The 446,020-nt window shown below is 70.4% G+C and carries 420 protein-coding genes, 6 tRNA genes, 1 other RNA gene, 4 pseudogenes and 1 riboswitch (2 of these 432 cut by a window edge); of the genes and pseudogenes, 207 read left to right on the top strand and 224 right to left on the bottom strand.

Features of this window, described 5'->3' with window-relative positions; all coding sequences use genetic code 11:
• The 3 genes from RTA_RS10590 to xth all read right to left on the bottom strand — a co-directional run.
• Nucleotides 1-513 carry the 5' portion of a YsnF/AvaK domain-containing protein gene (locus tag RTA_RS10590; RefSeq protein ID WP_013901394.1) on the bottom strand. It extends 486 nt beyond the left edge of the window, so the window shows 513 of its 999 coding nt (coding positions 1-513); the start codon lies at nt 511-513; its stop codon lies off the left edge, out of view.
• 88 nt (nt 514-601) lie between these two features.
• A complete protein-coding gene (locus RTA_RS10595; RefSeq protein ID WP_013901395.1) occupies nt 602-1,072 on the bottom strand; it encodes a DUF2382 domain-containing protein in 471 nt (156 codons plus the stop codon).
• A gap of 129 nt (nt 1,073-1,201) precedes the next feature.
• Entirely contained in the window at nt 1,202-2,017 is an 816-nt protein-coding gene (gene xth, locus RTA_RS10600; protein WP_013901396.1) for an exodeoxyribonuclease III, read from the bottom strand.
• A 120-nt stretch (nt 2,018-2,137) separates the two neighbouring features.
• Between xth and RTA_RS10605 the strand changes: the two genes are divergently transcribed.
• Complete coding sequence (locus RTA_RS10605) at nt 2,138-2,374, top strand: hypothetical protein (RefSeq protein ID WP_013901397.1); 237 nt, start codon at nt 2,138-2,140, stop codon at nt 2,372-2,374.
• A 32-nt stretch (nt 2,375-2,406) separates the two neighbouring features.
• On the opposite strand, the gene RTA_RS10610 is transcribed toward RTA_RS10605, so the two are convergent.
• Nucleotides 2,407-2,619, bottom strand: a complete 213-nt coding sequence (locus tag RTA_RS10610; protein ID WP_013901398.1) for a hypothetical protein — start codon at nt 2,617-2,619, stop codon at nt 2,407-2,409.
• A 139-nt stretch (nt 2,620-2,758) separates the two neighbouring features.
• Here RTA_RS10610 and RTA_RS10615 point away from each other — a divergent pair, with 139 nt between their 5' ends.
• The 7 genes from RTA_RS10615 to RTA_RS10640 all read left to right on the top strand — a co-directional run bounded on the left by RTA_RS10615 (nt 2,759) and on the right by RTA_RS10640 (nt 10,069).
• Complete coding sequence (locus tag RTA_RS10615; protein ID WP_143762952.1) at nt 2,759-3,214, top strand: hypothetical protein; 456 nt, start codon at nt 2,759-2,761, stop codon at nt 3,212-3,214.
• A 64-nt stretch (nt 3,215-3,278) separates the two neighbouring features.
• A complete protein-coding gene (locus RTA_RS21110) occupies nt 3,279-3,449 on the top strand; it encodes a hypothetical protein (RefSeq protein WP_013901400.1) in 171 nt (56 codons plus the stop codon).
• A 104-nt stretch (nt 3,450-3,553) separates the two neighbouring features.
• On the top strand, nt 3,554-3,799 hold the full coding sequence (locus tag RTA_RS10620) for a DUF6139 family protein (RefSeq protein WP_013901401.1): 246 nt from the start codon (nt 3,554-3,556) through the stop codon (nt 3,797-3,799).
• Between the two features lie 82 nt (nt 3,800-3,881).
• Nucleotides 3,882-6,083, top strand: coding sequence for an ATP-binding protein (locus RTA_RS19760; protein ID WP_013901402.1), 2,202 nt, complete (start codon nt 3,882-3,884; stop codon nt 6,081-6,083).
• A complete protein-coding gene (locus tag RTA_RS10630; RefSeq protein ID WP_013901403.1) occupies nt 6,080-8,389 on the top strand; it encodes an ATP-dependent DNA helicase in 2,310 nt (769 codons plus the stop codon). Before RTA_RS19760 ends, RTA_RS10630 begins: the two co-directional genes overlap by 4 nt.
• A 70-nt stretch (nt 8,390-8,459) precedes the next feature.
• A complete protein-coding gene (locus RTA_RS10635) occupies nt 8,460-8,831 on the top strand; it encodes a YciI family protein (RefSeq protein WP_013901404.1) in 372 nt (123 codons plus the stop codon).
• On the top strand, nt 8,831-10,069 hold the full coding sequence (locus RTA_RS10640; RefSeq protein WP_013901405.1) for an RNA polymerase sigma factor: 1,239 nt from the start codon (nt 8,831-8,833) through the stop codon (nt 10,067-10,069). Before RTA_RS10635 ends, RTA_RS10640 begins: the two co-directional genes overlap by 1 nt.
• Here the strand turns inward: RTA_RS10640 and nhaR are convergent.
• Complete coding sequence (gene nhaR / locus RTA_RS10645; protein WP_041676332.1) at nt 10,062-10,970, bottom strand: transcriptional activator NhaR; 909 nt, start codon at nt 10,968-10,970, stop codon at nt 10,062-10,064. The genes RTA_RS10640 and nhaR overlap by 8 nt on opposite strands.
• A gap of 108 nt (nt 10,971-11,078) precedes the next feature.
• Between nhaR and RTA_RS10650 the strand changes: the two genes are divergently transcribed.
• The 5 genes from RTA_RS10650 to RTA_RS10665 all read left to right on the top strand — a co-directional run bounded on the left by RTA_RS10650 (nt 11,079) and on the right by RTA_RS10665 (nt 15,699).
• On the top strand, nt 11,079-11,426 hold the full coding sequence (locus RTA_RS10650; protein WP_013901407.1) for a hypothetical protein: 348 nt from the start codon (nt 11,079-11,081) through the stop codon (nt 11,424-11,426).
• Nucleotides 11,423-11,578: a hypothetical protein gene (locus RTA_RS20975; RefSeq protein WP_158307830.1), complete on the top strand. Its 156-nt coding sequence runs from the start codon at nt 11,423-11,425 to the stop codon at nt 11,576-11,578. The genes RTA_RS10650 and RTA_RS20975 overlap by 4 nt, the downstream gene beginning before the upstream one ends.
• Nucleotides 11,579-11,602: 24 nt before the next feature.
• On the top strand, nt 11,603-12,607 hold the full coding sequence (locus RTA_RS10655; protein ID WP_013901409.1) for a TerC family protein: 1,005 nt from the start codon (nt 11,603-11,605) through the stop codon (nt 12,605-12,607).
• A gap of 1 nt (nt 12,608) precedes the next feature.
• On the top strand, nt 12,609-13,547 hold the full coding sequence (locus RTA_RS10660) for a sodium-dependent bicarbonate transport family permease (protein WP_013901410.1): 939 nt from the start codon (nt 12,609-12,611) through the stop codon (nt 13,545-13,547).
• Between the two features lie 91 nt (nt 13,548-13,638).
• Nucleotides 13,639-15,699 (top strand): hybrid sensor histidine kinase/response regulator, encoded by a 2,061-nt coding sequence (locus RTA_RS10665; RefSeq protein WP_013901411.1) that lies wholly within the window; start codon nt 13,639-13,641, stop codon nt 15,697-15,699.
• A 22-nt stretch (nt 15,700-15,721) separates the two neighbouring features.
• On the opposite strand, the gene RTA_RS10670 is transcribed toward RTA_RS10665, so the two are convergent.
• Nucleotides 15,722-17,152, bottom strand: coding sequence for an iron-containing redox enzyme family protein (locus RTA_RS10670; protein ID WP_013901412.1), 1,431 nt, complete (start codon nt 17,150-17,152; stop codon nt 15,722-15,724).
• Between the two features lie 232 nt (nt 17,153-17,384).
• Here RTA_RS10670 and RTA_RS10675 point away from each other — a divergent pair, with 232 nt between their 5' ends.
• The 3 genes from RTA_RS10675 to RTA_RS10685 are packed head-to-tail and all read left to right on the top strand — an operon-like array spanning nt 17,385 to nt 19,790.
• Nucleotides 17,385-18,194: a ferritin-like domain-containing protein gene (locus RTA_RS10675; RefSeq protein ID WP_013901413.1), complete on the top strand. Its 810-nt coding sequence runs from the start codon at nt 17,385-17,387 to the stop codon at nt 18,192-18,194.
• A gap of 27 nt (nt 18,195-18,221) precedes the next feature.
• Nucleotides 18,222-19,403: a hypothetical protein gene (locus tag RTA_RS10680; protein WP_013901414.1), complete on the top strand. Its 1,182-nt coding sequence runs from the start codon at nt 18,222-18,224 to the stop codon at nt 19,401-19,403.
• 36 nt (nt 19,404-19,439) lie between these two features.
• Entirely contained in the window at nt 19,440-19,790 is a 351-nt protein-coding gene (locus RTA_RS10685; RefSeq protein ID WP_041675345.1) for an STAS/SEC14 domain-containing protein, read from the top strand.
• Here RTA_RS10685 and RTA_RS10690 read toward each other — a convergent pair.
• Nucleotides 19,771-20,916, bottom strand: coding sequence for a PAS domain-containing sensor histidine kinase (locus RTA_RS10690; RefSeq protein ID WP_013901415.1), 1,146 nt, complete (start codon nt 20,914-20,916; stop codon nt 19,771-19,773). The two genes, RTA_RS10685 and RTA_RS10690, sit on opposite strands and share 20 nt — an antisense overlap.
• A gap of 116 nt (nt 20,917-21,032) precedes the next feature.
• On the opposite strand from RTA_RS10690, the gene RTA_RS20980 reads away from it, so the two are divergent.
• Complete coding sequence (locus RTA_RS20980) at nt 21,033-21,620, top strand: hypothetical protein (protein WP_013901416.1); 588 nt, start codon at nt 21,033-21,035, stop codon at nt 21,618-21,620.
• Nucleotides 21,621-21,768: 148 nt separating this feature from the next.
• On the opposite strand, the gene RTA_RS10700 is transcribed toward RTA_RS20980, so the two are convergent.
• A complete protein-coding gene (locus RTA_RS10700) occupies nt 21,769-21,999 on the bottom strand; it encodes a KGG domain-containing protein (RefSeq protein ID WP_013901417.1) in 231 nt (76 codons plus the stop codon).
• A 151-nt stretch (nt 22,000-22,150) separates the two neighbouring features.
• Between RTA_RS10700 and RTA_RS10705 the strand changes: the two genes are divergently transcribed.
• On the top strand, nt 22,151-22,507 hold the full coding sequence (locus tag RTA_RS10705; protein ID WP_013901418.1) for a SpoIIAA family protein: 357 nt from the start codon (nt 22,151-22,153) through the stop codon (nt 22,505-22,507).
• On the opposite strand, the gene ligA (RTA_RS10710) is transcribed toward RTA_RS10705, so the two are convergent.
• The 3 genes from ligA (RTA_RS10710) to smc are packed head-to-tail and all read right to left on the bottom strand — an operon-like array spanning nt 22,504 to nt 29,212.
• The gene (gene ligA, locus RTA_RS10710) at nt 22,504-24,603 is read right to left on the bottom strand and encodes an NAD-dependent DNA ligase LigA (RefSeq protein WP_013901419.1); all 2,100 of its coding nucleotides are present in this window, start codon (nt 24,601-24,603) and stop codon (nt 22,504-22,506) included. The two genes, RTA_RS10705 and ligA (RTA_RS10710), sit on opposite strands and share 4 nt — an antisense overlap.
• A 25-nt stretch (nt 24,604-24,628) precedes the next feature.
• Complete coding sequence (locus RTA_RS10715) at nt 24,629-25,675, bottom strand: cell division protein ZipA C-terminal FtsZ-binding domain-containing protein (protein WP_013901420.1); 1,047 nt, start codon at nt 25,673-25,675, stop codon at nt 24,629-24,631.
• Between the two features lie 21 nt (nt 25,676-25,696).
• On the bottom strand, nt 25,697-29,212 hold the full coding sequence (smc, locus tag RTA_RS10720; protein WP_041675347.1) for a chromosome segregation protein SMC: 3,516 nt from the start codon (nt 29,210-29,212) through the stop codon (nt 25,697-25,699).
• 433 nt (nt 29,213-29,645) lie between these two features.
• Between smc and RTA_RS10725 the strand changes: the two genes are divergently transcribed.
• Nucleotides 29,646-30,410, top strand: coding sequence for an MHYT domain-containing protein (locus RTA_RS10725; RefSeq protein ID WP_226986068.1), 765 nt, complete (start codon nt 29,646-29,648; stop codon nt 30,408-30,410).
• A gap of 10 nt (nt 30,411-30,420) precedes the next feature.
• Here RTA_RS10725 and budC read toward each other — a convergent pair whose 3' ends face one another.
• Nucleotides 30,421-31,188 (bottom strand): meso-2,3-butanediol dehydrogenase, encoded by a 768-nt coding sequence (gene budC, locus RTA_RS10730; protein ID WP_013901423.1) that lies wholly within the window; start codon nt 31,186-31,188, stop codon nt 30,421-30,423.
• A 95-nt stretch (nt 31,189-31,283) separates the two neighbouring features.
• Here budC and dapC point away from each other — a divergent pair, with 95 nt between their 5' ends.
• From dapC to RTA_RS10760, 6 genes are read left to right on the top strand one after another with little or no spacing between them, the layout of a single operon-like run.
• On the top strand, nt 31,284-32,480 hold the full coding sequence (gene dapC, locus RTA_RS10735) for a succinyldiaminopimelate transaminase (protein WP_013901424.1): 1,197 nt from the start codon (nt 31,284-31,286) through the stop codon (nt 32,478-32,480).
• 4 nt (nt 32,481-32,484) lie between these two features.
• Nucleotides 32,485-33,309: a 2,3,4,5-tetrahydropyridine-2,6-dicarboxylate N-succinyltransferase gene (gene dapD, locus RTA_RS10740; protein ID WP_013901425.1), complete on the top strand. Its 825-nt coding sequence runs from the start codon at nt 32,485-32,487 to the stop codon at nt 33,307-33,309.
• 38 nt (nt 33,310-33,347) lie between these two features.
• Nucleotides 33,348-34,502 carry a PilT/PilU family type 4a pilus ATPase gene (locus tag RTA_RS10745; RefSeq protein ID WP_013901426.1) on the top strand — a complete coding sequence of 385 codons (1,155 nt, stop codon included), beginning with the start codon at nt 33,348-33,350 and terminating at the stop codon, nt 34,500-34,502.
• Entirely contained in the window at nt 34,499-35,668 is a 1,170-nt protein-coding gene (gene dapE, locus RTA_RS10750) for a succinyl-diaminopimelate desuccinylase (RefSeq protein ID WP_013901427.1), read from the top strand. The genes RTA_RS10745 and dapE overlap by 4 nt, the downstream gene beginning before the upstream one ends.
• A gap of 2 nt (nt 35,669-35,670) precedes the next feature.
• Nucleotides 35,671-36,534, top strand: coding sequence for a 50S ribosomal protein L3 N(5)-glutamine methyltransferase (gene prmB / locus RTA_RS10755; protein ID WP_041675349.1), 864 nt, complete (start codon nt 35,671-35,673; stop codon nt 36,532-36,534).
• Nucleotides 36,531-38,459, top strand: a complete 1,929-nt coding sequence (locus RTA_RS10760; protein WP_013901429.1) for an ABC-F family ATP-binding cassette domain-containing protein — start codon at nt 36,531-36,533, stop codon at nt 38,457-38,459. Before prmB ends, RTA_RS10760 begins: the two co-directional genes overlap by 4 nt.
• Nucleotides 38,460-38,520: 61 nt before the next feature.
• On the opposite strand, the gene RTA_RS10765 is transcribed toward RTA_RS10760, so the two are convergent.
• From RTA_RS10765 to RTA_RS10795, 7 genes are all read right to left on the bottom strand, one after another.
• Nucleotides 38,521-38,596, bottom strand: a tRNA-Lys gene (locus RTA_RS10765).
• 37 nt (nt 38,597-38,633) lie between these two features.
• Nucleotides 38,634-39,428: a tRNA threonylcarbamoyladenosine dehydratase gene (locus tag RTA_RS10770; protein WP_013901430.1), complete on the bottom strand. Its 795-nt coding sequence runs from the start codon at nt 39,426-39,428 to the stop codon at nt 38,634-38,636.
• A 16-nt stretch (nt 39,429-39,444) separates the two neighbouring features.
• Nucleotides 39,445-40,227 (bottom strand): tol-pal system protein YbgF, encoded by a 783-nt coding sequence (ybgF, locus tag RTA_RS10775; RefSeq protein WP_013901431.1) that lies wholly within the window; start codon nt 40,225-40,227, stop codon nt 39,445-39,447.
• Nucleotides 40,227-40,766 carry a peptidoglycan-associated lipoprotein Pal gene (gene pal / locus RTA_RS10780; protein ID WP_013901432.1) on the bottom strand — a complete coding sequence of 180 codons (540 nt, stop codon included), beginning with the start codon at nt 40,764-40,766 and terminating at the stop codon, nt 40,227-40,229. The genes ybgF and pal overlap by 1 nt, the downstream gene beginning before the upstream one ends.
• Before the next feature lie 27 nt (nt 40,767-40,793).
• Complete coding sequence (gene tolB, locus RTA_RS10785) at nt 40,794-42,080, bottom strand: Tol-Pal system beta propeller repeat protein TolB (protein WP_013901433.1); 1,287 nt, start codon at nt 42,078-42,080, stop codon at nt 40,794-40,796.
• Nucleotides 42,077-42,943, bottom strand: a complete 867-nt coding sequence (locus RTA_RS10790) for a glycosyltransferase family 2 protein (RefSeq protein ID WP_013901434.1) — start codon at nt 42,941-42,943, stop codon at nt 42,077-42,079. The genes tolB and RTA_RS10790 overlap by 4 nt, the downstream gene beginning before the upstream one ends.
• Complete coding sequence (locus RTA_RS10795; RefSeq protein ID WP_013901435.1) at nt 42,940-43,707, bottom strand: glycosyltransferase family 2 protein; 768 nt, start codon at nt 43,705-43,707, stop codon at nt 42,940-42,942. The genes RTA_RS10790 and RTA_RS10795 overlap by 4 nt, the downstream gene beginning before the upstream one ends.
• 80 nt (nt 43,708-43,787) lie before the next feature.
• On the opposite strand from RTA_RS10795, the gene galE reads away from it, so the two are divergent.
• From galE to RTA_RS10810, 3 genes are read left to right on the top strand one after another with little or no spacing between them, the layout of a single operon-like run.
• Nucleotides 43,788-44,789, top strand: coding sequence for a UDP-glucose 4-epimerase GalE (gene galE, locus RTA_RS10800; protein WP_041675351.1), 1,002 nt, complete (start codon nt 43,788-43,790; stop codon nt 44,787-44,789).
• Nucleotides 44,786-46,513, top strand: coding sequence for a lipid A export permease/ATP-binding protein MsbA (gene msbA, locus RTA_RS10805; protein ID WP_013901437.1), 1,728 nt, complete (start codon nt 44,786-44,788; stop codon nt 46,511-46,513). The genes galE and msbA overlap by 4 nt, the downstream gene beginning before the upstream one ends.
• Nucleotides 46,510-47,778 (top strand): O-antigen ligase family protein, encoded by a 1,269-nt coding sequence (locus RTA_RS10810; protein WP_013901438.1) that lies wholly within the window; start codon nt 46,510-46,512, stop codon nt 47,776-47,778. Before msbA ends, RTA_RS10810 begins: the two co-directional genes overlap by 4 nt.
• 6 nt (nt 47,779-47,784) lie before the next feature.
• Here the strand turns inward: RTA_RS10810 and rng are convergent, their stop codons facing one another.
• Nucleotides 47,785-49,266 carry a ribonuclease G gene (gene rng, locus RTA_RS10815; RefSeq protein ID WP_013901439.1) on the bottom strand — a complete coding sequence of 494 codons (1,482 nt, stop codon included), beginning with the start codon at nt 49,264-49,266 and terminating at the stop codon, nt 47,785-47,787.
• Between the two features lie 145 nt (nt 49,267-49,411).
• Here rng and RTA_RS19770 point away from each other — a divergent pair, with 145 nt between their 5' ends.
• A complete protein-coding gene (locus RTA_RS19770) occupies nt 49,412-50,833 on the top strand; it encodes a PAS domain-containing protein (RefSeq protein ID WP_013901440.1) in 1,422 nt (473 codons plus the stop codon).
• Here the strand turns inward: RTA_RS19770 and RTA_RS10825 are convergent.
• The 7 genes from RTA_RS10825 to RTA_RS10855 form a co-directional block, all read right to left on the bottom strand.
• Complete coding sequence (locus RTA_RS10825) at nt 50,823-51,425, bottom strand: Maf family protein (protein ID WP_143763064.1); 603 nt, start codon at nt 51,423-51,425, stop codon at nt 50,823-50,825. The genes RTA_RS19770 and RTA_RS10825 overlap by 11 nt on opposite strands.
• A 91-nt stretch (nt 51,426-51,516) precedes the next feature.
• Complete coding sequence (gene rlmH / locus RTA_RS10830; RefSeq protein WP_041675355.1) at nt 51,517-51,984, bottom strand: 23S rRNA (pseudouridine(1915)-N(3))-methyltransferase RlmH; 468 nt, start codon at nt 51,982-51,984, stop codon at nt 51,517-51,519.
• Nucleotides 51,981-52,664 (bottom strand): ribosome silencing factor, encoded by a 684-nt coding sequence (gene rsfS, locus RTA_RS10835; protein WP_013901443.1) that lies wholly within the window; start codon nt 52,662-52,664, stop codon nt 51,981-51,983. The genes rlmH and rsfS overlap by 4 nt, the downstream gene beginning before the upstream one ends.
• Nucleotides 52,664-53,275 (bottom strand): nicotinate-nucleotide adenylyltransferase, encoded by a 612-nt coding sequence (gene nadD, locus RTA_RS10840; RefSeq protein ID WP_013901444.1) that lies wholly within the window; start codon nt 53,273-53,275, stop codon nt 52,664-52,666. Before nadD ends, rsfS begins: the two co-directional genes overlap by 1 nt.
• 58 nt (nt 53,276-53,333) lie before the next feature.
• Nucleotides 53,334-54,254 (bottom strand): oxygen-dependent coproporphyrinogen oxidase, encoded by a 921-nt coding sequence (gene hemF, locus RTA_RS10845; RefSeq protein WP_013901445.1) that lies wholly within the window; start codon nt 54,252-54,254, stop codon nt 53,334-53,336.
• Nucleotides 54,251-55,531, bottom strand: coding sequence for a phosphoribosylamine--glycine ligase (gene purD / locus RTA_RS10850; RefSeq protein WP_013901446.1), 1,281 nt, complete (start codon nt 55,529-55,531; stop codon nt 54,251-54,253). The genes hemF and purD overlap by 4 nt, the downstream gene beginning before the upstream one ends.
• Entirely contained in the window at nt 55,528-56,253 is a 726-nt protein-coding gene (locus tag RTA_RS10855; RefSeq protein WP_013901447.1) for a YebC/PmpR family DNA-binding transcriptional regulator, read from the bottom strand. Before RTA_RS10855 ends, purD begins: the two co-directional genes overlap by 4 nt.
• A 73-nt stretch (nt 56,254-56,326) precedes the next feature.
• Here RTA_RS10855 and RTA_RS10860 point away from each other — a divergent pair, with 73 nt between their 5' ends.
• From RTA_RS10860 to RTA_RS10915, 12 genes are all read left to right on the top strand, one after another.
• Entirely contained in the window at nt 56,327-57,829 is a 1,503-nt protein-coding gene (locus tag RTA_RS10860) for a helicase HerA-like domain-containing protein (protein ID WP_013901448.1), read from the top strand.
• A complete protein-coding gene (locus tag RTA_RS10865) occupies nt 57,826-58,791 on the top strand; it encodes a threo-3-hydroxy-L-aspartate ammonia-lyase (RefSeq protein ID WP_013901449.1) in 966 nt (321 codons plus the stop codon). Before RTA_RS10860 ends, RTA_RS10865 begins: the two co-directional genes overlap by 4 nt.
• A 41-nt stretch (nt 58,792-58,832) precedes the next feature.
• Complete coding sequence (locus RTA_RS10870; RefSeq protein ID WP_013901450.1) at nt 58,833-60,104, top strand: GTP cyclohydrolase II; 1,272 nt, start codon at nt 58,833-58,835, stop codon at nt 60,102-60,104.
• Nucleotides 60,097-61,362 (top strand): URC4/urg3 family protein, encoded by a 1,266-nt coding sequence (locus RTA_RS10875; protein ID WP_013901451.1) that lies wholly within the window; start codon nt 60,097-60,099, stop codon nt 61,360-61,362. The genes RTA_RS10870 and RTA_RS10875 overlap by 8 nt, the downstream gene beginning before the upstream one ends.
• 29 nt (nt 61,363-61,391) lie before the next feature.
• Entirely contained in the window at nt 61,392-62,021 is a 630-nt protein-coding gene (upp, locus tag RTA_RS10880) for a uracil phosphoribosyltransferase (RefSeq protein WP_013901452.1), read from the top strand.
• A 76-nt stretch (nt 62,022-62,097) separates the two neighbouring features.
• Entirely contained in the window at nt 62,098-63,255 is a 1,158-nt protein-coding gene (locus RTA_RS10885; protein ID WP_143762956.1) for a tetratricopeptide repeat protein, read from the top strand.
• Nucleotides 63,252-64,382, top strand: a complete 1,131-nt coding sequence (locus tag RTA_RS10890; RefSeq protein WP_013901454.1) for a HupE/UreJ family protein — start codon at nt 63,252-63,254, stop codon at nt 64,380-64,382. The genes RTA_RS10885 and RTA_RS10890 overlap by 4 nt, the downstream gene beginning before the upstream one ends.
• Nucleotides 64,379-65,209, top strand: a complete 831-nt coding sequence (locus RTA_RS10895; protein WP_013901455.1) for a MipA/OmpV family protein — start codon at nt 64,379-64,381, stop codon at nt 65,207-65,209. The genes RTA_RS10890 and RTA_RS10895 overlap by 4 nt, the downstream gene beginning before the upstream one ends.
• Before the next feature lie 96 nt (nt 65,210-65,305).
• Nucleotides 65,306-66,310, top strand: coding sequence for a BMP family protein (locus RTA_RS10900; protein WP_013901456.1), 1,005 nt, complete (start codon nt 65,306-65,308; stop codon nt 66,308-66,310).
• Nucleotides 66,307-67,827 carry an ABC transporter ATP-binding protein gene (locus RTA_RS10905; protein WP_013901457.1) on the top strand — a complete coding sequence of 507 codons (1,521 nt, stop codon included), beginning with the start codon at nt 66,307-66,309 and terminating at the stop codon, nt 67,825-67,827. The genes RTA_RS10900 and RTA_RS10905 overlap by 4 nt, the downstream gene beginning before the upstream one ends.
• Nucleotides 67,824-68,885, top strand: a complete 1,062-nt coding sequence (locus RTA_RS10910) for an ABC transporter permease (protein ID WP_013901458.1) — start codon at nt 67,824-67,826, stop codon at nt 68,883-68,885. The genes RTA_RS10905 and RTA_RS10910 overlap by 4 nt, the downstream gene beginning before the upstream one ends.
• On the top strand, nt 68,882-69,805 hold the full coding sequence (locus tag RTA_RS10915) for an ABC transporter permease (RefSeq protein ID WP_013901459.1): 924 nt from the start codon (nt 68,882-68,884) through the stop codon (nt 69,803-69,805). Before RTA_RS10910 ends, RTA_RS10915 begins: the two co-directional genes overlap by 4 nt.
• A 50-nt stretch (nt 69,806-69,855) precedes the next feature.
• On the opposite strand, the gene RTA_RS10920 is transcribed toward RTA_RS10915, so the two are convergent.
• On the bottom strand, nt 69,856-70,230 hold the full coding sequence (locus RTA_RS10920; RefSeq protein WP_013901460.1) for a nuclear transport factor 2 family protein: 375 nt from the start codon (nt 70,228-70,230) through the stop codon (nt 69,856-69,858).
• Nucleotides 70,231-70,613: 383 nt separating this feature from the next.
• Between RTA_RS10920 and RTA_RS20225 the strand changes: the two genes are divergently transcribed.
• The gene (locus RTA_RS20225) at nt 70,614-70,907 is read left to right on the top strand and encodes a helix-turn-helix domain-containing protein (protein ID WP_013901461.1); all 294 of its coding nucleotides are present in this window, start codon (nt 70,614-70,616) and stop codon (nt 70,905-70,907) included.
• Here RTA_RS20225 and RTA_RS10930 read toward each other — a convergent pair.
• A complete protein-coding gene (locus RTA_RS10930) occupies nt 70,898-71,308 on the bottom strand; it encodes a VOC family protein (RefSeq protein WP_013901462.1) in 411 nt (136 codons plus the stop codon). The two genes, RTA_RS20225 and RTA_RS10930, sit on opposite strands and share 10 nt — an antisense overlap.
• 149 nt (nt 71,309-71,457) lie before the next feature.
• Here RTA_RS10930 and RTA_RS10935 point away from each other — a divergent pair, with 149 nt between their 5' ends.
• The gene (locus RTA_RS10935) at nt 71,458-72,729 is read left to right on the top strand and encodes an amidohydrolase family protein (RefSeq protein WP_041675357.1); all 1,272 of its coding nucleotides are present in this window, start codon (nt 71,458-71,460) and stop codon (nt 72,727-72,729) included.
• 8 nt (nt 72,730-72,737) lie between these two features.
• Here the strand turns inward: RTA_RS10935 and RTA_RS10940 are convergent, their stop codons facing one another.
• From RTA_RS10940 to RTA_RS10965, 6 genes are all read right to left on the bottom strand, one after another.
• Nucleotides 72,738-75,884: a type I restriction endonuclease subunit R gene (locus RTA_RS10940; protein WP_013901464.1), complete on the bottom strand. Its 3,147-nt coding sequence runs from the start codon at nt 75,882-75,884 to the stop codon at nt 72,738-72,740.
• A 20-nt stretch (nt 75,885-75,904) separates the two neighbouring features.
• Entirely contained in the window at nt 75,905-76,234 is a 330-nt protein-coding gene (locus RTA_RS10945) for a CcdB family protein (protein ID WP_013901465.1), read from the bottom strand.
• 8 nt (nt 76,235-76,242) lie between these two features.
• Nucleotides 76,243-76,488: a type II toxin-antitoxin system CcdA family antitoxin gene (locus RTA_RS10950; RefSeq protein WP_013901466.1), complete on the bottom strand. Its 246-nt coding sequence runs from the start codon at nt 76,486-76,488 to the stop codon at nt 76,243-76,245.
• Nucleotides 76,489-76,555: 67 nt separating this feature from the next.
• A complete protein-coding gene (locus tag RTA_RS10955; RefSeq protein ID WP_226986069.1) occupies nt 76,556-77,566 on the bottom strand; it encodes a GIY-YIG nuclease family protein in 1,011 nt (336 codons plus the stop codon).
• Nucleotides 77,563-78,840 carry a restriction endonuclease subunit S gene (locus tag RTA_RS10960; protein WP_041675359.1) on the bottom strand — a complete coding sequence of 426 codons (1,278 nt, stop codon included), beginning with the start codon at nt 78,838-78,840 and terminating at the stop codon, nt 77,563-77,565. Before RTA_RS10960 ends, RTA_RS10955 begins: the two co-directional genes overlap by 4 nt.
• Entirely contained in the window at nt 78,837-80,582 is a 1,746-nt protein-coding gene (locus RTA_RS10965) for a type I restriction-modification system subunit M (RefSeq protein WP_041675361.1), read from the bottom strand. The genes RTA_RS10960 and RTA_RS10965 overlap by 4 nt, the downstream gene beginning before the upstream one ends.
• A 170-nt stretch (nt 80,583-80,752) precedes the next feature.
• Here RTA_RS10965 and RTA_RS10970 point away from each other — a divergent pair, with 170 nt between their 5' ends.
• The 3 genes from RTA_RS10970 to RTA_RS19775 all read left to right on the top strand — a co-directional run bounded on the left by RTA_RS10970 (nt 80,753) and on the right by RTA_RS19775 (nt 85,809).
• A complete protein-coding gene (locus RTA_RS10970) occupies nt 80,753-81,838 on the top strand; it encodes an L-dopachrome tautomerase-related protein (RefSeq protein WP_013901470.1) in 1,086 nt (361 codons plus the stop codon).
• A gap of 87 nt (nt 81,839-81,925) precedes the next feature.
• Complete coding sequence (locus tag RTA_RS10975; RefSeq protein ID WP_013901471.1) at nt 81,926-83,452, top strand: PAS domain-containing hybrid sensor histidine kinase/response regulator; 1,527 nt, start codon at nt 81,926-81,928, stop codon at nt 83,450-83,452.
• On the top strand, nt 83,449-85,809 hold the full coding sequence (locus tag RTA_RS19775) for a hybrid sensor histidine kinase/response regulator (RefSeq protein WP_049871271.1): 2,361 nt from the start codon (nt 83,449-83,451) through the stop codon (nt 85,807-85,809). The genes RTA_RS10975 and RTA_RS19775 overlap by 4 nt, the downstream gene beginning before the upstream one ends.
• Before the next feature lie 43 nt (nt 85,810-85,852).
• Here RTA_RS19775 and RTA_RS10985 read toward each other — a convergent pair whose 3' ends face one another.
• Nucleotides 85,853-87,769 (bottom strand): PAS domain-containing hybrid sensor histidine kinase/response regulator, encoded by a 1,917-nt coding sequence (locus RTA_RS10985; RefSeq protein ID WP_013901473.1) that lies wholly within the window; start codon nt 87,767-87,769, stop codon nt 85,853-85,855.
• A gap of 155 nt (nt 87,770-87,924) precedes the next feature.
• On the opposite strand from RTA_RS10985, the gene RTA_RS10990 reads away from it, so the two are divergent.
• Nucleotides 87,925-88,371: an SRPBCC family protein gene (locus RTA_RS10990; protein WP_013901474.1), complete on the top strand. Its 447-nt coding sequence runs from the start codon at nt 87,925-87,927 to the stop codon at nt 88,369-88,371.
• Nucleotides 88,372-88,655: 284 nt separating this feature from the next.
• Here RTA_RS10990 and aac(3) read toward each other — a convergent pair whose 3' ends face one another.
• The 5 genes from aac(3) to RTA_RS11015 all read right to left on the bottom strand — a co-directional run bounded on the left by aac(3) (nt 88,656) and on the right by RTA_RS11015 (nt 92,599).
• The gene (gene aac(3), locus RTA_RS10995) at nt 88,656-89,450 is read right to left on the bottom strand and encodes an aminoglycoside 3-N-acetyltransferase (protein WP_041675363.1); all 795 of its coding nucleotides are present in this window, start codon (nt 89,448-89,450) and stop codon (nt 88,656-88,658) included.
• Nucleotides 89,451-89,613: 163 nt separating this feature from the next.
• Nucleotides 89,614-90,087 (bottom strand): SRPBCC family protein, encoded by a 474-nt coding sequence (locus RTA_RS11000; RefSeq protein ID WP_013901476.1) that lies wholly within the window; start codon nt 90,085-90,087, stop codon nt 89,614-89,616.
• On the bottom strand, nt 90,084-90,434 hold the full coding sequence (locus tag RTA_RS11005) for an ArsR/SmtB family transcription factor (protein ID WP_013901477.1): 351 nt from the start codon (nt 90,432-90,434) through the stop codon (nt 90,084-90,086). The genes RTA_RS11000 and RTA_RS11005 overlap by 4 nt, the downstream gene beginning before the upstream one ends.
• Nucleotide 90,435: 1 nt before the next feature.
• Entirely contained in the window at nt 90,436-91,122 is a 687-nt protein-coding gene (locus RTA_RS11010) for a glutathione S-transferase family protein (RefSeq protein WP_013901478.1), read from the bottom strand.
• 115 nt (nt 91,123-91,237) lie between these two features.
• Nucleotides 91,238-92,599 carry an alpha/beta hydrolase family protein gene (locus RTA_RS11015; RefSeq protein WP_013901479.1) on the bottom strand — a complete coding sequence of 454 codons (1,362 nt, stop codon included), beginning with the start codon at nt 92,597-92,599 and terminating at the stop codon, nt 91,238-91,240.
• A gap of 220 nt (nt 92,600-92,819) precedes the next feature.
• On the opposite strand from RTA_RS11015, the gene RTA_RS11020 reads away from it, so the two are divergent.
• Nucleotides 92,820-93,362 carry a pyridoxamine 5'-phosphate oxidase family protein gene (locus tag RTA_RS11020; protein ID WP_013901480.1) on the top strand — a complete coding sequence of 181 codons (543 nt, stop codon included), beginning with the start codon at nt 92,820-92,822 and terminating at the stop codon, nt 93,360-93,362.
• Nucleotides 93,363-93,383: 21 nt separating this feature from the next.
• On the opposite strand, the gene RTA_RS11025 is transcribed toward RTA_RS11020, so the two are convergent.
• On the bottom strand, nt 93,384-94,082 hold the full coding sequence (locus RTA_RS11025) for a GntR family transcriptional regulator (protein ID WP_013901481.1): 699 nt from the start codon (nt 94,080-94,082) through the stop codon (nt 93,384-93,386).
• Between the two features lie 135 nt (nt 94,083-94,217).
• Here RTA_RS11025 and RTA_RS11030 point away from each other — a divergent pair, with 135 nt between their 5' ends.
• Genes RTA_RS11030 through RTA_RS11045 form a run of 4 tightly spaced genes read left to right on the top strand, consistent with a single transcriptional unit; the run spans nt 94,218 to nt 97,977 of the window.
• Nucleotides 94,218-95,252, top strand: coding sequence for a hydroxyacid dehydrogenase (locus RTA_RS11030; RefSeq protein ID WP_041675365.1), 1,035 nt, complete (start codon nt 94,218-94,220; stop codon nt 95,250-95,252).
• 41 nt (nt 95,253-95,293) lie between these two features.
• On the top strand, nt 95,294-96,280 hold the full coding sequence (locus RTA_RS11035) for a tripartite tricarboxylate transporter substrate binding protein (protein WP_013901483.1): 987 nt from the start codon (nt 95,294-95,296) through the stop codon (nt 96,278-96,280).
• Between the two features lie 3 nt (nt 96,281-96,283).
• Nucleotides 96,284-97,216, top strand: coding sequence for a dihydrodipicolinate synthase family protein (locus RTA_RS11040; RefSeq protein ID WP_013901484.1), 933 nt, complete (start codon nt 96,284-96,286; stop codon nt 97,214-97,216).
• A gap of 14 nt (nt 97,217-97,230) precedes the next feature.
• On the top strand, nt 97,231-97,977 hold the full coding sequence (locus RTA_RS11045; RefSeq protein ID WP_013901485.1) for a ribonuclease activity regulator RraA: 747 nt from the start codon (nt 97,231-97,233) through the stop codon (nt 97,975-97,977).
• Nucleotides 97,978-98,003: 26 nt separating this feature from the next.
• Here RTA_RS11045 and map read toward each other — a convergent pair whose 3' ends face one another.
• The 3 genes from map to RTA_RS11060 all read right to left on the bottom strand — a co-directional run bounded on the left by map (nt 98,004) and on the right by RTA_RS11060 (nt 99,770).
• A complete protein-coding gene (gene map, locus RTA_RS11050) occupies nt 98,004-98,750 on the bottom strand; it encodes a type I methionyl aminopeptidase (protein WP_013901486.1) in 747 nt (248 codons plus the stop codon).
• A gap of 7 nt (nt 98,751-98,757) precedes the next feature.
• Nucleotides 98,758-99,237: a VOC family protein gene (locus RTA_RS11055; RefSeq protein ID WP_013901487.1), complete on the bottom strand. Its 480-nt coding sequence runs from the start codon at nt 99,235-99,237 to the stop codon at nt 98,758-98,760.
• 155 nt (nt 99,238-99,392) lie between these two features.
• Nucleotides 99,393-99,770 (bottom strand): PH domain-containing protein, encoded by a 378-nt coding sequence (locus RTA_RS11060; protein ID WP_013901488.1) that lies wholly within the window; start codon nt 99,768-99,770, stop codon nt 99,393-99,395.
• A gap of 189 nt (nt 99,771-99,959) precedes the next feature.
• Between RTA_RS11060 and RTA_RS11065 the strand changes: the two genes are divergently transcribed.
• Nucleotides 99,960-100,529 carry a hemerythrin domain-containing protein gene (locus RTA_RS11065; RefSeq protein ID WP_013901489.1) on the top strand — a complete coding sequence of 190 codons (570 nt, stop codon included), beginning with the start codon at nt 99,960-99,962 and terminating at the stop codon, nt 100,527-100,529.
• An 82-nt stretch (nt 100,530-100,611) separates the two neighbouring features.
• Here the strand turns inward: RTA_RS11065 and RTA_RS11070 are convergent, their stop codons facing one another.
• From RTA_RS11070 to RTA_RS11095, 6 genes are all read right to left on the bottom strand, one after another.
• Complete coding sequence (locus RTA_RS11070) at nt 100,612-100,794, bottom strand: hypothetical protein (RefSeq protein WP_013901490.1); 183 nt, start codon at nt 100,792-100,794, stop codon at nt 100,612-100,614.
• Between the two features lie 346 nt (nt 100,795-101,140).
• Complete coding sequence (locus tag RTA_RS11075) at nt 101,141-102,253, bottom strand: TauD/TfdA family dioxygenase (RefSeq protein ID WP_013901491.1); 1,113 nt, start codon at nt 102,251-102,253, stop codon at nt 101,141-101,143.
• A gap of 12 nt (nt 102,254-102,265) precedes the next feature.
• Nucleotides 102,266-103,243 (bottom strand): tripartite tricarboxylate transporter substrate binding protein, encoded by a 978-nt coding sequence (locus RTA_RS11080; protein ID WP_013901492.1) that lies wholly within the window; start codon nt 103,241-103,243, stop codon nt 102,266-102,268.
• Between the two features lie 41 nt (nt 103,244-103,284).
• Nucleotides 103,285-103,911: a 3-isopropylmalate dehydratase small subunit gene (leuD, locus tag RTA_RS11085; RefSeq protein ID WP_013901493.1), complete on the bottom strand. Its 627-nt coding sequence runs from the start codon at nt 103,909-103,911 to the stop codon at nt 103,285-103,287.
• Nucleotides 103,908-105,305, bottom strand: a complete 1,398-nt coding sequence (leuC, locus tag RTA_RS11090) for a 3-isopropylmalate dehydratase large subunit (protein WP_013901494.1) — start codon at nt 105,303-105,305, stop codon at nt 103,908-103,910. Before leuC ends, leuD begins: the two co-directional genes overlap by 4 nt.
• A gap of 1 nt (nt 105,306) precedes the next feature.
• Nucleotides 105,307-106,173: an isocitrate lyase/PEP mutase family protein gene (locus RTA_RS11095; protein WP_013901495.1), complete on the bottom strand. Its 867-nt coding sequence runs from the start codon at nt 106,171-106,173 to the stop codon at nt 105,307-105,309.
• A gap of 126 nt (nt 106,174-106,299) precedes the next feature.
• Here RTA_RS11095 and RTA_RS11100 point away from each other — a divergent pair, with 126 nt between their 5' ends.
• Nucleotides 106,300-107,142: a GntR family transcriptional regulator gene (locus tag RTA_RS11100; protein WP_013901496.1), complete on the top strand. Its 843-nt coding sequence runs from the start codon at nt 106,300-106,302 to the stop codon at nt 107,140-107,142.
• Between the two features lie 99 nt (nt 107,143-107,241).
• Here RTA_RS11100 and RTA_RS11105 read toward each other — a convergent pair whose 3' ends face one another.
• The 3 genes from RTA_RS11105 to RTA_RS11115 are packed head-to-tail and all read right to left on the bottom strand — an operon-like array spanning nt 107,242 to nt 110,441.
• Nucleotides 107,242-108,243 (bottom strand): Bug family tripartite tricarboxylate transporter substrate binding protein, encoded by a 1,002-nt coding sequence (locus RTA_RS11105; protein WP_013901497.1) that lies wholly within the window; start codon nt 108,241-108,243, stop codon nt 107,242-107,244.
• A 45-nt stretch (nt 108,244-108,288) separates the two neighbouring features.
• A complete protein-coding gene (locus RTA_RS11110; RefSeq protein ID WP_013901498.1) occupies nt 108,289-109,485 on the bottom strand; it encodes a CaiB/BaiF CoA transferase family protein in 1,197 nt (398 codons plus the stop codon).
• The gene (locus RTA_RS11115; RefSeq protein WP_041675370.1) at nt 109,482-110,441 is read right to left on the bottom strand and encodes a hydroxymethylglutaryl-CoA lyase; all 960 of its coding nucleotides are present in this window, start codon (nt 110,439-110,441) and stop codon (nt 109,482-109,484) included. The genes RTA_RS11110 and RTA_RS11115 overlap by 4 nt, the downstream gene beginning before the upstream one ends.
• Nucleotides 110,442-110,531: 90 nt before the next feature.
• Here RTA_RS11115 and RTA_RS11120 point away from each other — a divergent pair, with 90 nt between their 5' ends.
• Entirely contained in the window at nt 110,532-111,440 is a 909-nt protein-coding gene (locus RTA_RS11120) for a LysR family transcriptional regulator (RefSeq protein WP_041675372.1), read from the top strand.
• Nucleotides 111,441-111,452: 12 nt separating this feature from the next.
• On the opposite strand, the gene RTA_RS19780 is transcribed toward RTA_RS11120, so the two are convergent.
• On the bottom strand, nt 111,453-113,405 hold the full coding sequence (locus tag RTA_RS19780; protein WP_013901501.1) for a hybrid sensor histidine kinase/response regulator: 1,953 nt from the start codon (nt 113,403-113,405) through the stop codon (nt 111,453-111,455).
• 173 nt (nt 113,406-113,578) lie between these two features.
• Between RTA_RS19780 and RTA_RS11130 the strand changes: the two genes are divergently transcribed.
• The 6 genes from RTA_RS11130 (at nt 113,579) to RTA_RS11155 (ending at nt 119,645) form a co-directional block, all read left to right on the top strand.
• A complete protein-coding gene (locus RTA_RS11130) occupies nt 113,579-113,845 on the top strand; it encodes a YkvA family protein (RefSeq protein ID WP_041675374.1) in 267 nt (88 codons plus the stop codon).
• A gap of 67 nt (nt 113,846-113,912) precedes the next feature.
• Nucleotides 113,913-114,587 carry a maleylacetoacetate isomerase gene (gene maiA, locus RTA_RS11135; RefSeq protein ID WP_013901503.1) on the top strand — a complete coding sequence of 225 codons (675 nt, stop codon included), beginning with the start codon at nt 113,913-113,915 and terminating at the stop codon, nt 114,585-114,587.
• Between the two features lie 84 nt (nt 114,588-114,671).
• On the top strand, nt 114,672-115,871 hold the full coding sequence (locus RTA_RS11140; protein WP_193384799.1) for a serine hydrolase: 1,200 nt from the start codon (nt 114,672-114,674) through the stop codon (nt 115,869-115,871).
• On the top strand, nt 115,786-116,847 hold the full coding sequence (locus RTA_RS11145) for a serine hydrolase (RefSeq protein WP_013901505.1): 1,062 nt from the start codon (nt 115,786-115,788) through the stop codon (nt 116,845-116,847). Before RTA_RS11140 ends, RTA_RS11145 begins: the two co-directional genes overlap by 86 nt.
• Before the next feature lie 7 nt (nt 116,848-116,854).
• Nucleotides 116,855-118,135 (top strand): Nramp family divalent metal transporter, encoded by a 1,281-nt coding sequence (locus RTA_RS11150; protein ID WP_013901506.1) that lies wholly within the window; start codon nt 116,855-116,857, stop codon nt 118,133-118,135.
• A gap of 157 nt (nt 118,136-118,292) precedes the next feature.
• Nucleotides 118,293-119,645: a hypothetical protein gene (locus RTA_RS11155; protein WP_013901507.1), complete on the top strand. Its 1,353-nt coding sequence runs from the start codon at nt 118,293-118,295 to the stop codon at nt 119,643-119,645.
• Between the two features lie 33 nt (nt 119,646-119,678).
• On the opposite strand, the gene RTA_RS19785 is transcribed toward RTA_RS11155, so the two are convergent.
• Nucleotides 119,679-120,425 carry a glycine zipper 2TM domain-containing protein gene (locus RTA_RS19785; RefSeq protein ID WP_013901508.1) on the bottom strand — a complete coding sequence of 249 codons (747 nt, stop codon included), beginning with the start codon at nt 120,423-120,425 and terminating at the stop codon, nt 119,679-119,681.
• Between the two features lie 131 nt (nt 120,426-120,556).
• On the opposite strand from RTA_RS19785, the gene RTA_RS11165 reads away from it, so the two are divergent.
• Complete coding sequence (locus RTA_RS11165; RefSeq protein WP_041675384.1) at nt 120,557-121,033, top strand: EVE domain-containing protein; 477 nt, start codon at nt 120,557-120,559, stop codon at nt 121,031-121,033.
• A gap of 56 nt (nt 121,034-121,089) precedes the next feature.
• Here the strand turns inward: RTA_RS11165 and clpA are convergent, their stop codons facing one another.
• Both clpA and clpS read right to left on the bottom strand, forming a co-directional pair.
• On the bottom strand, nt 121,090-123,411 hold the full coding sequence (gene clpA / locus RTA_RS11170; protein WP_013901510.1) for an ATP-dependent Clp protease ATP-binding subunit ClpA: 2,322 nt from the start codon (nt 123,409-123,411) through the stop codon (nt 121,090-121,092).
• Nucleotides 123,412-123,481: 70 nt separating this feature from the next.
• Entirely contained in the window at nt 123,482-123,850 is a 369-nt protein-coding gene (gene clpS, locus RTA_RS11175; protein ID WP_041675386.1) for an ATP-dependent Clp protease adapter ClpS, read from the bottom strand.
• 232 nt (nt 123,851-124,082) lie between these two features.
• Here clpS and RTA_RS21405 point away from each other — a divergent pair, with 232 nt between their 5' ends.
• A complete protein-coding gene (locus tag RTA_RS21405) occupies nt 124,083-124,394 on the top strand; it encodes a cold-shock protein (RefSeq protein ID WP_013901512.1) in 312 nt (103 codons plus the stop codon).
• A gap of 65 nt (nt 124,395-124,459) precedes the next feature.
• Here RTA_RS21405 and icd read toward each other — a convergent pair whose 3' ends face one another.
• On the bottom strand, nt 124,460-125,713 hold the full coding sequence (gene icd / locus RTA_RS11185; RefSeq protein ID WP_013901513.1) for an NADP-dependent isocitrate dehydrogenase: 1,254 nt from the start codon (nt 125,711-125,713) through the stop codon (nt 124,460-124,462).
• 194 nt (nt 125,714-125,907) lie between these two features.
• On the opposite strand from icd, the gene RTA_RS11190 reads away from it, so the two are divergent.
• The gene (locus RTA_RS11190) at nt 125,908-126,147 is read left to right on the top strand and encodes a hypothetical protein (protein ID WP_013901514.1); all 240 of its coding nucleotides are present in this window, start codon (nt 125,908-125,910) and stop codon (nt 126,145-126,147) included.
• Between the two features lie 66 nt (nt 126,148-126,213).
• On the top strand, nt 126,214-126,666 hold the full coding sequence (locus RTA_RS11195) for a DUF192 domain-containing protein (protein WP_041676351.1): 453 nt from the start codon (nt 126,214-126,216) through the stop codon (nt 126,664-126,666).
• A gap of 15 nt (nt 126,667-126,681) precedes the next feature.
• On the opposite strand, the gene RTA_RS11200 is transcribed toward RTA_RS11195, so the two are convergent.
• The gene (locus tag RTA_RS11200; protein ID WP_013901516.1) at nt 126,682-127,263 is read right to left on the bottom strand and encodes a superoxide dismutase; all 582 of its coding nucleotides are present in this window, start codon (nt 127,261-127,263) and stop codon (nt 126,682-126,684) included.
• Nucleotides 127,264-127,310: 47 nt separating this feature from the next.
• Nucleotides 127,311-128,603 (bottom strand): exodeoxyribonuclease VII large subunit, encoded by a 1,293-nt coding sequence (gene xseA, locus RTA_RS11205; RefSeq protein ID WP_041676352.1) that lies wholly within the window; start codon nt 128,601-128,603, stop codon nt 127,311-127,313.
• Between the two features lie 328 nt (nt 128,604-128,931).
• Here xseA and RTA_RS11210 point away from each other — a divergent pair, with 328 nt between their 5' ends.
• The 6 genes from RTA_RS11210 (at nt 128,932) to adk (ending at nt 132,778) form a co-directional block, all read left to right on the top strand.
• On the top strand, nt 128,932-129,558 hold the full coding sequence (locus RTA_RS11210; RefSeq protein ID WP_013901518.1) for a MotA/TolQ/ExbB proton channel family protein: 627 nt from the start codon (nt 128,932-128,934) through the stop codon (nt 129,556-129,558).
• A gap of 89 nt (nt 129,559-129,647) precedes the next feature.
• Nucleotides 129,648-130,076, top strand: a complete 429-nt coding sequence (locus RTA_RS11215; protein ID WP_013901519.1) for an ExbD/TolR family protein — start codon at nt 129,648-129,650, stop codon at nt 130,074-130,076.
• The gene (gene lpxK, locus RTA_RS11220; protein ID WP_013901520.1) at nt 130,077-131,075 is read left to right on the top strand and encodes a tetraacyldisaccharide 4'-kinase; all 999 of its coding nucleotides are present in this window, start codon (nt 130,077-130,079) and stop codon (nt 131,073-131,075) included.
• On the top strand, nt 131,056-131,262 hold the full coding sequence (locus tag RTA_RS11225; protein ID WP_013901521.1) for a Trm112 family protein: 207 nt from the start codon (nt 131,056-131,058) through the stop codon (nt 131,260-131,262). Before lpxK ends, RTA_RS11225 begins: the two co-directional genes overlap by 20 nt.
• An 8-nt stretch (nt 131,263-131,270) precedes the next feature.
• Nucleotides 131,271-132,035, top strand: coding sequence for a 3-deoxy-manno-octulosonate cytidylyltransferase (gene kdsB / locus RTA_RS11230; RefSeq protein WP_013901522.1), 765 nt, complete (start codon nt 131,271-131,273; stop codon nt 132,033-132,035).
• 86 nt (nt 132,036-132,121) lie between these two features.
• On the top strand, nt 132,122-132,778 hold the full coding sequence (gene adk, locus RTA_RS11235) for an adenylate kinase (protein WP_013901523.1): 657 nt from the start codon (nt 132,122-132,124) through the stop codon (nt 132,776-132,778).
• A gap of 102 nt (nt 132,779-132,880) precedes the next feature.
• On the opposite strand, the gene RTA_RS11240 is transcribed toward adk, so the two are convergent.
• The 3 genes from RTA_RS11240 to RTA_RS11250 are packed head-to-tail and all read right to left on the bottom strand — an operon-like array spanning nt 132,881 to nt 134,731.
• Nucleotides 132,881-133,345 carry a DUF6152 family protein gene (locus RTA_RS11240; protein ID WP_013901524.1) on the bottom strand — a complete coding sequence of 155 codons (465 nt, stop codon included), beginning with the start codon at nt 133,343-133,345 and terminating at the stop codon, nt 132,881-132,883.
• A gap of 22 nt (nt 133,346-133,367) precedes the next feature.
• Nucleotides 133,368-133,787, bottom strand: coding sequence for a hypothetical protein (locus RTA_RS11245; protein WP_013901525.1), 420 nt, complete (start codon nt 133,785-133,787; stop codon nt 133,368-133,370).
• Nucleotides 133,787-134,731 (bottom strand): asparaginase, encoded by a 945-nt coding sequence (locus RTA_RS11250; protein ID WP_013901526.1) that lies wholly within the window; start codon nt 134,729-134,731, stop codon nt 133,787-133,789. The genes RTA_RS11245 and RTA_RS11250 overlap by 1 nt, the downstream gene beginning before the upstream one ends.
• Before the next feature lie 87 nt (nt 134,732-134,818).
• Here RTA_RS11250 and lexA point away from each other — a divergent pair, with 87 nt between their 5' ends.
• Together lexA and RTA_RS11260 are read left to right on the top strand one after the other, a co-directional pair.
• Nucleotides 134,819-135,493, top strand: a complete 675-nt coding sequence (lexA, locus tag RTA_RS11255) for a transcriptional repressor LexA (protein ID WP_013901527.1) — start codon at nt 134,819-134,821, stop codon at nt 135,491-135,493.
• Between the two features lie 115 nt (nt 135,494-135,608).
• Complete coding sequence (locus RTA_RS11260; protein WP_013901528.1) at nt 135,609-135,911, top strand: hypothetical protein; 303 nt, start codon at nt 135,609-135,611, stop codon at nt 135,909-135,911.
• Between the two features lie 3 nt (nt 135,912-135,914).
• Here the strand turns inward: RTA_RS11260 and RTA_RS11265 are convergent, their stop codons facing one another.
• Nucleotides 135,915-136,427 (bottom strand): DUF1993 domain-containing protein, encoded by a 513-nt coding sequence (locus RTA_RS11265; RefSeq protein ID WP_013901529.1) that lies wholly within the window; start codon nt 136,425-136,427, stop codon nt 135,915-135,917.
• A 93-nt stretch (nt 136,428-136,520) separates the two neighbouring features.
• On the opposite strand from RTA_RS11265, the gene RTA_RS11270 reads away from it, so the two are divergent.
• On the top strand, nt 136,521-137,528 hold the full coding sequence (locus tag RTA_RS11270) for a D-2-hydroxyacid dehydrogenase family protein (RefSeq protein ID WP_013901530.1): 1,008 nt from the start codon (nt 136,521-136,523) through the stop codon (nt 137,526-137,528).
• A 167-nt stretch (nt 137,529-137,695) separates the two neighbouring features.
• Here RTA_RS11270 and RTA_RS20985 read toward each other — a convergent pair whose 3' ends face one another.
• Entirely contained in the window at nt 137,696-139,030 is a 1,335-nt protein-coding gene (locus tag RTA_RS20985) for a hypothetical protein (RefSeq protein ID WP_158307833.1), read from the bottom strand.
• A 70-nt stretch (nt 139,031-139,100) separates the two neighbouring features.
• On the opposite strand from RTA_RS20985, the gene RTA_RS11280 reads away from it, so the two are divergent.
• From RTA_RS11280 to RTA_RS11300, 5 genes are all read left to right on the top strand, one after another.
• The gene (locus RTA_RS11280) at nt 139,101-140,621 is read left to right on the top strand and encodes a 3-hydroxyacyl-CoA dehydrogenase (protein ID WP_041675390.1); all 1,521 of its coding nucleotides are present in this window, start codon (nt 139,101-139,103) and stop codon (nt 140,619-140,621) included.
• The gene (locus RTA_RS11285) at nt 140,618-141,397 is read left to right on the top strand and encodes an oxepin-CoA hydrolase, alternative type (protein ID WP_013901533.1); all 780 of its coding nucleotides are present in this window, start codon (nt 140,618-140,620) and stop codon (nt 141,395-141,397) included. Before RTA_RS11280 ends, RTA_RS11285 begins: the two co-directional genes overlap by 4 nt.
• A gap of 88 nt (nt 141,398-141,485) precedes the next feature.
• Nucleotides 141,486-142,214: a Crp/Fnr family transcriptional regulator gene (locus tag RTA_RS11290; protein WP_013901534.1), complete on the top strand. Its 729-nt coding sequence runs from the start codon at nt 141,486-141,488 to the stop codon at nt 142,212-142,214.
• Nucleotides 142,211-143,311, top strand: coding sequence for a phosphotransferase family protein (locus RTA_RS11295; RefSeq protein ID WP_013901535.1), 1,101 nt, complete (start codon nt 142,211-142,213; stop codon nt 143,309-143,311). The genes RTA_RS11290 and RTA_RS11295 overlap by 4 nt, the downstream gene beginning before the upstream one ends.
• A 25-nt stretch (nt 143,312-143,336) precedes the next feature.
• Nucleotides 143,337-144,611: an acyl-CoA dehydrogenase family protein gene (locus RTA_RS11300; RefSeq protein ID WP_013901536.1), complete on the top strand. Its 1,275-nt coding sequence runs from the start codon at nt 143,337-143,339 to the stop codon at nt 144,609-144,611.
• A gap of 1 nt (nt 144,612) precedes the next feature.
• On the opposite strand, the gene RTA_RS11305 is transcribed toward RTA_RS11300, so the two are convergent.
• Nucleotides 144,613-145,326, bottom strand: a complete 714-nt coding sequence (locus RTA_RS11305; protein WP_041675392.1) for a hypothetical protein — start codon at nt 145,324-145,326, stop codon at nt 144,613-144,615.
• A 60-nt stretch (nt 145,327-145,386) separates the two neighbouring features.
• Between RTA_RS11305 and RTA_RS11310 the strand changes: the two genes are divergently transcribed.
• Both RTA_RS11310 and RTA_RS11315 read left to right on the top strand, forming a co-directional pair.
• Complete coding sequence (locus RTA_RS11310) at nt 145,387-146,079, top strand: glutathione binding-like protein (RefSeq protein ID WP_041675394.1); 693 nt, start codon at nt 145,387-145,389, stop codon at nt 146,077-146,079.
• Nucleotides 146,079-148,019: an acyltransferase family protein gene (locus RTA_RS11315; RefSeq protein WP_013901539.1), complete on the top strand. Its 1,941-nt coding sequence runs from the start codon at nt 146,079-146,081 to the stop codon at nt 148,017-148,019. The genes RTA_RS11310 and RTA_RS11315 overlap by 1 nt, the downstream gene beginning before the upstream one ends.
• Nucleotides 148,020-148,066: 47 nt before the next feature.
• Here RTA_RS11315 and RTA_RS11320 read toward each other — a convergent pair whose 3' ends face one another.
• Nucleotides 148,067-148,270: a hypothetical protein gene (locus RTA_RS11320; protein WP_013901540.1), complete on the bottom strand. Its 204-nt coding sequence runs from the start codon at nt 148,268-148,270 to the stop codon at nt 148,067-148,069.
• 181 nt (nt 148,271-148,451) lie between these two features.
• Between RTA_RS11320 and RTA_RS11325 the strand changes: the two genes are divergently transcribed.
• Together RTA_RS11325 and RTA_RS11330 are read left to right on the top strand one after the other, a co-directional pair.
• Nucleotides 148,452-149,834: an acyclic terpene utilization AtuA family protein gene (locus RTA_RS11325; RefSeq protein WP_013901541.1), complete on the top strand. Its 1,383-nt coding sequence runs from the start codon at nt 148,452-148,454 to the stop codon at nt 149,832-149,834.
• Nucleotides 149,831-150,160 (top strand): AtuA-related protein, encoded by a 330-nt coding sequence (locus tag RTA_RS11330; RefSeq protein ID WP_013901542.1) that lies wholly within the window; start codon nt 149,831-149,833, stop codon nt 150,158-150,160. The genes RTA_RS11325 and RTA_RS11330 overlap by 4 nt, the downstream gene beginning before the upstream one ends.
• Before the next feature lie 30 nt (nt 150,161-150,190).
• Here the strand turns inward: RTA_RS11330 and RTA_RS21225 are convergent, their stop codons facing one another.
• The 7 genes and pseudogenes from RTA_RS21225 to RTA_RS11355 form a co-directional block, all read right to left on the bottom strand.
• A complete protein-coding gene (locus RTA_RS21225; RefSeq protein WP_226986164.1) occupies nt 150,191-150,460 on the bottom strand; it encodes a copper-binding protein in 270 nt (89 codons plus the stop codon).
• Nucleotides 150,434-150,937, bottom strand: a pseudogene (locus RTA_RS20230) (cupredoxin domain-containing protein); the annotation flags it as partial. The pseudogene RTA_RS20230 and the gene RTA_RS21225, both read right to left, overlap by 27 nt.
• A gap of 10 nt (nt 150,938-150,947) precedes the next feature.
• The gene (locus RTA_RS11340; RefSeq protein WP_013901544.1) at nt 150,948-152,369 is read right to left on the bottom strand and encodes a multicopper oxidase family protein; all 1,422 of its coding nucleotides are present in this window, start codon (nt 152,367-152,369) and stop codon (nt 150,948-150,950) included.
• 16 nt (nt 152,370-152,385) lie between these two features.
• The gene (locus RTA_RS11345; RefSeq protein WP_013901545.1) at nt 152,386-153,819 is read right to left on the bottom strand and encodes a TolC family protein; all 1,434 of its coding nucleotides are present in this window, start codon (nt 153,817-153,819) and stop codon (nt 152,386-152,388) included.
• Nucleotides 153,816-154,175: a hypothetical protein gene (locus RTA_RS20720; protein WP_143762961.1), complete on the bottom strand. Its 360-nt coding sequence runs from the start codon at nt 154,173-154,175 to the stop codon at nt 153,816-153,818. The genes RTA_RS11345 and RTA_RS20720 overlap by 4 nt, the downstream gene beginning before the upstream one ends.
• A 113-nt stretch (nt 154,176-154,288) precedes the next feature.
• Nucleotides 154,289-154,699, bottom strand: coding sequence for a hypothetical protein (locus RTA_RS11350; protein ID WP_041675397.1), 411 nt, complete (start codon nt 154,697-154,699; stop codon nt 154,289-154,291).
• An 82-nt stretch (nt 154,700-154,781) separates the two neighbouring features.
• Entirely contained in the window at nt 154,782-155,297 is a 516-nt protein-coding gene (locus RTA_RS11355) for a DUF4396 domain-containing protein (RefSeq protein WP_013901546.1), read from the bottom strand.
• 244 nt (nt 155,298-155,541) lie between these two features.
• Between RTA_RS11355 and RTA_RS11360 the strand changes: the two genes are divergently transcribed.
• From RTA_RS11360 to RTA_RS19795, 8 genes are all read left to right on the top strand, one after another.
• Nucleotides 155,542-155,760, top strand: coding sequence for a hypothetical protein (locus tag RTA_RS11360; protein ID WP_041675399.1), 219 nt, complete (start codon nt 155,542-155,544; stop codon nt 155,758-155,760).
• Nucleotides 155,761-155,870: 110 nt separating this feature from the next.
• Complete coding sequence (locus RTA_RS11365; RefSeq protein ID WP_013901548.1) at nt 155,871-156,719, top strand: STAS domain-containing protein; 849 nt, start codon at nt 155,871-155,873, stop codon at nt 156,717-156,719.
• 5 nt (nt 156,720-156,724) lie between these two features.
• Nucleotides 156,725-157,102, top strand: coding sequence for an STAS domain-containing protein (locus RTA_RS11370; protein WP_013901549.1), 378 nt, complete (start codon nt 156,725-156,727; stop codon nt 157,100-157,102).
• The gene (locus RTA_RS11375; RefSeq protein ID WP_013901550.1) at nt 157,092-157,499 is read left to right on the top strand and encodes an anti-sigma regulatory factor; all 408 of its coding nucleotides are present in this window, start codon (nt 157,092-157,094) and stop codon (nt 157,497-157,499) included. The genes RTA_RS11370 and RTA_RS11375 overlap by 11 nt, the downstream gene beginning before the upstream one ends.
• Nucleotides 157,490-158,503 carry an ATP-binding SpoIIE family protein phosphatase gene (locus RTA_RS11380; protein ID WP_013901551.1) on the top strand — a complete coding sequence of 338 codons (1,014 nt, stop codon included), beginning with the start codon at nt 157,490-157,492 and terminating at the stop codon, nt 158,501-158,503. The genes RTA_RS11375 and RTA_RS11380 overlap by 10 nt, the downstream gene beginning before the upstream one ends.
• A gap of 2 nt (nt 158,504-158,505) precedes the next feature.
• Entirely contained in the window at nt 158,506-159,387 is an 882-nt protein-coding gene (locus tag RTA_RS11385) for a sensor histidine kinase (RefSeq protein WP_013901552.1), read from the top strand.
• Entirely contained in the window at nt 159,380-161,362 is a 1,983-nt protein-coding gene (locus RTA_RS11390) for a hybrid sensor histidine kinase/response regulator (RefSeq protein ID WP_013901553.1), read from the top strand. Before RTA_RS11385 ends, RTA_RS11390 begins: the two co-directional genes overlap by 8 nt.
• A gap of 95 nt (nt 161,363-161,457) precedes the next feature.
• Nucleotides 161,458-162,213 (top strand): hypothetical protein, encoded by a 756-nt coding sequence (locus RTA_RS19795; protein ID WP_013901554.1) that lies wholly within the window; start codon nt 161,458-161,460, stop codon nt 162,211-162,213.
• Between the two features lie 65 nt (nt 162,214-162,278).
• On the opposite strand, the gene RTA_RS11400 is transcribed toward RTA_RS19795, so the two are convergent.
• From RTA_RS11400 to RTA_RS11410, 5 genes are all read right to left on the bottom strand, one after another.
• Nucleotides 162,279-162,355 (bottom strand) — tRNA-Arg (locus RTA_RS11400).
• A gap of 83 nt (nt 162,356-162,438) precedes the next feature.
• Nucleotides 162,439-162,636 carry a hypothetical protein gene (locus RTA_RS11405; RefSeq protein WP_013901555.1) on the bottom strand — a complete coding sequence of 66 codons (198 nt, stop codon included), beginning with the start codon at nt 162,634-162,636 and terminating at the stop codon, nt 162,439-162,441.
• Between the two features lie 1,567 nt (nt 162,637-164,203).
• Entirely contained in the window at nt 164,204-164,815 is a 612-nt protein-coding gene (locus RTA_RS20235) for a toxin-antitoxin system HicB family antitoxin (protein WP_013901556.1), read from the bottom strand.
• Nucleotides 164,812-165,099: a hypothetical protein gene (locus tag RTA_RS20725; RefSeq protein ID WP_143762962.1), complete on the bottom strand. Its 288-nt coding sequence runs from the start codon at nt 165,097-165,099 to the stop codon at nt 164,812-164,814. Before RTA_RS20725 ends, RTA_RS20235 begins: the two co-directional genes overlap by 4 nt.
• Before the next feature lie 158 nt (nt 165,100-165,257).
• Nucleotides 165,258-165,334: transfer RNA gene (locus RTA_RS11410), tRNA-Pro, on the bottom strand.
• Nucleotides 165,335-165,375: 41 nt separating this feature from the next.
• Here RTA_RS11410 and RTA_RS11415 point away from each other — a divergent pair.
• The gene (locus RTA_RS11415) at nt 165,376-165,765 is read left to right on the top strand and encodes a DUF488 domain-containing protein (protein WP_013901557.1); all 390 of its coding nucleotides are present in this window, start codon (nt 165,376-165,378) and stop codon (nt 165,763-165,765) included.
• A gap of 17 nt (nt 165,766-165,782) precedes the next feature.
• On the opposite strand, the gene RTA_RS20990 is transcribed toward RTA_RS11415, so the two are convergent.
• The 4 genes from RTA_RS20990 to RTA_RS11435 form a co-directional block, all read right to left on the bottom strand.
• On the bottom strand, nt 165,783-166,328 hold the full coding sequence (locus RTA_RS20990; protein ID WP_041675401.1) for a hypothetical protein: 546 nt from the start codon (nt 166,326-166,328) through the stop codon (nt 165,783-165,785).
• Nucleotides 166,329-166,501: 173 nt separating this feature from the next.
• Nucleotides 166,502-167,926, bottom strand: a complete 1,425-nt coding sequence (boxB, locus tag RTA_RS11425; RefSeq protein ID WP_013901559.1) for a benzoyl-CoA 2,3-epoxidase subunit BoxB — start codon at nt 167,924-167,926, stop codon at nt 166,502-166,504.
• A 27-nt stretch (nt 167,927-167,953) separates the two neighbouring features.
• Nucleotides 167,954-169,645 (bottom strand): 2,3-epoxybenzoyl-CoA dihydrolase, encoded by a 1,692-nt coding sequence (boxC, locus tag RTA_RS11430; RefSeq protein WP_013901560.1) that lies wholly within the window; start codon nt 169,643-169,645, stop codon nt 167,954-167,956.
• 21 nt (nt 169,646-169,666) lie between these two features.
• Nucleotides 169,667-170,539 (bottom strand): helix-turn-helix transcriptional regulator, encoded by an 873-nt coding sequence (locus RTA_RS11435; protein ID WP_041676356.1) that lies wholly within the window; start codon nt 170,537-170,539, stop codon nt 169,667-169,669.
• Between the two features lie 116 nt (nt 170,540-170,655).
• On the opposite strand from RTA_RS11435, the gene RTA_RS11440 reads away from it, so the two are divergent.
• The 8 genes from RTA_RS11440 to RTA_RS11475 all read left to right on the top strand — a co-directional run bounded on the left by RTA_RS11440 (nt 170,656) and on the right by RTA_RS11475 (nt 177,793).
• A complete protein-coding gene (locus RTA_RS11440) occupies nt 170,656-171,129 on the top strand; it encodes a flavodoxin domain-containing protein (RefSeq protein ID WP_013901562.1) in 474 nt (157 codons plus the stop codon).
• A gap of 72 nt (nt 171,130-171,201) precedes the next feature.
• On the top strand, nt 171,202-172,776 hold the full coding sequence (locus RTA_RS11445) for a benzoate-CoA ligase family protein (protein ID WP_013901563.1): 1,575 nt from the start codon (nt 171,202-171,204) through the stop codon (nt 172,774-172,776).
• Nucleotides 172,777-172,850: 74 nt separating this feature from the next.
• On the top strand, nt 172,851-174,038 hold the full coding sequence (locus tag RTA_RS11450) for an ABC transporter substrate-binding protein (RefSeq protein ID WP_013901564.1): 1,188 nt from the start codon (nt 172,851-172,853) through the stop codon (nt 174,036-174,038).
• Nucleotides 174,039-174,116: 78 nt separating this feature from the next.
• Nucleotides 174,117-174,980, top strand: a complete 864-nt coding sequence (locus RTA_RS11455) for a branched-chain amino acid ABC transporter permease (RefSeq protein ID WP_013901565.1) — start codon at nt 174,117-174,119, stop codon at nt 174,978-174,980.
• On the top strand, nt 174,977-175,975 hold the full coding sequence (locus RTA_RS11460) for a branched-chain amino acid ABC transporter permease (RefSeq protein ID WP_013901566.1): 999 nt from the start codon (nt 174,977-174,979) through the stop codon (nt 175,973-175,975). The genes RTA_RS11455 and RTA_RS11460 overlap by 4 nt, the downstream gene beginning before the upstream one ends.
• Nucleotides 175,968-176,717 (top strand): ABC transporter ATP-binding protein, encoded by a 750-nt coding sequence (locus RTA_RS11465; RefSeq protein ID WP_013901567.1) that lies wholly within the window; start codon nt 175,968-175,970, stop codon nt 176,715-176,717. Before RTA_RS11460 ends, RTA_RS11465 begins: the two co-directional genes overlap by 8 nt.
• Before the next feature lie 2 nt (nt 176,718-176,719).
• Nucleotides 176,720-177,439: an ABC transporter ATP-binding protein gene (locus RTA_RS11470; protein ID WP_013901568.1), complete on the top strand. Its 720-nt coding sequence runs from the start codon at nt 176,720-176,722 to the stop codon at nt 177,437-177,439.
• A 78-nt stretch (nt 177,440-177,517) separates the two neighbouring features.
• The gene (locus RTA_RS11475; protein WP_013901569.1) at nt 177,518-177,793 is read left to right on the top strand and encodes a KTSC domain-containing protein; all 276 of its coding nucleotides are present in this window, start codon (nt 177,518-177,520) and stop codon (nt 177,791-177,793) included.
• 6 nt (nt 177,794-177,799) lie between these two features.
• On the opposite strand, the gene RTA_RS11480 is transcribed toward RTA_RS11475, so the two are convergent.
• From RTA_RS11480 to phnG, 8 genes are all read right to left on the bottom strand, one after another.
• On the bottom strand, nt 177,800-178,357 hold the full coding sequence (locus RTA_RS11480) for an NADPH-dependent FMN reductase (protein WP_013901570.1): 558 nt from the start codon (nt 178,355-178,357) through the stop codon (nt 177,800-177,802).
• Nucleotides 178,358-178,445: 88 nt separating this feature from the next.
• Nucleotides 178,446-179,585, bottom strand: a complete 1,140-nt coding sequence (locus tag RTA_RS11485; RefSeq protein WP_013901571.1) for an alpha-D-ribose 1-methylphosphonate 5-triphosphate diphosphatase — start codon at nt 179,583-179,585, stop codon at nt 178,446-178,448.
• A gap of 25 nt (nt 179,586-179,610) precedes the next feature.
• Nucleotides 179,611-180,300 carry a phosphonate C-P lyase system protein PhnL gene (phnL, locus tag RTA_RS11490; RefSeq protein ID WP_013901572.1) on the bottom strand — a complete coding sequence of 230 codons (690 nt, stop codon included), beginning with the start codon at nt 180,298-180,300 and terminating at the stop codon, nt 179,611-179,613.
• Entirely contained in the window at nt 180,300-181,103 is an 804-nt protein-coding gene (phnK, locus tag RTA_RS11495; protein ID WP_013901573.1) for a phosphonate C-P lyase system protein PhnK, read from the bottom strand. Before phnK ends, phnL begins: the two co-directional genes overlap by 1 nt.
• Entirely contained in the window at nt 181,100-181,996 is an 897-nt protein-coding gene (locus RTA_RS11500; RefSeq protein ID WP_013901574.1) for an alpha-D-ribose 1-methylphosphonate 5-phosphate C-P-lyase PhnJ, read from the bottom strand. The genes phnK and RTA_RS11500 overlap by 4 nt, the downstream gene beginning before the upstream one ends.
• A gap of 2 nt (nt 181,997-181,998) precedes the next feature.
• Nucleotides 181,999-183,105, bottom strand: coding sequence for a carbon-phosphorus lyase complex subunit (locus tag RTA_RS11505; RefSeq protein WP_013901575.1), 1,107 nt, complete (start codon nt 183,103-183,105; stop codon nt 181,999-182,001).
• 1 nt (nt 183,106) lies between these two features.
• Nucleotides 183,107-183,709 (bottom strand): phosphonate C-P lyase system protein PhnH, encoded by a 603-nt coding sequence (gene phnH / locus RTA_RS11510; protein WP_013901576.1) that lies wholly within the window; start codon nt 183,707-183,709, stop codon nt 183,107-183,109.
• Entirely contained in the window at nt 183,706-184,170 is a 465-nt protein-coding gene (gene phnG / locus RTA_RS11515; RefSeq protein ID WP_438865681.1) for a phosphonate C-P lyase system protein PhnG, read from the bottom strand. The genes phnH and phnG overlap by 4 nt, the downstream gene beginning before the upstream one ends.
• 73 nt (nt 184,171-184,243) lie before the next feature.
• Between phnG and phnF the strand changes: the two genes are divergently transcribed.
• The 4 genes from phnF to RTA_RS11535 are packed head-to-tail and all read left to right on the top strand — an operon-like array spanning nt 184,244 to nt 186,673.
• Nucleotides 184,244-185,002: a phosphonate metabolism transcriptional regulator PhnF gene (gene phnF, locus RTA_RS11520; protein WP_041675412.1), complete on the top strand. Its 759-nt coding sequence runs from the start codon at nt 184,244-184,246 to the stop codon at nt 185,000-185,002.
• Nucleotides 184,999-185,691: a DUF1045 domain-containing protein gene (locus RTA_RS11525; protein WP_013901579.1), complete on the top strand. Its 693-nt coding sequence runs from the start codon at nt 184,999-185,001 to the stop codon at nt 185,689-185,691. The genes phnF and RTA_RS11525 overlap by 4 nt, the downstream gene beginning before the upstream one ends.
• The gene (locus RTA_RS11530; protein ID WP_013901580.1) at nt 185,688-186,248 is read left to right on the top strand and encodes a ribose 1,5-bisphosphate phosphokinase PhnN; all 561 of its coding nucleotides are present in this window, start codon (nt 185,688-185,690) and stop codon (nt 186,246-186,248) included. The genes RTA_RS11525 and RTA_RS11530 overlap by 4 nt, the downstream gene beginning before the upstream one ends.
• A complete protein-coding gene (locus RTA_RS11535) occupies nt 186,245-186,673 on the top strand; it encodes a GNAT family N-acetyltransferase (protein ID WP_013901581.1) in 429 nt (142 codons plus the stop codon). The genes RTA_RS11530 and RTA_RS11535 overlap by 4 nt, the downstream gene beginning before the upstream one ends.
• Here the strand turns inward: RTA_RS11535 and RTA_RS11540 are convergent.
• The 4 genes from RTA_RS11540 to phnC are packed head-to-tail and all read right to left on the bottom strand — an operon-like array spanning nt 186,660 to nt 189,917.
• Nucleotides 186,660-187,229 carry a phosphonate degradation HD-domain oxygenase gene (locus RTA_RS11540; RefSeq protein WP_013901582.1) on the bottom strand — a complete coding sequence of 190 codons (570 nt, stop codon included), beginning with the start codon at nt 187,227-187,229 and terminating at the stop codon, nt 186,660-186,662. The two genes, RTA_RS11535 and RTA_RS11540, sit on opposite strands and share 14 nt — an antisense overlap.
• A 9-nt stretch (nt 187,230-187,238) precedes the next feature.
• A complete protein-coding gene (gene phnE, locus RTA_RS11545) occupies nt 187,239-188,045 on the bottom strand; it encodes a phosphonate ABC transporter, permease protein PhnE (RefSeq protein WP_013901583.1) in 807 nt (268 codons plus the stop codon).
• Between the two features lie 13 nt (nt 188,046-188,058).
• Complete coding sequence (gene phnD / locus RTA_RS11550; RefSeq protein ID WP_013901584.1) at nt 188,059-189,021, bottom strand: phosphonate ABC transporter substrate-binding protein; 963 nt, start codon at nt 189,019-189,021, stop codon at nt 188,059-188,061.
• A gap of 35 nt (nt 189,022-189,056) precedes the next feature.
• A complete protein-coding gene (phnC, locus tag RTA_RS11555) occupies nt 189,057-189,917 on the bottom strand; it encodes a phosphonate ABC transporter ATP-binding protein (RefSeq protein ID WP_013901585.1) in 861 nt (286 codons plus the stop codon).
• A gap of 181 nt (nt 189,918-190,098) precedes the next feature.
• Between phnC and RTA_RS11560 the strand changes: the two genes are divergently transcribed.
• On the top strand, nt 190,099-191,166 hold the full coding sequence (locus RTA_RS11560; protein WP_041675416.1) for an MBL fold metallo-hydrolase: 1,068 nt from the start codon (nt 190,099-190,101) through the stop codon (nt 191,164-191,166).
• Between the two features lie 315 nt (nt 191,167-191,481).
• On the opposite strand, the gene RTA_RS11565 is transcribed toward RTA_RS11560, so the two are convergent.
• A complete protein-coding gene (locus tag RTA_RS11565) occupies nt 191,482-192,495 on the bottom strand; it encodes a sulfate ABC transporter substrate-binding protein (protein ID WP_013901587.1) in 1,014 nt (337 codons plus the stop codon).
• 130 nt (nt 192,496-192,625) lie between these two features.
• Between RTA_RS11565 and RTA_RS11570 the strand changes: the two genes are divergently transcribed.
• The 9 genes from RTA_RS11570 (at nt 192,626) to RTA_RS11610 (ending at nt 201,443) form a co-directional block, all read left to right on the top strand.
• The gene (locus tag RTA_RS11570) at nt 192,626-192,898 is read left to right on the top strand and encodes an oxidative damage protection protein (RefSeq protein ID WP_013901588.1); all 273 of its coding nucleotides are present in this window, start codon (nt 192,626-192,628) and stop codon (nt 192,896-192,898) included.
• Between the two features lie 7 nt (nt 192,899-192,905).
• The gene (gene mnmC / locus RTA_RS11575; protein WP_041675418.1) at nt 192,906-194,750 is read left to right on the top strand and encodes a bifunctional tRNA (5-methylaminomethyl-2-thiouridine)(34)-methyltransferase MnmC2/FAD-dependent 5-carboxymethylaminomethyl-2-thiouridine(34) oxidoreductase MnmC1; all 1,845 of its coding nucleotides are present in this window, start codon (nt 192,906-192,908) and stop codon (nt 194,748-194,750) included.
• Between the two features lie 106 nt (nt 194,751-194,856).
• The gene (locus RTA_RS11580; RefSeq protein ID WP_013901590.1) at nt 194,857-196,683 is read left to right on the top strand and encodes a nitrite/sulfite reductase; all 1,827 of its coding nucleotides are present in this window, start codon (nt 194,857-194,859) and stop codon (nt 196,681-196,683) included.
• The gene (locus RTA_RS11585) at nt 196,683-197,060 is read left to right on the top strand and encodes a DUF934 domain-containing protein (RefSeq protein ID WP_041676358.1); all 378 of its coding nucleotides are present in this window, start codon (nt 196,683-196,685) and stop codon (nt 197,058-197,060) included. Before RTA_RS11580 ends, RTA_RS11585 begins: the two co-directional genes overlap by 1 nt.
• 4 nt (nt 197,061-197,064) lie before the next feature.
• Nucleotides 197,065-197,805 (top strand): phosphoadenylyl-sulfate reductase, encoded by a 741-nt coding sequence (locus RTA_RS11590; RefSeq protein WP_013901592.1) that lies wholly within the window; start codon nt 197,065-197,067, stop codon nt 197,803-197,805.
• Nucleotides 197,802-198,734 (top strand): sulfate adenylyltransferase subunit CysD, encoded by a 933-nt coding sequence (gene cysD, locus RTA_RS11595; RefSeq protein ID WP_013901593.1) that lies wholly within the window; start codon nt 197,802-197,804, stop codon nt 198,732-198,734. Before RTA_RS11590 ends, cysD begins: the two co-directional genes overlap by 4 nt.
• Before the next feature lie 4 nt (nt 198,735-198,738).
• Complete coding sequence (locus RTA_RS11600) at nt 198,739-199,986, top strand: sulfate adenylyltransferase subunit 1 (protein WP_013901594.1); 1,248 nt, start codon at nt 198,739-198,741, stop codon at nt 199,984-199,986.
• Between the two features lie 66 nt (nt 199,987-200,052).
• The gene (gene fdxA / locus RTA_RS11605) at nt 200,053-200,382 is read left to right on the top strand and encodes a ferredoxin FdxA (RefSeq protein ID WP_013901595.1); all 330 of its coding nucleotides are present in this window, start codon (nt 200,053-200,055) and stop codon (nt 200,380-200,382) included.
• Nucleotides 200,340-201,443 carry an NAD(P)/FAD-dependent oxidoreductase gene (locus tag RTA_RS11610; protein WP_041675421.1) on the top strand — a complete coding sequence of 368 codons (1,104 nt, stop codon included), beginning with the start codon at nt 200,340-200,342 and terminating at the stop codon, nt 201,441-201,443. Before fdxA ends, RTA_RS11610 begins: the two co-directional genes overlap by 43 nt.
• Here RTA_RS11610 and RTA_RS11615 read toward each other — a convergent pair.
• The 11 genes from RTA_RS11615 to thiD are packed head-to-tail and all read right to left on the bottom strand — an operon-like array spanning nt 201,440 to nt 211,196.
• The gene (locus tag RTA_RS11615) at nt 201,440-202,219 is read right to left on the bottom strand and encodes a thiazole synthase (RefSeq protein ID WP_013901597.1); all 780 of its coding nucleotides are present in this window, start codon (nt 202,217-202,219) and stop codon (nt 201,440-201,442) included. The genes RTA_RS11610 and RTA_RS11615 overlap by 4 nt on opposite strands.
• Before the next feature lie 5 nt (nt 202,220-202,224).
• The gene (gene thiS, locus RTA_RS11620; protein WP_013901598.1) at nt 202,225-202,428 is read right to left on the bottom strand and encodes a sulfur carrier protein ThiS; all 204 of its coding nucleotides are present in this window, start codon (nt 202,426-202,428) and stop codon (nt 202,225-202,227) included.
• Nucleotides 202,425-203,456, bottom strand: a complete 1,032-nt coding sequence (locus tag RTA_RS11625) for an FAD-dependent oxidoreductase (RefSeq protein ID WP_013901599.1) — start codon at nt 203,454-203,456, stop codon at nt 202,425-202,427. Before RTA_RS11625 ends, thiS begins: the two co-directional genes overlap by 4 nt.
• The gene (locus RTA_RS19800) at nt 203,453-204,496 is read right to left on the bottom strand and encodes a thiamine phosphate synthase (RefSeq protein WP_013901600.1); all 1,044 of its coding nucleotides are present in this window, start codon (nt 204,494-204,496) and stop codon (nt 203,453-203,455) included. Before RTA_RS19800 ends, RTA_RS11625 begins: the two co-directional genes overlap by 4 nt.
• Complete coding sequence (locus tag RTA_RS11635; RefSeq protein WP_013901601.1) at nt 204,493-205,275, bottom strand: SDR family oxidoreductase; 783 nt, start codon at nt 205,273-205,275, stop codon at nt 204,493-204,495. The genes RTA_RS19800 and RTA_RS11635 overlap by 4 nt, the downstream gene beginning before the upstream one ends.
• Nucleotides 205,276-205,277: 2 nt before the next feature.
• A complete protein-coding gene (locus RTA_RS11640; RefSeq protein WP_013901602.1) occupies nt 205,278-206,267 on the bottom strand; it encodes an ABC transporter substrate-binding protein in 990 nt (329 codons plus the stop codon).
• 22 nt (nt 206,268-206,289) lie between these two features.
• On the bottom strand, nt 206,290-207,048 hold the full coding sequence (locus RTA_RS11645; RefSeq protein WP_013901603.1) for an ABC transporter permease: 759 nt from the start codon (nt 207,046-207,048) through the stop codon (nt 206,290-206,292).
• Nucleotides 207,045-207,776 carry an ABC transporter ATP-binding protein gene (locus tag RTA_RS11650; RefSeq protein WP_013901604.1) on the bottom strand — a complete coding sequence of 244 codons (732 nt, stop codon included), beginning with the start codon at nt 207,774-207,776 and terminating at the stop codon, nt 207,045-207,047. Before RTA_RS11650 ends, RTA_RS11645 begins: the two co-directional genes overlap by 4 nt.
• Nucleotides 207,773-209,242 carry an acyl-CoA reductase gene (locus RTA_RS11655; RefSeq protein ID WP_013901605.1) on the bottom strand — a complete coding sequence of 490 codons (1,470 nt, stop codon included), beginning with the start codon at nt 209,240-209,242 and terminating at the stop codon, nt 207,773-207,775. The genes RTA_RS11650 and RTA_RS11655 overlap by 4 nt, the downstream gene beginning before the upstream one ends.
• On the bottom strand, nt 209,239-210,339 hold the full coding sequence (locus RTA_RS11660; protein WP_013901606.1) for a LuxE/PaaK family acyltransferase: 1,101 nt from the start codon (nt 210,337-210,339) through the stop codon (nt 209,239-209,241). Before RTA_RS11660 ends, RTA_RS11655 begins: the two co-directional genes overlap by 4 nt.
• Nucleotides 210,336-211,196 carry a bifunctional hydroxymethylpyrimidine kinase/phosphomethylpyrimidine kinase gene (gene thiD, locus RTA_RS11665; RefSeq protein WP_013901607.1) on the bottom strand — a complete coding sequence of 287 codons (861 nt, stop codon included), beginning with the start codon at nt 211,194-211,196 and terminating at the stop codon, nt 210,336-210,338. The genes RTA_RS11660 and thiD overlap by 4 nt, the downstream gene beginning before the upstream one ends.
• Before the next feature lie 57 nt (nt 211,197-211,253).
• Nucleotides 211,254-211,349, bottom strand: a riboswitch (TPP riboswitch).
• A 104-nt stretch (nt 211,350-211,453) separates the two neighbouring features.
• Here thiD and RTA_RS11670 point away from each other — a divergent pair.
• Together RTA_RS11670 and RTA_RS11675 are read left to right on the top strand one after the other, a co-directional pair.
• Nucleotides 211,454-211,529: transfer RNA gene (locus RTA_RS11670), tRNA-Asn, on the top strand.
• Between the two features lie 326 nt (nt 211,530-211,855).
• On the top strand, nt 211,856-212,242 hold the full coding sequence (locus RTA_RS11675) for a hypothetical protein (protein WP_013901608.1): 387 nt from the start codon (nt 211,856-211,858) through the stop codon (nt 212,240-212,242).
• 15 nt (nt 212,243-212,257) lie between these two features.
• On the opposite strand, the gene RTA_RS11680 is transcribed toward RTA_RS11675, so the two are convergent.
• The 8 genes from RTA_RS11680 to RTA_RS21360 all read right to left on the bottom strand — a co-directional run bounded on the left by RTA_RS11680 (nt 212,258) and on the right by RTA_RS21360 (nt 242,792).
• Nucleotides 212,258-212,458, bottom strand: a complete 201-nt coding sequence (locus RTA_RS11680; protein WP_013901609.1) for a hypothetical protein — start codon at nt 212,456-212,458, stop codon at nt 212,258-212,260.
• A gap of 110 nt (nt 212,459-212,568) precedes the next feature.
• Nucleotides 212,569-214,713, bottom strand: coding sequence for a site-2 protease family protein (locus RTA_RS11685; protein ID WP_041676362.1), 2,145 nt, complete (start codon nt 214,711-214,713; stop codon nt 212,569-212,571).
• Between the two features lie 8 nt (nt 214,714-214,721).
• Nucleotides 214,722-216,068, bottom strand: a complete 1,347-nt coding sequence (locus RTA_RS11690; protein ID WP_013901611.1) for an efflux RND transporter periplasmic adaptor subunit — start codon at nt 216,066-216,068, stop codon at nt 214,722-214,724.
• A 12-nt stretch (nt 216,069-216,080) separates the two neighbouring features.
• Nucleotides 216,081-216,920, bottom strand: a complete 840-nt coding sequence (locus RTA_RS11695; protein WP_013901612.1) for an efflux RND transporter periplasmic adaptor subunit — start codon at nt 216,918-216,920, stop codon at nt 216,081-216,083.
• Entirely contained in the window at nt 216,917-218,803 is a 1,887-nt protein-coding gene (locus tag RTA_RS11700; RefSeq protein ID WP_158307834.1) for a TolC family protein, read from the bottom strand. The genes RTA_RS11695 and RTA_RS11700 overlap by 4 nt, the downstream gene beginning before the upstream one ends.
• A gap of 65 nt (nt 218,804-218,868) precedes the next feature.
• Entirely contained in the window at nt 218,869-241,254 is a 22,386-nt protein-coding gene (locus RTA_RS20735) for an Ig-like domain-containing protein (RefSeq protein ID WP_013901614.1), read from the bottom strand.
• Nucleotides 241,255-241,563: 309 nt separating this feature from the next.
• Entirely contained in the window at nt 241,564-242,478 is a 915-nt protein-coding gene (locus RTA_RS11710; protein ID WP_158307835.1) for an ABC transporter substrate-binding protein, read from the bottom strand.
• A complete protein-coding gene (locus RTA_RS21360) occupies nt 242,457-242,792 on the bottom strand; it encodes an ABC transporter substrate-binding protein (protein ID WP_013901616.1) in 336 nt (111 codons plus the stop codon). Before RTA_RS21360 ends, RTA_RS11710 begins: the two co-directional genes overlap by 22 nt.
• A 138-nt stretch (nt 242,793-242,930) precedes the next feature.
• Between RTA_RS21360 and aat the strand changes: the two genes are divergently transcribed.
• From aat to RTA_RS11725, 3 genes are read left to right on the top strand one after another with little or no spacing between them, the layout of a single operon-like run.
• The gene (gene aat / locus RTA_RS11715) at nt 242,931-243,677 is read left to right on the top strand and encodes a leucyl/phenylalanyl-tRNA--protein transferase (protein ID WP_041676365.1); all 747 of its coding nucleotides are present in this window, start codon (nt 242,931-242,933) and stop codon (nt 243,675-243,677) included.
• On the top strand, nt 243,674-244,420 hold the full coding sequence (locus RTA_RS11720; protein ID WP_013901618.1) for an arginyltransferase: 747 nt from the start codon (nt 243,674-243,676) through the stop codon (nt 244,418-244,420). Before aat ends, RTA_RS11720 begins: the two co-directional genes overlap by 4 nt.
• A 40-nt stretch (nt 244,421-244,460) precedes the next feature.
• A complete protein-coding gene (locus RTA_RS11725) occupies nt 244,461-245,249 on the top strand; it encodes an IclR family transcriptional regulator (protein ID WP_041675424.1) in 789 nt (262 codons plus the stop codon).
• Nucleotides 245,250-245,303: 54 nt separating this feature from the next.
• Here the strand turns inward: RTA_RS11725 and RTA_RS11730 are convergent, their stop codons facing one another.
• The 7 genes from RTA_RS11730 to RTA_RS11760 form a co-directional block, all read right to left on the bottom strand.
• Nucleotides 245,304-246,374, bottom strand: coding sequence for a serine hydrolase (locus RTA_RS11730; RefSeq protein ID WP_081466268.1), 1,071 nt, complete (start codon nt 246,372-246,374; stop codon nt 245,304-245,306).
• Nucleotides 246,375-246,481: 107 nt separating this feature from the next.
• On the bottom strand, nt 246,482-248,020 hold the full coding sequence (locus RTA_RS11735) for a 2-isopropylmalate synthase (protein ID WP_013901621.1): 1,539 nt from the start codon (nt 248,018-248,020) through the stop codon (nt 246,482-246,484).
• Complete coding sequence (leuA, locus tag RTA_RS11740; RefSeq protein WP_013901622.1) at nt 248,005-249,702, bottom strand: 2-isopropylmalate synthase; 1,698 nt, start codon at nt 249,700-249,702, stop codon at nt 248,005-248,007. The genes RTA_RS11735 and leuA overlap by 16 nt, the downstream gene beginning before the upstream one ends.
• Nucleotides 249,703-249,880: 178 nt before the next feature.
• Nucleotides 249,881-250,696: a CDP-diacylglycerol--serine O-phosphatidyltransferase gene (gene pssA / locus RTA_RS11745; protein WP_041675429.1), complete on the bottom strand. Its 816-nt coding sequence runs from the start codon at nt 250,694-250,696 to the stop codon at nt 249,881-249,883.
• A gap of 77 nt (nt 250,697-250,773) precedes the next feature.
• On the bottom strand, nt 250,774-251,790 hold the full coding sequence (gene ilvC, locus RTA_RS11750; RefSeq protein ID WP_013901624.1) for a ketol-acid reductoisomerase: 1,017 nt from the start codon (nt 251,788-251,790) through the stop codon (nt 250,774-250,776).
• A gap of 43 nt (nt 251,791-251,833) precedes the next feature.
• Nucleotides 251,834-252,325: an acetolactate synthase small subunit gene (gene ilvN / locus RTA_RS11755; protein WP_013901625.1), complete on the bottom strand. Its 492-nt coding sequence runs from the start codon at nt 252,323-252,325 to the stop codon at nt 251,834-251,836.
• A gap of 113 nt (nt 252,326-252,438) precedes the next feature.
• On the bottom strand, nt 252,439-254,217 hold the full coding sequence (locus RTA_RS11760) for an acetolactate synthase 3 catalytic subunit (protein ID WP_013901626.1): 1,779 nt from the start codon (nt 254,215-254,217) through the stop codon (nt 252,439-252,441).
• A 279-nt stretch (nt 254,218-254,496) separates the two neighbouring features.
• Here RTA_RS11760 and RTA_RS11765 point away from each other — a divergent pair, with 279 nt between their 5' ends.
• From RTA_RS11765 to RTA_RS11785, 5 genes are all read left to right on the top strand, one after another.
• On the top strand, nt 254,497-255,063 hold the full coding sequence (locus RTA_RS11765; protein ID WP_013901627.1) for an RNA polymerase sigma factor: 567 nt from the start codon (nt 254,497-254,499) through the stop codon (nt 255,061-255,063).
• Entirely contained in the window at nt 255,060-255,485 is a 426-nt protein-coding gene (locus tag RTA_RS11770) for a DUF3619 family protein (protein WP_013901628.1), read from the top strand. Before RTA_RS11765 ends, RTA_RS11770 begins: the two co-directional genes overlap by 4 nt.
• Before the next feature lie 8 nt (nt 255,486-255,493).
• Nucleotides 255,494-256,090: a DUF3106 domain-containing protein gene (locus RTA_RS11775; RefSeq protein WP_013901629.1), complete on the top strand. Its 597-nt coding sequence runs from the start codon at nt 255,494-255,496 to the stop codon at nt 256,088-256,090.
• 70 nt (nt 256,091-256,160) lie between these two features.
• Nucleotides 256,161-256,637, top strand: a complete 477-nt coding sequence (locus tag RTA_RS11780) for an RDD family protein (protein WP_264362939.1) — start codon at nt 256,161-256,163, stop codon at nt 256,635-256,637.
• A 28-nt stretch (nt 256,638-256,665) separates the two neighbouring features.
• The gene (locus RTA_RS11785) at nt 256,666-257,310 is read left to right on the top strand and encodes an LOG family protein (protein WP_013901631.1); all 645 of its coding nucleotides are present in this window, start codon (nt 256,666-256,668) and stop codon (nt 257,308-257,310) included.
• A 15-nt stretch (nt 257,311-257,325) separates the two neighbouring features.
• Here the strand turns inward: RTA_RS11785 and RTA_RS11790 are convergent, their stop codons facing one another.
• Nucleotides 257,326-257,664, bottom strand: a complete 339-nt coding sequence (locus tag RTA_RS11790) for a P-II family nitrogen regulator (protein WP_041676366.1) — start codon at nt 257,662-257,664, stop codon at nt 257,326-257,328.
• 39 nt (nt 257,665-257,703) lie between these two features.
• Nucleotides 257,704-259,368, bottom strand: a complete 1,665-nt coding sequence (locus RTA_RS11795) for an NAD+ synthase (protein WP_041675431.1) — start codon at nt 259,366-259,368, stop codon at nt 257,704-257,706.
• On the opposite strand from RTA_RS11795, the gene RTA_RS11800 reads away from it, so the two are divergent.
• Complete coding sequence (locus tag RTA_RS11800; RefSeq protein WP_013901634.1) at nt 259,355-260,602, top strand: GNAT family N-acetyltransferase; 1,248 nt, start codon at nt 259,355-259,357, stop codon at nt 260,600-260,602. The two genes, RTA_RS11795 and RTA_RS11800, sit on opposite strands and share 14 nt — an antisense overlap.
• 7 nt (nt 260,603-260,609) lie before the next feature.
• On the opposite strand, the gene ppa is transcribed toward RTA_RS11800, so the two are convergent.
• Nucleotides 260,610-261,146 carry an inorganic diphosphatase gene (gene ppa / locus RTA_RS11805; protein ID WP_013901635.1) on the bottom strand — a complete coding sequence of 179 codons (537 nt, stop codon included), beginning with the start codon at nt 261,144-261,146 and terminating at the stop codon, nt 260,610-260,612.
• 240 nt (nt 261,147-261,386) lie between these two features.
• Between ppa and RTA_RS11810 the strand changes: the two genes are divergently transcribed.
• Nucleotides 261,387-263,525 (top strand): sodium-translocating pyrophosphatase, encoded by a 2,139-nt coding sequence (locus RTA_RS11810; RefSeq protein WP_013901636.1) that lies wholly within the window; start codon nt 261,387-261,389, stop codon nt 263,523-263,525.
• 55 nt (nt 263,526-263,580) lie between these two features.
• On the opposite strand, the gene RTA_RS11815 is transcribed toward RTA_RS11810, so the two are convergent.
• Nucleotides 263,581-264,165 (bottom strand): TetR/AcrR family transcriptional regulator, encoded by a 585-nt coding sequence (locus RTA_RS11815; RefSeq protein WP_041675434.1) that lies wholly within the window; start codon nt 264,163-264,165, stop codon nt 263,581-263,583.
• 107 nt (nt 264,166-264,272) lie between these two features.
• Between RTA_RS11815 and RTA_RS11820 the strand changes: the two genes are divergently transcribed.
• Nucleotides 264,273-265,091: a metal-dependent hydrolase gene (locus RTA_RS11820; RefSeq protein WP_041675436.1), complete on the top strand. Its 819-nt coding sequence runs from the start codon at nt 264,273-264,275 to the stop codon at nt 265,089-265,091.
• A gap of 35 nt (nt 265,092-265,126) precedes the next feature.
• Nucleotides 265,127-266,560 carry an aldehyde dehydrogenase family protein gene (locus tag RTA_RS11825; protein WP_013901639.1) on the top strand — a complete coding sequence of 478 codons (1,434 nt, stop codon included), beginning with the start codon at nt 265,127-265,129 and terminating at the stop codon, nt 266,558-266,560.
• A gap of 30 nt (nt 266,561-266,590) precedes the next feature.
• Here RTA_RS11825 and RTA_RS11830 read toward each other — a convergent pair whose 3' ends face one another.
• The gene (locus RTA_RS11830; RefSeq protein ID WP_013901640.1) at nt 266,591-267,187 is read right to left on the bottom strand and encodes a DUF2937 family protein; all 597 of its coding nucleotides are present in this window, start codon (nt 267,185-267,187) and stop codon (nt 266,591-266,593) included.
• A 145-nt stretch (nt 267,188-267,332) separates the two neighbouring features.
• On the opposite strand from RTA_RS11830, the gene RTA_RS11835 reads away from it, so the two are divergent.
• From RTA_RS11835 to moeA, 4 genes are all read left to right on the top strand, one after another.
• Nucleotides 267,333-268,094, top strand: a complete 762-nt coding sequence (locus tag RTA_RS11835) for an SDR family oxidoreductase (RefSeq protein WP_013901641.1) — start codon at nt 267,333-267,335, stop codon at nt 268,092-268,094.
• Nucleotides 268,095-268,111: 17 nt separating this feature from the next.
• Nucleotides 268,112-269,227, top strand: a complete 1,116-nt coding sequence (gene moaA, locus RTA_RS11840) for a GTP 3',8-cyclase MoaA (protein ID WP_013901642.1) — start codon at nt 268,112-268,114, stop codon at nt 269,225-269,227.
• A 145-nt stretch (nt 269,228-269,372) separates the two neighbouring features.
• On the top strand, nt 269,373-269,927 hold the full coding sequence (gene mobA, locus RTA_RS11845) for a molybdenum cofactor guanylyltransferase MobA (RefSeq protein WP_049871380.1): 555 nt from the start codon (nt 269,373-269,375) through the stop codon (nt 269,925-269,927).
• Nucleotides 269,924-271,204 carry a molybdopterin molybdotransferase MoeA gene (gene moeA / locus RTA_RS11850; RefSeq protein WP_013901644.1) on the top strand — a complete coding sequence of 427 codons (1,281 nt, stop codon included), beginning with the start codon at nt 269,924-269,926 and terminating at the stop codon, nt 271,202-271,204. The genes mobA and moeA overlap by 4 nt, the downstream gene beginning before the upstream one ends.
• Here moeA and RTA_RS11855 read toward each other — a convergent pair.
• Entirely contained in the window at nt 271,201-271,605 is a 405-nt protein-coding gene (locus tag RTA_RS11855; RefSeq protein ID WP_013901645.1) for a hypothetical protein, read from the bottom strand. The two genes, moeA and RTA_RS11855, sit on opposite strands and share 4 nt — an antisense overlap.
• 88 nt (nt 271,606-271,693) lie before the next feature.
• The gene (locus tag RTA_RS11860; protein WP_013901646.1) at nt 271,694-271,966 is read right to left on the bottom strand and encodes a hypothetical protein; all 273 of its coding nucleotides are present in this window, start codon (nt 271,964-271,966) and stop codon (nt 271,694-271,696) included.
• A gap of 200 nt (nt 271,967-272,166) precedes the next feature.
• Between RTA_RS11860 and RTA_RS11865 the strand changes: the two genes are divergently transcribed.
• Nucleotides 272,167-273,585 carry a sensor histidine kinase gene (locus RTA_RS11865; RefSeq protein WP_013901647.1) on the top strand — a complete coding sequence of 473 codons (1,419 nt, stop codon included), beginning with the start codon at nt 272,167-272,169 and terminating at the stop codon, nt 273,583-273,585.
• 9 nt (nt 273,586-273,594) lie between these two features.
• Here the strand turns inward: RTA_RS11865 and RTA_RS11870 are convergent, their stop codons facing one another.
• From RTA_RS11870 to RTA_RS11890, 5 genes are all read right to left on the bottom strand, one after another.
• Nucleotides 273,595-274,089 (bottom strand): acyl-CoA thioesterase, encoded by a 495-nt coding sequence (locus tag RTA_RS11870; protein WP_013901648.1) that lies wholly within the window; start codon nt 274,087-274,089, stop codon nt 273,595-273,597.
• A 122-nt stretch (nt 274,090-274,211) separates the two neighbouring features.
• Nucleotides 274,212-277,376, bottom strand: a complete 3,165-nt coding sequence (locus RTA_RS11875) for an efflux RND transporter permease subunit (protein ID WP_013901649.1) — start codon at nt 277,374-277,376, stop codon at nt 274,212-274,214.
• Nucleotides 277,377-277,400: 24 nt separating this feature from the next.
• The gene (locus tag RTA_RS11880; RefSeq protein WP_013901650.1) at nt 277,401-278,639 is read right to left on the bottom strand and encodes an efflux RND transporter periplasmic adaptor subunit; all 1,239 of its coding nucleotides are present in this window, start codon (nt 278,637-278,639) and stop codon (nt 277,401-277,403) included.
• Between the two features lie 149 nt (nt 278,640-278,788).
• Complete coding sequence (gene rnhA / locus RTA_RS11885) at nt 278,789-279,235, bottom strand: ribonuclease HI (protein ID WP_013901651.1); 447 nt, start codon at nt 279,233-279,235, stop codon at nt 278,789-278,791.
• Between the two features lie 7 nt (nt 279,236-279,242).
• Complete coding sequence (locus RTA_RS11890; RefSeq protein ID WP_013901652.1) at nt 279,243-280,019, bottom strand: class I SAM-dependent methyltransferase; 777 nt, start codon at nt 280,017-280,019, stop codon at nt 279,243-279,245.
• On the opposite strand from RTA_RS11890, the gene gloB reads away from it, so the two are divergent.
• The 3 genes and pseudogenes from gloB to RTA_RS11905 form a co-directional block, all read left to right on the top strand.
• Nucleotides 280,018-280,863, top strand: coding sequence for a hydroxyacylglutathione hydrolase (gloB, locus tag RTA_RS11895; protein ID WP_013901653.1), 846 nt, complete (start codon nt 280,018-280,020; stop codon nt 280,861-280,863). The two genes, RTA_RS11890 and gloB, sit on opposite strands and share 2 nt — an antisense overlap.
• A complete protein-coding gene (locus RTA_RS11900) occupies nt 280,860-282,365 on the top strand; it encodes a transglycosylase SLT domain-containing protein (RefSeq protein ID WP_013901654.1) in 1,506 nt (501 codons plus the stop codon). Before gloB ends, RTA_RS11900 begins: the two co-directional genes overlap by 4 nt.
• 139 nt (nt 282,366-282,504) lie before the next feature.
• A pseudogene (locus RTA_RS11905) lies at nt 282,505-283,164 on the top strand (S1C family serine protease); the annotation flags it as partial.
• A 105-nt stretch (nt 283,165-283,269) separates the two neighbouring features.
• On the opposite strand, the gene RTA_RS11910 reads toward RTA_RS11905, so the two are convergent.
• The 5 genes from RTA_RS11910 to dnaX all read right to left on the bottom strand — a co-directional run bounded on the left by RTA_RS11910 (nt 283,270) and on the right by dnaX (nt 287,643).
• Nucleotides 283,270-284,328 carry an ABC transporter substrate-binding protein gene (locus RTA_RS11910; RefSeq protein WP_013901656.1) on the bottom strand — a complete coding sequence of 353 codons (1,059 nt, stop codon included), beginning with the start codon at nt 284,326-284,328 and terminating at the stop codon, nt 283,270-283,272.
• 103 nt (nt 284,329-284,431) lie between these two features.
• A complete protein-coding gene (locus tag RTA_RS11915) occupies nt 284,432-284,845 on the bottom strand; it encodes an MAPEG family protein (protein WP_013901657.1) in 414 nt (137 codons plus the stop codon).
• A gap of 27 nt (nt 284,846-284,872) precedes the next feature.
• Nucleotides 284,873-285,457, bottom strand: a complete 585-nt coding sequence (recR, locus tag RTA_RS11920; RefSeq protein ID WP_041675443.1) for a recombination mediator RecR — start codon at nt 285,455-285,457, stop codon at nt 284,873-284,875.
• On the bottom strand, nt 285,457-285,789 hold the full coding sequence (locus RTA_RS11925; RefSeq protein ID WP_013901659.1) for a YbaB/EbfC family nucleoid-associated protein: 333 nt from the start codon (nt 285,787-285,789) through the stop codon (nt 285,457-285,459). Before RTA_RS11925 ends, recR begins: the two co-directional genes overlap by 1 nt.
• Nucleotides 285,790-285,819: 30 nt before the next feature.
• Entirely contained in the window at nt 285,820-287,643 is a 1,824-nt protein-coding gene (gene dnaX / locus RTA_RS11930; protein ID WP_041675446.1) for a DNA polymerase III subunit gamma/tau, read from the bottom strand.
• Between the two features lie 117 nt (nt 287,644-287,760).
• Between dnaX and ffs the strand changes: the two genes are divergently transcribed.
• The 7 genes from ffs to RTA_RS19815 all read left to right on the top strand — a co-directional run bounded on the left by ffs (nt 287,761) and on the right by RTA_RS19815 (nt 296,630).
• Nucleotides 287,761-287,857, top strand: an RNA gene (gene ffs / locus RTA_RS20345) — signal recognition particle sRNA small type.
• Between the two features lie 461 nt (nt 287,858-288,318).
• Nucleotides 288,319-288,864, top strand: a complete 546-nt coding sequence (locus tag RTA_RS19810; RefSeq protein ID WP_143762966.1) for a hypothetical protein — start codon at nt 288,319-288,321, stop codon at nt 288,862-288,864.
• A gap of 82 nt (nt 288,865-288,946) precedes the next feature.
• Nucleotides 288,947-289,342: a response regulator transcription factor gene (locus RTA_RS11940; protein ID WP_013901662.1), complete on the top strand. Its 396-nt coding sequence runs from the start codon at nt 288,947-288,949 to the stop codon at nt 289,340-289,342.
• Entirely contained in the window at nt 289,339-290,103 is a 765-nt protein-coding gene (locus RTA_RS11945; protein WP_013901663.1) for a YaiO family outer membrane beta-barrel protein, read from the top strand. The genes RTA_RS11940 and RTA_RS11945 overlap by 4 nt, the downstream gene beginning before the upstream one ends.
• Nucleotides 290,081-291,136, top strand: coding sequence for a HEAT repeat domain-containing protein (locus RTA_RS11950; protein WP_013901664.1), 1,056 nt, complete (start codon nt 290,081-290,083; stop codon nt 291,134-291,136). Before RTA_RS11945 ends, RTA_RS11950 begins: the two co-directional genes overlap by 23 nt.
• Complete coding sequence (locus RTA_RS11955; protein ID WP_013901665.1) at nt 291,133-292,551, top strand: glycosyltransferase family 2 protein; 1,419 nt, start codon at nt 291,133-291,135, stop codon at nt 292,549-292,551. Before RTA_RS11950 ends, RTA_RS11955 begins: the two co-directional genes overlap by 4 nt.
• Entirely contained in the window at nt 292,548-296,630 is a 4,083-nt protein-coding gene (locus RTA_RS19815) for a CHASE domain-containing protein (RefSeq protein ID WP_013901666.1), read from the top strand. Before RTA_RS11955 ends, RTA_RS19815 begins: the two co-directional genes overlap by 4 nt.
• 3 nt (nt 296,631-296,633) lie before the next feature.
• Here the strand turns inward: RTA_RS19815 and RTA_RS11965 are convergent, their stop codons facing one another.
• Nucleotides 296,634-298,895, bottom strand: a complete 2,262-nt coding sequence (locus tag RTA_RS11965; protein ID WP_041675449.1) for a sensor histidine kinase — start codon at nt 298,893-298,895, stop codon at nt 296,634-296,636.
• A gap of 83 nt (nt 298,896-298,978) precedes the next feature.
• Here RTA_RS11965 and RTA_RS19820 point away from each other — a divergent pair, with 83 nt between their 5' ends.
• Entirely contained in the window at nt 298,979-300,091 is a 1,113-nt protein-coding gene (locus RTA_RS19820; protein ID WP_013901668.1) for a response regulator transcription factor, read from the top strand.
• 7 nt (nt 300,092-300,098) lie between these two features.
• Here the strand turns inward: RTA_RS19820 and RTA_RS11975 are convergent, their stop codons facing one another.
• Genes RTA_RS11975 through RTA_RS11985 form a run of 3 tightly spaced genes read right to left on the bottom strand, consistent with a single transcriptional unit; the run spans nt 300,099 to nt 307,053 of the window.
• Nucleotides 300,099-301,319, bottom strand: coding sequence for a TIGR03862 family flavoprotein (locus RTA_RS11975; protein ID WP_013901669.1), 1,221 nt, complete (start codon nt 301,317-301,319; stop codon nt 300,099-300,101).
• Nucleotides 301,316-304,573, bottom strand: coding sequence for a UvrD-helicase domain-containing protein (locus RTA_RS11980; protein WP_013901670.1), 3,258 nt, complete (start codon nt 304,571-304,573; stop codon nt 301,316-301,318). Before RTA_RS11980 ends, RTA_RS11975 begins: the two co-directional genes overlap by 4 nt.
• Nucleotides 304,570-307,053, bottom strand: coding sequence for a PD-(D/E)XK nuclease family protein (locus tag RTA_RS11985; protein WP_318532665.1), 2,484 nt, complete (start codon nt 307,051-307,053; stop codon nt 304,570-304,572). Before RTA_RS11985 ends, RTA_RS11980 begins: the two co-directional genes overlap by 4 nt.
• Before the next feature lie 150 nt (nt 307,054-307,203).
• On the opposite strand from RTA_RS11985, the gene trxA reads away from it, so the two are divergent.
• On the top strand, nt 307,204-307,539 hold the full coding sequence (gene trxA / locus RTA_RS11990) for a thioredoxin TrxA (RefSeq protein ID WP_013901672.1): 336 nt from the start codon (nt 307,204-307,206) through the stop codon (nt 307,537-307,539).
• Between the two features lie 177 nt (nt 307,540-307,716).
• The gene (gene rho / locus RTA_RS11995) at nt 307,717-308,982 is read left to right on the top strand and encodes a transcription termination factor Rho (RefSeq protein ID WP_041675451.1); all 1,266 of its coding nucleotides are present in this window, start codon (nt 307,717-307,719) and stop codon (nt 308,980-308,982) included.
• 96 nt (nt 308,983-309,078) lie between these two features.
• Here rho and RTA_RS12000 read toward each other — a convergent pair whose 3' ends face one another.
• Nucleotides 309,079-309,714: a Dps family protein gene (locus tag RTA_RS12000; RefSeq protein ID WP_013901674.1), complete on the bottom strand. Its 636-nt coding sequence runs from the start codon at nt 309,712-309,714 to the stop codon at nt 309,079-309,081.
• 249 nt (nt 309,715-309,963) lie between these two features.
• Between RTA_RS12000 and RTA_RS12005 the strand changes: the two genes are divergently transcribed.
• The 3 genes from RTA_RS12005 (at nt 309,964) to RTA_RS12015 (ending at nt 313,361) form a co-directional block, all read left to right on the top strand.
• A complete protein-coding gene (locus RTA_RS12005) occupies nt 309,964-310,221 on the top strand; it encodes a type B 50S ribosomal protein L31 (protein WP_013901675.1) in 258 nt (85 codons plus the stop codon).
• A gap of 84 nt (nt 310,222-310,305) precedes the next feature.
• On the top strand, nt 310,306-311,982 hold the full coding sequence (locus RTA_RS12010) for a membrane protein (protein WP_013901676.1): 1,677 nt from the start codon (nt 310,306-310,308) through the stop codon (nt 311,980-311,982).
• 2 nt (nt 311,983-311,984) lie between these two features.
• Nucleotides 311,985-313,361, top strand: a complete 1,377-nt coding sequence (locus RTA_RS12015) for an MATE family efflux transporter (protein ID WP_013901677.1) — start codon at nt 311,985-311,987, stop codon at nt 313,359-313,361.
• Here the strand turns inward: RTA_RS12015 and phoR are convergent.
• The 7 genes from phoR to pstS are packed head-to-tail and all read right to left on the bottom strand — an operon-like array spanning nt 313,315 to nt 319,924.
• A complete protein-coding gene (phoR, locus tag RTA_RS12020) occupies nt 313,315-314,667 on the bottom strand; it encodes a phosphate regulon sensor histidine kinase PhoR (protein WP_013901678.1) in 1,353 nt (450 codons plus the stop codon). The genes RTA_RS12015 and phoR overlap by 47 nt on opposite strands.
• A gap of 23 nt (nt 314,668-314,690) precedes the next feature.
• Nucleotides 314,691-315,401 carry a phosphate regulon transcriptional regulator PhoB gene (gene phoB / locus RTA_RS12025; RefSeq protein WP_013901679.1) on the bottom strand — a complete coding sequence of 237 codons (711 nt, stop codon included), beginning with the start codon at nt 315,399-315,401 and terminating at the stop codon, nt 314,691-314,693.
• A 16-nt stretch (nt 315,402-315,417) separates the two neighbouring features.
• A complete protein-coding gene (gene phoU, locus RTA_RS12030) occupies nt 315,418-316,119 on the bottom strand; it encodes a phosphate signaling complex protein PhoU (protein WP_013901680.1) in 702 nt (233 codons plus the stop codon).
• A gap of 12 nt (nt 316,120-316,131) precedes the next feature.
• Nucleotides 316,132-316,911, bottom strand: a complete 780-nt coding sequence (gene pstB, locus RTA_RS12035) for a phosphate ABC transporter ATP-binding protein PstB (RefSeq protein WP_013901681.1) — start codon at nt 316,909-316,911, stop codon at nt 316,132-316,134.
• An 8-nt stretch (nt 316,912-316,919) separates the two neighbouring features.
• Nucleotides 316,920-317,819: a phosphate ABC transporter permease PstA gene (gene pstA, locus RTA_RS12040; protein WP_013901682.1), complete on the bottom strand. Its 900-nt coding sequence runs from the start codon at nt 317,817-317,819 to the stop codon at nt 316,920-316,922.
• Nucleotides 317,816-318,856, bottom strand: coding sequence for a phosphate ABC transporter permease subunit PstC (gene pstC, locus RTA_RS12045; RefSeq protein ID WP_438865671.1), 1,041 nt, complete (start codon nt 318,854-318,856; stop codon nt 317,816-317,818). The genes pstA and pstC overlap by 4 nt, the downstream gene beginning before the upstream one ends.
• A gap of 30 nt (nt 318,857-318,886) precedes the next feature.
• Nucleotides 318,887-319,924: a phosphate ABC transporter substrate-binding protein PstS gene (gene pstS / locus RTA_RS12050; RefSeq protein WP_013901684.1), complete on the bottom strand. Its 1,038-nt coding sequence runs from the start codon at nt 319,922-319,924 to the stop codon at nt 318,887-318,889.
• 179 nt (nt 319,925-320,103) lie between these two features.
• On the opposite strand from pstS, the gene RTA_RS12055 reads away from it, so the two are divergent.
• The 3 genes from RTA_RS12055 to ppx all read left to right on the top strand — a co-directional run bounded on the left by RTA_RS12055 (nt 320,104) and on the right by ppx (nt 322,285).
• A complete protein-coding gene (locus RTA_RS12055) occupies nt 320,104-320,586 on the top strand; it encodes a fasciclin domain-containing protein (RefSeq protein WP_013901685.1) in 483 nt (160 codons plus the stop codon).
• Nucleotides 320,583-320,735 carry a hypothetical protein gene (locus RTA_RS20995; protein ID WP_158307836.1) on the top strand — a complete coding sequence of 51 codons (153 nt, stop codon included), beginning with the start codon at nt 320,583-320,585 and terminating at the stop codon, nt 320,733-320,735. The genes RTA_RS12055 and RTA_RS20995 overlap by 4 nt, the downstream gene beginning before the upstream one ends.
• Nucleotides 320,736-320,800: 65 nt before the next feature.
• Nucleotides 320,801-322,285 (top strand): exopolyphosphatase, encoded by a 1,485-nt coding sequence (ppx, locus tag RTA_RS12060; protein WP_013901686.1) that lies wholly within the window; start codon nt 320,801-320,803, stop codon nt 322,283-322,285.
• 39 nt (nt 322,286-322,324) lie between these two features.
• On the opposite strand, the gene RTA_RS12065 is transcribed toward ppx, so the two are convergent.
• The 3 genes from RTA_RS12065 to RTA_RS12075 are packed head-to-tail and all read right to left on the bottom strand — an operon-like array spanning nt 322,325 to nt 323,861.
• Nucleotides 322,325-323,014 carry an aquaporin gene (locus RTA_RS12065; RefSeq protein ID WP_013901687.1) on the bottom strand — a complete coding sequence of 230 codons (690 nt, stop codon included), beginning with the start codon at nt 323,012-323,014 and terminating at the stop codon, nt 322,325-322,327.
• Nucleotides 323,014-323,523: an arsenate reductase ArsC gene (locus RTA_RS12070; RefSeq protein ID WP_013901688.1), complete on the bottom strand. Its 510-nt coding sequence runs from the start codon at nt 323,521-323,523 to the stop codon at nt 323,014-323,016. Before RTA_RS12070 ends, RTA_RS12065 begins: the two co-directional genes overlap by 1 nt.
• Nucleotides 323,520-323,861, bottom strand: coding sequence for an ArsR/SmtB family transcription factor (locus RTA_RS12075; RefSeq protein ID WP_041676378.1), 342 nt, complete (start codon nt 323,859-323,861; stop codon nt 323,520-323,522). Before RTA_RS12075 ends, RTA_RS12070 begins: the two co-directional genes overlap by 4 nt.
• A gap of 55 nt (nt 323,862-323,916) precedes the next feature.
• Here RTA_RS12075 and RTA_RS12080 point away from each other — a divergent pair, with 55 nt between their 5' ends.
• Together RTA_RS12080 and RTA_RS12085 are read left to right on the top strand one after the other, a co-directional pair.
• Nucleotides 323,917-325,080 (top strand): MFS transporter, encoded by a 1,164-nt coding sequence (locus RTA_RS12080; RefSeq protein WP_013901690.1) that lies wholly within the window; start codon nt 323,917-323,919, stop codon nt 325,078-325,080.
• A gap of 64 nt (nt 325,081-325,144) precedes the next feature.
• A complete protein-coding gene (locus RTA_RS12085; RefSeq protein ID WP_013901691.1) occupies nt 325,145-325,504 on the top strand; it encodes a hypothetical protein in 360 nt (119 codons plus the stop codon).
• A gap of 22 nt (nt 325,505-325,526) precedes the next feature.
• Here the strand turns inward: RTA_RS12085 and RTA_RS12090 are convergent, their stop codons facing one another.
• The 6 genes from RTA_RS12090 to aceA form a co-directional block, all read right to left on the bottom strand.
• Complete coding sequence (locus RTA_RS12090; protein ID WP_013901692.1) at nt 325,527-325,988, bottom strand: SixA phosphatase family protein; 462 nt, start codon at nt 325,986-325,988, stop codon at nt 325,527-325,529.
• Between the two features lie 11 nt (nt 325,989-325,999).
• On the bottom strand, nt 326,000-328,078 hold the full coding sequence (gene ppk1 / locus RTA_RS12095) for a polyphosphate kinase 1 (protein ID WP_041675456.1): 2,079 nt from the start codon (nt 328,076-328,078) through the stop codon (nt 326,000-326,002).
• A gap of 103 nt (nt 328,079-328,181) precedes the next feature.
• A complete protein-coding gene (locus tag RTA_RS12100) occupies nt 328,182-329,006 on the bottom strand; it encodes a GNAT family N-acetyltransferase (RefSeq protein WP_013901694.1) in 825 nt (274 codons plus the stop codon).
• Between the two features lie 75 nt (nt 329,007-329,081).
• Nucleotides 329,082-329,849, bottom strand: a complete 768-nt coding sequence (locus RTA_RS12105) for an alpha/beta fold hydrolase (protein WP_013901695.1) — start codon at nt 329,847-329,849, stop codon at nt 329,082-329,084.
• Nucleotides 329,846-330,880, bottom strand: a complete 1,035-nt coding sequence (locus tag RTA_RS12110; protein ID WP_013901696.1) for a M14 family zinc carboxypeptidase — start codon at nt 330,878-330,880, stop codon at nt 329,846-329,848. Before RTA_RS12110 ends, RTA_RS12105 begins: the two co-directional genes overlap by 4 nt.
• A gap of 159 nt (nt 330,881-331,039) precedes the next feature.
• A complete protein-coding gene (aceA, locus tag RTA_RS12115; RefSeq protein ID WP_013901697.1) occupies nt 331,040-332,365 on the bottom strand; it encodes an isocitrate lyase in 1,326 nt (441 codons plus the stop codon).
• A 287-nt stretch (nt 332,366-332,652) separates the two neighbouring features.
• Here aceA and RTA_RS12120 point away from each other — a divergent pair, with 287 nt between their 5' ends.
• Nucleotides 332,653-333,579 (top strand): DMT family transporter, encoded by a 927-nt coding sequence (locus tag RTA_RS12120; RefSeq protein WP_041675458.1) that lies wholly within the window; start codon nt 332,653-332,655, stop codon nt 333,577-333,579.
• An 18-nt stretch (nt 333,580-333,597) separates the two neighbouring features.
• On the opposite strand, the gene RTA_RS12125 is transcribed toward RTA_RS12120, so the two are convergent.
• Nucleotides 333,598-334,092, bottom strand: coding sequence for an Lrp/AsnC family transcriptional regulator (locus RTA_RS12125; protein WP_013901699.1), 495 nt, complete (start codon nt 334,090-334,092; stop codon nt 333,598-333,600).
• Nucleotides 334,093-334,182: 90 nt separating this feature from the next.
• Here RTA_RS12125 and yedA point away from each other — a divergent pair.
• Together yedA and RTA_RS12135 are read left to right on the top strand one after the other, a co-directional pair.
• Nucleotides 334,183-335,083, top strand: a pseudogene (yedA, locus tag RTA_RS12130) (drug/metabolite exporter YedA).
• A 146-nt stretch (nt 335,084-335,229) separates the two neighbouring features.
• Nucleotides 335,230-335,670, top strand: a complete 441-nt coding sequence (locus RTA_RS12135; RefSeq protein WP_013901701.1) for an SWIB/MDM2 domain-containing protein — start codon at nt 335,230-335,232, stop codon at nt 335,668-335,670.
• A gap of 69 nt (nt 335,671-335,739) precedes the next feature.
• Here RTA_RS12135 and RTA_RS12140 read toward each other — a convergent pair whose 3' ends face one another.
• Nucleotides 335,740-337,440: a thiamine pyrophosphate-binding protein gene (locus RTA_RS12140; protein ID WP_041675460.1), complete on the bottom strand. Its 1,701-nt coding sequence runs from the start codon at nt 337,438-337,440 to the stop codon at nt 335,740-335,742.
• A gap of 39 nt (nt 337,441-337,479) precedes the next feature.
• Between RTA_RS12140 and RTA_RS12145 the strand changes: the two genes are divergently transcribed.
• From RTA_RS12145 to RTA_RS12165, 5 genes are all read left to right on the top strand, one after another.
• A complete protein-coding gene (locus RTA_RS12145; protein WP_041675462.1) occupies nt 337,480-338,130 on the top strand; it encodes a TetR/AcrR family transcriptional regulator in 651 nt (216 codons plus the stop codon).
• Between the two features lie 74 nt (nt 338,131-338,204).
• Nucleotides 338,205-339,206 (top strand): Bug family tripartite tricarboxylate transporter substrate binding protein, encoded by a 1,002-nt coding sequence (locus RTA_RS12150; RefSeq protein WP_013901704.1) that lies wholly within the window; start codon nt 338,205-338,207, stop codon nt 339,204-339,206.
• A gap of 24 nt (nt 339,207-339,230) precedes the next feature.
• Nucleotides 339,231-340,394 carry a Gfo/Idh/MocA family protein gene (locus tag RTA_RS12155; RefSeq protein WP_013901705.1) on the top strand — a complete coding sequence of 388 codons (1,164 nt, stop codon included), beginning with the start codon at nt 339,231-339,233 and terminating at the stop codon, nt 340,392-340,394.
• 10 nt (nt 340,395-340,404) lie between these two features.
• Complete coding sequence (locus tag RTA_RS12160) at nt 340,405-341,592, top strand: dihydrodipicolinate synthase family protein (protein ID WP_013901706.1); 1,188 nt, start codon at nt 340,405-340,407, stop codon at nt 341,590-341,592.
• Nucleotides 341,593-341,597: 5 nt separating this feature from the next.
• Entirely contained in the window at nt 341,598-342,497 is a 900-nt protein-coding gene (locus RTA_RS12165) for a sugar phosphate isomerase/epimerase family protein (RefSeq protein ID WP_013901707.1), read from the top strand.
• 53 nt (nt 342,498-342,550) lie between these two features.
• Here the strand turns inward: RTA_RS12165 and RTA_RS12170 are convergent, their stop codons facing one another.
• Nucleotides 342,551-343,108 carry a bactofilin family protein gene (locus RTA_RS12170; protein WP_013901708.1) on the bottom strand — a complete coding sequence of 186 codons (558 nt, stop codon included), beginning with the start codon at nt 343,106-343,108 and terminating at the stop codon, nt 342,551-342,553.
• Nucleotides 343,109-343,335: 227 nt separating this feature from the next.
• Between RTA_RS12170 and RTA_RS12175 the strand changes: the two genes are divergently transcribed.
• Genes RTA_RS12175 through RTA_RS12185 form a run of 3 tightly spaced genes read left to right on the top strand, consistent with a single transcriptional unit; the run spans nt 343,336 to nt 345,579 of the window.
• Entirely contained in the window at nt 343,336-344,025 is a 690-nt protein-coding gene (locus RTA_RS12175; RefSeq protein ID WP_041675464.1) for a hypothetical protein, read from the top strand.
• A 36-nt stretch (nt 344,026-344,061) separates the two neighbouring features.
• A complete protein-coding gene (locus RTA_RS12180) occupies nt 344,062-344,973 on the top strand; it encodes an aldo/keto reductase (RefSeq protein WP_013901710.1) in 912 nt (303 codons plus the stop codon).
• Between the two features lie 15 nt (nt 344,974-344,988).
• Entirely contained in the window at nt 344,989-345,579 is a 591-nt protein-coding gene (locus tag RTA_RS12185; protein ID WP_013901711.1) for a DUF6064 family protein, read from the top strand.
• 13 nt (nt 345,580-345,592) lie between these two features.
• Here the strand turns inward: RTA_RS12185 and RTA_RS12190 are convergent, their stop codons facing one another.
• The 3 genes from RTA_RS12190 to RTA_RS12200 all read right to left on the bottom strand — a co-directional run bounded on the left by RTA_RS12190 (nt 345,593) and on the right by RTA_RS12200 (nt 349,458).
• Nucleotides 345,593-346,270, bottom strand: coding sequence for a general secretion pathway protein GspB (locus tag RTA_RS12190; protein ID WP_013901712.1), 678 nt, complete (start codon nt 346,268-346,270; stop codon nt 345,593-345,595).
• A gap of 12 nt (nt 346,271-346,282) precedes the next feature.
• Nucleotides 346,283-347,944 (bottom strand): AAA family ATPase, encoded by a 1,662-nt coding sequence (locus RTA_RS12195; protein ID WP_013901713.1) that lies wholly within the window; start codon nt 347,942-347,944, stop codon nt 346,283-346,285.
• 269 nt (nt 347,945-348,213) lie between these two features.
• The gene (locus tag RTA_RS12200) at nt 348,214-349,458 is read right to left on the bottom strand and encodes an MFS transporter (protein WP_041675466.1); all 1,245 of its coding nucleotides are present in this window, start codon (nt 349,456-349,458) and stop codon (nt 348,214-348,216) included.
• Here RTA_RS12200 and RTA_RS20750 point away from each other — a divergent pair.
• Together RTA_RS20750 and RTA_RS12210 are read left to right on the top strand one after the other, a co-directional pair.
• Nucleotides 349,445-349,813: a hypothetical protein gene (locus RTA_RS20750; protein WP_143762968.1), complete on the top strand. Its 369-nt coding sequence runs from the start codon at nt 349,445-349,447 to the stop codon at nt 349,811-349,813. The genes RTA_RS12200 and RTA_RS20750 overlap by 14 nt on opposite strands.
• A gap of 45 nt (nt 349,814-349,858) precedes the next feature.
• Nucleotides 349,859-350,320: an NUDIX hydrolase gene (locus RTA_RS12210; protein ID WP_013901715.1), complete on the top strand. Its 462-nt coding sequence runs from the start codon at nt 349,859-349,861 to the stop codon at nt 350,318-350,320.
• Here RTA_RS12210 and RTA_RS12215 read toward each other — a convergent pair.
• Entirely contained in the window at nt 350,317-350,619 is a 303-nt protein-coding gene (locus RTA_RS12215; RefSeq protein WP_013901716.1) for a hypothetical protein, read from the bottom strand. The genes RTA_RS12210 and RTA_RS12215 overlap by 4 nt on opposite strands.
• A 205-nt stretch (nt 350,620-350,824) precedes the next feature.
• On the opposite strand from RTA_RS12215, the gene RTA_RS12220 reads away from it, so the two are divergent.
• Nucleotides 350,825-351,601 carry an SDR family oxidoreductase gene (locus RTA_RS12220; RefSeq protein ID WP_013901717.1) on the top strand — a complete coding sequence of 259 codons (777 nt, stop codon included), beginning with the start codon at nt 350,825-350,827 and terminating at the stop codon, nt 351,599-351,601.
• A gap of 21 nt (nt 351,602-351,622) precedes the next feature.
• Here the strand turns inward: RTA_RS12220 and acuI are convergent, their stop codons facing one another.
• From acuI to clpB, 3 genes are all read right to left on the bottom strand, one after another.
• Nucleotides 351,623-352,603, bottom strand: coding sequence for an acrylyl-CoA reductase (NADPH) (acuI, locus tag RTA_RS12225; protein WP_013901718.1), 981 nt, complete (start codon nt 352,601-352,603; stop codon nt 351,623-351,625).
• Nucleotides 352,604-352,667: 64 nt separating this feature from the next.
• On the bottom strand, nt 352,668-352,988 hold the full coding sequence (locus RTA_RS12230; RefSeq protein WP_013901719.1) for a hypothetical protein: 321 nt from the start codon (nt 352,986-352,988) through the stop codon (nt 352,668-352,670).
• A 31-nt stretch (nt 352,989-353,019) separates the two neighbouring features.
• On the bottom strand, nt 353,020-355,644 hold the full coding sequence (gene clpB / locus RTA_RS12235) for an ATP-dependent chaperone ClpB (RefSeq protein WP_013901720.1): 2,625 nt from the start codon (nt 355,642-355,644) through the stop codon (nt 353,020-353,022).
• A 72-nt stretch (nt 355,645-355,716) separates the two neighbouring features.
• Between clpB and RTA_RS12240 the strand changes: the two genes are divergently transcribed.
• Together RTA_RS12240 and RTA_RS12245 are read left to right on the top strand one after the other, a co-directional pair.
• Nucleotides 355,717-356,277, top strand: a complete 561-nt coding sequence (locus RTA_RS12240; protein WP_041675472.1) for a hypothetical protein — start codon at nt 355,717-355,719, stop codon at nt 356,275-356,277.
• A 13-nt stretch (nt 356,278-356,290) separates the two neighbouring features.
• A pseudogene (locus RTA_RS12245) lies at nt 356,291-356,647 on the top strand (hypothetical protein); the annotation flags it as partial.
• Between the two features lie 19 nt (nt 356,648-356,666).
• On the opposite strand, the gene RTA_RS12250 reads toward RTA_RS12245, so the two are convergent.
• A complete protein-coding gene (locus RTA_RS12250) occupies nt 356,667-357,923 on the bottom strand; it encodes a flavin-dependent oxidoreductase (RefSeq protein WP_013901723.1) in 1,257 nt (418 codons plus the stop codon).
• Between the two features lie 88 nt (nt 357,924-358,011).
• Nucleotides 358,012-358,992: a tripartite tricarboxylate transporter substrate binding protein gene (locus RTA_RS12255; RefSeq protein WP_013901724.1), complete on the bottom strand. Its 981-nt coding sequence runs from the start codon at nt 358,990-358,992 to the stop codon at nt 358,012-358,014.
• 95 nt (nt 358,993-359,087) lie between these two features.
• Here RTA_RS12255 and RTA_RS12260 point away from each other — a divergent pair, with 95 nt between their 5' ends.
• Both RTA_RS12260 and RTA_RS12265 read left to right on the top strand, forming a co-directional pair.
• Nucleotides 359,088-359,585 (top strand): MarR family winged helix-turn-helix transcriptional regulator, encoded by a 498-nt coding sequence (locus RTA_RS12260; protein WP_226986070.1) that lies wholly within the window; start codon nt 359,088-359,090, stop codon nt 359,583-359,585.
• A 70-nt stretch (nt 359,586-359,655) separates the two neighbouring features.
• Complete coding sequence (locus RTA_RS12265; protein WP_049871277.1) at nt 359,656-360,648, top strand: Bug family tripartite tricarboxylate transporter substrate binding protein; 993 nt, start codon at nt 359,656-359,658, stop codon at nt 360,646-360,648.
• A gap of 11 nt (nt 360,649-360,659) precedes the next feature.
• Here the strand turns inward: RTA_RS12265 and moaE are convergent, their stop codons facing one another.
• The 9 genes from moaE to RTA_RS12310 form a co-directional block, all read right to left on the bottom strand.
• Nucleotides 360,660-361,139, bottom strand: coding sequence for a molybdopterin synthase catalytic subunit MoaE (gene moaE, locus RTA_RS12270; RefSeq protein ID WP_013901727.1), 480 nt, complete (start codon nt 361,137-361,139; stop codon nt 360,660-360,662).
• A gap of 5 nt (nt 361,140-361,144) precedes the next feature.
• Nucleotides 361,145-361,396 carry a MoaD/ThiS family protein gene (locus tag RTA_RS12275; protein WP_013901728.1) on the bottom strand — a complete coding sequence of 84 codons (252 nt, stop codon included), beginning with the start codon at nt 361,394-361,396 and terminating at the stop codon, nt 361,145-361,147.
• Nucleotides 361,393-362,631: a molybdopterin molybdotransferase MoeA gene (locus RTA_RS12280; RefSeq protein ID WP_013901729.1), complete on the bottom strand. Its 1,239-nt coding sequence runs from the start codon at nt 362,629-362,631 to the stop codon at nt 361,393-361,395. Before RTA_RS12280 ends, RTA_RS12275 begins: the two co-directional genes overlap by 4 nt.
• Nucleotides 362,628-363,161: a molybdopterin-guanine dinucleotide biosynthesis protein B gene (gene mobB / locus RTA_RS12285; protein WP_013901730.1), complete on the bottom strand. Its 534-nt coding sequence runs from the start codon at nt 363,159-363,161 to the stop codon at nt 362,628-362,630. Before mobB ends, RTA_RS12280 begins: the two co-directional genes overlap by 4 nt.
• Entirely contained in the window at nt 363,158-364,579 is a 1,422-nt protein-coding gene (gene thrC / locus RTA_RS12290) for a threonine synthase (protein ID WP_013901731.1), read from the bottom strand. The genes mobB and thrC overlap by 4 nt, the downstream gene beginning before the upstream one ends.
• Before the next feature lie 11 nt (nt 364,580-364,590).
• On the bottom strand, nt 364,591-365,016 hold the full coding sequence (locus RTA_RS12295; protein ID WP_013901732.1) for a type II toxin-antitoxin system VapC family toxin: 426 nt from the start codon (nt 365,014-365,016) through the stop codon (nt 364,591-364,593).
• Nucleotides 365,016-365,270 carry a type II toxin-antitoxin system Phd/YefM family antitoxin gene (locus RTA_RS12300; protein WP_013901733.1) on the bottom strand — a complete coding sequence of 85 codons (255 nt, stop codon included), beginning with the start codon at nt 365,268-365,270 and terminating at the stop codon, nt 365,016-365,018. The genes RTA_RS12295 and RTA_RS12300 overlap by 1 nt, the downstream gene beginning before the upstream one ends.
• A gap of 71 nt (nt 365,271-365,341) precedes the next feature.
• Nucleotides 365,342-366,676 carry a homoserine dehydrogenase gene (locus RTA_RS12305; protein WP_013901734.1) on the bottom strand — a complete coding sequence of 445 codons (1,335 nt, stop codon included), beginning with the start codon at nt 366,674-366,676 and terminating at the stop codon, nt 365,342-365,344.
• On the bottom strand, nt 366,673-367,899 hold the full coding sequence (locus tag RTA_RS12310; protein WP_013901735.1) for a pyridoxal phosphate-dependent aminotransferase: 1,227 nt from the start codon (nt 367,897-367,899) through the stop codon (nt 366,673-366,675). The genes RTA_RS12305 and RTA_RS12310 overlap by 4 nt, the downstream gene beginning before the upstream one ends.
• A 63-nt stretch (nt 367,900-367,962) precedes the next feature.
• Here RTA_RS12310 and RTA_RS12315 point away from each other — a divergent pair, with 63 nt between their 5' ends.
• The 3 genes from RTA_RS12315 to RTA_RS12325 all read left to right on the top strand — a co-directional run bounded on the left by RTA_RS12315 (nt 367,963) and on the right by RTA_RS12325 (nt 370,796).
• Nucleotides 367,963-368,340, top strand: coding sequence for an Mth938-like domain-containing protein (locus RTA_RS12315; RefSeq protein WP_041675474.1), 378 nt, complete (start codon nt 367,963-367,965; stop codon nt 368,338-368,340).
• Nucleotides 368,341-368,451: 111 nt separating this feature from the next.
• The gene (locus tag RTA_RS12320) at nt 368,452-368,928 is read left to right on the top strand and encodes a peroxiredoxin (protein WP_013901737.1); all 477 of its coding nucleotides are present in this window, start codon (nt 368,452-368,454) and stop codon (nt 368,926-368,928) included.
• A 176-nt stretch (nt 368,929-369,104) separates the two neighbouring features.
• Nucleotides 369,105-370,796, top strand: coding sequence for a PhoH family protein (locus RTA_RS12325; protein WP_013901738.1), 1,692 nt, complete (start codon nt 369,105-369,107; stop codon nt 370,794-370,796).
• Nucleotides 370,797-370,801: 5 nt separating this feature from the next.
• Here the strand turns inward: RTA_RS12325 and dnaB are convergent, their stop codons facing one another.
• From dnaB to ppsA, 9 genes are all read right to left on the bottom strand, one after another.
• Nucleotides 370,802-372,205: a replicative DNA helicase gene (dnaB, locus tag RTA_RS12330; protein ID WP_013901739.1), complete on the bottom strand. Its 1,404-nt coding sequence runs from the start codon at nt 372,203-372,205 to the stop codon at nt 370,802-370,804.
• A gap of 191 nt (nt 372,206-372,396) precedes the next feature.
• On the bottom strand, nt 372,397-372,849 hold the full coding sequence (gene rplI, locus RTA_RS12335) for a 50S ribosomal protein L9 (RefSeq protein WP_013901740.1): 453 nt from the start codon (nt 372,847-372,849) through the stop codon (nt 372,397-372,399).
• A gap of 11 nt (nt 372,850-372,860) precedes the next feature.
• Nucleotides 372,861-373,142: a 30S ribosomal protein S18 gene (gene rpsR, locus RTA_RS12340; RefSeq protein WP_013901741.1), complete on the bottom strand. Its 282-nt coding sequence runs from the start codon at nt 373,140-373,142 to the stop codon at nt 372,861-372,863.
• 18 nt (nt 373,143-373,160) lie between these two features.
• Nucleotides 373,161-373,448 (bottom strand): primosomal replication protein N, encoded by a 288-nt coding sequence (gene priB, locus RTA_RS12345; protein ID WP_013901742.1) that lies wholly within the window; start codon nt 373,446-373,448, stop codon nt 373,161-373,163.
• Between the two features lie 16 nt (nt 373,449-373,464).
• The gene (gene rpsF / locus RTA_RS12350) at nt 373,465-373,830 is read right to left on the bottom strand and encodes a 30S ribosomal protein S6 (protein WP_013901743.1); all 366 of its coding nucleotides are present in this window, start codon (nt 373,828-373,830) and stop codon (nt 373,465-373,467) included.
• Between the two features lie 195 nt (nt 373,831-374,025).
• A complete protein-coding gene (locus RTA_RS12355; RefSeq protein ID WP_013901744.1) occupies nt 374,026-375,723 on the bottom strand; it encodes an MFS transporter in 1,698 nt (565 codons plus the stop codon).
• A 79-nt stretch (nt 375,724-375,802) separates the two neighbouring features.
• Nucleotides 375,803-377,872, bottom strand: coding sequence for a VC_2705 family sodium/solute symporter (locus RTA_RS12360; RefSeq protein WP_013901745.1), 2,070 nt, complete (start codon nt 377,870-377,872; stop codon nt 375,803-375,805).
• The gene (locus RTA_RS12365; RefSeq protein ID WP_013901746.1) at nt 377,865-378,134 is read right to left on the bottom strand and encodes a DUF4212 domain-containing protein; all 270 of its coding nucleotides are present in this window, start codon (nt 378,132-378,134) and stop codon (nt 377,865-377,867) included. The genes RTA_RS12360 and RTA_RS12365 overlap by 8 nt, the downstream gene beginning before the upstream one ends.
• Before the next feature lie 63 nt (nt 378,135-378,197).
• Nucleotides 378,198-380,591, bottom strand: a complete 2,394-nt coding sequence (gene ppsA / locus RTA_RS12370) for a phosphoenolpyruvate synthase (RefSeq protein WP_013901747.1) — start codon at nt 380,589-380,591, stop codon at nt 378,198-378,200.
• A gap of 200 nt (nt 380,592-380,791) precedes the next feature.
• Between ppsA and ppsR the strand changes: the two genes are divergently transcribed.
• From ppsR to hemP, 18 genes are all read left to right on the top strand, one after another.
• Nucleotides 380,792-381,613: a posphoenolpyruvate synthetase regulatory kinase/phosphorylase PpsR gene (gene ppsR / locus RTA_RS12375; RefSeq protein WP_013901748.1), complete on the top strand. Its 822-nt coding sequence runs from the start codon at nt 380,792-380,794 to the stop codon at nt 381,611-381,613.
• A 148-nt stretch (nt 381,614-381,761) separates the two neighbouring features.
• The gene (ahpC, locus tag RTA_RS12380) at nt 381,762-382,325 is read left to right on the top strand and encodes an alkyl hydroperoxide reductase subunit C (RefSeq protein ID WP_013901749.1); all 564 of its coding nucleotides are present in this window, start codon (nt 381,762-381,764) and stop codon (nt 382,323-382,325) included.
• Nucleotides 382,326-382,447: 122 nt separating this feature from the next.
• Nucleotides 382,448-384,007, top strand: coding sequence for an alkyl hydroperoxide reductase subunit F (gene ahpF, locus RTA_RS12385; RefSeq protein ID WP_013901750.1), 1,560 nt, complete (start codon nt 382,448-382,450; stop codon nt 384,005-384,007).
• 69 nt (nt 384,008-384,076) lie between these two features.
• Complete coding sequence (gene bfr, locus RTA_RS12390) at nt 384,077-384,553, top strand: bacterioferritin (RefSeq protein ID WP_013901751.1); 477 nt, start codon at nt 384,077-384,079, stop codon at nt 384,551-384,553.
• Between the two features lie 284 nt (nt 384,554-384,837).
• Nucleotides 384,838-386,949, top strand: coding sequence for a TonB-dependent receptor (locus RTA_RS12395; RefSeq protein WP_013901752.1), 2,112 nt, complete (start codon nt 384,838-384,840; stop codon nt 386,947-386,949).
• Between the two features lie 5 nt (nt 386,950-386,954).
• The gene (locus RTA_RS12400) at nt 386,955-387,644 is read left to right on the top strand and encodes a Fe2+-dependent dioxygenase (RefSeq protein WP_041675480.1); all 690 of its coding nucleotides are present in this window, start codon (nt 386,955-386,957) and stop codon (nt 387,642-387,644) included.
• On the top strand, nt 387,641-388,771 hold the full coding sequence (locus RTA_RS12405) for an alpha-hydroxy acid oxidase (RefSeq protein WP_013901754.1): 1,131 nt from the start codon (nt 387,641-387,643) through the stop codon (nt 388,769-388,771). The genes RTA_RS12400 and RTA_RS12405 overlap by 4 nt, the downstream gene beginning before the upstream one ends.
• Nucleotides 388,768-390,885 carry a TonB-dependent siderophore receptor gene (locus tag RTA_RS12410; protein ID WP_013901755.1) on the top strand — a complete coding sequence of 706 codons (2,118 nt, stop codon included), beginning with the start codon at nt 388,768-388,770 and terminating at the stop codon, nt 390,883-390,885. Before RTA_RS12405 ends, RTA_RS12410 begins: the two co-directional genes overlap by 4 nt.
• Nucleotides 390,885-391,958 (top strand): PepSY-associated TM helix domain-containing protein, encoded by a 1,074-nt coding sequence (locus RTA_RS12415; RefSeq protein ID WP_041675483.1) that lies wholly within the window; start codon nt 390,885-390,887, stop codon nt 391,956-391,958. The genes RTA_RS12410 and RTA_RS12415 overlap by 1 nt, the downstream gene beginning before the upstream one ends.
• An 83-nt stretch (nt 391,959-392,041) precedes the next feature.
• Entirely contained in the window at nt 392,042-393,229 is a 1,188-nt protein-coding gene (locus tag RTA_RS12420) for an imelysin family protein (protein ID WP_041675485.1), read from the top strand.
• Nucleotides 393,226-394,677: a di-heme oxidoreductase family protein gene (locus RTA_RS12425; RefSeq protein WP_013901758.1), complete on the top strand. Its 1,452-nt coding sequence runs from the start codon at nt 393,226-393,228 to the stop codon at nt 394,675-394,677. The genes RTA_RS12420 and RTA_RS12425 overlap by 4 nt, the downstream gene beginning before the upstream one ends.
• Entirely contained in the window at nt 394,674-395,729 is a 1,056-nt protein-coding gene (locus RTA_RS12430; protein WP_013901759.1) for an imelysin family protein, read from the top strand. Before RTA_RS12425 ends, RTA_RS12430 begins: the two co-directional genes overlap by 4 nt.
• Before the next feature lie 10 nt (nt 395,730-395,739).
• Nucleotides 395,740-396,831, top strand: coding sequence for a DUF1513 domain-containing protein (locus RTA_RS12435; protein WP_013901760.1), 1,092 nt, complete (start codon nt 395,740-395,742; stop codon nt 396,829-396,831).
• A 95-nt stretch (nt 396,832-396,926) separates the two neighbouring features.
• Complete coding sequence (locus RTA_RS12440) at nt 396,927-397,175, top strand: (2Fe-2S)-binding protein (RefSeq protein WP_041675487.1); 249 nt, start codon at nt 396,927-396,929, stop codon at nt 397,173-397,175.
• Nucleotides 397,176-397,278: 103 nt separating this feature from the next.
• The gene (locus RTA_RS12445; RefSeq protein ID WP_041676385.1) at nt 397,279-397,977 is read left to right on the top strand and encodes an energy transducer TonB; all 699 of its coding nucleotides are present in this window, start codon (nt 397,279-397,281) and stop codon (nt 397,975-397,977) included.
• An 8-nt stretch (nt 397,978-397,985) separates the two neighbouring features.
• A complete protein-coding gene (locus RTA_RS12450) occupies nt 397,986-398,699 on the top strand; it encodes a MotA/TolQ/ExbB proton channel family protein (RefSeq protein ID WP_013901762.1) in 714 nt (237 codons plus the stop codon).
• Between the two features lie 2 nt (nt 398,700-398,701).
• Nucleotides 398,702-399,115 (top strand): ExbD/TolR family protein, encoded by a 414-nt coding sequence (locus tag RTA_RS12455; RefSeq protein ID WP_013901763.1) that lies wholly within the window; start codon nt 398,702-398,704, stop codon nt 399,113-399,115.
• A gap of 2 nt (nt 399,116-399,117) precedes the next feature.
• On the top strand, nt 399,118-399,312 hold the full coding sequence (gene hemP / locus RTA_RS12460) for a hemin uptake protein HemP (protein ID WP_013901764.1): 195 nt from the start codon (nt 399,118-399,120) through the stop codon (nt 399,310-399,312).
• Nucleotides 399,313-399,322: 10 nt separating this feature from the next.
• Here the strand turns inward: hemP and RTA_RS12465 are convergent, their stop codons facing one another.
• A complete protein-coding gene (locus tag RTA_RS12465; RefSeq protein WP_013901765.1) occupies nt 399,323-399,730 on the bottom strand; it encodes a GlcG/HbpS family heme-binding protein in 408 nt (135 codons plus the stop codon).
• Between the two features lie 89 nt (nt 399,731-399,819).
• Here RTA_RS12465 and RTA_RS12470 point away from each other — a divergent pair, with 89 nt between their 5' ends.
• On the top strand, nt 399,820-400,527 hold the full coding sequence (locus tag RTA_RS12470) for a Bax inhibitor-1/YccA family protein (RefSeq protein ID WP_013901766.1): 708 nt from the start codon (nt 399,820-399,822) through the stop codon (nt 400,525-400,527).
• A gap of 59 nt (nt 400,528-400,586) precedes the next feature.
• Here RTA_RS12470 and rlmD read toward each other — a convergent pair whose 3' ends face one another.
• Nucleotides 400,587-402,020, bottom strand: coding sequence for a 23S rRNA (uracil(1939)-C(5))-methyltransferase RlmD (gene rlmD, locus RTA_RS12475; protein WP_013901767.1), 1,434 nt, complete (start codon nt 402,018-402,020; stop codon nt 400,587-400,589).
• A 44-nt stretch (nt 402,021-402,064) separates the two neighbouring features.
• Between rlmD and RTA_RS12480 the strand changes: the two genes are divergently transcribed.
• On the top strand, nt 402,065-402,493 hold the full coding sequence (locus tag RTA_RS12480) for a VOC family protein (RefSeq protein WP_013901768.1): 429 nt from the start codon (nt 402,065-402,067) through the stop codon (nt 402,491-402,493).
• Nucleotides 402,494-402,502: 9 nt separating this feature from the next.
• Here the strand turns inward: RTA_RS12480 and RTA_RS12485 are convergent, their stop codons facing one another.
• The 5 genes from RTA_RS12485 to surE form a co-directional block, all read right to left on the bottom strand.
• Nucleotides 402,503-403,288, bottom strand: coding sequence for a 3'-5' exonuclease (locus RTA_RS12485; RefSeq protein ID WP_013901769.1), 786 nt, complete (start codon nt 403,286-403,288; stop codon nt 402,503-402,505).
• A gap of 19 nt (nt 403,289-403,307) precedes the next feature.
• The gene (gene rpoS, locus RTA_RS12490; RefSeq protein WP_013901770.1) at nt 403,308-404,225 is read right to left on the bottom strand and encodes an RNA polymerase sigma factor RpoS; all 918 of its coding nucleotides are present in this window, start codon (nt 404,223-404,225) and stop codon (nt 403,308-403,310) included.
• 71 nt (nt 404,226-404,296) lie between these two features.
• Complete coding sequence (locus tag RTA_RS12495) at nt 404,297-405,244, bottom strand: peptidoglycan DD-metalloendopeptidase family protein (protein ID WP_013901771.1); 948 nt, start codon at nt 405,242-405,244, stop codon at nt 404,297-404,299.
• A gap of 14 nt (nt 405,245-405,258) precedes the next feature.
• Entirely contained in the window at nt 405,259-406,023 is a 765-nt protein-coding gene (locus RTA_RS12500) for a protein-L-isoaspartate(D-aspartate) O-methyltransferase (RefSeq protein WP_041675492.1), read from the bottom strand.
• A complete protein-coding gene (gene surE / locus RTA_RS12505) occupies nt 406,023-406,787 on the bottom strand; it encodes a 5'/3'-nucleotidase SurE (RefSeq protein WP_041675494.1) in 765 nt (254 codons plus the stop codon). The genes RTA_RS12500 and surE overlap by 1 nt, the downstream gene beginning before the upstream one ends.
• Before the next feature lie 106 nt (nt 406,788-406,893).
• Between surE and RTA_RS12510 the strand changes: the two genes are divergently transcribed.
• Complete coding sequence (locus RTA_RS12510; protein ID WP_013901774.1) at nt 406,894-407,880, top strand: NADPH:quinone oxidoreductase family protein; 987 nt, start codon at nt 406,894-406,896, stop codon at nt 407,878-407,880.
• A gap of 58 nt (nt 407,881-407,938) precedes the next feature.
• A tRNA-His gene (locus RTA_RS12515) sits at nt 407,939-408,014 on the top strand.
• 57 nt (nt 408,015-408,071) lie between these two features.
• Here RTA_RS12515 and RTA_RS12520 read toward each other — a convergent pair.
• From RTA_RS12520 to uvrC, 8 genes are all read right to left on the bottom strand, one after another.
• On the bottom strand, nt 408,072-410,000 hold the full coding sequence (locus tag RTA_RS12520; RefSeq protein ID WP_041675495.1) for a SurA N-terminal domain-containing protein: 1,929 nt from the start codon (nt 409,998-410,000) through the stop codon (nt 408,072-408,074).
• Between the two features lie 68 nt (nt 410,001-410,068).
• A tRNA-Val gene (locus RTA_RS12525) sits at nt 410,069-410,144 on the bottom strand.
• A 17-nt stretch (nt 410,145-410,161) separates the two neighbouring features.
• Nucleotides 410,162-410,503, bottom strand: a complete 342-nt coding sequence (locus RTA_RS12530; RefSeq protein ID WP_226986165.1) for an HU family DNA-binding protein — start codon at nt 410,501-410,503, stop codon at nt 410,162-410,164.
• A gap of 217 nt (nt 410,504-410,720) precedes the next feature.
• Nucleotides 410,721-411,806, bottom strand: a complete 1,086-nt coding sequence (locus RTA_RS12535; protein ID WP_013901777.1) for a tartrate dehydrogenase — start codon at nt 411,804-411,806, stop codon at nt 410,721-410,723.
• Nucleotides 411,806-412,687 (bottom strand): alpha/beta fold hydrolase, encoded by an 882-nt coding sequence (locus RTA_RS12540; RefSeq protein WP_041675498.1) that lies wholly within the window; start codon nt 412,685-412,687, stop codon nt 411,806-411,808. The genes RTA_RS12535 and RTA_RS12540 overlap by 1 nt, the downstream gene beginning before the upstream one ends.
• Before the next feature lie 21 nt (nt 412,688-412,708).
• Entirely contained in the window at nt 412,709-413,602 is an 894-nt protein-coding gene (locus tag RTA_RS12545; RefSeq protein WP_013901779.1) for a DMT family transporter, read from the bottom strand.
• A 4-nt stretch (nt 413,603-413,606) separates the two neighbouring features.
• A complete protein-coding gene (gene pgsA / locus RTA_RS12550) occupies nt 413,607-414,173 on the bottom strand; it encodes a CDP-diacylglycerol--glycerol-3-phosphate 3-phosphatidyltransferase (protein ID WP_013901780.1) in 567 nt (188 codons plus the stop codon).
• A gap of 41 nt (nt 414,174-414,214) precedes the next feature.
• The gene (uvrC, locus tag RTA_RS12555) at nt 414,215-416,254 is read right to left on the bottom strand and encodes an excinuclease ABC subunit UvrC (protein ID WP_013901781.1); all 2,040 of its coding nucleotides are present in this window, start codon (nt 416,252-416,254) and stop codon (nt 414,215-414,217) included.
• Between uvrC and earP the strand changes: the two genes are divergently transcribed.
• The 3 genes from earP to RTA_RS19825 all read left to right on the top strand — a co-directional run bounded on the left by earP (nt 416,240) and on the right by RTA_RS19825 (nt 418,898).
• Nucleotides 416,240-417,346 carry an elongation factor P maturation arginine rhamnosyltransferase EarP gene (gene earP / locus RTA_RS12560; protein ID WP_226986072.1) on the top strand — a complete coding sequence of 369 codons (1,107 nt, stop codon included), beginning with the start codon at nt 416,240-416,242 and terminating at the stop codon, nt 417,344-417,346. The two genes, uvrC and earP, sit on opposite strands and share 15 nt — an antisense overlap.
• A gap of 109 nt (nt 417,347-417,455) precedes the next feature.
• The gene (gene efp, locus RTA_RS12565) at nt 417,456-418,010 is read left to right on the top strand and encodes an elongation factor P (RefSeq protein ID WP_041675501.1); all 555 of its coding nucleotides are present in this window, start codon (nt 417,456-417,458) and stop codon (nt 418,008-418,010) included.
• A gap of 81 nt (nt 418,011-418,091) precedes the next feature.
• The gene (locus RTA_RS19825) at nt 418,092-418,898 is read left to right on the top strand and encodes a heme-dependent oxidative N-demethylase subunit alpha family protein (protein ID WP_013901784.1); all 807 of its coding nucleotides are present in this window, start codon (nt 418,092-418,094) and stop codon (nt 418,896-418,898) included.
• Between the two features lie 60 nt (nt 418,899-418,958).
• Here the strand turns inward: RTA_RS19825 and RTA_RS12575 are convergent, their stop codons facing one another.
• Entirely contained in the window at nt 418,959-419,624 is a 666-nt protein-coding gene (locus tag RTA_RS12575) for a hypothetical protein (RefSeq protein ID WP_013901785.1), read from the bottom strand.
• An 87-nt stretch (nt 419,625-419,711) separates the two neighbouring features.
• On the opposite strand from RTA_RS12575, the gene RTA_RS12580 reads away from it, so the two are divergent.
• Complete coding sequence (locus tag RTA_RS12580; protein ID WP_013901786.1) at nt 419,712-420,575, top strand: LOG family protein; 864 nt, start codon at nt 419,712-419,714, stop codon at nt 420,573-420,575.
• Here RTA_RS12580 and RTA_RS12585 read toward each other — a convergent pair.
• The 7 genes from RTA_RS12585 to RTA_RS12615 all read right to left on the bottom strand — a co-directional run bounded on the left by RTA_RS12585 (nt 420,563) and on the right by RTA_RS12615 (nt 428,241).
• Nucleotides 420,563-421,660: an MFS transporter gene (locus RTA_RS12585; protein ID WP_049871382.1), complete on the bottom strand. Its 1,098-nt coding sequence runs from the start codon at nt 421,658-421,660 to the stop codon at nt 420,563-420,565. The two genes, RTA_RS12580 and RTA_RS12585, sit on opposite strands and share 13 nt — an antisense overlap.
• A gap of 67 nt (nt 421,661-421,727) precedes the next feature.
• Entirely contained in the window at nt 421,728-423,071 is a 1,344-nt protein-coding gene (locus RTA_RS12590; RefSeq protein WP_013901789.1) for a DNA recombination protein RmuC, read from the bottom strand.
• Between the two features lie 4 nt (nt 423,072-423,075).
• Nucleotides 423,076-424,062 carry a 2-hydroxyacid dehydrogenase gene (locus RTA_RS12595; RefSeq protein WP_013901790.1) on the bottom strand — a complete coding sequence of 329 codons (987 nt, stop codon included), beginning with the start codon at nt 424,060-424,062 and terminating at the stop codon, nt 423,076-423,078.
• 5 nt (nt 424,063-424,067) lie between these two features.
• The gene (locus RTA_RS12600; protein WP_013901791.1) at nt 424,068-425,477 is read right to left on the bottom strand and encodes a sodium:proton antiporter; all 1,410 of its coding nucleotides are present in this window, start codon (nt 425,475-425,477) and stop codon (nt 424,068-424,070) included.
• Nucleotides 425,478-426,155: 678 nt separating this feature from the next.
• On the bottom strand, nt 426,156-426,875 hold the full coding sequence (locus RTA_RS12605) for a nitroreductase (protein ID WP_013901792.1): 720 nt from the start codon (nt 426,873-426,875) through the stop codon (nt 426,156-426,158).
• Nucleotides 426,872-427,315: an acyl-CoA thioesterase gene (locus tag RTA_RS12610; protein WP_041675503.1), complete on the bottom strand. Its 444-nt coding sequence runs from the start codon at nt 427,313-427,315 to the stop codon at nt 426,872-426,874. Before RTA_RS12610 ends, RTA_RS12605 begins: the two co-directional genes overlap by 4 nt.
• Nucleotides 427,312-428,241 (bottom strand): histone deacetylase family protein, encoded by a 930-nt coding sequence (locus RTA_RS12615; RefSeq protein WP_013901794.1) that lies wholly within the window; start codon nt 428,239-428,241, stop codon nt 427,312-427,314. Before RTA_RS12615 ends, RTA_RS12610 begins: the two co-directional genes overlap by 4 nt.
• Nucleotides 428,242-428,440: 199 nt before the next feature.
• On the opposite strand from RTA_RS12615, the gene RTA_RS12620 reads away from it, so the two are divergent.
• The 4 genes from RTA_RS12620 (at nt 428,441) to ggt (ending at nt 433,075) form a co-directional block, all read left to right on the top strand.
• Nucleotides 428,441-428,992 (top strand): phasin family protein, encoded by a 552-nt coding sequence (locus RTA_RS12620; protein ID WP_013901795.1) that lies wholly within the window; start codon nt 428,441-428,443, stop codon nt 428,990-428,992.
• A gap of 332 nt (nt 428,993-429,324) precedes the next feature.
• Entirely contained in the window at nt 429,325-430,368 is a 1,044-nt protein-coding gene (locus RTA_RS12625) for a Fe(3+) ABC transporter substrate-binding protein (RefSeq protein WP_041675505.1), read from the top strand.
• Between the two features lie 90 nt (nt 430,369-430,458).
• Nucleotides 430,459-431,217: a 3-hydroxyacyl-CoA dehydrogenase gene (locus RTA_RS12630; RefSeq protein WP_013901797.1), complete on the top strand. Its 759-nt coding sequence runs from the start codon at nt 430,459-430,461 to the stop codon at nt 431,215-431,217.
• Nucleotides 431,218-431,269: 52 nt separating this feature from the next.
• On the top strand, nt 431,270-433,075 hold the full coding sequence (gene ggt / locus RTA_RS12635) for a gamma-glutamyltransferase (protein WP_013901798.1): 1,806 nt from the start codon (nt 431,270-431,272) through the stop codon (nt 433,073-433,075).
• Between the two features lie 5 nt (nt 433,076-433,080).
• Here the strand turns inward: ggt and RTA_RS12640 are convergent, their stop codons facing one another.
• Entirely contained in the window at nt 433,081-433,980 is a 900-nt protein-coding gene (locus RTA_RS12640) for a YihY/virulence factor BrkB family protein (RefSeq protein ID WP_041675507.1), read from the bottom strand.
• Between the two features lie 46 nt (nt 433,981-434,026).
• On the opposite strand from RTA_RS12640, the gene dnaG reads away from it, so the two are divergent.
• Together dnaG and rpoD are read left to right on the top strand one after the other, a co-directional pair.
• Nucleotides 434,027-435,814: a DNA primase gene (gene dnaG, locus RTA_RS12645; protein ID WP_013901800.1), complete on the top strand. Its 1,788-nt coding sequence runs from the start codon at nt 434,027-434,029 to the stop codon at nt 435,812-435,814.
• Between the two features lie 273 nt (nt 435,815-436,087).
• Entirely contained in the window at nt 436,088-438,466 is a 2,379-nt protein-coding gene (gene rpoD / locus RTA_RS12650) for an RNA polymerase sigma factor RpoD (RefSeq protein WP_013901801.1), read from the top strand.
• A gap of 67 nt (nt 438,467-438,533) precedes the next feature.
• Here rpoD and RTA_RS12655 read toward each other — a convergent pair whose 3' ends face one another.
• The 9 genes in view from RTA_RS12655 to RTA_RS12695 are tightly spaced (at most 43 nt apart) and all read right to left on the bottom strand, a layout consistent with a single transcriptional unit that may run on beyond the window.
• Complete coding sequence (locus tag RTA_RS12655; protein WP_013901802.1) at nt 438,534-439,856, bottom strand: M20/M25/M40 family metallo-hydrolase; 1,323 nt, start codon at nt 439,854-439,856, stop codon at nt 438,534-438,536.
• Nucleotides 439,857-439,899: 43 nt separating this feature from the next.
• A complete protein-coding gene (locus RTA_RS12660) occupies nt 439,900-440,388 on the bottom strand; it encodes a hypothetical protein (RefSeq protein WP_143762969.1) in 489 nt (162 codons plus the stop codon).
• Nucleotides 440,389-440,428: 40 nt separating this feature from the next.
• The gene (locus RTA_RS12665; RefSeq protein WP_013901804.1) at nt 440,429-441,439 is read right to left on the bottom strand and encodes an aldo/keto reductase; all 1,011 of its coding nucleotides are present in this window, start codon (nt 441,437-441,439) and stop codon (nt 440,429-440,431) included.
• 19 nt (nt 441,440-441,458) lie between these two features.
• Entirely contained in the window at nt 441,459-442,406 is a 948-nt protein-coding gene (locus RTA_RS12670) for a Gfo/Idh/MocA family oxidoreductase (protein ID WP_013901805.1), read from the bottom strand.
• Nucleotides 442,403-443,260, bottom strand: a complete 858-nt coding sequence (locus tag RTA_RS12675) for a class III extradiol dioxygenase subunit beta (protein ID WP_013901806.1) — start codon at nt 443,258-443,260, stop codon at nt 442,403-442,405. The genes RTA_RS12670 and RTA_RS12675 overlap by 4 nt, the downstream gene beginning before the upstream one ends.
• 4 nt (nt 443,261-443,264) lie before the next feature.
• Nucleotides 443,265-443,639, bottom strand: a complete 375-nt coding sequence (gene ligA / locus RTA_RS12680; protein ID WP_013901807.1) for a protocatechuate 4,5-dioxygenase subunit alpha — start codon at nt 443,637-443,639, stop codon at nt 443,265-443,267.
• Between the two features lie 2 nt (nt 443,640-443,641).
• Nucleotides 443,642-444,565, bottom strand: coding sequence for an amidohydrolase family protein (locus RTA_RS12685; protein WP_013901808.1), 924 nt, complete (start codon nt 444,563-444,565; stop codon nt 443,642-443,644).
• Nucleotides 444,566-444,578: 13 nt separating this feature from the next.
• Nucleotides 444,579-445,262: a 4-carboxy-4-hydroxy-2-oxoadipate aldolase/oxaloacetate decarboxylase gene (ligK, locus tag RTA_RS12690; protein ID WP_013901809.1), complete on the bottom strand. Its 684-nt coding sequence runs from the start codon at nt 445,260-445,262 to the stop codon at nt 444,579-444,581.
• A 2-nt stretch (nt 445,263-445,264) separates the two neighbouring features.
• Nucleotides 445,265-446,020, bottom strand: the 3' portion of a protein-coding gene (locus RTA_RS12695; RefSeq protein WP_013901810.1) for an amidohydrolase family protein. 273 nt of this gene lie beyond the right edge of the window; 756 of the gene's 1,029 nt are visible here — the last part of the coding sequence; the start codon falls outside the window, past its right edge; it ends in the stop codon at nt 445,265-445,267.

A 446,020-nucleotide genomic window follows, 5' to 3' on the forward strand; every position in this document is an offset into this window, starting at 1 on the left:
GGCGTCGGTGCCGCGCGCCATCGCGCCGGTGGCGCCGGCGGCGATGCCGACGTTGGCGGCGCTGCCGGTCAGGCTGTGCGTGCCCACCGGCGCGCCGGCCGCCGCCTGCGTGCCGGGAGCCATGCCGTCCCACCCGGCGGCGCGCCATTGCTGCGCCCGCTCGTCGATGTCGATGGCGCCGCACTCGCGCATCAGGTCGGCCGCCCGGTCGGCCTGCTCGTCGGTCTGCGCGTCCACCACCAGCACCATGCTGCCGCGGTTCACCGCCTCGGAGTACACGCCGTGGTCGGCATGGCTTTCGAACAGGTTGGCGAAGAAGCTGCCGATGGACGCCATCACGCCCTGGTGCTGCTGCGGCTGGCCGCTGCCGGCCGTGCCGGTGGAGGCGGAAGCCGTGGCGCCCTGCTCCGGCTCGAGGTGGACCTGGTCGCGCGGGACGCCGGCCTGGGTCACTCGTTCCATGGCGCGCTGGGCGGAAGAGATATCGTCGAAGACGCCGATGACGGTTTGCATGTTGAGACTCCAGATGGGGGAAGGAAAAAAAGGAAGATGGAAACGGGCGTGGAACGTGTCGCCTGGCCGCCGGCCCTGGCGGCCAGGCTCAGGACTGCGGGGGCGGCCCTGGGCCCGAAGGCGGCTCGGCAACCGGCTCTTCGGCGCGCCACTGGCCGGTGGCGGGATCGCGCCGCTCGACCACGACCTGTTCGCGCCGCAGCCGCACCGGCGCCAGGCCGGCCGGCCGCTCCTCGCGGCGGCGGGTGATTCGCAGCTCCTCCACCAGCACCAGCTGCTTGTGCAGCACCAGCCGCTCCTCGACGACGGGCACGACCAGCACCTCGCCCTCATGGCGCGGCGCCATCGGGCCGTCGATCACGCGCCCGACCGGCACGCGCTCGGTTTCGACCACCTCGCGCACCAGGATCTCGTCGAGCTCGACTTCGGCCTCCTCGACCTGTTTGCGCACGCGCACCGCTTCGCCCGTCTCGACCTCGCGGCGCCCGACCTGCAGCACCTCCTCGACAACGGGGATGGTGGCGGTGGTGGTGCGCTGGACTGCGTCGTGCTTGGCCATGGCGGCCCATTCTTCTCCTCACGTCACGCCTGGCTGTCGGGGCCCGTCCCCCGACCCTGCGGGCGGGCGCGGCGACGCCCCGTAGGTCACGGCTGACGGCACGCTTCGTGCGTCAGGCGAGCGGCGCCATCAGCGCTTGCGCGTGCGTGCAGCGGGCCGTGCGCCTGGTCGGCCCAGGTCCAGCCGCACCCAGGCCGGCGCATGGTCGCTGGCATGCGGCTGGCCGCGCACCCATGCGTCCACGCCCGCGTCCTGCAGGCAGGGGGCCAGCGCGCGATTGAGCAGCAGGTGGTCGATGCGCAGCCCGGCGTTGCGCTCCCAGTGCTGGCGGAAGTAGTCCCAGAAGGTATAGGGGGCCGCCTGCGGGTGCCGCTCGCGGATGGCGTCGGTCCAGCCCTGCGCCAGCAGGCGCTGGTAGCGTTCGCGGCTCCCGGGCTGCAGCAGCGCGTCCTTCTGCCAGGAGCGCGGGTTGTAGATGTCGGCGTCGGTGGGCACCACGTTGAAGTCGCCGCACAGCACGACCGGGTGGCCCGAGTCCGCCAGGCCCTTGGCATGCGCGAGCAGCCGGTCGAACCAGGCCAGCTTGTAGTCGAACTTGGGTCCAGGCTGCGGATTGCCGTTGGGCAGGTACAGGCAGCCCACCACCACCCCGTCCACCGCCGCCTCCAGGTAGCGGCTCTGGTCGTCGGCTGCGTCGCCCGGCAGCTCCCGGCGGATTTCCACCGGCTCGGCGCCACGCGCCAGGATGGCCACCCCGTTCCACGAGCGCTGGCCCTTCCAGAGCGCGTGGTAGCCCGCTTCGCGCAGTGCCGCCGCCGGGAACGCCGCGTCCAGCGCCTTGAGCTCCTGCAGGCAGGCCACGTCGGGCTGCTCGCGCGCCAGCCACTCGAGCAGGCCGGGCAGGCGGCTCTTGATCCCGTTGACGTTGAAGGTGGCGATCTTCATCCGGCCATCATGGCCGAGGTGGACCGCACCACTGCGTAGGAGCCCGCCGCTGGCGGCACCGTCCTACCGGCGCGCGATCGGGCCCGTCCTAGAGTGGCGGATCGACAAGGAGCACACCGCATGAACCCTCAGGATCCGAAGCCGGGCGGGAGGCCGGTAGCCCAGGCCGACGTGCTGGGTGAGGACGCCGTCGCCACCGGCGCGATGGAAGGCCTGTCCGGTGACGCGGGCGCCCGGACACCGCCCGACCGCGGCCAGGCTGCCCGCGGCGACGAGGAAGGCGAAGCACGGCCGGGCAAGGACGAGAACCAGGCCGGCTTTCTCAAATCCGACAGCGACGGGCCTGGGCGCGGCTAAGGTTTTCGCCAGGTGCTTCCGTGCGGAAAAGCTCAGAGCCCGAGGTTCTTGCGGCTGAACGCCTCCGCACCGCCGCTGCCGCCGCCGTCCGGAAAGTCGTGCGGATCCAGCCGGCGGCGGCGCGGTTGGGGCGCCTCGATCACCGTGCTGGCGCTGCTCTCCCCATGGTCGGGCTTGGCGGCTGGCGAGGCGGTCGGCGGCGCGTCCTGCTTGGCGCTGGTGGGGCTGGTGTCCTGGCGCGACACGGGTTCTCCTTGCAAGTGGTCGGCGCAGGATAGGCAGCCAGCCTGCCCGCGGCTGTCGGACGGCGCCGCGCAAGGAGCCCGGCAGCGAACTTGGGGCTTGGATCGCCTTCCAATGCGCATGGGCCACCATCTTGCTGCCGTGCTCGGGCTCGCAACCCTGCTTTGCGCCACGGCCGCAGCGGCCGCCGATCCGCTCAAGTCACCGGCCTGCGGCCAAGCCATCGCCGCGCTCGAGTCGGTGCGTGCCGGGACACCGGACACGGCGGACCGGCGCGAACGGGTCCACGCCGCGCGCAGCCAGGCCGCGCGCATCTGCCTCGGGCAGGTCGATCCGCCGGCGCGCACCGCGCGCCCGGCCGTGGCGCCGCTGCAGGTGCCGCCGCCTCTTATCGATCCGCCGCCGTTGCCGCCGGTGGCCGTGACGCCGCCCGTCTCCCCGCCCGCGCCGGCCTGGCGGCCGCCGCCCGTGGTCACCAGCTGCGACGCCGGCGGCTGCTGGGACAGCGATGGCACGCGACTGGACCGCGCCGGCCCGCTGCTGACGGGGCCGCGCGGGCCTTGCATCCAGCAGGGGGCGGTGCTCTCCTGCCCTTGAACGGAGGCGCCGGCTTTTGTGGCCCAATGGCGCCTTCGCTTTTTATTCAAAACAAGGACCAGCCATGGGCAACAAGATCGTGACCGAAGCCGACCGCAAGCGCAGCGCCACGCCGCCGACCACCGCCAATTTCACCGCGCCCCGCAGCGGCGGCGGCCAGAAAATCAGCCTCGAGCGCGGCAGCGCCACGCGCAGCAAGAAGAACCCGGGCAAGCGCCCGCACAAGGGCGGCTGAGGCCTGCATCTCCCGCGAGGCCGCCACGGCCTCGTCCTACACCGCCGGGCGGCCAGCCGGGCGATAACAAGGCATCGCGCGCCACGCGCTTGAGGATGCCTTTCATGCAGCTCGACATCTACCGCCGCCCCGAACCCGAACACAAACTGTCCTACCTGGCCGTGCCCTCGGACCAGGCCATCCCCGAAGAGGCGACGAACACCGACTGGGTTCTGCACGCCCGAGCCGTGGAACTGGACGAGAACGCACCCTCGTTCGCCGAGTACGGCATCGACCGCGCGGCGCAGCAGATGGCCGAGAAGGGCTACGCCATCACCAGCCTGGCGCACCAGATCGAAGCCGGGGACTGAGCCCGCGGGGCAGGAGCGTCCGGCAGAACGGATGTGTTAGAAACCAAGGGCGCCGCCGACCGGGGGGCGCCCCGGGTTTCGCATGCGCCTACGCCTTCGCCTTCTGCTGCTCGTCCTCGCCGTCCTGATCCCGGCCTTCGCCATGTCGGCCATCGGCATGGCCCATGTCTGGCACGAGCAGCAGAAGTTCAACCACGAGTCGCTACGCGAGGCCGCGCGGGCCCTGGCGCTCGCGCTGGACCGCGAGCTGCGCGAGCGCGAACGCATCCTGCTGGCGCTGGCCAGTTCGCCCCCGCTGGCGGCGGGCGACCTGCGTTCCTTCCATGCCCACATCCAGTCGGTGGGGCAGGCCCTGCAGGCGTCCATCATCCTGTCGGACACCTCGGGCCGGCAGCTTCTCAACAGCCGGCTGCCTTTCGGCACCGAGCTGCCGCGCATGACCTCGCAGGAGCGCGCGTTCCGCGCGCAGTACGGCAACGAAACCACCCTGGTCAGCAACCTGTACCTGCCCCCGGCGGGGCTGGGGCCGTACAGCTTCGCGGTGCAGGTCCCTGTGCGCAACGCGGCCGGCCGGGTCGAGCACTTCCTCATGCTCGGCTCGCCGGCGCGCCAGCTGCAGGGCCTGCTGGAGGCGCAGCGCCTGCCGCCGGGCTGGCTGGCCACCATCACCGACCGCGAGGGCTACCTGGTGGCCCGCAACACCGAGGAGACCCGCTACGTCGGCCAGCGCCTCAGGGCGGACCTGCTGGCGCGCCTGCCCGAAGGCGCCGGCTTCCACCAGGGCGTCACGCTGTCCAACCTGGACGGCTCGGGCTTCTTCAGCCGCGCCGCGGAGTCCGGCTGGTACTTCATCGTGACCGTGCCGACCGACCAGCTCCAGGGCGCGGCCGTCCGCACCACGGCGCTGATGGCGGCGATCTCGGTGCTGTTGCTGGCCGTGGCCGTGGCCGCGGCCTTCGCCGTGGGACGGGCCATCGCGCGGCCGATGGAATCGCTGCGGCTGGCCGCCGGCCGCCTGGGCCGCAACGAGCCGGTGCAGCCGCAGGCCAGCGGCATCGTCGAGATGGACGCGGTCCATGCGGCCATGGTCGACGCCAGCCGCCGCCTGCGCGATGTCAATGCCGACCTGGAGCGCAAGGTCGCCGAGGCGATGGCCGGCTACGAGCAGTCGCAGCGGGCGCTGATGCAGGCGCAGAAGCTGGAGGCGCTGGGCCGGCTGACGGGCGGCATCGCCCACGACTTCAACAACGTGCTGCAGACCCTGACCACCGGCCTGCAGGCGGCCAGCCATCAGGCACCCGAGAAGGTGCGCGCCCTGCTGGCGATCTGCCAGCGCGCGGTCACCCGCGGGGCCGAGCTGGCGCGCCAGCTCGCCGTTTTCGGCCGGGTCCAGGAGGTGCGCATCGAAACGGTGGACCTGGCGTGCCGGCTGCAGGAGGCACGGCCCCTGCTCTCGGGCGCCCTGCCCAGCAACGTCGAACTGGCCTACGACCTGGGCCCCACGCTGTGGCCGGTGATGCTGGACCCGGCGCAGCTCGAGCTGGCCCTGCTGAACCTGGTGATCAACGCGCGCGATGCCATGCCCGGCGGCGGGCAGGTGGTGCTGCGGGCGGTCAACGAGCCGCTGGCGCAGCCGCCGGCCGGGCTGCCCGCGGGCCACTATGTCGCGCTGTCCGTCGCCGACGACGGCGAGGGCATGACCGAGGAGGTGATGGCGCGCGCCTTCGATCCCTTCTTCACCACCAAGAGCATAGGCAAGGGGACGGGCATGGGCCTGTCGCAGGCCTATGGCTTCGCGCGCCAGAGCGGCGGCACCCTGGTGCTGCGCAGCCAGCCCGGCCGCGGCACCACGGCGACGCTGTACCTGCCGCGGGCGCGGACGCAGCCGGCGGCGGCGCCCGCGGCCGAGGCGCAACCGGTCACCCAGGGCCGCGGCCGCGTGCTGCTGGTGGAGGATGACCCGCTGGTACGCGACACCGTGCGCCCGGCGCTGGAGGCCGCCGGGTTCGAGTTGCGCTCGGCCGGTACAGCCGACGAGGCGCTGCGGCTGCTGGCCCAGGACCCGCAGTTCGACCTGGTGTTCTCCGACGTGGTGATGCCCGGCGCGATGACCGGCATCGACCTGGCGCAGCAGGTCCAGCAGCGCTGGCCGCGGATGCGGGTGGTGCTGGCCACCGGCTACTCGGACCGGCGCATCGACGTGCCGGGCGTGCGGGCGCTGGCCAAGCCGTACGACCTGCAGCAGGCGGTCCATGCCCTGAACGAGGCCCTGGCGTCGCGATGAAGTACGGCATCGCCGTGCGCACGCTGTGCGAGTTCACGGCCCGGCAAGGCGACCTGGACCTGCGGTTCACGCCCTCGCCCACGGCGCAGCAGGGCATCGCCGGCCACCAGCAGGTCGCGGCGCGGCGCCGCGCCGGCTACCAGAGCGAGATCGCGCTGCAGGCCGACTTCGGCCCGCTCACCGTGCGCGGCCGCGCGGATGGCTGGGACCCGGCGCTGCAGCAGCTGGAGGAGATCAAGACGCACCGGGGCGACCTGGCGCGCCAGCCCGCCAACCACCGCCACCTGCACTGGGCGCAGCTCAAGGTCTACGGCTGGCTGCTGTGCCAGGCGCGCGGCCTGGCCGAGGTGCGGCTGGCCCTGGTGTACTACGACATCGCCAGCGGTCGGGAGACGGTGCTGGCCGAGGTGCACGGTGCGGACAGCCTGCGCGTCTTCTTCGAGGAGCAGTGCGGCCGCTTCCTGGCCTGGGCCGAGCAGGAGCTGGCGCACCGGCAGGCGCGGGACGCCGCGCTCGCCGCCCTCGCCTTCCCGCATGCCGATTTCCGGCCCGGCCAGCGCATGCTGGCCGAGGCGGTCTGGCGCGCCGCCGCGTCGGGCCGCTGCCTGCTGGCCCAGGCGCCCACCGGCATCGGCAAGACCGTGGGCACGCTGTTCCCGCTGCTCAAGGCCTGCCCCGGCCAGCGGCTGGACCAGGTGTTCTACCTGGCCGCCAAGACGCCCGGGCGCACCCTGGCGTTGGAGGCGCTGCGGCTTCTCGCCGGTGGCACGGGCGACGGGCAGCCGCTGCCGCTGCGCGTGCTGGAGCTGGCGGCGCGCGAGAAGGCCTGCGAGCACCCGGACAAGGCGTGCCACGGCGAGTCCTGCCCGCTGGCGCGCGGCTTCTACGACCGGCTGCCCGCGGCGCGCGCCGAGGCGATCGGGTTGCCGGCGCAGGACCGCGCCGCGCTGCGCGAGGTCGCCCTGCGGCACCAGGTCTGTCCCTACTGGCTGGGCCAGGAACTGGCCCGCTGGGCCGACGTGGTGGTGGGCGACTACAACTACTTCTTCGACGCCACGGCCCTGCTGCATGCGCTCACCGCCGCCCAGGAGCGCCGGGTGGCGCTCCTGGTGGACGAAGCGCACAACCTGCTGGAGCGGGCCCGCGGCATGTACAGCGCCGAGCTGGACGAGGCGCAGCTGCTGGCGCTGCGCCGCCAGGCGCCGGTCGCCCTGAAGCGGCCGCTGGAGCGGCTGGCCCGCGCCTGGCGCGGGCTGCAGCGCGACCAGGCCGACACCTATGCGGCGCACGACGAGCTGCCCGGTCCCTTCATGGAGGCGCTGCAGCAGGCCGCGGCTGCCGTCGCCGACCATCTGGCCGAGGCGCCGGCCCAGCCGCCGGGCGAGCTGCAGCAGTTCTGCTTCGACGCGCTGGCCTTCGGCCGCCTGGCCGAGACCTTCGGCACGCACTCGCTGTTCGACGTGACGCTGCGCCAGGAGCGCGGCCGCACCCGGGCGCGCGTCTGCATCCGCAACCTGATCCCGGCCCCGCACCTGGCACCGCGCTTCGCCGCCGCCCACACCGCCACCCTGTTCTCGGCGACGCTGGGCAGCGCCGCGTTCTGCCGCGACACCCTGGGCCTGCCCGCCGACACCGCCTGGGTGGAGGTCAACTCCCCGTTCGTCGCCGACCAGCTGGCGGTGCACGTGGTGCGCGAGGTCTCCACCCGCTATGCCGACCGCGGCCGCTCGGTGGCGCCCATCGTGCGGCTGATGGCGCGCCAGTGGCGCGAGCGGCCCGGCAACTACCTGGCCTTCTTCAGCAGCTACGACTACCTGCGCCAGGTAGCAGGCCCGTTCGCCGACGCCCATCCCGAGATCCCCGTGTGGCAGCAGTCGCCCGGCATGCGCGAGTCCGAGCGCGAGGCCTTCCTGGCCCGCTTCGTGGCCGGCGGCAGCGGCATCGCCTTCGCCGTGCTGGGCGGCCCGTTCGCCGAGGGCATCGACCTGCCGGGCGAGCGGCTGGTCGGCGCCTTCATCGCCACGCTGGGCCTGCCCCAGGTCAACCCGGTCAACGAGCGCCTCAAGCAGAGGCTGCAGCAGGCCTTCGGCGCCGGCTATGACTACGCCTACCTGTACCCGGGCCTGCAGAAGGTGGTGCAGGCGGCCGGGCGCGTGATCCGCGGCCCCGAGGACCGCGGCGTGGTCTACCTGATCGACGACCGGTTCCAGCGGCCCCAGGTGCGCGGCCTGCTGCCGAGGTGGTGGCAGGTCGACACCGGACGGGCGCCGCCGTCCGCGAAAAAAGAGGGGGCCGATGTCGATTAACAGCCGACTCACGCATCGGTGCTGCAGGAGCGCGATGGTCGTGCTCCGTTCGACTGACTGGAGAAATGCGATGGAATACATGCTGATGTACTGGGAAACCGCAGAGGACGAGGCCTGCCGCAACGACCCGGCGCGGGCCGGCCCCTACTGGGCCGCATGGACGGCCTACATCGGCGCGCTGCAGGCCTCGGGTTGCATGACGTCGGGCAACGGCCTGCAGCCGCCGGCCACGGCCACCACGGTGCGCATCCGCGGCGGCCAGCGCCAGGTGCAGGACGGCCCGTTCGCCGACACGCGCGAGCACCTGGGCGGCTACGTCATCCTGGACGTCGAGTCGCTCGACCAGGCGCTTGAATGGGCAGCCCGCGCGCCCTGCGCCGCCACTGGTGGCACCGAGGTGCGGCCGGTGGAGCCGCCCCCGCCCGGCATCACGCCGCGCTGATGAGGCCGGCCGGCTGGAGCGAGGCCGAGGCGGCCGCGCGCGGCTCCTATGGCCGGCTGGTGGCCTGGCTGGCCTGGCGCTGGCGCGACCTGGCGGGGGCGCAGGACGCGATGGGCCAGGCCCTGCTCGCCGCCCTGGAGCGCTGGCCGCGCGATGGCGTGCCCGCCAACCCCGATGCATGGCTGCTGACGGCGGCCCGGCGCGAGCTGCTGCAGCGCTCGCGCCACCGCCGCGTGCAGGAAGCGCCCGAGGCACGGGCCGTCCTGGCCGGGGAACCGCAGGTGCCGCAAGCGCCCGCCGTGCCGGACGTGCGCCTGAAGCTGATGTTCGTCTGCGCCCACCCGGCGCTTGCGCCGGCCATCCACGCGCCACTGATGCTGCAGGCCGTGCTGGGGCTGCAGGCACAGACCATCGCCCAGGCTTTCCTGGTCTCGCCCGCGGCCATGGCGCAGCGCCTGGTACGGGCCAAGACCAAGATCCGCGAGGCCGGCCTGCGCTTCGAGGAGCCCGAGGCGCGCGAGCTGCCGCAGCGGCTGGCCGCGGTGCTGGAAGGCATCTATGCCGCCTACACCATCCGCACTGACGCCCTGGCGCTGCACGGCGCGCAGGCCGACCTGCTGCCAGAGCTGGGCACCGAGGCGCTGTTCCTGGCACGCCTGGCCGCGCAGCTGCAGCCGCGCAGCGCCGAGGCCTGGGGCCTGCTGGCGCTGCTGCTGTACTGCGAATGCCGCCGTGGTGCGCGCTTCGACGCGCAGGACCGCTTCGTGCCCCTGGCGCGGCAGGACACCGCCTTGTGGGACCGCGGCTTGCTGCTGGAGGCCGAGCGCTGCCTGCGCCAAGCCGCGGCGCTGGGCCAGCCGGGCTGCTTCCAGCTGGAGGCGGCGATCCAGTCGGCGCACTGCCAGCGTGCGTTCGACGGCGGCACGCCCTGGGGCGCCATCGCCGGCCTGTATGGCGCGCTGGTCGCCCAGGCACCGACCATCGGCGCACGCATCGGCCACGCGGTGGCCCTCGCCGAGGCGGGCGATGCCGCGGGCGGGCTGGCGCTGCTGGAGGCGCTCGTTGCGCCCGGCCTGGCCAGCCACCAGCCCTACTGGGTGGCCCTGGCCCACCTGCGCCGCGCCTGCGGCCACGCCGGGCCGGCCCGCGAGGCCTTGCAACGCGCCATCGGCCTGACGCCCGACCCGCGGGTGCGGGCGTATCTGCTACGCGAGATCGATGCCCTGGCCGTCAAGTGAACAGCTGGCGCCGCGCCGCGTTGGTGATGGCGGCGACGGCCGGGTGGGTGATGCGCCGCTCGATCGAGATCGCGTAGAACTCCACGGCCAGGTCGTCGGCCCGGCCAACGACCGAAACGCCGTACTGCCGGCGGATTTCCGCCTCCAGCACCGTGGGCGCGACGAACACGCCGCCGCCTTCGCGCCCGAACGCCTTGACCAGGGCACTGTCGTCGAATTCGCCCGCCACGGGCGGTTGCAGCCCCTGCTCACGCAGCCAGGCTTCCAGCCGTGGCCGCACCGCCGAGTCCGGCCCCGGCAGCAGCAACGGCAGCCGCTCCAGCACCTGCGGGAAACGCAGCCCGCCACGGTGCGCCTTGAGCAATGCGGGTCCAGCAAAAAAGCTGGTGCCCGACTTGCCCAGCACGTGGCTGAATGCCTTGACGCTCACCTGGGCGGGTAGCGGCACGTCCGAGATCACCAGGTCCAGGCGGTGCACGGCCAGCTCGCCCAGCAGGCTGGACAGCTTGCCTTCGCTGCACAGCATCCGCATGGCCGGCCGCAGCCGCATCGCCGGCTCCAGAACGTGATAGGCGATCGACTTCGGCACGGAGTCGGCCACGCCGACGCTAAAGCGCGCCACCGGGCCCGCGCCGCGCCCGCCGCCCTCGCCGCGCAGCGCCTGCTCCAGCTCGGCGCCGGCCGCGAAGATCTCGTCGGCGTACCGCAGGGCCAGCCGGCCGGCGGCCGTGAGTTCCACGCCGCGCCCCACCTTGCGCAGCAGCTGCTGGCCCAGGCGCTCCTCCAGCAGCTTGATCTGGGCGCTCAGGGTCTGCGGCGTGACGTGCAACCGCTCGCCGGCCTTGACCACCCCGCCGGCCTGGGCCACCGCCCAGAAGTAGTGCAGGTGCTTGTAGTTGATCATCAGTTTCTTCCGAAGTGTTGGCTGCTTAATTCGAATTTATCCCAGGAAGGCCATCCATTAGATTCGCTCCGTTCCGCATCTTCTTGTTGCCGAAAGGAGTAAGCCATGAACGTCGAAATCCGCGCCACCGAACTCAAGCTCACGGTGCGCCAGCGCGCCGACGCCGCCGCCCGCGTGCGCGCAGCGTTCGCCCGGCTCGCGCACCGCGTGTCGCGCGTCGTGGTCGACCTGCGCGGCGCGGGCGCCCACAAGTCGCGGCGCTGCGCGGTCGAGGTGCACATCCCCGGCGAGGCGCCGGTGCTGGTCGAGGACCGGCATGTCAACGTGGCCGCGCTGGTGCGCCGCGCGCTGGCGCGCGCCTGGCGCGCGGCCATCGCCCGCGTTGCGGCGCTGGCCGCGCGCCGCCCCATCCACCACCTGCCGGCGCCGGTGCGGCAAGCGCCATGGAAATGAGCGCCACGCTGCTGGCCATCCTGGCGGCGACCTGCGCCGCCGCGGCCCTGCTGTCCTGGCGCCGCGGCGACGCGGCGCGCGACGTCGGCCTGATGTCCGCGGTGGGCGCGGCGGCCGGCGGCCTGGGGGCCGCCCTCGCCATCGCCGCCTGAACAGACCGACTGGACACCATGGCCATGCCCGACCTCCTCCTCCAACCCTTCCTCGGCCACGCCGTCTGGCTGTGGCTGACCTTCCTTGTCCTGGTCGTCGCGCTGCTGGCCTTCGACCTGGGCGTGCTGCACAGGGACGACCACGAGATCGAGGTGGCCGAGAGCCTGTGGCTGTCGGCCGGCTACATCGCCGTGGCGCTGGCCTTCGGCGGCTGGCTGTGGTGGCAGCTGGGCCCGCAAAGCGGCCTGGAGTACTTCACCGGCTACCTGATCGAGAAGTCGCTGTCGATGGACAATGTGTTCGTCATCGCGATGATCTTCTCCTTCTTCGCCATCCCCCGCCAGTACCAGCACCGCGTGCTGTTCTGGGGCATCCTGGGCGTGATCGTGCTGCGCGCCGTCATGATCGCGCTCGGCGCGGCCCTGGTCTCGCAGTTCTCCTGGGTGCTGTACGTCTTCGGCGCCTTCCTGGTGCTCACCGGCATCAAGATGCTGTGGGTGGCCGACCACCAGCCGGACCTGGCGGACAACGCACTGCTCAAGTTCCTGCGCAGGCGCCTGCGCGTCACGCCCGAGCTGCGCGGCAACGCCTTCTTCGTGCGCGAGCCCGACCCTGTGACCGGACGGGCCGTGCTGTGGGCCACCCCCCTGTTTCTGGCGCTGGCCCTGGTCGAGTTTGTCGACCTCATCTTCGCCGTGGACTCGGTGCCGGCGATCTTCGCGATCACCACCGACCCTTTCATCGTCTACACCAGCAACATCTTCGCCATCCTGGGGCTGCGGGCGCTGTACTTCGCGCTGGCCGCGATGATCCACCGCTTCATCTACCTCAAGTACGCCCTGGCCCTGGTGCTGGTGTTCATCGGAGGCAAGATCTTCCTGGTGAACATCGTCGGCAAGCTGCCGCCGGTCTTCAGCCTGGGCGTGACGGCCGGCCTGATCGCCGGGGGTGTGATCGTCTCGCTCTGGAAGACCCGGGGCAGCGGGTCCGGCACGCGGCCGCCCGAGCAGGCTCGGCGGCCGGGCTGACATGGGCGACCCCGTCGTCCTGTTCTTCCTGCTGGGGTTGGCCGCCCGCCTGCTGCGCAGCGAGTTGCGCCTGCCGGAGGGGCTGTACGACATCCTGGCCTTCTACCTGCTGCTGGCCATCGGGCTCAAGGGCGGGGTGGAGCTGAGCCGGCAGCCGTTGGCGGACATCGGCACCCAGGTGGCGGCCTGCGTGGGCCTGGGCCTGGCCATCCCGTTCGCGCTGGTGCCGGTGCTGCGCGCGCTGGGCTTCAGCCGGGCCGACAGTGCCTCGCTGGCGGGTCACTACGGCTCGGTCAGCGTCGTCACCTTCGCCTTGGCGGCGGCCTACCTGCAGCGGCAGGCCGTTCCCGTGGAGGCGCACGCGGCGCTGTGGGTGGCGTTGATGGAGGCGCCGGGCCTGGTCGCGGCCATCCTGCTTGCACGGTGGCCGGGCGCCGGCAACCAGACCACGCCCTGGCGGCAGCTGGGCCACGATGTCTTCCTGGGCCGCTCGGTGCTGCTGCTGGTGGGCGGCATCGCCATCGGCGTTGGGCTGGGCGAGGCCGGCATGGCGCCCCTGCAGGCCGTGTTCGTCGAGCCGTTCAAGGGCGTGCTCGCGCTGTTCCTGCTGGAGCTGGGGCTGGTGGTGGGCAGCCGGCTGCCGGCGGTGCGGACCTTCGGCTGGCGCCTGCTGGGCTTTGCGGTCATCGCACCCCTGGCGCTCGCGGTGGCGGGCGCCCTGGTGGGCGTTGCCGTGGGCCTGTCCACCGGCGGCGTCGCGCTGATGGCGACCCTGGCCGCCAGCGCCAGCTACATCGCGGCGCCCACGGCCATGCGCATCGCCGTGCCGGAAGCCGACCCGGCGCTGTCGATCACGGCGGCGCTCGCGGTCACCTTCCCGTTCAATCTGCTGCTGGGCATCCCCTTGTATCTGCAGCTGGCGCGCGCCCTCTCCCCCTGACCGGCAGGCCTTCGGCGCCCGGCCCGCGCCAGCTGCTCTCGAACGGTCACCGCCGCCCTGCTGCCCGACAGGCAGCTACACTCGCTGGCCCATGCTGGTTCCTGCCCCCGCCCCGCCCACGGTGAAGGTGCTGATCGTCGACGACCAGCCGGCCAACCTGCTCGCGCTCGAGGTGGTGCTGCAGGAGATCGGGGCCACCCTGGTGCGGGCGGGCTCCGGCGAGGAAGCGCTGGCCCGCACGCTGCAGGACGACTTCGCCGCCATCCTGCTGGACATCCGCATGCCGGGCATGGACGGCTTCGAGGCCGCGCGCCTGATCCGCTCGCGCCCGCGCTCGCGCACCACGCCCATCCTGTTCGTCACCGCCTCGGACAGCGCCGAGCTGTACCTGGAGGATGCCTACGCGCTGGGCGCGGTGGACTTCCTGACCAAGCCGCTGCACCCGGCCGCGCTCAAGGGCAAGGTGTCGTTCTTCATCGAGCTGCAGCGCAGCCGCGACGAGCTGCGGGCGGCCGAGCGCCAGGCGGTCAACGAGCGGGCCTTCCTGTCGGCCGTGCTGGAGGCGGTGCAGGATGGCATCGTCGCCTGCGATCCCCACGGCGCCCTGACGCTGTTCAACCGCGCCACCCGCGAGCTGCACGGCCTGCCCGCTGCGCCGCTGCCGGCGACGCGCTGGCCCGAGTACTACGACCTGTACCGCCCGGATGGGCACACGCCGCTGTGGGCGCAGGAGATCCCGCTGGTTCGCGCCCTGGCCGGCGAGCGGGTGCGCAACGTGGAGATGGTGGTGGCGCCCAGGAACGGGCCGCGCCGCACCCTGGTGGCCAGCGGCCAGACGCTGTACGACCCCAGCACCGGCGCCAAGCTGGGCGCGGTGGTGTCCATGCACGACGTCACGGCCGAGCGCGAGGCCGACGCGGCGCGCGCCGCCGCCCTGCGCGAGCAGGCGCGGCGCGAGCAGGCCGAGGCCACTGCCGAGCTGCTGCGCGTCAGCGAAGAACGGCTGCGCCGGCTGGCCGAGCAGCTGGCCGAGTCCGACCGGCGCAAGACCGAGTTCCTGGCGACCCTGGCGCACGAGCTGCGCAACCCGCTGGCGCCGCTGCGCAACGGGCTGCACCTGATGCAGCGCGCGCAGGAGCCCGAGGTGCTGGAGCGCACGCGCGACATGATGGAGCGGCAGCTGAGCCACATGGTCCGCCTCATCGACGACCTGCTGGACATCGCCCGCGTCACCAGCGGCAAGGTGGAGCTCAAGAAGGAGCGCATCGACCTGCGGCAGGTCGTGGACAGCGCCGTGGAGATCAGCCTGCCGACCCTGGAAGCGGCCGGCCACCGGCTGGAGGTGCGGCTGCCGCCCGAGCCGCTGCCTTTGGACGTGGACCCCACGCGCATCGCCCAGGTGCTGGGCAACCTGCTGAACAACGCCGCCAAGTACACGCCCGACGACGGGCAGGTCGTGCTGCAGGCCCGCCGTCAGGAGGGGCAGGTGGTGATCTCCGTGACCGACAGCGGCGTGGGCATCCCCGCCGAGGCCCTGCCCCGGGTGTTCGAGATGTTCACCCAGGTGGGCCGCAACGGCGACCGCTCGCAGGGCGGGCTGGGCATCGGCCTGGCCCTGGTGCGCGCGCTGGTCGAGCTGCACGGCGGCACGGTGACGGCGTCCAGCGCGGGGCCGGGCCGGGGCAGCACCTTCACCGTGCAGCTGCCGCTGGCGGCCGACCTGCCCGCGGCCGAGGCGGCGCCCGCGCCGGGCGCGGACGGCGCGGCTGCCGGCGAATCGCTGCAGGTGCTGGTGGTGGACGACAACCAGGACGCGGCCGAGAGCCTGGCGATGATCCTGGAGATGAGCGGCCACCGGGCCCGCGTGGCCCATGACGGCGACCAGGCCCTGGCCCTGGCCCGCGAGTTCCGGCCGCAGGTGGTGTTCCTGGACATCGGCATGCCCGGCAAGAACGGCTACGAGGTGGCCCGCGAGATGCGCCAGCAGGCCCGGAAGCTGGGGCGCCAGCCGGTGCTGGTGGCCCTGACCGGCTGGGGCGGGCAGGACGACCTGGCGCGCTCCCGGGCGGCCGGCTTCGACCATCACCTGACCAAGCCCGCCGACATCGCCGCCGTCGAGAACCTGCTGGCCGGCCTGGAACCGGCCGTCTGAGCCGGCGGGCCCGGCGCCGGTCTCAGGCCCGGCTGCGCTCCCAGAACAGGCGGGTGGCCTTCAGGCCGGCCGGCGTCCAGTGCTGCACCGGCGACATGGCCTGCACCAGCAGCTGCATCTGGGCATCAGCATCGAGCACGCGCAGCTGGTCCTCCAGCGCGTCCAGGTCGGGATCGAGCAGCGGCGTCTGAACGTCCGGCGTGGGCAGCGCACGGCCGCGCAGGGTCGCCAGGCGCTGCGCCGCGCGAAAGCTGGCGCGCTGCGGCACGCCCAGGTCGGCATACGGCTGGCCGTCGGCGCTGGCGGCGCCGCGGATCCAGTCGTGGATCACCTGCAGTTCGTAGCTGCTGAACACGCCGAACATCTCGGCCTTCTCGCCCTGCAGCAGGCCCCAGAAGCGGCTTTCGTCCACCGGCCGGCCCAGGTGGATCCAGCCGGCCTGCTGAAGCGCCTCCAGGAACCCGGGCACCCGGGACGGTTCGGCCAGCCAGTCGTTCACGCTGCGGCCGGCCACCTTGCAGTAGTCCGAGTGCGCGCCGTGGCCGGCCACGCTCTTGCGCGACAGGATGCGCACCACCTCGCGGGCGATGTCGAACTCGCGGATCACCTGGGTGGTGCCCAGGCCGGCGTCGGCCAGCTTGCTGCCGTTGCGCACGCGCTCCCAGAAGCCGCTGCTGTCGCCCAGCTTGGGCAGGGTGTCCAGCACCGCCTGGCAGGCGCGCTTGGCGTGGCCGGTGTCGGTGTTGTCCACGGTGACGTGGAGCGTGAAGTAGTAGGGGTCCAGGCCCAGCTCGTTGAGCTCGTAGGCCGTGATCAGCAGGTGCAGCGGCAGCTGCTCGTAGCCCAGGTTGAAGCCGATCACCTCGGGCAGCAGCGCCTCGCCGTGCCAGCCCAGGGCCAGCTGGATCAGCCCCTGCTCGTAGAAGGCATCGTCCAGGTCGTCCACCGGGTCCAGCCCGCTGGAGGCCAGCAGCTTGCGATACAGCAGCACGTGGTTCTTGTCGGGGGCGCCCTCCCCCAGTTCCTCCACGTAGGTGCGCACCAGGTCCGAGAAGCGGCTGTTGCGCCAGTGCGCCACCAGTCCGTAGAGCCAGGAGCCGTCGACCAGCTTGGTGGGCGCGACCACCCGCAGGAAGTACAGCGCGTGGGCCCGGTTGCCGAAGAAGCGGCGCGGACCGCCCGCCTTGCGCCCTTCCAGGTACTCGGCGTACTGGGCGGCCACGCGCTGGGCGTTGCCGTCCATCCAGGCGCCCAGCTCCTCCGGGGCGGCGGGGAGATCGGTCGGCGAATCGGCCACCTCGTCCAGCTTGCGCCGCACGAACGCGAGCGCCTCGGCCCGGGCCGCGTCGTCGGGCTGGTGGCCCGACAGGCGCCAGTACAGGCTTGCCATGGGGCCGGTGGACGCGATCTGGGTGGGGATGGGCCGGGCCCACTCGTGTGCGGCGATGTGCATGGGAACATGCTCCGCCCGAGCCCTGCGTACAGGTATAGGTTGGGCGCGGCAACGTCCGTGGGAGCGGGCCTACGACTGGGCAGTAGCGACTCAGGCCGGGTTTCCTGCGCGCCAGTGACTGCGCGGCAACGTGGCTCAGCGCAAGCGCGGACCGCCCGGCATTGATGAATGCGTCCTACAGGCCGGGGCAGGCGCCACTCGCAAAGATGGCCTGATCGTCCCAAGGAATCCCATGGAAGCCACCCTCCCCGGAAAGAACCGCACCGGCACGGCCACTTCGCCGGTCAACACGCAGGCCATGACCGAAGCCGCCGCCGAGTTGTCGCCGGCCGTGCCGGTGGACACGGCGGGCCTGGAGGCCGAGCGCATCCTCTACATCAACGGTTCGGAGTCGGTGGGCTCGATACCGCCGCCCACCGACCTCAAGGGCGTGTTCAAGAACGGCATCGCCAAGATCAAGGGCGGCCAGCCCAGCATCCTGATGGACAAGGTGGGCGAGCGCATCGCCTTCGAGCGCGGCAGCGTGCGGCTGTACGAAGCGCTGATCGCCAAGTACGAGGCGACCGCAGGGCCCGCCGGCGGCGTGCTGCCCATGGCGCAGGATGTGATCGAGAACGAGATGCAGGCGCTGGCCGTGCTGGCGCCGGTGGAAGGCGAGCAGCCGCTGGACACCCTGCGGCGCATCCGCACCGAGGAACTGGTGCACTTCAAGCTGGTGTGCGACGGCATGGTGCGGCTGGGCGGCGATCCGACGGCGCAGACGCCGTGCGCCGACGTGATCGGCACCGCCTCGCTCGGCCTGATCCAGGTGGTCACCGACCCGCGCACCACGCTGGCCCAGAGCCTGACCGCCATCCTGACCGCCGAACTCACCGACAACGCCGGCTGGGAGCTGCTGATCCAGCTGGCCGAGCAGTCCGGCGAATCGGAGCTGGCCGGCGAATTCCTGGGTGCGCTGGCACAGGAACAGGAACACCTGGCCACCATCAAGGGCTGGGTCGCCGCGCTGGTGTCGCAGGGCGCCGGCACGAATGCCGTCTGATTGCGAAGAACAACAAGGAGAACCTCCATGGCCATCCACCTGCTCAAGGACAAGGGCATGCCGCTGGAGCGCCAGCGCCTGACCTGGAAAGACATGGTCGACAAGCCGATCAGCAAGCTCGACGACGACGCCTTCACCCGCCTGCGCGTCATCCTCATGAACGGGCTGGAGCTCGACTCGCTGCGTACCAAGCAGGTGGCCTTGCGGCAGAACCTCGAAGCGCGGGTGCCGATCGCGCAGCTGATGCGGGTGGAGCAGCACCAGGCCACCACCATCAACTGGCTGATCGGCCCGGATCATTCGCCGCTGGAGACCACCATCGGCTACGAACAGGCCGCCATCGAGATCACCGCCGCCGTGGCGCAGCTCGAGCCCGATCCCTACCTGGCCCAGGGCTACCGCTTCGGCCTGCTGGAGGACTTCGACCACCTGTACCGGTATTCGGCCCTGCTGGACCGGCTGGAGGGCAAGGACGCCAACAACATCACCCAGGGCTACACTGACATCGTGCCCGGCCGCGCCACGCTGTTCCACCACCGCGCGCCGGAGCATGAGCTGCTGGAGCCCTACGGTCCCAACGCCGCTCTGGCCACCAAGCTGAACGCGCTGACGCTGACCGGCGCCGAGTACCAGACGCACGACTACTACATGAACATCGGCCCGCTGTTCGCCGATCCGCTGGCGCGCCAGCTGTATGCCGAGATCGCGTCGGTGGAGAGCCAGCACATCACGCACTACGGCTCCATGCTCAATCCGCACGAGAGCCTGCTGGAGAAGCTGCTGCTGACCGAGGTATGCGAGGTCTGGAACTACGCCGGCTGCGCCGAGCAGGAGACCAATCCGCGGCTGCGGGCCCTGTGGGAGCAGTTCCTGGACTACGAGCTGGGCCACCTGCAGGTGGCGATCCGGCTGTTCCAGGACGTGGAGCGGCGCGACGTGGCCGAGGTGCTGGGCGACGGCCGCCTGCCGCCCTTCATCCCGTTCCGCAGCCAGCGCGAGTTCGTGCGCCAGGTGGTGGAAACCGAGACCCAGCTGCGCAAGCGCGGCACGGAGTTCGTCGACGAGGCCCAGGAAGGCAAGTCGTCGCTGGAGTACCGCAAGGCGGTCAACGCCGGCGGCTCGCCGTCCGAGACCGTGTCGGCCACCTGGTCCTGGTCGCCCGGCACCGAGCTGACGCGCGAGGAAGTGCCGCAGCAGCAGTCCGCCTGAGCGCCGCGCGGCGCCGGGCGCAGTGGATGGACGCCTATGAGCGATAGGGTGTGGGTTGACCTGGCAGGCGACCTGATCCTGGCCAGGATCAGGGGCGAGCCGGACGCCGAGATGCTTCGCGAGTGCCAGGAGAAGGTGCTGCTATTGGCCGCTGAGGCAGGCCGGTCCCGCGTCTTGTACGACACCTTGGAGATGACGCCACCTCCGGTGGAGGTGACGTTCGTCCAACGACAGCTTGACGCGCAAGCGGGAGCCGCCGCCTTGCGTCGTGCGATCGTGGTTCCGAACAGCCGCCTGGCGTACCTGGCGCGATTGGCATTCGGAGAGGGCGACTACCGCGTCTTCTATGGCGACATGGTTGCAGCCATCAAATGGCTGAGTGAATGACGTCAGGCCCCGGCCGGCCACCCTCCTGCGCGGGCGGGGCCAGCGCCAGCCGCACCGTGAACTCGGCGCCCTTGCCCAGCCCCGCGCTGCGCGCCTGCACCGAGCCGCCGTGCAGCTCCACCAGCTGGCGCACCAGCGCCAGCCCGACGCCCAGCCCTCCCGGCGCCAATTCGCTGGCCCGCGACTCGCGGGTGAACAGGTCGAAGATGCGCGGCAGCACCTCCGGAGCGATGCCGATGCCGGTGTCCTCCACCCGCAGCACGGCCTCGTGGGCCTCCTGCGTGAGCTTGACCCAGACGACACCGCCGGACGGGGTGTACTTGACCGCGTTGCCCAGCAGGTTGAGCACGACCTGGCCGAAGCGGGCGGGGTCGGCCTCGACCACCACCGGGACCTGCGGTACCAGGACCTGCAGCTCCAGCCGCTTGTGCGCGGTGGCTTCGGCCAGGCCGGCCACCTCGGTCTCCAGCAGCTTGCGCAGGTCCAGCTGCTGCAGTTCCAGCTTCAGCTGGCCCTGTTCCAGGCGGGTGATGTCCATCAGGTCGTCGGCCAGCCGCCGCAGCAGCTCGACCTGGGTGCCGATGGTACGGGCCGCCGCCTTCATGCGGTCATCGGTCGCCAGGCGCTCGATGATGAACTTGGTGTTGCCCAGGGGCGCGAGCGGGTTGCGCAGCTCGTGTCCCAGCGTGCGCAGGAACTCGTGGGTACGCTCCCGCCCAGCCTGCAGTTCGGCCACCTCGGCTTCCAGCCGCTCGGTGCGGATGCGCATATCGGTGCGGTCCCGCAGGACCTTGATGAAGCCCAACAGATGTTTGTCCTCGTCGTGCAGCGCCGTGACGGTGCCGCTGGTCCAGATGCGTGAGCCGTCACCGCGCAGATGCCAGCGCTCGTCTTCCGAGCGGCTGTCCACGCGTGCGATGTCCAGTTCCAGCCGGTCCAGGTGCCTGGCCCGGTCCTCGGGGGTGAACAGCAGGGAGATGGAACGGCCGACAGCCTGGGCCGCCGGATACCCCAGCACCTGCTCGGCCGCGCCCAGCCAATGGGTCACCACGCCCTCGGGATCCAGCAGGATCACGGCGTAGTCCCTGGCCGTGCGCAGCCAGATGCCGATCAGGTCGTGGTTCACCCCGGCCTGCCGGAGAGGGTTAGCGGGAGCTGCCGCCGCTCCCGCCGGAACCACCGCTGCTGCTGCCGGAACTGCCGCTCGCGCCGCCGCTGCCGCCGGACGAGCCCGAGCCGCCCATGCCGGACCCCATGCTGCCACCCGACGAGCCCGACGAACCCGAACCGGAACCCATGCTGGAGCCGCTGCCAGAGCTGCCGCCCATGGTGCCCGTGGAGCCGGAAGACCCGGAGGAGCCGCTGCCCATCGTGCCGGTCGAGCCGGAACTGCTGCCCATGGAGCCCGAGGAGCCGCTGCCGCTCGAGCCGCTGCCCATCGAGCCCGAGGAGCCGCTGCCCGTCGAGCCGCCCGAGCCGGAACTGCCGCCCATGGTGCTGGAGGAACCGCTGCCGCTGGAGCCCGAGCCGGTGCTGCCGCTCGAGCCACTGGCGCCCGAGCCGCTGCTGCCGCCTGCGCCCATGGTGGACGTGCTGCCGGAGGTGTCGGATGAATTCGCGCTGCTGCCGGCACGGCGCTGGTTGCCGCCGACCGATGAGCCGCTGCCGCCGGTGCCCTGCGTGGCGCTCGAGCCGCTGGAGCCGGACGTGCCGCTGCCGCCGGAGCTGCTCTGGGCGGTGGCCACCCCCACGCCGGCCGCCAGGCACAGGCCCAGCAGGGTGGAGGGACGAATGAGTGATTTGCTCAAAGACATGGAAAGACTTTCATGAGGGTTGCAGGAATGACAGCGCGTCCATGCGCTGTTCCCACGACAGGGCAAGCGGGATGCCCGTCAACGCAGCGGCCGTGCTGGCCGGCCGCGTACCCTCGTGCTCAGGCGGCGGATGCCCGGTCTCCCGGCGGGCACCGCCGGACAGCTCAGGCGCTGGGACCGCCCTCGGACTTGGCGGCCAGCGCGGCGACGCGCAGCTGGTGGCGCTTCTTGCCGGCGGCACGGGCTTCCTCGCTGGTGAAGCGGTGCGCGCGGCCATGCTCGTGGGCCGCCTTGCCGCCCATGCTGGCGATCTCGCGCTTCTTCTCCGGGCTGAGCACGGCGAAGCCGCGCTTGGCGCGAACGGGAATGGCGGGGGTGGTATTGCTGTTGTCCATAGCTTCTCCTTCAGTGGTGGACATGGATGAGGCAGACGGATTCTGAAGAGTCCAAGCCCAACCGGGGGGACTCGGCCGTGAAAATGGATGTTGTCCTACAGAAAGCCGCGCCGCGCGGCTGGCCACCGGCAATGCGAAATAATCCGGCGCCATGGCTGGAACCTTCAAGCTTTACCGTTGCCCCGAGTTCGCCGTGATCGAGCTGGCCGGCCCCGCCACCGCCGAAGACTTCGCCCAGGCCATCGCCACGGTGGCCGCCTTCACGCGGCACGGCGGCGACCGCCGCGCCCTGGCCAACCTGCTGGCCGTGGAGGGCCAGCTGGCCTTCACCCAGCACTTCCAGATGGGCCATCAGGTCGCGCGGCAGCTGGGGCACCTGGAGCGCATGGCTTCGGTGGTGCCCGAGGACAAGATCACGCGCACCAGCGAGAAGGTGGCCCAATCGCTGGGCATGACGCTGCGCGTTTTCACGCGGCTCGACCAGGCGCAGGCCTGGCTGCGCGGCTAGACCCCGGCTCGGCCGGGCGGCGCCTGCAGCAAGGCGCGCAGGCCGTCCTCGTCCAGCACCGGCACGCCCAGCTCGCGCGCCTTGTCCAGCTTGCTGCCCGCCTCCGCCCCGGCCACCACGTAGCTGGTCTTCTTGCTGACCGAGCCCGCCACCTTGGCGCCCGCGGCCTCCAGCAGTTCCTTGGCCTCCTCGCGGCCGAGCGTGGGCAGGGTACCGGTCAGCACCACGGTCTTGCCGGCCAGCGGCAGCACCGCCGCCGCGGCCGGCTCAGTCTCCTCCCAGTGCACGCCGCAACCATCAGGAGGTGGTTTTTGCAGCTGCTCCACCACCTCGCGGTTGTGCGGCTGCTGGAAGAAGGTGTGGATGCTCTCGGCCACGACCGGGCCGACGTCAGGCACCTGCAGCAGCTGGTCCACGCCGGCGTCCATGATGGCGTGCAGCCGGCCGAAGTGGCGGGCCAGGTCGCGTGCGGTGGACTCGCCCACGTGCCGGATGCCCAGGGCGAACAGGAAGCGCGGCAGTGTGGTCGATTTGGAGCGCTCCAGCCCGGCCAGCAGGTTCTGGGCGGATTTCTCGCCCATGCGTTCCAGGGCCGTCAGGCTCGCCAGGCCCATGCGGTACAGGTCGGGCAAGGTCTTGATGACGCCGCCGTCGACCAGCTGGTCCACCAGCTTCTCGCCCAGGCCTTCGATGTCCATCGCGCGCCGCTGGGCGAAATGCAGCAGCGCCTGCTTGCGCTGGGCGCCGCAGAACAGCCCGCCGGTGCAGCGGTGGTCGACCTCCCCTTCCTCGCGCACCGCCTCGCTGCCGCACACCGGGCAGCGGCTGGGCATCGCGAAGGGCGGCGAGGCATGGGTGCGCTTGTCGACCACCACCGCCACCACCTCCGGGATCACGTCGCCGGCGCGGCGCACGATGACGGTGTCTCCCATGCGCACGTCCTTGCGCCGGGCCTCGTCCTCGTTGTGCAGGGTGGCGTTGGTGACCGTCACGCCCCCCACGAACACGGGCGCCAGGCGCGCCACCGGCGTGAGCTTGCCGGTGCGCCCGACGTAGACGTCGATGGACTCCACCGTGGTCAGCTGCTCCTGCGCCGGAAACTTGTGGGCCACCGCCCAGCGCGGCTCGCGCGTGACGAAGCCGAGCCGGCGCTGCAGCGCCAGGCTGTTGACCTTGTAGACCACGCCGTCGATGTCGAACGGCAGCTGGTCGCGGATGCGCCCCACCTCCTGGTGGTAGGCGATCAATTCGTCCGCGCCCTGGGCCACCCGGGTGCGGGAGGACAGCGGCAAGCCCCAGGCCTTGAGCGCCTGCAGGACCTGGTGGTGGGTTTCGAAGGCCGGGCCGCCCTGCTCGGGCGGCGTGATCTCGCCCCAGCCGTAGGCGTAGAAGGACAGCGGCCGCTGACGCGTGATCGCCGGGTCCAGCTGGCGCACCGCACCGGCCGCGGCGTTGCGCGGGTTGACGAAGGTCTTCTCGTTCTTCGCGCCGCGCGCGATCTTCTCGCGCTGCTGCTCGTTGAGTTCCTCGAAATCGTCGCGGCGCATGTAGACCTCGCCGCGCACCTCCAGCACCGCCGGCGCGTCGCGGCCCTGGAGCTGCAGCGGGACCTGGCCGATGGTGCGGATGTTCTGCGTCACGTCCTCGCCCACCTGGCCGTCGCCGCGGGTGGCGGCCTGCACCAGCCGGCCGTGCTCGTAGCGCAGGTTGACGGCCAGCCCGTCGAACTTGAGCTCGGCCACGTACTCCACCGGCGGGTCGGCCTCGGCCAGCCCCAGCTCGCGCCGCACCCGGGCGTCGAAGTTGCGCGCCCCGGTGGCCTCGATGTCGGTCTCGGTGCGGATGGACAGCATGGGCACCTTGTGCCGCACCTTGGCAAAACCCTCCAGCGGCTTGCCGCCCACGCGCCGGGTCGGCGAATCCGGCGTGAGCAGCTCGGGGTGCTCCTCCTCCAGCGCCTGCAGCTCGCGCAGCAACCTGTCGTACTCGGCGTCCGGGATCTCCGGGTCGTCCAGCACGTAGTACCGGTGGGCATGGTGGTGCAGCAGCTCGCGCAGCGCGTCGATGCGCTCGCGCACCGTGGGGCTCGTGGTCATGCGGCGATTGTGCCGCCGCGCCGGCCTAGCTGAACAGCCGCCGCGCCTGCGGCGAACCCGCCGACAGGTCGCGCGCGTCCAGCGTGTCGTAGAGCTTTTCCAGATCGGCGGCGATCACCTCCATCGCTTCAGGCCGGATCACCTGGCCATGGTCGTCCGTGATGGCGCCGTCCATGGCGGCGGCCAGCGTCACGGCGACGTCGCACATGCGAACGAACGGCTGCTCGGCGCGCGGCACCTGCGGCACGTCGACGCTGAGCGACAGCTCGCGGATGGCGGCCTGGGTCGGATCCTCGGCCAGCGCTGCCTGCGTGTCGAAGGATAGGCTCAGCACCGGCGGCGTGCCGGGCTGGGAGGCCGGCAGCACCAGGCGGCCGGGGATCGCGCCGGCCACGAAGCCCAGCCGCGACGCGCTCTGGTGCACGTAGCCGGGGCTCCAGGCGGCGTTGCGGGCGCGCAGCGTCAGTCCCAGCTGCGCGTCGTGCCCGCCCGCGAAGTGGTCGAGCTCGCGCGCGCGCGCCACCTCCTCGCGCATCTCCGGGATGTCGGGCATGCCGCCCACGGCGTCGGCGAAGGCCTGCACCTTCATCACGAACTCCGAGTACTCGATCTCGTTGAGCGCGCCGGTGCGGTTGGCCAGCTGCACGCCGGCCTGGAACGCCACGTAACGCTGGCCCGCATGCGGCATCTCCCAGTGCTGGCTGGCCTCGTTCAGGCCCTCGATGGCGAAAGGCTTGCTGCCCACGCGGCGCGTGGGCGGCAGCGCGGCCAGCGCGGCCTCGCCCGACACCATCGCCTCCAGCGCGATCGGCGCGATCACGTCGATCAGCGCGTCCAGGCCGGGCCGGCGCTCGGGCGGCGGCACGGGCAACGGCAGCGGCACCGACTCCGGCGGCTCGTCCTCGAACACCGGCTCGGCCCGCTCGTGCGGCTCCATCGGCTGGGTAGGCGCGATGGTGGAATGCTCGGGCTGGCGCGGCGTGTTGCGCCGCGTGGTCCAGGCGTTCCAGGCCACCAGCAGCGCCAGCAGCAGCCCGCCCAGGATGACGATGCCGAGGGTGAAACCGCTCATGCCTCCACCCGGCCGCGTCCGTCAGGCCGCCTCGACCATGGACACGGCCGATTCCATGTCCACCGCCACGATGCGCGAGACGCCCTGCTCCTGCATGGTCACGCCGATCAGCTGCTCGGCCATCTCCATGGCGATCTTGTTATGGCTGATGAACAGGAACTGCGTGCCCTTGGACATGGCGGAAACCAGCTTGGCATAGCGCTCGGTGTTGGCGTCGTCCAGCGGCGCGTCCACCTCGTCCAGGAGGCAGAACGGCGCGGGGTTGAGCTGGAAGATGGCGAACACCAGGGCGATGGCCGTGAGCGCCTTCTCGCCGCCGGACAGCAGGTGGATGGTCTGGTTCTTCTTGCCGGGCGGCTGGGCCATCACCTGCACGCCGGCGTCCAGGATCTCCTCGCCGGTCATCACCAGCTTGGCGTTGCCGCCGCCGAACAGCTCCGGGAACATCCGGCCGAAGTGCTCGTTCACGGTGTTGAAGGTGCCGGCCAGCAGCTCGCGCGTCTCGCCGTCGATCTTCTTGATCGCGTCCTCCAGCGTGGTGATGGCCTCGTTCAGGTCGGCCGACTGGGCGTCCAGGAACTGCTTGCGCTCGCGCGCCGAGGTCAGCTCCTCCAGCGCCGCCAGGTTCACCGCGCCCAGCGCCGCGATCTCGCGGTGCAGGCGGTCGATCTCGCCCTGCAGGCCCGACAGGCGCACACTGCCGTCCGCAATGGACCTGGCCACCGCTTCCAGGTCGGCCTGCGCGTCGGCCAGCAGTTGGGTGTACTGCTCCAGGCCCAGGCGCGCCGCCTGCTCCTTGAGCTGCAGGTCGGTGATGCGCTGGCGCAGCGGTTCCAGCTCGCGCTCCAGCTGCAGCCGGCGCTCGTCGCTGGCGCGCAGCTTGGCGGTGAGGTCGTCGTACTCGCTGCGCTTGGCACCCAGAGCGGCCTCGCGCTCCGACTTGAGCTGCAGGGCGTTCTGCAGGCCGGCCTGCGCCGCGGCATCGGTCAGGCGCGACAGCTCGTCGTGCGCACGCTGCTCCTCCGCCGCGACAGACGCGGCCTGCTGCGTGGCGGTCTCGATGGTGCGCTGCAGCTCGCCGCGGCGCGCCTCCAGCGAGCGCTGGGCGAACTGCGCCTCTTGCGCCCGGCGTTCCAGGCTGCGCTGCTGCTCGCGCGACTCGGTCAGCCGGCGCTCGGCCTCGAGCACGCGCTCGTCCAGCTGGGCATGCCGCTCCTGGCTGTCGGCCAGCTGCATGTCCAGTTCCTCGAAGCGGGCCTCGGCCGTGACGCGGCGCTCCTGCAGTTCCTCCAGCATCGCGTCGACCTCGGCCAGGTCGCCGGCGATCTGCTCGCTGCGGGCCCGGGTCTGCTCGGCCAGTTGCGTCAGGCGCAGGGTCTCGACCTGCAGCTCGTGGGCACGGCTCTGCGTTTCAGACGCCTCGCGCCGCACGCCCACCAGGCGCTGGGACGCGTCGGTGTACGCGGCCTCCACCCGCACCAGGGCCGAGCGCGCCTCCTCGGTGATCAGCGCCTGGGCCCGCAGCTGCTTCTCCAGGTTCTCGATCTCCTGCTGGCGCGCCAGCAGGCCGGCCCGCTCGGAATCCTGGGCATAGAAGCTCACGCTGTGCGGCGTGACGCAATGGCCGGTCCGGACGTAGATGACCTCGCCCGGCTTGAGCCTGTCGCGGGCGGCCAGCGCGTCCTCGAAACTGGCCGCGGTGTAGCAGCCGTGCAGCCAATCGGCCAGCAGCGCCTTCTGGCCGGCGTCGTTCAGGCGCAGCAGGTCGGCCAGGCGCGGCAGCGCGGCAGCCGCTTCGGGGACGGCGGCCTGCGGCGGGCTGTAGAACGCCAGCTTGGCCGGCGGCGCATCGGCCGCGAAGGTACGCACCATTTCCAGGCGCGACACCTCCAGCGAGGACAGCCGCTCGCGCAGCGCGGCCTCCAGCGCGTTCTCCCAGCCGGGCTCGACGTGGATGCGGCTCCACAGCGCCTGCAGGCCGTCCAGGCCGTGCCGGGCCAGCCAGGGCTTGAGCTTGTCGTCGGTCCGGACCTTCTCCTGCAGCGCCTTGAGCGCCTCCATGCGGGCCGACAGGTCGGCCTGCTTGGCCGTGTGCTGGTTCAGCGCCTGCTGGCGGCCGCGGCGTTCCTCGTCCAGCTGCGGCACCTGCTCCTGCAGCTCGTGCAGGCGGGCGTCGGCGGCCTCGGCCGCTTCCTGCGCGGCGGCCAGCTGCTGCTGCAGGCTGGCCAGGCGGGCTTCGTCGGGCGCGGCCAGCGCGTTGCGGTCCGCCGCCAGCCGCTCGCGCCGCTGATTGAGCTGGCGCGACTGCTCCTCGATGTTGCGCTGGTCGGCCGCCAGCACCTGGATCTGCTGCTGCACCTGGGCGACGCTGGCGCGCTGCTCGGCCGAGCGTGCCTGGGCCTGGCGCAGCGCCTCTTCCAGCTCGGGCAGGCGCTGCGCCTGCTCCTCGACCTGAGCGGCCAGCAGCACCGCCTGTTCCTCGGCCTCCACGCCCTGCCCGGCCAGGGCCTCGAGCTCGACCGAAGCTTCGTCGCGCCGCGCCGCCCACTGGGCCGTCTGCTCCTTCAGCTGGACCAGGCGCTGCTCGGCGCGCTGGCGGCCTTCGACCACGAAGCGGATCTCGGCCTCCAGCCGGCCGACCTCGGCGCTGGCCTCGTACAGCTGGCCCTGGGCCTGGTTGACCTGGTCGCCGGCGGCGTAGTGCGCCTGGCGCACGGTCTCCAGCTCGCTTTCCACGCGGCGCAGGTCGGCGACGCGCGACTCCAGGTCGTTCACGGCTTTTTCCGCGTCGGCCTTGAGCTTGCCCTGGTCGGCCTCGCTCTCGGAGCGCTTCAGGAACCACAGCTGCTGCTGCTTCAGCGTGGCGTCGGCCTGCAGGCCGTTGTACCTGCGCGCGACCTCGGCCTGCTTTTCCAGCTTGTCGAGGTTGGCATTGAGCTCGCGCAGGATGTCCTCCACCCGCGTGAGGTTCTCGCGCGTGTCGGACAGGCGGTTCTCGGTTTCGCGCCGGCGCTCCTTGTACTTGGACACGCCGGCAGCCTCCTCCAGGAACAGGCGCAGTTCCTCGGGCTTGGATTCGATGATGCGGCTGATCGTGCCCTGGCCGATGATGGCGTAGGCACGCGGCCCCAGGCCGGTGCCCAGGAACACGTCCTGCACGTCGCGCCGGCGCACCGGCTGGTTGTTGATGTAGTAGCTGCTGGTGCCGTCGCGGGTGAGCACGCGCTTGACGGCGATCTCGGTGAACTGGCTCCACTGGCCGCCGGCGCGGTGGTCGGCGTTGTCGAAGACCAGCTCCACGGAGGAGCGCGAGGCCGGCTTGCGGGTGGTCGTGCCGTTGAAGATCACGTCCTGCATGGACTCGCCGCGCAGCTCGCTGGCCTTGGACTCGCCCAGCACCCAGCGCACGGCGTCCATGATGTTGGACTTGCCGCAGCCATTGGGGCCGACCACGCCCACCAGCTGGCCGGGCAGCATGAAGTTGGTGGGTTCGGCGAACGACTTGAACCCGGAGAGCTTGATGGAGGTGAGACGCACGGGAGGACGGAAGCGGTTGTCGTTCGCGGGAACAGGCGCCGGGCTTGCGGACCCGCGGTGGCGCGGATGATACCGTGGCCCCCATGGCGTACCTGCCGCGGCGCGGGCACTTCGACCCGCCGGGCCTGCGCGGGCGCGCGAGCTGGCGCACGCGGCCTCGGCGTTCGCCGCCACCGAGTTCGATGGCATCGGCCCTGCCTTCATCACGCTGCACCACGCGCCGGACGATGCGTTGGAGCTTGTTCGTATAGCGCAGCAGGCGTGAAAAAGTACTCCTGTCTCTCACATATTCTCAAGTTGAGACACTTTTCAGACGAAGCGGTCTAGCCGTATCCATAACAGTTGCTTACATTTGCGGCTGGGCTTCTCTCGCCCTTCTCTCTCGTTTTTCTCTCTCTCTCATCTCTCTCTGGAGTCCGTCATGTCCACCGTAATGAGCACTAGCTACAACGCCTCCTTCGTGGCGTTGTCCTATGCAATCGCCGCCATCGGCGCCTTCGTGGCCTTGACGGCCGCCACCCGCATTGCCGGCCCCGGCGGCCGGCTCAACATGATCAACGTGCTGTCGGCCGGCCTGGCGCTGGGCGGCATCGGCGTGTGGTCCATGCACTTCATCGGCATGCTGGCCCTGGACGTGCGGATGGGCATCGGCTACTCGCTGCCCGAAACCCTGGTGTCGCTGGTCGCCGCCGTGCTGGCGACGGCAGCCGCGATGGCCTGGGTGGGCGTCAAGCCCAGCATGGGCCGCCTGATCGGCGCCGGCGTGCTGCTCGGGCTGGCGGTGTGCGTCATGCACTACCTGGGCATGTACGGCATGCGCTTCGCGGGCTTCTTCCAGTGGTCGTCCGAGCTGGTGGGCCTGTCCATCGTGATCGCCATCGTCGCCGCCACCGCCGCCCTGTGGCTGGGCCTGGTGGTGCGCAACATCGCCGCCCGTGTCGCGGCCTCGCTGATCATGGCAGCCGCCGTGTGCGCCATGCACTACACCGGCATGGCCGCCGCCGACTTCGTCTGCACCTCGCCCAACCCGATGGCCACGCCCCAGGGCTTCGGCATCATCTCCTCGCTGCAGCTGCCGGTGCTGGTCTCCGTGTTGGCGCTGGGCATGGCCTTCGTGATCTCCGTGGACCAGGCCTTCCAGCACTTCGCGCTGGGCGAGCAGCGCCGGATGGCCGCCATGCGCCGCGCCGCCCGCTGAGCGGCGGCGGTCAGTCCATCCGCGGCTGGCCGGAGGCGGCGGTGACGCCGCCGTCCACCGGCAGCGCGACACCGGTGACCATGGAAGCGTCCGGGCTGGCCAGGAAGGCCACCACGGACGCGACCTCCTCCGGCCGGGCCGGCCGGCCCAGGGGCATGCGCTTGCGGAACTCGGCCATCAGCTTGCGGTCGCCCTGCATGTCCTCGGTCATGGGCGTGAGGGTGAAGCTGGGGCACACGCAGTTGACGCGCACCCCCTCGGCGCCGTGGTCCAGCGCCAGGGCCCGGGTGAAGTTGACGATGGCGCCCTTGGAAGCGTTGTAGAAGCTCAGGCCCCAGTCGCCGCCCAGGCCGGAGACCGAGGCCATGTTGACGATGCAGCCGCGGCTGGCCACGAGGTGCGGCATGGCGGCACGGCAGCCGTGGAACACGCCGCCGGCATTGATCGCCATCACCTCCTCCCAATCGGCCAGAGAGGCCTCGGTGACCTTGCCTTCGGGCGCCACGCCGGCGTTGTTGACCATGACGTGCAGCCCGCCGAAGGCCTTGACGGCCGCCTGCACCAGGGCCTCCACCTGCCGGTACCTCGAGACGTCCGTGGGCTTGACCAGGGTGCGCTCGGGCGGGAGGTCGCGCGCCACCCGCTCCAGCTTGGCGCGGGTGCGGCCGGCCAGCACCACGGCCGCGCCCTCCTGGGAGAACCGCCGGGCGATCGCCTCGCCGATGCCGGAGCCGGCGCCCGTGACGACCACGACCTGGTTCTCGAACCGCTGCTGCATGGATGCTCCCTAGACCGGCTCATTCTGGGCCGTCAGCGCCGTGCGCAGGGAACACTGCGTCCGCTTGTTACGGACGGCCGCCGATAATCGGCCGCATGAATCCCCTGTTGTCGCGCCTGCAGCCCTACCCGTTCGAGCGGCTGCGGCAACTCTTCGCCGGCGTCACGCCCGACCCCCGACACCGCGCGATCAGCCTGGGCATCGGCGAGCCCAAGCACCCCACCCCCGCGTTCATCAAGCAGGCGCTGGTCCAGGCCCTGGACACGCCCGGCAGCGACCTGGCGGGCTACCCGCCCACCGCGGGCTCGCCCGCGCTGCGCGAGGCCTGCGCCCGCTGGCTGCAGCGGCGCTACGGCATGGCGGTCGATGCCGCGACCCTGGTGCTGCCGGTCAACGGCTCGCGCGAGGCGCTGTTCTCGTTCGCCCAGACCGTGATCGACCCGACGCGCCCGGCGGTGGTGGTCTGCCCCAATCCGTTCTACCAGATCTACGAGGGCGCGGCGCTGCTGGCGGGCGCGCAGCCCCACTACGCGCCCAGCGACCCGCAGCGCAACTTCGCGGTCGACTGGGACAGCGTGCCGGCGGCCGTGTGGGCGCGGACCCAGCTGCTGTTCGTCTGCTCGCCGGGCAACCCCACCGGCGCGGTGATGCCGCTGGCCGAATGGAAGAAGCTGTTCGAGCTGTCGGACCGCCACGGCTTCGCCATCGCCTCGGACGAGTGCTACAGCGAGATCTACTTCCAGGGCGAGCCGCCGCTGGGCGGGCTGGAGGCCGCCCGCCAGCTCGGGCGCGGCTTCGACCGGCTGGTCGCCTTCACCAGCCTGTCCAAGCGCAGCAACGTGCCCGGCATGCGCTCGGGCTTCGTCGCCGGCGACGCGGCCATCCTCAAGCAGTTCCTGCTCTATCGCACCTACCACGGCGCCGCGATGAGCCCGGCCGTGCAGGCCGCCAGCATCGCGGCCTGGAACGACGAGGCCCATGTGGAGGCCAACCGCGACATGTACCGGCAGAAGTTCGCGCAGGTGCAGCCGCTGCTGTCGCAGGTGCTTGACGTGCGCCTGCCCGATGCGGGCTTCTACCTGTGGGCCGGCGTGCAAGGAAGCGACACCGCCTTCGCCCGCGAGCTGCTCGCTCAATACAATGTGACCGTGTTGCCGGGCAGCTATCTCGCGCGCGAATCCGAGGGCCGCAACCCGGGCACCGGCCGCGTCCGCATGGCCCTGGTGGCCGACACCGCCGAATGCCTGGAAGCCGCCCGCCGCATCGTCCAGTTCGTCCAATCCAAGAAGTGATCCAATGACCCAGCAGCTGCAGCAGATCATCGACAACGCGTGGGACAACCGCGCCAGCCTGTCGCCCAAGGCGGCACCGAAGGAAGTGGCCGACGCGGTCGAGCATGTGGTCGCCGAGCTGAACAACGGGCACCTGCGCGTGGCCACGCGCCAGGGCGTGGGCCAGTGGACGGTGCACCAGTGGATCAAGAAGGCGGTGCTGCTGTCCTTCCGCCTGAAAGACAATGCCCTGATGAAGGCCGGCGAGCTGGCCTTCTTCGACAAGGTGCCCACCAAGTTCGCCCACCTCACGCCCGAGGAGCTGGCCGCCACCGGCGTGCGCGTGGTGCCGCCGGCCGTGGCGCGCCGCGGCAGCTTCATCGCCAAGGGCGCCATCCTGATGCCCAGCTACGTCAACATCGGTGCCTACGTGGACGAGGGCAGCATGGTGGACACCTGGGCCACCGTGGGCAGCTGCGCCCAGGTCGGCAGGAACGTGCACCTGTCCGGCGGCGTGGGGCTGGGCGGCGTGCTGGAGCCGCTGCAGGCCAACCCGACCATCATCGAGGACAACTGCTTCATCGGCGCGCGCTCGGAGATCGTCGAGGGCGTGATCGTCGAGGAGAACTCGGTCGTCTCCATGGGCGTGTACATCGGCCAGAGCACGCCCATCTACGACCGCGCCACCGGCGAGACCAGCTACGGCCGCGTGCCCGCCGGCTCGGTGGTGATCTCCGGCAGCCTGCCCAAGGACGGCGGCAAGTACAGCCTGTACGCCGCCATCATCGTCAAGCGGGTCGACGCGCAGACGCGGGCCAAGACCAGCCTGAACGACCTGCTGCGCCCTTAAAGTAAAGAACACCAGCCGCACGCCCTGAGGAGGGACCCATGAGCACGATGGAGCGCATCCTGCGCCTGATGGCCGAGAAGAAGGCTTCCGACGTCTACCTGTCGGCGCAGGCACCGGCCATGATCAAGATCAACGGCCAGTGCGTGCCGATCAACAACCAGCTGCTGCCGGCCGACGCGCCCAAGGCCCTGCTGGCCGAGGTGCTGCCGGCCGACCGCATCATGGAGCTGGAGCAGAGCGGCGAGCTGAACATGGCGCATGCGATCGAGGGCGCGGGCAACTTCCGCTTCTCGGCCATGCGCCAGCGCGGCACCTACGCGGCCGTCGTCCGCTACATCGCCACCGAGATCCCGGCGCTGGAGACGCTGTCCGTGCCCATGATCCTGGGCGAGCTGATCATGGAAAAGCGCGGCCTGCTGCTGATGGTGGGCGCCACCGGCGCCGGCAAGAGCACCACGCTGGCCTCGATGATGGACTACCGCAACGAGCGCGCCGCGGGCCACATCCTCACCATCGAGGATCCGGTCGAGTTCATGTTCAAGAACAAGAAGTCGGTGGTCAACCAGCGCGAGGTGGGCAGCGACACCGACTCGCTGCAGGTGGCGCTGAAGAACGCGCTGCGCCAGGCGCCCGACGTGATCCTGCTGGGCGAGATCCGCGACCGCGAGACCATGTCGGCCGCCATCGCCTACGCCCAGTCGGGCCACCTGTGCCTGGCCACCATGCACGCCAACAACAGCTACCAGGCGCTCAACCGCATCCTGTCGTTCTATCCGGTGGAGGTGCGCCCCACCCTGCTGGGCGACCTGGGGGCGGCGCTCAAGGCCATCGTCTCGCAGCGCCTGCTTCGCACCGTGCACGGCAGCCGCGCCCCGGCGGTGGAGGTGATGCTCAACACGAAGCTGGTGAGCGAGCTGATCGAGAAGGGCGACTTCTCCGGCGTGAAGGAGGCGATGGAGAAATCCATGGCCGAGGGCTCGCAGACCTTCGAGCAGGACATCGCGCGCATGATCCTGGACGGCACGGTGGACCGCAAGGAAGGCCTGGCCTACGCCGACTCGCCCACCAACCTGCAGTGGCGCCTGCAGAACGACTTCACTGGCAAGAACACCCAGGCCGCGCAGGAAGCCGTGCAGGAGGAACTGGACGACCAGCCCTCCTTCACCGAGATCACGCTGGACGTGAAGCATTGACGAACAAAACCCTCCACCTCACCGAGCAGCTGATCTCCCGCCGCTCCGTCACGCCGGAGGATGGCGGCTGCCAGCAGCTCCTGCGCGAGCGGCTGCAGCCGCTGGGCTTCGATTGCGAGACCCTGGTCAGCGGCCCTGAGAACTTCCGCGTCACCAACATGTGGGCCAAGCGGACCGCGGGCCGCGCCGGCAGGACCGTGGTGTTCGCCGGCCATACCGACGTCGTGCCCACCGGCCCGCTGGAGCAGTGGACCAGCGATCCTTTCGTGCCCACGCACCGGGACGGCCGGCTGTACGGCCGCGGCGCCGCCGACATGAAGACCTCGATCGCCGCCTTCACCGTGGCGACGGAGGAGTTCCTCGCGGCCACGCCCGAGCCGGCCATCTCCATCGCCCTGCTGATCACCAGCGACGAGGAAGGTCCCAGCACCGATGGCACCGTGGTGGTGGTCGAGCAGCTGCGCTCGCGCGGCGAGAAGCTGGACTGGTGCATCGTGGGCGAGCCCACCTCGGTGGAGCGGCTGGGCGACATGATCAAGAACGGCCGGCGCGGCAGCCTGACCGGCAAGCTCACCGTCAAAGGCATCCAGGGCCACATCGCCTACCCACAGCTGGCCAGAAACCCCATCCACCTGGCGCTGCCGGCGCTGGCCGAGCTGGCGGCCACCGAGTGGGACCGCGGCAACGACTTCTTCCCGCCCACCAGCTTCCAGGTCAGCAACATCCATGGCGGCACCGGCGCCGGCAACGTGATCCCCGGCGCGGCGGTGGTCGACTTCAACTTCCGCTTTTCCACCGAATCGACGGCCGAGGGGCTGCAGCGCCGGGTGCAGGCGGTCCTGGAGCGCCATGGCCTGAAGCCCGGCGAGGGCTATGACCTGGTGTGGACCGTGGGCGGCCAGCCCTTCCTCACGCCGCCGGGCGAGCTGGTGGGCGCCATCCAGCGGGCCATCCGTGCCGAAACCGGCGTGGCGACCGAGCTGTCCACCACCGGCGGCACCAGCGACGGCCGTTTCATCTCGCGCATCTGCCCGCAGGTGATCGAGTTCGGCCCGCTCAACGCCAGCATCCACAAGATCGACGAGCACGTGGCGGTGGCCGACATCGAGCCGCTGAAGAACATCTACCGGCGCACGCTCGAGCAGCTGAACGCGTTGCCGCAGTAGCCATGACCGTGCTGGAGCTGATCGAGGCCGGGGCGCGGCGCCTGGCGGATGCGGGCGTCGCCTTCGGCCACGGCACGGCCAATGCCTTCGACGAGGCCGCCTGGCTGGTGCTGTGGAAGCTCGGCCTGCCCCTCGGCGAGCTGGATGCGGTGGCCCAACGGGCGGTCAACCCGGCCGAGCGGGCGCAGGTGGCCACGCTGCTGGAGCAGCGCATCGCCAGCCGCAAGCCGGCCGCCTACCTCACCCACGAAGCCTGGCTGCAGGGCGTGCCCTTCTACGTGGACGAGCGCGCCATCGTGCCGCGCTCCTTCATCGCCGAGCTGCTGGCCGACGGCACCGTCGATCCCTGGCTGGGCGAGCACACGAGGCAGGTGCTGGACCTGTGCACCGGCAACGGCAGCCTGGCGGTGCTGGCGGCGATGGCCTGGCCCGACGTGAAGGTGGATGCGGCCGACCTCTTGCCCGAGGCGCTGGAAGTCGCGCGCATCAACGTCGACCGGCACGGCCTGCAGGGCCGGATCCGCTTGCTGCAGTCCGACGGCCTGGCCGCGGTGCACGGCCCCTACGACCTGGTCCTGTGCAACCCGCCCTACGTCAACGCCGCCGGCATGGCGGCGCTGCCCGCCGAGTACCGGGCCGAGCCTGCGCTGGCCCTGGCCGGCGGTCCCGACGGCATGGACTTCATCCGCCGCCTGCTGCGCGAGGCGCCCGGGCGCATGGCCGAAGGCGCCGTGCTGGTGCTGGAGATCGGCAACGAGCGCGCGAACTTCGAAGCGGCCTTCCCGTCCCTGGAAGCGGTCTGGCTGGAGACCAGCGCCGGCGAGGACCAGGTGCTGCTGCTGACGCGGGAGGCGCTGCCCGCATGATCACCCTGCGCGAGGTCACGCTGCGCCGCGGCGCCAAGGTGCTGCTGGACAAGGTCTCGGCCACTCTCAACCCCGGCGAGAAGGTCGGCCTGGTCGGGCGCAACGGCGCCGGCAAGTCCACCCTGTTCGCCCTGTTCAACGGCAGCCTGCACGAGGACGCGGGCGAATTCTCGCGGCCCGCCCACTGGCAGCTGGCCCAGGTGGCGCAGCACATGCCCGAGACCGGCGAGCCGGCCACCGACTTCGTGCTGGCCGGCGACACCCGCCTGATGGCGCTGCGCGCCGCGCTGGCGCAGGCCGAGGCCGAGGGGGACGCGAACCCGGAGGACCCCGAGATCGGCATGCGCATCGGCCAGGCCCATGCCGACCTGGCCGACGCCGGCGAGCACGACGCGGTCCCGCGCGCCCAGACCCTGATCCTGGGCCTGGGCTTCAAGACCCACGAGCTGGACCAGCCGGTGAACAGCTTCTCGGGCGGCTGGCGCATGCGGCTGCAGCTGGCGCGCGCGCTGATGGCGCCGTCGGACCTGCTGCTGCTGGACGAGCCCACCAACCACCTGGACCTGGACGCCTTGGTCTGGCTGGAGGCCTGGCTGCAGAAGTACGCGGGCACGCTGATCGTGATCAGCCACGACCGCGAGTTCCTGGACGCGGTGACCGACGTCACTCTGCACATCGAGCAGCAGAAGCTGGTGCGCTACGGCGGCAACTACAGCGCCTTCGAGACGCTGCGCGCCCAGCAGCTGGAGCTGCAGCAGTCCGCCTTCTCCAAGCAGCAGGACAAGATCGCCCACCTGCAGAAGTTCATCGACCGATTCAAGGCCAAGGCCAGCAAGGCCAAGCAGGCGCAGAGCCGGGTCAAGGCGCTGGAGCGCATGGAGAAGATCGCGCCGGTGCTGGCCGAGGCGGACTTCAGCTTCGAGTTCAAGGAGCCGGCCAACCTGCCCAACCCCATGCTGGCCATCAGCGACGCGGCCTTCGGCTATGGCGACAAGACCATCCTGCGCGGCGTCAACCGCTCGGTGCTGGCCGGCCAGCGCATCGGCATCCTGGGCGCCAACGGCCAGGGCAAGTCCACCCTGGTCAAGACCATCGCGCGCGAGATCGCGCCGCTGGCCGGCACGCTGACCGGGGGCAAGGGCCTGAACATCGGCTACTTCGCCCAGCAGGAGCTGGACGTGCTGCGGCCGCAGGACAACGCGCTGGAGCACATGGTGCGCCTGGCGCGCGACGTGGGCCCGCCGGCGCGCGAGCAGGAGCTGCGCAACTTCCTGGGCAGCTTCAATTTCTCCGGCGAGATGGCGGCCCAGACCGTGGGCACCATGAGCGGCGGCGAGAAGGCGCGGCTGGTGCTGGCGCTGATCGTCTGGCAGCGGCCCAACCTGCTGCTGCTGGACGAGCCCACCAACCACCTGGACCTGGCCACGCGCGAGGCGCTCTCGGTCGCGCTCAACGAGTTCGAGGGCACGGTGCTGCTGGTCAGCCACGACCGGGCCTTGCTGCGGGCGGTGTGCGACGAGTTCTGGCTGGTGGGCCGCGGCGAGGTGAAGCCCTTCGACGGCGACCTGGACGACTACCAGCGCTACCTGCTGGAGGAAGCCAAGCGGCTGCGCGAACTGGCGCGCGCGCAGGCGGCAACGACCACGACGGCCGCCGCCCCGCCGCCCTCCCCGGCGGCAAGCCCGGCCCAGCGGGCGGCCCGCGCCCGGCCGCTCAAGCGCGAGCTGGAGCAGGTGGAAAAGGACATGGCCCGCGTCGACGCTGCCAGAGACGCAGCGCAGGCGCGCCTGGCCCAGGGCCTGCCGCCGGCCGAGATCGCCGAAGCCGGCCGCCGCCTCAAGGCCCTGGGCGAGGAGATGGCGGCGCTGGAGGAGCGCTGGCTCGCGCTGTCGGGCGAGATCGAGGCGCTGGAAGCGGCCGCCTGAGGCCGGGCCCCCAGGAAAAAGGCCCGTCCACCGGAGGCGGACAGGCCTTTCAACGCGATCCTGGTAGGACGTACAAGATTCGAACTTGTGACCAACGGATTAAAAGTCCGCTGCTCTACCAACTGAGCTAACGTCCCACGGCGGTGATGATTTCCACCGCAGCAAAGCCCGCGATTATAGCGTCTGTCGGGCTTGTGTTTTCGCAGCCAGCCGATCGAGCACGAAACCGGCGGCGCACAGGCCGAAGGTGGCGGTCACGCTGACCACCGAACCGTAGCCGTGGCAGTTGAGGGAACCGTCGCCTTCGATGGCGCAGGAGGGGTCCGGCGGCGCCACGGCCTCGCGGCTGAAGACGCAGGCGATGCCGATGGCCTGGCCCTCGCGCGGCGCGCCATGGAACTTGCGCAGCCGGTAGCGCAGCTGCGCCAGCAGCGGGTCGTGCGTGGTGCGCGACAGGTCGTCGATGTCCACGCGGTGCGCCAGGCGCTTGCCGCCCGCTGCCCCCACGCTCACGAACGGCAGGCGCGCGCGCAGGGCCCAGGCGGCCATCGCCGCCTTGGCCTTCACGTCGTCGCAGCAGTCGATGACCGCCTGCACGCCGGGTGCCAGCAGCCCCGGCCAGTTGCCGGGCTCGGCGAACTCCTCGATGCCGTGCACCGTGCAGCCGGGATGGATCTGCGCGATGCGCTCGCGCATGGCCTGCACCTTGGCCTGGCCCAGCGTGGACTCCAGCGCATGGACCTGGCGGTTGATGTTGGACTCGGCCACATGGTCCAGGTCGACCAGCGTGAGCTCGGCGACGCCGCTGCGCGCCAGCGCCTCGGCGGTCCAGGAGCCCACGCCGCCTATGCCCACCACGGCCACGTGCGCGCGGCGGATGGCCGCCGCGCCGGCGACGCCGTACAACCGCTCCAGCCCGCCGAAGCGGCGCTGCAGGTCGGCCGCCAGGTCGAGCGCGGGCGCGTGCATGGGCGCCGCCGCGAACTCAGCGCAGCCGGGCCAGCCGCTCGCGCGCCGCGGCCGCCGCCTCGGACTGCGGGTAGGCCTTGACCAGCTCGTCCAGCGTGCGACGCGCCCCGGCGCTGTCCTTCAGCTCGATCTGGCAGTTGGCGATGGACAGCACCGCCTCGGGCGCGCGCGCATGGTCGGGCGCCTGCGCCAGCAGGCTGCGGAAGTTGCCGATGGCGCCGCGGTAGTCGCGGTTGGCGTACTGCGCATTGCCCAGCCAGAACAGCGCCGACGGCCGGTAGCCGCTTTGCGGGTAGCGCTGCAGGAACTGCGTGAAGGCCACCTGCGCGGCGGGAAACTCGCCCCGGCGGAACACAGCCAGGGCCGCGTCGAACTCGCGCTGCTCGGTCGCATCGGCGCTGAACTCGCGGCCGTCCAGCGTGACCTTGGCCGGCTCGACCTTGCGCAGCCGGTCTTCCACGCCCTGCACCATGTCTTTCTGCAGGCGCTGCAGCTCGGCGACGTCGCGCGCGATCTGCTCGTCCTGGCCGCGCTGGCGCGCCAGCTCGCCGCGCAGCGCCTCGATCTGCGTCTGCAGGTCCAGCAGGCTGCGGCGCAGCTGGCCGTTTTCCTCGGTCGCGCGGCGCAGGTCCTCGATCTGCCGCTCCATCTGCACGCGCTGGCTGTCCAGGCGCTGGCGCAGCTCGATGATGGCGCGCCGTGCCTCGTCGTCCCCACCGAACAGCTGGGCCCGCGCGGGCGCCGCGGCCAGCGAGGCCGCCACCGCCACCGCGGCCAGCAGGAAGCGTGCGGCCGCCATCAGCGGTACGCGATCTCGGCGCGCCGATTCTTGGAGAAGGCGGACTCGTCGCTGCCGCTCTCGGCCGGCTTCTCCTTGCCGAAGCTCACGGCCTCGATCTGGCTGTCCGGCACGCCCAGCAGGGTGAGCGCCCGGCGCACCGCCTCGGAACGGCGCTGGCCCAGCGCCAGGTTGTACTCGCGGCCGCCCCGCTCGTCGGTGTGGCCCTCGACGGCGACACGCCGGCCGTTGTTGGCGCGCAGGTAGCGCGCGTGCGCCTCGATCAGCGACTGGAACTCGGGCTTGATGACGTAGCTGTCGTAGTCGAAGTAGACGACGCGGCCGGCGTCCCGCGGCCCGGGCTGCAGGTTGACGGCGGGATCGGCCGTCACCGGCGCGACGCCGGTCTGGGCGCCGCCGCTGCCGGCCCCGCCGCCGCCAGGCGCCGTGCCGGCGGCATTGCGGTCCTCCACCGGGGTGTCATTGAGCTTGACGCTGGAGCCGCAACCGGCCAACGCCGCCACCAGGCCCACGGCCACGAAAACACGCTTCACGTTCATCTTTGCTATACCTCCTAGGAAAATGTTTTATCGCTGGAAAGGACCCCAGTCCGGCTCGCGGATGTCGCCCCCCTGCCCGGCCAGCCGTGCCTTGATCTTGCCGTCCAGCGTGGTGGTCATGAGCGCCTCGCGCCCGCCCTGCCGGGTCGCGTAGACGATCAGGCGGCCGTTGGGCGCGAAACTCGGACTCTCGTCGGCCGTGGTGTCGGTCACCGACACGGGCGCGCCGCCGGCCAGCTCCATGACCTGCAGCTTGAAGGCCCCTCCAATGCGCGAAATGTAGGCCAGCCATCTGCCGTCCGGGCTGAGTGCCGGGGAAATGTTGTAACTCCCGGTAAAGGTCACCCGTTCAGGGTTGCCGCCTGTGGCGGGCATGCGATAGACCTGCGGCGCGCCGCCGCGGTCGCTGACGAAGTAGATGCTGCGCCCGTCCGGCGTGAACAGCGGCTCGGTGTCGATGCCCGCCGACTGCGTCAGGCGGCGCGGCTCGCCGCCGCCGGCGTCGATGGTGTACAGCTGCGAGCCGCCCTCGCGGCTGAGGGTCACGGCCAGCGTGCGGCCGTCGGGCGACCAGGCGGGCGCGCTGTTGGAGCCGCGGAAGTTGGCCAGCAGGCGGCGCCGGCCGCTGGCCACCTCGTGCACGTAGACCACCGGCTTGCGCGACTCGAAGGACACGTAGGCCAGCTGGGCGCCGTTGCTCGACCAGGCCGGCGAGATGATGGGCTCGGGGCTGGCCAGCGCCGACTGCGCGTTCTCGCCGTCCGCGTCGGCCACCCACAGGTTGTAGCGGTTGCCCGCCTTGGTCACGTAGGCGATGCGGGTGGAGAACACGCCCCGCTCGCCGGTGAGCTTCTCGTAGATGAAGTCGGCCACGCGATGGGCGGCCAGCCGCAGGTCGCCCGCGTTGACCGCGTAGCTCTGGCCGCCCAGGTCTTGGCCGCGCACCACGTCCCACAGGCGGAAGCGCACGTCCCAGCGGCCGTCGCTCAGGCGGCCGACCCGGCCGGCCACCAGCGCGTCGGCGCCGCGCTGGCGCCAGGGCGCCACGTCGGGCCGGCTGGCCTCGTCCAGCAGCCCGGCGCCCGCGGCATCGACGCCGCGGAAGCGGCCGCTGCGCTCCAGATCGGCCTGGACGATGGCCGCGATCTTCTGCGGCGCCTCCGCGTCGCCGCGGAACGGCGCGACGGCGATGGGCAGCTGCGTCAGGCCCACACCCGTCACCTCCACCCGGAACTGTGCGAATGCCGCGGGCAGCGCGCCCGCACCGAGCAGGCCGACCACGTGGCGGCGGCGGAATTGACCCAGCGAATTCATGCTCCAGTTTCTCCTTGACGATGGTTCAGTTCGGTCACGGCCACCCCGGGTTGGTTCCCGGCCTCGGCCAGGCCGATGGCCGCGCGGCGCAGGCCGCTGCTTTGGCGCTCCAGCACCCGCGCCCGGTTGGCGGCTTCGCCCGCCCGGCTGTTCTCGCGGTGCCACAGGTGGAACACCTCGGTGGACAGGAAGCCATTCTTGCGCGCCAGCCCCTGGTTGTGCAGCCGCAGCACCAGGTCGGCATCCTCGTGACCCCAGCCGCTGAAGCTCTCGTCGAAGCCGTTGACCGCCTCCAGGTCACCGCGCCACAGGCCGAAGTTGCAGCTGCGGATGCCGCGCCAGCGGAACCGCGGCTCGCGCCGGCCCGGTGCCCCGGTCCAGCGCACCAGGTGGGCCAGCTTGTTGACGTCGCCGGCCAGGCGCAGCCGCAGCCACTGCGCCGGCGGCAGCCGCCCCGGGTCGATTTCGCCGGCGAGCACGCGGCGGCTCAACCGCTCGCTCAGCAGCACGCGGCTGCCGTTGACGAAGGCGCCTGGCTCGGCCAGCCGGCGGTGCTGCGCCACGAAGCGCGGGTTGGGCACGCAGTCGCCGTCCATGAACACCAGGTAGTCCGCCGGCGCGTGCAGGGCACCCAGGTTGCGCGCGCGCGCCGCGGTGAAGCCGACGTCCGGATGCCACACGTGCCGCACCGGGCAGGGGAAGCGCGGCAGCCCCGCGCGCAGCGCGTGCACGTGCTCGGGCCGCGACCCGTCGTCGGCGACCACCACCTGGTCGTCGGGCGCGCACTGGGGCGCCAGGCCGCGCAGCACCGCCAGCAGCGCGTCCGAGCGGTTGTAGGTGAGGACGACGAAGGCCGTCCTCATGGGCCGGTGGTCCGGGCGGCAGCGCGCTGCAGCAGCCACAGCTTGAGGTAGCGGTAGTAGGTGCCCTCGGCATTGGAGATGGCCAGCGCCAGGCCGAGCCGGCCGTCCAGGAAGCCGCGCCGCAGCAGATAGGTCCGCACGAAGGCCCACAGGCCGTGGCCCAGCGCCTTGGCGAACGAGCCCTTGACGCCGCGCCGCTGCAGCGCGCGCGCGGCGGCGGTGGAGTACCGGTCCACCTTGGCCAGCACCGACTCGAAGTCGCGCATGCTCTCGTGCAGCAGCTCCCCGCCCAGCCGGCCCACGCTGCCGTCCACCAGCAGGCGCTCGTGCACCAGGTCGTCCGAGAAGCGCGCCTGGCCCCTGCGCCACAGCCGCACGATGCGGTCGGGGTACCAGCCGGAATGGGCCATGTACTGACCGCAGTAGCTGGAGCGGCGGTTGACGCTGTAGGCCGCATGCGCGGCCGACCGCATCGCCTGGCGGATCTGCGCGGCCAGGTCGGGCGTGATGCGCTCGTCGGCATCGAGCGAGAACACCCAGTCGCCCTGGGCCAGGTCCAGCGCGCGGTTCTTCTGCGGCCCGAAGCCCGGCCAGTCGGGCGTGACCACCACGCGCGCGCCCAGCGAGCGGGCGAGCTCGACCGTGTCGTCGGTGCTGCCGGAGTCGAGCACCACAACCTCGTCCGCGAACTGCGCGGAACGCACGCACTCGGTGATGTGGATGGCTTCGTTCTTGGCGACGATGATGATGGACAGGCGATTCATAGCTCGTGCAAGCCGTCGAGCGGAGCATGCCACGGCATAATCCGCGACTCGACAAACGCCTGATTATCACACCCCGACTCATGAACAAAGCGCCCGCGGTCGTCGTTGCCGGAGGCACCGGCTACATCGGCTCCCACATGGTGCGCATGCTGCGCGAAAGCGGTTGGCGCCCCATCATCATCGACAACCTCGCCACCGGCCATGCCGAGGCGGCTGCCAGCGCCGAGCTCAAGGTCGGCGAAATCGGCGACAAGGCCTTCGTCGCGGCCGTGCTCAAGGAGTTCGAGCCGCAGTGCGTGATGCACTTCGCCGCCTCCAGCCTGGTAGGCGAGTCGGTGCAAAAGCCCGGCAAGTACTGGCGCAACAACCTGGTGCAGACGCTGAACCTGCTGGACACCATGCTGGAGCACGGCGTCACGCAGTTCATCTTCTCGTCCACCGCCGCCGTGTACGGCAACCCGGTCGAGGTGCCCATCCCCGAGGACCACCCCACGCGACCGATCAACCCCTACGGCCACAGCAAGCTGGCCGTGGAGTACGCGCTGGAGGATTACTCCGCCGCGCACGGCCTGCGCTCGATCACGCTGCGCTACTTCAACGCCGCGGGCGCGCACCCGGACGGCAGCCTGGGCGAGCGGCACGAGCCCGAGACGCACCTGATCCCGCTGATCCTGCAGGTGGCCTCGGGGCGGCGCCCGCACATCGCGCGCTACGGTTCCCAGCACGCCACCCCGGACGGCTCCTGCATCCGCGACTACATCCACGTGCAGGACCTGTGCGCGGCCCACCTGCTGGCGCTGCGCAGGCTCGAGGCCGGCGCGGCCACCACCACCTACAACCTGGGCAACGGGCTGGGCCATTCGGTCAACGAGGTGATCGAGGCGGCGCGGCGCGTCACCGGCCATCCCATCCCCATGCGCGACGACCCGCCGCGCGCCGGCGACCCGCCGGTGCTGGTGGCCGACGCCGCGCGCGCCCGCGCCGAGCTGGGCTGGTCGCCGCAGTACGGCGACATCGAGACCATCATCGCCCACGCCTGGCAGTGGGAGCGCCGGCTCCACCAGGCCGCCCGCCACCCGTGACCCGGATCGACCTCGCCGCGGTGCGGTGGCTGCTGCCGTACTTCGGCGGTTCGCGCCGCCTCTGGATCGTCGCGGCGCTGGCGACCCTGGTGTCCTCGGCCACCGAGCCGCTGGTGCCGGCCCTGCTCAAGCCCCTGCTGGACCGGGGCTTCAAGCCCGGCGGCCTGGAGCTGTGGATGGTGCCCGCCGCCCTGCTGCTGCTGTTCGCGGTGCGCGGCACGGCCGGCTACCTGGCCGACCTGGCGGTGGCGCGCATCACCCAGGACGGGCTGCTCGCGCTGCGCGAGGCCCTGTTCGGCCGGCTGCTCGACGCGCGGCTGTCGCTGTTCGGCACCGAGAACGCGACCTCGCTGTCCAACACCGTGGTGTTCGAGGTGCAGAACGGCGTCACCCTGCTGGTCAACTCCGTCATGGGGCTGCTCAAGGACAGCCTGGCGCTGCTGGCGCTGCTGGTGTACCTGCTGCTGCTGAACTGGCAGCTCACGCTCGTCGTCTTCGCCATCGTGCCGGGCGTGGGCTGGATCATGCGCACGCTGTCGCGCCGGCTCTACCGCATCGCGCGCAGCACCCAGACCGCCACCAACGACCTGGCCTACGTGGTCGAGGAGAACGTGCTGGCCGCGCGCGTGGTGCGGCTGCACGGGGCCCAGGCGGCGCAGGCCGCGCGCTTCGCCGGCCTGAGCGCGGCGCTGCGCCGGCTGGCGCTCAAGTCGGTGGCGGCCTCGGCCGCCATCACGCCGCTGACGCACATGCTGGCGGCGGCGGCGCTGTCGGTGGTGATCTGCATCGCGCTGTGGCAGACCCGCGACGGCATCACCGTGGGCACCTTCGCTTCCTTCATCACGGCCATGCTGATGCTGATCGCGCCGAGCAAGCGCCTGTCCGAGGCGGCCAACCCGATCTCGCGCGGCCTGGCGGCGGTGCAGCGGGCCATCGACCTGGTCGAGAAGACGCCGGCCGAATCCGGCGGCAGCCACGCACCGGGCCGGGCCCAGGGGCGCATCAGCCTGCGCTCGGTCAGCGTGCGCTACCGCGATGAGGGAGCGCCGGCGCTGGACCATCTAAGCCTGGACATCGAGCCCGGCCAGGTCGTCGCGCTGGTCGGCCCGTCGGGCTCCGGCAAGACCACCCTGGCCAACCTGCTGCCGCGCTTCGTCGTGCCCGACGGCGGCCAGGTGCAGCTGGACGGCGTCGACCTGGCGCAATGGCGCCTGGATGCCCTGCGGGCCCAGTTCGCCCTGGTCAGCCAGGACGTGGTGATGTTCAACGACACCCTGGCGGCCAACATCGCGCTGGAGGATCCGCCCGACCGCGAGCGGGTGGAGCGCTGCGTCGACGCGGCCAACCTGCGGGCCCTGGTCGCTTCGCTGCCGCAGGGCCTGGAGACCGTGACCGGCCACAACGCGGCCGAGCTGTCCGGCGGCCAGCGCCAGCGCCTGGCCATCGCGCGCGCGCTGTACAAGGACGCGCCTATCCTGATCCTGGACGAGGCCACCTCGGCGCTGGACGCGGCCTCCGAGCGCCTGGTGCAGGAGGCGCTGCAGCGCCTGATGGCCGGCCGCACCACGCTGATCATCGCCCACCGCCTGTCCACCATCGAGCATGCCGACCGCGTTGTCGTGCTCGAGCAGGGCCGGCTGGCCGAAAGCGGCAGCCATGCCGAGCTGATGGCGCAGGGCGGCCTGTACGCCCGGCTGCGGGCGCTGCAGCAGGGCGCGGCATGACGGTCTTGAAGGCGCTGCGCGAGCCGGCGCTGCCGCCGGCCCCGCGGCTGGCCGCGCCGCTGGACCGGCTGCTGGCCGGCACCCTGGCCGTGTTCGGCTTCGTGCTGCCCTTCTCGCCGCCGGCGGTGGCGCTGGCCATGCTGGCCCTGCTGCTGCTGCTGCTGCCCGCAGCGCCGGCCTTGTGGCGCAGCGCCCCCTGGCGCGACCCGGTGATCGCGGTCGGCCTGGCGCTGCTGGCCTACATCGCGCTGCACACCTGGGTCGTCTCCGGCTTCACCGCGAGCTCGGGCCGCCTGGTGAACCACTACCACGAACTCCTGATGGCGGCGGTGCTGCTGGGCCTGTTCCGGCTCGTGTCGCGGCCGCAGTGGTTCTTCTTCGGGCTGGCCCTGGGGGCGGTCGGCTATGCCGCCGTGCACTGGCTGGGCCTGGCCTGGCAGCCCCTGGCCGAGGACCTGAGCTCGCGCCGCATCTCCGCCGGCTTCGGCCTGGCGCTGTGCGCCTTCCTCCTGCTCGACCAGTCGCGCCGCTACACCGGCCGCGTCCGCGCGCTGCTGCGGGCCGGCGCGCTGTTCCTGGCGGCCACGGTGCTGTTCGCCATCGACGGCCGCACCGGGCACGTGGTGCTGCTGGTGCTGGTGGCGTGCGCGGCCTGGTGGCACAGCCCGCCGCGCCTGCGCTGGGCGGCCCTGGTGGCGCTGCCCACCGCCGCCGCGCTGCTGGCGCTGAGCTCCACGGCGGTCCAGTCGCGCCTGGGGGAGACGCTGGCGGTCGCGCGGGGCGCCCCCAACGGCGAACTCACCTCCACCGGCATCCGGATGGAACTGCTGCATGCCGCCCTGGAAGTCGCCCGCGGCCACTACGCGACGGGCGCAGGCTTCGCGCGCTACGGCGATTTCCATTCCGCCTCGGCCCGCGCGCGGGACGCCGCTCTGGGCCGGCCGGCCGCCCCCTATCCCTGGGCGCAGGTGAACAACCCGCACAACGAGTTCCTGATGCAGCTGGTGGGCGGCGGTGTGCTCGCCCTCGCCCTGTTCCTGGCCTGGCTGGGGCTGACCGCGCTGCGGCGCACCGCCGGCCGACCCGATCGCCTGCTGATCGCCATGAGCCTGGCCTTCGCCACCGGCTGCCTGTTCAACTCGCTGCTGCGGGACTTCGCCGAGGGCCATCTGTACGTGGCGCTGCTCGCGTGGGCACTGGCCCGGTCCGGACGCCAGGAAGCCGCTGCGCCCGCCGTGGCCGGCGGCGGCAAGCGCGCGGCCTGAGCGGCTTCAGAGCAGCACGATGTCGTACTGCTCCTGGCCCATGGCGCTCTCGCTCTGCAGCGAGATCGGCTTGCCGATGAAGTCCGACAGGCCGGCCAGGTGCTGGCTCTCCTCGTCCAGGAACAGCTCGACCACCCTGGGCGAGGCCACCACCCGGTACTCGCGCGGGTTGAACTGGCGCGCCTCGCGCAGGATCTCGCGCAGGATGTCGTAGCACACGCTGCGCGCGGTCTTCACCTGCCCTGACCCCTGGCACGACGGGCACGGCTCGCACAGCATGTGGGCCAGCGACTCGCGCGTGCGCTTGCGCGTCATCTCGACCAGGCCCAGCTGCGAGAAGCCGCCGGCCATGGTCTTGACCCGGTCGCGCGCCAGCTGCTTGCGGAACTCCGCCAGCACCGCCTCGCGGTGGTCCTCGCGCTGCATGTCGATGAAGTCGACGATGATGATGCCGCCCAGGTTGCGCAGCCGCAGCTGCCGGGCGATGGCGTGCGCCGCCTCCAGGTTGGTCTTGAAGATGGTGTCGTCGAAGTTGCGCGCGCCGACGAAGCCGCCGGTGTTCACGTCCACCGTGGTCAGCGCCTCGGTCTGGTCGACGATCAGGTAGCCGCCGGACTTGAGCTCCACGCGCCGGCCCAGGGCCTTGGCGATCTCCTCGTCGATGGAGAACAGGTCGAAGATGGGCCGCTCGCCCTTGTACAGCTGCAGCCGCTCGACCGCCTGCGGCATGAACTCGCGGCCGAAAGACTGCAGCAGGCCGAACTGCTCGCGCGAATCGATGCGGATGGTCTGGGTCTCGTCGGTCACCAGGTCGCGCAGCACGCGCTCCAGCAGGCTCAGGTCCTGGTGCAGCAGCGAGGGCGGCGGCAGGGTGACCGCGGCCTGCCGGATGCGCGCCCAGGTCTTGCGCAGGTAGGCGATGTCCTCGGCGAGTTCGCCGTCCGAAGCCTCCTCTCCGTTCGTGCGCAGGATGAAGCCGCCCCCGCCGCCGCTGGACGCCTCCCCCACCAGCGCCTGCAGCCGGGCGCGCAGCGCCTCGCGCTGCTGCGACGGAATCTTCTGCGACACGCCCACGTGGTCGTCCTGCGGCAGGAACACCAGCAGGCGCCCGGCGATGCTGATCTGGGTGGACAGGCGAGCGCCCTTGGTGCCTATCGGGTCCTTGATCACCTGGACCATCAGCGCCTGGCCCTCGAACACCTGTTTCTCGATGGGCACCAGCGGCTGGCCCTGGCGCACCGGCTCGCCGGGTGCGCCGCCGTTGGCATGCAGGTCCGCCACGTGCAGGAAGGCCGCGCGCTCCAGGCCGATGTCGATGAAGGCCGACTGCATGCCCGGCAGCACGCGGGCCACCTTGCCCAGGTACACATTGCCCACCCGGCCGCGCTCGAGCGTGCGCTCCACGTGCAGCTCCTGGACCGCGCCGTTCTCGACGACGGCCACCCGCGTCTCCTGCGGCGACCAGTTGATCAGGATGTCCTGCTGCATGCGGCCACAGGATACCTCAGCCCCTGCGCCGTGAAGGCGCTGCTAGACTGACTTCTCGCATGCGAAATGCCTCCCCGTGCCCACTGGCACCCCCCACATGAGCACCCCGACACAGCCTCCGGCCTTTCTCCAGGGAGGCGGCGCCATGGGCGAGCGGATCCGGGCCTTCGACTGGGCCTCGCATCCGCTGGGCCCGCCGCAGCAGTGGCCGGACGCGCTGCGCATGGCGCTCACGCTGTGCCTCAATTCCAGCTTCCCCACGGCGATCTACTGGGGGCCGGAGATGCACGTCCTCTACAACGACGCCTGGTCCGTGATTCCGGCGGAGAAGCATCCCTGGATCCTGGGTAAGCCGGCGCGGGAGGGCTGGGCCGACATCTGGCACATCGTCGAGCCGCAGTTCCGGCAGGTGTTCGACGCCGGCCAGGGTCTGGCGCTGTACGAGCAGATGCTGCCCATGGTCCGCGGCGGCGCGCCGCGCGAGACCTGGTGGAACTACAGCATCACGCCGATCCGCCACGCCGACCACGCCGTGGGCGGCATCTTCAACCAGGGCCACGAGATCACCGAGGTGGTGGTCGCGCGCCGCCAGCGCGAGGCGGAGCTCGCCCGCTGGCGCGAGATGTTCCGGCAGGCACCCGTGCCGGTGGCGCTGCTGCGCGGGCCGGGTCACGTGTACGAGTTCACCAATGACGCCTACCTGCGGCTGATCGGGCGCCGGAACGTGACTGGCCAAAAGGTCCGGGACGCCCTGCCGGAGATGGTGGAGCAGGGTTTCATCGCCCTGCTTGACCGGGTCTACCGCAGTGGCGAGACTTACCTGGGCGCCGGTGCTTCCGTGAAGCTGCAGCGCCTGGAAGGCGGGCCCATCGAGGACCGCACCGTCGACTTCATGTACCAGCCCATGCGGGATGCGCGCGGCGAGGTCGAGGGCATCCTGGTGCTGGTCACGGACGTCACCGAGCGGGCGCGCGCGGAGGCGGCGCTGCGGCTGTCGAACTGGCAGCTCGGGGAGGAGCGCGCGCGGCTGGCCTCGCTGAACGAGGCCGAGCAGCGGACGCAGCAGGCGCTTCGCCGGTTCAACGACACGCTGGAGGCCGAGGTGAGGCGCCGCACCTTCGACCAGACCCGCGCGCTGCAGTCCCAGGGCGCGGTCGCCGACCGGCTGCGTGCCGCCTTCGCCACCGACCTCATCTTCCAGGGCTTCATGGACCCGGACGGCACGCTGCGCGACAGCAACCCCGCGTCGCTGGCGGCGATCCGCTGCAGCCTGCACGAGGTGGTGGATCGCCCGTTCTGGGAGACGCCCTGGTTCAGCGCCACGCCCGGGATGCCACAGCGCGTGCGCGAAGCGGTGGAAACGGCCCGCCAGGGGCGCACGGTGCGCGCCACCTTGACCGTTGACCTGCCGGACGGCAGGCGCAGCTTCCGCTTCTCCGTGCGGCCGGTGTTCAATGGCCGGCAGGAGCTCGTGGGCCTGGTGGCGGAGGCGCTGGAGGTCGCGGCGGCGCCGGAGAAGCCGGCCGACGCAGAGGTGGTGATGCGCAGCCGGGAGCCTACGGCCTGATCCCGACCGCTTCCAGTAGGGTCGCCGTCTCGTGCAGCGGCAGCCCCATGATCCCCGTGTAGGACCCGCTGATGCGCATGATGTGCGCCGCCGCCCGCCCCTGCACGGCGTAGGCGCCGGCCTTGCCCATGGGCTCGCCGCTGTCGACGTAGGCGCGGATCCGCGCCGGGCTCAGGGCCGCGAAGCTGACGCGCGAGTCGCTCAGCGCCTCCACCCGCTTGCGGCCGGACTGGACCGCCACCGCGGTCAGCACGCGGTGGGTCCGGCCTGCCAGCTCGCGCAGCATGCGCGCCGCCTCCTTCGCATCCGCCGGCTTGCCGTAGATCGCCCGGCCCAGGGCCACGGTGGTGTCCGAGCACAGCACCGGCGCGGGCGGGAGCTGGCGGCGCCGCAGCCGCGCCAGGGCGGCGTCCAGCTTCAGGCCGGTGACACGACGAACGTAGGCCGCCGGCGCTTCGCCGGGCTTGACCTCCTCCAGCGCCTCGCTGTCCTCGTCCTCGTCCGGCAGCAGCAGTTCGTGGCGCACGCCCAGCTGCTCCAGCAGCTGGCGCCGGCGCGGGCTCTGCGAAGCCAGGTAGATGAAGGTCGAAATCATGGCCGAGTCGCCGCCGGGCCGCCCCAAGGCGACTCAGCCCCCTCGGGGGGCAGCGCAGTACACGAAGTGACAAGCGTGGGGGCTGACATCACTCGCGGTGGTAGGGATGGCCGGCGTTGATCGACCACGCGCGGTACAGCTGCTCGACCAGCAGCACCCGCACCATGGCATGGGGCAAGGTAAGGTCCGACAGGCGGATGCGCTCGTGGGCCGCCTCGCGGAACGCCGGCTGCAGGCCGTCCGGGCCGCCGATCACCAGGGCCACGTCCTCCCCGCCCAGCTGCCAGGCCCTGAGCTGGGCGGCCAGCGCCACCGTGGTCAGGGAGGTGCCGCGCTCGTCCAGGGCCACGACGCGGGCGCCGCGCGGGATGGCGGCCGCTATGCGCTCGCGTTCGGCGGCCAGCAGGGTGTCCAGCGACTTGGAGCCGCGCGGCTCGGTCTTCACGGCCTTGAGCTCCAGCCGCAGCTCGGGCGGGAAGCGCTTGGCGTAGTCGTCCCAGGCCGCCTGTGCCCAGTCGGGCACGCGCTGGCCCACGGCCACCACGAGCAGCTTCATCCCTTGCGGGCGGGCGCCTTCTTGGCCGCGCCCTTGGCGGCGGTCTTGGCCGGGGCCTTCTTGGCCGGCGCCTTCCGGGCGGGCGGGGCGGCCGGCGCCGCTGCCTTCCTTGCGGAGGCCTTGGCGGCCGGCGACCTGGCCGGCGCGCGCTTCTTCGCCGGGGCCTTGGCCGCCTTCTCCGCCGCGTCGGCGGCCCGGATGGCCTTCTTGGCGGCGCTGCTGCGCCGCAGCGAGGGCTCGTTGGCCGCCTTGCGGGCCGGCGTCTTGCCCGTGGCCTTCGCCGGCGCGGCACGTTCCGCTGGCGGCTTGGGCGCGCCGAACTTCAGGCGGATCGGCTTGTCGCCCCAGATCTCTTCCAGATGGTAGTAGGTGCGGATGGCCGGCTGCATGATGTGGGCGACGGCCGGGCCGCAGTCCACGATGATCCACTCGCCGTTCTCCTCGCCTTCCACGCGCGGCTTGGGAAAGCCCGCATCGCGCACCGCGTCGCGCACGCTGGCGGCCAGGGCCTTGGTCTGCCGGTTGGAGGTGCCCGAGGCCACGATGACCCGCTCGAACAGCGGCGACAGATGCTCGGTGTTGAAGACCTGGATGTCCTGCGCCTTGACGTCCTCCAGCCCATCGACGATGGCGCGCTGCAGGCGTTGGGTGTCTTTCTTGACGGCGGTGTCTTGGGTCATCAGGTCTTGCGGTAAAGATGGTGTCGGTCAATATAACGTGCGACGCCGGGGGGAACCAGCTCGGCAATGTCCTGTCCGGCGGCGACGCGCGCGCGGATGCCGGTCGCGCTCACCGGCATGGGCGGCAGCTCCACCGGACGCCAGCGCACGCCGGGCAGCTTCTGCGGATCGAACGGTGCGGCGGCCGGCTCCGGCCGGGCACGGGCCGCGATGCAGATGGTGGCCAGCCGGATGATCTGGTCGCTGTCGCGCCAGCCGTGCAGGGCCTCGGCCTGGTCGGCGCCTATCACCAGCATGAGCTCGGCGCCGGGGAACTCGGCGCGCAGCTCGCGCAGCGTCTCCACGGTGTAGGTCGGCCCGCTGCGCGCCAGCTCGCGGCCGTCGACCACCGCGCGCGGCACGTCGGCGAAGGCCTCCTGCGCCATCGCCAGCCGGTGCTCGCCCGCGCTGAGTGCGCGCGCCTTGTGCCAGGCCTGCCCGGTGGGGAAGATGCGCAACTGGTCCAGCTGCAGCTGCCCCACGGCCGCGGCGGCCAGCCCGACGTGCGCCCGGTGCGGCGGGTCGAAGGCGCCGCCGAACATGCCCACGCGGCCGATGGCCGGGCGGTTCATCAGGAAACCTCCGCCCTACGGGCTGCGGTGCCATGAGCCTTCGGAGCGGCCGTGCGGCTCATGCCCACTCCCGCGGCACCAGGAACTCGCGGTACAGCGCCTCCTCGGCGGATCCGGCCTCGGGCTGGTTCTGGTAGGCCCAGCTCGCCAGCGGCGGCATGGACAGCAGGATGGACTCGGTGCGCCCGCCCGACTGCAGGCCGAAGTGCGTGCCGCGGTCCCACACCAGGTTGAACTCGACATAGCGCCCGCGCCGGTATAGCTGGAACGCGCGCTCGCGCTCGCCGTGGGGCAGTTCCTTGCGCCGCTGCAGGATGGGCAGGTAGGCGCCCAGGAAGGCGTCGCCCACCGCGCGCAGCATGCCAAAGCCGCCCTCGAAGCCCAGCTCGGAGAAGTCGTCGAAGAACACGCCGCCGATGCCGCGCTGCTCGCCGCGGTGCTTCAGGCGGAAGTACTCGTCGCACCAGTGCTTGAAGCGCGGGTACTTGTCCTGGCCGAACGGCGCCAGCGCGTCCCTGCAGGCGCGGTGGAAGTGGCGCGCGTCCTCCTCGAAGCCGTAACAGGGCGTCAGGTCCATGCCGCCGCCGAACCAGAACACCGGCGCACCATCGGCCGGGGTGGCGGCCAGCATGCGCACGTTCATGTGCACCGTGGGCGCGTACGGGTTGCGCGGGTGGAACACCAGCGACACGCCCATGGCCTCGAACGGCGCGCCGGACAGCTCGGGCCGGTGCTGCGTCGCCGAGGGCGGCAGCCGCGGGCCGGTCACGTGCGAGAAGCCGCAGCCGGCGCGCTCGAACACCGGCCCGCCTTCCAGGATCCGGGTGATGCCGCTGCCCTGCAGCGGCTCGCCGGCCGGCTTGGTCCAGGCATCGGACAGGAAGGGCGTGCCGTCGACCGCGGTGCAGGCGTCGGTGATGCGCGACTGCAGGCCCAGCAGGTAGTCCCGGACCGAGGCGACCGCGGGAGTGCCGCTCATCCGCGCGTGGCGCGATGGCCGATGTCGCGGCGCCACTGGGCGCCGGCGAAGCCGATGCCGCGCACCACCTCGTAGGCGCGCTGCTGCGCCGCCTTCACCGTCTCGGCCAGGGTGGTCACGCACAGCACGCGCCCGCCCGTGGTGACGACGGCGTCGCCCTGTTTCGCGGTGCCGGCATGGAACACCATGGCGTCGGGCGTGGGGCGCGGCAGGCCGCTGACCACGTCGCCCTTGCGCGGGCTCAGCGGGTAGCCGCCCGCGGCCATCACCACGCCCAGCGCGGTGCGGCGGTCCCATTGCAGCTCGATGCCGCCCAGGCCCGGGCCGGTGGCGGCCATCAGCACGTCGAACAGGTCGGACTTGAGCCGCATCATGATGGGCTGGGTTTCCGGATCGCCCATGCGGCAGTTGAATTCCAGCGTCTTGATGCGGCCCTGCCTGTCGATCATCAGGCCGGCATAGAGGAAACCGGTGTAGGGCACGCCGTCCTTGTCCATGCCGCGCACCGTGGGCAGGATCACCTCGCGCATGGCGCGGGCGTGCACCGCGGGCGTGACCACCGGCGCCGGCGAGTACGCGCCCATGCCGCCGGTGTTGGGCCCCTGGTCGCCGTCCAACAGGCGCTTGTGGTCCTGGCTGGTGGCCAGCGGCACCACGTTGCGGCCGTCGCACAGCACGATGAAGCTGGCCTCCTCGCCCTGCAGGAACTCCTCGATCACCACCCGCGCGCCGCCGTCGTTGTGGCTCACGCCCAGCTTGCCGTCCAGCAGCATGAAGTCGATCGCCTCGTGGGCCTCGGCCGCGGTCATGGCCACCACCACGCCCTTGCCCGCCGCCAGGCCGTCGGCCTTGACGACGATGGGCGCGCCCTGCCGGTCCACGTAGGCATGGGCCTGGGCCGGGTCGGAGAAGGCCTGGTAGGCCGCGGTCGGGATGCCGTGGCGCTGCATGAAGGCCTTGGAGAAGGCCTTGGAGCTCTCCAGCTGGGCGGCGGCCTTGCTCGGCCCGAACACGCGCAGCCCCGCCGCCTGGAACTCGTCCACCAGGCCGGCGGCCAGCGGCGCCTCGGGGCCGACCACGGTCAGCGCGATCTTCTGGTCGATCGCCCAGTGCCGCAGCGCGGCGTGGTCGGTGATGGGCACGTTCTCCAGCCGCGGGTCCATGGCGGTGCCGCCGTTGCCCGGCGCCACGTAGACCGCCTGCACCTTGGGCGACTGGGCCAGCTTCCAGGCCAGCGCGTGCTCGCGACCGCCGCCGCCGACGACCAGGACTTTCATGAAGGCAACGCGGCGTTGTGGAACACGTCCTGCACGTCGTCCAGGTCCTCCAGCATGTCCAGCAGCTTCTGCATGCGCGCCGCGTCGTCGCCGGACAGCTCGATGGTGTTTTCCGGCCGCATGGTGACCTCGGCCACCTCGGGCTGGAGGCCGGCGGCCTCCAGGGCGTTCTTCACCGCCTCGAACCCGGAGGGCACGGTGAGGACCTCGATCGCGCCGTCCTCGTCGGCCACCACGTCGTCGGCGCCGGCTTCCAGCGCCACCTCCATCACCCTGTCCTCGCTCTGGCCGGGCGCCAGCACCAGCTGGCCCACGTGCCTGAATTGGAAGGCCACCGAGCCCTCGGTGCCCAGGTTGCCGCCGTACTTGCTGAACACGTGGCGCACCTCGGCCACGGTGCGCACCTTGTTGTCGGTCATGGTGTCCACGATGATGGCCGCCCCGCCGATGCCGTAGCCCTCGTAGCGGATCTCCTCGTAGTTGACGCCTTCGAGGTTGCCGGTGGCCTTGTCGATGTTGCGCTTGATGGTGTCGGCCGGCATGTTGGCGGCCTTGGCCTTGTCCACGGCCAGCCGCAGGCGCGGGTTGGCGTTGAGGTCGCCGCCGCCCTGGCGCGCCGCCACCATGATCTCGCGGATGACCCGGGTCCAGATCTTGCCTCGCTTCTCATCCTGGCGCCCCTTGCGGTGCTGGATGTTCGCCCATTTGCTGTGTCCGGCCACGTGATTGCTTCCTTGCCTGCTCTGGTGTGCGTTACGCTCATGCGCTGTTGATCCTTATTCTACGTTTCGCACCATGGCCGAACCGCTGCTGATCGCCAAGAACCGGGAGGCCGAGTGCTTCCTGCTGCCCCCGCTCGCCAACCGCCACGGGCTGATCACCGGGGCCACCGGCACCGGCAAGACCGTGAGCCTGCAGACACTGGCGCAGCACTTCAGCCGCATCGGCGTGCCGGTGTTCATGGCCGACGTCAAGGGCGACCTCACCGGCATCAGCCAGCCCGGCGCGCCCTCGCCCAAGCTGGCGCAGGCCATCGCCGAGCGGGGCCTGCCCACCCCCGAGCCGGCCGGCTGCCCCACCACGCTGTGGGACGTGTTCGGCGAGCAGGGCCACCCGGTGCGGGCCACCGTGTCCGACATGGGCCCGCTGCTGCTGAGCCGGATGCTCGGCCTGAACGAGACCCAGGCCGGCGTGCTGCAGATCGTCTTCAAGATCGCCGACGCCCAGGGCCTGCTGCTGCTGGACCTGAAGGATCTGCGGGCCATGCTGGCCTTCGTCGGCGAGAACGCGCGCGAGTTCACCACCGAATACGGCAACATCAGCGCCGCCAGCGTGGGCGCGATCCAGCGCGGGCTGCTGCAGATCGAGGCCCAGGGCGGCGACCGCTTCTTCGGCGAGCCCATGCTCGACATCGCCGACTTCATGCAGGTGGTGGACGGCCAGGGGGTGGTCAACATCCTGGCCGCCGACAGGCTGCTGAACTCGCCGCGCCTGTACGCCACCTTCCTGCTGTGGATGCTGTCCGAGCTGTTCGAGACCCTGCCCGAGGTCGGCGACCTGGACCAGCCCAAGCTGGTGTTCTTCTTCGACGAGGCCCACCTGCTGTTCAACGAGGCGCCCAAGGTGCTGGTCGAGCGCATCGAGCTGGTGGTGCGCCTGGTGCGCTCCAAGGGCGTGGGCGTGTATTTCGTAACGCAGAACCCGCTGGACATCCCGGACAGCGTGCTGGCCCAGCTGGGCAACCGGGTGCAGCACGCGCTGCGCGCCTTCACCCCGCGCGACCAGAAGGCGGTGAAGGCCACGGCGCAGACCATGCGTCCGAAGAAGGGCCTGGACATCGAGGCTGCCATCACCGAGCTGGCGGTGGGCGAGGCGCTGGTCAGCTTCCTGGACGCCAAGGGCCGCCCCAGCGAGACCGAGCGCGCCTACGTGCTGCCGCCGGGCAGCCAGATCGGCCCGATCACGGCCGCGCAGCGCCAGGCCCTGCTGGACGGCTCCCTGGTGGCCGGCGTGTACGAGAAGGCGGTGGACCGCGAGTCGGCCTACGAGAAGCTGAAGAGCCGCGCCGCGCAGGCCCAGGCGGCGGCCGGCTCGCCGGCGGGCGCGCCGGGCGGCGGCGGCCTGCTGGGCGGCCTGGGCGACCTGGTCATGGGCTCCACCGGGCCGCGCGGCGGCCGGCGCGAGGGCCTGGCCGAGATGATGGCCAAGTCGGCCGTGCGCACCATCGGCAGCAGCGTCGGCCGCGAGATCATGCGCGGCGTGCTGGGCGGCCTGCTGGGCGGGAGCCGGCGGCGATGAGCGCGCTGCCCACCTTCGAGGACGTGCAGGCCGCGGCCGCCCGGCTGGCCGGCCAGGCCCACCGCACGCCAGTGCTGCGCTCGGGCACGGCCGACGCCCTGGGCGGCGGCGCCCGGTTCTTCTTCAAGTGCGAGAACTTCCAGCGCATGGGCGCGTTCAAGTTCCGCGGCGGCTACAACGCCCTGGCCCGGTTCACGCCGCAACAGAGGCAGCGCGGCGCCCTCGCCTTCTCCTCGGGCAACCATGCGCAGGCCGTGGCGCTGGCGGCGCGCCTGCTGGGCATGCCGGCCACCATCCTGATGCCGCAGGACGCGCCGGCGGCCAAGCTGGCCGCCACCCGCGGCTACGGCGCCGAGGTGATCACCTTCGACCGCTTCAAGGAGGACCGGGAAGCCCTGGCCCGGCGCCTGGCCGAGGAGCGCGGCATGACCCTGGTGCCGCCCTACGACCATGCCGACGTGATCGCCGGCCAGGGCACGGCGGCGCTGGAGCTGTTCCAGGAGGTGGGCGAGCTGGACCACCTGTTCGTCTGCCTCGGGGGCGGCGGCCTGCTCGGCGGCTGCGCGCTGGCCGCCCGGGCGATGTCCCCGCGCTGCAAGGTCTACGGCGTGGAGCCGGAGGCGGGCAACGACGGCCAGCGGTCGTTCCGCAGCGGCGAGCTGGTGCACATCGAGGTGCCGCGCACCATCGCCGACGGCGCCCAGACCCAGCACCTGGGCCAGCTGACCTTCCCGCTGATCCGCCACAACGTTGACGACATCTTCACGGCCAGCGACGCGCAGCTGGTGGACGCCATGCGTTTCTACGCCTCCCGCATGAAGATGCTGGTCGAGCCCACGGGCTGCCTGTCGCTGGCGGGCGCCCTGGCCTGCGGCCTGGACCTCCAAGACGCCCGCGTCGGCGTGCTGATCAGCGGCGGCAACGTCGACCTGGCGCGTTTCGCGCAGCTGGCGGGGTCCTAGGCCTGCGCCTTGCTGTACATTGTTTTTCTGGAGGGTCCGCCATGTCCGTTGAAGTTCCCGCGCCGCGCCACATCCGCCTGACCTCGCACAGCGGCGGCACCGGCGCCCTGCCTGTCCGCTGGGGCGCGGCCACGCCCGCCGAGCGCGGCCCCGTGGTCGGCACCACCGGCCAGCGCAGCCACCGCAACGTCATCGGCACCCACAGCGGCTCGTACAGCGTGTACCGGGCCCTGGCCGTGGCCGCCGGCGCGCTGTCGCGCCAGCACCGCGCCGACCTCACCAACACCTCGCCCACCGACCCCATCGGGCCCTACCCGCAGTGGAGCGACCCCGGCAAGATCGTCAGCCTGGACCCCTGGGGCGCCGACGTGGCCCAGGTCTTCGCCGGCGAGATCGCGGCCGGCTACGACGTGCGCCCGACCATCGCCGTGACCAAGGCGCACGTCATCCTGCCCGAGGTGATCGAGGCGCTGCAGAAAGGCCGGCTCAAGGCCGACGGCAAGTTCCTCACCGCCGGCGGCGCCGCCCTGGTGACCAAGGCCGCCATCGAGCCGGTGTGGTGGCTGCCCGGCGTGGCCAAGCGCTTCGGCTGCAGCGAGACCGACCTGCGCCGCGTGCTGTTCGAGGAGACCGGCGGCATGTACCCCGAGCTGGTGACGCGCAGCGATCTGGAGGTCTTCCTGCCGCCCATCGGCGGGCAGACCATCTACATCTTCGGCAACCCGCACGACCTGGCCGACCCCGCGGTCGAGCTCACGGCCCGGGTGCACGACGAGTGCAACGGCTCGGACGTGTTCGGCTCGGACATCTGCACCTGCCGGCCCTACCTCACGCACGCCATCGAGGAATGCATCCGCGGCGCGCAGCCCCCGTCGGCCGGCGGGCGCGGCGGCGTGGGCCTGATCGCCTACTCGCGCAAGGAAGGCCGGGCGCTGGGCGAGGTCACCAAGTTCCTGGTCTACAACGCGCGCAAGCGCCAGGTCGGCGGCGACACGGCCGACCAGTACTTCGCCCGCACCGAGTGCGTGGCCGGCGTGCAGGACATGCGCTTCCAGGAGCTGATGCCCGACGTGCTGCACTGGCTGGGCGTGCGCAAGATCCACCGCCTGGTGTCCATGAGCAATATGAAGTTCGACGCCATCACCGGCTCGGGCATCGAAGTCGGCGAGCGCGTCAACATCCCCGACGAGCTGATCCCCGCCGACGCCCGGGTGGAGATGGACGCCAAGATGGCCGCCGGCTATTTCACGCCCGGCGAGGTGCCCACCGCCGAAAAGCTCAAGCAGACCAAGGGACGCGGCCTGAATGAGTGATCCCACCGTTTTCATCGACGAGCGCGCCCAGGGCGAAAGCGCCGCGGCCGAGCTGCGCACCACCCTGGCCGTGCGCGAGCGCTGCGGCCAGCTGCTGGCGCGGGCGCGCAGCGGCGGCTCGGCCTGGTTCGAGGTCGACGACGGCGTCCTGGACGCCGCGGCGCGCGAGGTGGTGGCCGTCACGCGCCGGCGCTACCCCAAGCTGCACATCCCGCTGCACAGCCGCTGGCGCCACTTCGAGGCCGGCGGCGTGGACCGCAAGGGCCAGCTCGACAAGCTGCTGCACGGCCTGCCCGCCGCGAGCCGCGCCCATGCGCTGATCGACCTGACGGTCGTCAGCGTGCTGCTGGACGCAGGCGCGGGCCCGGACTGGAAGTACGTGGAGCCCGCGACCGGCCAGACCTTCACCCGCTCCGAGGGCCTGGCGGTCGCCAGCTTCCATGCCTTCACCGCCGGCATGTTCTCCAGCCGCCAGGACCGTCCGCTGCAGGCCGACTCGCAGGGGCTGCGCGGCCTGGTGACGCAGCGCCTGGCCGAGGCGTTCCAGGTCAGCGAGTCCAACCCGCTGGTCGGCCTGCAGGGCCGCGCCATCCTGCTGCGCCGGCTGGGCGAGATCCTGTCCGAGGAACCCGAGGTGTTCGGCGAGGAAGGCCGCCCGGGCGAGATCTTCGATTTCCTGGTCAGCGGCCCGGAAGTGCCGCACACGGCCGACGTGGATGCGCACGACATCCTGTCGCAGCTGCTGATCTCGCTGTCGGGCATCTGGCCGGCCGACAACCAGGCCGGCGGCGTGCCCCTGGGCGACTGCTGGCGCCACCCGGCCGTCAGGGCCGAGGGTCCCTCCGACGGCTGGGTGCCGTTCCACAAGCTGTCGCAGTGGCTCACCTACTCGCTGCTGGAGCCCTTCCAGTGGTGCGGCGTGCACGTGCGCGGCCTGGACGGCCTGACGGCGCTGCCCGAGTACCGCAACGGCGGCCTGCTGATCGACACCGGCGTGCTGCGCCTGCGCGACGCCCAGGCGGTGCAGCACACCTGGAAGCCCGGCGACGAGATCATCGTCGAGTGGCGCGCGCTCACCGTGTCGCTGATGGACGAGCTGGCCGGCCGGGTGCGCCAGCAGCTGCACCTGGACGCCGCCCGCCTGCCCCTGGGCTGCGTGCTGGAGGGCGGCACCTGGGCGGCCGGGCGCGAGCTGGCGCAGCGCCTGCGCGGCGGGCTGCCGCCGCTCAAGGTGGCCAGCGATGGCACCGTTTTCTGATGACACCACAACAAGAAGGAAGCCCGACCTTGAGCAACGTCCACCTGATCGACCATCCGCTGGTGCAGCACAAGCTGACCCTGATGCGCAAGAAGGAGGCCTCCACCAACAGCTTCCGCCGGCTGCTCAACGAGCTGGCCATGCTGATGGCGTACGAGGTCACGCGCGACATGGCCATGCAGGAGGTCGAGGTCGAGACGCCGCTGGAGAAGATGACCGCCAAGGTGATCGACGGCAAGAAGCTGGTGTTCGTCTCCATCCTGCGCGCCGGCACCGGCATCCTGGACGGCATGCTCAGCGTGGTGCCGGGCGCGCGCGTGGGCCACATCGGCCTGTACCGCGACCCCAAGACGCTGACGGCGGTGGAGTACTACTTCAAGATGCCGCAGGAGATGCACGAGCGCGACGTGGTGGTGGTCGACCCCATGCTGGCCACCGGCAACAGCGCCATCGCCGCGGTGGAGCGGCTCAAGGAGCTGCGGCCCAAGTCCATCAAGTTCGTCTGCCTGCTCACCTGCCCCGAGGGCGTGAAGGCGCTGCAGACCGCGCACCCCGACGTGCCGATCTACACCGCCGCCATCGACCGCCAGCTCAACGAGCACGGCTACATCCTGCCCGGCCTGGGCGACGCGGGCGACCGCATGTTCGGCACCAAATAAAACGATGACGTCGCGATCTTCACTCCCTTCCCCTCTGGGGGAGGGTTGGGGTGGGAGCTTGGCCCTCGCCCTGCTGTTGAGCTTTACCTCCCCCCTGGCCCAGGCCGCCCCGTTCACCCCCGCCAACGACGCGGAAGTGGTCGAGCGCCTGCCCGCCCGCGCCGCCGACGACCCCACCCTGCGCCGCGTCGAGTCCCTGCGCAAGCAGCTGGCCGCGCAGCCCCAGGATGCCGCGCTGCGCATCGAGATCGCGCGCCGCTATTTCGACCTGGCCATGGCCCAGGGCGACCCGCGCTACGTGGGCTACGCCAGCGGCGCCATCGCGCCGCTGGCTTCCGCCGACCCGCGCGACGCGGCCTACTGGCTGGTGCGCGGCCAGCTCGAACAGTACAACCACGATTTCGAGGCCGCCCTGGCCAGCCTGGCTCGCGCCGCCGAGCTGGCCCCGGCCCTGGCCGACGCCTACGCCTGGCGCGCCGCCATCTTCATGGTGCAGGCCCGGGCGCGCGAGGCGCTGGCCGAATGCGAGCGCCTCGCGCCCCTGGCCGAGCCGCTGTGGGCGGTCGGCTGCCGCGCCTACGCGCGCGCCGGCCTGGGGGAGCTGCAGCCGGCCTTCGATGAACTGTCGCGCGCTGCCGGGGCCTCGCCCCAGGCCACGCCCGCCGTGCGGCTGTGGGCGGACACGCGGCTGGCCGAGATGGCGCTGCGCCTGCAGCGGCCCGAGGACGCCGAGCGCTTCTTCCGGCGCGCCCTGGGACTGGACATCACCGACCAGTTCCTGCTCGCGGCCTACGCCGACTTCCTGCTGGCGCGGCAGCGCGCGCCCGAGGCGCTCAAGCTGCTGGCAGGCTGGGAACGCTCCGACATCCTGCTGCTGCGCCTGGCCCTGGCCGGGCGCGCGGCCAACGACCCGCGCGCCAACGAGTGGACGGGCGAACTGCGCGAGCGCTTCCAGGCGGCCGCCCGGCGCGGCGACACGCTGCACGAGTGGGAGGCCGCGCGCTTCGAGCTGGAGGTGGAGAACCGGCCCGAGCGCGCCCTGCAGCTGGCCGCCGAGAACTACAAGAAGCAGAAGGAGCCGCGCGACGCCGAGATGCTGATGCGCACCGCCCTGGCTGCCAACCGGCCGGCCGCGGCCGAACCGGCCCTGGCCTGGCTGCGAAGCAGCGGCTACCAGGATCCGGCGCTGGCCGCCCTGTCCCAGCAGCTGGCCGCGAAGGGAGGCCAGCGATGAAACGGCTGCTGCTCACCCTGGCCGTCTGGCTGCTGGCGCACGGCGCGGCGCTGGCCCACAAGCCCAGCGACAGCTACCTCAGCGTGCAGGCCGGCGAGGACCGCAGCACGCTCACCATCCGCTGGGACATCGCCCTGCGCGACCTGGACTACGTGCTGCAGCTGGACCGCGACGGCAACGGCGAGCTGACCTGGGGCGAGGTGCGCTCGCGCGAGGCCGATATCCAGCGCCTGGCGTCGGGCCGCCTGTCCTTCGTCGCCAACGGCCAGCCCTGCCCCTGGAGCGACGCGGCGCCGCTGCAGCTGGACCGGCACAGCGACGGCACCTACGCGGTGCTGGGCTTCGCCGCGCAGTGCGGCCCGCTGGCCCAGGGCCTGACCCTGCGGTACTCGCTGCTGTTCGACGTGGATCCCACGCACCGGGGGCTGGTGCAGTGGCGCGCGCCCGGCGAGGAGCAGCCGCAGCCGCTGGTGTTCGCCGTGGACTCGGCGGAGCAGCCGCTCAGCCTGGAGGCGCCCAGCGCCTGGGAGACGCTGCGCCAGTACGTGTGGGAAGGCGTGTGGCACATCTGGATCGGCTTCGACCACATCCTGTTCCTGCTGGCGCTGCTGCTGCCCGCCGTGCTGCGCCGCCAGGACGGCCGCTGGCAGCCGGTGGACAGCCTGCGCGCCGCGCTGGTCGACGTGGTCAAGGTGGTCACCGCATTCACCCTGGCGCACTCCATCACGCTGAGCCTGGCGGCACTGGGCCTGGTCAGCCTGCCGTCACGCCTGGTGGAGTCGGTGATCGCCGCCTCGGTGGTGGTGGCCGCCCTGGCCAACCTGCGCGGTGGCCGCGCATCGCGCCGGCGCTGGCTGATGGCCTTCATCTTCGGCCTGATCCACGGCTTCGGCTTCGCCTCGGTGCTGGCCGACCTGGGCCTGCCGCAGAACGCCCTGGTGCTGGCCCTGGTGGGTTTCAACGTCGGGGTCGAGCTGGGCCAGCTGGCCATCGTCGCCGTGTTCCTGCCGCTGGCCTTCGCGCTGCGCCGCACCGGGTTCTACCGCGTGGGCGTGCTGCAGGTGGGCTCGCTGCTGATCGCGCTGGTGGCGCTGTGGTGGTTCGTGGAACGGGCGTTCGACCTGTGACCCGTTCCGCGATCACTGCCGCCTGTGCCTTGGCCATGGGGGGACTGGCCTGCTTCGCGGTCCACGCGCAGCCCCGCGAGCCCCAGCCGCTGTGGGAGATCGGCGTCGGCGCCCTGGGCGTGTCGCAGCAGGCCTACCCGGGCGCCGGCACCCGGGTCAACCGCGGGCTGGCCCTTCCCTACCTGGTGTACCGCGGCGAGTTCGTCCGGGCCGACCGTGACGGCTTGGGCGTGCGCGCCGTCAACACGCCCAACTTCGAACTCGACGTCGGCTTTGCCGGCACCTTCGGCTCCGACGCCGACGAGGTCGACGCGCGCCGGGGCATGCCCGACCTGGGCACCCTGGTCGAGCTCGGACCGCGGCTGAAATGGCACCTGGGCGAAGGGCCGGCCCGGGGCCGCCTGCGCGCCGAATTCGCCTTGCGCGGCGTCTTCGACCTGAGCGACGGCCTGAGCCGCAAGGGCACCTCCTTCGAGCCCCGGCTGGTCTATGAGAACCGCTGGGGTGGCTGGCGCTACGGCACGAGCGCCTCCGCCATCTTCGGCAGCCGCCGGCTGGCCGACACGCTGTACGGCGTGGCGCCCGTCTATGCGACAGCGGCACGCCCGGCCTACATGGCGGAGAGCGGCCTCATCGCCCTACGGCTGGGCGCCACGGCGGTCCGCGAGCTGTCGCCGAACTGGCGCTTCTTCGGCTTCGCCCGTGTGGACTCGGTGGCCGCAGCCGCCAACCGGGCCAGCCCCTTGGTCGAAAAGACCTATGGCGCCAGTGTCGGCGCCGGCCTGGTCTACACCTGGGCCCGCTCCGAGACGATGGTGGGCCGCTGAGCGGACGGACCGGCTTGGCATAGGGCTTGCGAGCTGGACATCCCAGCCCCGAGCCGCTCCAATGGCCGGGCGAGCCATCCCACCCCCGGAGCCTTCATGACGACCCTGTCCCGCCTTTCCCGCCGCCCCCTTCTCGCCCTTGCCGCTGCCGCGCTGCTGGCCTCGCCCGGCCTGGCGCTCGCCCAGGCCAGGCTGAAGGTGGCGGCCATCTACACCGTGCCCTTCGAGCAGCAGTGGGTCAGCCGCATCCACAAGGCGCTGCAGGCCGCACAGGCGCGCGGCGAGATCGAGTACAAGGCCAGCGAGAACGTGGCCAACGCCGACTACGAGCGCGTGATGCGCGAGTACGCCACCGGCGGCAACCAACTGATCGTGGGCGAGTCCTTCGCCGTGGAAGCCGCCGCGCGCAAGGTGGCGCGGGACTTCCCCAAGGTGGCGTTCCTCATGGGTTCTTCGGGCAAGCCGCAGGCGCCCAACTTCAGCGTCTTCGACAACTACATCCAGGAACCCGCCTACCTGACCGGAATGATCGCCGCCGGCATGAGCAAGACCGGCAAGATCGGCATGGTGGGCGGCTTCCCCATCCCCGAGGTCAACCGCCTGATGCACGCCTTCATGGCCGGCGCCCGGGAGATCAACCCCAAGGTCGAATTCACCGTGACCTTCATCAACAGCTGGTTCGACCCGCCCAAGGCCAAGGAAGCCGCCTTCGCCATGATCGACAAGGGCGCCGACGTGCTGTACGCCGAGCGCTTCGGCGTGTCGGACGCGGCCAAGGAGCGCGGCAAGCTGGCCATCGGCAACGTGATCAACACCCAGGACAAGTACCCCGACACCGTGGTCGCGTCCGCCATCTGGCACATGGAGCCGACCATCGAGCTGGCGCTGCGCAACGTCAAGGAAGGCAAGTTCAAGGCCGAGGACTACGGCCCTTACTCCATGATGAAGCACAAGGGCTCCGAGCTGGCGCCGCTGGGCACCTTCGAGAAGAAGGTGCCGGCCGAGGTGATGGCCAAGGTGCAGGCCAGGCAGAAGGACATCCTGACCGGCAAGTTCACGGTCAAGGTCGACGACAGCCAGCCCAAGTCCACCGCCAGGTGACCCGGCCACCGGTCCTGCGGCTGCAAGGCATCACCAAGCGCTTCGGCCCCCTGGTCGCCAACGACGGCATCTCGCTGGAACTGGCCGTCGGCGAGGTGCTGGGCCTGCTGGGCGAGAACGGCGCGGGCAAGTCCACCCTGGTCTCCATCCTGTTCGGCCACTACACGGCCGACCAGGGAACCATCGAGGCCTTCGGCCGGCCGCTGCCGCCCGGCCAGCCACGCGCGGCCCTGGCCGCGGGCATCGGCATGGTGCACCAGCACTTCACCCTGGCCGACAACCTCAGCGTGCTGGACAACGTTCTCATGGGCACCGAGCCGCTGTGGCGCCCGTTCAGCCGGCGCGCCGCCGGGCAGGCCAGGCTGCAGGAGGTGGCGCTGCGCTTCGGCCTGGCGGTGCAGCCCGATGCGCGCGTGGGCAGCCTGTCGGTGGGCGAGCGCCAACGGGTGGAGATCGTCAAGGCGCTGTACCGCGGCGCCCGCGTCCTGATCCTGGACGAGCCCACCGCGGTGCTGACGCCGCAGGAAAGCGAAGCCCTGTTCGCCACCCTGGGCCGGATGGTGGCCCAGGGCCTGTCCATCGTGTTCATCAGCCACAAGCTGGGCGAAGTGCTGCGCGTGTCGCACCGCGTGGCCGTGCTGCGCGCCGGCAAGCTGGTGGCGCAGGCCTCGGCTGCCCAGGTCACCCAGGCCCAGCTGGCCAACTGGATGGTGGGCCAGGCCGTGGCCCTGCCCGGGCGCACGCCCGCGCCGTCGGTGGGCGCCGTGGCCTGCCGCCTGGAGGGCGTGGGCGTGGGCGGCGACGGGCGCGAGCGGCTGGTCGATGCCACGCTGGCCCTGCGCGCCGGCGAGATCACCGCCGTCGCGGGCGTGTCCGGCAACGGCCAGCTGGCCCTGGCCGAGCTGCTGTGCGGCATGCGCCGTGCCGGTGCCGGCCGCGTGTGGCTGGGCGAGCAGGCGCTGCGCGCGCGGCCGGCCTGGCTGGTGCGCCAGGGCGTGGCGCGCATCCCCGAGGACCGGCACGGCACGGGCGTGGTCGGCGACCTGCCGGTGTGGGAGAACGCGGTGTCCGAGCGTCTGCGCGGCCGCGCTTTCGCGCGCGGGCCGCTGGTGCGCCGGGGCGCGGCGCGCACGCAGGCGCAGCGCATCGTGCAGGCCTACGACGTGCGCGGCGCCGGCATCGACGCCCCGGCAAGCGCGCTGTCGGGCGGCAACATGCAAAAGCTGATCCTCGGCCGGGCGCTGCTTACGCCGGACGGCGGCACGCCGCGGCTGATCGTGGCCCACCAGCCCACCTGGGGCCTGGACATCGGCGCCGTGGCCTACGTGCAGCGCCAGCTGATCGCCGCGCGCGATGCGGGCGCGGCGGTGCTGCTGCTGAGCGACGACCTGGACGAGGTGCTGGCGCTGGGGGACCGCATCGCGGTGATCCATGCCGGGCGGCTGACGGAGGCGCGGCCGGCGCAGGAATGGACGCGGGAGGCCATCGGCCTGGCGATGGCGGGCGGCGCGCCATGAGGCTGGAAAAGCGCAACGCCGCTTCCCCCCTGGCCCTGGTGCTGGCGCCCTTCGGCGCCATCGGCTTCACCCTGGTCGTCAGCTCGCTGCTGGTCCTGTGGGCCGGCGCGCCGGTGGGCCCCACCTGGGGCCATCTGCTGCGCGGCGGCTTCGGCTCCGTCTTCGCCTGGACCGAGACGCTGACCCGCGCCACGCCCCTGGTCCTGACCGGCCTGGCGGCCACCGTGGCCTTCAAGGCGCGGCTGTTCAACATCGGCGCCGAAGGCCAGCTGTACGCCGGCGCGCTGGCCGCCGTCGCCGTGGGCGGCCTGCATGGCGGCGAAGGTTTGGGCCTGCCGGCGGTGCTGCTGTTCCCCCTGATGGTGCTGGCCGCCGCGGCCGCCGGCGCCCTCTTGCTGCTGGGCCCGGCCCTGATGAAGGCGCGTCTCGGCGTGGACGAGGTCGTCACCACCCTGCTGCTCAACTTCATCGTCCTGCTGGGCGTCTCGGCCCTGCTGGACGGCCCCATGAAGGACCCCACGGCCATGGGCTGGCCGCAGAGCGTCGCGCTCCAGCCCGAGCTGGAGCTGGGCCGACTGGTGGAAGGCGCCCGCGTCCACACCGGCCTGCTGGCGGCCGCCGCGCTGGGGGTGGCGCTGTGGGCGCTGCTGAAGTTCACGACCTTCGGCTTCGACATCCGCGCCCTGGGCGCCAACGCGCGCGCCGCCGCCTTTGCCGGCGTGCCGGTCACGCGCACGGTGATGGGCGTCGCCCTGCTCTCCGGCGCGCTGGCCGGGCTGGCCGGCGCGGTGGAGGTGGCCGGCCGCACCGGCTACGTCACGCTGGACATGTCGCCGGGCTACGGGTACAGCGGCATCGTCATCGCCATGCTGGCCGGACTGCACCCCCTGGGCGTGCTGGCGGCGGCCGTGTTCGTGGCCGGCGTGCTGGTGGGCGCGGACAGCATGAGCCGCGCCATCGGCGTGCCCAACTACATCGCCGACGTGATCGTGGCCGCCTCGCTGCTGTCGGTGCTGGTGGCGGCGCTGCTGGCGCAGTACCGGATCCGCTGGCGATGACCGACCTGTACGACATCCTGGCCAACCCCGCCTTCTGGGTGGCCGTGCTGCGCATCGCCACGCCGCTGATCCTGGGCACGCTGGGCGTGCTGCTGTGCGAGCGCGCCGGCGTGCTGAACCTGGGCATCGAGGGCATCATGGTGGCCGGCGCCTTCACCGGCTGGCTGGCGGTGTACGCCGGCGCGCCGCTGTGGGCGGGCGTGGCGGTCGCCGCGGGCTGCGGCCTGCTGTTCGGCCTGCTGCACGCCTGGCTGACCGTGGGGCTGGCGCTGTCGCAGCACGTGGCGGGGCTGGGCATCACGCTGCTGGCCACCTCGCTGAGCTACTACGGCTACCGCGTGAGCTTTCCCAAGGTGAACACGCCGCCGACCATCCAGCCCTTCCAGCCCATGGAGCAACTGGACATCCCGGTGCTGCAGGCGCAGACGCCGCTCACGCTGCTGGCCCTGCTGCTGGTGCCGCTGGTCGCCTGGGTGCTGTACCGCACGCCGGTGGGCCTGGCCCTGCGCATGGTGGGCGAGAACCCGCAGGCCGCCGAGAGCCAGGGCGCGTCGGTCCTGGCGCTGCGCACCGGCGCCATCGCGGCCGGCTCGGCGCTGATGGGCGTGGCCGGCGCCTTCCTCACGCTCAGCGCGTTCAACTCGTTCTACTTCAACATGGTCAACGGCCGCGGCTGGATCTGCGTGGCCCTGGTCGTGTTCGCCAGCTGGAGGCCCGGCAAGGCGCTGCTGGGCGCCCTGCTGTTCGCGTTCTTCGACGCGCTGCAGCTGCGCCTGCAGCAGGCCGGCGACGCGCTGCTGCCCTACCAGGTGTACCTGATGCTGCCCTACCTGCTGTCCATCCTGGCGCTGGTGCTGGTGGCGCGGCGCGCGGCCTACCCGAAGGCGCTGATGAAGCCTTATCGCAAGGGGGAGCGCTAGCGTGGGCCTGCGCCGCGGCTCGCCCTCAGCGATTGCACCGTTGCCGCCCGTCAGCGCGCCGGCGGTTCGACGCCGAAGAAGCCGACCACGCGGGCGATGCGGCCGTCCACGTCCAGGTCCATGAAGTCCACGCCGGCGACCACCGCCTCGCCCTCGGGGCTGAGCAGCCGCCAGCCGTAGCGCAGGAACTGGTGGTGCGCGTCCAGGGCGGTGCTGCGACCGAAGCGGTGGCCGGGGAACTGCGCCAGCAGCGTGGCCCCTTGGTCGCTGATGCCGGCATGGCCGGTGGATTCGAACGGCGGGTCCACCAGGCGGCCGTGCTCGCTCCAGACCTGGCGCACCAGGGCCATGCGCCGGGCCGCGTCGGGCTCGCAGTAGGCGGCCAGGTAGGTGTCGACCATCTTTTCCAGGGCGGGGATGTTCATCGTGGGCTCCTCGAAGTGAAAGGGTGGGATCAGTGATGCCCATTCTTCGAGCCGCCCTGTTCGTCGTCGATGACCTTGCAGGTCATGCCTTATCCTGAGGCGATGCCCGATCTCACCGTCCCGACATCGCCGATGCCGCACGTGGTGCTCGAGCGCTGGCAGCATGACACCGCACACGCCGACGCCATCAGGGTGCTGCCCGACGGCTGCTGCGACCTGATCGTGCGCATGGACGTCCACGGCATGGCCGAGTGGCAGGTGTCCGCCCTCGCCCACGGCCCCCTGGACGTGCGCAGCAGGGCGGGCGACCGCTGGTGGGGCTACCGCTTGCAACCGGGTGCGAGCCTGGACGCGGCGGCGCTGCGAACCGCAGCCCAGGCACTATGGCGCGGGCTGCGGGTGCCGGCAGGGTGGGCGTCTCCGAGCGCAGCCTGGAGCGCACCACCGCACGCGCTACCGGCCAGCCGCCGCGCTACTGGCGTTCGCTATCGCGTGTGCGGCGGGCGGCAATGGCCTTGCGTTCGCCCGCGTCGCTGGCCGAGATCGCTGCCGACCATGGCTATGCCGACCAGGCTCACTTCAGCCGTGAGTGTCTGCGTTGGCTGGGCCAGTCCCCGGCACGGCTGCGTGCCTCGCCCAGGCTGCTGGCGGTGGTCGCACAGTCCGGCTACGGCTGACCGGGATCTTGAGGCGCTGGGGGTGCCACCGGCGTGCACAGCTCCACCAGCACACCGTTCAAGTCAGCCACGTAGGCGAGCGTCTGGCCCCAAGGCATGGGGGTGGGCGGCTTCACCAACCGCGCGCCCGCCCCCACCGCCCGCTGCACCGCAGCGGGAACGTCGGCGCAGGTGAAAGCCACCTCGAACACCGGCGCTGCGGCGTCCGCGGGCTGCGGGTTCTTGCCTAGCTCTCGCATCAGCCGCCGGGAGGAAAACGCCAGCGCAGTGGCACCTGTCTCCAGCTCGGCGTAGTCGCCCGACTCGTGCAAGAAGCGCCGTGCGAGGCCGAAAGCGGCCTCGTAGAAAGCCAAGGTGCGGGCCACGTCCTCGACATAAACAATGGTGTAAGCGAATCGCATGCACAGCCTCCAGTTTTACGGATCATTGCCAAACCCACAGACTAGGGCCGCCTGCTGGCGCCGTCTTGAAGGAATCCGCCAACCCGGCTGCGGCCGAGGCCGTGGCATGCTCTTTCAACCCTGACCCACCGCATACCGACACCCAACCCATGCTCGACCTCCTCATCACCCAGGCCACCCTGCCCGACGGCCGCACCGGCATGTCGGTCGCCGTGCAAGGCGGCAAGATCGTCGACGTCGCGCCCGGCCTGCAGGCGCCGGCGCACGAGACGGTGGATGCCCAGGGCTGCCTGCTCAGCCCGCCGTTCTGCGACCCGCACTTCCACATGGACGCGACGCTGAGCTACGGCCTGCCGCGCGTGAACGAGAGCGGCACCCTGCTGGAGGGCATCGCACTCTGGGGCGAGCTCAAGCCGCAGCTCAAGGCCGAGGACATGATCCGGCGCGCCCTGGCCTACTGCGACTGGGCCGTGGCGCGCGGCCTGCTGGCCATCCGCAGCCACGTGGACACCAGCGATCCCAGCCTGCTGCCGGTGCAGGCGATGCTGGAAGTCAAGAAGCAAGTGGCCGGCTACATCGACCTGCAGCTGGTGGCCTTCCCGCAGGACGGCGTGCTGAGGACGCCGGGCGGCGTGGACAGCCTCAAGCGCGCGCTCGACCTCGGCGTGGACGTGGTGGGCGGCATCCCGCACTTCGAACGCACCATGGCGCAGGGCGCCGAGAGCGTGAAGCTGCTGTGCGAGATGGCCGCCCAGCAAGGCAAGCTGGTGGACATGCACTGCGACGAGACCGACGACCCACTGTCGCGCCACATCGAGACGCTGGCCTTCGAAACCCAGCGCCTGGGCCTGCAGGGCCGGGTGAACGGCAGCCATTGCACCTCCATGCACAGCATGGACAACTATTACGTGAGCAAGCTGCTGCCGCTGATCGCCGAAAGCGGCGTGAGCGTGGTGGCCAACCCGCTGATCAACATCACCCTGCAGGGCCGGCACGACAGCTACCCCAAGCGCCGCGGCATGACCCGCGTGCCCGAGCTGATGGCCGCGGGCGTGAACGTCGCCTTCGGCCACGACTGCGTGATGGACCCCTGGTACGGCATGGGCTCGGGCGACATGCTGGAGGTGGCCCACATGGGGCTGCACGTGGCGCAGATGACCAGCCGCAAGGGCATCCAGGCCTGCTACGACGCGGTGACCGTGAACGCGGCCAAGGTGATGCACCTGGACGGCTACGGCATCGCGCCGGGCAAGGACGCCAGCTTCGTGCTGCTGCAGGCGCGGGACGTGGTGGAGGCGATCAGGTTACGGGCCAACCGGTTGAAGGTCTGGAAGAAGGGCCAGGTGCTCGCGCAGATGGCGGAGGTCCGGGCCCAGACTCACATGCCCAACCGGCCGGCGACGGTGGACTTCCTGCGCTGACGTCCTCGTCACTCACCGGGCGACCGGCGCTCACGCAAGGCCTCATACAGCCGCCCCGGCCCCATCAAAATGTCCAGCAGCCCCCGCCGGACCCGCTCGGACGCCAGTGCCTGCGCGGTCATGGATTCATTGGCCGAGCTCGCACCCATGATGGCCTCGATCAGTTGGCTGCCCAGGTCCGGCGAGTTGTGGAACTGGCCCTTGGTGTTGTTCATGGCCTGCCGCACCAGCAGGTCGGACTCCAGCAGCTTGCCCTTGATCACGTGATTGACGTACACCAGCTTGTCGTCATCCGTCACCTCACCGTCGAACAGCTCGTTTACCAGCTCCACGATCTCCGACAGCAACGCCTTCTGCTTGTCCTGCACATCCCCGCCGCCGGCCTCCCCCAGCGGCTGCAACTTGTAGTCGGCGCCAGGTTCGCTCACTGACAGCGCCAGTCGCCGCCCGCCCAGGTCTTTCAGCCGGTGGTGCGTGAGCACCACTTTCGACAGGTCGATGCCCTCGCGTTCACGCCCGAACTCCAGCAGCGGCAGCAGCCGCTTGAAGAAGATCGCCCGCTTCTCGATGGCGGTGTTGCCGTAGTCAAACATCTGCGACAGGAAGGCATAGACCCGGCCGAAGGTGCCCAGGTCGCGCTTGAACAGGATCAGCGCATTCACCGTGTCCTTGGCCTGCTGCGCGGCCTGGCTGTCCACGCCGGCGGTGGCCGATTCAGCCGCGGCCAGCACCTCGGCCGCCGCCTTGTACCACCGCAGCAGCCGGTCGGCTACCGGTTCGATGGCTGCCACCAGCGCGGCCTGCGTGCCCTTGGGGTCCAGCTCGGCCCGCGCGACGCGGTCCACCTCGAACTCGTCGTAGTGACCGGTTGCATCCAGCTTGGCGCGCAGGTCGAACACCAGGTTCGGGTCGGTCACGCCGGCCAGCTCGGCCGTGGCGTAGTAGGTCTTGAACGCCGCCAGCACCTCGTCGGGCTCGTTCACGAAGTCCAGCACGTAGGTCTCGTCCTTGACGCCATGCAGGCCGCTGTAGGCCCGGTTCAGGCGCGAGAGGGTCTGCACCGCCTGGATGCCGGCCAGCCGCTTGTCCACGTACATGCCGCACAGCAGGGGCTGGTCAAAGCCGGTCTGGAACTTGTTGGCAACCAGCAGCAACTGGTATTCGTCGGTGGCGAAGGCCTCGCGGATGCCGCGGCCCTTCAGGTTGGGGTTGAGCGCACTGGCGGCTTCGCTCACGACATCGGGCAGCAGGTCAGGCACGCTCACCTCGCCCGAGAAAGCCACCAGGGTGCGCAGCGGGTAGCCGTTGTCCTGAATGTACTTGGTCACCGCGAGCTGCCAGCGCACCGCCTCGGCCCGGCTGCCCAGCACCACCATCGCCTTGGCGTGGCCGTCCAGCAGCGGCTGCACGTTCTGGCGGAAGTGCTCCACCACCACGGCCACCTTCTGGCTGATGTTGTGCGGATGCAGGCGCACCCAGCGCATCAGGCCCTTCATCGCCGTGCTGCGCTCGACCTCCTTCTCGTCCCACTCCCTGCCTTCGTTCGCCAGCTTGAAAGCCAGCTTGTAAGGTGTGTAGTTGCGCAGCACGTCGAGGATGAAACCCTCTTCGATGGCCTGCCGCATCGAATACACATGGAACGGCGCGGGCAGGTTGTCCGGCCCGGCGGGGTGCTCGGGCGAAGGCCGGCGGCCGAACAGCTCCAGCGTCTTGGCCTTGGGCGTGGCTGTGAAGGCGATGTAGGTGATGCCGGCGGCATTCGCCCGGGCGGCCATCTGGGCGGCCAGCACGACGTCCTCGGCGCTCACGCCGCCCCCGTCGGCCAGGTCCCTTTGCTCGTCGACGCCCAGCACCTCCTTGAGCTTGGACGCCGCTTCACCGGTTTGCGAGCTGTGCGCCTCGTCCGCGATGACGGCAAAGCGCTTGCCTTCCTGCGACGCCAGCTCGCTCATCTTCTTGTGGATGGCCGGAAAGGTCTGGATCGTGCACACCACGATCTTCTTGCCGCCCGACAGCGCCTCGGCCAGCTCGCCGCTCTTGCTGCCGCCCTCGCCCTTGATCGTGGCCACCACGCCGGCAGTGCGCTCGAAGCCGAAGATCGCCTCCTGCAGCTGCGCGTCCAGCACATTGCGGTCGCTCACCACCAGCACGGTGTCGAACAGCTTCCTGTGCTGCGGATCGTGCAGGTCGGCCAGGAAGTGCGCGGCCCAGGCGATGGAATTGGTCTTGCCCGAGCCGGCCGAATGCTGGATCAGGTACTTGCCGCCCGGGCCTTCGGCCCGCACGGCGGCCAGCAGCCGGCGCGTGGCGTCGAGCTGGTGGTAGCGGGGAAACAGCACCGCCTTGACCTGCTTCCTGCCATCGCGCTGCGCCACCAGGTAGCGGCCCAGGATTTCCAGCCAGCTGTCACGCTGCCAGACCTGCTCCCACAGGTAGGCCGTGCGGTGGCCGTGCGGGTTCACCGGGTTGCCGGCGGCGCCTTCGTTGCCGATGTTGAACGGCAGGAACTGCGTGGCCAGCCCTTGCAGGCGGGTGGTCATGAAGACGCTGCTGTTGCTCAGCGCGAAATGCACCAGCGCTCCGCGCGGGAAATCCAGCAGCGGCTCGGCCGACGGCTTGCCCTTGGGCCGTGGCTGCCGATCGTTGCGGTACTGGTCCACGGCATCGTTCACGTCCTGCGTGAAGTTGCACTTGATCTCCACCGTGGCCACCGGCAAGCCGTTGAGGAACAGCACCAGGTCGATGATGTCGCCGTGGCCGGTGGGCACCTGCCGCACCACGCGCAGCCGGTTGGCGGCATAGCGCGCCTGCAGGTCAGCGTTCATCGCCAGCGCGGGCTTGAACTGCGCCAGCTGCAGCGGCTGGCGCAAGCCCAGCATCTCGATGCCGAAGCGCAGCACCTCCAGCGTGCCGCGCTCGTCCAGCTGCTTGCGCAGGCGATCCAGCAGCATGGCTTCGGCCGCCGCGCCGTGGTTCTTCGCCAGGGTTTCCCAGGCTTGCGGCTGCGTGCCCTGCACCCAGGCGAGCAGGTCGGGCGCGTAGAGGGCGCGGGACACGTCGTAGTGCCGGGCGTCGCCTGGCGCATGAAGCCAGCCGCTCGCGGCCAGGTGGGCGCAGATGTCCTCCTCGAACCGGATTTCCGTGTGCAGGCTCATGGCGCCGCCTCCTTGTTGGTCTAGCCCCACGAGCGGGTCAGCAGTTCATCCAGGGCATCGGTGATCTGCTGCCCCTGCTCTGCCAGCGAACCTACCTGCTCGCCCAGCTGGTCAATAGCCACGGACACCATGTCCAGCGGATGGAGAACGACGTCAATCCCCTTGACGCGGAACACGGGGTTCAGGCGCGAGCCTACCGTGGGACCGGAGCGCGGGAGGGCACTGCGCCGAAGCAGCGGCACCACCACCCGCCTTCGGTAGGCATCGAACAAGGATGACTGCACCACCACCACGAACGGGATCGCATCCTTCAGCGGTCCCTTGTTGCGATGGACGTCGAACTGCGGCACGACCGTGCCTACAGCGTGGAGTGCTCGTCGGCGAACGAACCGACTTTTTCATAAATCTCGTTCCAGCCCGCCGCGCAGGCGGCTGCCCATTGCTGGTGGCTGCCGCGCGCCTGCTGCTGCTGCGACACATAGTCCGCCAGCAGTTCATCGACCGTGGCCGACAGGTTGGTGCTGTACTGCCGCGCCTGCTCGATCAGGTGTTCGCTCAGGCTCAGGTTGACGGCGCGCTTGCGCGAAAGGACCGGCTCAGTCATGTTGACTCCCGTGCGCATGCCATGCGCATGAGTCGCCAGCATACACGCTCGAGCGGGCGACGTCACCTCACGGCTCACCGGACCTGTCCGCCGCTCGGTCTGCCAGCAACGAGTCGACGCTTCCACCCTTGCCCGCTCCGCGGAACGCGGTCACCCGGCCGGCGGCATCGTTCCGCGCCTCGGCAGCCCCGGAACTGGTCAGCGGGACCTGCCGCTTCACCGCGTCCAGCGTGCGGCCGTCGCGCGTCTTCCACTCCAGCCACCCGTTGTTGGTGCGGCCCAGCAGTGCCAGCGCCGCCATGCTGGGAGAGCGGAACAGGTGATCGCGCCGGAACACCACGGTGTCCCCGTGCGCCTCCATCACGCCGGACTCGAGCAGGCGCTCCCTCAGACGGCCACCGGCGGTTCCGACGATCGAGGGAACGCTCTCGCGCCGCCCCACCGACCCGGTCAACACAACGAACCCCTCCTCGGTGTACAGGCCGCGACCCTGGGTGCCGTTGGCCGTGCAGACGAACTCTTCGTCCTCCGTGCCGCCCATGGGAGACGGCTTGGCCACCGGTTCGAACAGCGGAAAGCCCAGGGTGGCGAGCAAGGTGCGGCCGGTGTCGAAGATCTCCAGGCAGTCGGCTTCCAACGGCGCCGGCGTGTGCGGGCGCGAGCCGGCGTTTCCGTTTTCGTCGCGGTAACGCCCCGCCTGCCGAGCGTGCTGCACGCAGAACCATTCCAGGAACAGCGCGTGGGTGTTGGTCAGGCTGTTGGTGCGCGACACCAGCACCAGCGCCCGCTCCCAGAACTCCTTGTCCCGGTGGTGCGCTGCGAGCCGTGCGCGCAGGTCGCCGGTCTGCCCGATGTAAACGCGCGGCTCGGCGCCATCGTCCGCACCACCGAACAGGAAGTACAGCGCCACCTGCTGGCTCTCGGGCATGCGGGCGAATTCGGGCAGCAGCTTGCGCGGCACCTCGATCACCTGGACGATGCGCGTGGTGATCTCGCCTACGCGGATGCCGCGCGGGTCGCCGTGAGGCAGGAAGATCTGGATGGTTTGCGGGCGCGGGGTAGGTGCATTTAGCATCATGCGGGCTCCAGTTCTGCAGGGACGGCTTGACGCACGTCGATCTGACCGGTGACCGCGGCGGAGATGAGGGCGGCGCGACGTTCTTGCAGTAAATATATGGCGGCGATCGCATTGTTGCTTAAGACGTCAAGCCGACAATTCTGATCTTCGATGAACTTCAAGATCAGCGCCTGCTCGTTCACGGGGGGTAGCACGACTGGAAGTTCCATGAGGTTAGTTGATGAGATAGAGGCCAGGTTCGTGCTTTGTTTTGATCGAGTCATGAAATAGAACTGCGCGTAGTCGGATCCGGTGACCGCACTTAGCCATTCCGATGACACCTCTTTCGGCCGTACCGCAAAAACGTGGTTCTGATGAACGCAATTCTCAATCTCGCCGCGCCAGATATGGCCGCGTCCAAGCTTGTCAAAGTCGCCGCCCTCGTTCATGAGAACGTCGCCCTCGCGAAGAAGATACCTCTGGAGATCGGCTCGCGGCAACTCAATCGTCGCCACATCGTCAAGGGCAAGACGACCGGCCTGGACATTTGCAACGCGAAGATAAGGCACCAACACTGTGTCTTTTCCCACGTTGTCCTTGCCTTTGGCTATGCCGGTCTGAACGCTCGCGACAAATTTGAGTCGATTGATTTTCCAATGGACTGGCACCTCGCCCAACCAAAGCAGTCCTGAGTCCTTCATTGACGCGGTTGGATCCAGCCCCTTGGTCACGGCATGGGAGATGACGGCCTGGCGCTTTTCCTTAAGCAGCGCGATCAGCTTCTCCTGCTCGTCCACCAGCACGTCGATCTTGGCGGTTTCGCGGTCGAGAAAGGAGGCAATGCCTTCCTGCTCTGGGAAAGGAGGAACAGGGGTGATGTGCGCGTTGAGCAGAGCCTTTGTCATGCTTGGCAGCGCTGTGCTCGTCGAGTAGTAGTCAAATGGAATCTTCAGGGCGGAGTAGTACGCAAACCGTCCATTGACCCCAGGCGCAATCTTGGTCCAGTACATAGTGTCGACAGTCCAGAACTTCCCTGTGACATACAGGGGGCGATCTATGGTTCCTTTCCTTCCGAGCAGCACTGACTCACCGTCGTAGAGGTAATCGGACGCCCAAGCGAAAGGGCCTCCGGAGCCGATTACTGGAAACCCTTCTTCTCGCTCAACGTGTTTGTGATCTGCGCCATTCTGAATATCAAGGAGTCGTTTGAGCGGTCCTACCTCCCAATGCGCCGGCACCTCCCCCAGCCACGCCACTCCGCTGTCCTTGTACTTCGGGTACCGCGGAAACGTCATGCCGACAGCCCCTTGATCATCTCCAGGATGCGGTCGGTCGTCTGCTTCAGTTCGGCGTCGATCTCGGCCAGCGGACGCGGGGGCTTGAAGACATAGAAGTGGCGGTTGAACGGGATCTCGTAGCCCACCTTGGTCTTGTCTTCATCGATCCAGGCGTCCGGCGCGTGCGGCAGCACCTCGCGCTGGAAATAGGCTTCCACGTCCTCCGTCAGCGGTACGTTCTCGGTGTCGCGCAGCGCGGCATCGGGCTGCGGCTTGCCTTTGAGCTTGCCGCGCTCGCCCAGCACCCGCCGTCCCTGCTCGTCCTTCAACGGGCGTTCCACGGTGATGGTGCGGTAGCCGAAATCCTCGTTCTTGAAAATACGGCTGATCGGTTTGCCGGACTCGTCGCGCGCTTCCTCGAAGTTGCCGAACAGGCGCGTGATGCGGTCGATGTGCGCATCGCTCAGCTCGCGGCGCTTGCTGCCCAGGCTCTTGCGCATCTTCTGCCACATGCCGCTGGCATCGATCAGTTGCACCTTGCCCCGGCGCTGGGCCGGCTTGCGGTTGCCCACGATCCACACATAGGTGCTGATGCCTGTGTTGTAGAACATGTCGGTGGGCAGGCCAACGATGGCTTCGAGCAGGTCGTTCTCCAGCACGTAGCGGCGGATCTCGCTCTCGCCGCTGCCGGCGCCGCCGGTGAACAAGGGCGAGCCGTTGAGCACGATGCCGAAGCGGCTGCCCCCTTCGGCTGCCGGGCGCATCTTGCTCAACAGATGCAGCAGGAACAGCATGGACCCGTCCGACACGCGCGGCAGGCCGGGGCCGAAGCGGCCGTTGTAGCCCTGTTGCTCGTGTTCCTTGCGCACCTCCTTCTCCACCTTCTTCCACTCCACGCCGAACGGCGGGTTGGACAGCATGTAGTCGAAGCGCTTGTGCGCATGGCCATCGTCGCTGAGCGTGTTGCCGAAGACGATGTTGCTCACGTCTTGGCCCTTGATCAGCATGTCGGCCTTGCAGATGGCGTAGGACTCTGGATTCAGCTCCTGCCCATGCACTGTCAGGCGCGCGGTGGGGCTGTGCTCGGCCAGGTATTCGCCCGCCACGCTGAGCATGCCGCCGGTGCCGGCCGTAGGGTCGTACAAGGTGCGGACGGCATGGGGCTGGCTGAGCGCCGCATCGTCCTCAATGAAGATCAGGTTGACCATGAGGCGGATCACCTCACGGGGGGTGAAATGCTCGCCGGCGGTCTCGTTGCTCAACTCGGCGAACTTGCGAATGAGTTCCTCGAACACATGCCCCATCTGCGTATTGCTCACCTTGTCGGGGTGCAGGTCGACGTTGGCGAACTTTTCGGCCACGTGGTACAGCAGCCTGGCCTTGGCCAAGCGGTCGATCTGGGCCTGGAACTCGAAGCGCTCGAACACGTCGCGCACCGCCGGCGAGAAGCCCTGGATGTAACGGTACAGGTTCTGAGCGATGTGGTCGGCGTCGCCCAGCAGTGTCTTCATGTCCAGGTCGCTGTCGTTGTAGAAGCTCTGGCCGGACTTGCGCAGCAGGAACTGCTCCGGCGGCAGTTTCTTGGCCGCCAGCGCCTTTTTCTCGGCCAGCACGGCGGCCTTGGTGGACGCCAGCACGCAGTCGAGGCGGCGTAGCACGGTGAAAGGCAGGATGACCTTGCCGTAGTCGGATTGCCTGTAATCGCCGCGCAGCAGGTCGGCGACCGACCAGAGGAAGGCGGAGAGGGTTTGTTGGTTCATATGGGAGGCAGGGAAGCGCGCCGAGTTTAGCCACCGTTCAGCCAGGACGCCGGTGCAGGTTTCGGGCACCAGGCACCGCTGGCCCGGACGCTCCGACCAAGGTGGCAGGCAGCGTCCGACATCGCGCGACTGCGCCCGGGCCTAAGGTACTGGGTTTGCAGGAGCCAGCCATGAGCAAGGAACAGAACGAACGCAGCCTCAGCCAGCCCGACGAGGCAGCGCAGGCTCCGGCCCGGGCCCGCCTGGTCGAAGTCGCCCGCTTCGAGCACCAGGTGACGGGCGTCACGGCGGCGCGCGACGGCCGCATCTTCGTCAACTTCCCGCGCTGGACCGAGGACGCACCCGTCTCCGTGGCCGAGCTGCTGCCGGGCGGGGGCCTGCGGGCCTACCCCGACGAGCGCTGGAACGCCTGGCGCAACAGCCTCAAGGACCAGATGAGCCCGGCCGAGCACTGGGTCTGCGTGCAAAGCGTGGTGGCCGACCACGAGGGCCACCTCTGGGTGCTGGACCCCGCCGCCCCGGCACAGGAGCGGGTGGTTTCCGGCGGCCCCAAGCTGGTGAAGATCGACACCACTTCCGACCGCGCGGTGCAGACCATCGCCTTCGACGAGTCCGTCGCGCCGCAGGGCAGCTACCTCAACGACGTGCGCTTCAGCCTCGATCGCCGGCACGCCTTCATCACCGACTCCGGCGCCCAGGGTGCCCTGGTGGTGGTGGACCTGCGCGCCGGCACCGCCCGCCGCGTGCTGGACGGCCACCCCAGCACGCAGACCGAGAAGGACGTGCAGATCAAGGCCGACGGCCAGGTGCTGCGCCGGCCGGACGGCCGCGGGGTGGAGTTCTCGGCCGACGGCATCGCCCTCTCGCCGGACGGCGAATGGCTGTACTGGCAGGCGATCAAGGGCCGCACCCTGTACCGGGTGCCGACCCGCGTGCTGGTGGACGGCGCCCAGGCGCCCGACGCAGTGGCCGCCCAGGTGCAGCGGGTGGGCGAGAACGGGCCGGCCGACGGCCTGCTGATCGACCCGCAGGGCCGCATGTACATCAGCGCCGTCGAGGAGCACGCCATCAAGGTCCGCGAAGGCGACCAGGTGCGCGTGCTGGTGCGGGACCCGCAGCTGGTCTGGCCCGACACCTTTGCCATGGGGCCGCAGGGCGAGGTGTACGTGACGGACTCGCACATCCCCGACATGCAGTGGTTCAAGCCGGGGCAGCCCATCGCGGTGCCTACGGCGCTGTACCGCATCGAGGGCTGATGAGGCAGGACCGCGCCAGCCCTTAAGATGGAGAGCCCGCAGTTACTGTTGAGTTGACCGTGGGCACCACGTCGTCCGCGGCCCTCGATGGATCCCAGCACCTCCACCAGCCTCGATGCCCAGCGCAAGCTGGATGCGCTCTTGAACAACGCCAGCGTCGCCATCTTCATGATGGACGCGCAGTACGAGTGCGTCTACATGAACCCGGCGGCCGAGAAGCTCTCGGGCTACACCCTGCCCGAGATGCAGGGCCGGACCTTGCACGACATGCTGCACCACACCCGGCCCGACGGCTCGCACTTCCCGCTGGAAGAGTGCCCGATCGGCCTGACGCTGGAGCACCAGCACCGCGCCCGCGGCGAGGAGGTGTTCGTCCACAAGGACGGCTCGTTCTACCCGGTGGCCTTCAGCGCCGCCCCGATGCACGGGGCCGACGGCGAGGTGATTGGCACCATCCTGGAGGCGCGCGACATCCGCCAGGAGAAGGCCGTGCTCAGCGCGCTGGAGGAATCCTCGCGGGCCAAGGACGAGTTCCTGGCCGTGCTGGGGCACGAGCTTCGCAACCCGCTGTCGCCGATCACGACCTCGCTGCACCTCATGAAGATGCGGGGCCAGCGCTCGCGCGAGCTGGAGGTGATCGAGCGCCAGGTGCATCACCTGTCGCGGCTGGTGGACGACCTGCTGGACGTCTCGCGCGCCACCCGCGGCCTGATCGAGCTGCGCAAGAAGCGCGTGGACATCGCCGCCGTGATCGCCCGCAGCGTCGAGGTGGCCCGGCCGATGCTGGAAGCGCGCGAACAGACCCTGGACGTGCAGCTGCCGGCCGGACCCGCCTGGGTGGATGCTGATGCGGCCCGGCTGTCGCAGGTGCTGACCAACCTGCTGGTGAACGCGTCCAAGTTCAGCGCCTCGCACACGCGGGTGACGGTGCGATGCCGCATCCAGGCCGGCCGGGTGGCGGTGAGCGTGAAGGACCAGGGCGAAGGCATCCCGCCGGACATGCTGGACAAGGTCTTCGACCCCTTCGTGCAAAGCCACCAGGACAAGGACCGCGCGCGCGGCGGGCTGGGCCTGGGCCTGGCCATCGCGCGCAATATCGTGGTGCTGCATGGCGGCAGCATCCGCGCCGAGAGCGGGGGGCCGGGCAATGGCTCCGAGTTCACCGTGGACCTGGCGCAGGCCGACCCGCGGGGCGGCACGGAATCCCGCGCCGCCGAACCGGCACCCGGCCGCAGCGGCCCGGCACGCCGCGTGCTGCTGGTGGACGACAACGTCGACGCGGCCGAAACGCTGAAGGCCTTGCTGGAAGCGCACGGCCACACCGTGGCCGCGGCGCACGACGCCGCCCAAGCCCTGCGCATCGCGCCCGGTTTTGCGGCGGACATCGCCTTGCTCGACGTGGGCCTGCCCGTGATGGACGGCTACGAGCTGGCGCGGCGGCTGAAGGAAACCGTTGGCGCCGGGGCGCCGCAGTTCGTCGCGCTGACGGGTTACGGGCTGCCGGGTGACCACGAGCGGTCGCGGCAGGCGGGGTTTTCGGCGCACCTGGTCAAGCCGGTCGACCTGGACAAGCTGCTGCACTTGCTGGACCGCGGGCCTGCTCCGGCCCCATGAGCCCGCCCTTTCTCCTGGCCCCCGGCAGCCAGGTCGCGGCCCTGATGCGCGCCCTCGAGTGGCACCCCACGCTGGGCCAGCCGCAGGGCTGGCCCAAGGAACTGCAGGCGCTGGTCAGCCTGATGCTGAACACGCGCGCGCCCATGTTCATCGCCTGGGGGCCGCAGCTGAGGATGCTCTACAACGACGCCTACCTGGACATCCTGGGCGACAGGCACCCCGCCGCGCTGGGCGCCCCCCTGTCGCAGACCTGGGCGGCCGTCTGGCCCCAGGTCAGGTCCCGCATCGAGGCAACGCTCGCCGGCCAGCCGCAGCACTTCGAGGACGAGGCCTTCACCCTGCAGCGCCGGGGCATCGCCGAGCTCGCGTGGATCAGCTTCTCCTACTCACCGGTCTACGTGGGCGACAAGGTGGCCGGGCTGTTCTGCTCCATCGTGGAGACCACCCAGCGCGTGCTGGCCGAGAAAAAAGCGGCCGAGGACAAGGAGCGGCTGCAGCAGCTGTTCCTGCAGATGCCGGGCATGGTGGGCGTGGTCAGCGGGCCCGACCACGTGTTCGAGATCGCCAACGAGTCCATGCGCGAGCTCTATGGCCACCGTCCGCTGATCGGCCGGCCCGTGCGCGAGGCCCTGCCGGAAATGGTGGAACAGGGTTTCGTCCAGCTGCTGGACCGGGTCTACACCACCGGCGTGCCCTTCGAGGGCAAGGCCGTGCCGGCCCTGCTGCCCTCCCCCACGCACGACGGGCTGGAGCAGCGCTTCTTCGACTTCGTGTACCAGCCGATCCGCGACGCCGAAGGGCGCGTCACCGGCATCTTCAGCCAGGGCATCGACGTCACCGAAGGCGCGCTGGCCGCGCAGAAGCTGCGCGAGAGCGAGGAGTGGCTGCGCGTGATGGCCGACACGGTGCCGCAGATCATCTGGATCATCGACCGCCAGGGCCGCGCCGAGTTCTTCAACCGGCAATGGACGGAGTACACCGGCCGGGCGCCCCTGCCGGCGACCGCGGCGGAGATGGCGGCGAACTTCGTGCACCCGGACGATGCGGACCGGACACTGCGCCGCTTCGAGGCCGCGCAGCGCGAGGGCGTGCCCTTCGTGGTGGAACACCGCATGCGCCGCGCCGACGGCGCCTACGACTGGTTCCTGGTGCGGGCCGAGCCGCTGCGCCACCCGGAGAGCGGCGAGATCCTGCGCTGGTTCGGCTGCTCCACCGACATCGGCGTGCTCAAGGCAGCCGCGGAGGCGCTGCAAAAGGCCGACCAGCGCAAGGACGAGTTCCTGGCAACGCTGGCGCACGAGCTGCGCAACCCCCTGGCGCCGGTGGTCAACGCCGTCACCATCCTGCGCTCGCCCCGCGCGACCGACGAGATGCGCACGCGCATGCTGGAGCTGATGGAGCGGCAGACGCGCCACCTGGTGCGGCTGGTGGACGACCTGCTGGAGGTCTCGCGCATCACCCGCGGCAAGATCGAGCTGCGGCTGGAGCGCACCGACCTGCGCGCGATCGCGCAGGCCTGCGTGGACGCGGCGGGCGAGGCCATCCGCGAAGCCCAGCACCAGGTGAGCCTGCGGGTGCCGGCCGAGCCGGTGTGGGTGCAGGCCGACCCGGCGCGCATGAAGCAGGTGATCGACAACCTGCTGAACAACGCCATCAAGTACACGCCGCACGGCGGCACCATCGAGGTGGAGGTGGCGCACGCGCAGGGCCGGGCCTGCATCCGCGTGCAGGACAACGGCGCCGGCATCCCGCCCGACATGCTGGACGGCGTGTTCGAACTCTTCGCGCAGGTGGACCACACCATCGGCCGCGCCCGGGGCGGCCTGGGCATCGGGCTGGCGCTGGTGCGGCAGCTGGTCGCCCTGCACCAGGGCGAGGTGACCGCGGCCAGCGGCGGCATCGATGCCGGCTCCACCTTCACGGTGCGGCTGCCGCTGGCGCCGGCCGAAGCGCCCGCGCCGGGCACGGCCGCGGGCACCCCGCTGGTGCCCACCACCCGGCCCAGGCGCGTGCTGATCATCGACGACAACAAGGATGCGGCCGACACGCTGGCCTCGGTGGTCGCCCTGGGCGGCCACACCACCGAGACCGCCTACGACGGCCCCAGCGGCCTGGCCGCCGCCGAGCGCATGAAGCCCGACTGCGTGCTGCTGGACGTGGGCATGCCGCAGATGGACGGCCACGAGGTCGCCCGCGCCCTGCGCGCCATGCCCGCCCTGCGCGGCTGCCTGATCGTGGCCGTGACCGGCTGGGGGCAGTCGCAGGACCGGCAGCTGACCCAGGCGTCGGGCTTCGACGCGCATCTGGTCAAGCCGGCGTCGGTGGAGGCGGTGATGGAGCTGCTGGAGGGGTTGTAGGCAGGTTCGGCGGATTGCCGCACGGGCCGGCGTGCCCGACGCTTCAACCATGCAGCAGCCGCGCCAGTTCACTAAGATCGGCCGGCTTTACGAGATAGTGGTCGAATCCAGCGTCATTGCCGCGATGCCTGTCACTCGCACTTCCATAACCGGTGAGGGCCACGAAGGTCGCAGCGCTGCCGTTGGACTGAGCACGCAAGCGCCGAGCAAGCGTGTAGCCGTCCATTCCGGGTAACCCGATATCCAGCACGAAAGCGTTGAACAGAGAGTCTTGGACCGCCTCGAGCGCTTGCGCAGGGTCGTGCATCACGCATGCCTCGTGGCCCAAGCTCTCCAGAAGCATGCCCAAGGTCACGGCAGCATCCTTGTTGTCGTCGACGATCATCACGCGCAGTGCTTGTGGAGCATGCGGCACGTCGATGCGTTGGTGCACCTCGGATGCCGCCAAAGTTCCGCCCTTCAGGAGCGGAAGCGTGACCGTGAATGCGCTTCCCAGTCCACGCCCTTGACTCTCGGCTGTCACGCGGCCGCCATGGAGCTCCACCAGGCTTTTCACGAGGGCCAGCCCCAAACCGAGCCCGCCCTGCGCACGGTCGGGTGTGCGCTCGCCCTGCGTGAACAGGTCGAACACATGGGGCAGCAGCTGCGCCTCGATGCCGATGCCGGTGTCGGCAACGCGCACCTCTACATGCTCACCAACAGCCATCGAAACCCACAGAGAGCCGTTCGGCGGCGTGTATTTCCCGGCGTTGTTCAGCAAGTTCGACACCACCTGCACGAGCCGGGTGCGATCTCCAAGCACGTACACGTCACCGGAAACCATGCGCGTCGTCAGCTGGTGCCCGCGGGCGTCGATCAAGGGCCGCACCTGCTCGATCGCGTTGCCCAGGACTCCCTTGACCTCCACGGGCCTGCGCTCCAGCTCGACGAGCCCGCGCGTGACTCGCGACACATCCAGCAAGTCGTCGACCAGCTCCGTCATGTGCCGCACCTGGCGCTCGATGATGACCGCGGAACGCTCCACCTTTGCCGGGTCGCCGGGCGCTGCCTTCAGCAGTTGCGCCGCGGTGCTGATCGGCGCCAGGGGGTTGCGCAATTCATGCGCGAGCATGGCCAGAAAGTCGTCCTTGCGGCGGTTGGCGGCGAGTAGCTCGTCCCGCACCTGCTTCTGCTCGTGGATGTCGGTGCAAGTTCCCATCCACCGAACGATTTCGCCCTGCTCGTTGCGCACGGGCAGTGCCCGTCCCAGCACCCACCGGTACTCGCCCGACCGGTGTCTCAGTCGGTACTCGATCTCGTACCGCTCCCCCGTGTTCAGGCTATGTCGCCACACTTCCCAGGCGTGGGACTGGTCTTCCGGATGGAACATGCCGTTCCAAGCTTCCCCATCGGTGGAACCCGGCGGAACGCCGGTGAACTCGTACCATTGCTGGTTGTAGTAATCGTGGTAGCCATCCGGCAGCGTCGACCACACCATCTGCGGCATGGCGTCGGCGATCGTCCTGAACTGCGCCTCGCTCGCACGCAGCTGCCGCTCTGCCAGCAGGCGCTCTGTCACGTCCTCGTGGATCAGCATGACTTCGAGGACTGCGCCATCGGGCGCCTTGATTGGCCGCGCCGTGGCTTCCACCCAGCGTGCAAGCCCGGGTTTGCCGAGTTCGGCGGGGTCATAGTGAACGGCCGGAAGCCGCACGGCCTCGCCCGCGAAGGCCCGCCGCAGGTGCGGCGTCACACCTTTGGCTTCGAGCTGCGCGTCGGCGAGCATGTTGTATTCCGTCAGCACAAACTCGAGGAGCGGGTCACCCTCGTGCGTTCCCCAGAGGTCTTTCCATGCCTGGTTCACCTTCAGGGTTCGGCCATCCACCGAAAGCAGCTGCACGCTGAACGGCGCCTGCTCGAAGAGGGTCTGGAATCGCTGCTCGGTCTGGACCGCGGCTGCCGACGAAATGGGGGTTCTCACTCCCGCATTCTGCCTACTGCCGAGCGCACGATCACCGACCTCGACGCGGGTGGCTTCCCGCCTGCGGGGTCCTCGCCTGCCTGCCGGTCGATTTCCGCAGCCTCGTTCGTCGTGTAGGCAGAGGGCCTTCCTCTGCACTTCAGGAGAACACAAGCATGGCTACCAACACCGTCCGCCTGCATCGCGTGCTGCGCACTCCGCCGGACAGACTCTACCGTGCCTTCACCGAGCCCGGCGCTTTCGAGCGATGGCTGCCGCCCTTCGGTTTCATCGGCAAAGTCCATCGCATGGAGCCGGTGGTCGGGGGCGCGTGGCGCATGTCCTTCACGAACTTCGGCACGGGCCACAGCCACTCATTCGGCGGAAAGTACCTGGAACTGGTTCCCGGACAGCGCGTTGCGTACGATGCGACGTTCGACGACCCCAACCTGCCCGGCACCATGAAGACCACCGTGACGCTGACGCCGGTGTCCTGCGGCACCGAACTTTCCGTCGTGCAGGAAGGGATCCCTGAGGTGATCCCTGCCGAGATGTGCTACCTCGGCTGGCAGGAGTCGCTCGTCGCCCTGGCTCAACTTGTCGAGCCGGACATCGCAGGCTGAGACTCGGCCCAAAGATGGCGCTGCAAGTTGCAGCATTCAGGCGCAGGCTTCTACCGAACGCTGTCGAACAGCGCCTTGGACCGTGCCAGGCAGAACGGCGGCTGCAGCACGGGTGCCCATGCCGCGGCTGGCGAAATCGGCCACCGCGACGGCCTGGTGGGTTGCCAGCGCGTCGCCCTGCAGCCCACCACGATCGACATGTTCGCGCGCGAGGAGTTTGCGCCCGCGTACGCGCGCCGTGGCGGAAGCGGACCGGCGGAAGCGTCAGGTAGTCAGCCTTCCCACTAAGCTGCGCGGCGCTCCAGCCAGCTGACGGCGAAGGCACATACCTCAGCAGCGCTGACGAGCACTGAAGGTGCTTCTCCGACCAGCCCCTGGGTGCCGTGCCCACTTGCGAGGTACTCCCGCACCACCTGAGCGAAGTAGTCGTCCGCAAGGCCGGGGATGATTGGATCGGTCGTGTCGAATTCCTCGATGAATCGCCAGGTGGTGTACCCGGCCGTTTCCAGGGGAACTTCGAAGCGCTTGCGGCGCTTGTTCGGAACGCGAGCCAAGTGCTCGGCATGGTGCAGAAGCGTCATGGTGTCCAGCGGCGCACCCAGCATCAGCACCTTGCCGCCCATCTCGACAAGCTTGGCCAGCGGCGAACGCTCACCGTAACCGAAGTCCATCGGGTGGTCGTCGGTCAGCCATTGCGCTTGTGCGCCGATCGCGGCGACCGATGCCCCGGGATTGCGACTGCGGCGTGCACCGGGCGTAGTGCGGATGAACTCAGCCAAGATGCCGTTGTCGCGGATCGCGCGTGAGGTGCTGGGATTGAACCCCGGGATCTGATCTCGCCACCTTGGCGGTACTCGTCCTTCGTCGTCGAGCAGCTCCTCGTACGCGCCATCCCAATCTGTGTACGCGACGATAGTTCCGGTGGCTCCTACCGCATCGATCAGACCGGCGATCAAGGCATCCGGACCATGTAGCAGTCTTCCGACCCGGCTTACCGCAGCATGAACCATTACCACGTCGCCATCTGCCACTCCCAGCCGTTCCAAGTCGCCGTGCAATGAGGCGCGTGTGTGGAACAAGGCCGTGGGTTCAGTTGGCTGCGCTGGTGTTGTCAGCATCTCGTCCTTACTCTTTGCTCGAGAGGCGGAAGTCTAGTCGCACTCGATGGGGCAACACCGCCGTGGCGATTGCCCACCAACATTCGGCCTCGCAGCCGGTCCGGTCCCGCGCGCAAGTGACGGCTCATTGCACGACACCTCGATACGCTTCGACATGCAGGCGGAGACGGTCCAGTCCTTCGCCCGTGCCGTGGATGCGCTGCTCGAGATCGTGGTGACCGTCCAGGTAGGCGATCTGCTCCGTGTAGATCATCCTTGTGCCGGTCGACGTCGGGGTGAATTCCACCGTCACCAACGACACGGAGAGCCGCTGGCCATTGACTGTGATGTCGTAACCAAAGACGATGCGGCGGTCGACACGGATGTCGAAGAACACCTTTTCCACTACCTGGTCGCCATGCTCGGGATGCGCCACACGGTGGGTTTCCCGGCCGAGCGGACGGAAGTCGAGGCTGAACTCCACCGTGTTCTCCGCGTGGCAGTCGGACCATTGCCGCTTGCTTTCAAGGTCCGACCAGGCGGTGAACACGGCCGCCGGCGGCGCGGCAAACGAGCGTTCGATCACGAAGCTGGTGTGCGCGGCGGATGCCTGCGTCATCTTGGGGGCTCCTTCATCTTGCCGCCCGAAAGGTAGCGGTCCAGGCGGTCGAACTTCGCATCCAACCTCTTCCTGCGCATGGCCACCCACTGCTCGATCGCAGCGTAAGCGGACGGGGTCATTCGGTAGGTCCTCACGCGGCCGGCTTTCTCGGATTGCACCAAGCCCCCATCCTCCAGCACGGTCAGGTGCTTCACCACGGAAGGCATCGCTATGCCCAATGGCTCCGTGAGCTCGGTCACCGAAGCAGGCCCGTTGCTCAGGTGCTCCAGAATCGTCCTGCGGGTGGTGTCGGAGAGGGCGAAGAACTGCCGATCCAGTTGTCCAGGGTCCGGGGTCCCGCGCATCTCAGCCTCCCGCCGCCGGCAGGAATCGGGCCGGGAGGGCCTCGCGGAAGGGGTAGAACTGGAAGTAGGGTCGCGCCTCTTCCAGCACTCGTGCCACCGACGGCCGCTGCAGCAAGCGCTCGTAGTAGCCGCCGAGCCGGTGGCAGGTCGCGGGCAGGGGAACGATCGTCGCGGCGTAGAACAGCGCAGGTGCTGCGGTGCAATCCGCCAGGCTGAACCGTTCGCCGGCCATCCAGGGTCGATCGTCCAGTCTGCGTTCGAGCAATCCGTAGACCATCGCTAGCGTCTCGCGCGCCTTGGCCACGGCGATCGGGTCCCGCTCGTGATTCGCGCGCAGCCGGTCGGCCACGACGACCTGCATGGGGGTCATTGCGTACAGGTCCAGCACGCGGTCCATGAGGCGCACCTCGAGGTTGGCGTCCGGCTCGCGCGGCAGCAGCGAGCGATCCGGTTCTGCGTAGTGCCGGGAGAGGTACTCGACGATGATGCTCGTCTCCGGGACCACACGGGTGCCGTCGACGAGCAGCGGGATCTTGCCTGTGGGCCACAGGGCCAGAAACATCTCACGCTCACCGGTATCGGCGAGGTCCAGGAACCGGGGCTCGAACGCGATGCCCATCTCGTCCAGCGCGATAAGCACTTTCCAACAGGAAGAAGACAGCGGGTGGTAGTAGAGGTTCAGTGCCATGGCCGCGCGCCTGGATAGTTTCCGATTTGGCTAAGTGTAGCCGACACTTTCCGACTTGTCTAACTATCGGCACACCGCGTTTTGCCGATGAGTGCGGCGGCCGGGCCGCAGGCTGCTACCGAACGCTGTCGAACAACGCTTTGGACCGTGCCAGGCAGAACGGCGGCTGCAGCACGGCGTGGTAGTTGCCGTAGTAGGTGCTGTACGCGCTGCTCTCCGGGTCGGTGGGGGCCTGCCCGTCGAGGGTGAACGCGCTGCGGATGTTCGGGTCAACGTCGACCGCGGTCACGGTGCCCACCCCGCGGCTGGCGAAATCGGCCGCCGCGACCGCCTGGTGGGTCGCCAGCGGCACGGTCGGGTCGCCCGAGCCGCCGCACAACAGGGTGCGCGCGCGCGGGGACCAGCCCAGCACGTCGTTGCGGCGGGCCGCCTGCAGCACCGGGTTGGCATCGTTGGTCAGCAGGTCCGACAGGAAAGCCGGCTGCAGCAAGGCTTCCCGCGCCTGCGCCGGGGTGCCGCCCGGCAGCGCGCCCGTGCTCACCAGGGTGCTGGTCGTGAGCGTCGCGCTGGGCAGCAGGTTGTCGATGTTGTCGCTGTACGGGGGCCTGAACACCTGCGAAGCGTTGGCGTAGAGGTTGCCGTAGACCTTCTGCCACGACGTGACGAGGAACGCCATGAAGACCGGGTAACTCGCCACGGCGACGGGCTCCCGCAGCGCGCCCGACAGGTTGTAGGGGCCCGCCATGTGCGAGCCCGCCACGAGCTCGAACTCCTGCGCGTTCTCGCGTTCCATGGTGCGCTGCGCCGCTGCCGAGGCGTGCCCGCCCTGCGAGTAGCCGGACACCATGACGCGACCCGATAGCCTGAGCGATTCGTCCGGCGCGGCCGCACGCGCCGCGCGGATCGCGTCGATCACGGCGCTGGCTTCGGAGTCGGCGTGCAGGTAGGGATGGTACGGGTAGGTGGAGCCGGCGTAGCCCAGGTAGTCCGTGGCCACCACCGCATAGCCCTGAGCGGCATAGAAAGTGGCCAGCAGCAGCGTTTCGGGGTCGTCCGCCGCGGCCAGCGTGTCCAGCTTCTGGACGTTCGTGCCCCGCGCGTAGGCGACCAAGGGATGCGCCTCGCCTGCGCAGTCGCCGGCGGGCACGAGCAAGACACCCGTTGCGTTGGTGGGCTCGCTGCTCACGCCCACGGTGTTGTAGTCCAGCGCAACGATGCGCACGTCGCATCGGGCTCGGTCGGCCAGCCCACGCAGGCCCGTGGCCGCTGCCGCGGTGTCGATGACATCGCTGTCCAGTTCACCGACGGTCCGCGGCGCGGTGCGCAGCGTGCCGCGTCCTGCGACCGCACCTGCATCTGCACCCGCTTCTGCTCCGGCGGTGCCGGTGTCACCCGCGCTTCCTCCCCCGCCGCAGGCGGTCAGGAGCACGGCAAGGATGTTCGCAAGCGCGAGCAGTCGGCAGGGATTTCGGAGCATGCGTTCTCCTGGAAAGGCTGGTCGAGAGAGATCGGGATCGAGAACTCAAGGCCAGCTTATTCCATCGGACGCGTGCGTGGGGGCGCCGTCATCCCCTGCCTACAAGCGCATGCGGCATGTGCCGGTGCCGTCCCACCCGCATTCCCGTGAGGATAGTTCGTCAACGCGACCGTCATCCGACGCAGCCGCCCTTTCCCCCTGCCTCATCAAGGAGCCATCCGTGGATTCGATCAACCGCAACCAGCCCGAAGACAACCATCGCGACGTAAATGGCCAGGAAGCCGTCGAGCGGCTGCGCGGCGTGGTCAAGAAGACGCAGACCTGCTTCTTCTGCACCGCGCACGGCCACGGCCCGTCCGAGGGCACGCGGCCGATGAACGTGCGGCAGGTGGACGACGCCGGCCACCTGTGGTTCCTCAGCGCCGACGACAGCCACAAGAACCTGGAGCTGTCCGAGGACCCGACCGTGCAGCTGTTCTTCCAGGGCTCGGAGCATTCGGACTTCCTGCACCTGACCGGGCGCGCCCGCATCAGCCGCGACCGCGCCAAGCTCGACGAGCTCTGGGAGCCCATCCTCAAGACCTGGTTCACCGAGGGCAAGGACGACCCGCGCATCACCATCATCGAGGTCATCCCCACCAGCGGCTACTACTGGGACCACAAGCACGGCAACATGGTCGCCGGCGTCAAGATGCTGGTGGGCGCCGCCACCGGCAAGACGCTGGACGACTCGATCGAGGGCCGCGTCAGCGTCGCGGCCTGACGGCCGGGGTCCGCCGCCGGCTCATGCCGCCGTGCGGCGCCGGGCCGTCGTGGCGCCCGGCCACTGCGTCCCGCTGAACTCGCTGCGCCGCAGCCCGAACCGGTGCGCCGCGACCTTCAGGTGCAGCTGCATCACCTGCCGCGCGAGCTGGGGATCGCCGATCCGCACCGCCGCGGCGAGATCGCGGTGGTGGTGCAGGCTCTGGACCAGGTCCTGCCGCGTGCTGATGAAGTACGAGCGGATCACGATGGGCATGTCGATCAGGCCGGCCAGCATGGCGCGCAGGCGCGGCGATCCGCTCGCCTCCAGGATGGCCCGATGGAACTGGGCATTGATCTCCTGCAGCTGTCCGGCCATCGAGTCACCCCCCTTCGCGAGGGCCCGCTCCATCCGTGCGTTCAGCTCGTCTAGGCGGTCGGCCAGTGCAGCTCCGCCGCGGCGCGTCGCCAGCTCCGCCGCGTGGCCTTCCAGCAGGCCGCGCAGCTCGTAGGTTTCCTGGATGTCGAATTCGGTCCACTCCGACACGCGCACCCCGCGGCCGGCATCGGCGGTCGCCAGGCCGTCCTGCACCAGGCGCTTGAGCGCGGCGCGGATCGGCGTGCGGCTGATGGCCAGCTCGCGGGCGATGTGTTCCTCCTTCAGCTGGGCGCCCGGCGCATAGGCGCCGGCGATCACCCGCTGCTTCAGAAGCTCGTAAGCCTTTTCGGCCGCGACGGCCATTTGTTTCCCTTTGTACTTACCGGAGCAGCCCTCACAGGTGAAACGCCATGGACATCCGGACGCCGGGCGCTTAGGGTGGCTCGATTGTTTTTTTATTGTACATTGGCGCCAACGGCCCTCCCCCACCACCAGAACATGACAACCAGCCCCAGGCGAGTGGTCCGCTCGGACCTCTGGATCGATGCGGCCTTCGACCAGCGGCTGGCCCGCGAGCCGGGCGTGTCCGTCGGTATCTTCCCCGTGCGCGGCCATCCTGCCGCAGCCTGGGACGTGCTCAGCGGCGCACACGTCTACCACGTGTCGGCTGCCAAGGACGAACTGCCCCCGGAGTGGTTCGCGCGTGCCGGCCTGGTCGCGCGCTGCCCCGACCTGCTGTGCGTGTCGTCCAGCGGCGCCGGGTATGACACGGTGGACGTTGCCGCCTGCACGGCGGCGGGGGTCATCGTCGTCAACCAGGCCGGGGCCAACGCGCCCTCCGTCGCGGAACACACCCTCGGGCTGATGCTCGGCGTTTCCCGCAGGATGCTGGAGAGCGACCGCCGCCTGCGGCGCGAGCGGGGCTTCTCGCGCGAGGACGTGATGGGCCACGAGATCCGCCGCAAGACGCTGGGCCTGGTCGGCATCGGGCACGTCGGCACCAGGGTAGCGTCGCTGGCCCGGGCGTTCGGCATGGAGGTGATCGCGACCGATCCCCTGCTGTCCGCGGAAGAGATCACGCGCCGTGGCGCGCGCGCGGTCTCCCTGCCCGAGCTGCTCGCGCAGTCCGACTTCGTGTCGCTGCACTGCCCGCGTGACGCCAGCACGCTCAAGCTGATCGACGCGGCGGCCCTGGCGCGCATGAAGAAGGGCGCCATCCTCATCAGCACGGCCCGCGGCGGCATCCACGACGAAGCGGCCCTGGTGGAAGCGCTGCGGTCCGGCCACATCGCGGGCGCCGGCCTGGACGTCTGGGACCGGGAGCCTCCGCCGCTGGACCACCCGCTGCTGGCGATGGACAACGTCTTCGCCACCTTCCACACCGCCGGCGTGACCCACGAAGCACGCCGCGCCGTCGCCGGCATGGCGGCGGAACAGATCGCCGGCCTGCTGGCCGGCGGGCGGCCGCCTCGCCTCATCAATCCCGAGGCCTGGCCGGCCTACGAGAAGCGGCGCGCGCGGATCCTGCGCTGAACCGCTTGCGTCCACCACGACCACCCAAGGAGACAACCGACATGCAACGCTTCACCTCGCTGCTGCACCGCCTGATGCCGGCCCTGCTGCTGTCCGCCGTGGCGGCGGCCCCCGCCGTGGCGCTCGCGGCCTACCCCGAGCAGCCGATCAGGATGATCGTGGCCTACGCCCCCGGAGGCGGCACGGACATCCTCGCCCGCACGGCTGCCCAGTTCGTCGCCAAGCACCTGGGCGGCAATGCCAGCGTGGTCGTGGTCAACCGCCCCGGCGCGGGCGGCGCCATCGGCTTCGCCGAGCTCGCCAAGGCGCCGGCGGACGGCTACACCATCGGCTTCATCAACACGCCGAACGTACTGACCATCCCGATGGAGCGCAAGTCCAGCTTCCACTGGCAGGACTTCGACCTGCTGGGCAACCTGGTGGACGATCCCGGCAATTTCTCGGTGCACGCGGACAGCCCCTACAAGAGCCTGAAGGAACTCGTGGACCATGCCAAGGCCAACCCGGGCGCCGTGAGCTACGGCACCACGGGCATCGGCTCCGACGACCACATCTCGGCGCTGATGCTCGAGCGTGCCGCCGGCATCAAGATGACGCACGTGCCGTTCAAGGGCGCCGCGGAGGTCCACAACGGGCTCGTCGGCAAGCAGATCACGGTGGCCTCGATGAACATCGGCGAGGCACTGCAGTACGCCAAGGGCGGCAGCGCCCTGCGCCAGCTGGGGCAGATGAGCACGGCCCGCACCGCGCTGGCGCCCCAGGTACCCACCTTCAAGGAGCAGGGTTACGACATCGTCATGGCGTCCCTGCGCGGCGTCGCCGCGCCGAAGGGCCTGCCGTCCGCGGTGCGCGAGCAGCTCGTGACCGCCGTGCAGAAGGCTGCCGCCGACCCGGAGTTCCAGGCCAAGGCCGCCGGCTTCTTCGCGCCGCTGCGCTACCTGCCGCCGCCGGCCTATGCCGCGGAGCTGAAGGAAGCCGAGGCGGGGTTCAGGCAGCTGTGGCAGGCCATGCCCTGGGGGGAGAAGTAAGCCATGCACCGATTCGACACGTCCGCCCAAGGCGTCTACCTCATCACCGTCACCCCGTTCACCGATGCCGGCGCGCTCGACCTCGCGAGCACCGACCGCATGGTGGACTTCTGCATCGAGCGCGGCGTCACCGGCCTCACCATCCTCGGCATCATGGGCGAGGCGACCAAGCTGACCGCCGAGGAGGCCAAGGCCTTCACCCGGCAGGTGATCCAGCGCACCGCCGGCCGCGTGCCCATCGTGGTCGGCGTGTCCTCGCCCGGCTTTGCCGCCATGGGCGAGCTCACCCGGGCCGTGATGGACCTGGGCGCCTCCGGCGTCATGGTGGCGCCGCCGTCCACCGTGCGCACCGACGACCAGATCGCCGGCTACTTCGACATGGTCAATGAGACGCTGGGCCCGGTGCCCTGGTGCCTGCAGGACCATCCGGTGGCCACCGGCGTGCAGATGTCGCCGGCGGTGATCCTGCGCATCCTCAAGAACTCGCCGCACTGCGTGATGCTCAAGCACGAGGACTGGCCCGGGCTGGCCAAGCTCGGGGCGATCCGCGCCGCCGGCGACAAGGGGGAGGTCCGGCGCGTGTCCATCCTCACCGGCAACGGCGGCGGCCTGTTCCTTCCCGAGGAACTGTCGCGCGGCGCCGATGGCGCCATGACCGGCTTCGCCTGGCCCGAGATGATGGTCGACGTGGTCGCCGCGCACGCCCGCGGCGATGTCGAGCGCGCCCATGACCTCTTCGACGCCTACCTGCCGCTGGCGCGCTACGAGCAGCAGGCCGGCGTCGGCCTGGCGGTGCGCAAGCACCTGCTGCACCGGCGCGGTGCGATATCCTCGCCCTTCATCCGCAAGCCGGGGCCCAAGCTCTCGGCCCAGGACCTCGCCGACATCGAGCGCCTCGTCCGCCGCCAGGACAGGCGCCTGCGTGAACTCGGATAACCGGAGCCCCACCCATGCCCATGCCCCCACCCTCCGTTCCCGCGACCCTGGACCTCGACCCCAAGGTCGTCCAGACCCTGTCGCAGGTCACCACGGCCACCCTCACCACCGTGCTGCTCAAGAAGGGCCTGCGCAACGTCTGGCTGCGCGGCGCCCGCCCCATCCGCACCGGCATGCCTAGGCTGGTCGGCCGCGCGTTCACGCTGCGCTTCGTGCCGGCCCGCGAGGACCTCGCCACCCCGGAATCCTGGGGTTCGCCGATCTCCACCCGCGCGGCGATCGAGGACATGCCCGCCGGCTGCATCGCCGTGGTCGACGCGATGGGCGTGCAGGACGCCGGCATCTTCGGCGACATCCTGTGCGCCCGCATGGCCAAGCGGGGCGTCGCGGCGCTGGTCAGCGACGGCGTGGTGCGTGACCTGCACGGCGTGCTGGGCACGAACCTGCCCGTGTGGTGCAGCGGCGCGGCCGCGCCGGCGTCCGTGACCAGCCTGACCTTCGTCGCGTGGCAGCAGCCGGTGGCCTGCGGCGGCGTGGCCGTGTTTCCGGGCGACGTGGTGGTGTGCGACGACGACGGCGCCGTGCTGATCCCGGCCGCGCTGCTCGACCACGTGCTGGAGCATGCCCCCGAGCAGGAGCGGCTCGAGGGCTGGATCATGGACGAGGTGAACAAGGGCGCCGCGCTGCCGGGCCTGTACCCGCCCAACGCGGAGAACCTGGCGCGGTACAAGGCGGCCGTGGCTGGGCAGGCGAAAGCGTAGCCCTCGCGTTCAGCTTTCGCGCGCAGTCAGTGCTGCGTGACGACGATGGGAGCACCCCTGGTGATGATCATCGTGTGCTCGTACTGCGCGGACAGGTTGCCGCTTGCGCCTGCGAGCGTCCACCCATCGGAAGTCTCGGTGACGATACGGCTCCTGGTCGACAGGAACGGCTCGATGGTGATGACCATTCCTTCCTTCAAGGTGCGCTTGTCCGACGGGTCGAAGTAGCCGGCGATGTGTTCCGGCTCCTCGTGCAGCGCACGGCCGACTCCGTGGCTTCCAAGGTTCTCGATGACCTTGAAGCCATAGGCCTTCGCAGTTCGCTCGATGGCGGCGCCGATGCCATTGATCGGTTGGCCCGCCCTGGCGCTCCTCATCGCTTCGGCGAGCGCCGTGCGCGCCGCGTGGCACAGGCGGGTCTTCTGCGGGGTGGTCGGAGGTACCACGGCAGTTCCACCGGTATCGGCGAAGTACCCGCCCAGTTCCGCCGACACGTCGACATTCAGAACGTCCCCGGCCCGGATGACCCGGTCCCCGGGAACTCCGTGTGCCGCCTGTTCATTGATGCTGATGCACGTCGACCCCGGGAAGTTGTAGGTCAGCCTCGGCGCGGACCGGGCACCGTGTTCTTGCAACAGCCGCTCGCCGAGCAGGTCGAGGTCGCGCGTGGTCATGCCGGGTTCTGCGGCATCGAGCATTCGCTGCAGCACCAGCGAGACTATCCTGCCAATCCGTTTCAGTGCGACGACGTCGTCCTGCGTTTCGATGGTCATGTGGGTCCTAGCCCCGCCGTGCCGCTTCGATGGCAGCGATGTCGATCTTTCGCATCTGCATCATCGCTTCGAAGGCGCGCTTGGCCGCCGCGCGGTCAGGATCGGTCACCGCGTCCGTGAGGGCCCGCGGCGTTATCTGCCAGGACAAGCCCCACTTGTCCTTGCACCAGCCGCATGCGCTTTCCTGGCCGCCGTTGCCGACGATCGCGTTCCACAAGCGATCCGTTTCGGCCTGGTCGTCGGTCGCCACCTGGAACGAGAAGGCCTCGCTGTGCCTGAACGCCGGGCCGCCATTCAGGCCAAGGCAAGGGATGCCGATGACCGTGAACTCGACCATCAGGACATCGCCTTGCTTGCCCGAGGGAAAGTCGCCCGGCGCGCGATGGATGGCCCCCACGGCGCTGTCCGAAAAAGTCCTCGCGTAGAACTGCGCGGCCTCCAGAGCGGTGCCGTCGTACCAGAGACAAATCGTGTTCTTGCCAACCATTTCCGCTCTCCAACAATGACAGATAGGCGCCGTCAAGTATCTGAAACTGCCGACTTCGAGTGGCAGCTTCCTGTTCAGCCCGGTGCACGCGACAGTCAGTCTGCCACGTATGACGAGCGGTCGCTTCTGGCCGGAAGCAGCCTTTTCAGCTCCGGCTACCGCAGCACGTAGCTCGCCAAGACGGACTGCACCTCATAGATGCTGAGCCGCTTGTTGAACTGCTTCTGGATCGGGTTTGCTGCCCCTGAGATCCAGATCTTCAGTTCGGCATCGAGGTCGAAGGTGCCCGCCGTCTCGATGCTGAAGTGCGTGATGCTCTTGTACGGGATCGAGTGGTACTCCACCTTGCTGCCCGTCAGCCCCTGCTTGTCGACCAGGACGAAGCGCTTGTCGGTGAAGACGAAGTAGTCCCGGATCAACTGGTAGGCGTGTTGCACCGACTCGCCCGGCGCCAGGATCTGCGCAAACTCCCGCTGGATCTTGGCAGGATCCACCTTGGACGCGTTGCCCATCATCCCGTCGAAAAGCCCCATCTTCACCTCCTTGGTTGTCGGGTTGCGCATACCTTACCAGCGCAGCGCTCGAAGCGGAATGGAGGAGCCGGGCAGCTCGTCGTAAGACTCCATCCAATTTTCCCAACTGCAGCGTTCGCACCGCAACGAGCAGGTCTGGAAGGACACAGAATTTCCATCCACCTCTTGCCGGCATCCATGGAGAAGAACATGCCTACCCTCGACCTGTCCCGTCGCGTACTGGTTGCAAGTGCCGCCGCTGCGGCCCTCCTGCCCTTGCGCCAAGCCGTCGCCCAGACCGCCGCCGCCAAGGGCGACTGGCTGTCCATGATCAAGGCGCACCACGCGCTGATCGCCAAGAGCTTCGACGAGCTCATGGCCAGCGAAAAGCGCACCTACCTGCAGCGCGACCGGCTGATCCGCGCCATCGGCTACCAGCTGACGGCCCACTCGGTGGCCGAGGAGAACGTGATCTACCCGGCCCTGGCGATGGCCGGCATGACGAGCGAGTCCGACAAGCTGTACCTGGACCAGGCCCACGCCAAGGTGATGAACGCGCAGATGGAGATGGCCACGCGCGCCAACCGCGAAGGCAAGGACTGGATGGCCCCTGCCAAGTCACTCCAGGCCGCGGTGCTCAAGCACGCCAAGGAGGACGAGGAAGGCAACATCTATCCCAAGCTCCAGCAGAAGCTCGATGCGGCCATGAACAAGATGCTCACGGCCGACTACCAGCGCGAGTTCGCCTCGGTCAAGCCGGTGCGGGCGGCGGCGGGTTAAGGGCGGGGGGCGCGCCGGCGACTCAGTTGTAGTCGCCCTGCCCGCCGCTGGCCAAGTGCTGCCGCGTTCGGTGCGGCGGCGGTCAGCGCGCCTTCTTGGCGCTGTCCGCTACCGCCGTCTGCTCCGGGCCGCCCTTGCGGCGCGGCACACCGGGGTTACTGACCTTGTCGCCGCCTTTGGCGCGCTTGCCCATGTCGCTGGCCGGGTGGATCTGGTCCGTCGGCAGCGGCTTGCTGGCGCGGCGGGGTTGCTTGTCCTTGTTCACGGGGCCTCCTGGTGAGTGAGGGGGTGCCGCTTGTCGCTGGCCGAGGCGCGGCTGTGATTGCCGGAGTCGCTGCCGCTGCGGCTGCCGGTCTTGGATTTGCCTTTGCTCATGGGGTGCTCCTTTCGAGGTCAGGTGCGCCCCATTCTGGGCGGTCCTCCAGAGCAGGCCATCGGACCTGCGACGCCCATCGCGTAGGAAGCGCCTGATGCACAGCGTGCGTGCTTCAACCACACGCCGCGTTTCGTCATTCATGCACCGCCAGGGTGGACACGGCCCAGTCGAGTCAGGCCGACTGGCCTGTAACAGGGAGGCAGTCCCGTCCGCACGCGAGCCGGACGGACTGCGCTCAGGGTCGAACGTCCGGATCGAATCGCATCCCGAGTTCCCCGGCCTGGCGGGCGTCGAACGCGATGCAGCTGTCGTCGTACTGGAACCCATGCACGCCGCCGCGCACCGTACCGGCCGAGGTGCTGCCGAAGAAGCCCGCCCACGGATCCGGAAGTGCCGGTGCATCGGGCATGGCGAGCCACAGGCGAAACAGCATGCGCTTCTTGGCGGGGTGTTCGTCGTCCTGGAACTGCGTGCGCGAGTGCAAGGCCGTGTAGTTGCTCAGTATCTGCAGGTCACCAGGCTCGAGGCGCATCAGGTACATCACCTGCGGCCTGCGCAAGATCGCGTCGAGGAGGTCGATCGCTTCCTGCTGGCGCGCGTTCAAGGGCGGTGCATCCGGCAGCTTGGTCGCATTGACGACGCGATTGCGGTTCCAGAAGCAGAACAGGCCGCCGTCGTGTTCTGCGTAGACGGGATTCACATGCACCGGCGGCTTGCCCTCGCCCTGTTCGCCCTGGCGGCTGAAGCGGAACGGCTCCTGCAGGACAGCCGCCAGGTCAGGCCGCTCCTCGCGCAGGATGCGAAAGGCAGTGACGGCGCTGCTGCACATGCTGTCGCCGCCGACAGGCGCCTGGTTGTAGCAGCTGAGCAGGACGACGTCGGAGCCGTCGACGTGGAAGTCCAGTTCCGCGTTGGACGAGTAGCCGCGGCCCCCGGCGCTGCGGTAGACGGTGCCGACGTCCATCACCTTGTTCATGTAGCGGCTCTGCTTGTCCTGCGGCCGCGCCACGCCGAAGTGCAGGCCGATGCCCCACGTCAGCAGTTCGAACTCCTCGGGGCTGAGGCCCTCGCGCGGCAAGCCCTTGATCAAAGCCACGCCAAGGCCGTGCTGCGCTTCGTCGAAAGCGCGCCGGATGCGTGCAAGAGCGGCCTCGCTGAAGGGGAAATCGCTGCGGCGATAAGCCAGCAACGACTGGCCTGGAACCATCGCCGCTTTCACCACCCGCGCCATGCCGGCCCGTTCGGCGTGGTCAAACTGTGTGATCCAGCGTGTGTCGCCTTCCAGGTCCGCGGCGAGCCAGGCGGCCGCGTCGCGGCCGGCTGGGGGTGTTTTCCAGAGCGCGCTCATGGGTTGGCCCTTTCATTCCAGCGGAAAACGCTTGGCCAGGGCATCCATGCGCTCGACTTCCTTCTGCACGATGGTCGCGAACTCGGCCGAGGTGGTGCCAAGCGCTTCAGCGCCCAGGGTGCCGAAGGTCTTGCTCGTCGCCTCGCCTTTCACGGCCTTGGCCACCGCCGAGGCGATGCCGTCCGCGACGTTCTTCGGCGTGCCTTTGGGTGCGAACAGGCCGTACCAGGTGATCGTGTCCATGCTGGGGAATCCGGCTTCGACCGCGGACGGAACGTTGGGCGTCACGGAGGCCCGCTTGGAGCCGAGCGTCGCCTGGATCTTCAGCGCGCCGCTCTTGTAGTGCGGCAGGGCGGCCGTCACGCCCATGATCGCCATGTTCACGTTGCCCGCCAGCAGATCCGTGATGAGCTGACCGCCACCCTTGTAATTGACGACCACCATATTGTCCAAGCCTGCCTCGACCGCCAGTTGGCGCGCCTGCAATCGCGCGACGCTTTCCGTCGTGCCGAAGGAGCACGGCTGCGGCGACGCCTTGCAATGGCGCACGACCTCGGCCAGTGTCTTGCCTGGCAGCGAGGGGGTGGTGACGAACACGCCGGGCAACTGGGAAAACACCGAGACCGGCACCAGATCCGGCACCGGGTCGAAACCCTTGGACGCCGGAATGTGCTTCATCACCGCGATGGAGTTGATCTGCACCAGCAGCGTGTGGCCATCCGGCTTCGCAGCCATGACCTTCTTGGTGCCAATCAGGCCGTCGGCGCCGGGCACGTTCTCGATGACCACGGACTGGCCCCAGACCTTGGCGAGTTCCTGCGCGACGGCTCGGGCCTGCGCATCGGTGCCGCCGCCGGGACTGTAGGGCACGACGATCGTCACCGTGCGGTCGGGTTTCCAGTCGGAGGTCTGTGCGATGGCCACCAGCGGGGCCAGCGCCAAGGCGGGGATGAGCAGCGCCAGGGCGCGTCGATCAAGGAAAGCGGACACGGGTTGTCTCCTGTGTGTGGTTCGAAGGAAAGGTACGGCTCTCAAGGCCGTTCAAGGGCGGCTGCCGGCCATGCCCACGGGCGGCGGATCCGGTCCTCGCGTTGCCACGTGCGGATGGCGTCGTCGTGCTGCAGCGTGAGCCCGATGTCGTCGAGCCCCTTGAGCAGGCCCTCGCGCCGCAGCGCGTCGACGGTGAACGGGACGGTGCTGTTGTCCGGCGTGCGCAGCACGCACTGCTGCAGGTCGACGGTGACAGGCGCGCCGCCGGCACAGGCGGCCGCCAGCCGTTCCACCGTGGGTGCCGGCAGCCTGATGGGAAGCAGGCCGTTCTGGAAGCAGTTGCTGAAGAAGATGTCGCCGAAGCTCGGCGCGATGACGCAGCGGACATCCAGCCCCATCAGCGCCCAGACGGCGCCCTCTCGCGACGACCCGCAGCCGAAGTTGCTGCCTGCGAGCAGGATGGGCGCGCCGCGGAACGGGGGCTGGTTCAGCACGAAACCCGGGTCCTCGGATCCGTCGGCGCGAAGGCGCAGCGCCTCCAGGGCGTAGGGACCGAGCTCGTTGCGGCCCAAGCTGGTGAGGCGCTCGATCCGGATGATCACGTCGGTGTCGACGTTGTCGCGCATCAGCGGCGCTGCCGGCCCCACGACGGTCGTGAAAGGGGTCATCGGAGTGCCCTCGGGTCGATGATGCAGCCGGCGATGGCTGCGGCCGCAGCGACGGCAGGGCTGGCCAGGTGCGTGCGCGCTCCCGGACCCTGCCGGCCAACGAAATTCCGGTTGGACGTGGAGACGGAACGCTGGCCGGGCGGCACCTGCTCGCCATTGGCCGCGACACACATGCTGCAACCGGGCTCGCGCCACTCGAAACCGGCCTCGGTGAAGAGCCGGTGCAGGCCCTCGGCCTCCGCCGCCCGCTTGACGATCTCGGAACCGGGCACGACCCAGGCCTTGACGCCCGAAGCCACTTTGCGTCCACGGGCAATCTGGGCGGCGGCGCGCAGGTCGGAAAGCCGGGAGTTGGCGCACGAGCCGATGAACACCCAGTCCACCGGCGTGCCGGCGATGGGCGCGTTGGGCTGCAGGCCCATGTAGGCCAGTGCGGCCGCTCCCTCCTGCGCGCGCGGGCCCAGCGTGGCGGGGTCGGGAACAGCAGCGTCGATGGCGATGGCGTGCTCCGGGCTCGTGCCCCACGTCACCGTGGGGGCGACCTGCGACGCATCGATGGTCTCCTCGCTGTCGAACACGGCGTCGGGGTCCGTCGTCAACTTGCGCCAGTACGCAGCGGCAGCTTCGAAAGCGGCACCTTCGGGAGCCCAGGGCCTGCCCGCCACCCAGGCGATGGTGCGCTCGTCGGGCGCAACCAGCCCGAATCGCGCGCCAAGCTCCACGGCCAGGTTGCACAGCGTGAGGCGCGCTTCCACTTCCAACGCCTCGATGGCGGGGCCGGCGAACTCGACGGCGTGGCCCACGCCCGCGGCGGCGCCGAGCCGGCCGATGATGTGGAGCGCCAGATCCTTGGCCGTGACACCGCTGGCCAGCGTGCCTTCGCAGCGGATGCGCATGCGGCGCGGCTTCTGCTGGCGCAGGGTCTGCGTCGCGAGCACGTGGACGCTCTCCGAGGAACCGATGCCGAACGCCAGCGCACCGATGCCGCCGTTGGTGCAGGTATGGCTGTCAGTGCAGACGACCGAGAGGCCCGGCAGGACGATCCCCAGCTCGGGCGCCATCACGTGCACGATGCCCTGCCCGGGCGCGCCCAGGTCGAAGAACTGCACGCCGGCCGACTTCGCCCCGTCCCGCAGGGCGGCATGCAGGCGCCCGCCGAGCGGGAACGTGGTGGCGACGCGGCCCGGCTGGCTCGAGACCGCATGATCCGGCGTCGCGAAGGTCAGCCCCGGGTCGTGCAGCTCCAGGCCGCGCGCGGCAATCTCCGCGAATCCGGGGCCGCCACCCAGGTCGTGCATCAAGTGGCGGTCGATGTGCAGCAGCGCCCACCCATCGCCGAGGTCGCGCACCACGTGCGCGTCCCACAGCTTGTCGAACAGGGTCCGTCCGGCCATGTCAGACGCCTGGCGCGCCGGCGTTGAACCGGGTGCGCAGCTCGTTCCACTCGTCCGCCCCGAAGCGGCGGAACAGCTCGCCGACCGTGGAGCCCGCCTGGGGCGGCATGCCGGTCTCGCGCAGCTGCTTCAAGGCAGCGTCGCCCGCCTGCAGCGCCGCCACCAGCATGAGGCCCGGGACGATCGCGAGCTTGTAGCCCATCTCCTCGGCGTGCCGCATCTCCAGGCTCGGGGTTTTCCCGCCGGGCACCACGTTCAGCAGGCAGGGACCCTTCACACGCTTGGGCACCGCCGCCATCTCCTCGGCGGACTGCACCGCCTCGACGAATGCCATATCCGCGCCGGCGTCGAGGGCGGCGTTCGCGCGCCAGATAGCCTCTTCGAAGTCGCGGGTCGCGCGCGAGTCGGTGCGGGCGATGATGAAGAAATCGGCCGTGCGACGCGCCTCGACCGCGGCGCGGATCTTGGAGACGAAGTCCTCGCGCGGAATGACGACCTTGCCGTCGAGGTGCCCACAGCGCTTGGGCGACACCTGGTCCTCGATGTGCACCCCGGCGATGCCGCGCGCCTCGTACTCGCGCACGGTGCGGGTGACGTTCAGCTCGTTGCCGTATCCGGTGTCGGCGTCGGCGATCAACGGGATCGCGACCGAGCGCGCCATCACCGCCGCGTTCTCGACCATCTCGCTCATGGTGAGCAGGCCGAAGTCGGGATAGCCACGGGCGGCCGAGGTGCCGGCCCCCGTCATGTAGACGGCGCCGAAGCCTGCCTGCTCGATCATGCGGGCGCCGATGGCATCGTAGGCACCCGGGGCGACGAGCATCCCGCTGGTGGCGAGTTGCTGGCGCAAGGAGGGGGAGCAGGTCATGGGTTTGTGCTCTGTTGTTTGGTGGTTATATTATTAGTATAACTACGACCCGCGTCAAGTGAGCAAACCCCTTGCAACACAACGCCCTGCTAAGCTCGACCGAGATCCGCCGTGCGGCCTGCAACCATGAATCCACCGCAATCCATCGACTCCGCCCCCGCGCTGCGCGCCGCGGGCACCGCCTTGCACCGCCAGCTGTTCATGGTGCTGCGCGACGAGATCGCGCGGGGCGTCTATGCGGCCACGGGCGCCCTGCCGAAAGAAGAGGCACTGGGTGAACGCTTCCAGGTGTCGCGCATCACCGTGCGCCGGGCGCTCGCAGACCTCGCCGCCCTTGGGCTGGTGGAGCGGCGCCACGGGCTGGGCACGTTCGTGAAGGCAGCCCCGGACATGGCGCGCGAGACGCCGAGCCTAGGCTTCATCGATTCGCTGCGGCAGGTCGCGTCCGACACGCAGGTCCAGGTGCTGCAGGTGGAACGTGTCCCGCCGCCGCCGATGGTGTCGGCCTTGCTGCAGATCGCGGCGGGCGAGGCGGCCCTGCACGCATTCCGGTTGCGCAGCGTCGATGGCGTGCCGGTCATGATCACCGAAGCCTGGGTCCCGGCGTTCGTCGGCAGGCGCGTGACCACGGCCCGCCTGCGCAAGCTCCCGCTTTACCAGGTGCTGCAGGAAGAAGGCGTGAAATTCGGGCGCGTCGTGCAGGAGCTCACGGCACAGGTCGCCTCGCCCGACGTCGCCCGGTCCCTGCAAGTGGAGGTCGGCTCCCCGCTGCTAAAGCTTGTCCGTCTGATGCACGACGTCGAAGCGCGTCCCGTGCAGCACCTGACGGCGCTGCTGCCGCCGGAGCGCAGCCGGGTGCTGATGGACATCCCCGGCGACAAGGTCAACACGCTGGACGCCGGGCAGGTGGTACACGACGTGGGCTTGCCCCGGCGGGGTGGCGCAGACAGGTCGCAGAAGCGGCGGTGAACTGCTCGGCAGTGTCGACAGGACAGGGGTGTTGGTGACAAGGAATCGCTCCTGGCCGGAAGCACACCCTCAGCTCTGGCTGTCGCGGCAGTGAGCCGTCTACTGCGGCTCCAGCCCCACTTTCTTCACCAGCGCCGCATACCGCGCCAGCTCCTTGCGGAAGGTGGCCTGCGCCTGCTCGGGCGTGCCGATGGCGATGGTGTTGCCCTGCTTGGCCATGGCTTCCTTCACCGCCGGGTCGGCGAAGGCGGCCACCACGGCCTCGTGCGTCTTCTTCACCTGGGCCGGGCCCAGCCCCTTGGGGCCGATCACGGCGAACCAGCCGTCCACGGCGTAATTGGCCAAGCCCTGCTCCGCGAAGGTGGGGATCTCGGGCGCGGCGGGCGTGCGCTGAGGCGACATGACGCCGATGGCGCGCAGCGCGCCGGACTTGATGTGCTGCTGCACGCTGGGCAGCGACAGGGTGGCGAAGTCGATCTGCCCGCCCAGCAGGTCGTTCACCATGGGGCCCACGCCCTTGTAGGGGATGTGCCTGGCCGTGGCGGCAGCGCTCGCCTCGTCCAGGTAGATCTCCGTGGCCAGGTGCAGGATGGTGCCGTTGCCGCCCGAGCCGTAGTTGAAGCTGCCGGGCTTGCTCCTGAGCAGCGCCGCGAACTCGCGGTGGCCGGCGGCCGGCACCTTGGCCGCGTTGGCCACCAGCACCAGCGGCGTGGCACCCACGATGGCGATGGGCGTGAAGTCGCCCGGCATGTCGAAGGGTAGCGACTTCAGCACGCTGGGGAAGATCACCACGTTGTTCGACACCATGGACAGCGTGCTGCCGTCCGGCTGCGAGCGCGCCAGCGCCTGCAGGCCCAGCACGCCGCCGGCGCCGGCCTGGTTCTCCACCACCACCGAGGTGCCCAGCGCCTTGGCCAGGCCGGGCTGCGCCGCGCGAGTGATGGCGTCGATGCCGCTGCCGGTGGCGTTGGGCAGGATGAACTTGACGGTGCCGCCCTGGGCGCGCAGGGCCAGGGGCAGCAGGCCCGCGGCCGCGGCGACGGCGACCGCGCCGGCGCGCAGCACGCTGCGGCGCTGGGGGTGAAAGTGGGTGGGGGTCATGCTTGTCTCCTTCGGTTTGGGTGTGTCGTGGGTGGATGCGCCGCGTCAGGCCACCACGTGGCGCGCCCGCAGGGCGGCGATGTCGCCTTCGGCGTAGCCCAGCTGCTGCAGCAGCTCGAACGTGTGCTCGCCCATCATCGGTGGGTGCAGGCGCACGCCCAGGCGCTCGCCGGCCATCGTGATCGGGAACAGCGCGGCCTTGGCCGTCTCGCCGGCCCTGCGGCCGTCGGTCAGGCGCACGTCGGCCAGGCCGCCGGTGGCCTGCAGGTGCGGGTCGTCGAACAGTTCCTCGGGCTTGCGGATGGGCGCGAACGGCAGGCCCTGCCGCTCGAAGATGGCGGCCAGCTCAGTGGCGCTGCGCCGGGCCAGCCGCTCGCGCAGCACGGGCAGCAGGCGCGGGCGCAGGCGCACGCGGTCGTTGTTGGTCGCATACGCCGCATCGGCCAGCAGGTCGCCATAGCCCAGCGCGCTGCAGAACACCTTCCACTGCGTGTCGCTCACCGCGGCCAGGAAGATCTGCTCGCCATCCTTGACGGTGAACACGTCGTACACGGCCCAGGCCGAGATGCGGTTGGGCATGGGCTCGGCCGCCTGGCCGGTGATGGCGTACTGCAGCATGTGCTGGCCCACCAGGAACACGTTGTTCTCGTACAGCGCCGACTGCACCTCCATGCCGCGGCCGGTGATGCCGCGCTGCACCAGCGCGCCCAGCGCACCGATGGCGCCGAACATGCCGCCCATGATGTCGTTGACGCTGGTGCCGGCGCGCAGCGGGTCGCCGGGCCTGCCGGTCATGTAGGCCAGGCCGCCCATCATCTGCACCACCTCGTCCAGCGCCGTGCGGTGGTCGTACGGCCCGGGCAGGAAGCCCTTGAGGCTGACGCAGATCAGGCGCGGGTTGGCGGGCGACAGGCTGGCGTAGTCCAGGCCGTACTTGGCCATGGTGCCGGGCTTGAAGTTCTCGGCCACCACGTCCGCCCGGGCGCACAGCTGGCGCGCCACCTCGGCCCCCTCGGGGCTGCGCAGGTCCAGGGCGATGCTCTTCTTGTTGCGGTTGAACATGGGGAAGAAGCCTGCGCCCGCGCCCAGCAGGTGGCGCGTGCGGTCGCCCTCGATGGGTTCGACCTTCACCACCTCGGCGCCCATGTCGGCCAGCACCATGCCGCAGGTGGGGCCCATCACCATGTGGGTGAACTCGACCACCTTCAGGCCTTGCAGCGGCTGCGGCACCTGCCCGCTCATGCCGCCACCTCCTCGCGGCGCAGGGTCTTGGGCAGACCGGCGCGCCACAGCGATCCGTGCAGCGGCTCGCCTTCCAGCCAGTGGGCCAGCCGGCCGCGCAGCGCCAGCAGCGCGTCGAAGTCCAGTCCGGTGGCGATGCCCATGCTGGCCAGCAGGTAGGCCAGGTCCTCGGTGGCCACGTTGCCGCTGGCGCCGGGCGCGTGCGGGCAGCCGCCGATGCCGCCCAGGCAGGCGTCCAGCCGCACGATGCCCAGCTGCAGCGCGGCATAGCAGTTGGCCAGGCCCAGGCCGCGCGTGTCGTGGAAGTGCGCGGTATCGAAGCGCTCGCCGGCCACGCGCAGCACCTGCTCGAACAGGCGCGTCACCATCGCCGGGTCGGCGTAGCCCACGGTGTCGGCGATGCTGATGCGCTCGGCGCCGGCGTCCAGCACGGCCTGCACCAGGCGCACCACTTCCGAGGCCGGCACCTCGCCCTGCAGGGTGCAGCCCAGCGCGGTGCTGATGCCCACCTCCAGCACGGTGTGCGAGCCGGCGGCGTCGCGCGCGGCGCGGATGCGGGCGATCTCGGCCACCACGTCGTCGGGCGTCTTGCGCAGGTTGGCCAGGCTGTGCGCGTGGCTGGCCGACAGCGGCACCAGCATGGCGTGCGCCTCTTCGGCGATGGCGCGCTCGGCACCCTTGAGGTTGGGCACGAGGACGGAGGCGACCAGGCCGGGCAGCGTTCTGGCATGGGCCAGCACTTCGGCGGTGTCGGCCAGCTGCGGCATCAGCCGAGCCGGAACGAAGGAGCCGACTTCCAGCTCGCGCAGGCCGGCGGCGTGGGCGTCGCGGATCCACGCCAGCTTGGCGGCGGTGGGCACGGTGCGCGGGATGATCTGCAGCCCGTCGCGCAGGCCGACCTCGCGGATCGTCACGGCGCGCGGCAGGGCCTGCAGCAAGGCGGAGGGAGGGTTCATGGCGCAAGTCTAGAATTTCCGAACCGCCACGACTGCGCCATTTTGGAAGCCTTCGCTTCCAGGCAGGAACACCACAGCACCCACCCGCCCGTGAGCGACCTGGACCTCACCACCTTGCGCCTGTTCGTCTCGGTCTGCGAGCTGGGCAACATCGCGCGCGCCGGCGAGCGCTCCCACATCGTCGGCTCGGCCATTAGCAAGCGGCTGGCGCAGCTGGAGCACCAGCTGGGCACGCCGCTGCTGGTGCGCAAGCGCCATGGGGTGGTGCCCACTCCGGCCGGGCAGACGCTGCTGGAGCACGCGCGGGCCATGCTGGAGAGCGCCGCCCGCATCGAGACCGACATGCAGAGCTACGCGGCCGGCGCGCGCGGCCAGGTGCGCATCCTGGCTTCGGTGTCGGCCATGACGGAATCACTGGCCGACGACGTGGCCGGCTTCCTGCAGATGCCGGCGCACCGCAGCATCCAGGTGGACATGGAGGAGCACGTCAGCCCCGAGATCGTGCGCGGCGTGCGCGAGGGCCTGGCCTCGCTGGGCGTGTGCTGGGACGCGGCCGACCTGGGCGCGCTGCAGTCCCGGCCCTACCGCAGCGACCACCTGTGCATCGTGGTGCCCGGCCGGCACCCGCTGGCCGGGCGCAAGTCGGTGCGCTTCGAGCAGACGCTGGACTTCGAGCACGTGAGCCTGCCGGTCAACAGCGCGGTGCAGGTGATGCTGCAGCGGCGCGCGGCGGCGCATGGCCGCTCGCTGCGCCGGCGGGTCATCGTCAGTAACTTCGAGGCCGCCCTGCGCGTGGTGCACGCGGGCCTGGCCATCAGCGTGGTGCCGCGCGAGGTGGCCCAGCTCCAGGCCGCCGCCTACGGCCTGCGCCTGGTCCCGCTGGCCGAGCCCTGGGCCGAGCGGCGCTTCATCGTCTGCTTTCGCGACGCGCAGCTGCTGTCCTCCGCCGCGCAGCTGCTGCTGGAGCACCTCGCGTCCAAGCACGCCGCTGCCGGGTGACGGCCGGCCGGACTACGGCGCCGGCCTGATCCGGCTCAGCAGCAACGTCAGCTGGGCGGGGTCCACAGGCTTGACCAGGTGCTGGCTGAAGCCCGCGGCCAGCGCCTCGGTGCGGTCGTGCTCGCCGCCGTACCCCGTCACCGCGACCAGCACGGCACCGGCGGTTTCCGCGTGCGACTTCAGCTGCCGGGCCAGCTCGTTGCCGTCCATGTCCGGCAGGCCCAGGTCCAGCAGGCACACGTCCGGCGGGTCGACGCGCGCCCGCTCCAGCGCCTGCCGCGCATCGTGTTCCACCTGGACCTGGTGGCCATCCGCTTCCAGGAACATCGCCAGCATGTGGGCGGCGTCGGCGTTGTCGTCGACCACCATGACACGCAGCCGCTGCTGGATGCTCTGCGGTGCAGCCTCGGGCAGCTGCGGCGCGGGTGCCGCGACCTGCGCGCTCACCAGCGGCAGGCCGACGCTGAAGCAGCTGCCCTTGCCTGCGCCTTCGCTGCTGCAGTGGACGCTGCCGCCATGCAGCTCCACCAGGCTCTTGACCAGCGCCAGCCCGAGGCCCAGCCCGCCGGACGAACGGTCTGGGGTGCGCTCGGCCTGGGCGAACAGCTCGAAGGCGCGCGCGGCCAGCTCCGGCTCCATGCCGATGCCGTTGTCGATCACCTCCAGCACCACTTCTTGGGCGCCCCGCACCTGCGTGCGCAGCTGGATGCGGCCGCCCTCGGGCGTGTACTTGGCCGCGTTGTTCAGCAGGTTGGCCATCACCTGCACCAGCCGCTTGTGGTCGCCATAGACCACGGCCGTCTCGGGCGACAGCTGCAGCGCCAGCTCGTGCCGCCGGGTGCGCAGCAGCGGGTCGACCTGCTCCACCGCGTCCATCACGATGTGGCGCACGTCCAGGGGTTCCTTGTCCAGGGTGGCGACGCCCCGGGTCACGCGGGACACGTCGAGCAAGTCGTCCACCAGGTGCGTCATGTGGTCGACCTGCCGGGCGATGATCTCGCTGGTCTTTCGCACCCGCGGCTCGGCCACGTCGATGCGCTTGAGCAGCTCGGCCGCCGACCGGATGGGTGCCAGCGGGTTGCGCAGCTCATGGGCCAGCATGGCCAGGAACTCGTCCTTGCGCTTGTCGGCTTCCTTCAGCTTGCCGAAGGCGCGCCTGAGCTCCTCCTCGGCCGTCTTCAGGTCGTGGATGTCGACATTCACCCCGCTCAGCGCATAGGGCTGCTGCGGGCTGGCGCGCGACCAGTCCGCCCGGACGTGGAACCAGCGGCAGCTGCCGTCCTTCTTGCACAGGCGCACGTCCATCACCAGCGGTTCGTCGGCGCCGCTGGCGCGGGCCGTTTCAAACCTCCGGGCGACCAGTTCCCGGTCCTGCGGATCCACGAAGGCCATCCATTCGGGCAGGCTCATCGTCGTAGGGCCGTGGGCGTGGCCCAGCAGGCCCAGGAAATCGGCGGACACGTCGATCCGGTCCGACGCCGGGTGCCAGGTCCACATGCCTGCGTTGGCGGCATGCAGGATGCGGCGGATCTCCTCGCGCTCGTTGACGCAGCTCTCCAGCAGCTTGTGGTCGGTCAGGTCCATCGTGACCTTGGAGAACCCGACCAGCTGCCCGGTGCGGTCGCGCAGCGCCGTGAGCGCGATGCGTGCCCAGAACAGGCGGCCGTCCTTGCGCCTGCGCCAGCTTTCCTCGCGGTAGAAGCCGTGCTTGCGGGCTTCGCCCAGGTTGTGCTCGGGCCAGCCGCGGGCCCTGTCTTCTTCGGTGTACAAAAGACCTAGGTGGCTGCCGATCGCATCCTGGGGTGTGTACCCCTTCATGTCCTCGGCCGCGCGGTTCCAGGTGGTGATGATGCCTTCGGTGTTCATGAAGAACACCGCGACTTCCTTGATCTCCTCCGTCATCAGGCGGTGGAGTTCAGCCAGCTCATGCTCGGGCAAGGAGGTGGCCAGGTATTGGTTCGGCAAGTGCTCCTCCGAGTGGGGCCGGTCTCTACTGATGACTTATCCTAGAAAGGCACCGCTGGCGATCGTGTAGGAACAATCCAGGATGTAACGTCCGGCGCTGCCCCTTGCAGCGCGGGCCGGGGCCGCCATCTACGGCTGCGCAAGCCCGTCGGGCCGTCATGAAAGTTTTTGCCATGTGGAAACGTCTGACCCTGTTGTGGACCGTGCTGCGCGGCGACGCGCGCCAGCTGTGGCGCGCGCTGCGCCATCCGGCGTCGCCGGGCTGGCTGAAGCTGGGCACGGCGCTGATCGCGATGTACCTGCTCTCGCCGGTGGACCTGGTGCCCGACGTGCTGCCCTTCATCGGCGTGGTGGACGACCTGGTCCTGGTGCCGCTGGCGATCCGCTGGCTGCTCAGGCGGCTGCCGCCGGACATCGCGCAGGCCACGGCCAGGCGCTGAGCCACGGGCGCCGGGCTGCGCCGCGGGCCGCTATCCTTGTGCGACCTTGCCGTCGCAGGAGGATCCCATGACCGAGCAGCCCCGCTTTGAGCTCTACAGCTATTGGCGCACCTCTGCCACCTACCGCGTGCGCGTGGCCCTCGCGCTCAAGGGCGTGGCGCGCCGCGAGCGGAACGTCGATGTGGACGCCGGCGAGCAGCGCAGCGAGGCCTTTCTTAAGCTCAATCCGCTGGGCGGGCTGCCGGTGCTGGTGGACCTGCAGGCGCCGGGCGCGGCGCCGCTGACCCAGTCGCTGGCCATCCTGGAGTTCCTGGAAGAGAGCTACCCGACGCCTGCCTTGCTGCCGGCAGGCCTGCACGCGCGGGCCCGGGTGCGTTCCATCGCGGGGATGTGCACCGTCGACACCCACCCGCTGATCACGCCGCGCGTGCGCAAGTACCTCGCGGGCGAAGGCCGGTTCGACGACGCGGCCTGGCGCGCCTGGCAGACGCACTGGTTCGGCACCGGCCTGCGCGCCGTCGAGCAGCGCCTGGCCGGCGACGCGGCGACGGGCACCTACTGCCACGGCGAGACCGTCAGCCTGGCCGACATCTGCCTGGCCAGCATCATCGCGGTGATGCGCGTGTTCAAGATCGAGGTCGCGGGCATTCCCACGGTGGACCGCATCATGGCCGCCTGCGAGCAGCTGGAAGCCTTCCGGCAGGCCGAACCGCGGCGCCAGGCCGGCGCGCCGCCGGCCTGAGCCGCCGCCAATCTCCCTCCTAGTCCTACACGCTGCCGGGCCATGGCCGGCCAAGATGACGGGGTTCCCCTGTTGCCGTGGCCCATGCCCGCCCTGCCCCGCCTGCCCTTCCTTCGCCCGCGCCGCAGGCCGCCTTCGCGGCTGGCGGCCGCCTTGTGGCTGTGGTGCGTGACGGGCCTGGGCGGCGTTGCCGCGGCGGCGCCCGGCGCGCACTGGGCCACGCGCCTGCCGGCCGAACTGGCGGCGGTCGATGCGCGCCACCGGGGCCAGATCGGCGTGCACGTGCGCGACCTGCAGACCGGGGTGCGGGTCAACCACCACGCCGACCAGGACTGGTACATCGCCTCCATGGTCAAGGTGCCGGTGGCCATCGCGGTGCTGCGCGGGGTGGAGGCCGGGCTGTTCACGCTGGACACGCCGCTGCGCCTGCGCGCGGCCGACTACGTGGACGGCGCCGGCGCGACCAACGGCCATCCCGTCGCGACGCCGCTGCCCATCCGCTTCCTGATGGAGCAGATGATCATCCACAGCGACAACACGGCCAGCGACATGCTGATCGAGCTGGTGGGCCTGCCGCAGGTGAATGCCCTGGTGCGCTCGCTGGTGCCGCAGGGCTTCGGCCGCATCACCACGCTGGCCGAGGTGCGCCGGCAGGTCTATGGCCAGCTCACGCCACAGGCATGGCAGCTCACCGGGGCCGACATGCTGCGGCTGCACCAGCAGCGCGATGAGCGCGACCGGCTGCAGCTGCTGTCGCAGATCACCGAGGTGCCGGTGCTGGCGTTCAAGCGCAAGTCGCTCGACGCGGCCTATGCCGCCTATTACGCGGGCGGCCTCAACTCCGCGCGGCTCGATGCCTACGGGCAGCTGCTGGCGCTGCTGGCGCAGGGCGGCGCCCTCGGCCCCGACGCCACCGCCTACCTGCTGGGCCTGATGGAGCGTGTCGCCACCGGGCCGAACCGGATCAGGGCCGGCCTGCCGGCTGATGCTCGCTTCGCCCACAAGACCGGCACGCAGCGCCAGCGGGTGTGCGACGCCGGGCTGGTGCGCATGCCGCACCCCGGCGCGGGCGCCGGCGCGGTGGTGGTGGCCTGCGTGCGCGGCGAAGCGTCGCTGGCGCGCTCCGAGGCCGCGCTGCGCGACGTGGGCGAGGCGCTCTGCCGCTCCGGCCTCTTCAACAACGATCCGGGAGACAACCATGCTTCGTCCTGTCCTGCGCCGCGTCTGGAGCGCCTGCCTGCTGCCGCTGGTGCTGCTGAGCGCGCCCTGGGCGCGCGCGAGTGACTGGCAGGCCGAGCTGCGCCAGCGCATCGAGCGCATCGACCGCGATACCCCCGGACAGCTGGGCGTGTACGTCAGGCGCCTGGACACCGGCGAGACCTTCGGCCATGGCGCCGACAAGCCCTGGTACCTGGGCTCGGCGGTGAAGGTGCCGGTCGCCATCGCCGTGCTGCGGCAGGTGGATGCCGGCAAGCTCGCGATGGACAGCCGGGTCACGCTGAAGGAAACCGACAAGATCGACGGCCCGGGCGAGCTGGTCTGGACCGCGCCGGAGGCCAGCTACACCATCGATTCGCTGCTCACCCGCATGCTGGGCGTGAGCGACAACACGGCGGCCAACATGCTGATCCGCACCGTGGGCGAGGATGCGTTGAACCAGGTGGCGGCCGACCTGCTGGGCCCGGGCTTCAAGCGCATCACCACGCTGACCCAGGTGCGGCGCGACGTCTACGCGCAGCTGCATCCCGACACCCGCAAGCTGAGCAATCAGCAGCTGGTGCGGATCGCCGGCGCGGACATGGGCCCGGAGCGCGTGGAGGCAGTGCGCCGCGCGCTGGACATGCCGGCTTCCGCCCTGCAGGCCAAGACCATGGCCCAGGCCTATGACCGCTTCTACGAGAACAACCTCAACCATGCGACGCTGGAAGGCTACGGCCGCATGCTGGAGCGGCTGGTGCGCGGCCAGCTGCTCAGCCCGCGCAGCACCGAGCGCCTGTTCGGCTACATGAAGTTCGGCCGCCGCGGCGACTACCGGCTGGAAGGCGGCATCCCCAGGAGCGAGCCCATCATCCACAAGACCGGCACGCAGTACCGCCGGGCCTGCCACATGGCGGTGGTCAACCCGCAGGCTGGCGGCGCCAAGGCCATCGTCGTGGCCACCTGCGCCGCCGACATGGACGACGTGCGCGAGGCCGGCGGCATCTTCCGCCAGGTCGGCGAGGCCGTGAGCAGGACCATGCTGGCCGGAGCGATGCGTTAGGAGCGCTATGCAAACCGATCCTTTCCTGCGCAAGGACGACGACGGCGGCGTGCCGGCCCGCTGGAAGCTGGTCGGCCCGGGCCTGGTGGTGGCGGCGACCGGCGTGGGCGCGGCCGATATGGTGGCCACGCTGCTGGCGGGCTCGCGCTACGGCTACGGGCTGCTATGGGCCGTGGTGCTGGGCGTCATCCTGAAGATCATCCTGGTCGAGGGCGCGGGCCGCTACACGCTGGCCACCGGCAAGACCATCTTCGAGGGCTGGCGCTCGCTGGGCCGCTGGACGAGCTGGTACTTCGGGCCCTACATCATGGTCTGGGGCTTCGTGTACGGCGCCACCGCCATGTCCTCGTCGGCCCTGCCGCTGGCCGCGCTGTTCCCGGGCGTGGACCTGAAGGTCTGGTCGGTGCTGATGGGCCTGGCCGGCTTCGTCATGGTCTGGTTCGGCCATTACGCGCTGTTCGAGAAGATCACGGCGATGCTGGTGGGCATGATGTTCGTGACCGTGGTGGGCCTGGCGGTGATCGCCGCGCCCAACGTCCCGGACATGCTCGCCGGCCTGGTGCCGCGCCTGCCGGCCGGCGGCGTGCTGTACACGCTGGCGCTGGCCGGCGGCGTGGGCGGCACCATCACCCTGGCCGCCTACGGCTACTGGCTGCGCGAGAAAGGCTGGTACACGCCCAAGTGGATGCGGGTCATGCGCATCGACAACGCCATGGCCTACGTGATCACCGGCATCTTCGTCGTCGCCATGCTGATCGTGGGCGCCGAGGTGGTGCGCAGCGCGGGCGTGGCGCTCAGCGCCGGCGACGAGGGCCTGCTCGACCTGACCGCCGTGCTGACCGAGCGCTATGGCCGGGTGGTGGGCACCGGCTTCCTGGTCGGCTTCTGGGCGGCGGCCTTCTCCTCCATCCTGGGGGTGTGGAACGGCGTGTCGCTGATGTTCGCGGACTTCTGGGGCCATGTGCGCGGCCTGCCCGCGGGGCACCCGGACACGCGCGTGGGCGGCAAGTACTTCAGGTTCTACGTGCTGTGGCTGACCTTCCCGCCCATGGTGCTGTTCCTGCTGGAGCGGCCGATCGCACTGATCCTGGCGTATGGCGTGCTCGGCTCGCTGTTCATGCCCTTCCTGGCGATTACGCTGCTGGGCCTGCTCAATGGCCGGCGCGCGCCCAAGGGCTGGGCCAACACGCCGCTGACCAACGTGCTGCTCGGCATCACCGCGGTGCTGTTCATCGTATTGGGCATCCAGCAGTTGCTGAAGGAACTGGGCCCGCTGATCGGAGCCTGAGGGTTCAAGTTGCAATCAGACACGAAACAACAGTTCCGATACAAATGTCGCGTCAGCCGCGGCCTACATATGGTCGCGCTTTCAACCCATCGTGGCTGAACCGTGGGTTCTCAACAATGCCTTCAGGCGTCTGTGACACGCCCGGAGTACAGAAGGCATGCGTAGTATCGACAAGCAGCAATTGAGAAGCGCCCGGCCCCGCGCCCTGGCGATGTCGGCCCTGGCGACGATGTGCCTGGCCGCGTGCGGCGGCGGAGGGGGCGGCGGCGCGGACGCTGCCTCGGCACAGGGTGCGATGTCCTCGCCTTCCGGCACCACGGCCTCGGCCGCCGCGCCGGTCCAGGCGGTGGGCCCGATCACGACCGGCCCGCAGGCGCAGCGTATCAACGGCACCACAGCCGGCAACCAGGTGGGCTCGGCCATCGCCCGGCTGGCCAGCGGCGGCCATGTGGTCGCCTGGAACTCGCAGGCCGTGGACGGGACCACTGCGGTGTGCGCCCAGCGCTACGCCGCCGACGGTCAGGCCGCGGGAGCGCAGGCCTGCATCCCCACCCGCGGGGCCACCACCAACATCAAGCCCGCCGTCGCGGCGCTGGCCGACGGCGGCCATGTCATCGCCTGGGTGGTGCGCGACGACGGCGGCAGCCAGACCGGCGTGCGGACCCAGCGTTACGACGCCAATGGCACGCCGGCGGGCGCCGAGCAGAAGGTCAACCTTCGCAGCGGCGACGAGCTGTACCCGGTGGCTGCCGCGGGGCTGGCGGGTGGCGGCTACGTGATCGCCTGGAAGTCCACGACCTCCGACATCCTGGTGCGGCGCTTCGACGCGGCGGGCATGCCCCAGGGCGAGGAGCAGCGGGCCAATGCCTTCCTCAGCCGCACGGGCGGCAGCCGGTACTCGCCTGCCGTGGCCAGCCTGGCCGATGGCGGCTGGGTGGTGGGCTGGAGCTCGCAGTTCCAGGACGGCGCCTCGGGGTCGGCCATCTACGTCCAGCGCTTCGGCGCCGATGGCGCGCCTGCGGGCAGCGAGACCCGCGTGTCGGACCCGGCCCAGAACGGCGTGAACCCCGCGCTGGCGCCCCTGGCGGGCGGCGGTTACCTGCTCACCTGGCAGTCCGGTGAACGCGTGCTGGCCCAGCGCTTCGCCACCGACGGCGCCGCGCAGGATGCGGCCACGCCGGTGGATGCGAGCGAGGTGGCGGCCGACTGCTACCAGCGCCATGCGCCGACCAGCTGCCGCATCACGCAACGCACGCCGGCACTGGCCGTGCTCGAGGACGGCAGTTACGTGATCACCTGGAATGCCGGGCCGGGCAACTACCTGTACGCGCGGCGCTTCTCGGCCCAGGGCGGCGCGCTGGGCGCGGTGACGCAGCTGGCCGATGGCCAGGGGCCGGCCGTGGCGGCCACGGGTGCGGGCGGCTTCATGGTCTCCTGGCACGCCTGGGACCTCGATGGCGACATGGGCGGCATCTACGGCCGGCGCTTCGACGCCAGCGCCGCCCGGTGAAGGTGCGGTGACGGCGTTATCGCCTGACCGCGCTCAGGAATGCTTGAGCCATACGCCGTCGTCGCGGCGGCAGGCCGTGCCGCTGGCGCGCTTCCAGCCCAGCGCCGTCTGCTGCTCGAAGGTGTACGGACGGCAGAAGCGCCCCTGGTTCTGCGTGACCTGGCCGGGCACCACCGCGTAGGGGCCGGCGTCGGTGGCCCACTGCACGCGCCGGCCGGGCGGCGCGAACTCCAGCACCTGGCCAACGCAGGCCTGGTTGTTGGCGTCCATGCGCCGGCCGATCTCGCCGCCCACCAGCACGCCCGCCACGGCGCCACCCACGGTGGCCAGCACGCGGCCGTCGCCGCTGCCGATCTGGTTGCCCAGCACGCCGCCGACGATGCCGCCCAGCACATGGCCCACGGTCTGACTCTGGCAGCGGGACACCCCGGAGGCCGGCACGTCGGGCGCCCGCTGCGGCGCATACACCGGCGCGCCCTGCTGCACCACGATCCAGGGCGGGTAGACCACGGCGGGCGCCGCATGCACGGCGACCGGACGCGCGCCCTTGCACTTGCGCTCCTCCTTGAAGTCGCCGTTCTTCTCCCACTTGCGTTCGATCTTGCAGTTGCCCTCCCAGAACTCTTCCTTGTGTTCCTTGTGTTCCTTGTGCTTGTGGTGCCCGTGCTTGTGGCCCCGACCGCGGCGGTCGTCATCGTCATCGTCGTCGGCCAGGGTCGGGGCGGAGACGAGCACCGCCAGGGCGGACAGCAGCAGCGGGAGGAATCGGCGTGGGCGCATGGCTTTACTGCAGAGTTGAGAAACTGAGCTTTTAACGCAAACCCGGGGGCCCGGACGCGCGGGAACAGGGCTGCAGCCCTTTGTTACCGCCCGGCGATGCGCCCAGCCAACAGCCTCCATAATCGCGGCCCATGGCCGAGGCGCGTGCCCAGTACTGGCTGATGAAGTCCGAGCCCGATGAGGTCTCGGTGGACGACGCGCTCGCGGCCCTGCAATCGACGGTGCCCTGGACCGGCGTGCGCAACTACCAGGCCCGCAACTTCATGCGCGACGCCATGCGCATCGGCGACGGCGTCCTGTTCTACCACTCCAGCTGCGCCGAGCCGGGCATCGTGGGCCTCGCGCGGGTGGCCTCCGCGCCCTACCCCGACCCCACGCAGTTCGACCCGGCCTCGCCCTACTTCGATCCGGCTTCCAAGCAGGAATCGCCGCGCTGGATGCTGGTGGACGTGCAGGTGACCAGGAAGACGCGCAACCTCACCCTGCCCGAGATGCGGTCCATCCCGCAGCTGGCCGGCATGCTGGTGCTCAAGAAGGGCAACCGGCTGTCGATCACGCCGGTGGAACCCGGGCACTGGCGGCTGATCGTGGAGCTGCTGGGCGCCTGAACACGCGGGCAAAAGAAAAGCCGCCCGAAGGCGGCTTTTCATGCGCGGCGGCGCACTTACTGGCCGTCGGTGGAGATTTCCTCCGGCTCCGGCCGCGGCTTGCCCTCTTTCTTGGGCAGCGGCTGGATGTCCAGCAACACCTCGTCCTTCTCGTCCAGGTCCACCGTCAGGCGGCCCCCGTCGGTCAGGCGGCCGAACAGCAGCTCGTCGGCCAGCGCCCGGCGGATGGTGTCCTGGATCAGGCGCTGCATCGGGCGGGCACCCATCAGCGGATCGAAGCCCTTCTTGGCCAGGTGCTTGCGCAGCTTGTCGGTGAAGGTGACTTCCACCTTCTTCTCGGCCAGCTGCTGCTCCAGCACCAGCAGGAACTTGTCGACCACGCGCAGGATGACCTGCTCGTCCAGCGCCTTGAAGCTCACGATGGCATCCAGGCGGTTGCGGAACTCGGGCGTGAACAGGCGCTTGATGTCGGCCATCTCGTCGCCCGCCTCGCGCGGGTTGGTGAAGCCGATGGTCGCCTTGTTCATGGTCTCGGCCCCCGCGTTGGTCGTCATGACGATGATGACGTTGCGGAAGTCGGCCTTGCGCCCGTTGTTGTCTGTCAGCGTGCCGTGGTCCATCACCTGCAGCAGCACGTTGAAGATGTCAGGGTGCGCCTTCTCGATCTCGTCGAGCAGCAGCACCGAGTGCGGCTTCTTGGTGATGGCCTCGGTCAGCAGGCCGCCCTGGTCGAAGCCCACGTAGCCGGGAGGCGCGCCGATCAGGCGGCTCACGGCATGACGCTCCATGTACTCCGACATGTCGAAGCGGATCAGGTCGATGCCCATGATGTAGGCCAGCTGCTTGGCGGCCTCGGTCTTGCCGACGCCGGTGGGGCCGCTGAACAGGAACGCGCCGATCGGCTTGTCGCCCTTGCCCAGGCCCGAGCGGGCCATCTTCACGGACGCCGCCAGCACCTCGAGCGCCTTGTCCTGGCCGAACACCACGCTCTTGAGGTCGCGCTCGATGTTCTGCAGCTTGCCGCGGTCGTCGTTGGACACGTTGGCCGGCGGGATGCGGGCGATCTTGGCCACGATCTCCTCGACCTCGGCCTTGGAGATGGTCTTCTTGCGCTTGCTCACCGGCAGGATGCGCTGGGCCGCGCCGGCCTCGTCGATCACGTCGATGGCCTTGTCCGGCAGGTGCCGGTCGTTGATGTACTTGGCACTGAGCTCGGCCGCCGCCTGCAGGGCGTTGGCCGCGTACTTGACGCTGTGGTGCTCCTCGAAGCGCGACTTCAGGCCCTTGAGGATCTCCACCGTCTGCTCGACGCTGGGCTCGACCACGTCCACCTTCTGGAAGCGCCGCGACAGCGCCGCGTCTTTCTCGAAGATGCCGCGGTACTCGGTGAACGTGGTCGCGCCGATGCACTTGAGCTGGCCGCTGGACAGCGCCGGCTTGAGCAGGTTGGACGCGTCCAGCGTGCCGCCCGAGGCCGCGCCGGCCCCGATCAGGGTGTGGATCTCGTCGATGAACAGCACCGCGTTGGGCTTGTCCTTGAGCGACTTGAGCACGCCCTTGAGGCGCTGCTCGAAGTCGCCGCGGTACTTGGTGCCCGCCAGCAGCGCGCCCATGTCCAGCGAGTACACGTTGGACTCGGCCAGGATCTCGGGCACGTCCTTCTGGACGATGCGCCAGGCCAGGCCCTCGGCGATGGCGGTCTTGCCCACCCCGGCCTCACCCACCAGCAGGGGGTTGTTCTTGCGGCGGCGGCACAGGATCTGGATCACGCGCTCGACCTCGTACTCGCGGCCGATCAGCGGATCGATCTTGCCGTCCTTGGCCTGCTGGTTCAGGTTGACGGTGAACTGCTCGAGCGGGGAAGCCTTCTCGTTCTTCTCGCCGCCCTCCTCGCCCTCGCCGGACGAGGATTCGCCGCTCTTGGCGGGCTCGGGCGGGTCGCTCTTCTTGATGCCGTGGGCAATGAAGTTGACCACGTCCAGCCGCGTGACGCCCTGCTGGTGCAGGTAGTACACGGCATGCGAGTCCTTTTCGCCGAAGATGGCTACCAGCACGTTGGCGCCGGTGACTTCCTTCTTGCCGTTGCCGGTGCTCTGCACATGCATGATGGCGCGCTGGATCACGCGCTGGAAGCCCAGGGTGGGCTGGGTGTCCACGTCATCGGTGCCGGCGACCTGGGGGGTGTTGTCCTTGATGAAGTTGGACAGCGACTTGCGCAGGTCGTCGATGTTGGCCGAGCATGCCCGGAGCACTTCCGCCGCGCTGGGGTTGTCCAGCAGGGCGAGCAGCAGGTGTTCCACGGTGATGAACTCGTGGCGCTGCTGGCGCGCCTCCACGAATGCCATATGGAGGCTGACTTCCAATTCCTGGGCAATCATGAGATTTCCTTTGCCTTGCTTGATTGCTGACTCTGACTCACTCTAATCCCGTTGATGGTTCGACCGCGATTTACTCGGCCGGTTCACTTACGCACTGAAGGGGATGCCCTGCCTGGCGAGCAGCCTCCTGCACCTGCTCGACCTTGGTGGCCGCCACGTCCCTCGAGTAGACGCCGCAGATGCCTTTGCCGTCCAGGTGGATCTTCAACATGATCTGCGTGGCCGTCTCCCGGTCCTTGTTGAAGAACTCCTGGATGACCACGACCACGAATTCCATGGGCGTGTAGTCGTCGTTGAGCATGACGACCTGGTACATCTGCGGGGGCTTGGTCTTCTGGGTCCGACGCTCGAGCACCACCGACCCGCCATCGTCGTCCGCCGGCCGCGTCTTGGGCGCAACCGGGGCAGGGGTGGGGGTTTTGCTGGCCATGAAATTCATTCTATCGAGCGTGCCGGCGGGCGTCCCGTGCGTGTGAGATGGCGACACATCACCCACATTCAAGCCGCCATCGGCACCCTGCAGCCCATTCTGGCATCACTGCGCAGCCGGCCAACCATTCGCGGCGCCAAAGTCACGGCCAGACGGGGGTACGTGAAAATGTTGACAGCTCATCCCTGTATCCGGGACACTGTTACAACTAGTAGAGGAAGAGAGAGAGAGGGGTCAAGCAATGGCGACGGGTACGGTCAAGTGGTTCAATGATGCCAAGGGCTTCGGGTTCATCGAGCCCGACGGCGGCGGAGCAGATGTTTTCGCGCATTTCTCCGCCATCACCATGGAGGGATTCAAGACACTCAAGCAGGGCTCGCGCGTGACCTTCGAGGTCACCGAAGGCCCCAAGGGCCAGCTGGCGCAGAACATCCAGACCGAAGGCGGCGGCGCGGCGGCTGCCCAACCGGCAGCAGCCCTTGCCCGCGCGCCCCGCCAGCCCAAGGTGCGGGCCCCCCAGTTCCACGCCGCCGGCCAGCCCGACCTGCACTGAGTCGCACGCCCAGGAAGAAAGCCGCCCTCGGGCGGCTTTCTTCTCTCAGCAGGCGCTGGCCCGGCTCACATGTTCTCGATCATCACCTGGCCGAAGCCCGAGCAGCTGACCTGCGTGGCGCCGTCCATCAGGCGGGCGAAGTCGTAGGTGACCTTCTTGCTGAGGATGGACTTCTCCATCGAGCTGATGATCAGGTCGGCCGCCTGGGTCCAGCCCATGTGGCGCAGCATCATCTCGGCCGAGAGGATCTCGGAGCCCGGGTTGACGTAGTCCTTGCCCGCGTACTTGGGCGCGGTGCCGTGGGTGGCCTCGAACATGGCCACCGAGTCGCTCATGTTGGCGCCGGGGGCGATGCCGATGCCGCCCACCTGGGCCGCCAGCGCGTCGGACACGTAGTCGCCATTGAGGTTGAGCGTGGCGATCACGCTGTACTCGGCCGGGCGCAGCAGGATCTGCTGCAGGAAGGCGTCGGCGATCGAGTCCTTGACCACGATGTCCTTGCCGGTCTTGGGATTCTTGAACTTGCACCACGGGCCGCCGTCGATCAGCTGGGCGCCGAACTCCTTCTGGGCCAGGGCATAGCCCCAGTCGCGGAAGCCCCCCTCGGTGAACTTCATGATGTTGCCCTTGTGCACCAGGGTCACGTTGGGCTTGTCGTTGTCGATGGCGTACTGGATGGCCTTGCGCACCAGGCGTTCGGTGCCCTCGCGCGAGACCGGCTTGACGCCGATGCCCGAGGTCTTGGGGAAGCGGATCTTCTTGACGCCGAATTCGTCCTGCAGGATCTTGATGAGCTTCTTGGCCTTCTCGCTCTCGGCCTCGAACTCGATGCCGGCGTAGATGTCCTCGGAGTTCTCGCGGAAGATGACCATGTTGGTCTTCTCCGGCTCCTTCAGCGGCGAGGGCACGCCCTTGAAGTACTGGATGGGCCGCAGGCAGACGTACAGGTCCAGCTCCTGGCGCAGCGCGACGTTGAGCGAGCGGATGCCGCCGCCCACCGGCGTGGTCAGCGGGCCCTTGATGGACACCACGTAGTCGCGCACGGCGTGCAACGTCTCCTCCGGCAGCCAGACGTCGGGGCCGTACACGCGGGTGGACTTCTCGCCGGCGTAGACCTCCATCCAGTGGATCTTCTTCTTGCCGCCGTAGGCCTTGGCCACCGCGGCGTCCACCACCTTCAGCATCACCGGCGTGATGTCCATGCCGGTGCCGTCGCCTTCGATGTACGGGATGACGGGCTCGTCCGGCACATTGAGCGACATGTCGGCATTGACGGTGATTTTCTGGCCCTGGCTGGGCACCTTGATGTGCTGGTACATGGGAAAAAGCGTCTCCGGAGGGGTGGGTAACGTGGCGCGCGCGGCGCGGGAAAACCCTGGAATTCTAGCGGTGATCGCACCCAGGCTCCCGGCGCGGCCGGCGGCTGTCAACCGGCGCGGCGGCTGCGGCGTTTCCAGGGTACTTCCCGGCCCCGGGGGGTATTCATCAGTCATCATCTAAAAGGACTCCTGACATGAACAAGCTGCTCGCCGCCCTGGTTGCCAGCCTCTTCGCCACCGGCTCTTTCGCCGCCGCCCACGCCGGCGCCCCGATGGCTGGCGCTTCGGCCCCCAAGGCCGAGGCGAAGGCCGAGAAGAAGGAAGCCAAGGCCACCGCCAAGGCCGAGAAGAAGACCGCCGCCGCCAAGGCCGATGCCAAGGCCGCCAAGAAGACCGCCGCGGCCGAGAAGAAAGAAGAAGCCGCCAAGAAGTAATCCGGCTGGCTCCATGGCAATGCCCGCTTCGGCGGGCATTTCCTTTTATTGGCCACAATGCTGCAGATGAAGACCCTGCTGCTCGCCCTCACCACCGCGACACTGGCGTTTGCCCCGGCCTGGGCGCAAACGCAGGAACCCCAGCTGAACTTGCCGCGCGCCAAGCTGTCGGCCGGCATGCACCAGATCGACGCCCAGGTCGCCGGCACGCCCGGCCAGCGCGCCACCGGCCTCATGTGGCGCCGGGAGATGCCCCAGCACGAAGGCATGCTGTTCGTCTTCGACCAGCCTTCCGTCCAGTGCTTCTGGATGATGAACACCCTGATCCCGCTGAGCGCGGCCTTCCTGGCCGACGACGGCAGCATCGTCAACGTGGCCGACATGCAGGCGCGCAGCCCCGAGTCCCATTGCTCGGCCAAGCCGGTGCGCTACGTGCTCGAGATGAACCAGGGCTGGTTCGCCAAGAAGGGCCTCAAGCCCGGCGACAAGCTCAGCGGCGGCCCCTTCGCGCGGCGATAGCCGCGCCGCGGGCCGTCAGCCGAAGTTCTTGGCCGCGAAGTCCCAGTTCGCCAGCTTGTCGAGGAAGGTCTCGACGAACTTGGGGCGCAGGTTGCGGTAGTCGATGTAGTAGGCGTGCTCCCAGACGTCGACCGTCAGCAGCGGCTTGTCCTGGGTGGTCAGCGGCGTGCCGGCGGCGCCCATGTTGACGATGTCCACGCTGCCGTCGGGCTTCTTGACCAGCCAGGTCCAGCCCGAACCGAAGTTGCCCACGGCCGACTTGACGAAGGCCTCGCGGAAGGCGGCGTAGCTGCCCCACTTCTTGTTGATGGCCTCGGCCAGGGCGCCCCTGGGCTCGCCGCCGCCAGCCGGCTTCATGCAATTCCAGAAGAAGGTGTGGTTCCAGATCTGCGCGGCGTTGTTGTAGATGCCGCCCGAGGACTTCTTGATGATGTCCTCCAGGGGCAGGTTCTCGAACTCGGTGCCCTTCTGCAGGTTGTTGAGGTTCACCACGTAGGCGTTGTGGTGCTTGCCATGGTGGTATTCCAGCGTTTCCCGCGAGTAGTGCGGCGCGAGGGAATCGATCGGGAAAGGAAGCGGCGGCAGGGTGTGTTCCATGGGGTTCCTCGTGGTTGTTGCTCTGGGGAGGCGGTCGATTCTAGGCACTAAATCAGGCGGGGCGGCGCGACGGTCAGATCGACCTCACCGTCGGCCAGGCGGGCGCGCAGCGCCTCGCCGGTGCGCACCTGTGCCGCGCTGCTGACCACTTCGCCGCCCATCCGCGTCAGCAGCGCATAGCCACGGCGCAGCACCAGCCGCGGGTCCATCAGCTCCAGCCGAAGCTGGGCGCGGCCAAGCTCCTGGCCGGCCTGCGCCAGCCGGTCCTGCACGGCGCGCTGGAGCGCGTCCTGCCCTTCTTCGGCAGCGCCCGCGGCCTCGCGCAACCGGCGCTCCAGCGCATGCCGCAGACGCAGCGCCTGGCGCTCCAGCCGCTGGTGCTGGCTCGCGGCGCGGGCCGACGGCCGGCCCAGGCGGCCGGCGGCCGCATCCAGGCGCTGGCTGGCCACATCGAAGCGCCGCGTGACGACGTCGCGCAGGCGCTGCTGCAGGCGCGCCAGGTCGCCCAGCCAGGCGTCACGCGGCTGGGCCGCCAGCTCGGCGGCGGCGGTGGGCGTGGGCGCACGCAGGTCGGCGCAGAAATCGGCGATGGTGAAATCGGTCTCGTGGCCCACGCCGCTGACCAGCGGCACCGGGCTGGCCACGACGGTACGCGCCAGCTGCTCGTCGTTGAAGGCCCACAGGTCCTCCAGCGAGCCGCCGCCGCGCACCAGCAGGATCACGTCGAGCTCGCCGGTTGCGGCGCGGGCGTACAGCGCCCGCAGCGCGGCCACCAGCTCGGCCGGCGCCTGCGCGCCCTGCACCGCCGCCGGCGCGAGCACCACCGGCACATGGGCGGCGCGCCGCCGCAGGGCGGTCACCACGTCGTGCAGCGCCGCCGCGCCCAGCGAAGTCACCAGCCCGATGCCGCGCGGCAGGGCCGGCAGTGGCCGCTTGCGGCCCGCATCGAACAGGCCCTCGGCTTCCAGCCTCGCCTTGAGCCGCAGGAACTGCTCGAACAAGGCGCCCTGCCCGGCCCGCGACAGGCTCTCGACGATCAGCTGCAGGTCGCCGCGCGGCTCGTAGACGTCCAGGCGGCCCCGCACCTCGACCACGTCGCCGTCCCGCGGCAGGAACTCCAGCAGCGAGGCGGCACGGCGGAACATGGCGCAGCGCAGCTGGCCGCTGGCGTCCTTGAGCGTGAAGTAGCAATGCCCGCTGGGGGCGCGCGAGAAGCCCGAAACCTCGCCGCGGACCGCGACCGGGTTGAACCTGGCGTCCAGAGACTCAGCAATGGCGCGGCAAAGTGCGCCAACCTGCCAGGTGCGCGGCGCCAATGCTGGGCTCTGGACCTCAGGCATCAGCAACTATGCGGCTTGGCGCCGTATCGGCTGCGGCAACAGTCCACAGCTGACCAAGACATCCCTCTTTCCCATTACAAGCCCGTTCAAATGCAGTTGTCACCGCGTAACTCATTGATTCAGAACGCGTTTTTTCTGCTCAAATTGTCATCGATTTGTCACGGCGCAGCAGGGATGCGGCTTTCCGGGGCTCCAGGGGGCGGTTCTGCACAAAGTTATCCACACAAAATGTGGGTCAGTTCCTACAGTCGAGCGTTCTCGTCCTACAGCGACAAGGGCTACACGCATAATCGCCCCCCAGCAGTACGCAAGCCCCCGGAGAACCCCCTTGTTTTCGATCATACAAGCCGCAGGCTGGCCGATCTGGCCGCTGATCGCCTGCTCCATCCTGGCCCTGGCGCTGGTCATCGAGCGCTTCGTCAGCCTGAAGACCGCCAAGGTCGCCCCACCCCGGTTATTGGACGAGGCGCTGGCCGTCTCGCGCAGCGCGGTGCCCACGCCCGACGTGGTCCGGCAGCTGGAGCAGAACTCCGCACTGGGCGAGGTCCTGGCCAGCGGGTTCCGGGCGCTGAACTCGGACCCGCGCTGCAGCGAGGAGAACCTGCGCGCCTCCATGGAAGGCGCGGGCCGCGCCGTTGCCCACCGTCTGGAGCGCTACCTCAGCGCACTGGCCACGATCGCCTCGGCCGCCCCCCTGCTGGGCCTGCTGGGCACCGTGATCGGGATGATCGAGATCTTCGGCTCGCAGGCGCCCGGCGCATCCACCGGAGGCAACCCGGCGCAGCTGGCGCACGGCATCTCGATCGCGCTGTACAACACCGCCTTCGGCCTGATGGTGGCCATCCCGGCGCTGATCTTCTGGCGCTACTTCCGCGCCCGCGTCGACGGCTACCTGCTGTCGCTGGAACTGGCGTCCGAGCGCTTCGTGCGCCACCTGAACACGTTGCGGCGCTAGACCATGAGCCCCCACGCTTGTCACTTCGTGTACTGCGCTGCCCCCCGAGGGGGCTGGCCCTCCTTGGGGCGGCCCTGCGGAGGTCCGGCATGAACTTCCGTCCGCGCGCCAAGGAAGAGCCGGAGATCAACCTGATCCCGTTCATCGACGTGCTGCTGGTGGTGCTGATCTTCCTGATGCTGTCCACCACCTACAGCAAGTTCACCGAGCTGCAGCTGCGGCTGCCGGTGGCCGACGCCGACGCCCAGCGCGACTACCCCCGCGAGGTGATCGTGGGCATCGCCGGCGACGGCCGCTACACCGTCAACCGCAGCCCGGTCTCCGGCCGCAGCGTCGAGGCGATGTCGGCGGCCCTGACCACGGCAGCGGTCGCGGGCAGGGACAGCGTCGTCATCATCAGCGCCGATGCGGCCTCGCCCCACCAGGCGGTCATCACCGTGCTCGAGGCCGCCCGGCGCTCGGGCCTGAACCAGGTCACCTTCGCCGCGCAGTCCTCCGCCACCGGCGGAAAGCCGTAGGTGGCCGCGGCGGCGCTGCAGCGCGCCTGGCGCGGCCGCGGCCCGCTGGCGTGCCTGCTGTGGCCGCTGTCGCTGCTGTTCGGCATGCTGGCCGCCCTGCGCCGCGCGGCCTACCGCCGGGGCTGGCGGCGCACCGAAGATGCCGGCATCCCCGTCATCGTGATCGGCAACGTGCTGACCGGCGGCGCCGGCAAGACACCGGTGGTCATGGCGGTGGTCGAGCACCTGCGCGCCGCCGGGCTGCGGCCGGGCGTGATCTCCCGCGGCTATGGGCGGCACTCACGCGGCACGCGCGAGGTCCATGCCGACTCGCCGCCCGGAGAGGTCGGTGACGAGCCGCTGCTGATCGCGCGCCGCTGCGGCGTGCCGGTGTTCGTCGCCGAACGGCGCATGGCCGCGGCACGCGCCCTGCGCGCCGCCCATCCCGCCACCCAGGTGCTGGTGTGCGACGACGGCCTGCAGCACCTGGGCCTGGCGCGCGACGTGGAGGTCTGCGTGTTCGACGAACGCGGCACCGGCAACGGCTGGCTGCTGCCGGCCGGTCCGCTGCGCGAGCGCTGGCCGCGGCCGGTGGACCTGGTGCTGCGGCCCGCCGGGGTGCCCATCGAGGGCTTCGGCCTGCAGCGCCGGCTGGCCGACGAGGCCGTGCGCGCCGACGGCACGCGCCGTCCCCTGGAGGCCCTGCGCGAGACGCCCTGCATCGCACTGGCGGGCATCGCCAAGCCCGAGGCTTTCTTCGCCATGCTGCGCGAGCGCGGCCTGGCACCGGTGCGGACCGTCGCCCTGCCCGACCACGACGATTTCGCCGGCTGGCAGCCCGGCGCGCACGCCGGCCACAGCCTGCTCTGCACCGAGAAAGACGCGGTGAAGCTGTGGCGGCACCGGCCCGATGCCTGGGCCGTGCCGCTGGCGCTGGCCATCGAGCCGGCGTTCTGGTCGCGGCTCGATTCGCTGCTGGCGCCAAAGCTATCATCCCCGCATGGATCCCAAACTGCTTGAGTTGCTGGTCTGCCCGGTCACCAAGGGCTTCCTCGACTACGACCGCAACCGGCAGGAGCTGCTGTCGCGCGCCGCGCGGCTGGCCTACCCGATCCGCGACGGCATCCCCATCCTGCTGGAAGAACAGGCCCGCCCCTTGAGCGACGAGGAGCTGGAGCGGCTGCCCAAGCGCACGCCCCTGGTGTAGTGCCGGCGATGAGCTACACCGTCCTGATCCCCGCGCGGCTGGCTTCCACCCGCCTGCCCGACAAGCCGCTGGCCGACATCGCCGGCCGGCCCATGGTGGTGCGGGTGGCCGAGCGCGCGCAGCGCAGCGGCGCGAGCCGCGTGGTGGTGGCGGCGGACAGCCCAGCCATCGCGCAGGCCTGCCGGGCGCACGGTATCGAAGCCGTGATGACCCGTCCCGACCATCCGTCCGGCAGCGACCGGCTGGCCGAGGCCTGCCAGCAGCTGGGACTGGCCGAGGACAGCACGGTGGTCAACGTGCAGGGCGACGAGCCGCTGATCGACCCGGCCCTGATCGATGCGGTGGCGGCCCTGCTGGCGCAGCGCCCCGAGGCCGCCATGAGCACGGCGGCGCATGCCATCGACGCGGTCGCCGATTTCGGCAACCCGAACGTGGTGAAGGTGGTGACCGATGCGCGCGGCCTGGCGCTGTACTTCAGCCGGGCACCCATCGCCTGGTGGCGCGACGGCTTCGCCGCGGGCATCGAGCAGCTGCCGCAGCCGCGCCCGCTGCGGCACATCGGCATCTACGGCTACCGCGCCGGCTTCCTGCAGGCTTTCCCGCGCTTGCCGCAGGCACCGATCGAGCAGCTGGAGGCGCTGGAGCAGCTGCGTGCGCTGTGGCACGGCCACCGCATCGCGGTGCACCTGTCGGCGCACGCCCCGGGGCCGGGCGTCGACACGCCCGAGGACCTGCAGCGCGTGCGCGCCCTGTTCGCCGCCGGCGCGGCGTAAGCATCTCCCGCAGGGTCACATGCTATCCTCGGCGCGAGAGGCTGCGGGGGCCGCGCGAAGCCCGAACGTATAGATCCGAGGACACCATGAGACTGATTCTGTTGGGCGCACCCGGGGCGGGCAAGGGCACGCAGGCCGCGTTCATCTGCCAGAAGTACGGCATCCCGCAGATCTCCACCGGCGACATGCTGCGCGCCGCGGTGAAGGCCGGCACGCCGCTCGGACTGGCAGCCAAGAAGGTCATGGACTCGGGCGCCCTGGTGGGCGACGACATCATCATCGGCCTGGTCAAGGAGCGCCTGGCCCAGCCCGATTGCGCCAAGGGCTTCCTGTTCGACGGCTTCCCGCGCACCCTCCCGCAGGCCGACGCCATGAAGGACGCCGGCGTCAAGCTGGACTACGTGCTGGAGATCGACGTGCCCTTCGAGGCCATCGTCGAGCGCATGAGCGGCCGCCGCTCGCACCCGGGTTCGGGCCGCACCTACCACGTCAAGTTCAACCCGCCCAAGGTCGCGGGCCTGGATGACGTCACCGGCGAGCCGCTGATCCAGCGCGAAGACGACAAGGAAGAGACGGTGCTCAAGCGGCTGCAGGTCTACGCCTCGCAGACCCGCCCGCTGGTCGACTACTACGCCAACTGGGCCAAGGCCGACCCGCTGAACGCGCCCAGGTACCGCGCCATCAGCGGCGTGGGCACCGTGGAAGAGATCACCGCCCGCGCCCTGGCGGCGCTGTCCAGCTGAATCCATAGGGTTCTTCCAGCGGCCACCGCGGAACCGGCTTTGCCGGGCCGCTGGTGGCGCCCTTGAGGGGAGGCGGCCGCAGGCCGCTTCGGGGTGGGCCCATCACGCTGGGCTGGAGCGCAGGCCGTAGGTCTTGCCGTCCACGAACAGGTACTCGGCGCGCAGCACCGGATCGCCCTTCTCTTCCTTGAAGGTAAAGCCCAGCACGCCCACGGTCGCGCCCGGCTTGATCTCGGCCACCTTCCAGGCCTCCATGCGTGTCAGGGGCGCCAGCTCCACCTCCCAGCGCGCGTCCTTGCGCGTGGGCACCACCGCCCGCGACAGCAGGGCCTTGCCATCCACCGGCGCGCTCTGCGGCGGCAGCGGCCGCGAGGCCAGGTCGGCCGGCACGCGCAGGTTGGACGCGATGTCCAGCTCCAGCTCGGCATGCGGGTTCTGCCAGCGCACCCGCGACACCTTGCCTTCCAGCCACACCGGGCGGTCCTGGTCGAAACTGCTCCAGCCATGGTGGGCCAGGGCCAGGCCGGGCACGGCGACGCCGGCAAGCACGAGGGTGCGACGTTTCATCGGGGTTCTCTCCTGTGGTGGTTCATTGGTACGCGATCCAGCGCCCGCAGCCGATGACGGCCAGCCACAGCGCGGTGGACAGCAGCATGGACAGCCGCGCCGCCGCGTCCAGCCGCCGCAGCGAGCCGCGCGCATGGAACCAGGCGGCATTCAACCCCGCGGCGAATAACAGCGCCATCTTGAGGGTGAAGGCGCGGTTGGCCAGCAGCTCGGCCGGTTGGGTGGCGAACATCAGCAGCCCGGTGGCCGCGGCCAGGCAGAAGCCGGTGAGCGCCAGGCCCAGGCTCAACCGCGCCAGCTCGGCCGCCGGCAACGCGGCACCGCGGCCGAAGACCCGCAGCTCCAGCAGCACCAGGTTGCCGAACAGCAGCGCGATCCCGGCGATGTGCAACACCTCCAGCGCCGGGTAGGCCCAGGGATGGGACTGCAGGCCGGCCAGCATCAGGCGCGCTCGGCCAGCAGCCGCAGCAGCAGTTCGATGCGCGCCTTGACAGGCGACAGGCCCTCCGCGTGCGGCAGCACGTCACCGCCATGCGGCAGCACGCGCCCGAACACGCAGCGCGTGGCCCGCAGCACGCGCACCCCGCGTTCCTGGGCCTGCAACAGGGCCGCCTCCAGGCCGCGGCTGAGCGTGCCGTTGCCGGTACCGGCGGCGACGATGCCGTCCACGCCGTGAGCCAGCAGGGCGCGTACGATGCCGCCGTCCGCACCCGCATGGTTGAACACGATCTCCACGCGCGGCCAGGCCTGTGCCGCGGCGATGAGGTTCATGGCCGCCGGCCCCTCCTTCGCGCCGGCCGCGGGCCAGTCGCGCAGCAGCCGCAGGCGGCCTTCCTCCACCAGGCCCGCCGGCCCGGCCTCGCCCGAGGTGAAGGCATCCAGCCGGTAGCTGTGCTGCTTGCTGACGTCCGGCGCGGCGTGGACCACGCCCGCGCACACGGCCACCACGCCGGTCGCGCCCGGCGCCCGCGCGACGGTCACGGCGTCCAGCAGGTTCTGCGGCCCGTCGGCCATCAGGGCGGTGGCCGGGCGCATGGCGCAGGTCAGCACCACCGGCTTGGCCGGCGCCAGCACCCGGTGCAGCAGGAAGGCCGTTTCCTCCAGCGTGTCGGTGCCGTGGGTGATGACCAGGCCCTGCACGTCGGGCTGGTCCAGCCAGTGCCTGCAGCGCAGCACCAGCTGCTGCCAGGTCGTGAAGTCCATGTCCTTGCTGTCCAGCTGGGCGACCTGCTCGCAGGCGAGCGGCACGCCGGCCAGGGCCGGCACGGCGGCCACCAGCGCCTCCACCCCCAGCTGCGCGGCGGTGTAGCCCAGGTGGTCGCCAGGCGCCGCGGCGGTGCCCGCAATGGTGCCGCCGGTGCCCAGCACCACGATTTTCTGCGGCATCACTTGCACGCCTTTCCAAACTGGTTAAAAATACAGCTACTGGATATCAAAACAGTCCCACCCGCGCCACCACCCTTTGGAGGCCCCATGATCGACACGCCCAAGCTCACCGCCCGCCAGCAACAGATTCTGGACCTGATCCAGAGCGCCATCGCCCGCACCGGCGCCCCGCCGACCCGGGCCGAGATCGCCGCCGAGCTGGGCTTCAAGTCGGCCAACGCCGCCGAGGAACACCTGCAGGCCCTGGCCCGCAAGGGCGTGATCGAGCTGGTCAGCGGCACCTCCCGCGGCATCCGCCTCCAGGGCGAGACGCTGCGCTCCATCCACGAGTCGCGCATCAAGCAGTTCTCGCTGCCGCTGCAAAGCCTGGCGCAGCTGGCGCTGCCCCTGGTCGGCCGGGTCGCGGCCGGCTCGCCGATTCTGGCGCAGGAACACGTGGACCAGACCTACTACGTCGAGAGCAGCCTGTTCCAGCGCCGGCCCGACTACCTGCTCAAGGTGCGCGGCATGTCCATGCGCGACGCCGGCATCATGGACGGCGACCTGCTGGCCGTGCAGGCCACCAAGGATGCCAAGAACGGCCAGATCATCGTGGCCCGCCTGGGCGACGAGGTCACGGTCAAGCGCTTCCGCCGCAACAAGCACCTGATCGAGCTGCACCCCGAGAACCCGGACTACCCCACCATCGTGGTCGAGCCCGGCGAGCCGTTCGAGATCGAGGGCCTGGCCGTCGGCCTGATCCGCAACACCATGCTGATGTAGCGCCTTCGCGGGCCGCGCAGGTGGCGGGCGTATGGCGTGGTGCCATCACCCTGCGCGGTTTCTCGCTTCACGCAATCCTGCCTGTGTTGACACCTCTGTCGTCTGGAGAAATCACATGGCAATCGCACTGCTTCACTTCACCGCCCTGCTGGCGCCTTTGCACCAGCTGGCCGGCTGGTTCTTCGGGGACGGCCCGGCCGTGGCCCGGCACCGCCCCGCTTCCCTGCGTCCCCATGGGGTGGCGCCGGTGCGGTCGGTCCACGGCATGCGCGCCCAGCGCGCGTGCCGTCCGCTGCGCGTGGTTCGCGTGGTGGAGGCGCATCGGCCCGTCGGCGCCGGCCGGATGGTCATCTCGGGCCGCATGGCCGATGTCTGCGCCGAACTCGATCGCCTGGCCGAGCTGGAAGCCAGGCACTGAAGCTCAGGCCTTGCCCATGAGGTAGTCGCCCTTGCCCAGCTCCACGCCGTTGTGCCGCAGGATGGCATAGGCGGTGGTCACGTGGAAGAAGAAGTTGGGCAGCACCCAGTGCTTGAGGTAGGCCTCGGCCTTCATGGTGCGGGTGGCCTCGCGGCCCACCGGGAAGGTGATCTCCTTGTCCTCGGTGCCATCGAGCTTGCCGGCCGGCACGGTGGCCAGCCAGTCCAGCGTCTTCTGGATGCGCGCCTTCAGCTCGGGGAAGGTGCTCTCGTTGTCCTCGAAGCGCGGCGCCTCCATGCCGGAGATGCGGGCCACGCCGTTCTTGGCGGCGTCGCAGGCGATCAGCACCTGGCGCGTGAAGGGCAGCATGTCGGGCGCGAGCCGGAAGGTGGTCAGGGCCGCCGCGTCGAACTTGCGCACTTCGGCGTGCGCCTGCCCCTTGTCCAGGAGGTGGGCCAGGTTGGCCAGCATGGTCTTGAAGATCGGCAGGCTGGCCGACGACATGGAGATGCTCATTGCGTTTCGCCTCGGGTAGAACTGAAGCGGCGAATGCTAATGCCTGCGCGCGAGCCGTGCAGGAGGCCTCGCGGCGCGAGGCACAATCGCCCCATGAACATCGTGATCCTCGACGACTACCAGGATGCGGTGCGCAAGCTGCGCTGCGCCGCCAAGCTCGAGGCCTATCCCGCGAAGGTTTACACCAATACCGTCAAGGGCATCGGCCAGCTGTCGGTGCGGCTGCGCGATGCGGACGCCATCGTCCTGATCCGCGAGCGCACCCACATCAATCGCCAGCTGGTGGAGAAGCTGCCCCGGCTCAGGCTGATCTCGCAGACCGGCCGCGCCGGGCCGCACATCGACATCGATGCCTGCACCGAGCGCGGCATCGTGGTCACCGAGGGAGCCGGCTCCCCGGTGGCGCCGGCCGAGCTGACCTGGGCACTGATCATGGCCGCCATGCGCCGGCTGCCGCAGTACATCCAGACCCTCAAGCACGGCGGCTGGCAGCAGTCGGGCATGAAATCCGGCTCCATGCCGGCCAACTTCGGCGTCGGCATGGCGCTGCGCGGCAAGACGCTGGGCGTCTGGGGCTACGGCAAGATCGGCCAGCTGGTGGCGGGCTATGGCCGGGCCTTCGGCATGCGCGTGCTGGTGTGGGGCCGCGAGGGTTCGCGCTCGCGGGCCCAGGCCGACGGCCACACGGTCGCCGAAAGCCGCGAGCAGCTGTTCGCCGAGAGCGACGTGCTCAGCCTGCACCTGCGCCTGAACCCGGAAACCGCCGGCATCGTGCGGCTGGACGATTTCAGCCGCATGAAGCCCACCTCGCTGTTCGTCAACACCTCGCGCGCCGAGCTGGTCGAGCAGGACGCGCTGCTGGCCGGTCTCAGCCGCGGCCGCCCCGGCATGGCGGCGGTGGACGTGTTCGAGAGCGAGCCCATCCTGCAGGGCCATGCGCTGCTGCGCCTGGAAAACTGCATCTGCACGCCGCACATCGGCTACGTGGAGCAGGACAGCTACGAGCTGTACTTCGGCACGGCATTCGACAACATCGTCAATTTCATCAAGGGCACGCCCACCAACGTGGTCAACCCGGCCGCGCTGCAGTACCGCCGCTAAGGCCTGTCCTCGGATGTTTTGCGGGCGCGCTCCCTGCGGGTTGGGCCCACAAAGGCCGGGCGCCGCGTTGCGCGGTCTTGCCGGGCAGCCAGCCCGGCTGCGCCCACGCGCCTTGCGCGCGGCCTTTGTGGGTCCAACGCGTCCCCCAAAACATCCGAGGACAGGCCCTAGGGCCTGCCGGCCTCGGCGGCCTGGGCAGCCATCTCTTCCAGGTTGATGTCCAGGCCGATGTCGGTGAAGCCGATCGGCGCCAGCTGCGCGCCGGCCTGCGCCTTCCAGGCCATGCTGGCCGACAGCGGCTGGACATGCGTCCGCATGAAAACCGACAAGGGCCCAGCCGCATCCCCGGCATCCGCATCGGCCTGCGGCTCCACCAGCTCGCTGGCGATGCCGTGCAGCAGCAGCAGCTCGCGGTAGGCCTGCAGGCCGAAGGCCTCGGCGCCTTCGCCGGGTTGGCGGAAGACCGAGTCCTCGATCACGTCCAGCACCCTGCGCGAGGGCCACAGCGCCTGGATGCGCGACAGCGCCTGCGGGTAGGCCTCCAGGCCGTGCGCCTCGTCGCGGTAGGCGTCGAACGAGGGCACCTGGGCATTGAAGGCGCGCTGGAACTCGCCGCGTACCTCCTCGTAGTCGCCACGGCGCTGCAGCTTGTGGAAGATGTCCAGCAGGTCCAGCCAGGCCATGGGGCTGGCCGTGGGGCAGGCAACGATGTGGCGTCGCAGCACCTCGACCGCCTGCTCGTATTCGCCCAGCGAGACGAAGAAGTCGGCCTGCTGCTGGATGTCGCTGAGTCCCTCCGCATCGATGCCATGCAGGCCGGCGCGGCGTTCGAAGGAATTCAGGTCCACGTCCACCGGTGACAGGGGAACGGGCGCCGTGTTCGGAACCCGAGCCGCCGTCGTCAGCGCCTCGAAACCGAACCCGGTGTCCGGACCGGTCAGCGTCTGGCTGCGCCACCAGTCCGGCATCTCGACCTGCCGGCGTCGGCGCCGCCACAAGAAGACCGCCGCAGCCGCGCCCGCCAGCAAGGCCGCCAGCAGGCTGTACACCAGGCCGCTGGCGTAGCGCTCGCGCTGCACCCGCTCCAGCTGGCCGCGCAGGTCCGTCAGGCGGGCATCGTTCCTCAGCATGGTCTCGCGCACGCCCTGGATGTCCTTGTCCAGCGCCTGCACGCGCTGCGCGGTGCGCAGCAGGTCCTCGGGCTGGGCGTTGATCGCCTGCCAGCGGGCCACCGCTGCCGCGCGCTGCTCCGCACTGGCCTCGGCGCCGGCAACCAGGGTGGTCGTCAGCTTGAGCGCGGGACCCCGCTCGCCGCCCCGGTCCGGCGACTCCAGCCGCAGGCGCGCCGCCGGCCGTCGCACCGGCGACGAAGCAGGCGGCTGGGCCGGGGAAACCGATGGGGCGCCGCCCTGCGCGCGTTCGAGCGTCGACGCGGACCCGGTCTGGGCCGCGAGCAGGACCAAGGCGCCAAGGGCGAGGCGCCGCGCGCGTGCGGGCTTCATGAAGCGGCCGATTCTTGCACAGCCAGCCTCATCCGCCATTGGCGAAACCCCGGTGCCAGATAATCCGCCGATGCAAACCGCATTCACCACCGTCGGTGTGGTCGGCGCCGGCGCCATGGGCAAAGGCATCGCCCAGATCGCCGCCCAGGCCGGCTGCACCGTCCAGCTGTACGACACCCAGCCCGAGGCCGTGGCCCGCGCCCGGCAGGACATCATCACCCAGTGGGGCAAGCTGCAGGACAAGGGCCGCATGGAGGCCGCCGCCGTCCAGGCCGCCCAGGCACGGCTGCAGGCCGCCCCCAGCCTGCAGGCGCTGGCCGGCTGCGAGCTGGTGATCGAAGCGGTCGTGGAGCGGCTGGACGTGAAGAAGAGCCTGTTCGCCGAGCTCGAGCGCATCGTCGGCCCCGACACCGTGCTGGCGACCAACACGTCATCGCTGTCGGTGACGGCCATCGCGGCCGGGCTGCAGCGCCCCGCGCGCTTCGCCGGCTACCACTTCTTCAACCCGGTGCCGCTGATGAAGGTGGTGGAGGTCATCGCCGGCCTGAAGACCGGGCCGGCGGTGTGCGGGCGCCTGGCCCGCCTGGCCCGCGAGATGGGCCACACGCCGGTGCAGGCGCAGGACACGCCGGGTTTCATCGTCAACCACGCAGGACGTGCCTATGGCACGGAGGCGTTGCGCATCGTCGGCGAGGGCGTCGCCGATTTCGCCACCATCGACCGCATCCTGCGCGACCAGGTCGGCTTCAAGCTGGGGCCCTTCGAGCTGATGGACCTCACCGCGCTGGACGTGTCGCACCCGGTGATGGAGTCGATCTACCGCCAGTACTACGACGAGCCGCGCTACCGGCCCAGCGTGATCACCGCGCAACGCCTGGCCGGCGGCGTGGTGGGCCGCAAGGCGGGCGAAGGCTTCTACCGCTACGCCGACGGCAAGGCGCAGGTGCCGGCCGAGCCGCCAGCGCCACAGGTGGCCGAGCTGCCGCCGGTGTGGGTATCGACCCGCGCCGCCCGGCGCCAGGAGCTGTACCAGCTGCTCAAGGACCTGGGCGCGAAGATCGAGACCGGCCAGTCCCCCTCCTCGGCGGCCCTGACCCTGGTCGCGCCCCTGGGCTTCGACGTCACCACGGTCGCGGTGGTGGAGCGCCTGGATCCGGCGCGCACGCTGGGCATCGACCTGCTGGTCGAGGACGCGGCCACCCAGCGGCGCGTGCTGGCCACCAACCCGGCCACCCGGGCCGACATGCGCGACGCGGCGCATGCGCTGTTCGCGCGCGACGGCAAGGCCGTGAGCGTGATCCGCGACTCGGCCGGCTTCGTCACGCAGCGCGTGGTGGCGGCCATCGTCAACATCGCGTCCGACATCTGCCAGCAGCGCATCTGCAGCCCGGCCGACCTGGAGACCGCCGTGACGCTGGGGCTGGGCTACCCGCTCGGGCCGCTGGCCATGGGCAACCGCTGGGGGCCGGCCAACGTCCTGGAGGTGCTGTTCAACATGCAGACCGTCTACGGCGACCCGCGCTACCGCCCCAGCCCCTGGCTGCGCCGCCGCGGCGCGATCGGACTGTCCCTGCTGCAGGAGGAGGCATGACCGCCGTCCTCAAGAGCACCAGCCACGGCGCCACCATGGTGCTGACCCTCAGCAACCCCGAGCACCGCAACGCGCTCGGGCCGGAGATCTACGCGGCCGGCGTGGAGGCGCTGATCGCCGCCGACAACCACCCCGACGTGCGCAGCGTGGTGATCACCGGCGAAGGCGGCATGTTCTGCGCGGGCGGACAGCTGCAGCGCCTGCTGGCCAACCGGCGCCAGCCGCCCGAGGTGCAGGCCCAGAGCATCAGCGGCCTGCACGGCTGGATCGAGGAGATCCGCACCTTCCCCAAGCCGGTGATCGCCGCCGTCGAAGGCGCGGCCGCCGGCGCCGGCTTCTCGCTGGCGCTGGCCTGCGACTTCATCGTGGCGGCGCAGGACGCGGTCTTCGTGATGGCCTACAGCAATGTCGCGCTGTCGCCCGACGGCGGGGCCAGCTGGCACCTCAGCCGCGCGCTGCCCCGCCAGCTGGTCAGCGAGCTGCTGATGGGCGGCGAGCGCATCGCCGCCCCGAGGCTGCAGGCGCTGGGCGTGGTCAATCGCCTGACGCCGCCCGGCGCCGCCCTGGACGAGGCACTGGCCCTGGCCGAGCGGCTCAACGCCCGGGCGCCCAACGCGCTGGCCAGCATCAAGGAGCTGATGAACGAGGCCTCCGGTGCACAGCTGAGCCAGCAGCTCGCGCGCGAGCGCGACCATTTCGTGCGCAACCTGCACCATGCCAACGGCGGCATCGGCATCGAGGCCTTCCTGGCCAAGCAGACGCCCCGCTACGAATAGCGCGGCCGGCTCGGGTGACAACCCTGAGGGACCGCCGCGGTCCCGCACGCGACAATGCGCGCACGGCCAGTCGCCGGCAAGACAGACCATGGACGACCCCATTCTTACCATCGAGGAACGCGAGGCGATCAACTCCGGTCGCTGGTTCTCCTCCCTGTCCCCTTCCCTGCGGCACGACATCCTGCGATGCGCCTACGTCCGACGCTACAAGGACGGCGAACTGATCGCCGCCCGCGGCGACCCGCCCGAGGAGTGGATCGCCTGCGCCCGCGGCGCGGTGCGGGTGAGCTCGACCTCGATCTCGGGCAAGCAGATCACCCTGACCTACGTGGAGCCGGGCATCTGGTTCGGCGACGTCGCCATCTTCGACGGCGACCGGCGCACGCACGACGCCTATGCGCATGGCGACACCACCATTTTGTGCGTGGCCAAGGCCGACTTCCGCAAGATCCTGGCCTCGCACATCGAGCTGTACGAGGCCATGCTGCGGCTGCATGCGCGCCGCATCCGCCAGCTGTTCGGCCTGGTGGAGGACCTCAACACCCTGCCCCTGCGCGCGCGCCTGGCCAAGCAGCTCACCCACCTGGTGCGCAGCTACGGCGTGCCCTGTCTGACCGACGGCGGCGGGATGCGCATCGGCCTGCAGCTGGCCCAGGAGGAGCTGGCCCAGCTGCTGGGCGCCTCGCGCCAGCGCGTCAACCAGGAGCTCAAGGCCATGGAGCGCGAGAACGTCATCCGCATCGAGCCGGGCGGCCTGGTGGTGCGCAACCGCGACGCGCTGATGCGCATCATCGAAGCCGACCACGAGAAAGCATGAACAGCAGCACCCCCGGCAACTTCGACCATTTCATCGGCACGCGCCCGGTTTCCGAGAAGCACGCCTTCGACACGGCCGCCCTGTCGGCCTGGCTCGGGAAGAACCTCCAGGGCTTCGCCGGGCCCCTGGGCGTGGAGATGTTCAAGGGCGGCCAATCCAACCCCACCTACAAGCTGGTCACGCCCGGGCGCAGCTACGTGATGCGCGCCAAGCCGGGACCGGTGGCCAAGCTGCTGCCCTCGGCCCATGCCATCGAGCGCGAGTTCGCCGTCATGCGCGGCCTGGCCGGCACCGGCGTGCCGGTGCCGGCCATGTACGCGCTGTGCGAGGACGAGTCGGTGATCGGCCGCGCCTTCTACGTCATGGAGTTCATGCAGGGCCGCGTTCTGTGGGACCAGTCGCTGCCGGGCATGTCGCGCGAGCAGCGCGGCGCCATCTACGACGAGATGAACCGCGTCATCTCGGCGCTGCACACGGTGGACTTCGCCTCGCGCGGACTGGCCGGCTACGGCAAGCCCGGCAACTACTTCGAGCGCCAGATCGGCCGCTGGAGCAAGCAGTACACGGCCTCGATCACCGAGCCCATCGACGAGATGGACCGGCTGATCGAATGGCTGCCGGCGCACATCCCGGCGGGCGCGCGCGATGCGGGCAAGACCTCCATCGTGCACGGCGATTTCCGGCTGGACAACCTGATGTTCCACCCCACCGAGCCGCGCGTGATCGCCGTGCTCGACTGGGAACTGTCCACGCTGGGCCACCCGCTGGCGGACTTCAGCTACCACTGCATGGCCTGGCACATCCCGCCCGGCTCGTTCCGCGGCATCGGCGGCCTGGACCATGCGGCCCTGGGCATCCCGGTGGAGGACGAGTACATCCGCCGCTACTGCGACCGCACCGGCCTGGCCAGCGTGGCCGACCTCAAGGCCGACTGGAACTTCTACATGGCCTACAACCTGTTCCGCCTGGCCGCCATCCTGCAGGGCATCGCCCGGCGCGCGCGCGACGGCACCGCCTCCAGCGCGCAGGCCGCCAACGCGGGCGCCGGCGCGCGCGGCCTGGCCGAGATGGCCTGGCAATTCGCCCGCCGGGCCTGACCCTTCCCTTTCCCCCGAGGAACCCATGGACTTCGACTACTCCCCCAAGACCCGCGAACTGCAGGCCAAGCTGCTGAAGTTCATGGACGACCATGTCTACCCGAGCGAGAACGCCTACGACGAGGAACTGGCGGCCAACACGGCGGCGGGCAGGCGCTGGACGCCCCTGAAGGTGATCGAGCAGCTCAAGACCCGCGCTCGCGCCGCCGGCCTGTGGAACCTGTTCCTGCCGGTGGACAGCGCCGCCGCCTCCGGCTATCAGGGCGCGGGCCTGACCAACCAGGAATACGCGCCGCTGGCCGAGATCATGGGGCGCGTGCCCTGGGCCAGCGAGGTCTTCAACTGCTCGGCGCCCGACACCGGCAACATGGAGACCATCGCGCGCTACGGCTCCGAGGAGAACAAGGCGCGCTGGCTCAAGCCGCTGCTGGAAGGCCAGATCCGCTCGGCCTTCGCCATGACCGAGCCCGAGGTCGCCTCCTCCGACGCGACCAACATCTCCACCCGCATCGAGCGCCAGGGCGACGAGTACGTGATCAATGGCCACAAGTGGTGGATCTCCGGCGCTGGCGACCCGCGCTGCGCCGTCTTCATCACCATGGGCAAGACCGACCCCGAGGCGCCGCGCCACTCCCAGCAGAGCATGGTGCTGGTGCCGGCCGACGCCAAGGGCATCCGCATCGTGCGTCCGCTGAACGTGATGGGCTACGACGACGCGCCGCATGGCCACATGGAGATGTTCTTCGACAACGTGCGGGTGCCGGCCTCCAACATCCTGCTGGGCGAGGGCCGCGGCTTCGAGATCGCCCAGGGCCGGCTGGGCCCGGGCCGCATCCACCACTGCATGCGGCTGATCGGCCTGGCCGAGCGCGCCCTGGAGCTGATGTGCCGCCGCGCCTCCTCGCGCGTGGCCTTCGGCAAGACCGTGGCACAGCAGACCGTGACCCAGGAGCGCATCGCCGAGGCGCGCTGCAAGATCGACATGGCGCGCCTGCTCACGCTCAAGGCCGCCTGGCTGATGGACATGGCCGGCAACAAGGTGGCCCGGACCGAGATCGCCATGATCAAGGTGGTGGCACCCTCCATGGCCTGCCAGGTGATCGACTGGGCGATGCAGGTCCACGGCGGCGGCGGCATGTGCGACGACTTCCCGCTCGCCTCGGCCTATGCGCACGCCCGCACGCTGCGCTTTGCCGACGGCCCGGACGAGGTGCACCGCAACGCCATCGCCAAGTGGGAGCTGGGCAAGTACGGCAGCTACGGCCGCGATGCCCAGGCTGCGGTGACCCGCGGCAGCTGAGCTAGCGCGGCCGGCCGGCCGGCAGGCCGCCGATGGCGGCCTCGCAGGCGCCGGTGAAGACCGCCGTCGCGTGCTGGAACGTGGACATGCTGGCCGAGTCGTACTGCATGCGCAGGTAGGCCTTGCCGCGCAGCAGCAGGAGCATGAAGGGCACCTCGGGGCCGGGCGCCGGCTGGGGCCAGGCCATCAGCTGCTGCGCCAGCGGCGGATCGATCCACGCCAGCGCGTTCTCGCGGCGGTCGGCCAGCACGGCGTAACGTGCCCAGAATTCGCGCGGCAGGCTGTCCCAGCCCACCTCCTGGTACAGCGACAGCCAGCGGATCTCTTCCGGCAGGCCCATGGCCGCGATGGTCTGCAGGCCGTCGGTGTAGGTGGCGTAGGCTTTTTTCTCCAGTGCGTCCTTGAGCGGGCGGTTCATCAGCAGGACCGCGGCGTCCTCGTCGATGCCCAGCTCGGCGCGGGCCCGCAGCTCCTGGCCGTGGATGTAGTCCCGGCTGGGCCGGCCCAGCTCCAGGCGCCAGGGTTTGCCGCCGACATAGCCCTTGAGGGCAAAGCCCGAACCCGAGCCGGGGCCCGAGCCCTGGGTGAACGCCATGCCCTGGGTGCTCGCCCACTGCGAGACTGGTTCGAGCGACGGCGATGCATGGTCCGCTCCCGGCCCGCGCCGCAGGCCGGGAGCGGAACCGGACAACACCTTCCTGATGCGGTCGAACATGGGTGCGGGCTTTGGCCTAAAGTGCCGATTATTGGCTCAAACTCATCTGGAGACACTCCCGTGATCGAAGTTTTTTCCTGGCCCACGCCTAATGGCCACAAGGTCCACATCATGCTGGAGGAGTGCGGACTGCCGTACCGCGCCGTGCCGGTGAACATCGGCGCCGGCGAGCAGTTCCAGCCCGAGTTCCTGCGCATCAGCCCCAACAACAAGATCCCCGCCCTGGTGGACCCGCAGGGGCCGGACGGCCAGCCGATCTCGCTGTTCGAGTCCGGCGCCATCCTGGTGTACCTGGCCGGCAAGACCGGCCGCTTCCTGCCCGCGGGCGACCGGCAGAAGTACGAGGTGCTGCAATGGCTGATGTTCCAGATGGGCGGGGTCGGGCCCATGCTGGGGCAGGCGCACCACTTCCGCATCTACGCGCCCGAGAAGATCGAGTACGTCATCAACCGCTACAGCAACGAGGCCAAGCGGCTGTACGGCGTGATCGACAAGCGCCTGTCGCAAAGCCGCTGGCTGGGCGGCGACGAGTACTCCATCGCCGACATCGCCACCTTCCCCTGGCTGCGCAGCTGGCAGAACCAGGGCGTGACGCTGTCGGACTACCCGCACCTGGAACGATGGTTCAACACCATCGCCGAGCGGCCCGCCGTGCAGCGCGGTGTGAAGGTCCTGGCCGAGCTGCGCCAGCCGCTCACCGACGACAAGACGCGCGACATCCTGTTCGGCAAGGCGCAGTACGAGCGGCGCTGATGAGCGCCCCCGCCTACCGCCCCGACATCGACGGCCTGCGCGCCGTCGCCGTGCTGGCGGTGGTCGTCCACCACTTCGCCTACGACCTGCTGCCCGGCGGGTACGTCGGGGTGGACGTGTTCTTCGTGATCTCCGGCTACCTGATCACCCGCATCATCGCGGGCGAGATGGCGGCGGGCCGGTTCTCCTTCCTGCGCTTCTACGAGCGGCGCGCGCGGCGCATCTTCCCGGCGCTGTTCGCCATGCTGGGCGCCACCCTGCTGGCAGGGTACCTCGTGCTGCTGCCCAGCGACTACGCGGCCACGCTGAAGGCGGCGCTGGCCACGCTGCTGTTCGCCTCCAATTTCGTGTTCTGGCGCCAGGAGCAGGGCTATTTCGAGGCCACCGAAGTAGCCCTCAACCCGCTGCTGCACACTTGGTCGCTGGGCGTGGAGGAGCAGTTCTATCTGCTGTTCCCGATAGCGCTGCTGCTGTGCTGGCGTGCCGGCCGCCGTGGGCTGTTCCACCTGCTGCTGGTTGGCGCCCTGGTCTCGCTGGCCCTGGCGACCAGCTGGGTTCGCGCCAACAGCTCCGCCGTGTTCTACCTGGCACCCTTCCGGGCCTGGGAACTGCTGGCCGGCGCCCTGCTGGCCCTGGGGCACCTGCCGCCGGTGCGCTCGGCGGCGGGGCGCGAGCTGATGGTGGGCGCGGGCGTGGCGGCCATCACGGCCTCCTGCGTGCTCTATGACGGGCTCACGGTCTTCCCCGGCCTGGCCGCGCTGCTGCCGGTGGGGGGTGCGGTGCTGGTGATCCAAGGCGGGGCCGGCGGCGCCACGCGCATGGCCCGCCTGCTGCAGTGCCGGCCCATGGTGGCCCTGGGCCTGGTCTCGTACTCGCTGTACCTCTGGCACTGGCCGATGCTGGTCTTCGCCCAGTACCTCAACGGCTTGGCGCCCCTGCCGACGTGGACCTTGCCCGCCCTGCTGGCCGCCAGCCTGCTGCTGGCCGCAGGCTCGTACCGCTTCATCGAGCAGCCCTGGCGCCGGCCCACGCTGCGGCCGCGCCGGCTGGCCATCGCGTCGGCCGGTTTTGCCGCCATTGCCGCCGCGATCGCCGTGGCCGGACTGGCGCAGGATGGCTACGCAGGCCGGTTCGAGCCGGCCGTGGCACTGCTGGACGGGGCGCGGCAGCCCGACATCCCGTACATGGAATGCGCGCAGCGCGAACCGCAGGATGCCTGCCGGCTGGGCGATGCGAACGCCCAGCCCGACATGGCGTTTTGGGGCGACAGCCACATGATCGCCTGGGCGCCGGCCCTGCACGCCAGTCTACGGGAACAAGGCAAGGCCGCGGTCCTGTTCGTTACCACCGGCTGCGCGCCGCTGATCGAGGTCGACAGCCTGCTGACCCCTTCGTGCCTGCGCAGCGCCAATGCCGTGCAGCAGCACCTGCAGGCTCACCCGCAACTGCGATCCGTGGTCCTGGCCGGCTTCTGGAGCACGTACTTCCGGGACGAAGGACCCTTGCGCTCCGTAGGGCCCGGCCTCCAGTTGGAGGGCCTGGAGGCGGCGCGGCAGGCGCTGATGCATACGCTGGACTGGCTGCACGCCCACCAGCGCAGCACGGTGCTCATCGGTCCCGTCCCAGTGCACGACCGCAGCGTGCCCGCCGCGCTCGCCCTGGAGCGGGTGACCGGGCGTGACCTGCTGGACTCGTCGCTGGCGCAGCAGCGCCAAGCCCATGCCGCCTTCCTGCAGATCGCGCAGCAGATGCCGCAGGGCCCGCAGTACCGCTGGGTGGACCCGCTGGGCTGGCTGTGCAACGGCGGGTGCACCGTGGTGCGCGACGGCGTGCCCCTGTACCGCGATGCACACCACCTGAGCCTGGCTGGCGCCATGGCGCTGAAGCCGCGGTTGGACAAAGCCCTGAAGCTGCCTGCGGGCAGTCCGATGGCCCGATAATGCCGGCGGCGTCCTGACAGCCGCACCAGCACACCCGGGCGGGGAACTCACTGCATGCGGCCGCGCAGCTCCAGCACCAGCCGCGCCACCGTGGAACGGCGGGCTTGCGCTTCGCAAACGGCCGCGCGGATGTCCTCGGAGGATCCTCCCCGCACCCGGAGGTTGTTGGCCCGGCGCAGGGCCTCCGCCTCTTCGGCCCGCGCCAGTTCGAGCGCCTCCCTGAGCGTCAGTGCAATGTCGATGTCGTCCATGCCAGGACAATGGTCCGGCTTGCGTACCCTTGACTGTTAATGGCTTGTACCCGACGGTCAGAATTCGCAAGAGTTCGGCTCGCGCTTGCACGGGCGGCTATCCTGCCGGGGTTTGCTAGGCCCTGGCGATGATCCACCCTCTCCTGCCCTCTTTTCAGCCCGACCGCAGGGCGCTGCGGCCATGAACACACGCAGCGATGCACCGGCCGGGGTGCTGCGCATCGGTTGCGGCGCGGGATTCTCCGGCGACCGCTGGGACGCCGCCCTTCCCGTGGTCCGCACGCTGGCCGATGCAGGCGGGCCGGCCGCGCTGATGTACGAGACCCTGGCGGAGCGCACCCTGGCACTGGCGCAGCTGCGCCGGCGCGAGAACCCGGCCCTGGGCTGGGAGCCGACCCTGGACCGCTTTCTCATCCCCGTGCTGGCGCCATGCGTCGAGGCGGGCATCCCCATCGTCGGCAACTTCGGCGCCGCCAATCCGGCGGGCGCCGCGGCCCGCGTGCAAGCCCTGGCCGCGCAGCTGGGGCTGCCCAGGCTGCGCATCGCGGTCGTCCAGGGCGACGACCTGCTGGCCGCCCTGCCCGCCCAGCAGCTCGCGGCCGTCCTGCCCGCCTCGCTGCGCGGCAAGGAACTGGTCAGCGCGAATGCCTACCTCGGCGCTTTCGAGATCGCGCAGGCCTTGCGCGCCGGCGCGCAGGTGGTGGTGACGGGCCGGGTCGCGGACCCGGCCCTGGCCCTGGGGCCTATGCTCGCCCATTTCGGCTGGGGCCTGGAGGACTGGGACTTGCTGGGCGCGGGCACCATGGCCGGCCACCTCCTGGAATGCGGCGCGCAGGTCACGGGCGGCTACTTCGCCGACCCCGGCATCAAGGACGTGCCGGACCTGGCGAACGTCGGCTTCCCCATCGTGGAGATGCACGCCGACGGCCGGTTCGTCGTCGGCAAGGCGGCGCGCACCGGCGGCTGCGTCACCCGCCGCACGGTGATCGAACAGCTGCTCTACGAGATCCACGATCCGGCCGCCTACCTGACGCCTGACGTGGTGGCGGACATCACCCGGTGCAGCGTGACGGAACTGCAATCCGACCGGGTGGAGGTACGCGGCGTGCGCGGCCATGCGCGTCCCGCGACGCTGAAGGCCACGGTGTGCCGCGAAGGCGGATGGCTGGCCGAAGGCGAGATCTCCTATGCCGGGCCCCAGGCCGCGGCCCGGGCGCGGCTGGCCGGTGACATCGTCACGCAGCGGCTGCAGATGCTGGGCCTGGGTGCGCTGCAGGTGCGTCAGGACCTGATCGGCGTGGCCAGCGTATTCGCCGACGACGCGGGGCGCTGGTGGAAGGACCAGCCGCAGCCGCCGTCCGCCCCCGACGTGCGGCTGCGCATCGCCGCCGCGGCCGACCGGCGCAGCGACGCCGAACAGGTGGTGCGCGAGGTGACGGCGCTGTACACCTGCGGCCCCGCCGGCGGCGGCGGCGTACGCACCACGATCACGCCGCGGCTGGCCAGCGACTCCTGTTTCGTGCCGCGCGAATGGGTCCAACCGAGCTGGAGCTTCCATCCATGAACCCCGCCATCCCGGCCGTGCAGCTGCATACGCTGGCGCATGCGCGCACCGGAGACAAGGGCAACCGCTCCTGCATCAGCCTGATCGCGCTGGAGCCGCGGCACTGGCCGCGGCTGGTCGCCCAGGTGACGGAGGAGCGGGTGGCCGCGCTGTTCGCGACGCGGCGCCCGAGCGCGGTGCGGCGCTACCTGCTGCCCAACCTGCACGCCATGAACTTCGTGCTGGACGACGTGCTGGACGGCGGCGTCAACGACTCGCTCAACCTGGACACCCACGGCAAGTGCCTGTCCAGCCTGCTGCTCACCCTCCCCATCCGGATCGACTGAGCAGGGCTTCCGTCCGGCACGGGCCCGGCCTCACTTCACGGCGTCGATCTCGATGACGGTGAACCTGCCGCCCTGTTCGGCGGCGCGGAAGCGCACCTTGTCCCCCGCCTGGACCTTGTCGAGCATGGCCGGATCCCTCACGCCGAACACCATGGTCATCGGGGGCATGTCCAGGTTCTTGATCTCGCCGTGCTTGAGCGTGATCTTGCCGGCGGACTTGTCGACCCTGCGCACCTCGCCTTCCGCAAGATCGGCGGCCGCGCCGGGCGTGAGCTGGGCGACCTTGATCTTTCCGACCATGCCGGCCTGGTAGTGGCCCGCGATGAGGCAGGCGAAGTCGAAGTCCCCGGCGCGGTTGAACGTCCACACCAGGCTCTGCTGCTTGCCGGCGGCGACGTGCGCCATGTAGGGCTCGTCGTGCTCCATGCCGGGGAACCTGGCCATCAGGGCGGCGTGCTCGTCCAGCGTCGTCTTGTCGCCGATGACCATCTCGTGCAGGACCTTGCCCTTGTTGCGGACCAGGAACTTCACGGTCTCGCCCTGCCTGATCTCGATGCTCGCCGGCGTGAAGCGCATGTCGTCGGTCATCGCGATCTCGATGGTGCGCTTGGCGTCCCTGGCGTCCCCGGCGACGCCCCAGGGTTTCTGCTCCTTCTTGACGGCGGCAGCGGGCGTCGCCTTCCCGTGGCTCTCGTGCGCGAAAGCCGCCGGGGCTGCGAACAATACCGCGGCTGCCAGGATGGAACCCGCCACGCGGGTCGCTTTGCAATGCTTCATGCTTTCTCTTTCAGTGGCCGCTGTGGCCGTTGCTGCCGACAGGTTTGCGGGCGCGCACCTCGACGTCCCGGAACGGGACCTCGCTTGCCGCCCGCTGCCTGGATGCTTGCGCGCGAGCCGGCTCGGGGAGCTGGCCCGTGAACTCATAGGCCACGGTGCCGGCCGGGTGCTTGAACCAGCCCGGGTCCTGATAGTCGCCGGGCTTCTGGCCGCGGCGCACCTTCACGGTGGTGAACATGCCGCCCATCTCCAGCCCGCCGAAGGGGCCCTGCCCCGTCATCATGGGCGCCGTGTTGTCGGGCAGCAGCATCTCCATCTCGCCCATGTCCGCCATGCCGCGCTCGCCCATGACCATGTAGTCGGGCACTAGCTTGCCGATCTTCCTGGCTACGTCGCGGTGGTCCACGCCGATCATGGTCGGCACATCGTGGCCCATGGCGTTCATGGTGTGGTGGCTCTTGTGGCAGTGGAAGGCCCAGTCGCCTTCCTCGTCCGCCAGGAACTCCAGCTGCCGCATCTGCCCCACGGCCACGTCGGTGGTGACCTCCATCCAGCGCGTGCTCCTGGGCGTGGGCCCGCCGTCGGTGCCGGTGACCATGAACTCGTGGCCGTGCAGGTGCAGCGGGTGGTTGGTCATGGTCAGGTTGCCCGCGCGGATGCGCACCTTGTCGCCCAGCCTCACGTTCATCGAGTCGATGCCGGGGAAGATCCGGCTGTTGAACGCCCAGAGGTTGAAGTCCAGCATGGTCATGATCTTGGGCGTGTAGGCGCCCGGCTCGATGTCGTAGGCCGAGAGCAGGAAGACGAAGTCGCGATCCACCTCCTCGATCAGCGGATGCCTGGCCCTGGGGTGCGTGACCCAGAACCCCATCATCCCCATCGCCATCTGGGTCATCTCGTCGGCGTGCGGGTGGTACATGAAGGTGCCGGGCCGGCGCGCCACGAACTCGTACACGAAGGTCTTGCCCACGGGGATTGCCTTCTGCGTCAGCCCCGAGACGCCGTCCATGCCGTTGGGCAGCCGCTGGCCATGCCAGTGGATGCTGGTGTGCTCGGGCAGCTTGTTGGTCACGAAGATCCGCACCCGGTCGCCCTCGACCACTTCGATGGTGGGCCCGGGCGACTGGCCGTTGTAGCCCCACAGGTGGGCCTTGAAGCCCGGCGCCATCTCGCGCGCCACGGGCTCGGCGACCAGGTGGAACTCCTTGACGCCGTTGTTCATGCGCCAGGGCAGCGTCCAGCCGTTGAGCGTGACGACCGGGTTGTAGGGGCGCCCCGAGTTCGGCGCCAAAGGCCCGGCCGTGTCGGGCGTGGTCTGGATGACCGGCTCGGGCAACGCGGCCATGGCCACCTTGCTCACGCTCGCGGCGGTCACCGCGCCCGCGATGGCGCCGGCGCCCGTCAGGAAGCTTCGTCGGTTGGGTTGAGTCATCAGTTCCTCGTGTCGGTCAGTGGGCGGCTGCATTGCTGCCGGCAGCCGCGCCTGCCGCTGGCGCGGACGCAGCGCCACCAGCCATGGGTCTGCCGATCAGGGTGGATGAAAGGGCGGCGTCGGCCAGCCAGAAGTCGCGTTGCGCCTCGATGGAGGCGATCACGCCGTTGACCTGGTCGCGCGCATCGGCCAGGAGCTCGAACACCCCGATGAGCATCCCGTTGTAGCGAAGCAGGTTCTCCTCGGAGATCGTCTTGCGCAGCGGCACCATCTCCTCGCGCTGGTGCCTGGCCTGGTCGTAGGCGGTGCGGTAAGCCGAGTAGCTCTCGCGCGCCTGCGAGCTCGCCGCGCGCGCCAACGCCTCGTAGCGGTTGGCGGCCGCCAGCGACCTGGCGTCGAGCGCGGCCCGGCGGGTGGCGCCCCAATCGAACAGGGGCAGCCGGATCTCCAGCTCGAACCCGCGGACGCTCGCCCTCTCGCCGTTGCCTTCGAAGAGGGTGTCGCGGCGCACGCCGGCCTCCACGTCGACCAGGCTCGACACCAGGTCGACGCCGCGGCCCCGGCCGGCCGCTTCAAGCTCGAGCCGCGCGATGCGTGCGTCCAGCCGCTGCGAGGCGAGCGCCTTGGAGACTTCATCGGGAGCCTTCGGCGCCTTGGGCAGGTCCGGCAGGCGCTCGGGCAGCTTCAAGCCCGCCGCCTGTTCGTCCGTGAGTCCCAGCTGGCGCACCAGCTCCTCGCGCGCCGAGACCGCCGCTTGCCTGGCCGAGGCCAGACGCGAAGTCGCGTCGCCGTAGAACAGGTGCTGCCGGGCCGCCTGCAGCTTGGTGAAGTTTCCGACACCCTGCAGACGCCGGGCCAGCTCCGCGCTGGCGTCCGCCGCCTCCTGGACCTGGACGGCGTAAACCTCGATCTCGCTTGCGGCGACCGCCTTCACCCAGGCCTGGCGGGCATTGGACACCTGCTCGACGATGCTCGAAGCCATCCGAACGCGCGCGTGCTCGCCGTCGAGCTGAGAGGCGGCTCGCCGCTGCGGCAACGTGATCAGGTCGAAGAGCCCGATGGACAGCAGCCGCCCGATTTCGAGGTCGGCGCCTTCGCGCAGCCGTTCGAAGGAGAAGACAACGCCGCCGGGCAAACCGCGCTGTCGCGCCTGCGCGAGCTCGCCCCAGCTCTGCGCGAGCGCGGACTGGAAAGCCGGGCTGTTGGCAAGCGCGAGCTGAGCGGCCCCGTCCATGGTCAATGGCTTGGAGAGGATAGCCGCGGCAAGCTTGGCGGAAGCCTCGCGCCCGGCATCATCCCGCGCGAGCGTGGCGCTTGCGCCCCCGGCAACGGGGCGGGCCATGGAGTTGGCCTCCCGCAAGGCCGCGTCCATGTTCGGGGCGGCGCAGCCAGCGAGCACCAGGGTTGCGGTCAGCGCCACGGCGAGTTTCCGTGATCGTCTTGCCTTCATTTGGGATGTCCCTGATGCGGATCGGTGGCCTTCGGTGACACCGCTGGCGCCTGCCCTTGCCTTGCAGGCTGGGCGGCTGGGCCTTGCGCCTGGCCGGCACCGTCCGGCGCGCTGCCGGCGATCTCGCGGGCGTACGCGCGCCAGCCGCCGATGTCCCGGACGGTGTCGTTACTCTTGCGCCAATCCTGGACATCTCCGGCAGCAAACGGGCGGTAACCCTCGAAAGCGGAGGCGTAGGTCGCGCTGGCACTGGTTCCAGCCGAGGGCTGGGTGGCGCCGGGGATCTGGGCGGCCAGTGGAAGGCTCGCCGCGAGCGCGGCTGCGCCGAAAAGAATCGTTCTGGTCGAGATTGACATGGGTCCTCGTGCGAGTCGTTGCGTGGGCCTGGCGGCGCTTGCGCGGCCTGCTCAGGAGCCGGAACGGGAATGCGGCGGCGCGCCCCAGCTATGGCCGGGGCGGAGGGCCGCGCTCAGGCGCGAGGAGGCTTATCGGGGGTGGACGCGTCGCGCGTGAGCACGCGGGATGCGTCTTGGGACGGCTCTGAGCGGGGAGAGTCACCGCTCAGGCCCGAAGTCGGCGCATCGGAGAGCGCGACGAGGTTGCAGCACGAAGCGCAGATCGGGCAAGAGTGCCCGTCATCCACGGTCCCGTCGGCGGCTTGCGACACTTCGGGGAGGTGCTGCTGAGTCAGGTTGGCGCCTGCATGGTCATGATGGCCGTGGCCCTCGTGCCCGTGCGACGCATGGTCATGGCTGGCATGAAGCTGCACGGAAGTCGAATGGGCCGCCTGCCCGCAGAAAAGCATGGACGCGGCGGCGAACCCTTGCAAGGGCAGCACGGTCATGACGAGCCAAGCGATGACGAGACGGAGAATCGACATTACGTCCCCATGCTAGCGCAAGCTGCGGGCAGCGCAATGGCGCGGCCACCATTCCCCACAAAACCGTGCATGCCGTGAATTCCTAATGGGAGGCATGCGCCAGCGCGTGCCCCTTGCCGCGCTGGATCAGGAACCTGTTGAGCGGGAAGGCGGCGGTACCGGCGACGAGCAGCGAAACCGCCAGCGCTCCCCAGAAAAGCGGCGCGGCGAGCCCCGCGTCCATCGCGCCGGGGATCACCAGCATCATCCCGTTGTCCACCAGCTCCATCAAGGCGATGGAGGCCGTGTCGGCGGCAAAGGCCACGCGGACCGCCGCGCGCAGCGTCATTCCGGAGCGCAGCAGCGGGAAGAAGGTGAACGCGTAGCCGAAGACGAAGGCCAGCGCCACGGCCAACGCGATGGTTGCCCCGTTCGAGAGCCCGACCGCGGTGCCGATGACCATGCCCAGCACCTCGCCGACCGCACAGCCCGACAGGCAGTGCACGGTGGCCCGGAAGGCGATGGCGTTCAGGCTCGGCTGGCCGCTTGCGGGCCGCCGGTGCCCGTCGTGTCCAGCGGGGTGGCTGGTGTGGTGATGTCGATGCGGTGCGTCGTCCATGGCAGTCTCCTGGTTGGAAGGCTCCATCGTGAAGCTTGCCACCGTGGCAAGGTCAAGCCCCCCGCTTGATCAGTTCCACCGTCGAGATCAGCTCGGCATGCGAGCGCCGGCGCCGTGGGCAGCCGGACGGCTGCGGCCTTGTGCGTGTTGAACCTGTGTTCCTGCAGTCCGCCGCTTGCACTATTCTTTATTTCAACTATTCTTGAATTGTTGAATTCAATAAAGCCGCTCCCTGCGGCACCGAATGACCACCCTGAAGGAGAAAGCCATGAAGCGATTCCATGTCCAGGTCGAGCCGAGCGAGAAGCCTGCGGCCTTGAAGGCGCTTGCTGGCGTCGCGGTCGGCGCATTGGCGGTGACCGTCCTGCTGGCGGCCCGGCTCCTGCCCTTGCTGGCCTTGCACGCGGACAATGGCGGCGCGCTCGAGGATGCAGGCGCCGCCGCGACGCAGCCTTGCTGCTGAGGCCCTGTCGGAGGTGGGCTCACGTCGTTGTGGGCACTGTCCTACACGCGGCCGATGAGTAGCCCCCTAGACTCCGCCGCTTCATTTTCTCGGTCCCCAGCTCCCCGAACATGAACCAGCCAAGCGAAGTCGTTCTCGCCGTCCTGCGCCAACACGAAAACCAGATCCGCACGGAGTGGCTGCAGGCCAGCAGCAGCGTCCGGATGACCGACGCGCAGCGGCGGGCGATGGAGGGGGAAGCCGCTGAAATCCTGCACGGCGTCCGCGATGCGCTGGAAGCCGGGGCCGATCCCGAGCAGTTCGAGGCGGCGCCCTGGTCCAAGCTGCGTCAATCCCTGGAGTCGCTGTCGCGCTCCCGCGCCGCCCAAGGCCACAGCGCGGCCGACACCAGCGTGTTCGTGCTCGCCTTCAAGCGCCCCATGTTCACGGCGCTCCAGCGGGCCACGAGCGACCCGCAGGCCATGCTGCAGGCCCTGTGGAACCTCTCCGTGCTGGTCGACAGGATGGCCCAGTGGACGGTGTCCACCTACCAGCAGACCCGGGAGGAGATCATCCAGCGCCAGCAGCAGGACCTGCTGGAACTCTCCACGCCCGTGATCAAGCTCTGGGAGGGCGTGCTGGCCGTGCCCATGATCGGCACCCTGGACTCCGGCCGCACGCAGATGGTGATGGAGACGCTGCTGCAGCGCATCGTGGAAACCGGCGCGACGCTGGCCATCATCGACATCACCGGCGTGCCCACCGTCGACACGCTGGTGGCGCAGCACCTGCTCAAGACCGTGAGCGCGATCCGGCTGATGGGCGCCGAGTGCGTCATCAGCGGGATCCGTCCCCAGATCGCGCAGACCATCGTGCACCTGGGGATCGACCTCCAGGGGATCGCCTCCAAGGCCAGCCTGGCCGATGCCCTGTCGCTGGCGCTGCGGCAGCGCGGCTACACCATCACCAAGGCGGCGTAGCGCCCATGTACCGCATCCCCATCCTGCAGATGGGCCAGACGCTTCTGGTCACCATCCAGGTCGACATGCAGGACCAGATGGCCCTGGCGCTGCAGGATGACCTCGCCAACAAGATCGCGTCCAGCGATGCCAAGGGTGTGCTGATCGACATCAGCGCGCTGGAGGTGGTCGACTCCTTCGTCGGGCGGATGCTGGCCAGCATCTCGGGCATCTCGCGCGTGCTGGACGCCACCACGGTGGTGGTCGGCATGCAGCCCGCCGTCGCCATCACGCTGGTCGAGCTTGGGCTCTCGCTCGAAGGTGTGCGCACCGCACTGAACGTCGAGCGCGGTATGGAACTGCTGGCCCAGGCGCGCCGCGCGGAGAACGCCGTTGCCCGCTGAGGACACCCGCGGCGAATTGCCGGTGCGCGCCGAGGAAGACGTCGTGGTGACCCGGCAGAAGGTGCGCGCGCTCACCCAGCAGCTGAAGTTCTCGCTGGTCGACCAGACCAAGATGATCACGGCCGCCAGCGAGCTGTCGCGCAACACCCTGGTGCATGGACGGGGCGGCCGCATGCGCTGGGAGGTGCTGGAGGAAGGCATGAAGCGCGGCCTGCGCCTGCACTTCGAGGACGAAGGCCCCGGCATCGCCGACCTGAGGCTGGCCTTGACCGACGGCTGGACTTCCGGCGCGGGCATGGGCCTGGGCCTGCCCGGCAGCAAGCGACTCGTGCATGAATTCGACGTCCGTTCCGCCCCCGGCCAGGGCACCTGCGTGAGCATCACACGGTGGAAGTGATCACCGGCAGGCGGCACCTCGATGTCCCGGTGGGCGATCCCAGCCGGGTGGGCGAGGCGCGGCGCCATGCGGCGCAGCTCGCCAGGGAGTGCGGCCTCGACGAGGTGGAAGCCGGCCGCCTTGCGATCATCGTCAACGAACTGGGCACCAACCTGCTGCGGCACGCCACGGACGGGCGGCTGCTGCTCGGCGCCCGCCCGGACCGCCGCGAGGTCGAGGTGCTTGCCATCGACCGCGGGCCCGGCATAGGGAACCTCGACAGGTGCATGGGAGACGGCTATTCGACTGCAGGAACACCCGGCACCGGCCTGGGCGCGGTCCGCCGGCAGGCGGACGTATTCGACATCCATTCGCAGGTTCCGTCGGGCACCATCGTCCTTGCCCGCGTGCATGCGGCAGGCCTCGAGCCGGGGTCGGACCAGCGCCTGTGTGCCGCCGCCGTGTCGGTCCCGGCCCCGGGAGAGCGCGTGTGCGGCGACGCCTGGGCCTTCGCGCTCGACGGCGACCGGGCGGCCGTGCTCGTCACCGACGGCCTGGGCCATGGCGTCGCCGCCGCCGAGGCGGCGCAGCATTCGGTGGAGGAGTTCATGGAGGAACCGCTGGCGCCGCCCCGGCGCATGCTGGAGCGCGCACATGCCCGTCTGCGCTCCACCCGGGGTGCGGCCCTGATGGCGCTGCATGCCGACAACGGGTCCGGCACGGTCCGCAGTTGCGGCGCGGGGAATGTCGTCGCGCGCCTGGTGTCCGGCACCACGGACCGGACGCTGCTCACCCAGCATGGCACGGTGGGCCTGACCATCCGCACACCCGAGGAGACCAGCGTCGCCTGGCCGCCCCACGCCCTGCTGGTGGTGTGCAGCGACGGCATCGAAACGCGCTGGAAGCCGGAGCTGCTGCGTCCGGTGCTGGGGCGCGACCCGGCCATCGCCGCCGCGCTGCTGCTGCGCGACCACTGCCGCGGGCGGGATGACGCCACCGTGGCCGTCCTGCGCCGCAAGGATTGAGCATGAGCGAGCCGATCACCGCATCCGAGCTGGCCGCGGCGCTGGAGGCGAGCCGCCGGGAGGCCCAGGCCCTGCGGGACGAACTCGAGGAAACCAACCGCGGCGTGCTGGCGCTTTACGCGGAACTGGACGCCCAGGCGGAGCAGCTGCGCCACGCCACCGAGCTCAAGAGCCGGTTCCTGGCCTACATGAGCCACGAGTTCCGCACCCCGATCAACGCCATCCGCAGCATCGCGCGCCTGCTGATCGACCGGGTCGACGGGCCGCTCACGCAGGAACAGGACAAGCAGGTCGGCTTCATCCAGCAGACGGCGGCCGAGTTCGCCGAGATGGTGGACGACCTGCTCGACCTGGCCAAGGTGGAAGCCGGGCGGGTGGAGATCTCGGCCGACTGGTTCGAGATGGTGGACCTGTTCTCCGCGCTGCGCGGCATGTTCAAGCCGGTGCTGACGAACCCGGAGCTGACCCTGGTCTTCGAGGAGCCGCAGGACATCCCCCGGCTGTACACCGACGACCGCAAGGTGTCGCAGATCCTGCGCAACTTCATCTCCAACGCGCTCAAGTTCACCCCGCACGGCGAGGTCCGCGTCGGCGCCAGCTGCCAGGCAGAGCGCGTCACGTTCTCGGTCGCCGACACCGGCATCGGCATCCCGCCCGAGTTCCACCAGACCATCTTCGAGGACTTCTCGCAGGTGGAGTCGCCGGTGCAGAAGCGGCTGCGCGGCACGGGCCTGGGCCTGGCGCTGTCGAAACGCCTGGCGGGACTGCTGCGGGGCGAGGTCGCGGTGCGCAGCGAGCCCGGCAAGGGCTCGGTGTTCTCGCTGACCATCCCCCTGCACCTCGACAGGGTTCCCGCCGCGGACGGGGAGGCCGCCCGTGGATAGAGCCGCCTCCATCCAGGCGACCATCGACCGCTCGCGCCACACGGTGCTGGTGGTGGACGACAACCCCGCGACCCGCTACTCCACCGGGCGCGTGGTCCGGGCCGCCGGCTTCCGGATGGCCGAGGCCGGCACCGGGGAAGAAGCGCTGGCCCTGTGCGCCCAGGGCACGGTTTCGGCGGTGGTGCTGGACGTGCACCTGCCCGACACCAACGGCTTCGAGGTCTGCCGCGTGCTGCGGTCGCAGCCGCCCACCCGCCTGCTTCCCGTCGTGCACCTGTCGGCGGCCTTCGTGCGCAACGAGCACCACGTGACCGGCCTGGACGCCGGGGCGGATGCCTACCTGGTGCACCCGGTCGAACCCGCCGTGCTGGTGGCCACGCTGCAGGCGCTGATACGGGCGCGGATGGCGGAAGACGACCTGCGCCGCAGCGAAGGCCGGCTTCGCGCCATCTACGACCAGGCGCAGAGCGGCATCGCCGTCATCGACGAGCAAGGGCGCTTCCTCGACGCCAATCCGGCGATGCTGGGCATGCTCGGCCGCCGGCAGGACGAGGTGCTGCATCGCGGCGTCCTGGACCTGGTGCCCCCCGGCCACCGTGATCGCGTGGGCCCGGTGCTGGCCGCGGGCGGCGCAGCCTGGCGCGGCGACTTCCCGCTGCTGCACGCCAGCGGCCGGCCGGTCCATCTGCAGTGGAGCCTCTCGCAGCCGGCGGGCGGCGGCGCGCGCATCGCCACCGCCATCGATGTGTCCGAGAAGCACGAGCTCGAGGAGCGCCGCCGCGACCTGCTGGAACGCGAGCAGGCGGCCCGTGCCGAGGCCGAGCGCCTCAGCCGGACCAAGGACGATTTCATCGCCGTGCTGTCGCACGAGCTGCGCACGCCGCTGAACGCCATCATCGGATGGGTGCACATCCTCAAGCGGCGCAACGCCACGCCCGAGACCGGCAAGGGCCTGGACGCGATCGAGCGCAACGTGAAGACCCAGGCGCGGATCATCAGCGACATCCTGGACGTGTCGCGGATCAATTCGGGCAAGCTGCAGCTGGAGGCCCAGTGGATCGACCCGGCGGATCTGGTCCGCAGCTCGCTGGCTTCGCTGGCCACGGTGCTGGAGGAGCGGCAGGTCAGGGTCGACACCGATTTCCAGCGGGCGGACGAGCCGGCGCTCCTGGACCCGGCCCGCTACCAGCAGATCTTCTGGAACCTGATGACCAATGCCATCAAGTTCTCGCCCGTCGGCGGCCGGGTGGAGGTGAGCCTTGCGCGCGAAGGGGACCGGCTGCGCCTGGACGTGCGTGATTTCGGCGTCGGCATCAAGCCCGAGTTCATCCCCCATCTGTTCGACCGTTTCACGCAGAGCGACTCGCCGGGCAATCGCCGCCATGGCGGGCTGGGACTGGGGCTGTCCATCGTCAAGCACCTGGTCGATCTGCACGGCGGCACGGTCGAAGCCGTGAGCGACGGGCCCGGCCTTGGCACGCTGATGCGCGTCGTGTTGCCCACCTCCCAGGCGGCGGCAGAGCTTGCCTTGCTGACGGCGCCGGAGCAGGACGAACAGGCGACGCAGGACGCGCTCTCGCTCAGGGGCGTGGACGTGCTGGTGGTGGAGGACGACCGCGAGGCTGGCGAGATGATGAGCATCGTGCTCGCCGACCGCGGTGCCGAGGTTCGGCTGGCCGCCGATTACAGCAGTGCCGTCGCCCAGTTGGACCGTCACCGCCCGGACATGCTGATCAGCGACATCGGCTTGCCGGGCCGCGACGGCTACGAGCTCGCGCGCCATGTGCGGCAGCAGGAGGCCCACTCGGCCGGCGACCCCTATCTTCCATTGATCGCCCTGACCGCCTTCGCGCGTCCGCAAGACCAGAGAAAGGCGCTGGAGGCAGGCTTCGATCTCCACCTGGCCAAGCCGCTGAAGCCGCTGGCGCTGCTGACGGCCATCCAGGAATTGCTGGCGCGCCGCCACCACGCTTGACGGTGCCCTCTAGGTTCTGCATGCGATCGCTCATATAGTTGAGCCACAGCAGTGCCGCATCCGCGTGGATCGCGGCTGTTCAGGGAGGAAACTTGATGAAGCACTTGCATACCCGCCTGCTCGGCGCGGCGGTCCTGTCCACCCTCGTGGGCGCGTTGGCGGCTTGTGGTGGGGGAGGCGACGATACGCCGCCGCCGGCCGCGAACGTGGCGGGTCTCTGGACCGGCATCACCAGCAACGGCCGGGCCGTGATAGCCCTGACCTTCCAGAGTGGCAGCACCTGGGCGTTGTATTCAGTGCTGGGCAACCCCGGCGTCATCGGCGGCGCCGTCCAGGCCAATGGCTCGGTCTCAGGCAGGACCATCAACGGCGGCCCCGACGCACGGGATTTCAGCCTCGAAGCCGGCGTCGTCTCCCCGGTGACGCTGACGGCAACGGTCAATCCCCGGCAGAGCATCTCCGGCTCCGTCTCGGGGAGCAGTACCGGGACCTTCTCCGGCTCCTACAACACCGCATTCGATCAAACCCCCAGCCTGGCCACCGTCACGGGGGTCTATGCAGGCTCAGGCACCGTCGGCGGCGGCTCCGAACCGGCTTCGGTGGCGCTGGCTGCCGATGGCACTCTAAGCGGCAGCTCCAGCTCCGGTTGTACCTATGCCGGCACGGTCACACCGCGCACGGACGGCAACGCATACAACGTGAGCGTCATCTTCGGCGGTGGTGTCTGCGCCCTCGGCTCCGCCACGGTGAACGGCGTGGCCATCTACGACAGCGGGGCCCGGCGCCTTTACGCCGCAGCCCTCAACGGCAACAGGACCGACGGATTCCTCTTCCTGGGCACGAAGCCCTGACAGTACCGCGCCCGCGCGGATCGCGGGCGCATCAAGGCCGCGCATGCACGGGCTCTGGAAGAGGCTGGCCTGCCCGGAGGGAATCGAACCCCCGACCCACAGCTTAGAAGGCTGTTGCTCTATCCAACTGAGCTACGGGCAGATGCGCGACCGGCGGCGCGGGGCGATTCTCGCATTTCACGCGGCCGCGGCACCGGGCGCGGTCCGCGGCACGGCGCGGCGGCGCTACACGGCCACGCTGCTTTGAGGCGCCCGCAGCGCGGGTCGCTGCTCCTGGGGTTCGGCGCTCTCGGCCATCAGGCACCAGTTGCACCGCTCGCCCTCGCCCACGCTGATCAGCACATGCTCGGCACGGCAGTAGTGCCGCCACATGCGATTGCGCTGCGCGTTGGACCGGCGCTCGTCCGGTAGGGCCTCGTTCACGTTTTCTCCCGATCGATGGTGTCGCTGGGGCGATTGTTCGGCAGGTCAGCAGCCTCAGCTGTAGGACGAGAACCATGGTCGGAGCGATAGGATCCCACCTACGATCTTCTAGTCCAATTTGCAGGGCAAACATTGCGGATCAAGGACTTAGGCAGGACTCTTCTTACGGCGCGCTGGTTTCGGAAGGGGACTTTTTCCCGAATATCCACGCCGCTGCACGAGCGAGGCACGCCCGAGTTGTGCACAGCGCCTGTGGGCAGCTCTGACGCGGCCGTGAGGCCCCCTCTTGTGAGGCGCCTCTTCTACCAAGCTCAGCTCACCGTGCAGCTTCGCATCGGGACGCAACGCACGCAACCTCCGGTGGTGATGGCTGACCTGCTGGGCACATAACGCCTTCTATCTGTCCCAGGCGCTCGCGTGCTGTATTCGCCAAGCTGCGCTGACCCCCTGCCGCAGCGCTGGCAGCGGCCGCGGCCGCTGCCGCTGATGGTGCAATCAGGGAGTAGGGCTGATAGAAAACTTCCAGGCAATAGCGCGTGCCGGAGAACACGAGCACGCCACACTGATCGCGCTCGCATGGTATGTCCACGCCTAAGCCGCGGGCTTCGGCCTCCTTGGCGTTTGCTTCCGCAACGGCATCCTCATAGCTGTCGGACGAGCTTCCGCAGGCGCACAGGATTGACAGTGCAAGCGGGGTCAGAACCTTCAACATGGACGACCTCCCAGGCACAGCGTACCTCAGCCTTCATGGCGGTGGCTACTAGTGAGGGCGCCTCAGATGCTCAGCGGATAGGCAACCGTACCGATCCGTGCCGCGAGCTAAGACGTTACCCTGACGGAGTCAACCTTGAGGCTGTGCGCCAGCTTGCGAACGTGTGCACGCCTGGGCTGGTGAAGAATTCGACCGGCTCATAGCCCGCATCAGAGGTGCACGGATATGTGGTGCACCAACACGCGCTTAATAGTGAACTGTTGGTTAGCTGGTTGGCGGCTACGTGAGACATCGAAAGGCGCAGACGACGGAGGCAACGCGATAGCGAGCCTAATCTGCGACTGCATCTACTGCGGTAGAACACCCTTGCGAATCTCATACCGCAAGCTAATGGTAGCTCCTGCGAATGTAACCCTCGCTTGCTTGACGCCAAACGACTTGATCAACAGTGGCTCAGCTGTCGAGATCAGATTGGCGGAGCCACCAGGTTGTATCGTCACCGTCAAGGTCTTTTCCGGACCGCCTTCAGCCAACTGTATGGTCACGGGGCCTGTCCCCTCAACCCCTCCAATCGTGATCATGAAAGCCAATCGACCGATGCCATACGGAACTTCGTCAGTTGGAGGCGGGGCATCAGCAGGGACCTGCAAAATTACAATAAGGTCTGGGTACAGACCGATTGCCATCACTTTGCCAGTGCTCTCAGTACGGATGTCGTCAGCAAGGTAGAGGCGGGCATGCGGCTCACTAACGACCTCGAACGCCGCCCCGGCTTCTCCCCCCCCCGGTTTCGAAGTATTTGACGACTTCTTCGGAGTGCTCTTTGAAGCTCGCGTCACCATTCAACAATCCCTCTCAGCGCACAAGCGTGCGCTCGCCGGCACGAACGTTTGTGTAATTCATAGCTTCAGCAGCACCAAGTGTCATCATCAGCGGCTTTGATCTCGCTGGAAGTGAATCAATGATTTCGGTCGACTCCACTCTTTGGGTTGACGGCGTCAGAGCAACGTACGTTCGGTTGTCGTTGTAGATGCTGAGTCGAGCGTCTGACAGTCTGCTCTCCAATGCACGGCGTATCTCATCCCGAGCATCTGCTGTAGAGAGATACCGCGCCAATGCTGTGGCGATCAACTGATTGAGACTTGTACCTTCCAAGTCGGCCCGTTCCGCAGCCTGCATGTGGAGGCGTCGTGAGATACGCAGGGCGATCTTCCCACTACATTCATCATAGTTTGCGGGGTCGGGCAGCTTTTGACCCGCGGCGAGGTGCGCCTGAATCCATGACGTGGCTGCGCCTTCTAAGCTGCTAAGCGCCTCATCACCAGTCTTTCCGGAACCGATACAGCCGGGCAACTCGTGCACCGTTGCCACGTACCCGCCGTCAGGATCCACAGTGAGTCTCCTGACATAAGTGCTTGGTAGCCCTCGCTGAGCACTTTTCGAACCAATGTTTCTCGTCATCTTCATTCCTGCTGCTGTAGATGCAAACGCCACTCATCAAGATCGTTGAGGAGCTGGTTCGCGACGCTGCGAACAACACCGATGGAAAGGTCGCCCGGATGCCCGGGAATCGTTAGCGGGGGCAGAGGTGGAGGATCGTGGCGCTCGAAGGTCGGCTCTTTGCCGCGATTGACCATCTTTCTCTCCACCTGCTTTGCAAGACTGCGCATGTAAGTGCTCGAACGACTACTCGGCGACTTCAGAACCGCTCGGAGCTCCGCCTCGAGCTTGTTGATCTTACGCAAATTCATGATATCGCGGGTGATATCACCATCTTACTTCAACGGTCAACCAACCCTGCGTCGGACCGGCGATCGTTAGAGTTAGAAACACTCAGCGCAGTTAGAGAAGTGCTCAACTCTTGAGCAGGCCCGAAAAGACAAACCCCTTGATGAATCAAGGGGTTAGCTGGTCGGAGCGATAGGATTCGAACCTACGACCCTCTGGTCCCAAACCAGATGCGCTACCAGACTGCGCTACGCTCCGACTGGCCGCCATTCTAGCGGCCGCCTTCGGCAGGAGGCCCCATGACCATCCGCATCGTCCGCCTGGGCAGCCCGCGCGCCGCGGGCGAAGGCCTGCGCATCGGCACCGTGCGCCGGCCGCCGCGCGGCGTGCCCAAAAGCGAGTTCGCCACAGGCGACTGGTACGACGTGTGGTACCCCAACCTCGCGCCCAGCCAGGAGACGGTGCACATGGCGCTGGCCGCCCAGACCGACAAGGAATGGGCGGCCTTCACCCGCAAGTACAAGGCCGAGATGGCGCGGCCGGAGCCCAGCCGCACGCTGGACCTGCTGGCGGCGCTGTCGCGCACCGCCGACTTCTCGGTGGGCTGCTACTGCGCGGACGAGGCGCGCTGCCACCGCTCGCTGCTGCGCGAACTGCTCGCGCAGCGCGGGGCGGACATCGCGCCCTGATCCCGCGCTGGTCAGCCTCAGTGCTTCTTGGCCTGTCCCGGCGGCATGCAGCCGTTGTCCTTCTTAGCCAGTCCCGGCGGGCAGTCGGCCCGGTTCTGCGTGGCGGACGAGGAGGAGGACGACGAACCGCTGGGCGAGGTCGCGGTGCTGCCGCTGCGGGTGCCGCTGCCGCCCAGCACGTTGACGTTGGTGGTCGTGCTGTTGGTCGCGTTCGCGCCCGCGCCCGAGGTCGAACCGCTGTCGGCGCCGGCGGCCGAGCGGGTGCCGGCGGTGCCGCTCACCGGCGCGCCCGTGCCGGCGGGACCGGACAAGGTGGTGCCGCTGCCCGTGGCCCCGCTGGTGGTGGCGCTGCCGGGGGTGGAACCGGCCGTCGCGCCGGGCTGCACGATGGCGCCGCCACTGGCGCCCAGGGTGCCGCCCGTGGTAGCGCCGCCCCCGGTCACCGGTTCCTGGACGGACACGCTGCCGCCCGCGCCAGCGTTGGCGCCCGCTCCGGTGCCCGTCGCCGAAGTGCCCGCCGCGGTCTGCGCCACGGCGCCGCCGGCCAGGGCGGAAGCCAGCATTAAGCCGAAGAGTTTGCTGTTCATCATCACGATCTCCTTGTCAGAACCCCGGCGCAAGGGCTGCGCCGGGTGTGGAGTCATCGTGAACCGTCCTGCAGGCGGCTGGCATCGGACATGGGAAACTTTCCCAGCAGGCCAATGCCGCGCAGGCCGTAGGACACGGCCGCTCTGCTTCAGAGCTTGACGTACTGGTACTCGACCGGCTGGGCGTTGATGCCGCGGTCCGGCGGCGCGATCCAGGCGGCCATCTTGCCCGGCTCGGTCACGCGCTGCATCAGGCTCTTGACGAAGGCCGTGTCGGCGTCCGTGGGCAGCCACTGGTCCTTCCTGGCGTCCCATTCCGCCTGGCTGATGGGCTGGCCTTCCGGGGTGGTGGCAATGCCGGCCCAGACGCCGACTTGGCGGCGGAAGCGCGTCGACGGCAGCTTGAGCTCGAAATTCACGCCGGCGCGCTTGAGGCCCATGTTCCAGCGGGTGATGCCCACGTTGCAGTCCTTCACGTACTCCAGCCGCGTCACCTCGTTCATGCCGTTGCGCACGCCGATGGTCTCGTTCTTCACCCCGCCCTTGCCGTCGGGCACCTGGATGCTCATCTCGGTGTCGGCTTCCACATGGTCGGCGAACTTGGCCTCGTCGGGCCGGCCCTTGATGCCGTTGCTGAAGTAGTTGGCGGCGTTGGAGGAGGACTCCGAGCCGAACAGGTCCAGCGAGCTGGAGAACCAGAAGTTCAGGAATCTCTGGATGGTGGGCAGGTCGATCACGCCGGCCTTGCGCAGGGTGGCCGCGTCGTCCGTGTCCAGCTCCTTCATCACCTCCAGCGTGCGCTTGATCACGCGGCCGACGCCGGTCTCGCCCACGAACATGTGGTGCGCCTCCTCCGTCAGCATGAAGCGCGTGGTGCGCGCCAGCGGGTCGAACGCGCTCTCGGCGAAGCTCTTGAGCTGGAACTTGCCGTCGCGGTCGGTGAAGTAGGTGAACATGAAGAAGGACAGCCAGTTGTCCATGGGCTCGTTGAAGGTGCCCAGGATGCGCGGCTTGTTGGGGTCGCCCGAGTGGCGCTCCAGCAGTTCCTCGGCCTCCTCGCGGCCGTCGCGGCCGAAGTGGGCGTGCAGCAGGTAGACCATGGCCCAGAGGTGGCGGCCCTCCTCCACGTTGACCTGGAACAGGTTGCGCAGGTCGTACAGCGACGGCGCAGTATGGCCCAGCAGGCGCTGCTGCTCCACCGACGCCGGCTCGGTGTCGCCCTGGGTCACGATCAGGCGGCGGAAGGTGGAGCGGAACTCGCCGGGCACGTCCTGCCAGACGTCCTGGCCCATGAAGTCGCCGAAGCCGATCTTGCGGCCCTCCTCCTTGTCGGCCAGGAAGATGCCCCAGCGGTAGTCGGGCATGGGCGTGTAGCCGTAGCTGGCCCAGCCGGACGCGTCCACGCCCACGGCGGTGCGCAGGTAGACCTCCTTGGCCTTGAAGTCGCTGGGACCCATCTCGTCCCACCAGTTCAGGAAGGCGGGCTGCCAGTGCTCCAGCGCGCGCTGCAGCTGGCGGTTCTCGGCCAGGTGCACGTTGTTGGGGATCAGGGCTTGCAGGTCGATGGTGCTCATGGTGTGTCCTTCAATCCAGTGTCTGTCTCAGATGCGCTTCCAGTCGAACCTGGCCTTCTTGCCGGTGCCGAACAGCTTCAGCGCGCCCTCCTCGCCCACCGCGTTCGGACGGATGAAGATCCAGTTCTGCCAGGCCGACAGGCGGCCGAAGATGCGCGTCTCCATGGTCTCCCTGCCGGGGAAGCGCAGCGAGGCCTCCAGGCCGGTCATGGCGTCGGGCGAGAGCGAGGCGCGCTCCTCCAGCATGATGCGGATCTCGTCGTCCCAGTCGATGTCGTCCGGCGTCAGCGTCACCAGGCCCAGGCCCAGCGCCTGGTCGGCGCGCAGCGGGCTGTCCTGCAGGCCTTGCAGCTGGGCGATGGTGCCGGCGTCCTCGTTGAAGCGCGTCTGCAGGCGCGTCAGGCCGTTGACCACCGGGTAGCGGCCGAAGTTGGCCGCCGACAGCTGCAGCGCCGGGGCGGCATCGGGAGAGTCCGGCAGGTCCAGCATGTAGATGCGGTCGCAGGCCAGCGCCAGCTCGTAGAAGGTGCCGGCGAAGCACGAGCCCTGGTCGGCCAGCGCGATCAGCGAGCGGCTGGTCACGTCCAGGCGGGCCAGCGTGCGGCGCAGCGCACCGATGGTCTCGCGCACCAGCCAGTGGTCCTGGTGCTGCTCCAGCACCGCGTCGGCCTGCAGCACCCGCTGCGCGTCGCCGCGGGTCTTGATCACCCAGGTGCCGACCTCCAGCTCGTTGGTGCGCAGGTTGAGGATCGCGTCGTCCAGCTCGCGCGCCAGCTTCAGCGGCCACCAGTCGGCACCGGCGGCCTCGATGGCCTGCGGGGTGGACTCGATAGGGGCGGCCGGCGCGTTGACGGTCAGCGTGGCGATGCGCGCGGCGCGGTCGACCTGGGCATCGACCACGCTGTAGTGGTAACCCTGCTCGTCGATCTTGCCACCCAGCGGCGTGAGCTCGATGCCTTTGTCGGCGCCGCCCCGCGTGGACTGCGCGCGCAGCGCCTCGACCTCGGCGGCCACCAGCGCGCCGAACTGCTGCGGCTTGGCATGCTGGTCGATCAGCTTCCAGTCCTTGGCGCGGTCGGCGCGCACGCCCTCGCTGGTGGTGCAGAAGATGTCGGCCAGGTCGCGGCGCACCTTGCGCTTGTCGGTCACGCGGGTCAGGCCGCCGGTGCCGGGCAGCACGCCCAGCAGCGGCACCTCCGGCAGGCTGACGGTGGAGGAGCGGTCGTCCACCATCACGATGCGGTCGCAGGCCAGGGCCAGCTCGTAGCCGCCGCCGGCGCAGGCGCCGGTCACGGCCGCCAGCGACTTCAGCCCGTCGTGGCGCGAGGAATCCTCCAGCCCGTTGCGCGTCTCGTTGGTGAACTTGCAGAAGTTCACCTTCCAGGCATGCGAGGACAGGCCCAGCATGTAGATGTTGGCGCCCGAGCACCAGATCTTCTCCCTGGCCGACTCGAACACCACCACCTTGACCCGCGGATGCTCGAAGCGGATGCGGTTGACGGCGTCGTGCAGCTCGATGTCCACGCCCAGGTCGTAGGAGTTGAGCTTGAGCTTGTAGCCGGGCTTGATGCCGCCGTCCTCGTTGATGTCCAGCTTCAGGCGCGCCACGTCGCCTTCCACCGCCAGCTGCCAGTGCTGGTACTTGGCCGGGTGCGTGGCGAAGCTGACCAGTTCGCGGTCGCCCTGCTTGAACAGCAGGGGTTCGGTCATGGCGTTCATGGCACTTGTCTCCTTGGGTCTCTAACGCGGGGCTGGAACGGCGCGCTCCAGGTCTTTGAAGGATTGCTTGACGCTGCGCGCGGCGGTGTCCACCACGGCGTCGGCGCGGGCATACAGGGGTTCGCGGCTGGCCAGGATGCGGCGCAGGTCGTCCAGGGCTTCGCTGGTCGCGCCCCGGGTCGAATCAAAGGGCCGCATGTCGCCCTGGGCGACCACGCGGCTCATGTGCTCCTCGGGGCTGGCCTTGAGCCAGACGCACCAGAAGCGGCTTTGCAGCAGGTCGAAGGTCTCGCGCTCGCTGACGATGCTGCCGCCGGTGGTCATGACCACGCCTTCGGCGTTGTCCTCGGCGATGCGCAGCAGCGCCCGGCGCTCCAGGCGCCGCAGGCCGGCCTGGCCATGCAGCAGCAGGATCTCGTTCATGCTGGTGCCGGCCTCGCGCTCGATCTCGCGGTCCAGTTCGACGAAGGGCACGCCCCGCCCGGCCGCCAGCTGCGCGCCCAGCGTGGACTTGCCGGCGCCGCGCAGGCCGATCAGCGCGACGCGCTTTTCCCGGCCCTGCTCGTCGGCCAGGCCGAAGCTGGCGGCCAGCAGCGCATAGGCCTGGTCCAGCTGGCCTTCGTCCAGCCGGCCCAGCAGCGACTGCACGCGGGCCAGCGCCGGCCGGGGCGCGTCCTGCAGCAGCTCGAGGATGGTGATGTTCAGCGCCCGGGCCGCCGCTTCCAGCGAGTTGATGGACACGTTGCCCTTGCCGCCTTCCACGTCGGCCAGGAAGCGCTCGGACAGGCCGGAATCAGCGGCCAGCTGCTTGCGCGTCATGCCGCGGCGTGCCCGCCAGGCCCGCACGCGCGTGCCCAGCTCGGCCAGCGTGGCCTTGGCTTCGGGGTCGGTCATGAGCTGCATGGGAAAGGATGAGGCGGGAGAAGGCTTGCACGGGCGTCGAATTGCAGTATACTTCCTCTCACTCTGATGTCAAGCAGTTTATTGCATCTTTCTTTCTGGAGACTTTGATGAAGCTCAAGATCCTCGTCGGCACCATGACCAGCACCGCCGACTACGTGGCGCAGGCGATCCAGATGGACTGCGCCGACCTGGTGGGCGACATCGAGGTGCAGCTGATGGACGGACTGGACATCAGTGTCTTCGACGAAGATGCACTTTATCTCATCTGCACCTCCACCTACGGCTCGGGCGACGTGCCGGACAACGCCCGCCAGCTGTACGAATCCATGGACGCGCAGCCCAAGTTCCTGGGCCATGTGCGCTACGGCGTGATCGCCCTGGGCGACCGCACCTACCTGCAGACCTTCTGCTTCGGCGGCAAGAAGTTCGACGAGCGGCTCACGAACCTGGGCGCCCAGCGCGTCGGCGAGGTCTGGTGCCATGACGCCAGCGCCGGCACCCTGCCCGAAGAGGAAGGCACGGCCTGGTGCCGCGAGTGGCTGGCGCAGGCGCTCAAGCCCGCCACCGCCGCCGCCGCTTAAGGCGCCATCGGCTGCAGCCCGCTCCGGTCGGGGGCCGGCTGCCACAAAAACCAAAGCATCCGGAGACAAGCCTTGAACCTGAGCCAGGCCGACCACAGCAGCAGCCCGCCGCGGGTGGAGATCCCGCGCGACTACAACGCCGCCCATGACCTGCTGGCGCGCAACGCCGGACGCGCCGGCAAGGCCGCCTTCATCGACGCCGCCAGCGGCGCCACGCTGACCTACGGCGAACTCACGGAACGCGCCCACCGTTTCGCCAACGGCCTGCGCAGCCGGGGCATCGTGCCCGAGACCCGCGTGCTGGTGGCGATGCTGGACACGCCAGAGTGGCCGGTCGTCTTCCTGGGCGCCATCCTGGCCGGCGTGGTGCCGGTGGCGGTGAACACGCTGCTGACCCCCAGGGACTTCGAGTTCATGCTGCGCGACTCGCGCTCGCAGGCGCTGTTCGTCTCCAAGCCGCTGCTGCCGGCGTTCGAGCCCCTGCTGGGCAAGCTGCCATCGCTGCGCCACGTGGTGGTGGCCGGCGCCGAGGGCGAGGACAGCGTGGCCGGCTGGGTCGCGGCCGGCGAGGCCACGCCGAGGGTGGCGGCCACCTGCGCCGACGAAGCCTGCTTCTGGCTGTACTCCAGCGGCTCCACCGGCGCGCCCAAGGGCACGGTGCACCTGCACTCGCACCTGATCCAGACCGCCGAGCTGTACGGCCGCGCCGTGCTGGGCATCCGCGAGGACGACGTGGTGTACTCCGCGGCCAAGCTGTTCTTCGCCTACGGCCTGGGCAACGCCCTCACCTTCCCCCTGAGCGTCGGCGCCACCACGGTGCTGCTGCCGGCCCGGCCCACGCCGGCCGACGTATTCGGCGTCCTCGGGAAATTCCGGCCCAGCATCTTCTACGGCGTGCCCACGCTCTATGCCGGGCTGCTGGCCGACGCACAGCGGCCCCGGCGGTCCGAGCTCAACCTGCGCATCTGCACCAGCGCCGGCGAGGCCCTGCCCGCCGACATCGGCAGGCGCTGGACCGAGGCCTACGGCTGCGAGATCCTGGACGGCATCGGCTCCACCGAGATGCTGCACATCTTCCTGTCCAACCGCCCCGGCGCGGTGCGCTACGGCACCACCGGCCAGGCGGTGCCAGGCTACGAGCTGCGCATCGTGGGCGACGACGGCCGCGAGTGCGGCGCGGGCGAGATCGGCGAGTTGCAGATCCGCGGCCCCAGCGCGGCGCTGATGTACTGGAACAACCGGGCCAAGACCAAGGCCACCTTCTGCGGCGACTGGACCAAGAGCGGCGACAAGTACACCCGCGACGCCGACGGCTACTACACCTACGGCGGCCGCAGCGACGACATGCTCAAGGTGGGCGGCATCTACGTCTCGCCCTTCGAGGTGGAAGCCTCGCTGATGACGCATGCGGCGGTGCTGGAGGCGGCGGTGATCGGCGTGGCCGACGAGGACGGACTGGTCAAGCCCAAGGCCTACGTGGTGCTCAAGCCCGGTGGGCAGGCCAGCGCGGCGGACCTGCAGGCGCACGTGAAAAACCAGCTGGCGCCCTACAAGTACCCGCGCTGGATCGAGTTCGTGCCCGAGCTGCCCAAGACCGCCACCGGCAAGATCCAGCGCTTCAAGCTGCGCGCCGCGGCGCGCCATTGAGGGTTATTCATGTGGCGAGACCTGCCGCCACGGGTTACAAACACGCAGGCTGAACCAACAGGAGACTTGCCCCCATGACCACCCGCCGCCTCGTCCTCACCCGCAGCGCCGCCATCGTCGGCGCCGCCTCCACCGGCCTGCTGCTGCCCGGGATCGTGCGTGCCCAGTCCAACCGGGTGCGCGTGGGCTTCATGCTGCCCTACACCGGCACCTTCGCCCAGCTGGGCCTGGCCATCGAGAACGGCGTGCGCATGGCCATCGACGAGAAGGGCGGCAAGCTGGGCGGCCGCGAGATCGAGTGGTTCAAGGTGGACGACGAGTCCGAGCCGTCCAAGGGCGTGGAGAACGCCACCCGCCTGGTCCAGCGCGACAAGGTCGACGTGCTGATCGGCACCGTGCACTCGGGCGTGCAGATGGGCATCCAGCGGGTGGCGCGCGAGTCCGGCGTGCTCAGCCTCATCCCCAACGCCGGCGTGCACGCCGCCACCCGTGCCCTGTGCGCGCCCAACGTGTTCCGCACCTCGTTCACCAACAGCCAGCCCACGCTGGCCCTGGGCAAGCCCATGATGGACGCGGGCCACAAGCGCGCGGTCTGGATCACCTGGAAGTACGCCGCGGGCGACGAGGCCTTCGAGGGCTTCAAGGACAGCTATACCAAGGCCGGCGGCACCATCGTCAAGGAACTGGGCCTGCCCTTCCCCAACGTGGAGTTCCAGGCGCTGCTGACCGAGATCGCCTCGCTCAAGCCCGATGCCGTGGCCTGCTTCTTCGCCGGCGGCGGCGCGGCCAAGTTCATCCGCGACTACGCCGCGGCCGGCCTGAAGGACAAGATCCCGCTGTGGGGCTCGGGCTTCCTGACCGAGGGCGTGCTGGACGCCGCCGGCCCGGCCGCCGACGGCATCATGACCACCATGCACTACGCCGACTCGCTGGACACGCCGCGCAACCGCCAGTTCCGCGCGGCCTACGCCAGCAGCTTCAAGATGCAGCCCGACGTGTACGCCGTGCAGGGCTACGACACGGGCCTGCTGCTGTCGCAGGGCGTGGCCGCGGTCAAGGGCGACATAGCCAACAAGCAGGCCTTCCACAAGGCGCTGGAGTCGCAGACCATCGACAGCCCGCGCGGCAAGTGGACCATGAGCAAGGCCCACAACCCGATCCAGGACATCTACCTGCGCCGGGTCGAGAACAAGGACAACAAGGTGATCGGCATCGCCGCCAAGGCGCTGGCCGATTCCGGCGCCGGCTGCCGCATGGGCTGAGCGCCCACACCCGCCGCGATGGGAGGTGCCCGCACCTCCCATTTTTTTGGCACATCCCGTGCTGACGCCTCCTCCACGATGGACCTCGCCAACTTCCTCATCCAGCTGCTCAACAGCGTGCAGTACGGCCTGCTGCTGTTCATGCTCGCGGCCGGCCTGACGCTGATCTTCGGCATCATGGGCGTGGTCAACCTCGCCCACGGCAGCTTCTACATGCTGGGCGCCTACCTCGCCTGGTTCCTCTCCAGCCGCTCCGGCAGCCTGACGCTGGCCATCGCCGGCGGCGCGGTGCTGGCGGTGCTGTTCGGCCTGCTGCTGGAGCGGCTGCTGTTCCGCCACTTCTACCAGCGCGACCACCTGGACCAGGTGCTGCTGACCTTCGGCCTGATCTACATCTTCGAGGAGATGCGCTCCATGCTGTGGGGCGACGACGTGCACGGCGTGAGCATCCCGGCGGCGCTGTCGGCGTCCATCCCGCTCACCGACAACCTGTCTTACCCGGTGTACCGGCTGTTCATGTCCGGCGTGTGCATCGCGCTCGCGATCGGCCTGTACCTGCTGATCTCCAGGACGCGCCTGGGCATGAAGATCCGCGCCGGCGCCTTCAACCGCGACATGACCGAGGCGCTGGGCGTCAACATCAAGCGCATCCACGCCATCGTCTTCGCCATCGGCGTGGCGCTGGCCACCGTGGCGGGCATGATCGCCTCGCCCATCTCCAGCGTGTACCCCAACATGGGCTCGCAGGTGCTGATCATGTGCTTCGTGGTGGTGGTGATCGGCGGCATCGGCTCGGTGCGCGGCGCGCTGATCGCGGCCCTGCTGGTGGGCGCGGTGGACACCTTCGGCAAGGTGCTGCTGCCCGCGGTCTCGGGCATGCTGGTCTACATGCTGATGGCGGCCGTGCTGCTGTGGAAGCCGGAAGGCCTGTTCAAACAATGAGCGCCGCGAAATCCCATCTCGAAATCCTGCCGCGCGGCCTGCAGGTCGCGCTGTTGCTGGGCCTGCTGGCCCTGGCGGCCTTCCCCTTCTTTGGCACGGACTTCTACGCGTCCATGGTGGCGCGCATGATGATCCTGGCCATCTTCGCCATGAGCCTGGACCTGCTGCAGGGCGTGACCGGCCTGGTGTCGCTGGGCCATGCCGCCTTCTTCGGGCTGGCCGGCTACGCGCTGGCCTTCCTCACGCCGGCCGGCGAGCCGGCCAGCCTGTGGTGGACGCTGCCGGCCGCCGTGGCGGCCGCGGGCCTGGCGGCGCTGGTGATCGGCTTCTTCGTGGTGCGCACCCACGGCATCTACTTCATCATGGTGACCATGGCCTTCGCCCAGATGGTCTTCTACCTGTTCTTCGACAACAAGGCGCTGGGCGGCTCGGACGGCATCTACATCAACTTCAAGCCTCATGCCGCGCTGTTCGACCTGGAGAACCGGCTGGTCTTCTACTACTTCACCCTGGCGGTGCTGGTGGCGGTGTACCTGTTCCTGCGCCGCCTGCTGTGGAGCCCGTTCGGCCGGGTGCTGGCCGGCATCCGCGTCAACGAGCACCGCATGCGTGCCATGGGCTACGGCACCTTCGGCTACAAGCTGGCCGCCTTCACCCTGGCGGGCGCGCTGGCCGGCCTGGCCGGCTACCTGTGGGGCGCGCAGACCGGCTTCATCAACCCCGAGCTGATGGGTTTCCACATGAGCGCGCACGCCATCATGATGGTGATCCTGGGGGGCATGGGCAATTTCGCCGGCGCCATCGTCGGTGCCTTCGCCTTCGAGTACCTGCTGCACCTGTTCAAGGACCTGCCCGACATCGGCGCGTTCCGCGCCGGCAAGCACTGGCAGCTGTGGATGGGCCTGTTCATCGTGGGCGTGGTGCTGTTCGCGCCGCGCGGCCTGCTGGGCCTGGCGGCGGGGCTGCTGCGGCGCAAGGAGGCGGACCATGAGTGAGGTGCTGCTGTCGGCCAGGAACCTCACCAAGCGCTTCGGCGGCCTGGCGGCCGTGAACGAGGTGTCGGTCGACCTCTGGCGCGGCCGCATCCACGCCGTGATCGGCCCCAACGGCGCCGGCAAGTCCACGCTGGCCAATTTGCTGTCCGGCGACCTGGCGCCCACCTCCGGCACCATCACGCTGGGCGAGGCCAACGTCACCGGCTGGAAGCCCGAGAGCGTGTCCAAGGCCGGCCTGGGACGCAGCTACCAGAAGACCAACATCTTCCTGCCCTTCACCGTCTGGGAGAACGTGCGCCTGGCCGCGCAGTCGCGGGCGCCGCATCCGGCGCGCTGGCTGCGCCGCGCCACCTCCTTCGCCGCCACCAACGAGCGGGCGCAGCGGGCGCTGGCGCTGGCCGGCCTGGAGCACCGCAAGGACGCGGTCGCCGGCACCGTCAGCCACGGCGAGCAGCGCCAGCTGGAGATCGCCATGACGCTGGCCACCGAGCCGCGCGTGCTGCTGCTGGACGAGCCGCTGGCCGGCATGGGCACGGTGGAAGCCGAGCGCATGGTCGAGCTGCTGCAGCGGCTGAAGGCCGAGCACGCCGTGATGCTGGTGGAGCACGACATGGACGCGGTGTTCGCCCTGGCCGACCGGCTCACCGTCATGGTCAACGGCCAGGTCATCGCCAGCGGCACGCCGGCGCAGATCCGCGCCGACGCCAACGTGCAGGCGGCGTACCTCGGGGAGGAACACTGACCGTGTCATCCGCCGAACTCCTCATCGACGCCCGCGGCCTGAACACCTACTACGGCCAGAGCCACATCCTGCGCGGCATCGACTTCCAGGTCGGCCGCGGCGAGACCATCGGCCTGATGGGCCGCAACGGCATGGGCAAGAGCACCCTGCTCAAGAGCCTGATGGGCCTGGTCAGGCCGCGCAGCGGCACGGTGCGCATCGCGGGCCGGGACATGGCCGGCTGCGCGCCCTACGAAGTCGCGCAGCGCGGCATCGCCTACGTGCCCGAGGGCCGCGGCATCTTCGGCAACCTCAGCGTGGTCGAGAACCTCAGGATGGCGGCGCGCCCCGGCACGCGCGGGCAACGGGACTGGACCTACGAGCGCGTGCTCGACACCTTCCCGCGGCTGAAGGAGCGCCTGGGCCACGGCGGCCAGCAGCTGTCGGGCGGCGAGCAGCAGATGCTGACCATCGGCCGCGCCCTCATGACCAACCCGGACGTGCTGATCCTGGACGAGGCCACCGAGGGCCTGGCGCCGCTGATCGCGCGCGAGATCTGGCGCATCTGCGGCCTCATCCGCGAGACCGGCATCTCCAGCGTGATCGTGGACAAGAACTGGAAGCAGGTGACCCAGGTGACCGATCGCAACCTCATCCTAGTCAAGGGCGAGGTCGTTTTCTCCGGCACCTCGGCGCAGCTGCGGGCCCAGCCCCAGCTGCTGGAGCAGCACCTGGGCGTGTAGCCGGGGTCAGGCGCGCCTGACAGCGATCGCCGGCGAGGGCCCACGCGCCTTGGCCGGCCCGCATGCGGCAATGCGGCCATGGCTGAAGGCTTCCCCTTTCCCGAACACGGCAGGCGCTACTACGCCCGGACCGAGGGCCTGTCCCAGGGCGTTCGCAGCCTGGCCTACGAACGCGACCGCCAAACCCTGGACATCGAGTTCGCCTCGCGCGAGTCCTACCGCTACCACGGGGTCGAGCCGGAGGAGTTCGTGGCGCTCATGACCTCCGGCTCGCTGGGCATCTACGTCAACCAGCACATCAAGCCGCGGCACCGCTGCGACAAGCTCGGGCGTGCGCCGCGCGCCGACGCCTGAGCGGCGCTAGACGCCTTCGTGCAGCCGCACGAAGGCGCAGAACTCGGCCATCCACCCCTGCAGGAACTGGCGCGTGTCATCCGGGCCGATGCCGCCGTCCGGCGCGAAGAAGCCGGGCTTGTGCTGCAGGTAGCCCTCGGGCTGGCCCAGCGTGGGCACGTCCAAATAGGCCAGGACGGTGCGCAGGTGCTGCTGGGCCACCGCCGTGCCGATGGCGCCCACGCTGATGCCGATGACGCCGCCCGGCTTGCCGGCCCACGCGCTCTGCCCGTAGGGCCGCGAGCCGTGGTCCAGCGCATTCTTGAGCACGCCGGGGATGGAGCGGTTGTACTCGGGCGTGACGAACAGCAGGCCCTGGGCGTGGGCGATCTCGTCCTTCAGCCGCCGGACCGGCTCGCTCGGGTGGGCATCGTCGTCCTGGTTGTACATCGGCAGGTCGTCGATGCGCGACGGCTCGAAGCTGAAACCCGGCGCGCCCATGCCTGCCAGCGCGAGCGCCAGCTGGTGGTTGTACGACTCACGGCGCAGGCTGCCGACGAAAACGGCGATGCGGAAGCTGTCCATGGAGACCCCCCTTGGTGGCCGCCCCATTATTCGCGCCGGCACCGCAGCCGTGCGCTCAGCAAGCAACTGAATTCGGTTGGGGCTGCGCTCAGAAGGCCCGCTCACCGCGGCACCAGGCGCCGCGCACCACCGGCATGCCGCCGACCTCGCGCACGCGGATGAAGTCGGCGCGGCGGCCGGGGGCGATCTCTCCACGGTCCGGCAGACCCAGTGCCTGGGCAGGGTTGAGGCTGACGGTGGCCACCGCGCGCGGCGGCGTCCAGCCCAGCTGGTCGCGCAGCAGGAAGGCCGACTGCAGCAGGCTGGACGGCACGTAGTCGGAGGACAGGATGTCCAGCAGGTCGCGCGCGGCCAGCTCGGCGGCCGCCACGTTGCCCGAGTGCGAACCCCCCTTGACCAGGTTAGGTCCGCCCATGACGATGGCCATGCCGGCCGCCCGTGCCGCCTCGGCCGCGCGCACCGTGGTCGGGAACTCCGACATCGCCACCTTCTCCTCGCGCGCCAGCGCCACGTGCTCGATCTCCGTGTCGTCGTGGCTGGCCAGCGGGATGCCGCGCGCGTGGCAGCCGGCCACCACCTGCGCCCGGTGCCGGGCGGCGAACCGCGCCTGCTGCTCGGTGCGCTCGCGCACCATCCGCTCGTACTCCTCGTCGCGCAGGCTGCCGTTGCGCTCGCTGTAGCGGCGGTACTTGGCCAGGTCGCGCCACTGGCGCTGGCCGGGCGTGTGGTCCATCACGCTGACCAGCTCGACCAGCGGGTCGTCGGCGTAACGCTCGAAGTTCTCCACGATGTCCGGCGCCGACACCTCGCAGCGCAGGTGCAGCAGGTGCTCCACCCGCATCAGGCCCGCCTCGCGGCAGGCATGCAGCGCATCGATCGAGGTCTGGTAGGTCTGGCTGCGCGTGCCGCCCTGGTCCATGTCGCCGATCACGATGGAGTCCAGCACCGTGGTGATGCCGGCGGCCGCGCACTGCGCATCGTGCGTCACCGTGGCCGAGGTCGCGTTCCAGATCACGCCGGGCCGCGGCACCAGGTGCTTCTCCAGGTTGTCGGTGTGCATCTCCACCAGGCCGGGCAGCAGCCAGTCGCCCTCCCAGTCCTCGGCGGCGGGCGACGAGCTTCCGCCCCAGTCGATGGCGCGGAAGCTGCCGCCCTCGACCACCGCGCAACCGAGGAAGGTGTCGCTGGCGGTGACGATGCGCGCGTTGCGGATGATGCGCTGGTTCATGAATGCTCCTGAAGTTGGGGGGCCATTACCTGAAGGCTTCGACGTCCAGGCAGCGCGTGGCCACCGCCTCGCGCACCTCCTCGTCGTGGAAGATGCCGACCACCGCCGCGCCACGCGCGCAGGCCTCGCGGATCAGCTGCACCACCACCCGGCGGTTGGCGGCGTCCAGCGAGGCCGTGGGCTCGTCCAACAGCAGGATGGGATGGCCGGCGATCAGGCCGTGGGCGATGTTGACGCGCTGCTGCTCGCCGCCCGAGAAGGTGGCCGGCGGCAGCTGCCACAGCCGTTCGCCCAGGTTCAGCCGGGCCAACCACTCGCCGGCGCGGGCGCGGGCCTCGCCGGGCCCCACGCCCCGCTGGCGCAGCGGCTGCGCCACCACGTCCAGCGCCGGCACGCGCGGGATGACGCGCAGGAACTGCGACACGTAGCCCAGCGTGTCGCGGCGCGCCTCGATCACTTCGCGCGGCGCGGCCTGCGTGAGCCGCAGCCGCCGGCCGCGGTGCAGCAGGTCGATCTCGCCCTGGGTCGCGCCGTAGTTGCCATACAGGCAGCGCAGCAGCGAACTCTTGCCGCTGCCGGAGCGCCCCGTGAGGGCCAGGCATTCGCCGGCGGCGACCTGCAGGCTCACGCCGGTGAATACCGGCAGCTGCACGCCGCCGCGGCCGTGCAGGGTGAAGGTCTTGGACAGGCCCTGGGCCTCGAGCAGTGCGTTCATCAGGTCAGGATGGAAGAGACCAACAGTTGGGTGTAGGGATGCTGGGGGTCGTCCAGCACGCGGTCGGTCAGTCCCTGCTCGACCACCTGGCCGTCCTTCATCACCAGCAGGCGGTGCGCCAGCAGCCGTGCCACGGCCAGGTCGTGCGTGACGATCACGGCGGCCAGCCGCAGTTCGTCGACCAACTCGCGCAGCAGGTCCAGCAGGCGCGCCTGCACCGAGACGTCCAGCCCGGTGGTGGGCTCGTCCATGAACACCAGCCGCGGCCGCGTGACCAGGTTGCGGGCGATCTGCAGCCGCTGCTGCATGCCGCCCGAGTAGGTGCCCGGCAGGTCGTCGATGCGGCCGGCGTCCAGCTCCACGCGCTCCATCCAGTGCAGCGCCTCGCCGCGCAGCCGGCCATAGTGGCGCGCGCCCAGCGCCATCAGCCGCTCGCCGATGTTGGCGCCGCCGGAGACGTTCATGCGCAGGCCCTCGCGCGCCTGCTGCTCCACGAAGCCCCAGTCGGTGCGCGCCAGCCAGCGCAGGCGCGCCTCGGAAAGCCGCGCCAGGTCCACCAGGCCGCCGCCCCCGCCCGCTTCCCCGGTGCGCACGTCATAGGACACCGCGCCCTCGTCGCAGGCCAGCCGGGCAGCCAGCAGCTTGAGCAGCGTGCTCTTGCCCGAACCCGATTCGCCCACCACCGCCAGCACCTCGCCGCCGTGCAGGTCGAACGAGACGCCGCGGCAGGCCCAGCGGGGCCGCCCGGCCTGGACGAACTGCTTGCCGGCGCCGTCGGCGCGCAGAAGCACCTGGTCGCTCATGGCTGCTCCTGGCGGTCTTCCCGCCTCTCCCGCGGGAGGACGGCTTCCTGCGCGCCTGCATGCCCGGCCGCCCGGCGCCCGCCGCAGAAGTCGCTGTCGGAGCAGACGAACAGGCGGCGCCCGGCGTCGTCCACGATCATCTCGTCCAGGAAGCTCTCGCGCGAGCCGCACAGCGCGCAGGCATGCTCCCAGCGCTGCACCTCGAAGGGATGGTCCTCGAAGTCCAGGCTGCGCACCTCGGTGTAGGGCGGGATGGCGTAGATCCGCTTCTCGCGGCCAGCGCCGAACAGCTGCAGCGCCGGGCTCATGTGCATCTTGGGGTTGTCGAACTTGGGGATGGGCGACGGCGAGGCGAGATAGCGGCCGCCCACCACCACCGGGTAGTCGTAGGTGCGCGAGATGGCGCCGAGCTGGGCGATGTCCTCGTACAGCTTGACGTTCATCAGCCCGTACTCGGCCAGCGCGTGCATCCTGACCGCCTCGGTGCGGCGCGGCTCCAGGCGGAACAGCGGCTCGGGCATGGGCACCTGGTAGACCAGCACCTGCCGCTCGGTCAGCGGCGCCTCGGGGATGCGGTGCCGCGTCTGGATCACCGTGGCCTGCATCGTGCGCTCCGTCGTGGCCACGCCGGTGGTGCGCTCGAAGAAGCGGCGGATGTTCACCGCGTTGGTGGTGTCGTCGGCCCCCTGGTCGATCACCTTGAGCACGTCCTGCCGCCCGATCAGGCTGGCCGTGACCTGGATGCCGCCGGTGCCCCAGCCGTAGGCGAAGGGCATCTCGCGCGAGCCGAAGGGCACCTGGCAGCCCGGCACCGCCACCGCCTTGAGCATGGCCCGGCGGATCATCTTCTTGGTGCGCTCGTCCAGGAAGGCGAAGTTGTAGTGCGAGTCCATGGTCAGGCCACCTTTTTGTCGTCGGCACGCTGGCGCGCATGCTCGGCGCGCAGCCTGCGCACCAGCTCCAGCTCGGACTGGAAGTCCACGTAGTGCGGCAGCTTCAGGTGCTGCACGAAGCCCGAGGCCTCCAGCACGTCGGCGTGCGAAAGCACGAACTCCTCGTCCTGCGCCGGCGCCACCACCGGCTCGCCCAGCTCGCCCGCGCGCAGCGCCCGGTCCACCAGCGCCATGGCCATGGCCTTGCGCTCGCTGCCGCCGAAGGCCAGGCCGTAGCCCTGCGTGAACTGCGGCGCCACGTCGCGGCTGCCGGCGAACTGGTTGACCATCTGGCATTCGGTGACCTCGACGTCGCCGATGTCCAGCGCGAAACCCAGCTCGTCGGCCACCAGCTCCACCGCCACCTCGCCGCGCCGGATCTCGCCGGCGAAGGGATGGCCGTTGGCGTAGCCGCGCTGCGTCGAGTAGCCCATGGCCAGCAGCCAGCCCTCGTCGCCGCGCGCCAGCGCCTGCAGGCGCAGCGGCCGGTCGGCAGGGAAAATCAGCGGCTCGCGCGTCAGGTCGCCCGGTTCGGCGTCCGCCCGCGGCTGCGGCGTCTCGATCAGGCCTTCGCGCGCCATCAGCGCCTGCACCCGGGGCATGGCCTGGGGCAGGGGCTCGGCGGCGGGGGTCAGGGCGGGCGCGGCGCCGTCCGGCGCGCCGTCGGCCAGCAGCGCGAAGTCCAGCAGGCGCTGCGTGTAGTCGTAGGTCGGCCCCAGCACCTGCCCGCCCGGCACGTCTTTGAAGGTGGCCGAGATGCGGCGCGCCAGGTGCATGCGCGCGGTGTCCAGCGGCTGGGCGTAGCCGAAGCGCGGCAGCGTGGTGCGGTAGGCGCGCAGCAGGAAGATCGCCTCCACCAGGTCGCCGGCCGCCTGCTTGATGGCCAGGGCCGCCAGCCCGGGGTCGTACAGCGAGCCCTCGGCCATGACCCGGTCCACGGCCAGGGGCAGCTGCTCGCGCACCTGCGCCACCTGCAGCTCGGCCACCGCCGCGTCGCCGCGGCGCTGCTGCGCCAGCAGGCGCCAGGAGTTCTCGATGGCGGCGGCGCCGCCCTTGACCGCAACGTACATCTCAGACTCCTTCCAGGCGGCTGATGCGGGTGGTGCGCGGCAGGCCCATGACCTGGTCGCCGCAGGTGAAGAACACATCCACGCCCTGGGGAAAGGCGGCATGGTTGGCCTGCCACTGGGCCCAGAAGCGCTCGGGCAGGCCGGCCGGGGCGATGGCCTGGCGTTCGCGGATGCCCGGCCCGTGCGCCTGCAGCACCGGCCCGCCGGCCAGCGAAGGCAGTTCGACGATCAGGGTGCAGGACCCCTCCGGCGACGCCAGGCTGCCGGCCGTGAAGCCGTCCAGCGCGGCCAGGCGCTGCGCATCCCGCACCACGGCGAAGGCGGCCTCCCGCGGCGAGGCGGCGACGCGCGCGCCGGTGTGGAAGCGCAGCCACTGCTGCAGCGCGGCATCGGGCTGCTGCCACCACACGGGCGTGTCCTCGTCGGCCAGGGCCAGCAGCAGGTGGGACAGCGCGGGCCCCAGCGCCAGGCCGGCGATGGGTGCGCCCACCGCGTGCACGCGACCGGGGCGCGACAGCGCCTCCAGCGCGGCGCGGAAGGCCCGCTGGGCGTCGCGCACGGGATCGGCGAGGCCAGGGAGGGGCGCGGCGGCTTCCACGCTCATGCCGCCTCCCCGCGCACCATGGTGAAGAACTCCACGCGCGAGGCCGCCGCCTCGCGGCTGCGCGCCTCGCGGGCCTGCGCCTGGGCGCGGGCGAGCGGCTCCACCACCTCGTCCATCAGCGCCGGTGCCAGCGCTTCGTCCTGCAGCAAGGCGTCGAACAGCGCGATCAGCTCGGCCTTGCGCCGGTCGCGGCCCAGGGTGTAACCCACGCCCAGGCGCGTGCCCATGCGCACCGCGCAGCGCGTCACCGTGGCCTCGCCCAGGTTGAAGGCGTCGCCGGTGCCCCCGACCCGGCCGCGCAGCATCACCATGCCGGTCTCGGCGCCGCGCAGCCACTCGTGCGCGGGCCAGGGCGCGCAGCGGGCGGCGGCCTGGTCGAGCTGGTCGCGGCCGGCCCGCGCCAGCACCGCCAGCCAGCGCCGGCGGCGTGTTTCAGGGCGTTCACAAGCTGTCATACGGATGTCTAGATGGGTTCGTAGAGTCGCGGGCATGCCCGCCGCGACCGCCACTTCAACCCCGCAACATGACCGACTGATGACAGACCACCTCCACTTCGCACCGCCCGCGCGCCGCAGTGGCGTGTCGGTATGGCGCCAGATCGCCGACACCCTGGCCGAGGACATCCGCAACCGCCGCTACAGCGACACCGGCCGCCTGCCCAGCGAAACCGAGCTGTCGGCCCGCTTCGGCGTCAACCGCCACACGCTGCGCCAGGCGGTCAACGCCCTCCAGTCGGAGGGTCTGCTGCGCGTGGAGCAGGGACGCGGCATGTTCGTGCAGCAGGCGCTGGTGAGCTATCCGCTGTCGCGCCGCACGCGCTTCTCCGAGAACCTGCAGCGGCAGGGCCTGCTGCCGGCCAAGCAGTGGCTGACCGCGCGCAGCCAGCCGGCCGGCGAGCGGGTGGCGCGCGAGCTGCGGCTCGCGCCCAAGGAGCCCGTGCTCATGGTCGAGAACCTCAGCGAGGCCAACGGCCAGCCCCTCAGCCTGATGACGGCCTACTACCCCGCGGCGCGCTTCGGCGCCATGCTGGAGATGCTGGGCGAGGGCACCAGCACCACCGAGGTCCTGCGCCGCCTGGGGGTGGAGGACTACCTGCGCGCCGAGAGCCGCATCACCACCCAGATGCCCAGCGAAGAGACGGCGCGGCTGCTGCGCCAGCCCGTCACCCGGCCGCTGCTGTGCGTGGAAAGCCTGGACGTGGACCTGCAGGGGGTGCCGATCAAGTTCGGGGAGACCGTGTTCTGCGGCGACCGGGTGCAGCTGTGCGTGTGCATGGACCAGACGGCCCCATGAACCGGTACGCCGTCTACTTCGCCCCGGCCGTGGGCTCGCCCTGGTGGGACTTCGGCGCCGGCTGGCTGGGGCGCGACGAGCTGCGCGACGCGCCGCTGGCCCAGCCTGCCGTGCCCGGCTTCGACGCCGGCCAACTCGCGCAACTGACCGGGGAACCGCGACGCTACGGTTTCCATGCGACGCTCAAGGCGCCGTTCCGGCTGCGCGAGGGCGCCACCGAGACGCAGCTGCGCGACCGCCTGCGCCTGCTGGCCGGTCGCCTGCGCCGCCTGCCGCTGGGCGGGCTGGTGCCGCGGCACATGGAAGGCTTTGTCGCGCTGGTGCCGGCCCGTGCCCCACCGGGGCTGGATGCGCTGGCCGCGCAGTGCGTCACGGACCTGGACGGCCTGCGCGCCCCGCTGACCGAAGCCGAGATCGCGCGCCGCCAGCCCCGGCGGCTGGACGCGCGCGGCCGCGAGCTGCTGGCCGCGCACGGCTACCCGCACGTGCTGGAACGCTTCCGCTTCCACATGACGCTCAGCGGTCTGGTCGATGCGGCCACGGCCGCCCGGCTGATGGTGCACCTGCCGCCGGCGCTGGACCGCCTGGACACCGGGCACCCGCTGCTGCTGGACCGCCTGTGCCTGTTCGGCGAGCCACGGCCCGGCGCGGCCTTCGTGCGGTTGCACGAGGAGGAGCTGGCGCCATGAAGCAAGGACGGGCCCCCTCCGGCTGCTGGGTCATGGCCTGCGGCCCCTCGGGCGCCGGCAAGGACAGCCTGCTGGCCTGGGCCGAGGCCGCGCTGGCGCGCGAGCCGCGCATCGTGTTCGCGCGCCGGCTGGTCACGCGCGCCACGCACCCCGGTTCGGACCACGACGAGGTCTCGCCCGCGGCCATGCGGGCGCTGGGCGAGTCCGGCGGCCTGGCCTGGCACTGGGAGGCGCACGGCCACCAGTACGGGGTGCGCGCGGCCTACGCCGACCTGGTGGCGCAGGGCCGCATCGTCGTGGTCAACGGCTCGCGCGAGCACGTGGCCGGCCTGGCCGGCCGCGCCGACGTGCGCAGCGTGCTCATCACCGCGCCGGCCGAGGCGCTGCGGCAGCGGCTGCTGGCGCGAGGCCGCGAGCCGGCCCAGGCGGTGGCCGGCCGCCTGCACCGCAATGCGGCGCTGCCCGCCCTGGCGGCCGACCTGGTCCTGGTCAACGACGGACCGCTGGAACGTGCCGCCGGCGCGCTGCGCGACTGGCTGCGGGAGCTGGCCGCATGACGCCCGCGGTCCGCCCGGCTGGGCCCGGCGACGCGCCGGCCGTCATCGCCCTGCTCGCCCAGCTCGGCTATCCCGGCGGCGAGGCCTTCGTGCCGCGCCGGCTCGCCGAGCTGGCGGCCCACCCGGACGCGCTGCTGCTGCTGGCCGAGGCCGGCGGCGAGGTGCTGGGCCTGATCTCGCTGCACTTCATCCCGCAGCTGGCGCTGCCCGGCGACTTCTGCCGCATCAGCTACCTGTGCGTGCACGAGCGGGCGCGCAGCCTGGGGCTGGGCGCGGTGCTGGAGGCGCATGCGGTGGAGCAGGCGCGCCGCCGCGGCTGCGACCGCATCGAGCTGCACAGCCACCAGCGCCGGGTGGATGCGCACCGCTTCTATGCGCGGCAGGGCTACCGGGAGTCGCCCAAGTACCTGCTCAAGACGCTGTAGCCGAAAAGCCCAGCCGCGCCCGCGCCCGCTCCAGCACTGGCTGCCAGTGATGCCAGCCGGGCGTCTCGCGCGTCGGGCTCTTGGCCTGGTCGTCCCAGCGCCGCAGCTGCACTGCGTCGCGGGCGAAAGGCTGTCCGATGAAGTGCGCGGCCTCCGGTCCGGTGAAGGCGCCGCCCTGCAGCTGCAGGCTGCGCCGGGAGGCCGGCGACAAGGCATCCCCATAGCCCGGCTCGACGGCGCACAGGTAGCGCTTGGCCGCCACGTGCAGGCGGATCGGCTCCAGCACCGCGTCCGGGAAGTAGCCGCGCAGGAACGGCAGGGCCCGCCACTCGTGCAGGTCGTCCTTGCCCGCGGCCGATCCGGGCAGGTGGTCGGCCAGCAGGTGGCCCAGGTCGTGCAGCAGCGCCGCGGCGACCAGCGCGTCGCCCGCGCCGGCCTGCTGCGCCAGCAGCGCGCACTGCAGGGCGTGCTGCTCCTGGTTGATGGCTTCCCTGCCGTAGCGGGCCGCGCCCGCGGTGCGGTAGAGGTACACGATCTGCTCGATGTTCAAGGCCATGGCCGTTCCCTAGATCAATGCCTTGCGGATGCGCGCCGAGACCAGGTCGATCGCGGTCACGGTGAGAACGATGATGATCATCACGGCGCAGGTCTGGGCGTACTGGAAGCCGCGGATGATCTCCCACAGCACCACGCCGATGCCGCCCGCGCCCACCATGCCGACCACCGAGGCCGAGCGCACGTTGGACTCGAAGCGGTAGAGCGAGTAGGAGATCCACAGCGGCAGCACCTGCGGGATGACGCCGTAGAGGATCTCCTCCAGCACGTTGGCGCCGGTGGCGCGGATGCCCTCGACCGGCTGCGGGTCGATGGCCTCCACCACCTCGGAGAACAGCTTGGCCAGGATGCCGGTGGTGTGCACGAACAGCGCCAGCACCCCGGCGAACGGCCCCAGCCCCACGGCCACGATGAACAGCATGGCGAACACCATCTCGTTGATGGCGCGCGCCGCGTCCATCAGGCGCCGCACCGGCTGGTGGATCCAGGCCGGCGCGATGTTGGCCGAGGACAGCAGACCCAGCGGCACCGCGCAGACCACCGCCAGGAAGGTGCCCCACAGCGCGATCTGCACCGTCACCAGCATCTCCTGCAGGTACATGCGCCACTCGCGGAAATCGGGCGGGAAGAAGCTGGAGGCGTACTCGGCCATGTTGGCCGAGTCGCGCAGCAGGTCCAGCGGCCTCATGTCGGCGCCCTTCCAGCTGGCCGCCAGCAGCGCCAGCAGGACACCCCAGCCCAGCAGGGCCGCCAGGTTGGCGCGCGGCGGCGCGGGCACGGCCGGCTGCACGACGGAAAGGTGGGCCTGGGCGGTCACGGTCCTGCGCGCCTCAGAGCTGCTTGCCCAGGTCGGCCAGCTTCTTGTCGATCTCGGCCAGCCTGGCCTGCTTCTCGGCCGCGGGCAGGCCGGCGTCGGCCTCCAGCTTGTTGCGGTCCCTGAACAGTTCGAGCTGCCGGATGGGGACCAGCTGCGCGTTGGTCGAGGGCTTGAAGCCGGACAGCTTGGAGATCTTCATCAGCGTGTCCTTCTCCTGCGCGCCTCCCTGGCCATAGCCGTAGAAGAAATCCTTGAGCTTGCGCTTGTCCGGCTCGGGCAGGTCCTTGCGCATCACCAGCGGGTCCAGCGGGATCAGCGGCGAAGTCCAGACGACGCGCAGCTGGCCGTGCTTGTCGGCCATGTTCGCCTTGAGCTTGTCCATGGCCTCGCTGTTGCAGGTGGCCACGTCCACCTGCCTGTTGGCCACCGCCAGGGCGTTGGTCTCGTGGTTGGCGCTGCGCACCAGCTTGAAGGCCGTCTTGGGGTCCACCTTGTTCTGGGCGAACACGTAGTAGCCCGGCACCAGGAAGCCCGAGGTGGAATTGGGATCACCGTTGCCGAAGCTCAGGCTCTTGGCGTTCCTGAGCACATCGTCCAGGCTCTTGAGCGGGCTGTCCCTGTGCACCAGCAGGTGCGAGTAGTAGCCCTGGGTGCCGTCGGCGTTGACCATCTGCGCAAAGACTTCGCCGCCGGCGCGGTCCACCGCCTCCATGGCCGACTTGTTGCCCATCCAGGCCAGGTGCACCTTGCCGAAGCGCATGCCCTCGATGATGCCGGCGTAGTCGGGCGCGAAGAACGCGTTGACCTTGTAGCCGGTCTTGCGCGCCATGTCGTCCAGCAGCGGCTGCCACTGCGACTTGAGGTTCTGGCTGGACTCGGTGGAGATGATGCCGAAGGCGATCTCCTTGGGCTCCTGGGCAACGGCCGTGGAGGCCAGCGCAGCGGCCAGCAGGCCGGTGGCGATGTGCTTGAACATGGTTTGGCTCCTTGTGACGGTGTAAGGGAAAGAGGTCAGGCCGCCCGGGGCAGCGGATCGGCCCAGGACGGGGTGGCGGCCGGCTCGCGCCGCTCCTGCAGCGAGCTGATGGAGTCGCCCAGCGACAGGATTTCGTCGGCCTCGGCGCCGTACAGCTCGCGCAGCAGCGCGGGCGTGAGCGCGGCGGACGGCCCGTCGTAGACGACGCGGCCCTGGTGCAGCGCCACGGTGCGCGGGCAGTACTTCATGGCCACGTTCACCTGGTGCAGCGAGACGACGACGGTGCAGCCGTCCTCCTGGTTCAGGCGCCTGAGGATGTCCATCACGCGGCGCGAGGATTCCGGGTCCAGCGAGGCGATGGGCTCGTCGGCCAGGATGACGCGCGCGCCCTGCACCATGGCGCGGGCGATGGCGGCGCGCTGCTGCTGGCCGCCCGACAGGGTGGAGGCACGCTGGTGGCAGCAGTCGGCGATGCCCACCCGGCGCAGCGCCTCGGTGGCGCGCTGCCGCTCCTCGCGACTGAAGCGGCGCAGCAGGCTGCGCCACGCGGGCATGCGGTGCAGCGCGCCGGCCAGCACGTTCACCAGCACCGGCAGCCGGTCCACCAGGTTGAACTGCTGGAACACGAAACCGACGCCGGCGCGCACGCGCCGGATGTCGCGGGTGATGCGGCCGTCCTCCTGCACCACGCGGCCGCCCAGCTCGACGCGGCCCGTGCCGCCGTCGGCCGCCATCAGGCCGGCCAGATGCCTCAGCAGGGTGGACTTGCCCGAACCCGAGGCACCGATGAGCGCCACCATCTCGCCGGGGTGGATGTCGAGGTCTATGCCTTGCAGCGCCTTGCGGCCGTTGGCGAAAGTCTTGTCGAGTGCACGCACCCGGATCGCAGCATCCATGGGAGCTCCTTTCGAGTTCCGGCGGATGCTGGGCACTCAATGTGACGTTTTGATGGCAGCCCCAGCCTCTTCCATCCGCGTTCACAATGCCGCCACCATCGACCTGCTGAGGAATCTCTTGAGCGCAGCTGCCAACGCACCACCACCCGCCCCGGCCCGGGACGCGCGCCTCGCGGCCGCCATGCTCCTGGCCGCCGTGCTCGGCAGCGGCTGCGCCAGTGCAGCCGGCGCTTGCGACGCGCCATTCGCCGCCTCGCCGCAGTTCGACGCCGACAGCTGCCGCTTCCGCAACCCGCCCAACCCGCATGCGCGCCCCCACAGCAGCGGCTGGCAGATCTGGACGCGCATCCTGCTGGAGAAGAAGCAGGGCACGGTGCCGGTCGACCCCATCCCGGTGCGGCGGCTCGACCGCGCCGCGCTGGACGCGCTGGATGCGGGCGCCAGCCACATCGTCCGGCTCGGGCACTCGTCGCACCTGCTGAAGCTGCGCGGGCGGTGGTGGCTGATCGACCCGGTGTTCGGCGAGCGCGCCTCGCCGTTCTCGTTCGCCGGCCCGCTGCGCTTCCATCCGCCGCCGCTGGCGCTGGCCGACGTGCCGCCCATCGACGGCCTGGTGCTCTCTCACGACCACTACGACCACCTGGACGTGGTGACCATCGAGGCGCTGAAGGAGCGCGTGCAGCGCTACTACGTGCCGCTGGGCGTGGGCGAGCGGCTGCGCCGCTGGGGCATCCCGGCCGAGCGCATCCAGGAGATGGACTGGTGGCAGCAGGCGCGCGCCGGCGAGGTGACGCTGACGGCCGCGCCGGCGCACCACTTCTCCGGCCGCACGCTGTGGGACCGCGACAGCACGCTGTGGGCCTCGTGGGCCCTCGACAGCGGCGGCGAGCGCATCTTCTACAGCGGCGACACCGGCTACCACCCCGCGTTCGGCGAGATCGGCCGGCGGCTCGGCCCCTTTGCCATCGCGCTGATGGAGAACGGCGCCTACAACCCGCGCGACTGGCCCTCGTCGCACATGGTGCCCGAGGAGACGGTGCGGGCCTTCAAGGACCTGGGCGCGCGAACGCTGTACCTGGTGCACAACAGCACCTTCGACCTGGCCTTCCATCCCTGGCGCGAGCCGCTGGACCGGGTAGCGGACATCGCCGAACGCGAGGGCCTGGCCCTGGCCACGCCGGAGATCGGGGAGGTGCTGACTCTGGGCAGGCCGCGGACCAACCATCGGTGGTGGAAGGATCTGCGTTAGATAGTGTTCTCTTCTTGCGCTTCGCGGGTGGGCGGCACGGGGCGCCCTCCTCCGCTCATGTCCCCCGGGGCGGCTGCGCCGCCCCTCCTCCTTTACTTCGCTGCGGCGGGCACCCCGCACCGCCCACCCGCTACGGCTGACGGCGCGCGACCGCGGAACGCCCGCTCGCACCGCAGGATTCGGTGGCTGGGGTGCCCTGCGTAGCGAAGTAAAGGAGGAGGTCAGGGCATCGCCCTGACCGGGGGACATGAGCGGAGCAGGGCGCCCCGGCCGCCGAATCTCGCCAACCAAGCCAGAGCGCGAATACCAACGAGACTACTTGCGCGTGTAGATCTGGTCGAACACGCCGCCGTCGGCGAAGTGCTCCCTGGCCACCTTGTCCCAGCCGCCGAAGGCCTGGGCGATGGTGAACAGCGGCAGCTTGGGGAACCGGGACGAGTACCTGGCCTGGGCCTGGGTCGACACCGGACGGTAGAAGTGCTTGCCGATGAGGTCCTGCGCCTCCTCGGTGTACAGGTACTTGAGGTAGGCCTCGGCCACGGCCCGCGTGCCCTTGCGGTCCACGTTGCGGTCCACCACCGCCACCGGGGGCTCGGCCAGGATGGAGGCCGAGGGATAGACCACGTCCACCCTGGAGCCGAATTCCTTTTCCAGCAGGTAGGCCTCGTTCTCCCAGGAGACGAACACGTCGCCCTGGTTGCGCTGGGCGAAGGTGACCGAGGAGCCGCGCGCCCCGGTGTCCAGCACCGGCACGTTGCCGTACAGCCGGGCGACGAAGTCCCGGGCCTGGGCCTCGCCGCCGTACTTGCGCCGGGCCCATTCCCAGGCCGCCAGGTAGTTCCAGCGCGCGCCGCCCGAGGTCTTGGGGTTGGGCGTGATCACGCCGATGCCGGGCTTGACCAGGTCGTCCCAGTCGCGGATTGCCTTGGGGTTGCCCTGACGCACCACCAGCACGATGGTGGATGTGTAGGGCGAGGCATTGTTCGGCAGGCGCTTCTGCCAGTCCCTGGCCAGCCAGTTGCCGTTGGCGTGCAGGGCGTCGATGTCGCCGGCCAGGCCCAGCGTCACCACGTCGGCCTCCAGCCCGTCGATCACCGAGCGCGCCTGCTTGCCCGAGCCGCCGTGCGACTGCTTGATGGCCACGTCCTGGCCGGTGCCGGCCTTCCAGTGCCGCGCGAAGGCGCGGTTGATGTCCACGTAGAGCTCGCGCGTGGGATCGTAGGAGACGTTGAGCAGGGCCACGGCCGGCTGGGCCCCGGCCTTCAGGGACAAGGCGCTGCCCAGGGCGGCGGCCAGGGGAATCTTGATAAAGTCGCGACGCAGGCTCATGGGGGATCCGCACTCGGTGCTGTTGGGGTCGATGCGGCGGATTCTGGAAGCCACTCTCCGCAACTGGAACGATCGAGTTGTCAGTTGTTTATCCGCATAAGCTAATCAGACACCTACCACAGGAGCCGCCGTGGCCCGTACCGTCCAATGCATCAAGCTCGGCCGCGAAGCCGAGGGCCTGGATTTCCCGCCCTACCCTGGCGAGCTGGGCAAGCGCATCTACAACAGCGTGAGCAAGGAAGCCTGGGCCGCCTGGCTCAAGCAGCAGACCATGCTGGTCAACGAGAACCGCCTGAACCTGGCGGACCAGCGCGCCCGCGAGTACCTCAAGCGCCAGATGGAAAACCATTTCTTCGGCAGCGGCGCCGACACCGCGGCGGGCTACGTGCCGCCCAGCGCCTAGCGCACGCATGGCCGAGCCGGTCGAGTGGGTGGACGGCACGCCGCGCAGCAGCCGCTGGGCCGACGTCTACCGCAGCGCCTCCGGCGGCCTGGAGCAGGCACTGCAGGTGTTCCTGGGCGGCTGCGGCCTGCCGGCCGCCTGGGCCGGCCAGCGCCAGTGGCGCATCCTGGAGACCGGCTTCGGCCTGGGCCTGAATTTCCTGGCGGCCTGGCAGGCCTGGCGCGACGACGCGCGGCGGCCGGGCCTGCTGCACTTCGCCTCCATCGAGGGCTTCCCGGTCGCGGCCGCCGACCTGCTGCGCAGCGCCCGGGCCCACCGGGACCTGCAGCCGCTGGCCGATGAACTGGCGGCCCAGTGGTGGGGCTTAGTGCCCGGCGTGCACCGGCTGGTGTTCGAGGGCGGCCGCGTCACGCTCACCCTGTGCGTGGGCGACGTCGGCCAGATGCTGCGCGAGCTGGCCTTCGCCGCCGATTCGGTGTTCCTGGACGGCTTCAGCCCGGCGCGCAACCCCGCTATGTGGGCCCCGCCCACCCTGCAGGCGGTGGCACGGCTGTGCCGGCCCGGCACCCGCCTGGCGACCTGGACGGCGGCCGGCCAGGTGCGGCAGGACCTGGCGGCCTGCGGCTTCGAGGTGACGCGCGCCGAAGGCCTGCCGCCCAAGCGGCACCGGTTGGAAGCCCGCTACCGCCCGGGCGATGGCGATGGATCCGGCCCGGACATTCCCGGCCCCGGCAGCTGCATCGTCGTGGGCGGCGGCCTGGCCGGCGCGGCGGCCGCGGCCTCGCTGGCCCGCCGCGGCTGGCAGGTGCAGGTGCTGGATGCGGCGCCGGAGCCGGCGGCCGGCGCCTCGTCCCTGCCCGCCGGGCTGATGGCGCCCCATGTGTCGGCCGACGACAACCTGCTGTCGCGCCTGTCGCGCTGCGGCGTGCGCATCAGCCTGCAGCAGGCGCGGGCCCTGCTGCGCGAAGGCCAGGACTGGGCACCCAGCGGCGCGCTGGAGCGGCGCGCCAAGCCCTGGGCCGCGCACGCCTCGGTCCAGGACTTCGCCCACGACTGGAGCCACGCGGCCGAGCCGGCGCGCAAGCGCGAGGGCCTGCTGGCCGAGAGCGTGCCGGCGGTCTGGCATGCGCGCGCCGCCTGGATCCAGCCGGCGGCCCTGGTGCGGGCCTGGCTGGCCCAGCCCGGCATCCGCTGGCGCGGCGGCCACCGGGTGGCCGGCCTGCACCGGACGGCGCAGGGCTGGCAGGCGCAGGACGCGCAGGGCGGCGTGCTCGCCGAAGGCGCCGTGGCCGTGCTGGCGGCTGCCCTGGGCAGTGCGGCTCTGGCGAGTGGCCGGCTGTGGCTGCAGCCGGTGCGCGGCCAGGTGTCCTGGGCGCCGCAGGCGCCCGGCCTGCCGCTGCCGCCCTTTGCGCTCAACGGCAACGGCCATTTCCTGCCAGCCGTGCCCACGCCCGAAGGTCCCGCCTGGATGACCGGCTCGACCTATGGCCGGGGCGACACCGACCTGCAGCCGCGCCCGGCCGACCACGGGCTCAATCTCGACCGGCTGCAGGCGCTGTCGCCGGCGCTGGGCCTGGCCCTGGCGCCGGCCTTTGCCGCCGGCCGCGTGCGCGCCTGGACCGGCGTGCGCTGCGCCAGCCACGACCGGCGCCCGCTGGTGGGCGAGCTGGCGCCCGGCCTGTGGGTCAGCACCGCCATGGGCTCGCGCGGGCTGACCTTCGCCGCCCTGAGCGGCGAGCTGCTGGCCGCGCGCCTGCATGCCGAGCCGCTGCCGCTGGCCCAGGGCCTGGCAGCCGGGCTGGACGTGGCCCGGCAGCAGGCGCCCGCGCCCTTATCCGGCATCAGCTCATGACCGGCCGCAGGGCCGCGCCAGCCTTGGCGTATATGCTTATCCGAATAAAGCGCGAATAAAAAAATCGTTTGTTTCCATAAAGACCCTCCTTAGAGTCCCACCCCTCATGTACCACTACACCGAGTTCGACAAGCACTTCGTGCGCGCCCGTGCGGCCCAGTACCGCGACCAGCTGGAGCGCTGGCAGGCTGGCAGGCTCACGGACGACGAGTTCCGGCCGCTGCGCCTGCAGAACGGCTGGTACATCCAGCGCTATGCGCCCATGCTGCGCATCGCCGTGCCCTATGGCGACATCTCCAGCACCCAGCTGCGCACGCTGGCGAAGATCGCCCGCGAGTACGACCAGCCCGATGCCGAGCTGCTGCGCCAGGCGCAGGACAAGCAGCTGGCCCTGGGCGAGGTGCCGGTGCCCGGCGGCACGCCGGTGGCGACGCGGCTCAAGCACGGCTACGGCCACTTCACCACCCGCACCAACGTCCAGTTCAACTGGATCCCGATCGACAAGTCCGCCGAGGTGATGGAGCTGCTGGCCGGCGTGGACATGCACGGCATCCAGACCAGCGGCAACACCATCCGCAACATCACCACCGACGAGCTGGCCGGCATCGCGGTCGACGAGGTGGCCGACCCGCGGCCCTTTGCCGAGATCCTGCGCCAGTGGAGCACCCTGCACCCGGAATTCGCCTTCCTGCCGCGCAAGTTCAAGGTGGCACTCAACGGCACGAAGGAAGACCGGGCCGCGCTGGGCTGGTACGACATCGGCCTGCAGCTGGTGAGGAACGAGGCCGGCGAGCTGGGCTTCAAGGTGCTGGTGGGCGGCGGAATGGGCCGCACGCCCATCATCGGCACCGTGGTGCGCGCCTTCCTGCCGTGGCAGCACCTGCTGAACTATGTGGAGGCCTGCATCCGGGTCTACAACGAGTACGGCCGCCGCGACAACCTGTGGAAGGCACGCATCAAGATCCTGGTGAAGGCCGAGGGCCAGCGCTACATCGACAAGGTTGAGGAGGAATTCCGCGCCATCGTCGAGCGCGACGGCGCGCCGCACACCCTGACCCAGGCCGAGTACGACCGGGTGGCCGCGTCCATCGTGGCGCCGGCCCTGAAGGCGGTGGCGCGCAAGGGCGCCGACGCGCAGGTGCACCAGATCGTGCGTGCCGACGCCGAGGCCGACCCGCTGTACCGCCGCTGGCTGGAGCGCAACGTGCGAGCGCACAAGAACCCGCAGCTGCGTGCGGTGACGCTGTCGTTCAAGCGCCTGGGCTACGCGCCCGGCGACGCCACCGCCGAGCAGATGGAGTTCGCCGCCGACCTGGCCGAGCGCTTCTCGGCCGGCGAGGCGCGCCTGACCCACGAGCAGAACCTGCTGCTGCCCTGGGTGCACCAGGACGACCTGCCGCAGCTGTGGGCGGCCGCCCGCAAGGCCGGCCTGGCCAAGCCCAACATCGGCCTGCTGACCGACATGATCGCCTGCCCGGGCGGGGACTTCTGCTCGCTGGCCAACGCGCGCTCGCTGCCGATCGCCGAGGCCATCACCCAGCGCTACCAGGACCTGGACGAGGAGTTCGACCTGGGCGACATCCGCCTGAACATCTCGGGCTGCATCAACTCCTGCGGCCACCACCACGCCGGCCACATCGGCATCCTGGGCGTCGACAAGGACGGCAAGGAGTGGTACCAGGTCACCCTGGGCGGCAGCGACGGCACCGACCTCTCCGGCCCTGCGACGCCGGGCAAGGTGGTGGGCCCGTCCTTCTCCGCCGCCGAGGTGCCGGTGGTGATCGAAGCCGTGCTCGACACCTACCGCCGCGAGCGCCAGGCCGGCGGCGACGGCAGGTCCGAAACCTTCACCGCCACGCTCAAGCGCGTGGGCATCGAGCCGTTCAAGGCCGCCGCCAACGGCGCCCGCTTCGTGGAACGGGAGACCGCATGATCAAGATCATCGCCGCCGGCGCCGCCGCGCCGCAAGACGACAAGCTGAACGTCCTGGTGCTGGCCAACGACGCCGACCCGCTGGCCGCGCCGCTGGACGGCGTGGACTGCGTCGAGCTGAACTTCCCTAAGTTCACCGACGGCCGCGCCTTCACCCAGGCCCGCCTGCTGCGCCAGCGGCGCGGCTTCACCGGCGACATCCGCGCCACCGGCGACGTGCTGATCGACCAGCTGGTGCAGATGTGGCGCACCGGCTTCTCCAGCGCAGTGCTCAAGGAAGGCAAGGACCCGGCCGACGCCGAACGCCAGTTCGCCCGCTACGCCGCCTTCTACCAAGGCGACGCCGTGGTGCCGCAGCCGCGGTTCGCGCGGGGCTGACCGCATGGGCGCCATCGACCTGCACGCGCGGGCGTCCAAGGATTTCGACGCCAGGCTGGCCGAGACCCAGGCGCTGCTGGTCCAGGCGGCGGCCGGATACCGACCGCTGACCCAGGCCTCCAGCCTGGGCGCGGAGGACGTGGTGATCACCCACCTGATCCACCGGCTGGCACTGGACATCCCGGTGTTCGTATTGGACACCGGTCTGCTGCATGCCGAGACGCTGGCGCTGCTGGAACGCACGAAGGCGATTTCCCGCGCGCCGGTCACCGTCTACCAGCCGGTGCAGGAGTCCGTGGTGCAGTTCGTCGGCCGCGAAGGCCAGGAAGCCATGTACCGCAGCATCGAGCTGCGCAAGGCCTGCTGCCAGATCCGCAAGGTCGAGCCGCTGGAGCGCGCCCTGGCCGGCCAGAAGGCCTGGATCACCGGCCTGCGCCGCGAGCAGTCGGCCGCGCGCGCCGAGGTGCCGCTGGTCGACGCCGGCGAGGCCCGCGTCAAGTTCAACCCCCTGGCCAACTGGACCTGGGGCGACGTCTGGCACTACATCGCCGCCCACGGCGTGGACTACCACCCGCTGCACGACCGGTTCTACCCCAGCATAGGCTGCGCGCCCTGCACCCGGGCCATCAGCCTGGGCGAAGACTTCCGCGCCGGCCGCTGGTGGTGGGAAGCGGACCAGGAAGGGGGAGCCGCCAAGGAATGCGGCCTGCACGTGAAGAAGAAGGACGAGGTCACCACGGCATGAACGCAAGAGCCGAACCGCAGCTGCTGGGCCAGCTGAGCAACCGCCACCTGGACGCGCTGGAGGAGGAGGCCATCTTCGTGCTGCGCGAAGTGGCGGCCGCCTTCGAGCGGCCCACCCTGCTGTTCTCCGGCGGCAAGGACTCGCTGGTGCTGCTGCGGTGCGCGGAAAAGGCCTTCGGCGCCGGCCGTATCCCCTACCCGCTGCTGATGATCGACACCGGCCACAACTTCCCCGAGGTCACGCAGTTCCGCGACCAGCGCGCCAGGGAGCTGGGCGCCGAGCTGATCGTGCGCAGCGTGGAAGACTCGATGAAGCGCGGCACGGTGCGCCTGGCGCACCCGGGCGAGTCGCGCAACGTGCACCAGTCGGTGACGCTGCTGGAGGCGATCGAGGAGTTCCGCTTCGACGCACTGATCGGCGGCGCCCGGCGCGACGAGGAGAAGGCGCGCGCCAAGGAGCGCATCTTCTCGCACCGCGACGGCTTCGGCCAGTGGCAGCCCAAGGCTCAGCGGCCCGAGCTGTGGACGCTGTTCAACACGCGCCTGGCGCCCGGCGAGCATTTCCGCGTGTTCCCCATCTCCAACTGGACCGAGCTGGACGTGTGGCAGTACATCGAGCGCGAAGCGATCGAGCTGCCCTCGATCTACTACGCGCACCAGCGCCCGGTGGTCGAGCGCCGCGGCCTGCTGGTGCCGGTGACCGAGCTCACCCCGCCGCGCGAGGGCGAAGAGGTGATCACGCGCACGGTGCGCTTTCGCACCGTGGGCGACATCACCTGCACCTGCCCCGTGGAAAGCCCCGCGGCCAACGCCGCCCAGGTGGTGCTCGAAACCCTGTCGGTCGAGGTGAGCGAACGCGGCGCCACGCGCATGGACGACAAGACCTCCGAGGCCTCGATGGAAAAGCGCAAGAAAGACGGCTACTTCTGACCCCATGGACGCACTGAAATTCATCACCTGCGGCAGCGTGGACGACGGCAAGAGCACGCTGATCGGCCGCCTGCTGGTGGACAGCAAGGCCGTGCTGGCCGACCAGCTGGCCGGCGTGCAGCGCTCGGGCGAGACGGACCTGGCCCTCCTGACCGACGGCCTGTCGGCCGAGCGCGAGCAGGGCATCACCATCGACGTGGCCTGGCGCTACTTCGCCACGCCCGCGCGCAAGTTCATCATCGGCGACTCGCCCGGCCACGAGCAGTACACCCGCAACATGGTCACGGCCGCCTCCGGCGCCGACGCGGCCGTGGTGCTGGTCGATGCCACCAAGCTGAAATGGCAGGACGCCGGCCCGGAGCTGCTGCCCCAGACGCGGCGCCACACCCTGCTGGTCAACCTGCTGCGCGTGCCCTCCATCGTGTTCGCGGTCAACAAGCTCGACGCCGTGGCCGACCCGCGGCTGGCCTTCGGCCACATCCGCGCCGCGCTGGAGCGCTTTGCCACCGCCGCCGGCGTGGCGGTGCGGGCCACCGTGCCGATCGCGGCGCTCAAGGGCCAGAACGTGGTCGAGGCCGCGCCGGGCTGGTGCGGCTACGAAGGCCCCTCCCTGCTGCAGCTGCTGGAGCAGCTGGACGTGACGGCTGCCGAGGCCGGCGCGGCCTTCGCCTTCCCGGTGCAGTGGGTGGAGAAGTTCTCCTCCTCGTCCGACACCTCGCAGGGCCGGCGCGTATTCTGGGGCCGTGTGGCCGCCGGCACCGTGCAGCCGGGCCAGGCCGTGACCGTGCTGCCGAGCGGACAGCTGGCCACCGTGGCGCAGGTGCTGGACCACGTCCGGCAGCCGCGGCCCGGCGTTGCCGGCCACAGCGCCGGCATCGTGCTGGACCGTGAGGTCGACGTGTCGCGCGGCGACTGGCTGCTGGCCCCCGGCGCCTTCGAGCCGCGGCGCGAGCTGTCGGCCACGGTGGCCTGGCTGGACGAGGAACCGCTGGTCGCCGGCCGGGTGTACTGGGCCCTGCATGGCCACCGCTGGGTCAAGGCCAAGGTCAGGCGCATCGTCCACCGGCTGGACGTCAACACCCTGGCCGAGGCCGAGGCGGACCAGCTCGAGCCCAACGCCATCGGCCATGTCGAGCTGGCACTGCAGGAGCCGGTGGCTGCCCTGCCCTACGCGCGCTCGCGCACGCTGGGCGCGCTGGTGCTGGTGGACACGGCCAGCCACAAGACCTCGGGGGCGGTGCTGGTGCGCTGAACCCGGTCGCGCCCCGGGGGCACGGCCGATAGAATCGAGGGTTTCCCCCTGCTACAAGATCACAACATGACCCACGTCGTCACCGAACAGTGCATCCGTTGCAAGTACACCGATTGTGTGGACGTCTGCCCCGTGGACTGCTTCCGCGAAGGGCCCAACATGCTGGTGATCGACCCCGACGAGTGCATCGACTGCGCCGTGTGCATCCCCGAGTGCCCGGTGAACGCCATCTACGCCGAGGAGGACGTGCCCTCCGACCAGATCGCCTTCATCAAGCTCAATGCCGAGCTGGCCCAGGCACAGGGCTGGAAGAGCATCACCAAGCGCAAGCCGGCGCTGCCGGACGCCGAGGAATGGAAGGACAAGCCGGGCAAGATCGCCGAGCTGGCCCGCTGATGGCCCCTGCTCCCATCGAGACCGATGCCGTCATCGTGGGCGCGGGCCCGGTCGGCCTGTTCCAGGTCTTCGAGCTGGGCCTGCTGGAAATCAAGGCCCATGTGATCGACTCGCTGGCCTACCCCGGCGGCCAGCCCGTCGAGCTCTATCCCGACAAGCCGATCTACGACATCCCGGCCATTCCGGTGTGCACCGGCCGGCAGCTCACCGACGCGCTGCTCAAGCAGATCAAGCCCTTCGGCGCCACCTTCCACCTGGGCCAGACCGTGACCACGGTGCGCCGGCAGGACGACGGCCGTTTCTTCGTCGAGACCGGCAAGGGCACACAGTTCCTGGCCAAGACGATCTTCATCGCTGCCGGCGTGGGCGCCTTCGAGCCGCGCACGCTCAAGGTGGACGGCCTGGACAGGTTCGACGGCACGCAGCTGTTCTACCGGGTCGGGAACCCGGCCGACTTCGCCGGCAGGCACCTGGTGATCGTGGGCGGCGGCGACTCGGCGCTGGACTGGGCGCTGAACTTCGCCGCGGAAGGCTCGAACCGGGCCGCGAGCGTGACCCTCATCCACCGCCGCGACGTCCTCCAGGCGGCGCCGGCCTCGGTGGCCAGGATGCGGGAGCTGTGCGACGCCCGCGAGATGCGGTTCATCGTGGGCCAGGTCACCGGCTACGAGGAGAAGGACGGCCGCCTGACCGGCGCCAAGGTCACCGGCCCGGACGGCGTGACGCGCGTGGTGCCGCTGGACATGCTGCTGGTGTTCTTCGGCCTGTCGCCCAAGCTGGGCCTCATCGCCGACTGGAGCCTGGAGATCGAGCGCAAGCAGCTGGTGGTGGACACGGAAAAGTTCTCCACCAGCATCCCCGGCATCTTCGCCGTGGGGGACATCAACACCTATCCCGGCAAGAAGAAACTGATCCTGTCGGGCTTCCACGAGTGCGCCCTGGCCGCCTTCGGCGCCGCGCCCATCATCTTCCCCGAGAAGGGCAAGATCCCGCTGCAGTACACCACCACCTCGACCAGGCTGCACAAGGTGCTGGGGGTGGAGTCGCCGGTGTTCGATTAGAGAACGAACGGCCGGCCGGTGACCGGCGTGGTGGCCACCGCCATCTCCTGCTTGGCCATGATGCCGGCCTCCCAGGCCAGGCGGCCGCTTTCGATGCCCAGCTTGAACGCGCGTGCCATGGTCACCGGGTCGTGCGCCAGCGCCACGGCGGAATTGACCAGCACCGCGTCGAAGCCCAGCTCCATGGCCTGCACCGCGTCGCGCGGCGAGCCGATGCCCGCGTCCACCACCAGCGGCACGTCGGGCAGGCGCGCGCGCAGGGTGCGCAGCGCCGTGGGATTGAGCAGCCCCTGGCCCGAGCCGATGGGCGCGCCCCAGGGCATGAGGATGCGGCAGCCGGCATCCAGCAGCCGCTGGCAGGTGACCAGGTCGTCGGTGCAGTAGGGGAACACCTCGAAGCCGTCCCGGGTCAGCTCCCGGGCCGCCTCCACCAGTTCCCAGGGGTCGGGCTGCAGCGTGTACTCGTCGCCCACCACCTCCAGCTTGATCCAGTGGGTGCCGAACACCTCGCGCGCCATCTGCGCCAGAGTGACCGCCTCGCGCGCCGTGGTGCAGCCGGCGGTGTTGGGCAGCAGGCGTGCACCGGTCTCGCGGATGAAGCCGTAGAAGGCGTCGCCGCCCGTGCTGCCGGCCGAGAGCTGGCGCCGCAGGCCGACGGTGATGACCTGGGTGCCGGAGGCCTGCACCGCCTCGCGCAGCACCTGCGGAGAGGGATAGCTGGCGGTGCCCAGGAAGAAGCGGCTTTGCAGCTCGACGCCGCCGATGTGGAAGCCCATGGTGTTCATCCTCCGGTGATGGGTTCGAAGGTCATGACGGCGTCGCCGTCGCGCAGCACGACCTCGGGCCGGCGCGCGCGCGGCACGAAGTCGCCGTTGACGGCAGTGGCCAGCGCGGCCGGCGCCTCGGGCAGCGAGGCGATCAGGCTCGCCAGCGTCGCGCCGTCCTCCAGCGGGACGCGTTCGTGGTTCAGGGTGATGGCGATCAAGCGAAGGACTCCATGGCGGTCTCCACCAGGCCCGGCGCGATCAGCCAGCCGTGGCGGAACAGGCCGTTGATGCGCACCAGGCCGGGCGCCAGCTCCAGGCCGGGCTGGTTGTCGGGCAAGGCAGGACGAAGGTTACTCTCGGTGTGCACGATGCGGGCCTCGGCCAGCGCGGGCACGATGCTGTGGGCGGCGGCCAGCAGCTCGACGGTGGAGCGCAGCGACACCGGTGAGCGGTCCTCGCTCTCGATCTCGCTGGCGCCCACCACCACCAGGTCGGGCGCGCGCGGCACCAGGTAGACGCGGTGCCGCGCGTGCAGCAGCCGCACCGGCCGGCCCAGCCCCACGCCCGGGGCCTGCAGCCAGAAGATCTCGCCGCGCACGCCGCGCACCGGCAGCTGCGGCCGCGCGCCCAGGCCGCGCACGTCGATGGCGCAGTCGAAGGAGCGCCACTGCCCGGCGATGCGCAGCCGGCCCGGCTCCACCGCCTCGACCGGGGTGTCCCAGTGCCAATGAGCGTCCGCAGCGCCTGCCGCCAGCGCCTCCATGGCCTGCACGGCGTGGATCTGGCCCTCCTGGGGCAGCAGCCAGGCCTGCACGCCCGGGCGCAGCGCCGGCTCCAGGCCGGCCAGCTGCGCCGCACTGAGCGGCTGCGGCGCCTGGCCCGCCGGCGCCTTGCGCGCCAGCAGGTCCAGCAGGCGACGCGCGGCGCCCGTGTCTTCCCGGTGCGCCACCAGCAGGCTGCCCTGCTGGCGGAATTCCACCGGCAGCGGCAGCTCGCCGATGATCTGCGGCCACAGCTGCAAGGAGCGCAGGCCCCACCGCAGCACGCGCTCGTCGGCGGTCTCCAGCTCGGCCAGCGGGCTGAGCATGCCGGCCGCGGTCCAGCCGGCGGCGCCGCGTGCCTGCGCCGAGCGCGCCGGGTCGTGGACGTGGACCTCGTGGCCTTCGCGCAGCAGGCGCACGGCCAGCAGGCGGCCCAGCAGCCCCGCGCCGGCGATGCCGATGCGAAGACGCGCGGACTTGGTCATGCGGCGGGCTCCAGGGTCGGGTGCGGCCAGGCCGGCGCCAGGCCATCACGCTCCTGGCGGCCGAGCTCGAAGGCCTCCTTCAGCGCCGGCACGGTTTGGCGGGGGTCGGGCCACAGCCCGCGCAGCACGCACACGCCGTCGGCGCCGCTGCGCGCAGCCGAGCGCACCTGCCTGGGCGTAAGGATGCCGCCGATGGCCACCACTGGCCGGCCGGCGGCCCGGCACCACCAGGCCAGGTTGTCCAGGCCCTGCGGGCGCCAGGGCATGTCCTTGGTGACGGTGGGCCAGACCGGTCCGCAGGCCACGTAGCGCGGCGCCAGGCCGATGGCGCAGCACAGCTCCCACACGGCATGCGAGCTCACGCCCAGCTGCAGGCCGGTGGCGCGCAAGGCGGCGCGGCCCTCGTCACTCAGCGCGGCCAGGTCCTCCTGGCCGAGGTGCACCGCCTGCGCCCCCAGCTCGGCGGCCAGGCGCCAGTGGTCATTGACGAACAGCGTCGCGCCCGCGGCCCGCGTGGCGGCGATGCCCTCGCGCAGCTGCGCGCGCAGGCCGGCCTGCCAGGCCGCGTCGGCATCGCCGGGCTGCTTGATGCGCAGCTGCACGGTAGCTATGCCCGCCGCCAGGACCTGGCGCAAGGCAGGCACGCTGTCCACGATGGCGTAGAGCCCGAGCGGCGCAGGGACCGCGGCGGGCGGCGCGACAGCCGCAGGTGGCCATGCATCCCAGGACAACAGCGGCAACCGCAGCGGATCGCTGCCCGCCAGGGCCAGCAGCACCGCGTCGGCCGCGACGAAGCCCTGCCCCCGGGCGCCGTCCCACGCGGCCGCGAGTTCGCCGGCCGCAAGGTTGGAGCGGCCCCGCACCCAGCCGGTGGCATGCACGCTGTCCAGCCAGTGCAGGTCCTGCCCGGGACCGCCGTACATCAGCACGGCCGCTGCGCCACGCTCCCGCAGGCCGCGCGACGTTGCCGGCCACGTGTCCTGGTTGGCCTGGCCCGCCAGCTCGACCCGGCATTCCTGCCTTCGCATCGTGTTGCTCATCGCATCACCCTCCCGCCGTCGACCAGCAGCACCTGGCCGGTGATGAAAGCGCCCCAGCTCGAGGCCAGGAACAGCACCGGCCCGGCCACGTCCTCGGGCCGGGCCAGGCGCCGCAGCGGCGTGGCCGCCATGAGGGCCTCGCGGAACGAGGCGCGCGTCGCCGAGCTGCCCTGCGTGGGATGCACCAGGCCGGGCGCGACGCAGTTGACGCGCACGCCCAGCGGGCCGACCTCGGCCGCCAGGTGCCGGCTGAAGCCCACCAGCGCCGCCTTGGCCGTGCCGTAGTCGTGGTAGGGCACCACCGGGTCCTCCACCAGGTCGCTCACCAGGTTGACGATGGCGCCCTGGGCCCGCGCCTGCAGGTGCGGCAGCGCCGCGCGGCACAGGTGGAAGGCCGCGCCCACCGAGCCCTCGTACTGCCGCAGGTAGTCGGGCCAGGCCAGGCGCTCGAAGGGCACGCGCCGCTCCGGGTCGAAGCTGTAGGGCGCGAACGCGTTGTTGACCAGCACGTCCAGGCGGCCGCATTCCTGCACCACCTGCGCCACCAGCGCCTCCGCCTGGGGTGGCGAGGTGACGTCGGCCTGCAGGGCCAGGGCGTCGCCGCCCTCCTCCCGGCAAGCCCGCACCACGGCCTGCGCGGCCTCGTGGCTGCGCAGGTAGTTCACCGCCACCGTGGCGCCCTGCCGCGCGAAGGCGCGCGCGATGGCAGCCCCGATGCCACGCGAGGCGCCGGTGACCAGCACCACCTGGCCCGCGAAATCCATGCCGTGCGTGCCCATGGTCAATGCCCCGGCAGCAGGTCGCCGGCGACGACCTGGGAAATATCGATGGGCCGCTGCACCAGCCCGAGCTGGCGGTACACGTCGGCGGCCCGCTGCAGGGTGGCCACGTCCAGCGCGCCCAGGCCTTCCCGTCGGGTGCGGTCCGACACCGTCGCGGCGTTGCGCAGCTGGATGATCTCCAGCGCCAGCGCCGGGTCGCTGGCGTCGATGGCGCGCAGCGCGGCCAGCCGGGCGGCCTCGGCCGGCTGCGCGATCATCCAGGCCGCGCTGTCGCGGTAGGCCCGCAGGAAGCGGCGCAGCAGGTCCTTGCGGCGCTGGTAGGTCTCCTCGCGCACCACATACAGGTCGCTGGACACGTTGAGGAAGCGGCCCACCTCCATCACGTCCACCTCGCCGATGCCGCGCCGGCGGCCGATCGCCAAGCCGGTGTCGGTGGCCGCGGTCGCATCCACCTGGCCCTGCAGCAGCGGCGCGAAGTTGAGCAGGCCGGTGACCACCACGGTCACGTCGGCCTCGCTCAGGCCCACCTGGTGCAGCAGCACCTGCAGGTTCTGGCGCGTGCCGCTGGCCAGGCTGTAGACGCCGATGCGCTTGCCCTTGAGGTCGGCGGGCTGGCGGATGCCGCTGCGCCGCAGCGAGACCACGTTGAACACGTTCTGCGGGTAGATGTCGTAGATGGCGCGCAGCTTCTCGCCCTTGTCCAGCGCGGCGAAGAACGAGCCGGGGTCGGTGAAGGCCACGTCGGCCTGGCCGCCGAGGAGGTTGCGCACCGCATCGCCGCCGCCGGCGCCCGGCACGTACTCCAGCGTGATGCCCTGGGCGCGGTAGAAGCCCTTGTCCGCATCCACCAGCAGCGGAACGACTTCGGTGATGGGCTTGCTCCAGCCGGCCACCACCAGCCTGTCGAGGCGAGCCGGCGCCTGCGCGCGCACCGGCGAGGACAGGCCCGCCATGGCGGCGGCAAGCAGGAGGTGGCGGCGCAAGGTCATGGGAGGATCCTTCTTCTCTGGCTCAAAACGATGCGTAGGCGCGCAGCAGGCGGCGCTCCAGCCACAGGGTGAGCTGGTAGGCCAGCAGCCCCAGCAGCGCGACCAGCACCAGCACGGCGAACATCAGCGGCGTGTCCATGCTGCCCTGGGCCGCGATGATCAGCGCGCCCAGGCCCTGGCTGGCGCCGATGAACTCGCCGACCACCGCGCCCACCAGGGCCAGCACGACCGCGATGCGCAGGCCCGCCAGGATGGCCGGCAGACCGCTGGGGAGCTTGAGCCGCCACAGGGTCTGGACCCGGCTGGCGCCCAGCATGCGGAACAGCTCCAGCCGCTCGGGACGCACCTGCGACAGGCCGGTCAGCGTGTTCTCCATCAGCGGGAAGAAGCAGATCAGCGCGGTGATGACCACCGTGGGGACCAGGCCGAAGCCGAACCAGACGATGAACAGCGGCATCAGCGCGAGCTTGGGGACCACCTGGCTGACCACCAGGTAGGGCATGAGCAGCCGGCGCAGCGGCGCCACCTCGGCCAGCAGCGCGCCCGCGGCGAAGCCGAAGGCGCCGCCCAGGGCCAGCCCCAGCAGCAGCTCGGCGCCGGTGGCGCGGATGTGCGGCCAGAAGAAGCCGCTGGCCAGGCCCTTCCACAGCGATGCGGCGACCGCACCCGGCGCTGGCAGCACCAGGGCCGACAGCCCGAGGCCGACGGCGCAGGCCTGCCAGAGAGCCAACAGTGACAGCAGCAGCGCCAGGCTGCCGGCCGCGGCGCGCCAGGACGTCATGCGCTCACCTCCAGGCCGAGCGCCTCGCGCACCTGGGCGCAGCCGGCACCGAACGCGGGCGTGTCGCGGGTGCGGGCCGCCGGCGGCACCGTGAACGAATGCGACAGGCGCCCGCCCGCCATCACCGACACCCGGTCGCCCAGGAACACCGCCTCGGCGATGTCGTGCGTCACGAACAGCACCGTCGTGCCGTGCTCGCGCGCCAGGCCCAGCAGGTCGCGCTGCAGCTCCTCGCGCGTGATCGCGTCCAGGGCGGCGAAGGGCTCGTCCAGCAGCAGCAGCGGCGGTTGCGGCAGCAGGGCCCGCGCCAGCGCCACCCGGCTCTGCTGGCCACCCGAGAGCTGGCCCGGGCGGTGCATGGCGCGGTCCGCGAGCCCGAGCCGGGCCAGCAGCGCATCGGCGCGCGCCATGTCCTGGGCCGTGGGACGGCGCTTCAGGGACACCGGCAGCAGCACGTTGTCGCGTGCGCTCAACCAGTCCAGCAACGTCGGCGCCTGGAACACGAAGCCGGTGCGTTCGTGGGCCGCGGTCGCCGGCCCGCCCCACAGCACCTGGCCGCGCGTGGGCGCGAGCAGCCCGGCGGCCAGCTTCAGCAGCGTGGTCTTGCCGCAGCCGCTGCGGCCCACCAGGCAATGGATGTCTCCCGCCGCCAGCGCCAGCTCCACACCCTCCAGCACCGGCCGGCCGGGATGGGCGAACGACACGCCGGCCAGGCGCAGGAAAGTCATTCCCCGCCCTCCTGGGCATACGGCGCCAGCCGGTCGGCGGCCTGCTCGGCGGCCTGCTCGATCTCGACCACGTGCACCAGGTCCGCCAGGTTGAAGCGGCCATCGTGGTGCCAGCCGGCCTCGGGCCGCGTCATGGCCCCCAGGGGCGCGATGCGCGTGACGCCCACGCCGCCCAGCAGCTCCGCCAGGCGGTACAGGCGCTCGGGCGTGGTGGCCAGGCCCACGGTCTGCAGGAAAGGCGATTGCGGCTCCAGCAGCGGCGCCACGTCCTCCAGGGCGTCCACGGCGCACACCAGCACGCAGCGGTGGCCGGCCGTGGGGGCGACGGGCCGCATCTCGTCGCTGAAAGCCACCGACCACTGCGAAGCATCGTCCCCCAGCAGCTCGCCGGCGGGACCCAGCAGCTGCCACTCGGCGGACTGGCGCCAGGCGGCGACGGACGCCGACTCCTCCAGCGTCAGCCGGCGGCGCGGATGGCGCCGCTGCAGCTGGGACAGCTCGCCCGACAGGTAACGCGCGAAGGCGCGCGGCTTGATGGCGCCGCCCCGCTCCACGTACAGCCGGTGCGGCGAGTAGCAGCCCTGCTGCTCGTGGCGCACCAGGTCCCGCGCGGCGCGGCGCGCGGCGGCCGGCCCGCGCTGGCTGTCCAGTGCCTCGCGCCCGACCAGGGCCAAGCCCAGCTTGTGGCCATAGCCCAGGAAGCGCGTGCTGGCCGGCAGCTGGTTGCGCAGCTGCACCAGGGTGTCGTTGCCGCCGTAGGCGAGCACCGTGTCGGCCTCCTGGGCCAGCACCGTGCCCGCCCCGCCGTCGCCCCCCTTCCACCACACGATGGCCAGGCAGTCGGCCAGGGCGGGCGCCACCTCGGCCAGCAGTTGCGCGAACAGGCTGGCGAACACCGGTTCGGCGCTGGGCAGCTTGCCGATGTTGCCCGCCTTGACCAGCAGGCCGCAGGCCAGGCTCCACAGCGGCAGGCCGGGCACGTTGCCGGCCCAATGGTGCGCCAGCAGCGAAGGGCCGAAGGCCCGGATCGCGCCGCCCTTGACCGCCGGCTGGAAGCCGTCCAGCACCTTGGGGTTGGCGAAGTCCTGCGCCACGAAGCGATGCAGCTGCGGCGCGCGGAAGGTCTGCAGGTAGCTGGACAATCCCAGCCGCAGCAGCTCGGGGTCGTCGCCGGTGACCACCGGCAGCAGATCGTCCAGCTGCCGGCGCACGGGGTCGGCGGCATCGAGCAGGCGGGCGACGACGCGATCCAGCACCTCCACGATCTGCGTCACGGGCAGCGGGCGCAGGCGCTCGCGCGCCGCCTGGCGCACCTGCCGGGCCAGCGCGCGCATCTGCGCCTCGGTGAGCAGCGGCACCTCGACCTCGAGCCGGCGGCCGTGCGCCTCGAACGGCAGCAGCTGCCACTGCACCGCATCGGCCGCTCCTGGCGGCAGGTAGCCGGCCCGCAGGCGCGCGCCGTTCATGGCCGGGCCGCCTCCAGGAAGGCCTGCACCGCCAGCGAGCAGCCCTTGGCCTCGGCCCCCTCGGCCCGGCCGAGGAGCAGGAAGCCGCCCGGCACGGCGACGCCCACGTCCTCGGTCAGGATCGTGGTGGCCGAGTTGAAATTGGCCAGGTCGCAGTGGGCCAGCACGCCGCGCTCGCCCGGCGCGACCTCGCGGCCGGTGAGCGGGTCCAGCACCCGGGTGCGGATCCAGTGCGGCCCCGACTTGACCGAAGGGACCGCCGCATTGCCATCGTCGTACAGCTGCGAGCTGAGCTCGGTCATGCCGTACATGTTGATGCAGCGCGCCCGCGGCACGCCGAACGCCTGCGCCAGGCCGTCGTAGAACTCGTCCAGCGGCACCTCGCGCGCCTGCTGCTTGTAGCCGCCGGTGTCCAGGATGCGGCTGCCGGCCGGCAGCGTGAACGCGATACCGCGCTCGCGCAGCGCGTCCAGCAGGTGCACGAAGCTGAAGCTGGCGCCCATGAGCGCGATGGCTTCGCCGGCGGCGACGGCGTCCCCCAGCGCCCGGCACACGCCTTCGACGTCCAGCCCGCCCGCGGCGCTCACGTAGGCGCGGCTACCGGGCGCGCCGAAGCTGCGGCTGGCCAGCGACAGGTAGCGCGCCAGCGAGGAATTGGGCAGTTCGCCTTCGTCGGGGAACAGCGTCGCCATGCGCATGCGCGGCGCCCCCTGCATGAAGCGGCGCGCGAAGTTGCGGCGCATGGACAGGTCCCACACGGCGATGACGGGATGGTGGTTGCGGCCCCGCACCTCGCCGCGCGTGGTCCCGCTGGTCATGAAGACGCGCTCGCACTCGTCGGGCGGCACGCAGCTGAGCGTGGAGTCCTTGAAGGCGCTGATCGGTACCGGCGGGATGTCGCGCCAGCCCGCCAGCCGGCGCGGCGTGAGGCCGCGGCGCTGGCAGAAGCGCCGGTACGGCTCGTCGTGGGTGTACTGCAGCGTGAACAGCTGCGCCGCCACCTCGTCGAACTCGGCGTCGGTGCAGCCGTCCTGGGCCAGGAAGGCCAGCAGCCGCTCGATGGCTTGCTGCAGCTCGGGGAGTGCGGAACCCGTCATGGCAATGGGAGCAGCCGCATGGGCTGCGGCGCATAGGAATGGTTCAGCGGCCCGCTGCCCGCGCCGGTGCGCACCGCAGCGCCGGCCCGCAGCGCCCCGCGGACGTAGTCGCGGGCCTGCTGCACGGCGTCGGGCAGCGCGTGGCCGAGTGCGAGCTGGGCCGCGATGGCGCTGGACAGGGTGCAGCCGGTGCCGTGGGTATTGGCCGTGGCGATGCGCGCGCCACGCAGCCACAGCGGCTGCATGGCCTGGTCCAGCAGCAGGTCGCTGACGCTGTCGCCGGCCAGGTGGCCGCCCTTGAGCAGCACGGCCTGCGCGCCCATGGCGATCATCCGGCGGGCGGCGGCTTCCATCTCGTCCTCGTCGCGCACGGGGTGCCCGGCCAGCAGCGCCGCCTCGTCCAGGTTGGGCGTGACCAGCACGGCGCGGGGGAACAGTTCGCGCACCAGCGAGGCCACCGCCGCCGGGTCGATCAGCCTGGCGCCGCTGGTGGCCACCATGACCGGATCGAGCACCACCGGCCGCAGGCGGTGGCGGTCGACCGCGGCGGCCACCGCCCCGATCGTCGCCGCGGAATGCAGCATGCCGATCTTGACCGCGTCCACGCCGATGTCCTCGACCACGGCGTCGATCTGGTCGGCCAGCACGTCCAGCGGCACCGCATGGATGGAGCGCACGCCCACCGTGTTCTGCGCGGTCAGCGCGGTGATCGCCGTCATGCCGAAGCAGCCCAGGGCGGCGATGGCCTTGAGGTCGGCCTGGATCCCGGCGCCACCGCCGGAATCGGAGCCGGCGATGGCCAGCACGCGCGGGTAGCGCGAGGCGGCAGCAACAGGAGCGGTAGCGGTGGGAGCCATGGACGTCCTTCGGGCATGTGCGTGCTCCGAAGGAACGGTCCGCCGCGGCCCTGGGCGGGCTGCGGCAGGTGCTCTCCTTACGCCGGTTTGAACCGGTTCAAGTTCACGGGTCTGGATCTCAGCACGCTGGCGCGTACACCCCGGAGCACGGGCATTGTGGCACACCGGTCCGTCGGCCCGGTCTGGAGGACCGCAATGGAACTTTGGTCATGGACGGGCTGGGGGCCCGGAAGATGGGGCTATAATCGTGGGCTCATTCCCCGATAGCTCAGTCGGTAGAGCGCCGGACTGTTAATCCGTAGGTCCCTGGTTCGAGCCCAGGTCGGGGAGCCAGACAAGGGTCAAAGGAGCTGCGTGCAAACGCAGCTCCTTTTTCTTTGTGCGAACCCAAGCGCTGCCTGTTTTTTGAGCAATCCGCAGCGCGTCAGTATCCACGGGCTCTTGCGCCGAGGCCATGGGCCTTTCGCACAGATTTGTCCACAGTTCCTGTGAGAAACGTCTGGCAAGTCGCTCGCCGGGCGTCCTACAGCCCAGCTAGAGGCCATGGCTGCGGCGTGCGCATGCGCGCCGGCCACAAGCGACGACCTCCCCAGGGCCTAAGGTACAGAATCTCCAAGTCATGCCGGCATTCCGCCGGCGCTACCCGCGCGAGGTGAGCTGTGCCCGACGACAAATCCGTACTCGTGATCGGCCTGGAACCCACGCTGATCGATTTCTCCGCCCCCGAGTTCGCGGGTACCGGCATGGATGCCGCCAAGGTACGGGCCGGGCTCCAATCCTCTGCCGACGCCTTGACCCGCCTGGGCTACGGCGTGCAAATGTGCCTGACCGATTTCGGCGAGACCGCAGAGCGGGTGGTTCGGGACCAACTCCGGCGCAGGCCATTCGGCTGCGTCGTGATCGGAGCGGGGATCCGGACGATGCCCAGCACGTTCCTGCTCTTCGAGAAACTGGTGAACGTGGTGCATGAAAACGCGCCCCAGGCCAGGATGTGCTTCAACACCCAACCGGGCGATACCGCCGAGGCGGTGCAGCGTTGGCTCTGAGCGCGCCTCGCGCCCTCAGGCCTTGAACACGACTTCCACCGCGGCGGCGTCCAGCTGCCCGCGCAGCCAGGCTTCTCCGCCGAGCAGCTGGAACTTGGCATGCTGGGCGGGTTCCAGCTTCACGGTGACCGGGACCAGGGCGGGCTTCCGGGCCGCCTTGGGCTTCTTCGCCGGCGCTGGTGCCGGCGGCTTGGCGCGGCCACCCATTCCGAACATCGTTTGACTCCTGAAGACGGGACAGCTTCTGCAGCGCAATGTCGCACCGCATGCCGGCGCCGCCTGTAGGACGCGCGTGGCTCCTCGGGTCGGCGCGGGCGGTCGGCCGCTCAGAAGCCGCTCTCGCGCACCAGCACCACGGCCAGCCGCTCGAGCAGCCCCGGCAGCCAGGCATGCGCCTGGCCGGTGATCACCACCTCGGACAGCGCCATGCGCAGGCTGGCCGGGCGGCCGTCCAGGGCGATGCGCACCCGGTACAGCGCGTCCCGCGGCGCGTGCTCGGCCGCGCTGGCACTGCCGGCTGCAGCGGCGCTGCCTTCGCGCGGCACCACCACGATGGAGCCTCCCTTGTTGGCGTCCAGCATGGCATGCGGCAGCATGGTCGTGCGCGTGGCATCGACCTCGACCACGCGCCCGACCAGCGCCTCGCGCGAGCGGGTCTGCAGGTACACCCGGGCCGCATCGCCCACCCGCACCCGGGCCATGTCCTCCTCAGCGACGAAGGCCTCCACGGTCCAGCGCGAGGGGTCCACCAGGATGGCCAGCGGCTGCCGCGGCTGCACCCACACGCCGCCCGCCAGCTGCGGGTCCAGGTCGGTCAGCACGCCGGCGAACGGCGCCACCAGCTGCAGCCGCTGCTGCTCGCCCTGGAACAAGCTGGCCTCGGCCAGGTAGCGGTCCTGCTGGTGTTGCAGCTGCTGGCGCCGCTCCTCGCCGTCGGCGAAGCCGCTCAGGCCGATCAGTTCGCGGGCGCGGGCATCGGCCAGGCTCAGGGCCCGCTGCGCCGACAGCGCCAGCTCGGGCGACTGCAGCGCGAACAGCGGCTGGCCCTGGGTCACCGCGCCTTCCTGGGGCACCACGGCCAGGCGCGCGGCCAGCGGCGAGTGGATCACCTGCTGGCGCTCGGCGTGCACCCAGCCGCTGGCCCGAACGCCGGTCTGCCAGGGCAGCAGCACCACCAGCAACAGCGCCGCCAGCAGCGCCCCCGCCCAACGCTTGCGCGAGCGCCGGATCTCGCCCTTGCGCTCGCGCCAGACGCACAGCTCGGCCCACACCGGCCGGCCGATGAACCAGACCAGCTCCACCGCCATCAGGAAGAGCCCCAGCAGCTTGAAGGCGAAGTGGTAGACCAGCAGAGCGATGCCCAGGAACACGGTCAGGCGGTAGGCCCAGGTCACCAGCGCGAACGCGATCAGCATCGCGTTGCCGCGGCCGGGCAGGCGCTCGGGCCAGGGCTCGTCGAAACCCAGCAGCGTGCGGCGCATCCAGGTCCGGGCCAGGGCGCCGCTGCGCTCGTGCAGGTTGGGCAGGTCCAGCAGGTCGCTGAGGATGAAGTAGCCGTCGAAGCGCATGAACGGGCTGGCGTTGACCAGCAGCGTCAGCACCCAGCTGGTGGTGGCGAGAAAGAACAGGGCGTTGCGCACGGCGCCGTCGGGCGCCAAGCTCCAGGCCAGCGTCGCCAGGCCGGCCAGCGCCAGCTCGGTCACCATGCCGGCGCTGGCGATGGCCAGCCGCTGGCGCGAGCGGTGCAGCTTCCAGCTCTCGCCGGTGTCGGTGTAGAGCATGGGGAACAGCACCAGCAGGGCCACGCCCATGTGGGCGACGCGCACGCCGTAGCGCGTGGCGGTCAGCGCATGCCCCATCTCGTGCAGCGCCTTGGCGAACACCAGTGCCACCGTGTAGCCCAGCATGCCCGACCAGGTGAGCTGCTCCACCACCGTGCCGGCGAAGGTCTCCCACTGCCGGCCGGCCAGCACCAGGCCGGTGAGCGTCAGGGCGGCCAGCGCCCAGGCCGTGGTCCGGCTGAAGACCCAGTCCACATACGGCAGCAGGCCGGCCAGCCAGACCTGGGGCCGCACCAGCGGGATGCGGAAGAACAGGTAGTGGTGCAGCAGCCATTGCAGCGGCGAGGTTTGCATCCGGGCCGCGCGATCGCGCAGCCGGTCCACGGCCTGCGCCGTGTCGGCGCGCACCAGGCTGTTCTGCTCCAGGAAGCCGGCCAGCTCGTGGACGTCGTCCTCGTCGATGCTGAGCGTGGTTTCCTCGTTGACCGAGTCCGCGATGTCCCGCGCGGAGCCCAGCGACCAGCGCAGCAGCACTTCGAAGTCCAGCCAGCCGATGCGGAAGAAGCGGTTGGTGAGCGGGTCCTGCACGGTCCAGGCCGGCGAGCCGTCGCGGTTGGCGGCGGCGGGCAGCAGGCGCAGTTCCTCCCGCAGGGTGGGCAGCCGCGGCGATCCCGCGGTGGCGATGGCCATCGCCGTGCTCACAGGCCGGTCCATTCGCGCAGGGCCGCGATCGGCCGGCGCAGCAGGAAGTAGCCCAGCACGGCCCAGTCGCCCGCGATGCGGGCGGTGCCGCGCAGGCCGATGCGGGCCGCCGGCTCGCCTTCGCCGAAGCGGCCGCGCAACCGGTAGGAGGAGATGCCGTCGGGGCCAGGCACGGCCTGGTAGCTGGTCTGCAGCAGTGTGGCCGCCAACGGGTCCAGCGGCTTGACGTGCAGGAACAGCCGGATCGGCGCGCCGGGCTCCAGGTTGAGCGCGTCGGTGACCGGCAGCCACACCAGCACCCCCGCATCGCGCGGGTCGGCCAGCTGCATCACGCGCTCGCCGGTCTGCACCGGCCGGCCCAGCCAGTCGTTCGGGTCGCCGTAGATGGCCACGCCGTCGCGCTCGGCGCGCACCACCACGCGCTCCAGCGATTGCTCGACCAGGGCGAGCTCGGCTTCCTTCTCCCGGACGCGGCCCATGGCGGCCGCCAGCTCGCCCTTGCTCTTGAGATCGTCGAAAGCGCGCTGCTGCGCGGTCAGCAGGTCCGCGCGCGCCACCGACAGTGCGCCGCGAGCCACCTCGCGCCGGCTGCCCAGGGCGCCGTCGTCCAGCGAGAACAGCCGGTCGCCGGCCTTCACCGGCGCATTGGGCGCGACATGGAAGGCGCTGATCACGCCGTCCTGCGGCGACGCGACGGCCATGGCGCTGAGCGCCACCACCTCGGCCGGCGCCAGCGCCGACAGGCGCACCGGGATCAGCAGCGCCGCCAGCACGGCCAGCGCCACCCAGCCCGCGGCGCGGCGGCTCACCAGCCGGCGCAGCCCGGCCCGCACGCGCAGGGGCTTTTGCGCAAGCGCATGCAGGCAGTAGCCGTAGGTCCGGTGCAGCCGGTCCAGCGCGGCCACCTCCCCGTCCTGCCAGGGCGTCTCGCGCGCGTACAGGACCACGCCCTCCTCGCCGCCCGGTCCCAGCAAGACGGCCAGCAGCAGGTGCTCGGGCAGCCACTCTTCCCAGCCTTCCACCAGGCCGGCCGGCGCGTCGGGAAAGTCCAGCCGCACGCAGCCGCCGCCGGCGGGCCGCACGGCCGGCACGAAGCTGGCCAGCCAGACGGCGAAGGGCGAATCCTCCGCCACGCTGGCCAGGCCGGAGGCCGTGGTGAGCTTCAGCCGCCCGCCGGCGCCGCTGGTGAACAGGGCCGCCTGCCGGAAGGCCACCAGCCGCAGGGTCTCGTTGACCATCGTGAACCCCAGGGCCTGGGGCGTGGCGGCCTCCAGCGCCCGCTGCTCCAGGTGCAGCAAGGCGGCCAGCACCGCGGGCGCGGCCTGCTCCAGCGCGTCATCCATGGGCACGGCTCCTCAGCGCAGCGAGCCCAGGTCGGCGACGCCGCTCATGCCGGGCAGCAACTCCGCATGCTCCTTGCTCACGGCCGCCTCCAGCTCGATGGTCTGGCTCACCGGGTCGACCCGGCTGTTCACCGCCATCACCCGGGCTTCGTAGCTGCGGCCGGTCTCGTCGATGGCGACGTTGAACGCGCTGCCCACGCGCAGCCGCACGAGCATGCGCGAGGGCGCGTTCAGCCGCAGCCGCAGCGGGCCGCTCTTGACCAGGTCCACCATGGGCTGGCCCGGGGTGACGCTCATGTGCGGGCGCACGTGCACCTTGGCGACGCGGCCGGCCCAGGGCGCCTTGATCGTGCATTGCGCCACCTGGGCCTTCTGCAGCTCGACCTGGCCGCGCGCCTTGGCCGCCGCGCTGGCCGCCAACGCCACCTCCACCTCGCTGGCCTGCTCCAGGCCCTGCATGCGGATCTTGCCCTCGTGCGCCTCCACCGCGCCGGCCAGCTCGGCCCTGGCCATGGTCAGCCGCGCCCTGGCCTCCTGGCAATCGAAGCCGACCAGGATCTGGCCGGCGCTGAAGGTCGCGCCCAGCGACAACTGCAGCTGCTCGATGCGGGCCGTCACCGGGCTGGACAGCGTGGTTTCGCGGTCGGCCACCAGGAGCACGCGCACGATGTCGGCCCCGGCGGCGGTCATGGAGGCCGTCGAGGCGGCGGAGGGCATGGCGCTGAAGCCCACCTCGTCCTGGCGGGCCGGCACAGCGGCTGGCCGCACCTCCGCCTGCGCGGCCGCGGCGGCAGCCAGCAGGACCAGTCCCGCCCACCAGCGACGGGCGTCGATCCTGATTCTGTCGCTCATGGCTGCGCCTCGCGCGCCGCCGCGGCCAGCCAGGTCCGCAGCTCGGGCAGCTTGGAGGTCAGGGCGGCGGCCAGCGTGGCCTCGTAGACCGAGCCGCGCGCCTGGGGCGGCAAGGTGCTGGCGTACTGCGCCTCCCCCTTGACCTCGCCGCGGCCATTGGCCATGGCGATGACCCAGCGCGCCCGCTCCAGGCCATCGCGGAATTCGCGCTGCAGGGTGAACGTCAGCGGCACGCCGCGGGCGGCGTCCACCTCCATCTCGTTGCGCCTGAACACCTCGCCGATCTGCGCCCGCATGCGCGCCTGCAGCACGGGGTCGTCCACGCCGACCAGCCGCACCGAGACGGCCGGCGGATGGCCGAACAGGTTGGACGTCATCTTGAGCGTGTCCTGCTCGGTGGCCCTCAGGTGGGCGCGCACGCGCTCGGCCAGCCGGGGGATGTCGTCCTGGTGGAAGTTGTCGGGCAGCGGATCGAAACCCAGCGAGTTGTACAGCCGGCCGAAGGCGATCTGGGCGCCGGCGTAGGCGTTGGCCCGCTGGTAGCTGCCCAGCACGGACCGCGCCTGGGTGCGGATGACTTCCAGTTCGCTGTCCAGGCGCGCGGCGACGGACGCCCGCGCATAGTCGGCCAAGCGCTTGTCGACCTGGGCGGCGGTGTCGGCCAGCTTGAAATCCTCCACCGCCAAGCGGTAGCGCTCCACGCTGATGCGCAGCTGGGTCATCACCGCCATGGACAAGGCCATGCGCCGGGCCTCGTCGGTGCGCACCTGCTGGTCCTGCGCCGAGCGCAGGGACGGCAGGGCCAGCAGCTGCAGCAGGTTCCAGGAGATGCGGGCACTGCCCTGCGTCCAGGCGCTGTTGAACAGCAGGTCGTTGGAGCTGTACTGCCGCCCCGCTTCCAGGCTGATGCCCGGCAGCATGCCCAGCAGCTGCCGCCGCGCCTCGTCGGCGGTGATGCGCTTCTTGAAGTCCTCCTCGCGCAGCTCGGGGCGCTGCAGCAGGGCCAGCTCCTCCAGCTGGCGCACGTTGCCGGGAACGGCCGGCAGGCGTGCCTCGGCCGTGTCGGCGACGGTGAAGGGCACGCCGGGCTCGACGTTCATCAGCGCGGCCAGCTCGCGGTTGGCGAACTCCAGGTCCTGGCGGCGCTGGTTCAGCAGGGAGATCGCGTCCAGCAGCGCGCGCTGGTAGTTCAGGGCCTGGGCGGGCGAGATGACGCGCTGGGTCTCGGCCTCGCGCGAGCGGGCCAGCGCCAGGTGGGCGCGCTCCAGCACCTCCTGCGTCTGCGCCGCCAGCCGCTGCGCGCCCAGGGCGCGCCAGTACGCGGCGCGCACGTCCTGCACCATGTTCTGCACCACCTTGCGGCGGCGTTCCTCGGCGACCAGGTACTGGTCGGCCTGCTGGCGCGCGCGGTAGTACGACACGCCGAAGTCCAGCACGTTCCAGGAGAACTCGGCGCTGGCCGTGGCGTAGTTGCGCTCCTCCGAGGTGGACGGGCGCAGCGACTGGACGCGGTCGACGATGCCGATGCTGGTGCCGCCCGAGTCATTGCTGCGGTCGCGGTAGCCGGCCGAGGCCAGCAGCTTGGGCAGCATGTCGTAGCCGGCGTAGTCGTTCAAGCCCAGCGCCAGAGCCGACTCCATCTTCTTGAGCCGGTAGTCCAGGTTGTACTTGAGGGTGCGGGCGATGGCTTCTTCCAGCGTCACCGGGCCGGCGATGGGCGCCTGGCCCACGTGCATGCCCTGGGTGTCGGCCTTGACGCGCTGGCGCACCTCGTCCTGGGTGGCCTGCCGGGGCGTGACGGAGCAACCCGCGACGATGGCGGCCACCGCCAGCAAGGACAGCTTGGCCGCAAGGGAGGGGATTCGGATGGGGGACTGATGCATGGCGAAGGAAGAAGTCACCGACTCGTGGGAAGGATGGAGGACGGGAAAAAGGCGCATGGACACCCTCACTGGCGTTGGGCGGGGACGGGCGGCGCATCGGCCGCGGCGGCGCGCGGCAGCCGCGCGCGGAAGTCCTGGGCATTGCGGCTCAGCTGGGATGCGAAGCCCTCGGCGGCACGGCGCACCGGCAGCGGCTGGCGTTCCGGTGCGACGGCCTGCGCGGCAACGGCAGCGGTATCGACGCCGCGCTCCGGCTGCGCGACGCGCACGGCTTCCCTGTCCTGCGCAGCCGCCGACCGCGGTTCGGACGCGCCCCTGGCCGGCGCGGCGGGTTTGGCGGCGGGGGTTCCCAGCGCGAACGGATCGAACAGCGTGGTCGCGCCCACCGCGGCCGAGTTGAGCGAGTCCGCGCGCAGGCCGCGCGCCAGCGATTCGAGGCGGGAGGCCCGCACGACCTCCTGCACGAACACGCTGTGCTCGGGCGTGAGCGACTGGTGGCGCACCGCACGCTGCACGAACAGGCTGGACGACGCTTCTGCCAGCTCGCGTGCCGCCAGGCCCCTGGAGCCGAACTGCAGGCCCTGCGCGAACCCGAGGTCGGTGCCCAGCCCCTGCAGCAGCTCGGCCTGGGTCGCGCTGTCGGCCTGCACGGCGCGCAGCCCGGCGCTCAGCTCCATTTCGCTGCGCGACTCGCCCACGCTGAACAGCACGTGCAGCGCGGGAACGGCCACCCTGTCGAAGCCCGGGCGCTGGTGCAGGACTGCCGGCGGGCTGTCGTCGCCGGGTTCGGGCAGGTCGTCGGCCACCACCAGCGTCAGCGTGCCGGTGCTGCTGCCGCCCTGGCCGTCGCTGACCACGTAGCGGATCGTCACCACCCCGCTGGCGTTGAGCGCGGGCGTGAAGCTCAGGGTGCCGTCGGGACTGACGGTGACGCTGCCCAGCGCGGGATCGTCCAGGACGGCGCTGGTCACGCTCAGCGCGTCGCCGTCCGCATCGCTGTCGTTGGCCAGCACCGCGATGCCGCCCAGCGGCTGGTTGACGCCGGTGGTCGCCACCTCGCCCGCCACCCGCGGCGCGTCGTTGACGGCGCTCACCTGGAAGCTGACGGTGGCGGTGGCGCTGCCGCCCCGGCCGTCGGTCACGGTGTAGCGGAAGCCGGCCGGCCCGTTGTAGTCGGGAGCCGGCGTGAACACCACGGCGCCGCCGACCAGGCGCACGCTGCCGCCCATCGCGTCCTGCACGCTGACGATGCTCAGCGCATCGCCGTCGCCGTCGCTGTCGTTGGCCAGCAGGTCGCTGCTGGAGACCGTGAGCGAACCGTCTTCGGGGATGGCGCCCAGCACCTCGCCCTGGACCTGCGGCACGAAATTGGCGCTGGCCACGGAAACGGTCACGCTCGCGGTCTCGCTGGCGCTGCCCGTGCCCACCGTGTAGCTGAAGCTGGTGCTGCCGCTGTAGTTGGCGGCGGGCGCGAAGACCAGCTGGCCGCCGGCCGTGAGGCTGACACTGCCGTTGGCCACCGCGACCGGCGCGCCGCCGGCCGTGATGGCCTGCCCGTTCACGGCCGTGATTGCGCGTCCGCCGTCCTCGAAGCTGTCGTTGGCCAGGACATCGATGACGACCGGCGTGTCCTCCACGGCGCCCACGCTGTCGGCCCGGATGTCGGCGACGGCGGCGATGTTCAGCGCCACCGCGTCGGTGTCCACCAGCCCGGTCGAGTCCGTGGTGCTCAGGGTCAGCGTGGCGGCGCCGGCGCGGTCGACCACGGGGCTGTAGACCAGGCCAGCCAGCGCCGCGTTGATCTGGGCCGCGCTGCCGCTCAGGGTGAGCAGCGCCGTCCCGTTGCCGCTGACGGCCGCGCCGCCGCCCAGGGGGACGTTGACGCTGCCACTGTCGACGCTGACGGTGGTGGTGAGGTTGCCGCCGTCCGCATCGGCGACACGCAGCCCCGCGATGGCCCGCGGCGCGTCTTCCGTCACGCCCTGCGCGCCGGGCACGGCCTGGACCGGCGCGTCGTCGACGGCCGTCACCGCCAGGCTGACGGTGGCCGTGGTGCTGCCGCCCTGCCCGTCGCTGACCGTGTAGGTGAAGCTGGCCGGGCCGTGGTAGTCGGCAGTGGGTGTGAACACCACGTTGCCACCGACCAGGGCGACCGTTCCGCCGACAGCGTTCTGCACGCTGGTCAGGGTCAGCGCCTGGCCGTCCGCATCGCTGTCGTTGGCCAGCAGCGTGGCCGCCGGGATGGTGACGGCCTGGTCTTCCTGCGTGGGCGCCAGCAGGTCGGCGCCCGCCACGGGGGTGTCGTTGACGGCGCTGACGTTGAAGCTGATGCGCGCGGGCGCGCCGGCGAAGGCGCCGGCCGTGTCCTGCACGCTGAAGTCGAAGCCGGCGTACGGGGCGCCATTGCCGTCGGCGCCCGGCACGAACACCAGCCGGCCGGCGGCGATGTCCGCCGCGCTGACCACCTGGCCTGCGGTGACGGCGACGCCGTCCAGCAGCAGCTGGCCGGCGGCCGGTGCCGTGTCGATGCGCACGTTGGCCAGGCCCTGGCCCAGGTCCGGGTCGCTGAAGCCGAAGTCGGCGATCGCCAGTGCGCGCGTGCCGTCCTCCGGCAGGTTCAGCGTCGTGCCGGTGCCACTCGGGGCGGTATTGGCGCCGACGTTCACCGTCAGGGTGCCGGTGGCGCTGGTCGTGCCGTCGTTCACCGTGTAGCCGATGATCGCCGTTCCGCTGAAGTTGAGGGCGGGCGTGAAGTTCAGGCTGCCGTCGGCGTTGCGGGTGACCGTGCCCTGCGCCGGATCGACGGTCGCGGCCGTCACGCTCAGCGTGTCGCCGTCCGCATCACCGTCGTTGGCCAGCACGTCGATGTTGTTCAGGGGCGTGTTGACCGGCGTGGAAGCCAGGTCGGCCCCGGTTTGCGGCACGTCGTTGACGGAGCTGACCTGCAGGCGCACGGTCGCGGTGGCGCTGCCGCCCTGCCCGTCGCTCACCGTGTAGGTGAAGCTGGCCGGCCCCTGGTAATGGGCCGCGGGGGTGAACACCACGTTGCCGCCCGACAGCACCACCGTGCCGCCCACCGCATCCTGCACGCTGGTGAGGGTCAGCACGTCGCCGTCGGCATCCCTGTCGTTGGCGACCAGCAGGCTGGCAGCGATGGTGGCCGGCGTGTCCTCGTCGGTCGAACCCACCGTGTCGTCGGCCGCCACCGGCGCATCCTGCACCCGGGTGACCTCGAAGGTCATGGTGCTGCGCGTCGCGGCAAAGGCGCCGGCCGAGTCCTGCACCGTGAACTCGAAGCTGTCGTACGGCATGCCGTTGCCGTCGGCGGCCGGCACGAAGACCAGCCGGCCGGCGGCGATGTCCGCGGCGCTGACGACCTGTCCGGCGACCACCGGCAGGCCGTCCAGCAGCAGCAGCTCGCCCTGCCGGGGCACCACGTCGAAGCGCACGGCGCCCAGGGTCTGGCCCAGGTCCGGGTCGATGAAGGGGAAGTCGCGCACAGCCAGCGTCAGCACGCCGTCTTCGGGCAGGCTGAGCGTGTTGGCGCCGCCGGTGGGCGCAGCGTTGGCGCCCACGTTCACCGTCAGCGTGCCGCCGGTGCTGCCGCCTTGCCCATCGTCCGCGACGTACTGGATCACCACCGGCCCGCTGACGTCGAGCGCCGGCGTGAAGCGCAGCGTGCCGTCGGCGTTGATGCTGACGCTGCCCTGCGCAGGGTCCTGCAGCGTCGCCTCGGTCACGCGCAGCGTGTCGCCGTCGATGTCCGTGTCGTCCGCCAGAACGTCGACGTCGATGGGCGTGTTGATGGGGGTGGACGCCACGTTGTCGCCGGCCACGGGCGCGTCGTTCACCGGGCTGACCTGCAGGCGCACGGTCGCGGTGGCGCTGCCGCCCTGGCCGTCGATCAGGGTGTAGGTGAAGCTCGCGTCGCCGTGGTAGTTGGCCGCGGGCGTGAACACCACGTTGCCATCCACCAGCGCCACCGTGCCGCCCACCGCGCCCTGCACGCTGGCCAGGGTCAGCGTGTCGCCGTCGGCATCGTCATCGTTGGCCAGCAGTGCGGCGCCGGCGATCGTCGCCGCCTGGTCTTCCTGGATCGCCGGCAGCGTGTCGTCCGCGGCCACCGGGCCATCCTGCACCGCGGCCACGGCGAAGCTGATCCGGGCGGGCGCGCTGGAATAGGCGCCGGCCGTGTCCTGCACGCTGAAGTCGAAGCCGGCGTAGGGCGCGCCGTTGCCCTCGGCCGCCGGCACGAACACCAGCCGCCCGTCCGCGATGTCCGCCGCGCTGACCACCTGGCCGCCGGTGATGGCGATGCCGTCCAGCAGCAGCTGGCCGGCCGCCGGTATGGTGTCGATGCGCACGTTGGCCAGGCTCTGGCCCGAGTCCGGGTCGCTGAAGCCGAAGTCGGCCACCGCCAATGCGCGCGTGCCGTCCTCGGGCAGGCTCAGCGTCGCGCCGGCGCCGGTGGGCGCGGTGTTGGCACCGACGCTCACGGTGAGCGTGCCGTTGGTGCTGCCACCCTGGCCGTCGCTCACCGTGTAACGGATCACCACCGGCCCACTGACGTTGTTGGCCGGCGTGAAATTCAGGCTGCCGTCCGCGTTGACGCTGACGGTGCCCTGGGTCACGGGATCCAGCGGCGTGACCGTGACGGTCAGCGTGTCCTCGTCCACATCGCTGTCGTTGGCCAGGACGTCGATGTTGAGCAACGGCGTGTTCACCGGGGTCGAGGCCAGGTCATTGGCCACCCGCGGCGCGTCGTTGACCGCATTGACCTGCAGGTTCACCGTCGCCGTGGCGCTGCCGCCTTTGCCGTCGATCACCGTGTAGCTGAAGCTGGCCGGGCCGTTGAAGTCGGCCGCCGGCGTGAACACCACGTTTCCGTTCACCAGGTTCACCGTGCCGCCCACCGCGTCCTGCACGCTGGCGATGCTCAGCGTGTCGCCATCCGCATCGCGGTCGTTGGCCAGCAGCACAGACGCCGCGATCGTGACGGCTTGGTCCTCGCGGGTCGAGCCCACCGTGTCGTCAACCGCCAGCGGCGCATCCTGCACCGCGGTGACGTTCAGGCTCATGGTGCTGCGCCCGGTGGCGAAGGCGCCACCCGAATCCTGCACCGTGAACTGGAAGCTGGCGTAGGGGGCACCGTTGCCGTCGGGCGCGGGCACGAAGACCAGGCGGCCGGCGGCGATGTCGGCGGCGTTGACCACCTGGCCGGCCACCACCGGCAAGCCGTCCAGCAGCAGCAGCTGGCCGGCCTCGGGGGCGACGTCGATGCGCACCGCGGCCAGCGCCTGGGTGGGGTCGGGATCGGTGAAACCGAAATCGGCCACCGTCAGGGTACGAGCCGAGTCCTCGGGCAGGCTCAGCGTGTTGCTGGTGCCGCTGGGCGCGATGTTGTCGCCGACGTACACCGTGAGCCGGCCGGTGGCGCTGCCGCCCTGCCCGTCGCTGACCGTGTAGTCGATCAGCACCGGCCCGCTGACGTTGCTGGCCGGCGTGAAGCGCAAGCTGCCGTCCGCGTTGATGCTGACGCTGGCCCGGGTCGGATCCACGACCGTCGCCGTGGTCACGCGCAGCATGTCGCCATCGATGTCAATGTCGTTGGCCAGCACGTCGATGGTGAGCGGCTGGTTCTGCGGCGTCGACGCCACGTCGTCTTCGACCTCGGGCAGGTCGTTCACCGGGCTGACCTGCAGGCGCACGGTCGCGGTGGCGCTGCCGCCCTGGCCGTCGATCACGGTGTAGGTGAAGCTCGCGTCGCCGTGGTAGTTGGCCGCGGGCGTGAACACCACGTTGCCGTCCACCAGCGCCACCGTGCCGCCCACCGCGCCCTGCACGCTGGCCAGGGTCAGCGTGTCGCCATCCACGTCGCTGTCGTTGACCAGCAGGCTGTCCGCCGACACCGTGGCGGCCTGATCCTCGGGAGTGGCTGCCAGGATGTCGTCGGTCGCCACGGGTGCGTCCTCCGCCGCCGCGACGACGAAGCTGATGCGTGCGGGCGCACTGGCGTAGGCGCCAGCCGTGTCCTGCACACTGAACTCGAAACTGGCATAGGGCGCGCCGTTGCCCTCGGCCGCCGGCACGAACACCAGCCGCCCGTCCGCGATGTCCGCCGCGCTGACCACCTTGCCCGCCATCACGGCCGTGCCGTTGAGCAGCAGCTGGCCGGCCGCCGGTACGGTGTCGATGCGCACGTTGGCCAGGCTCTGGCCCCTGTCCGGGTCGCTGAAGCCGAAGTCGGCCACGGCCAGGGCGCGCGTACCGTCCTCGGGCAGGCTCAGCGCGGCATTGGCGCCGGTGGGCGCGTTGTTGGCGCCCACGCTTACCGTCAGCGTGCCGTCGGTGCTGGCCGTGCCGTCGCTGACCGTGTAGCGGATGGTCGCCATGCCGCTGAAGTTGGCAGCCGGCGTGAAGTTCAGGCTGCCGTCGGCGTTGATGCTCACCGTGCCTTGCACGGGGTCCACCAAGGCGGCGGTGACGATCAGTGCGTCGCCGTCCGCGTCGCTGTCGTTGGCCAGCACGTCGATGCCCGCCAGCGGCGTGTTCACCGGGGTCGAGGCCAGGTCATTGGCCACCCGCGGCGCGTCGTTGACCGCATTGACCTGCAGGTTCACCGTCGCCGTGGCGCTGCCGCCTTTGCCGTCGATCACCGTGTAGCTGAAGCTGGCCGGGCCGTTGAAGTCGGCCGCCGGCGTGAACACCACGTTTCCGTTCACCAGGTTCACCGTGCCGCCCACCGCGTCCTGCACGCTGGCGATGCTCAGCGTGTCGCCATCCGCATCGCGGTCGTTGGCCAGCAGCACAGACGCCGCGATCGTGACGGCCTGGTCCTCATTGATGGGGCCGACCGGATCGCCTGCCACGGCCACGGGCGCATCGTTGACCGGCGTAACGTTCAGCTCCAGCTGGTTGCTCGCGGGATCGAAGGCGCCGGCTGCGTCCTGCACGCTGAAGCTGAAGGTCGTGTAGGGCGTGCCGTTGCCGTCGGCCGCCGGCACGAAGACCAGCCGGCCCGCATTGATGTCATCGGCGCTGACCAGCTGGCCCTGGACCACGTTCACGCCGCCCAGGGTCAGGCGGCCCGCCGCGGGCGTGCTGTCGATGCGCACGTTGGCCAGGACCTCCTGCCCCGCGTCGGCGTCGGAGAAGCCGAAGTCGGCGGCCGTCAGGGTCAGCGTCGCATCCTCGGCCAGCGTGAGCGTCCTGTCCTGCCCGGAGGGAGGCGTATTCGCGCCCACGTTCACCGTCAGGGTGCCGGCCGTGCTGCCGCCCTTGCCGTCACTGACGACGTAGTTGATGAGCACGGGCCCGCTGACGTTGAGGGCAGGCGTGAAGTCCAGGCTGCCGTTGAGGTTGACGACCACGGTGCCTTGCGCCGGGTCCTGCAGGACCGCACTGGTCACGGTCAGCGTATCGCGGTCGGCATCGCTGTCGTTGGCCAGCACCTGGATGTTCGCCAACGGCGTGTTCAGGGGTGTCGACGCGAGGTCGTTGCCGACCTGGGGCGCGTCGTTGACTGCCGTGACCGTCAGCGTGGCGGCCGCCGTGACGCTGCCGCCCCGTCCATCGATCACCGTGTAGGTGAAGCTGGCCGGGCCGTTGTAGTTGGGCGCGGGCGTGAACACCACGTTGCCGCCCACCAGCTCCACCGTCCCCCCGACCGCATCCTGCACGCTGGCGATGACCAGCATGTCGGCATCCGCGTCGCTGTCGTTGGCGAGCAGGGTTGCCGCCGGGATCGTGACGGGCTGGTCCTCGGGCGTCGTGGCCACCGCGGAATCGTTGCCGGCGACCGGGATGTCATTGACCGACGTGACGATGAGGTTGACGTTGGCCGTCTCGTTAACGCCACCCGCAGTGACGGTGTAGGTGAAGGCCGCCGAGCCGGTGTAGTTGGCCGCCGGGGTGAACACCAGCTGGCCGCCCGCATTCAGGCTTACCGCGCCGTTGGCGACGGCCACCGCCGGGCCGCCCGCCGTGAGGGCTTGGCCGTTGACGGCCGTGATCGTGCGCCCGGCATCCTCGAAGCTGTCGTCGGCCAGCACGTCGATCGTGACCGGCGTGTCTTCGGCCGTGGTCGCGCTGTCATCGGCGATGTCGGCCACCGGGGCCACGGTGATGGCCACCGTGTCGGTGTCGCTGCCGCCAGCGTCATCGCTGGTAACCACCGTCAGCGTGGCCGCGCCGTTGTAGTCGGGCGCGTTGATGTAGCTCAGCCCCGCCAGGGCGGCATTGATCTGGCCGGCCGTGCCGGTGAGCGTGACGCTGGCCGTGCCATTGTGGGTGATGAGCGCCCCACCCCCTGCGCTGACGCTCACCGTGCCGTTGCTCACGCTCACCGTGGTGGTCAGGTTGACGCCCGCGCCGTCCACGTCCGACACGCTGATGCCACCGATGGCCAGCGGCGTGTCCTCGTTCGTGCTCTGCGCGCCCGGCACGGTGTTGACCGGCGCGTCGTTGACGGCGGTGACGGTGACGCTGACCGTGGCCGTTTCGGTCACTCCGCCGGATGTGACGGTGTAGCTGAAGGCGGCCGGGCCGTTGTAGTGGGTTGCCGGCGTGAACACCAGCCGACCATCCGCACCGAGGCTCACGCTGCCGTTGGTGACGCCCACCGCGGGACCGCCGGCCGTGATGGCCTGGCCGTTGACGGCCGTGATGGTGCGCCCGGCGTTCTCGAAGCTGTCGTTGGCCAGCACGGCTATGGTCACGGCCGTGTCTTCGGCCGTGGTCGCGCTGTCGTCGGCGATGTCGGCCACCGGAGCCACGGGGATCGCCACCGTGTCCGTGTCGCTGCCGCCCGCGCCGTCACTGGTGACCACCGTCAAGGTGGCCGGGCCGTTGTAGTCCGGCGCGTTGGTATAGCTCAGACCTGCCAGCGCTGCGTTGATCTGCGCGGCCGTGCCGCTCAAGATGAGGCTGGTCGTGCCGTTGCCCGTGAGGCTCGCGCCGTTGGCATTGGCCACGCTCACGGCGCCGTTGCTCACGCTCACGGTGGTGGTCAGGTTCACGCCCGCGCCGTCCACGTCGGCCACGCTGATGCCGGCGATGGCCAGCGGCGTGTCCTCGTCCGTGCTCTGGGCGCCCGGAACTGTATTGACCGGTGCGTCGTTGATCGCGGTGACCGTCACGTTGACCGTGGCTGTCTCGGTGGTGCCTCCGGAGGTGACGGTGTAGGTGAAAGCCACCAGGCCGTTGTAGTTGGCAGCGGGGGTGAACACCAGCTGCCCGCCAGCGCTCAGGCTGACGCTGCCGTTGGTGACGCTGACCGCCGCGCCGCCGGCCGTGAGGGCCTGGCCGTTGACAGCGGTGATGGTGTGCCCGGCGTTCTCGAAGCTGTCGTTGGCCAGCACGTCGATGGCGACCGGCGTGTCTTCGGCCGTGCTCGCGCTGTCGTCGACGATGTCGGCCACGGGAGCCACCGTGATCGCCACCGTGTCGGTGTCGCTGCCACCCGCGCCGTCGTTGGTGACCACCGTCAAGGTGGCCGGGCCGTTGTAGTCCGGCGCGTTGGTGTAGCTCAGGCCGGCCAAGGCGGCGTTGATCTGCGCGGCCGTGCCGCTCAGGATGAGGCTGCCCGTGCCGTTGCCCGTGAGGCTCGCGCCGTTGGCGTTGGCCACGCTCACGGTGCCGTTGCTCACGCTCACCGTGGTGGTCAGGTTCACGCCCGCGCCGTCCACGTCGGCCACGCTGATGCCGGCAATGGCCAGCGGCGTGTCCTCGCTCGTGCTCTGCGCGCCCGGCACCGTGTTGACCGGAGCATCGTTGACGGCGGTGACCGTCACGTTGACGTTGGCTGTTTCGGTGACACCGCCGGACGTGACGGTGTAGGTGAAGGTCGCCGGGCCGTTGTAGTTGGCCGCTGGGGTGAATAGCAGTTCGCCGTCAGCATTCAAGCTCACGCTGCCGTTGCCGACGTTCACCGCCGGCCCACCAGCCGTGAGAGCCTGGCCGTTGACGGCTGTGATCGTGCGCCCCGCATCCTCGAAGCTGTCGTTGGCCAGCACGCTGATCGTCACGGCCGTGTCTTCGGCCGTGGTCGCGCTGTCGTCCGCGATGTCGGCCACGGGGGCCACCGTGATGGCCACCGTGTCCGTGTCGCTGCCGCCGGTGCCGTCGCTGGTCACCACCGTCAGGGTGGCCACGCCGTTGTAGTCGGCAGCATTGGTGTAGCTCAGACCCGCCAGAGCGGCATTGATCTGCGCGGCCGTGCCGCTCAGGATGAGGCTGCCTGTGCCGTTGCCGCTGAGGGTTGCGCCACCAGCACTGGCCACGCTCACGACGCCGTTGCTCACGCTCACCGTGGTGGTCAGGTTGACGCCAGCACCGTCCATGTCGGCCACGCTGATGCCAGGGATGGCCAACGGCGTGTCCTCGTTCGTGCTCTGCGCGCCCGGCACCGTATTCACCGGCGCGTCATTCACCGCCGTGACAGTGACATTGACGTTGGCCGTTTCCGTGACTCCACCGGACGTGACGGTGTAGGTGAAAGCCGCCGGGCCGCTGTAGTTTGCCGCCGGCGTGAACACCAGCTGGCCTTGCGCGTTCAGGCTCACGGTGCCGTTGCTCACCGCCACCGCCGCAGCTCCGGCCGTGACGGCCTGGCCGTTGATCGCCGTGATCGTGCGCCCGGTGTCCTCGAAGCTGTCGTTGGCCAGCACGCTGATCGTCACGGGCGTGTCCTCGGCCGTGGTCGCGCTGTCGTCGGCGATGTCGGCCACCGGAGCAACCGTAATGGCCACCGTGTCGGTGTCGCCGCCGCCGGTGCCGTCGTTGGTGACTAACGTCAAGGTGGCCGGGCCGTTGTAGTCCGGCGCATTGGTATAGCTCAGACCTGCCAGCGCCGCGTTGATCTGCGCGGCCGTGCCGCTCAGGATGAGGCTGGCCGTGCCGTTGCCACTGAGGCTCGCATCACCGGCATTGGCCACGCTCACGGTGCCGTTGCTCACGCTGACCGTGGTGGTGAGGTTGACGCCCGCACCGTCCACGTCGGCCACGCTGATGCCGGCGATGGCCAAGGCTGTGTCTTCGTTGGCCGTCTGGGAGCCGGGCACGGTGTTGACCGGAGCATCGTTGACGGCGGTGACCGTCAGGTTGACGTTGGCTGTCTCGGTGACATCACCGGACGTGACCGTGTAGGTAAAAGCCGCCGGGCCGTTGTAGTTGGCGCCAGGCGTGAATACCAGCTGGCCACTGGTGTTGAGGCTTACCGCGCCGTTGGCCACCGCCACCGCCGCACCGCCGGCCGTGATCGCCTGGCCGTTGACGGCGGTGATCGCGCGCCCGGCGCTCTCGAAGCTGTCGTTGGCCAGCACGCTGATCGTCACGGCCGTGTCCTCGGCCGTGGTCGCGCTGTCGTCCTGAATGTCGACCACTGGGGCCACGGTGATCGCCACCGTGTCGGTGTCGCTGCCGCCCACGCCGTCGCTGGTGACCACCGTTAGGGTGGCCGCGCCGTTGTAGTCGGCAGCGTTGGTGTAGCTCAGACCGGCCAGAGCGGCGTTGATCTGCGCGGCCGTGCCGCTCAGGACGAGGCTGCCCGTGCCGTTGCCCGTGAGGCTCGCGCCGTTGGCGTTGGCCACGCTCACGGCGCCGTTGCTCACGCTCACCGTGGTGGTCAGGTTCACGCCCGCGCCGTCCACGTCGGCCACGCTGATGCCGGCGATGGCCAGCGGTGTGTCCTCGTTGGTGCTCTGCGCACCGGGCACCGTGTTGACCGGCGCATCGTTGACCGCCGTGACCGTGACGTTGACGTTGGCTGTCTCGGTCACGCCCCCCGATGTGACGGTGTAGGTGAAGGTTGCCGGGCCGGTGTAGTTGAGGGCCGGGGTGAACACCAGCTGGCCACCGGCGTTGAGGTTGACCGTGCCGTTGGTGACCGCCACCGCGGCGCCGCCGGCCGTGATCGCCTGGCCATTGACGGCGGTGATGGCGCGCCCGGCGTTCTCGAAGCTGTCGTTGGCCAGCACGCTGATCGTCACGGCCGTGTCCTCGGCCATGGTCGCGCTGTCGTCCGCGATGTCGGCCACCGGCGCCACCGTGATCGCCACCGTGTCGGTGTCGCTGCCGCCGGCACCGTCGCTGGTAACCACTGTTAGCGTGGCTGCGCCGTTGTAGTCGGCCGTGTTGGTGTAGCTCAGGCTCGCCAGAGCAGCGTTGATCTGGCCGGCCGTGCCGGTAAGCGTGATGCTGGCCGTGCCGTTGTTGGTGATGACCGCCCCGCCCCCGGCGCTGACGCTCACGACGCCATTGCTCACGCTCACCGTGGTGGTCAGGTTCACGCCCGCGCCGTCCGCATCGGCCACGCTGATGCCAGGGATGGCCAGCGGCGTGTCCTCGCTCGTGCTCTGCGCGCCCGGCACCGTGTTGGCCGGCGCATCGTTGACGGCGGTGACAGTGACGCTGACGTTGGCTGTCTCGGCCGTGCCGCCCGAGCTGACGGTGTAGTTGAAGCTGGCCGGACCGTTGTAGTTGGCGGCTGGGGTGAATAGCAGTTCGCCGTCAGCATTCAAGCTCACGCTGCCGTTGCCGACGTTCACCGCCGGGCCGCCGACGGTGATCGCCTGGCCGTTGACGGCCGTGATGGTGCGCCCGGCATTCTCGAAGCTGTCGTTGGCCAGCACGCTGATCGCCACGGCCGTGTCCTCGGCCGTGCTCGCGCTGTCGTCCTGGATGTCGGCCACCGGAGCCACCGTGATGGCCACCGTGTCCGTGTCGCTGCCGCCGGCGCCGTCACTGGTCACCACCGTCAGGGTGGCCGCGCCGTTGTAGTCGGCGTTGTTGCTATAGCTCAGACCTGCCAGAGCAGCATTGATCTGCGCGGCCGTGCCGCTCAAGGTGACGCTCGCCGTGCCGTTGTCGGTGATGACCGCCCCGCCCCCGGCGCCGACGCTCACCGTGCCGTTGCTCACGCTCACCGTGGTGGTCAGGCTCACGCCCGCGCCGTCCACGTCGGCCACGCTGATGCCGGCGATGGCCAGCGGCGTGTCCTCGTTCGTGCTCTGTGCGCCCGGCACCGTGTTGACCGGCGCGTCGTTCACGGCAATGACCGTGACGGCGACATTGGCAGTGGAAGTGAGGCCCTGCCCGTCCTTCACGGTATAGCTGAAGCTGCCCGTGCCGCTGAAGTCGGCGGCGGGGACGAACACCGCCATGCCGCCCACCAGGCTCACGCTGCCGCCAACGGCATCCTGCACGCTGAGGATGGACAGCCCGCCCTCCGCATCGGTGTCGTTGGCCAGCAGCGTCGCCGCGTCCAGCTCCAGGGAGGTGTCCTCCGTGGTCGTGACACTGTCGGCACCCGCGACCGGCGCATCGTTGCTGCCGTCGATGGTGATGGTCAGGGTGACGGTGCTGGTGTCGCCATCCCCGTCCGTGATGGTGTAGGTGAAGGTCTCGGTCAGCGTCTGGCCGGCCTGCAGCCGGTTCACCGCGTCCAGTGTGTTGTCGAGCTCGTAGCTGTAGTTGCCATCCGCCTGGAGCGTCAGGCGGCCGTAGCTGCCCGCCACCGGCGCGCCCACGCCGCCCGCGAGTACGGCGGATCCGGCGGCCACGGCCGTCACGGCGCCGGCTGCCGCCGCGCCGTCGGCACCGAGCAGGTCGTTGGGCAGGACGTTGCCGGTCACCGGGTTGATCCCGTCCTCGACAGCACTTGCCGTGTCAGCGACCGCTTCGGGGCGATCGTCCACGATGGCGATGTTGAGGTTCCTGGGACTGGCAGTAGCCGTATCGTTGCCTAGGCTGTCCTTAACGGACACTGCGAAGCTCGCGGTCACGTCGGCCGCGCTCGCGACGGCGGTGTTCAGCTCGTACCGGTAGCCGACCACGCCGGTCGAGGCGTCGAAGCTGATCAGCTGAAGGGTGCCGGCGGCGCCCACGCCGCCACCAACGACGGTTACCGGCGTGGTGTTCAGTGTGGCCAGCTGGGCACCGGAAACGGTGGATCCTCCCACGCGCAGCTCGTCGATAGAGGTGCCTGCGATGGTCAGAATCTGAAAGTTGCCGGTGAAAACCTCGCCATTACCCGCGGCATTTGTGCCACCCAGGTTGAGGTCGGACTCCAGCACGCTGCCGTCTGAGCCGGCCACGGCGCCGTCGCCCAGGCCGACCACGGCCGGTACGCCCACGATGTTGACGGTCAGCGTAGTCGTGGCACGGTCGCCGTCGCCGTCCGTCACCTCGTAGGTAAAGGTGTCACTCAGGCTACGTCCGCCCACCAAGGCTTGGACGGCTGTGTTGTTGTAATCCGGCGTGTACGTATAGCTGCCGTCGGCCTGCAGCACCAGTGCGCCGTAGGCGCCTGGTACCGAGCCGCCGACACCGCCAGCGCTTACTGCGCCCGTGCCGGCCGCCACACCCGTGACGACCGCCACGGGTGCGCCATCCGCGCCGAGGGTGTCGCGGTTGCCGTCAGTGGTGTTCGGATCGGTGCCACCCGTGCCCGTGACCACGTTACCCGACGCCACGCTGCTCGGGTTGCCGGCCGTGTTGGTGACGTCGTCCACATCCGCCACCGGAGCAGGTGCATCGTCCACGATGTCGATGCCCAGCGTGGCCGGCGCGTACACGTCGCCGTCCACGTCAGTGGCTACTATGGTGAATGTGTCGCGCGCGGTGGCATTGCCGCTGTGATCGGCGGCCGTGGTCAGGGTATAGGAATAGCTGACGCGGCCGGTGGCGCCGTCGTACCCGCACAGGGTCAGCGTGCCGTTGCTGCCGCTGACCGTGATGGGCGCGCCGGCACTCGCCGAGAGCTGGGCGACGCTGATGGTTGTGCCGTTGAGGGTCAGAGAGCCCAGCTTATCGGCCGGGCCCAGGACGAAGCTGCCCGAGGCCCGCTCGCCGGTACCGCCGGGGGTGCTGCCGGTGGCGAGGTCGCTCTCCCGCACCTGGGCGTCGGCACCGGCCGGGCCGTCAGCCAGGCCGCCGATGGTCAAAGTGTCATCGGCGGGCGTGATGCTGAAGGTCAGGTAGTTGGCCGTCGGGTCGTTTTCCTGGCCGCCGGCGGCCGTCCCGCCATCGTCGCGCACCTGGAACCCCAGCCTGCCGAGGGCGTTGCCGTTGGCGTTGACGGCGGGTGTGTAGACCAGCTGGCCGCCGTTGATGGCAGCGGCCGATACGAAGTCGCCCACGCGCACCGGGGCGCCGTTCAGGGTGTAAACACCTTGGCTGGCAGCAGGCAGGTCGCTGATCCAGATACCGGCGAAGGCGTCTGCCGCCGGAGCATCGGCCGGATCGGCGAAACCGAAATCGGCGACGGTCAGCGTGTAGGACGTGTCTTCGCTGATGGTGACCGTGCTGTCAGTGCCCGTCGGCGCATCGTTGACTGCCGTGACGGTGACGTCGACGTTGGCCGTTTCCGTGACCCCGCCAGACGTGACGGTGTAGGTGAAAGCCGCCGGGCCGGTGTAGTTGGCCGCCGGGGTGAACACCAGCTGGCCGCCCGCATTGAGGCTCACCGTGCCGTTGGCCACGGCCACCGCCGCACCGCCGGCCGTGATCGCCTGGCCGTTGACGGCCGTGATCGTGCGCCCGGCGTTCTCGAAGCTGTCGTTGGCCAGCACGGCGATGGTGACCGGCGTGTCTTCGGCCGTGGTCGCGCTGTCGTCTGCGATGTCAGTCACGGGGGCCACCGTGATGGCCACCGTGTCGGTGTCGCCGCCGCCAGCGTCATCGCTGGTGACCACCGTCAGCGTGGCCGCGCCGTTGTAGTCGGCCGTGTTGGTGTAGCTCAGGCCCGCCAGAGCAGCGTTGATCTGCGCGGCCGTGCCGCTCAGGATGAGGCTGCCCGTGCCGTTGCCCGTGAGGCTCGCGCCGCCGGCGTTGGTCACGCTCACGGCGCCGTTGCTTACGCTGACCGTGGTGGTCAGGTTCACGCCCGCGCCATCCACGTCGGCCACGCTGATGCCGGCAATGGCCACCGGCGTGTCCTCGTTGGTGCTCTGCGCACCGGGCACGGTGTTGACCGGCGCGTCGTTGACCGCGGTAACCGTCACGTTGACGTTGGCCGTCTCGATGGTGCCGGCGGAGCTGACGGTGTAGCTGAAGCTGGCCGGCCCGTTGTAGTTCAGTGCCGGGGTGAAGATCAGTTGCCCACCGGCGTTCAGGCTCACGCTGCCGTTGCCGACGTTCACCGCAGGGCCGCCGACGGTGATGGCCTGGCCGTTGACGGCCGTGATCGTGCGCCCGGTGTTCTCGAAGCTGTCGTTGGCCAGCACGCCGATCGTCACGGCCGTGTCCTCGGTCGTGCTCGCGCTGTCGTCCTGGATGTCGGCCACCGGAGCCACCGTGATGGCCACCGTGTCGGTGTCGCTGCCGCCGGCGCCATCGCTGGTGACCACCGTCAGGGTGGCCACGCCGTTGTAGTCAACGCTGTTGGCGTAGCTCAGACCCGCCAGAGCAGCATTGATCTGCGCAGCCGTGCCGCTCAAGGTGACGCTCGCCGTGCCATTGTCGGCGATGACCGCCCCGCCTCCGGCGCTGACGCTCACCGTGCCGTTGCTCACGCTCACCGTGGTGGTCAGGTTCACGCCCGCGCCGTCCACGTCGGCCACGCTGATGCCGGCGATGGCCAGCGGTGTGTCCTCGTTGGTGCTCTGCGCACCGGGCACCGTGTTGACCGGCGCATCGTTGACCGCCGTGACCGTGACGTTGACGTTGGCCGTCTCGGTCACGCCCCCCGATGTGACGGTGTAGGTGAAGGTTGCCGGGCCGGTGTAGTTGAGGGCCGGGGTGAACACCAGCTGGCCACCGGCGTTGAGGCTGACCGTGCCGTTGGTGACCGCCACCGCGGCGCCGCCGGCCGTGATCGCCTGGCCATTGACGGCCGTGATCGCGCGCCCGGCGTTCTCGAAGCTGTCGTTGGCCAGCACGCCGATCGTCACGGCCGTGTCCTCGGCCGTGCTCGCGCTGTCGTCGGCGATGTCGGCCACCGGAGCCACGGTGACGGCCACCGTGTCGGTGTCGCTGCCACCCGCGCCGTCATTGGTGACCACTGTCAAGGTGGCCGCGCCGTGGTAGTCAGCGGTGTTGGTGTAGCTCAGACCGGCCAGCGCCGCGTTGATCTGCGCGGCCGTGCCGCTCAGGATGAGGCTGCCCGTACCGTTGCCCGTGAGGCTCGCGCCGTTCGCATTGGCCACGCTCACGGTGCCGTTGCTCACGCTCACGGTGGTGGTCAGGTTCACGCCCGCGCCGTCCACGTCGGCCACGCTGATGCCGGCGATGGCCAGCGGCGCGTCCTCGTTCATGCTCTGCGCGCCCGGAACGGTGTTGGCCGGCGCGTCGTTGACGGCGGTGACGGTGACGGTGACGGAGGCCGTCTCGATAACACCGCCCGAGCTGACGGTGTAGCTGAAGCTGGCTGTGCCGTTGTAGTTGGCAGCGGGGGTGAACACGAGCTGTCCGCCCGCCGTCAGGCTGACCGCGCCGTCGGTGACATTCACCGCAGTGCCGCCGGCGGTGATGGCCTGGCCATTGACCGCCGTGATCGCGCGCCCGGCGCTCTCGAAGCTGTCGTTGGCCAGCACGCTGATCGTCACGGCCGTGTCTTCGGCCGTGGTCGCGCTGTCGTCCGCGATGTCGGCCACCGGCGCCACCGTGATCGCCACCGTGTCGGTGTCGCTGCCACCCGCGCCGTCATTGGTGACCACCGTCAAGGTGGCCGCGCCGTGGTAGTCAGCGGTGTTGGTGTAGCTCAGACCGGCCAGCGCCGCGTTGATCTGCGCGGCCGTGCCGCTCAGGATGAGGCTACCCGTACCGTTGCCCGTGAGGCTCGCGCCGTTCGCGTTGGCCACGCTCACGGCGCCGTTGCTCACGCTCACGGTGGTGGTCAGGTTCACGCCCGCGCCGTCCACGTCGGCCACGCTGATGCCGGCGATGGCCAGCGGCGTATCTTCAGTGGCCGTTTGCCCCCCAGGCACCGTGTTGACCGGCGCGTCGTTGCGGGCCGTGACGGTGATGTTGACGTTGGCCGTCTCCGTGACCCCGCCGGAGGTGACCGTGTAGCTGAAGCTGGCCGGCCCGTTGTAGTTCAGAGCCGGGGTGAAGACCAGCTGCCCACCGGCGTTCAGGGTCACGCTGCCGTTGGTGACGTTCACCGCCGCACCGCCGGCCGTGATCGCCTGGCCGTTGACGGCCGTGATGGTGCGCCCGGCGTTCTCGAAGCTGTCGTTGCCCAGCGCGCCGATCGTCACGGCCGTGTCCTCGGCCGTGGTCGCGCTGTCATCCCGGATGTCAGCCACCGGCGCCACCGTGATGGCCACCGTGTCCGTGTCGCTGCCGGCGCCGTCGCTGGTGACCACCGTCAGGGTGGCCGGGCCGTTGTAATCGGCGGTGTTGAGGTAGCTCAGGCCCGCCAGAGCGGCATTGATCTGCGCGGACGTGCCGCTCAGGGTCAGGCTGGCCGTGCCGTTGCCACTGAGGCTTGCACCGTTCGCGCTGGCCACGCTCACCGTGCCATGGCTCACGCTCACCGTGGTGGTCAGGTTGACGCCTGCGCCGTCCACGTCTGCCACGCTGACGCCGCTGATGGCCTTAGCCGTGTCTTCGCTGGCCGTCTGTGCCCCCGGCACCGTGTTGACCGGCACGTCGTTCACTGCCGTGACCGTGACGTTGACGTCGGCCGTTTCCGTGACGCCGCCGGAAGTAACCGTGTAGGTAAAAGCTGCCGGGCCGTTGTAGTTGGCAGCGGGGGTGAACACCAGTTGGCCGCTGGTGTTGAGACTTACCGTGCCGTTGACCACCGCCACCGCCGCGCCGCCGGCCGTGATCGCCTGGCCGTTGACGGCCGTGATCGTGCGTCCGGCGTCCTCGAAGCTGTCGTTGGCCAGCACGGCTATGGTCACGGCCGTGTCTTCGGCCGTGGTCGCGCTGTCGTCCTGGATGTCGGCCACCGGTGCCACGGTGATGGCCACCGTGTCCGTGTCGCTGCCGGCGCCGTCGCTGGTGACCACCGTCAGGGTGGCCGAGCCGTTGTAGTCGGGCGCGTTGGTGTAACTCAGGCCGGCCAAGGCGGCATTGATCTGCGCGGCCGTGCCGCTCAGGATGAGGCTGCCCGTGCCGTTGCCGTTAATGCTCGCGCCGTTGGCGTTGGCCACGCTCACGGTGCCGTTGCTCACGCTCACGGTGGTGGTGAGGTTGACGCCCGCACCGTCCACGTCGGCCACGCTGAGGCCAGCGATGGCCAAGGCTGTGTCTTCGTTGGCCGTCTGGGAGCCGGGCACGGTGTTGACCGGCGCGTCGTTGACCGCCGTGACGGTGACGTTGACGTTGGCCGTTTCCGTGACCCCGCCGGAGGTGACCGTGTAGGTGAAGGTCGCCGGACCGTTGTAGTTGGCGGCTGGGGTGAACACCAGCTGGCCGCCCGCATTGAGGCTTACCATGCCGTTGGCCACTGCCACCGCCGCGCCGCTGGCCGTGATCGCCTGGCCGTTGACGGCGGTGATCGCGCGCCCGGCGCTCTCGAAGCTGTCGTTGGCCAGCACGGCTATCGTCACGGGCGTGTCTTCGGCCGTGGTCGCGCTGTCGTCCTGGATGTCGGCCACCGGCGCCACGGTGATGGCCACGGTGTCCGTGTCGCTGCCGCCCGCGCCATCGATGGTGACCACCGTCAGGGTGGCCGGGCCGTTGTAGTCGGTCGTGCCGGTGTAGGTCAGGCCCGCCAGCGCCGCGTTGATCTGGCCGGCCGTGCCGCTGAGCGTGACGCCGGAAGTGCCGTTGCCGGAGACGGAGGCGCCCAGGAGGATGGTGGCCACCGTCAGGGTTCCGTTCGTGACGCTCACCGTGGTGGTAAGCATCATGCTGTCCACGTCGCCCACGCTCACGGAGCCGATCGCGAGCGGCGTGTCCTCGCTGCCGCTGACGCTGGGCGGCACGCTGTTGGCCGGCGCGTCGTTCACCGCCGTCACGTTGACGAAGACGTTGCCGTTCTCGGTCGCGCCGCCGGAGGTCACCGTGTAGGTGAAGGCCGCCGTTCCGGTGGAGTTGGCCGCCGGCGTGAACACCAGCCGGCCCGAGGTGTCCAGGGCGACGGTGCCGTCGTTCACCGCCACGGCGGGGCCGCCGGCCACCAGGGCCTGCCCGTTCACCGCGGTGACGGCGCGCCCGGGGTTCTCGAAATTGTCGTTGGCCAGCACGTCCAGTGTGACCGGCGTGTCCTCGGCCGTGGTGCCGTTGTCGTTGTTGGTGTCGTTGACAGCCGAGACGCCGAGATTCAGCGTGTTGGTGTCGGACACGCCCGCCTTGTCCGTGGCCACGAGGGTCAGCACCGCCACGCCGTTGAAATCGGCCGTCGGCGTGTAGGTGATGCTTCCCAGGGCGGCGTTGATCTGAGCGGAGGTGCCGGACAGGGTCAGCGTCGACGAGCCGTTCGCGCCAGCGCTGATGGTGGCGCCGCCCCCCAGCGAGACGCTGACGCCGCCATTGGTCACGCTCAGCTGCACCGTCGCCAGGTTGCCGTCCGCGTCGCTCACCGAGCTGCCGGTGATGACCAGGTTGGTGTCCTCCACCGTGCCGAGCTGCAGGCCGAACGCGCTGTTGGGCGCGCGGTTGTTCACGCCGAAGTCGATGCCCAGCGCGCTGCCGCCGATGCGCGTGATGTCGGCCGAGCCGTTGGTGGCGCCGCCGGTCGTGGAGGCGGCGCTGCCCAGGACATTGCCGGTGTCCGTCACCCGGACGATGTAGTTCCCCGGCAGGACGTTGGTGAACAGGTAATCGCCGTTCGCGTTGGTGGTGTCCGTGGCCAGCACGCGCTCGCCGGCATCGACCACGCCGTCGTTGTCGACGTCGTCGATCAGCTGCACGGTGACGCCCGCGACACCGGTGTCGCCCGCGTCGAACACGCCGTTGGTGTTGTTGTCGTCGAAGACCTTGTCGCCGATCGTGCCGGTGGCCGGCACCCAGCCGGCCGCGTCGGACAAGGTCGCCAGTGCGGTCGTGCCGTTGGTGGTGATCTGGATCGCCGATCCGGTCACCGCACCCGTCGATGGGTTGTACTGCTGGATGGTGTCGGCCAGGCGGTAGGTGGCGCCGCCGGCGCTCTCGCCCGCCTGGGAGTTGGTGTTGTTCACGGCCAGCGTGCCCAGCACCGCGCCGGTGGTCGCGTTGTAGCGGGTGACGGCGGCGGTCGTGATGCTCACCAGGGTGTTCGTGGCGCTGTGGTAGCCCAGGTCGCCCCAGTCGTTGGTGCCCGTGACGGGTGAGAGGAAGGTGGCGACCGAACTCACGGTCCGCCCGCCGCCGCTGAAGGTGATGCGGTAGATGGTGTCGTCGCTGGTGACGCCGGTGCCCGCCTGCACGCCGTTGTTCTCGATGCCCAGGTACAGCGTGCCGTTGGCGAAGGTGGCCGCGCCGCTGCCCACGCCCGTGGCGCCGACCGCGATGCTGGCGCCGGCGCCGTTGTTGGTCAGGTTCGAGTCGATGACGATGTGCCGCTGCGCGTCGGTCAGGCCGGCGGTGGCGTAGTCGTACGCGAACAAGGCAACGTTGGTGTTGACCGCGTTGCTGTCCATGTAGTAGATCAGCCCGTTGGCCTGGTCGACGGCCAGCGAGTTGATGGTCGCCGACACCGTGATGCCGCCCACGGTGGCCGGCACCGTGGTGATCAGCGTCGCCTTGCCCGTGGTGATGTCGATGCTGTAGATGTTGCGGCCCGACACGCCCAGCAGCGCGCCGCTGCCATTGGCCGCCGTCGCATCCAGCAAGCCGTTCCAGTCGGAGGCGCTGACCGACAGCGTCTCGACGGTTCCCAGGGAGTTCTCGAGGACCCAGTTGCCCCCCAGCGCCTGCGCGCCCGTGTCGTCCACGGAAGCGGAAACATCGGCGCCGGTGGCCTGCGACAGCGCTTCGACGAAGGCCTGGCCCGCCTGCCCGGCTCCCACGTCGCAGCCATACACCAGCAGATCGCCGCCTTCGGCCAACGCCCCCTGGATGGCCTGCAGCTCGTCCGCGTACCGGTCCATGCTGCCCGTGTCCAGCACCGCCGTGCCCAGGCGAAGCTGGCCTTCGCTGCCGTGGCTGAGGATGTGGATGGCCGTGATGTCGCTGCGGCCCTCCAAGGCCTCGGCGATCTGCTCCATGCCGTCCCGGCTGGCGTCCAGCACCACGACCTCGGCCGTGCGCCCGTGCAGGTAGGGTTGCACGTCCTGCACCGCGGCGTCCACGAAGATGATCTCGCGCGACGTGCCGCTGGGAGCAGGCGCCGGTTCGACCGAAGGTCCGGCGTCCGGATCCTGCGCATCCTGCTGGCCCTGTGCCGGATGGAAGGCGGGTACGTCCGCAACCGGCTCGGTTTCGGCCGCCTGCGCCGCAGGGGCGCCCTGGTCGGTGGACTTTTCCAGCGTATCGGCCGTCATGGCGGCGGCGGCAGCGTCGAAGACGATGCGCGGCTCGAGCGCCAGACGCTGGGCCGCGGCCCGGTGAACCTTGGGGAGACTCCGACTTTTACGCATTTCCGTGCTTCCGTTACGCAGGGACTACGGGCGCAACTGAACAACAGATGCACGACGGCTTCAATTTCGTGCCGGTGTCGGGTGCCGCTTCAACCGGTACGACGAGGTACCAGAGGCGACGTGACGGCTGAAGCGTTTGGCCGCTGGGCGACTCTTCTTCGGACTCCAGCACCTTACGTCGCCGTTCAGGCGGCACACGCAACGGTGCACTCCCTATCCGCGGCGGGATTATCGGAAAACTGATGAGTCACAGGGTAGGAAAAAAAGAGCCCCGCAATTGGCTTGCGGGGCTTTACTTTCGAGCACTTTTTATTTAGTGGCGTCAGCGGTGCCCTCCTGCTTGCGGCGGATGACACCGGCCCGGCGCTCGTCCTCCTTGTAGAAGTAGCCCCGCTCCTGGTTCCGCCAGGTGCCCAGCCACAGCATGTTCGCCGAGATGGCGTCGTGGTCCGTCGGCGAGAACGCCCGCTCGTACGTCGTCACCACGCCACGGTAGGTGTTGCTCGGGTTTTCCAGCGCCTTCTTGAGGCCGGCGCCGGACAGGTCGCCCTTGGAGTCGAACATGGCGCGCAGCAGCAGGTGGACGCTGTCGTAGGTCTGGGCGGCGGACATCATGGAGCCGATGGGCTGCTCCTTGCCCAGCTTGCCATACGAGCGCAGAAAGGTGCTGTTGCGCTCGAGGAAGGGATTGGGCAGCACGGTTTGCACCATCAGCGCACCTTCCACCTTGCCGGCCGACTTGTCGAAGGCCGAGGCGTGCGACAGCCCCCAGGGGCCGAACTGCGGCACCTTCCAGCCGACCGCCGCACGGCTGGCCGAGATCACGCCGGACTCGGGTCCGACAGTCCACCCGATCAGCGAGTCGGCGCCGGACGCCTTGAGCTGGCGCATTTCCTCCTCCAGGCTGGTCACCCCCACCTTGAAGCGCACCACCGCCTGTGGCTTGAGGTTGGCGCGGCCCAAGGCGGCTTCCAGGTCCTTGAGGCCGGCATCGCCGTAGCCGGTGGAGTCCACCAGCAGTGCCACCTTGTTCAAGCCGCGCTTGACGATCTCGTCCACCAGGAACTGGGTCTGCAGCTGGTCGCGCGCCGAGGTGCGGAAGACGTAGCTTTCGGCCGGCGGGTACTTGGCCGTGATGGCCGTGCCGGTGGCGCAAGGCACGATCAGCACGTGCCTGTTGGCCTGGAACACGTCCAGCGCCTTCATGGCCACCCGGTGTTGCAAAAGCCTATCGTGGCCGTGACTTTCTCCTTGAGCACCAGCTCTTCCGCGTGCTTGAGGCCCTGGTCGTTGTTGGCCGCGTCGTCGCGCACCACCAGTTCCAGCGGGCGGCCCAGGTAGCCGCCGACCTGGTTGATCTCGTTGACCGCCACCTGGGCGCCGACGCGCGCACTGTTGCCCATGTCGGACGAGCCGCTGGTCAGCGGGAACACCAGCCCGATGCGGATCGGCTTGGGCCCGCCCTGGGAGGCCGCCATCAGGGGGGCGACCAAGGCGAAAGCCACGGGAGCAAAACGGAACCAACGGGACATCATCATGGAGACCTCCGGCAGGACGTCGAGGCAAGAGAGGCGAGAGAAGACCATCTTGCGGATGAGCCATCTCTTCGAAAAGCGGGGTTTTCCATCAGTTGCCCGCTTGAGGCGGGCCGGATCGCGCGGCTATGCTTGGCCTTCATGCGGCTTCCGTGGCTGGATCCAGGCGATCCCTTTCCCAATCCCTCGCAGGCCTGGGGGCCTGAGCAGGCTGCGCCCGGGCTGCTGGCCGCCGGCGGCGCACTGGACGTGGACAGCCTGTGCCGAGCCTATGCTGGCGGCATCTTCCCCTGGTTCAGCGAGGGCCAGCCCATCCTGTGGTGGAGCACCGATCCGCGCATGGTGCTTTTCACCGACGAGTTCAGGCTGCACCGCTCGCTGCGCAAGACGCTGTCCCGCTTCATCGAAACCTCCGGTTGCGAGCTGCGCATCGACACCGTCTTCGACGCGGTGATCCGCGCCTGCGCCGGCAGTCCGCGCGAAGGCCAGGCAGGCACCTGGATCGTGCCGGACATGGTGAAAGCCTACACGGCTCTGCACCGGGCCGGCCACGCGCACAGCGTCGAGACCTGGATCGACGGCGAGCTGGCGGGCGGGCTGTACTGCGTGGCGATGGGACAGGCGGTGTTCGGCGAGTCCATGTTCACGCGGCGCACCGATGCCTCCAAGATCGCGCTGGCCGGGCTGGTGGCGTTTTGCCGCCACCACGGCGTGCGCCTGATCGACTGCCAGCAGAACACCCGGCACCTGGCATCGATGGGAGCACGCGAAATCCCGCGGTCGGACTTCGTGGCGCAGGTGGCCCACAACAGGTTGAAACCGGCCCTTCGCTGGCGATTCGACCCCGTATACTGGCACGACCTCCTGCTGCCGAGGCCCTCCGCGTGACGCACCTCAAGGACCTTCCGCTCCAGACACTGCAGTTCTACGCGACTGCGCCCTACCCGTGCAGCTACCTGCCCGGCAAGCAGGCGCGATCGCAGGTGGCCACGCCCAGCCACCTGATCCACAACGACGCGTACTCCGACCTGGTGACCAGCGGCTTCCGCCGCAGCGGCATGTTCACCTACCGGCCCTACTGCGACGGTTGCCGCGCCTGCGTCCCCTTGCGCGTGCTGGCCGACCGCTTCAAGCCCGACCGCAGCCAGCGACGCGCCTGGGCCCGCCATGGGAACCTGCAGGCCCGCGTACTCAAGCTGTGCTTCGTGCCCGAGCACTACCACCTGTACTTGCGCTACCAGAACGGCCGCCACGCCGGCGGCGGCATGGACCACGACAGCATCGACCAGTACACGCAGTTCCTGCTGCAAAGCCGGGTCAACTCGCGGCTGGTGGAGTTCCGCGAGAGCCGGCCCGATGGCTCGCCCGGGCCGCTGCGCATGGTGTCCATCCTGGATGTCCTGGGCGACGGCCTGTCGGCGGTCTACACCTTCTACGAACCGGACCCCACCGCCAGCTACGGCACCTACAGCGTGCTGTGGCAGATCGAGCAGGCGCGTCAGCTCAAGCTGCCCCACGTGTACCTGGGCTACTGGATAGGCCAGAGCCCGAAGATGAGCTACAAGGCGCGCTTCCAGCCGCACGAGGTGTTGCTCGACGGCATCTGGACCGCGGGCTCCGGGCCCCGCTGACGTTTCACAAGATAAAATCGGGCAATTCCGCCGATTGCCCATGAGAAAGTCTTCCGCCCCTGCCACGCCGACCATCCAGGTCATCGAGCGCATGTTCGCGCTGATCGACGTGCTGGCGTCACGAGAGGAGCCGGTCGCGCTCAAGGAGATCAGCGAGCGCACCGGCCTGCATCCCTCCACCACGCACCGCATCCTCAACGACCTGGCCGCCGGTCGCTTCGTCGACCGGCCGGAGCCCGGCTGCTACCGCCTGGGCATGCGCCTGCTGGAGCTGGGAAACCTGGTCAAGGGCCGGCTGAACGTCCGCGACGCCGCGCTGGTGCCCATGCGCGAGCTCCACAAACTGATCCAGCAGCCCGTCAACCTCAGCATGCGCCAGGGGGACGAGATCGTCTACATCGAGCGCGCCTACAGCGAACGCTCGGGCATGCAGGTGGTCCGGGCCATTGGCGGCCGTGCGCCGTTGCACCTGACTTCCACCGGCAAGCTGTTCCTGGCGGCGGACGATCCGCCGCGCGTGCGCGCCTATGCCACCCGCACCGGCCTGGCCGGCCACACCCGCAACAGCATCACGCAGTTGGCCGCTCTTGAGCGGGAACTGGCGAAGGCGCGGCAGTACGGCATCGCGCGAGACAACGAGGAGCTGGAGTTGGGGGTGCGGTGCATGGCGGCCGGCATCTACGACGACCAGAGCCGGCTGGTGGCAGGGCTGTCGATCTCGGCCCCCGCCGACCGGCTGGACGAAGGCTGGCTCACCAAGCTGCAGGCGACGGCCATGGAAATCTCGGCGGCACTGGGTCATCGCCAGTCATCGGCCAAGGCCGCCTGACCTGAAAAGGACACGGCCCCGAGGGGCCGTGTTTTCACCTTCGCGCGAAGCGCGTTACCCGTTGATCTGCTCGACCGCGGCGGCACTGGGTGCGGCCGGGACGGCCGCGGCAGGCGGGTTGGCCTCCACCCAGCGGCGCACCCGCTCGGCATCGCCCAGGCGGCTGAACTTGCCCGCCGAATCCAGGAACACCATGATCAGCTTGCGGCCGGCCACGCGGGCCTGCATCACCAGGCACTGGCCCGCTTCGGAGATGTAGCCGGTCTTCTGCAGGCCGATCTCCCACTGGGGGCTCTTCACCAGACGGTTGGTGTTGTTGTAGTGCAGCGTGCGCTTGCCCACGGCCACCTGGTAGCCGGTGGAGGTGGAGTACTCGCGCAGCATGGAATCGCTGTAGGCGGTGCTCACCAGCAAGGCGAGGTCGTGGGCGCTGGACTGGTTGCGGCTGGACAGGCCGGTGGGCTCCACATAGGTGGTCGCGTTCATGCCCAGCATCCGGGCCTTGGCGTTCATCAGCCCGACGAATGCCGACATGCCGCCGGGAAAGGTGCGGCCCAGGGCGTTGGCGGCCCGGTTCTCGCTGGACATCAGGGCCAGGTGCATGGCTTCCGCACGGGTCAGCCGGGTGCCCACGCGCAGGCGCGAGCCGCTGCCCTTCTCGGTGTCCACGTCGTCCTGGGTGATGGTTATCATCTCGTCCATCGGCAGCTTGGCCTCGCTGACCACCAGGGCGGTCATCAGCTTGGTCAGGGATGCGATGGGCAGCACGGCCGAATCGTTCTTGGACAGCAGGACCTCGTTCGTGTCCTGATCGATCACCAGGGCCACGCTGGACTTGAGGTCCAGCTCATCATCGGCGGAATGCAGCCCGGCCAGGCGGCCGAACGACGGCCGGACCGGCACCGCACGAATGACGGAGCGGCGCTTCTTGGCGACCACGAAGTCGCGGGACACCCGCTTGCCGGACGAGGCATGCTGCTTCTTCACAACATTGCCCTTGCGCGGCGCAGCGTCTGCAACCGTCGGCGCCAGGCCCACTACCAGGGCCAGGGTAGCAACTATATGTAGCAGTCGGTTCAAGGTTTGTCTCTCTGAAATACGAGCACAACAGTTCAAGAACGACATCCAAGGCCCATTCCTGAGCGCTTGAGTCTACTCATCCTGAAAATAGACGCAATATCAACGACTTAGGTAAACCTCCTAAGCCGGTGCCCGAATTATAGGAAAGGCCCTCAACCTTGTGCAGCCACCCGATCAGCTTTACTTTGTAACTTGTTGAGAGCACTGAGATATGCCTTTGCAGACGCCACCACGATATCCGGGTCTGCGCCCACGCCGTTCACGATGCGGCCGGAATTCTGCAGCCGCACCGTCACCTCGCCCTGGCTCTCGGTCGAGCCGCTGATGGCATTGACCGAATACAGCACCATCTCGGCCCCGCTGCGGACATGGCTTTCGATGGCCTTGAGCGAGGCATCGACCGGTCCGTTGCCATGCGACTCGCCGCGCACCTCGCGTCCGCCCACCGTGAACACGACGCTGGCATGGGGCCGCTCACCGGTCTCGCTGCGTTGGGACAGCGAAACGAAGCCGTACTGATCCTGCTCCTGCGTCACGCTCTCGTCGCTCACCAGCGCCAGGATGTCCTCGTCGAAGATCTCGCTCTTGCGGTCGGCCAGCTCCTTGAATCGGGCGAAGGCCGCGTTCACCTCCACCTCGCTGTCCAGCTGCACCCCCAGCTCCTGCAGGCGCTGCTTGAACGCGTTGCGGCCGGACAGCTTGCCCAGCACGATCTTGTTGGCCGCCCAGCCCACGTCTTCGGCGCGCATGATCTCATAGGTATCGCGCGCCTTGAGCACCCCGTCCTGGTGGATGCCGCTGGCATGGGCAAAGGCGTTGGCGCCCACCACGGCCTTGTTGGGCTGTACGACGAAGCCCGTGGTCTGGCTGACCATGCGGCTGGCGGCCACGATGTGCTGGGTGTCTATGCCCAGCTCCAGGCCGAAGTAGTCGCGGCGCGTCTTCACCGCCATCACCACCTCTTCCAGGGAGCAGTTGCCGGCACGCTCGCCCAGCCCGTTGACGGTGCACTCGACCTGGCGGGCGCCGCCGATCTTGACGCCCGCCAGCGAATTGGCGACCGCCATGCCCAGGTCGTTGTGGCAGTGGACCGACCAGATGGCCTTGCCGGAGTTCGGGATCCGTTCGCGCAGGGTCTTGATGAAGTTGCCGTAGAGCTCGGGCACTGCATAGCCGACGGTGTCCGGCACATTGATGGTGGTCGCGCCCTCGGCAATCACGGCTTCCAGCACGCGGCAGAGGAAGTCAGGCTCGCTGCGGTAGCCGTCCTCGGGCGAGAACTCGACGTCGGCGCACAGGTTGCGCGCGAAGCGCACCGACTGCCTCGCCTGCTCCAGCACCTGCTCGGGCGTCATCCGCAGCTTCTTCTCCATGTGCAGCGGCGAGGTGGCGATGAAGGTGTGGATGCGGGCGCGGGCGGCGCCGCGCAGGGCCTCGGCGGCGCGCGATATGTCGCGGTCGTTGGCGCGCGAGAGCGAGCACACGGTCGAGTCCTTGACCGCGTTGGCGATGGCCTGGACCGCCTCGAAATCGCCGGGGGAGCTGGCGGCGAAGCCGGCCTCGATCACGTCCACCCGCAGGCGCTCGAGCTGGCGGGCGATGCGCAGCTTCTCATCCTTGGTCATGGAAGCGCCCGGCGACTGCTCGCCGTCGCGCAAGGTGGTGTCGAAGATGATCAGCTGCTCTGCCATGTGCGCTCCTGCGGTTTCTTCTGGGGTTGGGCGCGCTCCAGGCCCGAGACGATGGCCTTGAGCGACGCCGAGACGATATTGGCGTCCATGCCGACACCGAACAGCGTCCGGTTGCCCACGCGCAGTTCCAGATAGGCCACCGCCTGGGCATTGGCGCCCTCGCCAATGGCGTGCTCGTGGTAGTCCAGCACGCGCAGCGGCTGCCCGGTGGCGCGCCCCAGCCCGTCGACGAAGGCGTCGATCGGCCCGGTGCCGCGGCCTTCGACCTTCATCCGCCGGCCGGCGACGCTCACCTCGGCCTTCAGGCTGACCTCGCGGCCTTGCGCGGTGTCGCGCTCCTGCAGCACCGGGTGCTGCGGCGCGACCACGCTGCGCACCCCGTACTCGCGCTCGAACAGCTCGAACAGCTGCTGGGCGCTGAGCTCCTTGCCCGACGCGTCCATCACGGCCTGCACCACCTGGCTGAACTCGATCTGCAGCCGGCGCGGCAGCTCCAGGTCGTACTCGCTCTCCAGCAGGTAGGAGATGCCGCCCTTGCCCGACTGGCTGTTCACGCGGATCACGGCCTCGTAGCTGCGGCCCAGGTCCTTGGGGTCGATCGGCAGGTAGGGCATGTCCCAGGCCTCCCCGTCCTTGCGGGCGGCAAATGCCTTCTTGATGGCGTCCTGGTGCGATCCCGAGAACGAGGTGTAGACCAGCTCGCCCACATAGGGATGACGCGGGTGCACCGGCAGCTGGTTGCACCATTCCACCGTGCGGCGGATGTCGTCGATGTCGGAGAAGTCCAGCCCCGGGTCCACGCCCTGGGTATAGAGGTTCAGCGCCACGTTCACCAGGTCCAGGTTGCCGGTGCGCTCCCCGTTGCCGAACAAACAGCCTTCCAGCCGGTCGGCGCCGGCCATCACGGCGAATTCGCCCGCCGCCGTGCCCGTACCCCGGTCGTTGTGCGGATGCACCGACAGCACGATCGCCTCGCGCCGGGCCAGGTGCCGGTGCATCCACTCCACCATGTCGGCGAAGATGTTGGGCATGGAATGCTCCACCGTGGAGGGCAGGTTGACGATGCACTTGCGCCCGGGCGTGGGCTGCCAGACTTCGGTCACCGCGTCGACCACCCGCTTGGAGAAGGCCAGCTCGGTGCCCGAGAACATCTCGGGCGAGTACTGGAACACCCAGTCCGTGCCCGGCTGCCGGGCCGCCAGCTCATTGAACAGGCGCGCCTGCGAGGTGGCCAGCTCGACGATGCCATCTTCATCCAGCCCCAGCACCACCTTGCGCATCACCGGCGCCGTGGCGTTGTACAGGTGCACGATGGCGCGGCGCGCGCCCTGCAGGGCCTCGAAGGTGCGGCGGATCAGCGGCTCGCGCGCCTGGGTCAGCACCTGGATGGTCACGTCGGCCGGCACCAGGTCTTCATCGATCAGCTTGCGCACGAAGTCGAACTCCACCTGCGACGCCGAAGGAAAGCCGATCTCGATCTCCTTGAAGCCGATCTTCACCAGCGCCTGGAACATGCGCAGCTTGCGCGCCAGGTCCATGGGTTCGATCAGCGCCTGGTTGCCGTCGCGCAGGTCGACGCTGCACCACTGCGGGGGCCGCGTCAGCACCACGTCGGGCCAGGTCCGGTCGGAAAGGCGCACCGGAGCGAAAGGCCGGTACTTGCTGGCGGGGTTCTTCAACATGGCGATCCTCTTGCTTGCAGGTGAACCGGCAGCCCCGGAATGAAAAACGGCCCGCTGCTGGTGCATACGGGCCGTGGTTCGGGAAATGCGCGTGCGCTACCGTCTCCGCCCGTAGGGGGATAGCAGTAGAGCCAGCGCGATTCCGTTCATGGCGCGAAATGTAGCACAGCCCGGCGGCTCACTTGTGCAGGCCGCTTTCCTCCGGCTCGTCGGTGGAGGTGCTGATGACGCTGGCGCGCTGGCCCTTGGCCTTGCGCCAGCCGTAGACCACGTAGCCGGACAGGCCGTAGACCACGAACAGGGCGAACAGCACGACCGGCGGATGGATGTTGATCACGGCGATGCCCAGCGCGATCAGCACGATCACCACGAAGGGCACGCTCTTTTTCATCTGCACGTCCTTGAAGCTGTAGAACGGCACGTTGGTCACCATCGTCAGGCCGGCGTACAGCGCGACGAAGAACATCACCCAGCGCACGTCCGCTCCGGCGATGCCAGCCTCGGTCATCAGCCAGATGAAGCCAGCCACCAGCGCCGCCGCCGCAGGGGACGGCAGGCCCTGGAAGTACCGCTTGTCCACCACCTGGGTGTTGACGTTGAAGCGCGCCAGCCGCAGCGCGCCGCAGGCGCAGTAGACGAAGGCCGCGATCCAGCCCCAGCGGCCCAGGCCCTTGAGCGCCCATTCGTAAGCGATCAGCGCGGGCGCCGCGCCGAAGGACACCATGTCCGACAGCGAGTCCATCTGCTCGCCAAAGGCGCTCTGGGTGTTGGTCATGCGGGCCACCCGGCCGTCCAGGCTGTCCAGCACCATGGCGCAGAAGACACCCACCGCCGCCAGGTCGAAGCGGTCGTTCATGGCCATCACCACGGCATAGAAGCCGCCGAACAACGCCGCCAGCGTGAACAGGTTGGGCAGGATGTAGATGCCCTTGCGGCGCTTGCGCACCACGACGCCTTCCACTGGCGAGAGATCGGATTCGTGACCGTGGTGCATGTGTGCGAGTGTAAGGCCGGGCCGCTGGCGGCGCCCCCCTTTGGAGGGAGGCAGCCGCAGGCCGCTTCGGGGGGAGCTTAGTTCCGGCTCTGGTCGACCAGCTTGTTCTTCTTGATCCAGGGCATCATGGCGCGCAGCTGCTCGCCCACCACCTCGATCTGGTGCTCGGCGTTCAGGCGCCGGCGCGACAGCAGCGTCGGCGCGTTGGCGCGGTTCTCCAGGATGAAGCTCTTGGCGTACTCGCCGGTCTGGATGTCCTTGAGCACCTGCTTCATCACCTGCTTGGTCTCCTCGGTGATGATGCGCGGACCCGTGACGTACTCGCCGTACTCCGCGTTGTTGGAGATCGAGTAGTTCATGTTGGCGATGCCGCCCTCGTAGATCAGATCCACGATCAGCTTGAGCTCGTGCAGGCACTCGAAATAGGCCATCTCCGGCGCATAGCCGGCTTCCACCAGCGTCTCGAAGCCGGCCTTGATCAGCTCCACCGTGCCGCCGCACAGCACGGCCTGCTCGCCGAACAGGTCGGTCTCGGTCTCCTCCCGGAAGTTGGTCTCGATGATGCCGGCCTTGCCGCCGCCGTTGGCCATGGCGTACGACAGCGCCAGGTCGCGCGCGCGGCCGGTCTTGTCCTGGTGCACGGCCACCAGGTGCGGCACGCCGCCGCCCTGGGTGTAGGTGCTGCGCACGGTATGGCCCGGCGCCTTGGGCGCGACCATCCACACGTCGAGGTCGGCGCGCGGCTGCACCTGGCCGTAGTGCACGTTGAAGCCGTGCGCGAAGGCCAGCGAGGCGCCCTGCTTGATGTGGGGCTCGACATCGTTCTTGTAGACGCTCGCGATCTGCTCGTCGGGCAGCAGGATCATCACGACATCGGCCGACTTCGCGGCATCGGCCACCTCGGCCACCTTCAGGCCGGCCTTCTCGACCTTGGGCCAGCTGGTGCCGCCCTTGCGCAGGCCGACGACCACCTTGACACCGCTGTCGTTGAGGTTCTGCGCGTGGGCATGGCCCTGCGATCCATAGCCGATGATGGCCACCTGCTTGCCCTTGATCAGGCTCAGGTCGCAGTCCTTGTCGTAATAGACCTTCATGTTGCTCTCCTATAAAAATGGTTTTTCGGCGCTTCGGGGTGGGTCATACCCGCAGCACGCGCTCGCCGCGGCCGATGCCGCTGGCGCCGGTGCGCACGGTTTCCAGGATGGCTGTGCGGTCGATGGCTTCCAAGAAGGCGTCGTTCTTGGACTGGTCGCCGGTGAGCTCGATGGTGTAGCTCTTCTCGGTGACGTCGATGATGCGGCCGCGGAAGATGTCGGCCATGCGCTTCATTTCCTCGCGCTCCTTGCCCACGGCGCGCACCTTCACCATCATGAGCTCGCGCTCGGTGTAGGCGCCCTCGGTCAGGTCGACCACCTTCACCACCTCGATCAGGCGGTTGAGGTGCTTGGTGATCTGCTCGATCACGTCGTCCGAACCCGTGGTCTGGATGGTCATGCGCGACAGCGAGGCGTCTTCCGTCGGCGCCACGGTCAGCGATTCGATGTTGTAGCCGCGGGCCGAGAACAGGCCCACTACGCGGGACAGTGCGCCGGGTTCGTTCTCCAGCAGCACGGCGATAATGTGTTTCATTCTTCCGATTCCTCTTTTCGGTGCCCTCCCCCGCCGCCGGTAAGCGGCAGGCTTGGCAGCCAATAGATTCGTCAAGGAGCCGTGTCCGCGCCAGCGGACCGGCTTGTCGTCCGTTACAGGTCTTCGCTCCCAAGGAGCATCTCGGTGATGCCCTTGCCGGCCTGCACCATCGGGAACACGTTCTCGGTGGGGTCGGTGCGGAAGTCCATGAACACCGTGCGGTCCTTGAGCTTGCGCGCCTCGCGCAGCGCCGGCTCCACGTCGCGCGGATGCTCGATCAGCATGCCGACGTGGCCATAGGCCTCTGCCAGCTTCACGAAGTCGGGCAGCGCGTCCATGTAGCTGTGGCTGTAGCGGCCCTCGTAGTCCAGCTCCTGCCACTGGCGCACCATGCCCAGGTAGCGGTTGTTCAGCGACACCACCTTGATCGGGGTCTTGTACTGCAGGCAGGTCGACAGCTCCTGGATGCACATCTGCACCGAGCCCTCGCCGGTGATGCAGTAGACCTCGCTGTCGGGCTTGGCCAGCTTGATGCCCATGGCGTAGGGGATGCCTACGCCCATGGTGCCCAGGCCGCCGGAGTTGATCCAGCGGCGCGGCTCGTCGAACTTGTAGTACTGGGCCGCCCACATCTGGTGCTGTCCCACGTCGGAGGTGATGTAGGTGTCCACGCCGCGCGTCATGTTGGACAGCGTTTCCACCACGTACTGCGGCTTGATCACGTCCTTGTTCTTGCGGTCGTACCTCAGGCAGTCGCGCTTGCGCCAGTCCTCGATGGTGCTCCACCAGGCGCCCAGGGCCTGGGCGTCGGGCTTGGCGGCGGACTCCTTGACCATGGCGATCAGCTCGGCCAGCACCTCCTTGACGTCGCCCACGATGGGGATGTCCACCTTCACCCGCTTGGAGATGCTGGAAGGGTCGACGTCGATGTGGATGATCTTGCGCTCGTTCTGCGCGAAGTGCTTGGGATTGCCGATCACCCGGTCGTCGAAGCGCGCGCCCACCGCGAGCAGCACGTCGCAGTTCTGCATGGCGTTGTTGGCCTCGATGGTGCCGTGCATGCCCAGCATGCCCAGGAACCTGGCGGAAGAGGCCGGGTAGGCGCCCAGGCCCATCAGCGTGTTGGTGCAGGGATAGCCCAGCATGTCCACCAGCTCGCGCAGCTCGGCCGTGGCATTGCCCAGGATCACGCCGCCACCGGTGTAGACGTAGGGCCGCTTGGCCGCCAGCAGCAGCTGCAGCGCCTTGCGGATCTGCCCGCCGTGGCCCTTGTGCGCCGGCTTGTACGAACGCATCTCCACCCTGTCCGGATAGCCGGTCCAGGCGGTCTTGTTGAACGACACGTCCTTGGGGATGTCCACCACCACCGGGCCCGGGCGGCCGCTGCGGGCGATGTGGAATGCCTTGCGCATCACCTCGGCGAGGCTGCGCACGTCCTTGACCAGGAAATTGTGCTTGACGATGGGCCGGGTGATGCCCACGGTGTCGCACTCCTGGAAGGCATCCAGGCCGATCGCGTGGGTGGGCACCTGGCCGGTGACGATCACCATCGGGATGCTATCCATGTAGGCCGTGGCGATGCCGGTGACCGCGTTGGTCACGCCGGGGCCCGAGGTCACCAGCGCCACGCCGACGTCGCCAGTGGCGCGCGCGTAGCCGTCGGCGGCATGCACGGCCGCCTGCTCGTGGCGCACCAGCACGTGCTGGATGGTGTCCTGCTTGTAGAAGGCGTCGTAGATGTGCAGAACCGCGCCGCCCGGGTAACCCCAGACGTACTTGACGCCTTCGGCCTGCAGCGACTTGATCAGGATTTCGGCGCCGCGCAGCTCCTGCGGGTGCGCGGACTGGGCGGCGGCGGCCGCCGAGGCGAGCTCGGCCTTGGAGATTTCCATGTCGATCAACCTTTCGATTTTTCTCTGACGAAAAACGTGGGGTGCCCCTTCGCGCGCTCTTGTGGAGCCGTGTCGGGACTTAGAGCACCGGGCCATGGGCGTGCCGATCGGGCCGCCGGGCCAAGGCTCGTTTGCCTTTTGACTTGCAGCGCGATTATGGCATTGCTGCACATCAGCGCCTGGCGCGCGCCGGGCGCGGTGCGATAATGCCGAGCCGCGCACCGTCCAGCCGGGCGGCGCACCGAAGAGACAAACGCCGCCGTCCCTGCGATCCGCGCCTTGGCCACCGAACGAGAACTCTCCGATTTCCTCAAGAGCGTGGAGAAGCGGGCGTTCAAGCGCTCGCTCTACCACGTGCGCGACGAGGAGGCCGCGCTGGACATCGTGCAGGACAGCATGATGAAGCTGGCCGAGCACTACGGCGACAAGCCGCCAGCCGAGCTGCCCATGCTCTACCAGCGCATCCTGTCCAACTGCACCCTGGACTGGTTCCGCCGGCAGAAGACGCGCAAGGCGCTGTTCTCCAACATGAGCGACTTCGAGTCGCCCGAGGACGACGGCGAGTTCGACCTGCTGGAAACTTACCTGGCGCAGGACAGCTCCCAGCAGGTGGAGAGCGCCGAGGACGCCACCCGCCGGGCCCAGGTGCTGCGGGAGATCGAGGCCCAGATCCAGGAATTGCCGGCTCGTCAACGGGAGGCGTTCCTAATGCGTTACTGGGAGGATATGGACGTGGCCGAAACGGCAGCGGCCATGGGCTGCTCGGAAGGCAGTGTCAAAACCCACTGCTCGCGCGCGGTCCAGGCCCTCAGCAGAGCTCTGAAGGCAAAGGGAATACAAGCATGACGCCCCACATCGCCCCTGCCGCATCGCTGCGGCTCGCGCAGGACCGCTTCGGCCGACGCCTGGCTGCCCGCCTGGATGCCGGCGCCGCCGAGCTGCCGCGCGACATCACCGAGCGGCTGCGTGCCGCCCGGGCCCAGGCCGTTACCCGGCGCAAGATCGCCGTGCCGCAGGCGGCCGGGGCGCTGGCCGCCGCCGGGCCGTCACCCGACCTCGGCAATTCCCGGCCCAGCCTGTGGGCCCGCATCGCCGCGGTCCTGCCGCTGCTGGCGCTGGCCGCCGGGCTGATCGCCATCCACGTCCTGCAGAACGAGCGCCGCGCCCGCGAACTGGCCGAAGTCGACGCGGCCCTGCTCACCGACGATCTGCCGCCGTCGGCCTATACCGACCCCGGCTTCGTGCAGTTCCTCAAGAACGACCAGTAAGCCCCGCCATGCCGCCGCGCCGCGCCCTTCTGTCCTTCGCGCTGGCCCTGACGGCAGCCTGCGCCGTGGCCGTCCCGGCGCCGGCGCAGACGGCGCCTCCCGCCGGGGCACGCGGGGCGGCCTCCGGCGCCAAGGCGGCACGCGCTTCCGACTGGGCGGAGTTGACCCCTGCGCAACAGCAGGCCCTCGCGCCGCTGGCGCCCCACTGGAGCGGCATCAGCACGGCGCAAAAGCGCAAATGGCTGGCCTTGTCGCGCAATTTCGACAGCCTGCCGCCACCGGAACAGGCCAAGCTGCACAGCCGCATGACCGACTGGGTGGCGCTGAGCCCGCAGCAGCGCACCCAGGCCCGCCTCAACTTCGGCGAGACGCGCCAGCTCTCGCCTGACGACAGGCGGGCCAAGTGGGAGGCTTACCAGGCCTTGCCGACCGAGGAGAAGCGCAAGCTGGCGGCCCGCGCGGCGCCCAAGACACCGGCCACGGCGGCGGCTGTCAAGCCGGTGCCGCCGCAGAAGCTGGCCCGCGTGCCGCAGCGCCAGGACAACGCCAGGCCGCCGCGCATCGCGGCCGAGCCGCAGCCGGCCACCCCGGCGCCGGCCCGCTGAGGTTGGTGCGGTGACGTTGTCCCCCGGGCCAGGCGGCCCGCCGTCCGCCGCGCCTGCTGGCCCGCACCCCCTGCAAGCTCCCAGCCTGCGCCGCCGCATGGCCAGCTGGCTGTACGAGGGCGTGCTGCTGTTCGGCGTCGTCGTGCCGGCCGGCCTGGTCTTCAGCGTGCTCACCGACATGCGCCACGCACTGGAGCAGCGCTCGCTGTTCGTCGGCTTCCTGTTCCTGGTGCTGGGCGCTTACTGCAGCTTCTTCTGGTGGAAGGGACAGACCCTGGCCATGAAGACCTGGCGCATCCGCGTGCTCGACCGGCACGGCCGGCGCCTGACGCCGCTGCGGGCAGCCGTGCGCTATGTCTTCAGCTGGATCTGGATCCTGCCGCCGCTGGCGATGTTCCAGGCCCGACGGTTCTCGGTGGCCGAGGTGCTGGTGCTGTTCATCGCCTGGGTGGCCCTGTGGGCGCTGCTCAGCCGCTTCCACCCGCAGCGCCAGTTCTGGCACGACGCCTTTGCCGGCACGCGGCTGGTGAGCGAACCGCCGCGCTGAGCCGACTCGGCCTTGGCGGTGCGCGAAAATGCCTGCCATGTCCGCCCTACCCGCCGCGTCCCCCACCGAACTCGCCCTCCATCAATCAAGCCCCAGCTTTTCCGTCTGCGTCTACTGCGGCTCCCGCAACGGCATGGCCGCGCCCTTCGTCCAGGCCGCCCAGACGGTGGGCCGCTGGATCGGCGAACGTGGCGGCCAGCTGGTCTACGGAGGCGGCAACAACGGCCTGATGGGCCTGGCGGCCGATGCCGCGCTGGCCGCCGGCGGGCGCGTGGTGGGCATCATCCCGCAGGCCCTGGTCGACAAGGAATGGGCCAAGCGCGACTGCACCGAGCTGCACATCGTGGACAGCATGCACGACCGCAAGCGGATGATGGCCGAGCGGGCCGACGCCTTCATCGCGCTGCCCGGCGGCATCGGCACTTTCGAGGAATTCTTCGAGGTCTGGACCTGGCGCCAGCTGGGCTACCACGACAAGCCGGTGGGGTTGCTCGACGTGGACGGCTACTACCAGCCCCTGCTGGCCTTCCTGCAATCGGCGGTGCGGCACGGCTTCATGAACGACTGGCAGATGGACCTCATCCGCGTGGGCAGCGACGCCCCGGCGCTGCTGCAGTCGCTGGTGCAGGACGCCGGGATGAACGCCGGCACCACCGACCTGTCACGGATCTGAGGGCCGCAGCGGGCTTCAGACCGCCGATTCGTCCGTCTCGCCGGTGCGGATGCGCACCACCCGCTCGACGCTGGTGATGAAGATCTTGCCATCGCCGATCTTGCCGGTGCGCGCGGCCTTGACGATGGCGTCCACGCAGCGCTCCACGTCGTCCTCGCGCACCACCACCTCGACCTTCACCTTGGGCAGGAAATCGACCACGTACTCGGCGCCGCGGTACAGCTCGGTGTGGCCCTTCTGGCGGCCGAAGCCCTTGACCTCGGTGACCGTCAGCCCGGTGACGCCGCACTCGGCCAGGGCCTCGCGCACCTCCTCGAGCTTGAAGGGTTTGACGATGGCGGTGATCTGTTTCATGGTCATGGCGTCGGCTCCGGTGCTCTTACTCTTGTGGTGTCAGGCACGGAAGTGCCCGGTAATAGGATAGCGCCAGTCCTTGCCGAAGCTGCGATGGGTGACCCGGATGCCCACCGGCGCCTGGCGCCGCTTGTACTCGTTGACGCGGATCATGCGCGCCACCCGCTCCACCACCGCCCGGTCGAAGCCGTCGGCCACGATCTGCTCCACCCCCTGGTCGTCCTCCATGTAGCGCTGCAGGATGGCGTCCAGCACCTCGTAGGGCGGCAGGCTGTCCTGGTCGACCTGGCCGGCCCGCAGCTCGGCGCTGGGCGGCCGCGTGATGATGCGTTCGGGGATGGGGCCGGCGCCGGCGCCGTACGGATCGTGCTGGTTGCGCCAGCGGGCCAGGCGGAACACCGTGGTCTTGAGCACGTCCTTGATGACGGCGAAGCCGCCGGCCATGTCGCCGTACAGCGTGCAGTAGCCGGTGGCCATCTCGCTCTTGTTGCCGGTGGTCAGCACGATGCTGCCGAACTTGTTCGACAGCGCCATCAGCAGCACGCCGCGGATGCGGGCCTGGATGTTCTCCTCGGTCGTGTCCTCGGCCAGGCCCTGGAATTCCTTGGCCAGCGCGGCCTTGAAGGCCTCGAACTGCGGCGCGATGGAGATCTCGTCGTAGCGCACGCCCAGGCGGGCGGCCATGTCGCGCGCGTCGATCCACGAGATGTCCGCGGTGTAGGGCGAGGGCATCATCACCGCCCGCACCTTGTCCTTGCCCAGCGCGTCGACGGCGATGGCCAGCACCAGGGCCGAGTCGATGCCGCCCGACAGTCCCAGCAGCACGCCCGGAAAACCGTTCTTGCCCACGTAGTCGCGCACGCCCATGACCAGCGCGTCCCACAGGTCGGCCTCGGCGTCGGCGGGCGGCACGAGCTGGCCGGACAGCGCCAGCGCCTCCCCCTGCCGCTCGCATTGCACGCTGAACAGCCCTTCGCGAAAGCCCGGCGCGCGCGCCACCAGCGCGCCTTCGGCGTCGACGGCGAACGAGCCGCCGTCGAACACCACCTCGTCCTGGCCTCCCACCAGCGCCGCGTACACCAGCGGCAGGCCCATGACGCGGGCGCGGTCGGCCATCCGGGCGTAGCGCTCGGCGTCCTTGCCGATGTGGAAGGGCGAGGCATTGATCACGGCCAGCAGCTCGGCGCCGGACTCCTTGGCCAGCAGGGCCGGCTCCTCGAACCAGGCGTCCTCGCAGATGAGCAGGCCCACGCTCACGCCTTCGACCTGGAACACGCAGCTGCCCTGCCCCGGCGTGAAGTAGCGCCGTTCGTCGAACACCTGGTAGTTGGGCAGCTCGCGCTTGGCGTAGGTTTCGATCACGCGGCCCTCGGTGACCACGCTGGCGGCATTGAGCCGGCGCTGCACGCGCACCGACTTGCTGCGGACGTCGCCGCCGGTGGGATGCCCGATCACCACATGCAGCCCCTTCAACCCCGCGAGCTCGCGGGCCACCGTTTTGACGGCATCATCGCAGGCGGCGATGAAGGCGGGCCGCAGGAACAGGTCCTCGGCCGCGTAGCCGCAGATCGACAGCTCAGGCGTGAGCACCAGGCGCGCGCCTTGCTCGTAAGCGCGGCGCGCCGCGTCGATGATTCTGCGCGCATTGCCAGGCATGTCGCCGACCACGAAGTTCAGCTGGGCGGTACAGATGTTGAGGGCCATGACCAACGTTGCGGCAACAGTGAAAAAAGACCCGATCGATTATGTCACCCGGGTCCTGGACTCGCCGCTCGGTGTAGGACAGGACGCCTGGAACCGGCTGCTGGCCGCCCAGCGGGACGCCACCCCCTTCATGCGCCACGAGTACCTCGCCGCCCTGCACGGCAGCGGCAGCGCGGTGCCGGCCAGCGGCTGGACGCCCCGCTTCGTCACGCTCTGGCGCGGCGACGAGCTGCATGGGGCCTGCGCGCTGTACCTCAAGGACCATTCCTACGGCGAGTACGTGTTCGACTGGGCCTGGGCCAACGCCTACGAGCAGCACGGGCTGTCGTACTACCCCAAGGCCCTGGTGGCCGTGCCCTTCACCCCCGTGCCCGGCGCTCGCCTGCTGGCGTGCGATGCGAAGGCGCGGCGCGCGCTGGTCGAGGCGCTGCTGAAGCTGTGCCGCCAGGAGCAGCTGTCGTCGCTGCACCTGCTGTTCCTGTCGGAGGACGACGCCCGGGCCTGCGAAGGCGCCGGCCTGATGGCCCGGCACACCGTGCAGTTCCACTGGACCAACGCCGGCTACGCCAGCTTCGACGATTTCCTGGCGGGCCTGGCCCAGGACAAGCGCAAGAAGATCCGCCAGGAGCGGCGCAAGGTGCAGGAGGCCGGCGTGGCCTTCCGCGTGCGGCGCGGCGCCGAGATCACCACGGCCGACTGGGACTTCTTCTACCGCTGCTACGAGCGCACCTACCGCGAGCACGGCAACCCGCCCTACCTCACGCGCGGCTTCTTCCGCCGCATGGCGTCCGACATGCCCGGGAACTGGGTGCTGTTCGTCGCCGAGCGCGCCGGCAAGCCCATCGCCAGCAGCCTGATCGCGGTGGGCCCCGATGCCCCGGCGGCCCAGGGTGCCATGGACAAGCCTTCCGAGGCCGCCTACGGCCGCTACTGGGGCGCCCTGGAGCGGGTGGATTGCCTGCACTTCGAGGCCTGCTACTACCAGCCGCTGGAGTGGTGCATCGCCCACGGGCTGACCCGCTTCGAGGGCGGCGCCCAGGGCGAGCACAAGATGGCCCGGGCGCTGATGCCGGTGATGACGCACAGCGCGCATTGGCTGGCCCATCCCGCCTTTGCCGATGCGGTGGAGCGCTTCCTGGAGCGCGAGGGCCAGGGCGTGGCCCGGTACCTGGAGCACCTGGAGCAGCGCAACCCGTTCCGGCAGGCAGAGGCGGATCAGGACCTGCCGAAGTAGCGAAAGCTCAGCCGCTCTGCTTCTTGTAGTTCTCGATCCCGTCCAGGACTTCCTTCTTGGCCGATTCCGGGCCTTCCCAGCCCAGCACCTTGACCCACTTGCCGGGCTCCAGGTCCTTGTAGTGCTCGAAGAAGTGCGAGATGGTCTTCAGGCGCAGCGGGTTCAGGTCCTCGGGCTTTTGCCACTGGGTGTAGAGCGAGCACTTCTTGTCGACCGGCACGGCCAGCAGCTTGCTGTCCTCGCCGGCCTCGTCCTGCATCTTCAGGATGCCGATGGCGCGGCAGGTCACGACCACGCCGGGGATCAGCGGCACCGGCGTGATCACCAGCACGTCCACCGGGTCGCCGTCGCCGCTGAGCGTCTTGGGCACGTAGCCGTAGTTGGTGGGGTAGTGCATGGACGTGCTCATGAACCGGTCCACGAAGATGGCGCCCGATTCCTTGTCCACCTCGTACTTGACGGGATCGGCGTTCATCGGGATCTCGATGATCACGTTGAACGCGTCGGGGACGTGCTTGCCGGGGGTGACTTTGTCGAGGGACATGCTGGTTGCTTCGCGTGGTAAGTAAGGGAAACAGGGCTCGGGAAAAACCCTGATTCTAGGTTTAGGCCAGCGTTGGCGGGCCGGCCGTCATGGGCCCGCCGTAGGTTTGCGCTTATATTGCGCCGGTTGGCCAATCGTCTCCCGTCATCGGATTGGGGAGCCACGAGGAAGCAACGCAGCGGAGGCACCGCTCGCGTTGGCGCCTCCTCCACGCTCAACAAGGACGACAGGAGAAGTGAGATGACAGGCAACTCGGCGCTGATACTGGCGCTCATCTGCGGCCTCGCGGCCGTGGCGTACGGCTTCTGGGCCCGCGGCTGGATCCTGGCCAAGGACCCCGGCAACCCCCGCATGCAGGAGATCGCGGCGGCCATCCAGGCCGGCGCCGCAGCCTATCTCGCGCGGCAGTACAAGACCATCGCTATCGTGGGCGTGGTGCTGGCCATCCTCATCGCGGTCTTCCTGGATGGGCAGACCGCCGTCGGCTTCGTCGTGGGCGCGGTGCTGTCGGGCGCCTGCGGCTTCATCGGCATGAACGTCTCGGTGCGCGCCAACGTGCGCACGGCGCAGGCCGCCACCCATGGCATCGGCCCGGCGCTGCAGGTCGCCTTCCGCGGCGGCGCCATCACCGGCATGCTGGTGGTGGGCCTGGGCCTGCTGGGCGTGACGGCCTTCTACTGGTTCCTGGTGGGCAACGGGCGGCTGACGCCGGCCAGCAACCTGGCCAACCTGCTCAACCCGCTGATCGGCTTCGCCTTCGGCTCCTCGCTGATCTCCATCTTCGCGCGCCTGGGCGGCGGCATCTTCACCAAGGGCGCCGACGTGGGCGCCGACCTGGTGGGCAAGGTGGAAGCCGGCATCCCCGAGGACGACCCGCGCAACCCGGCCGTGATCGCCGACAACGTGGGCGACAACGTGGGTGACTGCGCCGGCATGGCGGCCGACCTGTTCGAAACCTATGCGGTGACGCTGATCGCCACCATGGTGCTGGGCGCCCTGCTGATGGGCGCCGCGGCCCAGCAGGCCGTGCTGTACCCGCTGGCGCTGGGCGGCGTGTCCATCATCGCCTCCATCATCGGCTGCTTCTTCGTCAAGGCCAGGCCCGGCATGACCAACGTGATGCCCGCGCTGTACAAAGGCCTGGCCGTGGCCGGCGTGCTGTCGCTGATCGCCTTCTACGCCGTGACGGCGTGGCTGATGCCCGACAACAGCATCACCGCCACCGGCTCGCAGCTCCGCCTGTTCGGCGCCTGCGCGGTCGGCCTGGTCCTCACCGGCGCGCTGGTCTGGATCACCGAGTTCTACACCGGCACGCAGTACAAGCCCGTGCGCCACATCGCCCAGGCCTCGACCACCGGCCACGGCACCAACATCATCGCCGGCCTGGGCGTGTCCATGCGGTCCACCGCCTGGCCGGTGCTGTTCGTCTGCGCCGCCATCATCGCGTCCTACTGGCTGGCCGGCCTGTACGGCGTGGCCGTGGCCGCCACCGCCATGCTGAGCATGGCCGGCATCGTGGTCGCGCTGGACGCCTACGGCCCCATCACCGACAACGCCGGCGGCATCGCCGAGATGAGCGACCTGCCCGCCTCGGTGCGTGCGGTCACCGACCCGCTGGACGCGGTGGGCAACACCACCAAGGCCGTGACCAAGGGCTACGCCATCGGCTCGGCCGGCCTGGCCGCCCTGGTACTGTTCGCCGACTACACCCACAAGCTCGAGGGCTATGGCCGCCCCGTGAGCTTCGACCTGTCCGACCCGATGGTGATCGTGGGCCTGTTCATCGGCGGCCTGATCCCCTACCTGTTCGGCGCCATGGCCATGGAGGCCGTGGGCCGCGCCGCCGGCGCCGTGGTGGTCGAGGTGCGCCGCCAGTTCAGCACCATCAAGGGCATCATGGACGGCAGCGGCAAGCCCGAGTACGGCAAGGCCGTGGACATGCTGACCACCGCCGCCATCAAGGAGATGATCATCCCCTCGCTGCTGCCGGTGGTCGTGCCCATCCTGGTGGGTCTGCTGCTGGGTCCGAAGGCCCTGGGCGGCCTGCTGATGGGCACCATCGTCACCGGCCTGTTCGTCGCCATCTCCATGTGCACCGGTGGCGGTGCCTGGGACAACGCCAAGAAGTACATCGAGGACGGCCACCACGGCGGCAAGGGCTCGGAGGCGCACAAGGCCGCCGTCACCGGCGACACCGTGGGCGATCCTTACAAGGACACGGCCGGCCCGGCAGTGAACCCGCTGATCAAGATCATCAACATCGTGGCCCTGCTCATCGTGCCGCTGGTGGTGAAGTTCCATGGCGGCAACACGGCGCCGGCCAAGGCCGAGACGGCCCCGGCGGCGGTGACGGCTCAGGCGGCGGCCGCCAAGAAGTAAGCCGGCCGCTTTGCGCGATCCCAGGCCCGCTTCGGCGGGCCTTTTCCATTTGCCGCTACGGTGCGCGCGTGACCGCCCGTACCAGCTGGCTGGCCGGGCCCACCAGTTCCTGCAGGCGGTGCAGCCGGTCCTGCTCGATGTACTCCAGCACCAGCTCGTTGATGCCGCCGACCACGGCCATGGCCATGCCGGGCGACAGCGGTGCCTGCCGCCCGCCGGCGTTCACCACGCCCAGCATGAAGCCCGCGATCTCCCGGTTGACCCGGCGGCGCGCGGCCAGGCCCTCGGGACCGATGCCTAGGATCTCGACAAAGAGGGTGCGCATGAGCACCGGGTTGTCGGCCATGCCGCCCAGGTAGGCGGCCAGCGCCCGTTCGATCTGGGTCTGCCATTCGTGGGTCGGGTCGAGGGCGTCCTTGAGCACCTGCAGCGCGTTGTGGCTGGCGGCCTCGTACAGCGCGATCAGGCACTCGGCCTTGGTCGAGAAATGCTCGTAGAAGGTGCGGCGCGACACGCTGGCTTCGCGCACGACATCGGCAATGGTGGTGTCGGCATAACCCTTGGCCGCCACCGCGCGCGCCATGCCGTCGAGCAAACGGCTGCGATGCTCGAAAGCGGATGGGCTTGAAGTCTCGGCCATGGGGCGAATTCTGAATGTTCCGCGTTTTGGTACTTGACAGTACCAAAAGTCGCCACCATTATTGGCACCCGTCGGTACCACTTCGTACCAATCACCGAGAAACCGCCATGACCGACCTTGTCGTTCGCCGCCTGCTGGTGGACATGGAAGCACCGATCGCCCGCCACTGGTGCGCGGGCGATGCCTTCCGCACCGCGCTGTTCAATGCCTTGTCGATGAGTTTCCCGGTCGGCGAGCAGTTCTTCATCGATTCGGTGCGCGACGGCTTCAAGGCCTTGCCGCCCGAAACGCAGGAGCGCTTCCGCGCCGAGGTGCAGGGCTTCGTCGGCCAGGAGGCCACGCACCGGCGGCTGCACGGCCTGTACAACGCCCACCTCGACAAGCTGGGCCTGGCAAACGACTGGGAGCCGCGGGCGCGCGAGCGGCTGAAGATGATGGAAGGCGTGGACGTGCGCCACTGGCTGGCCATCACCGCCGCGAACGAGCACTTCACCGCCATCTTCGCCGACTGGATGCTGCACAACGCCGACCTGCTGGGCGACCGCGATCCGCGCCTGAAGACCCTGTGGCTGTGGCACAGCGCCGAGGAGTCCGAGCACAAGAGCACGGCCTTCGACCTGTACCAGGCGCTGGGCGGCAGCCACGAGTGGCGCGTCACCTGGTTCCGGCGCGTCACGCTGATCTTCCTGACCGACACGCTGCGTCAGACCGTGAGCAACCTGCGTCAGGACGGCACGCTGTGGAGATGGAGCACCTGGAAGAGCGCCGCCAGCTACCTGTTCGGCCGCCGCGGTCTGATCCGCCAGACCTTCAAGCCCTGGCGCGAGTACCTGCAGCGGGACTTCCATCCCAACCAGCAGGACAGCAGCGCGTCGCGGCGCTGGCTGGTGGAACACTCGGACCAGTTTGCGCCGGTCGGACGGTAGGCCTTTATCGCGCTGCATGCCGCAAAATCGCGCTCATGCAGCACCACTTCATCGGCAACGCAGCGCAGCCCGCCTCGTCGCGCCGCACCCTCCCGGTCATCGATCCGTCCGACGGCCAGCCGTTCGACGAGATCCAGCGCGGCACGGCCGATGACATCGACCAGGCGGTGCGCGCTGCCCGCCAGTGCCAGGAGGCGGTGTGGAGCAAGCTCAGCGCCCCCGAACGGGGGCGCCTGATGATGCGCCTGGCCGAGATGATCGCCGACCATGCCGACGAGCTGGCGGCCATCGAGCAGCGCGACTGCGGCAAACCCACGAAACAGGCGCGCGCCGACGTGGCGGCCCTGGTGCGCTACTTCGAGTTCTATGCCGGCGCCTGCGACAAGCTGCACGGCCACACCATCCCCTACCTGGAAGGCTACAGCGTCCTGACCTGGCGCGAGCCGCACGGCGTCACCGGGCACATCATCCCGTGGAACTACCCGATGCAGATCTTCGGGCGCAGCGTGGGCGGCGCGCTGGCGGCGGGCAACGTGTGCGTGGTCAAGCCGTCCGAGGACGCCTGCCTGTCGCTGCTGCGCGTGGCCCAGCTCGCGGCGGAGTGCGACTTCCCGGCCGGCGCCATCAACATCGTCACCGGCTACGGCCACGAGGTCGGCGACGCCCTCGCCCGCCATCCCGGCATCGACCACATCAGCTTCACCGGCAGCCCGCGCGTGGGCACCCTGATCCAGCAGGTGGCGGCCGAGCGGCACTGCCCGGTCACGCTGGAGCTGGGCGGCAAGAGCCCGCAGATCGTCTTCGCCGACGCCGACCTGGACGCCGCCCTGCCCACGGTGATCAACGCCATCGTGCAGAACGCCGGCCAGACCTGCTCGGCCGGCTCGCGGCTGCTGGTCGAGCAGACGATCTACGAACCCCTGCTCGAGCGCCTCGGCCAGGCCTTCGAGAACCTGCGGGTGGGGCCCGCCGCCATGGACCTGGACGTCGGCCCGCTGATCCGCGCCAGCCAGCAGCAGCGCGTGTGGGACTTCCTGTCCGACGCGCAGCACGCCGGCATCCCCATGGTGGCCCAGGGCGAAGTCGTGGAAGACGCGCCCGACACCGGCTTCTACCAGGCGCCCACCCTGCTGCGCGACGTGCCGGCCGAGCATCGGCTGGCGCAGGAGGAAGTGTTCGGCCCGGTGCTGGCCGCCATGAGCTTCCGCAACGAGGACCATGCCGTGGCGCTGGCCAACGCGACGCAGTTCGGCCTCGTGGCCGGCATCTGGACGCGTGATGGCGGGCGCCAGCTGCGCATGGCCCGGCGCGTGAGGAGCGGCCAGGTCTTCATCAACAACTACGGCGCCGGCGGCGGCGTCGAGCTGCCGTTCGGCGGCGTCAAGTCCTCCGGCTACGGCCGAGAGAAAGGCTTCGAGGCGCTGTACGGCTTCACCACGCTCAAGACCGTGGCCATCCGCCACGGCTGAACGCCAGGCGACCAGGCGCCGCAGCGCGCCTCAGCCGGCGGCGCGGGACCGTCCGCGGCCGCCGGACGGTTTGGCGTCGGCGGGGGACTCGATCTTGGGTTTGGCCTTGGGCCAGAACTGCAGCGGCGGCAGGCTGCGCCGCGTGAGCGCGAGCACGGCGTGCATCAGCACGAAGAACACCAGCCACACCGCCGCGCCGATGCAGACACCGGCCAGCAGCGTTTGCGGCGCGAAGGAGACGGCCGGCTCGAACTGGGACCAGGTGGCGCGCAGCATGCCGATGTCGGCGGAGCGGGCCAGGTACGCCAGCTGGTGGTAGAGGTCGTCCTGCAAGGCCGTGCTGGCCTGGGTCAGGCGGTTCACCGAATCGACCAGGTTGCTGATGGCCTGCGATTCGGCCCGGAACACGGGATCGGTGCTTTGCCAATGGTGGTCGATCAAGGCCCGGATGTCGCCCTTGAACATGCGGTCGGCAATGTCCTGGAAAGGCGCCAGGTCCCTCTTGGCCTGTTCCAATGCGCCGCCCACCCGCTGGCGGTACTGCGCCACGAAGCTGGGCACGGTCGCCCCACCGATGAAGGCGGCCACCAGCACCGCCCGGTCCACCAAGCCCGTCAGAATGCCCATCGCCAGCCTCCTTGCGTTAGTCTCCCTGGCAGGCCGGATGATAGACGGCGGAGCTGGGACGGCGCTCTTTTCGGCTGGCTGCTGTTGCGCCGATCTCGCAGTCGCCGACACCCGCATCCATTCCAGTAGCATCCAGGAGACACCCATGCGAGTCCAGAACAAGTCCATCATCGTCACCGGCGCGGGCGGCGGCATCGGCGAGGGCATCGCGCGCCGCCTGGCCGAGGAAGGCGCACAGGTCATCGTCAACGACATCAACAGCTCGCTGGGCGAGAAGGTGGTGGCCTCCATCAACGCCGCTGGCGGACGGGCCTCATTCTTCGCCGCCGACGTCACCCGGTCCGCCGACATGAAGGCGCTGGTCCAGGCCGCGGTGCAGCGCCACGGCAAGCTGGACGTGATGGTCAACAACGCCGGCTGGACGCACCGCAACCGCCCGGCGCTGGAGGTGGGCGAGGACGAGTTCGACAAGTGCTATGCGGTCAACATGAAGAGCATCTACCTGTCGACCATCCACGCCGTGCCAGCCTTGCGCGCCAACAAGGGCGGCGTGTTCATCAACATCGCTTCAACGGCCGGCGTGCGGCCGCGCCCCGGGCTGACCTGGTACAACGGCTCCAAGGGCGCCGTCATCACCACCAGCAAGTCCCTGGCCGCCGAGTTCGGGCCCGACAACATCCGCGTCAACTGCATCAACCCCGTGTTCAACCCCGACACCGGGCTGTCGGCCGAGTTCGCCGGGGGCCCGGTGGACGAGGCGCGCCGGGCCAAGTTCCTGGCCACCATCCCGCTGGGGCGCTTCTCCACGGCGTTGGACGTAGCCAACGCCGCGCTGTACCTGGCCAGCGACGAAGCGGCATTCATCTCGGGGGTTTGCATCGAGGTGGATGGCGCGCGCTGCGTCTGAAGGCCACAATCGCGTCCATGGCAGAGCGCGTCATCCCCCTGGTCGACCACCGCGACGCGGCGCGGGCGGTCGTGCCCGCGCAGGCGGTGCCGGCCGACGGCCGCCTGGCCGACCGGCTGGGCCGGCCCTTGCGCGACCTGCGCATCAGCGTGACGGACCGCTGCAACTTCCGCTGCAGCTACTGCATGCCCAAGGAGGTGTTCGACAAGAACTACCCCTACCTGCCGCATGCTTCCTTGCTGAGCTTCGAGGAGATCACGCGCCTGGCGCGCCAGTTCGTCGCCCACGGTGTGCGCAAGATCCGCCTGACCGGCGGCGAGCCGCTGCTGCGCAAGAACATCGAGGTGCTGGTCGAGCAGCTGGCTCAGCTGCGCACCCTGGACGGCCAGCCGCTGGACCTGACGCTCACCACCAACGGCTCGCTGCTGGCGCGCAAGGCCCGCGCGCTCAAGGCCGCCGGCCTGCAGCGCGTCACCGTCAGCCTGGACGGCCTGGACGACGCGGTGTTCCGCCGCATGAACGACGTGGACTTCCCGGTGGCCGAGGTGCTGGCCGGCATCGAGGCGGCCAAGGACGCGGGCCTGGGCCCGATCAAGATCAACATGGTGGTCAAGCGCGGCACCAACGAGCACGAGATCCTGCCGATGGCGCGCCACTTCCGCGGCAGCGGCCACGTGCTGCGCTTCATCGAGTACATGGACGTGGGCGCCACCAACGGCTGGCGCATGAACGAGGTGCTGCCCTCGGCCGACGTCGTGAGCCTGGTCCACGCCCAGATGCCGCTGCGCGCGCTCGAGCCGGCCGCGCCGGGCGAGACGGCCGAGCGCTGGGCCTACCAGGACGGCTCGGGCGAGATCGGCGTCATCAGCAGCGTGACCCAGGCCTTCTGCGGCGACTGCAACCGCGCGCGCCTGTCCACCGAAGGCCAGCTGTACCTGTGCCTGTTCGCCACCCAGGGGCACGACCTGCGCTCGCTGATCCGGGGCAACGCCACCGACGAACAGCTGGCCTCGGCCATCGGCCACATCTGGCAGGGCCGGGCCGACCGCTACTCGCAGCTGCGCAGCCAGCTGCCGCCGGACACGAACCCGGGCGGCCGCAAGCGCGTCGAGATGAGCTACATCGGCGGCTAAGCATGTGTGCCCCCACGCTTGTCACTGCGTGTACTGCGCTGCCCCCCGAGGGGGCCCAGCCTCCTTGGGGCGGCCCGGCGGAGGCTGACGCGTGAACGCGGAGGACATCACCGGCGTGATCCTCGCCGGCGGCCGCGGCAGCCGCATGGGCGGCAGCGACAAGGGCCTGCAGAACTTCAATGGCATCCCGCTGGCGCTGCACACGCTGATGCGCCTGGCGCCGCAGGTGGGCGAGGTGCTGATCAACGCCAACCGCAACCTGTCGGCCTACGAGGCCTTCGGCGCGCCGGTCTGGCCCGACGCCCTGCCCGATTTCGCCGGGCCGCTGGCCGGCTTCCTCACCGGGCTGGAGCAGTGCGACACGCCCTTCCTGGTCACCGTGCCCTGCGACACGCCGCGCTTTCCGCCGGACCTGGTGGCCCGCCTGTCCTCGGCGCTGCAGGACCAGGACGCCGAGATCGCCATGGCCGCGGCGCCGGAGGAAGACGGCCAGCTGCGGCCGCAGCCGGTGTTCTGCCTGCTGCGGCGCGAGCTGCTGGAGAGCCTGGTGCGCTTCACCCATGGCGGCGGCCGCAAGATCGACGCCTGGACCGCGCAGCACCGCACGGCCCTGGTGCCCTTCGACGCGCCGGGCGACGACCCGCAGGCCTTCTTCAACGCCAACACATTGGCCGAACTGCGCCAGCTGGAGCAGCGTTGAAGACCTTGGAGCATATCGCCAGCGAGCTGCAGGGCTACGACCCGCAGGCGCTGAGCGCGCAGGCGGTGGGCGAGTTCCTGTCGCGGCTGGTGGAGCCGGTGGCCGAGGTGGAGCGGGTGCCGCTCACCGACGCGCTGGGCCGCGTGCTGGCCGAGGACCTGGTGTCGCCCATCAGCGTGCCGCCGCACGATAACTCGGCGATGGACGGCTATGCCTTCGACGGCGCGCAGCTGCGGCCGGAGGCGCCGCTGGCGCTGCAGGTGGTGGGCACGGCGCTGGCCGGCAAGGCCTGGCAGGGCAAGGTGGACGCCGGCCAGTGCGTCAAGATCATGACCGGCGCCATCATGCCCGCGGGCCTGGACACCGTGGTGCCGCAGGAGTTCACCCAGCCCGCCGGCGAGGGCCGCGTCGCCATCCCGCCAGGCGCGCTGAGGCGCGGCGACAACCGGCGGCTGGCCGGCGAGGACCTGGCCCAGGGCCGCCCGGCCCTGCACCGGGGCGAGCGGCTGGGGCCTGCGGCCTGCGGGCTGGCCGCCAGCCTGGGCCTGGCGACACTGCCGGTGACGCGCCGCCTGCGGGTGGCCTATTTCTCCACCGGTGACGAGATCCTGAGCCTGGGCGAGGCGCCGCGCGAGGGCGCGGTGTACGACAGCAACCGCTACACGGTGCGTGGCCTGCTCGCGCGCCTGGGCTGCGAGGTGATCGACCTGGGGGTGGTGCGCGACCAGCCGGCCCTGCTGGAGCGCGCCTTCACCACGGCCGCCGCCCGGGCCGACGCCCGGGCCGACGCCATCATCACCAGCGGCGGCGTCAGCGTGGGCGAGGCCGACTTCACCAAGGCCATGATGAAGCAGCTGGGCGACGTGGCCTTCTGGAGGATCGCGATGCGACCGGGGCGGCCGATGGCCGTGGGGCGGATCGGCTCGTCCATCCTGTTCGGTCTGCCCGGCAACCCGGTGGCGGTGATGGTCACCTTCCTGGCCTTCGTGCGCCCCGCGCTGCTGCGCATGATGGGCGCGCGCCTGCAGCCCCCGGTGCTGCTCAAGGCATGCAGCCAGGAAGCCATGCGCAAGAAGCCCGGCCGCACCGAGTACCAGCGCGGCATCGTGAGCAGCGCGGCCGACGGCTCGCTGCAGGTGCGCACCACCGGCAATCAGGGCTCGGGCGTGCTCAGCTCCATGGTGCAGGCCAACGGCCTGATCGTGCTGCACCACGGCCAGGGCAGCGTGGCCGTGGGCGACCCGGTGGACGTGATGATGTTCGACGGCGCGGTCTAGCGCGGCGCGACGAACCCGCCGCGCGGCCCGCCCGCGCCGCCGCGACCCCAGCGGCCGGCCAGCAGATGCAGCCCGACCGCCAGCATCAGGATCAGCGCCGCGGCCACTACCCAGGCTGTCCACAGCACCGGCGGCACCAAGCCCAGCAGGGGCCCCAGCCAGGGCGCGGAACCGGCCAGCATCCCGGCCGACCACTGCATCAGCCCGCGCAGCGCCGGCACCAGGGCCGGGTCGATCCAGGCCAGCCACTCGGGCAGCGGCATCTGTGCCGCTGCCTGCGCGCTCTGCGCCACCTGCTCGCCGGCACCGGCCAGCCAGCCGGCCGCGGCGGCCGCCAGCCCCACCATCAGGGTACCGAACAACAGCACCAGGACCGTCACTGCCCAGATCAACAGCCTCATCCCGACCTCCAGCTCGTGGCGCCGCACCGGCGGCAACCGAGCCCGTGGGACCGCGGCACGGCGGCCGAGTTCCGCGCCGATGCCGCCGTCAGCCGCCGCGCAGCAGGTTGCGGCCGATCAGCTCCTGCTGCGGGTCGGGCAGCGCGAGCTGCTCGCGCGCCGGCGCGAGCGCCGGGCGCGACCCGGTCATGCGCAGCAGGTCGCGCAGTTCCGAGAGCACCAGGCGGGCTTCGCCGCTGCCGGGCTGCCCGCCCAGGCCCTGTTCGTAGTCCGTCAGCACGGTCTCCAGCAGCTCGGCCACCTGCCGTGGCACGAACAGTCCGCCGTCGAGTTCGGGGATCGCCCGAGGTAGTTTGCGCATCGCCATCTCCTTGGATGCGTCCAAGGTAGGCACAGGACCGATGCACCGCTGTCAGTGCGACCATGCATCGGGCCGCATCGCCGTCTGATGCCGCTGTCAGGCGCAGCCGACGCGGCATGACGCGCAAATGCGCGAAACACGGCAGTACACTGCCGCCATCACAACGGGCGGCAACGACCGGCCCCTCAGGGAAACGTCAGATGTATTCGGTCCTGCCGGCCCTGGTGTCGGCGCTCTTCCTCGGCTACGGCCTGTACGTGGTGGCCCGCAAGGGTTTCAACCGCGTCAGCACCAGCTTCTTCGCCCTGTGCATCACCACCTTCTTCTGGCAGGCCACCTGGGCCGTGCTGTTCCAGGTGCAGGACCCGGTCTGGGCCGACCGGCTGGCGCGTTTCGGCTACCTGCTGATCCTGTTCCTGCCCACCAGCCTGTACCTGTTCCTGGTCGAGATCTCCGGTCGCCGGCAGGACCGGTGGTGGGTGGCGCTGTCGTCCGCCGTGGCGGCGGTGCTGGCGGTGTTCAACCTGGCCGGCGACCTGTTCATCGCCGGCCACCACCGCTACGAATGGGGCTTCTACCCCAGAGCCGGTCCCCTGCACCCGCTGCACGTGCTGCAGACCGTGGTGGTGGTGGGCCGGGGGCTGTACATCACCTTCCGGAAGCTGCGGGTGGCCACCGGCCTGCAGCGCGTCCAGCTCAGGCTGTGCGTGGCCAGCCTGCTGGTCTACTTCTTCGCGGCGGTGGACTACCTGTGCAACTACGGCTTCGACTTCTACCCGCCCGGGGTGGTGTTCGTCGCCATCAGCCTGGGGCTGATCGCGGTGGCGGTCACGCGCCACCACCTGATGAAGCCGGCGGTGGTGGCGGCCACGGTGGCGCACGAGATGCGCACGCCGCTGGCCAGCATCCGCATGCAGGCCGACGCGCTGTCGCAGATGCTGCCGGAGATCAGGGAAGGCTACGAGCTGGCGCTGCGGCACGGCCTGGTGGAGCGCACCGCGGCGTCGCCCGACCCCGGGCGGCTGCTCGACCTGTCGCGCGGCATCTCCCAGCAGGTGGACCGCTCCAACACCGTGATCGAGATGATGCTCGCGTCCTCGCGCATGGAGCAGATCGACACCGCTTCGTTCGCGCGCCACTCCATGCGCGCCTGCGTGGAGGAGGCGCTGGCCAGCTACCCGTTCACCCGCGCGGAGCAGCTGCTCGTCAGCGTCGACACGCGGCGGGATTTCGAGTTCCACGGCTCGGACTCGCTGATGGTGTTCGTGCTGTTCAACCTGATCAAGAACTCGCTCTATGCGATCCGGGCCGCGGGCAAGGGCACGATCTCGATCGAGCTGGCCACGGGTGGCGCCGGACCGGCGCTGGCCTTCACCGACACCGGCTGCGGCATCCCGGCGCCGGCGCTGCCGCGCATCTTCGACACCTTCTTCACGACCAAGCGCAACCAGGGCGCCGGCATCGGGCTGGCCTTCTGCCGGCGCGTGGTCGAGTCGTTCGGCGGGCGGATGCGCTGTGAATCCGAGGAGGGGCGCTACACCACCTTCACCCTGGAATTCCGGCCGCTGCCGCCGGCGCCGGCTGCCGGGCACGGCACCCCGGTGCCGCGCCCGGCCTGAGGCCGGCCCTCAGTTCAGCGTCGGGGCGACCGCCAGCTCGTACTCGCGCACCCGCGCCAGCACTTCCTCGGGCAGGCGCTGGATGCGCTTGTCATGGCTGGCGAACACGATCTGCTGGTAGCCGTTGGCCACCAGCCGGGTCCCCACATGGAACTGGAACACCAGGTAGAACGAGCACTGCCGCACCTCCCAGGTGTTGAGCTCGCAGCGCACGGACTCGAAGGGGAAGGTCTCGTGCAGGTACTCCTGGTGGGCGCGCTTGGTGATGAAGACGCCCTGGGACTGCAGCATGTCGGCTGACACGCACTGGTGGAACCAGCGCTCGCGGCACACGCCCTGCCACTCGAAGTAGCGCGAGAAGTAGGTGTTGGCGTAGGCGTTCGAATCCTTGAGGTAGATGTCGATGGTGTGCCGGAAGGTGCGCCGGGGCACGGCGGCCTCAGCGGGATCCAGGGTCGCTCCTGGCACGGGAACATGCAGGGTGGCAGCGGGGTGGGACAGCATGGAAGACTCCTTTTTTGAAAAGGCCGCGACCGCCGGCCGCGGCGCCCGCCGAAGGGCGGGCAGGAGCAATCTACTGAAGAGTGCCTCGTCCGGCACGCAGCGCGCGCCGGACGGGGAGGAGCTCACTTGGCCACCAGGTCGCCGTGGTGCGCAGGCCCCGCCGGCTTGTCGCGGGCCTGCGCCTTGTTGGCGCCCGGCACCTCGCGGCGGGCGAACACCGTGTACATGGTGGGCACCACGAAGATGGTCAGCAGCGTGCCCAGCGACATGCCGCCCACGATCACCCAACCGATCTGCTGGCGGCTCTCGGCGCCGGCGCCGCTGGCGATGGCCAGCGGCACCGCGCCCAGCACCATGGCGCCGGTGGTCATGAGGATGGGGCGCAGCCGCTGCGCCGAGGCCTTGACCACGGCATCGACCATCTCCATCCCCTGCTCGCGCAGCTGGTTGGCGAACTCGACGATCAGGATGCCGTGCTTGGTGATCAGACCCACCAGGGTGATCAGGCCGATCTGCGAGTACACGTTGAGCGAGCCGCCGCTCCACTTGAGCGCCAGCAGCGCGCCTATCATGGACAGCGGGACCGACAGCATGATGATCAGCGGGTCGACGAAGCTCTCGAACTGGGCCGCCAGCACCAGGAAGATGAACAGCAGCGCCAGCACGAACACCACCGCCAGCGCGCCCTGCGAGGCGCGGAACTCGCGCGAGGTGCCGTTGAGGTCGGTGGTGTAGCCCGGCTTCAGGACCCTGGCGGCGGTCTGGTCCATGAAGGCCAGGGCCTGGCCCAGCGAGTAGTCGGGCGCGAGGTTGGCGGTGATGGAGACCGAGCGGCGCTGGCCGAAATGGTTGAGTTCGCGCGGGCTGACGCTCTCGCTCACCTTCACCAGCGCCGACAGCGGGATCATGGTGTCGTTGCGGCCGCGAACGTAGATGCTGTCGATGTCCTCCGGCGTGGTGCGGCCGCTGGCGCGGTTCTGGATGATCACGTCGTACTGCTCGGCGTCGCGCTTGTAGCGCGTGACCTGGCGGCCGCCCAGCGTGGTTTCCAGCGCGCGGGCCACCACCTCCACGCTCACGCCCATGTCGGCCGCCTTGTCGCGGTCGACCTCGATGCGCAGCTCCGGCTTGTTCAGCCGCAGGTCCACGTCGGCAGAGACGATGCCGGGGTTCTTGGCGATCTCGTCCAGCATGGTCCGCGTCAGCGCGCTCAGGTTCTCGTAGCTGTCGGAAGTCTGGATCACGAAATTCAGCGGCCGCTCGCGGAAACCCTGCCCCAGCGAGGGCGGGGTGATCGCGAAAGCGCTCACCCCCGGCAACGCGTTGAATTTGGGGCCCAGCTCGCGCGCGATCTGCAGGGTGGTGCGCTCGCGCGCCTCCCAGTCCACCGTGCGGTAGACCACGCTGCCCTGCGAGACGGTCGGGTTGCCGATGTTGGCGAAGACGCGGTCGAACTCGGGGTACTGCTGGCCCAGCTGCTCGAGCGCACGGGCGTAGCGGTCGGTGTACTCCAGCGTGGCGCCGTCGGGCGCGCTGATGTTGGCCAGGATGGTGCCGCGGTCCTCCAGCGGCGACAGCTCGGACTTCATGCTGGGCCACACCAGGGCGATGGCCAGGCCGCTGGCCAGCATCAGCCCCACCACGATCCAGCGCGCCTGCAGCAGCCGCGCCTGCCAGCCGCCCCGCACGGCAGGGCCGGGGCCGGCCGGCTGCCAGCGCGCCACCAGGAGCCAGCGCAGCAGCCGGCCGTAGCCGTCGGACAGCGCGGTGAGCCGGCGCTCCATGGTGCGGTCGAACCAGTTGGGCCTGGGATTGTGGCGCAGCAGCTTGGAGCACATCATGGGCGTCAGCGTCAGCGCCACGAAGCCCGACACCAGCACCGCGCCCGCCAGCGCCAGCGCGAACTCGACGAACAGCCGGCCGGTGCGGCCGGGCGTGAAGGCCAGCGGCGCATAGACCGCCACCAGCGTCATCGTCATCGAGACCACCGCGAAGGCGATCTCGCGCGCGCCCTTGATCGACGCCGAGAACGGGTCCAGCCCTTCCTCGATGTGGCGGTAGATGTTCTCCAGCATCACGATGGCATCGTCCACCACCAGGCCGATGGCCAGCACCAGGGCCAGCAGGGTGAGCGTGTTGATGGTGAAGCCGGCCAGCGCCATCATCGCGAAGGTGCCGATCAGGCTGACCGGGATGGTGACGATGGGGATGATGGAGGCGCGGAAAGTGCGCAGGAACACGAAGATCACCAGCGCCACCAGCACCACCGCCTCGGCGATGGTGGTGTAGACGTTGCGCACCGAGCGGTCGATGAACAGCGAGTTGTCGTTCGCCACCTCGATGGAGATGTCGGCCGGCAGGTCGGCCTTGAGCTGCGGGATCATCTCGCGCACGCCCTGCGCCAGCGTCAGCGGGTTGGCCGTGGCCTGGCGGATCACGCCGGCGGAGATGGCGGGCCGCCCGTTGAGCCGCACCGCGGTGCGCTCGTCCGCCGCGGCCTCCTGCACCCGGGCCACGTCGCGCATCTTCACCGGGAAGCCGTTGACGTTGCGGATGACGATCTCCTCGAACTGTGCCGGACGGAACAGGTCGGTCTGGGAGGTCACGCTGAACTCGCGCTGCCGCGACTCGATGCGCCCGGCCGGCAGCTCCAGGTTGCTGCGCCGCACCGCGTCCTCCACGTCCTGCGTGGTCAGGCGCAGGCCGGCCAGCTTGTCCGGGTCCAGCCAGATGCGCATGGCGTACTTGCGCTCGCCGTAGATGCGCACGTCGGCCACGCCGCTGACGGTCTGCAGCCGCGGCTTGGCGATGCGGTTGAGCAGGTCATTGATCTGCAGCGGCCCCAGCGTCTCGCTGGTGAAGGCCAGCCAGATCACCGGGAAGGCGTCGGCCTCGACCTTGGCGATCACGGGCTCGTCGATGGCCTGCGGCAGGCGGTTGCGCACGCGCGAGGTGCGGTCGCGCACCTCGGCGGCCGCGGCGTCGGGGTCCTTCTCCAGGCGGAAACGCACCGAGATCTGGCTCTGCTCGGCCCGGCTGATGGAGGTGATCACGTCCACGGCGTCGATGCCCGCGATGGAGTCCTCCAGCGGCTTGGTGACCTGCGACTCGATCACCTCGGCCGAAGCGCCGGGGTAGCGCACGCTGACGGTGACCACCGGCTCGTCGATGCGCGGGTACTCGCGCACCTGCAGGCGGTTGAAGCTGACCAGGCCGACCAGCACGACCAGCAGGGACAGCACGGTGGCGAACACCGGGCGGCGGATCGATATCTCGGGCAGCTGCATGGCGCGCTCCGGTGGGGAAGAGGGTCAGCGGGACGGAGCCTGGGCGCAGGGATTGGGCCCCGCCGGACGCGGCACCTCGGCCTGGGCCCCGGCGGCGCGTGACGGCAGGACGGCCGCAACGGGCGTGGCGCCGCCGTTGCGCGGCATCTCGGCCACGCGCACCGGCATGCCGTCACGCTGGATGCGCTGCTGGCCGGCGACCACCACCACCTCGCCGGGCTGCAGGCCCTCGGTGATCTCCACCCGGCCGGGCTGGCGCAGGCCGACCTTGACCTCGACACGCCGCGCGATGCGGGTGTCCTGGTCCGGCCCGTCGACCAGCTTGTAGACGAACTGGCGCGTGCCCTGCGGCACCAGCGCCTCCTCCGGCACGAGGCGCGCGTTGTCGCGCTCGCCGAACACCGCCGTGATGCGGGCGAACATGCCCGGGCGCAGCTGCAGGTGCCGGTTGTCGATGCAGCCGCGGATGCCCACCGAGCGGCCGTTGGCATCCACCAGCGGGTCGATGGCCTGCACCACGGCGCTGTACTGGCGGTCGGGCAGCGCGTCCATGGCCACCAGCGCCGTCTGGCCGCGCCGCACCTTGGTCTGGAAGCGCTCGGGCAGGCGGAAGTCCACGTAGAGGGTGTCCAGGTCCTCGATGTTGACGATATCGGTGCCGTCGCGCAGGTAGTCGCCCACGTTGACGCTGCGGATGCCGGCGATGCCGTCGAACGGCGCGACGATGCGCAGGCGGTCGGCCGTGGCCCGGGCCAGGGCCAGCTTGGCCTGGGCCACCTGCAGGGCGGCCCCGCTCTCGTCGACCGAGCGCTGGCTGATGAAGTTCTGCGCCACCAGCTCCTGGTTGCGCTTGTGGTTGGCCTGGGCGATGGACAGCTCGGCCTGGGCCTGCTGCACCTGGGCGCGCGGCAGGTTGTCGTCCAGCTGCACCAGCAGCTGCCCGCGCCGCACCCGGTCGCCGTCGCGGAAGTTCAGGCGCACCACGCGGCCGCTGACTTCGGGGCGCAGCACCACGCTCTGGCGCGAGCGCAGGGTGCCCACCGCCTGCGCTTCGTCGGACAGGCGCACCACCTCCACCCGGGCCACCTCCACAGCCGGCGGCCGCGCCGGGCCGGCGCTGGAAGCCGGCACCGCCGCCCCGCCATTGCCGGCGGCCACCGCATCAGGGCGTGCGGCCGGCTTGTTCTGGTACCACCAGGCCGCGCCGGACGCGGCGGCGATGCCCACCGCAGCCACCACGATGTAGAGGGGTTTCGATGCCATGAAGGGGAGAACGTCCTCGTGGATTGTGATGGTTGGTAACCACCCGCCAATGTAGCAGCGCGACTGCCCGCAGGCCTTTACCCGCGCTTTACACGACCGCCCCGCGAGGAATGAGCGGCTCAGGCGTGAAAAGTTCGGCCCGCGCGGTCTCAGCGGCCCAGCGCCTGCGCCACGCCGCGATTGGCCAGCGCGTCCGCACGCTCGTTGCCGGGGTCGCCGTTGTGGCCACGCACCCAGCGCCAGTCGATGGTGTGGCCGCCCTCGCGCACCAGCTTGTCCAGCTGCTGCCACAGCTCGACGTTCTTCACCGGCGTCTTGCCAGCCGTGCGCCAGCCCTTGGCCTTCCAGCCGGGCAGCCACTCGGTCATGCCCTTGAGGACGTACTGGCTGTCCAGGTAGAGGGTGACGTTGCAAGGCCGCTTGAGCGCGCCCAGCGCCTGGATCACCGCCGTCAGCTCCATGCGGTTGTTGGTGGTGCCCAGCTCGCCGCCGAACATTTCCTTCTCGGTGCCTGCGGACTTGAGCAGCACGCCCCAGCCGCCGGGTCCCGGGTTGCCCTTGCAGGCGCCGTCGGTGTAGATCTCGATGTGGTTCACGCGGTTCTCAGGCTTCCTCGGAGGCGGGGGTGCGGTGGCTGCGGTTGGCCAGGGGCACGGGCGCGGCGCTCATGCTGGCGCGCCGCTTCCACGCGCGCATCAGCTTGACGCCGCGCACGCGCTTGACCGCCACGATGAAGTACACGGCGCCGAAAATCGGCCACCAGCGCGCGCCGATGCGGTCCACCCACTCGTAGCGATTCAGCCATTTCTCGGTGGCCATGGCCGGACGCCAGCAGCCGAAGCTGCCGGTTTCTACCTCGAAGCTGAGCAGGCGCAGCCAGTCGCGCAGCCGCCGGTAGCCGATGAACTCGCCGGCATCGGGCAGGTACAGCTGGCCGAACCCCAGGCGCCGGTACAGGTGGGCGCGGCGCTGGCGCAGGCCCCACAGGCTGGCCGGGTTGAGGCAGCAGATCACCACCTTGCCCTCGGGCACCAGCACGCGCTCGACCTCGCGCAGCGTGGCATGCGGATCGTCGCTCAATTCCAGCGAGTGCGGCAGCACCACCAGGTCCAGGCTGTTGGCTTCGAACGGCAGCGCCGCGAAATCGGTCACCAGATCGGGCATGCGGGCGTGCGGGCCCTGGGCGCGCGCCACACCCAGCCACCGGCGCGGCATGCGGTTGGCGCGCAGCGTCTCGAGCTCGGGCAGGCCCAGTTGCAGCGCGTGATAGCCGAAGATGTCGCCCACGGCCCGGTCGAATTCGGCCTGCTCCCAGGCCAGCAGGTAGCGGCCGGGCGGCGTCTCGAACCACTGGTGCATTCCTATAATCGGCTCGCTCATGAAGTTACTCCCCCTGCCCGCGTTCCAGGACAACTATCTCTGGCTGCTGCACGACGGGCATCGGGCTCTGGTGGTGGACCCGGGCGACGCACAGCCCGTGCTGGCCGCGCTGCGGCAGGCCGGTTTGCAACTGGAGGCGATTCTAGTCACGCACCACCACCCCGATCACATCGGCGGCCTGGAGGAGGTGCGCCGGGCGACCGGCGCCACGGTGTACGGCCCCGCGCGCGAGACCATCCCGGAGCCGCTCACCCGGGTGGCGCAGGGCGACGTGGTGCGGGCGCTGGGCCTGTCATTCCAGGTGCTGGACGTGCCCGGCCACACGGCCGGGCACATCGCCTACTTTCATGACCCCCACGCTCCTTCGTCGCTGCCCCCCGGGGGGGCGCAGCCGCCTCGGGGCGGCCCAGCGGCGGCTGGTCCCGACGTGGACGGCACGCCGCTGCTGTTCTGCGGCGACACGCTGTTCTCGGGCGGCTGCGGGCGGCTGTTCGAGGGCACGCCGGCGCAGATGCTGGCCTCGCTGGATGCGCTGGCGGCGTTGCCGGGCGACACGCGCGTGTGCTGCGCCCACGAATACACGCTGGCCAACCTGAAATTCGCGCGGGCGGTGGAACCCGGCAATGCCGAGCTGGTCGATTACACGCAGCACTGCGAAGCGCTGCGCAGCCAGGGGCAGCCCACCCTGCCCACCACGGTGGCCCAGGAAAAGCGCATCAACCCGTTCCTGCGCACGCGCGAGAGCGGGGTGCGGCACGCGGCCGAGGCCTTCAACGGCACCCGGCCCGGGGATGATGTCGGCGTGTTTGCCGCGATCCGCCAATGGAAAAACGAGTACCGATGACAAAAAGATTCCACTTTGCCGGCCTGGCGAGCCTGCTGCTCTGGCTGGCCGGCTGCGCCAACACCCCCGTCACCTCCCCCCTCCCTCCTGCCGACCCTGCACCCGTCGCCGAGGCGCCGGCCGCGACGCCGGCGCCGCCCCTGCCGCTGCCGCCGGTCATCCCCAGCGGGCCGCTGCAGCCCATCACCGCGGCCGAAGCCGCCTCGCAGGAGGTCGCCTCGCTGCTGCCGCCGGCCGACCTGTGGGACCGCATCCGCCGCGGCTTCGCCATGCCGGCGCTGGACTCGCAGCTAGTGCGCCAGCAGGAACAGTGGTACTCGTCACGGCCCGACTACATCCAGCGCATGACGGAGCGCTCGCGCAAGTACCTGTTCCACATCGTCGAGGAGCTGGAGCGCCGCGGCATGCCGTCCGAGCTGGCGCTGCTGCCCTTCGTCGAGAGCGCCTTCAACCCCGAGGCCGTCTCCAGCGCGCGCGCCGCCGGCATGTGGCAGTTCATGCCGGCCACCGGCACCTACTTCGAACTCAAGCAGAACGTGTTCCGCGACGACCGGCGCGACGTGCTGGCCTCCACCCGCGCCGCGCTGGACTACCTGCAGAAGCTCCATGGCATGTTCGGCGACTGGCACCTGGCGCTGGCCGCCTACAACTGGGGCGAGGGCAGCGTGGGCCGGGCCATCGCGCGCAACCAGAAGAGGGGCCGGCCCGCCGGCTACACCGACCTGGACATGCCGCACGAGACGCGCAACTACGTGCCCAAGCTGCAGGCGGTCAAGAACATCGTGGCGCGGCCCGAACAGTTCCGCACCGAGCTGCCGCTGATCGAGAACCACCCCTACTTCCAGAGCGTGACCATCACGCGCGACATCGACGTGGCGCTGGCCGCCAAGCTGGCCGACGTGGCGCTGGAGGATTTCAAGGCGCTCAACCCCTCGCTCAGCCGCCCGGTCATCTTCGCGGCCGGCACGCCGCAGATCCTGCTGCCCTGGGACAACGCGACGGTGTTCCGGCGCAACTTCGAGGGCTACACCGCCGGGCGCTATGCCAGCTGGGCGGCCTGGACCGCGCCGGCCACCATGAGCGTCACCGAGGCCGCGCGCCGGGTCGGCATGAGCGAGGCGGACTTCCGCGCCATCAACAACATCCCGCCACGCATGCGGATCCGGGCCGGGTCGGTGGTGCTGGCGCCGCGCGAAGGCAAGCTGGACCGCGACGTGACCGGCCATGTCGCGGACAACGGGCAGCTCAACCTGTCTCCGGAGGTGGTGACCCGCCGCACCGTGGTGCGCGCCGGCGCGAATGAATCGGTCGCCAGCATCGCCCGGCGCTACCGGCTCAGCGCCACGCAGGTGGCCGACTGGAACAAGGTGGGCTCGACGGCGCTGTTCCGCACCGGCCAGCAGGTGGTCCTGTACCTGCCGGTACGCGCGGCCGCATCGAAGCCGCGCACGGCCATCAAGGCTGCGCCGCGGCGGCCGGCGGCCGCCACGCGCCGCCGCTGAGGCCGCGCCTGCCGTGAAGGCCTGACGCTAGTCGCCGCCGTCCGCGGACCCGGCGGGCCGCTGCGACAGATCCATCACCGGCGCCCGCAGCGCGGCCAACGCGCCCAGCGTGGCCGCGGTCCGCCTGCAGGACGCCGCAGGCCGCGCGCAGGGCGCCGGCTCGGGCTTCGTCTTCACCCAGGACGGTTACCTGCTGACCAACTCGCACGTCGTGCGCGCCGGCCGTCCCGAGCCCCCCGGTCCCGGGCGCCGGGCCAGCGCGTCCTTCAGCGACGGCCGCGAGTTCGCCGCCCGCTGGGTGGGCGACGACCCGCACACCGACCTGGCCCTGCTGCACATCGACGGCCTGTCGCAAGGCGCGCTGTCGCCGGCGGCGCTGGGATCGTCGGCCACGGTCCGCCGCGGCGAGATCGCCGTGGCCATCGGCAACCCGCTGGGCTACGAACACACCGTGACCGCCGGCATCGTCAGCGCCATGGGCCGCAGCATGCGCGCCAGCACCGGCCGCCTCATCCCCGACGTGATCCAGACCGACGCGGCGCTCAACCCGGGCAACTCGGGCGGGCCGCTGCTCAACTCCAGGGCCGAGGTGATCGGCGTCAACACCGCCATCATCGCGGGCGCCCAGGCCATCTGCTTCGCCGTCGCCATCGACACGGCCGCCTGGGTGATCCCGCAGCTGATGCGCCATGGGCGGGTGCGCCGCGGCTACCTGGGGGTGGCCGGCAGCACCACCGCGCTGGACCGACGCATCGTGGTCGCGCTGGGCCTGCAGCAGCAGCACGCGGTGCGGGTGCTGGGCGCCGAGCGCATCGGCCGCGACGGCGTGCTGCAGCTGCTGCGGCCGGGCGTGCGCGAGCCGCTGTACCTGGCGACGCGGCCGACCGAGGCGGTTGGCTGATCCTCAGGCCTTGAACTTGTCCTTGGCGCGCCGGGCGAAATCGTTGGTGTAGGTGCGCGCGAGCTCGATCTTGTCGGCCTTGACCGTGGGCTCGAAGCTGGCCAGGGCCTTGACCGCCGTGCGGGCACCGTCGTCGGCCAGCACGCCGTCCGGCGAGATCGCCTCGCGCACCTTGTCGAAGGCGGCCAGGTACAGCGCCCGGTCGCCCAGCAGGTAGGCCTCGGGCACGGTCTTGATGATGTCGCTGGGCCCCGCCGTCTGCAGCCACTTGAGGGCACGCACGATGGCGTTGGCCAGGGCCTGGCAGGTGTTGGGGTTCTTCTGCACGAACTCCTGCGGCGCGTACAGGCAGCCGGCCGGCATGGGGCCGCCGAACACCTCGCGCGTGCCCTTGAGCGTGCGGGTGTCGCCGATGATCCTGACCTCGCCCCGGTGCTCCAGCATGGTCATCACCGGGTCGGTGTTGCTCATGGCGTCGATCTGGCCCGAGCGCAGGGCCGCCAGCGCGTCGGCCGAGGTGCCCACGCCGACGTAGCTGACCTCGCCGGCCTTCACGCCGGCGCGCGCGAGCACCGCATGGGCCACCATGTTGGCGGACGAGCCGGGCGCCGACACGCCGATGCGCCGGCCGCGCAGGTCGGCCGCGCTGCGCAGGCTGGGGAAGGTGCGCGTGGACACGCCCACGGCCACCTGCGGCGCGCGGCCCTGCAGCACGAAAGCCTGGAAGAACTGGTTCCTGCTTTGCAGCTGGATGGTGTGCTCGTAGGCGCCGCTGACCACGTCGGCGGCACCCGCGGCGATCGCCTGCACCGGCGCCGCGCCGGCGGGAACGTCGATGACCTCGACGTCCAGCCCCTCCGCCTGGAAATACCCGAGCTGCTCGGAGATGGTCAGCGGCAGGCAGCGGAAGGCCGCCTTGCCGCCCACGGCGATGGTGACCCGGGTCTTCTCGGGCTTGCCCTGCGCGCGCAGCGCGGGCGCCGCCACGGCCGCCGCAGCCGCCGCGGCCACCGCCGCGAACCGGCGGCGCGTGGTGCATGCATGCGCGCGTGTCTCGTCCATGGCGACCTCTCCTGTTGTTCGTTCTGCCGGACGAGGTTAGCAGCGTGGCTGCGACCCGCATCGGGAACATCCCGTGCGGGTTTCCACGTAACGACTTCTGGGCCTAGCGGTAGCCCACGAACAGGATGGCCACGTTCACGCCCAGCGCCGCCAGCCAGACCGCGCTGCGCACGCTGGGCAGCCCGGCCACGTACATGGCGATGTAGATGACGCGCAGCGTGATGAACAGCAGCGCCAGGATGTCCAGCAGCGTCTGGGACGCCCTCAGCTGGTGGGCGATGATGACCGCGCCGATGAAGAACGGCAGCGCCTCGAAGCTGTTGGCCTGGGCCGCATTGGCGCGCGCCGGCCAGTCGGTCTGCCTGGCCAGCCAGGCGCGCGGCTCATGGTTGTCGTAGCCCCCCTCCCGGCGCGGCCTGCCGAAGCCCCGCCACTTGGCCAGGCCGGCGCACGCGATGGGCAGCAGTGCGGCGATCAGCACGCACCAGTAGGCCACGGTGAATCTTGCGAACCCCATCCTCTTCTTCTCCTCTTGTGATTTTTTCTAGCGCCGGTCCACCAGCGCGTGCGCGATCGTGCCCAGGTCCACGTACTCCAGCTCGCTGCCGGCCGGCACGCCGCGCGCCAGGCGCGTCACCCTCAGGCCGCGCGCCTTGAGCGCCTCGCCGATCACGTGCGCCGTGGCCTCCCCCTCGGCCGTGAAGTTGGTGGCCAGGATCACCTCCTGCACCTGGCCGTCGGCGGCGCGCTCGAACAGCTTGGCCAGTCCGATGTCCTTGGGGCCGATGCCGTCCAGCGGGCTGAGCTTGCCCATGAGCACGAAGTACAGGCCCCTGTAGGCCGCGGTGCGCTCCACTGCGGCCTGGTCGGCCGGCGTCTCCACCACGCACAGCTTGGACGCGTCGCGCTGCGGATTGCGGCAGACCTCGCAGACCTCGTCCTCGGTGAAGGTGTGGCAGCGGCTGCAGTGGCGCACGCTGGCCACGGCCTGCTGCAGCGCCTGGGCCATCAGCTGGGCGCCCTGGCGGTCGTGCTGCAGCAGGTGGAAAGCCATGCGCGAGGCCGACTTGGCGCCCACGCCGGGCAGGCGCCGCAAGGCCTCGACCAGGGCTTGGAGGCTGCCGGACACTAAAAGGGGAATTTCATGCCGCCGGGCAGGCCCGGCATGCCGGCCGTGATCTTGCCCATCTTCTCCTGCGAGGTCTCCTCGGCCTTGCGCACCGCGGCGTTGAAGGCGGCGGCCACCAGGTCCTCCAGCATGTCCTTGTCGTCGGCCAGCAGGCTGGGGTCGATGGCGACGCGCTTGACGTCGTGCTTGCAGGTCATGGTCACCTTGACCAGGCCGGCGCCGGACTCGCCGGTCACCTCGATGGTGGCGAGCTCGTCCTGGGCCTTCTTCAGGTTGTCCTGCATGGCCTGGGCCTGCTTCATCAGACCGGCCAGCTGTCCCTTGTTGAACATGTGCGAAATCCTTTGCTGAGGCTGAGGGGGTCAGCCGTTGGTGAGGGGCTTGATGCTTCCGGGCACGATTCTCGCGCCAAAGTCACGCATCATCTGCTGCACGAACGGGTCGCCGTGGATGATCTCCTCGGCCGCGCGCTGGCGCTCGGCGGCGGCCTGCGCGTTGCGCCGCGCCGGGCTGTCGGTCACGGCGCCGACCTCCACGCCCAGGCTGACGGCATGGCCGGCGGCGCGCAGCGCGGCCTGCAGCCTGTCGCGGCTGGCCGGCTGGTTGAGCGACTCGCGCTCCACGCGCAGCAGCCAGTGGTCGGTGTCGCGCGCCACCAGCTGCGACTGCAGCGCCAGCTCGCGCACCAGGGCCGTCACCGCCTCGGAGGCGACCAGCTGCTGCACGGTGGCATGCCAGAAGTCGCCCTCCTCGGTGGGCACCAGGGGCGCCGGCGCGCGCTGGGCCGCGGCCTCGCGCGGCGACTCGGACTGCACGCGCACCGGCACGCCCACCACCTCGCTGGCCGGGCGGCCGTCGGGCCGGCCCAGGGGCCGCGGCGGCACCGGCCGGGCGGCCGGCACCACCACCGGCAGCACCTGCCCGGGCGGCGCGCCGACCGCCGGCACCGCGGTGCGCGCGGGGGCGGGCGCCTGCAGCGGCGCGGCGGCGGGCGCCAGGGTCCGCGCGGGGGCGGGCGCGGGCCGCGCTTCAGCTAGAGTTTTTTTTTCCGCCGGGGCCGCGGCGGGGGCCGGGGCCGGCGCCTGTGCGCCCGGCTTGAAGGCCAGCAGGCGCAGCAGCACCATGGTCAGCGCGGCGTATTCGTCGGGCGCCAGGCCCAGCTCGGCGCGGCCATGAAGGCACAGGCTGTACAGCAGCTGGGTCTCGTCGGCCGGCATCGCCGCCGCCAGGCGCGCGGTCTCGGCGGCCTCGGGGTCGGACGGGTCTTCGGCCTGCGGCACCGCCTGCAGCACCGCCATGCGCTGCAGCACGGCCGTCATCTCCTCCAGCGTGGAGGCCGCGCTCAGGCCGTGCAGCCGCAGCGCCTCGGCGGTCTCCACCACGGTGCGGCCGTCGCCCCCGGCCAGCGCGGCGATCAGGCGGAACACGTGGCTGCGGTCCACGCTGCCCAGCATCTGGCGCACCGCCGCCTCCTCCACGCGGCCGCCGCCGAAGGCGATGGCCTGGTCGGTCAGCGACAGCGCGTCGCGCATGGAGCCGCGCGCCGCCCGCGCCAGCAGGCGCAGCGCGGGCTCGTCGGCAGGCACGCCCTCGGCTTCGAGTACCCGGGCCAGGTGCTCCTGCACGGTCTGGGGCGCCATCGGCCGCAGGTTGAACTGCAGGCAGCGCGAGAGCACCGTCACCGGCACCTTCTGCGGGTCGGTGGTGGCCAGCACGAACTTGAGGTACTCGGGCGGCTCCTCCAGCGTCTTGAGCATGGCGTTGAACGCATGCCCGGTGAGCATGTGCACCTCGTCGATCATGAAGACCTTGAAGCGGCCCTGCACCGGCTTGTACACGGCCTGCTCCAGCAGCGCCTGCACCTCGTCCACGCCGCGGTTGGAGGCGGCGTCCAGCTCCGTGTAGTCGACGAAGCGGCCGGCGTCGATCTCGGTGCAGGCCTGGCAGGCGCCGCAGGGCTGGGCGGTGATGCCGCCCAGGCCATGAGGGCCCTGGCAGTTCAGCGACTTGGCCAGCACGCGCGACACCGTGGTCTTGCCCACGCCGCGGGTGCCGGTGAACAGGTAGGCGTGGTGCAGCCGCTGCTGGCCCAGCGCGTTGGACAGGGCCTGCACCACATGCTCCTGGCCCACCATCTCGCTGAAGGTCTTGGGCCGGTACTTGCGGGCGAGCACGAGGTAGGACATCGGGTCGATTCTACGGGGCGCCCTCGTGCCCTCCTGCGCCTGCCGCGCCTGCTGCTCGGCGTTGCACGATGAACCCCGCCGCATCCGGGGCCACCGCCCTCGCCTACAATCGGTACCGACGGGCCTCCCCGCATGGTGAAGCGGCCAACCGGGTCAGGTGGGGAACCAAGCAGCCCTAACTGTGGAGCCAGTGCCGGGGGTAAGGCTCGTCAACCCCTCCTCTCTTTCTCTCGAAGTTCGCAGGCGGTCCGCTCGACAGACGGCCACTCACCTTTGTGGGCTCGAATGATCCCCGCAATGGAACCGATGCCGGAGCAGTACGCGGCCCGAAAAGCGACAGCCCCGGAGACTGACTCGCTAGCAAAGAGTGATGTGTATCGCGAGGGCCTGTCCGGGAAGTGCGCTCGCCTGACAGCTTCGAATAACAGGTCAAGCCCTGCGCTGTAGGCCTGCTCAAAGGGCCAACGCTCAGGCTACTTCCTTCCCACCCCCGCGCCACCCCTTTCAACCTCAGCCACGGTCCCACGCCCTGGGTCGGCGAATTCCCACAGCCCAGCTTGAGCCGCAGCCCTAGATTTGCATCCGCGAGGGAGGTGTTCAATGAACACGGTTGCGGCAGGTGCAAATGGGAAGGGATGGGTCACGGGGTGGTGGCCCTTGTGGGCTTGCCTGGCCATGGCGCCGGGCAGCCAGGCATTCGCATCCGAATCATCCGAACGGCCCGACGAAGCCGTCACGGTGGCGCAGGCGGCCTTGCCGTCCCTGGTGGTCACCCAGGAGTCCCGGCCCGACCCGGTGGACGGGCTGGCCATGACGTCGCAGCAGGTGGCCGCCAGCTGGTTCCCGACCCCTCGTTCCCCGCTCGGCTTCATGGCCGCCGTGCGGCCCGCCGCCGCCGGCACACCCGACCGGCCGGGCCTGCAGCGTCCGGGGCTGGACCTGGGCCTGCACTGGCGGTCGGCTGGGCACGGCCGGCGTGGCCTGCAGGTGCAGGCCTGGCAGACCCTCGCGCCCGATCCGGATGCCTGGACGCTGGTGCAGTCCCGGCAGCCCGCCTATGGCGCACGGGTCGAGATGCGGCTCAAGCCGGCCCGCGCCGGCGGCCTGGTCGCCGACTACCAATTCTTCGGACTGCAGCTGCAAAGCGGCGCCCGCATCACCATCCGCCGCACCGAAGGCCGCCCCCGGATCTACTACCGCGTCCAGTTCTACGCGCTTTAAGCCACAGCCAGGCCCGGCGCGGGCTTGTTGCTGTTGTGTTGGCACGTGCGGCTGGTAGAGTCGGGGCTGCAAGTAAGCGGCCATGACCGAGAACCAGTCCCCCTCCCCGTCGGCCCTGGTGGTCGAAGACGACGAGCACATCGCCCACCTGCTGCAGTTCATGCTGGAGCGCCAGGGCTACCAGGTGCACCTGGCGCGCGACGGCCGCCACGGCAAGGAACTCATCGAGACGCTGCCCCCGCCGGCCTTCGCCCTGCTGGACGTGATGATGCCGTTCTACGACGGCTTCCAGCTGGTGACGCTGCTGCGGGCCCAGCCCGGCTGGCAGGCGGTGCCGGTGATCATGCTGACCGCCAAGACCCAGGAGCGCGACATCGTCCGCGCGCTGGAGGCCGGCGCCAACGACTACGTGCTCAAGCCCTTCCAGCCCAACGAGCTGCTGGCCCGGGTCAAGCGCTTCGTGCGCAACCCGGCATGAAGATTCGCGCCGCCGCGCTGCTAGCCGGGCTGGCCGGGCTGGCCCAGGCGCAGAACACGCCGCCGGTCGCGGTCCCGGTCGACCGCGTCACGCTGCAGGCCGAGCACAGCGAGCTGGACAAGGGCAACACCGACTGGCGCGAGCTCACGCTGCAGCTCAGCCGCCAATGGCAGCCACGCGAGGCGGCCGAGCTGGGGCTGGCGCAGACGCGGCGCTTCGGCCTGGACGACACCCAGCTGCGCCTGGGCTACAGCCGCCCGCTGTCGCAGCGCCTCACGGGCAGCCTGCAGGCCAGCGCCAGCCCCACGCACCGCGTGCTGCCCAAAGGCAGCCTGGGCGGGGCGCTGCAGTACGAGTTCTCGCCCGGCTGGCTGCTGCACGGCGGCGCCCGCCACACCCGCTACGACGCCACCGACGTCGACGAAGGCCGGCTGGCGCTGGAGCGCTATTTCGGCGACTACAGCCTGCTGGCCGGCTGGACGCCGGCGCGCGCGCTGGGGCAGGACACCCACGCTTTCGAGCTGCGCGGCAGCTGGTACTACGCGCCGGACAGCTCGGTGGGCGTCATCGCGGCGCGCGGCGACGAGGCGACGCAGCTGGGCGAAGACCGCATCGTCCTGGCCGAGGTGCGCTCGCTGGCGCTGCTGGGGCGGCACCGCCTGTCGCCCCAGGCCGCCCTGCTGTGGAGCCTGGGCCGCACCCGGCAGGGCAGCTTCTACACCCGCACGGGTGCGTCGCTTGGGCTCCAGTTCGCTTTCTGACCCGTACCTGATCGCGGCCTTCTGGGCCGGCGTCGTCGCCACCGCGCTGGTGCTGCTGGTCTGCCTGCTGATCGTCGGCCTGCGCCTGGCCTCGCGCCGGCGCGAGGCGCGCTGGCAGCGCTTCGTGGCGCTGTGGCGGCCGGCCCTGCTGTCGGTGGTGGCGGCCGAGGATGCCGGCCTGCCGCTGCCGCCGCTGCGGCGGCGCGATGGGGAACATTTCCTGCGCCTGTGGCTGTACCTGCAGGAGTCGCTGCGCGGCGGCGCCGCCGACCAGCTCAATGAAGTGGCGCTGCGCCTGCAGGTGCCCGACATGGCGCAGCGCATGCTCTCGCGCGGCTCGCGGCCGGGGCAGCTGCTGGCCACGCTGGCGCTGGGCAGCCTGCGGCATCGCCCGGCCTGGGAGGCGCTGCTGCGCACCGCCGGCCGGCCCCTGCCGCTGCTGTCGGTGAACGCGGCGCGCGCCCTGGTGCAGATCGACCCCCTGGCCGCCGCCCAGCAGCTGATGCCGCTGATCCTCTCGCGCCACGACTGGGACACCAGCCGGGTCGCCTCGTTCCTGGCCGGCGGGCGCCAGGCCTTCTGGCTGCTGCTGGTCAAGGTGCTGCCCTCGCTGCCGCCGCCGGAGGCGCTGCGCGGCCTGCGCCTGGCCGAGGCGCTGCGGCTGCAGCTGCCGCCGCGGGTGCTGCGGACCCTGCTGGATCCCAGGCGCCGGCCCGAAGTGATCTGGGCCGCGCTGCCGCTGGCCCATGACGACCAGGCCCTGCAGGCGGTGCGGCCGCTGCTGGCCCACCCCACCTGGCAGGTGCGGCAGCAGGCCACCACCACCCTGGCCCGCCTGGCCGGCCCGGACGACGTGCCGGCGCTGGCCGCCCTGCTGGAGGACGGCCGCTTCGAGGTCCGGCTGGCGGCCGCCCGCGGCCTGGCGGCCCTGCCCTTCCTGCGGCCCGACGACCTGCGGCAGCTGCAGCTGCAGCGCCCCGGCGGGCGCGACGTGGTGCGGCACGTGCTGGCCGACCTGGAGGCCGCGGCATGATGAGCTCGCGCCTGGTCGTCGATTTCGCGACCTGGTTCGTGCTGGGCTACTTCGTGCTGCTCAACACCGGCTACCTGCTGCTGAACCTGCTGTCGATGGTCAGCCTGTGGCACAGCCAGCAGGAGCGCGTGCTGGACGAGCTGCCGCAGGTGTTCACCGGCCTGGAGCCGGCCATCAGCCTGCTGGTGCCGGCCTACAACGAGGAGGCCAACATCGCCGCTTCGCTGCGCTCCATGCTGCAGCTGGAGTATTCCGAGTTCGAGATCATCGTCGTCAACGACGGCTCCAAGGACGGCACGCTGGACGTGCTGCGGCGCGAGTTCGACCTCTACCCCTTTCCCGAGGCGGTCAACCCGCGCCTGCAGACCCAGCCGGTGCGCCAGGTGTACCGCTCGCGCCTGCATGCCAACCTGCGCGTGATCGACAAGGACAACGGCGGCAAGGCCGATTCGCTCAACGCCGGCATCAACCTGGCGCGGCACCCGCTGTTCTGCGGCGTGGACGCCGACTCCCTGCTGGCGCGCGACAGCCTGCAGCGCGTAGCCCGCCCCTTCCTGCGCGACCCGCGGGTGGTGGCCACCGGCGGCACGGTGCGGCCGGCCAACGGCTGCAAGGTGGAGGCCGGTTTCCTGACGCAGGTGGGCCTGCCGTCCAACCCCTGGGCGCTGTTCCAGGTGGTGGAGTACCTGCGCGCCTTCCTGTTCGGCCGCCTGGGCTGGTCGCAGCTGGGCGCCATGCTGATCATCTCGGGCGCCTTCGGCCTGTTCCGCACCGACGTGGTGGTGGCCGCCGGCGGCTACCGCCGCAAGACCATCGGCGAGGACATGGAGCTGGTGGTGCGCATCCACCGCATGCTGCGCGAGCGCGGCCGCCCCTACCGCATCGAGTTCGTGGCCGACCCGGTGTGCTGGACCGAGGTGCCGGAGGACCGCGCCACCCTGGCCAACCAGCGCATCCGCTGGCAGCGCGGGCTGTCCGAGAGCCTGGCGCCGCATTGGCGGCTGATGTTCAGCCGGCACGGCGGCGCGCCGGGCTGGATCGCCTTCCCCTTCATGGTGCTGTTCGAGTGGCTGGGCCCGGTGGTGGAACTGGGAGGCTACATCTTCATGGCGTTCGCCTATGCCTTCGGCCTGGTGTCCTGGGACGCCTTCGCCGTCTTCCTGTTCGTGGCCATCGGCCTGGGCATCCTGCTGTCCGCCTCCGGCCTGCTGCTGGAGGAGATGGCCTTCCACATCTACCCGCGCATGCGCCAGCTGAGCCTGCTGGCCCTGGTGGTGGTCGCCGAGAACTTCGGCTACCGCCAGCTCAACGCTTGGTGGCGCCTGGTCGGCCTGTGGCGCTGGGCCACGCAGCGCGAGGCCAAGTGGGGTGAGATGAAGCGCAAGGGCCTGCAGGCGCAGGTGGAGACGAAATGAGGGACCGGGAAGACACCGCGAGCAGCCCGCGGCCGCAGCACCGCTCCCTGGCGTGGCTGGCGCCGGCCGCCATCCTGCTGGCGGGGCTGGCCGTCACCTACTCGGCCGTGCAGGCGTCCCGCCGCGCCGCGCTGGCCGAGGCGCGCGCCCATTTCGACGGCCACGTCGAGCGCCTGCAGGCCGAGGTGGCGCGCCGCATCGTCCTGCCCGAGTACGGGCTGAAGGGGGCGCGGGCTGCCTTCGCGGTGCGCGACGGCCCGCTCGGCCGCGCGGAATTCCGCCGCTACGTGGCGGCACGCGACCTTCCGGGGGAGTTCCCCGGCATCCGCGGCTTCGGCTTCATCGAGCGGGTCCCCCGCGCGCAGCTGGACCGCTTCATCGCGCGCGAGCGCGCCGACGCCGCGCCGCGGTTCCAGGTGCACACCAGCGGCAGCGCCGACCTGCTGGTCATCAAGTACGTGGAGCCGCTGGCCGCCAACCGGCCGGCCTGGGGCTACGACGTCGGCGCCGACCCGGTGCGGCGCGAGGCCGCCGAGCGGGCCATCGCCACCGGCGCCAGCGCGATCACCGGCCCGATCACCCTGGTGCAGGACGAGCAGCGCAGCCCGGGGTGGCTGCTGTTCGTCCCCGTCTACCGCAGCCCGGAGCACACCTCGGCTTCGCACCGCAGCGCCGACCTGGTGGGCCTGGTCTACGCGCCCATCGTTGCCGCGGAGGTGCTGCGCGGGACCACCGATTTCGTCGAGTTCCAGCTCGGCTTCCGGCTGTATGACGGCCAACCCGAGGACGGGCTGCTGCTGTTCGACTCGGATGCGCGCGGCACCGGCGCAGCGGCGCAGCCCGGTGGCGCGCTGTTCGCCACCGATCGTGCCCTGGTGGTGGGCGGCCGCGCCTTGACCCTGCGCATCGCCAGCACGCCCGAGCTGGAACGCACCGCAAGCGGCAGCGGGGCGCCGACCATCGCCGCCGCGGGGGCAGCGGCCAGCCTGCTGCTGGCGCTGCTCGCCTGGCTGCTCATGCAGGGCCGGGCGCGCGCCCTGGCGCTGGCCCGCAGGATCACGGCGGACTTGGAGCGCATGGCGCGCGTGGTCGAGCGCACCTCCAATGCGGCGTTCGGCATGGATGCGCAGCAGCGCATCCAGTGGATCAACGACGGCTTCACGCGGATCACCGGCTACTCGGCGCGCGAGGCGCTGGGTCGCAGGCCGAGCGAGCTGCTGGCCCATCCGGATGCCGATGCGCGGGCCCGGGCCGTCCTGCATGGCGCCGTCCTCCAGGGCCGGGCGGCCAGCGTGGAGATCCTGAACCGCCGCAAGGACGGCGGCGCCTACTGGTCGGCGACGGAACTCCAGCCCACCCACGACGCGGGCGGCCAGCTCACCGGCTTCCTGGAGCTGGCGCTGGACGTGACCGAACGCAAGCTGGCCGAGCGCCGCCTGCAGGAGAACGAGGCCTTCCTGGAGCAGGCCGAGCAGATCGGCGGCGTCGGCGGCTGGCAGCTGGACCTGCGCACCGGCGCCCTGCGGCTGTCGCGGCAGGTCCGCCGCATCCTGGCGCTGGGCGAGGCGCAGGCGGCCGGCCCCGCCGACATCGTCGCGCTGTTCGACGCGCCCGAGCGCAGGCGCATCGAGGAGCTGGCGCGCCACTGCATCACCACGGGCGAGCCCTGGGACATCGAGCTGCCGCTCACGCTGGCGGGCGGGCGCCGCTGGGTGCGCAACCTGGGCCACGTCGAGCGGCGGGACGGCCGCTCGGTGCGCCTGCTGGGCGCCGTGCAGGACGTGACCGAGAGCCGCCGCGCCCAGTCCGCGCTGCAGGCCAGCGAGACCATGCTGCGCGTGGTGACCGACAACCTGCCGGCCCGCGTTTCGTACTGCGACCGCGAGTTGAGCGTGCGGTTCGCCAACCGCTTCTTCTGCGAAAGCTTCGGCTGGGAGAGGAACGACGTCATCGGCCGCCACCTGGCCGAGATCATCGGCGCCGACCGCCTGGTGATGCGCACCCCGAAAATCGAGCAGGTGCTGGCCGGCCAGCCGCAGCAGTTCCAGGAGGAGGAGCGCGATCCGTCGGGCCAGCCGGTCACCCGGCTGGTGCATTACATCCCGGACATGGATGGCATGCGCACGCGCGGGTTCTTCGTGCTGGCCTTCGACGTCACCGAGCTGAAGCAAGCCCGCGACGAGGCACTGCAGGCCAGCCAGGCCAAGAGCCAGTTCGTGGCGAACATGAGCCACGAGATCCGCACCCCGATGAACGCGGTGCTGGGCATGCTGGCCCTGCTGCACACCACGGCGCTGGACACGCGCCAGCGCGACTACGCCACCAAGGCCCAGTCGGCCGCGCGGGCCCTGCTGAGCCTGCTGGACGACGTGCTGGACTTCTCCAAGATCGAAGCCGGCAAGCTGGCGCTCGACCCGCGGCCGTTCAGCGTGGACGCCCTGCTGCGCGACCTGTCCATCATCCTGGCGGCCAACGTGGGCGAGAAGGACGTCGAGCTGCTGTTCGACGTCGACCCGCAGCTGCCGTCGCGCCTGACTGGCGACGACATGCGGCTTCGCCAGGTCCTGATCAACCTGGCGGGCAACGCCATCAAGTTCACCGACCGGGGCCAGGTCGTGGTGCGCCTGCGGGTAGTCGAACGCCTGCCCCACGCAGTGCGGCTGCGCATCCAGGTGGAGGACACGGGGATCGGCATCTCGCCCAAGCAGCAGGAGCGCCTGTTCGCGCTCTTCAGCCAGGCCGAGAGCTCGACCACCCGCCGCTTTGGCGGCACCGGCCTGGGGCTGGCGATCTGCCGCAAGCTGGTGGCCCTGATGGGCGGCGAGCTCCAGGTGGACAGCGCCGCCGGGCGCGGCAGCCGCTTCGGCTTCGATCTGCTCCTGCCGGCGGAGGATGCCGCCGCGCCCATGCCGGCCATGCCAGGCACCGTGCAGCGCCCCACGCGCGTGCTGTTCGTCGAGGACCATCGCGGCGCGCGCGAGACGCTGGCAGGCTTGGCACGGACGCTGGGCTGGCAGGCCGACGTGGCGGACGGCGGCGCGCAGGCGCTCGCCGCCATGACGGCACGCCAGGACAGCCGCACCGGCTACGACGCGGTCTTCGTCGGCTGGAAGATGATCGGCGCCCTCCACCCCCTCATGGACCGGGGCGAGCGGCCGCCGCTGATCGTCATGGCCACCGCGCACGGACGCGGGCTGCTGGCACGGCGTCCGGCGCACGAGCAGGCACTGCTGGACGGCTTCGTGGTCAAGCCGCTGACCGCATCGATGCTGGCGGACGCCCTGCGCGACGCCCAGGCCGCGGACACGCCAGCCGCCCCGCCCCCGGCGGCCGAGCGGCGCGGCCCGCTGCTGGGCCTGCGGCTGCTGCTGGTCGAGGACAACGATGTCAACCAGCAGGTGGCGCGCGAACTCCTGGTGAGCCAGGGGGCCGAGGTCGCGCTGGCCCAGCACGGCGCCGAAGCCGTCCACATGGTGCAGCGCGCGCGGCCCGCCTACGACGCCGTGCTGATGGACATCCAGATGCCGGTGATGGACGGCTATACCGCCACCCGCGAGATCCGGACCCGCCTGCGCATGACGCGGCTGCCCATCATCGCCATGACCGCCAACGCGTTGCCCGCGCAGGTGCAGGAGTGCGTCGATGCCGGCATGGACGCGCACATCGGCAAGCCCTTCGAGCTGCCGGAACTGGTGGCATTGCTGCAGACGCACACGCGCCGCGGGGCGACACCGGCTGCATTCGAACTTCCTTTCTTCGACGCGGACGCGGCCCTGGCACGGCTGGACGGCGACGTGGAGCTGTACCGCGCCACCGTGCCGACGTTCCGGCGCAGCCTCGAGAACGCCGGCGTGAACCTGCTCCGGGTGGCGGACATGCCCCGCAGCGAGGTCGTCCGCCTCTTCCACACGCTCAAGAGCTCCGCGGCGATGATGGGGGCGCAGCGGCTGTCGGATGCCGCGGCCGCCGCGGAGGCCGCGTTCCTGGAGGCGCCAGCCGCCGGCGACCCCGGCGCCGCCGAAACGGTCCGGTCCGCCGTCCAGGAGACACTGAAGGCGATGGCCGCGGCAGGCGTTTGAAGTTCAGCCGCCGGCGGGCGCCTGCGGCAGCTCGAACCAGAACTCGGTGCGCACGCCCGGCTCGCTGTCGAAGTCGATGCGGCCGTGGTGCGCCTGGATGATGCTGCGGCAGATGTTCAGGCCCAGGCCGGTGCCGCCCTTCTGCCGGCGGTCCGACGAGTCGGCCTGGGTGAAGCGCTCGAAGATGCGGCCGCGGAACTCCTCGGGGATGCCGGGGCCGTGGTCCGCCACCCCCACCCGCACGGCGGCCCCGGCCGCGGTGACCGACACCGTCACCGAGCCGCCCCGCGGCGAGAACTTGGTGGCATTGGACAGCAGGTTGATCACCACCTGCATCAGCCGGTCCGGGTCGCCCAGCACCGTGGCATCCTCGGCCCGCTCCAGCAGCACCTTCACGCCGAACTCGTCGGCATAGGGCTGCACGTCGCGGATAGCCTGCATCACGACGGTCGCCACCTGGCAGGGCCTCATGTCGTAGTTCATGCGGCCCGAGGCGATCTTCTCCACGTCCAGCACGTCGTTCACCAGCCGGATCAGGCGGTCCGAGCTCTGGGTGGAGATGTCCACCAGCTCCCGGGCGTCGGGCGGCAGCTCGCCGCCCATGCCCGATTGCAGCAGGCTGAGCGAGCCATGGATGGCCGTGAGCGGCGTGCGCAGCTCGTGCGAGATGGTGGAGATCAGCTCGTTCTTCAGCCGCTCGACCTCCTTGCGCGCCGAGATGTCGTGCAGGAAGGCGCTGAAGAAACGCTCGCCGCCGGTGTCCACCAGGCCCAGCCGCACCTCCACGGTGATCTCGCGGCCGCGCCGGTCCACCACCACGCGTTCCAGCGGCCGGTCGGCAGCGATGCCGCGTCCGGTCTCGCGGAACCGCTTGAGGAACGCGTCCAGCAAGCCGGCATAGCGCGCGGGCTGCAGCACCCGGTCCAGCGAGCGGCCCAGCACCTCCTCGCGGCCCCAGCCGAACAGCGCCTCGGCCCGGGTGTTCCATTCGATGACGCGCCCGTCCAGGTCCGCCGCCACGAACGGGTCCTGCGCGCTTTCCAGGATCACCTGGATGCGCTTCTCGTTGGCGCGCACCCGTTCGAAGGCGCTGGACAGCTCGGCGGTGCGCTCGGTCACTCGGCGCTCCAGGAAGGTGTTGAGCTCGCGCATCTCGGCCTGGTTGCGCTGCAGCTTGTCCACCATCGAGTTGAAGGCGGTCCCCAGCACCTCCACCTCGCGGAAGGCGTTGGACGGCTGCACCCGGTGGGCCACGCCGGCCTCCAGGTCGCGCACCGCCCCGGCCAGGCCCAGCAGCGGCCGCGATAGCGCCCGCGCCAGCGCCCATCCCATCAGGCTGAACAGCACCGCCATGGCCAGGCCCCATCCCAGCAGCTGCTCCTGCAGGTCGCGGGCCGGCTGGTAGGCCTCGGCCAGGTCCTGGCGGACCAGCACCGTCCAGCCCAGGCCGGGAGAGGTCTCGTAGCCCTGGGTCTTCGCATAGCCCACCAGGTAACGGCGGCCATCCGGCCAGGTCTCGACGTCGTAGCCGTTCGAGCCCGACGCCGCGTGCTTCAGGCTGGGCAGTTCCAGGCGCTGGCCCTCCAGGTCCTTGGGGCCCAGCAGGACCAGGCCGGCGGCGGACACGATCAGTGGCTGGATCGAATCGGCCCGGCCGTCAGGACGGAAGATGGCCTGGCGCGCATCCGCCGCCCAGTCCCAGAACACGTGCGCGCCCAGCACGCCGGTGATGCGGCCCTGGGCGTCGCGCATGGGGAACGCCACGTCGAAGAAGCGCAGCGGCTCGCCGTCCGTGCGGCCGAGCAGCTTGGACAGCAGCAGCGCGTCGTGCACGTCGCCCAGGTGCACGCCGGCCAGGGCGTTCCTGAACCAGGGCCGCGCCGACACGTCGACCCCGCGCAGCATCCCCTGGCTGGCGGCGCGTACCAGGCCGAACTGGTCGGTGGCGCCTATCCAGGCGTAATAGCGGTAACTGGCCTGCAGCTCGTCCACCTCGGCCTGCAGTTCGTCCGGCGGCAGCTCGCCCAGGCGCCGGGCCATCAGGCCAACCTCGCGGTAGCGCTCGAACATGGACCGGTCCAGCCGGCTGGTGGTCTGGTTGGCCAGTTCGGCCAGGTTGGCGCCGATATCGGAGCGGACCTGCTCGCCCCCGGCGCGCTCGCCCACCACGCTCAGGGTGACGGCCAGCAGCACCGACATCACCGAGAAGGCGAAGGCCAGGTAGGACGTCAGCCCGTGGCGTGCCGGCGCGCGGGCGGCGGTCATGGAGCGGGAGCGAGAGTCATGCGGTGCCGATTGTGCCCGTTGCTCATCCGCAAGCCTAGCCCGGGCGGGCACAATCACGCCCCATGGCGCTCATACTCGTGGTCGAAGACGACCGCCTCCAGCGGTTCGCGGCGGTGCAGGCCCTCAGCAAGGCCGGACACCAGGTGCTGGAGGCCACCGATGGCCAGACCGGCCTGGCGATGGCCCAATCGCACCATCCCGACCTGCTGGTGTGCGACGTGATGATGCCCGGCCTGGACGGCTACCAGGTGCTGGCGGCGCTGCGCAGCGACCCGACCATCGCCGGCACGCCGGTGATCCTGCTGACCTCGCTGGCCGAGCGCACCCAGGTGCGCCAGGGCATGAATGCCGGCGCCGACGACTACCTGACCAAGCCGTTCAGCTTCGCCGAACTGCGCGAGGCCGTGGCCGCGCTGCTGGCCAAGAGCGAGGTGCACCAGACCCACGCGCAGCAGACGCTGGTGCCCAAGCTGGTGGCGGCCATGGACGCGCAGAAGCACAACCTGTCCACCCGCTACGAGCACCAGCTCGCCGCCGAACTCAATCTGCGCTGGAACGCCGCCGAGGCGTCGGCGGGCGAGCGCCACTACCCCATGGCCACCGTGGCCCTGATCGACGTGCTGGGAACCGGGGTCGCCGAGCTGGCCTCGCGCCTGGGTTTTTCCGCGGTGCGCCAGGCGCTGCAGCATGCCCGCGACGTGCAGTACGTGTTCGGCGCCAAGCATCTGACGCTGCAGGGCGAGCGGCTGATGGCGGTGTTCGCCGACGACGAAAGCCGGCCGGTGCACGATGCCGCGCTGCGCGCCGCGCGTGCCGCCCTGGCCCTGGCCGGCACGCGTCCGGTGGCCGTCGCCGCCGGCTCGTCCGCTCCGGCCGAGCTGACCCACACCGCGGCGGTGGTGCTGCACAGCGGGCCCATCACGGCGCTGCAGCTGGGCGACCCGCTGCATGCCGGCGCCGACGACGTGCTGCTGTCCGGCCCCGCGCTGGCCGAAGCTGACATGCTGCTGGACCTGTGCCGCACCCAGGGCTGGCGCATGGCCTGCTCGCAGGCCATGCTGCAGGAGCTGGGTGCGGCCGCGACCCTGGGCGACCGGACCACCTTGGCCTCGCACGAGCTGGAAGGTGGGCCCGACGGCGGGCTGACGGCGAGCGAGTTCCTGGGCCTGGCCTGAGACCCCGTCAACCGGTGAGATGGCCGCGCACGCCCTGCGCCGCGCGGCGGCCGCTGGCCAGGCAGGCGGTCAGCAGGTAGCCCCCGGTGGGCGCCTCCCAGTCCAGCATCTCGCCGGCGCAGAACACGCCCGGCAGCGCCCGCAGCATCAGCCCGGCATCCAGGCCCTCGAAGCGCACGCCGCCGGCGCTGCTGATGGCCTCGGCGACGGGCCGCGGTGCCGACAGCTCGAGGGGCAGCGCCTTGATCGCGGCGGCCAGCCGTGGCGCATCGCGCATCGCCTCGCCCGGCAGGCTCTCGTGCAGCAGGGCCAGCTTGATGCCGTCCAGGCCGAGCCGACTTTTGAGGTGGCTGGCCAGCGAGCGCGAGCCGCGCGGGTGCGTCACCTCGGCCTGCACCTGGGCGGCGCTGCGGCCCGGCAGCAGGTCCAGCCACAGGCGGGCGCCGCCCTGCGCCGCGATCGCGTCGCGCAAGGCCGCCGACACGGCATAGACCAAGCTGCCTTCGATGCCGGTGGCGGTGGCCACGAATTCGCCCTTCTTCCAGGGGCCGGCGGGGTCCAGGGCCACGGCGACCGACTTGAAGGGCTGGCCCGCGAAGCGCTCGCCGAAGTAGGCGCTCCAGCCGCCGGCGCGATCGAAGCCGCAGTTGGCCGGCACCAGCGGCGCAACGTCCACGCCGCGCTGGCGCAGCAGGGGCAACCAGGCGCCGTCCGATCCCAGGCGCGGCCAGCTGGCGCCGCCCAGGGCCAGCACCGTGGCCCGGGGCTGCAGGAGGAGCTCGCCCTCCGGCGTGGCGAGGCGCAGGGCGCCCGCATCGTCCCAGCCGGTCCAGCGGTGCCGCATGTGGAAGCGCACCCCGGCCGCGCGCAGCCGGTGCAGCCAGGCGCGCAGCAGCGGCGCCGCCTTCATGTCCGTGGGAAAGACGCGTCCCGAGCTGCCGACGAAGGTCTCCACGCCCAGGCCCTGCGCCCAGTCGCGCAGCTGCTGCGGGCCCCACGCGCGCACCAGGGCCTCCAGCTGCGGCCGCCGCTCGCCGTAGCGCCCGAGAAAGGCCTCCAGCGCCTCGCCGTGCGTGAGGTTGAGGCCGCCGCGCCCGGCCAGCAGGAACTTGCGGCCGGCCGAGGGCATGGCATCGAACACCTCCACCGGCAGGCCGGCCGCCGACAGGACCTCGGCCGCCATCAGGCCGGCCGGCCCGGCGCCGACCACGGCCACCACCATCGTCATTCGACGCGCACCAGCCGGCCCTGGCCGGTGAGGAAGGCGGCGTGCACCGTGGCGCCGGGCGAGCAGGCCTGCACCGCCTGCCGGTAGCGCCGCAGCTGCGCCAGCAGCGCCTCGTCATGCTCGGGCCGCGCGCCCGACTTGTAGTCCAGCACCCACCACACGCCGTCGTGCCGCCGCACCAGCCGGTCCAGGCGCAGCAGCTCGCCCTGGTGGTGCAGCTCGATCTCGTTGCCGTGCCAGGACACGACCGAAGCGTCCCAGGCCCAGGCGCCCTCGCCTGCCAGGATGCGCCAGGCCATGGCGGCCGCGTCCTGCAGCTCCTGCGGCGCCAGCGCGCACTCGCGCCCCACCCGCTGCAACACGGCCGGCGGCCAGGCGCCGTCCGGCGGCGGGGGCAGCTCCAGCAGCCGGTGCAGGGCCTGGCCGAACAGCGAGGCGGTGCTGGCGGCGGCGCGCCAGGCCCTGGTTCCCCCGGCGGCCGGGGTGTCCTGCAGGTCCAGGTCAGGCACGACGGGGATGTCGAAAGCTTCCTGCGCCGCGGAGGGTCCGGCGGCGAACGGCGCAGGCGCCTCGAGCGGCGCGGCCAGCGGCTGCAGCCGCTGCCACCAGCTGCCCGCGGCCGGCGCATGCGGCTGCACCGAGGAGACGACCAGTTCCTGCCGGGCCCGGGTCATGGCCACGTACAGCGCGTTGAGCTCCTCGCGCCGGCGCGCCGCCAGCTCCGCCTCCAGCACCTGCGCGCAGCAGGCCGGCGGCCGGCTCTGGCTGGCCAGGAAAGCGAAGCGCCGGGGCCCGGGCGCCTCGCCCGGCCAGTCGATGATCACGCCCATGGTTTCGGCGCGGGCCGAGGGCGCGTCGGTGTCCAGCAGCAGCACCAGCGGCGCCTCCAGGCCCTTGGCGCCGTGCACCGTCAGCAGCCGCACCGCCGCCGCCGTGGCGATGGCCGGGCCCGGCACGCCGCCGGCCTTGAGCGCGCGCACCAGGGCATAGGGCGTGGCGTAGCGGCCGCCGCCCACCTGCAGCGCCGCGCCCAGCAGCGCGCGCAGGTGGGACAGCACCGCCTCGCGCAGTGCCGGCGGCGCCGCCTGGGCGTAGCGGGCCAGCAGGTCGCCCTCGTGGTAGATCGCGTCCAGCGCGTCGTGCGGCGGCAGCCGGTCCACCCAGCCCTTCCAGCGGGTCAGCACGGCCCCCAGCCCGCGCAGGGGCCCCGCGTCGAAGGATTCCTGCTGCAGCAGTTCGAGCCAGGGCACGGGCGGGCCCTCGGCCTGCCGGCGGCGGGCGCGCAACGCCAGCTCCACCAGCGCCTCGTCCGGTACCGAGAAGAGGGGCGACCTCAGCGCGCGCGCCAGCGACAGGTCGTGCGCGGGGGACACCAGCACGTCCAGCAGCGCCACCACATCCTGCACCTCGGGCGCCTCGCCCAGCTCGGTCTTTTCCGGCTGCTGGGCCGGAATGCCCAGGGCGCGCAGTTCGGCTTCCATCGCCACCAGCCGGTCGCGCCGGCGCGCCAGCACCATCACGTCCTGCGGCAGGGCGCCGCCGGCCAAGCGGCCGGCGATCCAGCGCGCGGCCTGGCGGCATTCCAGCGTGACCAGCTTCTCCTCGGGCAGCTCGCGCGGCACGGTGAGGCTGTCGCGCCAGGCCGCGGGCCCGAAGGCCTCCTGGGCGGGCGCGGCGTCGATCGCGGCGCGCGGGACCGGCGGCAGCCAGCCGACCGAGCCGGGCGCCTGCGACTGCGTGGTGTGGGAGCGGAAGCCCTCGTACTCGCCCGCGTCCTGTGCGGCGCCCATCACTCGGTTGACCACCTCCATCACGGCAGGCGCGTTGCGGTGCGTGTGGTCGCAGGCGAGCAACTCGCCCTGCAGCCCCTCGCGCACGAAGGCCTGCGCCGCCCGGAACACCTGCGGCTCGGCGCGGCGGAAGCGGTAGATGCTCTGCTTGGGATCGCCGACCATGAACACACTGGGCGCCGAGCCGCCGCCCGCGCCGGCATAGGCGCTCAGCCAGCCGTGCAGCGCCTGCCACTGCAGCGGGTTGGTGTCCTGGAACTCGTCGATCAGCAGGTGGGCGATGCGCGCGTCCAGCCGCTCCTGCACCCAGCCGGAGAGCACCGGGTCGGACAGCAGGGCCAGCGCGGCCTGCTCCACGTCGTTCATGTCGACCCAGCCCTGGTCGCGCTTGAGCGCGGCGAACTCCTGCAGCAGCAGGCGCGTCAGGCGCGTCAGGCGCTGGTGGTGCAGCCAGGCCTCGTGCTGGTCGGCCGCCGCGCACAGGGCCTGCAGCTCCGGCTCGGCCTCCTGGGCGGCGGGCAGCTTGGCCAGGTGCTGGCTCAGGCGGTCTTCGGTCGCGACGAAGAATCCCTTGCGCAGCAGCGCCAGGCGCTGCGTGGGATCTTCAGCCTCGAACGCCTCGACGATGGCCTGGGCCGCTTTCTGCGGCGTCTTGTTGCGCTCGGCGCCCAGCACCCGGGCGCGCGCCAGCCAGCGCTCGCGCGCGGCGGGTGCCAGCAGCGCGTCCTGCGGCGCCGCAGGGCCGGCCAGCGCCGGGAACAGCTCGCCGAAAGGCCGCACCGAGCGCTCCACCACGCCTTGCGGGTCCGCCAGCGCGAACTCCACCCGCTTGGCCAGCGCCGCCTCCAGCGCCTTCTGGGTGTTGAAGCGGCCATGGGCGGCCACCGACTCCTCGTAGTCGCGCCGTGCCTCGGGCTGCGCCGCCACCGCCGTGAAAAAGCGGCGCCACACCCGCCGCACCGCCTCGGCATCGTCCTCCAGCAGCTCGTAGCGCGCCGGCAGGCCCAGGCGTTCCAGCACCGCCAGCGGCGCGGTGCGCAGCAGGGCCGCGAACCAGCTGTGGAAGGTGCGCACCTGCACCGGCCGACCCGCCGCCAGCAACTGCCGGTAGAGGTTGCGCAGGGGTTCGGCCAGCGCCGCCGCGGACTGCGGGCCCACGCCCCGCTCGACCAGGGCTTGGCGCAATCGCTCGGGCGGGGCCTGGGCGAAGTCGGCCAGGCCGTCCTGCAGCCGCTGGCGCATCTCGCCGGCCGCCTTCTTGGTGAAGGTGATGGCCAGGATCTCGTGAGGCTGGGCGCCGTCCAGCAGCGCGCGCACAATGCGCGAGACCAGCATCCAGGTCTTGCCGGCACCGGCGCAGGCCTCCACCGCCACGCTGCGGCGCGGGTCGCAGGCGATGGCGTAGAACGCCTCGCGCGTGACGCGCCGGCCGTTGTGCTCGTAGGCGAGGTCCGGGGCGCTCATAGGCTCCAGAAGTCGCGCCGGCACAGGCCGCGCGCGGCGCAGAACTCGCAGGCCCGGCCCTCGCCCAGCGCCGGCAGCGCGGCGCCTTCGGCGATGCGCCGCAGGTCGTGCAGGATGCCTTCGACCAGGGCGTCGCGCGCCTGCACCACCGCCGGCTGCTCCAGGATCTCGGTCTTGCCGCGCTCGCCCACGTTCACGTAGGCGGCGCGCAGCGAGTCGTCCTCCAGCAGCGCGGCGTAGAAGGCCAGCTGCGTGTCCTCGCCGGCGCCGCGCACCCGCTCGGCGGTGACCGAGCGCGACTCGGTCTTGTAGTCCATCACCAGCACGCGCCCGTCCGGCAGGCGGTCGATGCGGTCGATGCGGCCGACCAGGCGCACCGTCCCCAGCGGCATCTGCAGCTCGCGCTCGGCGCTGTCGAAGCGCGCCCCGCCCTCGGCCTCGTGGCGGCCCAGCCAGTCCAGGTAGCCGTCGCGCACCTGCGGCCAGGCGGCCGCAAACGGCAGGAATTCGCCGTCGGCCAGGCCCTGCGAGCGCGTGACCTCGGCCGCCACCCGGTCCAGCAGCGCGGCGCGCGACTGGGGCGCGCCGGCGGACTCCAGCAGCGCCAGGTGGAAGGCGCCCAGCACCTCGTGCAGCCAGTTGCCGAAATCGCGCTTGTCCAGGTCGGCGTCGATCTCGGCCGCCTCCTGCAGGCCCAGCTGGCGCAGGGCGAAGAACCGGTAGGGGCAGCGCCGCAGGTCCTCGTAGCCGCTGGCCGACAGGGTCTCCACCGTGAGTGTCGCCGCGACCGGCCGGGGGCGGCTCACGGGCTGGGGCCGCAGCGAGCGGGGCTCGCGCGGGTCCCCGGGCGCCGGCACCGCGCCGGCCAGCCGCAGCTGCTGCACCAGCGGGCTGGGCAGCACCGGTTCGCCGCTGTCGTCGCTGCGGCGCCAGAGCACGTCGCAATGCGGCGTGCGCAGCGCCTGCGCCCAGCCGGCGCGCAGCGCCCGCTCCAGCGCGTCGCGCGCCGGCAGGCCCAGGGCCTCCCGCTGCGCCGCCGTCCAGGGGCCGGGCGGCTCCGGCGAGGGCGCCAGGCGCAGCTCGTCGCATCCTGGCAGCACCAGCGCGGCGAAGGGCCGGGCCAGCAGCTGGTTGAACGGCAGGATCACCACCTGCTCCAGCGCCGGCACCTCGGGCACGAAGCTCTCGGCTTCCAGCGCGTCGCTGGCCCAGGCCGTGAAGTCGGCCAGCGTCATCCGCCGCGCCGCCTGCGCGAGGCCCCAGCGCCCCTCGTCGCTGCCGGCCAGGCCGAGCACCTCCAGCACCTGGACGCCGGCGGCGTCCGCTTCCAGCGCATCCCATTGGCGGGTGGCCTGCAGCAGCTCGCGCAGGGCCCGCTGCCACTGCCTCAGCGGACGCGGCGCCTGCAGCCGCTCGCGCCAGGCATTGGCCTGCTCGATCAACCGGGCCCAGCCGGCGGGCTCGCCTTCGATGCGCCCGGCGTGGACCGCGCCCCAGTCGCGCAGCCCGGTCCGGCGCACGCGGCGCTCCAGGGCGGACACCGTGGCGGGTGCGGCCGCCGGCAGATGCTTGAGCCAGTCCAGCACCTCGTCGCTGCTGGCGAGGAAGGCGCAGGCGCGCAGGCCGGCCATGACGGTGGCCGCGGCACGCGTGGTCGAGAGCTTCCAGCCGGTCTCGTCGCGGATGGCGATGCGCCTCGCACCCAGCATGGCGCGGATGCGGCGCGTCAGCTCCCGGTCCACCGCGGCCAGCGCCACCGGCACGCGGCCGGCCTGCAGGTGGCGCACCACGCAGGCCGCCGCCGCCTCGGCCTCGTGCGAGGGGTCGGCCGCCTCGTGCAGCACCACCTCGCCGGCCGGCCCGGGCGCATCCAGCGGCAGCACCACCGCCTTGTCGCCCAGCAGCCCGGCCAGCCCCTGCGCCAGCGGGTCGGCCTCCAGGCCCTGCAGCAGCACCAGCAGGTCCAGGCCGTCGGCGGCCTCGGCCCGCCACAAGGTGTCGCTGGCGTAGGACGAGGCGGCCGCCCATTCGACCGCGATGCGGGCCACGGCGGCCTCCAGCGCCAGCAGCGAGGACGCATCGCCCAGGCCGCGCACGGCCGCTTCGCGCGCGCGGCCGGCCCACTCGGCCCGCCGCTGCGGCGCCACCGCGGCCGCCGCGGCGCCCAGCTGCCAGGCGGCCTCGACCAGCCGGCCGGCCAGCACGCCGGCGCGCGCGCCCAGCCCGGCCCGCTCCAGCCAGGCGCGGGCGGTGAGCAGGTCGCGCCCCATGTCGAAGGCTAGGTCCTCGTCGGCGGGCGCGAAGCCCAGTCGGGCGGCCCAGTTCATGGTGGTATCGAAACGCGGCGAGAAGCCGTCGGGCCGGCGCCGCGCCCACAACCGGCGCGCCAGCGGCATCAGCTGCGCGTAGGGCACCAGCACGACCGTGCGCGACGCATGCGCGCCGCGGCGCGCCATCAGCTCCTCGATCTGGCTCAGCAATCCGTCCCAGAGCCGCAGCGCGTGATGGGTTGTTGCTATCGCATCCATAGCATGCGGGGGCCCGGCCACTGCCTTGGGAGGGGCTTGGTTTCTGTCACAATGACCGCCACTTTACCCCGTACCCCGAGGCCCCCTCGCAAAGGAAGACCCATGGCCAGCGACCTGATCAAGCACGTTTCCGACAGCTCCTTCGAAGCCGACGTCCTGCAGTCCGACAAGCCGGTGCTGGTGGACTACTGGGCCGAGTGGTGCGGTCCCTGCAAGATGATCGCGCCCATCCTCGACGAGGTGTCGGCCAGCTACCGCGACAAGCTGCAGGTCGCCAAGATGAACGTGGACGAGAACCGCGACATCCCCGCCAAGTTCGGCATCCGCGGCATCCCCACTTTGATGCTGTTCAAGGGCGGCCAGCTGGCCGCCACCAAGGTCGGCGCGATGAGCAAGGCGCAGCTCACCGCCTTCATCGACCAGCAGATCAGCACCTGAGGAGAAAACAAGGCCTGGCGGCCTTGTACTTGTCCCTATAATCCCCCCACTCATCGGTCGCCAGCGCGGCGGCCGCATCGAGCCCCTCCGGTTCCCGAGGCCCCTCGCCTCCCGTCGGAACCTCTCCCAAGGTCCCCAACAAGAACTCCGCAAGGGGTGCATCCCGAGCTCAAAGCCATGCACTTAAACGAACTCAAGGCGCTGCACGTTTCAGAAGTCCTCAAGCAGGCCGAAGAGCTTGAGATCGAGAACACCGGCCGCATGCGCAAGCAGGAGCTGATGTTCGCCATCATCAAGAAGCGCGCCCGCGCGGGCGAACAGGTGTTCGCCGACGGGGTGCTCGAGATCCTGCCGGACGGCTTCGGCTTCCTGCGCAGCCCGGACACCAGCTTCACCGCCAGCACCGACGACATCTACATCTCGCCCAGCCAGGTGCGGCGCTTCAACCTGCACACCGGCGACATGATCGAGGGCGAGGTCAGGACGCCCAAGGACGGCGAGCGCTACTTCGCGCTGACCAAGCTGGACATGGTCAACGGCGGGCCGCCCGAGCAGAACAAGCACAAGGTGATGTTCGAGAACCTCACCCCGCTGTTCCCCAAGGAGCAGATGAAGCTCGAGCGCGACAACTTCAAAGGCGACGAGAACATCACCGCCCGCGTGATCGACATCATCGCGCCCATCGGCAAGGGCCAGCGCGCGCTGCTGGTGGCGCCACCCAAGAGCGGCAAGACGGTGATGATGCAGCACATCGCCCACGCCATTGCCGCCAACTACCCCGACAGCCACATGATGGTGCTGCTGGTCGACGAGCGGCCCGAGGAAGTGACCGAGATGCAGCGCTCGGTCAAGGCCGAGGTGATCGCCTCCACCTTCGACGAGCCCGCGGCGCGCCACGTGCACGTGGCCGAGATGGTGATCGAGCGGGCCAAGCGCCTGGTCGAGCTGAAGAAGGACGTGGTGATCCTGCTGGACTCCATCACCCGCCTGGCCCGCGCCTACAACAACGTGGTCCCCTCCTCCGGCAAGGTGCTGACCGGCGGCGTGGACGCCAACGCGCTGCAGCGGCCCAAGCGCTTCCTGGGCGCGGCGCGCAACGTCGAGGAAGGCGGCTCGCTGACCATCATCGCCACCGCGCTGGTCGACACCGGCTCCCGCATGGACGAGGTGATCTTCGAGGAGTTCAAGGGCACCGGCAACTGCGAGATCCACCTGGACCGCCGCCTCTACGAGAAGCGCGTGTTCCCCTCGATCCAGCTCAACCGCTCCGGCACGCGCCGCGAGGAGCTGCTGCTGGCGCCCGAGATCCTGCAGAAGACGCGCATCCTGCGCCAGTTCATGTACAACATGGACGAGATCGAGGCCATGGAGATGGTGCTCAAGTCCATGAAGGCGACCAAGACCAACGTCGAGTTCTTCGACATGATGCGGCGCGGGGGATAGACCGCTCCGCTCCAACAGGAAACAAGGCCAGAACGCCCTTCGGGCGGAGGCGAAAACAAGGCCCGCAATTGCGGGCCTTGTCCTTCGAGGTGATGTTTAGGCCGTCACTGGCGAGGCCGCCACCAGGTGCTCCGTCAGGAACCACACCTGCAGCTCGTTGGTGCGCAGCACGTTGCTCACCAGCACGTCGTTGCTGCCGGAGTCCTTCCACTCCTCCACCTTCTCGGCGGCCTCGCGGGCGAACACGATGATCTGCTCGTGCGCCTCGGCCAGGCGGCGGATCTGCACGGCGGCGGGCTCGCGGCCGGGGGGCGGGCGCTTGACGCGGGTCTTCTCGGCGATGTCGTGGGCCATGGCCAGCGCGATGCCGCCCAGCAGCTGGATGCGCTCGGCGACGATGTCCACCAGCTCGGCCTGCTGCTCGTAGTGCGTGTCGAACAGCTCGTGCAGCTGGTTGAAGGTCGGGCCCACCACCTGCCAGTGGTGCTTCTTGTACAAGTCGCGCAGGGTCATGGTGTCGACCAGCACCTGGTTCAGCAGCTCCACGCTGCGGCGGCAGGCGTCCTCGGACAGGCCGTTGGGCATGCGCACGATCTCGCCCAGCTTCTGCGTCTCGTGGCCGGGCTGGTTCATGTTGGGCACCACCGCCGTCTGGTCGGCGTTGACCAGGGTGGTTTCGGTAGGCTCGGCGGTCGCGGTGGGGGTGTTCGGGATTTGTTTTTCCTTGGCCATGGGATGCTCCGAGTGGGGGAAGAAGACCGGCGCGGCGGGCAACCACGGAGGGTGCGGCACGGGCCGGGCGAACCGGCATTGTGGGCAGCGCCGGCGCCCTGCACGGCCGCGTCGACACCCTGAACGGCTGTAGGACAAGGCCGCTGCCCTCCCGATGTACAATCTTGGGCTTTCCTGCGGTAAGTAGCCCGGGGCGCCCCTCCCAGGCGCCGCGCCCGGACCGGCTGCCGCTCCACCCCAGAGGAACCCATGAAACAAGGCATCCACCCCAACTACCGCGAAGTGCTCTTCGTGGACCTGTCCAACGGTTTCAAGTTCGTCACCCGCTCCTGCGTGGCCACCCGCGAGATGGGCAAGACCGACGACGGCCGCGAGCTGCCGCTGTTCAAGCTGGACACCTCCAGCGAGTCGCACCCGTTCTACACCGGCACCCAGAAGTCGGTGGACAACATGGGCGGCCGCGTCGAGAAGTTCCGCAACCGCTTCGGCAAGACCGCCGCCAAGTAAGGCGCCGCGCAAGCGCACCGCTTCGAGGAAGAAGGCAGCCGGGCGACCGTGCTGCCTTTTTTGTTGGGCGGACAATCAGCCCGCGTGAACTCGCCCACCCCCGCCATCGTTGCCCAGAGCGCCGTGCGCCGCCTGCCCCGGCTGGCGCTGCTGCTGTTCTGCGCCGCCTACGTGATCCCGGGCTTCGTCTTCCGCGAGCCCTGGAAGAGCGCGGATATGACGGCCTTCGGCTACATGTTCGAGCTGGCCCGCGGCGGCGCGGACTGGCTCTCGCCCACGCTGCTGGGCCAACCCCCGGACTTCAACGCGCTGCTGCCCTACTGGCTGGGCGCCTGGGCCATCAACTGGGCGCCGGCCTGGCTGCCGGCCGACCTGGCGGTGCGCGTGGTCTACGCCGGCCTGCTGGTGCTGACGCTGCTGGCCACCTGGTACGCCGTGTACCACCTGGCGCGCGGGCCCGGCGCCCAGCCCGTGCCCTTCGCCTTCGGCGGCGAGGCCCACCCCACCGATTACGCCCGGGCCATCGCCGACGGCGCACTGCTGGGGCTGGTCGCCTCGCTCGGCCTGGCCCAGCTGTCGCACGAGACCACGCCGGCCCTGGCCCAGCTGGGCTTCACCGCGCTCACCTTCTATGGCCTGGCTGCGGCGCCGTACCATCGCTGGCTGCCGGGCCTCTCCCTGGCGACGGGCTTGGCGGGCCTGGCGCTCAGCGGCGCACCGACGCTGGCCCTGGCCTTCGCGGTGGGCGGCGCGGCGGTGCTGGTGCTGGACCCGCCGGCCGATGCCCCGTCGTCCGAGCGCTCCTGGGGCTGGACCGTCGCGCTGCTGGCCATGGTGCTGGGCGTGGCCCTGCTGGCGCGTGAACTCGAGCTGTGGCACTGGCGGCTGGAGAGCTCGCGCGACTGGCGCAGCATCGGCCGGCTCCTGTTGTGGTTCACCTGGCCCACCTGGCCCTTGGCGCTGTGGACCGTGTGGCGCTGGCGGCGGCGGCTGGCCGACCGCCATGTCGCCCTGCCCCTGTGGTTCGCGCTGGTGTCGCTGGCCAGCACGCTGTCCACCACCAACGCCGACCGCTCCCTGCTGCTGGGCCTGCCGGCGCTGGCCGCGCTGGCCGCGTTCGCCCTGCCGACGCTCAAGCGCGGCGTCGCGGCGCTGATCGACTGGTTCACCCTGCTGTTCTTCAGCAGCTGCGCGATCGTGATCTGGGTGGTGTGGATCTCGCTGCAGACCGGTTTCCCGGCCAAGCCCGCCTCCAACGTCTACAAGCTGGCCCCGGGTTTCGAGCCGAGCTTTTCGCTGGGGGCCCTGCTGCTGGCGCTGGGCGGCACCGTGGCCTGGGCCTGGCTGGTGCGCTGGCGCACCCGGCGCCACCAGCAGCCGATCTGGAGGAGCCTGGTGCTGCCGGCCGGCGGCGCCGCGCTGTGCTGGCTGCTGATGATGACGCTGTGGCTGCCGGTGCTGGACTACGCGCGCAGCTACACCCCGGTGGTGCGCGGGCTGACGCAGGCCATGGGCCCGCACCCCGGCTGTGTCGAGGTGTTCGGGCTGACCCGCGGCCAGGCCGCGGCGCTGCGCTACCACGCCGGTCTGGACCTGCACAGCGCGGGCACGCGGCCGCAGTGCGGCTGGCTGGTGGTGGCGCCCGGCGTCGAGGCCTCCGCCGCGGTCGCCATGCAGATGAAGCAGTGGAAGCCGGTGGCCAAGGTGCGCCGCCCGACCGACGCCAACGACAACCTGCTGCTCTACCGGAAAGCGCCCTGAGCATGGAAGTCCCCGAGCCCGGGCGCCGCGCCGCGCCCGAGCTGCGCGTCATCGCGCAGCATGCCGGCACGGTGTTCGTCGGCCAGGTGGCGGTGATGGCCTTCGGCGTCACCGACACGCTGGTGGCCGGGCGCTTCTCCAGCGAGGCGCTGGCGGCGCTGTCGGTCGGATCGGCGGTGTACATCAGCGTCTTCGTGGCGCTGATGGGCGTGATCCAGGCCCAGCTGCCGGTGTGGGCGGAGCTGCGCGGCGCCGGCCGCCAGGCGGAGGTCGGCCGCTCGGTGCGGCAGGCGCTGTACCTGGCCGCGGTCGCCATGGCGCTGGGGGTACTGGCGCTGACCTCACCGGCCGCGCTGCTGCGGGTGGTGGAGGTGCCGCCGGCGCTCCAGGGCGAGGTCCGGCGCTACCTGGCGATCCTGGCCGCCGCGCTGCCGCCGGCCCTGCTGTTCCGCATGTACTCCACCCTGAACCAGAGCCTGGGCAAGCCGCTGCTGGTGACCTGGCTGCAGATCGGCTCGCTGGGCGTGAAGGTGCCGCTGTCGGTCTGGCTGGTGTTCGGCGGCCTGGGCCTGCCGCCGCTGGGGCTGGCCGGCTGCGCCTGGGCCACGCTGGTGGTCAACTACCTGATGCTGGCCCTGGCCGTGTGGATGCTGCGGCACCAGCCCATGTACCGGCCCTACCGCATCTGGCAGCCGGTCGAGCGGCCGGACTGGCGCGCCATCCGCGGCTTCGCGCGCCTGGGCATCCCCACGGGGCTGGCCATCATGGTGGAGGTGACCTCGTTCACGCTGATGGCCTTGTTCATCGCCCGCATGGGCACGGTGGCTTCGGCCAGCCACCAGATCGCGGCCAGCCTGACGGCCCTGCTGTACATGATGCCCTTGTCCCTGGGCATCGCCGCCAGCGCGCGGGTGAGCTTCTGGCTGGGCGCCGGCGAGGCCCGGCGGGCGCGCCAGGCGCTGCGCCTGGGCTTCGGGCTGGCCCTGGGCCTGGCGGCGCTCAGCGCCACCGCCGTGGCGCTGGCGCAGCAGCCCCTGGCCCGCCTGTACGCCGGCCCCAACCCGCCGGTGGTGGCGCTGGCCGCCGGCCTGCTGCTGTGGGTGGCGGCCTACCACGCGGCCGACGCGGTGCAGGCAGTGAGCGTGTTCATCCTGCGCAGCTACGGCGTGGCCGTGTCGCCGCTGGTGGTGTACTGCCTGCTGCTGTGGGGCGTGGGCCTGGGCGGCGGCTACCTGCTGGCCTACCGCGGCCTGGGCCCGCTGCGGCCCTGGGCCTCGCCGGCGGCGTTCTGGGCGGCGGGCGCCACGGCCCTGGCCCTCACCGCGCTGGCCTTTACCGGCCTGCTGTGGCGGGCCGTGCGGTCTCGGCCGGGGGCCTGACCGCCGGGCGCAGGCGGCTGGCGGGCAGCTGGATGGCGAAGGTCGAGCCGGCGCCCGGCGCGCTGGCTATGCGCAGCTCGCCGCCGTGGCGCTGCACCACGTGCTTGACGATGGCCAGCCCCAGGCCGGTGCCGCCGGTCTCGCGCGAGCGGCTGCGGTCCACCCGGTAGAAGCGCTCCGTGAGCCGCGGGATGTGCTCGGGCGCGACGCCAGGGCCGGTGTCGCGCACCGCGAACTCGGCGCCGCCGTCCGCCAGCAGGCGCCACTGCACGTGGATGGCGCCGCCGGCGGGCGTGTAGCGCACGGCATTGCTCACCAGGTTGGACATGGCGCTGAGCAGCTCGGCCTGCGCACCCGCCACCTCCACCTCGGGCGCCGGGTCGAAGCGCAGCTCGTGCGACTTGCCCAGGACCTGGGCCAGCGCCCGCCCCTCCTGCTCGCACTGCGCCGTCAGTGCACCCACGGGCGTCCACTCGCCGGCGCCCGGCGCCGGACTGCCTTCCAGCCGCGACAGCGTCAGCAGGTCGTTCACCAGGGTCTGCATGCGGGCCCCCTGCTGCCCCATCAGGCCGAGGTAGCGGGTCCTGTCGGCCTGCTCCAGCGGCAGGGTCTGCAGCGTCTCGATGAAGCCGGTCAGCACCGTCAACGGCGTGCGGATCTCGTGCGAGACATTGGCCACGAAGTCGCGCCGCATGGCCTCGGCCTGCTCCACCGCGGTGACGTCGCGGGACAGCAGCAGCTTGCGGCCCTGCCCGTAGGGATGCAGCTGCACCGACACCCGGGCCGGGCGCCCCGCCGTGCCGCTGCGCGCCGGGATCACGATCTCGTGCCGGTAGTCGCCGCCGGCGTAATAGGCGACGAACGAGGGCTCGCGCACCAGGTTGCCCACCAGCTGCATCAGGTCGCGCTGGGCGTCGATGCCGAAATGGCTGGCGGCGGTCTGGTTGCACCATTCGATGCGCCCCGCCGCGTCGAGCAGCACCACGCCGTTGGGGGAGGCCTGGATCGCCGCCAGGATGTCCTGCAAACGCTGCTGCGCGTCCTGGGCCTGCTGCTCGCGCGAGCGCAGCGCGCGGCGCGCGCGGTCGGCGACCTCGCCCCACAGGCCGTGCAGGGTGGGCGCCTGCCCGGCGTCGAGATGTCGCAGCCAGCGCAGCACGCGCTCGCCGCGCGCCAGGTCGAGGACGAGCCAGGCCAGGCCGCCGGCGGCGACGCCGGCCGCGGCGCCGCCAGCGCGCGCCAGCCACCAGCCCAGCACGCCAGCCGCCAGCTGGCACAGCAGGAAGCTCGTGAGGCGCCAGGCCATGGCCGGTGTGCGGGACGGCTGCGTCAGGCGGCGCGCGAGGCCTGCTGCGGCTGCGCCGTCAGCCGGTAGCCCGCGCCGCGCACCGTCTCGACCATGGCGCCCGCCGCGCCCAGCGCCTCGCGCAGCCGCTTGACGTGCACGTCCACCGTGCGCTCCTCGATGAACACGTGGTCGCCCCAGACCTTGTCCAGCAGCTGCGCGCGGCTGTGCACCCGCTCGGGATGCTTCATCAGGTGGCCCAGCAGCTTGAACTCGGTGGGACCGACCTTGAGCGGCTGCCCCTGCCAGTGCACGCGGTGCGTGGCGACGTCCAGCGACAGCGCGCCGACGGTGACGGTCTCGCTGGCCTGCTCGGGCGCGCGCCGGCGCAGCACCGCGCGGATGCGGGCCAGCAGCTCCTGGGTGGAGAACGGCTTGGTGATGTAGTCGTCGGCCCCGGCATCCAGCCCCGCCACCCTGTCGGGCTCGTCGCCGCGGGCGGTGAGCATCAGGATGGGGACGGCCTTGGTGCGGGCATCGCCGCGCCACTTGCGCGCCAGGGCCAGGCCGCTCTGGCCCGGCAGCATCCAGTCCAGCAAGATGGCGTCCGGCAGCGCGGCGTCCATCTCGCGCTGGGCGGCCGCGCCGTCCTCGGCCCAGACCGGCTGGAAGCCGTTGTGCCGCAGGTTGACCGCGATCAGCTCGGCGATGGCCGGCTCGTCCTCGACGATGAGCACGCGCGGCTGGTTCTTCATGGCCGGGCCCTGCAGCTCACTTGATCGCGGACTCGATCTGCGCCAGCGAGGTGTGCCGCACGTCGGCCCCCTTGACGACGTAGATGATCAGCTCGGCGATGTTCTTGGCGTGGTCGCCGATGCGCTCGATGGCCTTGGCCAGGAACAGCAGGTCCAGGCTGGCCGAGATGGTGCGCGGGTCCTCCATCATGTAGGTGATGAGCTTTCGCACGAAGCCGTCGAACTCCCGGTCGATGGCATCGTCCTCCTTGAGGATGGCCACCGCCGTGGTGACGTCCAGCCGGGCGAACGCGTCCAGCGCCTTGCGCAGCAGCGCCGAGGCCATGTCCGCCGCCACGCGCAGCTCCGACGACGGCAGGGCGCGGGCCGAGCCGCTAGCGATGATGGACTTGACCATGCGGGCGATCTTGGTGGTCTCGTCCCCCACGCGCTCCAGGTTGGCGGTGGCCTTGGAGATGGCCATCAGCAGGCGCAGGTCGCGCGCCGTGGGCTGGCGCCGGGCGATGATGGAGGACAGCTCGCGGTCGGTCTCCACCTCCATCGCGTTCACGCGCACCTCGATCTCGGCCACCTGGTCGGCGGCTTCCACGCTGAGGTGGGACAGGGCGTGGATGGCCTGGCGGATCTGCGACTCGACCAGCCCGCCCAGCTCCATGACGCGGGACGAGACGCCGTTGAGCTCGCTGTCGAACTGGGCGGAGAGGTGTTTGTCGGGCATGGTTTCACTCCATCAGCCGAAGCGGCCTGTGATGTAGTCCTCGGTTTCCTTGCGCTTGGGCTTGAAGAACAGCTGCTCGGTCTCGCCCACCTCGACCAGGTCGCCCAGGTACATGTAGGCGGTGTAGTCGCTGCAGCGCGCCGCCTGCTGCATGTTGTGGGTGACGATGACCACGGTGTAGTCGGCCTTCAGCTCGGCGATCAGCTCCTCGATCTTGGCCGTGGAGATCGGGTCCAGCGCCGAGCAGGGCTCGTCCAGCAGCAGCACCTCGGGCTTGATGGCGATGCCGCGCGCGATGCACAGGCGCTGCTGCTGCCCGCCCGACAGGCTGGCGCCGCTCTGGCCCATCTTGTCGCGCACCTCGGCCCACAGGGCCGCCTTGCGCAGCGCCCACTCGACCCGCTCGTCCATGTCGGTGGCGCTGAGGTTCTCGAACAGCCGCACGCCGAAGGCGATGTTGTCGTAGATCGACATGGGGAACGGCGTGGGCTTCTGGAACACCATGCCGACCTTGGCGCGGATCAGCGCCACGTCCTGCTTGCTGGTCAGCAGGTTCTCGCCGTCCAGGATGATCTCGCCCTCGGCGCGCTGTTCGGGGTACAGCTCGAACATGCGGTTGAAGGTGCGCAGCAGGGTCGACTTGCCGCAGCCCGAGGGCCCGATGAAGGCCGTGACCTTCTTCTCCGGGATCTCCAGGTTGATGCCCTTGAGCGCGTGGAATTTGCCGTAGTAGAAGTTCAGGTCGCGCACCGAGATCTTGGTCGCGGCGTCCTGCGCGGTGAGGGTGGTCATGGGGGCGTTCACAGTTTGCTGCGCGTAAGCACGCGCGCCAGGATGTTCAGGCCCAGCACGGCGGCGGTGATGAGGAACACGCCTGCCCAGGCCAGCTGCTGCCAGTTCTCGTAGGGGCTCATGGCGAACTTGAAGATGGTGACCGGCAGGCTGGCCATGGGCTCGGACAGGCTGGACGTCCAGAACTGGTTGTTCAGGGCGGTGAACAGCAGCGGCGCCGTCTCGCCGGAGATGCGCGCCACGGCCAGCAGCACGCCCGTGACCACGCCGGCCCGCGCGGCCTTGAGGGTGATGCTCAGGATCACCTTCCACTTGGGCGCGCCCAGGGCGTAGGCCGCTTCGCGCAGGCCCGACGGCACCAGCATCAGCATGTTCTCGGTGGTGCGGATCACCACCGGCACCACGATCAGCGCCAGCGCGGCGGCCCCCGCCCAGCCGGAGAACTGCTTGAAGCGCGCCACCACGACCGCGTAGACGAACAGGCCGATCACGATGGACGGCGCCGACAGCAGGATGTCGTTGACGAAGCGGGTGGTCTGGCCCAGCCAGCCCTTGACGTCGTACTCGGCCAGGTAGATGCCGGCCAGGATGCCGACCGGCGTGGCGACGAAGGTGGCCAGCGCCACCATCAGCACCGAGCCGAAGATGGCGTTGGCGATGCCGCCCACCTCGTTGGGCGGAGGCGTCATCTGGGTCAGGGTGGACCAGGCCAGGCCGCCGACGCCCAGGCGCACGGTCTCGATCAGGATCCAGATCAGCCAGAACACGCCGAACACCATGGCCGCGAGCGACAGCGTCAGCGCGATCCTGTTGACGCGCTTGCGGCGGGCGAACATGGCCTCGCGCACGCGGGCCTGGTCGGCGGCGCGGATCAGCGCCTGCGAGGTCGTGGCGTTGCCCGTGTTCATGACTTGGCGCCCTCGTTCCTGCGCAGGCGCGACAGCAGCAGCTTGGACAGCGCCAGCACCACGAAGGTGATGAAGAACAGCACCAGGCCCAGGTAGATCAGCGCCGACTGGTGCAGGCCGCTGGCCGCCTCGGCGAACTCGTTGGCCAGGGCCGAGGTGATGCTGTTGGCGGGCGCGAACAGGCTGAGCGAGTCGAGCTGGTTGAAGTTGCCGATGACGAAGGTCACGGCCATGGTCTCGCCCAGGGCGCGGCCCAGGCCCAGCATGATGCCCCCGATGACGCCTCCCTTGGTGTAGGGCAGCACCACCCCCCACACCACCTCCCAGGTGGTGGAGCCCAGCGCGTAGGCGGACTCCTTGAGCATGGGCGGCGTCACCTCGAACACGTCGCGCATCACGGCGGCGATGAAGGGGATGATCATGATGGCCAGGATGATCCCGGCCGCCAGGATGCCGATGCCCACCGGCGGGCCCGACACCAGCGCGCCCAGGTAGGGCACGCCGGCGAACAGCGCCTGCAGCGGCTGCTGCACCCAGGTCGCCAGGATGGGGCCGAACACCAGCAGGCCCCACATGCCGTAGACGATGGAGGGCACGGCGGCGAGCAGCTCGACGGCCGTCCCCAGGGGACGCTTGAGCCATGCCGGCGACAGCTCGGTGAGGAACACCGCGATGCCGAAGCTCACCGGCACGGCGATGACCAGCGCGATCAGCGAGGTCGCCAGCGTGCCGTAGATCATCACCAGGCCGCCGTACTCGTTGCTCACCGGGTCCCAGACGCTGCTGGTGAGGAAGCCCAGGCCGTACTTCTCGATCGCGGGCCAGGCACCCACCACCAGCGAACCCAGGATGGCCAGCAGCAGCCCCAGCGTCAGCAGGGCCGCGGCCTTGGCGGCCCAGCCGAACAGCCGGTCGGCCCAGGTGCCGCCGCGCACGCGGCGGCCCGGAGGGAGGGCGCGGCGTGAAGCCGCCGCCGGCAGTGCGACGATGTCGGGTTCAGGGCGGGCCATACCGGCCGGGAGTGTAGTGGACGCCATGGCCCCTCGAACGCGTGGTCCTTGCGCAGCTCAGCGGTAGGCGACGGCCTTGCCGGAACCGTCCTTGATCTGGGCGGCCCAGAGCTTCTCGACCGCGGCCGTCACGCTGTCGGGCATGGGCACGTAGTCCAGGTCCTCGGCGGTCTTGTCGCCGCTCTTGTAGGCCCATTCGAAGAACTTCAGCGTGGCCGCGGCCTGCTGCGGCTTGTCCTGCGCCTTGTGCATCAGGATGAAGGTGGCGCCGGTGATGGGCCAGCTCTGCGCGCCAAGCTGGTGGGTGAGGATCTGGTAGAAGCTCTTGGACCAGTCGGCGCCCGCGGCGGCGGCCTTGAAGGCCGTGTCGTCCGGGCTGACGAACTGGCCGGCCGCGTTCTGCAGCTGGGCGAAGTTCATCTTGTTCTGCTTGACGTAGGCGTACTCCACGTAGCCGATGGAGTTGGGCAGGCGGCCAACGAAGGCGGCCACGCCCTCGTTGCCCTTGCCGCCGGCGCCGGTCGGCCAGTTGACCGCCGTGCCCTCGCCCACCTTGGCCTTCCACTCGGGGTTCACCTTGGACAGGTAGTTGGTGAAGATGAAGGTGGTGCCCGAACCGTCGGCGCGGCGCACCGGCGCGATGGCCGCGTCCGGCAGGTTCAGCGAGGGGTTGAGCGCCTTGATCGCTGCATCGTTCCACTTGGTGATCTTGCCCAGGTAGATGTCGCCCAGCACCTGGCCGTTCAGGCGCAGCTGACCGGGGTTGATGCCCTTGATGTTGACCACCGGCACCACGCCGCCGATCACGGTGGGGAACTGCACCAGGCCCTTCTTGGCCAGTTCATCGTCTTGCAAGGGGGCGTCGGAGGCGCCGAAGTCCACCGTCTTGGCCTCGATCTGCCGCAGGCCGGCGCCCGAGCCCACCGACTGGTAGTTGATGCGCACGCCGGTGGCCTTGTTGTAGTCGGAGGCCCACTTGGCGTACAGCGGCGCCGGGAAGCTGGCGCCCGCGCCGGTCACTTCCTGGGCCAGGGCCGCGCCGGCCAAGCCCAGGGACGCCAAGCCGAAGGCGGCGATACGGAGGGTGGTGTTCATGCGGAATCCTCTCTCGAAGGTTGGGAAGGAAGACAGGCGGACTGTAGGAAGCTTGCGTGACAGTTCCGTGACAGTCCCCGCAAGTCCGGCCGCATCGCAGGGTCGCGTCATGGATCCGTCACCAGGCCGTCATGGACGCTGGCTACGCTGCCCGGCCATACCAACCCTGGAGGACCTGCATGACTTTCCGCCGCACCCTTGCCGCCGTTCCCCTGCTGGTGCTGCTGGCCGCCTGCGCCACCAAGCCCGTGCCGGTGTCGGTGGCCGACACCATCGCCCGCGAGCCGCAGCTGAGCGTGCTCAGCAGCCTGGTCCAGAAGTCCGGCGTGGCCGACATGCTGAAGTCGGGCGGGCCCTACACCGTGTTCGCACCCACCGACGAGGCCTTCAAGGCCGTGCCCGCCAAGACCCTGGACGAGCTGGCGCAGAACCCGGCACGCCTGCGCGAGGTGCTGAGCTACCACGTGGTGCCGGCCAAGGTCATGGCAGCCGATGTCAAGACCGGCAGCACCAAGTCGGCCCAGGGCGCCAACCTGGCGCTGGGCAAGGCCGGCGAGTTCGTCACCGTGGAGGACGCCATGGTCCAGCAGGCCGACATCGCCGCCACCAACGGCGTGGTGCACACGGTGGACCGCGTGCTGATGCCGCCGGTGCGGCGTTGAAGCGGCGCGGTTTCGCCCGGGCCGTGGCGGCCGGCGTGGCCGTGGCCGCCCTGCCCGGCGTGGCGCAGCCGGGGCGCGGCACCGGGGCCGCCCGGGCGACCTTCGTCACCCAGTCCATGCTGACCGTGGACGACCGCGTGATCGGCTGAGGCATGCATGCGGCCACGGCGGCCGCACCGGCTGCTATGCTGGCCGAACCCCTGCGGGCCTGCCGATGCACCACGGAACCCTTCTTGCCGCCGTCGATCTCGGCTCCAACAGCTTCCGCCTGGAGATCGGCCGCTACGAGCACGGGCAGATCCACCGCACCGAGTACCTCAAGGAAACGGTGCGCCAGGGCGGCGGGCTGGACGAGGCCCGCAACCTCACGCCCGAGGCCATGCACCGCGGCTGGGACTGCCTGGCCCGCTTCGGCGAGCGGCTGGCCGGCTTCGGCCCGGCCCAGGTACGCGCGGTGGCGACGCAGACCCTGCGCGAGGCGCGCAACCGCGACGAGTTCCTGGCGCGCGCGCGAGAGGTGCTGGGCTTTCCCATCGACGTCATCTCCGGCCGCGAGGAAGCGCGGCTGATCTACCAGGGCGTGGCCCACCTGCTGCCGCAGTCCGACGAGCGCCGGCTGGTGGTGGACATCGGCGGACGCTCGACCGAGCTGATCCTGGGCCAGCGCTTCGATACCCGCACCACGGAGAGCTACCGCGTCGGCAGCGTGGCCTGGTCGCTGCGCTACTTCGCCGACGGGGAGTTCACGGCGCAAGCGTTCCGCCGGGCCGAGGTGGCGGCCCAGGCGGTGCTGGAGGAGGCCCTGAGCCTGTACCCGCGCGGCGCCTGGGACCAGGCCTACGGCTCGTCCGGCACCATCGGCGCCGTGGCGGACGTGCTGGCCGCGGCCGGCCGCGGCCAGCACGGCGTCACGCGCGAAGGCCTGGACTGGCTGCTGGAGCGGTTGCTGGAGGCACGCCGGGCCGACCGGCTGCGGCTGGACGGCCTGAAGGACGAGCGGCGGCCGGTGATCGGCGGCGGCGTCAGCGTGCTGCGCGCCGTGTTCGACCTGCTGGGCATCGACCGGATGCAGCCGGCGCAGGGCGCCCTGCGCCATGGCGTGCTGTACGACCTGGTGGACCGCGGGCATGGCGATACCGACCTGCGCTCGCTCACGGTGCAGCGCCTGGCCGCCAAGTTCGGGGCCGACGCGGACCAGGCCCGGCGGGTCGGCCAGGCCGCCGGGCAGCTGCTGGGGCAGCTGCGCGCGGCCGATGCCCCCGAAGCACGGGACCGGCTACAGCGCAAGCTCGGCTGGGCCGCGCAGCTGCACGAGATCGGCAGCCACATCTCGCACAGCGACTGCCACAAGCACGGCGCCTACATCCTGGACAACGCCGACGCGCCGGGCTTCGCCCAGCCCGAGCTGCACCGCCTGGGCCTGCTGGTGCTGGGCCACCGCGGCAAGCTGCGCAAGCTGGAAGGCGAGCTGGACGACGAGGTGTTCGTGCACCAGCTGCTGTGCCTGCGGCTGGCGGTCATCCTGTGCCACGCGCGGCGTGACCCGGACCTGCGCGGCCTCGAGCTGCGCGCCGCCGGCCGGCGGTTCGTCCTGGCCGTGCGGCCCGACTGGCCCGAGGCCTTCCCGCAGTCGGCGCACCTGCTTCGCGAGGAGGTGCTGGCCTGGCAGAAGACCGCGTGGGCCCTGGCGTGGGCTTGAGCATGCCGCCATCGTCGGCGGGGGCCGGCACGCCGCGCCCTACCGCGCCCTGAATCCCAGGACCCGGCTGGCCAGCGCGGCGCCCGTCAGGCCGCCCGCCAGCTGGGCCAGCACGAAGCCGGGCGCGCTGGCCGGCGCGATGCCGGCGAAGCTGTCGCTGAACATGCGGCCCAGCACCGCCGCCGGGTTGGCGAACGAGGTGCTGGCGGTGAACCAGTAGGCCGCGCCGATGTAGCAGGCCACCAGGCCCGCGGCCCTGCCCTGCGGCGCGCCCAGCACGACCACGACCAGGCCGGCCGCCGCCACCGCCTCGGCCAGCCATTGGCCCCAGCCCGTGAAGCGGCCGCCGAGGTCCCAGTCGCCGCGAAGCTTGGCGCTGAACTGCAGGATGTCGACTTCGAACATCGCATGGGCCAGCCAGGCGCCGGCCACCGCGCCGGCGAGCTGGCAGGCGATGTACAGCATGGCCGCGCGCCAGGGGCCGTGCCACAGGCGCAGGCCGACCAGCACCAGGGTGACCACCGGATTGAAATGCGCCCCGCTGACCGGCCCCAGCACCTCGATCAGCACGAACAGGGCGAACACGGTGGCCAGGGTGTTGGCCAGCAGCGCCACGGCCATGTTGCCCCCGGCCAGGCGCTCGGCCATGATTCCCGAACCGATCACGGCGCACAGCAGCAGGGCCGTTCCGACGAACTCGGCGGCCGCGGCGCGTCGCAGCGGTGCCATCAGGACGGGCGGGCCAGGTCGCGGGCCGACTGCTGCAGCACCGTGCGGTCCAGCCGCTCGGGCGGCAGGTTCACCAGCAGCTCCAGCCGGTGGCGGACCGCGTGCAGGGTCCGGCGGAACGCTTCCAGCCGCTCTTCGGGCGTGCCCTGCACCTCGGAAGGGTCCGGGTAGCCCCAGTGCGCGGTGGCGGGCGCGCCCGGCCAATAAGGGCAGGCCTCGCCTGCGGCGTTGTCGCACACGGTGATCACCAGATCCATGGGCGGGGCACCTTCGCCGCCGAACCCATCCCAGCTCTTGCTGCGCAGTCCGGCAGTGGAGATGCCGGCGCGCTCGAGCACCTGCAGCGCCAATGGATTGGGCCGCTGGTTCTCGCGCGGGCTGCTGCCGGCCGAGAAAGCCTTGAAGCGGCCCTGGCCGATGTGGTTCAGCACGGCTTCGGCCAGGATGCTGCGCGCGGAGTTGTGCGTGCACAGGAACAGGACGTTCAGGGGTCGCTGGTCGGCGGTCATCGCTTCTTCCTCGAAGGTACGGGGGCGCAGGCCACAGGCGCCACGGCACAGGCGGCGCCTTTGCAGCAGTGTTCGGTCAGGTAGGCCATCAGGCCGGACATCGCGTCGAAGTCCGCCCGGTACACCAGGTGCCGGCCTTGCGGCTGCACGCTGGCCAGCGCCGAGCGCGCCAGCTCCTTCAAATGGAAGGACAGCGCGCTGGGCGCCAGCCCCAGCTGCTCGGCCATCGCGCCGGGCGTGAGGCCGTCGGGGCCGGCCACCACCAGTGCGCGGAAAATACGCAGCCGCTGGGCTTGTGCCAAGGCGGCCAGGGCGGCCAGGGCTTGTTCGTCGTTCATCATCCAACAATACAAGGAACATTGAAATAATAACCGAACCGAGAACCTCCCCGCCATGAACGAGCGCACCGCCACGGTCGCCAGGATCGGCACCGCGGTGACGATCGCCTACGCCTCCACCTACTACCTGCCGGCCATCGTGGCGCCGGCCATGGCCGCGGACACGGGCGTGGCCACCACCACGGTGTTCCTGGCCTTTTCGGCCGCGCTCACGGTGGCGGCACTGGCGGGCCCGATGGCCGGCCGGCTGGTGGACCGCCGCGGCGGGCGCCGGGTGCTGGCCGGCAACAGCCTGGTGTTCGCCGCGGGCCTGGGGGGGCTGGCGCTGGCCCAGGGGCCGGTGGGGCTGTTCGCGGCCTGGCTGGTGATCGGCCTGGCCATGGCCGCCGGCCTCTACGAATCGGCGTTCTCGACCCTGGTGCGGCTGTATGGCAGCCAGGCGCGGCCGGCGATCACCGGCGTGACGCTGATCGCCGGGTTCGCCAGCACGGTGGGATGGCCGCTCACCGCCTGGCTGCAGGCCGCGGGCGGCTGGCGAAGCGCGTGTGCGGCCTGGGCCGCGCTGCACCTGTGCATCGCCCTGCCCCTGTACCTGTCGCTGCCCCGGGACCCCGCCCCGGCCGCGGCCGCAATCCCCGCGGCTGCGGCCGACACCCCGGCCACCAGGCCGCGTGCGCCGGCATCGGCGGCCTGGCTGCTGGCCTTCGTGTTCGGCGCCTCCTGGTTCGTCAGTACCGCGATGGCGGCGCACCTTCCCCGCGTGCTGCAGTCCGGCGGTGTCACCCTGGCTGCGGCCGTCGGCTTCGCCGCACTGGTCGGGCCGGCGCAGGTGGCGGGCCGGCTGCTGGAATACGGGCTGCTGCGCCGCTGGAGCCCGCTGGCCTCGGCGCGCCTGGCGTCCCTGGGGCACCTGGTGGGCGCCTGCGCCTTCCTGGCGGTGGGCGCACCGGCCGGCGCCGCGTTCGCCCTGCTGCACGGCGCGGGCAACGGGATCATGACCATCGCCAACGGCACGCTGCCGCTGCTGCTGTTCGGCCCGCACGGGTACGGCGAGCGCCAGGGGCTGCTGATGATGCCCGCCCGTTTCGCCCAGGCGCTGGCGCCGTTCGCCTTCGGACTGGCCCTGGATGCCTGGGGCATGCCGGCGCTGGTGCTGTCGATGGCGCTGGGAGCCGCCAGCTTCGCCGCGCTGGCCGCCTTGCGCGCGCCGCGCGCATGAGCTTGCGGCGCCGTCGATTGAAAACGGTATAAACTGTATATACCGTTTCAACACAGGAGCCCGCATGCCCGCTTCGACAGCCACATCCGCCGCGAAACCCGCCTCCGCGCGCAAACCGGTGGCCCAGGCAGCGGCAGCCGCAACGGCGGAAGCGGCGCCTGCCGGCCCTGCACCGGCCAGGCGCGGCAAGGCGGACAAGCCGAAGAAGCCCAAGCTGGTGCGCGACAGCTTCACCATCCCCAAGAGCGAGTACCTGGTGATCGACGAGCTGAAGCAGCGGGCGGCCCGGGCCGGCGCGGGCGCCAAGAAGAGCGAGCTGCTGCGCGCCGGCATCAAGCTGCTGGCCCGGCTCGACGACGCGGCCTTCCTGGCCGCCATGGCCGACGTGCCGACGATCAAGACCGGCCGGCCCGCCAAGGCCTGAGCACCGCGGCGGCGGCCGCCCCTTACAGCAGTTCCGGCGCCTGCACGGCCACCACGACGGCCTGCTCGTGCCCGTCGCGCTCGCGGGTGCGGATCCACCACACGGCGCCCTTGCGGATCGCGCAGCTGTCCTGCTGCAGGCCCAGCAGCTGGGCGATGGCCTGCCCCAGCACCGGCTGGTGGCCCACCACCAGCACCGCCTGCCGGGCGTGCGGCCATTGCGCCGCCTCCAGCAGCCGCGCCGGCGTGGTGTCGGGCGCCAGTTCCGGGCTCAGCTTGTACTTGCGGCCCAGCGCCAGCGCCGTCTGCTCGCAGCGCCGGGCGGGACTGCACAGGATGCGCGCGCCCTCGGGCAGCACGCGGTCCAGCCAGCCCGCGACGCGTGCGGCCTGCTTGCTGCCGCGCGCCGTGAGCGCGCGCGCCAGGTCGTCCGTGCCTTCGGCCGCGTCCTCGGCCTCGGCGTGGCGCCACAGGATCAGGTCCATCGCGGTTCCTCCTATATGCCGGGCCTGGCGGCATGGCGGGCCATCAGGGCGGCCTGCGCGCCCAGGGCGGCCGGGTCCTCCGCGCGCGGCGCCCGGCGGTAGCTGCCGTCCGGCCGCAGGTCCCAGGCGTCGCGGTCGTCGTGCAGGTAGGGCACCAGGCATTCGTCGATGACGCGCTGGCGCAGCGCCGGCTGGGTCACCGGCCAGGCCAGCTCGATGCGCCGCAGCATGTTGCGGTTCATCCAGTCGGCGCTGGACAGGTACACCTCCTCCTCCTCGCCGGCGCGGAAGTAGAACACGCGCGAGTGCTCGAGGAAGCGCCCGATCACCGAGCGCACGCGGATGTTGTCGGTCAGGCCGGCCACCTGGGCCGGCAGCATGCAGGCGCCCCGCACGATCAGGTCGATCCTGGCCCCCTGCCGGCCGGCGCGCACCAGCGCCAGCATCAGCGGCTCGTCGGTGAGCGCGTTCATCTTCAGCACGATGCGCGCGGCCACGCCGCGCGCCGCCGCCGCGCCCAGCACGTCGACCTTCTCGATCAGCTTGCGGTGCAGCTGGAACGGCGCGACCCAGACCCGGTGCAGCTTGGGCAGCCGGCTCTGGCCAGCCAGGTGCACGAAAAGGGCCTCCACGTCGCGGGTGAGCGGGCCGTCGGCGGTGAGCAGGCTGAGGTCGGTATAGAGCCGGGCGGTGCGCGGGTTGTAGTTGCCGGTGGACAGGTGGGCGTAGCGCGCCAGCTGCCGTCCCTCGCGCCGCGTGACCAGCAGCATCTTGGCGTGGGTCTTCAGGCCGACCACGCCGTACACCACCTGCGCGCCGACCGATTCGAGCTGCTCGGCCCAGTTGATGTTGGCCTCCTCGTCGAAGCGCGCTTTCAGCTCGACCACCGCCATCACCTCCTTGCCGCGCCGCACCGCCTCGCGCAGCAGGTCGATCAGCACCGGGTCGGCGCCGGTGCGGTAGATGGTCTGGCGGATCGCCAGCACCTGCGGGTCGCCCACCGCCTCGCGCAGGAAGTCCAGCACGCCGTCGAAGCTCTCGAACGGCTGGTGGATCAGCACGTCGCGCTGGCGCAGCTGCTCGAAGATGGAGGTGCCCTGCACCAGCTGGGCCGGGTAGGACGCCTTGTAGGGCGCGAACAGCAGCCGCGGCGCGTCCACCAGGTCGATCAGCTGCACGAGGCGCACCAGGTTCACCGGCCCGGCCACCCGGTACAGCGCGCCGGGCGGCAGCTCGAATTGGCGCAGCAGGAACTCGGCCAGGTGGTCGGTGCAGCCGGCCGACACCTCCAGGCGCACGGCTTCGCCGTAGTGGCGCTGCTGCAGGCCCAGCCGCAGCGCGGTGCGCAGGTTGCGCACCTCGTCCTCGTCCACCGCCAGGTCGGAGTGGCGGGTGACGCGGAACTGCGAGAAGTGGCCCACCTCCCGCCCGGGGAACAGGTCCTGCAGGTGCGCGCGGATCACGCTGGACAGCGAGACGAGCAGCGTCTTCTTGCCCGAGACCTTGGCCGGCATCCGGATCAGCCGCGGCAGCACGCGCGGCACCTTGACGATGGCGATCTCGTTCTCGCGGCCGAAGGCGTCCTGGCCGGACAGGCGCACGATGAAGTTCAGCGACTTGTTGGCCACCAGCGGGAAGGGGTGCGCGGGGTCCAGCCCCACCGGCACCAGCAGCGGCCGCACCTCGCGGTCGAAGTACTCGTCCACCCAGCGCCGCTGCGCCGCGTCGCGGTCGCCGTGCGACACGATCTCGATGCCCTCCTGCGCGAACGCCGGCGTGAGCTCGTCGTTGTAGACCGCGTACTGGCGCTCCACCAGCCGGTGCGCCGCCGCGGCCAGCGCCCGGAAGGACTCGACCGTGTAGGTGCCCTTGAGGTCGCCGGCCTGCAGCGCCGCCAGGTGCGGCGCTGCGCGCACCTCGAAGAACTCGTCCAGGTTGGACGAGACGATGCACAGGTAGCGCAGGCGTTCCAGCAGGGGCACGTCGGACCGCCGGGCCCAGTCCAGCACCCGCTCGTTGAAGGCCAGGATGCTGTGGTCGCGGTCGAGTAACGCGACCGGGCTGTCCTCGGACGGCACGGCGGGGCTCATGCGGGTAAGGGGGCGGTGTCGTTTGCGACGGTCACGTGACAAGTGTTGGGCTCCTGTGTGACAGGCACGTGACAGCCTGCCACAGGACGCGCGCCGGCGGTTGTCAGCCGCCCAGGAAATGCCGGTGGTAGCGCGCCGGCAGGTCGCCGACGCGCATCAGCATCGGCAGGTCGGCGGTGTTGAAGTCCGGGTCCCAGGCCGGCGCGCCCAGCACCTTGGCGCCCAGCCGCAGGTAGCCCTTGATCAGGGCGGGCGGCTCCACCGGCAGGCTGGCGTCGAGCCGCTCGACCGGCAGCGGCAGCCGGGGCCGCACCTGCAGTTCGATGGGCGCCAGGTGCGTGCGCTGCAGCTGCGCCCAGATGCTGGCGGCCATGTCGCCGCTCACCGCGCCCTCGTGCAGCATGGGGATGCTGGCGCAGCCGATCATGGTGTCCAGCCGGTTGCGCACCATGAACTCGAACAGCGCACCCCACAGCGCCAGGATCACGCCGCCGTGCCGGTGCTGCGGGTGCACGCAGCTGCGCCCCAGCTCGACCATGCGCCCGCGCAGCTGGCGCAGCCGCGTGAGGTCGAACTCGGTGTCGCTGTAGAAGCTTCCCACGCGCCGCGCCTGCGCCGGCGTGAGCACGCGGTAGGTGCCGATCACCTGGCCGGTTCCGGTCTCGCGCACCAGCAGGTGCTCGCAGTAGTCATCGAACAGGTCGACGTCGTGGCCGGGCAGCCAGGTGTCCAGGCGGGCACCCATCTCGCCGGCGAACACCTGGAACCTGAGGCGCTGTGCCTGCCTCACCTCGTCCTGGTGCCGCGCCCAGGCCACGGCCACCGGGCCCGGCCCCGGCGCAGCAGCATCCGCAGCCGGCCGGTGAAGCGACCCCCGGGGCAGCGACACGGGTGACAGCGGCAGCGTCGGGTTGGGCAGTTCGTTCACGTGCGCCTCCTGTGAAGTCAGTGGCGCCAGTGTGCTCAGCCGCTGTGACCCGGCCGTGGCAGTCCCGTGGCAGTTTCATGACGCCGCGGGCAGGTCCTCGGCCCATGCCGTCAGCCGCTCCAGCAGCCAGTCGGGATCGTCCAGCGGCAGGTCGTGGCCGGCCCAGGGGTGCTCGAGCAAGGGCAGACGCCAGCGCGTGGCCAGCTGGTGCGAGCACCGCGGCGACACCAGCCGGTCGCCCGCGGAGCAAAGCAGCAACCAGGGCGCGGGTGGCGGATGCGGCGCGGCGGTGAAGCGGACGGCCGCCAGCAGCTGCCGCACCGCGTTGCCGGGCGACAAGGGCCGCTCGCGGGCCAGCGCCGCCCAGCACGACGGCGCCTGGGCTTGGCGTTGCGGCTGCGCGCTCGTCATGGACAGGATAGCGCGCTCGCGTGCCAGCGCGTCGACGCCGGGGCGCAGCAGCGACAGCAGCCGCGGGTAGTTGGCCGGCCGCAGGCGGTGCCAGAACGGGCTCACCCCGCGCAGGCTGGTGTTGATCAGCACACCGCCGGCCACCTCGGCGGGTGCCTGGCGCGCCCACTCCAGCGCCACCATGCCGCCCAGCGACAGCGCCACCAGCACCACCGGCGTGCCACCGCCCTGCGCCGCGTGGGCCGCCCGGCAGGCACGCGCGATCGCCGCCACCCGGGTGGGGCTGGCCTCCTGCCAGCGCGTGCCGCAGCCCGGCAGGTCGATGGTGCGCACCTCGTGGCCGGGCCCCAGCCGCTGCTGCAGCAGGCCGGGGAACCCGCCCCAGTGGCCGGACTCGCGCGCCAGTCCGCGCAGCAGCAGCCAGGTGCTCATGCTTCGGTGCCGCCCGCGCCCCACCAGCGTGCCAGCGCCGCCTGCCGGTGCCGGTCCGCCGCATCACCGGTCGGCAGCCAGGACGGGCTCGCGGCCGCCGCGCGCATGGCGAAGTCCAGCAGCGGCAGATGGCGCCGCAGCACGCGCCGGTGGCGGTGCGCGATCTGCGGGTTGAAGATGCCGCTGCGCGAGAACAGCTGGCGTGGGTTCTTCTTGACCCACAGCCAGGAGCCCATCTCCAGCGTCAGCGGCAGGAACACCGTGCCCGGCCGCTCGCAGGCGCGCAGGTAGAGGTGGTCCCACAGGTCGCCGTGCGCCAGGTACTGGCGGCTCTGCGGCTCGAACACGTAGGCGTGGTGGCTGTTGCTGGCCTCGAAGATCGCCTGCAGCGCGTGCACCTGCGCCAGGTGGGGCATGGGGTCGCGTCGGCAGGCGAAGGGGAACCACACCCGGTCGCGCATGCCGAAGCCCGAGTGGCAGTCCAGCGCCAGGCTGAACGGCCGGCCGTGCAGCTCGCGCTCCACCCAGGCACACAGCGCGGCGCTCTCCGCCTCCATGGGCGCGCCGGCGGAGCCGCGGTACCAGGGCAGCCGGCGCGACAGCCGCTGCCCGCCGGCCAGCCAGGGCACCGGCTCCAGCGCGTCCACCGGTGCGTTGCGCATCAGGTCCACGTCGCGCGGGTTGGCGCGGGTGCCGCGCAGCATGCCGCCGGGGTTCACCACCGGCACGAACACCAGGCGGACGCGCTCCAGCTGCTGGTGCAGCGCCGTGTCCCAGGACAGCCGCGCCACGACGCTGTGCAGCCAGGCCAGCACGACATCGGTGCCTATGCGCTCCAGGCCGTGCACCCCGCCGAAGTAGCCGACCGCGGGCGCCTGGGGATCGGTGGCGCCCAGCGTCACCAGGTGCAGGGGCAGTGCCGGCACGCCCAGCCCTTCCGGCAGCCACCGCGTCTCGCAGCGGAGCGCGGCTCCACCCAGCGCGACGATGCGTTCCAGCTGCTCGATCTCGGGAAGGTGCTTGTGTGCCACGGCGTGCGTCGCTGCGATGCGGCGCAGCCTACCTCAGCGGCGGCGCCGGCGCTGACACACGGCCGTCACGAGGCGGTGGTAGACGGGCAAACCCCGCAGGTCGTCCCTGCGGGATTTCCGGACCAGGCCGCCAGGCCTGGTTTCCACATCCGCGCAGCGTTACGCGGCTTTCTTCTCGTCGAAGAACTGCGCGTCCTCGGTCGAGCCCTTGAGCGCCGCGGTGGACGCGTTGGCCTCGATGGTGGTGGTCACCGCATCGAAGTAGCCGGTGCCGACCTCGCGCTGGTGCTTGACCGCGGTAAAGCCCTTCTCGGCGGCGGCGAACTCGGCCTGCTGCAGCTCCACGAAGGCGCTCATGTTGTTGCGCGCGTAGCCGTAGGCCAGGTTGAACATCGAGTAGTTCAGGCTGTGGAAGCCGGCCAGCGTGATGAACTGGAACTTGTAGCCCATGGCGCCCAGCTCCTTCTGGAACTTGGCGATAGTGGCGTCGTCCAGGTTCTTCTTCCAGTTGAAGGACGGCGAGCAGTTGTAGGCCAGCAGCTTGCCGGGGAACCTGGCGTGGATGGCGTCGGCGAACTGCTTGGCGAAGGCCAGGTCGGGCGTGCCGGTCTCGCACCAGATCAGGTCGGCGTACTCGGCATAGGCCAGGCCGCGGCTGATGGCCTGCTCGATGCCGTTCCTGCTGCGGTAGAAGCCCTCCACCGTGCGCTCGCCGGTGAAGAAGGGCTGGTCGTTGGCGTCCACGTCGCTGGTCACCAGGTCGGCGGCCTCGGCGTCGGTGCGGGCCAGCAGCACGGTGGGCGTGCCCATCACGTCGGCCGCCAGGCGGGCGGCCACCAGCTTGGAGACGGCCTCGCGGGTGGGCACCAGCACCTTGCCGCCCATGTGGCCGCACTTCTTGGCGGCGGCCAGCTGGTCCTCGAAGTGCACGCCGGCGGCGCCGGCCTCGATCATGGCCTTCATCAGCTCGAAGGCGTTGAGCACGCCGCCGAAGCCGGCCTCGGCGTCGGCCACGATGGGCGCGAAGTAGTCGACGTAGCCCTGGTCGCCGGGGCCCTTGCCTTCGCTCCACTGGATCTGGTCGGCGCGGGCGAAGGTGGCGTTGATCTTCTTGACGACCTTGGGCACGGAGTCCACCGAGTACAGCGACTGGTCGGGGTACATCTCGCCGTTGCTGTTGGCGTCGCCGGCCACCTGCCAGCCCGACAGGTAGATGGCCTTCAGGCCGGCCTTGACCTGCTGCATGGCCTGGTTGCCGGTGAGCGCGCCCAGCGAGTTGACGAAGGGCTCGGTGTTGATCAGGCTCCACAGCTTCTCGGCGCCTCGCTTGGCCAGCGTGTGCTCGACCTGCAGCGAGCCGCGCAGCCGCACCACGTCGGCCGCGCTGTAGCCGCGCTTGATGCCTTTCCAGCGCGGGTTCTCGGCCCAGTCCTTTTCGAGCTGGGCGATCTGCTGGTCGCGGGAGAGGTGGGTCCAGTTCGTCATGTGTGCACTCCGTGAGTTGGGGAAACGATGGCTGGACTTTAAGTCTTGTAGAAGACTTACGGCGGCTCTTATGTCTTATACAAGAGAAATTTATTATTCTTTGATTTCAATGACTTGCATCGCTCATGCCGCATTGCGGAATTTTCTTTCTTGTATTGAGAAATTTTGCGGCGCTGCAGCATGAGCTTTTTCCGTATTGAGAAATGTGCATTGCGTGATCCGAAATCAGCCCTGGGCCTTGCGCGGCTGCTCGGGCATGATGGCGCGCCTTGCGCCGCTCCCCCGCCATGACCCCCGCCACGCGCCGGCTCGGCGCCTATGCCTGCCTTGCCCTCAGCATGTCGCTGGTGGGAAGCTACGTGGCGCTGTCCAAGCCGCTGGCCGCCGCCATCCCCGTGTTCCTGCTGGCCTGGCTGCGCTTCGGCATCGGCGCGCTCGCCATGCTGCACTGGCTGCCCAAGCCGGCCCACGAGGCGCCGCTGTCGGCCCGCACGCGGCTGCTGCTGTTCCTGGAATCGTTCCTCGGCAACTTCCTGTTCTCCATCTGCATGCTGTTCGGCGTCAGCCTGACCAGCGCGGTGTCGGCCGGCGTGATCATGGCCGCCATCCCGGCGGCGGTGGCGGTGATGAGCTGGGCCTTCCTGCGCGAGCGCATCGCGCCGCGGGTGTGGGGCGCCGTCGCCTGCGCCGCACTGGGCATCGCCCTGCTGGCCTGGGCCAAGCCGGCGCAGGACGGTGCCGGCGCGGGCGCGGCGCGGTTCTGGCTGGGCAACCTGCTGGTGTTCGGCGCCGTGCTGTGCGAGGCCGCCTATGCCGTGATCGGCAAGAAGCTCACCGGCGCGCTGGGACCCAAGCGCATCAGCTCGCTGATCAACCTGTGGGGCCTGCTGCTGGTCACGCCCTTCGGGCTGTACGCCGCCGCCAGCTTCGATTTCGGTACCGTGCGCCCGGGTACCTGGGCGCTGCTGGTGTTCTATTCCCTGGCCGCCAGCGTCTGGACCGTGTGGCTGTGGATGACCGGCCTCAAGCACGTGCCGGCGGCCGAGAGCGGCGTCTTCACCGTGATGCTGCCGGTGTCGGCCGCCCTGGTGGGCGTGCTCGCGCTGGGCGAAAGCCTGGCCGGGCTGCAGCTGCTGGCGCTGGGCATCGCCCTGCTGGGCGTGCTGCTGGCGACGCTGCCGGTGAGGGCGGCGGGGGCGGCGGCCGGGCGCTGACGGCCACCCGGCCGCGGCTCACCGGCCGGTCACCTTGCGGATGGTGGGCCGGATGTTCTCGCGCCGCGCCGGCAGCAGGGGCGCGTTCTCGCGCGGCGCGTTCAGCACGATGCAGGTCGAGGTCTCGGTCAGGATGCAGAACTTGGTGACCACCGCGTCCAGGTGGGCCACGTCGATCACGGCGATCTCCAGGATCCAGCTGTCCTCGCCGGTCACGTTCCAGGCGTTCACCACTTCCGGCGTCTGCTCGATCAGGCGCACCACCCGGGCGTACTCGGCCCGGCCGACGCGCACCAGGGCGCGGATGCCGTAGCCCAGCCGCTGGTGGTCGACCACGGCCCGGTAGCCCTTGATGACGCCTTGCAGCTCCAGCTTGCGCACCCGCTCGGTGACCGCCGGCTGGCTCAGGTGCACCCGGCGTCCCAGCTCCGCCATGCTGATGCGCGCGTCCTGCTGCAGCTCGCCCAGGATGCGGGCGTCGTAGACGTCGGTTTCGGTGATTTCTGTCGACATGCGTTTGAACGATGATTTTCAAGGCCAGTCCGGCCCATGACCTTGAATGATCCATGGAAGGGCCGGCCGCGGCAACCTACGATCGCCGCCATGGACACCACCACCGCCCCGCTGCCGCCCGCCGCCGCGCGCAAGGCACCCCTGCTCGTCGCCGCCCTGCTGGCCTGCTACCTCGTCTGGGGTTCCACCTACCTGGCCATCCGCATCGCGCTGGTCAGCCTGCCGCCGTTCTTCCAGATGGGTACGCGCTTCCTGGTGGCCGGCGCGCTGCTCATGGCCTGGGTGCGCTGGCGCGGCGGCCCCTGGCCCAGCGCCGCCCAATGGCGCAACGCCCTGGTCGTCGGCGGCTTGATGCTGGGCGTGGGCATGGGGCTGGTGGCCAGTGCCGAGCAGCACGTCGGCTCGGGCCTGATCGCCGCCTTTATCGCCGTGGTGCCCATGATGGTCTGCGGCTGGGGGCTGGCCTTCGGCCGGCGCCCGGCCCGGCTGGAACTCGCCGGCATGGCGGTGGGCCTGGCCGGCGTGCTGCTGCTGGTGCGTGGCGCCGGTTTCTCGGCCGCGCCCGCCGGCATCGCCGCCATCACGGCCGCCACGCTGGCCTGGTCGCTGGGCTCGGTGCTGTCCACCACGCGAGCGCCGCTGGCCCCCGGCCCCTCGGGCTTCGCCAGCGAAATGTTGTGTGGCGGCGCGGTGTTGATGGCCACATCTCTCGTACTGCGTGAGCAGCCCGCGTGGCCCGTGGCGCCGCAGGCCGCGGCCGCGTGGCTCTACCTCGTCGTGTTCGGCTCGCTCATCGCCTTCAGCGCCTACCTGTACCTGCTGGCCCATGCCTCGCCCGCCGTGGCCCACCAGCTACGCGCTGGTGAACCCGCTGATCGCGCTGCTGCTGGGCGTCGCCGTCGCGGGCGAGGCCGTGAGCGGCGGCGAGTGGGTGGCCTGCGCGGTGATCCTGGCCGGCGTGCTGCTGATCTTCAGAGGGAAAGCGGACTGAAAACGCCCTAGCAAAAAACAACATGCTCCAGCGAAAAGCGCCACTTTCCGCTTGGAAACGCGTTTTTTCTCCAGTAGCATCCGCTCTGCCAACGGTGATGACGTCGATCCCGCTGGCGCTCAATCAACTTCTAGAAGGAAAGTCAAATGGCAACTGCGAAGAAAGCTGCGGCGAAGAAAGCGCCCGCCAAGAAGGCCCCCGCGAAGAAGGCGGCACCGGCCAAGAAGGCCGTCGCCAAGAAGGCCCCGGCGAAGAAGGCCGCACCGGCGAAGAAGGCCGTTGCGAAGAAGGCGGCGCCTGCCAAGAAGGCCGCCGCGAAGAAGGCCCCCGCCAAGAAGCGCACCCCCAACGCCGCGTTCATGAAGGCCCTGACGCCCAGCCCCCAGCTGGCGGCCGTGGTGGGCTCCAACCCCCTGCCCCGCACCGAGGTGGTGTCCAAGCTGTGGGCCTACATCAAGAAGAACAAGCTGCAGGACTCGGCCAACAAGCGCATGGTCAACGCCGACGCCAAGCTGAAGGACATCTTCGGCAAGTCGCAGGTCTCCATGTTCGAGATGGCCGGCCTGATCGGCAAGCACGTCAAGTAAGCCAGTCCCCGGCAATGAAGAAGGGCCGCGCAAGCGGCCCTTTTCTTTTGCTGCGCGGGACCGCCGTGCTCAGCGCTTGAGCGCGGCGTCGCGGATCGCGCTGAGGGTGGCGCGCGTGGTGATCACCTCGGGATCGAGCATCACCTCGATCAGCGTGCCCCGGGGCCGCGCCAGCGCGGCCACCAGCGCCGGCTCGAACTCGGCGGTGCGCGTGATGCGCAGTCCTTCGTAGCCGTAGGCGCGGGCCAGGCCCACGAAGTCGGGATTGGCCAGCTCGCTGCCGTGCGCGTGGCCCGGGTATTCGCGCTCCTGGTGCATGCGGATGGTGCCGTACATGCCGTTGTTCAGCAGCAGGATGATGCTCCTGGCGCCGAACTGCGCCGCCGTGGCCAGCTCCTGCCCGTTCATCAGGAAGTCGCCGTCGCCGGCGATGGTGAAGGCGGTGCGGCCGCTCACCAGGTGGGCGGCGATGCCCGCCGGCACGCCGTAGCCCATGGAGCCCACGGTGGGCGCCAGCTGCGTCTTCAGGCCGTGGGCCAGGCCGCGGTAGCGGAAGAAGCGGTGCAGCCAGCTGGCGAAGTTGCCGGCGCCGTTGGTCAGCACCGCATCGGGCGGCAGCAGCCGCTGCAAAGTGGCGACGATGGCCGGCATGTCCACCTCGCCGGGCATGGCCTGCGGCTGCAGGTTGGCCTCGTAGTCGGCGTGCGCGGCGCGGGTCCAGGCGGCCCAGGGCAGCTCGGGCGGCGCGGTGAGCACCTCGAGCGAGCGGGCGGCCGCGTTCATGCTGGCGTTGATGGCCAGGTCGGCCTGGTAGACGCGGTTCAGCTCCTCGGCGCTGGCATGGATATGGACCAGCTTCTGCGAGGGCCGCGGCGCCTTGAGCAGCGTGTAGCCGCTGGTCGTCATCTCGCCCAGGCGCGGGCCGATGGCCAGGATCAGGTCGCTCTCGCGCACCCGCGCGGCCAGCTTGGGGTTGATGCCTATGCCCACGTCGCCGGCGTACAGCGGATGGTGGTTGTCGAAGCAGTCCTGGAAGCGGAAGGCGTTGCCCACCGGCAGCTGCCAGTTCTCGGCGAAGCGCTGCAGCGCCTGGGCCGCCTGCGGCGTCCAGCCGCCGCCGCCGGCGATGACCAGCGGCTGGCGCGAGCGCAGCAGCATCTCGCGCAGCTGGCGCAGCGCGCCGGGATCGCTCCAGGCCTCCACCGGCTCGACGCGCGCCAGGGGCCGGGCGGCCGTGGCGCGCGTGAGCATGTCCTCCGGCAGCACCAGCACCACCGGGCCGGGCCGGCCGTTCATCGCGGTGGCGAAGGCGCGCGCCACGTACTCGGGGATGCGGTCGGGCTCGTCGATGCGCTCCACCCGCTTGGCCATGCCCTTGGTGGACGGGCCGAAGAAGCTGGTGTACTCCAGCTCCTGGAAGGCCTCGCGGTCGCGCTGGTCGGCCGCCACGTCGCCCACGAACACCACCATGGGCGTGGAATCCTGGAAGGCCGTGTGGATGCCGATGGACGCGTTGGTCGCCCCCGGGCCCCGGGTGACGAAGCACACGCCCGGCCGGCCGGTGAGCTTGCCCACCGCCTCGGCCATGAAGGCGGCGCCGCCCTCCTGGCGGTTGATGACGAAACGGATGCGCTCGCGGTGCGCGTGGAAACCGTCCAGCACCGCCAGGTAGCTTTCGCCCGGGACGCCGAAGGCATGTGTCACGCCCTGGGCCACCAGGCACTCGACGAGCAGGTGGCCGGCCAGTTGCGAAGTAGGAGCAGCTTGCATGAGCTTGACTTTATTAACCATCCGGTGAATTATGGAGACATGACCCGAGACGCCATGCCGGTAACCGAGGAGCGCCTGCGCGACGCCGACCGCTCGCAGGGAACGATCTTAGCGGCGGCCAGGGGCGAGTTCGCCGAGTTCGGCCTGGGCGGTGCCCGCATGGACCGCATCGCCGAGCGGGCCGGCCTGAACAAGCGCCTGATCTACTACTACTTCACCGACAAGGAGGCCCTGTTCCAGGCGGTGCTGGAGCAGGCCTACCGCGACATCCGCGAGGCCGAGCAGCGCCTGAACCTGCTGGAGCTCAAGCCGGCCGAGGCCCTGCGCCGGCTGGTCGAGTTCACCTGGAACTACTACCTCGACCACCCCGAGTTCCTCACCCTCCTCAACAGCGCCAACCTGCACAAGGCGCGCCACCTGCAGGAGTCGCAGCGCGCGCGCGAGCTGAACTCGCCGCTGATCGAGATGCTGGCGCAGATCCTGGAGCGCGGGCGCAGGGAAGGAAGCTTGCGCGGCGGGGTGGACCCGCTGCAGCTGTACATCTCGATCGCCGCCCTGCCCTACTTCTACCTGTCCAACAACCACACGCTGTCGGCGATCTTCGGCCGCGACCTGATGACGGCCAAGGCGCGCAACGAACGGCTGAGCCACATGTGCGACCTGATCCTCGGGTATGTCCTGAGGGATTGACGCCGCAGGCCCGCGAGGCCTGCCTATAATTCACCAAACAGTTAATACGAGTCCGCATTCCACAGGAGACATCGATGAAGCTGACCCGCCGTGTTCTTGCCCTTTCCCTGGCCAGCGTGGCCGTGCTGGCATCCGCCACCGTCCTGGCCCAGCCCGCCGCTTCGGCCGGCGCGGGCTACCCGAACAAACCCATCCGCGTGATCGTGCCCTTCGCCGCCGGCAGCACCACCGACATCATCGCCCGCGCCATCGCCGACAAGATGGGCCAGGGCCTCGGCCAGCAGATGGTGGTGGAGAACCGCGGCGGCGCCAGCGGCACCATCGGCCAGGCGGCGGTGGCGCAGGCCGCGCCCGACGGCTACACGATCATGATCCACTCGTCGTCGCACACGGTCAGCCCGCACACCTTTGCCAAGCTGCCGTTCGACACCGTGACCGATTTCGTGGCCGTCACCCCGATCTCCAGCACGCCCAACGTGCTCGTGATCTCGCCGTCCAAGAACATCAAGACGCTGCAGGAGCTGCTGGCCGCCGCGCGCGCCAAGCCCGGCAGCATGAACTTCGCGTCCGCCGGCCAGGGCAGCGCGACGCACCTGAACGCCGAGAAGTTCAAGCTGGCGGCCAGGATCGACGCGCAGAACATCCCGTTCAAGGGGTCCGCCGAGGCCGTCACCGAGGTGATGGCCGGCCGCGTCGACTACTACTTCTCGCCCATCGCCCCCGTCATCGGCCAGATCCGCAACGGGCAGCTGCTGCCGCTGGCCGTGGGCTCGCCCAAACGCGCCGCCGCCCTGCCGGACGTGCCCACCACCGCCGAAGCCGGCGTGCCGGGCTCGGAGTTCAACTTCTGGATCGGCATGTTCGCGCCGGCGAAGACGCCCAAGGAGATCGTCGATCGCCTGCAGGCCGAGGTGGTAAAGGCGCTTGCCTCGCCGGAAGTCAAGGAGCGCTTCACCACGCTGGGCGCCGACGCCTGGACGCTGAAGCCCGCCGAGTTCGAGGCCTACATCCGCGACGAGATCAAATCGAATGCCACGCTGGTGAAAGCCGCCGGCCTGGAAGTGCAGAAGCAGTAAGCAAACCAGCAGCAGGAACCCAGCATGGCCACCCAACGCCTCGGACTCATCATGCACGGCGTCACCGGACGCATGGGCATGAACCAGCACCTGATCCGCTCCATCGTCGCCATCCGCCACCAGGGCGGCGTCACCCTCTCCAACGGCGACAAGGTGATGCCGGACCCCATCCTCATCGGCCGCAACGCCGAGAAGATCGAGGCCCTGGCCCGCGCCCACAGGATCGAGCGCTGGGGCACCGACCTGGACAAGGCGCTGGCGAACCAGGAGGACACCGTGTTCTTCGACGCCGGCACCACGCAGATGCGCCCGACGCTGCTGGCCCGTGCGCTGCGCGCCGGCAAGCACGTCTACTGCGAGAAGCCCATCGCCACCACGCTGGGCGAGGCGGTCGAGATCGCCAAGACCGCCGAGAAGTCCGGCCTCAAGCACGGCGCAGTGCAGGACAAGCTGTTCCTGCCGGGCCTGCGCAAGCTGGACATGCTGCGCCGCGCCGGCTTCTTCGGCCGCATGCTCAGCGTGCGCCTGGAGTTCGGCTACTGGGTGTTCGAGGGCGATCTGCAGCCCATTCAGCGGCCCAGCTGGAACTACCGCGCCGAGGACGGCGGCGGGATGATCCTGGACATGATGTGCCACTGGCGCTACGTGCTGGACAACCTGTTCGGCGAGGTGAAGTCCATCTCCTGCCTGGGCGCCACCCACATCCCGCAGCGCTGGGACGAGGCGGGCAAGCCCTACCCCGCCACGGCCGACGACGCGGCCTACGCCATCGCCGAGCTGGTCGGCCACGGCGGCGAGCCGGTGGTGGCGCAGATGAACATGTCCTGGGCCACCCGCGTCAACCGCGAGGACCTGGTGACCTTCCACGTGGACGGCACCCATGGCTCCGCCGTGGCGACCTTGACGGAGTGCAAGGCGCAGAGCCGCGTCAACACGCCGCGCCCGGTGTGGAACCCGGACGTGAAGCAGACCATGAACTTCTTCGACCAGTGGCAGGAGGTCCCGGACACCCAGGTGTACGACAACGGCTTCAAGATCCAGTGGGAACACTTCATCCGCCACGTGGTGGAAAACGCGCCCTACAAGTGGACGCTGCCGGAAGGCGCCAAGGGCGTGCAGCTGGTGGAAGCCGCGCTGCAAAGCTGGAAGGAACGCCGCTTCGTCGACGTCCCGCCTCTCTCGATCTGAGGAGCAAGCCATGGCCCTGACGCTGAAGCTGCCGGGTGCCGGCGGCACGCTGGAGACCTATGCGCTGTGCGGCACCGCCCCGGTGAAGCCGGCGGCGGGCGTGAAGTTCAGCCGCATCGCGTTTTCCGCGGCGCATGTGGTCGCCGATCCGCTGGCAGCCGTGAACCCCTGGTTGGATTGCGCCGTCGACTGGGACACCACCATCGCCTACCGGCAGCACCTGTGGAAGCTGGGCCTGGGCGTCGCGGAAGCCATGGACACCGCCCAGCGCGGCATGGGCATGGACTGGCCGACTTCGCTGGAGCTGGTGCGGCGCTCGCTGGACGCCGCCCGCGACGTTCCGGGCGCGCTGGTCGCGTCCGGCTGCGGGACCGACCACCTGGCGCCGGAGAACGCACGCACCGTCGATGATGTCATCCGCGCGTACGAAGAGCAGATGGCGGCCATCGAGAAGCTCGGTGGCAGGCTGATCGTGATGGCCAGCCGCGCGCTGGCCCGCGTGGCGCAGGGCCCGGCCGACTACGAGCGGGTCTACGACCGCATCCTGTCGCAGGCGAAACAGCCCGTGATCCTGCACTGGCTGGGCGAGATGTTCGACCCGGCTCTGGCCGGGTACTGGGGAACCCGGGACCTGGATGCCGCGATGGACACGGCGCTGGGCATCATCGCCGCGCATGCTTCCAAGGTCGACGGCATCAAGATCTCGCTGCTGGACAAGGACAAGGAGATCGCCATGCGCCGCCGCCTGCCCGCGGGCGTGCGCATGTACACCGGCGACGACTTCAACTACGCGGAGCTGATCGCCGGGGACGGCTTCGGCCGCGAGCCGGTGCACGGCAAGAGCGACGCCCTGCTCGGGATCTTCGACGCCATCGCGCCCGCGGCAAGCGCCGCGCTGGGCGAACTGGCCCGGGGCAACATCGAGAAGTTCCACGCCATCCTTGGCCCCACGGTGCCGCTGTCGCGCCACATCTTCGCGGCGCCCACGCGCTTCTACAAGACCGGCGTGGTGTTCATGGCTTGGCTGAACGGGCACCAGAAGCACTTCACCATGGTCGGCGGCCAGCAGAGCACGCGCAGCCTGCCGCACCTGGCGCAGCTGTTCCGCCTGGCCGATGCCGCCCACCTGCTGGAGCAGCCCGAGCTGGCCGCGCGCCGCATGAAGACGCTGCTGGCGCTGCACGGCGTCGAGGGCTGAGCCGCATGCGCGACTTCTCCCAGGACCACCGCTGGCTGTCCATCAACACCGCCACGGTGCGCAAGAGCCGCGGCCAGGACCTGCCGCTGCCCGACACCATCGAAGCCTGCGCACGGCGCGGCATCCGCGCCATCTCGCCCTGGCGCGACCAGGTGGCCGCCGCCGGCCTGGCGAACGTGTCCAGGCTGGTGAGGGCGCATGGCCTTCAGCTGTCCGGCTATTGCCGCGGCGGCATGTTCACCACCACTGACGGGGCCGGCCTGCGGGCCGCGCGCGACGACAACCGCCGCGCGGTCGACGAGGCCTGCGAGCTCGGCGCCGCTTGCCTGGTGCTGGTGGTGGGTGCCCTGCCCGGCGCCCTGCAGGGCAAGGCGGCGCACAAGGACGTCGCCCTGGCCCGTTCGCAGGTGCGCGACGGCATCGCCGAGCTGCTGGAGTACGCGAGGCAGGCACGCATGCCGCTGGCCATCGAACCGCTGCATCCGATGTACGCGGCCGACCGCGCCTGCGTCAACACGATGGAGCAGGCCCTGGATTTGTGCGAGGCGCTGGACCCGATGCGCTCAGCCCACGGCGAGCGCGGCGCCGCCGCCCTGGGGGTGGCGGTGGACGTCTACCACGTGTGGTGGGACCCGAAGCTCGAGGCGCAGATCGCCCGCGCCGGGCGCGAGCGGCTGCTGGCCTTCCATGTGTGCGACTGGCTCACGCCCACCACCGACCTGCTCAACGACCGGGGGATGATGGGCGACGGCGTCATCGACATCCCGCGCATCCGCGGCTGGGTCGAGGCCCAGGGCTTCGCCGGCTACAGCGAAGTGGAGATCTTCAGCACCGGGAACTGGTGGCAGCGCGAGCACGGCGAGGTGCTGGACACCTGCATCGCGCGCCACCGCAGCGCGGTTTAGGCCGCGCTGCTTCCTGAGGCACGCGGTCTGAGCCGCGCTGCCTCAAGCAAGCGTCAGCCGTGCACGCGCTGCAGCGGGGCCGCCGCGGCGGTCTTGGCTGCGGTGCTGCTGGAGGCGGTGGCGCCGAATTCGATCTCGCCGGACAGCTGGCCGCCCTCTTCGATCACGACCTTGCCGTAACGGATACGTCCCGTCACCTTGCCCGTGGAATAAATCACCAGCTTCTGGCGCACGGTCAGCGTGCCGTCGAATTCGCCGCGGATCTCGGCGATGTCGATCTCGGCCGAGCCCTTGAACGAGCCGCGCTCGGAGATCTGGATCATGCGCGAGTCCATGGTGGCCTCGACCGAGCCCTCCACCACCAGCGTGTCGCAGTCGGTGATCTCGACGCCCTTGAGCTTGATGTTCGGGCCGACGGTCAGCTTGGCCTCGCCTTCCTTCGCGGACACGGCGACGGGGGTGCTGCTGGCCGGGGTGGTGGCCGCGGAAGTCGCGGCGGGGGCCACGGTGCCGGCCGCGGCGGCGGCGTTGGGGTTGGTGCCGCGCAGGTTGTATGCGTCGGTCGCGTCGCGCTTGTTGTTGTTATTGAAGAAAGGGGACTGCAGGGCCATCGTGCTTCCTCTGAGACGGTTGAAGGAGCTGCGAATGCTACGTAGGACCTGGCTTACATGTTCACGCCATTCAGCAAGTTCGGTAACCAAGTTCGTTGCGGTGTATCGCCGTGCCGTGTGCAGTTGCGACTTATTTGACGCGAGCGGTAACCATGGTTGCGTCTGGTCGCCGGGAAGGGCAGCATGCACGCATAGGCAAACCAAGGGTACCCATGACATTTCGCACGATGCGCGCCCGCACGAGCCTGCTTGCCACGGGTGCGCTGCTGTCGGGGGCGGCCTTCGCGGCCGATGCGCCGGCCACCGCCACCTTCGACCTGGCCGGCGGCAACCTGATGGCGGTGCTGCGGCCGTCGGCCGGCGAGAACAAGACCGACGAGGATCTGCGCCCCTACGGCAAGGTGAGCCTGGTGCTGGAGGATGGGCGCGAGGTCGAGGTCGAGACCAGCTGGTACCGGTACCTGGGCGACATGCACATCCGCCTGGTGTTCGACGGGCCGCAGAAGATGCAGAGCGCCTCTCCCGAGGACCTCGCGCGCCTGCGGCTGGACCCGCAGGGCGCGGTGCAGCTGGCGGTGGCCAACCTGCGCCGGGTCTACGGCGAACCGCAGGCCCGGCCCTGGACCGGCGGGCTGATGCAGGTGCAGGGCCGCGCCTCCGACCTGTCCAGCAGCTACTTCCTGGACCGTGAATTCTGGCTGGCGCAGCAGGCCTTGCACCCGCAGGGCCTGGTGGCGGCGGTGCCGCGCCATGGCGGCCTGGTCTACGCGCCGGCCGATGACGCGCAAGCCGTGGAGCGCCTGCGCTTTTCCGCGGTGGCCTTGTACGCGGGCAGCCCGCGCGGCCGCGTCTCCTCGGCGCTGTACCTGTTCAAGGACGGGCGCTGGTCGGTGTTCCAGCCGCCCCTGGCCCATTGAGGCCGGGGCGTTGCGGCCGGTGCTACGCTGAGTGCCATGCGACGCCGAATCATCCTGTCCCGGGGCCTGGCCCTGCTGGGCCTAGGCACCGGCCTGCCGGCGGCCCATGCGCAGCGGGCGCCGGCCGGGCTGATCACCAAGCCCATCCCGTCCAGCCGCGAGCCCATCCCCGCCGTCGGCCTGGGCACCTGGATCACCTTCAACGTCGGCAACGACCGCGCCGCGCGCGAGCAGTGCGCCGAGGTCATGCGCGTCTTCTTCGCCGCCGGTGGCCGGCTGATCGACTCCTCGCCCATGTACGGCTCCTCGCAGGGCGTGGTGGGCGACGCCCTGCAGCGGCTGGGCGCGCAGCAGCGCGTGTTCTCCGCCGACAAGGTCTGGACCTCGTCCGGCGGCGCGGCGCAGATCGAGCAGTCGCGCCGCCTGTGGGGCGTGCCGCGCTTCGACCTGCTGCAGGTGCACAACCTGCTGGCCTGGCAGGAGCAGCTGCCGCTGCTGTTCGAGATGAAGAAGGCCGGCCGCCTGCGTTACGTCGGCATCACCACCTCCGAGGGCCGGCGGCACCGCGATTTCGAGCAGATCATGCGCGAGCATCCGCTGGACTTCGTGCAGTTGACCTACAACATCCTGGACCGCGAGGCCGAGCAGCGCCTGCTGCCGCTGGCGCGCGAGCGCGGCATCGCGGTGCTGGCCAACCGGCCGTTCCGCGAAGGGGCCCTGCTGCGGTCGCTGCAGCGCCACCCGCTGCCCGGCTGGGCCGCAGAGATCGGCTGCACCAGCTGGGCCCAGGCGGCGCTGAAGTACATCGTCGCCCATCCCGCCGTCACCTGCGCCATCCCGGCCACCAGCCGGGTCGACCACATGCGCGAGAACATGGCCGCCGGCACCGGCGTGCTGCCCGACCCGGCGCTGCGCAAGCGCATGGCCGACCACGTGGCCGGCCTGTAGGCCGCCGGACGCGCCATGTCGGAGTGGTGGACCTACCGCCTGTCGGACTTCCTGATGTTCTCGCCGCGCACCTACGCGCGGCTGGTCGCCCTGTACCACGAGGAACTCTGGCCGCTGCAGTGGCTGGGCCTGGCCGCGGGCCTGGCCGCCCTCGGCCTGGCGCTGGCCTCGCGCCGCCACCCGGTCGCCCGCCGGGCGTTGATGCTGCTGCTGGCGGCGGCGTGGGCCTGGGTGGGGTGGGCCTTCGCCTGGCAGCGCTACGCCGCGATCAACCTGGCGGCGCCCCACCTGGCGGCGGCCTGCGGCTTGCAGGCCGTGCTGTGCCTGCTCGCGGCGTTCGGCGCCGATGCCCGGCCGGGGGCCAGCCGCGCGCCCTGGATCGGCGACGCGCTCGCCTTCGCGGCGGTGCTGGGCTTTCCGGCCGCGAGCCTGCTGGCGGGCCGGCCCTGGGCGCAGGCCGAGGTGTTCGCCAGCATGCCCGACCCGACGGCCCTGGCCAGCCTGGGCCTGTGGTGGGCGGCCGGCCCGCGCCGGGCCTGGCTGCTGCCGGTGCCGCTGGCGGTGCTGGCGTTGGGCCTGGCCACGCGCTGGGCACTGGCCGGCTGACGCCGGCGCCGCTTCAGAAGCTCACGTTGTAGCGCTGGCCGCGAAAGAGCAGCACCGCCGTGCTGGGGCGGATCTGCTCGATCACCACGCCCGGGGCCGGCTCGGCCCCCTCGTTGAACACCTGGCCGTTGACGATCAGCATGCGCTGCGCCGCGTTGGTCGAGTACACGCCGCCGGTGATGGCCACCTTGGGGGCGTCGGGCGGCAGCGGGCCGGCAGTGGGCGCCGCAGCGGCTGCCGGCCCGCCTGGCGCTGGTGGCGCGGTGGGCCCGGCCGCCGGTGCTGGCGCTGGCAGGTTCGCCTGCGGCGCGGCCTGGTTCGCCTGAGGCGCGCGCAGCGCCGGGGCGGCGGGGGCCGCAGGCGCAGGCGCAGGTGCCGGTGCAGGCGGGGGCGCCGGGGGAGAGATGGCGACAGCGGGTGGCGTCGGGGCCGCGGCCGTAGCGGCCGGCACGGGCGTGGCCTGCGGCGCCAGCGCCACGCGCGTCTCGCCCGGACCGGCCATCAGGTACCAGGCGGCGCCGCCGGCGCCGAGCAGGCCCAGTACCACGCCGGCGGCCAGCAGGCTGCGCCAAGTGCGCGTGCGCGGCCCGTCGTCCGCCGCCGGTGGCACGGGCTGCGCATGGATGCCACGCAACGGATCGCGTTCGCGCTGGGCATCGGCCCGCCGCAGCGCATCGAGGATGTAGGACATACGAAAAGATCTCTAGCGCTCGACGCGCAGGCGCGGCTCGTCGACGCCGGCCGCGCGATGGAGTTGCATCAGGGTCAGCGGCCCCAGCACGCCGTCGGCGCGCAGGCCCTGGGCCAGCTGGAAGGTGCGGATGCGCTGGCGCAGGGCGCTGTCGTCGCCATCCGCGGCTGCCGCGGCGTCACCGGCCCGGCCATCGGCCGGCCCGAGCTGGGACGCCACCCAGCGCAGCACCGGCGGGCGTTCGCCGTCGCCAGGCCGGCCGGTCGCGCCGGGTGGCAGGCGCCACAGCGTGGCGAACTCGCCCTGCCAGCGTTCGGCCAGTGCGGCCAGCGTCACCGTCTGTTCGGTGCCGCCCGCCTGCAGCGTGGCGCTGTCGGCCGTGAGCCCGGCCAGCACGGCATAGGAAGGGGTGCCGCCGGCCGCATCGAGCGTGACGATGCCGGGGCGGTCCAGCTGGCGGATCAAGGCCAGGCTGGCCACCTGGCTGTGGCAGGCCAGCCGCTGGCGCAGCAGCGCGCGGCAGGGCTGCGCCTCCCCGGCTGGCAGGTCCGCCTTCCAGGCCGCAGCCAATTCGCCCCATGCCGCATCCATGTCGCGCAGCAGCACCGGCGGCTTGGAAGGCGCCTGGCCGGCCGAAGCGGTCGGGTCGGCTGCGACCGCAGGCGCGGAAGCGGCGACTGCGGGCGCCGAGGCCGGTGTGGATGCCGCAGTGGCCGGCGGCACGCTGCTGCCGGCCGCCCAGCCCGGCACCGCGGCCGGACCCAGGTAGCGGGCCGCGACCAGCACGCCGCCCAGCGCCGCTGCCAGGCCCAGCCCGGTCCAGGCGACCCGCCGCCAGCGCGGCGCCGGCGTGCTGGGACCGAACACCTCTTGCGCCGCGCGGTCCACGATGGCGGCGTTGACGGTGGCGCGGTTGCGGGCGTAAGCCCCCAGCAGCGCGCGGTCGCACAGCAGGTTGATGCGCCGCGGCACGCCGCGCGAACGCTTGTACACGCGGCGCAGCGCGCCCCTCTCGAACGGCAGCGCGCGGGCGAGCCCCGCCACCTCCAGCCGGTGCTGGACGTAGTGCGCGGTCTCCGCCTCGGTCAGCGGCCCCAGGTGGTAGCGCGCGATGACGCGCTGCGCCAGTTGCTCGAGCTCGGGCCGGGCCAGCATGTCGCGCAGCTCGGGCTGGCCGATCAGGATGATCTGCAGCAGCTTGCGCTCGGCCGTCTCCAGGTTGGTCAGCAGGCGCAGCTGCTCCAGCACCTCGGCCGAGAGGTTCTGCGCCTCGTCGATGATCAGCACGCTGTTGCGCCCGGCTGCGTGCGAGTGCAGCAGGAAGCCGTTGAGCGGGTCGACCAGCGACTTCACCGTGGGCGGCTGCGGGCCGGCCGGCGGCAGCACGATGCGGAACTCCTCGCACACCGACTGCAGCAGCTCGGTGACGGTGAGCTTGGGGTTGAAGATGTAGGCGACGTTGCAGTTGGCGGGGATCTGCTCCAGGAAGGACCGGCACACCGTCGTCTTGCCGGTGCCGATCTCTCCGGTGAGCAGCACGAAGCCACCGCCGCCCGACAGCCCGTAAAGCAGATGCGCCAATGCCTCGCGGTGGCGCTCGCTCATGAACAGGTAGCGCGGGTCCGGGGCGATGGAGAACGGCTCCTGCCTCAGCCCGAAATAGGGCGCGTACATGCGGCAAGGATAAACGCATGGGATTTCCGCCTTCCGCTGGCCTGCCGCAAGCGATAGCCCGTGCGGGGCGCCAGGCACTCCCCGGCAGGGGCTCATACTATGTTGGTGCGTGCTGCGCACGCACTCGCTGCGCCGTACCGGGCCTGGGCTTGCACCGCATAACTCGCTACGCGCCCCGAAGGGCGCTCCGCTCAAACAGATGCGGTGAGTCAGTTCACGGGAGCGCCTGGCGCCCACAGACCGGTTGCCGCGCCGTGCAGCGCTACACGTCAGGCAGACGCCAGCACCGTGCGCCGCGTCCGCCGCACCTGAAAGGCGCTGGCGATCAGGACGCCCTGCATCAGCACCAGCCCCAGCCAGACCCCGCGGAAGTTCCCCTGGTCCATCAGGCTGCCGAACACCAGCGGCGCGAGCGCCTGGCCGATGTCCAGGCCCGCGTACACGATGCCGTAAACGCGGCCGCTGGCGTTCTCGGGCGTGGAGCGCTTGACCAGCAGGTCGCGCGAGGGACCGGCGATACCGCTGGCGATGCCCATGGCGCCGAACAAGGCCGGCACCGCCAGCGCCGGGATCGGCGCGAAGCCGATGGCCAGCGCCACCAGCGCCGCGGCGCCGAAGCCGATGCCGACGATGCGCTCGCAACGCGCCGGATCCGAGGCCAGGAAGCCGCCCAGCAGCATGCCGCCGGCGCTGCACACCATGTAGACCGTCAGGCACATGGCCGCCAGCGCCACCGGCACACCGTGGATCTGCCGCGCGGCTTCGGGCGCGAAGGCCTGGATCACGCTCAGCACCACGGCGTAGAAGAAAAAGAAGCCGAAGCACATCCACACGGCGGGGATACGCAAGAAGTCAAGACTGCCCTCCCCGGCCAGCGCCGCCCCGCCCGCCGCGGGCTTGGCGGGCGCGGCCGGCAAGGCCAACTGGCCGCGGTTCAGCCACAGCACCAGCAGCACGCCGAAGGCCAGCGTGCCTGCCGCCATCAACGCCACGCGCCAGGAAAACGCGATCGCCAGCGGCACCAGCAGCGCCGGCGCCAGGGCCCAGCCGAGGCTGCCGGTGATGCCGTGCACGCTGTAGGCATGTCCCAGCCGCGCGGCGCTCACCTTGCGGTTGAGCAGCGTGTAGTCCACCGGGTGGAACACGCCATTGCCCACGCCGGCCACCACGGCGAAACCGGCCAGCATCCAGTAGGAGGTGGCGGACGCGAAACCGAATGCCGCCACGCCCAGCAGGGCTAGGCCGCCCAGCAGGATGGGCCGCGGCCCGTGCCGGTCCACCAGGAAGCCGGAAGCCGCCTGGACCGCACAGGACACCACGAAGAACACCGTCATCAGGAAACCCAGCTGGGTGTAGCTGACGTCGAAAGCCTCCTTGAGCCACGGGAACAGCGGCGCCAGCAGCAGCTGGCTGAAATGGCTGATCAGGTGGGCCAGGCCGACCAGGCCGATCACGCCGGCATCCTGGCGCAAGGGACCGGCACGGTGGGCGGGCGGGACGGTGGTGCTGCTCATAGGGGTCAATGCTACGCGCGGCCGGACCACCCCTGCCCCGCACCGTTCGCCCCCTGCGGCCGACAAGGCAACGGATGTTTACGACAGCAAACCTTGGAAACATTCCTACAAGCAGGACGGCGCCGGTCTGACCGCTGAGCTTGTGCCCGAGCGCTTCAATGGCTTCATGAGCAACACCCACCACGACCACGTCCCCGGGGATCCGGCGTCGCCGCGGCAGCACGGTGACTCGCCGGAAACCGGGCGCTCCGGCGAAGGCGCGGCCAGTGCCTTGCGGCAGTTGATCTCGGAGGCCGAGCAGCAACGGCGCCAGACCCCGCGCCATGAAGCCGAGGGCGCAAGGCCCAGCGCGTGAAGCCCTTCCCGGCCCGAAGCCTGCCGGCCCCGTAACGGTACCGCCATGGCCACCAGCGCCGGCCTGCTGATGCTGCGCCGCGCACCGCAAGGGCTGCAGGTGCTGCTGGCCCACCCGGGCGGCCCCTGGTGGGCGCGCCGGGACGAAGGCGCCTGGTCGCTGCCCAAGGGCGAGGTGGCGCAAGGCGAGGAGCCGCTGGCCGCGGCGCGGCGCGAGTTCGCCGAGGAAACCGGCATGGCGCCCGAGGGCCCGTTCGTGCCGCTGGGCGAGGTGCGCCAGAAGTCCGGCAAGCGCGTGCAGGCCTGGGCCTTCGTCGGCGACTTCGATCCCGCCGCGCTGCGCAGCAACAGCTTCGAGATGGAGTGGCCGCCACGCTCGGGCCGCCTGCAGTCCTTCCCCGAGGTCGACCGCGTGGCCTGGTTCGGCCTTGAGGAGGCCCGGCGCAAGCTGCTGCCGGCGCAGCAGCCCTTCATCGACCGCCTGCTGGCGGCCTTCAATCCCCCTTAACGGCTGAGTCGGTCCTGGCGGTCCCAGGCGGCACGCATGGCCTCGCGGGCCTCGTCCCAGGACAGGCGCGAGCCGCCCTTGATGCGCTCCCAGTTGGCCCACAGCGACTTCTCGGCATCCTCGAACGCGCCGCCGTACTGGGCGTGGCCGATGTAGCCCACGCAGTAGGCCGGGGCGAAGTCCTCGTAGTCCAGTCCGGCGCGCGCCGGCTGGGTGCGGCGCCAGCGGCGGCTCCAGTAATCGTCCTCGCGGCGGGCGGCGGCGAGGTCTTGATACGGCGCGGGGGCGGCAGGGGTCATGGGCATCTCCTGTGCGTGGTGGTGGATGGGTGCCGGGATGCTCCATCCCGCGGCGGCACGGTCGCGTAGGACGGCTTCCATGCTCCGCTGTCAGCCGGCAGCGCTTCCTGCTGAGCCACCTGCTCTGCCGCAGGCGCTTGTCGCCTGGGTGGCTGGGCGCACCCGGCCGGCTCGCCCATACTCGCGGCCTGAAGGAGAAACCGCCATGGACATCCAGGGAAAAGTCGCCATCGTCACCGGCGCGGCCAGCGGCATCGGCGCGGGCCTGGCGCGCCGTTTCGCGGCCGAGGGCGCGCGCGGTGTCGTGCTGGCCGACCTCAACCAGGAACGCGCCGAGGGCGTGGCGCGCCAGATCGGCGGCGCAGCCATGGCCGTGCGCTGCGACGTCGGCCGCGAGGCCGACATCCAGGCCCTGGTGGCCGCCGCGCGCCAGCGCTTCGGCCAGGTCGACATCTACGTCTCCAACGCCGGCATCCTGGGCCGCATGGGCGGCATCGAGCTGGAGGACGCGCTGTGGGACGCCATGTGGCGCATCCACGGCATGGCCCACGTGTGGGCGGCGCGCGCCGTGGTGCCCGAGATGGTGGCGCGCGGCGAAGGCTACTTCGTCGTGACGGCCTCGGCCGCCGGCCTGCTCAACATCGTCGAATCGGCGCCCTACGGCGTGACCAAGCACGCGGCCGTGGCGTTCGCCGAGTGGCTGCGCATCGCCTACGGCCGCAAGGGCGTGCGCGTGTCCTGCCTGTGCCCGCAATCGGTGGAGAGCGACATGACCCGTGACGGCACCGGCTCGGCCGGCCTGGACGGCGTGCTCACGCCGGCCCAGGTGGCCGAGGTGGTGGTGCAGACCCTGCGCGATGAGACCTTCCTGGCCCTGCCCCACCCCTCGGTGGCGCAGTACTTCCAGGCCAAGGGCCAGGACTACGACCGCTGGCTGGGCGGCATGCAGAAGCTGTACGCCCGGCACATGGCGGGCGGCTGAGGATTCCCGGCAGCGGCCGGGCTAGGCGGCGGTCTTGACGACGATGCGCCCGCGCACCTGCCCCGCCATCAGCCGCTGCGCCTCGCCCACGGCCGCGACCAGCGGCACCTCGGTCGTCATGGCGTCCAGCCTGGCCAGGTCCAGGTCGCGCGACAGCCGGGCCCAGGCCTCCTCGCGCCGCGCCAGCGGCGCCATCACGCTGTCGATGCCCTGCAGCGCGATGCCGCGCAGGATGAAGGGCGCCACCGTCGCCGGCAGGTCCATGCCCTGGGCCAGGCCGCAGGCCGCCACCACGCCGCCGTAGCGCGTCTGGGCGCAGGCATTGGCCAGGGTGTGGCTGCCCACCGCATCCACCACGGCGGCCCAGCGCTCCTTCTGCAGCGGCTTGCCGGGCGCCGACAGCTCGGACCGCTCGATGACGGCCGCCGCGCCCAGCTGCCGCAGCCAGTCGTGCTCGCCGGCCTTGCCGGTGGCGCCCACCACCTGGTGGCCCAGCGCGGACAGCAGCGCCACCGCCACCGAGCCCACGCCGCCGGTGGCGCCCGTCACCAGCACCTTGCCGTCGCCGGGCTTGAGGCCGTGGCGCTCCAGCGCCAGCACGCACAGCATGGCGGTGTAGCCGGCGGTGCCGATGGCCATGGCCTGGCGCGGGGTGAAGCGGGGCGGCTTGCGGATCAACCATTCGCCCCTGAGCCGGGCGCGGCCGGCCAGGCAGCCCTTGTGCGTCTCGCCCACGCCGAAGCCGTTGAGCACCACCTCGTCACCGGGCCGCCACAGCGGCGAGCTGCTCTCCACCACCGTGCCGGCGCCGTCGATGCCGGCCACCATGGGCCAGCTGCGCACCACCGGCGAGCGGTTGGTGATGGCCAGGCCGTCCTTGTAGTTGAGGGTGGAATAGGCCACGTCGACGGTGACGTCGCCCTCGGACAGGAAGCTGTCGTCGACCTCGCGCACGGCGGCGCTGAACTCGGGGTTCTTCTCCAGGACCAGGGCGTGGAACATGCGGGCGTCTCCTTGGATGGGATCAGCCCGCCAGGATAGCGGCGGGCGCGCCGCCGTGCCGGCTTTAGCGCCCGGGCTCGCGCGGCTCGACGTCGGTCACCTGCAGCGGGTGCCCCTGCGGCGCATGGGCACGGGTGGCGTCGGCACGTGGCGTGCGGCTGGGCTCGGCTTCGCGCTGCTGCGCGCGGCGGTACATCTCGAAGCCCTTGCGCGGGTCGATGCCCATGATGAAGGGCGAGACCGGCCGGCCGGTCAGCCGGGCCCAGCCCATGCGCAGCGACCAGGCCAGCCACAGCACGGCCACTGCCACGGCGACGCTGGCGAAGAACACCAGGCCCACGGCCAGCAGCACCAGGCGCAGCAGCAGGTTCACCAGGAAGTTCATGCCGGATGTGACACGGATGCGCTGGCGAAGTTCAAGCCACGGCCTCCTCGGCCGGCTGCGGCTTCGGATCGCCGAACCGGAACACGCCCGGCTCGCGTACCGGGTCCACCTCGACCGGGATCACGCTCTTGGGCGGGAAGCGGCCTTCGAGAATCAGCCTGGACAGCGGGTTCTCGATGCGCTGCTGGATCGCCCGCTTGAGCGGCCGTGCGCCGAACACCGGGTCGAAGCCGACCTTCGCGAGCTCCTCCAGCGCCGCCTCGGACACCTGGAGCGTGAGGTCCATCTTGGCCAGGCGCTGCTCCAGCACGCCGAGCTGGATCCTGGCGATCCGCGCGATGTGCGCAGCATGGAGCCCGTGGAACACCACCGTCTCGTCGATGCGGTTGAGGAACTCGGGGCGGAAGTGGTTCTTCAGCTCGTCCCATACCGCCTCCTTCACGTCCTCGTACGGCCGCCCCACCATGGCCTGGATCATGTGCGAGCCGATGTTGCTGGTCATCACGATCACCGTGTTCTTGAAGTCCACGGTGCGGCCCTGGCCGTCGGTCAGGCGGCCGTCGTCCAGCACCTGCAGCAGCACGTTGAACACGTCGTGGTGCGCCTTCTCGACCTCGTCGAGCAGGATCACGCTGTAGGGCTTGCGGCGCACGGCTTCCGTCAGGTAGCCGCCCTCCTCGTAGCCCACGTAGCCCGGGGGCGCGCCGATCAGGCGGGCCACCGAGTGCTTCTCCATGAACTCGCTCATGTCGACGCGGATCAGGTGCTCCTCGCTGTCGAACAAAAAGGTCGCCAGCGCCTTGCACAGCTCGGTCTTGCCCACGCCGGTGGGGCCCAGGAACAGGAACGAGCCGGTCGGGCGGTTCGGGTCCGCCAGGCCGGAGCGCGAGCGGCGGATGGCGTTGGCCACGGCGGCGATCGCCTCGTCCTGGCCGACCACGCGCTGGTGCAGCCGCTCCTCCATCTGCAGCAGCTTCTCGCGCTCGCCCTGCATCAGCTTGGACACCGGGATGCCGGTGGCGCGCGCCACCACCTCGGCGATCTCCTCGGCGCCGACCTGGGTGCGCAGCAGCTGGGCCTTGCCGGCCTTGGCCTTGCCCGCCTCGGCGTCCTGCGCCTCCTTGAGCTTGCGCTCCAGCTCGGGCAGCCGGCCGTACTGCAGCTCGGCCACCTTGTTGAAGTCGGCCTTGCGCTTGAACTCCTCGATCTGGAAGCGCACGCGGTCCATCTCCTCGCGGATCTGGGCGCTGCCCTGGGCGGCGGCCTTCTCGGCCTTCCAGATGTCCTCCAGGTCGGCGATCTCCTTGCGCAGCTTGGCGATCTCGTCCTCGATCAGCGCCAGGCGCTTCTGCGAGGCCTCGTCGGTCTCCTTCCTCATGGCCTCGCGCTCGATCTGCAGCTGGATCATGCGGCGGTCCAGGCGGTCGATGGCCTCGGGCTTGGAGTCGATCTCGATCTTGATCTTGGAGGCGGCCTCGTCGATCAGGTCGATCGCCTTGTCGGGCAGGAAGCGGTCGGTGATGTAGCGGTGCGAGAGCTCGGCCGCGGCCACGATGGCCGGGTCGGTGATGTCCACGCCGTGGTGCGCCTCGTACTTCTCCTGCAGGCCGCGCAGGATGGCGATGGTCGCCTCCACCGTCGGCTCGCCCACCAGGATCTTCTGGAAGCGGCGCTCCAGCGCGGCGTCCTTCTCGATGTACTTGCGGTATTCGTCCAGCGTCGTCGCGCCCACGCAGTGCAGCTCGCCGCGCGCCAGCGCCGGCTTGAGCATGTTGCCCGCGTCCATGGCGCCCTCCGCCTTGCCGGCGCCCACCATGGTGTGCAGCTCGTCGATGAAGACGATGGTCTGCCCCTCGTCCTTGGCCAGCTCGGTCAGCACGCTCTTGAGGCGCTCCTCGAACTCGCCGCGGTACTTGGCGCCGGCCAGCAGGGCGGCCATGTCCAGCGACAGCACGCGCTTGTTCTTCAGGCTCTCGGGCACCTCGCCCGCCACGATGCGCTGGGCCAGGCCCTCGACGATGGCGGTCTTGCCCACGCCGGGCTCGCCGATCAGCACCGGGTTGTTCTTGGTGCGCCGCTGCAGCACCTGGATGGCGCGGCGGATCTCCTCGTCGCGGCCGATCACCGGGTCGAGCTTGCCCAGGCGGGCGCGCTCGGTGAGGTCCAGGCAGTATTTCTTGAGGGCCTCGCGCTGGCCTTCGGCCTCGGCGCTGTTGACCGAGGAGCCGCCCCGCACGGCGGCGATGGCGGCCTCGAAGGACTTGCGCGACAGGCCGTTCGCGCGCGCGATGCGGCCGATGTCCTGCTTGCTGTCGGCCAGCGCCAGCAGGAACAGCTCGCTGGCGATGAACTGGTCGCCGCGCTTGATGCCTTCCTTCTCGGCGGCCTGCAGCAGCGAGACCAGGTCGCGGCCGACCTGCACCTGCTCCTGGCCCTGCACCTGCGGGCGCTTGTGCATGGCGGCCTCGGCGGCGGCCTGCAGGCCGGGGATGTTGACGCCGGCGCGCTGCAGCAGCGCGCGCGGGCCGTCCTCCTGGCGCAGCATGGCCACCAGCAGGTGCTCGGGTTCGATGTAGCCGTGGTCGTTGCCCAGCGCCAGGCTCTGGGCCTCGGCCAGGGCTTCCTGGAATTTGGTCGTCAGCTTGTCGAGTCGCATGGGAGTAACGCTCCTGTTGGCCTCCAACTTAGGCTGTGCCCCGCGATTTCAAGGGTCCATAGAATGGGCAGGATGAGCATCCGCCAGCTGTCCGTGACTTACCAGGCCCAGCAGGACCGCATCCTGCTGCGGGTGGCCACCGCTGACAGCCGGGAGATGCGGCTGTGGCTCACCCGGCGCCTGCTGCGCGGCCTGTGGCCGCTGCTGCGCCGGACGCAGGTCGAGCACGGCCCGGATGCCACCACCCCCCGCGGCGCCGTGGCCACGCCCGAGGCCCGGCAGATGCTGGCGCAGGCCCGCAGGCAGGCCTTCCTGCAGCGGGCCGATCTGGAGACGCCGTTCCAGGAGGGCGCGTCACGTCCGCTGGGCGAGGAACCGATGCTGGCCGCCGAGGTGGGCGTCACGCCGCTGGCCGAAGGGCGCCTGCGCCTGGGGTTTTCCGAGAGCCGCGGCAGCGCGCCCCACCGCGCCTTCGAGATGGAGCTGGACCCGTCGCTGGTGCAGGGGCTGATGCACCTGCTGGAGCAGGCGCTGGGCCAGTCGCAGTGGCAGCTGCCCTTCGCCCCCGCGGCGGATGCACCCGCCGCCGCGGCCGAGGACGAGCCGCAGGCGCGCCCGCGCTACCTCAACTGAGGGATGGAGGGCCGATTCGGCCCCGGAGGTGTTGCGGCAGGCGCGAACCATCATCCTGATGATGGCCACCGGGGCCGCGCTCGATGCCGTCCTGGGTCGGGGCACGGGCGATTCCGGTTCGCGCAAGCCGGCCGAGGCCGGCCAGCCGGTGGCCATGATGGCGGGCGAGCCGGCGGCGGTGGTGCCGAAGAACAACCGGCTCGCCGCCCAGGCTGCCCGGAATGCCAATCTGGCCTCGCCGCTGCTGGATGCGTGCCTGCAGCTGTACCAGGAAACCGCGGACCTGGGGCATGGCCGGTCGGACATGGCTGCGGTCATCCGCGCCCTCGAAGCGCGCAGTGGGGCGGCGGGCCCGCCCGCCGGGGAGTGAGCGGTCGGGCCCGCCGCCGCTAGGAACCCGCGGAGACCGCGCCGCGGGCCTGCACCTGCATCAGCGCGAAGCCTGCCACCTGCTTGTACTCGTCGGAGATGCGGCGCAGCTCCTCGGGGCTGATCAGGTTGTCGATGCTGCCCTCGAACGGCCGGCCGCCGCTGAGCTCGTCGGCCTTCATGATGATGAAGTCCGGCGGCACCGTGCGGTTGGTCTGCACCACCCGGGCGGTGGGCTCGAGCCGGCGGCGCTCGTAGGCCTGCAGCGCGGCGGGCACGCCGCCACCCTGGACCAGGGCCTCGGCCAGGGCGGCGGCATCGATGATGGCCTGGGCCGAACCGTTGGAGCCGCGCGGGTACATGGGGTGGGCCGCATCGCCCAGCAGCGTGACGCGGCCGAAGGTCCAGCGCGGCACCGGGTCCTTGTCCACCATGGGGTACTCGAACACCTGCTGCGCGCCCTCGATCAGCGCCGGCACGTCCAGCCAGTCGAAGCGCCAGCCGGCGAAGAACGGCAGGAAGTCCTCCAGCCGGCCGGGCCGGTTCCAGTCGTTCATCGCGGCCGGGTCCTGCCGAATCTCGGCCACCCAGTTGACCAGCTGGTTGCCCTGGCCGTCCACGTCGTCGACGATGGGATAGACCACCATCTTGCCGGTGTCCACCGTGCCTATGCGCAGGTAGCTGCGGCCGCTGAGGATGGGCCGGTGCACCGTCACGCCGCGCCAGGTGTTGATGCCGGTGAAGGCCATGCGCTCGTCGGGATAGAACAGCCGCCGCACCGCCGAATTGACGCCGTCGCAGGCGATCACCGCGTCGGCGCGCACGGCCGGCCGCGGCCGCCCCGCGCCGTCCTGGAACTGCAGCGACACGCCGGTCTCGTCCTGCGCCAGCCCACCGAAGCGGTGGTCCAGGTGGACGCCGCCGGCGCCCAGCCGGCGCAGCACCGCGTCGTACAGCACGCGGTGCAGCTTGCCGCGGTGCATGCCCAGCTCCGGCAGCGCATAGCCGGCATGGCGGCCGCGTGGCTCGCGGTAGATGAACTGGCCCCAGCGGTTGTAGAACACCGACTCCAGGTTCTCGATGCCCTGCGTCTCCAGCTCGGCCTGCACGCCCAGCGCCGCCAGCTCGCGCATGGCGTGCGGCAGCAGGGTGATGCCCACGCCGACCTCGCGGATCTCGCCCGCCTGCTCGTAGACCTCGCAGGCGATGCCGCGCTGGTGCAGGGCCAGCGCCAGGCTGAGGCCGCCGATGCCGCCGCCGACAATGGCGATGTTCATGGTCTGTCCGCCGACGGGCCGCCCCTAGGCGGACACGCCCCCTCGGGGGGCAGCGCAATACACGAAGTGACAAGCGTGGGGGCCATGATCACTCTGCTTTGATCGACTGGGCCTGGATCAGCCGGGCCCAGCGCTGCGCGTCCTGCTCCACCAGCCTGCGGAACTCCTCGGGCGTGCTGGTGGCCGGGTCCATGCCCTGGCCCTGGAACGCGGTCTTCACCTCCGGCAGGGCCAGGATGTCCTTGAGCTCGCGATTGAACTGCGCCACCAGCTCGGGCGAGGTGCCGGCTGGGGCGAAGACGCCGTACCACATGTCCACGTTGACCTTGCCCACGCCCGCCTCGGCCAGGGTGGGCAGCTGCGGCAGCAGGGCATGGCGCTTGTCGCTGCCGATGGCCAGGCCTACCAGCTTGCCGGCGCGGACCTGCGGCAGCGCCACGTGGATGGGCAGGAAGGCGGCATCGACCTGGCCGCCGATCAGATCGGTCACGGCCGGGGCCGTGCCGCGGTAGGGGATGTGGGTGAGGAACACGCCGGCCGTGGCCTTGAGCAGCTCCATGGACAGGTGGTGCGGCGTGCCCACGCCCGGGCTGGCGTAGTTGAGCTTGCCGGGGCGCTGCCGGGCGGCCGCGACCAGCTCGGCAGCGGTCTTGTAGCCCGACTGCGGGTGCGTGACCAGCAGCAGCTGGCCCCAGCTGGTGAGCGACACCGGCACCAGGTCCTTGATTGGGTCGAACGGCAGCTGCGGGTACAGGCTGCGGTTCATCACCAGGGTGTTGACGCTGACCAGCAGCGTGTTGCCGTTGGCCGGCGAGCGCACCACCGCTTCCGTGCCGATGTTGCCGCTGGCGCCGGCGCGGTTGTCCACCACCACCGGCCGGCCCAGCCGCTCGCCCAGGCGGGGGCCGATGGTGCGGGCGATCAGGTCGATGCCGGTGCCAGGCGTGAACGGCACGATCAGCCGCAGCGGGGCCTGGTTGGCCTGCGGGGCCGGCTGCTGCGCCTGGACGGCGGTGCCCACGCCGGCCAGGGCCAGCAGGGCAGCCGCGAGACGGATGCGGATGCGCATGGGGTGTCTCCTGTTGCTATTGGTTGGCATGCTAACGATTATGGAGGATACGCTCTCCGGCGAACACCCCGGCATACCCTATGCTTCGCCCTGCCGTGCCGACCGCCCGCCCCTCCGCCTCCTCCGACGCCACGCTGGCCCGCCTGTACGCGCGGCCGGGCTTCCTGCTGCGGCGGGCGCACCAGATCTCGGCCGCCGTGTTCGAGGACGAGTGCGGCGCGCTCGGCCTGACGCCGGCCCAGTTCGGCGCGCTGACCGTGCTCAAGGCGCACCCGGGCCTGGCGCAGGCCGGCCTGGCGCGCGCGCTGGGCTTCGACAAGGTGACGGTGCTGCGCGTGCTGCGCGGGCTGGAGGCGCGCGGCCTGGTGGCGCGCGGGGCCAAGGCGGCCGACCGCCGCCACGTGGCGGTCTCGCTGACCGCCGACGGCCTGGCCCTGCTGCGCCAGGCCCAGCGGCCCGCCGAAAAGGCCTACCGGCGGCTGATGGCGCCGCTGACGGCCGAGCAGCAGGCCCAGCTGCTGGACCTGCTGCAGCGCCTGACCGGCGAGCTGGAGGACCAAGCGCGGGCGTCTTTCGTGCCGCCGGCCGGCTGAGGCGCGCGGCGGTCGCCGTGTCGCCGCTTGTCTTGTATTCTTCTCAGCCTTGCCGTTCACCGCCCATCCCATGAACCACCTCCCCCGCTCCGCCCCGCCCTCCCGCCTGCGCCGTGGCCTGCTCGCCGGCGGCCTGCTGGCCCTGGCCACCGGCCGCCTGCACGCCCAGCAGCCCTCCGCGATCCGCCTGCTGGTGGGCTTCCCCCCGGGCGGCGGCACCGACGTTATCGCGCGCCTGCTGGCCGACAAGCTCAAGGACGTGCTGGGCCAGCCGGTGGTGGTGGACAACCGCGCCGGGGCCGGCGGCCAGATCGCGGCCCAGGCCCTCAAGGCCGCGCCGGCCGACGGCCAGACGCTGTTCCTCAGCCACGACCACTCCATCTCCATCCTGCCCCAGGTGACGCGCAACCCGGGCTTCGACCCGGCCGCCGATTTCGTGCCGGTGGCGGGCTTCGCCACCTTCGCCAACGCGCTGGCGGTGTCGGACGGCACGCCGGCCAGGAGCGTGCAGGAGTACGTGGCCTGGGTGCAGGCCAACGGCGGCAAGGACACCATCGGCGTGCCGGCACCGGCGTCCATCCCCGAGTTCCTGGTCGGCCTGCTGGCCGCCAAGTACAAGCTGGACCTGCAGGCCGCGCCCTACCGCGGCAGCGCGCCCATGATCGCCGACATGCTGGGCGGCCAGATCAAGGCCGGCGTGGGCTCCGTTCCCGACTTCATCGAGCAGCAGCGCGCCGGCAAGCTGCGCGTGGTGGCGGTGATCGGCGACAAGCGCCAGCCGGTGCTGCCCGAGGTGCCGACCTTCGCCGAGCTGGGCCTGGCCGGTCTGGAGGACCTGCCCTACTACGGGGTGTTCGCGCCGGCCGGCACGCCGGCGCCGGTGCTGGATCGCTTCAACCAGGCCTTGTCGCGCGTGGTCGCCATGCCCGACGTGCGCGAGCGCCTGACGGCGATGGGCTTGGCCGTGGGCTACCAGCCGCAGGCGCCGTTCACGCAGGTGGTGCGGCGCTACACGCAGAACTGGGGGCGCATCATCCAGGCCAGCGGCTTCCAGCCGAAGTAGAGCGGGAGCTTTCAGCCGTTGCGAGATGCAATTCCCCACCGCGCCAGCGCCGCGTCGTCGCTGACGCGGGCGTCGACCCAGCGCGCGCCGGTGGGCGTCTGCTCCTTTTTCCAGAAAGGCGCCTGGGTCTTGAGGTAGTCCATCAGGAACTCGCAGGCCTGGAAGCTCTCGCCGCGGTGCGCCGAGGTGACGGCTACCAGCACGATCTGCTCCTGCGGCTGCAGCGGGCCGATGCGGTGGACCACGCGCGCGGCGCGGATGTCGAAGCGCCGCATCGCCTCATCGATCATGGCCTCGATGGCCTTCTCGGTCATGCCGGGGTAGTGCTCCAGCTCCAGCGTGCTGACCGACGCGCCGTCGTTGCGGTCGCGCACCGTGCCGACGAAGCAGCACACCGCGCCTACGCCGGTATCGCGCCCGCGCAGCGCGGCCACCTCGGCCGAGAGGTCGAAGTCCTGCTCCTGGATGACGACGCGGGCCACCGTGTCCATGGCCGTCAGCCCCCGGTCACCGGCGGGAAGAAGGCCACCTCGGCGCCCTCGCGCAGCGCGGCCGCCTCGTCGGACATCACCTGGTCCAGCGCCAGCCGCACCGCCTTGCCGCGCGCCAGTGCCGGCGCGTAGGGTTCGCCGCGGGCGATGAGCTCGTCGCGCAGCCCGCCCAGGGTGGCGGCGGCCGTGTCCAGGGCCTCGCTGCCGCGGCCCACGGCCTCGCGGATGGAGGCGAAGTAGCGCACCGTGATCTTCATGCGAGCAGCTCCGCGAAGGACAGGAAGGCGACCGGTTCGCCGTGCGCGATGGCGCGGCCGGACGGATTGTCCACCAGCCCGTCGCCCCACACGGTGGAGGTCAGCACGCCCGAGCTCTGGTTGGGGAACAGCTCCAGCCCGCCGGCGGCATCGCGGCGCACGCGCAGGAACTCGCGCCGCTTGTCGGGCCGCCAGCTGAAGTGCGCCGGCAGCATCAGCGGCGCCGGTGCCGGCGCCAGGCGGCGCGCGCCCTGCAGCTTCAGCAGGAAGGGCCGCACCAGCAGCAGGAAGGTGACGAAGCTGGAGACCGGGTTGCCGGGCAGGCCGATGAAATGCGCGTCCTTCACGCACCCGTAGGCAAAGGGTTTGCCGGGCTTCATCGCGATCTGCCAGAGGTCGAGCGAGCCGAGCTGCTGCACCGCGGGTTTGATGTGGTCCTCCTCGCCCACCGACACGCCGCCGCTGGTGAGGATCAGGTCGTGCGCCTGCGCGGCGCCGCGCAGCGCTTCCACCGTCGCGTCCAGCCGGTCGGGCACGATGCCCAGGTCGGTGACCTCACAGCCCAGGCGCTGCAGCAGCGTGCGCAGGAAGAAACGGTTGGAGTTGTAGATGGCACCCGGCTTCATGCGCTCGGGCGGCACCTCGCCGGGCATCACCAGCTCGTCGCCGGTGGAGAACAGCGCCACGCGCGGGCGCGCCGCCACCGCCAGCTGGTGCATGCCGATGCCGGCCGCCAGCCCCAGCGCGGCGGGCCCCAGGCGCTCGCCCCGGGCCAGCACCACCGCGCCGCGGGTCACGTCCTCGCCGCTGCGGCGTATCCACTGGCCGGGCTGCGGCACGCGCAGGATGCGCACGTTGCCCTCCGGGCCGGGCAGCGTCTCTTCCTGCATCACGATGGCATCGGCGCCCTCGGGCACGGGCGCGCCGGTGAAGATGCGCGCCGCCGTGCCGGGCGCCAGCGGCTGGGCCGCGCTGCCGGCCGGGATGCGCTGGCTCACCGGCAGGACCAGGTCCTCGTCGGCGATCTCGCTGCTGCGCACCGCGTAGCCGTCCATGCTGCTGTTGTCCTGCGGCGGCACCTGCAGCTCCGACACCAGGTCCTGCGCCAGCACCCGGCCGTCGGCCTCGAAGGTGGACACCGTCTCCACGCGCGCCAGCGTCTGCGCGTGGCCCAGCAGCTCGGCCAGCGCCTCGTCCAGCGGACGCAGCGGCGCCCTCGGGGCGGCAGCGGTCATGCGTACATCTCCGGCAGGTAGTCGAACCGGTGGCCATTGTCGACCAGCCAGCCGGCCACGCCATCGGGATCGTTCAGATCCAGCACCGGCCGCAGGGTGGGCCCGGGCAGCGCGCCGGCGCTGTCGGTGGCGATGGCGACGATGAAGTCGTCCTCGGGGTAGCGCGCCGGCTTGCCGGCCTCGGCGCGCCAGACCTCGACTTTGGGCAGGTTACTCTCCTTGAAGCCTTCCACCAGCACCCAGTCGACGCCGTCGTACAGCTCGGCGATCAGGTGGTGCACGTTCAGCCGCCCTTCCTGCTCGAACTCGCGGATCAGCGCCAGCCGGCGGCTGGAGGCCACCACCACTTCGAAAGCGCCGGCCTCGCGGTGGCGGTGCGTGTCCTTGCCCGGATGGTCGATGTCGAACTTGTGGTGCGCATGCTTGACCACCGACACGCGCAAGCCCCGCAGCTTGAGCGCGGGGATGAGCTTTTCCACCAGGGTGGTCTTGCCCGAGCCGGAGTAACCGGCAAAGCCCACGACTTTCATGCGCCCGCCTGGTCGCAATGCTGCGCGATGTAGCGTTTGACCGCCTCGGCGTCGGCCGGCACCACGGCCACGCGCTTGGGCAGCCGCTCGATGCCCTCGAAGCGGGCCGGCCGCTGCGGCTCGCGGCCCAGCGCCTCGACGACGGTGGCGGCGAACTTGATCGGCAGCGCGGTTTCCAGCACCACCATCGGGATGCCCGGCTGGCGGTGCTCGCGCGCGACCTTCAGGCCGTCGGCCGTGTGCGTGTCGATCATCACGCCATGGCGCTGCCAGGTGTCGCGCAGGGTGGCCAGGCGGTCGGCGTGGGTGCTCCTGCCGCTGGCGAAGCCGTAGCGCTCGCGCGCCGCGCCCACCTCGCCGGCCAGCTCGAAGCGGCCCTGCGCCGGCAGCTGCTCGCCGAACAGCTGCCGCGTCCGGGACGCATCGCGCCCCAGCAGGTCGAACACGAAGCGCTCGAAGTTGCTGGCCTTGGAGATGTCCATCGATGGGCTGGAGGTCTCGTAGGTGTCCCGGCTGCCGCGCACGCGGTAGGTGCCGGTGCGGAAGAACTCGTCCAGCACGTCGTTCTCGTTGGTCGCCAGCACCAGCCGCGCGATCGGCAGGCTCATCATGCGCGCCACGTGGCCGGCGCAGATGTTGCCGAAGTTGCCGGAGGGCACGGCGAAGCTGACCTTCTCGTGGTTCCCGCCGGTCGCCTGGAAATACCCCGCGAAGTAGTACACCACCTGCGCCACCAGCCGCGCCCAGTTGATGGAGTTGACGGTGCCTATCCTGTACCTGCGCTTGAACGCCAGGTCGTTCGACACGGCCTTGACGATGTCCTGGCAGTCGTCGAACACGCCCTGCACCGCCAGGTTGTGGATGTTGGCGTCCTGCAGGCTGAACATCTGCGCCTGCTGGAACGGGCTCATGCGGCCATGCGGCGAGGTCATGAACACGCGCACGCCGCGCTTGCCGCGCATGGCGTACTCGGCGGCGCTGCCGGTGTCGCCCGAGGTCGCGCCCAGGATGTTGAGCTCCTCGCCGCGGCGTCCCAGCTCGTACTCGAACAGCTGGCCCAGCAGCTGCATGGCCATGTCCTTGAACGCCAGCGTGGGGCCGTTGGACAGGGCCTGGAGGTACAGCCCCTCTTCCAGTTTTCTGAGCGGGACGATCTGCGGCGTGCCGAACACCTCCTCGGTGTAGGTCCTGCGGCAGATCGCGCGCAGGTCGTCCGCGGGGATGTCGTCGATGTACAGCGACAGGATCTCGAAGGCCAGGTCCGCATAGGCCAGCCCGCGCCAGCGGGAGAGCGTGGCGGCGTCGACCCGGGGGTAGCGCTCGGGCAGGTACAGGCCGCCGTCCGGCGCCAGGCCCTCGAGCAGGATCTCGCTGAAGCGCTTGCGCTCGGGATGGCCGCGCGTGGAGAGGTAAAGCATGGGCTGGGCGCTCAGGCGTGCTTGCCGGTCCAGGGATCGAACAGGCGCACACCGGTGTCGGCGAAGTGGCGGGTGTTGCGGGTGACCAGGGTTAGATTGTGGGCCAGGGCTGTGGCGGCGATGAGGATGTCCATGTCCTGTTGCGGCCGTCCGATGGCGTCAAGCGAGGCACGCAGGCGGGCCCAGACTCGCAGGATCGGCTCGCCGACATCCAACGTCCGGTCTGCATAGCGGGCTTGCAAGGTGTCACGCCATGCCTGCAGCGCGTTGCGCCGCCGCCCGGGCTCGAGGCGCTCGATGCCGTACTGGATTTCGCCAAGCGCGATGACGGGCAACGCGGCCCGCGCGGTATGCGCTTCCAACCACTTCACCACCGCCGCGTCGGCTTGGCGCCTGAGCGCTTCCGAAACCACGCATGTGTCAAGCAACCAGAGCATCAGCCGAGTTCCGGCGGTGCCTTGCGCCCCCGCCGGACCGGCAGTTCAAGCTCGTCGATCTTGGGCGCACTCATCAGGAACTCGAAGAAACCATCGTCCCCGGCCGGCTGCGTGGCCTCATGCGCGTCCACGGCCACCACCTTGACCACCGGCCGGCCATGGCGCGTGATGACCTGCGGCCCTTCTTTGACGGCGCGATCCATCAACTCGCTCAGACGGTTCTTGGCGTCGTGCACTTGCCAGGTTGCAGCCATTACGACCTCCGACGCAAAAAATATGGACAGATTAAAAGCCAGACTTGCTACATTCTAGCCAGAATCCCGGTTTAAGCCAGCTCTTCCTTGCGGATGCGCACGATGGGCGCCAGCACCGTGGCCAGCGCCTGCATCTGCGCGATCACCTGGTTCATGGTGCCCTCGCGCACGCTGTGCGTCAGGATGATGAGGTCGGTCTGCCGCACCTCGGAGGTGCCTTCGTCACCTCGGCCCTCGCCGGCCCCGCGCTGCAGCATGGCGTCGACGCTGATGCCGGCATTGGCCAGCAGGCCCGTGACCTGGGCCAGCACGCCGGCCTGGTCGGCCACGCGCAGGCGCAGGTAGTAGCTGGTCACCACCTCGTCCATGGGCAGCACCGGCTGGTCGCTCATCTGGTCGGGCTGGAACGCCAGGTGCGGCACGCGGTGCGCGGCATCGGCCGTGTGCAGGCGCGTGATGTCCACCAAGTCGGCGATCACCGCGCTGGCGGTGGGCTCGCTGCCCGCGCCCTTGCCGTAGTGCAGCGTGGTGCCCACGGCGTCGCCCTGCACCACCACCGCGTTCATCGCACCCTCGACGTTGGCGATCAGGCGCTTGGCCGGCACCAGGCTGGGGTGCACCCGCAGCTCGATGCCCTTGGCGACGCGCTTGGTGATGCCCAGCAGCTTGATCCGGTAGCCCAGCTGCTCGGCGTACCGGATGTCCTGCGCGGCCAGCCGGGTGATGCCCTCCACGTAGGCCCGCTCGAACTGCACCGGGATGCCGAAGGCGATGGAGCACATGATGGTGGCCTTGTGCGCGGCGTCCACGCCCTCGATGTCGAAGGTCGGGTCGGCCTCGGCATAGCCCAGGCGCTGCGCCTCCTTGAGTACCACGTCGAAGTCCAGCCCCTTGTCGCGCATCTCGGAGAGGATGAAGTTGGTGGTGCCGTTGATGATGCCGGCGATCCACTCGATGCGGTTGGCGGTCAGGCCTTCGCGCAGCGCCTTGATGATGGGGATGCCGCCGGCCACCGCGGCCTCGAAGCCCACCATCACGCCGCGCCGGTGGGCGGCCGCGAAGATCTCGGTGCCGTGCACGGCCAGCAGCGCCTTGTTGGCGGTGACCACGTGCTTACCGGCCTCGATGGCCTCCGTCACCAGCTGGCGGGCGATGCCGTAGCCGCCGATCAGCTCGACCACGATGTCGATGTCGGGGTTGGCGATCACCGCGCGCGCATCGCTCACCACCTGGGCCTGGCTGCCGGCGATGGCCTGGGCACGGGCGGTGTCGAGGTCGGCCACCATGCTGAGGGCGATGCCGCGGCCGGCGCGGCGCATGATCTCGGCCTGGTTGCGCTTGAGGACGTTGAAGACGCCGCCGCCGACGGTGCCGATGCCCAGCAGGCCGACTTGGATGGGTTTCATGTCGAGTTGCGCTTGCGGTAGTTGTCGAGGAATCTTTCGATGCGGCCGATGGCTTCGCGCAGGTCGTCCTCGTGCGGGAGGAAGACGATGCGGAAGTGGTCGGGCTGGCGCCAGTTGAAGCCGGTGCCCTGCACCAGCATCACGCGGGTCTCCTGCAGCAGCTCCAGGAAGAACTGGCGGTCGTCCTGGATCGGGTAGACCTTGGGGTCCAGCCGCGGGAACATGTACAGCGCGGCCTGCGGCTTGACGCAGCTGACGCCGGGGATCGCCGTGATGAGCTCGTAGGCCAGGTCGCGCTGGCGGCGCAGGCGCCCGCCGGGAGCGATCAGCTCGTTGATGCTCTGGTAGCCGCCCAGCGCGGTCTGGATCGCCCACTGCCCCGGCACGTTGGCGCACAGCCGCATGTTGGACAGCATGGTCAGGCCCTCGATGTAGTCGGCCGCCGCCTTCCTGTCGCCCGACACCACCATCCAGCCGGCCCGGTAGCCGCAGGAGCGGTAGCTCTTGGACAGGGAGTTGAAGGTCAGCGTCAGCACGTCCTCCGACAGGCTGGCGATGGCGGTGTGCCTGACATCGTCGTACAGCACCTTGTCGTAGACCTCGTCGGCCAGGATCACCAGGCCATGCTCGCGCGCCAGGCCCACGATCTGCCTGAGCAGCGCGTCGGAGTACAACGCGCCCGTCGGGTTGTTGGGGTTGATGACGACGATGCCCTTGGTGCGCGGCGTGATCTTGCGCTTGAGGTCGTCCAGGTCCGGCATCCAGCCGTTGGCCTCGTCGCACAGGTAGTGCACGGGAGTGCCGCCCGACAGCGTGGCGGCCGCGGTCCACAGCGGGTAGTCCGGCGCGGGCAGCAGCAGCTCGTCGCCGTCGTTGAGCAGCGCGTTGGTGGCCATGGCGATCAGCTCGCTGGCGCCGTTGCCCAGGTAGATGTCGTCCAGCGTGACGCCCTTGATGCCCTGCTGCTGGGTGTAGTGCATCACGGCCTTGCGCGCCGCGAAGATGCCCTTGCTGTCCGAATAGCCCGCCGAGTTCGGCAGGTTGCGGATCATGTCCTGCTGGATCTCCTCGGGCGCGTCGAAGCCGAACACCGCCAGGTTGCCGATGTTGAGCTTGATGACCTTGTGGCCGTCCTCCTCCATGCGCCGGGCCGCATCCATGATGGGCCCGCGGATGTCATACAGCACGTTGGCCAGCTTGGCTGATTTCTGGATGGTCTTCAAAGCCCCTCCACAAGGCGTTTCTTCGAGGGTGGAAACCTATAATTTGACCATAGTTGCCCAGCCATGAAACTCCAGCCCGACCGTTCCACCGCGCCCACCATCACCGGGCACGGCCCCGGGTGGGTGGCCGTCAACGGGGAGCGCATCGCCCACAGCGTGGTGATCGCCTCGGGCGGGCAGCGCATCGCCTGGGAGTGCCGCAGCTTCGACGAACTGGCCGAGGCCCACTTCGGCCTGCTGGCGCAGCTGCAGGTCGAGGTGGTGATCTTCGGCAGCGGTGCGCGCATCCGCTTCCCCCGGCCGGCCTGGCTCAAGCCGCTGATGGCCCGCCGCATCGGCATCGAAACCATGGACACGGCGGCGGCCTGCCGCACTTACAACATCCTGGCCCAGGAAGGGCGCGACGTCGCCGCAGCTCTGCTGCTCGAGGCGGCGCCCTGAAGCCGTCAACACCGCCCCGGCCACGGGGGGGAATCGGTTAAAATCTCGGGTCGCGACGGCTGCCGAGGCCTGGCCACAACGAGCAACCCCTGTCACACGAGATACAAATCCATGGCGATCGTTGTCAACAAACCCCTTCCCGAATTCGAAGCGAACGCCACCGGCGGCATCAAGGTCTCCAACACCTCCCACCTCGGCCACATCGTCGTCCTCTACTTCTATCCCAAGGACAACACGCCCGGCTGCACCACCGAGGCCATGCAGTTCCGCGACAAGTACAAGGATTTCGTCAAGGCCGGCGCCACCGTCTTCGGGGTCTCGCGCGACAACATGAAATCGCACGACGACTTCAAGGCCAAGCTCGAACTGCCCTTCGAGCTGATCGCCGACACCGAGGAAAAGATGTGCCACATGTTCGGCGTGGTCAAGAACAAGATCATGTACGGCAAGAAGGTGAAGGGCATCGAGCGCAGCACCTTCCTGGTCGGCGCCGACGGCGTGCTCAAGCAGGAATGGCGCGGCCTCAAGGTGCCCGGCCATGTGGATGAGGTGCTCAAGGCGGTCAAGCTGCTGAAAAAGGCGGCCTGACGTTTGGTAGCAACATGGCGGGGACCGCAATTGAAGCGCTTCGGTCCCTGTGCATAATGAATTCATGCCGTTGATCCCGACGCCCTGCGTCGTCACCGCACCCCTGGACCCAGCCGCCCGGCCTGCCTGGCGGCTTTTTCGTTTCTTGACCTCCTCAACAGGAAACCCCTCGCCGTATGCCCCTGCCTCCCGCCCCCACCAAGCGCGCCGCCCTGCTCCCGCCGGAAGCCTACGATGCTCCGGCCCGCACCTCGCACAAGGCCGCTCGAAAATCGGAGGCACCGGCAGCCGACAGCCCCCTGGCTGAGCACCCTCAGCTGGAAGACTTCGATCCCCGCTCGGGCGGCAGCGAGCTGGCACCGCAGGCCCTGTTCGACGAGCAGCCGCTGACCGCCGACCGCCCGGCGCCCGGCGCGCGCAGGCGCCCGGCCGCGCCGGAGCCCGCGCCGCGGCCGCGCAAGGCCAAGCCCAAGGCGGCCGGCCCGTCCAAGCTGTTCGTGCTGGACACCAACGTGCTGATGCACGACCCGATGTGCCTGTTCCGCTTCGAGGAGCACGACATCTTCCTGCCCATGGTGGTGCTGGAGGAGCTGGACGGCCACAAGAAGGGCATGACCGAGGTGGCGCGCAACGCCCGCCAGGCCAGCCGCATGCTGGACGCGCTGGCCGGTGCCCAGGGGGCCGACATCGCGGCCGGCCTCAAGCTGGACACCACCGGCCACGGCGAGGCCGGCGGCTGCCTGTTCTTCCAGACGCAGGCGCTGGCCAACCACCTGCCAGCCACTCTGCCCCAGGGCAAGGCCGACAACCAGATCCTGGGCGTGGTGCAGGCCCTGCGCGACGCCCACGCGCCGCGCGACGTGGTGCTGGTGTCCAAGGACATCAACATGCGCGTCAAGGCCCGCGCGCTGGGCCTGGCCACCGAGGACTACCGCAACGACAAGACGCTGGACGACCTGGACCTGATGTACTCGGGCGCCCTGGCGCTGCCCGCGGACTTCTGGGTCAAGCACGGCAAGACGGTGGAGAGCTGGCAGAGCGGCCAGCACACCTTCTACCGCATCACCGGCCCCATCGTGCCCAGCCTGCTGATCAACCAGTTCGTGTACTTCGAGGCGCCGGGCGAGCCCAGCCTGTACGCGCGGGTGACCGAGGTGCGCGGCAAGACCGTGGTGCTCAAGACGCTGAAGGACTACGGCCACCTGAAGAACGCCGTCTGGGGCGTGACCACGCGCAACCGCGAGCAGAACTTCGCGATGAACCTGCTGATGGACCCCGAGGTCGACTTCGTCACGCTCACCGGCACGGCCGGCACCGGCAAGACGCTGATGGCGCTGGCCGCGGGCCTGACCCAGGTGCTGGACGACCGCCGCTACACCGAGATCATCATGACCCGCGCCACGGTGAGCGTGGGCGAGGACATCGGCTTCCTGCCCGGCACCGAGGAGGAGAAGATGGGGCCATGGATGGGCGCGCTGGACGACAACCTGGAGGTGCTGGGCAAGACCGACACCGGCGCCGGCGAGTGGGGCCGCGCCGCCACCAACGAGCTGATCCGCAGCCGCATCAAGATCAAGAGCATGAACTTCATGCGCGGGCGCACCTTCCTGAACAAGTACGTGATCCTCGACGAGGCGCAGAACCTCACGCCCAAGCAGATGAAGACGCTGGTCACCCGCGCCGGCCCGGGCACCAAGATCATCTGCATGGGCAACCTGGCGCAGATCGACACGCCCTACCTGACCGAGGGCTCCTCGGGCCTGACCTTCGCGGTCGACAAGTTCAAGGGCTGGCCGCACAGCGGCCACATCACCCTGGCGCGCGGCGAGCGCTCGCGGCTGGCGGACTTCGCCTCTGAAGTCCTGTAGCCGGGCTAGAAGTCGTCGGAGCCGCCGGCCAGGGACTCGAACTTGGTCAGCGGCTTGAGGAAGGCCAGCTTCACGGTGCCGGTGGGCCCATTGCGCTGCTTGCTGATGATGATCTCGGCGACGCCGGGCTCCTTGGAGTCCTTGTTGTAGTAGTCGTCGCGGTAGATGAACATGATGACATCCGCGTCCTGCTCGATGGCGCCGGACTCCCGCAGGTCGCTCATCATGGGCCGCTTGTCGGTGCGGCTTTCCACCCCGCGCGAGAGCTGCGACAGCGCGATCACCGGGCACTGCAGCTCCTTGGCCAGCATCTTCAGGCCGCGCGAGATCTCGCCCACGGCGGTGGCGCGGTTCTCCTCGCTCATGCCCGAGGAGACGCTCATCAGCTGCAGGTAGTCCACCACGATCAGCCCCAGCTTGCCGCACTGGCGCGCCAGCCGGCGCGCGTTGGCGCGCAGCTCGCTCACCGTGAGGCCGGGCGTCTCGTCGATGTGCAGCGAGACGTTGCGCAGCTTCTCGATCGCCTCGGTCAGGCGCGGCCACTCGTCGTCGGTGAGCTTGCCAGTGCGCAGGTGGCCCTGGTCGATGCGGCCGATGGAGCCCACGATACGCACGGCCAGCTGCGAGGCGCCCATCTCCATGGAGAACACCGCGACCGGCAGGCCCTCGGCGAGGGCCACGTGCTCGGCGATGTTGATGGCGAAGGCCGTCTTGCCCATGGACGGGCGCGCCGCCAGCACGATCATGTCGCCGGCCTGCATGCCGGAAGTCATGCGGTCCAGGTCGTAGAAGCCGGTGGGCACGCCCGTGATGTCGTTCGGGTTGTCCGCCATCTCCTGGACCCGGTCCAGCAGCTGCACCACCAGGGAATCCATGGCCTGGAAGCCCTGCTTCATCCGCGAGCCTTCCTCGCCGATGTTGAAGATCTTCTGCTCGGCCTCGTCCAGGATCTGGTCCACCGCCTTGCCCTGCGGATTGAAGGCGTTGGTGGCGATCTCGTCGGAAGCCGACACCAGCTTCCTCAGGATGGAGCGCTCGCGCACGATCTCCGCGTAACGGCGGATGTTGCCGGCGCTGGGCACGTACTGGGCCAGCGAGTTCAGGTAGGCCAGGCCGCCGACCTCCTCGGCCTTGCCCAGGTTCTGCAGCTGCTCGAAGACCGTGATCACGTCGGCCGGCTTGGTGGCGTTGATCAGGCCACCGACGGCCGCGTAGATCAGCCGGTGTTCGTAGCGGTAGAAGTCGCCGTCAGTCAGCAGGTCGCCGACCCGGTCCCAGGCGGCGTTGTCCAGCAGCAGACCGCCCAGCACGCTGGATTCGGCCTCGATGGAGTGCGGCGGCACGCGCAGCTGCGCTACCTGGCGTTCGGGGGAGAAGTCGTCGCCGATGGCGGAAAGGAGTGCGGACATCTGTGGAAAACCAGTCAGCAGGAGATGCTACGCCGCCCTGCCCTGGCGGTCACGGGACAAGGCTGTGGATAAGAGGTGTTTTTCCAGTGTAGGACAGGCCGGAAGCTGTGCCCAATCCGGTCGCGAGGCAAGAAAAAAGCCGCCCGGAGGCGGCTCTTCCTTGCTGACGGCTGTTCAGCGGGAGTGCTGGCTTACGCCGTCTCGCCGTACACCGTGACGGTGATGTCCACCACCACGTCGGTGTGCAGCTGCACGCTCACCGAGCTGTCGCCGACCGTCTTGATCGGGCCATTGGGCATGCGGACCTGCGACTTGGCGACCTTGTAACCCTGCTTGTTCAGCTCTTCGGCGATGTCGAAGTTGGTGACCGAGCCGAACAGGCGGCCGTCGACGCCGGCCTTCTGGGTTAGCTTGACGGTGGTGCCGCCGAGCTTCTCGCCCTGGGCCTGCGCCTCGGACAGCTTGGCCGCGGCCGCCTTCTCCAGCTCGGCGCGCTTGGCTTCGAACTCGGCCTTGTTGGCCTCGGTCGCCCGGCGGGCACGGCCCTGGGGGATCAGGAAATTGCGGGCATAGCCGTCCTTGACCTTGACGATCTCACCCAGGCCGCCGAGGTTGACGACCTTGTCGAGCAGAATGACTTGCATGTTCCGGCTCCTTAGATGCGGTGCTGGTCGCTGTAAGGCACCAGGGCCAGGAAGCGCGCGCGCTTGATGGCGGTGTTGAGCTGGCGCTGGTAGATCGCGCGGGTGCCGGTCAGGCGCGCCGGGATGATCTTGCCGTTCTCGGCGACGAAATCGCGCAGCGTGTCGACGTCCTTGTAGTCGATCTCCTCGACGCCGGCGACGGTGAAGCGGCAGAAGCGCTTGCGCTTGAACAGCAGCGACTGGGTGTTGCGCTTGGGACGCTTGTCCTTGTTGAACTTCTTGAACGTGGCCATGTGGGACCTCTCGAAAAACTAATCTTGCTGAAACTCTTGGATGTGGAGCACCGGGTGCTTGCCGTTGCGCGGCGTGGCCAGGAACCCCGAGAACCGCCAGCGGCTGCCGATCGCCTGGCGGACCAGGGTTTCGGCTACCGCGCCGAACGCCACCGCCTTGACCGCCACCTTCACCTGCCGCTGCTGCCCCGCTTGCGCCGCCTCGGACTCGTGTTCGAGCCGGAGATCCAGGGCCGGCACGCCGGCGGGGGTGTAGCGCAGGGCGGCGGCTTCGGCGATGCAGGCGCTCAGGACGACCTGGTTCACGCCGGCCAGGCCGCCTTCAGGACTGGTACTCCGCCTGTTGCGCCTTGCGGGCTTCCTCGCGCTCCACGGTCTTCATCATGGAGGACGGGCCCGTCTCGGCCTTCTTCTTGACCACGGTCAGGTGGCGCAGCACGGCGTCGTTGAAGCGGAACGCGTGCTCCAGCTCGCCCATCACGGCCTGGTCGGCCTCGATGTTCACGCACAGGTAGTGCGCCTTGGCCAGCTTGTTGATCTGGTAGGCCAGCTGGCGGCGGCCCCAGTCCTCGACACGGTGCACCTTGCCGCCGCCGGCGGTGATCATGCCCTTGTAGCGCTCCAGCATGGCCGGGACCTGTTCGCTCTGGTCCGGATGGATCAGCAGGACGATTTCGTAATGACGCATGGACTCTCCTTGTGGGTTCAGCCACCCGGTGCGTCCACGTTTCCCCAAGGAACCGTGCCGGTGTGGCAAGGCAAAGCCCGAGATTATAGCCGGTGTGAAAGGATCAGCACCGACCACTGCCGAGGCGTGAGCCCTGGCCACCAACGAAAAAGGCCCGCCGGTCGCCGGCGGGCCTCTTGCACGGGTTACGGCCGCTCAGTCCCGGGCGTAGATGTCCACGTCCTTGGTCTCGCGGACGAACAGCATGCCGATCACGAAGGTCGCCGCGGCCACGATCACCGGGTACCAGAGGCCGTAGTAGATGTCGCCGGTGGCCGCGACCATGGCAAAGGCCGTGGTGGGCAGCAGGCCGCCGAACCAGCCGTTGCCGATGTGGTAGGGCAGGCTCATGGAGGTGTAGCGGATGCGGGTGGGGAACATCTCCACCAGCATGGCGGCGATCGGGCCGTACACCATGGTCACCAGGATCACCAGGAACACCAGGATGGCCAGCACCATGGTCTTGTTCATCTTGGCCGGGTCGGCCGGCACGGTGAGGTTGGCCGCCTTGGCCGCGCCCGTCAGGTTCTGGCGGAACTCGGCGATGGACTTGGCGCTCTCGGCGGAGAAGGCGTTGCGCTGCGGGTTCAGCGTGGCCGCCGGCGCGGTCAGCACCTTGTCGCCCACGCTGATGGTGGCCGGCTGGCCCGCCGGTCCGGGCCGGTTCTCATAGGGGATGTAGGCCTGGGTCAGCGCCCGCTTGGCGATGTCGCAGGACGTGCGGAAGTCGATGTCGCGCGCGATCGGGCTGCCCTGGAACGAGCACTCCCGCGGGTCGGCGGTCACCACCACCTTGGTGGCCTGCTGGGCGGCCACCAGCGCCGGGTTGGCATAGTTCAGCAGCATGGGGAACACCGTGAAGTACGTGAGCGCGGCGATCAGGCAGCCCGCCATGATGATGATCTTGCGGCCGATGCGGTCGGACAGCACGCCGAACACGATGAAGAACGGCGTGCCGATGATCAGCGAGGCGGCGATCAGCAGGTTGGCGGTGGTGGTGTCGACCTTGGCGATGGTGGTCAGGAAGAACAGCGCGTAGAACTGGCCCGTGTACCAGACCACCGCCTGGCCGGCGGTCAGGCCGAGCAGCGCCAGGATCACGATCTTGAGGTTCTTCCACTCGCCGAAGGACTCGGACAGCGGCGCCTTGGAAGTCTTGCCCTCGGCCTTCATCTTCTGAAAGGCGGGCGACTCGTTCAGGCTCAGCCGGATCCACACCGAGATGCCCAGCAGCACGATGGACAGCAGGAAGGGAACGCGCCAGCCCCACTCGCCGAACTCCTTTTCGCCGACCATGTTGCGCACGCCCAGGATGACGATCAGCGACAGGAACAGGCCCAGCGTGGCCGTGGTCTGGATCCACGCCGTGTAGGCGCCGCGCTTGCCGTGCGGCGCGTGCTCGGCCACGTAGGTCGCCGCGCCGCCGTACTCGCCGCCCAGGGCCAGGCCCTGCAGCATGCGCAGCACGATCAGGATGACGGGCGCCGCCATGCCGATGGCGGCGTAGCCGGGCAGCAGGCCCACGATGAACGTGGACGCGCCCATGATCAGGATGGTGACCAGGAAGGTGTACTTGCGGCCGATCATGTCGCCCAGGCGGCCGAAGACGATGGCGCCGAAGGGCCGCACCAGGAAGCCCGCCGCGAAGGCCAGCAGCGCGAAGATGTAGGCGGAGGTCGGATCCAGGCCCGAGAAGAACTGCCGCGCGATGATGGCGGCCAGCGAGCCGTAGAGATAGAAGTCGTACCACTCGAACACGGTGCCCAGCGAGGAGGCGAAGATGACTTTCTTCTCCTCCCGCGTCATGGGTTGGGCCGTGGCCTTCGGGGGAATACCGGCTGTGACGGTCGCCATGCTGTCTCCTGTGTAGTAGGAACTTTCATCTTCGGCGACCGGCTGACGGAAAACTGACGAACAAGGGCTGGACCCGCTTTCAAGGGAAAGACCTCATGGGGTTAACCCTGGGCAGCAGGCTCGCCGCGACCGCCACGGCCAGGCCGGCCGGCACGCCGAACACCGCGGCCGACACCGGATGGATGTCGAACCAGAGCATCTGCCCCGGTGGCCAGCCCAGCAGGGCGCGCACCGGTGGCGCATTCACGCCCATGTAGAACAGCGTCACCGCCAGCCCCGTGGCCATGCCCGCCACCGCCCCTGCCCGCGTGGTCCCGCGCCAGAAGATGCCCAGCAGCAGGGCCGGCACGAACGCCGAGGCCGCCAGCGAGAACGAGGCGGAGACCAGGGGCAGGATGCCGGCGGGCTTCTGCGAGGCGGCGACGGCCGCCAGCAGGGCCACGGCCAGCAGGGCGAACTTCGACAGGATGACGCGGTTCTGGTCGGACACGTTGCGCCGGATCTCCTGGCAGTACACGTCCCGCACCAGCGCATTGCTGATCGTCAGCAGCAGCCCGTCGGCGGTGGAGAGCGCCGCGGCCAGCCCACCGGCCGCCACCAGGCCGGACACCACGTAGGGCAGGCCGGCCAGCTCCGGCGTGGCCAGCATGATCAGGTCGGCGGCCATGCGGATCTCGCCCCACTGCAGGATCCGGTCCCCGTTGACGTCGCGCACCGTGAGCAGGGAGGGATCTACCCGGCTCCATTGCGCGATCCAGGCCGGCAGGGCGTCGTAGCTCGTGCCCACCAGGTTGTTCATGACCTCGAACTTCACCAGCACCGCCAGCGCCGGCGCGCTGATGTAGACCAGGGCGATGAAGAACAGCGACCAGGCCACCGACGCGCGGGCCTGCGCCACCGACGGCGTGGTGTAGTAGCGCGTGAGCAGGTGCGGCAAGCCGGCGGTGCCCAGCATGAGGCAGAACATCAAGGCCAGGAAATTGAGGCGGGACGACTGGTAGTCCCGCCGCTCCTGCGCGGTCCCGTCGGGGTCGCCCGCGTAGGGCACGGCTACCGGCGGCACGCCGCCCAGGGGCTGGGCGCGGTCCAGGCTCTCCTGCAGTTCGCGGCTCCACAGCTCACGCGCGGCCTCCGGGTCCTTGGGCAAGGCGGCCAGCGCGCGGCTGATCATCACGACCTGCTCGACGTCGGCGTCCTGCCGCCTGGCCTGGCGCAGCTGGGCCTGCAGCTCGCGCCGCCGTGCCTCCAGGGCCGCGGGGACATCCTCCAGGCTGCGCCGCAGCGCCTGTGCGCGCTGCTCGAAGATGCGGCGCACCTCCAGCTCCGCCGGATCCGCGGCCAGCTTGCGCTCGAGCTGCGTGATCTTCTCGACCTGCGGGCCGTAGACGAAGGGAGCGAGCGGGTTTCCCAGCTGCTTGTACGCCAGCCAGGACACGGGGATGAGAAAGGCCAGCAGGATGACCACGTACTGGGCCACCTGGGTCCAGGTGATGGCGCGCATGCCGCCCAGGAACGAGCACAGCAGCACGCCGCCCAGGCCCAGCAGGATGCCGATCTCGAACTGCACGCCGGTCAGGCGCGAGGCGATCAGGCCGATGCCGTAGATCTGGGCGACGACATAGGTGAAGGAACACAGCACCGCCGCCATGGCGGCGATCAGGCGCGGCCAGTGGCCGCCGTAGCGGACACCGAAGTAGTCCGGCACGGTGTACAGGTTCATGCGGCGCAGGTGCGGCGCGATCAGCAGCCCGACCAGGCAGAAGCCGCCGGTCCACCCGAGCAGGTAGGCGAACCCGCCCGGCTGCGACGGCGTGCCAGCGAAGCCCTGCAGGTACAGCGTCCCGGCCAGGCTGATGAAGGATGCCGCGCTCATCCAGTCAGCGGCGGTCGCCATGCCGTTGTAGACGGCCGGGATGCGCCGGCCGGCCACGTAGTACTCCGAGGCCTCGGTGGTGCGGCCGTAGATGCCGATGGCGGCATACATCATGACGCTGGCGAACAGGAACACGGGCCCGAGCCAGAGCCTGGCCAGCCCCTGCTGCTCCAGCCCCCACATCAGCAGCAGGAAGGCCAGCAGGCCGACCACGTAGGCGCCGAACACCCTGTGCAGGCGGCTGCTGTAGCGGCTGCCGACGCCCGCTTCAGCCATGCCCCGTTCCCGCCTCCGGATCCGCCTCGCCGGTGCCGGCCTCGGACCGGTTGACGGCCCAGGCGTCCACCGCCAGGACCAGGGTGAAGACGATGATGGCGCCTTGCGCCATCATCCAGTAGCTGAAGGGCCAATCGCCCAGCGTGAACTGCAGCTCGCGGGCGAAGAAGCACACGCCGAAGCTGGCGATGGCCCAGGCCAGCAGCAGCCCCGCCCGCAGGACCGCGAGCCGGCTCGTGCGTGGACGGGAAGACGAGCTCATCGGCTGATCTTCTCACCACCGGGCCGGCCGCCGGTTAGGGGTTTTCTGGGTGAGGCGCGCGCCTCAGCGCTGCGCCAGGCGCTGCCAGGTGTCGATCACGCTGTCCGGGTTGAGCGAGATGGAGGCGATGCCCTCCTGCGCCAGCCACAGGGCGAAGTCGGGGTGGTCGCTGGGCCCCTGCCCGCAGATGCCCACGTACTTGCCCTGCTTGCGGCAGGCCGTGATGGCGCGCGACAGCAGGGCCTTGACGGCCGGGTCGCGCTCGTCGAAATCGGCGGCCAGCAGCTCCAGGCCGGAATCGCGGTCCAGGCCCAGCGTCAGCTGGGTCAGGTCGTTCGAGCCGATGGAGAAGCCGTCGAAGTACTGGAGGAACTCGTCGGCCAGGATGGCGTTACTGGGCACCTCGCACATCATGATGAGCTTGAGTTCGGCCTCGCCCCGCCGCAGCCCGTGCTGCGCCAGCAGCTGCGTCACCCGGTCGGCCTGGCCCAGGGTGCGGACGAAGGGCACCATCACCTGCACGTTGACCAGGCCCATCTCGGCGCGCACCCGGCGCAGCGCCTCGCACTCCATGGCAAAGGCCTCGCCGAACTCCTGGCTGATGTAGCGAGCCGCGCCGCGGAAGCCCAGCATGGGGTTCTCTTCCTCGGGTTCGTAGCGCGAACCGCCGATCAGCTTGCGGTACTCGTTGCTCTTGAAGTCCGACAGCCGCACGATCACCGGCTTGGGCCAGAACGCCGCGGCGATGGTGGCCACGCCCTCGGCCACCTTGTCCACGTAGAAGGCGCGCGGCGACGCATGGCCGCGGGCCACCGACTCCACCGCCTTCTTCAGGTCGGCGTCGACATTGGGGTAGTCGAGGATGGCCTTGGGATGCACGCCGATGTTGTTGTTGATGATGAACTCCAGGCGCGCCAGCCCCACCCCTTCGTTGGGCAGCTGGGCGAAGTCGAAGGCCAGCTGGGGGTTGCCCACGTTCATCATGATCTTGGTGTCGATGCGCGGCATCTCGCCGCGCTTGACCTCGTTCACCTCGGTCTCCAGCAGGCCGTCGTAGATGAAGCCGGTGTCGCCCTCGGCGCAGCTGACGGTGACCAGCGTGCCGTCCTTGAGCAGGGCGGTGGCGTCGCCGCAGCCCACCACGGCGGGGATGCCCAGTTCGCGCGCGATGATGGCGGCGTGGCAGGTGCGCCCGCCGCGGTTGGTGACGATGGCGCTGGCGCGCTTCATGACCGGCTCCCAGTTCGGGTCGGTCATGTCCGTCACCAGCACGTCGCCGGCCTGCACGCGGTCCATCTCGGAGATGCTGTGCACCAGCCGCACCGGGCCGGTGCCTATCTTCTGGCCGATGGCGCGCCCCTCGGCCAGCACGCTGCCCTTGCCCTTGAGCTTGTAGCGCAGCTCGGCCTTGCCCTGCTGCTGGCTCTTCACCGTCTCCGGCCGCGCCTGCAGGATGTAGAGCTGGCCGTCCTGGCCGTCCTTGCCCCACTCGATGTCCATGGGCCGGCCGTAGTGCTGCTCGATCACCAGGGCGTACCTCGCCAACTGCTCGACGTCCTTGTCGGTAAGCGAGTAGCGGTTGCGCTGCTCCAGCGGCACGTCCACCGTCTTGACCAGCTTGCCGGTGGATGCCTTCTCCTGCGCGCTGCTGAACACCATCTGGATCAGCTTGGAACCCAGGTTGCGGCGGATCACCGCGCGCCTGTCTTCGCGCAGCATGGGCTTGTGCACGTAGAACTCGTCGGGATTCACCGCGCCCTGCACCACCGTCTCGCCCAGGCCGTAGCTGGAGGTGATGAAGACCACGTCCTCGAAGCCGGACTCGGTGTCGATGGTGAACATCACGCCGGCCGCGCCCAGGTCGCTGCGCACCATGCGCTGCACGCCCGCCGACAGCGCCACGTCGGCATGGGCGAAGCCCTTGTGCACGCGGTAGCTGATGGCGCGGTCGTTGTAGAGGGAGGCGAACACCTCCTTCATCTTGTGCAGCACGTCCTCGATGCCCACCACGTTCAGGAAGGTCTCCTGCTGCCCCGCGAAGGACGCGTCCGGCAGGTCCTCGGCCGTGGCCGAGGACCGCACGGCGAAGCTGGCCTGGGCATGGCCGCCCGAGAGCGTGGCGAAGGCCTCGCGGATGGCGGCCTCCAGGTCGGCAGGGAAGGGTTGCGCTTCCACCCAGCCGCGGATCTCGGCGCCGGCGACGGCCAGGGCACGCACGTCCTCGGTGTCCAGGGTTTCCAGCCGCGCCTGGATCTTCCGGTCCAGGCCCGCATGCGCGAGGAACTGCCGGAATGCATGTGCGGTGGTGGCGAAACCGGTGGGAACGCGCACGCCCTCGGGCAGCTGCGAGATCATCTCGCCGAGGCTGGCGTTCTTGCCGCCGACCGCCTCGACGTCGCTCATCCTCAGGTTCTCAAACGGTACGACCAAGGCGGTCGCGCTGAACAATGCAGACATGGGAAAGCTCCGGAAGTTGAAATCGGTGCGGCATCCCCCGGCATCGGCGCGGGACGCGCTTTCCCATGACACGGCGTGCGGCTTTGTGCTTGTTCTCGTGGGCGGCAGCGGGGCATGGAAGGGAGAATCTGATAATCGCGATTCATTGTAGGCGGCAGCGCGCCGGCGCGGGCCTGCCCCCACCCGAAAGAGCAGCACCCATGCCCACCCGCACCGTGTTCTTCATCTCCGACGGCACCGGCATCACGGCCGAGACCTTCGGCAACGCCATCCTGGCGCAGTTCGAGTTCAAGCCGCGCCACGTGCGCCTGCCCTTCATCGACAGCGTGGACAAGGCCCACCAGGTGGTGCGCCAGGTCAACCACACGGCTGAGCTGGAGGGGCGCCGGCCCATCGTTTTCACCACGCTGGTGAACGTGGAGATCCTGCAGGTCATCGAGCAGGGCTGCAAGGCCATGCTGCTGGACATGTTCGGCACCTTCGTGCGCCCGCTGGAGATCGAGCTGGGCATGAAGTCCAACCACCGGGTGGGCCGCTTCTCGGACATCAGCAAGAACCAGGCGTACCACGACCGCATCGAGGCCATCAACTTCAGCCTGGCGCACGACGACGGCCAGAGCAACCGCGACCTGGAACAGGCCGACGTGATCCTGGTGGGCGTCAGCCGCAGCGGCAAGACGCCCACCTCGCTCTACCTGGCCATGCAGTACGGCCTGAAGGCGGCCAACTACCCGCTGATCCCGGACGACTTCGAACGCCAGCAGCTGCCCGGCGCCCTGCTGCCGCACCGCAAGAAGATCTTCGGCCTGACCATCCAGCCCGAGCGCCTGTCCGAGATCCGCAACGAGCGGCGCCCGAATTCGCGCTACGCCGCGCTGGAGAACTGCCGCATGGAGGTTGCCGAGGCCGAGGCCATGATGCGGCGCGCCGGCATCCGCTGGCTGTCCACCACCACCAAGTCGATCGAGGAGATCGCCACCACCATCCTGCAGGAGGTGCGGCCCGAGCGGCTCGAGTACTAGGCGCTCCCATCACCTCAGGCTCCGCGCCCTGGTCAATAGGTGAAATAAATCGCTGCAATTGTTCCTATTCAATTGCCTCATCGGGGCGCACCCCCTAACCTATTGCCTCCCCCGCACAACCCTCAACCCGACAAGAGAGGAACCCGCAATGTCCCTGATCAACACGCAAGTCGTCCCGTTCAAAACCACGGCATTCCACAACGGCAAGTTCGTCCCGGTCAGCGATGAGTCGCTCAAGGGCAAGTGGTCCGTCCTGATCTTCATGCCGGCAGCGTTCACCTTCAACTGCCCGACCGAAGTGGAAGACGCGGCAGAAAACTATGCCGAGTTCCAGAAGCTGGGCGCAGAGGTCTACATCGTCACCACCGACACGCACTTCTCGCACAAGGTGTGGCACGAGACCTCCGCGGCCGTGGGCAAGGCGAAGTTCCCCCTGGTCGGCGACCCGACCCACACGCTGACCAATGCCTTCGGCGTGCACATCCCGGAGGAAGGTCTGGCGCTGCGCGGCACCTTCATCGTCAACCCGGAAGGCGTCGTCAAGACGGCGGAGATCCACTCCAACGAGATCGCCCGTGATGTCAAGGAGACGCTGCGCAAGCTCAAGGCTGCCCAGTACACCGCCGCCCACCCGGGCGAAGTCTGCCCGGCCAAGTGGAACGAAGGCGCCAAGACGCTGAAGCCTTCGCTGGACCTGGTGGGAAAGATCTGACCCCAGGCGCCTGAGCGCCACACCGGCCCGGGCGCGCCGCCGGGGTCGCCCACAAGGCCCGGGTGCCGCGGTTCCCGGGCCTTTGCATTCCGCCGTTCGATTGATCACCCAAGGGAGTTCCCATGCTCGACGCCAGCCTCAAAGCCCAGCTTGCCGCTTACATGGAGCGCATCTCGCAGCCGGTGGAGATCACCGCCGCGCTGGACGACACCCCTGCCTCGCGCGACATGCAGGCGCTGCTCAGGGACATTGCCGAGACCTCGCCGCTGGTGCGCGTGACCGAAACCCAAGGCGGCCCCTACCGCACCCCGTCGTTCGCTATCAACCGCCCGGGCGAGAACCACGGCCCGCGCTTTGCCGGCCTGCCCATGGGGCACGAGTTCACCTCGCTGGTGCTGGCGCTGCTGCAGGTCGGCGGCTACCCGCCCAAGGTCGAACAGGCCGTGCTGGAGCAGATCCGCGCGCTGGAAGGCGACTTCGAGTTCGAGGTCTACGTCTCCCTGTCTTGCCACAACTGCCCGGACGTGGTGCAGGCGCTGAACCTGATGGCGGTGCAGAACCCGCGCATCAAGACCACCATGGTCGAAGGCAGCCTGTTCCAGCAGGAGGTCGAGGAGCGCCAGATCATGGGCGTGCCCACGGTGTTCCTCAACGGCACCCTGTTCGACACCGGCCGCATGAGCCTGGAGGAGATCCTGGCCAAGATCGACAAGGGCGGCGTCGAGCGCGAAGCCAGGAAGATCGCCCAGAAGGACCCGTTCGACGTGCTGATCGTCGGCGGCGGGCCGGCCGGCGCGGCGGCGGCGGTCTACGCCGCGCGCAAGGGCATCCGCACCGGCGTGGCGTCCGAGCGCTTCGGCGGCCAGGTGCTGGACACCCTGGGCATCGAGAACTTCGTCTCGGTCAAGGAGACCGAGGGGCCGAAGTTCGCGCTGGCGCTGGAGGAGCACGTGCGCCACTACGACGTGGACATCATGAACCTGCAGCGGGCCAAGGCGCTCAAGCCGGGCCAGGACCTGATCGAAATCGAGTTGGAGAGCGGCGCCGCGCTCAAGGCCAGGAGCGTGATCGTGACCACCGGCGCGCGCTGGCGCAACATCAACGTGCCCGGCGAGCAGGAGTACAAGAACAAGGGCGTGGCCTACTGCCCGCATTGCGACGGCCCGCTGTTCAAGGGCAAGCGGGTGGCCGTGATCGGCGGCGGCAACTCCGGCGTGGAGGCCGCGATCGACCTGGCCGGCATCGTCGGCCACGTGACCCTGGTCGAGTTCGACACCAAGCTGCGCGCCGACGCGGTGCTGCAGCGCAAGCTTGCCAGCCTGCCCAACGTGGAGGTGGTGCTGAACGCGCAGACCACCGAGATCACCGGCGACGGCCAGAAGGTCAACGGGCTGGTCTACAAGGACCGCGCCTCCGGCGAGAGCCGGCGCGTGGCGCTGGAAGGCGTGTTCGTGCAGATCGGCCTGGTGCCCAACACCGACTGGCTCAAGGGCACGGTGGAGCTCTCGCGCTACGGCGAGATCGTGGTCGACGCCAAGGGCCAGACCTCGGTGCCCGGCGTGTTCGCTGCGGGCGACGCCACCACCGTGCCGTTCAAGCAGATCATCATCGCGGCCGGCGAAGGCGCGAAGGCGGCGCTGAGCGCCTTCGATCACCTCATCCGAACCAGCGCGCCGGCGTGATGCCGCCGGGCAAAGGCTGCGGGGTGGCGACTTGCGCCACAATCCCGCAGTTCTCTGTCCGGAGCATCCATGCAAGGCGACCCCAAGATCATCCACCACCTCCAGGCGCAGCTTCGCAACGAGCTGACCGCCATCAACCAGTACTTCCTGCACTACCGCATCCTGAAGCACTGGGGCCTGGGCAAGCTGGCCAAGAGGGAGTACGAGGAATCGATCGGCGAGATGAAGCATGCGGACCGCCTGATGGCCCGCATCCTCATGCTCGACGGCCTGCCCAACCTGCAGGACCTGGGCAAGCTGCTGATCGGGGAGGACGTCCCAGAGATCCTCAACTGCGACCTGCGCAGCGAGCGCGGCGCGCAGATCACCATCAAGGAAGGCATCGCCCACTGCGAGGCCCTGCGCGACTATGTCTCGCGCGACATCCTGGAGGAGATCCTCAAGGACACCGAGGAGCACATCGACTTCCTGGAGACCCAGATCGACCTGATCACCAAGGTCGGGCTGCAGAACTACCTGCAGTCGCAGATGGACGAAACCAGCTAAAGGCAGCGGTGCGCCGCCCCCGGGCGGCATCATGGCCTGGCAACAGGCTAAATGAGATCGATTCGCATTTCTTCTGCTAACATGGCGCCCTCTTGAGGCCAGCCACGTAGCACGCAGCCAGCCTTCATCCCCGGCCCACCGGCCGGTCCATAACGATGGAGGTTTTCTTGGCTAAGTCCCGTTCGCGCGGGCCGGCACGCCGGCCTGTTTCCCGTCCCGCTTCGACACCGTCCAACGCTCCGCCGGCGGCCCTGCCGCTCGGCGCCCTGATGCTAGCGGCGTCCATGGGCAGCTTCGCCCAGACCGCGCCGGCGGGCGCCGGCGGCACCCTGCCCGCGGTGACCGTGCGCGAGCAGGCCGAGGTGCCGCAGACCAAGAACGACCTGCGCGTGCGACGCACCGAGGTCGGCAAGGGGAACCAGGAGCTGCGCGACATCCCGCAGACCGTGACGGTGCAGACCGAGCGCCTGATCGACGACCGCAACCTGGACGACTTCCGGGAGGTGCTGCGCACCACCGCCGGCGTGACCTTCCAGGCCGGCGAGACCGGCGAGGAGGACGTGCGCCTGCGCGGCTTCTCGCTGCAGCAGGCCGGCGACATCTACCGGGACGGGCTGCGCGACGCGCCCCTGTACGAGCGCGACACGTTCAACGACGACCGCATCGAGGTGCTCAAGGGCTCGGCCTCCATGCTGTTCGGCAGGGGCTCCACCGGCGGCATCGTCAACCAGGCGAGCAAGCAGCCCTTCCTGATGGGCCAGCACGAGGTGGACTACACCATCGGCACGGGCCGGCTGCACCGCCTGACCGGCGACTTCAACTTCCACACCGGCGAGAACGCGGCCTTCCGCCTCAACGCCATGGTGCACGAGGCCGAGAACTGGGGTGCCGAGCAGAGCAAGCGCGGCATCGCGCCCACCTACCGCTGGGGCATAGGCACGCGCGACGAGTTCTCGGTCGGCCTGTTCCACCTCGACAGCGAAGGCAGGCCGCTCTACAACCATCCCTGGATCATCGAGGGCGGCGTGATCCAGCCGCTGCTGCCGGCGCGCAACTACTACGGCCTGGGCAACGACCGCCTGGACACCCGCGCCACCTTCGCCACCGTGTCGCACGTCCACCGCTTCGACCACGACGGCCAGCTCAAGACCCAGCTGCGGCACGGCCGCTACGAGCGCGACCTGCTGGCCAGCGCCATCGGCTTCGCCAGCCCCACCACGCGGGCCACCCTCAGCGACGCCACCGTGCTGCGCCGCACGCCCAAGGCGCGCACCGGCATCAGCGAGCTCACGCAGCTGGCGAGCGACTATTCCGGCAACTTCAACTGGGGCGGCCGCCGCCACGAGCTGCTGGCCGGGGTGGACCTGTACCGGGACGAGGCCAGGCGCAACAACAACTTCACCGCCGGCCTGGCGCCAGCGCCCACCACCACCGTGGGCACGCCGGACGACGGCGCGGTGCGCCCCGACACGCGCGGCCCCACGCCCTTCGACACCTTCGACGCCCGCAACATCGGCCTGTACGCGCAGGACCTGGTCAGCATCACGCCGACCGTCAAGCTGCTGGGGGGCCTGCGCTTCGACCACTTCAGGGCCTCGTTCGATCGCTTCAACGGCGCCACCGGCGAGCGCTCCGACAGCCTGTGGAGCCCGCGCGCCGGCCTGATCTGGCAGCCCGGCGACACGTCGTCGTACTACGTCTCCTACGGCACCTCGTACAACACCTCGGGCGACACCTACCAGTTCGCGCCCGCCGGCCCCAGCAACCGGCTGATCAACACCGCGCCGGAGAAGAGCCGCAACCTGGAGGTCGGCGCCAAGTGGGAGGTGTTCGACGGGCGCGCGCTGCTGGGAGTGGCGGCCTTCCACACCGAGAAGTACAACGAGCGCAACACCGACCCGGACACCACCGCCAGCCAGGAGCTGCTGTCCGGCAAGCGCCACGCCACCGGCATGGAGTTCAACCTGGCCGGCCGCTTCACGCCGCGCTGGGAGGTATTCTTCAACCACACCTGGATCCCGGAAGCGGAGATCGACGAGAGCAACGTGGTGGCGGCCGCCAACGGCGGCGGGTCGCAGGTGGAAGGCGACCGCCCCGCCCTCACCCCGCGCCACAGCGGCAGCCTGTGGACCACCTACCGCATCCTGCCCAAGCTGCGCGTCGGCGCCGGGGTGAATTACCGCGGCTCGCAGAACCCGGAAGGCGCCCGCAACATCCGCGCGGACAGCTTCTACACGGTGGACGCCATGGCGGAGTACAGCTTCACCGAGATGGTGTCGGCCAGGCTGAACCTCACCAACCTCACCGACGAGCTGTACGCGGACGGGCTGTACCGGGGCTTCTACACGCCGGGCACGCCCCGGCGCGCCGAGCTGACGCTCAAGACCCTGTTCTGAGCCGGATGCTGCTGCACCTGAAGAAGATCCTCAGGCCGGACGAGCGGGTGGCGGCCCGCGCCCTGCTCGGTGCGGATGCGCCCTGGATCGACGGGCGCAGCAGCGCGGGCGGGCAGGCCGTCAGCCGCAAGAACAACCAGCAGCTCCAGCAGGACAGCGAGGCCTGCCGCCGGCTGCAGGCCCTGGTGCTGGCCGCCGTCCAGCGCGATGCGCTGTTCTTCTCGGCGGCGCTGCCGCGCAAGATCTTCAACCCGCTGTTCAACCGGTACACAGGCGCCAGCAACCACTACGGCGCCCACATCGACGGCGCCGTGCTGCACTCGCGCCACCCGGCCCAATGGGTGCGCAGCGACCTCTCGTGCACGCTGTTCCTGGCCGAGCCGCACGAGTACGACGGCGGCGAGCTGCTGATCCGGGAGGCCCAGGGCGAGCGCCGCTTCAAGCTGCCGGCCGGCGACATGCTGCTCTACCCCGGCTCCACGCTGCACGAGGTGACGCCGGTCACGCGCGGCGCGCGCCTGGCCAGCTTCTTCTGGGTCGAGAGCATGGTGCGCGGCGCCGAGCAACGCCAGCTCCTGTTCGAGATGGACATGGCGCTGCTGCAGCTGCGCCGCTCGGCAGGCGAAGAAGACCCCTGCGTGGTCCGCCTCACCGGCACGTACCACAACCTGCTGCGGATGTGGGCCGACACGTGAGCGCGCCGCTCGCCCTGCAGCAGATCCCGCCGGATGTCTTCAGCGCCGGCGACTACGAGGCCCATGCCCGACGCGCGCTGGACGCCAACGCCTGGGCCTATTTCAGCTCGCATGCCGGCGACGGCCTCACGCTGCGCGCCAACCGCGCCGCCTGGGACGGCCTGGCGCTGCTGCCGCGGGTGCTGCGCCCGGTGCAGGGCCTGGGAACCGCCTGCACGCTGCTCGGCCGCGAGTGGCCGTCGCCCCTGCTGGTGGCGCCCATGGCCTTGCAGCGCCTGGCGCACCCCGACGGCGAACTGGCCACCGCGGTGGCCGCCTCGGCCCAGGGCGCCGGGATGGTGGTGAGCTGCGAGGCCAGCCTGCTGCTGGAGGACGTGGCGGCGCCGGTCCGCGGCAACGCCGGCCGCGGACCGCTGTGGTTCCAGCTGCATTTCCTGCCGGACCGCGGTGCCATGCTGGAGCTGGTGCGGCGGGCGGAGGCGGCCGGTTACGAGGCGCTGGTGGTCACGGTGGACGCCGCCGTGCGGGCCGCGCGCGGCGCCGAACAGCGCGCCGGCTTCCGGCTGCCGCCGGGCATCGCCAGGGTGAACCTGCCGCCGCAAGGACCGGCGCCGTCCGACCTGCGCGGCCTGCTGTCCCAGGCACCCGGCTGGGACGACCTGGGGTGGCTGCGCGGGCAGACCCGCCTGCCGCTGGTGCTCAAGGGCGTGCTGCATCCGCAGGATGCATGCGAGGCCGCCGCCCTGGGCGTGGACGCCATTGTCGTGTCCAACCATGGCGGCCGCACGCTGGACGGCGTGCCGGCTACGGCCGTGATGCTGCCGCGCGTCGCCGATGCGCTCGGCGGCCGCCTGCCGCTGCTGGTGGACGGCGGCATCCGCCACGGCACCGACGTGCTGAAGGCGCTTGCCCTGGGTGCGCGCGCCGTGCTGGTGGGCCGGCCGGTGCTGTGGGCTCTGGCCACCGCCGGCGCGGCCGGCGTGGCCCACGTGCTGCGCCTGCTGCACGACGAGCTGGAGATCGTCATGGCCCGGTGCGGCTGCAGCGCGCCGGACCAGGCCGGCCCCGGGCTGCTGGTCCCCGCGCCCCCACCCTTTCCCCCCAACCCGAACGGAGACATGACATGAAGAAAAAATCCCACCCTGCCCTCGCCCGCACCCGGACCGGCCAGGCCGCCCTCCTTCTCATCGCATCCTGCGGCACGGCGCTGGCCCAGACCACGGCCGCGCCCGAGCGCTCGCTGGGCGAGGTGCGCGTGACCGGCGATAGCCAGCGCAGCTTCAGCTCGCGCAACGTGCAGGTGGGCGCCTTCCGCGACCAGGACCCGCTGGACGTGCCCCTGACCAACAACGTGGTCACGCGCGAGGTGCTGGACGCGCAGCAGGCCGGCTCGGTGTACGAAGCGCTGCGCAACACCGCAGGCGTGACCCGCTCCCAGCTGTCGGGCTCCACCTACGACAACATCTCCATCCGCGGCATCCTGGTGGAGAACCGCGGCAACTACCGGCTCAACGGCAGCCTGCCGGTGATCAACCTGATCGACATCCCGCTGGAAAACAAGGAGCGGGTCGAGGTGCTCAAGGGCGCCTCGTCACTGTACTACGGCCTGGTGCCGCCCAGCGGCATCGTCAACTTCGTCACCAAGCGGGCCGGCACCGCCCCGGTGACCAGCATCGCCAGCTCGGTCAACCAGCACGGCGGCTTCGACCTGCATGCCGACGTGGGCCGGCGCTTCGCCGACGGCAGCATGGGCCTGCGCGTCAACGCCCTGGCCGGCCAGGTGGACTACGGCATAGCCAACTTCGACGGCGACCGCCGCCTGTTCTCGGTCGCCTACGACTGGCGCGTCACGCCCGGCTTCACCCTGCGTGCCGACCTGGAGCACTACCGCAAGGACGTGAGCGAGCAGGCCGCCATCGCCAACCCGGCGGCGGTGGGCGGCGTCATCACCCTGCCGCCCGTGCCGGACAACCGGCGCAACCTGGCCGGCGCCTGGCAGCGCTACGACGCGCGGGCCACCAACGCCCTGCTGCGCGGCGACCTGGCCCTGGGCGACCACTGGGTGCTGACGCTGGAGATCGGCCGCGCCGAGACCGAGCGCGACCGGCGCTTCTCGCAGCTCAACGGCCTGAACGTGGCCACCGGCGTCGGCACCCTGGCCATCTTCTTCGGCGAGAACCAACGCTACGTCAACACCAACCACCGGGCCGAGACCACCGGCCGCTTCGGCACCGGCCCCGTGCAGCACGAACTCACCGTCGGCTACACCTACAACCGGCGCGAGGCCTACTCCGGCGAGAGCGCGCCCACCGCCAACGTGCCGCAGAACCTCTACGATCCCATCGTGCCGGCGCCGATCAACCCCGCGGCGTTCACGCCGGGCACCGACTCGGCGATCGAGGACAAGGGCCTGTACGTGTTCGACCGCCTGACGCTGGGCGAGCGCTGGCAGCTGCTGGCGGGGCTGCGCGCGGCCGACTACAGCAACACCGGCCCCACCTCGCGCTACAGCGCGAGCAAGACCTCGCCCAACCTGTCGGTGCTGTACAAGCTGCGGCCCGACACCACCCTGTACGCCAGCTACCTCGAAGGCCTGGAGGAGACCGGCACCGCGCCGGCCAACCGCGCCAACGCGGGCGAGATCCTGGCGCCGTCGGTGAACAAGCAGCGCGAGATCGGCCTGAAGACGCGGGCCCTGGCCAACCTGCTGACCCAGGTCTCGCTGTTCCAGATCGACCGCCCGCAGACCTCGATCGACGCGGGCAACCGCTTCATCCTGGGCGGCGAGAGCCGTTACCGCGGCCTCGAGGCCTCGGCCAGCGGCGAGATCGGCCACAACTTCTCGGCCATCGCGTCGGCGCTGCTGCTGGACGCCGAGATCGTGCGCGTGGGCACGGCCAACGCGGGCGAGCTGGGCCGCACGCCGGAGAACACGCCCCGGCGCACCTTCAGCCTGTTCGGCGAATGGCGGCTGCCGCAGGTGGCCGGCCTGTTCCTCAACGCCGGCGCCTACTACGTGGGCGAGCGGCCCGTCAACAACCTGAACCAGGCCTACGTGGGCAGCTACACCACGCTCTCGCTGGGTGCGCGCTACGTCACGCAGGTCTCCGGCCGCAACCTCACGCTGCAGGCCAACCTGGACAACGCCGCCGACCGCGACTACTGGGCCACGGCCGGCAACGGCCTGCTGGGCACCGGCGCGCCGCGCACCCTGCGCGTGGCCGCCAAGATCGACCTGTGATGCGCCCGGCCCTGCGCCGTGCGTGGTGGCGCCTGCATCGCTGGGTGGGCCTGAGCCTGGGGCTTGTGCTGGCGGCGGTGGCGCTCACCGGCGCCCTGCTGATCGTCTGGAAGCCGGTGGACCGCTGGCTCAACCCGGCGCTGTTCGCGGCCGCCACGCCGGATGCGCCGCCGGCGCCGCTGGACGCGGCCCGCGCCACCCTGCGCCAGGCCTACGGGCCCGCGTCCGCCTTCACGCTGCGCCCGCCGCGCGAGTCTGGCGACACGCTGTGGGCGTACGTGGACGGCGCCTTCCACGGCCTGGCCTACCTCGATCCCTCCACGGCCCGGTTGCTCGGCCAGCGCGGCGAGCACGAGGGCGCGGCGAACTGGATGTTCGAGCTGCACAGCGCGCTGCTGCTGGGCGAGGCCGGCCGCGGTGTGATGGCGGTGCTGGCCGCGACCTACTTCTTCCTGCTGGCCACGGGCGCGGTGCTGTGGTGGCCCCGCCAGTGGCGGCAGGCCCTGGCGGTGCAGCTGCGCGGCGGGCTCACGCGCGCGCTGTTCGACCTGCACAAGGCCGGCGGCGCGCTGCTGGGCCTGTTCATCGCCGTCTCCATCGCCAGCGGCGTGTGGATGGCCTGGAAGCCGCTGTCGGCCTGGGTCACGGTAATGGCCGGGCACACGCCGCTGACTCCGCCGCGCGTCCCCGCTCCGGCCGGCAAGGATGCTTCCCTGGACGCCATGGCGGCCCAGGCGCGGCGGCTGTTTCCGGACGCGCGCATCGGCTACATCGGGGTGCCGCCCGCCGCCGACCAGCCGGTGCGCCTGCGCCTGAAGCTGCCGGCCGACCCGCACCCGAACGGCCTGACCTCGCTGTACTTCCACCCGGGCTCGGGCGAGCTGCTGGCGGTGCACCGCTTCGACCGGTTGCAGGCCGGCGCCCGCCACACCTCCTGGATCTACCCCCTGCACATCGGCGAGCTGGGCGGGCCCTGGCACAAGGCCGCGAACGCCGCGCTCGGCTTCGCGCTGGCCGGCCTGGGCATCAGCGGGCTGTGGCTGTGGTGGCGCCGGCGGCGGCGCCTGCGCTGAGGTTGATTGGTTGGGTACCGCAGGCAAATACGAATGACTCGCAATTGCAATATGCTACGGACCTTCCCGCACCAACCCCGACCATGAACAAGACCTTCGTCCTGGCCGCCCTGGTGGCGGCCTGCGCGGCCGCCCCGCGGGTCCAAGCGCAGCCCGCCGCACCCGCCAGCAGCAGCCCGGCCACCGCCTATGGCCCGGTCGCGGCGCACTACGCCGCCCTGGTGCATGCCAGCTACGCCGACACGTTGGCGGCTGCACAGGCGATGCAGCAGGCGGTGACGGCCTTCCTGAAGTCGCCGGGCGCCGAGACGCAGGCCGCGGCCCGCAAGGCCTGGCTGGCCGCGCGCGAGCTGTACGGCCAGACCGAGGCCTACCGCTTCTACGGCGGACCGATCGACGACGACGACGGACCCGAGGGCCGCATCAACGCCTGGCCGATGGACGAGTCGTACGTGGACGGCGTCGACGGCCGGCCCGGCAGCGGACTCATCAACAATCGCAAGCAGCCCCTCACCAGCAAGGCGCTGGCTGCGCTCAACGAGCGCGGCGGCGAGGAGAACATCGCCACCGGCTGGCACGCCATCGAGTTCATGCTGTGGGGCCAGGACCTGTCGGAGACCGGTCCCGGCAACCGCGGCTTCGAAGACTTCGTGGACGGCAAGGCGCCCAACGCCGACCGCCGCCGCCAGTACCTGGCGCTGACCACCGGGCTGCTGGTCGACGACCTGTCCTCGCTGGTGCGCGCCTGGGCGCCGGGCGCCAAGGGCAACTACCGCGCGCGCTTCGAGCAGGGCGGCCGCGAGTCGGTGCGCCGCATGCTGGTGGGACTGGGCTCGCTGTCGCGCGGCGAGCTGGCCGGCGAGCGGCTGGAGGTGGCGCTGGCCAGCCAGGACCAGGAAGACGAGCACAGCTGCTTTTCCGACAACACACACCGCGATGCCGTGGCCAACGCCCGCGGCATCCAGAACGTGTGGCTGGGCGAGTGGCGCCGCCCGGACGGCAGCGTGCTGCGCGGCCCCTCGCTGCGGGAGCTGGTGGCCGCCCGCGACGCGCCGCTGGCCGAGCGCACCACGCGGCAGGTCGCGGCCTCGGTGGCGGCCGCGGAGGGCATCCGCGCGCCCTTCGACCAGGAGATCCGCGGCGACCGCAACGCGCCCGGACGCCAGCGCGTGCAGGCCACCATCGACAGCTTGAGCCAGCAGGCAAGGGACCTGGTGGCCTCGGCGGCGGCCATGGGCATCACCCAGCTGACCCTGGTGCAGCCCAAGTGAAGACCGGGCGCACGCTGGCGGGGCTGGCCGCGACCGCGGCCGCGGCGCTGCTGGGCCTGGGGCTGGGTGGCACGGCCGCGGGCCAGGCCGCCGCTGACGGCAATGCGGCGGACCGGCCGGGCGGCGACACCACCGTGCACGCCACCGGCAAGAACGCCTTTTCCTTCCCGGCGGCCAACCTGCCCGACGCGGAGCGCACCCGCTTCGTCATCGGCAACTCCTTCTTCAAGCGCAACTGGGTGGAAGCCGGCGCCTCGACCACCGCGCGCGACGGCCTGGGGCCGCACTTCATCGCCCGCTCCTGCGGCGCCTGCCATGCGCTGGACGGCCGCGGCGCGCCGCCGGCCATCCGCAACCGCCTCAACACCGAGCAGCCGGTGTCGCTGCTGCTGCGGCTGTCCATCCCCGGCCCGGCCGACCCGCACGCCGGCGTGCGGCCGGACCCGGTGTACGGCGACCAGCTCGACAACGCGGCCGTGCAGGGCGTGCGGCCCGAGGGCGAAGTGGTCATCCGCGAGACCCTGGTCCAGGGGCGCTTCGCCGACGGCACGCCCTACACGCTGCGCAAGCCTGGCTACAGCCTGCGCAAGCTGGGCTACGGCCCCACGCATCCGCAGCTGATGCTCAGCCCGCGCGTGGCGCCCCAGCTGATCGGCCTGGGGCTGCTGGAGGCCATCCCCGAGTCGGAGATCCTGGCCAATGCGCGGACCCAGGCCGAGGCACCCGGCCCGATCAAGGGCGTGCCCAACCGGGTGTGGGACGTGGTGGCCAGGGACGTGCGCGTCGGCCGCTTCGGCTGGAAGGCCAATGCCGCCTCGCTCGGACACCAGACCGCCGCCGCGTTCGCGGCGGACATGGGCATCACCTCGTCCCTGGTGCCGCAGGAAGGCTGCACGCCGGCGCAGAAGGACTGCCTGGCGGCGCCGCGCGGCCGGGGCGAGGGCAACGGCCACGACATCGACGACAGGACCTTCGAGGACGTGGTGTTCTACAGCGCCACCATCGCGCCGCCGGCGCGCCGCAACGCGCAGGACGCGCAGGTGCTGCGCGGCCAGCAGCTGTTCGCCCAGGCGCAATGCGCCGTGTGCCACCGCCCCAGCTACGTGACGGCGCAGGGGCCGTTCCCCCGGCTGACCAGCGCCGCGCTGTCGCGCCAGCAGGTCTTCCCCTACACCGACCTGCTGCTGCACGACATGGGCGAAGGCCTGGCCGACGGCCGGCCGGACTTCCAGGCCAACGGCCGCCAGTGGAAGACGCCCCCGCTATGGGGCCTGGGCCTGATCCGCGAGGTCAACGGCCACCAGCGGCTGCTGCACGACGGCCGCGCCGACGGCGTGCTGGAAGCCGTCCTGTGGCACGGCGGCGAGGCGCAGGCCAGCCGCGACCAGGTGCTGGAGATGAGCCGCGCCGACCGCGAGGCGCTGGTCAGGTTCGTGGAGTCGCTATGAACCGGCGGGTGCTGACGCGTCGCGCCGCCGTGGCCCTGCTGGCGGCCGGCGGCGCCGCCCTGGCGCAGCAGGTGCCCGGCAACGTCGCCGTGCCCTTCTACACCCCGGCCGATTTCCTGCGCGGCATGCACCGCTTCTGGTTCGCGCCGCGCGCCCAGGCGTTCGCCGCAGAGGCGCTGGCGCTGCGGGCGGCGCTGGCGCCTTCCTGCGCTACACCCGCGCAGGCGCGCGAGCGCTGGAAGGCCGCCGCCCTGGCCTGGGAGCGCTTGTCGGGCGTGGCCGTGGGGCCGCTGCTGCAGCGGCGCTCGCAGCGCCAGATCGACTTCGCGCCGGTGCGGCCCGAGCTGATCGCGCGCGCGATCCGCGGCGAGCCCGCCGACCTGCGGGCGCTGGAGCGGGTGGGCACCCCGGCCAAGGGCCTGGGCACGCTGGAGTGGCTGCTGTGGACCCGGCCCGCCGCGCCGGGCAGCGCGGAATGCCGCTACGCCCAGCTGCTGGCCCAGGAGGTGGAGGCCGAGGCCCTGGCCCTGCGCGAAGCCTTCGACGCCCTGGCCGCGCGGGACTGGGGCGCCGAGCCCGAGGCCGCCGGCGCCGCCATGGCCGAAGCCGTCAACCAGTGGGTGGGCGCGCAGGAGCGCCTGCGCTGGGCGCAGATGGAGCGGCCCCTGCGCAGCGCCCGGGACGGCAGCGCACCAGGGCGACCGCCGGCCTGGCCGCGCGCCGCCAGCGGCAGCAGCGCCGCCAGCTGGTCGGCGCGCTGGGAGGCGATCGCCGCCCTGGCCGCGCTGCCGGGCCGCGCGGCGCCGCAGCCCGGCGCCGGCCTGGTGCCGCTGGAAACCTATCTGCGCGGGCGCGGCCTCAATCCGCTGGCCGACCGGCTGGCGCGCACCGCCGCCCAGGCCGGCCGCGGCATGGCGGCCGCCCGGCCAGGCGCCACCGGCAGCGTGCAGACCGCGGCCCGCGCGGTGGGCGAACTCAAGCGGCTGGCCGAGGCCGAGATCGCGCCGGCGCTGGAGGTGCAGATCGGCTTCTCCGACGCCGACGGGGACTGAAGGCCGCCCGATGCCACTGACGCGACGCCTCTGGCTGGCCCAGGCCGGCCTGCTGGCCGCCAACGCCGCCCAGGCTTCGCCGCGCCCGCCCCGCCCCGCTCGCCTGGCGGCCGCCTGGGAAACCCCTGCCGGCGACTGGCGCATCGGCCTGCTGGGCGAATCGCAAGGCCGGCTGCGACCGCTGGCGCAGGCCGAGGTGCCGACCCGGGCCCATGGCCTCTCGCGGCTGCCCGGCGGCGACCTGCTGGCGGTGGCCCGCCGTCCCGGCGACTGGCTGCTGCGCTGGTCCGCCCGCGATGGGTCGAGCCGGTGGGTGTGGGCGGAGCCGGACCGGGCCTTCAATGGCCATGCGCTGCTCTCGCCCGACGGCCGGCGGCTCTACACCACCGAGACGCGGCTGGATACGGGCGAAGGCCTGGTCGGGGTGCGCGATGCCGCCACGCTGGACAAGCAGGACGAGTGGCCGGCGCACGGGCGCGACCCGCACCAGCTGCTGTGGGACGGCGACGGCGGCCTGCTGGTGGCCAACGGCGGCATCAGCACCCTGCCCGAGTCGGGCCGCGCCAAGCTGGCGCCCGAGCGCATGGATTCGTCCCTGGTGCGGCTGGAGGCGCGCCGCGGTGAGCTGCAGGGCCAGTGGCGCCTGCCCGATGCGCGCCTGAGCCTGCGCCACCTGGCCTGGGCCGGCCAGGGTGCCCGGCGCGTGCTGGGCATCGCCCTGCAGGCCGAGCACGATGACGCGGCGGCGCGCCAGGCCGCCCCGGTGCTGGCGCTGTTCGATGGCGCCATGCTGCGCAGCGTCGACGCACCGCTGCCGCTGGCCGGCTATGGCGGCGACATCGCCGCATTCGCGGGCGGTTTCGCGGTCAGCTGTCCGCGCGCCGGCGGCATCGCCCGCTTCGGCGCCGACGGGCGCTGGTCGGGCTGGCTGCCGCTGGCCGAGGCCTGCCCGCTCGCGCCACCCATCAAGGCGGCGGACGCTCGGCTGTGGGTGGGCGGCCGTGGCCAGGCGCTGCAGCTGTCCGGCGCCAGCCCCGGGACACCCGCCACCACCCACCCCCTGGCCGCGCTCAGGCTGGACAACCATTGGCTGGCGTGGTGACTGGCCGCGCTGGTCCAAAAATTCTTGCGAATGCGAGCGATTCGCATTTATACTGACCTCACTCACTTTCCTGCAACCCGCCAGCCGCTCGAACCATGATCATCTGTGTCTGCCGCCGCGTTTCCGACCGCGAGATCGCCCGCCACGCCCGGGCCGGCATGAGCTTCGACGAGATCCAGTTCGAGCTGGGCGTGGCCACCCAGTGCGGCCGCTGCGAAGGCTGCGCACGCGACGTCGCCGCCCAGTGCAGCGCCGCCCATCCGGTGGCCGCCCTGCAGCTCGCCGATCCTTCCCTGGAGCGTGCGACATGGACAGCCTCCTTCCCGGCCTCGGCGGCAGCCTGATCCTGGTGCTGGCCGGCGCCTGGTGGGTCCTGCGCGGATGAAGCCCCTGTTCGCCACGGCCGCTCCCGGTGCCGCGGCGTTTGCGCCGCCCGGCGTGTTCACAATGCGGCCCATGGCCGCCCGCCCGCATCGCAACCTCGCCATCGCCGGCGGCGTGGTGCTGTTCCACGTCGCGGCGCTGTGGGGGCTGCAAAGCGGGCTGGTGCGCCGCGCGGCCGAGGTGGTGGTGCCGGTGGAGATCCTGGCCCGGCTGATCGAGGTGCCGCAGCCCCGGGTGGAGCCCCCGACCCCCACCCCGCCGAGCCCGGCCCCCGCCCCGCCGGCGCCGCGCCCGGTGGAGCGCAAGATCCAGCGCCCGCCGCCGGCGCCGCGCCCCGTGGCTGTCCCCGATCCGCTGCCGGCCCCGGCCGCGCCCACCGCTGTCGCCGTACCTCAGCCGCCGGCCCCGCCGGTAGCCGCCCCGGTCGCGGCGCCCGAACCGGCGCCCGCGCCCCCCGCGCCCGCACCGGCCCCGGCGACGGTGGAGCTGCCCTCGAGCAGCGCCGATTACCTGCAGAACCCCAAGCCCCCCTACCCGCCCGCCAGCAAGCGCCTGGGCGAACAGGGCAAGGTGGTGGTGCGCGTGCTGATCGGCACCGATGGCACGGCCCAGAAGGCCGAGCTGCGCCAGTCCAGCGGCTTCGACCGGCTGGACCAGACCGCGCTGAGCACGGTGCTGAAGTGGCGCTACGTGCCCGGCAAGCGCGGCGGCGTGCCCGAGGCCATGTGGTTCGAGGTCCCGATCAACTTTGTGCTGGAGTAGAAAAGAACATGGAATCGCAATTCGGCCTCATGCACCTGTGGAGCCAGGGCGACCTGGTCACCAAGGGCGTGGCGGTGCTGCTGCTGGGGATGTCGCTGGCGTCCTGGATCGTCATCATCATCAAGGCGCTGGACCTGCGGCGCTTCGCCGCCCAGGCGCGGCGCACCGAGAGCTTCTGGCACAGCGCCGACTTCGCCGACGGCCTGAACAAGCTGGGCAACGAGCCGGGCAATCCGTTCCGCGCCCTGGCCACCGAGGGCCGCGAGGCCACCGCCCACCATCACGCCCAGCCGCAGCTGCACGACTCGCTGGACATGAGCGACTGGCTCACGCGCAGCTTGCGCAACTCGATCGACGAGTCCACCGCGCGGCTGCAGTCGGGCTTGGCGGTGCTGGCCTCGGTGGGATCGACCGCGCCGTTCATCGGCCTGTTCGGCACCGTCTGGGGCATCTACCACGCGCTGCTGTCCATCGGCACCGCCGGGCAGGCGACCATCGACAAGGTGGCCGGGCCGATCGGCGAGGCGCTGATCATGACGGCGCTGGGCCTGGCGGTGGCCATCCCGGCGGTGCTGGGCTACAACGCCCTGGTGCGCGGCAACAAGGGCGTGATCATGAAGCTCAACCGCTTTGCCCACGACCTGCACGCCTACTTCGTCACCGGCGCACGGGTTTCCGCGGCGGGCGGGCCCGGCAAGGTCGTGCCCATGAAGAAAGGCTGACCATGGCGTTCGGCACCCAGGACGACACCGACGAGGTGATGAACGAGATCAACATGACGCCGCTGGTGGACGTCATGCTGGTGCTGCTGATCATCTTCATCATCACCGTCCCGGTGATGAAGCACTCGGTCAACATCGACCTGCCGCGCGCGACCAACCAGCCGCAGGACGCCAAGCCGGAGACGGTCCGGCTGTCGGTCGACGCCGACGGCAGCTACTTCTGGAACGAGAACCGCATCCCCGAGCAGGACCTGCCGCGCCTGCTGTCCGCCGAGGCCGCCCGCAACCCGCAGCCGGAGCTGCACATCCGCGGCGACAAGGCGGTGCGCTACGAGCGCGTGGCCCAGGCCATGGCGGCGGCCCAGCAAGCCGGGCTGCGCAAGATCGGCTTCATCACGGAACCCAAGGCGAATTGAGCATGGAACAACGGACCAGCCATACCGCCGGAGCGATCCGGCCCCCCCACTCCCGCGACGACGAGGCGCCGCAGCGCCCGCCCCTGCTGGAAAGCGGCGAGCTGCTGCGCGGCCACCGCGCCATCGAGATCAGCCACAACGGTGAGCTCTACCGCCTGCAGGCCACCCGCCTGGGCAAGCTGATCCTCACCAAGTAGCCGGCGCGCCTTACAGCCCGATGGCCGCGATGCCGGCGCGGGCGATCTGCGCGTCCTCGGTGGACTTCACGCCGCTGACGCCCACCGCGCCCAGGCACTGCCCGTCCTTGAGGATGGGCACGCCGCCTTCCAGCATGCCCTTCAGGTCGGGCGCGCTCAGGAACGAATAGCGGCCGCCGTTGATCACGTCCTCGTACACCTTGCTCTCGCGGCGGCCCAGGGCGGCCGTGTTGGCCTTGGCCGGGGCGATGTGGGCCGAGATCGGCGCGGCGCCGTCCAGCCGCTGCAGCCACAGCAGGTGGCCGCCGTCGTCGACGATGGCGATGCTCACGGCCCACTTGTTCTTGATCGCCTCGGCCTCGGCCGCGGCGGCGATGGCCTTGGCGTCGGCCAGTTCCAGGGAATGCTTGGTTTTCATGGGGTCGGAGCATAGCGCTGGTCAGCCGTACTTGAACCAACCTAGAATCCGCCCATCTAACGCCCATCAACCGTCAAGAGGAGTTGGCAATGAACGACCGAGTGCAACCTGGCGATCAATTCGGGAGAGCGTCCGGCTTTGGCCACGCCCTGCCCGCGGTGCAGCGCAACAAGGTGCTGCGCAACACCTACTGGCTGCTCGCGCTGAGCTTGATCCCCACCGTGCTGGGCGCCTGGCTGGGCGTGGCCACGGGCATCACCCGCGGGCTGACGGGCGGCATCGGCCTGATCGTGTTCCTGGCCGGTGCCTTCGGCTTCCTGTTCGCGATCGAGAAGACCAAGAACTCGGCCGCCGGCGTACCGGTGCTGCTGGCCTTCACCTTCTTCATGGGCCTGATGCTGTCGCGCCTGATCGGCACGGTGTTGGGCCTAAGCAACGGCGCCAGCCTGGTGATGACGGCGTTCGCCGGCACGGCGGGCGTGTTCTTCGTCATGGCCAGCCTGTCCACCATCATCAAGCGCGACCTGTCGGGCATGGGCAAGTTCCTGTTCGTCGGCGCGCTGGCGGTGATGATCGGCGCCATCGTCAACGTGTTCGTCGGCTCCACCACCTTCATGCTGGTGATCAGCGTGCTGGTGATCGGCATCTTCAGCGCCTACATGCTGTACGACCTCAAGCGCATCGTGGATGGCGGCGAGACCAACTACATCTCGGCCACCCTGGCGCTGTACCTGGACATCTTCAACGTGTTCCAGGGCCTGCTGGCGCTGCTGGGCCTGACCTCCTCGAACGAATAGCGCGCTTCGCTACTTTCAACAAGGGGCCCTGCGGGGCCCCTTGTACTTGGGCGGGGCTTTCACGTCGCGTTTTCCTTGTCGAACACCGCGATGCTCTCCACGTGGGCCGTGTGCGGGAACATGTTGACCACGCCCGCTGCCGAGCAGCGGTAGCCGGCCTGGTGCACCAGCAGGCCGGCGTCGCGCGCCAGGGTGGCGGGGTTGCAGCTGACGTAGACGATGCGCCGCGGCGGCGTCCAGCCCGGCACCTCGCCGGGCTGCTGGTGCAGGTCGGCCAGCGCCTTGGCCAGGGCAAAGGCGCCCTCGCGCGGCGGGTCCACCAGCCAGCGCTGGGCCACGCCGTCGGCCACCAGCTGCCGGGGCGTCATCTCGAACAGGTTGCGCGTCGCGAAGCGGGTGGCGGCCAAGCCGGCGCCGGCCCGGTTGCGCTCGTAGTTGGTGCGCGAGCGCGCCACCAGGGCCTCGCTGCCCTCGATGCCCAGCACCTCGCCGGCCTGCGTGGCCAGCGGCAGGGTGAAGTTGCCCAGCCCGCAGAACCAGTCGATCACGCGCTCGTCGCGCCGGGCCTGCAGCAGGCGCAGCGCGCGCGACACCAGCACCTGGTTGATGAAGGGATTGACCTGGGTGAAATCGGTCGGCTTGAACGGCATGACGATGCCGAACTCGGGCAGGGTGTAGGCCAGTTCCGGCCCGCCCTCGTCCAGCAGGTGGACCGTGTCCGGCCCCTTGGGCTGCAGCCACCACTGCACCCCCGGATGGGCCGCCCCGAACGAGCGCAGCCGGGCCAAGTCGCCCGCGCTCAGCGGCTCCAGGTGCCGCAGCACCAGGGCGATCACCGGCGCCGACGGATCCGCCGCGTCGACGCCGCAGGCCAGCTCGACCTGCGGGCAGGTCTCGATGGCGTCCATGCCGCCGATCAGCCCGCGCAGCGGCAGCAGCAGGTCGCTGACCTCCTGGGGCACCACGTGGCACTCGCGGATATCGGCCACGTAGCGGCTCTTGCGTTCGTGGAAGCCCACCAGCACCGTGCCCTTCTTGCGCACGTGGCGCACCGAGAAGCGCGCCCGCCAGCGGTAGCCCCAGGCCGGGCCCTCGATGGGCCGCAGCACGGTCCCGGCCCTGACCTTGCCCAGGTGCCAGAGGTTGTCCTCCAGCACGCGCTGCTTGATGGCCACCTGGGCGCCCACATGCAGGTGCTGCATCTTGCAGCCGCCGCAGGCGCCCTCGTGCAGGCCGAAGTGCGGGCAGCGGCCGGTCACGCGCTGCGACGAGGCCTTGTGCACGGCCGTCAGCGTGGCGGCTTCCCAGTTGTTCTTCCTGCGGTGCACGTTGGCGCTGACCCACTCGCCGGGCAGCGCGCCGTCGATGAAAACCACCTTGCCGTCCGGCCGCCGGGCCACGCCCTGGGCCTCGATGTCCAGGGCGTCCACCTCCAGCCAGGCTTCCTGCAGCCCCGCGGGACGGGCCGTCACTTCGTCGTTCTCTGCTGACATGGGCCCGATTGTCTCAGGCGCATACTGCCGGCCCGGAGGCAGCCATGGACATCCGCATCTGCATCGACGTCGACGACCTGGAGCGCGGCATCGCGTTCTACACCCAGGGCCTGGGGCTGCGGCTGGGCCGGCGGCTCGACAGCGACTGGGCCGAGCTGCTGGGCGCCGGCAGCGCGATCGACCTGCTGTCCAACCCGGCCGGCAGCGCCCCGCTGGGCCAGGACAAGCCGCAGCGGCGCGACTACGCCCGCCACTGGACGCCGGTGCACCTGGACTTCGTGGTCACGGATATAGCCGAAGCGACGCGCAAGCTGGTGTCCCTGGGCGCCGTGCTGGAGCGGCCGATCGGCGACCGCCGGTGGGGCCGCATGGCCAGCCTGGCCGACCCTTTCGGCCATGGCATCGACCTGCTGGAGTTCAAGGGCCGGGGCTACGACGAGCTGCTGCAGCCACCGCGGGGCGAAGGCCTCTGAGGCCGGGCTTCAGACCCAGGCCCCCAGGTACTCCTGCCAGTGCGGCTCGGCCGGCGCGAGGTTGCCGAGAGTGGCCTTGACGAAGGCGATCTCCTGCTCGTACTCGGCTTCGGAGAAGCCGGCGCGCATCTTCTGGAAGCGGCAGTACAGCAGGTAGGTGTTCATCACGTCGGTTTCGCAGTAGCGGCGGATGTCCTCCAGCTGCCCGCCCAGCCAGGCCGGGTAGACCTGCGAGCCGTCCATGCCCAGCTTGCCGGGGAAGCCGCACAGCTTGGCCATGGCATCCAGCGGGGCGTTGGCGCGCGGCTGGTACATGGCCAGCAGGTCCATCAGGTCCAGGTGGCGCAGGTGGTAGCGGCCGATGTAGTTGTTCCACTTGAACTCGCGGTCGTCCTCGCCCAGGTCCCAGTACTTGCAGGCCGTGACGCCATGGCGCAGCCCGCGATAGTGCAGCACCGGCAGGTCGAAGCCGCCGCCGTTCCAGCTCACCAGCTGCGGCACGTGCTTCTCCAGGGTGTTGAAGAACGACTGGATCACCTTGCCTTCGCTGGCGCCGTCGCGGTCCACGAAGGAATGCACCTTCAGCCCCTCGGCGTTGCGGAACACGCAGCTGATGGCCACCACGCGCTGCAGGTGGTGCGGCATGAAGTCGCCCTGGCCCTTTTCCTTGCGCTCCTGCACCCAGGCCTCGTAGACCTGGGCGTCGGTGGCGTCGGCGGGGGCGCCGCGCAGCGCCCTCAGGCCCGCGACGTCGGGGATGGATTCGATGTCGAAGACGAGGACTGGCCAGCTCATGAAACGACTTTAACAGCCGTCAGAGCAGCGCTTCCTTGTCGATGCCGTTGCGTGCCATGTGGCGCTTGAGCTTGAGCAGGGCCTCGTTCTGGATCTGGCGCACGCGCTCGCGCGTCAGGCCCAGGCGGTCGCTGAGCACCTCCAGGGTCTCGGGCTCGCGGTCGTGCAGGCCGAAGCGGCCGGCCAGCACCTCCTGCTCGCGGTGCGACAGCGCATCGATCCAGTTGGCCAGCAGGCGCTCGACCTCGTGGCTGTGGGTGATGCCGGTGGGGTCGGCGGCTTCGCCGTCGGCCAGCGAGTCACCCAGCGTGCGCTCGTCGTCCGAGCGGTCGGCCGCCGCGTCCAGCGAGCGCGGGGTTTCGGCCATGGCCAGCAGGTCCGCCACCTCCTGCACCTCGCGGCCCAGCAGCGCCGCCACGTCCTCGACCCGCACGTTGCCGTCACGGCGGCCCTGGCGTTCGGCGAAGGCCGGGTCGTTCTCCAGCGTGCGGCGGGCGCGCAGCACCTGCTGCAGCTCGCGCACCACGTGCACCGGCAGGCGGATCACGCGGCCCTGGTTCATCACCGCCCGCTCGACCGACTGGCGGATCCACCAGGTGGCATAGGTGGAGAAGCGGAAACCGCGCTCGGGCTCGAACTTGTCGATGGCGTGCATCAGGCCGAGGTTGCCCTCCTCGATCAGGTCGGCCAGCGGCACGCCGCGCCCCAGGTAGCCCTTGGCGATGCTGACCACCAGCCGCAGGTTGTGCTCGATCATGGCCTGCCGCGCGGCGAAGTCGCCGGCGCGCGCCCGGGTGGCAGCCTCGAACTCCTCCTGCGCGGTGAATAGCGGGGTGCGCCGGATGTCGCGCAGGTAGAGCGTGAGCGTGTCGGTGGATTCGCCCGCCAGGTCGGCGGCCAGCTCGCGCGGCGCCAGCTCCTGCGGCTCGACCGGCATCTCCGCTCCCGGGTCTGCGGTCGCGTCCGGTGTCGCAGAGGATGCCTGCCCGTCACGCCGCTTCATCGCCCTTACCTCGCGGGCAGGTAGCGGGCCGGATCGACCGGCCGGCCCTGGCGCCGGATCTCGAAATGCAGCTTGACCCGGTCGGCATCGGTGGAGCCCATCTCGGCGATCTTCTGGCCCTTGCGCACCGTTTGGTCCTCCTTGACCAGCAGCGCCTGGTTGTGCGCATAGGCCGTGAGGTAGGTGTTGTTGTGCTTGAGGATGATCAGGTTGCCGTAGCCGCGCAGGCCGGCGCCGGCGTAGACCACGCGCCCGTCGGCCGCGGCCACGACGGGGTCGCCGGCCTTGCCGGCGATGTCCAGGCCCTTGTTCTTCACCTCGTCGAAGCCGGCCAGCACCGTGGCGCCGGCGTCGGTGGGCCAGCCCCAGGGGATGTCGTCGTCGGCCGCAGGCACCGGCGGCAAGCTGGAGGCCGGCGGCGCCACGCTGGCCACGGCCGGCCGCGGCGCGCTGGCGGCGGAAGCGGCGGCCGCGGGCGGCAGCGGGGCGCTGGCGGCTGAAACCGGTGGCACCGGCGTGGACGCCACGGAGGACGGCGTCACCGGCTTGGTCACCGCGACTTCGGGCGCCGATGCGGGGGAGACCGCCGCCACCGGCACCGGCATCGTCCCGGGGGGCGGCGAGATGCGAAGCACCTGTCCCACCTCGATGACGTTGGGGTTGTCCAGACTGTTCCAGCGCACCACGTCGCGCCAGTTCTGGCCGCTGTCCAGCGAGATGCGGATCAGCGTGTCGCCGGGACGCACCGTGTAGTAGCCCGGCTTGCCGGCGTTCTCGGCGCCAGGCGGTATCTTGGTCGGGTCGGTCGCGACGACGGCGCCCGGCCATGCACGGATGCCGGCGCTGCGGTCCTCCACCGGCGCGGGCGCGCGCGGGCCGGCGCAGCCCGCCAGCACGCCCACCAGCAGCACGACCAGCGCGTTCTTCCATCCCTGCCACTGCATCGTGGGCATTGTTTGCGATTCCTTCATGCGATGCCTGATTTTAGGGGGACGAAGTGAACCGCCTCAAGCACGCTGCGCTGCAATCCCCCAGCCGTTTTTTCGAGCACGACCAGGGCCTGCGTGCCCCCGGGCATCTGGCTGGGCGCGACGATGCGCCCGCCCGGTGCGAGCTGCTCGATCCAGGCCGCGGGCACCGCCTCGCCCCCCGCAGCCGCGATGATGCCCGCATACGGTGCGCCCTTGGCGAAACCCGCCATGCCGTCGCCGAACAGCAGGTGCACGTTGGCCAGCCGCAGCGGCCGCAGGTTGCCCTGCGCCTTCTCGTGCAGGCCGCGCAGGCGCTCGATGCTGTAGACCTCGGTGGCCACACGGCTGAGCACGGCGGCCTGGTAGCCGCAGCCGGTGCCGATCTCCAGCACCCGGCCCAGCCGTCCCTGCGCATCCCGGGCGCCGCCCAGCAGCAGCTCGACCATGCGCGCCACCACGCTGGGCTTGGAAATGGTCTGGCCCAGGCCGATGGGCAAGCTGGTGTCCTCGTAAGCCTGGTTCACCAGCGCGCTGTCGACGAAGCGATGCCGCTCCACCGCGCCCAGCGCCGCCAGCACCTGGGCGTCGGCCACGCCCTGCGCCGCGATGCGCTGCACCATGCGGGCGCGCACGGCGCCAGAGTCCAGGCCCAGGCCCTGGGGGATGCCCCTCAGGGCCGCAGGGGCGGCCGGCGCCTTTTTCGGCGGCGGGCCCGGCGGCGCGATGTCGAGCCGGGCGGGAAAGGTCGGACGGCGCGACATCAGCCCGCCAATCGCGCGACGGTGTCGGCCCAGGCGCGCAGCGCGCCATGGTCGGTGAGGTCCACCTTGAGCGGGGTGATGGACACCCGGCCCTCGGTGGTGGCGTGGAAATCCGTGCCCGGCGCGCCGTCCTTGGCCGCGCCGGCGCCGCCTATCCAGTACATGGTGTCACCGCGCGGGCTGGCCTGCGAGATCACCTTCTCCGCCGCGTGGCGCCGCCCGAGGCGGCAGACCTCGAACGGCCCGAGGGCCTCGTGCGGCCGGTTGGGGATGTTCACGTTCAGCAGGAAGGGCTGGTCGGCGCCGAGGCGGCGGTCGATCACCTGCTGCACCAGCTCGCGCGCCTTGCGCGCGGCGGCGTCCAGGTGGGCCCAGCCCTTCTCGACCTGCGAGAAGGCGATGGCGGGGATGCCGAACAGGTAGCCCTCCATCGCCGCGCCCACGGTGCCCGAGTAGATGGTGTCGTCGCCCATGTTGGCGCCGTTGTTGATGCCGCTGACCACCAGGTCGGGGCGGTAGCCCAGCAGGCCGGTGAGCGCGATGTGGACGCAGTCGGCCGGCGTGCCGTTGATGTAGCGGAAGCCGTTGGCGCCCTCGTGCACGTACAGCGGCTGGTGCAGCGTCAGCGCGTTGGACTTGGCGCTGTTGTTGTGCTCGGGCGCGACCACCTCGACGTCCACGCCGGGCAGGTCCTTCAAGGCCTGGTGCAGCGCGACGATGCCGGGCGCCTGGTAGCCGTCGTCGTTGCAGATGAGGATTTTCATGCGGGGAAAGGGTTGCAAAAGATTGTAGGTGCCCGGTCGCCGCAGGGACATCGCTGTGTGGGACGGCTACCTATGATGACGCCAACTTTTCCCATCGGAGACCGTGATGCAGGCCTGGCTTTGCGAGAACCCCACCGGCGTCGACGCCCTGCAGTGGAAGGAACTGCCCACGCCCCAGCCCCAGGCCGGGCAGGTGCTGGTGGAGATCCAGGCCGCCAGCCTGAACTTCCCCGACCTGCTGATCGTCCAGAACAAGTACCAGATCAAGCCGCCCCTGCCCTTCGTGCCCGGCTCGGAGTACGCGGGCGTGGTGCGCGCGGTGGGCGACGGCGTGCGCCACCTGAAGGTCGGCCAGAGCGTGGCCTGCCTGTCCGGCACCGGCGGCTTCGCCACGCACACGCTGGCGCCCGCGGCCCTGTGCATGCCGCTGCCGCCCGGCTTCCCGCCGGTGGACGCGGCCGCCTTCATCATGATCTACGCCACCTCGCACCATGCGCTGATCGACCGCGCGCAGCTCAAGCCCGGCGAGACGGTGCTGGTGCTGGGCGCCGCCGGCGGCGTGGGCACCGCCGCGATCCAGATCGCCAAGGCGGCGGGCGCGCGGGTCATCGCCGCGGCCTCCACCGACGACAAGTGCGCGCTGTGCAAGTCCATCGGCGCCGACCAGACCATCAACTACACGACGCATGGCCTGCCCAACGCCTTCCGCGAGGCGGTCAAGGCCGCCACCGGCGGCAAGGGCCCGGACGTGATTTACGACCCGGTGGGCGGCGATTTCTCCGAGCCGGCGTTCCGCTCCATCGCCTGGCGCGGCCGCTATTTGGTGGTGGGCTTCGCGTCCGGCCCCATCCCCTCGCTGCCGCTGAACCTGCCCCTGCTCAAGGGTGCGTCGCTGGTGGGTGTGTTCTGGGGCGACTTCGCCAAGCGCGAGCCCCAGGCCAACGGCGCGATGATGCAGGAGCTGGCCCAGTGGTACGCACAGGGCAAGGTCAAGCCGGTGATCGACCGCACGATGCCCATGGCCGAGCTCAAGGCCGCCTATGCCCACATGGGTTCGCGCGGCGTCAAGGGCAAGCTGGTGCTGGTCAACTGACAGGCGGGGGCGAAGTCCGCCCTGCGGCAGCCGGCCCGCTATAATCGCTGCCTCGACGGTGGCTGTAGCTCAGTTGGTAGAGTCCAGGATTGTGATTCCTGTCGTCGTGGGTTCGAGTCCCATCAGCCACCCCAGACACCCATGAAAAAAGCCGGCGGTTCCCACCGCCGGCTTTTTGTCTTGTGCCCGCCTTACTCGTTGCGCGGCGCTTCCTCGGCCCGTGGCGCCGGCTGCGGCACCTGGATCTGCGCCTTGAAGCGTTTTTTGAGCTGCTGGTAGTAGGCCTGGGTCTCGGCGTTGGCCCACAGCTGCGCCACCTGCTGGCGCTCCTGCTGCGCCACCTCGGGCGGCGGGGCCTGGCGCGGCAGCGACTTGTTGACCTTGACCACCGCATAGCCCTGGGCGCCCAGGTCCACACCCATGAAGGACGGCAGCGCCGCCGGGTCGGCCCGCAGCGCGGCCTCGACCACCGGCTGCGGCAGCTTGCCGGCATCCTCGCGCGAGACCACCTGCGCGGGCGGCAGGCTGGCGGAGGGCGGGTTGGCCTTCCAGGCGGCCAGCCTGTCCATGCCCTCCTTCCTGGCCAGCTCGGCGGCGCGCTGCGCCACCACGCGCTGGCGCACCTGGGCCTTCACCTCCTCGAACGGCTGCGTGCGCGCCGGCATGTACTGCGTGACGCGGCCCGCGGCCAGCTGGTTGGGGCCGATCTCCACCGCCTCGGTGTTGCGCTTCTTCTCCACGCTCTCGGGCGCGAACAGGGCACCCAGGAACCGGGTGTTGGCCAGCGCGCCGGTGGCCCCCGGCGCCGGGGTGCGCGTCGCGTTGGCGGTGCGCAGCTCCAGGCCGAAGCGCTCGGCCACGTTCTTCAGGCCCTCGGACTGCTCGTACACCGCGTTGCTGAACGCGTCGGCCGTCTCGGCGAACTTGCGCTGGGCCTGCTGCCTGGCCGCCTCGGCCTCCAGCTCGGGCCGCATCTGCTCGAAGCTGCGCTGCTGCGGCGCCTTCAGGTCGGTCAGGCGGATGATGTGGTAGCCGAACTCGGTCTCCACGATGCCGCTGGTCTCGCCTTTCTTGAGCGCGAAAGCGGCCTCCTCGAACGGCTTGGTCATGGCGCCGCGGGTGAAGAAGTCCAGGTCGCCGCCGCGGGCGGCCGAGCCCGGATCCTGCGAGTTCTTGCGCGCCAGCTCGGCGAAGCTCCCCGGCGACTTGCGCACCTGGGCCAGGATCTCCTCGGCGCGCGCACGGGCCTTCTCGCGCTCGGCCGGCGGGGCGTTCTGGGGCGCGGCCACCAGGATGTGGCTGGCGCGCCTTTGCTCCTGCGCCGCCTGACGCGCCTGGTTCTGCTCGTAGTAGGTCTTGAGGTCGGCCTCGTTGGGCTTGATGCCCTTGCGCACGGACTCCAGGTCCAGCACCACGTACTCGATGTTCGCCTGCTCGGGGGCCTGGAACAGCTGCGGGTTGGCCTTGTAGAAGGCCTCCAGTTCGGCGTCGGTGGGCGTGACCTTGCCCGCATAGGCGGCAGCGTCGAAGCGCGCCACCTGCACCTCGCGGCGCTCCAGGAAAGCACCAAGCGCCACGCCGGCGTGGGCGGGCGTGACGAAGCTGCTGTCCGACACGCCGGCCAGCACCTGCTGCACCGACAGCTGCGAGCGGATCTGGTTCTCGAACATCTCGGGGGTCATGCCCTGGCGGCCGACCAGCTCGCGGTAACGCTGCATGTCGAGCTTGCCATCGGGCCCGCGCAGCGAGGCGATCACCGGGTGCGACTGCAACTCGCGCGCCAGGCGCTGGTCGCTGGTGCCCAGGCTCGCTTTCTCGGCCGCCGCGGCCAGCACGCGCTCGCGCACCAGGCGCTCCAGCGTGCCGTAGCGGGCCTCGGGCGAATCGAGCAGCTTGGGGTCCAGCGTGGGCATGGACTGGCGCAGCTGGTCGACCTGGTTCCTGTGCGCCGCATCCCATTCGGCGCGGGTGATGTCGCGGCCATCCACGCGGGCGACGGCTTCGCCGCGGTCACGCATGTTGGTGTAGCCCTCCAGGCCGAACAGCACGAACGAGGGGATGATCAGCAGGAACATCAGTCCCATCATGATCTTGGTGTGCTTGCGAACGAACTCGAACATGCTCGACTCTCTAGAAAAACCTGCCTCAGAAGCACGAAAGGCGAACAACTGTTCGCCTTCGCTGTGGGTGGTGGGTGCTGACGGGATCGAACCGCCGACCTACGCCTTGTAAGGGCGCCGCTCTACCAGCTGAGCTAAGCACCCCACCGGAAGTTCCCTCTTCAGTTCAGCGCGTCCTTGAGCGCCTTGCCGGGACGGAACTTGGGCACCTTGGCAGCCTTGATTTTAATCTGCGCGCCGGTGCGGGGATTGCGGCCGCTGCGCGCGGCGCGCTTACCGACGGCGAACGTGCCGAACCCGACCAGGGAAACCGAGCCACCTTTTTTCAGCGTCGTCTTGACGGCGCCGATCATCGACTCCAGCGCGCGGGTAGCAGCGGCCTTGGAGATGTCGGCATGTTTTGCGATGTGCTCAATCAGTTCGGTTTTGTTCACAAGGGCCCCTCGTTGAGAGAAAGAGTTGACAGGTGGTCTCTTCGTCGGTTTCTTTTGCCTTCGCCGGATCGGGTGGCGGTGCGCCCGGCGGCGGCGGAAGACGTCTGTTGCAGCCTGAGCTGCCGCTCAAATTAGAGCCACGGCCCCAGGCCCTGTCAATAATGGAAGCAGCAATTACAACAGCGCGGAGGCGGATTCTAGACGCAATCAACAGGCCCGACGCCCGCATGCAGCAAGGCTTGCGCGCGGTCGGGCAAGAGGCGGGCGCGCCCCGCACGCCGGCGCGTCAGAGGGCCGCCGCGATGTCGCGCCCGAGGTCGCGCGTGCCCGCCTTGCCGCCGATGTCGGGCGTGCGCGCCGCACCGCTTTGGGGATCGAGCACGCGCTCGATGGCCGCGAGGATCGCGTCGTGCGCCGCCTTGTGGCCCAGGAACTCCAGCATCATCGCGCCGCACCAGATCTGCCCGATCGGGTTGGCCACACCCTTGCCCGCGATGTCGGGCGCCGAGCCGTGCACCGGCTCGAACAGCGAGGGCGCCTTGCGATCCGGATTGAGGTTGGCGCTGGGCGCGATGCCGATGGTGCCGGTGCAGGCCGGGCCCAGGTCGGACAGGATGTCGCCGAACAGGTTGCTGGCCACCACCACGTCGAAGAAGTCGGGCCGCTGCACGAAGTGCGCGGTCAGGATGTCGATGTGGAACTTGTCCAGCTTCACGCCGGGATAAACCTTGGCCATCTCGGCCACCCGCTCGTCCCAGTACGGCATGGTGATGGCGATGCCGTTGGACTTGGTGGCGCTGGTCAGGTGCTTCTTGGGCCGCGATTGCGCCAGCTCGAACGCGAACTTCAGCACCCGGTCCACGCCGATGCGGGACATCACGGTCTCCTGCATCACGATCTCGCGCTCGGTGCCAGGGTACATGCGCCCGCCGATGCTGGAGTACTCGCCTTCCGTGTTCTCGCGCACGATGTACATGTCGATCTCGCCGGGCTGGCGCGGGCTGCCGTCGCGGCGCACCACCGGCGCCACGATGCCGGGCATCAGGCGCGCCGGACGCAGGTTGACGTACTGGTCGAACTCGCGCCGGAACAGCAGCAGCGAGCCCCACAGCGACACGTGGTCCGGGATCTTCTCCGGCCAGCCGACGGCGCCGAAATAGATGGCGTCGTGGCCGCCGATGCGGTCCTTCCAGTCGTCGGGCAGCATCTTGCCGTGCTTCTCGTAGTAGTCCCAGCTGGAGAAGTCAAAGTGGTCGAACTGCAGGGGGATGCCGAACTTCGTGGCCGCGGCCTCCAGCACGCGGACGCCCTCGGGCATGACCTCCTTGCCGATGCCGTCGCCGGCGATGACCGCGATGCGGTGCTTTCCCATCATGTGCTCCTGAAAAATGAAAATGCTTCGTCGATGACCTGGTGCGGCGACTCTTCCGCCAGGTAGTGCCCGCACGGCAGCGTCCGGCCGGTGGGCTGCACCGCGCGCTCGCGCCACAGCGCCAGCACGTCGAAACAGCGGTGCACCACGCCGTGCTCGCCCCACAGCACGCGCAGGGGCTGGGCCAGCCTGTGCCCGGTGGCGACGTCCTGCCGGTCGTGCGCCAGGTCGATGCCGGCGCTGGCCCGGTAGTCGCCGCAGATGCCGGCGGCCGTGCCCGGGATGGCGGCGCAGCGCTGGTACTCGGCCAGCGCCGCCGCGTCGAAGTTCGCCAGTCCGCCGTGCCGCGCGCCCATCACGCTGCGCACGTAGCGCACCGGGTCGCTCTCGATCAGCGCCTCGGGCAGCGGCGGCGGCTGGATCAGGAAGAACCAGTGCCAGTAGGCCTGCGCGAACTCGCGGCCGGCGTGCTCGTACATGGCCAGCGTGGGCGCGATGTCCAGCAGCATCAGGCGCTCCACGGCATCGGAGTGGTCGGCCGCCAGCCGATGCGCCACCCGCGCCCCGCGGTCATGCGCCAGCACCTGGAAGCGCTCGAACCCCTGCGCGCGCATGACGGCCATCGCGTCCAGTGCCATCTCGCGCTTGGCGTACGCCGCGCCGCCCTCGCCGGGCGCCGGCCGCGACGAGTCTCCGTAGCCGCGCAGGTCCATCAGCAGCACGGTGAAGCGCTGCGCCAGGGCCGGGGCGACGCGGTGCCACATGGCCTGGGTCTGCGGATGGCCGTGCAGCAGCAGCAGCGGCTCCCCGCAGCCGGCACGGCGGCATTGGAGCCGGACGCCGTCGCGCTCCACGGTGAATCGCTGGAATCCCTCGAACATGGGACGCTGATTGTGCAACCCTCAGGCGCGGCCCGGCACCGGCGCGCGCACGACCAGGCCAACACCCAAAGCGGTCAGGGCCACGCCCGCCACCGTCAGCAGGGTGATGGGCTCGCGGAACAGCACCCAGGCCATCAGGGCGGTGCACGGCGGCACCAGGTACAGCAGACTGGTCACGGCGGTGGCCGCGCCGCGCTGGATCAGCAGGTACAGCAGCGAGCTGCCGCCCAGCGTCAGCGCCAGCACCGACCAGGCCATGGAGCCGGCCAGTTCGGCGTTCAGGCCGCCGGTTGCGCCCAGCCAGCGCATCGGCTCGGCCTCCAGCAGGGCCAGGGGCAGCGTGACCACGAAGGCCGCGGCCAGCTGCACCAGGTTGGCGGTGCGCACGTCGCAGGGGGCGATGAAGCGCTTCTGGTACAGCGTGCCGGCCGTGATGCTCATCAGCGCGATGAACGCGAACAGCAGGTTGAGCGCATGCACCTCGCCCAGCCCGAGCTTTTGCCACACCACCAGCATCAGCCCGCACAGGCCCAGCAGCAGGCCGGCCCATTGGCGCCGCGTGACCGCGCCGCCCCAGGCCGAGATCCACACGGCGGTGAGGACCGGCTGCAGGCCGACCAGCAGCGCCGCCAGCCCGGCGCCCATGCCGGCCTTGACCGCGGCCCAGACCCCGCCCAGGTAGCCGGCGTGCATCAGCACGCCCGTGACCGCCAGGTGGCCCCACTGCACGCGGCCGGCCGGCCAGGCGGCACGCGCGGCCACTGCCCAGGCCAGGAAGCACGCCACCGACAGGATGTAGCGCATCGCCAGGAACTTCATCGGCGGCGCATGCGGCATGCCATAGCGCGCGACGATGAAGCCGGTGCTCCAGATCAGCACGAAGACGGCCGGCATGGCCCTGACCAAAGCGCTCATGGTTTCAGGGGACCCGCTTGCGGATCTCGGGCAAAGCCCTTTGCAGGTAATAGACCATGGACCAGATGGTGAGGATGGCGGCGATCCAGATCAACCAGGTGCCCCACACGCCGGTGTCGAGCCGACCGAGCAGCACGCCGTCGTACAGCAGGAAGGGAATGGCCACCATCTGCACCGTGGTCTTGACCTTGCCGAGCATGTGCACGGCCACGCTGCGCGACGCGCCGATCTGCGCCATCCATTCGCGCAGAGCCGAGATAGCGATCTCGCGGCCGATGATGATCAGGGCGACGAACACGTCGGCCCGGCCCAGCTGCACCAGCACCAGCAGCGACGCGCACACCAGGAACTTGTCGGCCACCGGGTCGAGGAAGGCGCCGAACGAGGAGGTCTGGTTCAGCCGCCGCGCCAGGAAGCCATCCAGCCAGTCGGTCAGCGCGAACACCACGAACATGACGGTGGCGATCAGGTTCTGGGTGCGCGGCTCCATCCCCAGGTAGAACACGCCGACGATGAGCGGGATGGCGACGATGCGCGTCCAGGTCAGGAGCGTGGGGATGGTGAAGAACATGAAGGGCCGATTCTGGCATGAGCCGTGCGGCCGCTCCTTCCTCAGTGCAAAGCGCGGTAGATCTCCTCCGCCAGCTCGCGCGAGATGCCCTCCACCGTGGCGATGTCCTCCACGCCGGCCGAGGCCACGCCGCGGATGCCGCCGAAGCGCTGCAGCAGGCGCGCCCGCTTCTTGGCGCCCACGCCGGGGATCTCCTCCAGCTTGCTGCCGCCCACCCGCACCTTGGCCCGGCGCGCGCGCATGCCGGTGATGGCGAAGCGGTGCGCCTCGTCGCGGATCTGCGCCACCAGCATCAGCGCCGCCGAGTCCTTGCCCAGCCAGACCTTCTCGCGGCCGTCGGCGAACACCAGTTCCTCCAGGCCGACGCGGCGGCCCTCGCCCTTCTCCACGCCGACGATCACCGACAAATCCAGCCCCAGTTCGGCGAACACCTCGCGCGCCATGCTCACCTGGCCCTTGCCGCCGTCCACCAGCACCAGGTCGGGCAGGCGGGCGGCGCCGCCGCGGCTGGCCCGCCGGGCGCCTGCGGATGCGGCGCCGGCCTCGACCTCCGCGTCGGCCGCCGGCGCGTCCTCCACCCCGGGAGGCGGAGAAGCATCGGGCGCGTCGCGCCCGGCCTCGGCGAGGCGGCTGTAGCGGCGCGCCAGCACCTGGCGCATGGCCGCATAGTCGTCGCCGGGCGTGATGCCCTCGATGTTGTAGCGGCGGTACTCGCTGTTCTGCATCTTGTGGTGGTGGAACACCACGCACGAGGCCTGGGTCGCCTCGCCGGCGGTGTGCGAGATGTCGAAGCACTCCACGCGGAAGTTGTCGATGTTGTCAGGCTCCAGCTGCAGCGCCTCCACCAGCGCGCGAGTGCGCGCCTGCTGCGAGCCCTCCTCCGCCAGCAGCCGCGCCAGCTGGAGGCCGGCGTTCTTGTCGGCCATCTCCAGCCAGACGCGCCGCTGCTCGCGCGGGTTGTGCACCGCGTTGATGCGCACGCCGCTCTGCTCGGACAGCGCCCCGATCAGCTCGCGGCCGACCGGGTGGCTGGTGATCAGGAAGGGCGGCACCGGCACGCCGATGTAGTGCTGCGCGATGAAGGCCTCCAGCACCTGCACCTCCACCGGCTGCGAGGACGCGCCGTCCTGCCCCGCGTCCTCGCCGCGGTCGAAATCCCGCACCGCCGCCGCGTCCTCCAGGTGCGTGGGAAAGTAGGCGCGGTCGCCCAGGTGCCGGCCGCCACGCACCATCGCCAGGTTGACGCAGGCCTTGCCGCCCTGCACCCGGGCGGCCAGGATGTCCACGTCCTTGTCGGTGCCGGTGTCCACCGATTGCTGGTGCAGCACGCGCGACAGCGCGGCCACCTGGTTGCGCAGCTCGGCCGCCTGCTCGAACTCCAGCTTTTCCGCGTGTTCCATCATGCGCGCCTCCAGCCGCTGCAGCACCTGCTGCGCGTCGCCCAGCAGGAAGGCCTCGGCGTTCCTCACGTCGCGCTGGTAGTCCTCCACCGACACCAGGCTGACGCAGGGGCCTGAGCAGCGCTTGATCTGGTAGAGCAGGCAGGGCCGGGTGCGGTTGGCGAACACCGTGTCCTCGCAGGTGCGCAGGCGGAACACCTTCTGCAGCAGCTGGATGGACTCCTTCACCGCCCAGGCGCTGGGATAGGGGCCGAAGTAGCGGTGCTTGCGGTCCACCGCGCCGCGGTAGTAGGCCACCCGCGGAAACTGCGCCGCGGTCTGTTCCTCGCTGCCCACCTTGTCGGCCGCCCCGTGGATCTTCAGGTAGGGATAGCTCTTGTCGTCCCTGAACAGGATGTTGAACCGGGGGTTCAGCGCCTTGATCAGGTTGTTCTCCAGCAGCAGCGCCTCGGCCTCGGAGCGCACCACCGTGGTCTCCATGCGCGCGATCTTGCCCACCATGTGGCCGATGCGCGTGCCGCCGTGGTTCTTCTGGAAGTAGCTGGACACCCGCTTCTTCAGGTTGCGCGCCTTGCCCACGTACAGCACGCCGCCGGCCTGGTCGAAGTAGCGGTAGACGCCGGGCAGCTGCGGCAGCGCCGCCACCTCGGCCAGCAGTTGGTCGGAATGCACCTCGGACATGCGCCCTATTATCCCGAGCGCATGCTCTGGGACATCTTCTGCAAGGTCATCGACAACCACGGCGACATCGGCGTGTGCTGGCGCCTGGCGGCCGAGCTGGCGCGCCGCGGCGAACGGGCACGGCTGTGGGTGGACGCCCCCGCGGCCCTGGCCTGGATGGCGCCGCAGGGCCAGGCCGGCGTGGAGGTGCGGGCCTGGACCGCCGGCAGCACGGCCGAGGTGGTTCCCGGCGACGTGGTCGTCGAGGCCTTCGGCTGCGAGCCGGGCGAGGCCTTTGCCGCCGCCATCGCCCGGCGCACGCGCGAGCGCGGCCGCCAGCCGGCCTGGATCAACCTGGAGTACCTCTCGGCCGAGCCCTGGGTCGAGCGCTGCCACGGCCTGCCCTCCCCGGTCATGGCCGGGCCCGCGAAAGGCCTGGTCAAGCGCTTTTTCTATCCCGGCTTCACGCCGCGCACCGGCGGGCTGATCCGTGAACGTGACTTCGACGCGCGGCAGGCGGCCTTCGACCGCACCGCCTGGCTGCGCGCCCGTGGGCTGCCTGACGCCGGCGAGCGCCTGGTCAGCCTGTTCTGCTACGAGCCGCCCGCCCTGCCCCGGCTGCTGGCGCAGCTGGCCGCCGGCGACGCGCCCACCCGGCTGCTGGTCACGGCTGGCCGGGCCCAGGCGGCCGTGCAGGCCGCGCTGGCCGACTCCAGCGGACCTGCGGCAGGACTGGAAGGACGGCTGGCCATTTCCTACCTGCCCCTGCTGACCCAGACCGACTACGACCACCTGCTGTGGGCCTGCGACCTCAACTTCGTGCGCGGCGAGGACTCGCTGGTGCGCGCCCTGTGGGCCGGCCGGCCGTTCGTCTGGCAGATCTACCCCCAGCACGACGACGCGCACCACGCCAAGCTGCGCGCCTTTCTCGACTGGCTGCGGGCGCCGGCCTCGCTGCGCGCCTTCCACGAGGGCTGGAACGGCATCGCGCCCGGCCTGCCCGCGGCCGAGCCCGCCACCTGGGCCGCCGTGGCGCAGGACGCGCGCCAGCGGCTGCGGGCCCAGCCCGAGCTGGTGGAGCAGCTCGGCCGGACGGCTTTGGAATCACAGTAAAATTACGGGCTTTGCGCGGGACGTCCAGGCGTTCTTCTCCGCGCACCCCGCCGCGGCAACGGTTCCTCCAGCGAGCGTCCAGCGGCCTATTTACCTCGATGCATCGCCCATGAAAATCGCCCAAGAAATCCGCGCCGGCAACGTGATCATGAACGCAGGCGCGCCCTGGGTCGTGCTCAAGACCGAGTACGCCCGCGGCGGCCGCAACGCCGCCACCGTCCGCATGAAGCTCAAGAGCCTGCTGTCCAACCAGGGCACGGAGATCGTCTTCAAGGCCGACGACAAGATGGACCAGATCGTGCTGGACAAGAAGGACTGCACCTACTCGTACTTCGCCGACCCGATGTACGTCTGGATGGACGGCGAGTACAACCAGTACGAGGTGGAAGCCGAGAACATGGGCGACGCGCTCAACTACCTGGAGGACGGCATGAGCGCCGAGGTGGTGTTCTACGAAGGCAAGGCCATCTCGGTGGAACTGCCCACCAGCGTGGAGCGCGAGATCACCTGGACCGAGCCGGCCGTCAAGGGCGACACCTCGGGCAAGGTGCTCAAGCCCGCCAAGATCGCCACCGGCTTCGAGATCGGCGTGCCGATCTTCGTGGCCCAGGGCGACAAGGTCGAGATCGACACCCGCACCGGCGAGTACCGCCGCCGCGTCTGAGCGCGGGCGCCGGCCGCTGCCCAGGCGGAGCCGGGGTACCGCGAGGCTCCGCAAGGGGCCTTTTCTTTTTCCGGGCCGCAGATGGATTTCGACTTCAGCCACATCGCCGTGCCGTTCCGCATGCAGCCCGGGCTGGCCCGGCTGCCCGAGGGCACGCCGCAGCTCACGCCGCTGGCGCCGCGCAGCCGGCTGCATGCCGAGAAGTCGCAGGTCGTGGCGGCGGGCGCGTCACGCAATCGCGTGCCCGGCTTCGATCCCGCGCCGGCCCTGGAGAGCATCCGCGCGCGCGCCCGGCTGCAGGGCATCGCGCCGCCGGATGATGTCCCGCTGGAGCTGCAGTTCGAGGAAGACTTCGCCGTGCTCGACGGCGACAGCGGCCAGCTGCCCTGGCTGTGCGTCTGCGTGCCCTCGCACTGGGCGCCCGAGGACAAGCTGGGCCTGCCGCTGGCCGCGGTGCACGCGCCCGTGGCCGACGCGGCCACGCTCAAGGCCGCCTCGCGCCACCTGGCCCAGCTGGTGACGGACGGCGGCGCCTGGGAGCGCTTCGTCTGGACCGTGAGCCCTTCGGCCCGCTATGACCAGCACCCGCGCCGCCATGCCCGCACGCCCTGGCCGCCCGAAGGCGCCGACCTCGACGCGTTTGCGGCCGGCTGCTTCCTGCGGGCCGAACGCCAGACCTTCTTCCCGGTCGGCCGCGGCACGCGCCAGGCGGTGTTCACCATCCGCGTGATGGTCGCGCCGCTCGCGCAAGCCGTCGACACCGCGGACAAGGCGCGCCGCATGCACGACAGCATCGCCAGCATGAGCGAGGCCGTGCTGGCCTACAAGGGCCTGGGCCCGGCCCGGGCGCCGCTGCTGGCCTGGCTGGCGGCCCGGGGCGCAGGCTGATCCCTGGCCGTGCTGTTCGTGCCGCCGGCCCTGGCGCTGGCGCTCTGAACGCGCTGCCGGCTAGTACAGGCGGCGCAGCGCCAGGACGGCCAGCAGCAGGACCATCACCAGGGCAAGGCCAGCCACCGGCACCCACAGCGCCCGCAGCTCGCCGGCACGGCGCGGTGCCCGCGCCTGGGCCGCCGGTTCAGGGAAGGGCTGGGCCGAGGGGAACCACTGCAGCAGCTGGGTGGCGGTTTCCGGGGTGAAGAGCTCGAGCGTCAGCCGCTGCAGGGGCACCGCCTCGTTGCCGCCCAGCCCCAGCTCCAGGCGGGAGCCGGCCAGGCGCGCATGCGCCACCTGGTCCACGGGCAGCTTGACGCGGTCTTCACGCCAGCCCAGGCCGCGGCGGAAGCGGCCGGCGATGCGCAGCACGCCGCCCTGCACCCGCAGCTCGACCTTGCCGCGAAAGCGTGGCACGGCGAAGGCGCCGCGCTGCGCCTCGACCAGGCGGGCGACGTAGGTGGCCTGCACGACGGAGGAGTTGCCGGTGCGCTGCGGCGCGAATCGGGGCGCGCCGGTGCGGCGGGCGATCAGCTCGCCCACCGTCAGTTCCACGCCTTCGCTGTCGACCAGCAGGTTCTTGCTGGACAGCGCCTTCTTCATGCGCATGCCCACGATGGTGCGCCGGTCGTAGGGGCCGATGCGGCGTCCCTCGAGCACCACGTGGAAGAGCGGCTGCTCCACTGTGTCGTCCCCCGATCGTCTTCCTCGGCCGCAAGGATAGCCGAGCAGGCGCCCGGCAGGCCCGGGGTTTGGGGCCACAATCGCCGCATGTCTTCCACCCGCAACATCCATGACCAGCGCCTGGCCGACGCCTGGGCCACGCTGCAGTCTCATGCCGACGCCGGGCTGCCGCTGGACCGCGACGCCAGCCGCCTGGCCTTCGCCGACCCCGAGTTCCTGCTGCGGCGCGAGACGCGCGGCATCCGCATCCAGCTGGAACTGCTCAAGCCCGACCTGGAGCAGCAGGCGCACGGCATCGAGAACACCATCGTGGTGTTCGGCAGCGCCCGTTTCCGCAGCGAGGAAGAGGCCGCCGCGCTGGTGACGGCGGCCGAGGCCGGCGGCGACGCCGCCGTGATCCGCCGCGCCCGCGCCCTGGCCCGCAACGCCCACTACTACGAGAAGGCGCGCGCCTTCGGCAAGCTGGTGGCGCAGTACAGCGCCCCCAAGGACAGCCACGACAAGCTGTTCATCTGCACCGGCGGCGGCCCGGGCATCATGCAGGCGGCCAACCGCGGCGCCCACGAAGGCGACGGCATCAGCGTGGGCCTGTCGATCGCGCTGCCGATGGAGGAAGCCGCCAACCCCTACGTCACGCCGGCGCTGTCGTTCAAGTTCCACTACTTCGCGCTGCGCAAGATGCACTTCATGATGCGGGCCAAGGCGCTGGTGGCCTTCCCCGGCGGCTTCGGCACGCTGGACGAGCTGTTCGAGGTGATCACGCTGGTGCAGACGCGCAAGGCCAAGCAGGTGCCCATCGTGCTGTTCGGCTCGGAGTACTGGAAGAAGCTGATCAATTTCGAGGCGATGGTCGACGAGGGCGTGATCTCGCCCGACGACCTGAAGCTGTTCGAGTACGCCGACGACCCGCAGCGCGCCTGGGACGTCATCAGGGCGTTCTACCGGCTCTGAACAGGTTCCCCCAGGCGCAGGGCCAGGCGGGTGCCCGCGCCGACCGCGGCGCCCACCGCCCAGAACACGCCGGCGATGCCCACCGCCGCACCCGCAACGCCGAACAGCATGGGCATGAGCACGCTGGAGGCATTGATGGCCATGACCCGCAACGCCACCGCTTCGCCCTGCCGGTGCGCCGGCGTGATCTGGTGCAGGGTGCTCATGATCATGGGCTGCACGCAGCCCAGCGCCACGCCCAGCAGCACCGAGCAGGCTCCCATGGCCAGCGGATGGTGCATCAGGGGGTAGAGCGCGAACAGCAGCGCCGTTGCCGCCATGGCGCCGGCGATCACGGCCGACTCGCGCAGGCGCGCGGCCAGCACCGGCAGCAGCACGCGCACCAGCGCCGCCGCGATCGCGAAGGCGCCCAGCAGGCTGCCGATGACCGAGGCCGACAGGCCGCGCTCGTGCCCCAGCACCGGCACCACGAAGGTGTGCACGTCCCAGCAGGACGACAGCAGCCAGTTGACCAGCAGCAGGCGCCGGAAGCCGGTCTCGCGCACCAGGTCCCAGGCGGTGCCCGGCTTGCTGCCGGCGGGCGCCACCACCGGTGGCAGCTCGCGCGCGCCGCGCACCCAGAACCAGGTGGCCAGCGGCAGCACGGCCATCAGGAAGAAGGCCCAGCGGAAGCCGCCGTGGTCGATCACCAGCCCGGCGGCGAACGGCCCCAGGAAGTTGGAGACCGCCGGCCCGATCGCCAGCCAGGAGAACACCTGGCGCAGCCGGGTGGCGTCGCCGGCGGCCCGGCCCACGTGCCGCTGCAGGGCGATCGAGGCGGCCCCGGTGGCGCCGCCGGTCATCAGGGCACTGGCGCAGAGCACGGGGTAGATGGGCCAGGCCACGGCCAGGCCGGCACCCAGGGTCGCGACCGCCACGCTCACGGCCACCGGCGCCCTCAGTCCGCGCCGGTCGGCGAAGCGGCCGGCCGGCAGGGCCAGGAACACCTGGGTCAGCGCGAACAGCGCCAGCAGAACGCCCACGGCCGCCGCGCTGTGGCCCTCGCGCAGCGCCAGCAGCGGCGCCGCCATGCGCATGCCGGCCATGCAGGCGTGCAGGAAGACCTGACCGGCGATCAGCCGGGCCAGCTCGACGCCGGGGGTGCCGGGCCGCTCAGCTGTCGTCGTCACCGCTCTCCTCGGCCAGGGGCAGCATGGCCTGGGCCTGGCCCTCGGGCAGCGCCTCGACCACCTTGAGGGCACGGCGCATCTGCTTGGTGCGGGTGTCGGCCTTGTCCAGGGTGTCGGAGGCCTTCTGCACCTGCTCCTTGATGCGCGCCACCCAGTCGCCGTAGCGTTCGAACTCGGTCTTGACCGCGCCCAGCACCTTCCAGACCTCGGAGGCCTGCTGCTCCAGCGCCAGCGTGCGAAAGCCCATGTGCAGGCTGTTGAGCATGGCCAGCAGCGTGGTCGGGCCGGCCAGCGTGACGCGAAAGTCCCGCTGCAGCGCGTCCATCACCCCGGGGCGGCGCAGCACCTCGGCGTACAGGCTTTCGATCGGCAGGAACAGGATGGCGAAATCGGTCGTGTGCGGCGGGCACAGGTAGCACTCGCAGATGGACTTGGCCTCCTGGCGGATGCGCGCCTCCAGCGCGCGGCCCGCGCTGTCCACGCCGGCGTGGTCGGCACGGTCGTGCGCCTCCAGCAGGCGCTCGTAGTCCTCGCGCGGGAACTTGGCGTCGACCGGCAGCCACACCGGCAGGCCATCGGCGGTGCGGCCCGGGAAACGGATGGCGAAGTCGACGCGCTGGTTGCTGCGCGGCTTGGTCTCGATCTGCTTGCCGTACTGCTCGGGCGTGAGCACCTGCTCCAGCAGGGCTTCCAGCTGCACCTCGCCGAACATGCCGCGGGTCTTGACGTTGGTCAGCACGCGCTGCAGGTCGCCGACTCCCTGGGCCAGGCTCTGCATCTGACCCAGGCCCTGGTGCACCTGCTCCAGCCGCTCGGCCACCTGCCGGAAGCTCTCGCCCAGGCGCGTCTCCAGGGTGGTCTGCAGCTTCTCGTCCACCGTCCTGCGCATCTCCTCGAGCTTGGCGGCATTGGTCTGCTGCAGCATCGCCAGCTGCGCCTCCAGCGTGCTGCGCACCTCGGCCATGCGCCGGGCATTGGACTCGCCCAGGTTCTGCAGCTGCTGCGTGAGCGTGTCCGACAGGGTCTTCTGCACCAGGGTGAGCTGCTGGGCGAAGGCATCCAGCTGGCTGTTCTGCGTGCGCGTGGTCTCGCTGGCCTGGCGGACCACGGCCGCCTGGAAGGTCGCGAGGGTGTGCGTCATCTCCTGGCGCGAACCCCGGGTCGACTCGCTGATCTCGCGCCGCAGCTCGCGCTCCAGCCGCTCGCCGGCGGCCAGGATCTCGGCGCGCCCGGTGTCGATGACCGGCCTGCGCACCAGCAGGACGACGACCAGCACCAGCGTCACCGCCAGCAGGACGGCGACAGCCACCAACAGCCAGAATTCCACTCGCTCAGGTCCGCTGCAGCACGTCGGGGTTGAGCGGCGTCAGCGGCTTGCCGTGCACCAGGAAGCCGATCAGGTTGTCGGCGGCCAGCTGGGCCATGGCCTTGCGCGTGGGCACGGTGGCGCTGGCGATGTGGGGCGTGAGCACCACGTTGGGCACGGTGAGCAGGTCGGGATGCAGCTTGGGCTCGCCCTCGTACACGTCCAGGCCGGCGGCAGCGATGCGCTTGTCGCGCAGGGCCTGGGCCAGGGCGGCATCGTCGACGATGCCGCCGCGAGCGATGTTGATCAGGTTGGCGGTGGGTTTCATCTGCGCCAGCTCGGCCGCGGCTATGGCGTGGTGCGACTGCGCGCTGTAGGGCAGCACCAGCACCAGGTGGTCGGCCGTGCGCAGCAGCTCTTCCTTGCTGACGTAGCGGGCCTTGCAGGCGGCTTCCTGCTCGGCCGGCAGGCGCGAGCGGTTGTGGTAGATCACCTTCATGCCGAAGCCGTGCGCGCCGCGCCTGGCGATGCCCTGGCCGATGCGGCCCATGCCCAGGATGCCCAGCGTGCTGCCGTGCACGTCCGAGCCGGCGAACATGTCGTAGGCCCACTTCTGCCACTTGCCGGCGCGCAGGTAATGCTCGCTCTCGGTGACCCGGCGGGCCGTGGCCATCAGCAGCGCGAAGCCGAAATCGGCCGTGGTTTCGGTCAGCACGTCCGGCGTGTTGGTGCCCAGCACGCCGGCGGCGGTCATGGCCGGCAGGTCGAAGTTGTTGAAGCCCACCGCCATGTTGGCGGCGATCTTCAGGCTGGGGCAGGCCGCCAGCAGCTCGCCGTCGATGCGCTCGCCGCCGGTGGTGAAGACGCCGGCCTTGCCCTGGAGCTTGGCAAGCAGCCGCTCGCGCGGCCAGGCCTCGTCGGCCTGGTTGTGCTCGACCTCGAAATGCTGCTCGAGCTTGGCGATGACCTCGGGGAAGATGACGCGGGCGACCAGGATGCGGGGTTTGCTCATGATGTTCAGCGGAACCAGATGAAGGTGATGAGGACGAACAGCGGCACCAGGACGGCGCCCGACCAGGCCATGTAGCCGAAGAAGCTGGGCATTTTGACACCGCGGTCCTCGGCGATGGCCTTGACCATCAGGTTGGGCGCGTTGCCGATGTAGGTGTTGGCGCCCATGAACACGGCGCCGGCCGAGATGGCGGCCAGCGTCGGGGCCATGGTGGTCATCAGCACGGCCGGGTCGCCGCCGGCGGTGTTGAAGAACACCAGGTAGGTGGGCGCGTTGTCCAGGAAGGAGCTGAGCGCGCCGGTGGCCCAGAAGTACATGGCCGGGTCGGGCGTGCCGTCCGGCCGGGTGACGGCCGCCACGATAGCGCCGAACGGCCCGTCGACCCCGGCGCGCAGCATGGCGATCACCGGGATGATGGTCAGGAAGATGCCGGCGAACAGCTTGGCCACCTCGGCCATGGGGCCCCAGGAGAACTGGTTGTCCCGGTGCACCGAGGCCGGCGTGAGCTGCAGCGACACCAGGGTCACGGCGACCAGGCCGATGTCGCGCAGCAGGCCGGGCAGGCCCACCTGCGTGCCCAGGACATCGAAGTGCACGCCGGATTCCCAGGTGCCGCTCATCAGCACCAGCGCCACGATGACGGCCAGCAGCCAGAAATTGCGCGCGCCGTCGAAGCCGATGGCGCGGGTGTCGGGGGTGGGGTCCACCGGCTGGAATTCCTCGCGGCGGCGATAAAACCAGCTGTCCAGCGCGTAGAACAGAACCAGCAGCGTGCCGAGCAGGAACAGCGTCTCGGGGAAGATGTTCCTCAGCGTCCAGAAGAAGTCCACGCCCTTGAGGAAGCCCAGGAACAGCGGCGGGTCGCCCAGCGGCGTGAGCGAGCCGCCGGCGTTGGCGACGATGAAGATGAAGAAGACGACGACGTGCGCCTTGTGGCGGCGGTTGTCGTTGGCCCGGATCAGCGGGCGGATCAGCAGCATGGATGCGCCGGTGGTGCCCATGAAGCTGGCCAGCACGGCGCCGACGGCCAGGATGCCGGTGTTCAGGCCGGGGCTGCCGTGCAGGTTGCCCCGGATATAGATGCCCCCCGCCACCGTGAACAGCGCCGTCAGCAGGATGACGAACGGCAGGTACTCGGCGAGCAGCGCATGCACGAAGCTGGCGGCCGCGGCGCCGAAGCCGAAGGTCAGCGCGAACGGCACCAGGAAGGCCAGCGCCCAGGCCGCTGTCACCTTGCCATAGTGGTGGTGCCAGAAGCGCAGCGCCAGCAGCGGCATCAGCGCGATGGACAGCAGGATGCCGACGAAGGGCACGGCCCACAGCGGCGTGAGCTGGCGGCCGTCCAGCTCGGCGGCCAGGGCGAGCTGCGGCAGCGCCAGCAGCAGCGTGGCGGCAAGCCCGCGCGAAAGCGTCATTCCAGATGTCTCCTGATCAGCGGCAAGCGGCCGAGCATACAACCGGACGGGGCGTAGGCAGGGTACCCGGCAGGCGATGCCCCGCGCGGCACGGCAGGCGGTGCCCGGTCGGGGCTCATACTGTGGCGGTCGGCGCTTTGCGCCGACTTCGCAGGCCGTTCTCTTCGGCCTGGGGCCGCGGCATAACTCGCTACGCGCCCCGAAGGGCGCTGCGCTCAGACAGATGCCGCGAGTCAGATCACGAAGCGCGCCGCACCGGCGGCGCGCAGCCCCAGGCCGAAGAGCCGTCCCGCCGCCCCAGAAATCGCCCCGCCCGGGCACCGCCTGCCGCGCTGAGGCGTGGTTTCTTGCGCATGGCTGCTAAGACCTCTGCGCGCCAACCTGGTCGGTGGGCGCCAGGCGCTCCCCGGCAGGGGCGATTTCTGGGGCGGCTGCGATGGACCGGGCCTGGGCTTGTGCGCGCCGCCAGTGCGGCGCGCCTCGTTGACTGACTCACCGCATCTGTTTGAGCGGAGCGCCCTTTGGGGCGCGTAGCGAGTTATGCGGTGCAAGCCCAGGCCCGGTCCATCGCAGCGAAGTGCGTGCGCAGCACGCACCGACACAGTATGAGCCCCTGGCGGGGAGCGCCTGGCGCCCCGCGCGGGGCAACGCTCGACGCGCCCGGGACCGTCCGGAAGCTCACTCCAGCCAGCGGGCGAAGCGCTCGACCGGCTCGCGCGGCGTGTGGAAGCCGTTGACCGGTGCCGACTCGTCGGCCCAGCCCAGGGCCATGCCGCACACCAGCATTTCGTCCGCGCCGGCGCCGATGTGCGGCAGGATGATCCTGGCGAAGCCGTTCCAGGCCGCCTGCGGGCAGGTGTGCAGGCCCCGCGCTCGGGCGGCCACCATGATGCTCTGCAGGAACATGCCGTAGTCCACCAGCGAGCCGCGACCCATGATGCGGTCCAGCGTGAACATCAGGCCCACCGGCGCGTCGAAGAAGCGGTAGTTGCGCTGGTGCTGGGCGTGCATCCGGTCCTTGTCGCCCTTGGTGATGCCCAGCAGGCCGTACAGGCCCCAACCGTTCTCGCGCCGGCGGTCGATGTAGGGGGACACCCACTTCTCGGGGTAGTAGTCGTACTCCTCCCGGTACTCGGCGGCGAGCTGGGGGTTGGCGCGGATCGCGTCATGTGCGGCGCAGACCTTGTCCACCAGGGTGTCGCGGCTGGCCCCCTGCAGCACGTAGACGCGCCAGGGCTGGGTGTTGGTGCCCGAGGGCGCGCGGCTGGCCACCGCGAGGATGTCCTCGAGGGTGCGGCGCTCCACCGGCCGCGGCAGGAAGGCGCGCGCCGAGAACCGGCTGGCGATGGCCTGGTCCACGCTGCGGGGGTCGGCCACCACCGTGCTCACTTGGTTCATTGCAAGGCCTCCAGGACGGCCCGCAACCGGGCCGGAAGCGGGACCGGCCGCCGGCTGGCCTTGTCCACGTAGACATGAATGAAATGGCCCTTGGCCGCGGTGAGCGGCTCGCCCGCCGCGAACAGCCCCACTTCGTAGCGCACGCTGGAGCCGCCGATGCGCGCCACGCGCAGGCCGGCCTCCACAACTTGGGGAAAGGCCAGCGGCGCGAAGTAGTTGCACCGGGTCTCGACCACCAGGCCGATGGTGGCGCCCTGGTGGATGTCCAGGGCGCCCTGCTCGATCAGGTGGGCGTTGACCGCCGTGTCGAACCAGCTGTAGTAGACGACGTTGTTGACGTGTCCGTAGACGTCGTTGTCCATCCAGCGGGTGCCTAGGGGACGGAAAGCCCGGTAGGCGCTGCGCGGCTCGGGCTGCGGCTTGGGGCTTGACTCGCTCATCGGGCGCGATTCTGCCAGCGGCGCCAGTACTGCACGGCCACCCGGAAGGTGTTGACCTGCACCTGCACCGTGTCCTCGATGCGCGTGCCGTAGCCGCCGGCCATGGCGAAGGCCAGCGGCACGCCGCGCTGCCAGGCCCAGTCGAACACGCGCCGGTCGCGCGCCTCCAGGCCGTCCCAGGTCAGCTTGAGCCGGCCCAGCCGGTCGCCCTCGTGCGGGTCGGCACCGGCCAGGTAGATCACCAGCCCCGGGTCGAAGCGCCGGTCCAGCTCGTCCAGCGCGCCCTCCAGGGCGCTCAGGTACTCGTCGTCGCCGCAGCCGTCGGGCAGGTCGACGTCCAGGTCGCTGGGTTCCTTGCGGAACGGGAAGTTCTTCTGCCCGTGCAGCGACAGGGTGAACACGGTCGGGTCGCCGTGGAAGATGCGGGCCGTGCCGTTGCCCTGATGCACGTCCAGGTCCACGATCGCCACCCGCAGCGGCTTCGCGCGCTGCCGGCCCCATTCGGCTTGCATCAGGCGGCTGGCCACGGCTGCGTCGTTGAAGACGCAGAAGCCCCCGCCCTTGTCGGCGTAGGCATGGTGGGTGCCGCCGGCGATGTTGGCCGCCACCCCGTCCTGGAAGGCGGCCCGGCAGGCGCTGATGGTGGCGCCCACCGATCGGCGCGCCCGCTCGGCCATGGCCGGGCTCCAGGGAAAGCCGATCTCGCGCTGGATGCGGGGATCGACCGAACCGTCGCTGATCGCCTGGATGTAGCCCGGCGTGTGGGCCAGCGCCAGCTCGCCGTCGCTGGCCGGCAGCGCCTGCGCCAGGCGGATTCCGGGCAGCTCATCCGCCAGCCGGTCGCGCAGCAGCTGGTACTTGGCCATGGGAAAGCGATGGCCCGGCGGCAACGGCAGGACGAACTGGGTGGCATAGAAGACCTGCATGGGGACGATTGTCCCGGCGTGTCCAAACCCCGCGGTTTTAGGCAATCACTTCTAGATTGCTGCAATGCAGCAAAAATGCTTGCAAGCGACGGGGCGCTCCTTATAATTCCGCTAATGCTGCACCGCAACAAAACAGGCCTTCGGGCTGGCAGCGTAGACGGATCCTCACTTCCTTCCCATCATTCTGGAGATTTCTGACATGTTGACCGCTGAGCAAATCCTGGCCTCCCACAAAGCCAACGTCGAGACCCTGTTCGGCCTGACCGCCAAGGCCTTCGAAGGCGTGGAGAAGCTGGTCGAGCTGAACATGACCGCGTCCAAGGCCGCGATCGCTGAAGCCGCCGGCACCACCCAGGCCCTGCTGAGCGTCAAGGACGCGCAGGAACTGCTGTCCCTGCAGGCCTCGCTGTTCCAGCCCCTGGCCGAGAAGACCGCTGCCTACAGCCGCCATCTGTACGACATCACCTCGGGCACCGGTGCCGAGATGGGCAAGACCTTCGAAGCGACCGCCAGCGATGCCCAGCGCAAGCTCCTGGCCGTGGTCGACAACGCCGCCAAGAACGCCCCGGCCGGCAGCGAGACCGCCGTGGCCGTGTTCAAGAGCGCCGTGGCTGCCGGCACCAACGCCCTGGAGTCCGTGCAGAAGGCCGTGAAGCAGGCCACCGACGTGGCCGAAGCCAACTTCAACACCATGGCCAACACGGCCGTCAACGCCGCCAAGAGCACCACCGCCCGCACTGCCAAGCGCTGAACGCGAGTTTCCTGCCTCGATGCAGGAACTCTGTGCACGCGGGGGCATCTATTCCAGACTCTCGGGCGAGCCGAACGGGAGTTCTCAGGTTGTCTCCTCGGGTCCTTCGACACCTTCAGAGGTTCAGGATCCCTTAGCCCCAGCCGCAAGGCTGGGGCTTTTTTATGTCCGCCCCAGTGGGCGGCGGCGCGAAGCGCAGACGCCCCAGCCGCAAGACTGGGGCTTTTTTCATGGCGCTTGCCTCGTCCGCCTCAGCTGAAATTGAGAACGATTCGTGTTTGCTTTATCATCCGGATGCGACATCGATCTCCAACCGTTCCACGAGGACTCCCATGACCCGCAAAGCTATCGCGACCTTCGGTCTGCTGCTGGCCGCCGCTGCCGGCGTCTCCGCCCAGGAGCAGGTGCTCAACCTGTATTCGGCACGGCACTACTCCACCGACGAGGCGCTGTACAGCAACTTCACCAAGGCCACGGGCATCAAAATCAACCGCGTCGACGCCGATGACGCGGGCATCCTGGCGCGCCTGAAAGCCGAAGGCGCCGCCTCGCCGGCCGACGTGATCCTGCTGGTCGATGCGGCGCGGCTGTACCGCGGCGAGGTCGACGGCCTGTTCAAGCCCATCAAGTCCAAGGCGCTGGAAGAGGCCATCCCCGCCCAGTACCGCGGCAAGGCCACGGCCGAGGGCACGCCCTGGTTCGGCTTTTCCACCCGGGCCCGCGTGGTGGCGTACGACAAGCTCAAGGTCAAGCGCGAGGACGTGGACACCTACGAAGAGCTGGCCGACGCCAAGAACAAGGGCAAGATCTGCATCCGCTCGGGCTCGCACCCGTACAACCTGTCGCTGTTCGGCGCCGTCACCGAACACCTGGGCGAGCAGAAGGCCGAGATGTGGCTCAAGGGCCTGCAGGCCAACCTGGCACGCGATCCCAAGGGCGGCGACACCGACCAGATCAAGGCCGTGGGCGCCGGCGAATGCCAGATCGCGGTCAGCAACAGCTACTACATCGCCCGCCTGATGCGCTCGAGCAACCCGGACGACAAGGCGCTGATGGAAAAGGTGGGCGTGGTCTTCCCCAATCAGAACAGCTGGGGCACGCACCTGAACATCGCCGGCGGCGCCGTCGCCAGGAACGCCAAGAACACCGACAACGCTGTCAAGTTCCTGGAGTACCTGGCCAGCCCCGAGGCGCAGAACTACTTCGCCAACGGCAACAACGAGTGGCCCACGGCCAAGGGCGTGAAGGTCAGCAACCCGGCGCTGCAGGCCATCAGCGGCGGCGGCGACTTCAAGGCCGAGACCATCCCGCTGACGGCGGTGGGCGCCAACACGGTCAAGGTGCAGCAGATGCTCGACCGGGTCGGCTTCAAGTAAGCAGCAGCCCACACCCGCACCGAGCCCGCCGCGAGCGGGCTTTTTTGTCCCGATAATTGACGTGAACGTCAACGTCAACCAGGAGCACACATGGACATCCAGGGCAAGGTCTTCATCGTCACCGGCGGCGCTTCCGGCCTGGGCGAAGGCACGGCGCGCATGCTGGCGGCCGCCGGCGGCAAGGTGGTGATCGCCGACATGCAGGCCGACAAGGGCGAGGCCATCGCCCGCGAGATCGGCGGTGCCTTCGTCAAGTGCGACGTGAGCCAGGAGGCCGACGGCCAGGCGGTGGTGGCCAAGGCCGTGTCCCTGGGCAAGCTGATGGGCCTGGTCAACTGCGCCGGCATCGCGCCGGCCGAGAAGACCGTGGGCAAGAACGGCGCGCACAGCCTGACCGTGTTCACCAAGTGCATCACGGTCAACCTGGTGGGCAGCTTCAACATGATCCGCCTGGCCGCCGAGGCCATGGGCAGGAACGAGCCGGAAGCCACCGGCGAGCGCGGCTGCATCATCTCCACCGCCTCGGTCGCCGCCTACGACGGCCAGATCGGCCAGGCCGCGTACAGCGCGTCCAAGGGCGGCGTGGTCGGCATGACCCTGCCCATCGCGCGCGACCTGGCGCGCAGCGGCATCCGCAACATGACCATCGCCCCCGGCATCTTCGGCACGCCCATGATGTTCGGCATGCCCAAGGAGGTGCAGGACTCGCTGGCCGCGGCGGTGCCCTTCCCCTCGCGCCTGGGCACGCCCCAGGACTACGCCAAGCTGGCCCGCCACATCTTCGAGAACGACATGCTCAACGGCGAGGTGATCCGGCTGGACGGCGCCATCCGCCTGGCGCCGCGCTGAGCCGGGGCGTCCGGCCTGCGGCTAACATGGCCGCCCCACGGTAGGAGAAGCCATGAAACTCAAGCTCAGCCTGCTGGCGTCCACGGCGTTGGCTGCCGTGCTGGCGGCCTGCGCCAGCGCCCCGTCGGACTTCAGCTACCAGCCGCCGACGCTGCCGGAGGCGCCGTCCGGCTATACCGACAAGCCCGGTTGGGCCACGCAGAAGTTCGCCGTGGCCGCCGCCAACCCGCTGGCCACCGACGCCGGCTACCAGGTGCTCAAGGCCGGCGGCTCCGCGATCGACGCGGCCATCGCGGTGCAGATGGTGCTGACCCTGGTCGAGCCGCAGTCCAGCGGCATCGGCGGCGGCGCCTTCCTGCTGCACTACAACGGCAAGGAGGTCGAGGCGTTCGACGGGCGCGAGACCGCGCCGGCCGCGGCCGACGAGAAGCTGTTCCTGGGCGCCGACGGCAAGCCCCTGCCCTTCTACGAAGGCGTGGTGGGCGGCCGCTCGGTGGGCGTGCCGGGCACGGTGCGCCTGCTGGAGATGGCGCACCGGCAGTACGGCAAGCTGCCCTGGGCGGCGCTGATGCAGCCGGCCATCCGGCTGGCCGAAGGTGGTTTCCAGGTCAGCCCCCGGCTGAACACGCTGGTCAAGGGCGACGCCCACCTGAAGAAGGACCCGGTCGCCGCCGCCTATTTCTACAAGCCCGACGGCGAGGCGCGCGAGGTCGGCGCCAACCTGCGCAATCCCGAGCTGGCGGCCGTGCTGCGCCGCATCGCGACCGAGGGCTCCAAGGCCTTCTACGAAGGCGAGGTGGCCCGGGCCATCGTGGACAAGGTGCAAAAGCACCCCGCCAACCCGGGCAGGCTCACGCTGGCCGACCTGGCCGGCTACCAGCCGAAGAAGCGCGCGCCCCTGTGCCACGACTACGCCGCGGCGTCCAGGAGCTATCGCATCTGCGGCTTCCCCCCGCCCAGTTCGGGCGCCATCGCGGTCGGCCAGATCCTGGGCATCCTGGCGAACACGGATGCCGCTTCCTTGCCGCTGCAGCCGGACGGCCTGCCCCCGGCCGACTGGCTGCACCTGTACACCGAGGCGGCACGCCTGGCCTTCGCCGACCGCGGCCAGTACGTGGCCGACCCGGATTTCGTGCAGCCGCCGGCCGGCAGCTGGATGAGCCTGCTGGCGCCCGCCTACCTGGCCGAGCGCGCCCGGCTGATCGGGCCGCAGAGCATGAAGGTGGCGCAGCCGGGCACGCCGGGCGGCGCGCGTGTCGGCACGGCGCCCATGCCCGAGCAGCCGGAGTTCGGCACCTCGCACATCAGCATCGTCGACGGCTTGGGCAACGCCATCGCCATGACCACCACCATCGAGGACCAGTTCGGCTCGCGCCAGATGGTCAAGGGATTTCTCCTCAACAACGAACTGACCGACTTCAGCTTCGCGCCCAGCGACGCGCAGGGCCAGCCCATCGCCAACCGGGTGCAGCCGGGCAAGCGGCCGCGCTCGTCCATGGCGCCCACCCTGGTGTTCGACAAGGGCACGGGCCAGCTGGTGATGAGCGGCGGCAGCCCCGGCGGCGCGCTGATCATCCATTTCACGGCCAAGACCCTGTACGGCGTGCTGAACTGGGGCCTAACGCCGCAGCAGGCGATCAACCTGCCCAACTTCGGCTCCAACAACGGCCCCACGCTGCTGGAGGAAAAGCGCTTCCCGCCGGCGACGGTGGACGCGCTGCGCACCCGTGGCGCCGAGGTGCGCGAGCAGGCCATGACCAGCGGCCTGCAGGCCATCACGCGCGGCCAGGCGCATGGGCAGGCATTCTGGTTCGGCGGCGCCGACCCGCGCCGCGAAGGCATCGTGATGGGCGATTGAGGGCGCTATCCTCCGTGGGGCGGATGGCGCCCGTCCTGCCGCTCGATGCGTTCGTACTCGGAGATGACCTGCGCGCCAAGCAGCAGCAGTGCGGCAGCGATCTCAAGGCTCAGCAACACGACGATGGCCGTGGTGAGCGAGCCGTACACCAGGCTGACCTGCGACAGCGTGCTGAAGTACCACACCAGCAGCCGGCGTGTCAGTTCCCAGAGCAGGGCCGCCGTCGTGCCGCCCAGCAGCGCGTGCCGCCATTTCAGCCGTCCCACGGGCATGACCATGTAGACCGAGGTCAGCAGCAGGATCTCGCCAGTCAGGCCCAGCAGGTACAGCAGCAGCCCCGACAGGCCGCTGAGCGACCACTCGCGGCCCAGCACCTCGACGGTTTCCTCCCCCAGCGCCTGCAGGCTGCCCGCTGCCAGGGTGACCACGAGCAGGCCCACGCCCAGGCAGAGGATGTACAGGTACGGCAGGAGCGCCGACACCAGCACATGCCGCCGCCGCACCACGACACGGTGCAGGAAGATCACCGACATGGCCTTTTCCAGCACGGTAAAGGCCAACGAACTGAAGAACAGCATGGTCGCCAGCAGCACCCAGCCGACCACCTCGCGGTGCGCCATGAAGGTGGCCAGTTCGTCCACGACCGCCCGTGACTGGCCGGGCGTCAAGAGTTCGAGGTAGCGTCCCAGCGTGCGCAGCAGCTCGTCCTGGTCCACCATGTGCGACAGCGCGATGACGACCAGGATCAGCAGCGGCACCACGGACAGCAGCGCGTAGTAGGCCACCGCCCCTGCCAGCAGCAGCCCCTGGTTGTCCCGGAACCCGCGCAGTACGCGAGAGATGAAGGTGCGTGGGCTGCCCAGGACCTGGGACGCGGCAGGACTGAGACGCCAGCGGAAAGGCATGCCGCCAGTATGGGGCCGCACGCCGCGTCAGTAAGATGGCGCATCCATGGCGATCCCCGATTCCTTCCTGCAGGAGCTGCTGGCCCGCGCCGACGTGGTGGAGATCGTCGGCCGCCACGTGCAGCTGAAGAAAACGGGCGCCAACTTCTCGGGCCTGTGCCCCTTCCATGCCGAGAAGTCGCCCTCCTTCACCGTCAGCCCGACCAAGCAGTTCTACCACTGCTTCGGCTGCGGCAAGCATGGCAACGCCATCGGTTTCCTGATGGAGCACGCCGGCATGGGCTTCGTCGACGCGGTCAAGGACCTGGCCGGCCAGTACGGCCTGCAGGTGCCCGAGGACGAGCGCTCGCCGCAGGATCGCGAGCGCGCCGCGCAGCAGCGCGCCAGGCAGCAGACGCTGGCCGACGTGCTGGAGAAGGCCGGCGAGGCGTACCGCAAGCACCTGAAGAACTCGCCGCGCGCGGTCGCCTACCTGAAGGGCCGCGGCCTGTCGGGCGCCGTCGCCAAGCAGTTCGGGCTGGGCTACGCCCCCGAGGGCTGGCGCAGCCTGGCCAGCGTGTTCGCGCAGTACGACGACCCGCTGCTGGTGGAGGCGGGGCTGGTGATCACGGGCGAGGACGGCGAGGACAAGCGCTACGACCGCTTCCGCGACCGCATCATGTTCCCCATCCGCAACGTCAAGGGCGAGTGCATAGGCTTCGGCGGCCGGGTGCTGGGCGACGAGAAACCCAAATACCTGAACTCGCCCGAGACCCCGGTTTTCAGCAAGGGCCGCGAGCTGTACGGCCTGTACGAGGCGCGCCAGGCGCTGCGCGAGCAGGGCTACGTGCTGGTGACCGAGGGCTACATGGACGTGGTGGCCCTGGCCCAGCTGGGGTTCCCCAATGCCGTCGCCACCTTGGGAACGGCCTGCACCACGGACCACGTGCAGAAGCTCTTCCGCTTCACCGACAGCGTGGTGTTCAGCTTCGACGGCGACGCCGCCGGCCGCCGCGCGGCGCGGCGCGCGCTGGAGGCCGCCCTGCCCTATGCCACGGACGTGCGCACGGTACGCTTCCTGTTCTTGCCGCCCGAGCACGACCCGGACAGCTACATCCGCGAGTTCGGCCGCGAGGCGTTTGCCCGCTGCGTGGGCGAAGCCGCGCCGCTGTCGCGCTTCCTGGTGGACAGCGCCGGCGAGGGTTGCGACCAGGCAACCGCCGAAGGCCGTGCGCGGCTGGCGGCCAATGCCAAGCCGCTGTGGTCGGGCCTGCCCGACGGCGCGCTCAAGCGCCAGCTGCTGGCCGAGATTGCCGAGCAGGTGCAGCTGGACGCCCAGGAACTGTCGTCGCTCTGGAGCGGCCGCCCCGCGCGCCGGGCCGCTTCCAGGCCCGCCGCCTCCCCCTCGCCACCGGCCGCGCGCCGCGGCCGGCCCGGCCGCGCCTTGCCGGCCAGCCGGGCCGACCACGCGGCGCGGCTGCTGCTGGGCCATTCCGCCGCCTGGGAGCAGCTCACGCAGGAAGACCATGTGCTGCTGTGCTCATTGCCAGCGCCGCATGGCGAGTTGCTGGGGTGGCTGGAGAGTCAGGTGCTGGAGCATGGCCCGCTCCCCTGGGGCAGCTTGCGCGAGGCGCTCCAGGGCCAGCCCGCGGCCGAGCTGGCCGAGCGGTTGATGAACGAGTCGCCGGCCGCTGCGGCGCCCCTGTCCGAGGCCACGGCCGAGCTACGGGACCTGCTCGACCGCATGCTGGTCGAGCGGCTCAAGGCCCAGGAGACCACGGCCATCGAGGCGGGCAACCTGGAGCTGTACCGCCAGCTTCACAGCCGGCGCCGGGAACTGGAAACCACGCTCTAAGCACAGCCCTGGGGCTTGAATTCCGGCGGCCCCGATATAATGTACGGTTTGCTAGCGGCAAGAGCGACAGCAGCACCTCCGGGCCGGCCGACAGTGACTCCACAGCGAGCACGACAGCGCCAACTCACCGCAAGGACTGCACCCCAAATGTTCGCCCACCCATCTTGCCCTTGAGTCCTGGCCGGCTTGTGCGCCGGTTCAGCTCATCACCCGCGCCGGGTTGTAGTGGCGCTTTTGTGTTTGTGCCGTTCTCTTGATGCATCGAGGTTCTCCATGCCTGCCCCGAAGTCCGGATCAGCCAAAGCCGCTCCTGCGAAACCCACTGCGAAGAAAGTGATCAAACCGGCCTCCGCCAAGCCCGCCCTGCAGGTCGTCAAGACCGCGGCCAAGGCGGCGGCCCAGCCCGCAACGAAAGCCAAGCCCGTGCCCGCAACGAAGTCCCCTGCCGCCAAGACCGCCACCAAACCCGCCGCCAAGGAAGAGCTGAAGAAGCCCGCCGTCAAGGCCGTGGCCACCACGGACGAGGTCGCCAAGAAAAAGCCTGGCCGCCCGCCCAAGGCCGCCGCCGCCGAAGCCGAGTCGCCGGCCAAGGCCCTTGGCGGCGCCAAGCGTGGCCGCAAGCCCAAGGCAGCGGCCGAAGCCGGCAAGCCGGAGGTCGAGGAAGAAGACCTGTCCGACATCGAGGCGGAATTCGCCGAGGAGCCGGGCACCGAGACCGCGACCGAGAAGGCCAAGCCGCTGCGCATGAAGATCAGCAAGGCCAAGGAACGGGCCTTGATGAAGGAATTCGGCCTGGATGAGACCATCCTGACCGAAGAGGAGATGCTCAAGCGCCGCCAGCGCCTGAAGACCCTGATCACCCTGGGCAAGACCCGCGGCTACCTCACGCACGCCGAGATCACCGACCACCTGCCCGAGAAGCTGGTGGAGGCCGAGACGCTGGAAGTCGTGGTCACGATGCTGAACGACCTGGGCGTGGCGGTGTACGAGCAGACACCCGACGCCGAGATGCTGTTGCTGAACAACACGACGCCGACGGTGGCGACGGCCGAGGAAGCCGAGGAGGAAGCCGAAGCCGCCCTGTCCACCGTGGACAGCGAGTTCGGCCGCACCACCGACCCGGTGCGCATGTACATGCGCGAGATGGGCACGGTGGAGCTGCTCACGCGCGAGGGCGAGATCGAGATCGCCAAGCGCATCGAGGCCGGCCTGCAGGCCATGATGGAGGCCATCTCGGCCTCGCCGGCCACCATCGCCGAGATCCTGCGCATGGCGGCCGACATCCGCGAGGGCAAGGTCGTCATCTCCAGCATCGTCGACGGCTTCTCCAACCCCAACGAGGCCGACGACTACGTGGCCGAGGAGGACTTCGACGAGTTCGATGCCGACGACGACGACGACGGCAACGGCGGCTCCAAAGCCCTGACCAAGAAGCTCGAGGAGCTCAAGGCCCAGGCGCTGGAGCGCTTCGACCGCATCGCCGGCCTGTTCGAGAAGGTGCACAAGGTCTACGACAAGGAAGGCTACGGCACGCCCGCCTACAACAAGGCGCAGCAGGCCCTGTCCGAGGAGCTGATGACCATCCGCTTCACGGCCAAGACCATCGAGAAGCTGTGCGACATGGTGCGCGGCCAGGTCGACGACGTGCGCAAGAAGGAGCGCGAGCTGCGCCGCATCATCGTGGACAAGTGCGGCATGCCGCAGGAGACCTTCATCAAGGAGTTCCCGCCCAACCTGCTCAACCTCAAGTGGGTGGAGAAGCAGGCGGCCGCCGGCAAGCCCTGGAGCACGGTGATCGCCCGCAACATCCCGCCGATCCAGGAGCTGCAGCAGAAGCTGATGGACCTGCAGTCGCGCGTGGTGGTGCCGCTGCCCGAGCTCAAGGAGATCAACAAGCGCATGAACGAGGGCGAGGCGTCCTCGCGCGAGGCCAAGAAGGAGATGATCGAGGCCAACCTGCGCCTGGTGATCTCCATCGCCAAGAAGTACACCAACCGCGGCCTGCAGTTCCTGGACCTGATCCAGGAGGGCAACATCGGCCTGATGAAGGCGGTGGACAAGTTCGAATACCGCCGCGGCTACAAGTTCTCGACCTATGCCACCTGGTGGATCCGGCAGGCCATCACCCGCTCGATCGCGGACCAGGCCCGCACCATCCGCATCCCGGTGCACATGATCGAGACCATCAACAAGATGAACCGCATCTCGCGCCAGCACCTGCAGGAGTTCGGCTTCGAGCCCGATGCGTCCATCCTGGCGGCCAAGATGGAGATCCCCGAGGACAAGATCCGCAAGATCATGAAGATCGCCAAGGAGCCGATCTCCATGGAGACGCCGATCGGGGACGACGACGACAGCCACTTGGGCGATTTCATCGAGGACACCGGCAACACCGCGCCGATCGAGGCCGCCATGCAGGCCGGCCTGCGCGACGTGGTCAAGGACATCCTGGACTCGCTCACCCCGCGCGAGGCCAAGGTGCTGCGCATGCGCTTCGGCATCGAGATGAGCACGGACCACACGCTGGAGGAGGTCGGCAAGCAGTTCGACGTCACCCGCGAGCGGATCCGCCAGATCGAGGCCAAGGCCCTGCGCAAGCTCAAGCACCCCAGCCGCAGCGACAAGCTGCGCAGCTTCATCGATACGCTGTAAGCGCGTTCAGACGAAAAAAAGGCCGGATCCCCTCCGGCCTTTTTTCTTTGGCGGTTCCGCCGCGCGCTCAGCGCTTGGCGAGCAGGGGCTGCGACACCCCGTCCACCCCCACCAGCGAGAGGATGGTCAGCAGCTGGCTCTGCGGCCCCAGCCAGGCATTCACCGGCGAGTACCACTCCCCCGGCCCGTGCGAGCCGCCGCCGACGCCGCCGCTGCCCAGCGTGAGCGCGGGGATGCCCAGGCTGATGGGCAGGTTGGAGTCGGTGCTGGAAGCCATGACGGACTTGACCTCGCCGCCCACCGACGCGATGGCCTTGCGGGCCGCGTGCAGCATCGGCGCATCGGGCGCGCCCGCGCCCGCCGGCCGGTCGCCCACCAGCTTGAACTCGACCTTGATGGTGTCGGGCTTGCCCCAGCGCTTGTTCTCGTCGTCGGCCGCCTCGCGGGCCAGCGCCAGGATCTGCTCCTCCAATTTCTTGAGCTCGGCCGCGCTGTTGGAGCGCATGTCCAGCCCCAGCTCGGCCTCGGCGGCGATCGCGTTGACCGAGGTGCCGCCCTTGAGCGTACCGACGGTGAAGGTGGTCTTGGGGTTCTCCGTGGTGCGCACCTCGCTGATCTTGGCGATGGCGCGGCCCAGGGCATGGGTCGCCGACGGCAGGCCGAAGGCCGAGAAGCTGTGGCCGCCCGGGCCGGTGTAGACGATGCGCCAGCGTCGGCTGCCGGTGGCGGCATTCACCACGCGGCTGATGTCCACGCCGTCGAAGGAGATGAAGCCGTCGACCCCCCGGGTGTCGCGGAAGAACGCCTTCACGCCGCGCAGGTCGCCCAGTTCCTCCTCGCCCACGGTTCCCATGAAGACGATGTCACCGACCGTCTTCAGGTTGGCGTGGTTCAGCGCACGCACCACGCCGAGCAGGGTGGCCAGCCCGCGGCCGTCGTCGTAGATGCCGGGCGCCGCGTAGCGGTTGTCCTTGACCTTCACCTTGACGTCGGTGCCTTCCGGGAAAACGGTGTCCAGGTGCGCGGAGACCACCAGGACCGGGCCGCCGCCCGCGCCCCGGCGGGTGGCGATCACGTTGCCCTCGGCATCGATGCGGGCGTCCGCCAGGCCCAGTGCCTTCAGGCGCCGGAGGTAGTCGGCTGCCCGCACCGACTCCTTGAAGGGCGGCGCGGGGATCTCGGTCAGCTCGATCTGTTCGCGCAGCGTCCGCTCGTCGTCGGCCTTGATGAAGTCCATCGCCTGCCGCACACCCGGCTGGGCGCCCAGCTGTCCGAACACCTTCTCGGTCGCGGCGTTGACCGGCGGCAGGTCGGCCTGGCCCCAGGCGGGCATGCCCAGAGGGGCGCAGGCCACCACGGCCGCGGCTAGGAACAATCGGGTCTTCTTCATGGATCTGGCTTTCCTTCTTTTGGATCGGGACAGGGGCGGGGCATCAGAGCGCGGCCGGTTCGGCATCGACCAGGCGGTAGAAAAGGCCCGCGGGATCGTTGTCCAGCAGCTGCAGACGGCCCTGCAGCACGATGGCATCGAGCGAGTGGGCCACGGCGCGGCGCATCTGCACCTCGACCATCGCCTCGGGGCCGGCGGTGAGGCAGAACGGGCAGCTCGGCGACCAGGCCGACAGCAGCAGGCGGCGGTGCTTCAGGCCGGGCTCCAGCGGGATGATGTAGCCCTGCAGCTTCACGGTCTGCCCGTGCAGTGGCCGCAGCGCGTCGGGAAACTTCGGGCCGAGACGCCCGTCCACCTTTTGGATGCTGGTGCGTGTCAGCAGCGACCACGGCACCGCGCCGCGCGCGTCGGGCAGCATCTGGGTCTGCGGATCGTGCGGCGCCTGCTGGGCGTGGGCCGCGTGCCCCGCGGCGGCAAGCGCGATGCCGGCCGCCAATCCGAAGGCGCGGAGCGAGCGCAAAGCAGAACGCATGGCCCAGTCTATCAAGCGGCGCGGTATCGGTGATGTCGTTTCATGTCGGCGCGAACTCCTCGGTGTCCACCTCGGCGCGCGCCTGCGCGCCGTAGCGGTGCCCGCTCACCGTGGCCTGGTTGATGTGCGCCTCCAGGCGCGCCAGCAGGCCGGGCTGCAGCCGGAGGTCGGCCGCGGCCAGGTCCTCCTGCAGATGCGCCACGCGGGTGGTGCCGGGGATGGGGATGATGTTCGGCGCCTTGTGCAGCAGCCAGGCCAGCGCCAGCTGCGCCGGCGTGCAGCCGGCCTCCCGCGCCAGCGCCCTGTAGCCGGGCAGCAGCTTCAGGTTGGCCGCGTAATGGGCCGGCTCGAAACGCGGCATGGTGCGCCGGATGTCCTTGGCATCCAGGCCGCCGACGTCGTGCAGCGCGTCGCACAGGAAGCCCCGCGCCACCGGGCTGAAGGCGACGAAGCCCACGCCCAGCTCGCGGCAGGCCTGCAGCACCGCGATTTCCGGATTGCGCGTCCACAGCGAGTACTCGGTCTGCACGGCCGTGATGGGATGTACCGCATGCGCCTTGCGCAAGGTCGCCGCGGACACCTCGGACAGCCCGAGGGTGCGCACCTTGCCCTGCTCGACCAGACGGCTCATCGCGCCCACGCTGTCCTCGATGGGTACCTGCTTGTCCCAGCGGTGCAGGTAGTACAGGTCGATCACGTCGGTCTGCAGCCGGCGCAGGCTGTCCTCGCAGTTGCGGCGGATGGCCTCGGGCCGGCCGTCGATCACGCGGCGCAGCACGCCGTCCTCGCCCGTCACGCCCGCCATGCCGCCCTTGCTGGCCAGGGTGAAGCGCCGGCGATGGGGCTTCAGCACCCGGCCCACCAGGGTCTCGTTGGCGCCGAAGCCGTACAGCGCCGCCGTGTCGAACAAGGTCACGCCCTGGTCCAGCGCGGCCAGCAGCAGGCGCTCGCCCTGCTCGGGCGCCGGCGGCAGGCCATAGGCATGGCTGAGGTTCATGCATCCCAGGCCGATGGCCGAGACGGTGAAGGGGCCGAGTTGTCGCGCGTGCATCCCGAGATTTTCCAGGTGATCAGTTCAGCTGCTGCTCCAGCCGGTGCAGCACCTGGTAGCAGGGCAGCACCTGGGCCACGCTGGCGTTGGGCTCGCGGCCCTCGCGGATGGCGGCGAAGAACTCGCGGTCCTGCAGCTCGATCCCGTTCATCGACACGTCCACCCGGGACACGTCGATCTTCTCGTCCTTGCCGTTGAACAGGTCGTCGTAACGGGCGATGTAGGTGGCGCTGTCGCCGATGTAGCGGAAGAAGGTGCCCAGCGGCCCGTCGTTGTTGAAGGACAGCGACAGCGTGCAGATCGCGCCGTTGGCGGCCTGGAGCTGGATGCTCATGTCCATGGCGATGCCCAGCTGCGGATGGATCGGCCCCTGCAGGGCGTTGGCCTTCACCACCGGGCTTCCGGTCTGGTGGAGGAACAGGTCCACCGTGTGCGCCGCGTGGTGCCACAGCAGGTGGTCGGTCCAGCTGCGCGGCTGGCCCAGCGCGTTCATGTTGCTGCGGCGGAAGAAGTAGGTCTGCACGTCCATCTGCTGGATGCGGAACTCGCCCTTTTTTATCCTCCTGTGCACGTACTGGTGGCTGGGATTGAAGCGGCGCGTGTGGCCGCACATGGCGACCAGTCCGGTCTTCTGCTGCAGGTCCAGCACGGCCTGGCCGTCGGCCAGCTTGTCGCACAGGGGGATCTCCACCTGCACGTGCTTGCCGGCCCGCAGGCATTGCAGGGCCTGGGCCGCGTGCATCTGCGTGGGCGTGCACAGGATCACCGCATCCAGCTCCTTGAGCTTCAGGCTCTCGGCCAAGTCGGTGGTCACGTGGGCGATGCCGTACTTGGCGGCGACCTCCTTCGTCTTGTCCAGCTCGCGGCCGATGACGGAGACGACCTCCACGCCGGGGATGTTCTTGATGCCGTCCAGGTGCTTGATGCCGAAAGCGCCTGCGCCGGCCAGGGCGACTTTGATCGTCATGTCTGCTCTTCCAGAATGAGGTGGCCGACGGCCGTGTTCGATGCAGGCACGTGGTAGAAGCGGTGCGCCAGCCGGGGCGGAGGTCCCCCCGCCAGGTCGCCCATGGCGCCGCGGGCGATCAGCCACATCACCAGCTCGATGCCCTCGGAGCCGGCCTCGCGCACGTAGTCGATGTGCGGTACCGCGGCCTGCGCCTTCGGGTCGGCGATCAGCCGGTCCAGGAAGGCGTTGTCGAATTCCTTGTTGATCAGGCCGGCGCGCGGCCCCTGCAGCTGGTGGCTCATGCCGCCCGTGCCCCAGATCTGCACCTTCAGGTCCTGGTCGAAGCTTTCGACGGCGCGGCGGATCGCCTGGCCCAGGGCCAGGCAGCGCCGCCCGGAGGGCACCGGGTACTGCACGACGTTGGTGTGGAACGGGATGACCGGACAGGGCCAGGCCGCGGGCTGGCCGTACATCAGCGACAGCGGCACCGTCAGGCCATGGTCCACGTCCATCTTGTTGACCAGGGTCAGGTCGAAGTCCTGCTGGATCACGGACTGCGCGATATGCGCGGCCAGTTCGGGATGGCCCGTCACCTTGGGAACGGGCCGCGGCCCCCAGCCCTCGTCCGCGACCGGGAACTCGGCCGCGCAGCCGATGGCGAACGTGGGGATCATGTCCAGGCTGAAGGCCGTCGCATGGTCGTTGAACACCAGGAACACCACGTCCGGCGGGTTGTCCCGGATCCACTGCTTGGATTTCTCGTAGCCGGCGAACAGCGGCTGCCAGTACGGCTCGGCGGTCTTGCCCAGGTCGAGCGCGGCGCCGATGGCCGGCACGTGGGAGGTGAAGACGGAAGCGGTGATGCGGGCCATCGAATCAGCTCCTGCCCCAGCGCGGGTCGCGGCCGCCGCCGATCATCATGTTGCGGTACTCCTCTTCGCTCATGCCGGTCATGCTGCCGGCCATCTGCTGGAAGCTCTTGCCGTCGGTGGCGCCGATCTTGGCCAGGAAGTAGATGTTGCCCCCCAGCTGGATGCAGCGGTTCAGGTCGCGCGCCAGCACCGCCTGCTTCTGCTCCTCGGTCATGGCCCACTCGTCGAGGTAGGCGCGCTCGTCCTTCTTGAAGCGCTCGCGGTTCTCCGGCTTCATCAGGGACATGCAGAACTGGTTGAGCCAGTAGCCCTTGCGGCTCTGGTCGGCATCGAAGATGGTGGTCCCTGGCACGTCCAGGTACGGCTTGTCGAGTGGCACGGTCAGCCCCAATAGAGTCTGTTCGGATTGTCGACCAGCAGCTTGCGCTGCAGCTGCGCCGTCGGGGCGACATGCGGGATGAAATCCACCAGCAGCCCGTCGTCGGGCATGTGGCCCTTCAGGTTGGGATGCGGCCAGTCGGTGCCCCACAGCACGCGGTCGGGGAAGGTTTCGACGATGCGCCGGGCGAACGGCACCACGTCGCGATAGGCGTTGCGCTCGCCATGGAGGGCCGGCGGGCCGGAGACGCTCAGGCGCTCGGGGCAGCTGACCTTGGACCAGACGTTGGGGTAGTCGCGCATGAACTTCACGAACAGCTCGAACTCGGGACCATCCACCGGCTGGCGCACGTCGGGCCGGCCCATGTGGTCCACCACCACCGTGGTGGGCAGCGCGGTGAAGAAGTCCCACAGCTCGGGCAGGTCCTGCGCCTCGAAATAGATCACCACGTGCCAGCCCAGGGGCGCGATGCGGGCGGCGATCTCCATCAGCTCGTCCTTGGGCGTGAAATCCACCAGGCGCTTGACGAAGTTGAAGCGCACGCCGCGCACGCCGGCCTCGTGCATGGACTTCAGCTCGGCGTCGGACACGCTGCGCCTGACGGTGACCACGCCCCGCGCGCGGCCTTCGGAGCGGCGCAGCGCATCCAGCAGCGCGCTGTTGTCGGCGCCGTGGCAGGTGGCCTGCACGATGACGTTGCGCTCGAAGCCCAGGTGGTCGCGCAGCTGGAACAGCTGCTGCCAGCTGGCGTCGCAGGGCGTGTACTTGCGCTCGGGCGCATAGGGGAAGCGGTCGCCGGGGCCGAACACGTGGCAGTGCGCATCCACGCTGCCCGGCGGCAGCTGCAAGCGCGGCTTGCTGGGGCCCTCGTACCAGTCGAGCCAGCCCGGCGTCTTGGCGAAGCCGCCGGTGGTGGGTTTGGACATGTGCACGGCCTCTTCAGTCGATATACCGCAGGCGGGCCTTGGCCAGCGGCTCGCGCATCTTGTACATGTCCAGGCCCAGCGCGCCCGAGGCCAGCTTGGCCCGCTTCTCGCCCTCGTTGGCCTCGCGGGCGGCGGCGGCCTCCAGCGTCCTAGCGGCCAGCTGGCGCGGCACCACGACCACGCCGTCGTCGTCGGCCACCACCGCGTCGCCGGGGTTCACGATCATCCCGGCGCAGACCACCGGGATGTTCACCGAGCCGATGGTCGCCTTGATCGTGCCCTTGGAACTCACCGCCCTGCTCCACACCGGGAACTGCATCCCGGTGAGGGTCTTCACGTCGCGCACGCCGGCGTCGATCACCAGCGCGCGGGCGCCGCGGGCCTTGAACGAGGTGGCCAGCAGGTCGCCGAAATAGCCGTCGGTGCAGGGCGCGGTGATGGCGGCCACCACGATGTCGCCCGGCTGGATCTGCTCGGCCACCACATGCATCATCCAGTTGTCGCCCGGGTGCAGCAGCACGGTGACGGCCGTGCCGGACACCTGCGCGCCGGCATAGATGGGCCGCATGTAGGTGGCCATCAGCCCGACCCGGCCCATGGCCTCGTGCACCGTGGCCGAGCCGTACTGCGCCAGCCCGTCCGCGGTCTCGCGGCCGGTGCGCTGGATGTTGCGGTAGACGACGCCGAGTTCGTACATGGTCAGAGTCCTTTGGCCTTCAGGCGCGCGTCCAGCTGCGGGAACACCCGCCGCGCGTTGCCTTCGTAGATCTGGTGGCGGTCCTGCGCGCTCAGGATCTGGCTGGCCTCGATGTAGCGCCGGGTGTCGTCGTAGTGGTGGCCGGTGGTGGGGTCGATGCCGCGCACCGCGCCGATCATCTCGGAGGCGAACAGCACGTTCCTGACCGGGATCACGGTGTTGAGCAGGTCGATCCCCGGCTGGTGGTAGACGCAGGTGTCGAAGAAGATGTTGTCCAGCACGTGCTCGGTCAGCAGCGGCTTCTTCAGCTCCTGCGCCAGCCCGCGGAAACGGCCCCAGTGGTAGGGCACGGCGCCGCCGCCGTGCGGGATCAGGAACTTCAGCGTCGGGAAGTCCTTGAACAAATCGCCCTGCACGCACTGCATGAAGGCGGTGGTGTCGGCGTTCAGGTAGTGCGCGCCGGTGGTGTGGAAGCAGGCGTTGCAGCTGGTGCTCACGTGAATCATGGCCGGCAGGTCCCATTCCACCATCTTCTCGTAGACCGGGTACCACCACTTGTCGGTCAGCGGCGGCTCCTTCCAGTGGCCGCCGGAGGGGTCGGGGTTGAGGTTGATGCCCACTGCACCGTAGTCCCTGACGCACTTCTCCAGCTCGGGGATGCAGCTGCGCGGATCGACGCCCGGCGACTGCGGCAGCATGGCCACCGGGACGAAGTGGTCGGGGAACAGCCGGCTGACGCGGAAGCACAGCTCGTTGCA

The sequence above is a fragment of the Ramlibacter tataouinensis TTB310 genome (genome assembly GCF_000215705.1).
GTDB classification, from domain to species: domain Bacteria; phylum Pseudomonadota; class Gammaproteobacteria; order Burkholderiales; family Burkholderiaceae_C; genus Ramlibacter; species Ramlibacter tataouinensis.

Coding starts and splice junctions, on each gene's coding strand:
- RTA_RS10595 (WP_013901395.1), bottom strand. CDS start 1,072: ATGGCCAAGCACGACGCAGTCCAGCGCACCACCACCGCCACCATCCCC.
- xth (WP_013901396.1), bottom strand. CDS start 2,017: ATGAAGATCGCCACCTTCAACGTCAACGGGATCAAGAGCCGCCTGCCC.
- RTA_RS10605 (WP_013901397.1), top strand. CDS start 2,138: ATGAACCCTCAGGATCCGAAGCCGGGCGGGAGGCCGGTAGCCCAGGCC.
- RTA_RS21110 (WP_013901400.1), top strand. CDS start 3,279: ATGGGCAACAAGATCGTGACCGAAGCCGACCGCAAGCGCAGCGCCACG.
- RTA_RS10620 (WP_013901401.1), top strand. CDS start 3,554: ATGCAGCTCGACATCTACCGCCGCCCCGAACCCGAACACAAACTGTCC.
- RTA_RS19760 (WP_013901402.1), top strand. CDS start 3,882: ATGCGCCTACGCCTTCGCCTTCTGCTGCTCGTCCTCGCCGTCCTGATC.
- RTA_RS10630 (WP_013901403.1), top strand. CDS start 6,080: ATGAAGTACGGCATCGCCGTGCGCACGCTGTGCGAGTTCACGGCCCGG.
- RTA_RS10635 (WP_013901404.1), top strand. CDS start 8,460: ATGGAATACATGCTGATGTACTGGGAAACCGCAGAGGACGAGGCCTGC.
- RTA_RS10640 (WP_013901405.1), top strand. CDS start 8,831: ATGAGGCCGGCCGGCTGGAGCGAGGCCGAGGCGGCCGCGCGCGGCTCC.
- RTA_RS10650 (WP_013901407.1), top strand. CDS start 11,079: ATGAACGTCGAAATCCGCGCCACCGAACTCAAGCTCACGGTGCGCCAG.
- RTA_RS20975 (WP_158307830.1), top strand. CDS start 11,423: ATGAGCGCCACGCTGCTGGCCATCCTGGCGGCGACCTGCGCCGCCGCG.
- RTA_RS10655 (WP_013901409.1), top strand. CDS start 11,603: ATGCCCGACCTCCTCCTCCAACCCTTCCTCGGCCACGCCGTCTGGCTG.
- RTA_RS10660 (WP_013901410.1), top strand. CDS start 12,609: ATGGGCGACCCCGTCGTCCTGTTCTTCCTGCTGGGGTTGGCCGCCCGC.
- RTA_RS10665 (WP_013901411.1), top strand. CDS start 13,639: ATGCTGGTTCCTGCCCCCGCCCCGCCCACGGTGAAGGTGCTGATCGTC.
- RTA_RS10670 (WP_013901412.1), bottom strand. CDS start 17,152: ATGCACATCGCCGCACACGAGTGGGCCCGGCCCATCCCCACCCAGATC.
- RTA_RS10675 (WP_013901413.1), top strand. CDS start 17,385: ATGGAAGCCACCCTCCCCGGAAAGAACCGCACCGGCACGGCCACTTCG.
- RTA_RS10680 (WP_013901414.1), top strand. CDS start 18,222: ATGGCCATCCACCTGCTCAAGGACAAGGGCATGCCGCTGGAGCGCCAG.
- RTA_RS10685 (WP_041675345.1), top strand. CDS start 19,440: ATGAGCGATAGGGTGTGGGTTGACCTGGCAGGCGACCTGATCCTGGCC.
- RTA_RS20980 (WP_013901416.1), top strand. CDS start 21,033: ATGCCGGACCCCATGCTGCCACCCGACGAGCCCGACGAACCCGAACCG.
- RTA_RS10700 (WP_013901417.1), bottom strand. CDS start 21,999: ATGGACAACAGCAATACCACCCCCGCCATTCCCGTTCGCGCCAAGCGC.
- RTA_RS10705 (WP_013901418.1), top strand. CDS start 22,151: ATGGCTGGAACCTTCAAGCTTTACCGTTGCCCCGAGTTCGCCGTGATC.
- ligA (WP_013901419.1), bottom strand. CDS start 24,603: ATGACCACGAGCCCCACGGTGCGCGAGCGCATCGACGCGCTGCGCGAG.
- RTA_RS10715 (WP_013901420.1), bottom strand. CDS start 25,675: ATGAGCGGTTTCACCCTCGGCATCGTCATCCTGGGCGGGCTGCTGCTG.
- RTA_RS10725 (WP_226986068.1), top strand. CDS start 29,646: ATGAGCACTAGCTACAACGCCTCCTTCGTGGCGTTGTCCTATGCAATC.
- budC (WP_013901423.1), bottom strand. CDS start 31,188: ATGCAGCAGCGGTTCGAGAACCAGGTCGTGGTCGTCACGGGCGCCGGC.
- dapC (WP_013901424.1), top strand. CDS start 31,284: ATGAATCCCCTGTTGTCGCGCCTGCAGCCCTACCCGTTCGAGCGGCTG.
- dapD (WP_013901425.1), top strand. CDS start 32,485: ATGACCCAGCAGCTGCAGCAGATCATCGACAACGCGTGGGACAACCGC.
- RTA_RS10745 (WP_013901426.1), top strand. CDS start 33,348: ATGAGCACGATGGAGCGCATCCTGCGCCTGATGGCCGAGAAGAAGGCT.
- prmB (WP_041675349.1), top strand. CDS start 35,671: ATGACCGTGCTGGAGCTGATCGAGGCCGGGGCGCGGCGCCTGGCGGAT.
- RTA_RS10760 (WP_013901429.1), top strand. CDS start 36,531: ATGATCACCCTGCGCGAGGTCACGCTGCGCCGCGGCGCCAAGGTGCTG.
- RTA_RS10770 (WP_013901430.1), bottom strand. CDS start 39,428: ATGCACGCGCCCGCGCTCGACCTGGCGGCCGACCTGCAGCGCCGCTTC.
- ybgF (WP_013901431.1), bottom strand. CDS start 40,227: ATGGCGGCCGCACGCTTCCTGCTGGCCGCGGTGGCGGTGGCGGCCTCG.
- pal (WP_013901432.1), bottom strand. CDS start 40,766: ATGAACGTGAAGCGTGTTTTCGTGGCCGTGGGCCTGGTGGCGGCGTTG.
- tolB (WP_013901433.1), bottom strand. CDS start 42,080: ATGAATTCGCTGGGTCAATTCCGCCGCCGCCACGTGGTCGGCCTGCTC.
- RTA_RS10790 (WP_013901434.1), bottom strand. CDS start 42,943: ATGAGGACGGCCTTCGTCGTCCTCACCTACAACCGCTCGGACGCGCTG.
- RTA_RS10795 (WP_013901435.1), bottom strand. CDS start 43,707: ATGAATCGCCTGTCCATCATCATCGTCGCCAAGAACGAAGCCATCCAC.
- galE (WP_041675351.1), top strand. CDS start 43,788: ATGAACAAAGCGCCCGCGGTCGTCGTTGCCGGAGGCACCGGCTACATC.
- RTA_RS10810 (WP_013901438.1), top strand. CDS start 46,510: ATGACGGTCTTGAAGGCGCTGCGCGAGCCGGCGCTGCCGCCGGCCCCG.
- rng (WP_013901439.1), bottom strand. CDS start 49,266: ATGCAGCAGGACATCCTGATCAACTGGTCGCCGCAGGAGACGCGGGTG.
- RTA_RS19770 (WP_013901440.1), top strand. CDS start 49,412: ATGGGCGAGCGGATCCGGGCCTTCGACTGGGCCTCGCATCCGCTGGGC.
- rlmH (WP_041675355.1), bottom strand. CDS start 51,984: ATGAAGCTGCTCGTGGTGGCCGTGGGCCAGCGCGTGCCCGACTGGGCA.
- rsfS (WP_013901443.1), bottom strand. CDS start 52,664: ATGACCCAAGACACCGCCGTCAAGAAAGACACCCAACGCCTGCAGCGC.
- nadD (WP_013901444.1), bottom strand. CDS start 53,275: ATGAACCGCCCGGCCATCGGCCGCGTGGGCATGTTCGGCGGCGCCTTC.
- hemF (WP_013901445.1), bottom strand. CDS start 54,254: ATGAGCGGCACTCCCGCGGTCGCCTCGGTCCGGGACTACCTGCTGGGC.
- purD (WP_013901446.1), bottom strand. CDS start 55,531: ATGAAAGTCCTGGTCGTCGGCGGCGGCGGTCGCGAGCACGCGCTGGCC.
- RTA_RS10860 (WP_013901448.1), top strand. CDS start 56,327: ATGGCCGAACCGCTGCTGATCGCCAAGAACCGGGAGGCCGAGTGCTTC.
- RTA_RS10865 (WP_013901449.1), top strand. CDS start 57,826: ATGAGCGCGCTGCCCACCTTCGAGGACGTGCAGGCCGCGGCCGCCCGG.
- RTA_RS10870 (WP_013901450.1), top strand. CDS start 58,833: ATGTCCGTTGAAGTTCCCGCGCCGCGCCACATCCGCCTGACCTCGCAC.
- RTA_RS10875 (WP_013901451.1), top strand. CDS start 60,097: ATGAGTGATCCCACCGTTTTCATCGACGAGCGCGCCCAGGGCGAAAGC.
- RTA_RS10890 (WP_013901454.1), top strand. CDS start 63,252: ATGAAACGGCTGCTGCTCACCCTGGCCGTCTGGCTGCTGGCGCACGGC.
- RTA_RS10900 (WP_013901456.1), top strand. CDS start 65,306: ATGACGACCCTGTCCCGCCTTTCCCGCCGCCCCCTTCTCGCCCTTGCC.
- RTA_RS10910 (WP_013901458.1), top strand. CDS start 67,824: ATGAGGCTGGAAAAGCGCAACGCCGCTTCCCCCCTGGCCCTGGTGCTG.
- RTA_RS10915 (WP_013901459.1), top strand. CDS start 68,882: ATGACCGACCTGTACGACATCCTGGCCAACCCCGCCTTCTGGGTGGCC.
- RTA_RS10920 (WP_013901460.1), bottom strand. CDS start 70,230: ATGAACATCCCCGCCCTGGAAAAGATGGTCGACACCTACCTGGCCGCC.
- RTA_RS20225 (WP_013901461.1), top strand. CDS start 70,614: ATGGCGCGGGCTGCGGGTGCCGGCAGGGTGGGCGTCTCCGAGCGCAGC.
- RTA_RS10930 (WP_013901462.1), bottom strand. CDS start 71,308: ATGCGATTCGCTTACACCATTGTTTATGTCGAGGACGTGGCCCGCACC.
- RTA_RS10935 (WP_041675357.1), top strand. CDS start 71,458: ATGCTCGACCTCCTCATCACCCAGGCCACCCTGCCCGACGGCCGCACC.
- RTA_RS10940 (WP_013901464.1), bottom strand. CDS start 75,884: ATGAGCCTGCACACGGAAATCCGGTTCGAGGAGGACATCTGCGCCCAC.
- RTA_RS10950 (WP_013901466.1), bottom strand. CDS start 76,488: ATGACTGAGCCGGTCCTTTCGCGCAAGCGCGCCGTCAACCTGAGCCTG.
- RTA_RS10955 (WP_226986069.1), bottom strand. CDS start 77,566: ATGATGCTAAATGCACCTACCCCGCGCCCGCAAACCATCCAGATCTTC.
- RTA_RS10960 (WP_041675359.1), bottom strand. CDS start 78,840: ATGACGTTTCCGCGGTACCCGAAGTACAAGGACAGCGGAGTGGCGTGG.
- RTA_RS10965 (WP_041675361.1), bottom strand. CDS start 80,582: ATGAACCAACAAACCCTCTCCGCCTTCCTCTGGTCGGTCGCCGACCTG.
- RTA_RS10970 (WP_013901470.1), top strand. CDS start 80,753: ATGAGCAAGGAACAGAACGAACGCAGCCTCAGCCAGCCCGACGAGGCA.
- RTA_RS10975 (WP_013901471.1), top strand. CDS start 81,926: ATGGATCCCAGCACCTCCACCAGCCTCGATGCCCAGCGCAAGCTGGAT.
- RTA_RS19775 (WP_049871271.1), top strand. CDS start 83,449: ATGAGCCCGCCCTTTCTCCTGGCCCCCGGCAGCCAGGTCGCGGCCCTG.
- RTA_RS10990 (WP_013901474.1), top strand. CDS start 87,925: ATGGCTACCAACACCGTCCGCCTGCATCGCGTGCTGCGCACTCCGCCG.
- RTA_RS11000 (WP_013901476.1), bottom strand. CDS start 90,087: ATGACGCAGGCATCCGCCGCGCACACCAGCTTCGTGATCGAACGCTCG.
- RTA_RS11005 (WP_013901477.1), bottom strand. CDS start 90,434: ATGCGCGGGACCCCGGACCCTGGACAACTGGATCGGCAGTTCTTCGCC.
- RTA_RS11010 (WP_013901478.1), bottom strand. CDS start 91,122: ATGGCACTGAACCTCTACTACCACCCGCTGTCTTCTTCCTGTTGGAAA.
- RTA_RS11015 (WP_013901479.1), bottom strand. CDS start 92,599: ATGCTCCGAAATCCCTGCCGACTGCTCGCGCTTGCGAACATCCTTGCC.
- RTA_RS11025 (WP_013901481.1), bottom strand. CDS start 94,082: ATGGCCGTCGCGGCCGAAAAGGCTTACGAGCTTCTGAAGCAGCGGGTG.
- RTA_RS11030 (WP_041675365.1), top strand. CDS start 94,218: ATGACAACCAGCCCCAGGCGAGTGGTCCGCTCGGACCTCTGGATCGAT.
- RTA_RS11035 (WP_013901483.1), top strand. CDS start 95,294: ATGCAACGCTTCACCTCGCTGCTGCACCGCCTGATGCCGGCCCTGCTG.
- RTA_RS11040 (WP_013901484.1), top strand. CDS start 96,284: ATGCACCGATTCGACACGTCCGCCCAAGGCGTCTACCTCATCACCGTC.
- RTA_RS11045 (WP_013901485.1), top strand. CDS start 97,231: ATGCCCATGCCCCCACCCTCCGTTCCCGCGACCCTGGACCTCGACCCC.
- map (WP_013901486.1), bottom strand. CDS start 98,750: ATGACCATCGAAACGCAGGACGACGTCGTCGCACTGAAACGGATTGGC.
- RTA_RS11055 (WP_013901487.1), bottom strand. CDS start 99,237: ATGGTTGGCAAGAACACGATTTGTCTCTGGTACGACGGCACCGCTCTG.
- RTA_RS11060 (WP_013901488.1), bottom strand. CDS start 99,770: ATGGGGCTTTTCGACGGGATGATGGGCAACGCGTCCAAGGTGGATCCT.
- RTA_RS11065 (WP_013901489.1), top strand. CDS start 99,960: ATGCCTACCCTCGACCTGTCCCGTCGCGTACTGGTTGCAAGTGCCGCC.
- RTA_RS11075 (WP_013901491.1), bottom strand. CDS start 102,253: ATGAGCGCGCTCTGGAAAACACCCCCAGCCGGCCGCGACGCGGCCGCC.
- leuD (WP_013901493.1), bottom strand. CDS start 103,911: ATGACCCCTTTCACGACCGTCGTGGGGCCGGCAGCGCCGCTGATGCGC.
- leuC (WP_013901494.1), bottom strand. CDS start 105,305: ATGGCCGGACGGACCCTGTTCGACAAGCTGTGGGACGCGCACGTGGTG.
- RTA_RS11095 (WP_013901495.1), bottom strand. CDS start 106,173: ATGACCTGCTCCCCCTCCTTGCGCCAGCAACTCGCCACCAGCGGGATG.
- RTA_RS11100 (WP_013901496.1), top strand. CDS start 106,300: ATGAATCCACCGCAATCCATCGACTCCGCCCCCGCGCTGCGCGCCGCG.
- RTA_RS11105 (WP_013901497.1), bottom strand. CDS start 108,243: ATGACCCCCACCCACTTTCACCCCCAGCGCCGCAGCGTGCTGCGCGCC.
- RTA_RS11110 (WP_013901498.1), bottom strand. CDS start 109,485: ATGAGCGGGCAGGTGCCGCAGCCGCTGCAAGGCCTGAAGGTGGTCGAG.
- RTA_RS11115 (WP_041675370.1), bottom strand. CDS start 110,441: ATGAACCCTCCCTCCGCCTTGCTGCAGGCCCTGCCGCGCGCCGTGACG.
- RTA_RS11130 (WP_041675374.1), top strand. CDS start 113,579: ATGTGGAAACGTCTGACCCTGTTGTGGACCGTGCTGCGCGGCGACGCG.
- maiA (WP_013901503.1), top strand. CDS start 113,913: ATGACCGAGCAGCCCCGCTTTGAGCTCTACAGCTATTGGCGCACCTCT.
- RTA_RS11140 (WP_193384799.1), top strand. CDS start 114,672: ATGCCCGCCCTGCCCCGCCTGCCCTTCCTTCGCCCGCGCCGCAGGCCG.
- RTA_RS11145 (WP_013901505.1), top strand. CDS start 115,786: ATGCTTCGTCCTGTCCTGCGCCGCGTCTGGAGCGCCTGCCTGCTGCCG.
- RTA_RS11150 (WP_013901506.1), top strand. CDS start 116,855: ATGCAAACCGATCCTTTCCTGCGCAAGGACGACGACGGCGGCGTGCCG.
- RTA_RS11155 (WP_013901507.1), top strand. CDS start 118,293: ATGCGTAGTATCGACAAGCAGCAATTGAGAAGCGCCCGGCCCCGCGCC.
- RTA_RS19785 (WP_013901508.1), bottom strand. CDS start 120,425: ATGCGCCCACGCCGATTCCTCCCGCTGCTGCTGTCCGCCCTGGCGGTG.
- RTA_RS11165 (WP_041675384.1), top strand. CDS start 120,557: ATGGCCGAGGCGCGTGCCCAGTACTGGCTGATGAAGTCCGAGCCCGAT.
- clpA (WP_013901510.1), bottom strand. CDS start 123,411: ATGATTGCCCAGGAATTGGAAGTCAGCCTCCATATGGCATTCGTGGAG.
- clpS (WP_041675386.1), bottom strand. CDS start 123,850: ATGAATTTCATGGCCAGCAAAACCCCCACCCCTGCCCCGGTTGCGCCC.
- RTA_RS21405 (WP_013901512.1), top strand. CDS start 124,083: ATGGCGACGGGTACGGTCAAGTGGTTCAATGATGCCAAGGGCTTCGGG.
- icd (WP_013901513.1), bottom strand. CDS start 125,713: ATGTACCAGCACATCAAGGTGCCCAGCCAGGGCCAGAAAATCACCGTC.
- RTA_RS11190 (WP_013901514.1), top strand. CDS start 125,908: ATGAACAAGCTGCTCGCCGCCCTGGTTGCCAGCCTCTTCGCCACCGGC.
- RTA_RS11195 (WP_041676351.1), top strand. CDS start 126,214: ATGAAGACCCTGCTGCTCGCCCTCACCACCGCGACACTGGCGTTTGCC.
- RTA_RS11200 (WP_013901516.1), bottom strand. CDS start 127,263: ATGGAACACACCCTGCCGCCGCTTCCTTTCCCGATCGATTCCCTCGCG.
- xseA (WP_041676352.1), bottom strand. CDS start 128,603: ATGCCTGAGGTCCAGAGCCCAGCATTGGCGCCGCGCACCTGGCAGGTT.
- RTA_RS11215 (WP_013901519.1), top strand. CDS start 129,648: ATGAACTTCCGTCCGCGCGCCAAGGAAGAGCCGGAGATCAACCTGATC.
- RTA_RS11225 (WP_013901521.1), top strand. CDS start 131,056: ATGGATCCCAAACTGCTTGAGTTGCTGGTCTGCCCGGTCACCAAGGGC.
- kdsB (WP_013901522.1), top strand. CDS start 131,271: ATGAGCTACACCGTCCTGATCCCCGCGCGGCTGGCTTCCACCCGCCTG.
- adk (WP_013901523.1), top strand. CDS start 132,122: ATGAGACTGATTCTGTTGGGCGCACCCGGGGCGGGCAAGGGCACGCAG.
- RTA_RS11240 (WP_013901524.1), bottom strand. CDS start 133,345: ATGAAACGTCGCACCCTCGTGCTTGCCGGCGTCGCCGTGCCCGGCCTG.
- RTA_RS11245 (WP_013901525.1), bottom strand. CDS start 133,787: ATGCTGGCCGGCCTGCAGTCCCATCCCTGGGCCTACCCGGCGCTGGAG.
- RTA_RS11250 (WP_013901526.1), bottom strand. CDS start 134,731: ATGCCGCAGAAAATCGTGGTGCTGGGCACCGGCGGCACCATTGCGGGC.
- lexA (WP_013901527.1), top strand. CDS start 134,819: ATGATCGACACGCCCAAGCTCACCGCCCGCCAGCAACAGATTCTGGAC.
- RTA_RS11260 (WP_013901528.1), top strand. CDS start 135,609: ATGGCAATCGCACTGCTTCACTTCACCGCCCTGCTGGCGCCTTTGCAC.
- RTA_RS11265 (WP_013901529.1), bottom strand. CDS start 136,427: ATGAGCATCTCCATGTCGTCGGCCAGCCTGCCGATCTTCAAGACCATG.
- RTA_RS11270 (WP_013901530.1), top strand. CDS start 136,521: ATGAACATCGTGATCCTCGACGACTACCAGGATGCGGTGCGCAAGCTG.
- RTA_RS20985 (WP_158307833.1), bottom strand. CDS start 139,030: ATGAAGCCCGCACGCGCGCGGCGCCTCGCCCTTGGCGCCTTGGTCCTG.
- RTA_RS11280 (WP_041675390.1), top strand. CDS start 139,101: ATGCAAACCGCATTCACCACCGTCGGTGTGGTCGGCGCCGGCGCCATG.
- RTA_RS11285 (WP_013901533.1), top strand. CDS start 140,618: ATGACCGCCGTCCTCAAGAGCACCAGCCACGGCGCCACCATGGTGCTG.
- RTA_RS11290 (WP_013901534.1), top strand. CDS start 141,486: ATGGACGACCCCATTCTTACCATCGAGGAACGCGAGGCGATCAACTCC.
- RTA_RS11295 (WP_013901535.1), top strand. CDS start 142,211: ATGAACAGCAGCACCCCCGGCAACTTCGACCATTTCATCGGCACGCGC.
- RTA_RS11300 (WP_013901536.1), top strand. CDS start 143,337: ATGGACTTCGACTACTCCCCCAAGACCCGCGAACTGCAGGCCAAGCTG.
- RTA_RS11305 (WP_041675392.1), bottom strand. CDS start 145,326: ATGTTCGACCGCATCAGGAAGGTGTTGTCCGGTTCCGCTCCCGGCCTG.
- RTA_RS11315 (WP_013901539.1), top strand. CDS start 146,079: ATGAGCGCCCCCGCCTACCGCCCCGACATCGACGGCCTGCGCGCCGTC.
- RTA_RS11320 (WP_013901540.1), bottom strand. CDS start 148,270: ATGGACGACATCGACATTGCACTGACGCTCAGGGAGGCGCTCGAACTG.
- RTA_RS11325 (WP_013901541.1), top strand. CDS start 148,452: ATGAACACACGCAGCGATGCACCGGCCGGGGTGCTGCGCATCGGTTGC.
- RTA_RS11330 (WP_013901542.1), top strand. CDS start 149,831: ATGAACCCCGCCATCCCGGCCGTGCAGCTGCATACGCTGGCGCATGCG.
- RTA_RS21225 (WP_226986164.1), bottom strand. CDS start 150,460: ATGGTCGGAAAGATCAAGGTCGCCCAGCTCACGCCCGGCGCGGCCGCC.
- RTA_RS11340 (WP_013901544.1), bottom strand. CDS start 152,369: ATGACTCAACCCAACCGACGAAGCTTCCTGACGGGCGCCGGCGCCATC.
- RTA_RS11345 (WP_013901545.1), bottom strand. CDS start 153,819: ATGAAGGCAAGACGATCACGGAAACTCGCCGTGGCGCTGACCGCAACC.
- RTA_RS20720 (WP_143762961.1), bottom strand. CDS start 154,175: ATGTCAATCTCGACCAGAACGATTCTTTTCGGCGCAGCCGCGCTCGCG.
- RTA_RS11350 (WP_041675397.1), bottom strand. CDS start 154,699: ATGTCGATTCTCCGTCTCGTCATCGCTTGGCTCGTCATGACCGTGCTG.
- RTA_RS11355 (WP_013901546.1), bottom strand. CDS start 155,297: ATGGACGACGCACCGCATCGACATCACCACACCAGCCACCCCGCTGGA.
- RTA_RS11360 (WP_041675399.1), top strand. CDS start 155,542: ATGACCACCCTGAAGGAGAAAGCCATGAAGCGATTCCATGTCCAGGTC.
- RTA_RS11365 (WP_013901548.1), top strand. CDS start 155,871: ATGAACCAGCCAAGCGAAGTCGTTCTCGCCGTCCTGCGCCAACACGAA.
- RTA_RS11370 (WP_013901549.1), top strand. CDS start 156,725: ATGTACCGCATCCCCATCCTGCAGATGGGCCAGACGCTTCTGGTCACC.
- RTA_RS11385 (WP_013901552.1), top strand. CDS start 158,506: ATGAGCGAGCCGATCACCGCATCCGAGCTGGCCGCGGCGCTGGAGGCG.
- RTA_RS19795 (WP_013901554.1), top strand. CDS start 161,458: ATGAAGCACTTGCATACCCGCCTGCTCGGCGCGGCGGTCCTGTCCACC.
- RTA_RS20235 (WP_013901556.1), bottom strand. CDS start 164,815: ATGAAGATGACGAGAAACATTGGTTCGAAAAGTGCTCAGCGAGGGCTA.
- RTA_RS20725 (WP_143762962.1), bottom strand. CDS start 165,099: ATGAATTTGCGTAAGATCAACAAGCTCGAGGCGGAGCTCCGAGCGGTT.
- RTA_RS11415 (WP_013901557.1), top strand. CDS start 165,376: ATGACCATCCGCATCGTCCGCCTGGGCAGCCCGCGCGCCGCGGGCGAA.
- RTA_RS20990 (WP_041675401.1), bottom strand. CDS start 166,328: ATGCTGGCTTCCGCCCTGGCCGGCGGCGCCGTGGCGCAGACCGCGGCG.
- boxB (WP_013901559.1), bottom strand. CDS start 167,926: ATGAGCACCATCGACCTGCAAGCCCTGATCCCCAACAACGTGCACCTG.
- boxC (WP_013901560.1), bottom strand. CDS start 169,645: ATGAACGCCATGACCGAACCCCTGCTGTTCAAGCAGGGCGACCGCGAA.
- RTA_RS11435 (WP_041676356.1), bottom strand. CDS start 170,539: ATGACCGACCCCGAAGCCAAGGCCACGCTGGCCGAGCTGGGCACGCGC.
- RTA_RS11440 (WP_013901562.1), top strand. CDS start 170,656: ATGAAGCTCAAGATCCTCGTCGGCACCATGACCAGCACCGCCGACTAC.
- RTA_RS11450 (WP_013901564.1), top strand. CDS start 172,851: ATGACCACCCGCCGCCTCGTCCTCACCCGCAGCGCCGCCATCGTCGGC.
- RTA_RS11455 (WP_013901565.1), top strand. CDS start 174,117: ATGGACCTCGCCAACTTCCTCATCCAGCTGCTCAACAGCGTGCAGTAC.
- RTA_RS11460 (WP_013901566.1), top strand. CDS start 174,977: ATGAGCGCCGCGAAATCCCATCTCGAAATCCTGCCGCGCGGCCTGCAG.
- RTA_RS11465 (WP_013901567.1), top strand. CDS start 175,968: ATGAGTGAGGTGCTGCTGTCGGCCAGGAACCTCACCAAGCGCTTCGGC.
- RTA_RS11475 (WP_013901569.1), top strand. CDS start 177,518: ATGGCTGAAGGCTTCCCCTTTCCCGAACACGGCAGGCGCTACTACGCC.
- RTA_RS11480 (WP_013901570.1), bottom strand. CDS start 178,357: ATGGACAGCTTCCGCATCGCCGTTTTCGTCGGCAGCCTGCGCCGTGAG.
- RTA_RS11485 (WP_013901571.1), bottom strand. CDS start 179,585: ATGAACCAGCGCATCATCCGCAACGCGCGCATCGTCACCGCCAGCGAC.
- phnL (WP_013901572.1), bottom strand. CDS start 180,300: ATGAACGCACTGCTCGAGGCCCAGGGCCTGTCCAAGACCTTCACCCTG.
- phnK (WP_013901573.1), bottom strand. CDS start 181,103: ATGAGCGACCAGGTGCTTCTGCGCGCCGACGGCGCCGGCAAGCAGTTC.
- RTA_RS11500 (WP_013901574.1), bottom strand. CDS start 181,996: ATGGACTCGCACTACAACTTCGCCTTCCTGGACGAGCGCACCAAGAAG.
- RTA_RS11505 (WP_013901575.1), bottom strand. CDS start 183,105: ATGTACGTTGCGGTCAAGGGCGGCGCCGCCGCCATCGAGAACTCCTGG.
- phnH (WP_013901576.1), bottom strand. CDS start 183,709: ATGAGCGTGGAAGCCGCCGCGCCCCTCCCTGGCCTCGCCGATCCCGTG.
- phnF (WP_041675412.1), top strand. CDS start 184,244: ATGACAGACCACCTCCACTTCGCACCGCCCGCGCGCCGCAGTGGCGTG.
- RTA_RS11525 (WP_013901579.1), top strand. CDS start 184,999: ATGAACCGGTACGCCGTCTACTTCGCCCCGGCCGTGGGCTCGCCCTGG.
- RTA_RS11530 (WP_013901580.1), top strand. CDS start 185,688: ATGAAGCAAGGACGGGCCCCCTCCGGCTGCTGGGTCATGGCCTGCGGC.
- RTA_RS11535 (WP_013901581.1), top strand. CDS start 186,245: ATGACGCCCGCGGTCCGCCCGGCTGGGCCCGGCGACGCGCCGGCCGTC.
- RTA_RS11540 (WP_013901582.1), bottom strand. CDS start 187,229: ATGGCCTTGAACATCGAGCAGATCGTGTACCTCTACCGCACCGCGGGC.
- phnD (WP_013901584.1), bottom strand. CDS start 189,021: ATGTTCAAGCACATCGCCACCGGCCTGCTGGCCGCTGCGCTGGCCTCC.
- phnC (WP_013901585.1), bottom strand. CDS start 189,917: ATGGATGCTGCGATCCGGGTGCGTGCACTCGACAAGACTTTCGCCAAC.
- RTA_RS11560 (WP_041675416.1), top strand. CDS start 190,099: ATGCTCCTGGCCGCCGTGCTCGGCAGCGGCTGCGCCAGTGCAGCCGGC.
- RTA_RS11565 (WP_013901587.1), bottom strand. CDS start 192,495: ATGAGCCTGCGTCGCGACTTTATCAAGATTCCCCTGGCCGCCGCCCTG.
- mnmC (WP_041675418.1), top strand. CDS start 192,906: ATGGCCGAGCCGGTCGAGTGGGTGGACGGCACGCCGCGCAGCAGCCGC.
- RTA_RS11580 (WP_013901590.1), top strand. CDS start 194,857: ATGTACCACTACACCGAGTTCGACAAGCACTTCGTGCGCGCCCGTGCG.
- RTA_RS11590 (WP_013901592.1), top strand. CDS start 197,065: ATGGGCGCCATCGACCTGCACGCGCGGGCGTCCAAGGATTTCGACGCC.
- cysD (WP_013901593.1), top strand. CDS start 197,802: ATGAACGCAAGAGCCGAACCGCAGCTGCTGGGCCAGCTGAGCAACCGC.
- RTA_RS11600 (WP_013901594.1), top strand. CDS start 198,739: ATGGACGCACTGAAATTCATCACCTGCGGCAGCGTGGACGACGGCAAG.
- fdxA (WP_013901595.1), top strand. CDS start 200,053: ATGACCCACGTCGTCACCGAACAGTGCATCCGTTGCAAGTACACCGAT.
- RTA_RS11610 (WP_041675421.1), top strand. CDS start 200,340: ATGGAAGGACAAGCCGGGCAAGATCGCCGAGCTGGCCCGCTGATGGCC.
- RTA_RS11615 (WP_013901597.1), bottom strand. CDS start 202,219: ATGGGCTTCCACATCGGCGGCGTCGAGCTGCAAAGCCGCTTCTTCCTG.
- RTA_RS11625 (WP_013901599.1), bottom strand. CDS start 203,456: ATGACCAAGTCCGCGCGTCTTCGCATCGGCATCGCCGGCGCGGGGCTG.
- RTA_RS19800 (WP_013901600.1), bottom strand. CDS start 204,496: ATGAGCAACACGATGCGAAGGCAGGAATGCCGGGTCGAGCTGGCGGGC.
- RTA_RS11635 (WP_013901601.1), bottom strand. CDS start 205,275: ATGGGCACGCACGGCATGGATTTCGCGGGCCAGGTGGTGCTGGTCACC.
- RTA_RS11640 (WP_013901602.1), bottom strand. CDS start 206,267: ATGACCTTGCGCCGCCACCTCCTGCTTGCCGCCGCCATGGCGGGCCTG.
- RTA_RS11645 (WP_013901603.1), bottom strand. CDS start 207,048: ATGACGTCCTGGCGCGCCGCGGCCGGCAGCCTGGCGCTGCTGCTGTCA.
- RTA_RS11650 (WP_013901604.1), bottom strand. CDS start 207,776: ATGACTTTCCTGCGCCTGGCCGGCGTGTCGTTCGCCCATCCCGGCCGG.
- RTA_RS11655 (WP_013901605.1), bottom strand. CDS start 209,242: ATGAACGGCGCGCGCCTGCGGGCCGGCTACCTGCCGCCAGGAGCGGCC.
- RTA_RS11660 (WP_013901606.1), bottom strand. CDS start 210,339: ATGACGGGTTCCGCACTCCCCGAGCTGCAGCAAGCCATCGAGCGGCTG.
- thiD (WP_013901607.1), bottom strand. CDS start 211,196: ATGGCTCCCACCGCTACCGCTCCTGTTGCTGCCGCCTCGCGCTACCCG.
- RTA_RS11680 (WP_013901609.1), bottom strand. CDS start 212,458: ATGTTCGGAATGGGTGGCCGCGCCAAGCCGCCGGCACCAGCGCCGGCG.
- RTA_RS11685 (WP_041676362.1), bottom strand. CDS start 214,713: ATGGCCATCGCCACCGCGGGATCGCCGCGGCTGCCCACCCTGCGGGAG.
- RTA_RS11690 (WP_013901611.1), bottom strand. CDS start 216,068: ATGGATGACGCGCTGGAGCAGGCCGCGCCCGCGGTGCTGGCCGCCTTG.
- RTA_RS11695 (WP_013901612.1), bottom strand. CDS start 216,920: ATGAGCGACAGAATCAGGATCGACGCCCGTCGCTGGTGGGCGGGACTG.
- RTA_RS11700 (WP_158307834.1), bottom strand. CDS start 218,803: ATGCATCAGTCCCCCATCCGAATCCCCTCCCTTGCGGCCAAGCTGTCC.
- RTA_RS20735 (WP_013901614.1), bottom strand. CDS start 241,254: ATGCGTAAAAGTCGGAGTCTCCCCAAGGTTCACCGGGCCGCGGCCCAG.
- RTA_RS21360 (WP_013901616.1), bottom strand. CDS start 242,792: ATGATGATGTCCCGTTGGTTCCGTTTTGCTCCCGTGGCTTTCGCCTTG.
- aat (WP_041676365.1), top strand. CDS start 242,931: ATGCGGCTTCCGTGGCTGGATCCAGGCGATCCCTTTCCCAATCCCTCG.
- RTA_RS11725 (WP_041675424.1), top strand. CDS start 244,461: ATGAGAAAGTCTTCCGCCCCTGCCACGCCGACCATCCAGGTCATCGAG.
- RTA_RS11730 (WP_081466268.1), bottom strand. CDS start 246,374: ATGTCGTTCTTGAACTGTTGTGCTCGTATTTCAGAGAGACAAACCTTG.
- RTA_RS11735 (WP_013901621.1), bottom strand. CDS start 248,020: ATGGCAGAGCAGCTGATCATCTTCGACACCACCTTGCGCGACGGCGAG.
- leuA (WP_013901622.1), bottom strand. CDS start 249,702: ATGTTGAAGAACCCCGCCAGCAAGTACCGGCCTTTCGCTCCGGTGCGC.
- pssA (WP_041675429.1), bottom strand. CDS start 250,696: ATGCACCACGGTCACGAATCCGATCTCTCGCCAGTGGAAGGCGTCGTG.
- ilvC (WP_013901624.1), bottom strand. CDS start 251,790: ATGAAGGTCTATTACGACAAGGACTGCGACCTGAGCCTGATCAAGGGC.
- ilvN (WP_013901625.1), bottom strand. CDS start 252,325: ATGAAACACATTATCGCCGTGCTGCTGGAGAACGAACCCGGCGCACTG.
- RTA_RS11760 (WP_013901626.1), bottom strand. CDS start 254,217: ATGGAAATCTCCAAGGCCGAGCTCGCCTCGGCGGCCGCCGCCGCCCAG.
- RTA_RS11770 (WP_013901628.1), top strand. CDS start 255,060: ATGACGCCCCACATCGCCCCTGCCGCATCGCTGCGGCTCGCGCAGGAC.
- RTA_RS11775 (WP_013901629.1), top strand. CDS start 255,494: ATGCCGCCGCGCCGCGCCCTTCTGTCCTTCGCGCTGGCCCTGACGGCA.
- RTA_RS11785 (WP_013901631.1), top strand. CDS start 256,666: ATGCCTGCCATGTCCGCCCTACCCGCCGCGTCCCCCACCGAACTCGCC.
- RTA_RS11790 (WP_041676366.1), bottom strand. CDS start 257,664: ATGAAACAGATCACCGCCATCGTCAAACCCTTCAAGCTCGAGGAGGTG.
- RTA_RS11800 (WP_013901634.1), top strand. CDS start 259,355: ATGTTGAGGGCCATGACCAACGTTGCGGCAACAGTGAAAAAAGACCCG.
- RTA_RS11795 (WP_041675431.1), bottom strand. CDS start 259,368: ATGGCCCTCAACATCTGTACCGCCCAGCTGAACTTCGTGGTCGGCGAC.
- ppa (WP_013901635.1), bottom strand. CDS start 261,146: ATGTCCCTCGACAAAGTCACCCCCGGCAAGCACGTCCCCGACGCGTTC.
- RTA_RS11810 (WP_013901636.1), top strand. CDS start 261,387: ATGACAGGCAACTCGGCGCTGATACTGGCGCTCATCTGCGGCCTCGCG.
- RTA_RS11815 (WP_041675434.1), bottom strand. CDS start 264,165: ATGGCCGAGACTTCAAGCCCATCCGCTTTCGAGCATCGCAGCCGTTTG.
- RTA_RS11820 (WP_041675436.1), top strand. CDS start 264,273: ATGACCGACCTTGTCGTTCGCCGCCTGCTGGTGGACATGGAAGCACCG.
- RTA_RS11825 (WP_013901639.1), top strand. CDS start 265,127: ATGCAGCACCACTTCATCGGCAACGCAGCGCAGCCCGCCTCGTCGCGC.
- RTA_RS11830 (WP_013901640.1), bottom strand. CDS start 267,187: ATGGGCATTCTGACGGGCTTGGTGGACCGGGCGGTGCTGGTGGCCGCC.
- RTA_RS11835 (WP_013901641.1), top strand. CDS start 267,333: ATGCGAGTCCAGAACAAGTCCATCATCGTCACCGGCGCGGGCGGCGGC.
- moaA (WP_013901642.1), top strand. CDS start 268,112: ATGGCAGAGCGCGTCATCCCCCTGGTCGACCACCGCGACGCGGCGCGG.
- mobA (WP_049871380.1), top strand. CDS start 269,373: ATGGGCGGCAGCGACAAGGGCCTGCAGAACTTCAATGGCATCCCGCTG.
- RTA_RS11855 (WP_013901645.1), bottom strand. CDS start 271,605: ATGAGGCTGTTGATCTGGGCAGTGACGGTCCTGGTGCTGTTGTTCGGT.
- RTA_RS11860 (WP_013901646.1), bottom strand. CDS start 271,966: ATGCGCAAACTACCTCGGGCGATCCCCGAACTCGACGGCGGACTGTTC.
- RTA_RS11865 (WP_013901647.1), top strand. CDS start 272,167: ATGTATTCGGTCCTGCCGGCCCTGGTGTCGGCGCTCTTCCTCGGCTAC.
- RTA_RS11870 (WP_013901648.1), bottom strand. CDS start 274,089: ATGCTGTCCCACCCCGCTGCCACCCTGCATGTTCCCGTGCCAGGAGCG.
- RTA_RS11875 (WP_013901649.1), bottom strand. CDS start 277,376: ATGCAGCTGCCCGAGATATCGATCCGCCGCCCGGTGTTCGCCACCGTG.
- RTA_RS11880 (WP_013901650.1), bottom strand. CDS start 278,639: ATGGCATCGAAACCCCTCTACATCGTGGTGGCTGCGGTGGGCATCGCC.
- gloB (WP_013901653.1), top strand. CDS start 280,018: ATGAAGTTACTCCCCCTGCCCGCGTTCCAGGACAACTATCTCTGGCTG.
- RTA_RS11890 (WP_013901652.1), bottom strand. CDS start 280,019: ATGAGCGAGCCGATTATAGGAATGCACCAGTGGTTCGAGACGCCGCCC.
- RTA_RS11900 (WP_013901654.1), top strand. CDS start 280,860: ATGACAAAAAGATTCCACTTTGCCGGCCTGGCGAGCCTGCTGCTCTGG.
- RTA_RS11910 (WP_013901656.1), bottom strand. CDS start 284,328: ATGGACGAGACACGCGCGCATGCATGCACCACGCGCCGCCGGTTCGCG.
- RTA_RS11915 (WP_013901657.1), bottom strand. CDS start 284,845: ATGGGGTTCGCAAGATTCACCGTGGCCTACTGGTGCGTGCTGATCGCC.
- RTA_RS11925 (WP_013901659.1), bottom strand. CDS start 285,789: ATGTTCAACAAGGGACAGCTGGCCGGTCTGATGAAGCAGGCCCAGGCC.
- dnaX (WP_041675446.1), bottom strand. CDS start 287,643: ATGTCCTACCTCGTGCTCGCCCGCAAGTACCGGCCCAAGACCTTCAGC.
- RTA_RS19810 (WP_143762966.1), top strand. CDS start 288,319: ATGGCGCCGGGCAGCCAGGCATTCGCATCCGAATCATCCGAACGGCCC.
- RTA_RS11940 (WP_013901662.1), top strand. CDS start 288,947: ATGACCGAGAACCAGTCCCCCTCCCCGTCGGCCCTGGTGGTCGAAGAC.
- RTA_RS11945 (WP_013901663.1), top strand. CDS start 289,339: ATGAAGATTCGCGCCGCCGCGCTGCTAGCCGGGCTGGCCGGGCTGGCC.
- RTA_RS11955 (WP_013901665.1), top strand. CDS start 291,133: ATGATGAGCTCGCGCCTGGTCGTCGATTTCGCGACCTGGTTCGTGCTG.
- RTA_RS19815 (WP_013901666.1), top strand. CDS start 292,548: ATGAGGGACCGGGAAGACACCGCGAGCAGCCCGCGGCCGCAGCACCGC.
- RTA_RS11965 (WP_041675449.1), bottom strand. CDS start 298,895: ATGACCGCCGCCCGCGCGCCGGCACGCCACGGGCTGACGTCCTACCTG.
- RTA_RS19820 (WP_013901668.1), top strand. CDS start 298,979: ATGGCGCTCATACTCGTGGTCGAAGACGACCGCCTCCAGCGGTTCGCG.
- RTA_RS11975 (WP_013901669.1), bottom strand. CDS start 301,319: ATGACGATGGTGGTGGCCGTGGTCGGCGCCGGGCCGGCCGGCCTGATG.
- RTA_RS11980 (WP_013901670.1), bottom strand. CDS start 304,573: ATGAGCGCCCCGGACCTCGCCTACGAGCACAACGGCCGGCGCGTCACG.
- trxA (WP_013901672.1), top strand. CDS start 307,204: ATGGCCAGCGACCTGATCAAGCACGTTTCCGACAGCTCCTTCGAAGCC.
- rho (WP_041675451.1), top strand. CDS start 307,717: ATGCACTTAAACGAACTCAAGGCGCTGCACGTTTCAGAAGTCCTCAAG.
- RTA_RS12000 (WP_013901674.1), bottom strand. CDS start 309,714: ATGGCCAAGGAAAAACAAATCCCGAACACCCCCACCGCGACCGCCGAG.
- RTA_RS12005 (WP_013901675.1), top strand. CDS start 309,964: ATGAAACAAGGCATCCACCCCAACTACCGCGAAGTGCTCTTCGTGGAC.
- RTA_RS12015 (WP_013901677.1), top strand. CDS start 311,985: ATGGAAGTCCCCGAGCCCGGGCGCCGCGCCGCGCCCGAGCTGCGCGTC.
- phoR (WP_013901678.1), bottom strand. CDS start 314,667: ATGGCCTGGCGCCTCACGAGCTTCCTGCTGTGCCAGCTGGCGGCTGGC.
- phoB (WP_013901679.1), bottom strand. CDS start 315,401: ATGAAGAACCAGCCGCGCGTGCTCATCGTCGAGGACGAGCCGGCCATC.
- phoU (WP_013901680.1), bottom strand. CDS start 316,119: ATGCCCGACAAACACCTCTCCGCCCAGTTCGACAGCGAGCTCAACGGC.
- pstB (WP_013901681.1), bottom strand. CDS start 316,911: ATGACCACCCTCACCGCGCAGGACGCCGCGACCAAGATCTCGGTGCGC.
- pstA (WP_013901682.1), bottom strand. CDS start 317,819: ATGAACACGGGCAACGCCACGACCTCGCAGGCGCTGATCCGCGCCGCC.
- pstC (WP_438865671.1), bottom strand. CDS start 318,856: ATGGCGTCCACTACACTCCCGGCCGGTATGGCCCGCCCTGAACCCGAC.
- pstS (WP_013901684.1), bottom strand. CDS start 319,924: ATGAACACCACCCTCCGTATCGCCGCCTTCGGCTTGGCGTCCCTGGGC.
- RTA_RS12055 (WP_013901685.1), top strand. CDS start 320,104: ATGACTTTCCGCCGCACCCTTGCCGCCGTTCCCCTGCTGGTGCTGCTG.
- ppx (WP_013901686.1), top strand. CDS start 320,801: ATGCACCACGGAACCCTTCTTGCCGCCGTCGATCTCGGCTCCAACAGC.
- RTA_RS12065 (WP_013901687.1), bottom strand. CDS start 323,014: ATGGCACCGCTGCGACGCGCCGCGGCCGCCGAGTTCGTCGGAACGGCC.
- RTA_RS12070 (WP_013901688.1), bottom strand. CDS start 323,523: ATGACCGCCGACCAGCGACCCCTGAACGTCCTGTTCCTGTGCACGCAC.
- RTA_RS12075 (WP_041676378.1), bottom strand. CDS start 323,861: ATGAACGACGAACAAGCCCTGGCCGCCCTGGCCGCCTTGGCACAAGCC.
- RTA_RS12080 (WP_013901690.1), top strand. CDS start 323,917: ATGAACGAGCGCACCGCCACGGTCGCCAGGATCGGCACCGCGGTGACG.
- RTA_RS12085 (WP_013901691.1), top strand. CDS start 325,145: ATGCCCGCTTCGACAGCCACATCCGCCGCGAAACCCGCCTCCGCGCGC.
- RTA_RS12090 (WP_013901692.1), bottom strand. CDS start 325,988: ATGGACCTGATCCTGTGGCGCCACGCCGAGGCCGAGGACGCGGCCGAA.
- ppk1 (WP_041675456.1), bottom strand. CDS start 328,078: ATGAGCCCCGCCGTGCCGTCCGAGGACAGCCCGGTCGCGTTACTCGAC.
- RTA_RS12105 (WP_013901695.1), bottom strand. CDS start 329,849: ATGAGCACCTGGCTGCTGCTGCGCGGACTGGCGCGCGAGTCCGGCCAC.
- aceA (WP_013901697.1), bottom strand. CDS start 332,365: ATGACGAACTGGACCCACCTCTCCCGCGACCAGCAGATCGCCCAGCTC.
- RTA_RS12120 (WP_041675458.1), top strand. CDS start 332,653: ATGACCCCCGCCACGCGCCGGCTCGGCGCCTATGCCTGCCTTGCCCTC.
- RTA_RS12125 (WP_013901699.1), bottom strand. CDS start 334,092: ATGTCGACAGAAATCACCGAAACCGACGTCTACGACGCCCGCATCCTG.
- RTA_RS12135 (WP_013901701.1), top strand. CDS start 335,230: ATGGCAACTGCGAAGAAAGCTGCGGCGAAGAAAGCGCCCGCCAAGAAG.
- RTA_RS12140 (WP_041675460.1), bottom strand. CDS start 337,440: ATGCAAGCTGCTCCTACTTCGCAACTGGCCGGCCACCTGCTCGTCGAG.
- RTA_RS12145 (WP_041675462.1), top strand. CDS start 337,480: ATGACCCGAGACGCCATGCCGGTAACCGAGGAGCGCCTGCGCGACGCC.
- RTA_RS12150 (WP_013901704.1), top strand. CDS start 338,205: ATGAAGCTGACCCGCCGTGTTCTTGCCCTTTCCCTGGCCAGCGTGGCC.
- RTA_RS12155 (WP_013901705.1), top strand. CDS start 339,231: ATGGCCACCCAACGCCTCGGACTCATCATGCACGGCGTCACCGGACGC.
- RTA_RS12160 (WP_013901706.1), top strand. CDS start 340,405: ATGGCCCTGACGCTGAAGCTGCCGGGTGCCGGCGGCACGCTGGAGACC.
- RTA_RS12165 (WP_013901707.1), top strand. CDS start 341,598: ATGCGCGACTTCTCCCAGGACCACCGCTGGCTGTCCATCAACACCGCC.
- RTA_RS12170 (WP_013901708.1), bottom strand. CDS start 343,108: ATGGCCCTGCAGTCCCCTTTCTTCAATAACAACAACAAGCGCGACGCG.
- RTA_RS12175 (WP_041675464.1), top strand. CDS start 343,336: ATGCGCGCCCGCACGAGCCTGCTTGCCACGGGTGCGCTGCTGTCGGGG.
- RTA_RS12180 (WP_013901710.1), top strand. CDS start 344,062: ATGCGACGCCGAATCATCCTGTCCCGGGGCCTGGCCCTGCTGGGCCTA.
- RTA_RS12185 (WP_013901711.1), top strand. CDS start 344,989: ATGTCGGAGTGGTGGACCTACCGCCTGTCGGACTTCCTGATGTTCTCG.
- RTA_RS12190 (WP_013901712.1), bottom strand. CDS start 346,270: ATGTCCTACATCCTCGATGCGCTGCGGCGGGCCGATGCCCAGCGCGAA.
- RTA_RS12195 (WP_013901713.1), bottom strand. CDS start 347,944: ATGTACGCGCCCTATTTCGGGCTGAGGCAGGAGCCGTTCTCCATCGCC.
- RTA_RS12200 (WP_041675466.1), bottom strand. CDS start 349,458: ATGAGCAGCACCACCGTCCCGCCCGCCCACCGTGCCGGTCCCTTGCGC.
- RTA_RS12210 (WP_013901715.1), top strand. CDS start 349,859: ATGGCCACCAGCGCCGGCCTGCTGATGCTGCGCCGCGCACCGCAAGGG.
- RTA_RS12215 (WP_013901716.1), bottom strand. CDS start 350,619: ATGACCCCTGCCGCCCCCGCGCCGTATCAAGACCTCGCCGCCGCCCGC.
- RTA_RS12220 (WP_013901717.1), top strand. CDS start 350,825: ATGGACATCCAGGGAAAAGTCGCCATCGTCACCGGCGCGGCCAGCGGC.
- acuI (WP_013901718.1), bottom strand. CDS start 352,603: ATGTTCCACGCCCTGGTCCTGGAGAAGAACCCCGAGTTCAGCGCCGCC.
- RTA_RS12230 (WP_013901719.1), bottom strand. CDS start 352,988: ATGAACTTCCTGGTGAACCTGCTGCTGCGCCTGGTGCTGCTGGCCGTG.
- clpB (WP_013901720.1), bottom strand. CDS start 355,644: ATGCGACTCGACAAGCTGACGACCAAATTCCAGGAAGCCCTGGCCGAG.
- RTA_RS12240 (WP_041675472.1), top strand. CDS start 355,717: ATGAGCATCCGCCAGCTGTCCGTGACTTACCAGGCCCAGCAGGACCGC.
- RTA_RS12250 (WP_013901723.1), bottom strand. CDS start 357,923: ATGAACATCGCCATTGTCGGCGGCGGCATCGGCGGCCTCAGCCTGGCG.
- RTA_RS12255 (WP_013901724.1), bottom strand. CDS start 358,992: ATGCGCATCCGCATCCGTCTCGCGGCTGCCCTGCTGGCCCTGGCCGGC.
- RTA_RS12265 (WP_049871277.1), top strand. CDS start 359,656: ATGAACCACCTCCCCCGCTCCGCCCCGCCCTCCCGCCTGCGCCGTGGC.
- moaE (WP_013901727.1), bottom strand. CDS start 361,139: ATGGACACGGTGGCCCGCGTCGTCATCCAGGAGCAGGACTTCGACCTC.
- RTA_RS12275 (WP_013901728.1), bottom strand. CDS start 361,396: ATGAAGATCACGGTGCGCTACTTCGCCTCCATCCGCGAGGCCGTGGGC.
- RTA_RS12280 (WP_013901729.1), bottom strand. CDS start 362,631: ATGACCGCTGCCGCCCCGAGGGCGCCGCTGCGTCCGCTGGACGAGGCG.
- mobB (WP_013901730.1), bottom strand. CDS start 363,161: ATGAAAGTCGTGGGCTTTGCCGGTTACTCCGGCTCGGGCAAGACCACC.
- thrC (WP_013901731.1), bottom strand. CDS start 364,579: ATGCTTTACCTCTCCACGCGCGGCCATCCCGAGCGCAAGCGCTTCAGC.
- RTA_RS12295 (WP_013901732.1), bottom strand. CDS start 365,016: ATGCTCTGGTTGCTTGACACATGCGTGGTTTCGGAAGCGCTCAGGCGC.
- RTA_RS12300 (WP_013901733.1), bottom strand. CDS start 365,270: ATGGCTGCAACCTGGCAAGTGCACGACGCCAAGAACCGTCTGAGCGAG.
- RTA_RS12305 (WP_013901734.1), bottom strand. CDS start 366,676: ATGAAACCCATCCAAGTCGGCCTGCTGGGCATCGGCACCGTCGGCGGC.
- RTA_RS12315 (WP_041675474.1), top strand. CDS start 367,963: ATGAAACTCCAGCCCGACCGTTCCACCGCGCCCACCATCACCGGGCAC.
- RTA_RS12320 (WP_013901737.1), top strand. CDS start 368,452: ATGGCGATCGTTGTCAACAAACCCCTTCCCGAATTCGAAGCGAACGCC.
- RTA_RS12325 (WP_013901738.1), top strand. CDS start 369,105: ATGCCCCTGCCTCCCGCCCCCACCAAGCGCGCCGCCCTGCTCCCGCCG.
- dnaB (WP_013901739.1), bottom strand. CDS start 372,205: ATGTCCGCACTCCTTTCCGCCATCGGCGACGACTTCTCCCCCGAACGC.
- rplI (WP_013901740.1), bottom strand. CDS start 372,849: ATGCAAGTCATTCTGCTCGACAAGGTCGTCAACCTCGGCGGCCTGGGT.
- rpsR (WP_013901741.1), bottom strand. CDS start 373,142: ATGGCCACGTTCAAGAAGTTCAACAAGGACAAGCGTCCCAAGCGCAAC.
- rpsF (WP_013901743.1), bottom strand. CDS start 373,830: ATGCGTCATTACGAAATCGTCCTGCTGATCCATCCGGACCAGAGCGAA.
- RTA_RS12355 (WP_013901744.1), bottom strand. CDS start 375,723: ATGGCGACCGTCACAGCCGGTATTCCCCCGAAGGCCACGGCCCAACCC.
- RTA_RS12360 (WP_013901745.1), bottom strand. CDS start 377,872: ATGGCTGAAGCGGGCGTCGGCAGCCGCTACAGCAGCCGCCTGCACAGG.
- RTA_RS12365 (WP_013901746.1), bottom strand. CDS start 378,134: ATGAGCTCGTCTTCCCGTCCACGCACGAGCCGGCTCGCGGTCCTGCGG.
- ppsA (WP_013901747.1), bottom strand. CDS start 380,591: ATGTCTGCATTGTTCAGCGCGACCGCCTTGGTCGTACCGTTTGAGAAC.
- ppsR (WP_013901748.1), top strand. CDS start 380,792: ATGCCCACCCGCACCGTGTTCTTCATCTCCGACGGCACCGGCATCACG.
- ahpC (WP_013901749.1), top strand. CDS start 381,762: ATGTCCCTGATCAACACGCAAGTCGTCCCGTTCAAAACCACGGCATTC.
- ahpF (WP_013901750.1), top strand. CDS start 382,448: ATGCTCGACGCCAGCCTCAAAGCCCAGCTTGCCGCTTACATGGAGCGC.
- bfr (WP_013901751.1), top strand. CDS start 384,077: ATGCAAGGCGACCCCAAGATCATCCACCACCTCCAGGCGCAGCTTCGC.
- RTA_RS12395 (WP_013901752.1), top strand. CDS start 384,838: ATGGGCAGCTTCGCCCAGACCGCGCCGGCGGGCGCCGGCGGCACCCTG.
- RTA_RS12400 (WP_041675480.1), top strand. CDS start 386,955: ATGCTGCTGCACCTGAAGAAGATCCTCAGGCCGGACGAGCGGGTGGCG.
- RTA_RS12410 (WP_013901755.1), top strand. CDS start 388,768: ATGAAGAAAAAATCCCACCCTGCCCTCGCCCGCACCCGGACCGGCCAG.
- RTA_RS12415 (WP_041675483.1), top strand. CDS start 390,885: ATGCGCCCGGCCCTGCGCCGTGCGTGGTGGCGCCTGCATCGCTGGGTG.
- RTA_RS12420 (WP_041675485.1), top strand. CDS start 392,042: ATGAACAAGACCTTCGTCCTGGCCGCCCTGGTGGCGGCCTGCGCGGCC.
- RTA_RS12430 (WP_013901759.1), top strand. CDS start 394,674: ATGAACCGGCGGGTGCTGACGCGTCGCGCCGCCGTGGCCCTGCTGGCG.
- RTA_RS12435 (WP_013901760.1), top strand. CDS start 395,740: ATGCCACTGACGCGACGCCTCTGGCTGGCCCAGGCCGGCCTGCTGGCC.
- RTA_RS12440 (WP_041675487.1), top strand. CDS start 396,927: ATGATCATCTGTGTCTGCCGCCGCGTTTCCGACCGCGAGATCGCCCGC.
- RTA_RS12445 (WP_041676385.1), top strand. CDS start 397,279: ATGCGGCCCATGGCCGCCCGCCCGCATCGCAACCTCGCCATCGCCGGC.
- RTA_RS12450 (WP_013901762.1), top strand. CDS start 397,986: ATGGAATCGCAATTCGGCCTCATGCACCTGTGGAGCCAGGGCGACCTG.
- RTA_RS12455 (WP_013901763.1), top strand. CDS start 398,702: ATGGCGTTCGGCACCCAGGACGACACCGACGAGGTGATGAACGAGATC.
- hemP (WP_013901764.1), top strand. CDS start 399,118: ATGGAACAACGGACCAGCCATACCGCCGGAGCGATCCGGCCCCCCCAC.
- RTA_RS12465 (WP_013901765.1), bottom strand. CDS start 399,730: ATGAAAACCAAGCATTCCCTGGAACTGGCCGACGCCAAGGCCATCGCC.
- RTA_RS12470 (WP_013901766.1), top strand. CDS start 399,820: ATGAACGACCGAGTGCAACCTGGCGATCAATTCGGGAGAGCGTCCGGC.
- rlmD (WP_013901767.1), bottom strand. CDS start 402,020: ATGTCAGCAGAGAACGACGAAGTGACGGCCCGTCCCGCGGGGCTGCAG.
- RTA_RS12480 (WP_013901768.1), top strand. CDS start 402,065: ATGGACATCCGCATCTGCATCGACGTCGACGACCTGGAGCGCGGCATC.
- RTA_RS12485 (WP_013901769.1), bottom strand. CDS start 403,288: ATGAGCTGGCCAGTCCTCGTCTTCGACATCGAATCCATCCCCGACGTC.
- rpoS (WP_013901770.1), bottom strand. CDS start 404,225: ATGCCGGTCGAGCCGCAGGAGCTGGCGCCGCGCGAGCTGGCCGCCGAC.
- RTA_RS12495 (WP_013901771.1), bottom strand. CDS start 405,244: ATGCCCACGATGCAGTGGCAGGGATGGAAGAACGCGCTGGTCGTGCTG.
- RTA_RS12500 (WP_041675492.1), bottom strand. CDS start 406,023: ATGTCGCGCCGTCCGACCTTTCCCGCCCGGCTCGACATCGCGCCGCCG.
- surE (WP_041675494.1), bottom strand. CDS start 406,787: ATGAAAATCCTCATCTGCAACGACGACGGCTACCAGGCGCCCGGCATC.
- RTA_RS12510 (WP_013901774.1), top strand. CDS start 406,894: ATGCAGGCCTGGCTTTGCGAGAACCCCACCGGCGTCGACGCCCTGCAG.
- RTA_RS12520 (WP_041675495.1), bottom strand. CDS start 410,000: ATGTTCGAGTTCGTTCGCAAGCACACCAAGATCATGATGGGACTGATG.
- RTA_RS12535 (WP_013901777.1), bottom strand. CDS start 411,806: ATGGGAAAGCACCGCATCGCGGTCATCGCCGGCGACGGCATCGGCAAG.
- RTA_RS12540 (WP_041675498.1), bottom strand. CDS start 412,687: ATGTTCGAGGGATTCCAGCGATTCACCGTGGAGCGCGACGGCGTCCGG.
- RTA_RS12545 (WP_013901779.1), bottom strand. CDS start 413,602: ATGAGCGCTTTGGTCAGGGCCATGCCGGCCGTCTTCGTGCTGATCTGG.
- pgsA (WP_013901780.1), bottom strand. CDS start 414,173: ATGTTCTTCACCATCCCCACGCTCCTGACCTGGACGCGCATCGTCGCC.
- earP (WP_226986072.1), top strand. CDS start 416,240: ATGCACCTCGGACATGCGCCCTATTATCCCGAGCGCATGCTCTGGGAC.
- uvrC (WP_013901781.1), bottom strand. CDS start 416,254: ATGTCCGAGGTGCATTCCGACCAACTGCTGGCCGAGGTGGCGGCGCTG.
- efp (WP_041675501.1), top strand. CDS start 417,456: ATGAAAATCGCCCAAGAAATCCGCGCCGGCAACGTGATCATGAACGCA.
- RTA_RS19825 (WP_013901784.1), top strand. CDS start 418,092: ATGGATTTCGACTTCAGCCACATCGCCGTGCCGTTCCGCATGCAGCCC.
- RTA_RS12580 (WP_013901786.1), top strand. CDS start 419,712: ATGTCTTCCACCCGCAACATCCATGACCAGCGCCTGGCCGACGCCTGG.
- RTA_RS12585 (WP_049871382.1), bottom strand. CDS start 421,660: ATGGCCGGCATGCGCATGGCGGCGCCGCTGCTGGCGCTGCGCGAGGGC.
- RTA_RS12595 (WP_013901790.1), bottom strand. CDS start 424,062: ATGAGCAAACCCCGCATCCTGGTCGCCCGCGTCATCTTCCCCGAGGTC.
- RTA_RS12600 (WP_013901791.1), bottom strand. CDS start 425,477: ATGACGCTTTCGCGCGGGCTTGCCGCCACGCTGCTGCTGGCGCTGCCG.
- RTA_RS12605 (WP_013901792.1), bottom strand. CDS start 426,875: ATGAACCAAGTGAGCACGGTGGTGGCCGACCCCCGCAGCGTGGACCAG.
- RTA_RS12610 (WP_041675503.1), bottom strand. CDS start 427,315: ATGAGCGAGTCAAGCCCCAAGCCGCAGCCCGAGCCGCGCAGCGCCTAC.
- RTA_RS12615 (WP_013901794.1), bottom strand. CDS start 428,241: ATGCAGGTCTTCTATGCCACCCAGTTCGTCCTGCCGTTGCCGCCGGGC.
- RTA_RS12620 (WP_013901795.1), top strand. CDS start 428,441: ATGTTGACCGCTGAGCAAATCCTGGCCTCCCACAAAGCCAACGTCGAG.
- RTA_RS12625 (WP_041675505.1), top strand. CDS start 429,325: ATGACCCGCAAAGCTATCGCGACCTTCGGTCTGCTGCTGGCCGCCGCT.
- RTA_RS12630 (WP_013901797.1), top strand. CDS start 430,459: ATGGACATCCAGGGCAAGGTCTTCATCGTCACCGGCGGCGCTTCCGGC.
- ggt (WP_013901798.1), top strand. CDS start 431,270: ATGAAACTCAAGCTCAGCCTGCTGGCGTCCACGGCGTTGGCTGCCGTG.
- RTA_RS12640 (WP_041675507.1), bottom strand. CDS start 433,980: ATGCCTTTCCGCTGGCGTCTCAGTCCTGCCGCGTCCCAGGTCCTGGGC.
- dnaG (WP_013901800.1), top strand. CDS start 434,027: ATGGCGATCCCCGATTCCTTCCTGCAGGAGCTGCTGGCCCGCGCCGAC.
- rpoD (WP_013901801.1), top strand. CDS start 436,088: ATGCCTGCCCCGAAGTCCGGATCAGCCAAAGCCGCTCCTGCGAAACCC.
- RTA_RS12655 (WP_013901802.1), bottom strand. CDS start 439,856: ATGAAGAAGACCCGATTGTTCCTAGCCGCGGCCGTGGTGGCCTGCGCC.
- RTA_RS12660 (WP_143762969.1), bottom strand. CDS start 440,388: ATGCGTTCTGCTTTGCGCTCGCTCCGCGCCTTCGGATTGGCGGCCGGC.
- RTA_RS12665 (WP_013901804.1), bottom strand. CDS start 441,439: ATGCACGCGCGACAACTCGGCCCCTTCACCGTCTCGGCCATCGGCCTG.
- RTA_RS12670 (WP_013901805.1), bottom strand. CDS start 442,406: ATGACGATCAAAGTCGCCCTGGCCGGCGCAGGCGCTTTCGGCATCAAG.
- RTA_RS12675 (WP_013901806.1), bottom strand. CDS start 443,260: ATGGCCCGCATCACCGCTTCCGTCTTCACCTCCCACGTGCCGGCCATC.
- RTA_RS12685 (WP_013901808.1), bottom strand. CDS start 444,565: ATGTCCAAACCCACCACCGGCGGCTTCGCCAAGACGCCGGGCTGGCTC.
- ligK (WP_013901809.1), bottom strand. CDS start 445,262: ATGTACGAACTCGGCGTCGTCTACCGCAACATCCAGCGCACCGGCCGC.